General features: G+C 35.7%; 225 protein-coding genes and 2 pseudogenes (1 of these 227 cut by a window edge). 166 read left to right on the forward strand and 61 right to left on the reverse strand.

The window, feature by feature from the left end; translation table 11 throughout:
• The 8 genes from DMA14_RS16120 to DMA14_RS16155 form a co-directional block, all read right to left on the reverse strand.
• Nucleotides 1-1,182 carry the 5' portion of a RagB/SusD family nutrient uptake outer membrane protein gene (locus DMA14_RS16120; protein WP_111425616.1) on the reverse strand. Its footprint begins 339 nt before the window's first position, so the window shows 1,182 of its 1,521 coding nt (coding positions 1-1,182); the start codon lies at nucleotides 1,180-1,182; its stop codon lies beyond the left edge, outside the window.
• 12 nt (nucleotides 1,183-1,194) lie between these two features.
• On the reverse strand, nucleotides 1,195-4,197 hold the full coding sequence (locus DMA14_RS16125) for a SusC/RagA family TonB-linked outer membrane protein (RefSeq protein ID WP_111425617.1): 3,003 nt from the start codon (nucleotides 4,195-4,197) through the stop codon (nucleotides 1,195-1,197).
• 216 nt (nucleotides 4,198-4,413) lie between these two features.
• Nucleotides 4,414-8,505 carry a two-component regulator propeller domain-containing protein gene (locus DMA14_RS16130; RefSeq protein ID WP_111425618.1) on the reverse strand — a complete coding sequence of 1,364 codons (4,092 nt, stop codon included), beginning with the start codon at nucleotides 8,503-8,505 and terminating at the stop codon, nucleotides 4,414-4,416.
• A gap of 243 nt (nucleotides 8,506-8,748) precedes the next feature.
• Nucleotides 8,749-10,377 carry a hypothetical protein gene (locus DMA14_RS16135; RefSeq protein WP_111425619.1) on the reverse strand — a complete coding sequence of 543 codons (1,629 nt, stop codon included), beginning with the start codon at nucleotides 10,375-10,377 and terminating at the stop codon, nucleotides 8,749-8,751.
• A gap of 242 nt (nucleotides 10,378-10,619) precedes the next feature.
• The gene (uxuA, locus tag DMA14_RS16140) at nucleotides 10,620-11,804 is read right to left on the reverse strand and encodes a mannonate dehydratase (protein ID WP_111425620.1); all 1,185 of its coding nucleotides are present in this window, start codon (nucleotides 11,802-11,804) and stop codon (nucleotides 10,620-10,622) included.
• 29 nt (nucleotides 11,805-11,833) lie between these two features.
• On the reverse strand, nucleotides 11,834-12,646 hold the full coding sequence (locus DMA14_RS16145) for an SDR family oxidoreductase (RefSeq protein ID WP_111425621.1): 813 nt from the start codon (nucleotides 12,644-12,646) through the stop codon (nucleotides 11,834-11,836).
• Between the two features lie 23 nt (nucleotides 12,647-12,669).
• A complete protein-coding gene (locus DMA14_RS16150; RefSeq protein ID WP_111425622.1) occupies nucleotides 12,670-13,332 on the reverse strand; it encodes a bifunctional 4-hydroxy-2-oxoglutarate aldolase/2-dehydro-3-deoxy-phosphogluconate aldolase in 663 nt (220 codons plus the stop codon).
• A 3-nt stretch (nucleotides 13,333-13,335) separates the two neighbouring features.
• Nucleotides 13,336-13,785 (reverse strand): YhcH/YjgK/YiaL family protein, encoded by a 450-nt coding sequence (locus tag DMA14_RS16155; protein WP_111425623.1) that lies wholly within the window; start codon nucleotides 13,783-13,785, stop codon nucleotides 13,336-13,338.
• Nucleotides 13,786-13,969: 184 nt separating this feature from the next.
• Between DMA14_RS16155 and DMA14_RS16160 the strand changes: the two genes are divergently transcribed.
• Nucleotides 13,970-14,977, forward strand: coding sequence for a LacI family DNA-binding transcriptional regulator (locus DMA14_RS16160; RefSeq protein WP_111425624.1), 1,008 nt, complete (start codon nucleotides 13,970-13,972; stop codon nucleotides 14,975-14,977).
• 127 nt (nucleotides 14,978-15,104) lie between these two features.
• On the opposite strand, the gene DMA14_RS16165 is transcribed toward DMA14_RS16160, so the two are convergent.
• The gene (locus DMA14_RS16165; RefSeq protein WP_111425625.1) at nucleotides 15,105-16,274 is read right to left on the reverse strand and encodes a DUF4861 family protein; all 1,170 of its coding nucleotides are present in this window, start codon (nucleotides 16,272-16,274) and stop codon (nucleotides 15,105-15,107) included.
• A 215-nt stretch (nucleotides 16,275-16,489) separates the two neighbouring features.
• Here DMA14_RS16165 and DMA14_RS16170 point away from each other — a divergent pair, with 215 nt between their 5' ends.
• The 5 genes from DMA14_RS16170 to DMA14_RS16190 all read left to right on the forward strand — a co-directional run bounded on the left by DMA14_RS16170 (nucleotide 16,490) and on the right by DMA14_RS16190 (nucleotide 28,621).
• Nucleotides 16,490-17,134, forward strand: a complete 645-nt coding sequence (locus DMA14_RS16170; protein ID WP_111425626.1) for an HAD family hydrolase — start codon at nucleotides 16,490-16,492, stop codon at nucleotides 17,132-17,134.
• A gap of 372 nt (nucleotides 17,135-17,506) precedes the next feature.
• Nucleotides 17,507-20,437, forward strand: a complete 2,931-nt coding sequence (locus DMA14_RS16175) for a triple tyrosine motif-containing protein (RefSeq protein WP_111425627.1) — start codon at nucleotides 17,507-17,509, stop codon at nucleotides 20,435-20,437.
• Between the two features lie 317 nt (nucleotides 20,438-20,754).
• Nucleotides 20,755-24,036, forward strand: coding sequence for a family 16 glycosylhydrolase (locus DMA14_RS16180; RefSeq protein WP_238989987.1), 3,282 nt, complete (start codon nucleotides 20,755-20,757; stop codon nucleotides 24,034-24,036).
• Between the two features lie 126 nt (nucleotides 24,037-24,162).
• On the forward strand, nucleotides 24,163-26,817 hold the full coding sequence (locus DMA14_RS16185) for a beta-1,3-glucanase family protein (RefSeq protein ID WP_111425629.1): 2,655 nt from the start codon (nucleotides 24,163-24,165) through the stop codon (nucleotides 26,815-26,817).
• Nucleotides 26,818-26,995: 178 nt separating this feature from the next.
• On the forward strand, nucleotides 26,996-28,621 hold the full coding sequence (locus DMA14_RS16190; protein WP_111425630.1) for a glycosyl hydrolase family 18 protein: 1,626 nt from the start codon (nucleotides 26,996-26,998) through the stop codon (nucleotides 28,619-28,621).
• Nucleotides 28,622-28,951: 330 nt separating this feature from the next.
• On the opposite strand, the gene DMA14_RS16200 is transcribed toward DMA14_RS16190, so the two are convergent.
• Together DMA14_RS16200 and DMA14_RS16205 are read right to left on the reverse strand one after the other, a co-directional pair.
• Entirely contained in the window at nucleotides 28,952-30,883 is a 1,932-nt protein-coding gene (locus DMA14_RS16200) for a metallophosphoesterase family protein (RefSeq protein ID WP_111425632.1), read from the reverse strand.
• Between the two features lie 364 nt (nucleotides 30,884-31,247).
• Nucleotides 31,248-32,306 (reverse strand): phosphatidylinositol-specific phospholipase C1-like protein, encoded by a 1,059-nt coding sequence (locus tag DMA14_RS16205; protein WP_111425633.1) that lies wholly within the window; start codon nucleotides 32,304-32,306, stop codon nucleotides 31,248-31,250.
• 265 nt (nucleotides 32,307-32,571) lie between these two features.
• Between DMA14_RS16205 and DMA14_RS16210 the strand changes: the two genes are divergently transcribed.
• From DMA14_RS16210 to DMA14_RS16235, 5 genes are all read left to right on the forward strand, one after another.
• Nucleotides 32,572-33,096 (forward strand): RNA polymerase sigma-70 factor, encoded by a 525-nt coding sequence (locus DMA14_RS16210; protein WP_111425634.1) that lies wholly within the window; start codon nucleotides 32,572-32,574, stop codon nucleotides 33,094-33,096.
• An 84-nt stretch (nucleotides 33,097-33,180) separates the two neighbouring features.
• Nucleotides 33,181-34,104: a FecR family protein gene (locus tag DMA14_RS16215; protein ID WP_111425635.1), complete on the forward strand. Its 924-nt coding sequence runs from the start codon at nucleotides 33,181-33,183 to the stop codon at nucleotides 34,102-34,104.
• A gap of 71 nt (nucleotides 34,105-34,175) precedes the next feature.
• Nucleotides 34,176-37,457 carry a SusC/RagA family TonB-linked outer membrane protein gene (locus DMA14_RS16220; RefSeq protein WP_111425636.1) on the forward strand — a complete coding sequence of 1,094 codons (3,282 nt, stop codon included), beginning with the start codon at nucleotides 34,176-34,178 and terminating at the stop codon, nucleotides 37,455-37,457.
• Nucleotides 37,458-37,462: 5 nt separating this feature from the next.
• Nucleotides 37,463-39,232 (forward strand): RagB/SusD family nutrient uptake outer membrane protein, encoded by a 1,770-nt coding sequence (locus tag DMA14_RS16225; protein ID WP_111425637.1) that lies wholly within the window; start codon nucleotides 37,463-37,465, stop codon nucleotides 39,230-39,232.
• Between the two features lie 592 nt (nucleotides 39,233-39,824).
• Nucleotides 39,825-40,193, forward strand: coding sequence for a SpoIIAA family protein (locus DMA14_RS16235; protein ID WP_111376802.1), 369 nt, complete (start codon nucleotides 39,825-39,827; stop codon nucleotides 40,191-40,193).
• A 66-nt stretch (nucleotides 40,194-40,259) separates the two neighbouring features.
• On the opposite strand, the gene DMA14_RS16240 is transcribed toward DMA14_RS16235, so the two are convergent.
• The 3 genes from DMA14_RS16240 to DMA14_RS16250 are packed head-to-tail and all read right to left on the reverse strand — an operon-like array spanning nucleotide 40,260 to nucleotide 41,492.
• Nucleotides 40,260-40,532 carry a PrgI family protein gene (locus DMA14_RS16240; protein WP_111425639.1) on the reverse strand — a complete coding sequence of 91 codons (273 nt, stop codon included), beginning with the start codon at nucleotides 40,530-40,532 and terminating at the stop codon, nucleotides 40,260-40,262.
• Nucleotides 40,533-40,571: 39 nt separating this feature from the next.
• Nucleotides 40,572-40,970: a hypothetical protein gene (locus DMA14_RS16245; protein WP_111425640.1), complete on the reverse strand. Its 399-nt coding sequence runs from the start codon at nucleotides 40,968-40,970 to the stop codon at nucleotides 40,572-40,574.
• A gap of 33 nt (nucleotides 40,971-41,003) precedes the next feature.
• The gene (locus DMA14_RS16250) at nucleotides 41,004-41,492 is read right to left on the reverse strand and encodes a hypothetical protein (protein WP_111425641.1); all 489 of its coding nucleotides are present in this window, start codon (nucleotides 41,490-41,492) and stop codon (nucleotides 41,004-41,006) included.
• Between the two features lie 339 nt (nucleotides 41,493-41,831).
• Between DMA14_RS16250 and DMA14_RS16255 the strand changes: the two genes are divergently transcribed.
• Nucleotides 41,832-42,305, forward strand: coding sequence for a CinA family protein (locus DMA14_RS16255; protein ID WP_111425642.1), 474 nt, complete (start codon nucleotides 41,832-41,834; stop codon nucleotides 42,303-42,305).
• Between the two features lie 91 nt (nucleotides 42,306-42,396).
• Here DMA14_RS16255 and DMA14_RS16260 read toward each other — a convergent pair whose 3' ends face one another.
• Nucleotides 42,397-43,314: a DsbA family protein gene (locus DMA14_RS16260; RefSeq protein ID WP_111425643.1), complete on the reverse strand. Its 918-nt coding sequence runs from the start codon at nucleotides 43,312-43,314 to the stop codon at nucleotides 42,397-42,399.
• 281 nt (nucleotides 43,315-43,595) lie between these two features.
• Here DMA14_RS16260 and DMA14_RS16265 point away from each other — a divergent pair, with 281 nt between their 5' ends.
• From DMA14_RS16265 to DMA14_RS16290, 6 genes are all read left to right on the forward strand, one after another.
• On the forward strand, nucleotides 43,596-44,291 hold the full coding sequence (locus tag DMA14_RS16265; RefSeq protein WP_111425644.1) for an SMI1/KNR4 family protein: 696 nt from the start codon (nucleotides 43,596-43,598) through the stop codon (nucleotides 44,289-44,291).
• A 17-nt stretch (nucleotides 44,292-44,308) separates the two neighbouring features.
• Nucleotides 44,309-44,839 (forward strand): hypothetical protein, encoded by a 531-nt coding sequence (locus DMA14_RS16270; RefSeq protein ID WP_111425645.1) that lies wholly within the window; start codon nucleotides 44,309-44,311, stop codon nucleotides 44,837-44,839.
• A 25-nt stretch (nucleotides 44,840-44,864) separates the two neighbouring features.
• Nucleotides 44,865-46,214, forward strand: a complete 1,350-nt coding sequence (locus DMA14_RS16275; protein ID WP_111425646.1) for a DUF6138 family protein — start codon at nucleotides 44,865-44,867, stop codon at nucleotides 46,212-46,214.
• Between the two features lie 9 nt (nucleotides 46,215-46,223).
• Nucleotides 46,224-46,880 (forward strand): Imm19 family immunity protein, encoded by a 657-nt coding sequence (locus DMA14_RS16280; protein ID WP_111425647.1) that lies wholly within the window; start codon nucleotides 46,224-46,226, stop codon nucleotides 46,878-46,880.
• Between the two features lie 134 nt (nucleotides 46,881-47,014).
• Nucleotides 47,015-47,491: a TlpA family protein disulfide reductase gene (locus DMA14_RS16285; protein WP_111425648.1), complete on the forward strand. Its 477-nt coding sequence runs from the start codon at nucleotides 47,015-47,017 to the stop codon at nucleotides 47,489-47,491.
• A 6-nt stretch (nucleotides 47,492-47,497) separates the two neighbouring features.
• Nucleotides 47,498-48,112 (forward strand): thioredoxin family protein, encoded by a 615-nt coding sequence (locus DMA14_RS16290; RefSeq protein WP_111425649.1) that lies wholly within the window; start codon nucleotides 47,498-47,500, stop codon nucleotides 48,110-48,112.
• Nucleotides 48,113-48,250: 138 nt separating this feature from the next.
• Here DMA14_RS16290 and DMA14_RS16295 read toward each other — a convergent pair whose 3' ends face one another.
• From DMA14_RS16295 to DMA14_RS16310, 4 genes are all read right to left on the reverse strand, one after another.
• Nucleotides 48,251-49,480, reverse strand: a complete 1,230-nt coding sequence (locus DMA14_RS16295) for a PQQ-dependent sugar dehydrogenase (protein ID WP_111425650.1) — start codon at nucleotides 49,478-49,480, stop codon at nucleotides 48,251-48,253.
• Between the two features lie 349 nt (nucleotides 49,481-49,829).
• Entirely contained in the window at nucleotides 49,830-50,123 is a 294-nt protein-coding gene (locus tag DMA14_RS16300) for a DUF3861 domain-containing protein (protein ID WP_111425651.1), read from the reverse strand.
• A gap of 18 nt (nucleotides 50,124-50,141) precedes the next feature.
• Nucleotides 50,142-50,873, reverse strand: a complete 732-nt coding sequence (locus DMA14_RS16305) for a LytR/AlgR family response regulator transcription factor (protein WP_111425652.1) — start codon at nucleotides 50,871-50,873, stop codon at nucleotides 50,142-50,144.
• Complete coding sequence (locus DMA14_RS16310) at nucleotides 50,870-51,916, reverse strand: sensor histidine kinase (protein WP_111425653.1); 1,047 nt, start codon at nucleotides 51,914-51,916, stop codon at nucleotides 50,870-50,872. Before DMA14_RS16310 ends, DMA14_RS16305 begins: the two co-directional genes overlap by 4 nt.
• Nucleotides 51,917-52,182: 266 nt before the next feature.
• Between DMA14_RS16310 and DMA14_RS16315 the strand changes: the two genes are divergently transcribed.
• The 4 genes from DMA14_RS16315 (at nucleotide 52,183) to DMA14_RS16330 (ending at nucleotide 58,621) form a co-directional block, all read left to right on the forward strand.
• Complete coding sequence (locus DMA14_RS16315) at nucleotides 52,183-53,337, forward strand: efflux RND transporter periplasmic adaptor subunit (protein ID WP_111425654.1); 1,155 nt, start codon at nucleotides 52,183-52,185, stop codon at nucleotides 53,335-53,337.
• Between the two features lie 5 nt (nucleotides 53,338-53,342).
• Complete coding sequence (locus DMA14_RS16320) at nucleotides 53,343-56,513, forward strand: efflux RND transporter permease subunit (protein WP_111425655.1); 3,171 nt, start codon at nucleotides 53,343-53,345, stop codon at nucleotides 56,511-56,513.
• A gap of 18 nt (nucleotides 56,514-56,531) precedes the next feature.
• Nucleotides 56,532-57,938: an efflux transporter outer membrane subunit gene (locus tag DMA14_RS16325; RefSeq protein ID WP_111425656.1), complete on the forward strand. Its 1,407-nt coding sequence runs from the start codon at nucleotides 56,532-56,534 to the stop codon at nucleotides 57,936-57,938.
• 179 nt (nucleotides 57,939-58,117) lie between these two features.
• Nucleotides 58,118-58,621: a hypothetical protein gene (locus tag DMA14_RS16330; protein WP_111425657.1), complete on the forward strand. Its 504-nt coding sequence runs from the start codon at nucleotides 58,118-58,120 to the stop codon at nucleotides 58,619-58,621.
• Between the two features lie 261 nt (nucleotides 58,622-58,882).
• Here the strand turns inward: DMA14_RS16330 and fucP are convergent, their stop codons facing one another.
• The 7 genes from fucP to DMA14_RS16365 form a co-directional block, all read right to left on the reverse strand.
• Complete coding sequence (gene fucP, locus DMA14_RS16335; RefSeq protein ID WP_111425658.1) at nucleotides 58,883-60,187, reverse strand: L-fucose:H+ symporter permease; 1,305 nt, start codon at nucleotides 60,185-60,187, stop codon at nucleotides 58,883-58,885.
• A gap of 115 nt (nucleotides 60,188-60,302) precedes the next feature.
• The gene (locus DMA14_RS16340) at nucleotides 60,303-60,743 is read right to left on the reverse strand and encodes a MaoC/PaaZ C-terminal domain-containing protein (protein WP_111425659.1); all 441 of its coding nucleotides are present in this window, start codon (nucleotides 60,741-60,743) and stop codon (nucleotides 60,303-60,305) included.
• Between the two features lie 91 nt (nucleotides 60,744-60,834).
• Nucleotides 60,835-61,908, reverse strand: coding sequence for a Gfo/Idh/MocA family protein (locus DMA14_RS16345; RefSeq protein WP_111425660.1), 1,074 nt, complete (start codon nucleotides 61,906-61,908; stop codon nucleotides 60,835-60,837).
• A gap of 33 nt (nucleotides 61,909-61,941) precedes the next feature.
• On the reverse strand, nucleotides 61,942-63,198 hold the full coding sequence (locus tag DMA14_RS16350; RefSeq protein ID WP_111425661.1) for an extracellular solute-binding protein: 1,257 nt from the start codon (nucleotides 63,196-63,198) through the stop codon (nucleotides 61,942-61,944).
• Nucleotides 63,198-64,337: a CaiB/BaiF CoA transferase family protein gene (locus DMA14_RS16355; RefSeq protein WP_111425662.1), complete on the reverse strand. Its 1,140-nt coding sequence runs from the start codon at nucleotides 64,335-64,337 to the stop codon at nucleotides 63,198-63,200. The genes DMA14_RS16350 and DMA14_RS16355 overlap by 1 nt, the downstream gene beginning before the upstream one ends.
• Nucleotides 64,338-64,446: 109 nt before the next feature.
• Nucleotides 64,447-65,589 carry a CaiB/BaiF CoA transferase family protein gene (locus DMA14_RS16360; RefSeq protein WP_111425663.1) on the reverse strand — a complete coding sequence of 381 codons (1,143 nt, stop codon included), beginning with the start codon at nucleotides 65,587-65,589 and terminating at the stop codon, nucleotides 64,447-64,449.
• Nucleotides 65,586-66,734, reverse strand: a complete 1,149-nt coding sequence (locus DMA14_RS16365; RefSeq protein WP_111425836.1) for an ABC transporter substrate-binding protein — start codon at nucleotides 66,732-66,734, stop codon at nucleotides 65,586-65,588. The genes DMA14_RS16360 and DMA14_RS16365 overlap by 4 nt, the downstream gene beginning before the upstream one ends.
• A 399-nt stretch (nucleotides 66,735-67,133) precedes the next feature.
• Here DMA14_RS16365 and DMA14_RS16370 point away from each other — a divergent pair, with 399 nt between their 5' ends.
• The 4 genes from DMA14_RS16370 (at nucleotide 67,134) to DMA14_RS16385 (ending at nucleotide 70,824) form a co-directional block, all read left to right on the forward strand.
• Nucleotides 67,134-67,988: a fumarylacetoacetate hydrolase family protein gene (locus DMA14_RS16370; RefSeq protein WP_111425664.1), complete on the forward strand. Its 855-nt coding sequence runs from the start codon at nucleotides 67,134-67,136 to the stop codon at nucleotides 67,986-67,988.
• Between the two features lie 18 nt (nucleotides 67,989-68,006).
• A complete protein-coding gene (locus DMA14_RS16375; RefSeq protein WP_111425665.1) occupies nucleotides 68,007-69,020 on the forward strand; it encodes a zinc-binding alcohol dehydrogenase family protein in 1,014 nt (337 codons plus the stop codon).
• A 169-nt stretch (nucleotides 69,021-69,189) separates the two neighbouring features.
• Nucleotides 69,190-69,987: an SDR family oxidoreductase gene (locus DMA14_RS16380; RefSeq protein ID WP_111425666.1), complete on the forward strand. Its 798-nt coding sequence runs from the start codon at nucleotides 69,190-69,192 to the stop codon at nucleotides 69,985-69,987.
• A gap of 6 nt (nucleotides 69,988-69,993) precedes the next feature.
• Nucleotides 69,994-70,824, forward strand: a complete 831-nt coding sequence (locus DMA14_RS16385; RefSeq protein WP_111425667.1) for an amidohydrolase family protein — start codon at nucleotides 69,994-69,996, stop codon at nucleotides 70,822-70,824.
• A 136-nt stretch (nucleotides 70,825-70,960) separates the two neighbouring features.
• Here the strand turns inward: DMA14_RS16385 and pelA are convergent, their stop codons facing one another.
• Entirely contained in the window at nucleotides 70,961-72,139 is a 1,179-nt protein-coding gene (gene pelA / locus DMA14_RS16390) for a pectate lyase (protein ID WP_111425668.1), read from the reverse strand.
• A 12-nt stretch (nucleotides 72,140-72,151) separates the two neighbouring features.
• Nucleotides 72,152-73,828 (reverse strand): glycoside hydrolase family 28 protein, encoded by a 1,677-nt coding sequence (locus DMA14_RS16395; RefSeq protein WP_111425669.1) that lies wholly within the window; start codon nucleotides 73,826-73,828, stop codon nucleotides 72,152-72,154.
• A 433-nt stretch (nucleotides 73,829-74,261) separates the two neighbouring features.
• On the opposite strand from DMA14_RS16395, the gene DMA14_RS16400 reads away from it, so the two are divergent.
• The 5 genes from DMA14_RS16400 to DMA14_RS16420 all read left to right on the forward strand — a co-directional run bounded on the left by DMA14_RS16400 (nucleotide 74,262) and on the right by DMA14_RS16420 (nucleotide 81,162).
• A complete protein-coding gene (locus DMA14_RS16400) occupies nucleotides 74,262-76,778 on the forward strand; it encodes an L-rhamnose mutarotase (protein WP_111425670.1) in 2,517 nt (838 codons plus the stop codon).
• Between the two features lie 162 nt (nucleotides 76,779-76,940).
• On the forward strand, nucleotides 76,941-78,005 hold the full coding sequence (locus DMA14_RS16405; RefSeq protein WP_111425671.1) for a Gfo/Idh/MocA family protein: 1,065 nt from the start codon (nucleotides 76,941-76,943) through the stop codon (nucleotides 78,003-78,005).
• On the forward strand, nucleotides 78,002-79,582 hold the full coding sequence (locus DMA14_RS16410; RefSeq protein WP_111425672.1) for a sodium:solute symporter: 1,581 nt from the start codon (nucleotides 78,002-78,004) through the stop codon (nucleotides 79,580-79,582). Before DMA14_RS16405 ends, DMA14_RS16410 begins: the two co-directional genes overlap by 4 nt.
• A gap of 208 nt (nucleotides 79,583-79,790) precedes the next feature.
• A complete protein-coding gene (locus DMA14_RS16415; RefSeq protein ID WP_111425673.1) occupies nucleotides 79,791-80,447 on the forward strand; it encodes a hypothetical protein in 657 nt (218 codons plus the stop codon).
• Nucleotides 80,434-81,162 carry a PIN domain-containing protein gene (locus tag DMA14_RS16420; protein ID WP_111425674.1) on the forward strand — a complete coding sequence of 243 codons (729 nt, stop codon included), beginning with the start codon at nucleotides 80,434-80,436 and terminating at the stop codon, nucleotides 81,160-81,162. Before DMA14_RS16415 ends, DMA14_RS16420 begins: the two co-directional genes overlap by 14 nt.
• Before the next feature lie 16 nt (nucleotides 81,163-81,178).
• On the opposite strand, the gene DMA14_RS16425 is transcribed toward DMA14_RS16420, so the two are convergent.
• Nucleotides 81,179-81,385 carry a helix-turn-helix transcriptional regulator gene (locus DMA14_RS16425; protein WP_111425675.1) on the reverse strand — a complete coding sequence of 69 codons (207 nt, stop codon included), beginning with the start codon at nucleotides 81,383-81,385 and terminating at the stop codon, nucleotides 81,179-81,181.
• A 163-nt stretch (nucleotides 81,386-81,548) separates the two neighbouring features.
• On the opposite strand from DMA14_RS16425, the gene DMA14_RS16430 reads away from it, so the two are divergent.
• Nucleotides 81,549-81,752: a SymE family type I addiction module toxin gene (locus tag DMA14_RS16430; protein WP_111425676.1), complete on the forward strand. Its 204-nt coding sequence runs from the start codon at nucleotides 81,549-81,551 to the stop codon at nucleotides 81,750-81,752.
• Nucleotides 81,753-81,850: 98 nt separating this feature from the next.
• On the opposite strand, the gene DMA14_RS16435 is transcribed toward DMA14_RS16430, so the two are convergent.
• Nucleotides 81,851-83,065 (reverse strand): MFS transporter, encoded by a 1,215-nt coding sequence (locus tag DMA14_RS16435; protein WP_111425677.1) that lies wholly within the window; start codon nucleotides 83,063-83,065, stop codon nucleotides 81,851-81,853.
• 100 nt (nucleotides 83,066-83,165) lie between these two features.
• Here DMA14_RS16435 and DMA14_RS16440 point away from each other — a divergent pair, with 100 nt between their 5' ends.
• The 39 genes from DMA14_RS16440 to nagB all read left to right on the forward strand — a co-directional run bounded on the left by DMA14_RS16440 (nucleotide 83,166) and on the right by nagB (nucleotide 161,201).
• Nucleotides 83,166-83,984, forward strand: a complete 819-nt coding sequence (locus DMA14_RS16440; RefSeq protein WP_012026080.1) for an AraC family transcriptional regulator — start codon at nucleotides 83,166-83,168, stop codon at nucleotides 83,982-83,984.
• Nucleotides 83,985-84,503: 519 nt separating this feature from the next.
• Nucleotides 84,504-86,690, forward strand: a complete 2,187-nt coding sequence (locus DMA14_RS16445; RefSeq protein ID WP_111425678.1) for an alpha-L-rhamnosidase-related protein — start codon at nucleotides 84,504-84,506, stop codon at nucleotides 86,688-86,690.
• Nucleotides 86,691-86,962: 272 nt separating this feature from the next.
• Entirely contained in the window at nucleotides 86,963-88,639 is a 1,677-nt protein-coding gene (locus tag DMA14_RS16450) for a glycoside hydrolase family protein (protein ID WP_111425679.1), read from the forward strand.
• A gap of 119 nt (nucleotides 88,640-88,758) precedes the next feature.
• Nucleotides 88,759-89,883: a glycoside hydrolase family protein gene (locus tag DMA14_RS16455; RefSeq protein WP_111425680.1), complete on the forward strand. Its 1,125-nt coding sequence runs from the start codon at nucleotides 88,759-88,761 to the stop codon at nucleotides 89,881-89,883.
• Between the two features lie 37 nt (nucleotides 89,884-89,920).
• Nucleotides 89,921-93,292 (forward strand): glycoside hydrolase family 2 TIM barrel-domain containing protein, encoded by a 3,372-nt coding sequence (locus DMA14_RS16460; protein ID WP_111425837.1) that lies wholly within the window; start codon nucleotides 89,921-89,923, stop codon nucleotides 93,290-93,292.
• Nucleotides 93,293-93,457: 165 nt separating this feature from the next.
• Entirely contained in the window at nucleotides 93,458-96,847 is a 3,390-nt protein-coding gene (locus DMA14_RS16465; protein ID WP_111425681.1) for a glycosyl hydrolase, read from the forward strand.
• Nucleotides 96,848-97,108: 261 nt separating this feature from the next.
• Entirely contained in the window at nucleotides 97,109-98,542 is a 1,434-nt protein-coding gene (locus tag DMA14_RS16470; protein ID WP_111425682.1) for a sialate O-acetylesterase, read from the forward strand.
• Between the two features lie 251 nt (nucleotides 98,543-98,793).
• The gene (locus DMA14_RS16475; protein ID WP_111425838.1) at nucleotides 98,794-101,124 is read left to right on the forward strand and encodes a DUF5703 domain-containing protein; all 2,331 of its coding nucleotides are present in this window, start codon (nucleotides 98,794-98,796) and stop codon (nucleotides 101,122-101,124) included.
• Nucleotides 101,125-101,139: 15 nt separating this feature from the next.
• On the forward strand, nucleotides 101,140-103,599 hold the full coding sequence (locus DMA14_RS16480) for a pectate lyase family protein (RefSeq protein ID WP_111425683.1): 2,460 nt from the start codon (nucleotides 101,140-101,142) through the stop codon (nucleotides 103,597-103,599).
• Nucleotides 103,600-103,779: 180 nt separating this feature from the next.
• Nucleotides 103,780-105,798, forward strand: a complete 2,019-nt coding sequence (locus DMA14_RS16485; RefSeq protein ID WP_111425684.1) for an aceric acid hydrolase — start codon at nucleotides 103,780-103,782, stop codon at nucleotides 105,796-105,798.
• A gap of 262 nt (nucleotides 105,799-106,060) precedes the next feature.
• The gene (locus DMA14_RS16490; protein WP_111425685.1) at nucleotides 106,061-107,047 is read left to right on the forward strand and encodes a pectinesterase family protein; all 987 of its coding nucleotides are present in this window, start codon (nucleotides 106,061-106,063) and stop codon (nucleotides 107,045-107,047) included.
• Nucleotides 107,048-107,751: 704 nt separating this feature from the next.
• Complete coding sequence (locus tag DMA14_RS16495; protein WP_111425686.1) at nucleotides 107,752-111,138, forward strand: SusC/RagA family TonB-linked outer membrane protein; 3,387 nt, start codon at nucleotides 107,752-107,754, stop codon at nucleotides 111,136-111,138.
• Nucleotides 111,139-111,157: 19 nt separating this feature from the next.
• Nucleotides 111,158-113,131, forward strand: a complete 1,974-nt coding sequence (locus DMA14_RS16500; RefSeq protein WP_111425687.1) for a RagB/SusD family nutrient uptake outer membrane protein — start codon at nucleotides 111,158-111,160, stop codon at nucleotides 113,129-113,131.
• Nucleotides 113,132-113,235: 104 nt separating this feature from the next.
• Complete coding sequence (locus tag DMA14_RS16505; RefSeq protein WP_111425688.1) at nucleotides 113,236-114,948, forward strand: polysaccharide lyase; 1,713 nt, start codon at nucleotides 113,236-113,238, stop codon at nucleotides 114,946-114,948.
• A 288-nt stretch (nucleotides 114,949-115,236) separates the two neighbouring features.
• On the forward strand, nucleotides 115,237-115,926 hold the full coding sequence (locus tag DMA14_RS16510; protein WP_111425689.1) for a DUF3826 domain-containing protein: 690 nt from the start codon (nucleotides 115,237-115,239) through the stop codon (nucleotides 115,924-115,926).
• 47 nt (nucleotides 115,927-115,973) lie between these two features.
• Nucleotides 115,974-117,680: a polysaccharide lyase gene (locus tag DMA14_RS16515; protein WP_111425690.1), complete on the forward strand. Its 1,707-nt coding sequence runs from the start codon at nucleotides 115,974-115,976 to the stop codon at nucleotides 117,678-117,680.
• Nucleotides 117,681-118,120: 440 nt separating this feature from the next.
• Nucleotides 118,121-121,216, forward strand: a complete 3,096-nt coding sequence (locus tag DMA14_RS16520; protein ID WP_111425839.1) for a DUF6298 domain-containing protein — start codon at nucleotides 118,121-118,123, stop codon at nucleotides 121,214-121,216.
• Between the two features lie 275 nt (nucleotides 121,217-121,491).
• Nucleotides 121,492-122,895, forward strand: a complete 1,404-nt coding sequence (locus DMA14_RS16525) for a glycoside hydrolase family 140 protein (RefSeq protein ID WP_111425691.1) — start codon at nucleotides 121,492-121,494, stop codon at nucleotides 122,893-122,895.
• A gap of 243 nt (nucleotides 122,896-123,138) precedes the next feature.
• Nucleotides 123,139-124,707 (forward strand): glycoside hydrolase family 28 protein, encoded by a 1,569-nt coding sequence (locus tag DMA14_RS16530; protein ID WP_111425692.1) that lies wholly within the window; start codon nucleotides 123,139-123,141, stop codon nucleotides 124,705-124,707.
• Between the two features lie 61 nt (nucleotides 124,708-124,768).
• A complete protein-coding gene (locus DMA14_RS16535) occupies nucleotides 124,769-125,686 on the forward strand; it encodes a glycoside hydrolase family 43 protein (protein ID WP_111425693.1) in 918 nt (305 codons plus the stop codon).
• 110 nt (nucleotides 125,687-125,796) lie between these two features.
• Nucleotides 125,797-127,659, forward strand: a complete 1,863-nt coding sequence (locus DMA14_RS16540) for a sialidase/neuraminidase family protein (protein ID WP_111425694.1) — start codon at nucleotides 125,797-125,799, stop codon at nucleotides 127,657-127,659.
• 174 nt (nucleotides 127,660-127,833) lie between these two features.
• On the forward strand, nucleotides 127,834-130,638 hold the full coding sequence (locus DMA14_RS16545; protein WP_238989988.1) for a glycoside hydrolase family 78 protein: 2,805 nt from the start codon (nucleotides 127,834-127,836) through the stop codon (nucleotides 130,636-130,638).
• Between the two features lie 147 nt (nucleotides 130,639-130,785).
• Nucleotides 130,786-132,204, forward strand: a complete 1,419-nt coding sequence (locus DMA14_RS16550) for an acetylxylan esterase (protein ID WP_111425695.1) — start codon at nucleotides 130,786-130,788, stop codon at nucleotides 132,202-132,204.
• A 241-nt stretch (nucleotides 132,205-132,445) separates the two neighbouring features.
• Entirely contained in the window at nucleotides 132,446-134,896 is a 2,451-nt protein-coding gene (locus tag DMA14_RS16555) for a glycoside hydrolase family 95 protein (RefSeq protein WP_111425696.1), read from the forward strand.
• Nucleotides 134,897-135,059: 163 nt separating this feature from the next.
• Nucleotides 135,060-136,628 (forward strand): MGH1-like glycoside hydrolase domain-containing protein, encoded by a 1,569-nt coding sequence (locus DMA14_RS16560; protein ID WP_111425697.1) that lies wholly within the window; start codon nucleotides 135,060-135,062, stop codon nucleotides 136,626-136,628.
• 63 nt (nucleotides 136,629-136,691) lie between these two features.
• Nucleotides 136,692-137,780 (forward strand): hypothetical protein, encoded by a 1,089-nt coding sequence (locus DMA14_RS16565; protein WP_111425698.1) that lies wholly within the window; start codon nucleotides 136,692-136,694, stop codon nucleotides 137,778-137,780.
• Between the two features lie 186 nt (nucleotides 137,781-137,966).
• On the forward strand, nucleotides 137,967-140,717 hold the full coding sequence (locus DMA14_RS16570) for a glycoside hydrolase family 78 protein (protein WP_111425699.1): 2,751 nt from the start codon (nucleotides 137,967-137,969) through the stop codon (nucleotides 140,715-140,717).
• A gap of 143 nt (nucleotides 140,718-140,860) precedes the next feature.
• Nucleotides 140,861-142,006 (forward strand): sialidase family protein, encoded by a 1,146-nt coding sequence (locus DMA14_RS16575; protein WP_111425700.1) that lies wholly within the window; start codon nucleotides 140,861-140,863, stop codon nucleotides 142,004-142,006.
• 96 nt (nucleotides 142,007-142,102) lie between these two features.
• Entirely contained in the window at nucleotides 142,103-142,987 is an 885-nt protein-coding gene (locus tag DMA14_RS16580; protein WP_111425841.1) for a sugar phosphate isomerase/epimerase family protein, read from the forward strand.
• Nucleotides 142,988-143,139: 152 nt separating this feature from the next.
• Nucleotides 143,140-145,869 (forward strand): alpha-d-galacturonidase, encoded by a 2,730-nt coding sequence (locus DMA14_RS16585; protein ID WP_111425842.1) that lies wholly within the window; start codon nucleotides 143,140-143,142, stop codon nucleotides 145,867-145,869.
• A 252-nt stretch (nucleotides 145,870-146,121) separates the two neighbouring features.
• Nucleotides 146,122-149,649, forward strand: coding sequence for a malectin domain-containing carbohydrate-binding protein (locus DMA14_RS16590; protein ID WP_111425701.1), 3,528 nt, complete (start codon nucleotides 146,122-146,124; stop codon nucleotides 149,647-149,649).
• Nucleotides 149,650-149,893: 244 nt separating this feature from the next.
• Complete coding sequence (locus tag DMA14_RS16595; protein ID WP_111425702.1) at nucleotides 149,894-152,311, forward strand: sugar-binding domain-containing protein; 2,418 nt, start codon at nucleotides 149,894-149,896, stop codon at nucleotides 152,309-152,311.
• A 287-nt stretch (nucleotides 152,312-152,598) separates the two neighbouring features.
• Nucleotides 152,599-153,156 carry a YdeI/OmpD-associated family protein gene (locus DMA14_RS16600; protein WP_111425703.1) on the forward strand — a complete coding sequence of 186 codons (558 nt, stop codon included), beginning with the start codon at nucleotides 152,599-152,601 and terminating at the stop codon, nucleotides 153,154-153,156.
• Between the two features lie 49 nt (nucleotides 153,157-153,205).
• Entirely contained in the window at nucleotides 153,206-153,862 is a 657-nt protein-coding gene (locus tag DMA14_RS16605) for a Pr6Pr family membrane protein (protein ID WP_111425704.1), read from the forward strand.
• A 307-nt stretch (nucleotides 153,863-154,169) separates the two neighbouring features.
• Nucleotides 154,170-154,532 (forward strand): BlaI/MecI/CopY family transcriptional regulator, encoded by a 363-nt coding sequence (locus DMA14_RS16610; RefSeq protein WP_111376737.1) that lies wholly within the window; start codon nucleotides 154,170-154,172, stop codon nucleotides 154,530-154,532.
• Nucleotides 154,529-156,541, forward strand: coding sequence for a M56 family metallopeptidase (locus DMA14_RS16615; protein ID WP_111425705.1), 2,013 nt, complete (start codon nucleotides 154,529-154,531; stop codon nucleotides 156,539-156,541). The genes DMA14_RS16610 and DMA14_RS16615 overlap by 4 nt, the downstream gene beginning before the upstream one ends.
• A gap of 279 nt (nucleotides 156,542-156,820) precedes the next feature.
• Nucleotides 156,821-158,914 carry an alpha-L-fucosidase gene (locus DMA14_RS16620; RefSeq protein WP_111425706.1) on the forward strand — a complete coding sequence of 698 codons (2,094 nt, stop codon included), beginning with the start codon at nucleotides 156,821-156,823 and terminating at the stop codon, nucleotides 158,912-158,914.
• 10 nt (nucleotides 158,915-158,924) lie between these two features.
• Nucleotides 158,925-159,104: a hypothetical protein gene (locus DMA14_RS16625; protein ID WP_157957721.1), complete on the forward strand. Its 180-nt coding sequence runs from the start codon at nucleotides 158,925-158,927 to the stop codon at nucleotides 159,102-159,104.
• A gap of 183 nt (nucleotides 159,105-159,287) precedes the next feature.
• Nucleotides 159,288-161,201, forward strand: coding sequence for a glucosamine-6-phosphate deaminase (nagB, locus tag DMA14_RS16630; RefSeq protein ID WP_203418313.1), 1,914 nt, complete (start codon nucleotides 159,288-159,290; stop codon nucleotides 161,199-161,201).
• Nucleotides 161,202-161,535: 334 nt separating this feature from the next.
• On the opposite strand, the gene DMA14_RS16635 is transcribed toward nagB, so the two are convergent.
• Both DMA14_RS16635 and DMA14_RS16640 read right to left on the reverse strand, forming a co-directional pair.
• Entirely contained in the window at nucleotides 161,536-162,252 is a 717-nt protein-coding gene (locus DMA14_RS16635) for a LytR/AlgR family response regulator transcription factor (RefSeq protein WP_111425709.1), read from the reverse strand.
• A 71-nt stretch (nucleotides 162,253-162,323) separates the two neighbouring features.
• Complete coding sequence (locus DMA14_RS16640; RefSeq protein WP_111425710.1) at nucleotides 162,324-163,382, reverse strand: sensor histidine kinase; 1,059 nt, start codon at nucleotides 163,380-163,382, stop codon at nucleotides 162,324-162,326.
• Nucleotides 163,383-163,512: 130 nt separating this feature from the next.
• Between DMA14_RS16640 and DMA14_RS16645 the strand changes: the two genes are divergently transcribed.
• The 15 genes from DMA14_RS16645 to DMA14_RS16715 all read left to right on the forward strand — a co-directional run bounded on the left by DMA14_RS16645 (nucleotide 163,513) and on the right by DMA14_RS16715 (nucleotide 190,652).
• The gene (locus DMA14_RS16645; RefSeq protein WP_111425711.1) at nucleotides 163,513-165,750 is read left to right on the forward strand and encodes a GH92 family glycosyl hydrolase; all 2,238 of its coding nucleotides are present in this window, start codon (nucleotides 163,513-163,515) and stop codon (nucleotides 165,748-165,750) included.
• A 22-nt stretch (nucleotides 165,751-165,772) separates the two neighbouring features.
• A complete protein-coding gene (locus DMA14_RS16650; protein WP_111425712.1) occupies nucleotides 165,773-167,650 on the forward strand; it encodes a sodium:solute symporter family protein in 1,878 nt (625 codons plus the stop codon).
• A gap of 249 nt (nucleotides 167,651-167,899) precedes the next feature.
• Nucleotides 167,900-168,865 (forward strand): glycoside hydrolase family 130 protein, encoded by a 966-nt coding sequence (locus tag DMA14_RS16655; protein WP_111425713.1) that lies wholly within the window; start codon nucleotides 167,900-167,902, stop codon nucleotides 168,863-168,865.
• A 7-nt stretch (nucleotides 168,866-168,872) separates the two neighbouring features.
• Nucleotides 168,873-169,946: a carbohydrate-binding family 9-like protein gene (locus tag DMA14_RS16660; protein ID WP_111425714.1), complete on the forward strand. Its 1,074-nt coding sequence runs from the start codon at nucleotides 168,873-168,875 to the stop codon at nucleotides 169,944-169,946.
• Nucleotides 169,921-171,039: a putative glycoside hydrolase gene (locus DMA14_RS16665; RefSeq protein ID WP_111425715.1), complete on the forward strand. Its 1,119-nt coding sequence runs from the start codon at nucleotides 169,921-169,923 to the stop codon at nucleotides 171,037-171,039. The genes DMA14_RS16660 and DMA14_RS16665 overlap by 26 nt, the downstream gene beginning before the upstream one ends.
• A 90-nt stretch (nucleotides 171,040-171,129) precedes the next feature.
• On the forward strand, nucleotides 171,130-172,152 hold the full coding sequence (locus DMA14_RS16670) for an isoaspartyl peptidase/L-asparaginase family protein (protein WP_111425716.1): 1,023 nt from the start codon (nucleotides 171,130-171,132) through the stop codon (nucleotides 172,150-172,152).
• 306 nt (nucleotides 172,153-172,458) lie between these two features.
• Nucleotides 172,459-174,771: a beta-N-acetylhexosaminidase gene (locus DMA14_RS16675; RefSeq protein WP_111425843.1), complete on the forward strand. Its 2,313-nt coding sequence runs from the start codon at nucleotides 172,459-172,461 to the stop codon at nucleotides 174,769-174,771.
• Nucleotides 174,772-174,935: 164 nt separating this feature from the next.
• The gene (locus DMA14_RS16680) at nucleotides 174,936-176,789 is read left to right on the forward strand and encodes a glycoside hydrolase family 35 protein (RefSeq protein WP_111425717.1); all 1,854 of its coding nucleotides are present in this window, start codon (nucleotides 174,936-174,938) and stop codon (nucleotides 176,787-176,789) included.
• A gap of 35 nt (nucleotides 176,790-176,824) precedes the next feature.
• Complete coding sequence (locus DMA14_RS16685) at nucleotides 176,825-178,309, forward strand: alpha-L-fucosidase (RefSeq protein WP_111425718.1); 1,485 nt, start codon at nucleotides 176,825-176,827, stop codon at nucleotides 178,307-178,309.
• 11 nt (nucleotides 178,310-178,320) lie between these two features.
• Nucleotides 178,321-180,564 carry a GH92 family glycosyl hydrolase gene (locus DMA14_RS16690; RefSeq protein ID WP_111425719.1) on the forward strand — a complete coding sequence of 748 codons (2,244 nt, stop codon included), beginning with the start codon at nucleotides 178,321-178,323 and terminating at the stop codon, nucleotides 180,562-180,564.
• A gap of 14 nt (nucleotides 180,565-180,578) precedes the next feature.
• Nucleotides 180,579-183,239, forward strand: a complete 2,661-nt coding sequence (locus DMA14_RS16695; RefSeq protein WP_111425720.1) for a glycoside hydrolase family 3 protein — start codon at nucleotides 180,579-180,581, stop codon at nucleotides 183,237-183,239.
• A gap of 262 nt (nucleotides 183,240-183,501) precedes the next feature.
• Nucleotides 183,502-186,588: a SusC/RagA family TonB-linked outer membrane protein gene (locus DMA14_RS16700; RefSeq protein WP_111425721.1), complete on the forward strand. Its 3,087-nt coding sequence runs from the start codon at nucleotides 183,502-183,504 to the stop codon at nucleotides 186,586-186,588.
• Nucleotides 186,589-186,604: 16 nt separating this feature from the next.
• Entirely contained in the window at nucleotides 186,605-188,194 is a 1,590-nt protein-coding gene (locus DMA14_RS16705; RefSeq protein WP_111425722.1) for a SusD/RagB family nutrient-binding outer membrane lipoprotein, read from the forward strand.
• Between the two features lie 308 nt (nucleotides 188,195-188,502).
• Entirely contained in the window at nucleotides 188,503-189,549 is a 1,047-nt protein-coding gene (locus DMA14_RS16710; protein WP_111425723.1) for a sialidase family protein, read from the forward strand.
• 152 nt (nucleotides 189,550-189,701) lie between these two features.
• Nucleotides 189,702-190,652, forward strand: coding sequence for a M20/M25/M40 family metallo-hydrolase (locus tag DMA14_RS16715; protein ID WP_238989989.1), 951 nt, complete (start codon nucleotides 189,702-189,704; stop codon nucleotides 190,650-190,652).
• A 279-nt stretch (nucleotides 190,653-190,931) separates the two neighbouring features.
• Here the strand turns inward: DMA14_RS16715 and DMA14_RS16720 are convergent, their stop codons facing one another.
• The 6 genes from DMA14_RS16720 to DMA14_RS16745 form a co-directional block, all read right to left on the reverse strand.
• Nucleotides 190,932-192,263, reverse strand: a complete 1,332-nt coding sequence (locus DMA14_RS16720) for a hypothetical protein (RefSeq protein ID WP_111425725.1) — start codon at nucleotides 192,261-192,263, stop codon at nucleotides 190,932-190,934.
• A 37-nt stretch (nucleotides 192,264-192,300) separates the two neighbouring features.
• Complete coding sequence (locus DMA14_RS16725) at nucleotides 192,301-194,700, reverse strand: TonB-dependent receptor (RefSeq protein ID WP_238989990.1); 2,400 nt, start codon at nucleotides 194,698-194,700, stop codon at nucleotides 192,301-192,303.
• A 463-nt stretch (nucleotides 194,701-195,163) separates the two neighbouring features.
• A complete protein-coding gene (locus DMA14_RS16730) occupies nucleotides 195,164-196,156 on the reverse strand; it encodes an FAD:protein FMN transferase (protein WP_111425726.1) in 993 nt (330 codons plus the stop codon).
• Between the two features lie 226 nt (nucleotides 196,157-196,382).
• Nucleotides 196,383-198,566 (reverse strand): PepSY domain-containing protein, encoded by a 2,184-nt coding sequence (locus DMA14_RS16735; protein WP_111425727.1) that lies wholly within the window; start codon nucleotides 198,564-198,566, stop codon nucleotides 196,383-196,385.
• Nucleotides 198,567-198,696: 130 nt separating this feature from the next.
• Nucleotides 198,697-199,179 (reverse strand): DUF2271 domain-containing protein, encoded by a 483-nt coding sequence (locus tag DMA14_RS16740; RefSeq protein WP_111425728.1) that lies wholly within the window; start codon nucleotides 199,177-199,179, stop codon nucleotides 198,697-198,699.
• A gap of 115 nt (nucleotides 199,180-199,294) precedes the next feature.
• Nucleotides 199,295-200,785, reverse strand: coding sequence for an ankyrin repeat domain-containing protein (locus tag DMA14_RS16745; protein ID WP_111425729.1), 1,491 nt, complete (start codon nucleotides 200,783-200,785; stop codon nucleotides 199,295-199,297).
• A gap of 832 nt (nucleotides 200,786-201,617) precedes the next feature.
• On the opposite strand from DMA14_RS16745, the gene DMA14_RS16750 reads away from it, so the two are divergent.
• Nucleotides 201,618-202,592, forward strand: coding sequence for a ribonucleotide-diphosphate reductase subunit beta (locus DMA14_RS16750; protein WP_111425730.1), 975 nt, complete (start codon nucleotides 201,618-201,620; stop codon nucleotides 202,590-202,592).
• 19 nt (nucleotides 202,593-202,611) lie between these two features.
• Nucleotides 202,612-204,309 (forward strand): ribonucleoside-diphosphate reductase subunit alpha, encoded by a 1,698-nt coding sequence (locus tag DMA14_RS16755; protein WP_111425731.1) that lies wholly within the window; start codon nucleotides 202,612-202,614, stop codon nucleotides 204,307-204,309.
• 108 nt (nucleotides 204,310-204,417) lie between these two features.
• On the opposite strand, the gene DMA14_RS16760 is transcribed toward DMA14_RS16755, so the two are convergent.
• Nucleotides 204,418-204,990: a Crp/Fnr family transcriptional regulator gene (locus tag DMA14_RS16760; protein ID WP_203418315.1), complete on the reverse strand. Its 573-nt coding sequence runs from the start codon at nucleotides 204,988-204,990 to the stop codon at nucleotides 204,418-204,420.
• Nucleotides 204,991-205,653, reverse strand: a complete 663-nt coding sequence (gene ribB / locus DMA14_RS16765) for a 3,4-dihydroxy-2-butanone-4-phosphate synthase (RefSeq protein ID WP_111425732.1) — start codon at nucleotides 205,651-205,653, stop codon at nucleotides 204,991-204,993.
• Between the two features lie 175 nt (nucleotides 205,654-205,828).
• On the opposite strand from ribB, the gene DMA14_RS16770 reads away from it, so the two are divergent.
• On the forward strand, nucleotides 205,829-207,433 hold the full coding sequence (locus DMA14_RS16770) for a Na+/H+ antiporter (protein ID WP_111425733.1): 1,605 nt from the start codon (nucleotides 205,829-205,831) through the stop codon (nucleotides 207,431-207,433).
• 72 nt (nucleotides 207,434-207,505) lie between these two features.
• On the opposite strand, the gene DMA14_RS16775 is transcribed toward DMA14_RS16770, so the two are convergent.
• The gene (locus DMA14_RS16775; protein WP_111425734.1) at nucleotides 207,506-209,278 is read right to left on the reverse strand and encodes a MutS-related protein; all 1,773 of its coding nucleotides are present in this window, start codon (nucleotides 209,276-209,278) and stop codon (nucleotides 207,506-207,508) included.
• A 62-nt stretch (nucleotides 209,279-209,340) separates the two neighbouring features.
• Nucleotides 209,341-210,174, reverse strand: a complete 834-nt coding sequence (locus DMA14_RS16780; RefSeq protein WP_111425735.1) for a universal stress protein — start codon at nucleotides 210,172-210,174, stop codon at nucleotides 209,341-209,343.
• A 181-nt stretch (nucleotides 210,175-210,355) separates the two neighbouring features.
• Here DMA14_RS16780 and mnmE point away from each other — a divergent pair, with 181 nt between their 5' ends.
• The 3 genes from mnmE to DMA14_RS16800 all read left to right on the forward strand — a co-directional run bounded on the left by mnmE (nucleotide 210,356) and on the right by DMA14_RS16800 (nucleotide 213,838).
• Nucleotides 210,356-211,756 carry a tRNA uridine-5-carboxymethylaminomethyl(34) synthesis GTPase MnmE gene (gene mnmE, locus DMA14_RS16785; RefSeq protein ID WP_111425736.1) on the forward strand — a complete coding sequence of 467 codons (1,401 nt, stop codon included), beginning with the start codon at nucleotides 210,356-210,358 and terminating at the stop codon, nucleotides 211,754-211,756.
• Nucleotides 211,757-212,133: 377 nt separating this feature from the next.
• Nucleotides 212,134-212,703 carry a helix-turn-helix domain-containing protein gene (locus DMA14_RS16795; protein WP_111425738.1) on the forward strand — a complete coding sequence of 190 codons (570 nt, stop codon included), beginning with the start codon at nucleotides 212,134-212,136 and terminating at the stop codon, nucleotides 212,701-212,703.
• The gene (locus DMA14_RS16800; protein ID WP_111425846.1) at nucleotides 212,696-213,838 is read left to right on the forward strand and encodes a site-specific integrase; all 1,143 of its coding nucleotides are present in this window, start codon (nucleotides 212,696-212,698) and stop codon (nucleotides 213,836-213,838) included. Before DMA14_RS16795 ends, DMA14_RS16800 begins: the two co-directional genes overlap by 8 nt.
• Before the next feature lie 119 nt (nucleotides 213,839-213,957).
• Here the strand turns inward: DMA14_RS16800 and DMA14_RS16805 are convergent, their stop codons facing one another.
• Together DMA14_RS16805 and DMA14_RS16810 are read right to left on the reverse strand one after the other, a co-directional pair.
• The gene (locus DMA14_RS16805; RefSeq protein ID WP_111425739.1) at nucleotides 213,958-214,236 is read right to left on the reverse strand and encodes a hypothetical protein; all 279 of its coding nucleotides are present in this window, start codon (nucleotides 214,234-214,236) and stop codon (nucleotides 213,958-213,960) included.
• Between the two features lie 430 nt (nucleotides 214,237-214,666).
• Nucleotides 214,667-215,866 carry a hypothetical protein gene (locus DMA14_RS16810; protein WP_111425740.1) on the reverse strand — a complete coding sequence of 400 codons (1,200 nt, stop codon included), beginning with the start codon at nucleotides 215,864-215,866 and terminating at the stop codon, nucleotides 214,667-214,669.
• Nucleotides 215,867-216,139: 273 nt separating this feature from the next.
• Between DMA14_RS16810 and DMA14_RS16815 the strand changes: the two genes are divergently transcribed.
• From DMA14_RS16815 to DMA14_RS16830, 4 genes are all read left to right on the forward strand, one after another.
• Nucleotides 216,140-216,730: a TetR/AcrR family transcriptional regulator gene (locus DMA14_RS16815; protein ID WP_111425741.1), complete on the forward strand. Its 591-nt coding sequence runs from the start codon at nucleotides 216,140-216,142 to the stop codon at nucleotides 216,728-216,730.
• A gap of 100 nt (nucleotides 216,731-216,830) precedes the next feature.
• A complete protein-coding gene (locus DMA14_RS16820; RefSeq protein ID WP_111425742.1) occupies nucleotides 216,831-217,598 on the forward strand; it encodes an SDR family oxidoreductase in 768 nt (255 codons plus the stop codon).
• A 1-nt stretch (nucleotide 217,599) separates the two neighbouring features.
• Entirely contained in the window at nucleotides 217,600-218,607 is a 1,008-nt protein-coding gene (locus tag DMA14_RS16825; RefSeq protein WP_111425743.1) for an NADP-dependent oxidoreductase, read from the forward strand.
• 77 nt (nucleotides 218,608-218,684) lie between these two features.
• A complete protein-coding gene (locus DMA14_RS16830) occupies nucleotides 218,685-219,599 on the forward strand; it encodes an AraC family transcriptional regulator (RefSeq protein WP_111425744.1) in 915 nt (304 codons plus the stop codon).
• 34 nt (nucleotides 219,600-219,633) lie between these two features.
• Here the strand turns inward: DMA14_RS16830 and DMA14_RS16835 are convergent, their stop codons facing one another.
• Nucleotides 219,634-220,416 carry a DUF2490 domain-containing protein gene (locus DMA14_RS16835; RefSeq protein ID WP_111425745.1) on the reverse strand — a complete coding sequence of 261 codons (783 nt, stop codon included), beginning with the start codon at nucleotides 220,414-220,416 and terminating at the stop codon, nucleotides 219,634-219,636.
• A gap of 147 nt (nucleotides 220,417-220,563) precedes the next feature.
• Nucleotides 220,564-221,034: a hypothetical protein gene (locus DMA14_RS16840; protein ID WP_111425746.1), complete on the reverse strand. Its 471-nt coding sequence runs from the start codon at nucleotides 221,032-221,034 to the stop codon at nucleotides 220,564-220,566.
• Between the two features lie 206 nt (nucleotides 221,035-221,240).
• Between DMA14_RS16840 and DMA14_RS16845 the strand changes: the two genes are divergently transcribed.
• The 22 genes and pseudogenes from DMA14_RS16845 to ku all read left to right on the forward strand — a co-directional run.
• Complete coding sequence (locus DMA14_RS16845) at nucleotides 221,241-221,906, forward strand: IS6 family transposase (protein ID WP_111425747.1); 666 nt, start codon at nucleotides 221,241-221,243, stop codon at nucleotides 221,904-221,906.
• A gap of 578 nt (nucleotides 221,907-222,484) precedes the next feature.
• Nucleotides 222,485-225,223 (forward strand): substrate-binding domain-containing protein, encoded by a 2,739-nt coding sequence (locus tag DMA14_RS16850; RefSeq protein ID WP_111425748.1) that lies wholly within the window; start codon nucleotides 222,485-222,487, stop codon nucleotides 225,221-225,223.
• A 230-nt stretch (nucleotides 225,224-225,453) separates the two neighbouring features.
• Nucleotides 225,454-226,812, forward strand: a complete 1,359-nt coding sequence (locus DMA14_RS16855) for a sugar porter family MFS transporter (RefSeq protein ID WP_111425749.1) — start codon at nucleotides 225,454-225,456, stop codon at nucleotides 226,810-226,812.
• Nucleotides 226,775-228,388: a glycoside hydrolase family 32 protein gene (locus tag DMA14_RS16860; RefSeq protein ID WP_111425750.1), complete on the forward strand. Its 1,614-nt coding sequence runs from the start codon at nucleotides 226,775-226,777 to the stop codon at nucleotides 228,386-228,388. The genes DMA14_RS16855 and DMA14_RS16860 overlap by 38 nt, the downstream gene beginning before the upstream one ends.
• Before the next feature lie 186 nt (nucleotides 228,389-228,574).
• Entirely contained in the window at nucleotides 228,575-231,679 is a 3,105-nt protein-coding gene (locus DMA14_RS16865; protein ID WP_111425751.1) for a SusC/RagA family TonB-linked outer membrane protein, read from the forward strand.
• Nucleotides 231,680-231,694: 15 nt separating this feature from the next.
• Nucleotides 231,695-233,386, forward strand: coding sequence for a RagB/SusD family nutrient uptake outer membrane protein (locus DMA14_RS16870; RefSeq protein WP_111425752.1), 1,692 nt, complete (start codon nucleotides 231,695-231,697; stop codon nucleotides 233,384-233,386).
• A gap of 19 nt (nucleotides 233,387-233,405) precedes the next feature.
• A complete protein-coding gene (locus DMA14_RS16875; protein WP_111425753.1) occupies nucleotides 233,406-234,803 on the forward strand; it encodes a DUF4960 domain-containing protein in 1,398 nt (465 codons plus the stop codon).
• A 20-nt stretch (nucleotides 234,804-234,823) separates the two neighbouring features.
• Nucleotides 234,824-236,380: a glycoside hydrolase family 32 protein gene (locus tag DMA14_RS16880; RefSeq protein ID WP_111425754.1), complete on the forward strand. Its 1,557-nt coding sequence runs from the start codon at nucleotides 234,824-234,826 to the stop codon at nucleotides 236,378-236,380.
• 23 nt (nucleotides 236,381-236,403) lie between these two features.
• Nucleotides 236,404-237,309, forward strand: a complete 906-nt coding sequence (locus tag DMA14_RS16885; protein WP_111425755.1) for a carbohydrate kinase family protein — start codon at nucleotides 236,404-236,406, stop codon at nucleotides 237,307-237,309.
• Between the two features lie 1,291 nt (nucleotides 237,310-238,600).
• On the forward strand, nucleotides 238,601-239,317 hold the full coding sequence (locus DMA14_RS16890; protein ID WP_111425756.1) for a type 1 glutamine amidotransferase domain-containing protein: 717 nt from the start codon (nucleotides 238,601-238,603) through the stop codon (nucleotides 239,315-239,317).
• A gap of 12 nt (nucleotides 239,318-239,329) precedes the next feature.
• The gene (locus tag DMA14_RS16895; protein WP_111425757.1) at nucleotides 239,330-240,379 is read left to right on the forward strand and encodes an acetoacetate decarboxylase (ADC); all 1,050 of its coding nucleotides are present in this window, start codon (nucleotides 239,330-239,332) and stop codon (nucleotides 240,377-240,379) included.
• Nucleotides 240,380-240,406: 27 nt separating this feature from the next.
• Nucleotides 240,407-241,768: an aldehyde dehydrogenase gene (locus DMA14_RS16900; protein WP_111425758.1), complete on the forward strand. Its 1,362-nt coding sequence runs from the start codon at nucleotides 240,407-240,409 to the stop codon at nucleotides 241,766-241,768.
• Between the two features lie 88 nt (nucleotides 241,769-241,856).
• Entirely contained in the window at nucleotides 241,857-242,789 is a 933-nt protein-coding gene (locus DMA14_RS16905) for an NAD-dependent epimerase/dehydratase family protein (protein ID WP_111425759.1), read from the forward strand.
• A 41-nt stretch (nucleotides 242,790-242,830) separates the two neighbouring features.
• Nucleotides 242,831-243,742, forward strand: coding sequence for a helix-turn-helix domain-containing protein (locus tag DMA14_RS16910; RefSeq protein WP_203418317.1), 912 nt, complete (start codon nucleotides 242,831-242,833; stop codon nucleotides 243,740-243,742).
• Nucleotides 243,743-243,759: 17 nt separating this feature from the next.
• Nucleotides 243,760-244,488, forward strand: coding sequence for a nitroreductase family protein (locus DMA14_RS16915; protein WP_017497227.1), 729 nt, complete (start codon nucleotides 243,760-243,762; stop codon nucleotides 244,486-244,488).
• A 176-nt stretch (nucleotides 244,489-244,664) separates the two neighbouring features.
• A complete protein-coding gene (locus DMA14_RS16920) occupies nucleotides 244,665-245,645 on the forward strand; it encodes an alpha/beta hydrolase (RefSeq protein ID WP_111425761.1) in 981 nt (326 codons plus the stop codon).
• A gap of 1,141 nt (nucleotides 245,646-246,786) precedes the next feature.
• On the forward strand, nucleotides 246,787-248,220 hold the full coding sequence (locus tag DMA14_RS16925; protein WP_111425762.1) for a S41 family peptidase: 1,434 nt from the start codon (nucleotides 246,787-246,789) through the stop codon (nucleotides 248,218-248,220).
• 971 nt (nucleotides 248,221-249,191) lie between these two features.
• Nucleotides 249,192-250,799: an arylsulfatase gene (locus DMA14_RS16935; RefSeq protein WP_111425764.1), complete on the forward strand. Its 1,608-nt coding sequence runs from the start codon at nucleotides 249,192-249,194 to the stop codon at nucleotides 250,797-250,799.
• A 98-nt stretch (nucleotides 250,800-250,897) separates the two neighbouring features.
• Nucleotides 250,898-251,953, forward strand: a complete 1,056-nt coding sequence (locus DMA14_RS16940) for an HAD family hydrolase (RefSeq protein ID WP_111425765.1) — start codon at nucleotides 250,898-250,900, stop codon at nucleotides 251,951-251,953.
• A 17-nt stretch (nucleotides 251,954-251,970) separates the two neighbouring features.
• Nucleotides 251,971-252,825 (forward strand): transporter family protein, encoded by an 855-nt coding sequence (locus tag DMA14_RS16945; RefSeq protein WP_111425766.1) that lies wholly within the window; start codon nucleotides 251,971-251,973, stop codon nucleotides 252,823-252,825.
• 63 nt (nucleotides 252,826-252,888) lie between these two features.
• Nucleotides 252,889-253,242: a helix-turn-helix domain-containing protein gene (locus DMA14_RS16950; RefSeq protein WP_157957722.1), complete on the forward strand. Its 354-nt coding sequence runs from the start codon at nucleotides 252,889-252,891 to the stop codon at nucleotides 253,240-253,242.
• Nucleotides 253,243-253,782: 540 nt separating this feature from the next.
• Nucleotides 253,783-254,475, forward strand: a pseudogene (ku, locus tag DMA14_RS16955) (non-homologous end joining protein Ku); the annotation flags it as partial.
• Nucleotides 254,476-254,555: 80 nt separating this feature from the next.
• Here the strand turns inward: ku and ligD are convergent.
• Both ligD and DMA14_RS16965 read right to left on the reverse strand, forming a co-directional pair.
• The gene (ligD, locus tag DMA14_RS16960; RefSeq protein WP_111425769.1) at nucleotides 254,556-257,117 is read right to left on the reverse strand and encodes a DNA ligase D; all 2,562 of its coding nucleotides are present in this window, start codon (nucleotides 257,115-257,117) and stop codon (nucleotides 254,556-254,558) included.
• On the reverse strand, nucleotides 257,104-257,583 hold the full coding sequence (locus tag DMA14_RS16965) for a hypothetical protein (protein ID WP_238989991.1): 480 nt from the start codon (nucleotides 257,581-257,583) through the stop codon (nucleotides 257,104-257,106). The genes ligD and DMA14_RS16965 overlap by 14 nt, the downstream gene beginning before the upstream one ends.
• Before the next feature lie 252 nt (nucleotides 257,584-257,835).
• On the opposite strand from DMA14_RS16965, the gene DMA14_RS16970 reads away from it, so the two are divergent.
• Both DMA14_RS16970 and DMA14_RS16975 read left to right on the forward strand, forming a co-directional pair.
• Entirely contained in the window at nucleotides 257,836-259,983 is a 2,148-nt protein-coding gene (locus DMA14_RS16970; protein ID WP_111425771.1) for a catalase, read from the forward strand.
• Between the two features lie 34 nt (nucleotides 259,984-260,017).
• Complete coding sequence (locus DMA14_RS16975; RefSeq protein ID WP_111425772.1) at nucleotides 260,018-260,215, forward strand: hypothetical protein; 198 nt, start codon at nucleotides 260,018-260,020, stop codon at nucleotides 260,213-260,215.
• Nucleotides 260,216-260,447: 232 nt separating this feature from the next.
• Here the strand turns inward: DMA14_RS16975 and DMA14_RS16980 are convergent, their stop codons facing one another.
• The 5 genes from DMA14_RS16980 to DMA14_RS17000 all read right to left on the reverse strand — a co-directional run bounded on the left by DMA14_RS16980 (nucleotide 260,448) and on the right by DMA14_RS17000 (nucleotide 264,447).
• Nucleotides 260,448-261,434, reverse strand: coding sequence for an SDR family NAD(P)-dependent oxidoreductase (locus DMA14_RS16980; protein WP_111425847.1), 987 nt, complete (start codon nucleotides 261,432-261,434; stop codon nucleotides 260,448-260,450).
• 177 nt (nucleotides 261,435-261,611) lie between these two features.
• Nucleotides 261,612-261,806 carry a hypothetical protein gene (locus DMA14_RS22760; protein ID WP_157957723.1) on the reverse strand — a complete coding sequence of 65 codons (195 nt, stop codon included), beginning with the start codon at nucleotides 261,804-261,806 and terminating at the stop codon, nucleotides 261,612-261,614.
• Nucleotides 261,807-262,363: 557 nt separating this feature from the next.
• The gene (locus tag DMA14_RS16990) at nucleotides 262,364-263,677 is read right to left on the reverse strand and encodes a PcfJ domain-containing protein (protein WP_111425774.1); all 1,314 of its coding nucleotides are present in this window, start codon (nucleotides 263,675-263,677) and stop codon (nucleotides 262,364-262,366) included.
• A complete protein-coding gene (locus DMA14_RS16995; RefSeq protein ID WP_111425775.1) occupies nucleotides 263,674-264,063 on the reverse strand; it encodes a PcfK-like family protein in 390 nt (129 codons plus the stop codon). The genes DMA14_RS16990 and DMA14_RS16995 overlap by 4 nt, the downstream gene beginning before the upstream one ends.
• Before the next feature lie 24 nt (nucleotides 264,064-264,087).
• Entirely contained in the window at nucleotides 264,088-264,447 is a 360-nt protein-coding gene (locus DMA14_RS17000) for a DUF7222 domain-containing protein (protein WP_111425776.1), read from the reverse strand.
• A gap of 241 nt (nucleotides 264,448-264,688) precedes the next feature.
• Between DMA14_RS17000 and DMA14_RS17010 the strand changes: the two are divergent.
• The 10 genes and pseudogenes from DMA14_RS17010 to DMA14_RS17055 form a co-directional block, all read left to right on the forward strand.
• Nucleotides 264,689-265,282, forward strand: a pseudogene (locus tag DMA14_RS17010) (conjugative transposon protein TraJ); the annotation flags it as partial.
• A 32-nt stretch (nucleotides 265,283-265,314) separates the two neighbouring features.
• Nucleotides 265,315-265,923, forward strand: coding sequence for a conjugative transposon protein TraK (gene traK / locus DMA14_RS17015; protein WP_262510335.1), 609 nt, complete (start codon nucleotides 265,315-265,317; stop codon nucleotides 265,921-265,923).
• Between the two features lie 270 nt (nucleotides 265,924-266,193).
• Nucleotides 266,194-267,480, forward strand: a complete 1,287-nt coding sequence (traM, locus tag DMA14_RS17025; RefSeq protein WP_111425779.1) for a conjugative transposon protein TraM — start codon at nucleotides 266,194-266,196, stop codon at nucleotides 267,478-267,480.
• 11 nt (nucleotides 267,481-267,491) lie between these two features.
• Nucleotides 267,492-268,355 (forward strand): conjugative transposon protein TraN, encoded by an 864-nt coding sequence (gene traN, locus DMA14_RS17030; protein WP_111425780.1) that lies wholly within the window; start codon nucleotides 267,492-267,494, stop codon nucleotides 268,353-268,355.
• Between the two features lie 12 nt (nucleotides 268,356-268,367).
• Nucleotides 268,368-268,688, forward strand: coding sequence for a hypothetical protein (locus DMA14_RS23010; protein WP_238989994.1), 321 nt, complete (start codon nucleotides 268,368-268,370; stop codon nucleotides 268,686-268,688).
• 26 nt (nucleotides 268,689-268,714) lie between these two features.
• Entirely contained in the window at nucleotides 268,715-269,515 is an 801-nt protein-coding gene (locus tag DMA14_RS17035; protein WP_238989995.1) for a hypothetical protein, read from the forward strand.
• Between the two features lie 22 nt (nucleotides 269,516-269,537).
• The gene (locus DMA14_RS17040; RefSeq protein ID WP_157957724.1) at nucleotides 269,538-270,584 is read left to right on the forward strand and encodes a hypothetical protein; all 1,047 of its coding nucleotides are present in this window, start codon (nucleotides 269,538-269,540) and stop codon (nucleotides 270,582-270,584) included.
• A gap of 353 nt (nucleotides 270,585-270,937) precedes the next feature.
• A complete protein-coding gene (locus DMA14_RS22765; protein ID WP_157957725.1) occupies nucleotides 270,938-271,102 on the forward strand; it encodes a hypothetical protein in 165 nt (54 codons plus the stop codon).
• Nucleotides 271,099-272,733: a recombinase family protein gene (locus DMA14_RS17050; protein ID WP_111425783.1), complete on the forward strand. Its 1,635-nt coding sequence runs from the start codon at nucleotides 271,099-271,101 to the stop codon at nucleotides 272,731-272,733. Before DMA14_RS22765 ends, DMA14_RS17050 begins: the two co-directional genes overlap by 4 nt.
• A gap of 85 nt (nucleotides 272,734-272,818) precedes the next feature.
• Nucleotides 272,819-273,151 carry a helix-turn-helix domain-containing protein gene (locus DMA14_RS17055; protein ID WP_111425784.1) on the forward strand — a complete coding sequence of 111 codons (333 nt, stop codon included), beginning with the start codon at nucleotides 272,819-272,821 and terminating at the stop codon, nucleotides 273,149-273,151.
• 345 nt (nucleotides 273,152-273,496) lie between these two features.
• Here DMA14_RS17055 and DMA14_RS17060 read toward each other — a convergent pair whose 3' ends face one another.
• Both DMA14_RS17060 and DMA14_RS17065 read right to left on the reverse strand, forming a co-directional pair.
• Nucleotides 273,497-275,185 (reverse strand): sodium/sugar symporter, encoded by a 1,689-nt coding sequence (locus DMA14_RS17060; RefSeq protein ID WP_111425785.1) that lies wholly within the window; start codon nucleotides 275,183-275,185, stop codon nucleotides 273,497-273,499.
• A 47-nt stretch (nucleotides 275,186-275,232) separates the two neighbouring features.
• Nucleotides 275,233-277,845 (reverse strand): beta-glucosidase, encoded by a 2,613-nt coding sequence (locus DMA14_RS17065; RefSeq protein ID WP_111425786.1) that lies wholly within the window; start codon nucleotides 277,843-277,845, stop codon nucleotides 275,233-275,235.
• A gap of 330 nt (nucleotides 277,846-278,175) precedes the next feature.
• Between DMA14_RS17065 and DMA14_RS17070 the strand changes: the two genes are divergently transcribed.
• The 13 genes from DMA14_RS17070 (at nucleotide 278,176) to DMA14_RS17130 (ending at nucleotide 306,328) form a co-directional block, all read left to right on the forward strand.
• Nucleotides 278,176-282,504 carry a hybrid sensor histidine kinase/response regulator transcription factor gene (locus DMA14_RS17070; protein WP_111425787.1) on the forward strand — a complete coding sequence of 1,443 codons (4,329 nt, stop codon included), beginning with the start codon at nucleotides 278,176-278,178 and terminating at the stop codon, nucleotides 282,502-282,504.
• 407 nt (nucleotides 282,505-282,911) lie between these two features.
• Complete coding sequence (locus DMA14_RS17075) at nucleotides 282,912-283,667, forward strand: hypothetical protein (RefSeq protein WP_157957726.1); 756 nt, start codon at nucleotides 282,912-282,914, stop codon at nucleotides 283,665-283,667.
• A 162-nt stretch (nucleotides 283,668-283,829) separates the two neighbouring features.
• The gene (locus DMA14_RS17080) at nucleotides 283,830-287,051 is read left to right on the forward strand and encodes a SusC/RagA family TonB-linked outer membrane protein (protein ID WP_203418319.1); all 3,222 of its coding nucleotides are present in this window, start codon (nucleotides 283,830-283,832) and stop codon (nucleotides 287,049-287,051) included.
• Nucleotides 287,052-287,076: 25 nt separating this feature from the next.
• Nucleotides 287,077-288,969, forward strand: a complete 1,893-nt coding sequence (locus tag DMA14_RS17085) for a RagB/SusD family nutrient uptake outer membrane protein (protein ID WP_111425789.1) — start codon at nucleotides 287,077-287,079, stop codon at nucleotides 288,967-288,969.
• 12 nt (nucleotides 288,970-288,981) lie between these two features.
• Complete coding sequence (locus DMA14_RS17090; protein WP_111425790.1) at nucleotides 288,982-290,631, forward strand: DUF5123 domain-containing protein; 1,650 nt, start codon at nucleotides 288,982-288,984, stop codon at nucleotides 290,629-290,631.
• Nucleotides 290,632-290,797: 166 nt separating this feature from the next.
• The gene (locus DMA14_RS17095; RefSeq protein WP_111425791.1) at nucleotides 290,798-292,441 is read left to right on the forward strand and encodes a glycoside hydrolase family 43 protein; all 1,644 of its coding nucleotides are present in this window, start codon (nucleotides 290,798-290,800) and stop codon (nucleotides 292,439-292,441) included.
• The gene (locus DMA14_RS17100) at nucleotides 292,392-293,669 is read left to right on the forward strand and encodes a glycoside hydrolase family 88/105 protein (RefSeq protein ID WP_111425792.1); all 1,278 of its coding nucleotides are present in this window, start codon (nucleotides 292,392-292,394) and stop codon (nucleotides 293,667-293,669) included. Before DMA14_RS17095 ends, DMA14_RS17100 begins: the two co-directional genes overlap by 50 nt.
• A 22-nt stretch (nucleotides 293,670-293,691) precedes the next feature.
• Nucleotides 293,692-295,383, forward strand: a complete 1,692-nt coding sequence (locus DMA14_RS17105; protein ID WP_111425793.1) for a glycoside hydrolase family 28 protein — start codon at nucleotides 293,692-293,694, stop codon at nucleotides 295,381-295,383.
• A 12-nt stretch (nucleotides 295,384-295,395) separates the two neighbouring features.
• Nucleotides 295,396-296,370, forward strand: a complete 975-nt coding sequence (locus DMA14_RS17110; RefSeq protein ID WP_203418321.1) for a pectinesterase family protein — start codon at nucleotides 295,396-295,398, stop codon at nucleotides 296,368-296,370.
• 50 nt (nucleotides 296,371-296,420) lie between these two features.
• The gene (locus tag DMA14_RS17115) at nucleotides 296,421-297,416 is read left to right on the forward strand and encodes an alpha/beta hydrolase (RefSeq protein WP_238989996.1); all 996 of its coding nucleotides are present in this window, start codon (nucleotides 296,421-296,423) and stop codon (nucleotides 297,414-297,416) included.
• A 6-nt stretch (nucleotides 297,417-297,422) separates the two neighbouring features.
• Complete coding sequence (locus DMA14_RS17120; RefSeq protein ID WP_111425795.1) at nucleotides 297,423-298,220, forward strand: rhamnogalacturonan acetylesterase; 798 nt, start codon at nucleotides 297,423-297,425, stop codon at nucleotides 298,218-298,220.
• A gap of 85 nt (nucleotides 298,221-298,305) precedes the next feature.
• Nucleotides 298,306-305,592: a pectinesterase family protein gene (locus DMA14_RS17125; RefSeq protein WP_111425796.1), complete on the forward strand. Its 7,287-nt coding sequence runs from the start codon at nucleotides 298,306-298,308 to the stop codon at nucleotides 305,590-305,592.
• Nucleotides 305,593-305,671: 79 nt separating this feature from the next.
• Nucleotides 305,672-306,328: a hypothetical protein gene (locus tag DMA14_RS17130; protein WP_157957727.1), complete on the forward strand. Its 657-nt coding sequence runs from the start codon at nucleotides 305,672-305,674 to the stop codon at nucleotides 306,326-306,328.
• Between the two features lie 397 nt (nucleotides 306,329-306,725).
• Here DMA14_RS17130 and DMA14_RS17135 read toward each other — a convergent pair whose 3' ends face one another.
• From DMA14_RS17135 to DMA14_RS17145, 3 genes are all read right to left on the reverse strand, one after another.
• Nucleotides 306,726-307,145, reverse strand: coding sequence for a hypothetical protein (locus DMA14_RS17135; protein ID WP_111425798.1), 420 nt, complete (start codon nucleotides 307,143-307,145; stop codon nucleotides 306,726-306,728).
• Between the two features lie 230 nt (nucleotides 307,146-307,375).
• Entirely contained in the window at nucleotides 307,376-308,035 is a 660-nt protein-coding gene (locus tag DMA14_RS17140) for a transposase (protein WP_111425799.1), read from the reverse strand.
• Nucleotides 308,032-309,240, reverse strand: coding sequence for an IS3 family transposase (locus DMA14_RS17145; protein ID WP_111425800.1), 1,209 nt, complete (start codon nucleotides 309,238-309,240; stop codon nucleotides 308,032-308,034). The genes DMA14_RS17140 and DMA14_RS17145 overlap by 4 nt, the downstream gene beginning before the upstream one ends.
• A 716-nt stretch (nucleotides 309,241-309,956) precedes the next feature.
• On the opposite strand from DMA14_RS17145, the gene DMA14_RS17150 reads away from it, so the two are divergent.
• The 13 genes from DMA14_RS17150 to DMA14_RS17210 all read left to right on the forward strand — a co-directional run bounded on the left by DMA14_RS17150 (nucleotide 309,957) and on the right by DMA14_RS17210 (nucleotide 329,985).
• Nucleotides 309,957-311,708, forward strand: coding sequence for an alkaline phosphatase D family protein (locus DMA14_RS17150; protein ID WP_111425801.1), 1,752 nt, complete (start codon nucleotides 309,957-309,959; stop codon nucleotides 311,706-311,708).
• Between the two features lie 170 nt (nucleotides 311,709-311,878).
• Nucleotides 311,879-312,466: an RNA polymerase sigma factor gene (locus tag DMA14_RS17155; RefSeq protein WP_111425802.1), complete on the forward strand. Its 588-nt coding sequence runs from the start codon at nucleotides 311,879-311,881 to the stop codon at nucleotides 312,464-312,466.
• An 89-nt stretch (nucleotides 312,467-312,555) separates the two neighbouring features.
• A complete protein-coding gene (locus DMA14_RS17160) occupies nucleotides 312,556-313,479 on the forward strand; it encodes a FecR family protein (protein WP_157957728.1) in 924 nt (307 codons plus the stop codon).
• A 147-nt stretch (nucleotides 313,480-313,626) separates the two neighbouring features.
• Nucleotides 313,627-317,001 (forward strand): SusC/RagA family TonB-linked outer membrane protein, encoded by a 3,375-nt coding sequence (locus DMA14_RS17165; RefSeq protein ID WP_238989997.1) that lies wholly within the window; start codon nucleotides 313,627-313,629, stop codon nucleotides 316,999-317,001.
• Between the two features lie 7 nt (nucleotides 317,002-317,008).
• Nucleotides 317,009-318,442 carry a SusD/RagB family nutrient-binding outer membrane lipoprotein gene (locus tag DMA14_RS17170; protein WP_111425805.1) on the forward strand — a complete coding sequence of 478 codons (1,434 nt, stop codon included), beginning with the start codon at nucleotides 317,009-317,011 and terminating at the stop codon, nucleotides 318,440-318,442.
• Between the two features lie 10 nt (nucleotides 318,443-318,452).
• On the forward strand, nucleotides 318,453-320,027 hold the full coding sequence (locus DMA14_RS17175; RefSeq protein WP_111425806.1) for a calcineurin-like phosphoesterase C-terminal domain-containing protein: 1,575 nt from the start codon (nucleotides 318,453-318,455) through the stop codon (nucleotides 320,025-320,027).
• A 1-nt stretch (nucleotide 320,028) separates the two neighbouring features.
• The gene (locus DMA14_RS17180; RefSeq protein WP_111425807.1) at nucleotides 320,029-320,937 is read left to right on the forward strand and encodes a glycerophosphodiester phosphodiesterase family protein; all 909 of its coding nucleotides are present in this window, start codon (nucleotides 320,029-320,031) and stop codon (nucleotides 320,935-320,937) included.
• A gap of 41 nt (nucleotides 320,938-320,978) precedes the next feature.
• The gene (locus DMA14_RS17185; protein WP_111425808.1) at nucleotides 320,979-321,263 is read left to right on the forward strand and encodes a hypothetical protein; all 285 of its coding nucleotides are present in this window, start codon (nucleotides 320,979-320,981) and stop codon (nucleotides 321,261-321,263) included.
• 624 nt (nucleotides 321,264-321,887) lie between these two features.
• Nucleotides 321,888-324,707, forward strand: coding sequence for a TonB-dependent receptor (locus DMA14_RS17190; RefSeq protein WP_238989998.1), 2,820 nt, complete (start codon nucleotides 321,888-321,890; stop codon nucleotides 324,705-324,707).
• Between the two features lie 132 nt (nucleotides 324,708-324,839).
• On the forward strand, nucleotides 324,840-326,120 hold the full coding sequence (locus DMA14_RS17195; RefSeq protein WP_394336024.1) for a DUF5690 family protein: 1,281 nt from the start codon (nucleotides 324,840-324,842) through the stop codon (nucleotides 326,118-326,120).
• Between the two features lie 36 nt (nucleotides 326,121-326,156).
• Entirely contained in the window at nucleotides 326,157-327,314 is a 1,158-nt protein-coding gene (locus tag DMA14_RS17200; RefSeq protein WP_111425811.1) for a TIGR03364 family FAD-dependent oxidoreductase, read from the forward strand.
• A gap of 152 nt (nucleotides 327,315-327,466) precedes the next feature.
• Complete coding sequence (locus DMA14_RS17205; protein WP_111425812.1) at nucleotides 327,467-328,147, forward strand: phosphonatase-like hydrolase; 681 nt, start codon at nucleotides 327,467-327,469, stop codon at nucleotides 328,145-328,147.
• A gap of 158 nt (nucleotides 328,148-328,305) precedes the next feature.
• Nucleotides 328,306-329,985 carry a DUF4983 domain-containing protein gene (locus DMA14_RS17210; RefSeq protein ID WP_111425813.1) on the forward strand — a complete coding sequence of 560 codons (1,680 nt, stop codon included), beginning with the start codon at nucleotides 328,306-328,308 and terminating at the stop codon, nucleotides 329,983-329,985.
• Between the two features lie 58 nt (nucleotides 329,986-330,043).
• Here the strand turns inward: DMA14_RS17210 and DMA14_RS17215 are convergent, their stop codons facing one another.
• A complete protein-coding gene (locus tag DMA14_RS17215) occupies nucleotides 330,044-330,628 on the reverse strand; it encodes a helix-turn-helix domain-containing protein (protein WP_111425814.1) in 585 nt (194 codons plus the stop codon).
• An 885-nt stretch (nucleotides 330,629-331,513) separates the two neighbouring features.
• Between DMA14_RS17215 and DMA14_RS17220 the strand changes: the two genes are divergently transcribed.
• The 9 genes from DMA14_RS17220 to DMA14_RS17260 all read left to right on the forward strand — a co-directional run bounded on the left by DMA14_RS17220 (nucleotide 331,514) and on the right by DMA14_RS17260 (nucleotide 344,863).
• The gene (locus tag DMA14_RS17220) at nucleotides 331,514-332,191 is read left to right on the forward strand and encodes a response regulator (protein ID WP_111425815.1); all 678 of its coding nucleotides are present in this window, start codon (nucleotides 331,514-331,516) and stop codon (nucleotides 332,189-332,191) included.
• 172 nt (nucleotides 332,192-332,363) lie between these two features.
• Nucleotides 332,364-333,458 (forward strand): DUF1573 domain-containing protein, encoded by a 1,095-nt coding sequence (locus DMA14_RS17225; protein WP_111425816.1) that lies wholly within the window; start codon nucleotides 332,364-332,366, stop codon nucleotides 333,456-333,458.
• 109 nt (nucleotides 333,459-333,567) lie between these two features.
• Nucleotides 333,568-333,879: a carbohydrate-binding module family 14 protein gene (locus tag DMA14_RS23145; protein ID WP_394336026.1), complete on the forward strand. Its 312-nt coding sequence runs from the start codon at nucleotides 333,568-333,570 to the stop codon at nucleotides 333,877-333,879.
• A gap of 204 nt (nucleotides 333,880-334,083) precedes the next feature.
• Nucleotides 334,084-335,316: a 6-bladed beta-propeller gene (locus tag DMA14_RS17235; RefSeq protein ID WP_111425818.1), complete on the forward strand. Its 1,233-nt coding sequence runs from the start codon at nucleotides 334,084-334,086 to the stop codon at nucleotides 335,314-335,316.
• Between the two features lies 1 nt (nucleotide 335,317).
• Complete coding sequence (locus tag DMA14_RS17240; protein WP_111425819.1) at nucleotides 335,318-335,899, forward strand: hypothetical protein; 582 nt, start codon at nucleotides 335,318-335,320, stop codon at nucleotides 335,897-335,899.
• A 12-nt stretch (nucleotides 335,900-335,911) separates the two neighbouring features.
• The gene (locus DMA14_RS17245) at nucleotides 335,912-336,985 is read left to right on the forward strand and encodes an efflux RND transporter periplasmic adaptor subunit (RefSeq protein ID WP_157957729.1); all 1,074 of its coding nucleotides are present in this window, start codon (nucleotides 335,912-335,914) and stop codon (nucleotides 336,983-336,985) included.
• 3 nt (nucleotides 336,986-336,988) lie between these two features.
• On the forward strand, nucleotides 336,989-340,258 hold the full coding sequence (locus tag DMA14_RS17250) for an efflux RND transporter permease subunit (protein WP_157957730.1): 3,270 nt from the start codon (nucleotides 336,989-336,991) through the stop codon (nucleotides 340,256-340,258).
• Between the two features lie 31 nt (nucleotides 340,259-340,289).
• Nucleotides 340,290-343,355 (forward strand): efflux RND transporter permease subunit, encoded by a 3,066-nt coding sequence (locus DMA14_RS17255; protein ID WP_111425822.1) that lies wholly within the window; start codon nucleotides 340,290-340,292, stop codon nucleotides 343,353-343,355.
• Nucleotides 343,356-343,396: 41 nt separating this feature from the next.
• Complete coding sequence (locus DMA14_RS17260; protein WP_111425823.1) at nucleotides 343,397-344,863, forward strand: TolC family protein; 1,467 nt, start codon at nucleotides 343,397-343,399, stop codon at nucleotides 344,861-344,863.
• 661 nt (nucleotides 344,864-345,524) lie between these two features.
• Here the strand turns inward: DMA14_RS17260 and DMA14_RS17265 are convergent.
• A complete protein-coding gene (locus DMA14_RS17265) occupies nucleotides 345,525-346,307 on the reverse strand; it encodes a GLPGLI family protein (protein ID WP_111425824.1) in 783 nt (260 codons plus the stop codon).
• A gap of 4 nt (nucleotides 346,308-346,311) precedes the next feature.
• The gene (locus tag DMA14_RS17270; protein ID WP_111425825.1) at nucleotides 346,312-349,110 is read right to left on the reverse strand and encodes an outer membrane beta-barrel family protein; all 2,799 of its coding nucleotides are present in this window, start codon (nucleotides 349,108-349,110) and stop codon (nucleotides 346,312-346,314) included.
• Nucleotides 349,111-349,862: 752 nt separating this feature from the next.
• Between DMA14_RS17270 and DMA14_RS17275 the strand changes: the two genes are divergently transcribed.
• The gene (locus DMA14_RS17275) at nucleotides 349,863-351,410 is read left to right on the forward strand and encodes an alkaline phosphatase family protein (protein ID WP_111425826.1); all 1,548 of its coding nucleotides are present in this window, start codon (nucleotides 349,863-349,865) and stop codon (nucleotides 351,408-351,410) included.
• The last annotated feature ends 384 nt before the right edge of the window (nucleotides 351,411-351,794 follow it).

The following is a 351,794-nucleotide window of genomic DNA, read 5'->3' on the forward strand; positions in this document are numbered from 1 at the left end:
AATTTCGTTTAAAGCTTCAGCAGCCGTCAATAAAACTTCTGCAAAACGCATTGTGATGTAATTGTGCTGTGAAGTTCTTCCGTTAGCACCAGCTTTCCCTGGAAAACGGAAATATTTGGCAATATGCGGACGTGGCGCTTTCTCATTATCACTTGAAGGATAAACTTGCAATGATCCGCCTGGGCCTGTTTTCTTTCTGATAATGGTGTCAAAACTTACCGCTCTTCTATAATCTCTCTGATCCCAAGTGTTGAATACTTTTAAAGAAGGAACCGCAACCGAGAAACCTTGCCCATAACTGTAACTGTCATCTTTTAATGATCCTGTAAAAAATGCGGTATAATCCTGACCGTAGTTTCCAGACGTTAAGTTATTAAAGTCAATTGTAAATAAAGGTTCTTTTAAAGAAGCTGTTTTAGTTGCATTAAATAAATCCTGAAAATCGGCATCTAAACCTAAACCAAATTTTGCTTCGTTTGTAATCACATATTTTGCTTCGTCATACGCTTTTTGAAAGTTTCCTAAAGTCAGGTAAACAGAAGCCAAATATCCTGCAGCTGTACCTTTTCCAGGAACTGCTTTTACTTTTGGTTTATCATCGAGCCATTGTTTTGCAAATTCTAAATCGGCAATGATTTTTGGGTAAACATCTGCTTCTTTGGTTTTACCAAGAGAGTTTACCTGATTCACATCATTCACCACAAAATCAACGTAAGGTATATCACCAAAAAGACGCACCAAATGATAATATGCAAATGCTCTTGCAAAATAAGCTTGAGCCACAATGGCATTTACTTTAGCAGGATCTCCGGGTGTTTTTTTAGCGCCTTCAATCGCCTGATTTGCTGCCGTTATAATAACATACGATTGAGGCCAAAAGTTAGCAACAAGTGCGTTTGTATCGTTCATAGACATATCGTTTACATCGATACGGGCAGCTTGCGTGGTTCTATCGCCAATATCGGCCATGTCGTCACGAAGCATTAAAGCAATTGTAAATTCTCTTCCCCAATAATTGTTGTGGGCAATGTTGGCAAAAGCTCCGTTTACAGCAGCTTGCAAATCGTCTGTATTGTTGAAAAAGTTCTCTGGACGAATAATTCCTACTGGTTTTTCTTCTAGATCAGAACAGCTGAAAAAAGTCATTGTTCCTAAGCAAAGAAGAGCTATATATTTTTTCATAGTGGTTTTAGATTAAAATTTTAAATTGAATCCTGCTGTAAACGTTCTTACGTTTGGATACCCTCCGTAATCCAATCCTAGATAAGTATTACTTCTAGCATTTGAATCGTTTAAGTAGTTCGTTTCTGGATCTGTACCGGGATAATTTGTAATCGTCCAAAGGTTTTGCGCACTGATGTAAAAACGAACTTTGCTTAATCCCATTTTCGAAACAATTTTTTCATCTAAACTATATCCTAAAGAGACGTTTTTTAGACGAATGTAACTTCCATCATAAACAAATCTTGAAGTGATTCTTTTGGTTCTCGCCGCATTTGCAGGAACATTAGTGTCTGTATGAGTTGGTGTCCAGGCATCTAAAACTTCTGTTGTTGCATTGTTGTTTCCAGAAGCCAATTCCATCAAAGTATAGTTTAAGATTTGACCTCCTTCTGAACCTTGGAAGAAGATATTCAAATCAAGATTTTTATAGGTGAAATCATTGTTGAATCCGAAGATGAAATCTGGATTCGGATTTCCGATAATTGTTTTATCCTGAGAATCCAATTTTCCGTCTTGATTTACATCTCTGAATTTTTCTCCACCTGGGGCTGTTTCAAAGTTTCCTGGCACAACAGTTTCTCCTTGTTGAATTACACCATCGTAAATAAATCCGAAGAAAGAACCAACTGGCTGTCCAACTCTTAAAATCTGCGATTCAGTTGCCAAGAAATGTCCAGGAGCAGAGTTGATTAAAAGATCTTTATTATCGGCCAATTTTAATACTTTGTTTTTGTTTGAAGAAATATTAAAGTTTGTCGACCAAGTAAAATCAGCGCCAATAAAGTTTCTGGTATTAATAGCCAATTCCCATCCTTTATTTTCCAATTCACCAACGTTTTGAAGCTGAGAAGCAATTCCAGAAATTCCAGGAAGCGGTCTGTTGAACAATAAATCTTTAGTAATCGTTTTATAATAATCTGCTGTAATACTGATTCGGTTATCAAATAAACCTAAATCAATTCCATAATCTTGCTGATAAGATGTTTCCCATTTTAAGTTCGGATTGTCTAATGAAGTTAACTGAACCGCATTGGTAATCACGTCACCACTTACATAATAGATTTCAGAGAATCTAGAAAGAGTAGAGTAGGCGCCAATTGAAGGATTTCCTGTTGCTCCGTAACTTGCTCTTAATTTTAAGTTTGAAACCGTTTTATTGTCTTTTAAGAAGTTCTCTTTACTAATGTTCCATCCAATTGCACCAGAAGGGAAAGTTCCGTATTTATAGTTTTTACTAAAACTTGATGAACCATCTCGTCTTGCTGTAAACGTTAGTAAATATTTATCCGCATAATCAAAATTCAGCCTTCCAAAAGCAGAAATTAATTCCGTTTCAGATAAACCAGAATCAGGTTTTAAGAAAACAGTTCCAGCGCCTAAATTTCTGTAAGAGTTTGTATTTGTTAAGAATCCTCTTGAAGCCGCATACGAATTTTCGTTTTTGTTTTTTTGGTATGAATATCCTCCAAGAACCGTCAAAATTCCTTTATCGATAATTTCACGTTTAAAAGTCAAATAATTCTCTGTCAAGAAAGAAGAAAATCTAGTGTTGTTTACAGAAGCTTCTCCTTTGATGTTTTTTCCAGCAATTAAAGTTGAAGGAATAAATCTTCCTGTTTGGGAATTACTATCGGTTAAACCTAAAGTAGTTTTAAAATCAAGATCTTTTGTGATTTGGTATTGGGCAAAGAAATTGTTTCGGTTTGTTACAGAAACGATTTCCAAGATGTTTTCCATTGCAGTTGCATACGGATTGTCAATATCATCACCAATTGGAGCTGTTGTCGTATAAGAACCATCAGCATTGTAGATTCCTTTATCTGGCATAAAACGGTAAGCCGATGCGATTACACCCGCAGCTCCAGTTCCTCCAGCACTTGTCTGGCTTACAATTCCTTCTTTGTTCTGTTTGCTTGTAAAAGTGTTTAAACCCACTTTAAATTTTGGAGACAAATCTGCCTCAAGATTTCCTACGATCGTGTATCTGTCAATTCCTGAATTAATAACAACACCATTTTGGTTAAAGTATGTTCCAGAAACATAATATCTCACATTATCAGATCCGCCAGAAAAAGACAATTGCGTGTTAGAAATCATTCCATCGCGATAAATTACATCTTGCCAGTCTGTATCTGCTGGACCTTGCGTGTGCGTAGTAAAACTTTTTCTGTAAGCCGCAAACTGATCGGCATTTAATAAATGCAATTTGTTATTTACCGATTGAACAGAAGTCGAGTTACTGAACTCAATTACAGGTTTTCCAGCTTTTCCTTTTTTGGTTGTTACCATGATAACCCCGTTAGAACCTCTTGATCCGTAAATTGCAGTTGCCGAAGCATCTTTTAAAACCTCGATAGAAGCAATATCCTGAGGTGCTGGCATAGAAACACCTGCAAATCCGTCAACAACAATAAGAGCATCTCCGCTGGCATTAATAGAAGTTCCTCCACGAACTCTAATTTTGGTTGGAGCACCAGGTTCTCCACCGTTGTTAGACATTACCGAAACCCCAGCTGCACGACCTTGTAAAGCTTGCTCTGCACTTAAAACAGGATAAGCAGTAAGCTCTTTTGCTGTAACAGAAGATACAGATCCTGTTATATCGCTCTTTTTACGAGTTCCGTAACCTACTACAATAACTTCGTCTAGTGCTTTTGTATCTGGTTTTAAACTTACGTTGATTACACTTTTTGTTCCAACTGGAATTTCAACAGTCTGAAATCCGACGAAATTGAAAACTAAAACAGCATTTTTCTCTCCTATTATTACAGTATAATTCCCGTCCATATCGGCAGAAGCGCCTACAGAAGAATTTTTGATATAGACATTAGCACCAGGAAGTCCAAGTAAATCTTCACTAGAAGTTATTTTTCCAGTCACTTTTCGTTCTTGTGCTTGCATCACGATATTTATCAGTAAAAAAGATACCAGTAAACACCATTTAAACGATTTGTTTTTTTGGTTTGTAAACATTCATTTTTTGGTTTTAGGGTTAATAAGTTAGATTAAGTAGAAAAGCAATAAACTCATTCCGATGATGAGAATGACCAATAAAATCTGCAGCAGTAAGTAGCTCGTTTTTTTGATTTTCATATCGCAAATGTATGCGCCGAAAACGATATAGAAATACAAAAAAGGGTATCTAAAAATACAGATACCCTTTTTTAACCCTTTAAAACAGTGGATTCTTTAAATTACGACCGAAGATTTGTAAAATTTATCGGCATATTGAGACGGAGTCTCGCCGTACTTTTTCTGGAAGCATTTGCTAAAGTATTTCGGATTATTGAAACCGACTTTGTAACTGATTTCAGAAACGGTCAATTTGTTTTGTTCTAATAATTGAGCGGCACGTTTTAATCTGATTTCATGAATGAATTCGTTTGGCGTGCAGTTTGTCCACGCTTTAATTTTTAGAAACAGCATGGTTCTGCTGACACCCAATTCGGAACAGAAAAACGGAATATCAAATTGTTCGTTTGAAATGTTTTCCTCTACAATTTTGAATGCTTTTTTCAATAATTCTTCATCCAAAGAAGAAACCGTGATTTCTGACGGAATAAAACTGTCTTCGCTTGAAAACTTGATTTTTAAGCGTTCTGTAGTGTTCAGAAGGTTTTTAACGCGAAGCCTGAATTCCATTAAATTGAATGGTTTGCTAATGTAATCATCGGCACCGCTTTCCAATCCTTCAAATTTGTAAACCAACGAAGATCGGGAAGTCAATAAAATGACTGGAATATGGCTGGTTTTGATGTTTTCTTTAATTTTTGAACACAATTCAGTTCCCACCATTTCTGGCATAATAACATCACTGATAATTAGGTTTGGAACAAATTTTAAAGCTTTTTCTAAAGCAACTTTTCCGTTATCGGCTTCAATAATGTTGTAATCTTTTTTGAGAAGATTTTTCATGAATTTTCTCAAAACCTTATGATCTTCAACAATCAATATCGTTTGTTTTTCTTCATTTACAATTAAATCTTCGATGTCTTCATTTTCGACAACTTCCGAAGGTTCTAATTGCGCTTTATATTGCTCAATATCATCACTTATTTTAAAATCAGGAATAATTTCGCTGTCCAAAAGATGCTCGCGTCCAAGCGGTAAAGTCACTGTAAAAACAACTCCGCCAGTGGTTTTGTTTGTAACGTCGATTTTTCCTTTATGAAGTTCAACAATGTTTTTTACGATCGAAAGCCCAATTCCAGTCCCTTTATTATAGTTTTTCTGAACTTGATTATGAGTTGGAACTTCAAAAAACAAATCGAAAATTTTGTCAATATGTTCTTCTGCAATTCCAACGCCCGAATCTTCAACCGCAATAAACAGATTCTGCTGATCGTGATTGATTTTAATCTTAATAGAGCCGCCTTTTGGAGTATATCTAAAAGCATTCGAAATCAAATTGTAAAATACACGTTCGAGTTTGTATCGGTCAAAATAAACTAAGATTTCTTCGTTTTCAGTTTCAAACGAATAGTCGTAACCGCCGTCTTTGGCATATTCAATAAATGAAAGAAAGATTTCTTTGGTGAATTTTACAATGTTTCCGTTTGCCGATTCTAGTGCAACTTGATGATTTTCCAGTTTTCTGAAATCCATTAATCGGTTAATCAGACTCAACAAATGATTGGCACTTCCTTCAATTACCAGAAGCTTCTTGTACATTTCGTTAGTTCCGTTGTAATCGGCTAAAATTTGCTGTAATGGACCTAAAATCAAAGTTAAAGGCGTTCTGAATTCATGCGAAATATTGGTAAAGAAATCCAGTTTTAATTTGTTGTTTTCTTCAATTCGCTGTGTTTCTAAATATTCCAGTTCGAGTTTTTGCTTCAGTCGAGCTTTCGATTTCATAATCCAAATCAAACCGTATAAACCTAATCCAATTATGATTCCGTAAAGCATAAATGCCCAAATACTGCGCCACGGAGCAGGATTTACTATAACCGTAAGCGTTGTCGGATTCTGATTCCAAACACCGTCATTGTTGGCGCCACGAACTTCAAAAGTATAAGTTCCTGGATTCTGAATCGCAAAATTGGCTTCACTGTTTTTAGTTGTTGTCCAGTTGTTTTCTAAGCCAGTTAAGCGATAACTGTATTGGTTGTTTTTAGATCGAATATAATTCGGAATCGCATAACTGATAGAGAAATTGGCCTTGTCATAATCCAAAGTAATCGTTTTGGTAAAACCGATGCTTTGTTCCAAAATTCCTTCTTTGTCATGCGCATGAACCGTTTCGTTTTTAATTTTCAAATTGGTAATTAGAACTTGTGGAGCATATTTATTTAAGGAGATTTTTGTCGCATCAAAAAATGTCGCTCCCGACGGACTTCCAAAATAAAACTGATTCGAACTTAATTTTAAAGCCGAATTATCATTGAATTCATTGCTAGCCAATCCGTCTTTCTGATCGTAAATGAGGATCGATTTTTTAATTGTGCTGTATTTGATAATTCCCTGATTGGTACTAATCCAAAGGTTTTTATCATCATCTTCTAAAATCGAATGAATGGAAGTGATAACCGTGTTCCCGATTCTAAGATTGATTCGGTTGAATTTTTTTCCATCAAAATAATGCAATCCTTTTGCTTTTGTACCAACCCAAATTTTGTTTTGAGAATCCTGAAACAAAGTCAGAATATCATCGCCAGATACAGTCGAATGGTCATAAAAGAAATGCTGAATAGCATATTTCTGCGGATTAAAATTTTTGAGCGGAATGCGATTCAAACCATTTTGAGTTCCAACCCAGAGAAAGTTTTGTTTATCGACTAAAATCGTACGAAGAATATTGTTGGTAAGGAAAACGGGTTTGGTATTGTCATTTCCAATAGCATCAAAGGTTTTAGTGATTGTGTTGTAACGAATTAAGCCTTTCCCGAAAGTTCCAATCCATAAAATCGAACCTTCAGTTTTCAGGGCATAAACACCGCTATCTTTTAGCAATTCATTTAAGTCTGAAGAAATTCTATTATCTTCAATTCTTTTAGAAATGGTATTGTAAGCAGATAGCCCTTTAGAAAAAGTGCCAATCCATAAAATATGATCATCAGACAAGCACATTGCTTTGATGTCATTTTTATTGGTCTGTCCAGTTTTGCTGTTGATATAATTTACCGATTCATTATTTCTATTATAAATCGTAATGCCACCTCCTTCAGTTCCAAAATAAATGTTTTGGTTTTTATCGGCAATGATCGAACTCACGACATCAAAACTCATCGGAATCTTTTTCGAATTCTGATTGTAATTGGAGAAATTGACATTTGAAATATCCCAAAGATTAACGCCTTTGTAATAACAGCCAATCCAGATAGAACCTTTTTTATCCATAAAAATGGACTTTACTTTGTCGATTCCGTTAGCATTATTGCTGTTATTGATTTTCTGAAGACTTTTGTCTTTTCCTAAAATATAAATTCCGTCATAAGCACCAACCCATAAAGAGCCTTGATTGTCAATGACTAAAGAGCGAATATCAGTATTGATTTCGCGGTATTTTTCAGCTGGTAAAAAAGAAATAAAGGCTTTCTGTTTTTGATCAAATTTTAGAAGACCTCTGTTTTTTGTTCCAACCCATAAACTGCCGTCTTGGTCTTCAATAACCGATTGAACGTTTAATAAATCAGTTGTGTTTAACGGATAATTTTTAAAGAATAGTTTTCCATTCATTCGATTTGTGAGCTTGCACAAACCTTTAGTTGTTCCAATCCAGATTTGACCTTCTTTGGATTTTAAAATGCTCAGAATGTTATTGCTAGGAAGAGTAGAAGCATCATCATCAGAATGAAAAACCGATGTAAATAATCCTGTTTTTTTATTGTAAATAGTTAATCCTTTTGAAGTTCCAAACCATATTTCACCGCCAATTTCTCTGATGCTCCAAACAGCATTATTGCTTATAGTATGATTGGCTTTGGTGTGAAGATATCTTGTAAAACGGTTAAATACAGGATCATAACAGTTGAGTCCGTTGTATGTTCCTACCCAGATTTTTCCAGAATTGTCTTCTTCAATGGCTAAAATATCATTGTTGCTAATTGAATATTTATCCGCAACATCGTTCCTAAAAATGGTAAATCGGCTTCCATCATATTTATTCAGACCATCACGGGTTCCAAACCACATTTGTCCAAATTTATCCTGATGAATGGCAATGACAGAACTCTGCGAAAGCCCGTCGGTTGTAGAAAAATTTTTAAGACGATATTTATTTTGGGAAAACAAATTCCCGAAAACAAATACAATTGTGAGGAAAGCTATTTTGTATTTCATAGCGGTTATTTTTTTAGGTTCAAAGTTGCAAAGGAGCAGAGGTTCAAAGTTTTTCTCATTTTTGTCATTTCGACGAAGGAGAAATCTCCACGAGTAACTCTACAAAGATTGACGAAGTTCTATACGGAGCTACTTACGAAGATTTCTCCTTCGTCGAAATGACAAACTATACTTATATATTATTAAAAATGAACTCATAAAGCTTTGCGTCTTAGCGACTTTGCGAGATTAAAAAAAAGAACTTTACTTCAATCTCTTTTTTAATTGATAATCGTAAAGAGACGGAATTTTTTCAATTGGCGTATTCAAAAATTCAATATAAGGATCAATGTCGTATTTAATTTCAAATTTCGCATTTCCCTGTACACCAATGATTCTGGCCAAAGCACCGTCTTTCATTCCGTACAATAAAACTGGTTTTGATGTGTCAGGATTTTCAACCTGAACATTTAAATTCCAAAATGTACTGAAAGGCCCGTGAGAAGGTTTCCAGTAATCGGCTCCACCGCCTCCAAACAAAGCATAACTGTTGTTTTTATCGGCTTTTAAATGAACCGTAATATTGTCAAACAAGTTTTGATGATTGGCTCCTGAATGCTGATCTAGAACTGGATCTGTAAAAATTTCGCAATCTTGATACACATTTTTAGTAGCAAAAGTGTTGAAACTTAAAGGATGAACGGCTGAATTATAGATTTTCAAATTCTTGACCAAAATATTGTGCACGCCACCTAAAGTTACGGTATAGTGCGCTAAATGCGGACCATCGGTTGTGATATCCTGAATGGTTACATTAGCAACCTCTTCGGCAAGAATTCCGCTATCGGCATTGGTGATTTTAATGTCTTTAACCCAACTATTAAAAAGACGAGTCAGGAAAATTCCATTATTTCCAGGTTCAACGTGGTGCGCCACTCTCGGAATATCAGGAAAGGTAAAACGAAGATGCTCAATTCCAACTTCGTTTAAATGTTTCCACTCAACCAATTGCGCCTGATAACTTGACTTAATCGAAATGGTTAAAGGTGTTTTTAAAGTAATTTTAGAACCCGAAATTTTAGTGATTTCAACCTGCTGTCTCACAATCGGAAGTTTAGGAAATTTCCAATGATGCGAACCGGGTTTTACTTTGGTGCCTTGATATAAATCTTTGATGATTTCGCCGTTTTCGCGATCTTTATTAAACAATTGCAATTCGACTACATCTCCAACTTTCAATCCTTTTACATCAGAAACCGTAATAACGTGTTCGCCCATTTTTCCTGAACTAACTTTCGCTAGCGGATTAGACTCTGGTTCGTATTTATCTAAATACGACTTTACACGTTCGCCCGGAACTTGCGTCCAGATAAAACCTCCAGACCATGCGTATTGAGAAAAAGGAAGATCTATATTATTTTCTGGCTCGCGCTGTCTTTTGTCAAAAGTGGTTAAGTATTCGCGAAGTTCAGCCAAAACATCAGAATCTTTAAGATACATCATCGGTCTTGGGCAGTAGATTTCAGTTCCATTTTCGTTAGAACCTGCACCGCGAAGTACAAAATTGCTTCTTTCTATATACAGAATATCGCTTAAAATAATGCGTCCTGCTGGCAATTGCAGAATGACATTCCCTTCAACAGCATTGGCAGCTTTAAAGGCTTTTAAAAGAGCTTTTGAATCGTCTAAATTGTCATTGGCTTTTACACCAAAATCAACTGCATTAATAACTTTTCCATTAGCTTCAGGAATCTGGCTTTCGCCGAAGTGATATCCTGCGTAACTAAAATCTGGAAGATAATTCGTTTTTGAAGTAATAATTTTGGGTATTTCCTGTGCCAGCAAAGTGTTTATAAAAAAGCCACAGGATATAAGAATGGCTTGGCGAATCATGGTTTTGTGGTTGTTTGTGGTTAGTTAGTTTTTTTGTTTTGCCACGAAGGCGCTAAGGCAAGAAGTTTTTTTGCTTGCAGATTTACTGGTTTTTTTGTCATCCTGACGAAGGAAGGATCATACAAGAAATTCCTCAAAGAGAATCGAAAATCTTTGTCGAGCTTCTAGTGTGATCCTTCCTTCGTCAGGATGACAAACAGAACTTAAAAACTTCGCGTCTTAGCGCCTTAGTGGCAAACAAATTATAAAGATCGCTTGATCCCTAATTCAAGCCCTCGCAATTCTGCCAAGCCTCTTAAACGGCCAATTGCAGAATAACCCGGATTTGTTTTTTTCTTTAAATCGTCCAACATTTGATGTCCGTGATCTGGACGCATTGGCAATTGACTATTGTTTCTTTTCTCAACTTCCAATATTGCTTTTACAACTTCGTACATGTCGACATCACCTTCCAAGTGATTTGCTTCGTAGAAACTTCCTTCTTCGTCGCGTTGTGTGCTTCTTAAATGAATGAAATTCATTTTATCGCCATGACGTCTTACAATTCCAGGCAAATCATTGTCAGCACGAACGCCATAAGAACCAGTACACATTGTAAATCCGTTTGATGGAGAAGGAGCAGCGTTCATTAGTTCCATCAAATCTTCTTCTGTACTTACCACTCTTGGCAAACCTAAAATTGGGTAAGGAGGATCGTCTGGATGAATCGCCATCAAAACACCTTTGCTTTCAGCAACAGGAATAATTTCTTTTAGAAAATGAAACAGATTATTCTTTAAAGTCTGTCTGTCAATATGATTGTAAGCGCTTAAAGTCACAAGAAAATCTTCAACTGTATACGCTTCTTCTGCACCCGGAAGTCCAGCTAGAATGTTCTGTTGCAATTTAATTTTATCTTCTGCATTCATTGCTTCAAAATAACTTTTTGCCTTTTGTTTTTGTTCTTCAGAATATTCGTATTCTGCGCCCGGTCTTTTTAAAATAAACAATTCAAAAGCAGCAAAAGCATTGATGTCAAAGCGTAAAGCCTTTGAACCATCTTCAACCGTGTATGATAAATCGGTTCTAGACCAATCTAAAACCGGCATAAAGTTGTAGCAAACGCATTTGATTCCGCACAACGCCAGATTGCGAATGCTTTCTTTATAATTTTCAATGTATTGAAGATAATTCCCAGTCTGCTTTTTAATGTTTTCATGAACCGGAATACTTTCTACAACCGACCAAGTCAATCCAGAAGCACCTTTTTTAGGATCTCCGTTTTCGTGTTCGATTTCAACTTTTCGTTTAATGATTTCGTCAATACTCCAAACTTCTCCGTTTGGAATATGATGTAAAGCTGTTACAATTCCGGTTGCTCCAGTTTGTTTGATATCTTGTAAAGAAACAGGGTCATTTGGTCCGAACCATCTTAATGTTTGTTCCATTTTGTATTATGTGTTTTGTGAGTTAGTTTTTAAATGCTCGTTGCAGCAAATCCGCCGTCGACTTTTAAGATAGTTCCCGTTACGAATTTTGACATATCGCTGCATAAAAATAAAAGTGCACCGTCAATATCTTCTGGAGTTCCGAATCTTCCCATTGGCGTATGATCGATTATTTTTTCACCTCTCGGAGTTAGTTTTCCTTCTGGAGTAAGCAATAAAGCACGGTTTTGTTCACCAATAAAAAATCCAGGAGAAATTGCATTTACACGAAGTCCTTCGCCATATTTTTGGGCTAATTCAACCGCCATCCATTGCGTAAAATTGTCGATTGCCGCTTTTGAAGCCGAATACCCTACAACTCTCGTTAAAGGTCTTTGCGCCGAAGCAGATGAAATGTTGATAATATTTCCTGATTTCTGTTTAGCAAAAAGTTCCGCAAAAACTTGAGTTGGAAGCATGGTCCCAATAATGTTCAAATCGACTACTTTTTGTAAATCGTCGCTTTTCATATCATAGATTGCCTGATCTGGCTGAATTGTTGCGCCCGGCATATTTCCGCCCGCAGCATTGATTAGAATATCAAGACGTCCGTATTTTTCAACAATAAAATCTTTGGCTTTTTCTAATTCTTCTTTGTTTAAAACATTGGCCTGAACAGCAAATCCTTGTCCGCCATTTGCTTCGATTGCTTTTACTGTGTTTTCAGCTTTTTCCAATGATTGCGAAACGATTCCGGCCACAACACCTTGCTGCGCCAAAACATTTGCAAATCTGCTTCCTAAAACACCAGCGCCACCTGTTATTAATGCAATTTTTCCTTTTAAATTAAATATTGAATCCATTTTTAGTTCTTAATTTATATTTTTTACTTTCGGATAGTTTCTATCAAATCCAAAACCCTTTTAGTTTCTTTTTCAATTGTCTCATAAGCACCGTATTCCATTACTTCTTTGCTGATTAATTTGCTTCCCATTCCAACAGCAGAAACCTCAGCATTAAACCATGTTTCAATGCTTTGTCTCGTAGTGTCAACGCCACCTGTAGGCATAAAAATTAAATCAGGAAAAATATCTCTGATTCCGCTCATAAAGTCGGGTCCTAAAATATTTCCAGGGAAAAGTTTGATGAATTTTACGCCTGCATTTTCAGCCGCAATAATTTCAGTTGGCGTCATACAGCCAGGAGCGTATAAAACTTCTTTAGCAATTAAAAATGAAGCCACTTCAGGAACAAATCCTGGACTGATAAAAAAGTCAGCTCCTTCTAAATAATAGGTTTCTGCCTGTGCTAAATTTTTGATAGTTCCAATTCCTAAAAGCATGTCAGGCATTTCAGCATTTCTTATTTCAATCATTTTTTTGAAGTTTGAAAGTGCTTCAGGGCCACGGCTTGTATATTCTACAGCTCTAATTCCAACATTGTACAATGATTTCAAAACTGCAATGCTTTTGCTTTCGTCAGCATTGAAATAGAGTGGAAGCATTCCTTGTTTTAGAATAACATCGATAGAGTTCTGAATGGTATTCATTACTTATATTTTTACTTTGATTACAATTTTTTTCAATGGCCCGCTTCCAATCATAGCAGAATGAACATCTTCTGGAAACAGGATTGTAAATTGCTTTTCTTTTATTTCAAAAAACATATCAGGTTTATCATGAAAGAAACGAACATCTCTTTCTTCGCTATAATCTCCATTTGGGCTGATGCATTTTTCTCTAGGTTTCCATGCAAAGGTTTCCGGACCAATTATAGAAATCTGAATATCGATGTTTTTATCATGGCATTCAAAACCTTTAATGCTTTCTTCTCTTGTGCTTCCTTCGCCAACAATTACAATTAGCTTTAATCCTTCGCCAATTTCATAAGCTCCTTCTTCAAGATTGGCAATATCATTTTGGTCTACATATTCAAATGCTTTTTTGAAATTGGGATGCAGACCGTAGTATTTTGCTGCATTATGTAATGAGTCTATTATCATTTTGTACGGTTTTTATTTTGGTTTTTTTATGTTATGTGTATATTTGCGTGTGCGTACACGGTATTTTACAAATGTATGCAAAATGTGATGTAAAACAACTTATTTTTAATAAAATAAATTAATTTTACCCAACTGCTTTTATATTTTTAACTTAAAAAGAATCAATATCATAACAATTAAAAAGATTGCCGAATTAGCCAATGTCTCTGCTGGAACAGTAGACAGAATTATACACAAACGCGGACAAGTGGCTCAGGAAACTGTTGATAAGGTCAATGCGATTATTGAAGAGTTTGGTTATACGCGCAATATTCTAGCTAGCAATCTAGCACTGAATAAGAAATTTCATTTTGCAGTATTTCTTCCAAAATCGGAAACTTTAGAATATTGGAAAAGTCAGGCAGAAGGTATTGAAAAAGCGGCTCTTGAGTTTAGCAAATTCGGAATCGTATTGGATTACTTTTTTTACGATTATAATTTGATATCTTTTAAAGAAACGGTGCAGAAAATAATGGAGTTTGATTGTGACGGTTTACTGTTTGCTCCAATTTTTTATGATGATTCGGTTCAGTTTTTAAAGGAATATGAAAAGAAAAATATTCCAGTTGTGATGATCGATTCGAATATCTCTGAAGAAAATGAGCATGCTTATGTGGGGCAAGATGCTTTTCAGAGCGGATATTTGGCAGGAAGGTTAATCAGTTTTGCAGTGAAAAACGAAAGGCAGATTTTGATTTTTAAAATTACCCGTGAGATTGAAAGTACTTCTGTATATCAGCAACGCATCAAAGGATTTTATTCCTATTTTGAAGATCATAACGAATTGACTCATTTTAAATTCTCAGAAGTAACTTTAAAAGATTCTGGAATTGATCAATTAAGTTTGGAAATGTTTTCGGGAGTAAATAGTGTTTTTGTACCCAATTCCAGAGCTTATATTGTTGCCGAATTTTTAAATAAAAACAATATAAAAGGTGTCCGAATAATCGGTTTTGATTTGCTAAAGGAAAACATCGAATATCTTAATAAAGGTGTAATTGATTTTTTAATCAATCAAAGGCCAGAAGAGCAAGGGTATTTGGGAATCAATTATCTGTACAAAAAACTGGTTCTTCAAGAAGAAACTGAAAAGACGCATTATATTCCACTGGAGATTATTTTGAAGGAGAATTATTTTCCTGCGAGAAAGTGATTTTTTATTAGGTCTAATTTGTCATATCGACGAAGGAGAAATCTCCACAAGTAACTCTACACAGAATATCAAGAAACTTTGTCGATTTCGTGTGTGATCCTTCCTTCGTCAGGATGACAAGATTGTGTTATTTCTTAACCTTCACAATCAAAGGATTATTAATCTTCTCAGCAAAAGAACTCAAATACTTTTCCCATTCTTGTTTAGTTTGAAACGGACTTCCTTTTTTCCATCCGAAGCCAACATAATAAATAACTTTGTTGTTTTTAACTGCAATATTTCCGTACAGATTACTTAAGTCTTTTTCATCAGTTACATGATTATCAAAGCTTAATAACGTGTTTTTTGGAGCCACTAAACCTATTCCAATTTCAGAATCGTCGATTGGTTCCCAATAGCTTAACCAGCCTTCTTTAAGGTTTGTTCCAATTGTTCCTTTTTTATCATGAAGCGTTAATCCTGCGGCAATTTGTTTGGTTCCAGTAATATTAATTTCAAAGCGCGAAAGCTGGCTTCCATAATCCAAACTGATTAATTTCGATTCCGTTATTTTATTTCCTTTTGCATCCCAATCGGCATAAGTTAGAATAAAACTGGTTCTAATTGGCCCCGTTGTAATGGTTTTCCAGCTGATGAAGTTTTTAGAGAAATAATATTTTCCATCTACATTTACTGCAATTCCGCCCACACCGCGGCTGTCACCTACATGAAAGTTATCCAAACCTTCTCCAGTATCTTTATGATACGTTCCAGTTCCGTTAGTCGCTTTTTCGTACCATTTGTTAATGATTGGATAATCGACTCTTTTTAGCCAGGCATCGATTCCGCTGGTTAGAGTTCCGCCCGGAATTTTATCTTCAACCATTTTTTGGGCTACAGGTCCGTAACTTCTAAATGCGACTTTATTGTTTTCCCAAGCGTAATCGTCTGTACGTTCTGGAACAAATCTAGAGTAGCAGCTAATTACTTTTGAAGCATTAGGATTTGTTCCCACCAATACTTCAAAATCCTGTTTAGAAGATGCTTTTATTTTTGACTGAAAAAGCAGGACATCAGCATTTCCGTCGCCATCATTATCTACGGTTTGAGTTTCTAAGTAGGCATTGCTTCCAATTTCTTTTACAGCATAATTTTCGAGTTTTGCGTTATCTGCTAAACCAAGTGATTTTTTAGTCAATTCGATGGTTTCAAATTCTCGGTCAACTTTTAAATTGTTGGTAATCGTAATGATTTTATTCTGAGAAAAAGCAGCAAAATTGGCTGTCAGAATGGTTATGATAAAAAGATGTTTTTTCAAAATTCTTCGTTTTTTAATATTTCAAAAATTAGGTTTGATAGGTTTATAAAAGTACAAATCAAAACGGAATTGAAAATACAGAATAGGAGTAATTCTGTACAGAATGTTGAAAATGAGCAAAAAAGCTTTTAAAGGGGAAATTGATTATTTTTCGTAATTTACAATTCCTGATTTTACTTCAGGAGGAATTTATAATTAAATGAAAATCAACAGAAATGGTTAAATGTATTATTTTCGATTGTGATGGTGTTTTGGTCGATACAGAGAAAATTGGTAACGGAATATTGCTTGCAATGGCGCAAGAACATGGATTTGAAATGGAACTGGAAGATGCGTACCGTCATTTCAATGGACGAAATCTAAAAGATTGTTTCAGATATATTGAAGAAGCAATTGATCAAAAGCTTCCTGGAAATTTTGAAACAGAATATCGTGAAAAGAGTTTTGAAGCTTTTAAAACTCAAGTAAAACCAATGGAAGGTGTTATTGATTTTATCGAAAATATTGAAAAAGTGAAGATTCCGTATTGCGTTGCATCGAGCGGACCAGAAGAAAAAATTCGTCTGAATCTTGAAGTAGCAGGACTATTGGATAGATTTGAAAATAAAATATTCAGTTCCTATCAAATTGGCAGCTGGAAACCAGAACCCGGAATATTTCTTCATGCGGCTGCAGTAATGGGATTTGAGGTGAAAGATTGCATTGTTATCGAAGATAGTAAAGCTGGCGTTAAGGCTGGCGTAAGTGGCGGATTTAAGGTTTACGGTTTTGCAAATGGTTTCAATAATGACGATTTAGAAGAAGAAGGAGCAGAGCTTTTTTATAGTTATGAGGAGTTAAGCGAGAAACTAGGATTTTGAGTTTTTGTTTCAGGTTTGTTTTGTTTCAAGTTTCAAGTTAAACCCGACAGGTTTTAAAAACCTGTCGGGTTTGTTGTAATAAGTCGAAGACAAGATTTCTCGTTCCTAAGAACTTTGTCAAAGTTTAATTTTCTAATTGTCACATTTTCTAATTATCAAATTTTCCCATTAAAATGTAATTTGTTGCATTAAAATAAATTTTTATATATTTGAGTTTCGATATTCTCTTTTTTGGTTTGATAACATTGAATAATTGTTATTGCTACATTTAAAAAGAAATGTTTTTTGCCCTAAAAAATGATTTTTCCCAAAGAATCCTTTTTAGGAAGTGATTTCCCAAAGTCGCTGCATTAACCTACAGACCGTAACAAAATGACGAAACTTAAAATCAAGATTTTATTTCTATCACTTTTATTTATTTCTCCAATTATCAATTCCCAAATCAAAAAGATTGGAGTGCCATTTATAACCAATTATAGTCCGAAAGTTTATAAAGCAGCATCAGAGAATTGGGATGTTCTGCAAGATTCTAAAGGAATGATGTTTTTTGCCAATCATTTCGGAATCATGCAATTTGATGGCGTACGTTGGGCGATTGTGACACAACCAGAAAACCGAAGTATGGTTCGTTCCATGGCAATTGATCAAAAGGATAAAATGTACGTTGGCGCTCAAGGCGATTTTGGATTTGTAATTCAGCTTTCCAATGGACAATATCAATATACTTCTTTGGTGAAATTAGTTCCAAAAGAAGCTCGGAATTTTGGAGATGTACTTCATACAGTCATTCGAAATAATGAAGTTATTTTTTTCTCTTATGAAAGGATTTTTATTTATAAAAACCATACAGTCAGAGTAATAGATGCTAAAAGATCTTTTGATGATTTCTTTGAAGTAGGGAAAGAGATCTATGTTTCGGATAATGAAAGAGGCTTATTAAAATTAAATGGAGAGAAACTAATTCCTGTAGAAAACGGTCAGCAATTTGTTGGAATGCAGGTTAGGAAGATGTTTCGAACGGAAAAAGGCTTTTTACTGCTGACTCAAAAAAATGGTCTTTTTAGCTTCAGCGAAAATCAGATTAAACCATTTGTGACTGAAGTTGATTATTTGCTGAAGCAAAATCAGATTTCAGCAGGAATTGAACTTTCTGACGGATATTTCGGAATTGGAACGCGTCAATCTGGGTTGATAGTTATAGATAGTGAAGGACATTTGATTCAGCATATTGATAAACAAATGGGGCTTCAGAACGAATATGTAACTAATTTTAGAATCGATAAGGAAGGAAATTTATGGGTGACACTCAAAGGCGGAATTTCGCTAGTTCAGATTTCGTCTCCTTTATCAAAAATTATTGACGGTACTAATTCTGAAACCAAAATTTATTGCAGTCAGATTTACCAGAATCAATTGTATATCGGTACAGATAATGGCGTATTTTGGCTTGATTGGGAAGCTTATAAAAGCGGGAAGAGAGAGAACGTAACTTTTCAGCATATTTCTGGAATGTCTGAAAACGTTTGGAATGTGGGAGTTTTTGGCAATTCGTTATTAGCATTTGAAAAAAACGGAATATTCGAAATCAAAGGGAATTCCGCGAAAGCGTTGGCAAAAATTGATGGCGCTTGGCAAGGAATTCTAGTGCCTAATCATCCTGATTTGCTTCTTGTTGGCGGTTATACCGGATTGTATCTTCTAAAAAAAATAAATGGTTCTTGGGTTTTTCAGCATCGGATAAAAGGGTTTGAAGAAAGCAGCAGAATCATGGAAACCGATAAATGGGGAAATATTTGGATTGCGCATGGTTACAAAGGGATTTATAAGATTAAATTTAATGCGACATTTGATTCCGTTGTTGATATTCAGTTTTATAATGATAAGAATGGTTTTCCGTCGAGTTTGTTTTTGAATACATTTAAAATTGATAATCAGATTTTGTTTGGCACAACAAAAGGCGTTTATAGACAAGATGTATCTTCAAAAAAAATGATTCCGGATCCAGTTTTTAAAAAATATCTGGGGTTAGAAAATCATATCCGATTATTAAAACCAGATCATCAAGACAATATCTGGTATATTTCTGGTGAAAATACGGGAAAAATGAATAAGCAGAAAAATGGAAGTTTTAAGATTGAAGAACTACCTTTTCGAAAGCTCGGATATTTGTATGTTCCAGGTTTTGAGAATATCCAGACGACAAAAAGCAGTGATGTATTTTTCGGTACGCAAGAAGGACTTATTCATTATAGTGCCATTAAAAACAAGAAGTATGAAACGAAATATAAAGCTGTCATTTCTGAAGTAAAATGCATTTTTCCGAAAGATAGTCTTTTGTATTCTAGTCGTTATGATATTCTTCCGAAGAAAACAGCATCAATAAGCGACAAACTTTCTACAGTATTGCCTTATTCTAATAACGCGCTTCATTTTTCTTTTGCATCGCTTTGTTTTGAAGATGCTGAAGCAACAAAATACGAATATTGGTTGGAAGGCTTTGAGCCGACATGGTCGGATTATAGTCTTCAGACCGAAAAAGAATATACCAATTTGCCTGAAAATGAATATGTTTTTCACGTAAGAGCAAAAAACATTTATGATGTAGTTAGCGAAGAAGCGGTTTTTAGGTTTGAAGTTTTACCGCCTTGGTATAGAACTTTTTGGGCTTACTTGTTTTATTTTGCGCTTTATAGTATTGTAATTTATTTAATTGTGAGATATCAGAAATCGGTTGCTGAGCGTCAACGCCTTCAATTGATAGAGAATCAGGAAAAAGAATTGCTTCGAAGCCGTGCAGAGCTTAACGAACAGAAACTGACATGGGAACAGCAAAATATGGTAATTGTAAAAGAGAATCTTCAAACGACGATAAATCTCAAAAATGCTAAAGTGGCTTCAAATACAGTCAATTTAATTCATTTAAATGAAATTTTACTTTCTATAAAAGATTTGATCGGACAGATTGATAAGAAAAATGATCCGAATGTAAATTTCAGTCTTCTAACGAAAATCAATAAATTGATTGACCACGAATTGCAAGGAGACAAACATTGGAATGAGTTTGAAGAGATTTTCAATCAATTGCACGATAATTTTATGCAACGATTAAAATCTAGTTATCCAGAATTGACTCCGCGCGATATGCGATTGTGTGCTTATTTGAGAATGAATTTTAATACAAAAGAAATTGCTCCGCTTTTAGGAATTTCTGTTCGCGGTGTTGAAGATACCCGTTATCGCATTCGCAAAAAATTACAGCTTCCATCAGATACAAACATCACCGAATTTATTCTCAATTTTTAATTTTTCTCATTTAAGTGAAATTTTAAGTGATTTTATGCATTTCATCGATGATTTGTTACATTTCTTCGATAGTACCGTAGTCAAACCGTACTCAAAAATGTAAGTCTTGCCTGATTTTTTAGTTAATATTGCCCTGTTGTTGTCGGAAAATAAATCTGTTTTTTAATAAAGCAGTATTTGTTGAAGCAATAACAATTACTAACTAAAACCTATTAAAAATGAAGCAAAAAGACTTTTTTTTCGGCCGACCACCGAAAAGCAATTCCTATTTATTAAAACAATTTTGTGTCGCAGTTTTATTCTTACTGCTGCCATTTATGAAAACGCAAGCTCAATGTAATACATTGGTTTGGTCGGATGAGTTTAATGGTACAACGGTAGATTTGACCAAATGGCAAAGCATCTCAGGAAACGGGTGTCCGTCGCTCTGCGGATTTGGAAATGCCGAGGCGCAGCGCTACGATCCGAATCAGGCAACAATTGTAAAAGAAGGCGCAAACAGCTATTTGAATATTGAGGCTAAATACCAGCCCAATGCCTCGTTTCCAGATCAGCCGTATACTTCTTCAAAATTAACTACAGAGGGAAAGTATTCTTTAAAATATGGAAGGGTTGAGGCTCGTATGAAGTTATCTAACGGACAAGGCGCGTGGCCAGCTTTTTGGATGCTTCCTGTAAACGGAAACTGGCCGTTTACCGGTGAAATTGATATTATGGAAGCCAAACACAGAAATCCGCAATCTGTAGACGGAACGATTCATTATGACGGAAACGGATATCATTTTACGGGTAGAAGCTATAGTTCTCCAACAGATTTATCTTCAGATTTTCATGTTTATGCGGTAGAATGGGGACCAAACTTTATCAAATGGTTTGTTGATGATGTTTTATTTCACACCGCAACTCCAAATACAACAGTTAATGGCGGATGGCCTTTTAACGATAGTCAGTTCTATATCATTTTAAACCTTGCTGTTGGTAGTGCAGGAACGCCTTACACCAGTGTAAATGGAGCAGGTGTACCACCAGTTCCGGGTGATTTCCCAGCAAAATTACAAGTCGATTATGTTCGTGTTTACGATGGGAGTTTTAAATATGCGGTAAGTGGCGATAACAAAGTTTACCAAAATGAAACTAGTAAAACCTATTCTGTAAATGCAATTGCGGGGGCGACCTATAACTGGACAGTTCCAGCAGGAGCAACAATTGCATCAGGGCAGGGAACAAATTCGATTACTGTAAATTGGGGAACTTCTGGAGGAGATGTTTCTGTAGCTGCAACAGTTTCAGGCTGTAATGTTAATACTTACAAACTGGCTGTTACGACCGAACCAGCATTGCCAGTTGAAAAAGTACATGATGATTTTCAGAGTAATAGAAATGTAGTATATCCTATAAAAACGGGAGTTCTAACAGAAGCTGTTGCGAATCCTTCGGCTACGGGAATTAACACATCGGCTTTGGTTGGTAAATACGTTCGAAATTCAAGCGAATTATATGATGTTTTGAATATTAGAAATTTAACCATCACCAATGCGAACGATTATGTTTACGGAAGAAAAAGACTTTCTTTTGATATTTATACTTCAGCACCGGTTGGAACAAAGATTTCGATGCAATTAGAAAATAGCAATGTTACAACTGCAACCAATTATCCGTCGGGAAGACATAGTGGTTTTAAAGCTACTACAACAGTTCAGAACAAATGGGAAACGATTGAATTTGAGTTTGAAAAAGTAATCGACCCAAATACGAGCGCTTTGGCAATCAATAATGTGGTGATTCTTTTTGAATCGAATTCAAATTCCGGAGCAACTTATTATTTTGATAATCTACTGACAAAAGCAGCGCCAGAGAAACCGATTATTGCAACAGATGTTCTGCAAAACTATGATGGAGCAAATAAAATTATAAAAGGAACTACGACAGGAACGTATTCTGTTGTGGCAAATCCGGGCTCTAATTCTGTTAACTCATCTGCAAATGTGGCGAAGTATGTTCGAAATGCATCAGAACAATACGATGTGCTTTTCTTTAATACACAAACTTCAATCGAAGATGCTGGTTTATTTAAAAATCAGACCAATAAAATTATGATCGATGTCTATACAACGGCACCAATTGGTACGGTTGTAAGCATGAATTTTGAGAATAGCGCGACTTCGCTTCCAGCAAATTATCCGACAGGAAGAAATAGTAGTTACGTAGCCATTACAACCAAACAAAATCAATGGGAAACATTAACTTTCTACTATAATTCCAGTCCGGATGCTGGAACTTCGAATCTGGCAGTAAATCAAATGGTTTTACTGTTTAATTCGGGTTCTTATACAAGCGATACGTATTATTTTGATAATATTAGAATTGGATCGACTAAACTTCCAGATACTTTTACGCCGGGTGTTGTGTATGAAGATTATCAAACGATTCACAACATTACGTTTAGAGATGCTATTGGAACTTATACGGCAAACACAGCAAATCCAAACGTAAGCGGAATAAATACTTCTTCAAATGTTGGAAAATATATTCGTAAGTCAACAGAATTATATGATAATTTCTCCTTCAATACGACTTTAAACAACATTGGAGATTTTAAAGCGGGAACAAAAAAGTTTGCGATGGATGTTTATACTTCTGCGCCAGTTGGATCAATTATTTCTTGGCAGGCAGAAAGCAGCGCGTCGGTTCCGTCCAATTATCCTGTTGGAAGACACAGTATTTATCAAGGAGTTGTAAAACAATCAAATGCTTGGCATACCATAACTTTTACTTATGTAAGTACGCCAGATGCTTCGACACCAGATAATGATGTAAACCGTTTTGTTTTCTTGTTTGAGCCGGGAACCAATTCTGGAAATGCGTATTATTTTGATAATTTGAGAGCTTTAAATTTAGTGTCTACAGAAACTCCAAATGTAAATTTAGCTTTGGCTAAAACGGCAACGGCTTCGACATTAGAAAATGCGACTTTTACTGCAAACCAAGCAACAGACGGAGATGCAGGTACAAGATGGGCAAGTTCTTTTGCTAATGCGACCGAATGGATTTATGTGGATCTAGGAAGTAACTACAATCTAAATCGTGTAGTACTAAAATGGGAAGCTGCTTATGCAACACAATATAAAGTACAGCTTTCAACTGACAATGTTTTTACAGAAAATGAAACCATCAATACGCAAACGGCAAGCGATGGCGGAACGGATGATTTAGCGGTAAGCGGAACAGGAAGATATCTTCGCATTTTATGTACAGCAAAAGCTTTGTCGCCTTATGGATATTCATTGTATGAAATTGAAGCTTACGGATCTTCGTCAACGGCTAGAATGGCCTTAAATGTTGAGGAAGAGCCTCAGACAGAAGAAACTGTTTTTGCTGTGTATCCAAATCCTACGACTAATTATGTTCAAGTTTCATCTCCTGAAAACTTAGACAATAAAGTCATCACGATTTATGACAATACTGGAAATCTAGTTTTACAGAATAAACTTCAAGAAAATGAAAGTGTAATTGATGTTAGCAGACTTCGCAGAGGAATTTATATTGTAAACTTCAAATCAGACCAGAAAAGCTGGAGTAAGAAGCTGATTAAGAAATAATTTTTAAATCCGTTGGGTGCAATTCAAGGAGGGCATACCAGTTGCACCTGGCGGATTTATTTAGTCATTTGAAAATGACTTTGGTTTTAGAATCTAATTATTATGTAACCCCAAAATTATTTAGATATGAATAAAATTAGACTTCAAAGATTTTCTTTTTTGATGACGCTTTTTTTAGTGTTTTCAAGCCTAATGCATGCTCAAGGGCCTGTACCGTTTACGATTAGTAATAATTCGACATTTGCAGACAGCGATCTATATGTTGCTATTGTGGGAATCGATTATACCACAGGAAACCATGTTTGGGTCAATGCCAAAACAAGTCAGGTTTTGCCTATGAATGCTTCTTATAATACGGTTACAGGACCAACTTATGGCGGAAACACAGGGCCGGGACAAAACTCGAAATACGCAGCATGTTTTACAAAACTGAGTGAGATTCCAAACAAAACCTTCACTTTGCCTTTAATTGCAGGGTGCCGAGTGTTTATTTCGAAAGGTTCACAATTGTACTTTTACTTTTTTGGAGCAAGTGGAGCACCTTCAGGATATGCATCGCCAAATCCGCAGAACGCAACAGATCCAAACCAAGGGATTTTGTATGAAATGATCGAATTGACCAATAATCAATATGGTTTCTTTGGAAATCCGACAAGAGTAGATTCATACAAATATCCAATGGGACTGGAATTGTTTGGTGCTAACGGATATCAAAAGAAAGTGGGAGATTTAAAAAAGCATGCTGATATTGTTGCGGCTTTTAAAGCCAATGTTCCAGCAGAATTTCAAGGTTGTGTAAATGATGCGACAGGAGAAATTACTGCTCCGTCAAAAACTGCAGCTTACGCCGAAGGATCAGGGCCATACGCAAATTATTTAAAATCGTACATCGATGCGATTTGGAACAAATACAAAAATGAAGATTTAATTTTCTATGCCGGAGATGCTGGTGTTTTTAAAGGAAGAGTTATTGGTGAACAACTAGAAATGGTGGGACAATCTGGTGCTTTTGTTGGAAGAACTGGACGCGTTCAGAACCGACCAACAACTCAGGAAGCTCTTGAAGGAAAAGGCGTTTTGGACAGAAGATTGGTTGATGGAGATTTGGATCTTGTAATTCAATCCCAATTAACGGCGGCTATTAACCGTCATGTGGTAAACACTACAATAGCAAATCCGGGTCAGCAAAACTGGTACGATGCATCGAAATACTATCAAACGAATCCAACAAATCATTATTCTAAATTCTGGCATTTACCAGGAATCAATATTGATAATTTGGCTTACGGATTTGCTTATGATGATGTTGCCGATCAGTCGCCATCACTTCATTCGCCACAACCAACAAAAGTTGTAGCAACATTTGGCGGTTATTATGGACTTACTACGCCTTCAGTTCCAGCTACGACAGACGTTATTACAGTTTACAAAGATTGTAACTACACAGGTTTCTCTGGCGGATTAACTATTGGAGATTACAATCTGGCTCGTTTAAATTCTTTAGGAGTTTTAAATGATGACATTTCTTCACTTAAAATAACTCAAGGTTATCAGGCGATTTTATATCAAGACGATAATTTTGGCGGAGCTTCAACAGTAATTAATTCTGATAATTCTTGTCTAAATACTACTTGGAATGATAAAGTGAGTTCAATCAGAGTTATTGCAAACGGAACGACAACTTTAGGAAATCAGACTTTCTTTCTTCAAAACAGAAATAGCGGTTTATATATGGATGTTTGGAATTCCAGTATGTCAAACGGAGCAGGAATCAATCAAGGCTCTTTAAATTCTGGAAACAATCAGAAATTTACTTTCACACATTTAGGAGACGGAATGTACAAGATCATTGCGAATCATAGCGGAATGTCAATGGACATTAATAACTTCAATAAAGCAAATGGCGCAAGAGTAGAACAGTATCCGTACAATGCAACTACAAATCAGCAGTTTATTTTGGTTGCTACAGGCGATGGCTATTATAAAATTGTTGCCCGTCACAGCGGAAGAATTGTTGAGGTGGCTGGAGCAAGTACAGCTTCTGGAGCGATTGTGCAGCAATGGGATAATAACAATCAGACTTGTGGACAATGGAAACTGGTTCCAGCAACAAGTTCTCAAACTTCAGTTTTAATTCAAGCAGAAGATTATTCAGCAATGAGCGGCATTCAAGTTGAAGCGACTACAGATACAGGCGGAGGCTCGAATGTTGGTTATACAGAAACAGGCGATTGGTTGGCGTATAATAATATTAATTTCCCGACAACAGGATCATATTTAATTGAATATCGAGTGGCAAGTGCGGTTACTGGCGGAAGATTATCTTCTGATTTGAATGCTGGAGCAGTAGTTTTAGGAAATGTTGATATTCCGAATACTGGAGGTTGGCAGAATTGGCAAACCGTATCACAAACTGTGAATGTAAATGCAGGAACATATAATTTCGGAATCTATATTCAGAATACAGGAATGAATATCAACTGGATTAAAATTACAAAAGTAGCGGGAGCAACAGCACGAATGGCTTCAGTTGAAACAATTGAAGAACCAGCCGAAACAGTTTTAAATGTTTACCCAAGTCCAGTTGAAAGCACACTTTATATAACAACAGATCTTTCTGGAGGAAGCGTAAAAATTCTAGATTCTCAAACAGGATCTACTGTAACATCTCAAAAAATAAGCAACAATAGTTTTGATGTTTCGCATCTTAGAAAAGGAATCTATTTTATCGTTTTTGAAAAAGATGGCAAACAAACCATCAAACGTTTCATAAAAAAATAGTTTTAAAAAGTGATTTCAGGCTTTAGATCTTAAATAATAATGGAGTAGTGTTAGTTATACGAAATTAGATTGCAAATCAAATCTAAAATCTAAAGTCTGAAATCTAAAATAAAAAAAATATGCAACTCAAATAACCGTCCCATGTTTACGAGTTTATTAATCTATTAAAACAATTATTATGAAAAACAATTACAAAAGAATGCTGCAGAAATGCATGATTATTTTAGTCTTGGGCGCTTTTAATTTAGCGACAGCCCAGAAAAAAGTGATAGCTTACATTCCGAATTGGATTGATTTGAATGCTTTTTCAAGCACTGTTCAATACAATAAATTAACGCACATTAATATTGCTTTTGAAAATCCTGACGCCAGCGGATATTTAAGTTTTAATTCAGGAAGTAATGCGATTATTAATGCGGCTCATGCCCAAAACGTAAAAGTTTTTGTTTCGCTTGGAGGAGGCTCCGTTTCAGAAGGCGGAGCAATTCGAGATAATTATTTCAATTTAATTACGCCAGCCAATAGAACGGCTTTTATTCAGAAAATCTATGATTATGTCGTGGCTCATAATTTTGATGGAGTAGATGTTGATCTAGAAGGTCCAGCAATTAATGGCGATTACGGCGGATTTGTGATTGCTTTGGCTAATAAATTGCATGCCAATGGTAAATTGATTTCAGCAGCGCTTTCGGAAGGATATGGTGGTGCCAATGTACCTTCATCTACTTTTGCGGCTTACGACTGGATTAATATTATGGCTTATGATGCAACAGGGCCTTGGGCGCCAAATAGTCCAGGACAGCATTCTCCTTACAGCATGGCGGTAAATCAGTTTAATTACTGGACAGGAAGAGGATTGCCAGCAAGTAAAGCTATCATCGGACTTCCTTTTTATGGCTATGGTTTTGGAGCTTCTGCCAATCAAGGAATTTCTTATGCGAATATTGTAGCACAATATCCAGGAGCTGAAAATTTAGATCAGGTTGGAAACACTATTTATTATAACGGGATTCCGACCATCAAACAAAAAACGACTTTCGCAATTCAGAACGCTGGCGGAGTCATGATTTGGGAATTGTCTCAAGATGCCACAGGAACGAAATCTTTGTTAAATGCCATCAATCAGGTAATTACAGGAAGTAATCCTCCGGCAACTGGAACTATAATTCAGGCCGAAAATTATAATGCAATGAGTGGAGTGCAAACTGAACCTACAACCGATACAGGCGGCGGATTAAATGTTGGATATTGCGATACAGGTGACTGGATGGCATATTATAACATTAATTTTCCAACATCTGGAACTTATGTAATCGAATATCGAGTGGCAAGTGCAGTTACAGGCGGAAGATTATCATCTGATTTAAATGCAGGAACGATTCAGCTTGGTGCCATAAATGTTCCGAATACAGGTGGATGGCAAAACTGGCAGACGATTTCGCAGACGGTAAATGTAAATGCAGGAACGTATAATTTCGGAATATATGTTCAAAATACAGGTTTTAATATCAACTGGTTTAAAATCACTAAATCGGGTTCAACGGCAAAATCTGCTCCTGCAAGTTCAGAACAATCCATTGCAAGTTTAGAAATTTATCCGAATCCAACTGAAAGCCAACTTTTCTTTAGCACAGAGGTTTCTGGCGGTAATGTAAATGTCATCAATACAGAAGGTGGCGCAACTGTTTTTTCTCAAACTGTAAACAATAACAGCATTGATGTTTCGACTTTAAAAACAGGAATTTATCTAATTTCGGTAGAGAAAAACGGAATAAAGACGGTAAGACGTTTTATTAAAAAATAATCATAACCCATTTGCCATAATGGTTTTAGATACATTAAATTTTAGGTTTTAATGTGATGAAAAAGGCTGTCTATTTGGACAGCCTTTTCTTTTGTAACGAAAAGTTCAGCAAAGTTGATTTAGACAGCTTTTTTGTAGCGCAGAGTTCACAAAGGTTTACGCAAAGGTCACAGAGTATTTTGAGAAAAACTTTAGCAATCAAAGTTCACAAAGCTTTAAGTTTAGCTTTGCGAACTTTTTTATATTATAAAAATTAGCTTAGAAAAAACTTCGCGAACTTTGCGTAAACCTTTGTGCTCTTTGCGTTAAAAAAACATCCCTTACAATAAATCACTTCAAACTCTTAATCGCACCATTTTTCAAATCAACTGTAAAATGGTCTGCAGGAACTTCATGCATGAATTTATTGAAGATGATCAGGAATAATTTCATCTGTTTCTGCAACGGATTGTCTTTTGAAAGATCAGCTTTAGAACCTTCTAAAAATAAATTTGACAAAACTTTGTATTCTTTTGCTCTTTGAGTTCCAACATCGGCAAGAGCCAATTCATCGGCACTTCTGAAACGATAAAAATCTACTAGAAGATCATAACCTGTCCAATTGAAGTTTTCTTTTTTGAGATTATTTTGAGCTAGGATTTTTTCTGATTTCGCTTCAGCATCATTCCATTCTTTTTGAAACTGTTCTTTATTTTTTAGTATGAAATCAAAATCTTTATCAGATTGCATATTAGCTAAAACCAATAAATCTTTTGCAGCAACATTCAATATAAAATCTTTGAAAGCAGAAGGCCAATCGTCTTTTAGGAAACGAAGACGAACTAATTCTTTTAAATGAAAATCGGTAAAATCATGATAGTTTTTTGTTTTTAAGATGTCAATATTCCAAATGTCTTGGGCGTTCTGACTTTCTAAGAACTGATATTCCATTTTATACAAATCAAAAAGTTCGTCGTATCTCGAAACATCATCAATAGTAATGGTTTGAATATCTACAAGATTATCCTTTTTGAAAGTCAATAATTTGTATGCGGGAATATAAGCCGCAAGCGATGGTGTTTGAATATTAACCAAAGTATTTCCTTTTGCAGAAGTTCTCACGCCCGTATCGTTGATATGCATATGTCCGCCAAAATGAATCTTTAATCCTGCATCTGCAAATATTTGTGCTACTTCTTCGACAGGAACTCGGTTTAATTGCCATTTGTTCGGTCCAAGCAATTCTTTAATTTCCGCGGAAGCGTCATCATTAAAATCAATCATAGGAAAATGACTGAAAGCAATTAATGTTTTTCCTTGTTTTTTGGCTTCCGCCGAAATGGTTTCAACCCATTTAATTAAATGTTTTTTATTCGTAAGCACATTATTATATCCTGTGCTGGCTTCGCTGTAATTCTTAGAATCTTTTTCTGCGGAAGCATTTTTCTTTGGTATATAAACATTTCCATCAATAGCCATTAGCCAAAGTCCGTCAATAGGTTCTACGACATAACTAACATCTGGAACTTCATAACCTGGCGCTACTTCGTATACGCGATTTTCCAATTTGGCACTTTCTAAAGCTTTTTCGAATGTATAATTTTCGCTTGAATAAGTAGAAAATGGAGTTGCCCAGAATTTATATTTTTTATTTGGATGAAAACCAAAATTCTGAAGCTGATCTGTAATTCCTAAATAACCCATTTTAGCAATGTCGGCGGTAACAACTACTGGCTGTTCGATGTTTAGATTTGGCTTATAAATACCTTCTTTGCTATAAATGGGTTGACTTTTACCTTCTTTTCCTAAGAAATCTTCTTTTCCAGATTCTTGCGCAAACGGCCCAACCGGATCGTGATTTCCTGTGGTTATGAAGAATTCTATTCCGTATTTTTTGGTGTATTGTTCTAATATTTTGGCTAAACCGCGAACATGTATTGGTTGGCCATCGTCTGTATAGTCTCCAGGAAGAGCTACATATTTGATTTTTCGCTTTGCGATATCTTCTAGAGTGGCAATAAAAGCAAAGTAGTTTTCATTGAAAATGCGCGTAGAATGAAGCTGAGAGGACATGGTTCGCACCAAAACATATTCTCCCGTTTTCGGATTCAAAACGCCTTTATAATCTGAATCTGAAAACTGGCCGAATAAGTCCTGTAAATGCACATCTGATAAAAATGCGATTTGTGTTCCGTTGAGGTTTTTTACTTTTTGTGCTGATGCTACGTTATTGAAAAAAACTAGGAGCGTGATTATGTATACTATTGTAAATCTTGAATTCATAGGTTTTGTTTTTTTTACCGCAAAGAGCGCAAAGAGTTACGCAAAGTTCGCTAAGATTTTTGAGCATGATTTATAAAATAAATAAGGTCGCAAAGCTTTGTGGATTTTGAGTTTTTTTTAAAGGATAATTATCAAATCTAGTTTTAATATAGCCCGCGGTTTTAACCGCGGGAACACAAGGTATATCGTCTCTCTGAGCGTTCCCGCGGTTGAAACCGCGGGCTATATTTACAAACTACATACATAAAGCTTTGCGAACTTTGCGTAACTCTTTGCGCTCTTTGCGGTTAAAATTATTATTATTTCAATTTTCAGGTTTCCCGTTCCAGCGATAACTTGAAACTTGAAACCTGAAACAAAAAAACTATTTTCCAGTCACAGGATTATTTCTAACATAACTTCCATCATCGTATTTAATCTGATAAGGAGAATTAAAGAACGTACTTGGCAGATAATAATCGGTGGTGATGATTTGTGCGCCCGATTTTTTAGCAGCTTCAAAATGCGAATAATCATTAGCACGTGCTTCTTTGGTATCAGAATCTGCTCTTGTTCTTATTAAATATCCTTTTTTAACTAAATCTTCAATCTGTAGATCTTCAGAATTATTTCTGAATAATGCTGCGGCTTCTGGTTTTCCGGGTTCAGCGTTAATGAAAACGGCGCGTCCCTTAAGGGACGGATGATTCAATGCGTACAAATCTCTTTTTGCGCCGTTATTATCTAATAAGAATAAAAATCGTCCTTTTGCTTCTTTTAATGTTGGCCAGTTGTCATGCAAAACAGCTTCTTCGAGTGTTTTGTATTTTCCTCGCACCATATCTGGTGTAATCAGTTTGTCCTTTCCTAATTCTTTGCGGATTACTTTGTCCATTTCGTCAAAAACTGCTGGGGTGAAATCTTCTGGTTTTGTTCCGAAGAAATTGGCATCGCCGTCTTTTGGTTCTAAAGTGATAAAAACCGGAACGTGATTTGGATTGGCATCTGACCATTTTTTCAATTCCTGAAGACAGATTTCAAAAGTATAGCAAGAAGTTCTAAAATCGATATCTGGCATATGGAAAACCTTAAAACCTGGTTTTTTCATTAATCCCTCTGGATCGTAAGCTTCTTCAGATTTTGCAATATCTAAACCTTTCGGATGCGCATATTTTCCGCCTTTCGCGTCAGCAAAAATATCTATTTCCAGATTGCGCAAACCTTTGTTTAATTGATCTGTAATACTGATGTGAGTGTATTGCAAACCTTTAAGCGAACGAGAAGTGTCTCGTGCCTGAATGGTATTGTATAAGTCCGTTTCGATCGCATGACGATAACTGTTATGCGACCCGATAACCTGAAGCTGGTTTATTTTCAGATTGTCGTTCTGAGCCTGAGCACTTAAAGCTCCTGCTAATAATAAAGTGAACAAAAATGGTTTCATAATTCTAAAATGTAATTGATACTGTTGACTGGGGACGCATCAAAAGAAAATTGCATTTTTTGAAAGTAACTAAATTAAAGTCTACCGCTCGTTTTTATGTTAGATTAAAAAAAAGAAATCGCAAAGACATTCCTCTTTTGTCCATAAAAAAGTAGTATTAATACAACAAACGTGTTTATTTATTAATTTAAAGATAACCTTGACGCAAAAAGCATTGGGTTTTCATTTTATTATTTTACGATATTAAAAAGCCTGTAATTACAATATGAATAATCCTGAAATTTTTGAACAAACGTATAATCAATATTGGAAAAAGCTTAATGCGTTTTCTTATACGATGACTCAGGATAAAGACTTGGCACAGAACATCGTTCAGGATGTTTTTGTGGATCTATGGGAAAGAAAAGAAGAACTGAATATTAATGCGATTGAACCTTTTTTGTTTCGCGCCGTAAAAAATCAGGTTTTCAAACATTATCAGAACAATCGTTTTGATAAGACGATTTTAGAAGAAAAATTCGAAGACTACATTATAGATAATTTTTCGACTATCGATCCAGAAGTGATGGATCTGCTTTATTCTCTATTAGACAAACTTCCAGAGAAAAGAAAAGAAGTTTTGCTGATGTATAAATTTCAAGACATGACAATCGATCAGATTGCAGAAGAGCTTGGAATTTCGAAGCAAACCGTAAAAAATCAGATTTCATCGGCGGTAAAACAACTTCGCGAAGGCTTAAAAGACTTGGCTTGGCTAGCTCCATTCATTATTTTTAATCATAAATTTTAAAATAACTTTCGCTTGATGTTTTCATAATATTTGGCGATAGTACGATTTCGAGATTCTGGTACTTATTCATAACAATAAGTATTTATGATAAAAAGAATCAAACATAGTTTAGAGTATTTGCTGGATAAAAGTTCAAGAGGAAAAACTTCATCGGCAGAAGAAAATTTATTACATGATTTTGCTTTCAGCGAATATCAAAAATCAGAATGGGATAATGATCTTATGGGAAATCCAGAAATCGAATCTCAGAATATGTACGATGAAATTCAGTTAAGAATTGGAAAGAAGAAATCTTTCCGTCCTTATTTAAAATATATAGCTGCTGCCAGCATTCTTTTTCTGCTTGGTTTAGGATTTTTCTTGAGACCAAATGTTTTAAACCAAAAACAAATCACATTTAAAACGTCATCGATTCCCAAATCTATCCAATTAAGTGACGGTTCGAAAATTTATCTGGCAGCAAACTCATCATTTCAGTATCCTGAAAAATTTGAAGGCGATCAGAGAACGGTTTCTTTAGTAAAAGGAAATGCGTTTTTTGAAGTTGCCAAAGACAAAAAGCATCCATTTATTATTCATTCTGGCGAAATTCAAACCAGAGTTGTGGGAACTTCATTTCACATTCAATTATCAAAATTAAACTGTAAAGTAATTGTAGTAACAGGAAAAGTAAATGTGTCTGGAAAAGGGCAAAGCGTTGATTTAGTACCGAATCAGGAAGCTTTGTTTGAAGGTCAAAAATTAACCAAACAATTGGCTGACAAAGCATTTTTGGTGAATTGGTACAATGAAGATGTTACGTTAGATCAAACGACTTTAAAACAAGTAATCACCATTTTACAATATAAATACGGAGTTTCATTTGAGTATAACAATAAACACGTATTAGCAATGCCGTTAACGGTATTCATTAAGAAGGACGCGACATTAGAAAATGTTTTGGAACAAATAAATTATATCACAAACCTAAAATTCAAAGTCTATGGCGAAATAGTAAAAGTGGATTAAAAACAAAAAAAGCAGTTGCGGGAACAACTGCCATTAATAAATTAAGCATCGTAAAAACAATTACTTAAATCATGTATTTTAAACCTTCTTATTTAAATCTAAAGAGTTTTGTCTTTTTAGTCCTAGCTTTACTTGCCTTTCAGAGCGGTTATAGTAAAACTTTATTAAAAGAGTCAAAAGTAGCAAATAAAATAGAAAAAGCTACCCTTGTTTCTATTTTTTCAAAATTAACACAGCAAACCGACTACAAGTTCAGTTATGGACAAGCTGTAATTGCTGACAATACAGCTTATACAGTAAATTATAGCAATGAGTCTATTACGGCGATTTTGAATGATCTTTCTAAGAAAGCCAATTTCAATTATAATATTAACGGAAAACTAGTTTTAATTCAAAAAACAGCTGTGCCAAAAGCGGTAAACTCAAAAGCTGTTGACAGAATTAAAGTAAAAGGAAAAGTAGTTGATGAAAATAAACTGCCGATTCCTGGAGCAACAATTACAGAAACAAGTTCGTCAAATTCAACGGTAACTAATTTCGATGGAGAATTTGAAATTACAGTTGGAGAAGGGAAAACCATTGATATTTCTTATATGGGTTATAAAACTAAAACAGTTGCTGTACAAACTGGTTTTATGACGATTCAATTAGATCCAAATACAGCTGAATTAAGTGAAGTTTTGGTTGTAGGTTACGGAAAACAATCTAAAAAAGACGTTACTGGTGCGGTTACGCAATTGGAAGCTGCGAACTTCAAACAAGGTGTAAATGTTTCTGTAGATAATTTAATGCAAGGAAAAGTTGCTGGTGTGCGTGTTGTAAATACAAGCGGTGAACCAGGAGCGGGAGTAAATGTAACAATTCGTGGAGTTGGATCTATCAGAAGCGGAAGTACGCCTTTGTTTGTTGTAGATGGTGTGCCTTTGTCAAATGACGATGTGAGTCCATCGGGAAGTAATGTTGGTTTTGGAACTTCATCGGCTAAAAATCCATTGAACTTTTTGAATACAAGCGATATCGAATCGATTACGGTTTTGAAAGATGCATCGGCTTCTGCAATTTATGGAGCGAGAGGATCTAACGGAGTAGTTTTGGTAACAACTAAAAAAGGTTCTAAAGGTGAAGGAACATTAACTTTTGATACTTATACAGGAGTGGCAACTGTGGCTAACAAACTTGATGTTTTAAGTGCTGGCGAATACAGAAATGCAATTAAAGACAAAGCATTTGATCACGGAGGAAATACAGATTGGCAAGATGTAATTTACAGAACAGCCATTACGACAAACAATTCGCTATCTTTTTCTAAACAGACGGATTCTGGAAACTATTATGCTTCGATTGCTCAAATGGATCAGGAAGGAGTTGTTCGCAACAGTAATTTCAAACGTCTTTCTGGAAGAATTAATGCTGCTGAATCGTTTTTAGACAACAAACGTTTGAAAGTGAAAATGAATCTTACGGCAAGTGAAACTAAAGATGACGGAGTTCCAACAAGTGATGACGGTGGTTCAAACGGACAATTGATTGTACATACATTGATGGCAAATCCAACGCGTTCTGTTTTTGATGCAAACGGAAATTACACCAATTTCAATATGAATGCGCATTACAATCCAGCGTATTTGTTGAGCATTTACCAAGATCAAACTAGAACGTTGAGAGTTTTAGGAAACTTAGAAGCTTCTCTTAGAATTATTGACGGATTAGAATACAAATTAAATATTGGTGTGGATCGTTCGATGGCGGAGAGAAATACGACTATTTTTCCAAATTTGACAGATTTGAATCCAAAAGGGAAGTATGTTCAGAATAATTTAGATTCTAAAAACTCTTTGGTGGAGCATTATCTGACTTACAATTTGAATTTGAATAAGCATAAAATTGAAGCCTTGGGTGGTTTCTCATACCAAAAATTTGAAAGATCAGGAACAAGTTTCAGTATTGACGGGATTTCAAACCAAGGTGAAGGTGTTCCTCCTTCAATAAATCCAGGATTTAAAGGTACTCAATCTGGAACAACAGGTTATGCACAAGAAAACGAATTGCAGTCTTATTTTGGAAGGTTGAATTATAGTTTCGATAATAGATATCTTCTAACAGCTTCTATGAGAGGTGACGGGTCTACGCGTTTTGGTAAAAACAATAAATACGGTTATTTCCCATCATTTGCTTTAGGGTGGAACATTGCTAACGAAAGTTTCTTTAAAGATTCTTCGACATTAAACAATCTAAAACTAAGAGCAAGCTGGGGACAAACAGGAAACCAAGAAGTTGAAAATAAAATTACACAGGCAAGTTACTCATTGTCTGGAGCTGATGGATATTATTTATACGACGATTTAAATTTAGTAAACGGAGTTTCTGTAAATAGAACACCAAATCCTGATTTGAAATGGGAAGTTGTAACACAATATAACGTAGGTTTAGATTTCAATTTATGGAATGACAAATTGTACGGAACATTAGACTATTTCAATAAAACAACTACAGATGCTATTTTGAATGTTCCTTCTCAAGCTTTGAGTCCAACAACTACAATCTGGACCAATATTGATGGTAAAATTATCAATAAAGGTATCGAGTTTATGTTAGGTTCTAAGATAGTGGATACTAAAGATTTTTCTTGGAATATTGATATGAATGGAGCAACCTTACATAACAAAATTGAAGATTTACCAGTTTCAGAAATCTTAACAGGAACAATTTCTGGACCTGGACAATCTGGTGTAAATGCAAATATCTATAAAAGCGGATATGCTGCTGGATCATTCTATTTATTGCAACATATTGGTTTTGATGCCAATGGAGCAAATATCTTTAAAGATCAAAACGGAGACGGTAAAATTGACAATAGTGACAGAATTATTATTGAAGGAGCTTTACCAACTTTCTATTACGGATTTAATAGTGATATGAGATATAAAAACTTTACATTCTCATTTTCTATCATCGGACAAACAGGAGGTTATTTATTGAATAATACAGGTTTGAATGCATTAAACATAAACAATTTGGCATCAGATCGTAACGTGGCAACTGGATATTACGAATCTGGGGCAAATCCGACCAATTCACCAATCTTGTCAACGCTTTTCTTAGAAAAATCAGATTTCATCCGATTAAACACAGCTCGTATTGGTTACAATTTTGACTTAAAAGGTTTAAACTGGATCAACGGATTAACACTTTATGTTACAGGTCAGAACTTAATTACGATTACAAATTATACAGGTTACGATCCGTTAATCAACAGCCCGAAATCTAACGGAGGAAACCAATCTATCGGTATCGATTATGCAAGTTATCCAACTTCTAGAACATTCAGTTTTGGAGCAACTTTAAAACTATAATTATTATGAAGACAAATACAATTTTTAATATAAAAACATTAGCAATATTTTCTTTTATATGGCTTTTTGCAAGCTGTACCAACCTAGATGAAGTTGTTTTGGATGAGGTTTTAGGAGAAGATGCTTCAAACCCAGCTGGAGCTCTTGCGGCTGCTTACGACCGTTTAGGAGACGGAACGTTTGTAGATCATGGAGGAATTTTTTCTTTGCAGGAATACACGACAGACGAAGCAATTTTGCCAACTCGAGGAAGTGATTGGGGAGATGGTGGAAAATGGCGAGATATGCATGAGTTTACTTGGAAGTCTGATAATGCTGTTGTAGTGGATAACTGGAACAAATTGACAAACGGAATTACGCGTTCGTTAACCGCAATTCAGTCAGTAGAAGAAAGTTCAATTCCGGAGAAGAAATTGTTTTTAGCGGAAGCGAAAGGACTTTTAGCGTATTATTTATATACGACATTAGATTTGTACGGACAAGCGCCTTACAGAGATCCAATGAACCCAAATGCGCCTTTGCAGATTTTAAAAGCCGATACGCAAATCGATCAATTAATTAAAGATGTTGAAGCTTTAGTGCCAGATTTAGCAGAAATGGGAACGCAGCAAACACACCACGGAAGATTTACAAAAGAAGCTGCTTATGGATTCTTAGCGCAGATGTACCTGAATCGTGCCGTTTTTAAAGATCGTTTTAATGCATCTTCAAGCTTTAATTTTACTGAAGCCGCTGCAACGGGTACAGGAACAGATATGGATCGTGTAATTTATTATACTTCATTATTGATTGATTCTGGAAAATATTCTTTAGAAAGTGATTATTTCAAAAACTTCGCGAGAGACAATGATAAAGGAAAAGAGTTGATTTTTGCTATTTCTCAAAAGATAGATTATATCAGAAATGGATCAAACAGTTTTGCTTATGTATGTATGGAGCGTAACCAAAGAACTTCTGCAGCCAATAGAGGAACCAATGCAGCTTGCACAACTCCTGAGTTTTTTGCAACATGGGATGGAAATCATGATGACCCAAGATTTCAGCAAAAGTATCAGTATTCTGACGGAACTTGGTTTAAAAACGACGGTACAGATGTAAGCGTTCCAGCAACAGATATTGTTCCGAAAAGCGCTAATTTGCCTTGGTTCCATTTTAATAGAGGAATTGAATTTGGACCTCAATACGGACCAATCTTATTATCGTCTGGTTCATTAGAGATGGTTAACGGACGTATTAAAGTTTCTCCATTATATATGGAAAAAAGTACAACGACAAGAATGGATTTTACGCCTTCGTTAACTTTCAAAAATCCAGCTCAGGCTGTTTTTGCTCAGAACGAAATTAATCAGGGAGCACGTATTTTTAAATATGAATTTGATCCAGAAGGAGGAAACGGAAACAGTAATGTTGATATTCCATTATTCCGTTTAGGAGGAATTTACACGATGAGAGCTGAGGCGTATTTCAGAAAAGGAAATACAGCTCAAGCTATGGAAGACTTGAACAAATTGCGTACAAGCAGAAAAAGAGAATCGTTGTACGGAAGTGCGCCTGGTAAAGCTTTGACAGCAATTGATCAGACTGTTTTATATAACGAAATTGGTTTTGAATTGTATTGGGAATTATACAGAAGACCGCAAATGATTCGTTTCGGGAAATTTGATCTTCCTGGAACAGCAAAAGCAGCTTCACAGCCATACAGAAGAGTTTTCCCAATTCCACAGTCAACAATTGACGTAACTAAGGAATTCAAACAAAACCAAGGATACAATTAAGTATTGTGTGTTAGTTTATTTTTTATTTTTTTTCAAAAAGCCTGTTTCGAGAAGAGACAGGCTTTTTTTTTGAGGTGCTAAGATTATAAGGTTCTGAGGTGCTAAGGTTTATAGTTACAAAGTTACAAAGTTACAAAGTTGCAAAGTTGCAAAGTTGCAAAGTTGCAAAGTTGCAAAGTGACAAAGTGACAAAGGTTTTTTTACATCATGATATTCCGTTTAGAATTGTAGAGATGCACCGCAGTGCATCTAACACAAAGTATTTCCGATTTGGTTTTCTTTATGATTGTATAGCGTTAGACGCACTGAAGTACGTCTCTACGGAAAATCTTTGCTATTTAATTATACAATATTTAGAGAACAGAATTGTAGAGATGCACCGCAGTGCATCTAACGCAAAGTATGTAGGTTCAGTTATTAAAACCTTAGATCCTTAGTATCTCAGAACCTTAGAACCTTAAAAAAATATAATAAACGAATAGTTAAATGTAAGTGTTATCTGATTGATAATGAGTATCTTTGGGTTAGTGTTAAATATTGAAGAAATGTTCCAAATAAAACCTCATAAATTAACTAAAAAAGAATAAAAATCATGATACATCAAATCGATACCACAGATAACATTGTTGCCTTTAGAGCATTGGCAGAAGTGACAAAAGAAGACTTTGTGACAGCAGTAGCTCCAGCCGTTGAGCATTTGGTTAAACAGACTAATGAAATTAATTTCTTATTGGTTTTAGATACCGACATTGAAAATTTTACGACAGGTGCTTGGTTGCAAGATGCTCTTCTTGGTTTGAAAAATCTTGGAAAATGGAATAGAGCTGCTATTGTTACCGATACAGACGAAATCATTTCTTTCACAAATGGATTTAGCTATATTGTTCCAGGTGAGTTTCGTGGTTATAAAAAAGTTGATTTTAATAAAGCATTAAATTGGGTCGAAGGAAATATAAACTAATGTGACCAAATGAAAAAGAGCGCTTATAATAAAATAAGCGCTCTTTTTTATGATAGTTTATAAGGATTAGTGATTGTATTCGATACCGCTGCTTGCCTGAGCATCAATTTTTTCTTTAGATATTTGACTGTATTTTTTATAGCAAGCCGATGCTAAAATTGGTAATGCAAGACTTCCTACAACAGCACTTGCTTTTTTATGTCCTGTTTTATTCAAAACTGCCGATGCTAAAAGAGCACCAACACCTGCAAATACCATTTGTTTTACTGACAGATTTAACGGTTTGCTTTCAGGTTTAATTCCGTGTAATAATGGGTCTATAAAATTCAAATTCTCCATAATGCCAATTAATTTTTAATTATACTTATTTGTTATTTCTTAATTTTTACCGTTTTCAGTGTCAGTTTCACTTTCAATCTTCTCAATTTCGACTTTTTCCTTTTTTATAGCTTGGCGCAATAGAGCAAAAAGACTTATATAAACATTTGCCATAAAGACCAGAGAAAACCCTGCCAAAATATATCCTCTCCAGTCATTTAACAAAAGTTTATAATCGCAGATAACCAGAAAGGCAATTGTAACATAATGACTGAAGCAATATTCACAAGTGAGAAGATAAAAGAACTTTCTTGACAGTATGTTTTTGTCATTTTTAGAATGCCTGACACACCATTCATGCGGTTCTCTAAAAATCTCTTCGTGTGTGACAGTCCAGCTAATACAAGCAATTGGAATTGCTAATACAAAAAGCCAAACAATTTGAACTGCTATGTCCATAAATTAATAGATTACAATTTACGATAATTTTGGCTATTCTCTAGGATGATTTTCTGGATAATGTTCTGCGTCAAAATCATCCAACTCTTCATCCTTATCAAAATCCTCGTCTTTTTCTAGATCATTTTCGTAATCTAAATCAGGATGATATTCATCGTTTAAATCGTCTTCTGTGCCATCGTTTGTAATGGCGTCATCTTCATTGATGATTCTTTCCTGATTCGGAATGTTTTCTGAACGAATAGTTTCATGAGGTTCAAAATCTCCTTTTGAATACGAGGGATCTTGAATAAATTCTTCCTGATACTGATACGGATCTTCATCTCGTGAATAATTGTCATTGTCAATCACCATATTTTGCTCATAATAATCAGGGTCGCTTTCGCCAAATTCTCTATTGTCATGTTTTTTCAAAACTTGTTTGAACTTATCCTCATTAGAATATGTTCCGTCAACAAGAGTATTTTGTTCGATATAATCAGGATCAAACTGACCATATTCATGGTTGTGTTGCTTTTCCATAATACTTTTTTTTAGATTATTACTTTTCAAAATCGAACCTTCTTAAAGAAGACTAGTTAATTCTTTACAGTTTACTGTAATTGTCCTATCATAACTTTTATTAGTCAAGACATTTTGGCTTTTATACTATTTCTAGGCAGTGTACTATTTGACTGTAAAAAGCTCTATTTACAAATTTACCACATAATCTGAAAAAATTTTTTATAAAAAAATAAACTATAGTTGCATAATTAACAGTTACTTATAATATAATTATTGTAAGAAATTATGTAAGTTTACTATGTTGGAACAATCTACATTTGAAGTTGAAATTAATGTGTAATTAAATTTAAAATCAATATGGCATCAGATAAGGTAACCGCATGCTGTCAGGCTTTAATAGAAAAGAACTTAACAATATCATTTGCAGAAAGTGCTTCTGCTGGAAAAATGTGCTATGAGTTTTCGACAGTTCTTAATTCGGGAAGAATCCTCATAGGAGGAATAGTATGTTATCATACTTCTATGAAAGAAGATTTACTTCATATTCCGTGGGGAACTATTGAACAGTATAGTGCAGAATCTGCTGAGGTTACCAAGTTGATGGCACAAAATTTTTACCGCTATATTAATTCAGATATTTGTGTGGGTTTAACAGGACTGACTACACCAGGCGGAAGCGAAAGCGAGTCAAAACCTGTTGGGACTATTTTCATCCACATCATTTTTGGCGAAAAACAAATTGCCAAGCGTTTTGAGTTTAAGGGAACTCCAGAAAAGATTATTAATCAAGCGATAGATGTTGTAGCCGATTTGGTTTTGAGGGAGATATAAAAAACAGATATTTCAGAATAGGAAAATCCGTAAAGCAATTTCTTTACGGATTTTTTTTGCATTTAAAGATTTGTAGTTCTAATTAAATTCTTTATTTTCTAATGTATAAAGAACCATTTTTAATCGTCTTTTTATCCAATTCTCCTTTACTGAATAATTCTTCTAGAATAATTTTTGTCTCAGTAACTGAAATATTATGAATAACAGCATATTCCTTTGGAGCCAATGTTGGAAAAATCTCAAACAAATCTAACGGGTTTTTGTTTCTAATGATCTTCTTTTTTGCTTGTGGAAATAACGTTAATAAAGCATTTTCATAAGCAGCATAAGGTTTAGAGCCGTAAACAGTAAGCTGGTTATTATTGGCATCAGCTAAAAATAGAGTTGGAAATCCTCGTACACCAAGTGCTTTTCCTAGATTTAAATCTTCTTGAAAAAGCTTTTTGGCATCTCCATCATAATCTGTTTTTAGTTTTTGAACATCCAAACCAACAATTTTAGCAGCTTGGGCAATGTTTTCCCATTTGGCAATGTTTTTTTTGTTTAGATATAATTCTTCGCGAAGAACACGCATAAATTTCACGGCTTTTTCTTTACTCTGCATTTGTGCCGCTTTCATAGCAATGCATGACGGATAAGATGAATCTAACGGATCTTCCAGCCAAACATTTCCATCAATTGGCATTTCGTAATATAAACTAGCTTCGTCCCAATGATGAGCTACGTCTGAAGGTTTGCTTATTCCGCCACTGTTATAGCTCCAATCTGGCAATAGACCACCCATTCGATAATCAATTTCGAAATAATCGCCGTACTCTAGTTTTAATTTTCTAAGCTGAGGTTCAATTCCCCAGCAAGATGAACAAATGGGGTCGGTATAGTAAATTATTTTGACAGGTTTATTTTCTGTTGGAATAGCTGTTTTGGTATTTGATTTTTCGCCAACAGGCATTTCACACATTCCGCTTACAGGATCGCATAATAACGGATTTGTTTTTTCTTCACTCATTTTAGAATTCGTTTGTGATTGGCAGCTTGCACTGCAAATCAAGATTAATAGTATCGACAGTATTTTCATAATAGTTTTTAAAAGGTACTCTCGGATTTATGAATTTATTGCAAAGTTGAGCCGAATATCATAGCGAGTCAATTAGTCAAAAAAACATGACTAGAAAAAACATTCTAGTTTTAAGAAATTGCTTTTCTGAAAAAGTGAGATTATCATTATAAAGTAATTGCAGGCTTGTAATTAATTGTTTATTTTTCACTTCCTAAAAATAGAAGCCTAACATGAATTATATTCAAAAAATTAAACGCCTTTATAACCTATCTGAAAATGAAAACTACGGATTTTCAGAAAATCAGATTCTCGATCTTGAGACAAGATTAAATGTAAAACTTCCTTCAAAACTCAAAGAATATTATTTGGAATTAGGGAAAGAGGAAAATCTTAATTACTGCTTTAACAGACTTTTGAAACCTGAAAATGAAATCGGATTCTCAGATGATGATTTTTTGGTTTTTTATGAAGAAAATCAAAACGTAGCTTTTTGGGGAATTAAAAGGGAAGATCTATCACTAGATAATCCGCCAATATATGGCAATTACGACACAATAGAAAAATCAGATTGGGAAATGGAAACCGAGACAACGGAGGACTTTTTTCTTTTGATGGCAGTTTTCAACGGTACTTTGGGCGGACTTCAATTTAACGGAAATTATTTAGGAGAAATTGATTCTGAAGTTGTAAAACTTGTTGAAGAAAACTATGCGCTTGTTCCAGAAATCAGCAGAGAAAATCAAAAGATATATACAGCTGATTTTTATGATGTAATCAGTTTGTCTTTCGATCAAGAAAACAATTGTACAGCAGCTTTTATTGGATCAAGCGATCAGGAACTATTTGATGCCATTCTTGATCTTGTTGATATTGATTGGTCTTATCTGTCTTATGATGATGAAGAATATGATGAGGATCATGAATAATTAAAAAACAGAAAGTAATGCTTAAAATTCGACCAATTCAAGACATAAAAAGGCAACTTTTATTAAATAAACAAACTGTTAGAAACTTTCCAAAATCGGTTTCTTTTAAGTTTGATGTATTGTATCAAGAGACTGTAACTCAAATAAAGACCATTGAAATTTCATCTGAATGTATTTTGTTTGATAGTGTAGAATCATATAATGTTACAAGGGAATTTTCAGATTCAGATTATTGGTCGGAAGAAGCAAAAGAAGAAATAAACAAAATTTGGTTTTTTGGTGCAAATGGGCAGAGTGATTTTTGGCTATTTGATGATGAAAATAAAGTTTATTTCTATGATCATGAATATGAAGAAATGTGTTTTAAAAACTTTACCGATTTAGGGTTGAATTTTGAAAAATGGTTACAGTATTCATGTCTCAATAAACAGCTTGACGAAGTCTATGAAAAAGAAGGCGAAATAAGTGAAGAAATAAAAAATGATTACAAAGAAAAATTAAAAGAATTAAGCGGTCTATTATCAAAAAAATATCCTTTTGAGATATAGGTTACCGAAAAAGGAATAAAGTATAATGAGAGAATTAAATTATTTAGTAAAAATAGAAGGCAACGAATCGCTTTTAGAAAAATTCATTGAAGCGATTGATAATAATACCATTAAAATTGATAAAGCATACCCCAATCCGTACGTATTAGATTCGGGTGAAAAATTTCTGCTATCACCCATAATTGAATATTTTTTTCAAACAAGACCTTTCTCAAAAGAATTTTACATTTCATTTGTTGAAAAACTAAGAAAGCTTACTGGATTTGATAGTTATCGTTATGCATTAGGATTGCAAGCTGAGGAATTGGTTTTTAAAAGTTTTGAAAGAGTAAAAAAAGGCAAATACAAGATTTTTATACCCAAAACGAAAGAAGAGCTACCGAAACCTATATTGACAGAAGAACAAAAAGAGCTCTTAAGTTTTATATGTTATATCGCTGTCTCACATATTAAATATGGGCCAAGTTATGCCACAGTTACGGCAAATGAGTATTTTGATGTCGTGACCGAATTAGGCTCTGATGAAGTAGAACAACTTAAGAAAAACGGAACTGGAAAAATTCCAAAAGAGTTAACAGAATACAAAGACAAAGATTTTGTAGGTAAAGCAAATGATGTTTTTGCTAAAATAAGTCTTAAACTGATTACCGAAACAGAAGAAAGCTACGCAAAAGCATTAAACTTCGTTAACAATCTTCTAAAATCTGATTTTCCTAAAAGTTTCGAAATTAGTTTTTCTTCGAAAGGAAAAGAATTGCTTCCAATAAAGGGGCTCCCAAAATGCGGACAAAATTATTTTTTCGCTGGAGCAGTAAAATATCCAAATCTGCATAAAAGCATTTTAGAATATATTGATCTAACTAAAAAGAAATACGAATGGTACACCAATCTTGAAGCTGAAAATTGTGCAATGCCTTCAACTTTTGCTGTTTTTGCTTTAGGATTGCAAGACGAAAAATATTTTGATGTACTAATCGATTATTATCAAACAATTGATGGCGAACATCAGTCTATCCAGCAGAAATTTACGCCAGTTTTTCTGGAGAAATTTGGAATAAACGAAAAATCAATTAAAGTTTATATCAATGCTGTTTTATCCATGCAAGAACATCCGCATAATAAGGTTTTCACGTCTTATTTTACAAATGAAAATAGCTTGAAGTTACTATTGGATAGTAAAGAGAATTTTGTTTCGTATTATTTTACTGAAGAAGATTTAAAAGAATATTCAGAAAGTGGCACTAATGTTCAGGAAATGGCTAATTATTGCTGGGAAGGTGTAATCTATACAACATTTGGCGAGAAAAAGAACTTTACTAAAATTAGCAAGCAGCTTACAGATTCAGAAAGAGAAATTTTTGAAAAACTTTTGTAGTGAAGCCTTATGAATAGACAAATACAAATCGATGAACTCAACAATAACACTTTCTTTTGGAAGTATTATTTCTGTTGGTCAAGAGGCTATGATGAAAAAGAAGAACTCAATATTGATGAGGTTTTGGAAGTTGTAGAAACTAATGAAACTGAAGCTTATGAATGGGAATGGAAGTTTTTCAATCAGAATGATATAGAAGAAAACCCTAGATATGTTGCGGGTAAAATAAATGATGGTTTAAGTTACGCAATTGAATTTGCTGAATATGAAATCAACTTTTTTCTTAATGATATTTATATTGGCAATCTAGGTGGACATTTTGAAGCTTGGTTTTTTACTTTGGATGAATTATTAGCTTTTGAAAAATATCCAAATCTGTTTCTTCTTTTTCTTCCGATGACAGGAATACAAGAAATTGAAAAAGCTATTTTAAAACCTATGATTGTAAAACATTTAAATGCAATTCCAAAGTTTGAAACACATTCAGAATATATTTCAGATTGCATTTTAAATGGTTTAATGATGCAGTCCTCATTTTTGGAAATAAAAGATATTGGATTGACAAATGCTGAAAATCATAGCGTAAGAAATATAACAGATTACCCACGCTACAAAGAAGAGGTAACACTATTAAATAAAATTTTGCTTTCCTTTATAAATGAGTAACAATAGGCAACTTTGTTCCTTTGCAACTCTGGACCTTTGCGCCTTGCCACACTCATTAAACTTTCATTAACAAAAACTAATTTATCATTATTTTATATTTGTAGGAAACAAATTAATTCTAAAGCATTCTTCTCATGAAATTAAAGCCTTTTTTCTATTTATTTTTATTCAGTATTATTTCAGTTTCGGCTTATAGTCAGAATGTGAAACTTATAAATATTAATCAGCTTAATGAGAGAATCAAAAACGGAAAAGATAGTACTTATGTAGTTAACTTTTGGGCAACGTGGTGTGCGCCATGTATAAAAGAACTGCCGCATTTTGAGAAATTAGGAGCAGAGTATAAATCAGAAAAACTGGCTGTTTTATTGGTAAGTTTAGATTTTAAATCGAAACTAGAATCAAATGTGATTCCGTTTGTAAAAAGGAAAAACTTAAAGAATGAAGTCTTCCTTTTAAACGAAAGTAATCCACAAGAGTTTATCGATAGAATAGATCCAAGCTGGTCGGGAAGTATTCCGGCAACGCTTTTTATTAAAAACGACAAGCGAAAATTTGTCGAAAGCGAATTTACCTACGAACAATTATTAACTGAATATAAAAAACTGTAAACCATTATGAAAAAAATAATCTTATTACTAGCATTAGCATTTTCTGCTTTTCTATCTCACGCGCAAAATGCTGTAACACTTAAAGCGGGCGATGCAGCTCCAGATTTCAAATTGAAAAATGTAGATAACAAAGATGTTTCTTTCGGAACTTTTAAAGATGCAAAAGGATATATTGTAGTTTTTACCTGCAATACTTGTCCTTACGCAGTCGGATACGAACAAAGAATTATCGATTTGGATAAAAAATTCAAATCGCAAGGATATCCTGTAATTGCAATTAACCCAAACGATCCAGAAGCTTCTAACGCTGATACTTTTGCAAAAATGCAAGATTTGGCAAAAGACAAAAAATATCCTTTCCCATATTTATTTGACCCGGGACAAAAAATTACAGATGAATATGGTGCAAAACGTACGCCTCACATCTTTATCGTTTCTAAAACTTCAAAAGGAAATGTGGTAGAATATGTTGGAGCAATCGATAATGATCCAGAAGGGAATAATCCTCAGAAAATAAAATATGCTGAAGATGTAATCGCATCATTAAAAAGCGGACAGAAACCAGCAATTACACAAACCAAAGAAATTGGCTGTACGGTAAAAAGAAAAGCAAAAGCTTAAGTTTTTTGTTTCAGGTTTTAAGTTTCATGTTTTATTCCGTTGCGTTTAACTTGAAACCTGAAACCTGAAACAAAAAAATAATAAAACACAAACGCCCCAAATATGGGGCGTTTTTTTGGCATGTATAGATGAACAAGTTTACTTTTTATCTATTCTATAAAGTCTTCCTTGATCGGTAACGGCGTATAATGCTTCATCTTTTCCTTGTGTAATATCTCTAAATCTTTGTCCTTCTCCTGCCAATAATCTTTCTTCTCCAGCTACTTTATTGTCTTTAAAAGCTAAACGCACAATGTGCATACCGCTCAAAGCACTAATAAAAAGATTATTTTGCCATTCTGGAATACGGTTTCCTGCATAAAATGTCATACCACTTGGTGACACTACAGGATCCCAATAATAAACTGGCTGTTCCATTCCAGTTTGCTGCGTAATACCTTCACCAATTTTCGTACCACTATATTCAATTCCGTAAGTAATTGTTGGCCAGCCATAATTTGCTCCAGCTTTAATTCTGTTAATTTCGTCACCACCTCTTGGGCCATGTTCACTTTGCCATAATTCACCAGTTGTTGGATGCATAGCCAATCCTTGCGGATTTCTATGTCCGATGGTATAAAGTTCTGGTAAAGCTCCAGTTTGAGTAAAAGCAGGGTTTCCTGGTGCTGCTTGTCCGCTTGTGGTAATGTGTACAATTTTGCCTAAGCTGCTTGTTACTGATTGAGCCAACGGACGAGTTTCCAGAACCGATCTTTCGCCAATGCTTACAAATAGATTTCCAGATTTATCAAATAAAACTCGGCCTCCGTAATGTAGTGTGCTTGCATTTGGTGTATTCGAACGATAGATTACCGTTGTATTTTCAATTGCTTTTTCATCGTCTGAAATTCTACCTTTCGCGACAGCGGTAATATTTCCGCCAGCAACAACTTCAGAGAATACCCAATAAATCATTCGGTTTGTAGCAAATGCGGGGTCAAGGCAAATTCCAAGTAATCCACCTTGACTATCAGGATTAACGGCAGGAACGCCAGTTAAGGCATTACTGATAACACCTGCTTGGGTTACGATTTTAATTTTGCCTGCTTTTTCTGTTACAAGCAGACGTCCATCTGGGAGATAGGCTACTCCCCAAGGAGCGCTTAAACCGCTGGTGATTACTTTTGATTCAATCTCGGTGGTAGTTTGAATGCTTCCTGCTCGTGTCTGTCCTGCAAATGCTGGCTTATAAGCAGTGTTTGCTGTTCCTGTTTCTACAGGAGGCCCTGTTGGGCCTGGATCTGTGCCTCCGTCAGTATTGTCGTTATTAGAGCAGCCGACTAAAGTAAGAATTCCAGCAAGAAGAAATATACTTTTTTGAATTATCATAATGCTTTCATTTTAATGGTTAAAATTAAACATTGCATTATCGAACATTTCGAAAGTGAATATTATAAGTAGAGATTCAGTAAAGTTGAAATGGTCAGTTTCAAATGAATGCTCTGTTTTTTCAATTAAGAATGCCTAAATGCTTATGCCATTTTATTTGAAGTAGCAGAATTTCAAAAACAGAAATTAAACTTCTTTTGGAAAAGCATTTAGTGGGACATGCCTAATTGGAACGGCAAATTGTTATAAAATATTGCCAATAAGAACTGTATTGTCTTTTTCTTAGCGGAAATTTAACATTCAATATTTTAAAAGAAATAAGGCTGAGGCCTTATTTTTAAAGAAGATTTTAAAGACTTTTTAATTTTTTCATAAAGACTGGAAAAACTTCATTTAATTCTTCAAAAAGCGGATTTTTTCTATTTTTTAATTTGATTTCGGTAAATAATTTTAAGCCTAAAGCAAACTGAACAGCTTCTGATTCATTTGCAAAAATGTTCTTAGCTTTTATCTTTTCAATGATTCCAAAAATTTCGTCGTGATTATCAAATTCAATTCCGAGTTCTTTTGCTGGTTCGGTTTCACCATTTGCGTATTCCTTAAGACTTAAAGTAAGGTAATATTTGTTTGATCTTTTTTCCATGATTTTTGTATTCTAATTTTATTTAAGCCATTTATCGACCAGTGTTTTAAAGGCTTCTTTATATTGCTCGCCAACTGTTATTTCTATTTTATCAATAAAAATGGAGTTTTTGCTGATGGCGCTTATTTTATCTAATGAAACAATGAAAGAACGATGTACACGCATAAATTTAGACGAAGGCAGTTTTTCTTCTAGAGCTTTTAGCGAAATCAGAGACATTAAGGCTTTCTGAGAATCTTCAAGATGTACTTTTACATAATCTTTCAGACTTTCAATGTAAGTGATGTCTTTTAGTGAAATTCTGACCCATTGATATTCTACCTTCAAGAAAATAAATTCGTCATCTGCGGTAATAGTAGTAAACGTATTATTGGCTTCTTCAGCCAATTGTAAAACTTTACTTGAAGCACGCAGAAATTCTTCATAGCTAAAAGGTTTTAAAAGATAATCTACAGCATTTACTTTGTAACCTTCAATAGCATAATGATTATAAGCGGTAGTAAAAATGATTTTTGGCAATGGTCCAGCTTGATCTTGTATTAATCTTGCCAATTCCATTCCGCTTAAATTGGGCATATTAATATCCAAAAAAACAACATCTGGTTTTGTTTCCCTGATAAGTCCCAAGGCATCAACAGCATTGTCGCAAGTAGAAATTAATTCTAAAAACGGAGTCTGTTCTATAAAGGTTTCTACCAGTCTTAAAGCCAACGGTTCGTCATCTACTGCTATACATTTTAATACTGTCATTGCTCTAAATTTATCTTCAACTTAATTTTATATGTTCCGTGATCGGTAACTCCAAAAGAAATAAAATGCTGATTCGGATAAATCAATTGCAGTCTTCGTTTGGTGTTGGTTAAACCAATTCCGCCTACATCAGAAACTGTTGTTTTTTCAAAGTAAGTATTTTCAACTTCAAATTCCAGTTCGCTTCCATTTTGCGTAAGCTTAATGTAGATCTCGCTTTTATCAGTAGCATGAACGCCATGTTTAAAAGCATTTTCTACTAAAGGTAGCAATAACATTGGAACAATTGGGTAATCATGTATTTTTTCAGGAATATCTGTTGTAATAGTCAGTTTGCTGTTGGCACGAAGTTTCATTAATGCAATGAAATCTCTCATAAACTCAGCTTCTTTCAGCAGCGTTGTTTTCTCTTCTGTGCTGTAAAGCAAATAACGCATCATTCGGCTCAAGGTGTGAAGCGCGTTTCGAGAATCTTCAATATCGGTGTAAGTAAGTGAATAAATGCTGTTAAGAGAATTAAAGAAAAAATGCGGATTGATTTGCGCCTTAAGCATTGCCAATTCGGCCATTGTTTTGTCTTGTTCCAGTTTTTGTTTGTGCAGTGCCGCTTTTTGCCAATGTTGCAACATAGCCCAGCTGGTTCCTATCCCTAAAACCAATAATGTCAAAGTAAAAACGTAGTTGTCGAAATAAGGATTTTTGTATTTTTTAAAACCAATGGCTTTCATAATCTGATTATGAAGATCGGTTTGTGAAGTGTAAAAATAAGCAATGAGCTGCATGGCAATTATAGCTGCAAACGCCCAAAGCAAAAAGAGTGAAGTATTGTCTTTTATGATGGTTTTAGGAACAACGAGTTTTGCTGTAGAATAAAAGACTACCATGAGTAAAAACAATATGATCGTCTGCCAGAGCCAGAATACTTGCGGAAGGACTACATTCCAGGTAAGTGGAATATAAAACAGCATAAGATACCCCAATAGAGACCAGCCAAGAATATGTAATCCGGTAAATAAATAAGGTCTGAAAATATTCGGTGTCATTACAATTTATAATTTATATCGACAATATTACATTTTATTTGAATACAAATTTTCAGCAATCGCCAAAACGGGATTTAGAGTCTCTAAAAAGCGTTTTAGAGCCGATAAGATAAAAATTAAACAGTCGTTTAATATTTTGAAAAATTCCATCGGTTCTCATCTTATCTTTATCGATTGTCTCTTGCTGTTCGTCTATTTGAAAAATTTCGTGCGTTATATTTTATTTCTTTTGTTGACATATAATCGATAATTACACATTTTTCACAATGAATAAGCAATCATTTTTAAGCATCCTCGCAGCATCACTTATTATCGCTTCTTGCGGTAAAAATGATAAATCGGCTCAAGCCGGAGGTGCGCCGCAGATTAAAGAATACAAGACTGTGACTTTACAGACAAAATCAGCGACATTAAACAGCGATTTTCCTGCTAGTATTCAAGGACAGCAAAACATAGAAATTCGCCCTAGAGTTGAAGGCTATATTGATAAAATTTTTGTTGATGAAGGTGCTGTAGTCAAAGCAGGACAGCCATTATTTAAAATCAGCGCTCCAGAATATGAGCAGCAAGTTCGTACTGCGACAGCAAGCATAAAAAGTGCGCAAGCAGAAGTAAGTACAGCAAAATTGGCTGTAAACAAAGTAAAACCATTGGTTGAAAAAGGAATTATCAGCAAATATGATTTAGAATCGGCTCAATATACTTATGAGTCAGCTATGGCATCTTTAGCGCAAGCAAATGCAGCTTTAGTAAATGCTAAAGTCAATTTAGGATATACAACTGTAACAAGTCCGGTAAATGGAGTTGTAGGTTCAATTCCTTTCCGTTTAGGAAGTTTGGTAAGTTCTAATACAGCAGAACCTTTAACAACAGTTTCAAGCATTGGAAATGTATACGCTTATTTCGCAATGAATGAAAAAGCTTTGCTGAATTTTACAAAAGACGCTGGAGCTTCATTAAACCAAAAAATAAAAAGCATGCCAGCAGTTTCTTTATTGCTTTCAGATGGTTCAGCTTATGATCAAAAAGGAAATATTGAAACCGTAAACGGATTAATCAATACTGAAACAGGTACAGTAAATTTTAGAGCACGTTTCCCAAATCCAAAAGGAATCATCAGAAGCGGAAGTAGTACTACAGTGCAAATTCCGAATTATGTTAAGGATGCCATTATAATTCCTCAAAGTGCCACATTTGAACTTCAGGATAAGATGTTCGCAGTAGTCTTAGGGAAAGACGGTAAAACAAAAAATTCTAATATCACTGTACTTGAAAATACAGCTGGAAATTATTACGTGGTAACCAGCGGTTTGCAAGCGGGTGACCAAATCGTATTAGAAGGAGTGGCTTCTCTAAAAGAAGGAACTGAAATTAAAGCCCAAAATCAAAGCCCGGAAACAGTTTACGCCGATTTAAAATAAAAAAAATGTTTAAAAAATTTATACAAAGACCCGTACTCTCGACGGTAATATCTGTTATTATCGTTATTTTAGGTGTTTTAGGCCTAATAGAGTTACCGATTTCCCAATATCCGGATATCGCGCCACCAACGGTAAACGTTGCGGCAAGTTATACTGGAGCCAATGCCGATGTGGTACTTAAAAGTATCGTGATTCCGCTTGAAGAACAGATCAATGGTGTGGAAAACATGACGTACATGACTTCTACAGCAACAAATGATGGAAACGCATCGATCAAGGTTTTCTTTAAAGTAGGAACCAATCCCGACTTAGCTGCAGTAAACGTTCAGAACAGGGTTTCCAGAGCAACAAGTTTACTGCCAGTAGAGGTAACTCAGGCAGGGGTTACAGTAACCAAGAGCCAGAGTAGTAACTTGTTGATTTTCTCTTTATACAGTGATGACAAAGCTTACGATCAGACATTTCTTCAAAATTATGCAAAGATTAACCTTGTACCGCAAATTCAGCGTGTGGTTGGGGTAGGAGATGTAACCGTTTTTGGTGCCAAAGATTACTCAATGAGAATCTGGTTGAAACCAGACGTAATGCAACAATACAAATTGATTCCAAGCGATATTTCAGCAGCTTTAGCAGAACAAAATATCGAAGCAGCGCCGGGTAAATTTGGTGAAAATGGAAATCAGGCATTTCAATATGTAATTAAATACAAAGGTCGTTTAACAAGCGCTCAAGAATTTGAGAACATTGTTATCAAATCTGTTGGAAACGGACAGATGTTAAGGCTTAAAGATGTAGCTAAAGTAGAGTTAGGATCTTTAAGTTATGCTCAAACGATTAAAACAAATGGAGTAGAATCGGCAGCAATGGCGATTAGCCAAACTCCTGGATCTAATGCGCGTGATGTAATTATCAACTCTAAAAAACTGATTGAAGAAGCAGCGAAGAGTTTTCCAAAAGGAATGAAATACACCATTATGGTGGACGTTAACGAGAACTTGGATGCTTCTATTGAAAAAGTAATTCATACTTTGGTTGAAGCTTTTATATTGGTTTTCATTGTAGTATTTATTTTCCTTCAAGATTTTAGATCAACTTTAATTCCGGCAATTGCGGTTCCGGTTGCGATTGTGGGAACGTTTTTCTTCCTGAATCTGTTCGGATTTACGATTAACTTATTGACGCTTTTTGCAATGGTACTTGCCATTGGTATTGTCGTCGATGATGCGATTGTCGTCGTCGAGGCCGTTCATGCCAAGTTGGATCACGGATATAAATCGGCTAAAAAAGCGACGATTCATGCAATGGATGAAATTTCGGGTGCGATTATTTCGATTACATTGGTAATGGCCGCGGTATTTATTCCAGTAACCTTTATTAACGGATCAACAGGGGTATTCTACAAACAATTTGGTATTACACTGGCCGTTGCGATTATTCTTTCGGCAGTAAACGCCTTGACTTTGAGTCCGGCTTTGTGTGCGCTTTTATTGAAACCGCATGCTGATGACCATAAACATAAAAGTTATTTACAGCGTTTTTATACTTCATTTAACGTGGCATTCGATAATGTTACAGCAAGATACAAACGTTCGGTAAGTTTCCTTTCTGCAAAAAAATGGATTGCTCTGGCTTCTATTGTAATTGCTGGTGTTGCATTAGTTTATATGATGAAAACGACGCCATCTGCTTTCGTACCTTCTGAAGATCAGGGAACAGTTTTCGCTAATATCAGCTTACCGCCATCAGCTTCTATGGAGCGTTCGGATATCATGGCTAAAAGAGTAGATAGTATTGCAAAAACAATTCCAGGAGTTAAAAATACACTTCGTATCGTAGGTCAGAACTTTACAGCTGGAGCAGGTAGTGCTTACAGTATGGTAATTGTAAAATTATATCCGTGGGATCAGCGAGAGCTTAGTGTTGATGATGTCATCGGGCAGCTTTTTGCTAAAACAAGCGGTATTCGCGAAGCCAATATTTTCTTTATTTCGCCTCCAACTATTCAAGGTTTTGGACAAAGTGGCGGATTCGAATTCCAATTGCAGGATAAAGGAGGGCATACAACTTCTGAGTTCTATAAAGTTAATAATGAGTTCTTAGCAAAATTATCGGAACGTCCAGAAATTCAATATGCGACAACGCCATTTAACCCTGGTTTCCCTCAGTATATGATGGATATTAATTTAGCGAAAGCGAAAGATGCAGGAGTTTCTGTAAATACGATTCTGTCAACCATGCAAGGATATTACGGTGGATTGTATGCTTCGAATTTCAATAAATTCGGGAAACAATATCGTGTAATGGTTCAGGCAGCTCCAGAATTCAGAACGAATACGGAAGGATTGAATAAAATTTTCGTTAGAAATAGTGCAGGAAACATGGCGCCAATTACTGAGTTTGTAAAAATGACAAGAGTTTTTGGACCAGAATCTATTTCGAGATTTAACTTATTTACGTCAATTTCGATTACAGGAGCACCAAAACCAGGCTACAGTTCTGGAGATGCTATTAAAGCCATCCAAGAAGTGGCTGCAGAAAACCTTCCAGCAGGTTACGGTTATGAATTTTCTGGTTTAACGCGAGAAGAATTAGCTTCAGGAAGCGAGACGATCTTCATTTTCCTTTTATGTTTGGTTTTCGTTTATTTCTTACTGAGTGCACAATACGAAAGTTATATTTTACCATTTGCGGTATTATTATCGATTCCGTTTGGATTAGCAGGAGCGTATTTATTCTCGATTATTTTTAAATTGAATAGTAACATTTACCTGCAGATTTCCCTAATCATGCTTATCGGACTTCTGGCAAAGAACGGTATTTTGATTGTTGAATTTGCTTTGGATAGAAGAAGAAAAGGACTTCCGATTGTACAAGCTGCAATTGATGGAGCGGTAGCGCGTTTACGTCCAATTTTGATGACTTCGTTTGCCTTTATTTTAGGATTGGTTCCATTAATGTTCGCTTCTGGAGCGGGAGCTGTTGGTAATAAATCCATTGGTACTGGAGCAGTAGGAGGTATGTTGATCGGAACTATTTTAGGAGTATTTGTTATTCCGGTTCTGTTTATCATTTTCCAAACTTTACAAGAAAAAATAAGCGGTCCAGCAAAAGATGGTTATGATGATGAAGACGACGATGAAGATGAAATTCATTTAATAGAAGCTCACAAAGAGTAAAATTTAATTACAAGAAAAATGACGAATAGTTCTAATAAATATATTTTACTGGTAATGACAGCCGCACTTATTAGTGCGTGCTCTGTTACCAAGAAATACGAACGTCCAACGACATTAAAAACAGATCAATTGTATCGCGATCAATCTACGACTGATTCGACTACAATTGCAGATATGCCTTGGAATACTGTTTTTAAAGATGAAAAACTGAATGCATTAATTCAAAAAGGTTTAGAACAAAATTTAAATCTGAAAAATGCAATTGAGAATATTGTTCAAGCTAGAGCTTCTTTGCGTCAGAGTAAATTGGCTTATTATCCAAGCTTGCAATTGGACGCCAATGTAACGCATAACAAGCAATCTCAGGCAGGATTAAACTTTCCGGCAGGAATCAACATTAATACCTTAACAACAACTTACAAATTAGGCGTAAGCAGTTCTTGGGAAATTGATGTTTGGGGAAAATTAAGCAGTTCTAAAAGAGCGGCTTTGGCAACCTATTTGGCTTCTGATGCTGCAAAACAAGCAGTTCAAACGCAATTGATTGCCGATATTGCCAATAATTACTTCTTGCTATTGTCGTATGATGAATCGTTAAAAATCACAGAAGAAACATTAAAAAGCCGTATCGAAAACGTTGCAACTATTAAAGCTTTAAAAGAAGGTGCAATTGTAACTGGTGCAGCAGTCGTTCAGAGTGAAGCCAACCAGCATGCGGCAGAAGTTTTAATTCCAGATTTGAAGCAAAGCATTCGCGAAACCGAAAATGCTATCAATATTTTACTTGGACAAGGACCTGGACCAATTGATAGAGGTGTTTTAGGGACACAGATTATTCCTGAAAAAATTGCAATCGGAATGCCAGCGCAGTTATTAAACAATCGTCCTGATGTCCGTCAAGCGGAGTTTAATTTCAGAGTCGCTTTTGAGTCGACTAATTTGGCTAAGACGTATTTTTATCCAAGTCTGACGCTTACAGCAAGCACCGGATTTTCAAATTTAGAGTTGAAAGATTTCTTTAGCAATTCTATTTTTTATTCGATTATTGGAGGATTAACACAGCCTTTATTTAATCATGGTTTAAACAAAATGAGATTGACTACAGCGCAGTCACAACAATTACAAGCATACAACAATTTCCAACAAAGTCTTTTAGTGGCTGGTCAGGAAGTTTCAAATGCCTTGTATGCGTACCAAATGGCTGTTGAAAAAGAAGATTCTAGAGCGAAGCAAATTGCAGCTTTAGAAAAAGCAGTAGACTTTACGCAAGAACTTTTAGAATATAGTTCTGCAACTAACTATACAGATGTATTAACATCGCAGCAAAACCTTTTAGCGGCGCAATTAAACGGAGTAAATGATAATCTGCAAAAATTGCAAGCTGTTATTAATTTGTACAGAGCGTTGGGTGGTGGTTGGAAATAATTGTTTATAATGATAAAAACCGTCTCAAAATCTGAGACGGTTTTTTGAAAAGTACATCGTTTAAAAAGCACTATTCGTCGATTAGTTTCGTAATTTTGTATAATGAATGCTTGAATCACAAATCTTTGGCATTAATTTAGATTAATATCTATTACAGTTAACATTTAAATTCTAAAGACATGAAAAAGTTAATATTCGCCTCAGTGCTTTTTATGAGTGCATTTTTTGCTCAAGCACAAGTATCAGTAAATGTAAATATTGGTACTCCTCCAAATTGGGGGCCACAAGGTTACGACAACAGCAGATACTATTATTTGCCAGACATCGATGTGTATTATGATATAAATCAAAGCGTATTTATTTATGCCAATAGCGGAAAGTGGATTCGTGAAAGAAGACTTCCGTCAGTATATAGAAACTATGATTTGTATTCAGGATACAAAGTAGTTTTGACTGATTATAGAGGAAACACTCCTTATTACTATCATTCAAAACACAGAGCTGAATATCCGAAAGGCTACCACGGAAAACCTCAAAAAAATAGAGGAGAAAAACCTAAAGGAAATAATGGAAACCACTACGGAAACAACAAAGGAAATAGTGGAAACAATGGCAACGGAAACAGCCAAGGAAATAATAAGTCAGACAAGAACCACGATCACGGTAATGGCAAACACCATTAATAAACATGACTAAAAGAAAACGCCTCCAATTGGAGGCGTTTTTGATTTTTTATAGCCACTAATTACACGAATTAGCACGAATTTATTTTAATAAAAAATTAAAATATCAATTGCCTCTAGCTAAAGCTGGAGGCAATTCATTTTAGCCATGAATTAGCATAAATTACAACCTTTTGTAAAAATAAATTCGTGCTAATTAGTGTAATTAGTGGCTATAAAAAAAAATCCTTTTTTAATCCAAATAATCTGTGGCAAAAAAAACTATTCAGAAACCGCTTTCACCTTATGACCAAAAGCTCCAAAAGAAAGAATGATCAAAAAACAAACTAGCGGAATAATATATCCAGTTTGAATATCATCGTGATTCATATCGATTAAAGTTCCCATCCCGTAAGGAATAATAGCTCCACCAACAATTGACATTACCAACCAAGAAGAACCCGTTTCAGTATTCGATTTTAAGCCTTTAATTCCTAGAGAGAAAATCGTTGGGAACATAATTGACATAAAGAATCCAATTCCTCCAAGAGCGTAAATCACTACGATTCCAGAACCGTAAATTGCGACCAGGCACAGTAAAACACTCATTACGCAGTAGATTGACAATAAAACATAATCTTTTACAAAACGTAAAAAGAAAGTTCCAATAAAACGTCCCGCCATAAAAAGGAAACCATAGATTCCTAAATAATATCCAGCAGTTTTTTCATCTAATCCAGCTCCTTGTTGTGCGATACGAATAAAGAAACTGGTAATGCAAACTTGAGCTCCCACATAAAAAAATTGAGCAGCAACTCCCCAGCTTAAATGTCTAAATTTTAAAACAGAGAAAAAACCGGGTTTAATTTCAGCTTCTGTATGAGTTGCTTTCATTGAAGGCAATTGTACGAAGTAAAATATAATAGCAACCAAAACTAAGATGCTTCCTAAAACAATATAAGGCATTTTTACAGAAGCCGCTTCGCCCAATAAATAAGCCGCTTTTTCTGCTTCTGGCATTGCTGCCATTTGCTCTGGCGTATGATTGGTTCCTGAAAGAATGAATAACGAACCTACAATAGGAGCAACCATTGCCGCCAATCCATTGAAAGAAGCTGCTAAATTCAATCTTTTAGAAGAAGATTCTGCAGGTCCTAATATTGCAGCGTAAGGGTTTGCACTGGTTTCTAAAATCGTTAAACCACATCCAATTACAAAAAGGGCAAATAAGAACAATTCGTAAGTTCTAGTATTAGCTGCTGGAACAAACAAAAATGCTCCTGCTGCAAAAACTAATAATCCAGTAATGATACTGTTTTTATAACCAAATCTTTTAATCAGCATTCCAGCTGGAATCGCCATAATGAAGTAAGCAAAGAATACAGAAGTATCAATAAGAGTAGACTGGCGATTATTTAATTCGCACGCTTTTTTCAAGTGCGGAATTAAAACTGAATCTAAGTTGTGGGCCATTCCCCACAGAAAAAATAGGCATGTAACTAAAATAAAAGGCAAAAGGTACTGATTTCCTTTTCCGCCTTCTGTTGGCACTTCATGTTGATCGCCAGCTTGGTTTGTAATTTGCATTTAGATAGTTTTTTAGTTGTTTTTTTTAAGGTTCAGAGGTTCAAAGTGGCAAAGGTTCAAAGTGAAGAAACCTTTGTTCCTGTGCACCTTTGAACCTTTGTCCCTTGAAGAAAAATCATTTTTTCTTCACTAAAAGTAAGTGATCGCAAACCAAAACGATTTCACCGCGTTGGTTAATGATTTCTACATGTTCGGTTACGGTTCCCATTTCTGGATTTTTGGCTTCACCTTTTTCAGAAATAGTTACTTCTGAGTGAATAGTGTCGCCGATATGAACTGGTTTTACAAAACGCATTTTGTCGTAACCTCTAGAAAAAGCTTCTGGATTTATTTCAGATGCTGTTAATCCAATTCCGATGGCAAAAACCATGGTTCCGTGCGCAATTCTTTGTCCGAATGGCTGAGTTTTGCACCATTCTTCGTCCATGTGATGAGGAAAGAAATCTCCCGTGTGTCCAGCATGAACCACAAAATCGGTTTCTGTAATTGTTCTGCCTAAAGTTATTCGTTTGTCGTCGATTTGATAATCTTCGAAAAAAGTTGATTTAAAATACATAATTTATTCTTTTTATTCGTCAGCTCAACATCGCGTTTATTTTGAAGAGGACTTAAATTTTGTTTTTTGGTTTTGAAATATAGTGTTTTAATTACACTTGTTCAAAAGAAATTCCACCGTTTTTGTTACTTTCATAACAAGCTTCTACAACTTTCATCGTTCCCAAAACATCTTGGACACTTGCTGATAATATCGTGTCAGAACCTTCTTTGTAACGCATTAGATTAGACATTGCACCAATAAAAGCTTCTGGAAACCATGAACCTTCCAATTTTACTTCTGTCCATTCGTACTCATTTTCATTATCTTTTTTGGGCAATGCATACTCAAAAACGTCAGGAAGACCGTCAGGATAGTTCATTAACAAGCCCATTTTTGCTTTAACAGCGCCTTTCGTTCCTTCCCATTTAATATAACTTTCTTCGTGTTTTGGGCCAAAATGATGATCGTGATTGGTATTGATTACAACATGTTTATCTTCGCCATAATCCAAAATAATAGTAGATCGGCTTGATGATAATTTTTTAAGCGGATGTTTAGCCGTTTTTGCCAGTACATTTTTCGGATTTCCTAGAAAAGATCGAATGCAGTCAATATAATGCACACTATGGAAAAGAATTTCCAATCTTGGATGTTCTTTTATTAAAGGAAACAATTCCCAAGGCGTATTTACAGTAACTTTGAATTCCAAATCGTATAATTCGCCAATAATTCCCTGATCGATTAAATATCTTGCAGCGCTTACAAAAGAAGCAAAACGCAATTGGAAGTTGATTGCAGCAACCAGATTCTTTCTTTCACAAACTGTTACAATCTCGCGTGCCTGAGCCAAATCATTTCCCATTGGTTTTTGAATCAAAACTGCAGCGCCGTCAGGTAATTGTTCTAAAATTTCGATGTATTGATCTGGTAAAACGGTAATATCATAAACAGCGTTTGAAGGCGCATTTTTTACTGCATCGGCTACACTTTCAAAAACATGATCGATTTTGAATTGTTTCTGTAAATCGTATGCTTTTGAAATCGTTCTGTTGGTAATACCAAAAACTTTAAAACCAGCCATTTCATAAGCAGGAAGATGAGCATCTTTTACAATTCCGCTTGCTCCAATAATCACAATGGGCTGTTCTGTTTGGGGAAGTAAAGGTTTATAGGGAATATTCATTTGTTCTATATTTTGAAATTAAGCCTGCCAATTTTAATTCTTGACAGAGCTGTGTAATGTTGTTCCTTGACTTAATTCTCTTATTTTCTTTTGAGTTTCTTCTAAAAGTATTGCCGATGGAATATCAGTTTCAATGGCTTTTAAAACAGTGCCATCAATAAGTTCGGCTACTTTTGGCCAGATTGGTGTTTGAGGCAGTGTTAATGCATTTTCATGAAGCATTTCCAGTTTATGATAAAATGGAATTAAAGTATTAATTTCGGCATCTTTCCAAGTCGATTTTCGGCATCCGATTCCGCCTTCCGTAGTTAATAATTTATCGCTTTCGGGCGTTGTGGCAAAACGTAAAAAATCGTAAGCCAGTTTTTTATGTTTGCTTCCGGAACCAATTGTATATAACCAATATACATTCAAAGAAGCTGTTTTATGACCAGGATCGGATGGGAGGGAAGTGATATCGATTTTTCCTTTCACTTTCGATTCTTCGATCACTTCTGCCATAGAAGCAAATCCAAACCAGTTGATTGCCATTGCTGCTTGTCCTTCGGCGAAAGCCAAACCTGCTTCAACCGAACCAAATTCTCTCGATTTTGGATGAACCGCATTTTTGTCATTGACCATTTTTCTATAAAAGTCCAATGCTTTTATTGCTGCTTCGTTATGTATATCTATATGATTTTTTTTGTTTAATAAAGAACCGCCACGTGTCCATAATTGCAGACAGAAGTCAAAAACCATATTATGTCCGTCTGGATAATTGGCAAAAACAGCACCGTATAAATTTTGTTCGGGACGATTAAAAAATGTGGCAATTTCTGAAAATTCCTGCCACGTTTTTGGAGTAGAAAGTTCGTAGCCAAACTGTTCTTTAAAATTATCTTTTTCTGTCTGGTTTTCAAATAAATCTTTTCGGTAAATCAGACATTCCGGCCCGTCGTGAAATGGAAGTCCGAAAATGCCATTGCTCAATTTTTGTAAATGCAACAGCGATTTATGCCATCCAAAAGGATAATTTTCAGGTGGATTTTCTCCAATTAATGAAAACAAATTAAGAACCGCATTTTCGTTTGCTGCATCAAAAATCCAATCGGTATTGATGTGGGCGATATCCCATTTTCCTTCTTTTAGACCCTTTTCTGAGATAGTAGTTTCGTACAAATCATGAAGTTCTAAGGCAACCATTTCTGCTTCCATTTTTATATTGTTTTGAAGGCAGAAAGCATCCCACAATTTTCGAAGTGTACTTTCGAAAGGATCGAATTTTCGAACGGCGATTCTAATTTTTTCCATCAGCAGTCTATAAATTCTTTAATAATTTTCTCGTTGTCCTGACCTAGTTTTGGCGAGCCTTTTCCTGAAGTCATATATTCGCCGTCAATTTTTATCGGACAGCGTGTAGTTTTATAAGTATAGCCGTCAAGCATTTCGACTTGCTGGGTGAAATTCAAAACCTTAAATCCGTCTTCAGCAAATAGCTGCTGATAGTTTAAAACTCCTGCGCACCAAATGTCGGCGGGTTCTAAAATATCTAACCAAAACTGTGTTTCTTGCGTTTGCAAATGATCGGCAAGTATATTTTTGATTTCGTCTCTAAGCGTAAATTTGTTTTCAGGAAAAGCTAATAAAGCATCACATTTTAGCAAAGAAGCCAAAACAGGAATCGATCCCATTGCTAGTGCGAGATAACCGTTTTTGGTTTTGTAAATTCCGTATGGAGCGCCCAAATAAGCGTGTGCGTTATTGGTTTTAGTTCGAACAGGCAATTCGCCGCCGTCATTAAAATAGGTCGTAATTGTTTCAAATTGAAAATCAAATGCAGATTCCAACATACTGACTTGAACTTGTGCGCCAATGTTATGAGTTGCTTTTCGGTATAAGGAGGCTAAAATTCCTTGCGCTAAATGAGCTCCGGCAAGCATATCTACAATCGATAATCCCATTGGAACTGGACCATCTTTATGATTACCGCTTAACCAAGTCAAAGCCGTTAAAGATTGTAAAAGCAAGTCTTGTCCCGGTAAATCTTTCAAATCTGGATGTTCTCCAAAACCTGAAATTGACCCATAAATCACATTTGGATTAACGTTTTTTACGTCATCATAACTCAAACCAATGCGCTCCATAACTCCGGGTCTGAAATTGTGCATGACAACATCGGCTTTAGCTAATAGTTTTTTTAGTTTTTGAAGTTCCTCTGGCTGTTTAAAATCAATCGCAAAAGATTCTTTGTTTCTGTTGATAGTATGAAAAACAGACGATTCGCCGTTCATAATCAAATCAGAAGTATATAAAGTACGGCAGATATCTCCCGTTCCCGGTTTTTCAATTTTTATCACGCGCGCTCCCAAATCGGCCAGACGCAAACTCGCCGACGGGCCCGAAAGAAACTGACTGAAATCTACAATTAAATAATCTTCTAATGGTTTCATTTTTTTTGTTTAACCGTTTTTATGGTTTAATCGTTTAATCGTTGTATTTGTTTAACCATTAATTCGTTTATTTGTTTAATACGATTAAACAAATAAACGATTCAACAATCTAGCGAATAAACTGTTCGTGTATTTTCAAATTGTCCTGTCCTACTTTTGGTGCTGCTTTTTCGCTTAGCAAAATTTCTCCATCCAATTGTATCGGACTTCTGGTGGTTACCAAAGTTTCGCCTTCGGTATTTTTAACGGTTTGTTTCAGCTGTAATTCATTTACAAAGCGCTGATTGTCCAGTTCTTCGTAATTGAAAACTTTTCCGCACCAAATACCTTCTTTCTGCAATATTTCAATCCAATAATCAGAAGTTTGGGTTTGAATTCTTTCACTCAAAATCGTTCTGATTTCGTCGCGCTTTTCAAACCAAAGATGTTTATCTGCAAAGGCATTTAAATCTAAACCTAATGTATTTCCAATAAAAAGTAAATCACCCATTGCGAGAGACAAATAACCATCTTGCGTTTGATAAACTCCGTAAGGTGCGCTTAAAAAAGCATGCGCACTTCCTTTAATATCACCACGTTCAGGCAATTGACCGCCATCATTTAGGAAAGAAGTAATCGCTTCAAATTGTACATCGAGAATAGATTCCAGCAAACTGACTTCAACCAAAACACCTTTTTTAGTTTTGGCTCTTTTTAGAAGCGCTGCTAAAATTCCTTGTACAAAATGATTTCCACACATTAAATCGGCTACAGCCAAACCAAAAGGAACTGGGCCTTGACTTTTACGTCCACTTAACCAGCTTAAGCCAGAAAGCGATTGTAACAATAAATCTTGTCCCGGTTTTTTTGCCCACGGTCCTTCATTTCCGTAACCTGTAATAGTTCCGTAAATAATCTGTGGATTTATAGAAAGCGTATTTTCAAAATCTAATCCGATTTTTTCCATCACTCCAGGTCTGAAATTATGTGTCATAATATCAGCCTTTTCGATCAGTTTTTTAATTAAAACCAAATCGTCAGGATTTTTTAAATCGGCTGCAAAAGATTCTTTATTTCTATTAATCGTATGAAAAAGTAAACTGCTATCATCTACAAACAAATCTTTAATACTTAATTGTCTGCAAGCTTCACCTTTTACGGGACGTTCGATTTTGATAACACGTGCGCCCAAATCGGCCAGTTTTAATCCTGCCGAAGGTCCTGCTAAAAACTGGCAGAATTCCAGAACAACTAATCCTTCTAAAGGTCTCATACGGTCTGGATTTTTAGAGATTCCGCGTAAAGCGAATTCATTTCTTCCAACACTTTTAATTCGTCTCCGCCATTCATCAAATAATTGCGAACCACATCTCCCGCATGATCTTGGAAATACATGTGTCCATAGTATCTCGGACGAAGGAAAGCGCGTTCTAAAGCTGGTAAAGTATTTTTGAAATAATCGTGTGTCACTCCATTAATTCTTTCGCTTTTCCAAGCTTGCAAATGTCCTGGCTGACCGCCATTATCAGTATAAATATTCTGCTGAACCTGTGATGAACACGTAAATTCAGCATATTTTATGGCTGTTTCAATATGTTCGCTGAATGAAGAAACCGCTAATCCAGTTCCTCCCAAAGAAGAAATCATCGGATTGTCATTCAATTTAACTAAATCATAAAAATGTAAAAGGTTTTGGCTGTAGCCAATGCGAGAATAATTGGAATAACCATAAGCAAAAGGGCAGTAGGCAATTTCGTCTGAATTAACCATCGCTTCATAAACTTGAATTGGATTACGGTTAAAGTTTTTATTATCAATTAATTGAGCTAATTCTCTAAACATTTGAAGGGCTTTGATTCCTGTGGATTCAGAAATCACTTTTTCTTCAGAAAGAAAAGGAGCTTCGCCCAAACTGCAGCAAAACATATAAAAGCTCATTAAAACATCTACAGGAATTCCGGCAAAGGCAACTAAACCTTTTTTAGCCAATGCTAATAAATCATCATACGTTTTAGGAACTTCTAAATTGTTTTTTTTCAAAAGATCCAAGCGGGCAGAAGCAACAGGAGTTGCAGCATCGATTGGAAGCGCCCATAATTTGTCGTGAAAAACATAACTTCCGTACGATTTTCCAACAGTATTACTTTCTTGATCTTTAATATATTCGTTTGATAAATAATCAGATAACGGAAGAATCGCTTTGGTTTGCGCTCCAAAACCTGTCCAGGGATGATCAATGACCAATAAATCAAATCTTTTGGCTAAGTCTTCGATAGAGGCATCGGCAAATTCTTGTAAACTTCTCTTTTCCCAAGAAATTTCAACATCAGGATGTAATTCTGTAAAACGCTGTGATGTGGCAACCATTGGAAGTAAACCTCTTGTATGATTCCAAGTTATGCCTTTTAATTTTATCATTTTTATATAGGAATTTTGGGTAGTGAAATCGTTTGAAATAATAAATGTAAAAAATACAATTACAAAAGTAGAAATAAGATTTAAATGAACAAGGAATCCTTTATTTATTAAAGAATCTTTTTGCATAAAAGGATAATTAGTGATGTAATTTCTACAAACTGTCTAAAAAATGTTATAAAAATTTAAAGTTTAGCTATTTTAAGAAGAGGAAAATAAAATATATCTCGGATATTAATTTTTAAAAAGTATTTTTGTAATTGTATTTTTTACATTTATTAATTTTGCTTTGCTTTTTTACAGGATTTAGAATAGATAAGAAGTAGAATTTCTAGGATGATTATACGATTGATGGAGACTTTTCATCTAAAAAATTAAACTAACAATTAAAAATATACGATTATGAAATTAATACGTTTTGGAGAAATCGGAAAAGAGAAACCTGGAGTTTTGATTGGAGAAAAGAGATATGATGTTTCTTCACTTGTAACCGATTTTAACGAAAGTTTCTTTGAAGAAAACGGATTAGAGAAATTACAAAAGGTATTAGAAAGAAATCCAACTTTGCCAGAAGTTGATGCTTCTGTACGTTTAGGTTCGCCTGTTGCGAGACCTTCAAAAATTATCTGCATTGGCTTAAATTATATCGATCATTGTAAAGAAACCAACGCACCGATTCCGACAGAACCAATTATTTTCTTTAAATCAACAACTTCTTTGTGCGGTCCAGATGATGATTTGATTATTCCGAAAAACTCTGAAAAAACAGATTGGGAAGTAGAATTGGCTTTTATCGTGGGCAAAAAAGCAAGTTATGTCGAAGAAGCTGAAGCTTTAGATTATGTGGCTGGTTATGCTTTATTAAATGATTATAGTGAAAGAGCTTTTCAACTAGAGCGCGGCGGACAATGGGCAAAAGGAAAAGGAAGCGACACTTTTGCGCCTCTTGGGCCATTTTTGGCTACAAAAGATGAAATCGCTGATGTGGATAATTTAAAAATGTGGCTGACGGTAAACGGTAAAAAATACCAAGATAGTAACACGTTGAATTTAGTTTTCAAAATTCCTTATTTAGTGCATTATCTAAGTCAGTTTATGACATTGCTTCCAGGCGATATTATCAGTACAGGAACGCCTCCGGGAGTTGGTTTAGGAATCAAACCAGATCCGATTTATATTAAAGCTGGCGATGTTGTTGAATTGGGAATTGAAGGTTTAGGAACAAGCAAACAGAAAGCTGTAGCATATCAAAAATAAAAATTAAGAAAGTATAAAATGAAATATATTGTTTGCGAAAAACCTCAGGAATTTCTATTAAAAGAAACCAATATTCCAGAACCAAAAGAGGGAGAAGTTTTATTGAAAATTAAAAGAATCGGAATCTGCGGAACTGATATTCACGCTTTTGGTGGAACTCAGCCGTATTTTGAATATCCAAGAATTTTAGGTCACGAATTGGCTGCTGAATATGTAAAGGGAAATGCAGAAGGATTTAAACCGGGAGATAAAGTGACTTTTATTCCATATTTCAACTGCGGAAAATGTGTTGCCTGCAGAAACGGATTGACAAACTGCTGCGTAAATATTAAAGTTTTCGGTGTTCATATTGACGGCGGAATGGCTGAATATGTTTCGATTCCAGAACAATATTTATTGCACGGTCAAGGTTTAGATTATGATGAATTGGCTTTGGTTGAACCTTTGGCAATTGCGGCGCACGGCGTTAGAAGAGCGGCTGTAAAACCAACTGATACTGTTTTGGTAATGGGAGCAGGACCAATCGGAATTGGTTTGATTCAGTTTGCTAAAATTGCCGGAGCAAAAGTAATCGTAATGGACATTAACGATTACAGATTAAATTTCTGTAAAACGGAACTAAATGCAGATGAAACGATTAATCCGTTAAATGATGATGTTGCGCAAAAGTTAGCTGAATTGACAAACGGTGATATGGCAAATGTGGTTATTGATGCTACAGGAAATCAGAAAGTAATGAACAGCGCTTTTAATTATATTTCACACGGCGGAAGATTTGTTTTGGTTGGACTTCAAAAAGGCGAATTAAGTTTTAGTCATCCCGATTTCCACAAAAGAGAATCGACTTTAATGAGCAGCCGAAATGCGACTATTGAAGATTTTGAATATGTAATGAAATGTCTGAAAGAAGGAAAAATCGATCCTAAAAAATACATCACACACAGAACTAGTTTTGATGAAATGATTACTGATTTTGGGAATTTGATTGATCCGAAAAATAATGTGATTAAGGCGCTGATTGAAATAGATTAAGAATTACAGTTGAGTTTTTACATCTAGTTTGTCATTTCGACGAAGGAGAAATCTTCGCGAGAAACTCTACAAAGATTGGCGAATTTCTATATGGAGCTACTTACGAAGATTTCTCCTTCGTCGAAATGACAAAAATGAGGAAAAATATAACTTTAAATACCCACAAAAAATGGATTTAAACTTGAAAAATAAAATAGTTGTCGTTTCTGGTTCAGCTGGAAAAGAAGGCAGTATCGGAGAAACAATCGTGAATAGATTGGCAGATGAAGGCGCAATTCCGGTTTTGGTTGACAGGAACGCTAGAGGTTTCGAATACGTAGAAAGGCTTCAAAAAAGAGGAGTTAATTCACTATTTGTACAAACTGATGTAACAGATCCTGTTGCAATCGAAAATGCCGTAAAAGTAATCGGAGCTAAATATGGAAGAATCGATGCTATAATTAATAATGTTGGTGTAAATGATGGTGCAGGATTAGATGCTTCTTACGAGGAATTTATGGATTCATTGAAGTTAAATGTAGTAAGTTACTTTTTATTGGCTAAATATGCACTTCCTTATTTAAAAGAATCAAAAGGAAATATCTTAAATATAGGTTCAAAAGTGGCTTTAACAGGTCAAGGAGGAACTTCTGGTTACGCTGCTGCGAAAGGCGGTGTTTTAGGCTTAACAAGAGAATGGGCAGTAGATTTGATTCAGTTTGGAATACGTTCGAATGCGATTATTATTGCTGAAAGTTATACGCCTGCTTACGAAGATTGGATTAAAACATTGCCAGACGGAGAGGCAGTTTTGAAAAAAATTAGTAAAACGATTCCGTTAGAAAGTCGTATGACCAAAACAGAAGAAATTGCAGATACAGCACTTTTTATCATCTCAGAAAAATCGTCGCATACAACGGGACAATTTGTTTTTGTGGATGGAGGTTACGTACATTTAGATCGCGCTTTGATAAGCGATGTTAATTAAAAAGATATGAGTAAAAGAATAGATTCCCATCAGCATTTTTGGAAGTTTGATCCCGTTAGAGACAGCTGGATTGATGAAACCATGCAGAATATTCAAAGAGATTTTCTTCCTGAAGATTTACAGCCATTATTAAAAGAAAATCAGTTTGAAGGTTGTGTTGCAGTTCAGGCAAGTCAGTCAGAAGAGGAAACTCATTTTTTATTGGATTTGGCTTCTAAAAATGATTTCATAAAAGGAGTTGTCGGCTGGATTGATTTGCGAAATGAGAATATTGCTGACCGTTTGCAATTCTTTTCAGATAAAAAAAAGCTGAAAGGTTTTAGACACGTCGTTCAAGGCGAAGCTGATGATTTTATGTTAGGAGCAGAATTTAGAAGAGGAATCGCAGCTTTAAAAGCATTTAATTATACTTACGATATATTGATTTTCGAACGTCAATTACCAGCTGCAATAAGTTTGGTAAAAGATTTTCCAAATCAAAAATTTGTAATTGATCATATTGCCAAACCAGATATCAAATCGGGAAGTATTGATTCTTGGAAAAAGGGAATCGAAGAAATTGCAAAGTACGAAAACGTTTGGTGTAAAATCTCAGGAATGGTCACAGAAGCCGATTGGAAAAACTGGAAACCAGAAGATTTAAAACCGTATTTAGATGTAATTTTTGAAAACTTTTCAATTGATAAATTAATGTACGGCTCAGATTGGCCAGTTCTCAATGTTGCTTCTGATTATAGTGAAGTGGTAAAAACATTGGAAGATTATATTTCGAAGTTTTTAATTGAAGATCAAAATAAGATTTGGTTTGAGAATGCGAATGCATTTTATAACCTATAAATAGATTTTTAGCCACAGATTAAAGGATTAAAATGATTAAAAAATCTGTGAAAATCCTTTAATCTGTGGCTAAATATTTTCTCAACTAATTTTCGCAGATACAATATTTTTAATTTGTGAATTTGTGGCGAAAAAATTATTTCAAAACATCATTTTCCGGAGCCCATTTCTTCTGCCATTCAGGATATTTCTTCAAAGCCTTTTCAGGTTTATCCGTATACCAGGCATAACCTGTTCTTCTTTCACGGCTTACTTCGGCTAAAGAATATAGAAACTCACTGTCACGATCGGAGAATAAAGGACGATGTGTTTTAAGTTCGTAATAACGAGTCCAAATAGGCGGAACAGTAGTATCGTGCACGACTCTTACGTCATTTTTGATTTTCTTGTATTTAGATTCCATTTCTTCAGCAGCAAAACTTTCAACTCTGGTATTATAGATTTTAGAATCCTGAAACCATTTTATAGCACCTTGTACCGCATTAATAATTTTTTCATTTGGATTATCAATATCCATTAAAAACAAAACTACATCAACACTTTCTGCATTGCAGATGCTTGGCGGTTCAAATTTACGTGCCCATGCAGGTTCAAGTGTTATTTCGTCGTGTTGTTGGCACCAAGCAGTCAATTTTCCGTTGTCTTTAATTTGCATTTTTAAAATACAATCCAGTCCTTTTTGGTAAGCGTTGACTACTTTTTTTCGGATTTTAGCGTCAATAAAAGCATAATCAGGATCATTATTTACAATCTTTTTTAAAAGATTCATGATTCCCATATACGCTCCATCATTAAAAGTAATATGTCGACTATAGCCTTTTTCTAAAGGAAAATATTGTGGCCAGCCTCCGTTTGGATATTGTGCTTTTATGGTGAAATTAATGCCACGCAAGCATCCATCTTTATACCTCGGATCTTTTGTGAGCGTATAAACCTGTGCCAGATAATGAATGTGCGTATAAGTTGTTTCATTATCAAAAGTAGTATGCTCAATATATTTCGTTTTAACTACACTGTCTATTTGTTGTGGAGTCAAAATAGCTTTCATGTCATAATTTTTTGGCCATCCGCCATTGTCGCGTTGGAAATACAGAATATTATCGGCAATTTTCGTATAATCCGTTTCAGCATATTTCGGCTGATTTGGCACTGGATTTATGATATTGGTTTTGTCTTTTATAAAGTACCAATGGTTAGTGCCATCAGTAAAAGGTTTTGTACTGATTTCACTATTTGACTGCGCATGCAAGCATAAAAATGAAAAAGCGCAAAACGCAGATGCCAATAATTTCGAGCTATTTATGGAATTGAACATAGAATCTCGTTTTTAGAATTTAACCGCTTTCTTAGGCACGTTTTTGTCAATAGTAGTCGTCTTAGAAAAATTAGCAGAAGAACCACTTAAATCAATATTTTTGCTCGCTTCACCATTAATTGTAATCGCATTTGATGAAGAAGGATTGAACTCGATATTTTTCAGCGAAAGGTTTTTAGTGTTGTATATTTCGAAAGCATTTTTAGCCTCAATATCCAATTGTGCGTTACTGATTTTAATTCCGTTAGCATCAATTATAGAAAAACCTTTTTGTGCCTTAGCAATCAAGTTTGTGATTTCAATATTTTCTAAATTCATTTCCGGGAGACCTTGTAAAAAGACAGCTTGCTGAGCGCCTTTAATTGTGATGTTTTTGATTACGATATTTTTAAACTGAGGCGTTTCTTCGTTTACTGGAATCGCTTTTGTGCTAACCGTATTGCCGCCTTCTGCTAAAGTCTCAGCGATTGATTTTCCTCCGTAATACAAATCAAAAGAAATTGCCTGAGATGGAATATCGGTCATAAAAACATCTGAAATGTAAATGTTTTCTACAACACCGCCACGTCCGCGAGTACTTTTAAAACGAAGACCAACATCAGTTCCCATAAAAGTACAGTTAGAAACGTGCAGGTTTTTTACACCACCAGACATCTCACTTCCAACTGTAACACCGCCATGACCATGATACACGATATTGTTTTTAACGATGATATTTTCGCAAGGAACACCTCTATCACGTCCATCTTTATCTTTGCCTGATTTAATGCAGATGGCATCGTCACCCACATCAAAACTTGAGTTTTCGATTACTACATTTTTACAAGATTCTACATCAAGTCCGTCGCCGTTTTGAGAAAACCATGGATTGCGAACGGTTATATTTCGAACAATTAAATCTTCAATTAATAACGGGTGAATATTCCACGCAGGAGAATTTTGGAAAACAGGTCCGTCAAATAGCACTCTTTTACTATTTTGTATGCTTACCAAAACAGGACGAAGGAAATCATGAATAGCTTCAAAATCTTCTTTTGTTTTTAAATCAAGACGAATGTTCTGATCGGCACCTTTAGCACCTTTTAAATATTGTTCAGAAGGATACCAGCTGTCTTTCTTTTCATTTAAAACCCCGCCAGAAGCTACAAATTTCTTCCATTGTTCATCTGTTAGTTTGCTCTTTTTAACTTGTCGCCAAGCTTCGCCAGAACCATCCCAAACACCATTTCCTGTAAATGCTATATTTTCTAAATTTTTGCCATAAATAGGAGAGATGCATCGCCATGTATTTAAACCTTCAAAGCTGGTTTCGATTATTGGATATAAAGATTTATCGGTACTGAATTTGATTAATGCACCTCTTTCTGCATGAAGTTCAATATTACTTTTTAGAATGATTGGACCAGTCAGCCAAATTCCAGGTGGAATAATCAGTTTTCCACCGCCTTTTTTAGACAATGCATCAATCGCATCCGCAAAAGCTTTTGTATTCAAAACATAACCGCCATTTACTGCACCAAAGTCTTTTAGATTCACACTGTACTGCGGAATTACAGGTTCCTGTACTTCAGCCATTTTAAATTCAATATTTTTATACGTGTCAGCAGATTTTTGTGCCGAAGTGGTGTTGAAACTCAAAGCAAAAGAGGCTAGAGCGACACATAAAAGGTTAATTCGGTTAGTTTTCATTCTTATTCTATTATAGTTAAAAGTCTTTTTAGGGAAATAGATTCACTGATAATTCAATTTTTAATTACTGAAATTTTTATTCAATAAATAAAATTATACTTTTTTAATTTGAAATATTCAATGTAATCGATTACACAAATCTATTAAAAAAATATTATGAAATAGAAATTCTAGCCTATTTATCACATCTTTTTTGTGAATTTAATTTTTTTTGAATGTGAAATCAATAGAAAATGAAATGACTGTTTTTATATAAAAGTGTATAAAACATAATGTTTATCAAAGTTACAGGAGGGTACAGGATGCATAGTTTTTTATGTTCGATTAAATTGTGCCGAATATTTAATTTATCTGTTAAAATTAATCATGATGTAAAATTTTTAGTACTTAAAATTTATATCCTGATAATTTTTCAGAAGAAAAAAAGAAAATAATGCGTTCAATTCCTTTCAACAAATTACTGATCATTTTTTTAATGGTATTTACAGTTTCGGCAAATGCTGCTGAAATCTGGGTTTCTCCAACTGGAAAAGATATAAATTCTGGAACCAAAGAGAGCCCGTTGGCAACGGTTCACATGGCAATGCGAAAAGCCAGAGAACTTCGTCGCTTAAAAGATCCATCAATAAAAGACGGAATTCGAATTATAGTAATGAACGGAACGTATTATTTAAACGAACCTTTATTTGTACGACCAGAAGATTCTGGAACAGCAGATAGTCCTACAACAATTGAAGCCGATGTAAATGCAAGACCCATTATAAGCGGTGGAATAGAAATTAAAAACTGGACAAAATCGACAACGGTTATCAACGGACTAAAAAAAGGTGCTGTTTGGGTAACCGATGCTCCTAAAAAAGCAGGAAGCCTAATTGATTACAGACAATTGTGGGTAAACGGTAAAAAAGCCGTTAGAGCCAAAAATACTGAGGGGACCACAATGGAACGTATTTTATCATGGAATCACGAAGAACAAACTTGTTGGATTCCGTTTAAAGATAAGTCGATGAAGTTCGAGCCGGGAATGGAAATGTTTATCGTACAATGGTGGTCGAATGCCAACTTACGCATCAAAAATATCGAAGTACAAAAAGACAGCGCCAAACTTTCGTTTGAAGAGCCAGAAAGCCGTATTCAAAGTGAACATCCGTGGCCTGCTCCGTGGATTTCTAAAAATAACGGGAATTCTGCTTATTTTTTAAACAATGCTTTTTCACTTTTAAACGAGCCTGGAGAATGGTATTTGGATAAGAAAAATGCTAAAATCTATTATGTTCCAAGAGTTGGAGAAGATATTAATTCGGCAGTTGTAACCGCACCTGTTTTAGAAAATCTGGTTGAAGTAAAAGGAACGATCGATTCGCCTGTACACCATTTTCAATTTAAAGGAATTTCGTTTCAGTACAGCAACTGGCTACGTCCTTCACAGCAAGGCCATGTGCCGTTGCAGTCGGGTTTGTATTTGTTGGATGCTTATAAACTTAAAGTTCCAGGAACGCCAAATCAGGCGAATTTAGAAAATCAAGCTTGGGTAGGAAGACCTCGTGCAGCGGTAGAAGTTAATTATGCTAATAATATTCAGTTTGAATCTTGTCGTTTTGAGCATCTGGCTTCGACAGGTTTAGATTTAAATAAAGGAACAAATCACAATACCGTAAAAGGAAATTTATTTAAAGATATTGGCGGAAGTGCCATCAATGTTGGGATTTTCTCAGAAGAAGCTTTTGAAGCGCATTTGCCTTTAATCATAAAAGATGAAAGAGAAATGTGTTCTGATGAAGTGATTTCGGATAATTTAATCACCAACGTAACCAATGAAGATTGGGGAACTTTGGGAATCAGCGCTGGTTTTGTTAGAAACATCACAATTGAACACAACGAAATTTCAGATGTTTCATATTCCGGAATGGCAATGGGCTGGGGTTGGACGCACACGCCAAACGTAATGCAGAACAATAAAATTCTGGCGAATAAAATTCATCATTATGCCAAACATTTACATGATGTTGCAGGAATTTATACGCTTTCAGCTCAACCTGGCAGTCGAATTGAAGAAAATTATATCGACAAAGTTTACAACAGTCCGTATGCACACGATCCGTTTTTATGGCTGTATTTATATACCGATGAAGGAAGTGAAGGTTTTACGATTAAAAACAATTGGATTGCCGAAAAGAAAATCCTTAAAAACCATAACGGTCCAAAAGGAAATATTTGGGAACACAATGATCCGTATGTGAGCACTAAAATAAAAGATGCAGCAGGAATTAGAGCGCCTTATAAAGATTTAGAAAAAGAAGTTGTAATCGATGAAAAATGGGGATTGCAGGAAATGCCAAAACCGTATGTGATCGAATTGATTGGTTCTGATTTTGATATCGAAAAAATCAAATCGACTTTGGTTGGTTTTAGAATTGTAGGTCAGGAATTGTATCAATGGAAAAATCATTTGGTGATTTACGGAAAGATGAATCAGCCCGAAAGAACAAAACGAAAACTAGCGGGCGCTTTTCCTTCTTTAGAAATTAAAATCTATGAAGATTTAGTTTATGATTTCCAAAATTTCGAAAGATGTAAAGATTCAAAACCAGCATCAGATTGGGAAAATATTGTTTTAACAGCGAATCTTCCAGCCGATGAAAAACTGCAAAAAGAATATGTAGAGTATCATAAAACACAATTCGAAAAATGGCCAGAAGTAGCCAAAGGTTTCTGTAATGCCGATTTTCAGCAATTGCAGGTTTTCAAAAAAGACCGTCAATTGATTTTGGTAATCAGTATTCCGAAAGGAGAAAATTTGGATAAACTAAATCCAAAGACAACGGAAAATAATCCGCGTGTGGACGATTGGAATGCCTTAATGAAAAAATACCAAAGCGGAATCGAAGGCGCAAAACCAGACGAAACTTGGATTTTTCTAAACAAAGTAGAAATAGAAGCAAAAAAATAATAAGCATAATAAACCCGACAGGTTTTTAAAACCTGTCGGGTTTAAACGCGAAAAAAAATATTTAGCCACAGATTAAAGGATTTCCACAGATTTAAAAATCCATTTAATCCTTTTAATCTGTGGCAAAAAAACAAAATCAACAATCTAAAATAACCACACCTCATGTTAAAAATAGCCATTCTAGGACTTGGAGAAGGACGAAGCACAATGTCGGCTGCTATAGAAAGTTCAAAACTAGAACTCGTTAAAATATGCGACCGAAATGAAGAATTGTGTAAACAGCGAGCGAAAGAATTCGATTTTCATTCGTACACAACCAATTACGACGATTTGTTAAACGATTCGTCAATTGATATTATAGCGATTTATACGCCAGATCATCTTCACGCACAACACGTAAAGCAAGCTTTATTGAGTGGAAAACATGTCGTGTGTACAAAACCGTTTATTGATGATCTTTCGGATGCAAAAGAGCTTTTAGAATTAAGCAAATCGACAGGAAAGAAAGTTTTTATTGGGCAAAGTTCCCGTTTCTTCGAACCAGCCAAAAGACAAAGAGCCGATTATGAAGCAGGATTAATTGGAGATTTAATTACAATTGAAGCACAATACCACGCTGATCACAGATGGTTTTTGAAAAAAGAATGGTCGCTTTTGCAATCGTTTAAATGGTTGTATGGAGGTTTGAGTCATCCTGTAGATTTCATCAGATGGTATTTGCCGAATATTCAGGAAGTGATGGGTTACGGAATGATCAGCAGTAATGGACAAAATGCAGGATTGAAGAATGAAGATACAATGCATTTTATTTTCAAAGCAACCGATGGAAGAATTGCCCGTGTAAGCGGTGTTTATACTTCGCCGACTCAGCCAGCGCAACGTGACAGCGGAATGAGCACAATTCTGCGAGCTACAGAAGGAGCAAGCCAGGCAGATTATCACGAATTACGCTATGCGATTACAGATAGAACTGGCGAAGAAAAAGTGATTACTTGGGGCGACAGTACGATAAAATATTATTTCCGTTTTGAAGGACAAAGTCACCACGGCGGAGAATATCAGAATTACTTAGAGTATTTTACAGATAGTATCGAGCAAGGTTTTGAAGCGTATCCAAACATGGAAGAAGGAATTGGAACTGTGGCTTTGTTACAAGCAATGGATAAATCTTTGCAAACTGGAATGCCGGTTAAAATTGCTGATATTCTTAACGAATACGGACTATGAACAGTATCTACGACAAATTAACCACACTCGATTTTGTCATTGTTGCGGGGTATTTGGTGGCTTTGTTAGTCATTGGATATGTGGTAAGTATGAAGCAGAGAAAGAAAAACGAAACACTTTTTCTGGCCGGAAACTCCTTAAACTGGTACAGCATCGGGTTTAATATGTGGGGAACCAACGTTGGGCCTTCGTCATTATTGGCTTTTGCGAGTATTGGTTACGCAACGGGAATTGTAGCAGGAAATTTCGAATGGTATGCTTTTGTATTTTTACTGCTTTTGGCAATGGTTTTTGCGCCAAGATATATTGCGAGTAAAGTAAGCACAATGCCCGAATATATGGGAAAACGCTACGGCGACAGTACGCAGAATATTTTGGCTTGGTATGCTTTGGTAAAAATACTAGTAAGCTGGTTGTCTTTAGGATTATTCAGCGGAGGCGTTTTAGTGCGTCAGATTTTAGGAATTCCAATGTGGCAGAGTGTTACGGTTTTAGTGATTTTCTCTGGAATATTTACGTTCGCCGGAGGTTTAAAAGCAATTGCAAAAGTGAATGTTTTTCAGATGATTTTATTAATTGTAGTTTCGCTGACACTTTCCTTTTTAGGTTTACAAAAATTGGGCGGAATCGATGTTTTAATTGCCAAAACACCTTCAAACTTTTGGAATTTAGTTCGTCCTTCAGATGATGCGCATTATCCGTGGCCCGCTATTTTGTTAGGATATCCTGTAGCTGCGGTTGCTTTTTTCTGTACTGATCAATCGATGGTTCAGAGTGTTTTGGGAGCTAAAAATCTGGAGCAGGGACAATTGGGAGTTAACTTTATAGGATGGTTAAAAGTTATGGCATTGCCGTTATTTATTTTACCCGGAATTTTGTGTTATGCGTTATATCCAGAATTAGGAAGCAATTCTGATTTGGCTTATATGACAATGGTTACGAATCTTTTCCCAAGCGGAATGAACGGTTTGGTAATCTGCGTGATGATTGCGGTTTTGGTGGGAACAATTGGTTCTTCGTTAAATGCTTTGAGCACCGTTTTTACGAATGATATTTATGTAAAGAAAATAAACCCGACGGCAACTATTAAAGATCAGATTAAAATTGGGCGATTAACAATTGCTGCAGGATGTGTATTTGCGATTCTGATTGCCGTTGCGATTGATAATATCAAAGGACAGAATTTATTCAACATTTTTCAGGCGGTTTTAGGTTTCTTGGCGCCTTCGTTATCTGTTGTTTTCCTTTTGAGTGTTTTCTGGAAACGCACTACCAAAAAAGCAGTAAATGCAACGCTTTCTTGGGGTTCGGCGTTTAGTTTGTTTGTTGGGGTTTTGTATTTATGGATTTTTCCTGCGGATAAATATCCAGTTTGGCCTCACTTTTTATTGATTTCGTTTTACATTTTCGCTGTGCTTTTAATTACAGCAGTTATTATTTCTTTAACCGATAAAAATCCTGAAGTTAATGTTTCAGATGAAAGGGATATTCCTAAAACCAGTAAAAAGGTGAAGCTTTTGTTTGGTTTGTTGGGATTGACTATTTTGGTTTTGTATTTGGTTTTTAATGGACATTAATTAGTTAACTCAACTCTATAAATTTATATAAACGCTTCTTTAGTACAAGGGAGCGTTTTTATTTTATGATTAAAAAAAGATAAAATATATTTGACAATATGAATTTAAAAAATTGAATAGTAGGTTTGTTAGAGTAAGTCACTTATATTTATACAACTATTTTTAATGACATTAAAAACCATTGAATAATTAACAGAACAAAATAAAAATGAAAGTATATCAAAATTTACAAATACATTTAAAAAGTCTCGAAAATCAACATTTTGTGGATGATTTAAAATATTTAATAGAAAAATCTAATTGGAAAATAAGACAGGATTTTATTGATAATTATAAAAAAAATTCGTTCAGTTCAAGTAAAATTGTTCTTTGTGTAGAAACTGATAAATACAAATTTGAAGATAAAGATATTAAAGGAGCTCTTTGGATGTGGGATTATAACGGTTATTTGGAAGTTTTTAATATAATTCCACTTATAGATAATAGTTTAGATTATGATGAGTATAATTTTTTATTGAATAAATTTTATGAGAACTTTATTAAACAGTTATGCATTAAGTATGAAGCTAATATAATTTTAACAAAGCCAGAAAAGCAAATTATTGAAACAATTGGCGATGATGCTTTAAAAAGTTTACTTGCATTTTCTAACGGAGCAAATAAATCTACTGGTAATTCTCATCCATACGATTTTGAGCGTTGGTGCGAATTTATTTTTATTGTTTTTAGAAATGGAATTGAAGTTGGTGTCGATGAATTAATTGAATGGTTTGAAGAAAATGGATGGTCAAATGACATGGCACACAAGTTAGGATTAGATTTTGAATATTCATTAGATCTATTAGAAAAATATGAGCAAAATTAGTGGAAAATCAGCACTATCAGTTGATGATTTTGTTGCGATTTATAATGCAAATAAAAAAAATATCTTATTTTGGGACACTTGTTCGTTACTTGAGATAATTAGATTTCTTTATAGAAATGGAAATGTTAATGATTATAAAATCTTAAACGAAATAAACGCATTGATTCAATCTGATTCATTTTATTCAATCGCTTCTGCATTAACTATAAAGGAATGGAATGATAACGAAGAATTAGTTATAAATTCTGTTAAAGACTCATTAATACAAACAACGGATTTTCATTTTAACACTATTAATGTGATTAATGAAATTAATGCTACAATATATGAGTCTGAATCATTACATGACAAAAATTTAGTAAATGATCTAGTAAAATTAGCAGAGAGTATAATCTCTAAAACTTATTTTGTCGAAACCGATGAAGTTGCAAATAAATCATTAGAAAGAATAGCCTTTAGAAGGCCACCGGCTAACAAAAAAAATGAGTTCAAAGATTGTGTAGTTTGGGAAACGATGATTTTAGTTTCGGAAAGAATTAATGCCACAAAAGAGGCAGCGGATAATTATAAAAAAATATTTTATACTGTCAATACCGATGATTTTATTGATAAATCAAGAATGCCAAAAACTTTTCATGGGGCACTTATAGCGGAAGCTTCTGTAGTTGACTTAATTTGTTGTCAAAATTTAAAAGAAATTAAAAATTTCCTTTGATTTTAATTTCTTTTTATTATCTCGTAGAAACCAACAACTCCCGAATATCAACCTTCAAATATTTAGAAATCTCATAAAGTGTTTCAATAGAAGGTTGAGCTTCATTTGTACACCAACGAGAAACAGTCGATACAGTTTTACCCAAATGAGTGGCTAATTCCTTACTAGTTCGATTGTTTTCAACCAAAACAACTTTTATTCTATTTAATTTAAGTTTCGACACAATGTTGATTTATTGATATTTCATGCAAATATCTTATAATTTAAATATAAGAAAAAGAATAGTTGAAATCATCAAAGTTGCCCTAAAACGACAATTTAGTGTCTTAAAAATATTATTTGTAGTATAATTTTTACTATTTTTGTTTCGATGAAATAAAAATAAAATGAAACAATCAGTAAAAAGACGATTAAAAATACAGCCAAGACATATCGCAAGATCGTACCATCAATACGTTATATTTCCAGAAATACGTCTTTGCGGAAAATGGCTTCAGGAAATCGGTTTTAATTACGGGAATTTCGTAACGATTGAACATCAGCAAAATAAAATCATTATTACAACCAATAATGAAATTGAAACGAAATAAAAAACACATAGCTTTCAATTGAGAAAACTATGTGTTTTATTATGAAATAAAATGCCTTTTAAAGACAATCCAAATACTATGTTTCTATGTGTTTAAAATTATTCCTGAGCTTTCTTTTTCTTCTCCAAATTAGGCAAGAACCCAGTAATAACCCCAATTAAAGGCAGAAATGCACAAATCTTAAATACATATTCGATACTTGTAGCATCGGCAATTTTTCCTAAAATAGCAGAACCTAAACCGCCCATTCCGAAAGCAAATCCGAAGAAAAGACCTGCTACAAGTCCGACTTTTCCTGGCATTAATTCAGTTGCATAAACTAGAATCGCAGAGAAAGCCGAAGAAAGAATTAATCCGATAATTACAGATAAAGTTCCAACCCAGAATAATGAAACGTATGGAAGCATCAAAGTAAATGGAGCAACACCAAGAATTGAAACCCAGATTACATATTTTCTGCCGTATCGATCTCCGATTGGTCCTCCAATTAAAGTTCCAGCAGCAACAGCGCCAGAGAACAAGAATAAATATACTTGCGATTGCTGAATCGTAATGTGGAATTTATCTATCAAGAAGAAAGTATAATAACTTGTAATACTGCTCATGTAGAAATACTTAGAGAAAATCAGAACTAATAAAATAATCAACGAAGCAATTACTCGGTTTTTAGACAAATGATGTGTCTCGATTTGATGAGAAGCTTTATTAGCATTTCTTTCAGATAAATGTGCCGTGTACCAAATCGCAATTTTATACAAAGCAAAAACACCCACTAACGCAATAATACAAAACCAAGCGATATAAGATTGTCCATGCGGAATAACGATAAAAGCAGCTAATAATGGTCCGATCGCACTTCCTGCATTTCCTCCCAATTGAAAGATAGACTGAGCCAAACCTCTTTTTCCGCCCGAAGCCAAATGCGCTACACGCGAAGATTCAGGATGGAAAATCGAAGATCCAATTCCGATTAAGCTTACTGATAATAATAAGTTGATAAAACTCGAAGCGATCGAAACAAAGAAAAGTCCAACCATGGTAAAACACATTCCAACAATTAGCGAGTATGGTTTTGAGTTTTTATCGGTATACATTCCCACAAATGGCTGTAAAATAGACGCTACCATTTGGTAAGTCAAAGTAATAATACCAATTTGAGTAAAACTTAAACTAAAATTGTCTTTTAAAAGTGGATAAATTGAAGGAACAACAGCCTGTAAAAGATCATTAATTAAGTGAGAAAAACTAATGATGAATAAGATCGAATAAGTGGTTTTTTTAACTATGTCAGGATTTGCTTTAATAGTGTCCATGTGGTATTTTTTGATTTTTAAATTGACTAAAAAACAACAGCTGTATTATTTTTTGCAAAGATTAAAAGAATCCGAATGTCAGAATTGCTATATTTGGACAATGAATAGTCAATATCGGACATATAGAGTCGCAACGGATTTTGGATATCAAGTAGATTCCTCGATCCCGGTTATAGGTTATACTGAAACAGTTAACAACGAAATGTGTATCTCGCACTCGCATCCAAGAGCTCAATTGATCTATGCAACTCGTGGCGTAATGAATGTTGTAGTCGGCAATAACATTTGGGTTGTAAATCCGTTGCAAGGCCTTTGGATTCCAAGCGGAGTAGAGCATCAGGTTACTTTTCAGAAAGATGTTAACTATTACAGTGTTTTTATTGATCCTTCTGCAATTGGAGGATTGCCAGAAAAGAGTTTTTCGTTTGATATTCCGATGTTTTTAAAGCAGTTGGTTTTTAAAATCATTTCTTTTGGAACAAGTGGCAACTTAACAGAATCACAATTAAGAATCATTTATGTCTTTTTAGACGAACTGGCTTTAATAGTGCCAAGCGCCACTTTTTTGCCTACTACAAATGATGAAAGGCTACAGAAAGTGGTAGAACTTTTAATGAGTGATGTTTCGAGTAAACAAACAATTGATTATTATGCCGAACTTTCTTTTATGAGCAGCCGAACTTTATCGCGATTATTCATAAAAGAATTGGGAATGAATTTCAGCGATTGGCGCACCCGAATGAAATTACTTGAAGCCATTAAAAGATTGGGCGAAAAACAATCCATAAAAGAAATCGCTTTAGATTTAGGTTACGAAACAGCGAGTGCTTTTATTTATATGTTCAAAAAGCATTTGGGCAAAACGCCTTCTAACTATATTTTAGAAGATGAAAATGAATCTGAAAAGATGATTGCTTAGATTGTTAGCCTAAATTAGAACGCGGATAAAACGGATTTACTTCGTGAAGACGCGGATTAATGCGGATTTTTTCTTTTAATTATATTGAAAATAACCGCAATCATTGTCATTTCGACGTAAGGAGAAATCTCCACGAGAAGCTCGACAAAGATTGGGCTTTCGTTGCGGAGTTACTTGCGAAGATTTCTCCTTACGTCGAAATGACAAAAATGCGTAAGCTGGCTTTAAATTTAAGCCTTTATAAAAGTTTCTTACATTCTTAATTTCAAAACTTTGACAAAGCTGTTGATAGTAAAAAACAAAAAATCCGTTTTCATCCGCGTCTTCGCGTTAGCGAATCTGTCTCATCCGCGTCCCATAAAATTCTAACATCATTTTTTTTAGTACTAAAAAAGTGATAAGTCATAATTTTTCCCTTAAAAATTTATCAAGAATCATAGTTTTTTATGAAATAACAGGATAGTGCAGGTTGTGAAATGTAAAAATAACACTTATCTTTAGTCCCAAAATAAACTAACTATGCTAAACCGCTTTCCCATTTTTAAGACTTTACTTCTTTTTGTTGCCCTTTTTTCGTGTTCGCTGTCATTTGCGCAAGAAAAACAAAAAGAAGCGACATGGATCTGGTATCCAGGAGATTTTGAAGTTTGGTTAAGCAATAAAATGCAGGTTAGACGTACAGAACGCGAAGCCGTATTTCCTCCGCTTTGGCAATATTACAGTCCGTATGCTTTGGTTACTTTTCAAACAGAAGTAGATATTCCACAACCAGACGAAGTGAAAATTTACTCAGAAGGCCCTTTTCAATTACTTTTAGATGGCGTTCAGATTTACGGACAGCCAAAATCGATTGCAGTTCCTGCCGGAAAACACAAAATTTCTTTTAAAGTTTACAATCAGGAAGTATTGCCGGCTATTTATATTTCGGGTCAATATGTGAAATCTGATGCTTCTTGGAAAGTAACCAACGAAGATAAACTTTGGATTGATGAAACCGGAAAAGCACAACAATCCGGTACGCCTTGGGTTCCTGTTGGTTCTTGGAATTTTAATTCACCAGAAAATAAACCTTCAGAATTTAAACTAACAACCAAACCTTTAAATGCTAAAAAAACAGAAAAAATAGGAGCTGGTCAACTAGTAGATTTTGGTAAAGAAACTTTCGGTTATATTAAAATTCACGGTTTAAAAGGAAAAGGAAAATTAGCGCTTTATTACGGAGAATCGCGTGAAGAAGCGTTAGATTCTGCCAAATGCGAAACATTAGATCATTTATTTTTTGATGGAAAACAATCTGAAACTTATACACACGATGGATCAAAAGCATTCCGTTATGTTCAGGTGCATGCAGATGCAGGAGTAAAATACGATTCGATTTCAATGTTGTATGAATATCTACCGTTAGATTATCGAGGTGCATTCAAATCTTCTGATGAGCAATTGAACAAAATTTGGGATGTGTCGGCTTACACCATGCATTTAACCTCTCGTGAATTTTTTATCGACGGAATCAAACGTGATCGTTGGGTTTGGTCTGGCGATGCGTACCAAAGTTATTTAATGAATTATTATTTATTCTTTGATTCGGCTTCTGTAGAAAGAACACTGTTAGCGCTTCGAGGAAAAGATCCTGTAACGGCTCACGTAAACATTATAATGGATTATTCGTTGTATTGGTTTGTTGGAGTTTACGATTATTACTTACATACAGGCGATACGAAATTCATCAAAACTTTTTATCCAAGAATGAAATCGCTTATGGATTTCTGTTTAGAAAGAAGAAACAAAAACGGATTCCTTGAACCATTAGAAGGCGATTGGGTTTTCATTGATTGGGCAGACGGATTGCCAAAAACAGGTGAAGTTAGTTTTGAGCAAATGCTTTTAGCAAGAAGCCTTGAAGCAATGGCAGTAAGTGCTGAAATTGCTGGAAAAACTGAAGATCAAAAACAATATCAAAAATTAGGAACTGATTTAAAAACTAAATTATTTGATGTCTTTTGGGATAAAAAAGAAAACGTAATGAAACATCAGCGTATCGATGGAAAAATCCAAAACATCGTAACCAGATACGCTAATATGTTCGGTATTTTCTTCAATTATTTTAATGAAGAACAAAAACAAAGCGTAAAAAATAAAGTGTTACTGAATAAAGATGTTCTTCAAATCACAACACCTTACATGCGTTTTTACGAATTGGAAGCTTTATGTGCGATGGGTGAACAGAACTATGTTTTAAAAGAAATGAAAGATTATTGGGGCGGAATGCTGAATGAAGGGGCAACCTCTTTCTGGGAAGAATATAATCCAAACAAAAAGGGAACCGAGCATTTAACGATGTACGGTCGTCCTTACGGGAAAAGCCTTTGCCATGCTTGGGGCGCAAGTCCGATTTATTTATTAGGAAAATATTATTTGGGCGTAAAACCCACTGCACCGGGTTATTCTCAATACGAAATCAAACCCAATTTAGGTGGTTTAAAATGGATGGAAGGAAAAGTGCCAACACCAAACGGAGAAGTTGCCGTGTATTGCAGTACCAAAGAAATCAAAGTGAAAGCAGGAGAAGGAGAAGGAAAATTGATTTTTGAAAGTTCATCAAAGCCAAAAACAAACTCAGGAACGATTACAGAATTAGCAAAAAACAAATATCAATTGATTGTAAAACCAAATGTAGAGTATAAAGTGAGTTATAAGGCTTTATAAGTTATGAGTTATGGGTTATGAGTTATGAGTTATGAGTTATGAGTTATGAGTGATTAGTAATTAGTAATTAGTAATTAGTAATTAGTGATTAACCTATAGTTTATAACGCCCAGTTTGTCATTCCGACTGAAAGGAGGAATCACACTCGTAACCATAAAGATTGTCACGTTTAGTTTGTCATTTCGACGAAGGAGAAATCTTCGCAAGAAACTCTACAAAGATTTGGGAAATGCATAAGAAAGAATAAAAGCCAATAAAAAAATAAAAAACCAATGTTTTCAAAAAACACAAAATACAACTTCAAATTAAAAACAGCATTCTTCATGCTATTAACCGTCTGCATCCAAGCCACAGCACAAAACACCGCATGGAAACCAGCATCATTTGAAATTGTAAAATCCAATTATAAAACTTTCAAAACCGCACAATACGCTCATGTATTTTCAGGAAGCAAACATAATATTGTTCGTTTAGCTCCAGAATTGCAAGGTTTGACTGGAATCGAACTTCCTTTAGAAAAATATAAAAATGGAAATAATGCTCCATTACAATTAAAATTTAAAGAACAAGTTCAGGTTTTGATTGGAGTTTTTCAAGAAAATAATTCAGATTATCTTCAAGCTGATAAGCTTCAAAATGCTAAATTAATTTTAGAAAACGGATTGACGATTACAGGTTTACCTCCAGTAAATGTATATGCGATTTCTTTCTCAAAAGGAACACAAACTTTAAATCTTGGAAAAGGATTATTTGCAGTTTTAGGAATTGTAAAAGCTTCTGAAAAACTAGAACCAAGAAACGCCAATTTTCCAGATGGAAAACTTTGGAACCCAACTTTTATCGTTGAAGGATTTTCAGATGAAAAACCGCTTTTCGAAGTTATCGGCGGAGAAAATAAACCCGTTATAGATGAAGGAATGTCTGGAACAGAAGGAATTCAGGGAGGTTTTGAAGGAGGACGTGTAGTAAAAGTCGGTGATACGTATCATATGTTTCCAACTGAAAGAGCAGGTGAAAAAGGTGTTGATTACTATTACGATCGTGTAAAAACCAAAATCGGACATTGGACAAGTAAAGATGCTATTCACTGGAAAAGAGAATCAACCATTTATCAAGCAAGCGGTGTCTACGCGGTTACAGAAGACGATAATCCAATGAATGATCGTCGTGCAGCTATTTGGTCTTATATGCCAGTTTTTAATGAAAAAGCAAACAAATGGTATGGCTATTATTTGGCGTATACGGTAAGTAAAGAAATAGAACCAAATCATTCATTCGGAAGAATTTGGCGTTGTGAATCAACGGTTGATGGAATCAACGGAATTGGTGGACCTTACAAAGATATGGGAATCATCATGGAACCAGGATTGGATTCTCAGCCTTGGGAAGGACGTCAGGGTGTTGCATCGTTTTTTCCATATAAGGTAGGAGATAAATATTTTGGATTTTATAGCGGTGCATATCCGTTCAATTCATGGGCAGATTATCCGAAGAAATCTGGTAAAGGCTGGTTTGTGGCTTTAGCTGAATCCAAAAGTTTAGAAGGTCCTTGGTTGAGAATGAACAAAGGTTTGGAACCCATTAAAACTTTACATCCGTTATTCGTAGAAAACCCAATTGTAAGTCAATTACCAAACGGACTGTATATCGCGATTTTCGACGGAGGCCCAGACGGCTGGGGACATCATTTGCCAAATATGATTGCTTATTCATTATCTGCAGATGGTGTTAATTGGGCAGAAGCACATTATTTACCAATAGAAACCAAAGTCGATAAATGGTGGGATATTATGAGAACTCCGCTTTGTCTAATCCCGGAAGGGAATGACGTTTACACAATAGTGTACAATGCAATCGATTTGAAAAGAAGATTTCATCCAACAGGAATGGTAAAAGTCAAACTGAACAAAGATGTAATGGAATCCAAATTAAAAGAATTGAAGAAATAAATTAAAGTTTCCCGCAGATTTTGCAGATCAGGCAGATAAAAAAATCAGCTAAATCTGCAAAATCTGCGAGAGAAACAAAATAAAATCCGCGTCATTCGCGGACCAAAATATAACCAAAAATGAAAATTAAATATCTACTAATTGCCATTTCAGCACTTGTCATAACCAGCTGTGCTACCAAATACAAGAAAAGAGAAATTACTGACAGCGTAATGCAGGAGATTTACGAGGAGATCAAAACGCCTTACAAATACGGCTTGGTAATGGTTCCAACTGACAACTCATACAAAATGGATTGCCCGAGTGTATTTAGAAAAGATGGCAAATGGTATATGACGTATTTAATTTACGACGGAAGAGGTTACGAAACTTGGTTAGCAGAAAGCGACAATTTATTAGATTGGAAATATCTAGGAAAAGTAATGTCTTTCTCAGAAAATGAAAAACATTGGGATGTCAACCAGAAAGCAGGATATATTTCTTTGCAAGACATGACTTGGGGCGGAAGCTACGAATGGGAAAAATATGATGATAAATACTGGATGAGTTATTTTGGCGGAGACAGCAAAGGTTATGAAGCAGGCGTTCTATCAATCGGAATGGCATATACCAAAGAAGCACCGACAAAACCACATGAATTCCAAAGATTAGAAAATCCGGTTTTGACGCCAAAAGATAAAGACGCCAAATGGTGGGATAATAGTACTATGTATAAAAACAGTGTAATTCGTGATAAAGACAAAGTTACAGGACACAATTTTATCATGTATTATAACGCTCGTGGAGACAGTATAAATCCTGCAAAAGGTGCTGAACGTATTGCTATGGCGGTTTCAAACGATATGAAAGAGTGGAAGCGTTATGGCGATAAACCTTTAATCAATCATCATAAAGGAATTTCGGGAGATGCTTATATTCAGCGTATTAATGATACTTGGGTGATGTTTTATTTTGGAGCTTTTTGGACGGGTTGGAATCAAGGTGCATTTAACCGTTTCGCCGTTTCGAATGATTTAGTAAACTGGACAGATTGGAAAGGAGATGATTTAGTTAAATCATCAGAACCATACGATGATTTGTTTGCGCATAAATCATTTGTGGTAAAACATGATGGTGTTGTGTATCATTTTTATTGCGCTGTGAACAAAGCAGAACAAAGAGGAATTGCCATTGCAACGTCTAAAGATTTAGGAAAAAGCAAATTGAATTTTGTTGCACCGCCTGTGAAGGTTAAGAAGAATTAAGTATTGAGAATTAAGTATTAAGATTAAATTGAAAGTTTTGAGATTAAGTAAAAAAAATATAACCCGTTTTGTTGAACATTTTTTTGAGGAAGAGTTTTTGAAACCATTTTTAAATTCAGATTGTCTGCGTAGATCGGTCTTAATACTTAATACTTTTATCTTAATACTTCCCGTTTTCGGGAATGCCCAATCCGTAACAGGAGAGCCAGCGGGAGTTCCAGAATTGCATAAAAAATACGAATTTGCACCTTGGGAAGACCCAACAATTACGAGTATCAATAGACAGCCATCAAGAGCAACTGCTTATTCGTATGCAAGTGTCGAAGACGCACTAAAAGGCGACAGAACCAAAAGTCGAATCCAAATGCTAAACGGCGATTGGGATTTTAAATATGCTGTAAATCTAAAAGAAGCATCAAAAGATTTCTATAAAAATACCGTTTCAGGCTGGGATAAAATCGAAGTACCTTCAAATTGGGAAATAAAAGGATACGATAATCCAATTTACAAAAGTGCCGTTTATCCGTTTAGACCCATAAATCCGCCTTATATTCCTAAAGATTATAACGGAGTTGGTTCTTACCAACGCAGTTTTACGGTTCCTGAAAATTGGAAAGATATGACGATTACGTTACATTTTGGAGCCGTAAGTTCAGGTTTTGAAGTGTGGTTAAACGGAGAATTTTTAGGTTATGGAGAAGACAGTTTTCTGCCATCAGAATTTGATATTACACCTTATTTAAAAGCAGGCGAAAATGTAGTTTCAGTTCGTGTAATTCGTTGGACAGATGGTTCTTATTTAGAAGATCAGGATCATTGGCGCATGAGCGGAATCCAGCGTGAAGTTTTCATTATGGCCGAGCCAAAATTACGTATTCAGGATTTCTTTGTTCAAACCAAATTAGATAAACAATATACAGACGCTATTTTTAAACTGCGTCCAAAAGTAGAGAATTTGACAGGAGCAAAAATCAAAGATTATACGATGAATGTTCAATTGTACGATGCTAATAATACGGCCATGTTCAAAGAACCGCTTCAAAGACCGGTAATCGATTTAATTAACGAAAGTTATCCTCGTCTGGATAATGTCCGTTTTGGATTCTTTCAGGAAACCATCAAAAATCCAAAAAAATGGAGTTCAGAAGAACCGAATTTGTATACGATGGTCATTTCGATAAAAGATAAAAGCGGAAATGTTACCGAAGCCAAAAGCTGTAAAGTAGGCTTCCGTTCGATTGAATTTTCGAAAGAGAACGGAAAAATGCTCATCAACGGAAAAGAAACCTACGTTTATGGCGTAAACCGTCACGATCACCATCCCACAAGAGGAAAAGCCATTACGAGAGAAGATATCAAGCAAGATATTACTACGATTAAAAAGTTTAATTTCAACTTTATACGTACAAGCCATTACCCAAACGATCCTTATTTCTACGAATTATGCGATCAATACGGAATTATGGTTATGGACGAAGCCAATCAGGAAACACATGGAATTGGCGGAAAATTAAGCAACGATCCGCTTTGGACAAATGCTTATATGGAAAGAATGATACGAATGGTCGAAAGAGATAAAAACCATCCATCGGTCGTGATGTGGAGTTTAGGTAACGAAGGTGGAAAAGGGCCAAATCATGCTGCAATGTCGGGCTGGGTTCATGATTTCGATATTACTCGTCCAGTTCATTATGAACCAGCACAGGGAAATGCCAAATTAGACGGTTATATTGATCCGCTTGATCCAGGATACCCAAAAACAATCGATCATGCTTACCGATTCGAAAACCCGCAGGATGATTCGTATGTTGATATGGTCAGCCGTTTTTATCCGGGCGTTTTCACACCGAAATTTTTAGTCGATCAAAAGAAAGATACTCGTCCGATTATTTTCGTTGAATATTCTCATGCTATGGGAAATTCAGTTGGAAACTTAAAAGAATTATGGGATGAATTCCGTTCGCTTCCAAGAGTGATTGGAGGCTGTATATGGGAATTTAAAGATCAAGGAATCTTGAAATTTGATTCCAGATCAGGGCAGAATTATTTTGCTCATGGAGGAGATTTTGGTGAAAAATACCATGATGGAAACTTCAATACAAAAGGAATTGTAGATTCTAACGGAAAACCAAAAGGATCTATTTTTGAAAATAAATGGGTGTATCAGCCAGCGATTTCGACTTTAAACGGAAATCAATTGGAAATTAAAAATCGTCAGGCTGTTAAATCTTTAGAACAATATATTCCAGTTTTAAAAGTGTTGGAAAACGGAAACGTAATCAAAACTCAGATTTTAAAACCATTCAAAGTAGAAGCAGGACAATCAACAACTTTAGATATCAGTTCTTATCTTCCAAAAATGAAAGCCGATGCCGAATATATTTTAAATATAGAATTCCAACTTTCAAAAGACGAGCTTTGGGCATCAAAAGGTTACGCTGTAGCGGAAGATCAGTTTATATTGAAAAAGAAAGAAGTCGTTTCTCCAGACTCTAAAAAAGAAATGCTGAACGTTTCTGAATCAGATTCAGATTTTAAAATCAAAGGAAAAACTTTTGATATTACAATTGGAAAAACAAACGGAGCTTTGAGTTCGTATGTTTTTAACGGAGAAGAACAAGTTTTCGCACCTTTATTGCCAAACTTTGTAAGACCGCTTACAGACAACGACAAACGCGGATGGAAATCGCAAAAGTTGTTGAAACAATGGTACAAAGCAAAACCAAAATTGGTTAACATTTCAATTGACAAATCAGCTTCGGAAATCAAAATTACAAGTGATTACGAAATTATAAAAGACAGTGCGAACGTAAAAGTAGTTTACAACATTTTATCAAGCGGATTAATAAAAGTCGATTACAGCTTAAAAGCATCAGATAAGCTGCCAAAAATTCCAAAAATCGGAATGCAGATGGGAGTTCAGAGAAAATTCGATCAAATTTCATGGTACGGAAAAGGGGAATTGGAAAATTACAGCGATAGAAGTTTCGGTTCGTTTGTTGGGAAATATTCGCTTCCAATAAATGATTTCATCGAACATTATCCAAAACCACAAGAAAACGGAAACCGATGTGATGTAAGATGGATGGCACTAAGCACTCCGCAGAAAAACAACGGATTTTTAGTGGTAAATGATACCAAGGTTTTAAGCATGAGCGCCTGGCCGTATACACAGGAAAACTTAAGTTCATCTGGTCATACATACGATTTGAAAGATCCAGGATTCTTGACGGTAAACATCGATTTAATCCAAATGGGAGTAGGAGGAAACGACAGCTGGACGATTGTAGCACAGCCATTAGAACAATATCAGATTAAATCTGGAAATTATGAGTATAGTTTTTATTTGACGCCTTTCAGCGGTTCAAAAAATGAATTGGAAAATAGTTTGAAGAAGTTTAAGTATTAATTGATTAATTAAAAATTAAGAATTAAAAAGTACAGTTTGTCATTTCGACGAAAGGAGAAATCTCCACGAGTAGCTCCGTAACGAGAATCCAAATCTTTGTAGAGTTTCTTGCGAAGATTTCTCCTTTCGTCGAAATGACAAACAAAACGGTTAAAAACAATTAAAATGTTTCAAAAAAAACACCTCTTTTTTGTCCTTCTTTTAGCGAGTTTCGTCTCTGCGCAGGAAGTCCATAAAAAAGAAACCAACTTTCAGCCAACATTTGAATCCTCAAGACCTTGGGTATATTGGTATTGGATGAAATCGGCGTATTCTAAACCCGGAATTACAGCCGATTTAGAAGCGATGAAACAAGCCGGAATTGCGGGAGCTTATTTAATGACTATTAAAGGGCCAGCAAATCCGCCATTGATAGATCCGCCAGTTTTACAGTTGACACCTGAATTTTGGGACATGATTCATTGGGCTTTTAAAGAAGCAGATCGTTTAGGTTTGAAATTGGCTTTTCATGGAGCTGACGGATTTGCCGTTGCTGGCGGGCCGTGGATTACGCCAGAAATGTCGATGCAGAAAGTAGTCTGGTCAACGACTGAAATTTTAGGAGGGAAAAAAGTTACTTCAAAATTGCCAGTTCCAGCACATTATAAAGACTATTATAAAGACATTGCAACTTTTGCTATTCCAATTAAAGAATACGAAATCACTTCGCAGATGCAATTGCCAAAAGTAACGACATCAAACAATACTGATGCTTCGTTTTTGGCTGATCCTAAAAAAGACGAAAACTTCAAGTTTGCCGATGCAGGTTGGATTCAGTACGAATTTGCACAGCCTTTTACCTGCAAATCTATTGTAATTGAAACCAAAGGAAGAGATTTTCAGGCACAGCGTCTGATTGTAGAAGTGAGCGATGACGGAATCAATTTTAGATTTCACGAAAGAATGATCGCACCACGTCATGGTTGGCAGGATATGGATTTCCCAAATACACATACTATCACGCCAGTTACAGCAAAATATTTCCGATTTGTGTATGATCCAAAAGGAACAGAACCCGGAGCAGAAGATTTGGATTTTGCGAAGTGGAAACAGAATTTGAAAGTGAGTAAAATTACACTTTCGAATCAATCACTGATAAATAATTACGAAGGAAAATCAGGCGCAATTTGGCGCTTGACTCCACAAACTACAGAAAAAGAAATTCCAAATTCTGATGCATTCAAAAAAGCAGAAATAATCAATATTTCCAATTTTGTTGATGTCGATGGAAACCTGAATTGGAAAGCACCAAAAGGGAAATGGAAAATTCTCCGAATGGGACATACTTCTACAGGACATGAAAATGCAACTGGCGGAGCAGGAAAAGGATTGGAAGTCGACAAATTTAATCCCGAATTGATTCGTTTTCAGTTGGATCATTGGTTTGGAGAAGCCGTTCGTTCTGCTGGGCCAGAATTGGCTTCGAAAGTTCTTGAAATCCTTCATTTTGACAGTTGGGAATGTGGAAGTCAAAATTGGTCTTCGGTTTTTCAGGCTGAATTTAAAAAGAGACGTGGCTACGATCTTGTAGAATATCTGCCAGTTATGGCTGGAATTCCATTAGAAAGTACCGATTTTTCAGAGAAAGTTTTATACGATGTTCGTAAAGCAATTGCCGATTTAGTTGCCGATAATTTCTACGGAACTGTAGCGCAAATCGCCAAAGAAAACAACATAAAATTAAGTGCCGAAAATGTAGCGCCAGTTGTAACCAGCGATGCCTTGCTTCATTATAAATATGTCGATTACCCGAGTGGTGAATTTTGGCTGAAAAGCCCAACTCACGACAAACCTTTTGATATGGTCGATGCCATTTCGGGCGGACATATTTATGGAAAAGATATTATTCAAGCTGAATCTTTTACGGCTCTGAGAATGGATTGGGACGAACATCCCGGAAATCTAAAAACAACGGCAGACCGCAATTACGCTTTAGGAATTAACCGTTTATTCTATCATGTTTTTGTACATAATCCTTGGACGGACAGAAAACCAGGAATGACTTTAGATGATATCGGAACTTTTTTCCAAAGAGACCAAACATGGTGGAAACCTGGAAAAGCTTGGTTTGATTATTGCCAAAGAGTACAGTTTCAGTTGCAAAAAGGAAAACCAGTAATTGATCTCGCAGTTTTTATTGGCGAAGATTTTCCTTCCCGTTCTTTTGTTCCGGATCGATTAGTGCCTTTTATTCCGAATGTGTTTGGAAAAGAAAGATTGGAAAGCGAGAAAATCCGTTTAGAAAATGAAGGTCAGCCAACGGCAAAAATGCCAAAAGAAGTAACCTATTCTAAAAATATCACCGATTTATCACAATGGATTAATCCGCTAAATGGTTATCAATATGATTCTTTTAATGCCGATGTTTTGATCAATCGTGCGAAAGTGGTAAACGGAAAAATTTCGTTTGATGGTGGAATTGAATATGGAGCTTTATTCTTTCCGGGAAGTCATAAAATGGCACCAAATAAGATGCTTTCTTTGGCTTCTGCCGAAAAAATCCTCCAATTAATAAAGGATGGAGCAACGATTTTTGTAGATGAAAAACCAAACCTTCAGCCAGGAATTCAATCAGAAGCCGATCAAAAGAAATGGCAAAATGTAATTGATGAAATTTGGAATAACAACAATTCTTCAACATGGAAAATAGAAAAAGGAACAGTTGTTAAATTGCCATATTTAGGCAATGATTTTACTTCTATCGGAATTACTCAGGATGTTTATTTTCCAAATTTAAACCGAGCTGATTCAGAAACATTAGCTTGGGCGCATCGTAAATCGGATACTGAAGATATTTATTTCATTTCCAATCAAAAAGGAGAAAAAAGAACATTTGATGCTTCTTTCAGAATAGCTGGAAAAGCTCCTAAATGGTATAATCCTGTAACAGATCAAACTTCGGCTTTAGCCAATTGGAAAATAGAAAACGGAAGAACAATTGTTTCGATAAGTTTAGATGCGAACGAATCTGGTTTTGTGATTTTTAAAGGAGAAACGACAGAAGTTTTAGCTCAAGGAAAATCTTCTGAATTTAAGAATGTACAAACTTTAGATGAAAACTGGGAATTGCAATTTGATCCTGAATTTAAAGGGCCAAAAGAAGTGGTTAAAACGAACAAACTTTTTGACTGGAGTACTTCAAATAGTGATCTGATTAAATATTATTCTGGAACTGTAGTTTACAAAAAAGAGTTTATCTGGAAAGAAAAAGACACTAATAAAATCTGGTTGGATCTAGGAGAAATTTCAAATATTGCCGAAATCAAAATCAATGGAAAAGATTGCGGAACACTTTGGACTTTTCCTTTCAAAACAGATATTTCGCAAGCTTTGCAAAAAGGAAAAAATACGATAGAAATAAAAGTTACAAACACTTGGGCAAATAGATTAATCGGGGATCAAAAATTGCCAAAAGAAGAAAGGTTAACGTGGACAACAGCGCCATTTCGTTTGGAGGGAGAACCATTGTTGAAAGCAGGACTATTAGGGCCAGTCGCGATTTTAAAAGAGGAATAATGAATATGTCGCTCCGCTGGAGCTTTTGCATGATGGTTTTGTTTATTCTATAAATATTTCGTCCCTCTGGGACTTCTTCAGTAGGATCAGAATATTTATTGAAAAGAAATTTAAAAACATTTATTTATTTCAAAGAATGTATGTCGTTAGAAAAGACAAAAAAAGCTCTGGAAGAGCGAAATATTTATAGAAAATAATAGGAAGAGAGTAGTTTAGCTCCAGCGGAGCGACACCTCTTTTGTGAATTTAAAGAATAAAAGAATGAAGAATTTTAAACACATTTTTGTTATTGTAATTACATTTTTAGCGAGTCTTCAAATCAATGCCAAAATCAAATTGCCAGCATTGTTCTCTGATAACATGATGTTGCAACAAAAATCAAACACACCAATTTGGGGCTGGGCAGAAAAGAACGCCAACATCGTAATCAAAACTTCATGGGATTCTAAAACTTATAAGGTAAAAGCAGACAATTCTGGTAAATGGAAAACAGAATTAAAAACGGTTTCTTTTGGCGGACCTTATACAATCGAAGTTTCAGAAGGAAACGAAAAAGTAACTATCAAAAATGTTTTGTTGGGAGAAGTCTGGCTTTGTTCAGGACAATCGAATATGGAAATGCCATTGAAAGGATTTCAGGGACAGCCTGTTAAAAACGGAAATGAAATTATCGTAAGATCGACCAACAAAAACATTCGTTTAATCACGATTCCAAGAGCAACAGTTTTGGAACCTTTACAAGATTTTGAAGGAAAATGGGAAGAAGCTTCTCCAAAATCGACTTCAAATTTTAGTGCGACGGCTTGGTATTTTGGTTCGCTTTTGCAGGAAGTTTTAAATGTTCCAGTTGGATTGATTCACGTTTCATACGGAGGTTCAAGCATGGAAGCTTGGATGAACAAAGAGATGCTAAAGGATTTTGCAAGCGCTAAAATCCCAACTACAAAAGAAGAATTGGCAAAAGATCCAAATCGTGTTCCTACGACTTTGTTTAACGGAATGCTTTCGCCTGTAATTGGTTACGGAATCAAAGGCTGTATTTGGTATCAGGGTGAATCGAATTACGAAAAAGCTTCTGAATATACTGCTTTAATGAAAAAAATGGTAAGCAGTTGGAGAACATTGTGGAATCAGGGAGAATTTCCTTTTTATTTTGCTCAAATTGCGCCGTTTAATTATGCTTCATTTCACCCAAAAGATTATTTGGAAAAATACAATTCGGCTTATTTGAGAGAGGCACAGTTTAAGGCTTCAAAGGAAATTCCAAACTCAGCAATGGCTGTTTTAATGGATGTTGGAGAAGAAAATAACATTCATCCAATGGACAAAGAAAAAGGAGGAAACCGACTGGCTTTTCAGGCTTTAGCAAGAACGTACGGAATTGAAGGTTTCGAATTCGAAAGTCCGAAATACAAATCGATGGAAATCAAAGATGGCTCTGTAACGGTTTCTTTTGATGATGTTGCTAACGGAATTACATCTTATGATAAAGAAGTTTTAGGTTTTGAAATAGCAGGAGCAGACAAAGTTTTTTATCCAGCTAAAACTGTGGTGAGAAGAAAATCAGTTGTTCTGACTTCGGATAAAGTGAAAAATCCAGTTGCAGTTCGTTATTTATGGAAGGATTTCGCTAAAGCGGAATTGTTTAGTGCAGGTGGTTTGCCAGTTTCTTCGTTTAGAACGGATGAGTGGTAGTTTATAATTGTGAATTGTGAATTGTGAATTGTGAATGATGAGTTATGAGTTATGAGTTTCGGCGTCTAGTTTGTCATTTCGACGAAGGAGAAATCTTCGCAAGTAACTCCGAAACGTGAATCGCCAATCTTTGTCGAGCTTCTCGTGGAGATTTCTCCTTCGTCGAAATGACAAGAAATGAGAATAAATCTGCGAGAGAAAATAAAAAAATATACCTACAAGGTTTTAAAAACTTTGCAGGAAAGAAAACGATGAAAAATAATATACTATTACTACTTCTCTTCACAACGCTTTGCCTCAAAGCGCAAATTCCTACGCTCGATAATTACAATCAAGTTTGGACAACGCAAAGCAACAATTCATCAGAATCTATGCCTTTGGGAGGCGGTGATATTGGTATGAATATCTGGGTCGAGAAAGGCGATTTGTATTTCTATTTTTCGCGAAGCGGGACTTTTGACGAACATAATACTTTATTGAAATTAGGACGTGTAAAAGTGACGTTAAGCCCAAATCCGTTTGAGGGAAAGGAAGGTTTTCGTCAGGAATTAAAATTGAAAGACGGATATGTTTTAGTTGGTCAAAATGATACTAAAATCAAACTTTGGGTGGACGTTTTTAAACCAATTATTCATGTTGATTTAGAAAGTAAAAATCCGTTGAAAATGACTGCTTCTTACGAAAGCTGGCGTTATCAAAATCGTTATCCGAAAGGAAAGGAAAATAACGCTAATTCATATAAATGGGCGCCTCAAGGAGAACTTATTACATATAAAGATTCTATTTCGTTTGAAAATAACGGTATCAAATTTTACCACAGAAATCGAGAAAACACGGTTTTTGATGTAGCGGTAAAACAGCAGAAAATGGAATCGGTTAAAGATCAAATGCTGAACCCGATTGCGAATCTGACTTTCGGCGGATTCATGAAAGGCGATAACTTAAAACCAGACGGAACATATCTTGGAAAATATCAGGACACTGATTTTAAAGGTTTTAATTTAACAAGCATAAAACCATCCAAAAAACATTCATTAGAAATTTATTTAAATACTAATCAATCTGATTTTTCAATTTGGAATAATGGATTAAAAAGTTTGATTTCAGCCAATAAAAACAATTTCAAACAAGCAGAAAAAAATACTCAAAAATGGTGGAATAATTTCTGGAATCGCAGTTTTATTTTTACTCAAAAAAATCATTCAAGTGCCAAAGATTCGGTATATCAAATCGGACAGAATTATCAGTTGTTCCGATATATGTTGGGATGCAATGCTTATGGAAAATACCCGACAAAATTCAACGGCGGACTTTTCACAGTTGATCCTGTTTATACAAATAAAGACCTGAATTTTACGCCCGATTTCAGAAATTGGGGAGGCGGAACCATAACAGCTCAGAATCAGCGATTGGTTTATTTTCCGATGGTAAAAAGCGGTGATTTTGATATGATGAAATCGCAATTGGATTATTACGTAAGTCTTCAAAAAAATGCCGAATTACGATCTAAAGTATATTGGAAACATAACGGAGCATCATTCACTGAGCAACTAGAAAACTTCGGCTTGCCAAATCCTGCTGAATATGAATGGAAACGTCCCGCAGATTATGATCCGGGAATGGAATATAATGCGTGGCTAGAATACGAATGGGATACGGTTTTAGAATTCTGTCAGATGATGCTTCAGCAAAAGGAATATGCTGGGGAAGATATTCAGAAATACAACCAGTTCATTATAAGTTGTCTTCGTTTTTTCGATGAACATTATCAATATTTAGCCAAACAAAGAGGCAGAAAAGCTCTGGATGGAAACGGAAAATTAATTCTTTTTCCGGGTTCGGGAGCAGAAACGTATAAAATGGCGAATAATGCTAACAGCACGATTTCGGCTTTGCAAGTTATTACAGAAAACCTTTTAAACCTTTCTGGTAATCAATTGTCAAAAGATGACTCAGAATATTTAAAAGCATTTCAAACGAGAATTCCGCCTTTGAATTTTGGGCAGATCGAAAATCATAAAGTTTTACTTCCTGCTAAATCTTGGGAAAGAGTTAATAATTCTGAAGTACCACAGTTATATCCTGTTTATCCTTGGGGAATTTACGGCGTTGGAAAACCTGATCTAGAAATAGCTTTAAATACTTGGAAATATGATTCTGATGCATTGAAATTTAGAAGTCATGTTGGTTGGAAACAAGATAATATTTTCGCAGCTCGTTTGGGTTTAACCGACGAAGCAGCAAAATATAATATACTAAAAATGGCGAATTCAGAGAGACGTTTTCCAGCTTTTTGGGGACCAGGATTTGACTGGGTTCCAGATCATAATTGGGGAGGATCGGGAATGATTGGCATGCAGGAAATGCTTTTGCAGGAAGCAGACGGGAAGATATATCTTTTTCCAGCTTGGCCAAAAGAATGGAACGTACATTTTAAATTACATGCCAAACAAAATACAACAATTGAAGCCGAACTCTTAAACGGAGAATTAAAGGTTTTAAAAGTAATTCCAGAAGAAAGAAAAAAAGACATTATAAATCTGCTAGGAAAATCTGAAGCAGAGAAAACGAAATTAAACTAACTATTGCTAATTAAAATGATAAAGAAATTAATAGGTGCTGCAGTTTTGTCCATGCTTTTAACCACAAACGGACAAGCACAATCAGTCGCAAATACTGATAAACAAATCGTAAAAGTTGACTTTGATTTTTTTCAAAGAAGACTAGAAGAAGTTCATGATCCTAGTTATGATTCTTGGGTGATTAATGAAGGAAAAGAAGCTGAAAAATCATTTAATAATGTATCATTTAAGTTAAAGGGAAACTTTACTTCTAAATGGTATAAAGTCGGAATGAGCGCACCGTTTTACAACAAATTAGGAAGTGATGGTTTGGTTACGTCCGAAAATTTGGAATTGAAAATCAGTGGACTGAAAGCAGGAAAACATACACTTTTGACATTTCATAACGCCTTTGATGTGATTACAGGAAAAACTTTTTCTCCAATCAAAATCTTCGTAAACGGAAAACTTCAGGAAACTGTAAATGCGAGTCAGAGAGCCAATGCTAAAATTGATGCTTCGATGGCGTATATTACTTTTAATGCCGAAAAAGGAAAAGATGTAATTGTTCGTTTTGAAATTGATCCAACTTCAAACCCAGATATTATAAAACAGATTGTAATCAACGGTTTTGAAATTGATACGCCAAATTTAATGAATCAGGCCAGAACTCCAGAACCAAAAAACAGAGACGAACATGTTGAAATCGGTAAAACTTTAACCTTAAAATGGGATGCTGTAAAAAATGTGGCATCACATAAAATATATTTTGGTGAAGACAAAAATGCGGTAGAAAATGCAACTGAATCTTCAAAAGAATTTAAAGGAAAACTAACTGAGAAATCGTATTCAGTTTCTGATTTATATTCGGGAACAACTTATTATTGGAGAGTCGATGAAGTGTATAATAATGGCGAAGTTACATTAGGAAATGTATGGTCGTTTAAACCAGCTCAATTGGCGTTTCCAGGTGCAGAAGGTTACGGACGTTATGCAGTAGGAGGCCGTGGCGGAAAAGTAATTGAGGTAACCAATTTAAATGACGATGGACCAGGAAGTTTACGTGATGCCATCAATCAGGAAATTGGACCAAGAACGATCGTTTTTAATGTTTCGGGAAATATAAAACTGGCTTCAAGATTAGTAGCAAATCAGCCTTATATTACTATTGCGGGACAAACTGCTCCAGGTGAGGGAATCACAATCAGTAGAGCGCCAATTGGATTGACAGGAAATGATGGAGTAATTCGATTTTTGAAAGTAAGAATCGGAGGTGGAACTACTTTCGACGGAATGGGATTAACGGGCGCAGATTATAGTATAATTGATCACTGTTCAATAAGCTGGACGATCGATGAATCGTTTAGTTCGCGTGGTGCGCATCATATTACTTTACAACGAACTTTAATTTCTGAAGCTTTAAACATTGCGGGACATGATAAATATCCTGAAGGAAAAATGCATGGTTTTGCGGCAACAATTGGCGGAGATATTGGAAGTTTTCACCATAATTTATTGGCTCACAATCAAGGTCGTAACTGGAGTATTGGCGGTGGTTTAAATGGCGATGGATATTATACAGGAAGACTGGATATTACAAACAATGTAGTTTATAACTGGGGAACTAGAACAACTGACGGAGGAGCAAACGAAGTGAATTTTGTAAACAATTTTTATAAACCAGGTGCTTCAACTAAAATATTCGTGGCCTTAAATGCACAACATGAAGGTGTTGGAAAAGGTATGCAACGTTATTATTTTAACGGAAATATTATGCCGGGTTACTTTGATGAGAAATCTCAGGATAAAGGCAGAAAATCTACTATAAGCCATAATGAAAAAGTAGATTATGAAACTTTCGTTGACAAACCATTTTTTCCTTCGTATGTAGAAACGCAATCAGCGAAAGCGGCTTATAAAAATGTGCTTTCAGATGTTGGTGCTAATCAGCCGTTTTTTGATAAACACGATAATAGAATTGTAGATGAAACCTTAAAAGGAACTTTCACTTACAAAGGCAGTAAAAGCGGATTAGGCGGAATGATCGATAACGAACAAGATGCAGGAGGATGGCCAAATTTTGCTTCGGAAACTCGTCCATCAGATTGGGATACAGATCATGACGGTTTGCCAAATTGGTGGGAAAAAGCTTTTGGTTTAAACGAAAATTCAAAAGCTGGAGATTTTTCAGATGCAAATCAGGATACAGACAAAGACGGATTTACGCAGTTGGATAATTATTTAGACTGGCTGGCTCAACCTCATTATTTTATGAATTCAGGAGAGAAAAAGACTTTAAGTGCTGCAGATTATTTCAAAGGTTATGAAAACAAACCAGTGTATACTTTCTCTGATCTTAAAAATGGAAAAGTAGTTTTAAAAGGAAAAGAAATTCAGTTTACAACAGTTGAAAAAGGATTTGCTTCTTTCGTTTTAACTGTAAAAGACGTAGACGGAGATTCAATGAGCAGAACCATTAATTTCTTTATTAAATAAAAAAAATGGGTTTGCCACGAATTACACGAATTTCCACGAATTAGTTTTTTGCCACAGATTAAAAGGATTAAATTGATTTTTACACTAAATAATCTGTGCTAATCCTTTTAATCTGTGGCAAGAAAAAGAAAAAATTAGTACAATTCGTGTAATTCGTGGCAAACAAAAAATAAATTCAAAATGAAAAAGAACATCATCATATCCTCTTTATTTTTTTCAACCGTAATCTTTGCACAAAACAAAGGCTTGGTTGCAAATTCAGAAAGTCCGTATTCAAAATTACAGAGTGTAGGCTTGCAAGATGTAAAATGGACAAACGGTTTTTGGAAAGAACAATTTGATGTAGAAACCAAAAACACACTGCCGTATATGTGGGATTTGTATCATAACGATGAGATTTCGCATGCTTACAAAAACTTCGAAATTGCAGCAGGTTTAAGCAAAGGAACTTTCAAAGGACCTTCGTTTCATGATGGTGATTTCTATAAGATTTTTGAGGGAATGGCAGCGACTTATGCTGTCACAAAAGATAAAAAACTCGATGCTGAAATGGATAAAGCAATTGTGCTTTTCGCGAAAGTGCAACGTAAAGATGGTTATATTCATACGCCAGTTTTAATTGATGAACGTTGGGGAACTTTAGGCCCAGAAGAAGTAAAAAAACAATTGGGTTTTGAGAAATACAATATGGGACATTTGATGACTGCAGCTTGTATTCATTATCGCGCGACAGGAAAAACAAATTTCCTCAATATCGCAAAAGGTGTTGCTGATTTCTTGTATGATTTCTACAAAAAAGCTTCACCAGAATTGGCTCGAAATGCAATTTGTCCGTCTCATTATATGGGAATTGTAGAAATGTATAGAACGACTAAAAATCCTAAATACTTAGAATTGGCTAATAATCTAATTGACATTCGCGGAACTACAAATGACGGAACCGATGATAATCAGGACAGAGTTCCGTTTAGACAGCAGACAACTGCAATGGGACACGCTGTAAGAGCAAATTATCTTTATGCCGGAGTAGCCGATTTGTATGCCGAAACGGGAGAAAAGAAATTATTAGATAATCTAGAATCTATTTGGGATGATGTAACGTATCGCAAAATGTACATTACAGGAGGTTGCGGTTCTTTATATGATGGTGTTTCGCCAGACGGAACTTCGTATGATCCAACAGTGGTGCAGAAAATTCATCAGGCTTACGGAAGACCTTTTCAATTGCCAAATGCAACGGCTCATACCGAAACTTGCGCCAATATTGGAAATGTGCTATGGAATTGGAGAATGCTTCAAATTACAGGAGATGCCAAATATGCTGACATCGTTGAATTAGCATTATACAATAGTGTGCTTTCTGGAATGGATTTAGAAGGAGAAAAATTTCTTTATAATAATCCGCTGAATGTTTCTAATGATCTGCCGTTTCACCAAAGATGGGGAAATGAACGTGAAGGTTATATTGCCTTATCCAACTGTTGTGCACCAAACGTAACCAGAACAGTGGCCGAAGTTGGAAATTACGCTTATAATATTTCGAAAGAAGGTTTGTATGTAAATTTATACGGAAGTAATCAATTGAAAACAAAATCTTTAAACGGAGAAGAAATCGAAATCGAACAGCAAACCAATTATCCTTGGGATGGAAAAATTACTTTAAAAATTGTAAAAGCGTCAAAAGATTTACAAAACTTCTTTTTAAGAATTCCAGGTTGGAGTCAGAATGCTGAAGTTTCGATTAATAATTCGAAAATTACAGATAAAATCGTTTCTGGAACTTATTTGAAATTAAATCAAAAATGGAAAAAAGGAGATGTGATCGAGTTGAATCTCCCAATGCCAGTTGAATTAATGGAAGCCAATCCGTTAGTTGAAGAAGTTAAAAATCAAGTAGCTGTAAAAAGAGGACCTTTGGTATATTGTTTAGAATCTGATCAGCTTCCCGCAAAAATAAGTGTAAATGATGTGGCTTTGAATTTGAAATCAAAATTTACGACTAACACTTTTACATTAAATAATAGAAACTTAGTTAGCATTGAAGCTGAAGCAGTTATAAATTCTAATAATTCATGGAATAAATCTTTGTACAAACCACTTTCTTCTAAGGATGCAACTGCAGTACCTGTAAAACTAATTCCGTATTTTGCATGGGGAAATAAAGGAAAAGGTGAAATGACGGTTTGGATGTCGCACTAAATTTTGGACACGGATGAAACGGATTGCCCTTGGCAAAACGCGGATTAAAACGGATTTCTAATTTTATTGAAATACAATCATCTTTGCCAAAGTTTTAAACTTTGACAAAGATTTTAAATAACCGTGCAGTTTGTCATTCTGAGGAACGAAGAATTACACACGTAATTCGGCAAAGATTGAGGATTTAGATTGCAGAGTTTCTAGTGCCATCTTTCCTTCGTCAAGATGACAAAACAAAATGAATAAGTAAATAGAAAAACATATGAAATACATCCTAACTCTATTATTAATAACAACACTTTCCCTATCAGCTCAAACGCTTGATAACAAATTAACATTGACCGTTGCTCAAGACGGTTCTGGAGATTTTAAAACCATTCAAGAAGCGGTGAATAATGTAAAAGACAATTCAGAGAAACGTGTTGTAATCACTATAAAGCCTGGAAAGTATGTTGAAAAGTTAGAAATTCCTGCTTCAAAACCCTTTATTACTTTAAAAGGTTTAGATCGAAATAAAACCATTATTTCATTTAATGATTATTCAGGAAAACCACTTCGAGAACCAGATCCGTCGGGTAAAAAAGAATTTGGTACAGGAACTTCGTATTCTTTCATAATTAAAGGAAATGATTGTACGCTTGAAAATCTTACTGTAGAAAATACAGCGGGACGAGTAGGGCAAGCAGTTGCACTTCACATTAAAGGCGATAGAGTAATTGTAAAGAATTGTAATCTTTTAGCCAATCAGGATACACTTTATTTATCAGAAGGAAACACCCGAACTTATTTTGAAAACTGTTTCATCAACGGTACAACCGATTTTATTTTTGGTTCGGCAACTGCTTATTTTTATAAATGTACGATTGAAAGTTTAGTCAATTCTTATATTACGGCAGCTTCAACTCCGCAAGGACAAACTTATGGTTTTGTTTTTGTGGATTGTAAGCTTAGCGCAAAAGACAAATCAGTCGATAAAGTATTTCTGGGAAGACCTTGGAGACCTTATGCACAAACTGTTTTTATCAATACAGATTTAGGTTCGCATATAATTCCAGAAGGTTGGAATGAATGGATTGATAGTAGATTTCCTGATAAAGACAAAACTGCTTATTATGCGGAACTTGGAAGTAAAGGTTCGAGTGCAAAATATATTTCGCAGCGCGTATTATGGTCGCATCAATTGAAGAAAGAAGATCTTAAAAAATACAATCGAGATTTAGTTTTGAACGGATGGGATCCGAATAAATAGTGCTTTAATTTTACCCAAAATAGGGAACCTTAAACAGAACAAAATTTTAATTTAACAAAAACCCGCTGACATCAATGTTTAGTGGGTTTTTTGCTTTTTTGAAGTTAACAAAAAATAGATAGATTATCGTTTAAATTTCGTTGGTCAGAATTTACTTTTAAAAAATATTTTTTTTACTAAAAATTATTCAAACTTTTTTTATGCTATCCTGTAACTATCCTGCTTATTGTTTTGTAAGTTTTTTATCGTGAAATAAATAGACTTAGAGTATTTTTCTCTAACGTTTTCGTTGAAAAAGCGTTTTTTATAAGCTCTTATTTATCAGGCATCAATGGGATAATTTTGAAGAATGTATATTATAAATCTATTTTTGGTATAAATCTTATCGTTTTTTAATCAAAATGAGATTGTAAATTTTCTTTTAAGCAAACATTTGTCTTAAATATTTGGGTTCATCTATTTTTTCCATGCGTTTTTTATTAATATTGTTTTTTTAGTCACATTTTTTTTGACATTCTGCGATTAAAACAGGATAGAGCAGGACGGTTCTAATGTATCATCGTCATATTTTTGGAATATTAAAATAAATGTGTTTTAAACATTTAATAACCTTTATTACAATTTTTTTAAGTAAAGTTTTATTATAATTAAGACATGTTTAAAACATGACTAACTAACATTAATAACCTAACCAAAAAACATTTATGAAACAAGCACTTATAAAAAGATGTAGTTTTCTTTTGTTTACACTGATGAGTGTATTGAGTTATGCTCAAAGTAATCAAGTTACAGTAACGGGAACAGTTACAGACAATTTAGGTGGACTATTGCCTGGAGTTAACGTAACTGAGAAATCTACTAAAAATTCAGTGACAACAGATTACAATGGAAAATATGAGATTAAAGTTAAAAGTGGAGGAACATTAGTTTTTTCTTTCATTGGAATGAAAAAAATAGAAATACCTTTAAATAATCGTTCTATTGTTAATGCAAAAATGGAAGACGATTTTAATCAATTAGAAAATATTGTTGTAGTTGGTTATGGTACTCAAAAGAAAAAGGAACTTACTGGAGCGATTGCTACGATCAAACCAGATGAACTTATGGACTTGCCTGTAACGAATTTATCAGATGCATTAAAAGGATTAGTTCCGGGACTTACAGTTACACCAAGCTCAGGCCGACCTGGAGATGCTGGTAGTATCCAAATCCGTCAAACTTTTGGTTTCTCAAAAGACGGAAACTCTACTATACCATTAGTAGTTATAGATGATATGGTTCAAGTTGATCCGGCGACTGGTAAAGCTACTTTAGATACTTTTAATAGATTGGATCCGTCTGAAATTGAGAGTGTTACTGTTTTGAAAGATGCATCTGCAGCTATTTACGGTTCTCGTGCTTCTCAAGGTGCTATTATTGTAAAAACGAAGCGAGGCAAGGCTGGGAAAGCTAAATTTAGCTACAATAGCCAATTTGTAGTTAATGATGCGGTAAGCCACACTAAAACTATGAGTGCTTATGAATTTGGAGTTTTTAGCAATCGATTCTTAACGGCACAAAATCCTACTATTCTTCCAGCGAGTTTATTTTCTGCAGCGGAATTGGAAGAAATGAAAGGTTTAGATTATGACTGGCTAAAAGAAGCTTGGAAACCGGCTATTCAACAAAAACATTCATTTAATGTAAATGGCGGTAGCGAAGATATTACATATTTTGCTGGTGCAACTTATTTGACACAAGATGCAAATCTTGGTTACCAAAAATATGACAAATGGAATTACCGAACTGGTATTAATGCAAAAATTGCTAAAAACTTAGACTTCTCTGCGTCTATTTCTGGTAATACTGGATTTATAGATAAATCATTTACTAAAGCATCTGCAAACATCAGTGATGGAAGTTATGGTAGTGCTGCAGGTGGTGAACAAGCTGATTATGGATATTTAGTGCATATGCCAAAATTTATTCCATGGCAAACAATAGTGGATGGAAAAGAATATTATATGTCTCCATTTCCTAACACGAATAAAAATTTTGGAAGTGCAAATGCAAATAATAACATCGCTGGATGGAACTATTTTGCTAACCTAAACAATGGATCGCATCAAACAACAGATGACGCTTCTTTCAATGTGAATGCTTCCTTAAACTACAAAGTTGAAGCTATTAAAGGTTTGTCTTTTAAAGCAACTTTTGCAAGAACTAAAAATTCAAGTTATTCTGAACAGATTCAGTTGCCTTATGATTTAGCAAGAATTACAAATTATCAATTACAGGATAATCACTTAGCAAGCGCGGCTTATCCAAGTGCTATAACAAAGAATCCAGAAGTTGGTGGTATGATTGATTATGCTATAGAAACAAACGTTAGAAATTCAAGAGTTTATTATAACAGCAGTTTTTCTAAAAGTACTCAGGCAAACTTCTTTGCAAATTACAACAGAACTTTTGGAGACCATAATGTTAGTGGAATGTTTGGTGTTGAAAGATCTGAATCGGACTGGCAAACTACTCGTTTAGCATACACAAATACTCCTAAAGATTATCTTGGAGATTGGCGTACTGCAGGAACAGTTGACACTGGTAACTCTACAGCTTTAAAAGGAAATAATGCAACACTTTCTTATTTTGGAACGGTAAACTATAATTTTAAGTCAAAATACTTGGTGCAATTCCTTATCCGTAGTGATGCTTCTACGAAGTTTGCGCCTGAAAATTATTGGGGTACTTTCCCATCGCTTCAATTGGGTTGGGTAGCTTCAAAAGAAGAATGGTTTCAAAGAAATTTACCAGGAGTTAATTTCTTTAAATTAAGATATTCAATTGGTAAAACTGGAAAAGATAATCTTCAACCTTTCAAATGGTATCAATATTATGATTTAACAGTTAATAAAGGTTGGCAGTTTGGACCTGCTGTCTCTAACGGCGGTGGAGGTGTATTAGGATCGGGTTTAACTCCTAAAGTAAATCCAAATAGAGATGCAAAATGGGATTCTACATTGAAACATAATCTTGGTTTTGATCTTGCATTCTTAAAAAACAGATTAGAGGTTAATGCAGATTTCTATTACGATATTACAAAAGACATGTTGACTGATATGGGTAGTGCTACAGGTGTGCCGATTTCTGTTGGTGGGGCATTTGCAGAACAAAATTATGCACAAGTTGATGCTTGGGGATCTGAGCTTAATGTTAACTGGAATGATAAAATTGGTAAAGTGGGCTATAGTGTAGGTATGAACTTTAGTTACGGAGATAATAAAATTAAAAGATTTCCAGATCAAGGAAATTTGATTCCATCTAACAATACAAGAAGAGAAGGATATTCGGAAGGATTTAATCCGGTTTGGGGATTCCAAACATGGAAAGGAACTTCTACAGGAGACGGTATTTTGCGTACAGATGAAGACATTGCCAATTACTGGAGCTACTTAAGTGCAAATGCTGCTGCTGCTGGAACTACACCAAGTTATTTAAGTATTGTTGATCCAACTAAAATTCAAAAAGGATCATTAGCTTATCAAGATGTTGCTGGTACGCTTAATCCTGATGGATCGTTAAGTGGGCCAAATGGTCAGATTCTTGCAGGAAATGATTATGTTAAATTAGCAAATAGCAGTAGAACGTATACTATTAATACTAATTTAGGTTTCAAGTATAGCAACTTATCTGTAAAAACTCAAATCGTAACTTCTTGGGGAGGAGCAAACTTTGTAGATTTGATGAGTCAGCCAACTTCTAGTGCAAGTAATATGTGGTCTCGCGAAACTTTTTGGAATGATATGTACGCGGCAGATAATGTAAATGGTAAATATCCTAATTTAGCACAAACGGGTGTATTAAGCCCTTCTGATTTTTGGCAGATCAGTACTTTCCGTTGCTTTGTTAGAAACTTAACTGTAGCGTATGAAATACCTAAACAAGTTTTTGCTAATACTAAAGTGAATAATATATCGATAGGTATTACAGGTAATAATCTTTGGGATTTCTATAACCCTTATCCGGATCATTATAGAAATATGTACGATAACTCTTCAGTAGGATATCCTACGCTTAGATCTTGGTCGTTTAATTTCAACATCTCATTCTAATCTAAATTCGATTTTAATTATGAAAACAAAATTTAACATATATATCACTTTAGCACTTGTACTTGTTCTAGGAGTTTCCTGTAGCGACAATTTCTTGGACGAAGTGAAGCCTATTGGTCAGTATGATGATTCATTCTACCAAAATCAAGCACGTGTGCAGGCGTATGTAGATAATCAATACTACGATTTTTTTGCAGCTTATAAATCGCCTACATCTACTGTAATTGGAGTATATACAGATGTAAATACGAAGTTAACTGAAGAACAAGGTGGAGTTCAGGATTATACTAACCCAAGTAAATTACTTCTTACTCCTGATGTTGCAAAAGATTATTTTGGAGCAAAGATTGGTACTGGTCTTATTAATAATGCCTATACAAGAATTAGAGAATGTAATAATCTTCTTGAAGACATCGATGTAAAAGGAGCAAGTTTGGATAAAACATTTCGTGATCGTGCAAAAGGGCAAATGTATTATATGCGCGCTATTCAGTATTTTGATTTAATGCGTACTTATGGAGGTGTTCCGATTGTAACAAAAGTTCAAAATCCATCGGTTGATGATGAAAGTATTAAGTTACCAAGAGCTAAAGTTTCTGAAGTTGTAGCGCAAATTGTTAGCGATTTAGATATGGCGGCAAGCTTATTGCCAGGAGATTGGGATGCTGCAAACTATGGACGCTTTACAAAAGGAGCAGCATTGGCTCAAAAATCAAGAGTTTTATTGACCTATGCAAGTCCTTTATTTAACAAAAGCTGGGACGGTTCCAATGAGCGTTGGCAAGCAGCTTTAGATGCTGGATTGGCAGCAGAAGCAGAATTAACTCAAAATGGTTATGGATTGTACGGAAGTTCGGCTAAAGACTGGGAAAATATGTTTTTAATTGACAATATTAAATGTAAAGAAGCAATTACAGTTCAGCTTTTATCAAATTCTAATACAGATATTAATTTTAACGTAAATAATAACTGGGAAAAAGCAACTCGATTACCAAGTCAAGGAGGAACTGGAGGAGTTTCTGCTCCTAAAGAAATGATTGATTTGTTTCCAATGGCAGATGGAAAAAGACCTACTGCGGCTAATGGATATAATGATTTTACTTTCTTCCTTAATCGTGACCCGAGATTTTACAGAACATTTGCATTCTCTGGAGTTAAGTGGGGGTATAAAGAAAGTGCTAATGCAGTTTTCTGGTCTTATCGTTGGGTAGATAATGCTAATAAGGCTTATTTTAATGATCTTAATACAACTACTACAAGTCCGGCAGTTGTTAGAAAAATGACTAATCAGACAGCAAGTAATGCAGTAAATTACGCTTATTCACCAACTGATATTATGGAATATCGTTATGCAGAATTGCTATTGAATATTGCAGAATGTTATGCAGCATTAGGACAAACTGGAAGTACATCTGCTTATTTAGGAAAAATTAGAGCTCGTGTTGGTATTCCAGCAGCAAACAACTATGGAATTGGTACATTGACTGATAAATATCAAGCTATTGAAGCTGTTTTGTATGAAAGAAGAGTAGAATTAGCTTACGAAGGAAAACGTTTTTGGGATGTTCAAAGATGGATGTTATATGATAACGAAGTGCTTCCTGGTATGACAGGTGGAACAGTAAGTAAGTTAGGTTTAACGCCAATTAACGGAACGCAAAGAACTGGAAATTATTTGCAATATAAAACAAATGCAACAGCAACAGACCCTTTAGCAGCTTCTCGTGCAAGCATTGTTGTTGATCCAGATGCAGCAACTTTCCAAACACAATTGAATACTTTGGCTACTTATTACAATGCTAATTTTGTGCGTACTGCTTTAGTAACTCCGATGGATAATGTAAGTGGTGCAGCCGTTAAAATAAAATTCAATCCAAATTATTATATAAGTGGTCTTAATACGACAGCTTTAACTTCAAATCCTTGGTTATTGCAAACTATAGGGTGGAATGACAATTTTGGTGGAGCAGGAACTTACAGCTTCCAAGAATAAATTTAACTATTAAGAAACAGAAAATTATACAAAGCTTTTCACCTGTATTCGTCAAAAGATACAGGTGATTTGTTTAAAAAGAATTACCACAACTAGAAATTAACATGAAAAATTCCGCATTATTTATCGCATCATCTCTGCTTTTTTTAGGAAGTGCAAAATGTTTTGCTCAATATCCGAAGATTAGTCCAGAAGTTCAGGCTCAGGAAAAAGCTATCAAAGAAGAAGCTCAAAGACTTTCTGATGAAGCTTGGACAAAAGCTTTAGTAGTTATTGAAGAAGAAGCAAAACATGGAAAACCTTATATTCCGTGGGCTGCAAGACCTACTGATTTACCTCAGGCAGAAATTCCTGCTTTCCCAGGTGCTGAAGGTGGTGGAATGTACACTTTTGGAGGACGTGGTGGAAAAGTTTACACGGTAACAAGTCTAGAAGACCGCGGACCAGGAACTTTACGTGAAGCTTGCGAACAAGGAGGAGCGAGAATAATAGTGTTTAATGTTGCTGGAATTATCAGATTAAAAAGTCCGTTAATTATTCGTGCGCCTTACATTACGATTGCAGGTCAAACTGCTCCTGGCGATGGTGTTTGTATCGCTGGAGAATCAACTTGGATTGATACGCATGATGTAATTATCAGACACGTACGTTTTCGTCGTGGAGAAACTTTTGTAGGACGTCGTGACGATGCTATTGGAGGAAATCCTGTTGGAAATATCATGATTGACCACGTTTCTGCAACTTGGGGATTAGATGAAAATATGTCAATTTACAGACACATGTACAATCCTGGACCAGGTTATCCAGATATCAAAGTGGGAACAGTAAATATTACAATCCAAAATAGTTTATTCGGAGAGGCTCTTGATACTTACAATCACGCTTTCGGAAGTACTTTAGGTGGAGAAAACTGCTCTTTCATGAGAAATATGTGGGCTAACAATGCAGGAAGAAACCCTTCTATCGGTTGGAACGGAATTTTCAACTTTGTAAACAACGTAGTTTTCAACTGGTACAACAGATCTACAGATGGTGGAGATTATACTGCAAACTACAATATCATCAACAACTTCTACAAACCAGGTCCAGTAACCGATTTAACGCAGCCAATCAGCTATAGAATTTTAAAACCAGAATCTGGAAGAAGTAAATTGCCTTATATGGTTTTTGGTAGAGCTTACGTAAACGGAAATGTTGTTAATGGAAACGAAAAAGTGACTAAAGACAACTGGGATGGCGGAATTCAGTTAGAGAATAAAAAAGGAGAATTGATGACATATGATGAAGCAAAAGAATACTTTGCTAAAATGAAGGCTGCTAAACCTTTCCCAATGCCTTGGTTCAACAAATTTATGACTGCTGAAGAATCTTATGAATTTGTACTTAAAAATGTTGGAGCTACTTTGCCAATTAGAGATAAAGTAGACGAAAGAATCGTAAGAACTGTAAAAACAGGAGTTCCAGAATATGCAAAAGGTTTAGAGAAAAAAGAATTCTACCAATTCGAACACAGACGTTTACCGATGGATTCTTATAAAAAAGGAATTATCACTGATGTTTCTCAAGTAGGAGGATATCCAGAATATAAAGGAAAACCTTACGTAGATACAGATAAAGATGGTATGCCAGATGCTTGGGAGAAAAAATACGGTTTAAATCCGAACGATCCATCTGATGCACAAGGAGATTTAAACGGAGACGGATATACAAATATCGAAGATTACATCAATGGTGTAAATCCTGCGATAAAAGTAGACTGGAAAGATATGGCTAATAACAAAGAAACATTAGTTAGACCTTTATTAGATTTAAAATAGGGAATAATTTTCAATAACACTCTTGTTTCATGGTAAACAGGAATGTTTTTGAAAAAGCCTGAAAGGCTTAAAGCACTAACATAGGACAACGTCCTATGTATAACAATAAAGAAAGAAAAAAAGCCCTGAAAGGGCGAAAGCAATTAATGATGTGCAGCTTATAAAGGCTTACGCCCTTTTAGGGCTTTGCTATATGATTTGTAATTCATAGGATTTTACCCTATGGTGTTGCTTAAAGGCCTTTAGCCTTATGATTGAGTTAAAAAAATAACTAAAAAAGGAAAGACAATGGCACTAAATAAAATAAATGCTGGTTTATTATCGCTGGTTTTTGCATTTTCAAGTTTAAATGCACAACAACATTTAGATCCTGAATATATTAAAGTTACTAACGAAAGAGCTGCAAAAATCGTTACCAAATTAGATCTAAAAAATGAAGCAAAAGAAAAAGCTGTTTCAAGCATCATTGCACAACAGTTTAGAGATCTAACTGAAATCCAAGATGGAAGAGATGCTGAAATCAAAAAAGTAAAAGAAGATACTACTTTAGCTAAAGAAAAGCAAAACGAGAAAATTGATAAACTGAAAGCAAAGGCAGACGAATCAATTGCAAAACTACATAAATCTTATATCAAAAAATTAAGCAAAGAACTGTCTGAAGACAAAATCACTGAAGTTAAAGACGGAATGACTTATGGAGTTCTTCCTATCACAGTTGCAGGTTACAACGATATGCTTCCAAATTTAACAGCAGAACAAAAAGATTATATCTACAAAGCTTTAGTTGAAGCGAGAGAACATGCAATGGACGCAGGTTCTTCTAAAGAAAAACACGGCTGGTTTGGTAAATACAAAGGAAGAATCAACAACTATTTATCAAAACAAGGTTATGATTTAAATAAAGAAAGTGCTGACTGGCACAAACGTATTGAAGAAAGGGAAAAGAATAAACCAAAAGATTCTACTTCGAAAGAATAATCTCTTAAACTTTATACCAAAAACTATTAACTACACCACACAATTCAATGCAAAATATTTTTCCCAACCGTACTTTAAAAAGAACATTTATGGCGTTGTCATTTTGTTCACTTGTATCATCGGCATATGCCCAATATCCCGTAATTCCAAAAGATGTTCAAGCAAAAGCAGATGCTATTTTAGCTGACGAAGAAAAAAGGCTGAGCGAAATCTGGGATGCTAATCTTCATATTATCAAAGAAGAAGCAAAACAAGGAAAACCATATTTGCCTTGGGCATCCTACCCAAAAGATTTTGTTCAAGCAGATATTCCTGCTTTTCCAGGTGCTGAAGGTGGTGGAGCTTATACACAAGGCGGACGTGGCGGAAAAATATTTGTGGTTACTAGTTTGGAAGACAGCGGAAAAGGAACTTTTCGTGAAGCTTGCGAAGCTGTTGGTGCAAGAACAATTGTTTTCAACGTTTCAGGAATTATTCAATTGAAGAAAAGAATCAGCATGCGTGCGCCTTATGTAACCATTGCTGGACAAACCGCTCCTGGTGACGGAATTTGTATTGCAGGAGAAACTTTAGAAATTGATACACACGATGTTATTATTCGCCATATGCGTTTTAGACGTGGAGCAACCGAAGTAACCAGAAGAGATGATGCTTTGGGCGGAAATCCAATGGGAAATATCATTGTAGATCACTGTTCGGTAAGCTGGGGATTAGATGAAAATATTTCTTTATACAGACATCAATTTGCACCTAATGCAAAGTCGAAATTGGAGAAATTGCCTGCTTGTAATATCACGATTCAGAACACTATTTCATCAGAAGGTTTAGACACTTATAATCACGCTTTCGGAAGTACAATCGGCGGATTGAATAGTACTTTTATGCGCAATTTATGGGCAGATAACATTTCAAGAAATGCTTCTATCGGAATGTATGGTGACTTTAATTTTGTGAATAATGTAGTATTCAATTGGTGGAATCGTACTCTTGACGGAGGTGATTATCGTTCGATGTTGAATATCATCAACAACTACTTCAAACCAGGTCCAATTACACCACAAAACGAACCTATTGCACACAGAATCGTAAAACCTGAATCTGGATATATTGAACCAAAACAATACGGGAGAGCATATGTCTCTGGAAACTTTATTGTTGGTTCTCCTGAAGTTACGGCAGACAACTGGAATGGCGGTGTGCATTTGGAAAATCTTCCAGAAGCGGAAACCAAAGAGTTTTTAGCAGCAATTAAACAGCCAAAACCTTTTTCAATGCCAAAATTCAATATCATGTCGGCAGAAGAAGCCTATGATTTTGTTTTGACGAATGTTGGAGCTACAATTCCGAAAAGAGATGCTGTTGACGAAAGAATTATCAAGCAGGTTAAAACGGGAAAAATTGAAGTAAAAGACGGTTTGGAAAATTCAATTGGAAAAGAATATATCAAAAGAAGATTACCAGCTGACTCATATAAAAAAGGAATAATTACACACCCAGATCAAGTTGGCGGATATCCAACTTACAAAGGGAAAGCCTATAAAGATTCTGATAATGACGGAATTCCAGATACTTGGGAAAAGAAATACGGTTTAAATCCAAATGACGCTTCAGACGCTAATAAAGATGCAAACGGAGACGGTTATACCAATATCGAAAAATATTTTAACGGAATCGATCCAAATAGTAAAATTGATTGGACGAAAATGGAAAACAATATGGATACATTGGCGAAATTAAAGTCTTTATTACAATAATGATTTTAATCAGTTAAATATTCTAAACACCAACCTGACAGGTTTTTAAAACCTGTCAGGTTTAATTACGCAAAGAATATCCATCTAGTTTGTCATTTCGACGAAGGAGACCCGAGCGATAGCGAATTGGCGAAGCAAATCACACTATATCTGATGATTAAACTTTTATAGTTAAGTAAAGTATACACAAAGTTTGTCATTTCGACGAAGGAGAAATCTTCACAAGAAACTCCGCAAAGTATATCAATCTTTGTCGATTTAGCAACGAAGATTTCTCCTTCGTCGAAATGACAAGATTGGAGAAAATAGGATTTTATAAATTTATTGTTCCTTAAAAGGTTAATTTTAAGAATCTAAACTCTGAAATTTAAATTAAGAAAAAAGTGAATTTCTATCAATTAAAAAATATAGTTTCTTCTTTTAAAAACACATTTTCTTTAATGTGTATTACTCTGTTTATTAGCGGAAACATCACAGCCCAAAACAATTTCCCAGATATCATAAAAACCAAAGAAAGCAAACTTTCTTTCACAACAGATAGTCAAGGAAACCAAATCCCAGATTTTTCTTTTGCAGGATATCGAAACTCTGAAGTTGCCATTCCAAATCTGGACAATAAAATTTTTGTTTCCCAGCAAGAAGAAGATGCAACGCAGAAAATCCAAAATGCAATTGATTATGTAAGCGCACTAAAACCAGATAAATCAGGATTTCGTGGAGCTGTTTTGTTAGACAAAGGAACTTTCAAAATCAGCGGAACATTATATATCAGAAAATCGGGAGTTGTTTTAAGAGGAAGCGGAAATTATGAAAACGGAACTGTACTTTTAGGAACCGGATTAGAAAGAGAATCTTTAATTAGAATTTTAGGTGTAAACGATAGAGTGTACAAAGATTCATTTGAATTTGCAAACACTTACACACCACTTGGAACTCAGAAAATCCAGTTAAAAAATACATCAAAATTAAAAGTTGGCGACGAAATCGAAATCAGTAAACCTTTAACGGATAATTTTATTAAAGAAGTTAAAATGCAGGATTTCGGTGGAGAAACCTCTTGGATTGGCTGGAAAAAAGGCGATTGGACGACAACTTGGAATCGTGTTGTAACCAAAATAAACGGAAACGAAGTAGCATTGAATGCTCCAATCACAATGTCTTTAGATGATGTTTTCGGAACTTCTAAAGTAACTGTTTACTCTTGGCAGGGAAGAATTGAAAATACTGGAATTGAAAACATATTAATAAAATCGACTTACAATCCTTCAAACTTAAAAGACGAAGAACACCGTTGGCAGGCAATTAGTATTGAAAATACTAGAAATGCTTGGGTAAAACAAGTTAATTTTAAGCATTTTGCAGGAGGAGCTGTTACGATTTTAAAAACAAGTCAGCAAATTACAGTTGAAGATTGTATTGCCACAGAACCAATTTCAGAAATCGCTTCATTCAGAAGACATACTTTTTATACCGAAGGTCAGCAGACTTTATTCCAGCGTTGTTACTCCGAATTTGGATATCATGATTTCGCTGTAGGAGGATTTGGAACAACTGGACCAAACGCTTTCGTACAATGCGAATCACATTTACCATTCGAAAACAGTGGCGCAATAGGAAGCTGGGCAACCGGAGTTTTATTTGACATTGCCAATATCGACGGAAAAGCATTGAGCTACAACAACAGAGAACAAGGCGGAAGAGGCGCTGGATGGACAGCAGCTAATTCTGTAATCTGGGAATCATCGGCATCAAAAGTAGAATGTTATAGTCCGCCAACAGCACAAAACTGGGCTTTTGGAGTTTGGGGACAATTTGGAGGAAACGGACATTGGAAAAACGTAAATGAACATATCAGTCCAAGAAGTTTATTCTACACACAACTAGAAGCCAGATTAGGAAAACTTCCAGTTCAGCCATTTATCTATGATTTAGGTTCAGAAGCTTCTTCAAGTCCGAGTGTAGAAGTTGCTGCAGAATTGACTAAAAATTCTGCTACAACGGCAAAAAGTTTACAAGAATTGATTGCAGAAGCTTCAAAAGCAAATCCGATTAATACAGACAGTAAAGGTTTAAAAAATGCAAACGATTTAAAAGTTGCATCAAATAAAACAGAAAAATCAACTTCTAAAGTAACAACAGAAAATGGCTGGTTAACTTTTGAAGGAAAAGTAATTGCAGGAAAACAAACGAACGTTGATTGGTGGAGAGGAAATTTAACAGATGATTTTGTAAACAAATCATTACCTCACATAACGCGTTTTGTTCCAGGAAGAACAGGAAACGGATTGACAGATAAAGTGCAGGAAACGGTTGATTATTTAACTAAAAATAATATCGTTGCCTTAGAGCATCATTACGGTTTATGGTACGACAGAAGAATGGACGATCACGAACGTGTTCGCCGAATTGATGACGATGTTTGGCCTCCGTTTTATGAACAGCCCTTTGCCAGAAGCGGAAAAGATTTTGCTTGGGATCATTTAAGCAAATACGATTTAACAAAATTCAACGATTGGTATTGGAGCCGTTTAGCACAGTTTGCAACATTGGCAGAACCAAATGGACAATTGTTAATCAATCAGCAATATTTTCAGCATAATATTTTAGAAGCGGGGGCGCACTGGGCAAGTTCGCCTTGGCGTTCAGCAAACAATATTAATACCACAGGATTTCCTGAACCACCGCCTTACGCAGGAGATAAACGTATCTTTATGGCAGAGCAGTTTTACGATATTACGAATGCTCAAAGAAGAAAATTACACGAAGGATTTATCAGAAAATCTTTTGAGAACTTTCAGGAAAACAGCAACGTAATCCAGTTAACAAGTGCCGAATATACTGGCCCGTTACACTTTATGGAATTTTGGTTAGACCAAGCCCAAAAGTGGAAAGACGAAACAGGTAAAAAAGGCTTAATTGGCTTAAGTGCTACAAAAGACGTTCAGGATGCTATTTTAAATGATGTTAAAAGAAATAAAACCGTTGATGTAATCGACATTCGTTATTGGTATTACAAAGAAGATGGTTCAGCATACGCACCGCAAGGAGGCGTTAATTTAGCACCAAGACAGCACGCCAGAAAGCTAAAAACCGGAAAAGAAACAGATAATCAAGTTTATCGTGCCGTTCGTGAATACAGAGAAAAATATCCAGAAAAAGTCATTTTATATTCAACAGATGGTTCTTCAAGATTCGGATGGCCGGCTTTGATGGCCGGAGCTTCAATGCCAAACATTCCAAAAATCGAATTGCCTCAGTTTTATTCCGCTTTAAGCGAAATGAAATTAGTTGAAGGAAATACGTTTTCAGACAATCTTTGGAAATTGGAAAATAAAGGAAAAAGCTATCTTTTTTATGTGAAAAACGACCAAGATATTACAATCGACTTATCAAACGAAAAAGGAACATTTGAAGTATTTGCAATCAATACAACAACAGGAAATATAACCAAAAAAGCCAACATAAGCGGAGGAAAACAAGTCACAATTCCACAAGCCGAAATAAAAGAAAAAGTGCTTTTTGTAGTGAAAAAATAAAAGGAGGGATTTGCCACGAATTACACGAATTTGCACGAATTTGATTTTAAATTAAATCTGCTCAATCTGAAAAATCTGCGAGAGTAAATTTTTCACGCAGATTTAAAAAAGATAAAAGTAGATTCAACAGATTTTTAAATTTTGATCTGCGGGGATCAGCCAAAATCTGTGAAATCTGCGTGAAACAATAAACACGAGCAGAATAAAAATTAGTGAAAATTCGTGTAATTAGTGGCAAACAAACCTAAATGACATAAATTCAAAAACAAACCAAAATGAATCTGAAAATTAAATCTTTATACGCTCTTTGTATAAGCTTTATGTTGACAGCACAAAGCGGATTTTCGCAATCTGCCAAAACAAAAGCATCTCTGCCTGAAATCAAAGTATCTAAAAATCAGCATTATTTTGTAACCGAAAACGAAAAACCATTTTTCTGGTTAGGCGACACAGGCTGGCTGGCATTCGGAAAGTTGGATAGAGCAGGAATTGACAAATATTTTAAAGACAGAAAAGAGAAAGGATTTAATGTCGTTCAGGTAATGGTTTTGCACAACATCAATGCTGTTAACGTTTATGGTGACCCGGCTTTGATCAACGAAGATGTTTCAAAACCTTTGATTACGGCAGGAAATGATTTCAAAGATGCGAAGCAATACGATTACTGGGATCATGTAGATTACACTTTAGACGTAGCTCAGAAAAACGGAATTTACGTAGCAATGGTTCCAGTTTGGGGAACTAACGTTTCAAAAGGAAATAAAGTAAGCAAAGAACAGGCGACAGAATACGCTCAGTTCTTGGCTAACCGATATAAAAACAGAACTAATGTAATTTGGTTAAACGGTGGAGACACACACGGAAACGAATTTCAGGATATCTGGAATGCCATTGGAAATACTTTAAAAACAAATAATCCAAACCAGTTAGTGACTTTTCACCCGTTTGGAAGAACTGATTCTTCAGAGAATTTTCACAACGAAAAATGGCTGGATTTCAATATGTTCCAGTCAGGACACAGAAGATACGATCAGGATTCGGTAAAAACGAATTTCAAAGAAGACAATTATAAGTTTGTCCTAAGAGATTTCGACTTAAAACCAACAAAACCAACTCTTGATGGAGAACCATCATACGAAGGAATTCCACACGGCTTACACGATACTTTACAGCCAAAATGGACAGCAAACGATGTTCGTCGTTATGGATATTGGTCTGTACTTTCAGGTGCAGCAGGTTACACATATGGACACAATGCTGTAATGCAAATGTTCAGAAAAGGTGACAAACCAGCGTACGGAAATAAAGAATTATGGACATCAGCCATCAATGCACCTGGAGCAAAACAAATGATTTATATTAAGAAATTAATGGAAGAAGTGCCATTTTTAGAAGGAGTTCCAGATGTTTCTTTAGTAGTTAATCAAGGAGAGAAATACGATTATATTCCAGCCATAAGAGGCGAAAAATACGCTTTATTATACACGTACAACGGGAGAATAATTGAAGTAAAATTAGGAAAAATTTCAGGTGATAAATTTGAAGCAACTTGGTATAATCCGAGAAATGGCAAGAAAACCAAAATCGGAACATTTGATAATAAAGGAACTCAAAATTTTCAACCAGAAGGTAAAAAAGAAGATGGTAATGACTGGATTTTGATTTTGAAGTCAAAGTAACCACAAAGTTTGTCATTCCGAGGAACGAGGAATCACACTCGTGAATCGACAAAGATTGGCGAATTATTTTACGGAATTTCTAGTGAGATTTCTCCTTACGTCGAAATGAAAAAAATGAGCATATAATACTCTCGCAGATTTTGCAGATCAAGCAGTTAAAAAATCCTTTTAATCTGTGTAATCTGTGGCAGAAAAAAAAATCTGCACAATCTGCTAAATCTGCGTGAAACCAAAAACACAACTATGAAAAATATACTAATAATACTCTGCTTTATAACTGGATTAAATACCACTTTCGCAAACGACGGCTGGCTGAATATCTTAAAAGAAGGCGGAAACAACAAAGGAATAAAATGCACGCAAGCCATTCAGAATGCTATCGAAAAAGCATCTAAAAACGGAGGAGGAACCATCTTTTTTCCAGCGGGAGAATATTTAAGTGGAGCTTTAACACTAAAAAGTAACATCACAATTCATTTAGATTCTGGAGCACTTTTGAAATTTTCAGAGAACTTCGATGATTTTCTGCCTTACGTAGAAATGCGTTACGAAGGAATTGTAATGAAAAGTTTCCAGCCCTTATTTTATGCCAAAGACGTTGAAAATATCACCATCACAGGAAGAGGCGTAATCGACGGACAGGGAAAAGCTTGGTGGAATGAGGTATACAGAATCGAAACTGCTAAAGAACCGCTTCCTCCAACCAAATACCAAACCATGTGGGAAGAGCAAAATAAAGGCCTTTACACAGAACCATATTATAAAAGAACGGTTGATAAAAAGTTTTTCAGACCATCTTTTTTCCAAGCTTACAACTGCAAAAATATTTTAATTGAAGGCGTAACCTTTAAAAATTCGCCTTTCTGGACAATCAACCCTGAATTCTGTGATAATGTAACCGTAACCGGAATCTCGATTTTCAATCCGCATTCACCAAATACAGACGGAATCAATCCTTCTTCTTGTACCAATGTTCACATTTCAAATTGCCATATTAGTGTTGGCGACGATTGTATTACAATCAAATCAGGAAGAGATGGCGATGGACGTAAATACGGCAAAGCAACAGAAAATGTAACCATTACAAACTGTACGATGTTAAGTGGTCACGGCGGTGTTGTTATTGGTAGCGAAATGTCAGGAGGAATCAAAAAAATCACAATATCCAACTGTGTTTTCGACGGAACAGATCGCGGAATCCGTATCAAATCGGCTCGCGGAAGAGGAGGAGTTGTAGAAGATATTCGCGTCGATAATATCGTCATGAAAAATATCAAAGAAGAAGCTATCGTTTTGAGCCTTTTCTACGATAAAGGAACTACAGTTGAACCTGTAACCGAGAAAACACCCATTTTCAGAAACATTCACATGAGCAACATAACGGCTTCAAACGTAAACAAAGCCGGACAGATTCTGGGAATTACTGAAATGCCAATTCAAAATATTACTTTCTCTAACATCAATATGGACGGAAAAGAAGGTTTTACAGTAAGTACAACCACAGATGTTGAATTTCATGATGTAAAAGTAAATGCAACTGTAGGTTCTTCTTTCAAAATATCAGATTCAAAAAATGTGATTTTGGACAATGTTGGATCTTCAACGGCCATAAAAGGAGTTCCGGTTATCAAATTAGATAATGTTTCGAATGCGTTGATCAACAATAATTTTCCATTCAATCCAACCGATATTTTTATCGAAGCCGATGGAAAAGACACTAAAAATATTTTCTTGAAAAACAATGTTTTAAATAACGTAACAACGAAAATCAAAAAAGGAGCTTCTTTAGATAAAAAAGCAATTACAGAATAAAAACTGGTGAGCCAACTTTGTCAAAGTTTCAAACTTTGACAAAGTTTAAACACAACGCAACATGAAAAAAATATTCATCATACTAACCCTTTCACTTTTTGCAATTAGTTATTCGCAGAAAAAGAAAGATTTATATCTTTTTACGTCGTTTAGAGAACCCGCGACAGAAGGTTTATATTTGGCCTATAGCGAAGACGGTTACAACTGGAAAGGACTAGAAGGATCGTTTTTAAAACCAGAAATCGGAGCTAGTAAAATCATGCGCGATCCGTCCATCACAAAAGGAGCAGACGGAACGTATCATATGGTTTGGACAACCGACTGGAAAGGTGGAAATGGTTTTGGTTACGCAAGTTCAAAAGACCTGATTCATTGGTCAGAACAGCAATATATTCCCGTGATGAAAAATGAGCCTGAAGTAGTAAACGTTTGGGCGCCAGAAATTTTTTATGATGATGTAAAAAAAGAATATATCATTATTTGGGCATCAACAATTCCGTTTAGATATCCAAAAGGAGTGGAAGAAGAGAAAAACAACCACAGAATGTATTATGTAACGACTAAGGATTTCAAAACGTTTTCAGATACAAAATTATATTACGATCCGGGTTTCAGCGTAATTGATTGTGTGATTGTCAAAAAAAACAAAAAAGATTATGTTTTGGTTTTGAAAGACAATACAAGACCAATGCGAAACATAAAAGTCGCTTTCGGAAAATCGCCTTTAGGTCCGTTTCAAAAAAGTTCTGCGCCTTTGACAGAATATTTATCAGAAGGTCCGACGGTGGTGAAAGTTGGTAAAAACTGGCTATTGTATTATGACAATTACGGTTCAAAAAATTATAAAGCGTTAAGCACAACAGATTTTGTTCATTTTGAAGATGTATCATCCAAAATAAGCCTTCCAGAAGGACACAAACACGGAACGATTACAACAATCTCTGCAGACGTTTTAAAAGGACTAATTGATAGAAAATAAAAGATAAGGCCACAGATTGCACAGATTAAAATGATTTTTAAATTATTAGTATTTAATTAAAAAATAATCTTTTTAATCTGTGCAATCTGTGGCAAAAAAATAAAATACCAATGATTACTTTCCAAAATATAAAAACCAACATCATCACAGCCACAATCCTTTTGGCTTGTACCGCTGTAAATGCTCAAAACGACACAGTGCGTTATGTTGGCAAAACACTTTCAAACATCGATTATCATCACGGAATGTTAAGTCCAGCGGTTGGAGTTCATGCTACGCAAATTATGCGTGCAAGCCGTGAACATCCAGAAAAAGCAGATGGTTTTGGATGGACATACAATCACCAGCCGATGATGGCGTATTGGAATAATACCTTTTATCTGCATTATTTAAGCGATCCTTCAGGCGAACATATCCCACCAAGTCAGACTTTATTAATGACTTCTAAAGACGGCGTAACGTGGACAAAACCACAAGTGATTTTTCCAATTTACCGAATTCCTGACGGATGGAAGAAAGAAGGAGTTGAAGGTGTTGCCAAAAATTTGGATGCGATTATGCACCAGAGAATGGGCTTTTATACCTCAAAAGACAACCGACTTTTTGCTTTAGCATATTACGGAATCGCAATGGATGAAAAAGACGATCCAAACGATGGAAAAGGAATTGGTCGTGTAATCCGTGAAATCAAGAAAGATGGAAGTTTTGGCGAAATCTATTTTATCAGATACAACAAAACTTGGGACAAATCGAAATCGAAATTCCCATTTTATACCGCATCAAAAGATAAAGGTTTGAAAAAAGCCTGTGAAGAAATCTTATCAGAACCTTTGGTTTTACAGCAATGGGTTGAAGAAGCCGATCGTGATGATGAATTGATTCCGTTGCAGAAACCATATAAAGCATTCAGTTATTACCATTTGCCAAACGGAAATGTAGTGGGTTTATGGAAACATGCTTTAACTTCAATCAGCAGAAATGGCGGAAAATCATGGGATTATATGCCATTGCGTGCTCCTGGATTTGTAAACAGCAATGCTAAAATCTGGGGACAAAAAACGTCAGACAATCGTTATGCAACGCTTTATAATCCTTCAGAATATCGTTGGCCTTTGGCAATTTCAACAAGCGATGACGGATTAAATTATAAAGATTTATTATTAGTTCACGGAGAAGTAAGTCCGATGCGTTACGGCGGAAACTACAAATCGGCAGGTCCTCAATACGTTCGCGGAATCACGGAAAAAAACGGAACTCCGCCAGATGGAAAAATCTGGGTGGGTTACAGTATGAACAAAGAAGATATTTGGGTAGCATCGATTCCTGTTCCTGTTACTTCGGTTGTAACCGAAAATGTAAATGATGTTTTCAATAATCTTCCAGACGGACAAGAATTAAAGCTATGGAATACTTACGATCTTTCTTGGGCATCAACAAAAATCGAAAAGAAAGCCGATGGTAAAAAATGGCTCACGTTAAGAGATCAGGATTATTTTGATTATTCTCGTGCTGAAAGGGTAATTCCTTTTGCATCAAAAATGGAAGCCATTTTCACAGTAAAACCAGAGCAAAATAATCATGGTTTATTACAAGTTGAATTCCAAAATAAACAAGGTTTACCATCGGTAAGATTGATTTTTGATTCGGATGGAGAATTAAAGGTAAAAAATGGTGCGCGTTTGAGTTCGGTTACAAAATACGAAGCAAACAAAGCATATACAATCACAGTTAAATTAGATGCTAAAAACCGTCAGTACACTATAAAAGTAAACGATGGAAAAGAATCAACCAAGATATTTTATGCGCCAACAGATGGTTTTGAGCGAATCATGTTCCGCACAGGAGAACAAAGACATTCGCCAGATCCGGACACAGCGCCAGACACTGACGATTACGACGATCTGCCTCAAACCGGAAAATTAATCCCAGAAGCAGTATTCAATATCGAATCTTTGATTACTAAAAAGTTATAATTATTTTACCATTAAGAGATTAAGTACATTAAGCTGAATGTTTTAGTTTAGTTATTACCATAAAGATATTAAGAGAATTAAGTGGAGTGCTTAATGAAACTTATTTTTAAGATTATAAAGTAGTCAAAGCTTAATTTACTTAATCTCTTAATGGTTTAAAAAAAAAGTATCTTAATGGTTCAATTAAAAATTTATAAAGTGAATATTTCAAAATCCATATTAACCTTCATTTTTGTTTTTTTCTTTTTCATTTCAAATGGACAAATTCTGCCTGTACGTTTAACAACAGAAATGGCAGAAAACCCATTAGCAGTTGTCGAGAATCAGCCGAGATTGAGTTGGAAATTAATTTCAAAAGAATCTGATGCATCGCAAGTTGCTTATTTGATTTTGGTAGCTTCTTCAGAAGAAAAACTAAACAATGACGATGGAGATATCTGGAATACTGGAAGAGTAAATACAGATAAAAACCTGCATATTGTTTATAGTGGAAAACCATTAAAAAGTGAAACCAAATATTTCTGGAAAGTTAAAGTTTGGAACCAATCAGGAAAAGTTTCAAAATGGAGCAAAACAGCAACTTTTAGAACCGCTTCCTTAGAATCAGATTTAAATCCAACCTGGATTGGTGCGATTACAAAAGCCGACAGTCATTTGCCGGAAGGTAGAAACTACCACACAGCCACTTTCAACAGAGAAAAAAAGATGTCCTTTATCAATGCTTCCGATTCTTTGGCACGCAGAAGTATCATGCTTCGTAAACCTTTCGAAATCGAAAAAGCAGTCAAAGAAGCAGTTGTTTATATTTCAGGTTTAGGACATTATGAATTGACTATCAACGGAAAAAAAGTGGGTAACAGCCAGTTTGCACCTTTGTGGACAGACTACGACAAAACGGTTAATTACAATGTTTACGAATTAAGCGCAAAAGAATTTCAAAAAGGCGATAACGTAATTGGTGTTTTGTTAGGAAACGGAATGTACAATACGCTTGCCGAAAGATATACCAAATTCTTCGTGAGTTTTGGACCGCCGACTTTATTCTTCAAAATGAAAATTAAGTATAATGATGGTTCAGAAGAAATTATAAAATCAGATAGAACTTGGAAATACAGCAAAAGTCCGATTACGTATAACAGCATTTTTGGAGGAGAAGATTACAATGCCAATTTAGAACAAAAAGACTGGAATCGTAAAGGATTCAAAGACAGAGATTGGAAAAAAGTAGTGATTCAGGAAGCGCCAAAAGGAGTTTTAAGACCACAGACTGCACCGCCAGTTACGATTCAGAAACAATACGAAGTGAAAACCGTAAAAGAGCTGAAACCAAATTTCTATGTTTTTGATATGGGGCAGAATCTTTCAGGATTTCCAACCATAAAAGTAAAAGGAAAAAGAGGACAATCGATTCGTGTTTGGGTTGCCGAAGGTTTAAATGAAGAGGGAACAATCGCGCAGGGAAGATCAGGAAAACCATACTATTACGATTATACTTTAAAAGGCGATGGAGTGGAAGAATGGACACCAAAATTCAGTTTCTACGGTTACCAATATGTTCAAATTGAAAACATTAATTACAAAGAAGATAAAAATAAAGAGCTTCCAACTTTGGTTGATTTAAAATCGAATTTCATTTACAATTCGGCAGGAGAAGCAGGAAGTTTTGCTTGTTCGAATGAAATTTTCAACAAAACACACGAATTGATAAATAATTCGATTAAAAGTAACTTTCAAAGTGTTTTTACCGATTGTCCGCAACGTGAAAAGTTAGGTTGGCTGGAAGAAATTCAGTTGAATGGACCTGGATTAATGTTCAATTATAACTTGCAGACTTTCCTTCCAGCAACGATGCAGAATATTTCTGATTCACAAAGAGACAATGGTTTAATTCCGACAATAGTTCCAGAATATGTAATTTTTGGAGGTGATTTTACCGATTCTCCAGAATGGGGCGTTACAGGCGTGATTTTGCCTTGGATGTATTATGAATATTACGGAGATGCTTCATTATTAGAAAAATATTTTCCTGTAATGAAAAACTATGTGGATTATCTAGGAACTAAAGCGACAAACCATATCGTTTCGCACGGATTAGGCGATTGGTACGATTACGGAACACATCCTGCTGGATATTCTAAAAATAGTCCGATTGCACTTTCTGCGACTTCTCATTACTATTATGGAGCTTATTTAGTAGCAAAAGCATCAAAATTATTAGGTAAAACTGAAGATTTTGAGAAATATAATACGTTGGCTTCTGAGATTAAAACGGCTTTCAACAAAGAATTTTTCAACGAAGAAACCAAACAATACGGAACAAACAGCCAGTTTAGCAATGCTGTTCCGATTTTTATGGATATTGTGGAGCCTCAGTATAAAGAAGCGGTGATGCAAAATCTTTTAACTGATATCAAAGAAAAAGGGGATCGTTTGACAACGGGAGATGTTGGGAATCGTTATTTATTCCAGACTTTGGCAAGAAATGGCGAAAACGAAACCATGTACAGAATGCACAATCATTACGATGCGCCGGGTTATGGTTTTCAGATTAAATTTGGCTTGACCACTTTAACGGAACAATGGGATCCGAGAAAGGGAAATTCATGGAATCACTTTATGTTAGGACAAATTGAAGAATGGTTTTACCAAAGTTTAGCCGGAATTATGTCTGATCCTGAAAAACCGGGATTCAAACATTTCTTTATTCAGCCAGAAGTAGTTGGCGATATGACTTTCGCGAAAGCGGACTATAAATCGGTTTACGGAAAAATTGCTTCTTCTTGGGAAAAGAAAGAGGGCAAATTTATTTTGACAGTTCAGATTCCAGTGAATACAACTGCGACAATAAAATTGCCGGTTGCTAAAAATTCGGAAATAAAAATGGATGGTAAAAGATTTAAAACAGGTTTTGATGAAAAAGCTCAAAAGCCTGTTTTAGAATTAGGATCTGGAATTTATACAATAGTATGCACAATATAATGGAACGCGGATTAAACGGATTTACTTCGTAAAGACGCGGATAAAAACAGATTTTTTTTGATTATTAAATAAAAAAATCCGTTTAAATCAGCGTTTTCGCGATAGCGAATCCGTTTCATCAGCGTACCAACACACAACAATATTAAAATGAAAAGAATAAAATACATCTTCTTAGTTTCCATTTTTGCTTTGACATTTGCTAATGCGCAAAGTACTTCTGATACTAATTTTAGAAAGCCAGTATCAGAAACACTGAAAAAAATAGAAACTCTTTTTAACGTAATGATCAACGACGACAGAGGTTTATTAAAAGGAAAAGAACTGGATTATGCCGATTGGAGAATTGAACCTGGAAATTTAGCACTTTCGCTAACGAACATTTTAGCGCCGTTTGAATTGATGTATTTTAAACAACCCGATGGAACCTACATCATACGCAAGTATGAAAACCATAAAGTTTCGGTAGATAAAGGAAAAGAACGCTTGTTTTACTTAGAAAGCCTTTATTCGACGAAAGAACAATGGGAAAAACGCAAAACGGAGTTAAAAGCTTGTATGATTGAATCATTTGGTTTGGATAAGGCGCCCCCTACACCGAAGTCTAAACCACTTTTAACTCCAAAGAGAATTTACAAAGATTACAGTGTCGAAAATATTGCATTAGAAATTTTGCCTGGTGTTTATGCGACAGGATCGATTTACAAACCATATCCGTTAAATAAAAAAGCAGCAGTTATTTTAACCCCTGACGGACATTTTGGCGACGGAAGATATAGAAAAGATGAGCAGTACCGTTGTGCGATGATGGCAAAAATGGGCGCAATTGTGGTAGGTTACGATTTATTTGCTTGGGGAGAATCGTTACTACAATTTCCAGAAGAAACACACAGAAACAGTATTGCATCTACAGTTCAGGTTTTAACCGGAATTCGTTTCTTGGATTATTTGGCAACGGTTAAAAATGCCGATATGACAAGAGTTGGTGTTACTGGAGGTTCTGGCGGAGGATCACATACGATGTTTTTAGCCGCAATTGATGACAGAGTAAAAGTTTCTGCCCCGGTTGTGATGGTTTCTTCTCATTTCTCAGGCGGTTGTCCATGCGAAAGCGGACGTGGAATTCACCTTTGTGGAAACGGAACAAACAACGCCGAAATCTCAGCAATGATGGCTCCAAAACCACAATTGATTGTTTCTGATGGAAAAGACTGGACATTGGCCGTTCCGGAATTAGAATTTCCTTTTATCCAAAGAACGTATGAATTATACGGAAAGAAAGATTTAGTAGAAAACGCTCATTTTGCAAAAGAAGGACACGATTTCGGAATCTCGAAACGTATGGCTTTGTATCCGTTTATGGCGAAATATTTAGATCTAGATTTGAATAAAGTCAAGAACGAAAAAGGCGAAATCGACGAATCGATGTGTGTGATTGAACCAAAAGAGAAGTTGTTGGTTTTTGGAGATAAAGGAGAAAAATTGCCTACAAATGCTTTGAAAGACATCAACAAATTATATGAAATGTTCGGAGAAAAAAATCTGAAAGTTTATGAGGTTAAGAAGTAATAGAGTTTGCCACTAATTTCACGAATTGGCACGAATTATTTTTTTTGCCACAGATTACACAGATTAAAAGGATTTTTTATCTCCCTAATCTGATAAATCTGCGAGAGTAATTTTTTTTCACGCAGATTTAGCAGATTTTTAATCAGTGGAAATCCTTTTAATCTGTGGCAGAAAAAAGAAATAAAAATTAAAAAAGAAATTAGTGCAATTCGTGTAATTCGTGGCAAGAAAAAAAATATTTATGAAGTTAAAAATTAAAATAACGGCAATCTGTTTTGGAATTTTTTCCTTGACAGCAACAGCACAAAACGACCTAAAATTATGGTACGATAAACCCGCATCCATCTGGAACGAAGCTCTACCTTTAGGTAACGGACGTTTGGGCGCAATGGTTTTTGGTGATCCAGCAGTAGAACGTTTACAATTGAACGAAGAAACGATTTGGGCAGGTTCACCAAACAGCAATGCCCATAATAAATCTATTAAAGCACTTCCAATTGTTCGTCAATTGATTTTTGACGGAAAATTTGATGAAGCGCAGGATTTGGCAACGCAGGATATTATGTCTCAAACCAATGACGGAATGCCGTATCAAACTTTTGGAAGCGTTTATATTTCATTCGCAGGACATCAAAGATATACCGATTATTACCGTGATTTAGATATCAGTAACGCTACAGCGAAAGTTAAATACAAAGTAAATGGTGTTGAATTTACTAGAGAAATTCTAACCGCATTTTCAGATCAGGTTATTGTGGTAAAACTTACTGCGAGTCAGCCGGGACAGATTACTTGTAACGTTTTCATGAACAGTCCGATTGATAAAACGGTTGCTTCGACAGAAGGAAACCAGATTATACTTTCGGGAGTTGGAACTAACTTTGAAGGCGTAAAAGGGAAAGTAAAATTTCAAGGCCGATTAACAGCTAAAAACAAAGGCGGTGAAATAGATGCCAGCAACGGCGTTTTAAGTATCAACAAAGCCGATGAAGTAACTTTATACATTTCGATTGCTACGAACTTCAAAAACTATCAGGATATTTCAGGAGATGAAATTGCGAAAAGCAAAGATTATTTGGCTAAAGCCGAAGTAAAAGATTTTGAAACCATAAAGAAAGCGCATGTTGATTATTACCAAAAATTCTTCAACAGAGTGTCTCTAAATTTAGGTTCAAATGATTTAGTTAAAAAGCCAACAAACGAAAGAATCCGAGATTTTTCGAAACAATTTGATCCGCAATTAGCTGCTTTATATTTCCAGTTTGGACGTTATCTTTTAATTTCAAGTTCACAGCCAGGCGGACAGCCAGCCAATTTGCAAGGAATCTGGAACGATATGGTAACACCGCCTTGGGACAGTAAATACACGACTAACATCAATGCCGAAATGAATTACTGGCCGGCACAAGTAACCAATTTGCAGGAAATGCATGAACCTTTTGTACAAATGGCAAAAGAGTTGGCTGTAACGGGTGCAGAAACGGCCAAAACAATGTACAATGCTAGTGGTTGGGTTTTACATCACAACACCGATATTTGGCGTGTTACCGCTCCGGTAGATTCAGCAGCATCAGGAATGTGGCCGACGGGTGGTGCGTGGGTTTGTCAGGATTTATGGGAAAGATATTTATATACAGGAGATAAAAAATATTTAGCAGAAATTTATCCAATTATGAAAGGCGCTGCTGATTTCTTTTTGGATTTTATGATGATAGATCCAAACACAAAATATTTAGTTGTTGTTCCATCAAGTTCTCCTGAAAATACACATGCTGGCGGAACAGGAAAAGCGACAATTGCATCGGGAACAACAATGGATAATCAGTTGGTTTTTGATTTGTTTACGCATGTTATGGAAGCTTCGGCTTTGGTTTCTCCGGATCCTGTTTATGTGAAAAAAGTAAGTGATGCTTTGGCAAAAATGCCTCCAATGAAAATTGGAAAACACAATCAATTACAGGAATGGCAGGACGATTGGGACAATCCGAAGGATAATCACAGACACGTTTCGCATTTGTACGGATTGTATCCAAGTAATCAGATTTCGTCAATAAAAACTCCTGAATTATTTGAAGCAGCAAAACAATCCTTGATTTACAGAACAGATGAATCTACAGGTTGGTCAATGGGATGGAAAGTGAATTTGTGGGCGAGATTATTAGACGGAAATCACGCTTATAAATTGATTCAGGATCAATTGCATTTGGTAACAGCAGATCAAAGAAAAGGCGGAGGAACGTATCCGAATATGTTGGATGCGCATCAGCCTTTTCAAATCGATGGAAACTTTGGATGTACAGCCGGTTTTGCTGAAATGCTGATGCAGAGTCAGGAAGATGCGATTCATTTATTGCCTGCTTTGCCAACTGTATGGAAAGACGGAAGTATAAAAGGATTAGTTGCCAGAGGCGGATTTGTAATCGATATGACTTGGAAAAATAATAAAGTTTCGGAGTTAAAAATATATTCGAAAATAGGAGGAAACTGCCGATTAAAAGTAGAAAATACGTTGAAAGGTTCTTCGCTTAAAAAAGCAAAAGGAAAAAATCCGAATCCGTTGTTTTATGATATAGAAGTCAAGAAACCGATTATTTCTAATGAAGCAAAATTGCCTAAAGTACAATTGCCAAATTACAATATTTACGATGTGAATATGAAAGCAGGGCAGACGTATACTTTTACTGGGAATTAATATTTTAAATAAAGTATAAGTATAGTTTGTCATTCCGAGGAACGAGGAATCTCACTAGAAACTCCGCACAGAATGTCACCAATCTTTGTCGAATCCCGCGTGTGATTTATCCCTTCGGTCGAAATGACAAAACAGTACAAAAAGAATAAAATAAAAACAGAATATGTTACAACATTTCAAACATAAAATAATAATACTTTCAGTTGTCGTTGCTTGTATAAACAGCAGTTGCAAATCGACTGCGGAACATTCTCAAAAAGGAAAATCGGTTGTTTTAAAAGAAAAAAACTTCAAACATTATGTGGATTATTTTAACACGATGGAAGATGAAAACTTAAAATTTGCGATTCCGAATGACAGTGCGTGGACTTGGATGGAAAAGAATATTCCATTGTTTGAATGTCCACAGCAGAATTTTGAGGAAATCTATTATTTCAGATGGTGGAGTGTTCGAAAACATATTAAAAATACACCACAGGGATTTGCAATTACCGAGTTTTTGGTAGACCGTTCGTATGCCGATAAATACAATATGATTAGTTGTGCTTTGGGACATCACATCAATGAATTCAGATGGGTTCATGATCCGAAATACATTGAACAAGATGTTAAACTTTGGTATAGAGGAAATGATGGGAAACCAATGAACAAATTGTATAAATTCAGCAGTTGGACAGCCGATGCTTTATACAATCGTTATTTGGTGAATAAAGACGAAAAATTCTTGTTAGATTTATATCCAGACATGGTTACTGATTATGCGGTTTGGGAAAAAGACCGTCAGCGTAAAGATGGTTTGTTTTGGCAACATGATGTGAAAGATGGAATGGAAGAATCCTTGAGTGGAGGACGAAAAGTGCAAAATGCAAGACCAACGATTAACAGTTATATGTATGGGAATGCTATAGCAATTTCTAAAATGGCTGAATTGAAAGGCGATAAGGAAACAGAAAACAAATTCAAAGCGAAAGCTGACGTTTTACAACAATTAGTCGAAACCAAATTATGGAATTCTAAAAGTGAGTTCTTTGAAACTTTAACAGAAAAAGATACTTTAGCACAAGTTCGAGAAGCAATCGGATTTATTCCGTGGTATTTTAATCTTCCAGAGCAAAATAAAGGATTTGAAAAAGCTTGGGAACAAATTAAAGATGAAAAAGGATTTTCAGCTCCGTTTGGTTTGACAACGGCCGAAAGGAGAAGTCCAAGATTTAGAACACACGGAACAGGAACCTGCGAATGGGACGGCGCGATTTGGCCATTTGCAAGTTCGCAGACGTTAACTGCTTTAGCCAATGTTCTGAATAATTACAATCAGAACTTTGTTGCTAAACCCGATTATTTCAAGCAAATGGAATTGTATGTTCAATCACAATATTATAGAGGAAAACCTTATCTTGGCGAGTATTTGGATGAAACAACGGGTTATTGGTTAATGGGCGACAGAGAAAGAAGCCGTTATTATAATCATTCGACTTTCAACGATTTAGTGATTACTGGTTTGGTTGGTTTACGCCCAAGAGCTGATGAAAAGATTGAAGTAAATCCGTTGATTCCGCAAGAAAAATGGGATTGGTTTTGTTTGGATAATGTTCTGTATCACGGCAATATTATTACCATTCTTTGGGATAAAACAGGAGAAAAATATAAAAAAGGAAAAGGTTTTAGAATCTTTAAAAACGGAAAAGAAATCGCTTTTTCTGAGAAATTGGAGCGTGTAATTTCAAATTAGTTATAAACTCGACAGGTTTTAAAACCTGTCGGGTTTGATACAGTTTCAAATAAATACTACAATTTGGAGAAAACAGTATTAAATTATTCAATCAAAGGTGGTGTATTTCATATTATATGGAATATGGTATTTGTGGTTTTAGGCATTTACTTTTTATCACTTATAAATGTTGAAAAATTTACATTTAAATTTAGCAATTTAGTATTGCCAATTGTCGCTGTTTTGTTTATCATCGTTTATGGAAAAAAGGCGGTAATGACTCTTTTTAATTTTCATAAAAAAATAATATTCTCACAAGAAGGATTAGAACTTAATGAGGTTTTTTATGAATGGAAAGATATTGTATTTCCAAGAGTTATCGCCAAAACAGAGCACACGGCAAAGTACAATTTGTCATACAAGGAGTTTTACCTCACTTTTGTTTATAAGCAGAAAACGATTGAGATAAAAATAGATGATTACGATGTGTCTGAAAATGAAATTAAGGAACTTCTAAAAAAATATACTCCAAAGTTTACACCAAGCACTATGAGCGAAAATAAAGTAGTTTACCAACCTATACATGATTTTGATCAGATCATCACTCTAGATGAATATTACGATCTTGAATATGAGGAATCTGAAGAAGCAATTAAAGACATTCAGAAATTGGCGGTAAAAGATCTAGAGTCAGTAAAGCGCTTTTGTGAAAACAATATTTATGCACAGCCTGATAAAGTTAGGTTTGTTTATTATGCATTGAGTGAGGATGAAGATCTTGATAAATGGGCAGATTTTCTTTCAGATGAATTCAGAAGGGTTTACCAAATAGGCTTAGGGCAAAATAAAGTTAAGGAACTTTCTTCTGTTATTAATGAAATTATAGTCGAAACAATAGATTCCTATCCTGCAGAAAGGGTTAGAGAAATACTGTTAAAGGGTTTAGATCATAAAGAATTTGAAACTCGTTTGAATGCTTTGGAATTTCTTCCTGATTGGATTGATGAACAGGTTTTGAAGAGTAATCCAACTATAGTATCGAAGCTGAGACAAAAGCTGAAAGATCCAGAGTGGAAAATACGCTGGGAAACAAGTAAGTTATTAGAACGAAATAAAATAGCGTTTGAGAGTTTAAGCACATTGGATAAATTAAGACGATTTATAAATCCTTAACAATCTAGTTGTGAGCTTCGGAGAAGCATAATATTTATAGCAAGATAAACATCCAAATGATGAAAAGCTCCAGCGGAGCGATATCTATAAAAAATTATGTCACCCCGCTGGGGCTTATCGAACTTACTATTATAAAATCTATAAATATATCGTCCCTCTGGGACTTGACATTATTTAAACAATACCATGAAAAAGTTTTTTTTACATCTTACCTTAATCATTTCACTTTTCACAATTTCGGCGAAAGCCCAAAACAAAATCATTGTAGGTGATTTAAAATGTGAAATGCTAACGAATCCTGAAGGAATTGACGTTTTACAGCCAAGATTGAGCTGGAAAATAAAAGCGGAGGTAAATGATGTAAAACAAACTCATTATCAAATTTTAGCTTCTTCGTCTTTAGAAAAACTAAATGCAGGAAATGCAGATTTATGGGACAGTGGAAAGATACAAAGCGACGAATCTGTAAATGTAATTTATAACGGAAAAAAGCTAAAAGACAGACAAGACGTTTATTGGAAAGTAACAGCTTTTACCAATAAAGGAGAAATTCAATCAAAAGAAACAGCTCATTTCAGCATCGGAATTTTGACTTATGCTGATTGGAAATCGACGCGTTGGATTGGGTATGAGAAAACTTCTCCAGGAGATAGTATTTCGCAGTATTCTCGATTATCAGCGAGATATTTAAGAAAAGAAATCGACTTAAAAAAGAAAGTAAAAAGTGCCAAAGTTTATATCATGGGAATGGGCTTGTACGAGCTATACATTAACGGAAATAAAATTGGCGATCAGGTTTTAGCTCCCGTTCCTACGGATTATACGAAGAATGTAAAATACAATGTTTTTGATGTGACTTCACAATTGCAAGAAGGGAAAAATGCATTGGGAACGATTTTAGGAAACGGACGTTTTTTTACGATGCGTCAAGATTATAAGCCCTATAAAATCAAAACTTTTGGATATCCGAAAATGGCTTTGCAGTTGTTTGTGGAATATACAGACGGAAGTAAAGACGTGATTAGAACAGATGATACTTGGAAAATCACAACTGACGGTCCAATTTTATCCAACAACGAATACGATGGCGAAGAATACGATGCCCGTAAAGAAATGAAAGGCTGGAATACCATTAATTTTAATGATAAAAAATGGCTTTCGGCAGAATATGTTCAGGAACCAGGCGGATTCTACGAAGGACAGATGTCGGCCAATATGAAGGTGAAGCGTGAAGTAAAACCTATTTCGATCAAACAGACATCAAAAGGAACTTATATCTTGGATATGGGGCAAAATATGGTGGGTTGGTTACAATTGAAAGTAAAAGGAAATGCGGGCGACAAAATCACAATGAAATTTGCTGAATCTTTACAGCCAGATGGTTCGTTATACATTGCGAACCTTCGTGATGCGAAAACGACCGATATTTATACGTTAAAAGGTGAAGGCGAAGAAGTTTGGGAACCTCGTTTTATTTTTCACGGATTCAGATTTGTAGAAATTTCGGGATTCAAAACAAAACCTACTTTAGAAAATTTCGTTGGAAAAGTCGTTTATGATGACATTGCCACAACAGGAACTTTTGATTCTTCGAACCCAATTATGAATCAGATTTTTAAAAATGCATGGTGGGGAATTAGTGGAAATTATAAAGGAATGCCAATCGATTGTCCGCAACGAAATGAGCGTCAGCCTTGGTTGGGGGACAGAACAACGGGAGCCTACGGAGAAAGTTTCTTATTTGATAATCAGACGTTATATGCCAAATGGTTAGATGATATTAAAAACTCACAAACTATTGATGGCGGACTTCCTGATGTTGCACCAGCTTTCTGGCGTTACTATGGCGATAATGTAACTTGGCCAGGAACGTATATTACAGTTGCAGATATGCTGTATCAGCAATTTGGAGACAAAAAAGTAGTTGAAAAGCAATATCCATCGATGAAAAAATGGATGGATTATATGGAAGAAAACTATTTGGTTGATGATATTATGACCAAAGACAAATATGGCGATTGGTGTGTTCCGCCTGAATCTTTAGAATTAATTCGTTCCAAAGATCCTTCTCGTTTAACAGACGGCGAATTGATTTCGAGTGCTTTTTATTATCAGCTTTTAAATATCATGAAAAAGTTTGCTGTTATTGCAAATGCTCAAAATGATATTAAACATTATGACGAATTAGCTTCGAGAATCAAAAAAGCATTCAACGCTAAATATTTTAATTCAGCCAAAAATAATTACGCCAATAATACCGTAACAGCCAATTTACTGCCTTTAACTTTCGGAATGGTTCCGAAGGAATTAGAGCAAAAAGTTTTTGAAAATCTGGTACACGAAGTGGAAGTGACTAAAAACGGTCATGTAAGTACGGGAGTTATGGGAACACAGTTTTTGATGCGAACATTAACCAATTTTGGTCGTGGCGATTTGGCTTTCAAATTGGCCTCAAACAAAACCTATCCAAGTTGGGGTTATATGGTCGAAAATGGAGCTACAACTATTTGGGAACTTTGGAACGGAAATACAGCAGATCCTGCTATGAATTCGCAAAACCACGTCATGCTTTTAGGCGATTTACTGATTTGGTATTACGAAAATATGGCAGGAATCAAAAGCAATCCTGAAACTCCGGGCTTCAAACAAATTATCATGAAACCTGATTTTAATGCCGGATTAACTTATGTAAATGCTTCATACGAATCAATTTACGGAACAATTAAAAGTGACTGGAAAAAAGACAAAAAAGGTTTGGTTTGGAATATTACGATTCCCGCAAATGCTTCTGCAATTGTGTATCTTCCTGAGACTGATTTTTCAGCTATTTCAATCAATAAACAGAAGCTGGATAAGACTTCTTACACTTATTCGGTAGAAAAAAATCAAATAATTGTCACACTTTCGTCAGGAAATTTTGCTATTAGCGTTAAATAATCTGCATTTTTAATAATTCGGGACAGTACAGGATACATTGTTAATTTTTTGGTGTTATTTTTACACTTATTAAATATTTTTACCTAAAAAAATGTTAGGTATGTATTTATAGTCAAAAAAAATAATTCATAATTTAATTAAGAATGAAGATAACAAAATTAGCATTTGTCTTGTTTGGACTTTTCCTTTTAGGAAGTTGTAAATCGGCTTTAGAGAAAAAGACTTGGAAAGAAGGAATTTTAGTAGATGAATTTATTTATGATAAAGCGCCTTATCCGTCTTGCCATGCCGTTACAATTGTCGAAGCTACAAATGGTGATTTAGTTGCCTCATGGTTTGGTGGAACTCACGAAAGACACCCAGATGTTTGCATTTACGTGGCAATCAAACCAAAAGGAAGCGACACTTGGAACGAAGGCGTAAAAGTAGCTGACGGTGTTATGAAAGAAGGGCCGAGATTACCAACTTGGAATCCGGTTTTATATCAAATTCCGGGAGGCGATTTAATGTTGTTCTACAAAATAGGACCAAAACCATCTGAATGGTGGGGTGTAATAAGAACTTCATCTGATGGCGGAAAAACGTGGTCTGAAGCACAAAAAATGCCAGACGGTTTCTTAGGACCAATCAAAAATAAACCTGTTTTATTAAGCAACGGAACTTTATTATGTCCATCAAGTATTGAAGGCGACGGATGGAGACTTCGTATGGAATCTACTCCAGATTTTGGAAAAACTTGGGTATTGGGAGATACGCTTCCAAGAGGAAAACAAAAAATTAATGCGATTCAACCAAGTATTTTATTCCATAAAGACGGAAGTATTCAGGCTATTGGAAGAACTAGAAACAGAGCGATTTTTAGCACATTCTCAAAAGATAACGGAAAAACTTGGTCGGATGTTGAGTTAATCGGACTTCCAAATAACAACTCAGGAACTGATGCGGTTACACTTAAAGACGGCAGACATTTATTAGTTTATAATCATGTTCTTCCTCCAGGAAAAGAAGCGAAAGGGCCAAGAACGCCTTTGAACGTTTCTGTTTCTAAAGACGGAATCAATTGGAACGCTGCTTTGGTTTTAGAAGATTCAAAAATCAGCCAGTATTCTTATCCTTCAATTATTCAAAGTTCAGACGGAATGGTGCATATCGTGTACACTTGGAGAAGAGAAAAACTGAAATATGTAAAAATCGATCCAAGCAAATTAGTGGCGCTTCCAATTAAAAACGGAATCTGGCCGGGTGAAGAAGGAAAAGTAGTTACAGCGGTAAAAGCGGAAGAAGAGTAAAGAAAAAGTTCGCCACGAATTCCACGAATTTTCACGAATTTTTTTAATGCTAATTCGTGAAAATTGGTGCAATTCGTGGCAAAAAAAAATATAACCATGAAATCTAAAAGAAATTTATTAATTGCAATACTTGTTGCTATGTCAACAGCATTCAATAGCTGTGCAACGGCGCAGTCTTCCAATAAAAAGCAAAAATATAAAGTTGCAGTTTGCGATTGGATGATTTTAAAAAGACAAAAATTAGGTGCTTTTGGTTTAGCAGCTGAAATAAAAGCTGATGGAATCGAACTGGATATGGGGGGTTTAGGAAATCGTCCCACTTTTGATAGTAAACTGGGAGATCCTGTCGAAAGACAAAAATTCTTAGATAAATCAAAAGAAACTGGCGTTGGAATCAGCTCGATTGCGATGTCAGGATTCTATGCACAATCTTTTGCCACAAGAGAAATCACACCAATGATTGTAGATTGTATTCAGGCCATGAAAAACATGAAAGTAAAAGTGGCTTATCTTCCGTTAGGAACACAAACAGATTTGGTTAAAAATCCGGAATTACGTCCAGAAGTGATTAAAAGACTGCAATGGGCAGGAAAAGAAGTAGGGAAAATAGGTGGTGTAATTGCGATTGAAACCTCTTTAGACGCGACAGAGGAGAAAAAACTTTTAGATGAAGTAGGTTCAAAATACATTAAAAGCTCTTTCAATTTTGCGAATGCTTTAGATAATAAAAGAGATATTTCATCAGAATTGAAAATCTTAGGAAAGAAATATGTAGCTCAAATTCATGCTTCGAATACCGATCAATTTTGGTTAGAAAATGATAAAGCGATCGACATGCCAAAAATCAAACAAACTTTGGATGAAATGAAATGGAGCGGATGGCTAATTGTAGAGCGTTCTCGCGACGTAACGCAAGTACATAATCTAAAAGCCAATTACGGAGCAAACGTAGCTTATTTGAAGAAAATTTTCCAGAATTAAACAATAAACAGTGATCAATATGTAATCGTTAAACAACACAATTTTTCACTATAAATCTGCCGAGTCTGCTAAATCTGCGAGAGATATTTTTCACGCAGATCGGGCAGATTTAGCAGATTATTTTTAGAATGAATACCCAAAAACAGCATACTATGAAATTTTTACAATTACTTTTTTTATGTCTTTACGTCTCTTTCGCGACAGCGCAGAACATCACAGTTGTGAGTGATCCGAGTTCGCCAAGAGCAAAATTTGGAGCAGAGAAATTATCTGAAAGCCTTTCAGCAAAAGGGTTCAGTGTAACTTCTTCTGATAAATTCAAAAAATCAAAAGATAAAGTAATTGTAATTGGAGAAAAAGGAACTGATTTCTGGAAGAAAAATGCTAAAAGCGCTAAAATCGACGATAGCAAATTAAACAAGAAAGAAGGTTTCCAGATTCGTACTCAAAATAATGTAATTTATATTGAAGGAACAGATGCAAGCGGAGCTTTGTATGGTGCTTTAGAATTAACAGATAAAATTAAAGCTTCAGGAAAACTTCCTTCAGAAATCAATATTGACGACAGTCCAGAAATGGTTTTGCGAGGCGCTTGTATCGGAATGCAGAAACCGGTTTATCTTCCTGGACGTGACGTTTACGAATATCCATATACGCCAGAAACTTTTCCTTGGTTTTATGATAAAGCACTTTGGATTAAATATTTAGATATGCTGGTAGAAAACCGCATGAACTCGCTGTATTTATGGAACGGACACCCTTTTGCTTCTTTGGTGAAATTAAAAGAATATCCATTTGCGGTAGAAGTCAGCGACGAAGATTTTAAAAAGAATGAGGAAATCTATAAATTCTTGACAGTTGAAGCCAACAAAAGAGGAATCTGGGTCATTCAGATGTTTTATAATATTATTGTTTCTAAGCCTTTTGCAGAGCATTACAATATTAAAACTCAAGATCGTTCAAGACCTATTACGCCTTTGTTGTCAGATTACACGAGAAAATCTATTGCAGCATTCATTGAAAAATATCCAAATGTTGGATTGATGGTTTGTTTGGGAGAAGCAATCAATACCGTTGATGATGATGTAGAATGGTTTACAAAAACGATTATTCCGGGTGTTCGTGATGGTTTACAGGCATTAGGAAAAACAGAAGAACCGCCAATTATTCTTCGTTCTCATGATACTGACGGACCTTTGGTGATGGAAAAATCACTTCCGTTATACAAAAACCTTTACACTGAAAGTAAATATACAGGAGAATCTTTAACGACTTACACGCCGGGCGGACCTTGGGGAGAAACGCACAAACAGTTGAGTGCTCTGAAATCAATTCATATTGAGAACGTTCATATTTTGGCTAATTTAGAACCTTTCAGATACGGTTCACCAGACTTTATCCAGAAAACGGTAAAAGCAATGCACAGCGTTCACGGTGCAAATGCACTGCATTTATATCCGCAAGCTTCGTATTGGGATTGGCCATATTCGGCAGATAAAACAAAATCAGGAGAACGTTTATTAGAAATGGATCGTGACTGGATTTGGTACAAGGCTTGGGCAAGATATGCTTGGGATAGCAAAAGAGATCGAAAGGAGGAAGTTAAATTTTGGGATAAAGATTTAGCTGCGAAATTCGGAACTTCTCAAGAAGCAGCAAACAATATTTTAAAAGCGTACGAAGAAACAGGAGAAATTGCTCCAAAAACATTAAGACGTTTCGGAATTACAGAAGGAAACCGTCAGACTTTATTGTTAGGAATGTTCGAAAGTCAGTTGGTAAATCCATCCAAATGGAGAGTATATCCGGGATTCCACGAATCTTGTGGACCAGCGGGTGAATTGCTTTTAGAATATGCTAAAAAAGAATGGAATAAAGAACCGCATTCAGGCGAATTGCCAACGCAAATTATTGCTGAAATTACAGAACATGGCAGATTAGCCGTTGAAGCAATAGATAAAGCAGAAGCAAGCGTAACCAAAGACAAAGAAGAATTTGAACGCCTTAAAAACGATATGCATGCTTATAAGGCTTTCGCAGATTTTTTCTCAGAAAAAGTAAAAGCAGCTTTATTGGTTTTAAGATATAGTTATTCAAATGATATTACCGATTTAGATAAAGCTTTGCCTCATCTAGAAAAAAGTATCGAGTATTATGAGTTATTGGTAAAACTAACAAAAGATACCTATTACTATGCCAACAGTATGCAGACTGCTCAACGCCGAATCCCGATTGGAGGAGACGACGGAAACAACAAAACCTGGGCAGAATTGTTACCGCATTACGAGCGTGAATTAGCTAATTTTAAAAGGAATTTAGAGAAGCTAAAATCTTCAAAAGATGGTAAAATAGAAACCAAAGAAGGAAAACCTTGGAAACCAGCCGAAGTAACTTTCATTGACGAAAAGCCTGGAACTTATTTAGTAAAAACTGGTACAAAAGTGTACGGAACAGATATTTCTGAATTGACTAAAATTGCTCCAGAACTTCAAAACCTAAGAGGATTCTCATTCGTAGAAAACGATCAAAACGAAAAAGGAACACATTTGAAGTTTAGAAATACAAAAGCGGTTAAATTAGTAGTGGGTTATTTCAATTCAGATCAAAAGAGATTTTTATTACCGCCTAGTTTAGAAACAGATGCAGCAGGAAATGCGCACGGTCAGGCCGAAGTGATTCTGGCAAGTGCAATGAATTTAAAAGAGCTTCCGCGTGTAAATATTCATACCTATACTTTCCAGCCAGGGGAGAATAAATTAGATTTAGGTAAAGGAAAAGTATTGATTTTAGGTTTCATCGATGCAGATCAAACCATAACGCCACGTGATGTGGGGTATATCGATGCAGGAGAAAAAGCAGCTATTGACTGGTTGTTTTATTAATAATTTGGGCGTGTCCCTTCGGGTCGGGCTGTACGTTCCCGCTTCCCGATGAAAAATCGGGAGAGCTCCACTGCCATCCCTCACGCAAACTCGTAGTTAATTTAGACCTAACAGGTTTTCAAAACCTGTTAGGTCTAGTGTCAAAGAAACATATGCGTTTCCTGCAAGGTTTTAAAAACCTTGTAGGTATCTAAAATGAACGTTAAAAAGTAAACCTACAAGGTTTTTAAAACCTTGCAGGAAATAGAAAATATGAATAGAATAGTTTTTTTTATTTTTTGTTTTTTTTCAAGTCTTTGCTTTGTTTGGAGTCAGAGCAAAGATTCAGGGAAGTTTCGTAAAGAAATTTCACTGAATTCGTCTTGGGAAACCGTAATACTGGATAATCTTCCGCTGAAAGAAGAAGATTTTGTAGAAAATCCAAAAACTGATTCCAATTGGCAAAAGGTTAGTGTGCCTCACAATTGGGATCAGTATTATGGTTTCAGAAGAACAAAACATGGAAATTTACATGGTACCGCCTGGTACAAAAAAACACTAAAACTCGATAAGAAAGACAGTTCAAAACAACATTTTCTTTATTTTGAAGGTGTAAGTTCGTATGCAACTGTTTGGGTAAATGGTAAAAAAGTAGGAGAACACAAAGGCGGAAGAACTACTTTCACCTTAGATATTACAAAAGCAGTTTCTTTCGATGCAGCAAATATCATTTTAGTAAAAGCTTCACATCCCTCTTTTATAGCCGATTTGCCTTGGGTTTGCGGTGGCTGTTCAGGAGAATGGGGATTTTCTGAAGGTTCTCAGCCAATGGGAATTTTCAGGCCTGTTACTTTGGTAATTACAAACAATATTAGAATTCAGCCGTTTGGTGTTCATATTTGGAACGATGAATCGGTTTCTAAACAAAAAGCGATTCTTCATACCACTACAGAAATCAAGAATTACGGCACTTCACAACGAAACTTAACTGTCGAAAATATCCTTCTTGATGCTTCAGGAAAGAAAGTTGCTATCAATAAAAGCGATAACAAAATCAATTCGGGAGAAACAAGAGAAATAGCACAAACGCTTCCTGAGATTCAGAATCCGAAATTATGGTCGCCATCGAATCCATATTTGTATAAATTGGTTACTTCAATTTATGAAAACGGAAAAATAGTTGATCAATTAACAACACCATATGGAATTCGCTGGGTAAGCTGGCCGGTAAGTCGTGACGGAAAAGACAATCGTTTTTTCATCAATGATGAACCTGTTTTTATAAACGGCGTTTGTGAATATGAACATTTAATTGGAAAAAGTCATTCGTTTTCAGACGAAATGATTCATTCCCGAATCGAGCAAATCAAAGCAGGTGGATTTAATGCTTTCAGAGAAGCACATCAGCCTCATAATTTATTATATCAAAAAGAATTAGACGAAAACGGAATCCTGTTTTGGAGTCAGTTTTCAGCACATATTTGGTACGATACGCCTGAGTTTAAAGAAAACTTTAAAACCTTATTACGAGAATGGATTAAAGAACGCAGAAACAGTCCATCTGTAGTAATGTGGGGATTGCAGAACGAAAGCACGATTCCAAAAGAATTTGCAGAAGAATGTACCCGGATTATCCGCGAAATGGATCCGTTATCTGCATCGCAAAGAATCGTAACAACTTGTAATGGTGGAGAAGGAACAGATTGGAATGTAGTTCAAAACTGGTCTGGAACGTATGGCGGAGATCCTTTAAAATACCATTTGGAAATGACGACTCAGTTGTTAAACGGAGAATATGGCGCATGGCGTTCAGCCGATTTGCATACAGAAGGGGAGTTTGACCAAAAAGGGACTTTAAGCGAAAACCGTTTTTCTCAATTAATGGAAATTAAAGTTAGAGAAGCCGAATCGGTAAAAGATAAAATTGCGGGACAATTCAACTGGCTTTTTGCTTCGCACGAAAATCCGGGACGAGTGCAAAACGGAGAAGGTTTTAGAGACATTGACAAAGTTGGCCCAGTAAATTACAAAGGACTCTTTACCATTTGGGGCGAACCTTTGGATGCTTTTTATATGTACCGTGCGAATTATGTTTCGAACAAAACCAATCCGATGGTTTATATTGTTTCGCATACTTGGCCAAGCCGTTGGGAAAAGCAGGGAATAAAAAACGGAATCGATATTTATTCGAATTGTGATGAAGTAGAATTGTTCAACGACGTCAATAAATCTTCTTTAGGAAAACTAAAAAATCCAGGAATCGGACAGCATTTTCAATTTAATAATGTCAATATTCAATACAATGTTTTATATGCTGTTGGTTATGTAAATGGAAAAGCGGTTGCTAAAGATTATATCGTTTTAAATAATTTTCCAAAAGCACCAAGTTTTGATGCTTTAACGTCTGAGAAAACGGATATAACAAAAGCTCAAAAAGGTTATAATTACATTTATAGAGTAAATTGCGGAGGTTCAGAATTGACAGATTCTGCCGGAAATACTTGGTTTACCGATACGCATAAAAACGGTCAAAATACTTGGGGTTCGCTATCGTGGACAGATAATTTTGAAAAATTGCCAGACTTTTTTGCCAGTCAAAGAACAACTTTCGACCCGATAAAAGGAACAAAAGATCCTGAGTTATTTCAAAGTTTTAGATACGGAGTTGATAAACTACGTTACGAATTTCCAGCTCCAGATGGTGAATATTTAGTCGAATTATATTTCACAGAACCTTGGTATGGAACTGGTGGCGGAATGGATTGCAAAGGCTGGCGTTTGTTTGACGTTGCAATAAACGAAAATGTTGTTTTAAAAGATTTTGATATTTGGGCAGAAGCTGGACATGATAACGCTTTGAAGAAAACATTTAAAGTAAAAAGTACAAACGGAAAAATTGTGATTTCATTTCCAAATGTAAAAGCTTCACAAGCGATTGTTTCTGCAATTGCAATTGCAACAAAAGACATTCATGCAAGACCAGCAGCTGAATCTTCAAAAAATATCCAGAATTTGGTTTTTGATTCTTATGATAAAAACAATAGAATAGCTTCATGGCTAGATATCAATTCAAAACAATTTTCAGATTCAGATGTTATTTTTAACGAATTGCCTTCAGAGGTTTTTGGAGCAGATTATTTACAGTTTTCAGTTAATCCAAAAAACAAAGGATCATTTATAGCTAAAGAAGAATCGACAATTTATGTTTTAGTTGATAGTAAAATCAAAACATTAAACGGACTTTCAGATTATAAGAAAATAGAAGAGAAAGCGAAGAATAGCAACGGAATTTCATTTGATGTTTTCACTAAAAAAGTAAAGAAAGGCGAAAAAGTTCTTTTTGATAATTCTGAAACAATATCTTCGATTGCAGTCGTTCCAACGTACGATATGGGCGAAAAAGACGATTCAAGACCAGTTGTAGTCATAGAAGCCGAAAAAACAAAAACAACAGGAACAGGAATCGAAAAAGGAAATTTCAAAAAAGCCGATTATATTGAGTTCACAAAAAAGACAAACAATAGCATCGAGTTTGAAGTAAAACCTGGTGTTGCCGGAATTTATTTAATGCGTTTCCGTTTTATGAATAGAAATGAAACGCCATTAAAAGTGAAATTCAAAATGGAAGATGCGTACGGGATTTTAATGCGAAACGATACGATTGAGTTTTTCCCTTCGCCTGAAAAATGGAAGATTTTAAACACAACATCAGGTGGTTATATTAATGCAGGAACGTATAAAATAACACTTGAAGGTGATGATTTGAAGGGATTGTTGTTAGATAATTTTGAGTTTCAGTGATTTTACGAGGTTCAAAGTAGCAGAGTGACAAAGGAACAGAGGTTTTCATTGTTTGTCAGGCTGAGCGAAGTCGAAGCCCGCGTAAAGCATTTAACCCAACCCTTATAACATTCAGTGTGTCATCCTGAGGAACGAAGGATCGCACTAGTTGCTCGACAAAGATTGATGACTTAGTTTGCGTGGGCTTCGACTCCGCTCAGCCTGACAAAAAAGACAAAACAAGATTAGAATAAAAAACATATTCATGATTAAACATAAAAACACATTTCAAAAAATTACAATTGCCTTATTGTTTTCGGTATCAATTTTTGCACAAAAACAAGCCAGAATTGTCGAAGATTTCAATAAAAACTGGAACTTCAAATTGGGAGATTATCCTGAAGCAATAAATGCTAATTTCAATGCATCAGATTGGAGAATGCTTCAATTACCGCACGATTGGAGTATTGAAGGTGCTTTTGATAAAGATGCCAAAACCAAACAAGCACAAGGATTTTTACCTGCTGGAAAAGGTTGGTATCGTAAAGTATTTACAGTTCCTGCAAATTGGAAAAACAAAACAGTTTCAATTGAATTTGACGGTGTTTTTAAGAATAGTGAAGTTTTCATTAATGGAAAATCATTAGGAGTTCGCCCAAACGGATATATTTCTTTTGGATATGACTTGACGCAATATTTAAACTTTGGAAAATCAAATACGATTGCAGTAAAAGTAGATAATGATGCACAGCCGAATTCAAGATGGTACACAGGTTCTGGAATTTATAGAAATGTGCGTTTAGTTGCAACTAATAAAATTCATGTAGTAAAATGGGGAACTTATGTAACTACAAGAATTATTTCTAAAGAAAAAGCTGTTGTTGATATTGATATTGACGTTAAGAATGATTTAACTAAGAATAAACTTTTTAAGTTAGTCTCGACAGTTTTGGATAAAAACAATATTGAAGTTGCAAAAGGAATTTCTGATGGAAATATTCCTGCAAATTCAATATTACAAATTAGACAGAATATCAATATGGAAAACCCAATTCTTTGGGATACAGAAAATCCATATTTATATAAAATAAGTACTAAAGTTTATGATGGCTCAACTTTAATTGATACGTATGAAACGCCACTTGGATTTAGATTTTTCAATTTCGATTCGGAAAAAGGATTTTCTTTAAATGGTGTTCCAACCAAAATTTATGGCGTTTGTCTGCATCACGATAATGGTGCTTTGGGTGCAGTTGAAAATATTCACGCGGTTAGAAGAAAACTAACTTTAATGAAAGAAATGGGAGCCAACGCTATCAGAATGTCTCATAATCCACATTCTTTGGAAATGATGCAATTGTGCGACGAAATGGGATTTATTGTTCAGGACGAAGCTTTTGACGTTTGGAAAAAGAAAAAAGTAACCAATGATTATCATAAAGATTGGGATGCTTGGCACAAACAAGATTTAGAAGATTTTATCAAAAGAGATCGCAATCATCCATCGGTAATAATGTGGAGTATTGGAAACGAAATCAGAGAGCAATTTGATTCGACGGGAATTTCAATTACCAGAGAATTAGCTAAGATTGTAAAATCTCTTGATACAACTCGTCCCGTAACTTCGGCTTTGACCGAAAATATAATTGAGAAAAACTTTATTTATCAGTCTGGCGCTTTAGATCTTTTAGGATTCAATTACAAACATGAAGATTATAAAGATTTTCCAACGAAATTTAAAGGACAAAAAATATTGGCTTCAGAAAGTGTTTCGGCTTTGGAAACACGTGGACATTATGATTTTCCTGACGGAATTAAAGCATGGCCAACAAAATACGGCGCTGCGTTTGACGGAAATGCCGATTGGACGGTTTCGGCTTACGATCAGGTAAAATCGTATTGGGGAGCTACGCATGAAGAAAACTGGAAAACTATTAAAAGTCAGGATTTCATGGCGGGAACTTTTATCTGGACAGGATTCGATTATATCGGAGAGCCAGACCCGTATCCGTTTCCTGCAAGAAGTTCGTATTTCGGGATTGTAGATTTAGCTGGACTTCCAAAAGATGTGTATTATATGTACCAAAGCGAATGGTCGAATAAAACGGTTCTTCATATTTTACCGCATTGGAACTGGAAAAAAGATCAAGAAGTTGAAGTTTGGGCGTATTATAATAATGCCGATGAAGTGGAATTATTCTTAAACGGAAAGTCGTTAGGAAAGAAAGCCAAACAAAATGATGATTTGCATATCTCTTGGCGCGTAAAATTCGAACCTGGAACATTAAAAGTGGTTTCTAGAAAGAACGGAAAAGTGGTTTTAGAGAAAGAAATCCGCACAGCAGGAGAAGCTTCAAAACTAGACTTGCAAGCTGATAAAACTTCAATCAAAAACGATACTTATGATTTGGTTTACGTAACGGTTTCTATGACTGATAAAGACGGAAACTTATTGCCAAACGCCATGGATTTAATCAATTTTGAAGTAATTGGCGGAGGAAAATTAGTTGGTGTTGATAATGGTTATCAAGCCAATTTGGATTCTTTTAAAGCAAATTCTTGTAAGTTGTTTAATGGAAAATGTATTGCTATTATTCAGTCGAATGGGAAGAAAGAAAATATTCAGTTGAAGGCAACGGCAGAGAATTTACAAGATTCGTCAGTTCAGATAAGAGTTAATTAATTTTATATGTCGCCCCGATGGGGCTTTGATTCTCTAATCTATTATTTTTCTTCTATAAATATTAAGCTCCGCTGGAGCTTTTTAAATTACAATTTAGAAAATCTTTGTAGCTCTGGAAGAGCCAAATATTTATAGAAAAATATTTATAGAAAAATGATTCTCATATAAGAGTAAAGCTCCAGAGGAGCGAAATAATACAAACAATCAGAATCCGCTTCAAACTAGAAGCGGATTTTTTCTTTTAAGCATTTAAAATATTGATATATTTATAAAATAATTCAAAATAAATGACACCAACTTTCTTCGTAAATCAATTAGAATTTAGAAAATGGCTTGAGAGGAACCATCAAAAAGAGAAAGAACTTTTGGTTGGTTTTTATAAAGTTACGAGTAAAAAGCCTTCTATGAGCTGGTCAGAATCTGTAGATCAAGCGCTTTGTTTTGGATGGATTGATGGTGTTCGAAAATCTATTGATACGGAAAGCTATACAATTCGTTTTACTCCAAGAAAGCCTTCTAGCATTTGGAGTGCGATTAATATTCAGAAGATAGAAGATTTGACAAAAGCGGGATTAATGACCGATGCTGGTTTGAAAGCTTTTAGTTTTAGAACCGAAAATAAGTCTAAGATTTATTCGCACGAAAAAGAACCAGTTCCGTTGTTAGATGTTTACGAGAAACAGTTTAAAAACAATACAATCGCTTGGAATTTTTTTGAGAAGCAGGCCCCTTCGTATAAGAAAGTGATGATTCATTGGATTATGAGTGCCAAGCAAGAAAAAACACAGCTTTCTAGACTTGAAAAAACGATTACAGAAAGTGAAAAACAGAAAAGAGTCTTGTAGCTATTATGAATAAAATGTTTTACTTTAGTAGTCTGACTTTTAGTGAAATATGGAAAAAGAAAATACCACAAAAATAAAAGGGGAAATTTTGCTAGGTATTATTTTTGCCTTAGAATTATACGCCTTGCCTGTACAGTTTTATTTACTGTTAAAAAGTCCTGAATTTACTTTTTTCAGTGCAGCAGTTCGTTTTTTCAGTTTCTTCACTATTACAACAAATACTATAGTTTTTCTTTGCAGTGCTTTTTTGTTATTTGGCGGAAGAAGCAAGGCAAATACTTTTTTCAAAAAAGGCACCACAATCACTGCGATAACAGTTTATATTTTGATTGTTGGGATTGTTTTTAATTTGCTTCTTCGCCCAACACTTCATTTAGAAGGACATCATCTTATTGTAAGCGAAATTTTTCATACGGTCGTTCCCATTTTATTTTTGGTTTTCTGGCTGTTCTTTGTAAGTCCTGAAAAGATCTCTTTTAAAACCATTTGGTTTTGGTTGGTTTACCCGATTATTTACATGATTTATACCATAATCCACGGATTTACTTCTAGCTTTTATCCTTATCCTTTTATTGATGTTACTAAACTCGGATTGCAAACAGCACTCATAAACGGATTTTTCGTTTTAATCTCTTTTGTGGTTTTGTCTGTGATTTTGATTTTAATTTCGAAAATTAGGACTAAGAAGATTAGCTTGGAAGACTAAAATAAAATAGTCGATCTTCTAGTCAGGAATTAACAAAAAAAAGGAACTTTCTTCTTTCCTTCTTTCTCCTGAAATTTTTCTACAAACTTCCGATGGCATTAATTTAATAGATGAAAAATATCTTGATTTTTGTATCTAAACTTTACTTATATATTGTAATTAATTCTTTTTTAGGTTTTTAAAGGTAAAAAATTATTGCCTAAATGTTCTGTATTTACTGGTTTAACTAATTAATTAGTATAAATATTAACCAATTAGTTTTGCTACTAATTAATTAGTAGTTATATTTGTCAAAAGAATTTCTACTATGATAAAATTAGCCAAACGAGAAGAACAGATTATGCAGGTTTTTTGGGATTTAAACAAAGCCTTCATCAGAGACATTATTCCATTGCTGCCAGATCCGAAACCACATTATAATAGTGTTGCGACGATTGTCAAAATATTAGAAGAAAAAGGGTTTCTAAATCGGGAAACAATTGGGAATATGCATTGCTTTTTTCCGGTAATTCAAAGAGAAGAATATCAACAATTTGCGCTGAAAGATGTTGTGAGTCAATATTTTGATAATTCGTATCCACGTATGCTTGCCTTTTTTGCTAAAGAGCAAAAATTAACCGAAAAAGAATTGGACGAAATCGTGAACATGATAAAAAAAGATTCGATATGATACCATATATTCTATACACAGCGCTTATTCTTTTTGCTTGCCTTATGTTTTATAAGCTGCTTTTGCAGAAAGAAACTTTTTATAATTTGAATAGATTTGTTTTGCTTGCGTGTATGCTAGTAGCTTTTACTTTGCCGTTGCTTCCGATTCCGCAGCAATTCTCTCTTCAAAAACAGAAAGTAACAGCAGCTATTCCTTCCATAAAAAAAACAGTTGTAAAAGAATCAACTGCCGAGATGAAAGCACTTCCTGTAAATGAAGTTTTAGTAAATGAAACAAAGCAACAATTTAATATGACTTTGGTCATGCAGTGGATAGTGTATTTGTACTGGTTTGGTGTCATTGTTTTTGCGCTTAATTTTTTGATGCAAGCTGTTGTATTATTTTACAGAGCGTACACATCAGAGATTATTAGGGACGGAAAATTTAGAATTGTCGAAATAACAGGTGATAAAGCACCTTGTTCTTTTGCTAATAATATTTTTATAAATCCTGAAAAATACGAATGGGAAACGTACAATCAGATTTTGCTGCATGAAAAAATTCACATTGAGCAAAAACATACTATTGATCTTTTGCTTGCAGAAATCGTACTTGTTTTTCAGTGGTTTAATCCTTTTGCTTGGCAATGGCGAAAAGCATTAGAAAGTAATCTTGAATTTTTGACTGATAACGAAATGCTACAACAAGGTAGCGTAGAAAAAGAAAGTTATCAATTTAGCCTGCTTAAAGTAGCGGCGCCACAATTTCCTTTGAGTCTTACAACTAACTATAATCAATCATTACTCAAAAAACGAATCATTATGATGAATTCAAAAAAATCAAACGTAAACACAACATGGAAATATTTTTTCCTGTTACCATTATTGGTATTGTTTGCCTGCCTTTTTAATCAACCGGCAGCGCAAAGTCAGACGCTAACTTCGAATATTAAAAACGAAGCAACTAAAGCGAGTCCAAACACTCAAAAGGGTGATCGAACCGAAGGAAATTGGTTTGCCACAATCAAAGGCAATACGGTAGAAATGGAATTTAAAAACGACGAGGATAGCCATTCTACTCATACTTATGATATTAGCGAGTTTAGCGGATTATCAAAAGATAAACAAGGAACATTTTCTCTAACGCGTGAAGCGGGAACAATGAATTTTACCGGAAAATTTGAAGGAAATACCGGAATGGGAACGTACAAGTTTGTTGGCAATAAAAATTTCGCCAAAGAAATGGCTGCACAAGGGATTACATTGGCAGATGATACAGATCTTATGGTTTTCTTTGCTGTAAATATAAAAACGTCGTATGTAAAAATGTTGCATAAAAAAGGGTATAAAAATGTAGACAAAGAACAAGTAATTCCGTTGGCGGCTTTAAACGTAAGCGAAGATTACATCGATTCTATTAAAGATGCTGGAATTGGAAATATAGATATTGAAACGCTGATTCCTTTTAAATCCTTAAACATTGATAAAGCTTTTATTGAAGATATTATTAAATCGGGTTATAAAAATGTTTCACCAGAAAATCTGATCACTTTAAAATCTCAAAATATTGACGGAAAGTATATTAATGATTACCGTTCTTCGACGAAAACAAAAAAGAATGAAAATGGAGAAGGAGATGAGGATAATATTGTTGCTTTCAAAACTTTAAACATAGATAAAGCTTATATTGATTCTTTTAAAAAAATGGGTTATAATGATCTTTCAAATGACGACTTAATTGCTTTAAAAGCTTTAAATGTAACTCCAGAATATGTTGTTCAATTCGAAAAAGTAGGTTATAAAAACATTTCGTCTGAAAATCTTACAGCTTTAAAATCGCAAAATATCACGGCAGATTTAATTAAGGAATATAAGGATCTGGGTTTTTCAGATTTAGATTTAGATGATATTGTGGGGGCAAAAGCGGTTGGTGCAACGCCAAGTTTCATTAAAGCTATGAGAGAAAAAGGACATAACTTTAAAGGTATTGAAAAGTATATAGCTTTAAAAGCAGTCGTTGGCAACTAAGCTGATATTGCTTTTGATAGTTAAAGCAATACATTTTTTCTGTTAATAAAATATTCAAGTTGTAAGACTACAATCAAAATTTAGTATTAAAGCCCAAATCTGTAGATTTGGGCTTTATTTTTTAGGCAACTTTTAAAATAGTATACCTAAATGAATTATTTAAATAAAATCATTTCAAACCAAAATGCTGTAAAAAATGTTGTTGGTCGAAATTCTATTCGAAAGATTTCAATTTATACTACATTTATGCTTTATAGACTATTTTAAAGCAAATCAGTAATGAAAAAAATATTCCTTTCCTTATGTCTTTTTGGTGTAATTTCTAATGCTTCAAGTCAGGAATTTGCGAATGCACCAAAGCCTTTTGGACCACTTCCGACGCAGAAACAAATTGATTGGCAGGAAATGGAATTTTATGCTTTTGTACATTTTTCATTAAATACATTTACAAACAAAGAATGGGGTTATGGAGACGAATTGCCAGAACTTTTTAATCCGTCGCAGTTAGACGTTCGCCAATGGGCGCGCGTGGTAAAAGAGGCTGGAATGAAAGGCATTATTCTAGTTGCAAAACATCACGATGGTTTCTGTTTATGGCCATCGGCTTATACAGAACGTTCTGTAAAAAATTCACCTTGGGAAAACGGAAAGGGAGATTTGGTGAAAGAATTGGCTGCTGCTTGTAAAGAATACGATTTAAAGCTAGGATTATATCTTTCGCCTTGGGACAGAAATCATCCGCAATACGGCAAACCGGAATATATTACTTATTTCAGAAATCAGTTAAAAGAATTATTGACGAATTACGGAGATGTTTTCGAAATGTGGTTTGACGGAGCTAATGGCGGTGACGGTTATTACGGTGGTGCAAATGAAACTAGAAAAATCAATTCTTTGACTTATTATAATTGGGATGAAACCTATAAATTGATTTATGATATCGCACCAAAAACTCTAGTTTGGGGCGTTGGTCCATCTGAAGCAAGGTGGATAGGAAATGAAGAAGGACGTGCAGGTAAAACCAATTGGTCGTTACTACGCCAAAAAGATGAATTGGCTGGAAAAGTACATTATACAGAATTTATGTCTGGACATGAAGACGGTGAAAAATGGGTTCCTGGCGAAGCCGATGTTTCGATCAGACCAGGATGGTTCTATCATTCGGTTGAAGACGATAAAGTGCGTTCGCTTGACGAAATGGTAGATATTTATTACGAATCGATTGGACGAAATGCAACTTTATTATTAAATCTTCCTGTTGATATACGAGGTTTGGTTCATGAAAATGACGAAGCAAGATTGAAAGAATTGGTTGCCACTATTAAAGCCGATTTCAAAAAAGAACTATTAGCAGAAACTCAGGTTCAAGCTTCAAACATTCGTGCAAACGATTTGAATTTTGGTCCGCAGAATGTAATTGACGGAAATAAAAATACCTATTGGGCAACAGACGATAAAGTAAAACAAGCTACAGTTGAATTTACTTTTAAAAAGCCAACAGCAATCAATAGAATTTTACTTCAAGAATATATTAAACTGGGACAGCGTGTAAAAGCATTTTCTATTGAAGTAAAAGTTGACGGACAATGGAAAACAATCGCCAATGAAACTACAATTGGTTACAAAAGAATCCTGCGTTTAGATCGTGTTATGGCTTCGGCACTTAGAGTGAATATTCTGGATGCAAAAGCTGGATTTGTAATTAGTGCAATTGAGGCTTACAATGCGCCAACTTTTGTAAAAGAACCTCAAATTCTTTGCGATAAAAATGGTTTGGTTACAATTAAATCAGAAGAAGGAAATGCTATCTATTACACTTTAGATGGAAAGACGCCTACTGAAAAAAGCACTTTATACAAAGCACCATTCGTATATAATAAAGAAGTAGAAATTAAAGCTATTTCAAGAAGCGCTAAAGAGAAAATCAATAGCGCTGTAAAGATCGCAAAATATGGTGTTTCTAAAGAGAAATGGAAAGTAATTTCGACTTCGAGCGGAGATGATAAATCAGTAGAAAGAATTATTGACGGCAATGCTAATACAGAATGGAGTTTTGGAAATGATGAAAACAAACTGCCACAAAGTATTGTTATTGATATGGGAGAATTGATCAGTATTAAAGGTTTTACCTATACGCCACAACAGGTTGGTAACAATTTAAATTTGATTTCAAATTATGAATTGTATACAAGTGTAGACAGTTTTTACTGGGACAAACAATCAGAAGGAGAATTTTCGAATATTAAACATAATCCGATTGAGCAGGTTAAAAATTTTGCTACAGTAAAAGCAAGATTTTTGAAATTTGTCGCTACAGCTGCTGTTGGGAAAACGCAAACAGTTTCGATTGCTGAAATTGGAGTTGTGGAATAAAACACCTTTTTTGGAAAACGAAGTTGTTTTAAAAAGAGCCGATATTGGAATATTTATAAGATTATGTTCTACATTAAAACCCTGGAGGGGTGAAATATTTATAGATTACCATAAAGGAAATGAAGAAAGCTCCAGCGGAGCGACATATAATACGATTGTAGAAAAATATGTCGCTCCGCTGGAGCTTTGATTTTGTAATCGTTGATTATTTCTATAAATATTAAGCTTCTCCGAAGCTTATAAAAAATGGAGTTGCTTTTTTGAAACCGTCCTATTTTGTCTTTTGCCGAAGCTTAGCCGTTATTAGTCGAATTTTTAGTACGAGCGGATAATATAATTCTACTTTTATCTTAGTAATTAAATGGCAAGGGAAATGATTAAAGAAGATATAGGTTTTAAAGAAGCAGGAAAATTTGAAGAAACACGTTTTGAGAAAATTCACAATGTTATTTTCGAGTCCTCGCAAGAAGCTTCTATATTGGTCGCTCGTGAAATTGCCAATTTAATTCAGAGAAAAAATGAGCTGGACGAACCTTGTGTTTTAGGTTTGGCTACAGGTTCTTCGCCAATTAAAGTTTACGAAGAATTGGTACGAATGCATAAAGAGGAAGGTCTGAGTTTTGAAAATGTAGTGACTTTCAACTTAGATGAATATTATCCGATGGATAAAAATGATATTCAGAGTTATTATCATTTTATGCACGAACATTTGTTCAATCATGTTAATATTCATCCAGAAAATATCAATATTCCGGATGGTCAGGTTAGTGCCGACGAATTACAGCAGTATTGCATTGATTATGAGATGAAGATTAAATCGTACGGAGGTTTAGATTTTCAGCTTTTGGGAATTGGAAGAACGGGACATATTGGGTTTAATGAACCTGGTTCGCACGTAAATTCAGGAACTAGAAGCATTACACTTGATCATATCACGAGAGTCGATGCGGCTTCTTCTTTTTTAGGAATTGACAATGTTCCTAGAAAAGCCATTACAATGGGAATTGGAACCGTTAGAAATGCAAAAAGAATTGTTTTGCTTGGCTGGGGAATCAGTAAAGCAGGAATTATAAAAAAGACTATCGAGGGAGAAATCTCTTCGCAAGTTCCAGCTACGTATTTGCAAGAGCATAACAACACAACATTTGTTCTAGATACAGAAGCTTCGTCTGAATTGACAAGAGTTAAAACGCCTTGGCTGGTTAAATCTTGTATTTGGACAGATGAATTAAAATTAAAAGCGGTGGCTTGGTTGAGTGAATTAACTAAGAAACCTTTCCTTAAACTGACTGATAAAGATTATAACGACAACGGAATGTCGAGTCTTTTGACAGAGGAAGGAACTGCATACGATTTGAACATTAAAATGTTTAATAAAATGCAGCAAACCATCACGGGATGGCCGGGCGGAAAACCCAATGCTGATGATACGTACAGACCGGAGCGTTCCACGCCGGAAAAGAAAAGAATTATCATTTTCAGCCCGCATCCAGATGATGATGTGATTTCGATGGGAGGAACTTTTGACCGTTTGATAGAGCAGGGACATGAAGTTCACGTAGCGTACCAAACATCAGGAAATATTGCTGTTTCTAATGAAGAAGCATTGAAGTTTGCTGAGATTTCGAAAGCATTACACCCAGATTCTAGAATGTCTGATAAAGTAATTGACTTTCTTCAGAACAGATCAGGAAATGAGATTGATTCATTAGAAGTTAGAAAATTAAAAGGTTTAATAAGAAGAAGTGAATCTTTTGGCGCAACACGTTATTTAGGTTTGCCGGATTCTAATGTTCATTTTTTAGACCTTCCGTTTTACGAAACAGGAACAGTAAAAAAGAATAATCTTTCGGATGCAGATATCGACATTATGTGTGATATTATTGAAAGAATAAAACCGCATCAAATTTATGCTGCCGGAGATTTGGCAGATCCGCACGGAACTCATAAAGTGTGTTTAGATAGTTTGTTTGAAGCTTTAAAAATTCTAAAACACCATAGTTTTATGAACGATTGCTGGGTTTGGTTATATCGAGGCGCTTGGCATGAATGGGAATCGTACCAGATTGACATGGCAGTCCCAATGAGTCCTGACCAGGTTTTAAAGAAACGACATGCAATTTTTTATCATCAGTCTCAAAAAGACGGCGTAATGTTTCAAGGTGATGACAGCAGAGAGTTTTGGGTGCGAGTTGAAGACAGAAATAGATTGACTGCAGAAAAATACCACAGCTTAGGTTTAGCAGATTATTCGGCTATTGAGGCGTTTAAACGTTATCATTTCTAAGTGTCTTTTGCAGTAATAAAGATAATAGACTATTTCATGGTTTATTTTGGTTAGTTACCTATAATTGAGAGAAAATGCGGTCGTGGTTGGCCGCATTTTCGTTTTTTATAGTTTTGTTTTTTTACCGCAAAGTTTTTTTACCGCAAAGAGCGCTAAGATTTACGCAAAGTTCGCTAAGATTTTATTTTTACGTTGTCTGAAAACTGAGCATAAAAAAGTTCGCAAAGCTTAACGAATAGCTTTGCGAACTTTTTTATTCTCTTTTCTTTATCAACTAGCTTAAAAAATCTTTGCGAACTTTGCGTAAATCTTAGCGTGCTTTGCGTTTAAACCTTTATATAGATGAATTAAGGATTTTCTGTTTTACTTCATCAATATAAGATCTTCCTATAACGTAACGAAGTCCTTCGATTTCGATGCTGTTTCCTTCTACGGCGTCAATTTTGTCAATTGCAATTGTGTATGATCTGTGGATTCTGATGAAATCTCTTTCAGGTAATAATCCCGTAAAGTCTGATAAAGTACTGTGAATTATGAATTTTCCAGAAGTAGTGCTTATTTTTAAATAATCCTTTAAACTTTCGATAACCAAAATTTCGTTCAAGAAAATTTTCTTCATTTTTTTCTTGTCGATTTTAACGAAGATAAAAGGATTCTCTTTGCTGTTTTCTTGTGGAAGTTTGCTCCCTGCATTATTAAGACGTTTGTTGATTTTGTTGACTGCTTTCATCAAACGCGGAAACTCAATTGGCTTAACCAAATAATCTAGAACATCAAGTTCGTATGTTTCAATTGCAAATTGGTCGTAAGCACTTGTAATGATTAATAAAGGTGGGTTTTCTAAACTTTTAATAAAATTAATACCATCTAAAACAGGCATATTAATATCTAGAAAAATTACATCAATGGTATTGTTTTTTAAGAAATTTAATCCTTCAATAGAATTACTAAAGGTGTTTACTAATTCTAAATCCTCAATCTGTTCAATATAATTTTTAATAACGTTTATTGCCAATGGCTCATCATCGATAATTAAACACTTTATTTTCATTTGTAAATATTATTTAGGCCGATATTTGGTTTTTTGTAGGTATAGTTTTCTAAACCGATAAAAGCTAGGGCTTAAGTGACTTTTATAACTAGTTTAACGACAAAAATATTCTTTTTATTTTTAAATGAAAGCTTATAGTCATTTTTATTATATCCCAGTTCAAGTCTTTTTTTGACATTTTCTATACCTATACCACTTGCCTTGTTAAAATTATCTTTATGTACGGTAAATTCAGGCATTGGGTTTGAAATTGTGAAATATAAATAATCGCCTTTTACTTTAAATCTGATATCAATGAGAACATTTCCAGTGTTTTTGTTAACGCCATGCTTGAATGCATTTTCGACGAAAGTCAAAAGTAAAACGGGAGAAATTTCTTTATCATGAATATCTCCTGAAATAGACATATCTACTTCTAGACGCTCTCCATTTCTAATTCTTTCCAAATCCAGATAGTTCTGAATACACAGAATTTCATTCTCTAAAGACTGTTTCTTTTCTTTTGTTTCATAAAGCATATAACGCATTAATTCTGAAAGTTTTAAAACGATTTTCGGAGTCTTGTTGGACTTTTCTACAGAAAGCGAATAGATATTATTTAAGGTATTAAAGAAAAAGTGTGGTGAAATTTGAGATTTTAAAAACAACAGTTCTGTTTCCAATTGCGATTTTTCTAGATCGGTTACACGTCTTTGTTCCTGTAATAAATCGAGCGTGATTTTAATTGCAGTAACAAAAGTCATTACATACAATTCGCCCATCATCATATCAATCGTATAGTTTAATGTAAGTGTATTAATGGTCTGCGGACCTTCAGGCCAAACGTTGTGTGTGATTAATAAATAAGTTAAGTTGAATTTTAGAACCACCATGACAAAAATCGCCGACAATACAGTTACTATATATAGGAAGTATTTTTTTTTATAAACGAAATGTGGCATTAAAACCAAAATATTCAAATAGCATAATGCCATGTGAATTGGAAATCCGAGTAAAGTGGTTTTTAAAGAATAGACATAATCGTTAAAATAACTTCCCCATCGGAATGTATTGAACACAAAATACGTCAGCCAGAAGTAAACATGGTAGCGTACAGGTAAGCTGTAAGATTTGCTTGAGTTGAAAATCATATCGAGAATATAAAATGTCGTTTGTTACTATTTTTTGATGTTTAGAGCTGTTTAAATGTCGTCCGTCTAAAAATGTTTTGGTAAAAATTGAATTTATCTAAATTTAAAGTTAAATTAATATTGTTTTGATATGAGGAAAATTACTCTGCTCTCTTTAACGGTAATTTTTATTGCAAGTTGCAAAATAAAAGTAGATAAAAACAAAGATCCACAAAGTTTTGCAACAAATTATGTAGATCCTTTTATAGGTACAGGCGGGCACGGACATACATATCCGGGCGCAACAGTTCCGTTTGGGATGCTGCAAGTGAGTCCAGATAATGGAGTTTCTAGCTGGGACTGGTGCTCAGGCTATCATTATTCTGACTCGATAGTTTCTGGATTTAGTCATTTACATTTAAGCGGGACAGGAATCGGTGATTTGGCAGATATTTTATTTATGCCGACAAACAAAAAGTTAGACTTAACCGCCAAAGCCGCTTCACGCGATTTCTTACCGTATAAATCAAAATATAATCATGTTAACGAAAAAGCAATACCGGGTTATTACCAAGTTTTTCTTGAAGATCCTAAAATCAATGTAGAATTAACTTCTACGCAAAGAACCGCATACCATAAGTATACCTATAATAATAACGACACACAATCTGTTGTTGTCGATTTAGGTTTTGCTATTAATTGGGATAAAGCGACTAAAACAGCTATTACAGTTGAAGATGCAAATACTATTAGCGGTTACCGTTATAGTACAGGTTGGGCAAAAAATCAGAAAGTATTTTTTGTAGCAAAATTTTCTAAGCCAATTATTGAATCTATTATTACGGCAGATAAAAAAGTAGTCTCAGGGAAAAGCGCTGAAGGCGAAAATACTGCTCTTCAATTATTTTTCGATCCTAAAAACTCTAAAGAATTAGGCGTAAAAGTGGCGCTTTCTTCTGTAAGTATCGCTAATGCGAAAGATAATCTAGAAGAGAACAAAGAATTTGAGAAAGTAAAAACAGACGCTTCTGCAGTTTGGAACAAAGCTTTAAGCAAAATTACAGTTGAAACTCCAGTCGATTCTCTAAAAACTATTTTCTATACGGCTTTATACCATGCTCAAGTTGCTCCAGTAACGTACAGTGATAAAAACGGACAATTTAGAACGGAGGATGATAAAATTGTAACTTCAAAAAATTACACAGCGTATTCTACTTTATCGCTTTGGGACACGTTTAGAGCTGAAAATCCATTGCTAACTATTTTAGATCCGAATAGGGTTTCAGATATGGTGAATTCGATGTTAGCGTATTACGAAACTAAAAAGATTCTTCCGGTTTGGACTTTATATGCAAATGAAACCAATACCATGACAGGATATCATTCGATTCCAGTTATTGTTGATGCTTATCTAAAAGGTATTAAAGGTTTTGATGCCGAAAAAGCTTTTGAAGCAATGAAAGCGACAATGATGCAAGACGAACGCGGATTGAATTTCTACAAAAAATACGGTTACATTCCGTACAATTTATTAGACGAATCGGTTACCATTACTTTAGAATATGCTTACGATGATTGGTGTGTGGCTCAAATGGCGAAAGCTTTAGGCCAAACAGCTGATTATGAGTTTTTCTCGAAACGTTCAAAAGCTTACGAATATTTATTTGATGCAAAATCTGGTTTCATGAGAGGAAAATCGGAAGATGGAAAATCTTGGAACGAACCTTTCGATCCAAAACATTCAAATCACAGAGAGCACACGGATTATACCGAAGGAAATGCTTGGCAACACAGCTGGTTTGTGCCTCATAATGTGGATGATTTTATTAAACTTCACGGAGGAAATGACATTTTCACAAAACGTTTAGAACAATTATTTACAGAGAGTTCTGAGATTACAGGAAACAATGTTTCAGCAGATATTTCTGGTTTGATCGGACAATATGCACATGGTAACGAACCAAGTCACCACATTGCTTACATGTTTAATCATGCTGGTCAGCCTTGGAGAACGCAATATTGGGTGCGTCATATTTTGGACACACAATACAATACGACAGCAAACGGTTTGAGCGGAAACGAAGATTGCGGACAAATGTCGGCTTGGTATGTATTCAGTTCAATGGGATTATACCCAATGAATCCAGCTTCTGGTGAATACGAAATTGGAAGTCCGATTTTCGAAAAATCAACTTTAAATCTTCCAAATGGAAAAACTTTTGTAATTGAAGCAGAAAATGTTTCAGACAAAAACTTCTATATCCAATCGGTTACTTTGAACGGAAAAGCATTTAATAAAACAGCAATTTCTCACCAAGAAATGCTAAAAGGTGGTGTACTTCATTTTGTAATGGGGGCACAGCCAAACAAAAACTGGGGTCTGAACTAACTAATTCAAAATAAATAATTTAATGAACATAATAGACGTATCAATCATTTTAATCTATATCGTACTCTCGGTCGGTATCGGAATCTGGATTTCAAGAAAAGCATCAAAAGGACTTGATGATTATTTCCTTGGCGGAAAATCAATCAAATGGTATTTTTTAGGATTGAGCAATGGCTCAGGAATGTTTGATGTTTCAGGAACTTCCTGGATGATTGGAGTTTTATTTTTATATGGCGTAAAAAGTTTCATGTTTATGTGGCTTTGGCCAATCTGGAATCAGATTTTTGTTATGATGTTCCTTGCGGTCTGGATTAGAAGATCAAAAGTAATGACGGGATCTGAATGGATTTTAACTCGTTTTGGAAGTGATAAAGCTGGAAAAGCTTCTCATATTATTGTAGCCATTTTTGCTATTATATCGACAATTGGTTTCATTGCTTATTTCTTTGTTGGAATCGGGAAATTTGTAACCATCATTCTTCCTTGGGATTTAACGGTTTATATGAATGGTTCTGTTTTCTTAACGTCAGAACAAGCTTATGCTTTGTTAATCATTTTCTTAACTACAATTTACACGGTTAAAGGCGGAATGTTTTCTGTAGTTGCGACAGAAGTAGTACAATATATTATTATGATTGTTGCTGGAGTTTTAATCGCGGGTTATGCATTCATTAATTATACAGATATTCAAATCAATTCGGTAATTACGCCAGAATGGAAAAATGTTTTCTTCGGATGGGAATTTGAAACACAATGGAGCGATAAATTTGAAACTTTCAATAGATTAATTGATACGGAAGGTTATAAAATGTTTGGCGCTTTTATCGGAATGACTTTATTCAAAGGATTCTTCGCGAGTGTTGCAGGTCCAACTCCAAGTTATGATTTACAGCGTGTTCTTTCTACAAAATCGGTAAAAGAAGCAGCTTACATGAGTGGTTTTACCAACTTGATTTTATTTATTCCTAGATATTTATTAATCACAGGAATTGTAGTAATTGCTTTGGTGAATTTAGCACCAGAATTAAATGCAAATGTAAATTTGACAGGTGCAGATTTAGAACTATTAATGCCAAAAGTGGTGAATCTTTATATTCCAGTTGGAATTAAAGGAATTCTTCTTGCTGGTTTATTAGCTGCTTTTATGTCTGGATTCTCAGCTTTCGTAAATGCAGGACCAGCTTATATCGTAAATGATATTTATAAAAAATACTTCAAGCCTGTCGCTTCAAATAAACATTACATTAAAGTAAGTCAGATTTCATCTTTCTTGGTAGTTGGTCTTGGAGTTTTCATGGGATTCTTTGCAGATTCTATTAACTCATTAACACTTTGGATTACAAGTGCTTTGTACGGCGGTTACGTTGCAGCGAACTTCTTAAAATGGATTTGGTGGCGTTTTAACGGATGGGGTTATTTCTGGGGAATGGTCGGCGGATTAATCGCAGCGTCTCTTCAATTCATTTTAGATCAAAACAAAGGAAATTTAGCAGCGGGAACATTTTTGCATGATCTTTCGCAAGTGCCATCGATTTACTTATTTCCATTAATTTTCGGAATGTCAATTTTAGGTTGTCTTTTAGGAACTTACTTAAGCAAACCAACAGATATGGAGGTCCTAAAATCTTTCTACAGCAATGTAAGACCTTGGGGATTCTGGACTCCGGTTTACAAACAATTAAAAGCGGAAGATCAGTCTTTCCAAAAAAATAATGATTTCTATCTAGATATGATGAATTGTGTAATTGGAATTGTATGGCAGTCAAGCATGATTCTGCTTCCGATTTATTTCATCATCAGAGATTATCCAAAAGCTGGCGTGGCTTTGGTGGTTTTCTTAGTGACGACTACGGTGTTGAAGTTTACTTGGCTGGATAGAGTTAGGAAGATAGAAGAATAATACGTGTAGCAACTTTGTCAAAGTTTCAAACTTTGACAAAGTTTTACCATACAGTTTGTCATTTCGACGAAGGAGAAATCTTCGCAAGAAGCTCCATCTCGTAAGTTGCCAATCTTTGTAGAGTTACTCGTGGAGATTTCTCCTTCGTCGAAATGACAAAACAGTGCGTGACAGTTCAAAACAACAGTCACAAACAAAAGAATAAAAGAATAGAAGAATAAAAAAACTAATAAATAAAAAAGACAAAAAATGAGTACTATTCCTTGGCAAGACAGACCCGAAAACAGTAAAGATGTAATGTGGAGATATTCTGAGAATCCAATTATCGACAGATATTCGATTCCTTCATCAAACAGTATATTCAATAGTGCAGTTGTACCTTTTGGAGACGGATATGCTGGGGTTTTCAGATGTGATAACAAAGCAGTTCAGATGAATATTTTTGCTGGTTTCAGTAAAGACGGAATCAATTGGGACATTAACCATGAACCAATTGAGATGAAATCTGGAAATACAGAAATGATCGAATCTGCTTATAAATACGATCCGCGAGTGGTTTGGATCGAAGATCGTTACTGGATTACTTGGTGTAACGGTTATAATGGACCAACAATTGGTATTGGTTATACGTTCGATTTTAAGGAGTTTTTTCAATGCGAAAATGCTTTTTTACCATTCAACAGAAACGGAGTTTTATTTCCACAAAAAATTAACGGAAAATATGCCATGTTAAGCCGTCCAAGTGATAATGGACACACACCTTTCGGAGATATTTGGATCAGCTATAGCCCAGATATGAAATATTGGGGAGAACACAGATTGGTTATGAAACCGAGTCCGTTTGAGAAAAGTGCTTGGCAATGTACAAAAGTGGGAGCAGGACCAATTCCGATTTTAACTGAAGAAGGATGGTTGATGATTTACCATGGAGTTATCAATACTTGCAACGGTTTCCGTTATGCAATGGGTTCAGCACTTTTAGATGTTGATTCGCCAGATCAGGTAAAATACAGAACGCAACCTTATTTATTAGGACCAGCAGAAACTTATGAAATGGTTGGAGATGTTCCAAATGTAGTATTCCCTTGCGCTGCTTTACACGATATTGAAGAAGATAAATTAGCAGTTTATTACGGTGCAGCAGATACGCACGTAGCGATCGCTTTCGGAAAATTAAGTGAAGTAATTCAGTTTACAAAAGATAATAGTTTATAGTATAAAGATGCATAGTAGAAGTAAATTATTGTCCCTTGCCGTTTTTTTTGTTGGATTGATGGGTTATGCGCAATCTGAAAAAGAGGTTACACCAAAAAGTTATATTGCCTATAAAGCTTCAAAAGAAATTGTTATTGACGGAGAGGGCACAGATAAAGACTGGGAGAAAGCAACTTGGACAACGCCTTTTGTCGACATAGAAGGTGTTGAAAAGCCAAAATACAATACTCAAGTCAAAATGTTATGGGACGATAATTACTACTATATTCTCGCTAAAATAGAAGAACCTCACGTTTGGGCAAATCTAAGACAGCGCGATACAATTATTTTTTACAATAATGATTTTGAAGTTTTTATCGATCCAGATAATGATACGCACAATTATTATGAATTAGAAATTAATGCTTTAAACACGGCTTGGGATTTATTCATTAATAAACCATACCGTGAAAAAAATACGGTTTTAAACGACTGGAATATTACAGGTTTAAAATCGGCTGTAAAAGTCGACGGAACGTTAAATAATGCTTCAGATATTGATAAAGGCTGGACATTAGAAATAGCCATTCCGTGGTCAGTTTATAAAACATCTTATTTCGACGATATTGTCCCAAAAGATAAATTTTGGAAAGTCAATTTCTCTCGAGTGAATTGGCAGCACTCAGTTGTCGATGGAAAATATGAGCGCAAAAAAGATTCAGAAGGAAAGTTTCTCCCAGAATACAATTGGGTTTGGTCGCCTATGGGAGTGATAAATATGCATGAGCCCGAAAAATGGGCTTATGTATACTTCTCATCCAAAGAAATAGGAGGACAGGATACTTTTACAATTCCACAGGAAGAAAAAGTAAAATGGGAACTGTATACCTTGTACCGTGCTCAAAAGAGATATTTCGATAAAAATAAATCTTGGGCAAAATCATTGCAAAGTATCAGTACAAAAAATATAGTTGTTGATGGAAAAGTTTTAAAACCAGTTTTAGAAAATCATTCATCAGGATTTAATATCTTGGTAAAGAGTCCTTTTTCAAACAAAACCTTAATAATTAAAGAAGATGGTAAAATTATTACGAACGAATAAGTTGCAAAAACTATCAAAAGTTTTAGTAGTAGCGCTTTCGCTGAGTTTATTCTCTTGCGGACAAAAAGAAAATAAAGATCAAGAAAACGGAAAATTCACTTTTGGTGTTTGGACCACTGCTGACGCTAAAAAATCGGATGCAGATTATTCGAAAGAATTCAAAAAATACAAAGACGGTGGAATCGATGAAGTTTTAATTAACACGCAAACCGATCCGAAACTATTAGCAAGATTAGTTCCGCTTGCAAAAAAAGAAGGACTAAAAGTACACGCTTGGATTATGGCAATGAACCGTCCGAACGATTCAGTTGCTTTACAGCACCCAGATTGGTATCAAGTAAGCAAAGAAGGAAAATCTTGTTTTGATAACCGACCTTATGTAGATTATTACCAATGGCTTTGCCCAACTAAAGAAGCATCTAGAAACCATGTTTTAGGTTTAGTTGAAGGTTTAGCAAAAGTCGAAGGAATCGAAAGTGTGCACTTAGATTACATTCGTTTCCCTGATATTTTCTTGCCAATCAGTTTGTTGCCAAAATACAACTTAGTTCAAGATGTAGAATTACCACAATTTGATTTCTGTTATTGTGATGCCTGCGTAAGCAAATTCGAAAAAGAACATCACAAAAATCCAAAGAAAAGCCACAATACTTCAATTGATATGGAATGGAAAAATTTCAGATTAAATGCAGTCAAAGCTGTAGTTGACGATGCGTATAAAATTGCCCATAAACACAATAAGAAATTAACGGCTGCAGTATTTCCTTATCCAGAAATGGCAGATCATATGGTGCGTCAGCGTTGGGACAAATGGAATATTGACGAAGTATATCCAATGATTTATCATAGTTTTTATGATGAAGAAATTGACTGGGTAGGTTACGCAACCAAACAAGGTGTAGCCGATTTGGAAGGAAAGCAGACGAAAGTTAATACAGGAATTTATATTCCAGGATTAAAATCGGATGCAGAATTGAAAGAAGCAATTTTGCTAGCTAAGAAAAATGGTGCAACAGGAGTTTCATTTTTTGACGGAAACGCCTTATCAGATAGTAATTTAAAAACAATTGCAGCCGTAAAATCGGCCATGTAGTAGATTTTACTGGGATTAAAAAGTATTACTGATTAATTTAGCAACATCAAGAATATTTTGTTTTTGAAAGTTGAATTTAAACCAAGAGACATGTCAAATAGAAGAGATTTTATCAAGAAAACCACTTTAGGAACTTTAGCCATAAGTTCTGTTTTAGGCGTAAGCGGATTTGCAGCCAATCATGAAAATGAGCCAGAAGTAGAATCAAAAGAAAAAAAACAGACAAAACCGATTATCATCTCGACATGGAATCACGGTTTGCCTGCGAATAAAGAATCTTGGAAGAATTTAAAAGAAGGAAAATCAGCTTTAGATGCCATCGAAGCCGGAATGAAAATACCTGAAGCCGATCCGAATGTTCGTAGTGTGGGTTACGGAGGATATCCAGATCGCGAAGGGAAAGTGACTCTTGACGCTTGTATTATGGATCACAACAGTAATTGCGGATCTGTTTGTTTCTTACAGGGAATAATGCACCCAATTTCGGTTGCAAAAAGAGTTTTGCAAAATACACCCCACGTAATGTTAGCGGGACAAGGTGCTTTGCAATTTGCCTTATCTGAAGGTTTTAAAGAAGAAAATTTATTAACTCCAGAGTCTGAAAAAGACTGGAAAAAATGGCTGGAAGATTCCAAATACAAACCAGTTATTAATATAGAAAATCACGATACCATAAGCATGCTAATGTTAGACCAAGAAGGCAATCTTTCGGGCGGATGTACCACGAGCGGTGCGGCTTGGAAAATGCACGGACGCGTCGGTGACTCCCCAATAATCGGCGCGGGTCTTTTCTTGGATAACGAAGTGGGAGCTGCCGCGGCAACTGGTTTAGGCGAAGCGGTTATTAGAACTGCCGGAAGCGCAATGGTTGTCGAATTAATGCGTCAAGGAAAATCTCCTTACGATGCTTGTAAAGAAATCACAGAACGTATTTATAACAAACATAAAAACCATAAAGACATGGAATACCTTCAAGTTGGTTTTATTGCTTTGAATAAAAACGGAGAATACGCAGGTTACAGCTTAAGATCAGGATTTAATTACGCCGTTTCCGATGATGTAAAAGGACATAGAATGGAAGACGCGAAGTTTAAAATGTCTTGGGATAAATAAAACTAGGCGTAAATATTTTTAAACACATAGAAACATAGAATTTGTTGTGGTTAAAGACGTTTCACTTAGAATAAATAACATAGCGAGTTTAGAACTTTGTCAAAGTTTGAAACTTTGACAAAGTTTAACGACACAGTTTTGTCATCCTGAGGAACGAAGGATCACACAAGTTGCTCGACAAAGATTGGCGAGTTACTTTGAGGAATTCCTAGTGTGATCCTTCGTTCCTCAGGATGACAAACTAAAACTAAAAAACTACATCTTTAAATGTTCCAACAAACACTTAGAGAAACCAAAAAACAAAGAATGAAAAAAATACTATTCCTACTAATCCTAATTACTTCGGTGCTATCTGTTAAGGCACAAAAAGTGTACACAGAAAGTGATATTCATATCATTCCGAAACCGACTCAGACTCTTATTAAAACAGGTGTTTTTGAATTTACAAAAGATACAAAGTTTGTAGTAAACGGTGATTTCCAGAAAGATGCTGCGAATGCATTGGCATCAAAATTTGAAACCGCTGCAGGATGGAAACCAGAAGTTACCACAAAAGCTCCTGCGAGTAATTATGTTTTGCTGAAAACAGATCCGAACTTAAAAAATGAGGCCTACGTTTTAGATGTAAATCCAGCTAATATTGTTATTTCTGCGAAAGGAAATAATGGATTCTTATATGCTTTAGAAAGTGTTAGACAATTACTTCCTGAAGCGATAGAAAGTAAATTTGCGATTAGCTCTGCAAAATGGCAAATTCCAAGTTTGACCATTAATGATGAGCCTCGTTTTAAATGGAGAGGTTTAATGCTGGATTTATCACGTCATTTCTTCGATAAAAATTATGTTTTAGCCACAATCGATCGTTTAGCAGCGCATAAAATGAATGTTCTGCACATGCATTTAGTTGACGATCAAGGCTGGAGAATTGAAATTAAAAAATATCCAAAACTAACAGAGGTTGGTGCTTGGAGAGTAGATCAGGAAAATGTTTCTTGGAATGCAAGATTAACTACAAATCCTGACGAAAAAGGAACTTATGGTGGATTTTTTACGCAAGACGAATTAAAAGAAATCGTAAAGTATGCAGCGACAAAAGGAGTTGAAGTAATTCCAGAAATCGAAATGCCAGCTCACGTAAGCAGTGCCATTGCAGCTTATCCAGAATTGGCTTGTTTCAACCAGAGAATTGGTGTTCCGTCTGGTGGAGTTTGGCCTTTGACCGATATTTATTGTGCTGGAAAAGAAACGACTTTTGAATTTTTGCAAAATGTAATTGATGAAGTAATTACCATTTTCCCTTCAAAATACATTCATATTGGTGGAGATGAAGCGACTAAAACGAATTGGGCAAAATGTCCAAACTGCCAAAAAAGAATCAAAGACGAGCATTTAAAAAGTGTTGACGAATTACAAAGCTATTTTGTAAAACGTATGGAAAAATACATCAATTCAAAAGGTAAAAAAGTTATCGGTTGGGATGAAATTTTAGAAGGCGGTTTAGCTCCAGATGCGACAGTAATGAGCTGGAGAGGAATGAAAGGCGGAATTGAAGCAGCAGATCAAGGTCATGACGTAATTATGACACCAGAAACGCCTTGTTATTTCAACTTTTATCAAGGTCCGCAAAACGAAGAGCCTTTGGCCTTTGATGCTTATAATCCGTTAAGCGAAGTGTACAAATTTGATCCTGTAGTTTCAACTATGACACCTCAGGAAGCTGCACACGTTTTAGGCGGACAGGCTAATTTATGGGCAGAACATATTGCGGGACCAAAAGATTCTGAATATATGATTTTTCCAAGATTAGCGGCTTTATCAGAGACTTTATGGAGTCCGAAAGAGAAGCGTAACTGGAACGATTTTACATCGAGATTGTTCTCAATGTTTAAACGTTACGATTATCAGGGATTAAATTATGCGAAAAGCGCTTATTTGGTAACCGCTTCTTCAACAGCAGATTTGGCCAATAAACAAGTGAAAGTGGAATTGAAAAATGAATTTCCAAATCCAGATATCCGTTATGTTTTAGGAAACCAAAGCATTGATCATCATGCTATAAAATATACAGCTCCAATTGAAATTGCAGCAACTACTGTTTTAAAAGCTTCTTTATTTCAAGACGAAAAACCAGTTGGAAAAACTTTTACAGACACGATTGTTTTTCATAAAGGATTGGCAAAAAGAGTGAAGTACTTAACGCCTTTCAACCAGAGTTATAAAGGAGATGCTAATACAATGGTAAATGCCATTCGCGGAAGTAAAAATTTCCATGACGGACAATGGCAAGCTTGGCTGGTTAACGATATGGAATTGGTAATTGATTTGGAGAAAGTAGAAAGTATAGAACAAGTTACAGTTGGGGCTTTAGAAAGTCAAGGTGCTGGAGTTAATTTCCCAATTCAAGTGAAAGTATTGATTTCTACAGACGGAGTTAAATATACGCAAGTGGGTAAAATAATGCGTCCGTATGCAGTAAATCCAGTTCCAGAATTGAAAGATTTCAAAATTAATTTCCAAAAGCAAAATGCGCGTTTTGTAAAAGTAATCGGTGGCAACTTAAAGAAAAGCCCAAAAGGAGAAAGCTCTTGGTTGTTTGTGGATGAGATTTTGGTGAATTAAATATTTTTAAACACATAGAAACATAGATTTTTTTGGCTTTGAAAAGAGTTTAGAAAGAAACTAGTTTCTAACACATAGTTTAACGTGAAATGCTTGTGACAGCTTTGTCAAAGTTTCAAACTTTGGCAAAACTCTAAAGTCATAAATGTATAATCTGAAAAAAAATGAATAAGATATTATTTAAGCTCGGAGTATTATTGATTTGTTTGATGCCGTTTTTTACTAAGGCGCAAACCAAAGGATTTTCTATATCTAATGGAGAATTTCAAAAAGATGGGAAAATTATAAAAATACATTCGGGAGAAATGCACTATGAGCGTATTCCTAAAGAGTATTGGAGACATCGATTGCAAATGCTTAAAGCTATGGGATTGAATACCGTGGCAACCTACGTCTTTTGGAATTATCATGAAATTGAGCCAGGTGTATGGGATTTTAAAACGGGAAATAGAGATTTAGCAGAGTTTTTACGTATTGCTAAAAGTGAAGGATTATATGTAATTCTTAGACCAGGTCCGTACGCATGTGGTGAATGGGAATTTGGAGGATATCCTTGGTGGTTGCAAAATAATAAAGATTTGGTAATTCGTAGCAATAACAAAGCTTTTTTGGAAGCTTGCAAGACGTATCTGGAAAATTTGTATGCAGTGGTAAAAGGAAACTTTGCTAACCAGGGAGGTCCAATTATTATGGTTCAGGCCGAGAATGAATTTGGTTCTTATGTCTCTCAAAGAACCGATATTAGTGCTGATGATCATAAAGCATATAAAACTGCAATTTACAATATGCTTAAAGAAACTGGGTTTCCAGAGCCTTTTTTTACTTCTGATGGTACTTGGTTGTTTGAAGGCGGTGCTGTTGATGGCGTATTACCCACTGCAAATGGAGAATCAAATATAGAAAATTTAAAGAAGCAGGTTGATAAATACCATAAAGGGCAAGGGCCTTACATGGTAGCAGAGTTTTACTCTGGCTGGTTAGACCATTGGGCAGAACCATTTATTAAAATTGGATCTGAGGAGATTGCAAGTCAAACTAAAAAGTACCTTGATGCAGGCGTTTCTTTTAATTATTATATGGTGCACGGCGGTACTAATTTCGGATTTACCTCTGGAGCAAATTATAATGAGGAAAGTGATATTCAGCCGGATATTACAAGCTATGATTATGATGCGCCTATTAGCGAAGCAGGTTGGGCAACACCAAAATTTATGGCTATTCGTGAAGTAATGCAAAAATATTCTAAAACAAAATTAGCACCAATTCCAGAGAAAATACCAGTTGTAAAATATCCTAATCAGCCTGTCAAATCAAGTATGGATGTTTTAAGCTGGATCAAAAAAGAAAAAGCGGTTGTAAATGATCAACCTTTAACTTTTGAAAAGTTGGGACAAGGAAATGGATATGTTTTGTATCGAAAAAGATTTACTCAGCCAATTTCTTCTGGCAAATTGAAAATCGAGGGATTGAGAGACTTTGCTACCGTTTATGTAAATGGAATTAAGGTGGGTGAATTGAATAGAGTTTTCAAAAATTACGAGCTGACCCTTTCTATTCCTTTTAACGGTATTTTAGAAATTCTAGTTGAAAATATGGGACGTATTAATTACGGAGCCGAAATAGTGCATAATACGAAAGGAATTATTTCTCCAGTATTCATTAATGAATATGAAATTAGTGGTGGTTGGGAAATGTATAAAATGCCAATGAATGAAGTGCCAGCTGTTAAAAACGAAACGATAAAACCAGGACGTCCAGTTTTATATGAAGCTACAGTAAACATAGAAAAACCAGCCGATACTTTTCTTGATATGTCTGCTTGGGGAAAAGGAATTGTATTTGTTAACGGACACAATCTTGGACGCTACTGGAAAGTAGGCCCGCAGCAAACACTTTATGTACCAGGCTGTTGGTTGAAAGCAGGTGAGAATAAGATTGTTGTATTGGAGCAGCTTAATGAAAACACCCCAAAAGAATTAACTTTTACAGATCAGCCTATACTTGACAAACTAAACTAAAAACAAAGAATAATAAATTATAAATTAGATTAAAGATGAAAAAAGGAATATTCATAATCGCCCTTTTATTTTCAGCTCAGATATTCGCTCAGGCGATTTATGAAGATGAAAGATACGTACCAGAAACTGATCCGTTAGTTTTAAAGAACTTAGACGAATGGCAAGGCAAAAAATTTGGTTTGCTAATGCACTGGGGAACTTACAGCCAATGGGGAATTGTAGAGTCCTGGTCTATCTGCCCTGAAGATTATGGATGGTGTGAACGTAAAAAAGGAAGCAATCCGTCTAATTATAATGATTATATTAAAGATTATGAAGGTTTAAGAAAGACTTTTAATCCTGTAAAATTTGATCCTGCAAAATGGGCAAAAGCGGCTAAATATGCTGGAATGAAATACATGGTTTTTACCACCAAACACCATGATGGTTTCAATATGTATGATACTAAATATTCTGATTACAAGATTACTAGTAAAGATGTTCCTTTTCATACCAACCCGAAAGCAGATGTTTTAAAAGAGATTTTCAATTCTTTTAGAGGTGAAGGGATTTCAACTGGAGCTTATTTCTCTAAACCAGACTGGCATAACGAAAACTATTGGGATCCTTATTTTCCTCCATTCGACAGAAACGTAAACTACGATCCGTCTTTATACCCAGAAAAATGGCAGAAATATGTAGATTTCACTCATAACCAAATCTTAGAAATCTTAACGAACTACGGTAAAGTTGATATCTTATGGTTAGATGGAGGATGGGTTAGAAAAAGAGACCAAGTAAACATCAAAGAAAACTACGACGAGAAATTTACTGAAAACGAATCTAAAAACGGTTTCATTAAACACAGAGTGGTAGATCAAGATCCAAAAATGGATGAATTGGTTGTAAAAGCGCGTCAAAAACAACCAGGTTTAATTGTAGTAGATAGAGCTGTTCACGGTAAAAACCAAAACTATTTAACTCCAGAAGGACGTGTTCCTGCTAAAACTTTGCCTTATCCTTGGGAATCTTGTATTCCAGCAGGCGGTGGATGGTCTTATTCTCCAGGTGCTGAGTACATGACTGGAAGACAAGGTATTCACATGTTGATTGATATTGTAGCTAAAGGCGGAAACTTATTATTGAACATTGCGCCAAGTCCAGAAGGAGAATGGGATAAAGGTGCTTACGATTTATTGCAAGCTTACGGTGATTGGATGAAAGTAAACAGTACAGCAATTTACAACACAAAACCAATCGAACCTTACAAAGAAGAAAACATTTGTTTTACACAAAATAAAGCGGGTAATGTGTTCGCATTTTATTTAGCTAAAGACGGAGAAGATAAAATTCCTGCTACAGTTACTGTAAAATCAATAAGTCCTAAAAAAGGAACAAAAATTACAATGTTAGGTTCTAAAACTTCTTTAAAATGGACAAAAGAAGGAAACGGATTTAAAGTAATTATTCCAGAAAGTTTAAGAAACAATCTTCCTGCAAAAGAAGCTTGGACTTTAAAAATTGAAGCGATCAACAGATAAGAACGAAGCCTATGGTTTTAAATATTAAAAATAAATTTGAAACAGCATGTATTTTATACATGCTGTTTTTTAGCATTACGATTTTTGCGCAGGAACCTGCCGATTTCGTGAATCCGTTTATTGGGACTTCCAATTATGGTGCGGCTTTTCCGGGACCAATTGCACCGCGTGGAATGGCAAGTATTAGCCCGTTTAATGTGGCTGGAGTTAAAAATACACCGATGGAAAAAGATAGTCAATGGCTTTCGAATCCGTATGTGAATGAAAATACGTTTTTGACAGGATTTAGTCAAGTGAATTTAAGCGGAGTTGGCTGTCCGGAATTGGGTGTTATTTTATTGATGCCAACAACTGGAAATATAGAAATCGATCATTTAAAATACGGTTCAACGTATTCTAATGAAGTTGCCAAAGCTGCTTATTACAGCGTAAACATCGACAAATACAAAGTAAAAGGCGAATTTACCGCTTCAAAACGAGTGGGAGTAAGCAGATTCACTTTCCCGAAAGGGCAATCTAATATTTTATTAAATCTTGGTTTAGGATTAACAAACGAAGAAGGCGCGATGGTAAAGGTGGTTTCTTCTACAGAAATCGAAGGAATGCGATCTGTTGGTTCGTTTTGTTACAATAGTCCAGAAGATGCTTATCCGGTTTATTTTGTGGCTCAATTTTCTAAACCTGCCCATAAATTTGGAGTTTGGAAAAAGCCCACAAAATATAACGGTGTTGAAGCGCAATGGATGGGTTACAACGGAAAAGCGAGAATAATGGAAAATACCATTAAAACCGTAGTAGGTGATAGTATTGGAAGTTATTTTACGTATAAATTCGACAAACAAGAAACGGTTGAAGTGAAGATTGGAATTTCGTACGTAAGTATCGAAAATGCCCGTGAAAACTTAGCAAAAGAAGTTGGTAACAGATCTTTTGATGCAATTTACAAAGAAACCTACAACGAATGGAATGAAGAATTGTCTAAAATTTTGGTTGAAGGTGGTTCAAAAGAAGACAATACGATTTTCTACACAGCTTTGTATCACACTTTAATTCATCCAAATATTTTAAATGATATTAACGGACAATATCCCGTAATCAAAAGAAGTAAAATTGCTAAAACCGATGACACCCGTTATACCGTATTTTCTTTATGGGATACGTACCGAAATGTACATCCGCTGATGTCTTTGGTTTATCCAAAACAGCAATCTGATATGGTAAAAAGTATGTTGACTATGTTTGATGAAAACGGCTGGTTACCCAAATGGGAACTGAATTCGACTGAAACTTTTACCATGGTTGGAGATCCTGCAAGTATTGTAATTACAGATACTTATATGAGAGGAATTCGTGATTATGATGTTAATAAAGCCTATTATGCGATGTTGAAAGGCGCAGATAATATTGAAAATAATCCGCTTCGTCCTGGATTGAAAGATTATATCAAAAAAGGATATTTAACAACTGATAATAAAGGCCCAGTTTCTACAACTCAGGAATACAATATTTCAGATTATTCTATTTCGCTTATGGCCAACGAATTTGGTGATAAAGACAACGTAAAACGTTTTAAAGAACGTTCCTTATCCTACAGAAAATTATTCGATAAAAACTTAAATCTGCTTCGACCAAGAACGCCTGACGGAAAATGGTACGAACCTTTTGATCCCGCTTCTGGAGCTAATTTTGAAGAAAATGTTGGTTTTATAGAAGGTAACGCTTGGCAATACGCTTTTATGGTTCCGCATGACATTATTGGGTTGAAGAAATTAATGGGAGGTGATATAGCATTTTCGGCGCAATTGCAGAAAATCTTTGATATCAAACAATTTGATATGGCAAACGAACCAGACATTGCCAATCCGTATTTATTCAATTATGTGAAAGGCGAAGAATATAAATCTCAGGAAATGGTTAAGAAATTGGTTCGCGAATATTTCAAAAATGAACCCAAAGGATTACCAGGAAATGATGATACAGGAACAATGTCGGCTTGGTTGGTGTATTCGATGATGGGAATTTACCCAATATCTCCAGGAGATCCAATTTACACCATTACAACGCCAATGTTTCATAGAGTAACGATCAAATTAGATCCAAACTATTATAAAAAAGAAAGCATCGTAATTGAAAGACAAGAAAATAATGGCGGGAAAATCAATTCGATTGAGCTAAACGGAAAAACACGCAACAGCTTCTTTATCACACATGATGATTTTGTGAATGGAACAAAGCTTAAAGTGATTCAAAATTAAACAAACACACAACTATGTTACAATTAAGAATGAGGAAAACGGCCATTATTTTTGTAATGGCTGTTGGTTTTTTAAACCAAACCCATGCCCAGAAAAAATATCCGTATCAGGATGCCAAATTACCAGTAGAAGAAAGAGTACAAGATTTGCTAAGCCGTATGACACTTGGAGAAAAAGTGCGTCAGATGGATATGTATAGAGGAGATTTTTTTAAAGATAAAGAAGATTTTGCTAAAGCTAAATCGGCAGAAAAAATCGGAAAATTAGGAATTGGAGCTATTCATGATCTTTATCCCCGTTCAGCGAAAATGATAAACGATCTTCAAACCAACGTAATCAAAGGAAACCGTTGGGGAATTCCAGCTTTGATTATGTGTGAAATGCTTCATGGTTATTTAGACGAAGGAAGTACCGCTTTCCCAATGAACATTGGGCTTGGAGCAACTTGGGATGTTGCTGTGATGGACAAAGTGGGTAAAGTAATTGGTATGGAAGCTAGAGCACATGGTGTTCATTTTGGTTTTGGACCAAACTTAGATTTAGGACGCGAACCAAGATGGGGACGTGTTGCTGAAACTTTTGGAGAAGATGCTTTCCTAAATAGTGAAATTGGTTTGGCTTTCATTAAAGGAATGCAAGGAGACGATTTGAAATCAGATCGTTCTATTATTGCAGAACCAAAACACTTCGCCGTTCACGGTATTCCACAGGCGGGAGGAAATTCTTCGCCAATTTTGGTTGGAGAACGTTCTGCAAGAGAAGACCATTTGCCATCTTTTGAAAAAGCATTTAGAAAAGGCGGTGCTTTGGGAACAATGTGTGCTTATTCTGAGTTAGACGGAATTCCTTGTGCAGCAAATCATTGGTTATTGACGGATGTTTTGAGAAACGAATGGGGTTTTAAAGGATTGGTAGTTTCAGATTTAGGAGCTATTAAATATATCCAAACCACTCACAAAGTGGCTGACTCTCCAAAAGATGCTATTAGAGAAGCAGTTTCAGCTGGTGTTGATATGCAGTTTTATGATTTTTCAAACGAATTCTGGCAAAATACAGTCATTGAATTAGTTAATGAAAAGAAATTAACAACTGAAAATATCGACCGTGCAGCAGGAGCAGTTTTACGTTTGAAATTCTTATTAGGATTATTTGAAAATCCGTACACAGATAAAAACTTGATTAAAGAACGTTTTCATACTCCAGAAAATCAAGCTGTTGCTTTAGAAGCGGCTCAGAAATCTATGGTTTTATTGAAGAATGAGAACAATATTTTGCCTTTAAGCAAAAACTTAAAAAATATTGCGGTTATCGGACCAAATGCAAATGCTTCAAGATTGGGAGGTTATGCTCCTAAAAATAGTGTTGGAATGACGGTTTTTGAGGGAGTAAAGGAATTGGTTGGAAAAACTGCAAATGTAGTTTATGAAGAAGGAGTTCCATTGATCGTAAAAGGACAGATTATTCCATCTAAATATTTATATACTCCAGATGAATCTCAAAATGGATTAAAAGGAGAATATTTTAATAACAGAAACTTAGAAGGAACTCCAGCATTGACTCGTATCGATAGCCAGTTAGAGTTTGATTGGCCTTGGGCGCCTGGTGATGGCGTGAATGTAGATGATTTTTCTATCAGATGGACAGGATTCTTAAAATCTGATCAAGCATTGGACGGATGGTTAGGTTTAAGTTCTGATGACGGAATTAGAATGTATATCGACGATCAATTGGTTATCGACAACTGGACAAAGGGAGCGACAAGTATGGTTACCGTTCCAAAAAACATCGAAAAAGGTAAAAAATACAAAGTCCGCATTGAAATGTGGGAAGGAGGCTGGGGAGCCAGAGCTCATTTCCGTTGGAATTTAGAAAAAGTAAACTTACAGCCAGCAATCGATGCTGCTAAAAAAGCAGATGTTGCGATTGTGGTTTTAGGAGAATCTAACGAATTGGTTGAAGAAAACAGAGACGTAGCTTCTTTGGACTTATTTGGAATTCAACAGCAATTAATCGAAGAAATTCAAAAAACAGGAACTCCGGTAGTTTGTGTGTTGTTAAATGGTCGTCCGCTTTCTACAAACTGGATTGCTGAAAATATTCCAGCAGTTTTAGAAGGTTGGTTCCCAGGCGAATTAGGAGGTAGAGCAGTAGCTGATGTTTTGTTTGGAGATTATAATCCGGGTGGAAGATTACCAATTACGGTTCCAAAATCAGTTGGACAGTTACCTATATATTATAATCAAAAACCATCTGCGATCCATAAATATGTAGCAGAAAGCGAACATCCTTTATATTCTTTCGGTTACGGATTAAGTTATACGAAGTTTGAATATTCTAATTTAAAACTGAGTACTACTGAAATTAAACCAAATGGAGAAGTAAAAGTTTCTGTTGATGTTAAAAACGTCGGAGACAGAGATGGTGATGAAGTAGTTCAGTTATACATTAACGATGTTTACAGTTCAGTAACAACTCCTGAAAAAACATTAAAAGGATTCAAAAGATTAAATATCAAAAAAGGCGAAACAAAAAATGTCGAATTCACACTTACACCAGATGAGCTATCTCTTTGGAACAGAGAAATGAAACGCGTTGTAGAGCCTGGAGATTTTGAAGTTATGGTCGGTGGAAATTCGACTGATTTGCTTAAAACAAAATTTAAGGTTTTGAATTAAAAACCCAAAAACGCCGAAGATTTTTCGGCGTTTTTGCTTTAAAAAAATGAATACAATTATAAAAGGCCAAATTCTATTCAATAATAGAATTTGGTCTTTTAATTTAAGGCAGAGTAGGATTACAAATGAAAACGTTTTCTTTCAATAAAACGCTTAAGATTTACCAACACCTTTTCAAAATTGTCATTTGTCGAAATTATATTTTGTTAACAGAATGTATTCTTAAGTTTAACATGTTATTAACTCTAAAAAAACAACTAATATGATTAAAAACGTACTAAAATTACTGTTTGTCATATGCCTTTTCGGGTTTCAAGCCCTAGAAGCGCAGACAACAGTAAAAGGAACGATAACAGATGCTCAAAGCGGGATTCCGATTCCTGGAGCAAATATTATTGTTAAAGGAACTAAAACAAGTGCTTCAACAGATTTTGATGGTAAGTACAGCATTAGTGTTCCAAATCAATCAGCAGTTTTGGTTTTTACTTATGTAGGATCTGCTACAAAAGAAGTTGCTGTGGGATCACAATCTACAATTAATGTAACTCTTGGCCCAGATACGCAGCAGTTAGGAGAAGTAGTGGTTACCGCTCTTGGTATTAAAAGAGAGAAAAAAGCCATTACGTATTCTGCACAAAACGTTTCTGTAGACGAGTTATCTGAAGCAAGATCATTAAACGTTGCGAACTCACTTTCTGGTAAAGTTGCAGGTCTTAACTTTTCTACAACTTCAAATGGTGTTGGTTCTTCTTCTAGAATTACGTTAAGAGGTAACAGATCGTTAAACGGAAACAACCAGCCTCTTTACGTAGTAGATGGTGTGCCAATTTCTAACGGAACAACAAATACAAATCCTGATATTGATACAGGAGGAACTACACAACCTGATGGTATTTCTAACATTAACCCAGAAGACATTGCTTCGATGACTGTTCTTAAAGGTCCGTCTGCAGCAGCTCTTTATGGTTCAAGAGCATCAAATGGTGTAATCGTAATTACAACTAAATCGGGTAAAGCTGGAAAAACTTCGGTTTCGTTATCATCTAACTTTATGGCTTCTTCAGCTTATAATTTGATGAACTTGCAAAACGAATACGGTCAAGGAACAAACGGAAATTATGTTTCAAACTCAAGCTCAAGCTGGGGTGCACCTTTAGACGGACGTCAGGTATCTGCTTGGCAGTTGGTTCGTAATCCAAATTATGCGGGACCAGCTACACAAAGTTATTCTCCACAGAAAAACAACGTTATTGATTTCTACAAAACAGGATATAACTTAGCAAACACTTTGACAGTTACAGCTGGTAACGAAAAAGCACAAGGTTATTTCTCTTATACCAATACACGTGCTGAAGGTATTGTGGGTGGAAACCAATTGGACAGACACAATCTTAACTTAAGATTGACAAGCAAGATTACAGATAAATTAACTTTAGATGCTAAAACAAACTACATCGTTCAAGATATCGATAACTTATTGAGAACGGGTGAAGAGTCTATCGGAACATCTGCTTATTTATTGCCTCGTAGTATTGCTTACAACGATTACAAAGATTTCGAATATTTTGATGCTGCAGGACAAAGACAAGTAAACTATTTTCTTGATGAAACTGGAGCTCCTGGCGGAAACCCATTCTGGTCTGCTTTAAGAGATGATGCTCGTACAGATAAAAGAAATAGATTTATTGGTTTAGCGTCTCTTAAATATGAGTTTACAAAAACGTTAAGCTTACAAGGTAGAGCTGGTTTAGACCAAATGACAAACAAAAACGTAAGAAACAGATATGCAACTGCTGCTTTCAACAATAACATGGGTTCTTACAGCGAATCTTATGAAACAGTAAGCGAATTAAACATTGATGCTTTACTTTCTTACAATGAAAAATTCGGAGATTTCTCTGTTGGTCTTAACGCTGGTGCGAGTTCATTACAACAAAATAGTTCAGCTTTAAATTCTGGCGGTGTATTGAGTAAACGAAATTTCTTTGCCCTAAGTAACGTTCAAACAGTTCAATCTACATCTACAGCTTCAGAAAAAAGAATTAATTCTGTTTACGGATTTGGTCAAATTGGTTTCAGAAACTACTTATTCTTAGATTTAACAGCTAGAAATGACTGGTCTTCTACTTTACCAGAAGATTATTTCTACCCATCTTTCGGACTTTCGGCTGTAATTTCAGATATGGTTACATTACCTGAAGTAATTAGCTTTGCTAAATTAAGAGCTTCTTATGCACAAGTGGGTAACGATACAGATCCGTATCAAACACAACAAAGATTCTCTTACATTGGTGGAAACGGCGGTATGTTATACGGACAAAGCACAAAAGCAAATCCAAACTTAAAACCAGAGATTTCTTCTTCTACAGAGTTTGGTGCTGATGTTAGATTCTTCAACAATCGTTTAGGTTTAGATTTCACGTATTTCAATACCTTGACTAATAATCAAATTTTCTACATCAATACACCAGAACCTTCTGGATATTCTAGAGCGATCGTAAATGGTGGAGATATCGAAAATAAAGGTATTGAGCTTACGCTTACTGCAACTCCAATCCAAACGGCAAACTTTACTTGGGATATTACAGCAAACTATGCTTCATATAAGTCAAAAGTAAAATCTATCTTTGAGGGAAGAGATGAGTTAGTTCTTGGCGAAGGACGTTTAGTAAGAAGTAAAGTGGTTGTTGGTGGTGAATATGGTGATTTATACATTAAAGGTTTCCAAAGAGATCCAAACGGAAATATCATTGTAAATAGTGCGGGTATTCCATTAGCTACAAATGGTTTTGATGTTCGTGCTGGTAACTTTAACCCAGATTGGACTGCAGGTTTCAAAAACAACTTTAAATACAAAGATTTCTCTTTAAGCTTCTTGGTTGATTTCAGAATCGGTGGTGAAGTTATTTCATACACTCAAGCGAGACAAGCTGGTTTAGGGGTAAGTGATATTACTTTGGCAGGAAGAAATGGCGGAATTATTGTGGATGGTGTTGTAGATAACGGAAACGGAACTTACACGCAAAACACAACAAGTATCAATGCTGAACAATACTGGACAGCAATTGGTCAAAGAACTCCAATTGCAGAGCCATTTATTTATGATGCAACAAACATCAGATTAAGAGAGCTTGTTTTTGGTTACTCAATGCCAAAACGTTTATTAGGCAACTCAGGATTTACAAGCATCGATTTCTCATTAGTAGGTAGAAATTTATTCTTCTTCTTAAACAAAGCGAAATACTTTGATCCAGAAGCGGGAGCAGGTACGGGTAACTTACAAGGTATAGAATCTTTCAACATTCCATCAACGAGAGATTATGGAGTGAATGTTAAATTCGGATTTTAATTAAAAAAGAGATATCATGAAATATAGTTTTAAAATAAAAACATTAGGAGTTGCTTTAATGGCAGTTTCGATTTTATCAAGCTGTACTGGCGATTTTGATGAAATAAACAAAGATCCTAATTCATTGACTGAAGATCAGTTGGATGCTACATTGGCAGGTCCTGCATTTGCATCTGCATTGTACGCAGGTATCCACAATGGTTCTTATTCATCACCAAGTGGTATAGATGATCAAGGTACGTGGGGTATTGCTACAGGTATTTTGTCTTCAACTTTTATTCACTATTTGAACTGTGGATACGGAACAGAAAGAAATGCTTTCGTAAATGGATACGAAGGAAGAGGATGGACAAGATTTTACACTGTTGCGGCTCCAGCTTTATCAAATGCTATTAAAGCTTCTGAAGGAAATGCAGAAGCATTAGCAATCTTAAAAATCTGGAAAGTTTTCATGTACAACCAAATGGTTGATGCTTACGGACCAATTCCTTATACTGAAGCTGGTAACGGAAAAGATAAGGTTCCTTACGATAGCGTGGAGTTTATCTATGCAGATTTCTTTAAATTATTAGACGAAGCAAATGCAACATTAACTTCTACTTCTGCAACTTCAGTTGCTTCACTTGCCCCAAATGATAGAGTTTACGCAGGAAGTGTTGACAAATGGAGAATCTTTGGAAACAGTATGAGATTACGTCTAGCTTTAAGAATTTCTGATAAAGATCCTGCAAATGCAAAAACTCAAGCTGAAGCTGCCGTTGCTGCCGGAGTAATGCAAACAAATGATCAAAGTGCATTCTTTAAAGCAAGTAACATTACGCCAAACAACTTAAACATGATTGTAAACAGCTGGGGTTATGTAATGACATCTTCTATGGAAAGTATCTTAGTAGGATATAAAGATCCGCGTTTATCTAGATGGTTTGCGCCAATTGCTTCAGGAGTATATAGAGGAAATCCAGTTGGTGGTTTAGAAGATCAATTTGGAACTACTGAATTCTCTAAATTTAACAATAATGTTTTAGGAAATGGTCCTAATAATACACTTAGCGAAACTAAAAACATTGAAATCTTCATGGCTTCTGAGAACTATTTAAGTAGAGCAGAAGGAGCTTTAAATGGATGGAATATGGGAGCAGATGCTAAAACTTTGTATGAAACAGGTATTAGATTATCGCTTGCACAATGGGGAATTACAGAAGCAGCTGATGTTAACGCGTACATTGCAGGTACATCATTGCCAACATTGCCAAACATTTTGACCGTATATCCAACTTTAGATTTACAAGATATTCCAGTTAAATTGCCAGTGGCATGGTCTGCGTCTACTGCTGACCAAAGAACTCAAATTGCAGTTCAGAAATACTTAGCAATTTTCCCAGAATCTTGGGAAGCTTGGGCAGATTTAAGAAGAAGCGATGCTAAAGTAATCTATCCAGTTTTAAATACTGATAATCCAGATGCTGGAGTTGGAAAATCTTTGATGAAAAGAATTATTTACACGACAAACGAGTACTCATCAAACAAAGCGGCTGTAGAAGATGGAGTTTCTAAATTAGGAGGTCCAGACTCTGGTGGAACAAGACTTTGGTGGGACACAAAATAATTAATTTGGTAAAGTAATAGATCAATCGATTTGTTACTTGAGCAGAAGGAGAGGTAACTCTCCTTTTGTTTTATATGAAGGCCAGTGAATTTTTGCCCCAACTTTAATTCATAAGAAATTCCCTTTGTGAGAAATTGAACAAATTTAATTTTAACACATAGAAACATAGGTTCTTTGCCTTAAAAGAAAAGCAAAGAGAAAAATATTTCTTTCGCATAGCTATGTGTGAGAAACTAGTTTCTTTCTTTATTCTTTTTTTTTTTTTAATAAAATCTATGTTTCTATGTGTTTAATAATTTAAAAATAAAATGATTTTAAAGACAAAATATACTGTTGCAGCGCTATTGGCTTTATTTCTTTTTTCGAATGAAATAAAAGCACAGATAAAAGCGGTAAATATCGAAAGCAGTTATATTGCCGATCCGCCTGTTACTACAAACAGTCACGCCTCAACGTTGGTTGAATATAAGCCAAACGAAATTTTAGCAGCTTGGTTTGGCGGAAAATATGAAGGTGCAAAAGATGTCGGAATTTATATTTCGGCTTACAAAGACAAAAAATGGTCTGCACCAAAAGAATTGATTCAGCCATTGATTAAAAACGGAGATACACTTCCTTGTTGGAATCCGGTTTTGTTTAAAAGCAAAAGCCAGAATTTGTATTTGTTTTATAAAATTGGAAAAAATCCGAGAGAATGGTTTGGCGCGATGATAGTTTCAAAAGATAACGGAACAACATGGGGAGAACCAAAGTATCTTCCAGATGGAATTTTAGGTCCAATTCGAAATAAACCAATCGAAACTACTCCTGGCGTAATTTTATGCGGAAGCAGTACAGAAAGTGTCAACACAGAAGAATGGCGTGTGCATGTTGAAGAATATACAGAAGCAACAGATTCTTGGAAGAAAATAGCCGTAGAAAACAATCAGAACTTTGATATTATTCAGCCAACATTTTTAATACATAGCGTTACCGATATTCAGATGCTGTCTCGCAGCAAACACAATAAAGTAGTTTCTAGCTGGTCGGGAGATAATGGTAAAAGCTGGATTAGAACCAATACGATAAATGTCATTAATTCCAATTCGGGTATCGATGCTTTAACAGTAAACAAAAATCTGTTTTTATTAGTAAATAACCCGCTGCCAATTGGAAAAGACTGGTTTAACGGACGTAATATTCTAGATGTTGAATATTCTAAAGATGGTTTAAAATGGACGAAATTATTCGATCTTGAAAAACAGGAAAAAGGAGAATTTAGTTATCCAGCCATAATTCAAACTACAGATAAAAGAATACACGTTTTGTATACTTATGATCGAAAATATATTAAACATACTTCTTTTGATTTATAAGATAATAGTACGCTGATAAAACGGATTCACTTCGTGAAAACGCGGATTTTTACGGATTTTTTCATTCCATTTTTTGTAAAATATCTGTGTTTATCCGCGTCTTTGCAAAGCAAATCCGTTTCATCCGCGTTCCATTCTATAGACAACTAATTATGAAAAAACTCTTTATTGCAATTCTTTTCTTTTGCTACACTTTCGTGAATGCACAAATGGCTAAAACCTTTTATAAACATGATAAATATCTTTCATCAGATAAATTGGAAGGTCGTTTTGTGGGAACTAGAGGAAATAACGATGCGGCTGCGTATATCAAAAAATATTTTAAGAAATATGGTTTACAGCAATTCAGTGATAGTTATTATCAGCCTTTCAAAGTATTTGTCAAAGAAGGAATCAATAAAATGAAATCGGATAGTGTGGTAACGCAAAATGTTGTAGGCTACATCGAAGGTTCAGATCCTAATTTGAAAAATGAATACATCGTAATCGGTGCGCATTACGATCACTGGGGCTGGGGCGGACAAGGTTCTGGAAGTAAAAAGAAAGAAGCTTTTGCCATTCATAACGGAGCAGATGATAACGCTTCTGGAGTGTCGGCTTTGCTTTGCATTTTAGAAGAAATTTCAAAACAAAAAGTAAAACCAAAACGAAGCATCATTTTTATTTCCTTTAGCGGAGAAGAAGAAGGATTGCTTGGCTCCAAATATTTTGTAAATCATCTTCCCGTTCCTAAAGAATCTGTAAAAGTAATGCTCAATATGGATATGGTCGGAAGATTGAACGATAAAAAAGAACTTTATATGGGAGGTGCGGGAACTTTTCCAAACGGAGTAGAATTAATGAAAAAACTGCAAGAAAACTCAGGATTAAATCCTGTTATTCACGCAGGAGATGTAGGCGGTTCAGATCATGTTTCTTTCTACAAAGAATCTATTTCGGCGGTTGGTTTTCATACAGGCGGACATCCGCAATACCACACGCCAGATGATGATATTGCTCTGATTAATTCAGATGGAGGAGCTTTAGTTTCAAAATATATTTTTAATGCACTTGTAGAAATAGCCAATTATGAAGAAGCTTTGGTTTTTATTAAACAGAATTAAAACAAAGCGGTATTCAATACAAATAAATTAATTCGACTAGTGAAATTAATGCCTGTTCAATTTCACAAAATGAGTTAAGTTAATTAGTTTTTGTTTTTTGAAAAGACGGTATCTATTAAGTGGTATAGACGCCGTCTTTTATTTAAAGTCTAATTGATTATTTCAAAATTTTAATCATAAAAAAAACATTCCGCTTACTATAAATAGAAGCGGAATGTTCGATTAAAAAAAAACTCAAGTGATGAATTTTTCACAAACTGTTTTCACAGCTGTATATTTTTAGAATACCCCAATGTAGTGGTTTCCTGGTTTGTTCAATAATTTGGCACCTTTAGTAACTTTTCCAGAAGGAATATCAATTACGTAAATGTTACCATCTTTTCCAATTGGAGTAATAGCAATGTAGAAACTGTTTCCATCAACGACAAAACCTTGATATTGACCGAAATCTAAGTCTGCATCATAATCAATACCTTCAACTTTTTGTGCTGTTCTAGCATTCAAATCAAGTCTTGCTACATAACCTTGATTTGTACCTTCAAAAGTATAAACAGCATAAGCAATTCCGTTTCCTACATATCTCCAAGCATCAATATAGCTTCCTTTTACTCCTAAAGCAGTATCTAAACTAAATACATAATTGTCATCGTATTGATTGTTTTGATTGATTTTTAAGATATAAGAGCCTTTTTGAGTATCTCTTTGTGTTGCTTGGTAAATGTTTCCGTCAGTAGCCACAAAACTGTTAAAACTTCTGTATCCGCTAGTATCACCAAAAGCAACTTTTGAAGTAATTACCACTGGATTTTCTAAAGAAGGATAATCAACCACAACAGATTTAGATCCTAAACGAGTAAAAGTAGTTTCGTTTTTTGATGGATCAGCAGTGTTCGTTTTACGCATCCAAGTTCCGATGATTAATTTATTTCCTGCTTTGTTTAATGTTGGAGCATCTAAACGGAAAATATGGTGTCCTTGTGCTTCTTCTTCAGCAGTCAACGGAATATCATATTGTTTGTAAGCAGAAATTAAAGTCTGTTTCATATCTAGAGACAAAACAGTCGCTTTTCCTCTTGTGTTTTTATATGATTTGTCTTCGTTTACATTAACAATTGGAGTAGCAATGTTTACTGCAACACCTGTTTTATCTCCATCAAAAAGTTTTACCCATCTTGGAGAAGTTCCCGCATATTGAGAAATATTTACTTTAGCATCAGATTGTGCAAAATTGTTTCCTCCGTTTACTTTGTATGTCATGAATTCTCCACCATTTGCACCAGTGTACGTGATGTTGAAAAGCGTAGTTCCGTCAACAGAAGATTGTAAACGTGCCGTTCTGCTAGATTGAACCGGTACACCTTGATCGTAAACATTTACAGAAAAATTAGGATCAATAGCATTCGCTTTACTAATAGCGTATACTTTTGTACCGCCGTTTCCGTCTCCTGGATCTGTCTGCATTACTGCTCCAGCTACTGTAATCCAGCGTCCGTCTGTTTCTGGGTTTACAGGTTCAGTATTTTTGTTATCGTCGCTGCTGCAAGCTGTAGTCAATGCTAATGCACCAATTAGCAAGCTAGAGGTAAATAATTTAAATGTGTTTTTTTTCATTTTTATTGCATTTAAAAATTAGTTATGTATTGAATGATTAAAATTTATTTAAGGTATAGTTGAGTTTTAAATAAAAGGCTCTCCCTGGTTTTTGAGCCGCAAAATTGTCATAAACCTGTTCATCAAAAACATTTCTGGCATCAAAACTTACTGTGATCTGTTTGTTTGGAAAAACATAGCTCAAACCTAAATCCTGCGGAAACTGTGCTGTAGTTCTGTCGGTTTCTAACCATGAAGTATAAAATGGCGCAACATAACCGCAGTAGTAATACAAATTAAGCTCTGATTTGCTCTGAATTACGTTTCTAAAATTGTATTGAAGATTTCCGTTTAAATTAAAGAAAGGCTCATTTGGAAGCTGTTTGTTATAGTTCGGAAGAATGTTTCCGTTTTTATCATATTTATCTTTAAAAAGCGAATTGAATTTTGAAAGATTCATACCCGCAAAAAAACGATTGTTGAAAGAGTATTGAAAAGAAGCTTCAAAACCTACAGATTGCGCTTTTCCTAAGTTTACGAAAGGTGAAGCTTGTATCGCTTCGTTTACACGATCGCTAATCTGACGGACAATTTTGTCTTCGGTATTTCTCCAGAAAGCGTTTCCTGAAACAGTAAATTTGTGATGGTTAATTTCGTATGGACCAAAACGAAGACCTGCATTAAAATTATTGCTCTGTTCAGGTTTTAGACCAGAATTGCTGATGATGTTTTCTCCGGGATTTCCAAATATTTCATTTTCAGAAGGAAGTCTGATTGCCTTCTCAGCAGAAGCCATAACCATAACTTTTGGCAGAATAGAGTAGGAAGTGGCCATTCCGTAACCTGTATAATTGGTTTTTTTAGAGGTAATGACTTCTTTTGCTACATTTTGCCCATTTTGAGTTACAACTTGCGGATCTCTCTGTTCATTTTTCAGATTGTAATTTTTTACGAAAAGATTCGCTCTAAATCGAGATTGAAATGCCGTCATTTCGTAAGCAAATGAAGAAATGGTTTTAGCTAAATCTCTAGTAATTATAAAGTTTCTAGTAATTTCTGGTTGCATTTCATCATAATCATTTCGATCAAGAATGTAAGTCATAACATTCACCAAAACCTTGTGATTTTCAGTAATCGCATAACTTAAACCTGCACGAGTATTAAAAATATCCGATCTCATATGATTGATGGTTGGCGCGCCCTGTTGTGCTCCAGTATTGGTTAAAATAGGCTGGCCATAGAGACCCAACGCTTTTTCGCCATTCCAGTTGTAGTTCCATTTTACGGTATCATTGATCACATCGTTTCTGTGGCTGTAAACTGAAATGAGAGAAAAATCTAGGTTTTTAATTAGGAAGTCTTTTTTATTATAATTCAAGCTAAAAACATTGGCTGCCGATTCGCTAAAACGTCCTTTATAAGGTTTAGTCATGTATTGTCCGTGCTGAATCTGGTTAAAATCTTGTGAGCCGTTGTAACTGATAAGTAAATTATCTGCCCAATCGACATTGGTAAAACCAGCTTCTAATCTTCCGCCAAAAGAACGGTACATGCTCTCAAATCTCTTCGCACGAATGTATTCGTAACGTCCGTTTGGAGCGATATTATAAACCCATTTTCCCCAAACTTCATAATCATTATCCGAGTAATTCTGAAATGCATTTGCTTTTACAGTAAATCCGTTTTTGTCTCTGTAAGAAGCATTCACATTCGATTGCACGGTATTGAATGAACCGTAAGAAACAGAAGCATTTAGACTATTTTTTGCTCCTTTCTTTAAAACCACATTGATTGCACCTCCAAGTGAATCATCGGCTAAATAAGCTGGAACAACTCCTTTAAAAACCTCAATTCGTTCTATTAAAGCGGGCGGAATACTATTTAAGCTGAAAGACGCGCCATAAGTCTGAATCGGAACTCCGTCAATGAAAATTCGAATCGCATTTCCAGACATTCCGTTAATATTGTACGTTACAGCAGAACCTAATCCACCATTTTGTCTGATTCTTACGCCGCCAGAACGATCTAATAAATCGTTGGTTTGCAGATTTCTTTTTGCAGCTTCTTGCGTTTCGATGACATTTACTGCAAATCCTTTTTCTATAATGTCTTTTTTGAATGTTTTCTTCTCAATTTTAACCTCTTTAAGCGCTTTCGGATCTGTTATTTTTTCTAACGCGATATTGATTTGATGTAATGGACGATAAACAGAAATGTTTACCGTTTTTGGTTTAGCTTCCATTGAAGAAATTTCCAAGTCATAACTTCCGTATGCCAAACCTTTTATTTCAAATTGACCATCATTGTCAACGACAACAAACTTTTTAGTTCCCGTTATTTGAACCGATGCTCCAAAAGCAGTTTCATTATTGGCAAAATAGACTTTTCCTGTAATTTTTCCGGTTTGAGACCACCCAGAAAAAGTCATCATAAAAAAGAGAGCGTAAAGAATTCTCATGTAAGTTTACTATTTATAGGACTGCAAACTTATATGATAATTTAAATTTAATCTAAATAAATAAATTAGAAGATTATTAGAATTTGGAGTAGCATTCTAATGTTATTTTAATGTTGTTTTTTTGAGTTATGAATTATGAGTTATGAGTTGGCAATTGATAATTGATAATTCGGTTGTCTTCTTGAGCAATTCCGAAGTTTCGGGAGAAGGATTTCCGTAAAGTGTTTTTTATTACTAATGCAAATGAAATAATCTCGCTAAGACGCTAAGACGCAAAGTTTAATTTATGAGTTGCCTCTTGCTTTAGCTGGAGGTTATTTTGAAAGGAAATGAAAAAGGCTTTAGCCAAACTTATTTTGGCTAAAGCCTTCATATGTAGATACATTTATACCTCCAGCTAAAGCTGGAGTCAACTCATAATTCATAACTCATAATTCATAACTCATAATTCATAACCCATAACTCATAATTTATATTGAAAGTTCTTAGACTTAATAATTTTCCCTTTATCCGTAATCATCACACAACTATAATCTGGGAATTTTTGAAGTAAAAGCAAACCTTCTTTCTGACCTAAAACCATCATAGAAGTACTTAATCCGTTAGCGGTTTCAGCGTTTGGACCAAAGACTGTTACACTGCACAAACCCGTGGCAGGATAACCCGTTGCAGGATTTATAATATGTGAATAACGTTTTCCATTAAAAACTACAAATTTTTCGTAACTGCCCGAAGTTGTTACAGCACCGTCTATTAAAGGAACAGCTGCCAAAATCTTTTCTGGTTTAAACGGATTTGTGATTCCGATTTTCCAATCTTTTCCATTAGGTTGTTTTCCCCAAGTGCTCATATCTCCAGAACCATTTATAATTCCAGCCTGAACGCCTTTTGCAATCATCATCGCACGGCATTTGTCGGTTGCATAACCTTCACCTAAAGCGCCGAATCCAATTTTCATTCCTTTTAATTTTAAGAAAATAGTCGATTCTGTGCTGTCTAGAATAATGTTTTTATAGCCGACTTTTTCTACCGATTTTTTTATGGCTTCCGCCGAAGGCATTTCCGTCATTGAGCCGTCAAATTTCCAGATTCTGTCCATTGCCGCAAAGCTAATATCAAAACCGCCATTTGTAATTTCAGAAAGTTTGATGGCTCTTTTAGTCAATTCAAAAACTTCGCGATCGACTTTTACAGGTTTTATTCCAGCATTCTGATTGATTTCAGAAACTTGAGAAGTGGGTTTCCAATCGGATATTAAATATTCAATTCGTGTAATCTCGGCAATAACTTCATCTATATTTTTTTCTGCCGAAAGAGAATCTTTGTCTACGATAGAAATGTCAAAACGTCCGCCCATTAAAAGCGTTGTTCTTTTTCGTAATACTTGCGAATGAGCAGATACACAGCAAATAATTACAAAAAAAAATGAAATTTTATATGATAATAATTTATGCATGAAAATCTTTTTATAGCGTTTTAAAAAGGCTCCAGAGGAGCGTAATATTTATAGAAATAGATTTGACACCTATGAATAAAGCTCCAGAGGAGCTATATCTCTAGATTATGTATGTCGCCCCTCTGGGGCTTTAGCTGTATACGGATAAAATTAAATCTATAAATATGCCATCCCTCTGGGATTTTTACATTATCTAAATCAATAATTAATAATTAACCATTAACCATTAATAGCAATCTGTCAAAAATTGTTTATTGGCTTTGTATTCAGAGAGCGTTTTTAATCCTTTTGCCAAACACATTTCACTCAAAATAGCTTCAACATCTTTCTGCATGGCAAGTGAACCACAAATCATAATAACACCGCCTTTGTTTAATAAATTCACAAAGAAAATAGAATCTCTTTTAATCAAATCCATTACATAAATATGTTCTGCTTCGCGTGATAGCGCCACATGAAAATTATCCAGATGTTCTTTTTGAATCATTATGCCAGCGAACTTCTTATACGCCATTAATGTTGGCGTTTCCATTCTGAATCCGCTGTACAAATGAAGTTCTTGTTTTGCTTTATTCTGTTCGATCATTCCTAAGAAAGGAGCAATTCCTGTTCCGTTAGAAATAAAAGCCACTTTTGGAGCTTTTTTCGGAAGATGAAACGCAGGATTTTTTACAATTTGCGCTTTTATGACATTTCCTGGTTCTAACGAGTTTAAGAAACCAGAACCTAATCCGTTTGGATGCAATTTTACAACCAATTGAATATTTCCAGAGTGATTTCCGATAGAGTAGAGGCGCTCTCTAGAATCGTTGGCAGGATAAATTGCCAATAAATCGCCAGAACTGAATTTAGCTCTCGCACTTGCTCTTAAAGTCAGAATAAAAGTATGTTCGGTATCAGAAATTGGTGTTTTGTCTAAAACCATTAATTTCTGTAAACCTTTTGGAATATGATTATATAGCGATGGAGTTGTTGCTAGCGGAATTCCTGTTTTTCCGCTCCATAATTTCACCCATTCTACAAATTCAACAGCCGATTTATCATTTACAGTTTTCAAATCTAAATAACGATCTGCCCACTTTTGTTTTCCTAAAAGCTGATCTATTTCAATTGCAAATTGGCAAAAATCAGGATAAGATTTAGAACCAAAACCAACCACAGAGAAATTAATGTTCTGATCTTGATTTTGTTTTTCTATTAATGATTTAAATTGTGTTCCGTTAGAAGGCGCATCACCCAAACCATGAGTTGAAGTGAAAACAACAATATGTTCAGCCTTTGGATAAGCTGTAAATTTATTCAATTCGCTTACAAAAACTTTTTGTCCATTCTCAATTAATTGCTTCTGAATCGCATTGGCAAATCGGAAAGTGCTTCCATTTTCTGAACCTACTAAAAGTACAAAAGTGCTTTCGCTTGCTTTAAATTTATTTTTAATTCGGCTAGATCTTCTTTTCAAAGTAATTGCAAAACCAGAATAAATAAAGAATAGAATATTGATACACGCAATTGCTAAGATTACAGCCCAAATTCCGTTAATTCTTCCCGTATGAAGATCAAGACTTAATGCGGCAAACTGAGTGGTCATTGGAGAATGTTTTTCAGAAATTATTGCACCTGTGACCTGATTGACTTCGACTTCTCGGTCTTTCAATTCAATGATATAATATTCTTCTGGATCATCTGTAAACGGAAATTCTATTTTTTTGACATCAGATAATAAAGTCGTTTTAAAGATTGAAACTGTTTTCGCTTTTTCTGAAAGTGTTGTTTTTACAGGTTTTGCTTTTTCTTCACCCATAAAAAAGTTGAATCTTTCGAGCGATAAATAGGTTCCAGTAAGTGCAATAATTAGAATAGGAATAAGAGCCAATCTTCCTAAAAGAACATGGTAGTATTGAGCGAAATATTCTTTGATTATTTTAGAAAAGAAATTTCGGATGCCACGCTGTCTTTTTAGAACCAACACAAAACCTGAAATAGAGATTAATAACAAACAAAAAGAAATGACACCGACAAAAAAACGCCCCGTTTCATGAAGAAATAGCGAGCGGTGTAAACTCGTAATCCAATTTATGAATTCGGATTTCTTTGCAGGAGTTCCTAATGCTTTTCCTGTTTTTGGATCAATATATGCCTTAACATCATTTCCATCAGCATCAATTGCCTGAAGTGTTACAAACTGATTGTAATCTACACTCAATTCTGTAATTTCAGAGTACTCTTTTTTTAAAATTGATAGCGTTTCGCCTAAAGTTATTTCATTAAAATTTTCAGCTTTGTAAGGAAGTGTTTTTTCTTGAACTGCATCGACCGCCAGAATAATTCCAGTCACCGAAGCCAAAAGCAAAAAAAGAGAAGAAAATAAGGCTAGAGCCAAGTGTGCATAACGCCAGAAAGAAAGAGTCATTGAGTGTATTCTATTATAAAACGTTTAAAGCTTTGTCAAAGTTTAAAACAATGACAAAGCTCAGATTCAATTTTAAGCACAAAAATAAAATTTGTACTCATTATAAGGTTAAAAAATAATGTGCTTAAGATTATATTTTGTTTAATCTTACATATTTGATGTAGCCTTTACCATCTGTTTTATCTGCCATACCTTCAGTTGTAAGTGGAACTTCAAGATCGCTTACATAGTATTTTTGGTCTTCAACAGCCGATTCAAAACGAAGTTTATATCCTTTATTGATTTTAGAATTTTCAATTTCAATTGTTGTAACACTGCGGTCTCCACCAGTAACAGAAGCACCGGTTTTAGCACTGATATCTTCATTTTTCTTAGTATGGAATTTATTCCATTCTTTTAATGATTTGTACCATTTTTTGTCATCGCCCATTACATAAAGCGTTTTCTCGTATTCGCCAGCCGAATTCACCAAAGAAACTACAATATAAGCACCTTCTCCCATATAGTTATTCATTTGAAGCATGATTTTATATTTGCTCGATTGTGCCTGAGATTGGAAAGAAACTAAAAAGATAAAAGCGCTTGTAAGAGCAATTTTTAATATTGATTTCATGAAATTAAGTTATGAATTATGAATTATAAGTTATGAGTTATGAATTTTGCGTTTTGGATTATGACTTAGATTTTCAACCCATAATTCATAACTCAAAACTCATAATTATTAAAAGTTATTTTAAAAACTCAACTGAGATATTATTTTTTGTTAACACTTCATTTTCTTTAGCCAAAGCATAAGCCGTTTCGTCAAACTCTGTACTGATGTCTTTTTTAGCTCCAGCTGAAACTAGATATTTTAAGATTGAATCGTCTTTAGAAGTCATTGCTGCTCTATGTAAAGCCGTTAAGCCGTCTTTGTTTTTAGCGTTGATGTCTACTTTTAAATCAGTGATTTTTTTAAGAAGAGAAACATCATTTTTAGTAATCGCTAAATGATATAAAGTATTTCCATCTTTTTGAGGAGCTGCAAGATTTAAACCTTTATCCTGAAGTAATTTTGCTTTTGCATCAAAAGGATCTGTTGCTGCTTTCTCTCTTCCTGCCGGACGATAAGATTGTACTAAATAAGCGCCTAAATTGTTTCCGTCTTTATCTTTCACATTAACATCGCCACCTTTTGCTAAAAGTAAATTTACAGCTTCTGGAGTTCCGTTTTTTACAGCAAATGTCAAAGCAGATTCTCCTTTTAGATTTTGTGCATTTACGTTTTTAGCTTTTGGAAGAAAAAGTTCCAAAGCTGCCGCATCTCTTCCCGCAGCTGCAGCCATTAATGGTGTATTTCCTTCTTTATCTGTTTTATTAACATCAACACCTTTTGCTAAGAAATATTGAATAATTTCTGTCTGATTTGGTTTTCCTGCCAAGAAATGCAATACATTTTGTCCCGCTTTGTTTTGGGCAGTTGCTTTAATTTTTACTTCTTCAACCAAATATTTGTAAGTTTCAAGAGTATTTGATTCTCTTCGGCTTCCTTGTGCAGCAAATAAAAGTGCACCATCTGTAGGTTTAACTCCTTTTTCTAAAAGTTTTTTCAAAAGAGCGATATTTCCAGATCTTGCTGCATAAGAGAAAGCAGTATTTCCATCATTATCAACATCTTTTAAAGACATTCCTTTAGAAGAAAAATATTCTGCTGCTTTTAAATCTTTATCAGAAGCAATAGCTAAAAGTAAAAGATTTGCACCATTAGCATATTTTTTTGTCGGATTAAGTCCTGCTTTAAAGAAAGCATCATACATCGCAGCATCTGACTGACCGCTTGAAGCAGCAAAATCTGCAGGAGCAGTTCCGTGGCTGTCTTCATAATTTACATCAGAACCTTTAGCGATTAAATATTGTACTAATTCAGTATTTCCTCTATAAGCAGCCCAGTGTAGATAGATACGATTATCGTGCGTTAATTTTGTAACTGAATTTCCAGGCTGTTCTACCAAAAATTTGATAGTTACAAAAGGAGCATCATTATTAATAGCCAAAGTAGTAACATCAAATGCATTGGCATTAGCTTCAGCTGGATTATTTCCTTTAGTGATTTCTGCCTGAACCGTTTCTACAGTTGGAGAAGTTTTCCAGAAAGCGGCATCTAACAGTGAGTTTTTTTGTTGGGCACTTACAAATAAAGTAGCAGCAAATGCAAAAGAAACAAAAAGGTTCTTTTTCATATTTCGATAATTTATGGTTATAGAATTGTACAAGATTAATTTATTTTTTTGGGAATATTTTTAACCTATTTAGAATAAATAAAAATAAAAGCAAATGTAGAAATTTATATTCTTAAACCAAGAATAATTTGCTCTAAAAAGGTATTTCGGGTATAGTTTTTATGAAAATTAAGAATTGCTTAAGTGCATTTTAATTTTGTTTTAATCTGATTGGCTTTTGTGCGACAATGAAAGATTGTCTTTTCTAAAGAAAAAAAAGTCCTCTTTTAAGAAGGAATTATTGCTTCTCACTCTTTTTTGATGTTAAGACTTTAAGAAGCGGATTTCGATTAGATTAATTGGCTTTATTGCATTGTTTTTCTATAGATTTTAAAGATTTTGAATAATGTATATGTTATAAATTACTGTAGTAAAGATTGTTATGTTTTTGTGACGCAAATATTATTTAGAACTATTATTAATAACTCGCTTTTTTTTCAATTGAAATTCCTCTTTAAATTTCTATTTTTAAAATCCGAATGTTGATAACTGTTTTTATTTCTGCCCTCCAAAAGCGCATTTTTTCATGTTGATAACTTGAAATTAATTTTAGGGAAAATGCTAGTTCATTGCGAATTAAAGAACATTGCTTTGATGTTGATAAAATTTGATTTGTACTGAATTTTTCTGGTTTTAAAACTGTTGATAATTGGACAGATTTTTAACATCTAAAACTAGACAAAAGAATAACTGTGGGCTAAATTTGTAATTATAGAAATCACGCTAGTACCACTCCCCAAATAAAGCGCTCGTATTTCTATTTCAAAATAGTCACTTAAAACTCTCTATATATATGTCAATTTTCGATAAAAGAATCAATTATAAACCTTTTGAATACCCTGAGGTTCTGCAATTTACTGAAGCGATTAATAAGGCTTACTGGGTACACACTGAAGTAGATTTTACTGCCGACACGCAAGATTTTCACGCACATTTAAATCTGGCTGAAAAAACAGCAATTAAAAATAGTTTGTTAGCAATTGCGCAGATTGAGGTGGCTGTAAAAAGTTTTTGGGGTAATATATATGAGCATTTTCCAAAACCAGAATTCAATGGTTTGGGAACTACTTTTGCAGAATGTGAATTTAGACATTCAGAAGCCTACTCACGTTTACTGGAAGTTTTAGGTTATAATGATGAATTTGAAAGACTTTTGGACGTTCCTGTAGTTCGTAGACGTGTAGATTATCTTTCGAATGTGCTGAAAGACACCAAATCTCAAGATAACAGAAAGTACATGGTTTCATTGATTCTGTTTAGTATCCTGATCGAAAACGTTTCTTTGTTTAGCCAGTTTGCTATTTTATTGTCGTTCACAAGATTCAAAGGGTATATGAAAAATGTGAGCAATATTATTGCATGGACTTCAATTGACGAGCAAATTCATGCGAATGGTGGAATTTATATCATAAATAAAATCCGTGAAGAATTCCCAGAATATTTCGATGCAGATACTTTAGAATTAATTAGAGAAACTGTAAAGGAATCAATTACGGTTGAAGCCGATATTTTAGACTGGATTTTTGAAGATGGAGCGATAGAAACCATTAATAAAGAAGATTTGGTAAACTTCATGAAATTTAGAATTGACGAAAGCTTGAAACAAATCAATATCGAAACTATTTTTAATGTTTCGCCAGAAGAGTATTCAAAAATGACTTGGTTTGAAGAAGAGGTTTTTGCAAATAGTCTTGACGATTTCTTTGCAAAACGTCCGGTAGAATATACAAAACACGATAAAAGTATCACTGCAAACGATCTTTTCTAATACAAGCCTATAATACATTATGAATACGACAGATATAAACCCTGAAAATAACAATTTTGAACCACAAAACGACAGTAAAATGTGGTGGAAAAACTCTGAAAGTGAACAGATTTTAAATCGCGGTTATCTTTTAAAAGGAGAAACTGTAGAAGGAGCAATCGATAGAATTTGTACGGCTGCAGCAAAAAGGCTCTACAAACCAGAATTGAAAGAATCTTTCATGGAAATGATCGAAAGAGGCTGGATGAGTATCAGTTCGCCAGTTTGGGCCAATATGGGAACAGAAAGAGGTTTACCGATTTCTTGTTTTAATGTGCATGTTCCAGATAAAATTGAAGGAATTACGCATAAATTGGGTGAGGTAATTATGCAAACTAAAATTGGTGGAGGAACTTCTGGTTATTTTGGTGAATTGCGCGAACGCGGAAGCGCAGTGACAGACAATGGAAAAAGTAGTGGTGCAGTTAGTTTTATGAAACTTTTTGATACCGCAATGGATACGATTTCTCAAGGCGGAGTTCGTCGCGGTGCATTTGCAGCTTATTTAGATATTGACCATCCAGATATTGAAGAGTTTTTGAAAATTAAAAGTATCGGAAACCCGATTCAGAATTTGTTTACCGGAATCTGCGTGCCAGATTATTGGATGCAGGAAATGATTGATGGCGATGGCGAGAAAAGACAGATTTGGGCAAAAGTATTAGAAAGCCGTCAGCAAAAAGGGTTACCTTATATTTTCTTTAGTGACAACGTAAATAAAAATAAACCACAAGTTTATAAAGATCAGAATCTAAGAATCAACGCAAGTAATTTATGCAGTGAGATTATGCTTCCGTCTACACATGACGAATCATTTATTTGCTGTCTTTCTTCAATGAATTTAGAATTGTATGAAGAATGGAAAGATACTGAAGCAGTAAAATTAGCGATCTTTTTCTTAGATGCCGTTTTACAAGAATTTATCGAAAAAACAGAAGGCAACTATTACCTTTCTGCAGCTAATAAATTTGCTAAAAGACACCGTGCACTTGGTTTAGGAGTTTTAGGATGGCATTCGTATTTGCAGAAAAACATGATTCCGTTTGAAGGAATGGAAGCTAAAATGAAAACAACAGAGATTTTCAAACATATAAGTGACAAAGCTGATAAAGCAAGTCAAGAGTTGGCTAGAATTTATGGAGAACCAGAATTATTAAAAGGTTACGGAAGACGTAATACAACCACAATGGCAATTGCTCCAACGACATCTTCTTCTGCTATTTTAGGACAGACTTCGCCAGGAATTGAACCTTTTAGCAGTAATTATTATAAAGCTGGATTGAGTAAAGGTAATTTCATGCGTAAAAATAAATATCTTAAAAAATTGCTTGAAGAAAAAGGGCTGGATAATGAAGAAGTTTGGAGAGGAATTATGCTAAACGGCGGTAGTGTGCAGCATATGGAACAATTGACTCAACAGGAAAAAGACGTTTTTAAAACATTTAAAGAAATCAGTCAGTTAGAAATTGTACAGCAAGCAGGAATTCGTCAGAAATTTGTTGATCAAGGGCAAAGTTTAAATCTTAATATTCCAGCAGAATTGGCGATTAAAGATGTAAACCGTTTAATGATAGAAGCTTGGCAGCAAGGCGTTAAAAGTTTGTACTACCAAAGAAGCCAGAGTGTTTCTAAAGAATTAGTAACAAGTCTTGTTTCTTGCAGCAGCTGTGAATCATAAAAATCAAAAGCCGAATCTAAATTAAGATTCGGCTTTTTTATTTTTCGTACAGTTTGTCATGTCGACGAAGGAGACATCTCCGCAAGTAACTCCGCAATCAAACTAAACTTAAACCTTAGACTTCAATCTACTCAAAGTTTCCTGAGAAATATTGATATAAGAAGCCACAATTTTATTCGGTAATCTTTTTACAATAGCAGGGTTTATTTTTAAAAGCTGATTATATCTCTCCAAAGCATCCATAGTCGTAAATGACATTAAACGATTGGCATTATTTACATACGCTTTTTCTAAATAATTGCTGTAAAACTTACGCCATTGCGGAACAATTTCCATTAAATGATTAAAATCTTCATGAGAAATACTCAGCAATTCCGATTTCTCAACAACCTGAATATTTTCAAGCGCTGGCATTTTTGTTATAAAACTGACTAAAGCCGTAGCAAACTGGTTTTCGAATGCAATATATCGTGTGGCGTCTTTTCCTTCTTCATTAATAAAAAAGATGCGCAAACAGCCTTTTGCAACAAAAAAAGTCTCCTGACTGATTTGACCTTGAGCCAGCAAAATTTCATTTTTTCCTTTTTTAATAAGCTTAAAATAGGAGAGAATGATTTCTAAATCTTCATCAGAAACGTCTATGCTTTTTCGAATTGAATTGCCAAGCTGTTTGTATATCATTTAATTGTAATCTCTAACGAATTTGCGGTAATAGATAATATCTTCAATAGATAAAACCACTAAATTGTGTTCTTGTGCAAAGCTAATGATTTTGTCTAGTTTAGCCATGCTTCCGTCTTCGTTCATCAATTCGCAAAGAACAGCTTCGGGTTGCAAACCTGCTAATTTCATTAAATCTACACTTCCTTCAGTATGACCATTTCTTCCTAAAACACCTTTGTCGTTTGCTCTAAGAGGGAAAATATGTCCAGGTTTTGCTAAATTTTGCGGTTTTGCATTTGTTGCAATTGCAGTTTTTATAGTTGTTATTCTGTCTTTTGCAGAAACTCCTGTTGTCACACCATTTTTTGCTTCAATGGTAATGGTGAAAGGAGTCTGAAAACTACTAGTATTTTCTTTTACCATATAGGGAAGTTGCAATTCGTCTGCTTTTTCATTCGTTAGACAAAGGCAGACAATGCCGCTACATTCTCGAATCATTAGTGCCATATCTTGAACGTTTATGTGTTGTGCAGAAAATATAAGATCGCCTTCATTTTCTCGATTTTCATCATCGGTTACCAAGACGCCTTTTCCACTTCTAAGCTGTTCCAAGGCATTTTCAACACGCTCTTTACTTGAAATTCCAAATTGTATTAACGGACTTAATTCTGTACTTATCATAAAACCTTTTTAGAAATAATAAGAAGCAAATCTAAAGCTGATTAGAACCAAAAAGTTTGATATAAGTCAATAAATTGATATTCTATTTTTTTAATGCTAATTTAATTAAGTTGTCATAAAATCTTAATTTAGTACCCAAATTCCATAACCCAGAATCAATAAATACCGCCAATAAATGGAGAATATTACCGTAATCATTATGCTGCTTTTCGGTGTAGCTTTTCTTAGTCTTGTTAGTAAAAGATATAATTTCCCAATTCCGATTGTTTTGGTTTTATGTGGTGTTGTCATTAGCGCTGTACCTGGACTTCCTGTAATAGCTTTGAGTCCAGAAATAGTGTTTGTTATATTCCTGCCGCCTCTTTTGTATCATGCTGCGTGGCATACCAGCTGGTCCGATTTTAAACAGTCCATTCGTCCGATAACTTTTGCAGCTGTAGGTTTGGTCTTTTTTACAACAGGATTAGTTGCTGTTTTTGCACATTGGCTGATAGAAGATATGTCTTGGCCGTTAGCTTTTTTGCTTGGAGCAATCGTTTCGCCTCCTGATGCAGTTTCGGCAACTGCTATTACAAAAGGCTTAGGACTTAATCCGAGATTAATTGCTATTCTAGAAGGAGAAAGTTTAGTAAATGATGCAAGCGGTCTTGTGGCATATAAATATGCTCTGACGGCAATTACAGCAGGGAATTTTGTGTTATGGCAGGCAGGATTAAATTTTGTCTTAATGTCTGCTTTGGGTATAGGAATTGGTTTGGTTGTTGGTTTTATCATGTATTATATCCATAAAAGATTTGTTTGCGATGATATAATCGAAGTAACACTTACATTGTTGACGCCATTTGCTTCTTATCTGCTTGCAGAACATTTTGAAGGTTCGGGAGTTTTGGCTGTGGTAACGACAGGTCTTTTTCTCGCAGCGAGATCAGGAACCATTTTTTCTCATGAAAGCCGAATTATGACGAATACAATTTGGGATGTTCTTAATAATATTCTGAACGGTTTGATTTTTATTTTAATCGGACTTCAGTTGAGGCAAATAATTGCTGGAATCAGTAATTATTCCGGGAATTCGTTATTTATCTGGGGAGCAGTTATAAGTATAGTAGTTATTTTAGTTCGCTTCTTATGGGTTATCCCTGCAACGATGATTCCAAGAATGCTTAGTAAAAGGATTCGTGAGAAAGAAGCTTTTGATTATCGCAATATGATCATTTTTGGATGGTCGGGAATGCGTGGCGTGGTTTCTATGGCTGCAGCGTTGGCACTTCCGTTGATGTTGAATAAAACAGAAGAGTTTCCACTTCGAAATTTGATTATATACTTAGTTTTCTGCGTAATACTTTCAACTTTGGTTATACAAGGTCTTACACTTCCGTGGCTAATTAAGAAGCTAAAAATTGAGCGTTATTCGATACTTGCAGAAGAATATAATATTCGAAATGTAATTGTTTCAGAAACTATTGCTCATATAGAAGATAATTTCTCTTTACTGAATGATGAGTTGCTTCATAATATTAAAAGTAAATATGAAGTAAAATTTAACCGACTTCAAAAGACAGAACTTCCAGCTAATTTCTTTGGAAATGGTAAACTTCTTGGCGGTGAAATTTTTAATGATTTCACTAAAATCCAAATTGATCTGCTGAATGTAGAACGTGCAAAATTAGAATCGATGCATAAATTTGGTTCTGTCAACGAAGAAATCTTTCGCAAAATAGAAAAAGAACTCGATTTGGAAGAAACGCGTTTATGGATGGAAATGTATGAGGAAAACTAATTATGAGTTATGAATGTTTTTAACACATAGTAAATAATTCATAATTCATAATTCATAATTCATAACTCATAATTAAATAACTCCCATTTTCTGCATTAAGAATGTAGCACTTTTGTTTTTACAGATTCCGTTGCGGAGTTTATAATCGAAATGCAAATCATTGTTTTGAATCTCAACTTCGAAACATTGATTGGTTAAAATTTCAGGATATTCATTTGTAGTCAAACAAACTTCAATGTCGTGCGTTGCGATTGCACCGATGGCTTTTTTAGAAATTATTTTCTTCACCACTTCAATTGTACCGTTTCTTTTATCATCAGAGTTCGTACCTCTTAAAATTTCATCTAATAAAACAAAAGCAGGCTGGTTCTCAAGTTCATCCATGATTTGTTTTAAGCGTTTGATTTCAGCAAAAAAATAAGATTCACTATCCGATAAAGAATCAGATAATCGCATTGAAACTAGGACTGGCAATGGATGTACTTTAGCTTCTGATGCACAAACTGCTGAACCTATTCCGCTCAATACCATGTTAATACCTAAACTTCTCAAAAATGTACTTTTTCCTGACATGTTTGAACCAGTCAAAATCACAAATGATTGAGGGTGAAATTGCGTGTCATTTCCAACTCTTGTTGCAGGATTGAGTAACGGATGGCTTAGATTTTTAAATTCAATTTTATAATCGGAATTGATTTCAGGGAAAACGAAATCTTCATTGTTATACGCTAAATTTGCTAGACTACTTAACGCTTCAATTTCCCCAATAATAGAAACCCAATGATTCATTTCTGAAGCATAATCTTCTTTCCATTTTAATAATGCTTTTAAAACATGCAGATTGAATAAGAATGTTCCGTTGAATAAAGTGGCTGTTACAAAGTTATTTATTGTATCCATTCTTGAAAACAGCTCAGAAAGCTGCTTTAAATGCTGGCTTGCTTTCGCATTCTTGAAATTCAATTGTTCTTGTAAATGAAGTAGCTTTTTGGACTGGAAAGATTCTTTTTCAATTTTTTCAATCAATAAACTGTATTGTTTTATGATGTTAGCGACATTATCAGCTTTTGCTATTTCCGATTGAATTCTCTTTACGGCTCTTCCCAAAACAATTAAATTGGCAATAAAGACGTACGTTAAATAAGAAAGAATAATAGTTTTTGATGTGATAAAATACGCTGCCAGAAATCCAAAAAATGTTACTGGAAGAATAAATGATAATGCAACTAAAACTTTAGGTAATGAGTTATTTGTAAAAGAAGTCCAATGTTTTATTGCTTCATAAGATTGTTTGGAATCTTGACTTAAAATTGCCAAAGCCTGAAATTCCTGTCTCCAATCAATTTTTGATTTTAATTCGTTTATAGCTTCCTGATTTTCTAAAATTTCGGTTTCAGGCAGCGTATGAAGTAATAACTCAGCAAGTGTTTTCTTTCCAATAAAAGAGGCTGTTCTGTTTAGATTTTGAAATAAAGAATGATCTCCAAAAATATCCAGATCATAAGCATAAGGATGATGGAAATCGATAAATTCAGCTCCGTTTTCAAAAGGTGTTTTTTCCCTTTTCAGAAAAGCAATTTCATTCTGATTAATTTTTAAAAGTGTTTCTGCAAGCAATCTTTGAAATGAAACTCGCGAATGTATTCTCATAAAAAAAATAAAACCAGCAAAAGATAAAACAGCTAGAATAACATAAAGTATTTGATCTGTCTTGATGTAATAAAACATAAAAATCAAGAAAAGAAAAATACTTGATAGCCTCAAAAGGCTTATGCTGTTGTATTTTTTATTGGTTTTATTATAGAGTTCTGAGTATTTTGCAACGTTGTTTGGATATGCTTTCATTCTATTATTTTGCTTGAACTACAAATATAGCTTTTAAGTCACAAAATCATCAATATTGTTGTTTAATCTTCGTGCATAACCAATATCGGAATGGTAACTTCTTTGGCTATTTTTTTTGAAAAACTAGAATCAAAAAGGCTCTCAAAGAAAGAACGTTTGTGCGTTATAGTAGTCAGAATATCAATGTCTTTGTATAACACAAAATCAAGGATGGTTTCTTTTACATCATCACTTGGCAGAACTAAAAACTCAACATTTTCTCCAGTGAATTCTTTTTCAAATTCTTTTCTGATTTCCTCCGTAACATCAGAATTAGATGTTTTTACATATAAACTTTTAACCTTAGCATCAGTTTTTTTTGCAATTTTCAAGACTTTTTTCAGTTCTTTTTTGTCTTTCTCTCGATATCGAGTAGTAAAACCAATTGTTTTTACTTTCTTGTATTTAGCATCGATAGGAACACATAAAACAGGAACTTCAACTCCTGAAATCACAGATTCAGTATTAGAACCTGTGAAGAATTTTGTCCAGTCAGAAGCGCTATTGGTTCCCATTATAACAAAATCAACGTTATCTTCTTCGACTGCGTTTTTAAGATTATAAATAAGATCACCATCCATTAAACGGTGTTTGATCACAATATCTTCTAGATTACGTTCAGCTGCAATAGTTCGTAGTTTCGGAATTTCATCCTTAAACGTTTCAAATTTTGCTAGCTCGATTGAACTATATATAGAAGCATAATTCTCTGGGAAGAATTGGCTGTCGTAAACAGGAATCTCGAATGTATGAAGTAAGATCAATTCGGCGTTTACAACTTTAGCAAATTCTAAAGCATGAACAAATGCGTTGGTAGCAGCGTCAGAGAAATCGGTTGGAAATAGTATCTTTTTCATCGTATTTAAGATTAAGGTTTGTCTCTCAAATTTACTCATTCTACGAAGAAAACAACCTGATATTTATCAGTATTTTAACACTTAATGATTTATTAATCTTAATTAATCGGAAGATTTCTTGTTTGATTGGAGTAACATTGCCATAGAAAAGAATTTGAGCGTTTTTTTATACCTTTGCAGCATGATAAATCAAGATTCTATAGTTGCTTTGGCTACGCCTTCGGGAGCTGGAGCTATCGCCATAATTCGTATTTCTGGAGCCGAAGCCATCACAATTGGCAATTCGGTATTTAAATCTATTAAGAACAAAGATTTAACAAAACAGAAAACGCATACACTTCATTTAGGACATATTGTAGACGGAAGCAAAACATTAGACGAAGTATTGGTTTCTGTTTTTAAAGGTCCAAATTCTTATACAGGAGAAGATACGATTGAAATTTCTTGCCACGGATCAACATATATTCAGCAGCAGATTATTCAATTATTGCTTAGAAATGGCTGTAGAATGGCCGATGCGGGTGAATTTACATTAAGAGCTTTCTTAAATGGAAAATTGGATTTGTCTCAGGCAGAAGCCGTTGCAGATTTGATTTCGTCAGACAATGAAGCTTCTCATCAAATCGCGATGCAGCAAATGCGTGGCGGATTCAGTAATGAGATTGCTAAACTTAGAGAAGAACTTTTAAATTTTGCTTCTTTGATAGAATTAGAATTGGATTTTGCAGAAGAAGATGTAGAGTTTGCAGACCGAACACAATTTCATGAATTATTAAATAGAATTGAATTTGTTTTAAAACGTTTAATTGATTCGTTTGCCGTTGGAAATGTAATTAAAAACGGAATTCCGGTTGCAATTGTAGGTGAACCAAACGTTGGAAAATCGACTTTACTTAATGCTTTATTAAACGAAGAACGCGCGATTGTTTCTGACATAGCTGGAACTACGCGTGATACTATTGAAGACGAATTGGTAATTGGCGGTATCGGATTTAGATTTATTGATACAGCTGGAATTCGTGATACAAAAGATGTTGTAGAAAGTATCGGAATCAAGAAAACTTTCGAAAAAATAGATCAGGCTCAAGTTGTAATTTATTTGTTTGACGGATTAAAGTTTCAGACATCAAGTTCTGAATTTGTATATGAAATTGAACAGATCAAAAATAAATATCCGCTAAAACCACTGCTTATTGTGGTGAACAAAAAGGATATTCTGTCTGCTGATGAAGTAGCAAATATTACCAATCAGTTAGAAAATTTAAATGCGAAACTGTTATTGATTTCGGCGAAAGAAAAAATAGGAGTAGAAGACTTAAAGAATGAATTGTTGTCTTTTGTGAATACAGGAGCGCTTCGTAATAATGAAACGATTGTAACCAATACAAGACATTATGATTCGTTACTAAAAGCTTTAGATGAAATTCAGAAAGTAAAATTTGGTTTAGAATCAGGTCTTTCAAGCGATCTTATGGCGCTTGATATTCGCGAAGCTTTATATCAATTCGGATTGATTACAGGACAAGTTTCCAATGACGAGTTGCTGGGGAATATTTTTGCTAATTTCTGTATTGGCAAGTAGAAGGAACAAAGAAACGCAAAACAAAAAACAACAAAAAGAGTTAAGGTGTTGGTAATTAACATTTTGACTCTTTTTTTATTGATTTTTATTTTGGAATATTTGGTATTGCTTTGCTTAAATCTGTACCTTATTTGTACCTCGGATTTCGAGGTACAAATTTTGTGACAAAACGGGATAAATGATGGCACAAATGTACATTTTGCTGAGGTTTTCAAAGATTGGATTTCTGGAGGAGAAATTAGCAAATATGTTATTTTTTGAGCATATCGTTTGTCCTGTGCCCCTTTATTTTGGCAAGACAGATTCCAGAGTTTGGAAAGTAATTATGGAAGTTCGAAGGACATTTAAGTGCAGTAGGAAACTTAAAATTAAAAATTATGGGTTCAAACATTAGGATTTCCAAAATCTGTCAGTTCTGTAATAGTGAATTTACAGCAAAGACAATTAAAACAAAATTTTGCTCGTTAACCTGCGGAAGCAAGAATTACAAGAAGAGAAGCAGCGAAAAAAAGAAAGAGGCCAGACGGCAAGAAATGAAATCCATGAATGACGCAGGTATCGAGCAGCTGGAAAAACTTGAAATTTTCACTATTGATGAAGCATGTCTTTTTATGGGAGTAAGCAGGAGGACGCTTTATAGGGTAATTTCAAGGAATGAAATTGCCATTAGTAAAATTGGAGCTAAAACTATTATAAGACGTTCGGACATTGATAGTTTTTTTGAATGGTTGTACGAAAGCAGAAAAAATGAAGAAACTGTTCAGAAATTTCCAGGAATTGAGCACTGCTATACAATTTCTGAAATACAGAAGACGGTGAATATTTCTCCTGCTGCTTTATACGGCATTTTGCTGAGAGCAAGGATTGAAAAATACAGTGTAGGCAGGTTTGTTTATGTTTCCAAAAGAGATGTTGATTTATTATTTAACATTCAGAGCCATGAGTAAAAGTATCGTAACACTCAGAAAGAAAGCTATTTCTCAGAGAAGAATGTCTCTCTATTTGGATTTCTATCCTCCCGTGTGGGATTCAAGAACAAACGACTACACCAGACGCGAGTTTTTGAAACTCTATATATATCAGAAACCGGCAGATCAGTATCAGAAGCTGTCAAATTCTGAAAATCTGCATACGGCTGAACTGATCCGTGCAAGAAGACAGAATGAAATCAATAAATCGGAGATCTATTCTCCATTTGAAAAAGAACAGCTGCAGATTCAGGCTCGCGGAAACGAATCATTTCTCCAATACTATAAAAAGCTAGGAGAGAAAAAAACAGGAAATAATCTATCTATATGGAACTGTGCTATAGCGCACTTTGAAGCATTTTTAAATGGAAATGATCTGCTGTTTAAAGATGTTACGGTTACAGTCATTGAAGACTTCAGGGATTATCTTCTCAAAGCAAGAAGCATGAGGAAGAATAATAAACAGATTTCTCGCAATACTGCGCTTTCCTATTACAATAAAATAAAAACAACTCTAAAAGGGGCGTATAAAGAAGATAAACTAAGAACAGATATAAACGCAAAAATTGGATCCATTAAAGAAATGGAATCCCAGCGCAATTTTATGACTATTGAAGAGACCCGAAAACTTTTTTCTACTCCCTGTCCAAATTCCTTAGTGCGTAAAATTTCGATGTTTTCTGTATTGACAGGAATACGTTATGTAGATATTGCGAAGCTGCTCTGGTCTGAGGTCCATTACATTGAAAATGATGGCTACTATATCATATTCCGCCAGAAAAAAACTCAAGGAGCAGAAACAATGCCTATTTCTGATGAAGCTTTTGAACTGCTTGGAAAAAGAAAAGGTGAAAAGGAATTGGTGTTTAAAGGATTAAATAAATGGGATGTTGACCGGGTACTTCCAGTATGGGTAGCATTATCAGGCATTAATAAGCATATTACCTTTCACTGCTTTAGGCATACTTATGCTACGCTCCAGCTGACTGCGGGAACAGATATTTTTACCATTTCAAAAATGCTAGGACATAGGAGCGTTAAGACCACGCAGGTTTATGTAAAGGTGATTGACCAGAAAAAAAGGGATGCCGCAAACAGAATATCATTAGGATAATATTTAGAAATAAAGCAAGCCTTATTAATTAGTAAGGCTTGTTTTTAAAAATACTGAAAGTTTAAAATTTGTTTTACAGTTAAATTAATATGTATTAACTAAAAATTGTTGTTTAAAATTTACAAGTTTTGCAATAAATTATTCCTTCGGGAGAGAGTTTTTTTTTTCTGCCTAATTTTAGTAGGATTGTGAATATTTTGATCCAATTGATCATCTTTTACGATTTGATCGCTTTCCGAATCTTTTAAAAAATGCTTCACTCTTGCTTCAGCCAAAATTCTTAAAAAAGATAATATTTCCGTAGCTTCTTCTAGGGTTACATTCATCCCTTCGTCAGTTAACATTTTTAATGCTTTTTCAGGTGTAATTTTTCCACGCTGATTTTCATTGTATTCCATTTCTTTATCTTTTTACTGTTGTATGTAATGTAAAGATAATCAATTGTTTATGAAGGATGTGTAATGGTTTGGTTTGTATAGTAAGGGGACCCTTACTGAACAATTTACAAACCATTTTATGAATGATTTAAAGAAATTGGCTTATTTTTCGATTGATTTGTAAGATAATTATTTTAAGTTTTTATTACAGAGCGGTTTGTATGTATCGTAAGGGTTAAATGTTAGAATGCGTTAAATAATTCCATGCATTTTTATTTCTACTAAAGAATTTTTTTGATGGGAATATGGTTGCATGGCCTGATAAATTATTAGAGATAAAACTAAAATAATATTTTTAGAAAATGCACATCAAAATTTGTTGATGATAGAATTTCAACCTATCAAAAAATTCAAAAAACAGATTTTATTATTGTTTTGGATCTAATATAAGCTATTGATTTTTATAATGCTTTAAATTGACAGCGTTAAAAGAATATGAAATCATTAAATAGCTCCAAAAAGCAAGTTTATTGTCATCTTGTATTTTTGGCAAATATTCCATAGCGTTTGTTGATTTATAAAAAGAAAAGGCGTAATTAATTTCCAGTTCTTTGGCAGGAAAGTATTTCACAGAAAGATCACTTTCATATCCAAGAAACTTTGTCATTTTTTGACCCAAATTATTTAGAAGAGGATATTGAGTATAAAAAAGGTGAAAATCAGAACGAAGAGATAGTTTACTATTTATGGGAATTACAGTAAATAGATAAGGATTTACTAAACCTTTTCCGTTAACGTCGGTAGGAAAACGGGTAAAGACATTCATATTTCCATTGAACTTCCATGTCACGCCATATAAGACATCAAAATCTCCGGAATTATTAGGTTGTATATTAGGACTGCTGCCACTAATTATTTCAGCACCTAAACGCCAAGTAGATTTTAAGAAAGACGATTTAACCTCAGGTTGAAAATAGTAAGATAATAATTTTTGACCTTTTGAATTATGCCCAAACTGTAAATATGAATTTAAAGTATAATACCATTGTTTTGTTTTAAATTCTATTCTTCCACCTGTTGTTGCACGAGTATACAATTTCCCTGAAATTGTGTTTTCTAAAAAATCAATAGCATTCAATGAGGTAAATAAAAATCCATGATTGTTATTGTAGCTGAGATTATTTACAAGCAGATACTTATATTTATTCGCTGCGACAGGAGAGTAGGCTGGCTCAAATTCAGTACCGTAGTTTCTGGTAAATAAAAAGAAAAAATCATTAGAGAAATATTTTGAGGATTTCATTATCCGTATTCCTTCATGAGATCTACCTTGTTGTGCCCAGGGTGCATCAGAGAATAATCTGCCATTATCTAATAAAACACTTTGCCTTCCCAATCGTATATTTAAAGATTTGAACTTAGTCTCAAAATACAATTGATAAAAATTAATACTTCCTACTTTCGAAGCGTTGTTGTTTTCATCCCAAAGATGAATTTCCTGTAAATCTGATTTTATAAGCCATTTTTCTCTAGCATATAGCATAGAAAATCTGTTTCTCTGGGTGATATAAAAGTAAGGATCAATTGAATCGTTGGGAGGAAGGTTGTAATTTGAAGTGTATTCGGCTCTTGGTCTTATTTCAATATTCATTAAGAACTGCCGGGAAAAGCTATCCTTCTGTTGTGCAGATAATTGAAGAATAAATAAAAGAAAGGAAAGTAGTAATAGATTTTTTTTTGCAGGGCTTTTTATAATCATACTTCTTTTGTCCTATAGATTTAGTGTATAAAAGTAATAATAGTATATTTATTTACAATACAATCAGGTAAGTTTGATAAAAATTATTTATTTAAAAAAAAAAACATTTCTATTCCGTATTTCTAAATATACTTTTTAGTATATTTGTTCCCTAATTAATTATTAATGCTTAGTAAGGCCGAAAGAACAAAACAATTTATACTTGAAACTGCGGTACCTCTTTATAATGAAAAAGGTATTTCGGGAGTTAATATCGATGATATCCTGGAAGCTACAAAACTTACAAAGGGCTGCCTTTATGGTCATTTTGAAAATAAAGAAGATTTATCTGAACAGGTGATTGATTTGTCCTTGAAAATGGTTTCAGACAGAATTAGAGCTGCAGTTTATCAGGCAAAAACAATTAAAGGCAAAGTGTTTGCATTTTTGGATTTTTATAAAGACCCAATTGAAACCTATATTTCCGGTGGTTGCCCGATACTTAATACTGCCGTCGAAGCAGATGATAATTATCCGCTTATAAAAGAAAAAGTTGCCAAAGTATTTAGAAGTGGTCAGCAGGAATTAGCAGGTTTACTTCAGGAAGGAATTAATATTGGGGAGTTTTCCACTAAACTTGATCCTATTGTCTTTGCTTTTAAATTAGTCGCATCGGTTGAAGGTGGTATCGTAATGTGCAGAGTTATGGGGACAGCAAAACCAATGCAGGGACTTATCAAAAGCTTAAAGTCTGAATTAGAACAATATAAAATATAATTTTTTTTTGAGTAAAAATATACTAAAAAGTATATCGCGAAATATACTAAAAAGTCTAAAAAGGTGAAGTTTATAAAAATAATTCTTTAAATAAAGTATAATGGAGATACAAGGCAAAACAATATTAATAACCGGCGGAGCATCCGGCATTGGACTTGAAGCCGCAAAACAGTTCTTGGCTATCGGTGCTAAAGTAATCGTCACAGGAAGGAGTCGTGCCAAACTTGATGCTGTTAAGAAAGCAAACCCTGCTATCATAACAATTCAAAGTGATGTCGCCAATAATGAAGAGGTAAAATTTCTTTTTAACAAAATACAAGAACTGGGCGGTATCGATATTTTGTATAATAATGCGGCCGTACTGGTACCACCGTCAAATTTTGGTATTGCCAATGACAAACATTCCGAAGGTGCTGCCTACGAAATGGAAGTGAATTATATTGGGGTTATAAGACTTAATAACATGTTTATGGACATGCTGCAATCAAGAAAAGAAGCAGCGATAATAAATACGACATCAATATTGAGCCAAGCTCCGTCATTAATTGAAGCTACTTATTCTTCTTCTAAAACTGCATTGGCTTTTTATACTGTGTCACTTCGAGAACATTTGAAAATTATAGGAAGTAATTTGAAAATATTTGAACTGGTCCCGCCGCTTGTAGCTACAGAAATGACTGTAGACCGGAAAGATAAAAAAATATCCGTTGAAGAAATGGTCAGAGGCCTTATCGTCGGGCTTCAAAAAGAACATTATACAATACGTGTGGGCGATGCAAAACTGTTTAGCCTGATAAACAGGTTTTTCCCAAAAACCGCCTTTAAATTAATTAATCCCAAGAAAAGCCACCAACTTTTAAAAAACTAATATGAAAGCATTTATCATAAATAAATATACTAAAGGGGCTCTTCAGCTTGCAGATGTTCCAACTCCTGTTGTAGGTAACAGCGATGTTTTGATTGAGGTCTATTCAGCAGGGGTTAATCTTCTGGATTCAAAAATTAAAACTGGAGAATTTAAATTGATTCTTCCCTATAAACTGCCTATGATTCTGGGGCATGATGTATCAGGTATCGTTGCGAAAGTGGGAAAAAATGTCAAGAAATTTAAAGTTGGGGACAAGGTATATTCCCGTCCTGCAGATTACCATGTAGGAACCTTTGCTGAGTATATCTCTGTAAATGAGAAAGATGTGGCAATTAAGCCTAAAAATATTTCAATGAACCAGGCCGCTTCTATTCCATTGGTGGCACTAACGGCATGGCAGGCGCTGGTTGAGCGTGCAGATTTAAAAAATGGGCAGAAAGTATTCATACAAGCCGGTTCAGGAGGTGTGGGGACAGTAGCTATACAGCTGGCCAAATATCTTGGTGCACTCGTTGCCACAACTGCCAGTAATAAGAGCTTTGAATTGCTTAAAAACCTTGGTGCTGATGTACTGATCGATTACAAAACACATGATTTTGAACATATACTTAAAGATTATGATGCTGTATTAAACAGCCAAGATCAAAAAACACTTGAAAAATCATTAAACATTTTAAAGCCAGGCGGTAAGATCATTTCTATTTCAGGACCGCCGACACCTGAATTTGCTAAAGAGATGGTTTTGCCATGGTATGTTAAAATGATTACAATGCTGCTTAGTTTTGGCATAAGAAATAAAGCTCAAAAGAAACATGTGAACTTTAGTTTCCTATTTATGAGGGCTGAAGGGAGTCAGTTACAGGAAATTACAAAACTTATTGAAGCTGAAATTATTGAGCCAATAGTAGATAAAGTATTTGCTTTTGAACAAACAAATGAAGCGCTGGAATATGTAGAAGGCGGCCGTGCAAAAGGTAAAGTTGTAATACAGATAAAGAGTGAGAAATAGTAAATACAGGGAGTAAAACCTCATTGATTAATGCAGGTTTTGCTCTCAGGCTATCATAAGTTTTTTAATCGCTTCGAATGCAGAAAATTAGCAAGAGTCCAAATAATACTACTGAGTATCATCTGAATCAATATCAGCAGAATCTGCCAAGGTTTTCTGTGTACGAAATTGATAATTATTTAAAAAGATATGATAAAAAAAGAAGGAAAGTTCATGCCGAAAAGCACTATCAGATCATTTGGTTTAAAAAGGGGAATGGAAGATATTTCGTTAATTTCAAAGCATACGATGTTGACCAGAATACTCTTTTCTTTCTCACTAAAGATGATGTTCATTATTTCGACAGGAATACTAATTACATAGGAATCTTGATTCAGTTCAATGAAGAGTTCCTGATTCAGAATAACAAGGATATTGCCTTTTTTTCGAAGCACAGCCTTTTGAATAATCACAAACAGCCTGCTTGTTCACTTACCCGAGATGATGCCTTTATTTTAGAAGAATATTTAAAGCTGATCAAAAATGAATTGAAAGATAAAAATCAAACCAGTCATGAAGAGCTATTAAGGTCTTACCTCAAAGCATTTCTCATTCAGGTTCAGTACAGATGGGAAAAAGCAAATCTACATGACGGGCGCCGGATTTTGCCTGAGGATAAAAAGCAGCAGCAATTAATAAAATTTGTTGATCTGGTAGAGGAAAATTATAAAAAAGATCTAAAAGTCTCCCAATACGCAGATCTCATGCAGATCTCATCCAAGACATTATCGGGTCTTACCAGTCAATTGTTAGATAAAAGTCCTTCGGAAATTATTTGTGAAAGGATTGTAGCAGAAGCAAAAAGAATGCTCCTTGATACTAATTACAATATCAGTAAAATTGGCTATTGTCTGGGTTTTGATGATGACTCTTATTTTGTAAAATATTTTAAAAAACATACGAGTGTTTCACCTTTGGATTTCAGGAAGTTCAGCTTAAAAGAAATATCTTAATAATAAGCATTAACCACATCTATTAAAGTGAAGATTAAAATCCACTGCTTCCATCATCGACACTAGTTTTATTACGCTTAAACGGCTTAGCAATATTTGAAAAAAAATCATTAAATATAAAATTAAGCTGGAATGCATTAACGAGCTGATCAGCTGTTTCTCTGGGCATTACTTCGCGAGAATACGAAGGTTCAATTTGGATATCATTATTAAGAGATAATCCCAAACCGACAGTGAAGCGGTTGCGGTCAAAAAAATCAGGACCGCTGACAGCACTTTTGGTTTTAAAAAAGACTTCATCAGATGCAAATGCGTAAATTGGTATTTTATTTATTTTCAAATAATTTATTGGACAAACAGCTTTTACTTGAAATCGAAACCGCTCAACTGCCTCATAATTTGAATTTTCATTCTCCAGATGCCTGTCCTCAAATCTGGCCCTTAAATTTACTTTAAAACTTTCTTTTGTAAATAAGCTGTAAGTTGCCTGAAGGGCACTTCTGAATTCCGGAGGTTTTTCCTGATTCAATTCCGGTACATTTTTATTGTGAAAATAAGCGTAAAATATAGACAGCTTCCATCTTGGTGCAGGATAATAGTGAGCCCAGGCTCTTAAGTATACCTGTGTAATATTATGAAACATATTTGGATCATCAGGTATACTGCTTGAACTTAGACCAGCATCAATTTCAAGTACCCAGTTTTGGCTCAGGTCTTTAGTAAATGCATATTCATTCCAAAACTGGCTTAAATTATCAGATTGGCTATAAATGGATGAATAAACTAAAATGAGTGCAACCGAGATTTTCTTTCTCATATTATTATAATAAAATCATTGCAACCATTTTAAAACCGATCTGTAAAATAGACTGATTGAATAGCTTTTATAGATTATATTTTAAAATATGACGTATTGGTTGCTATTTGAAGATAAAAAAAGAGGCTCCCCAAAGCCTCTTTTAAATTAATGTTTACCATTTCCTTTTCCCTTGCCATTTCCATTATGGTTTCCATTATCATGGTGGCTTTTATCTTTATTGCTTCCTTTTCCTGGCTTTTGTCCTATTGTTTTTTGAGGTTTTCCTTTATAGCCCTTTGCATATTTTACTTTATGGGATTTAAAGCTGTCGTAAGGCCTGTCTCCTCTGTAATCAGTCAGTACTACTTTATATTCGTTATAAAGATCATAGTTTCGATAGGCAGAGGGAAGTGATCTGGTTCGAACCCATTTTCCGTTATTGAGATAAACATAGTTCGAAGTGCTTACATCGTAATAGGTTTCAAGATCCGGCAGATAATAATAACGGGCATCCGCATAACCGGCAGGTCCCCAGGCAGGAGGTGTTCCTATGTTTACATTTACTGATACCTGAGCCTGAACGTAACCAAATGAAAGGAATAATACCCCGATCAAAAAAAATTTTAAAGTTTTCATGATTTTACTTTTTAATTCATTACTGCATTTGGATAAAAACAATAAACATGCCGTAAATTCATATCCATTATACCTGTTTTGATTATGTGTTATTTATATTTTATATTGATGCTGATAATATCAGATGTCATATTGGTAGTTCTGGTATAAGGTTCTGTCGCATCTGGGAATAACTTTTATCTTTAGAATTTTAAACCGATTAAAAGATGAATACTAAAGGTCATTGTTATCCAAAATACATAATTCTTCAGGCAGTATATTTCAAGCTAAGATTTACACTTAGTTACCGTGATGTTGAAGAACTAATGAAGATTAGAGGAGTCATTGTGGATCATGCGACGATTCAGCGTTGGGTTTACAAGTTTGCACCTTTGCTTGAGGCAGAAATGAAGAAGAGAAAAGGCAGAGTGGTGGAGAGTTGGAGATTGGATGAGACCTACATCAAAGTAAAAGGTATTTGGTGTTATTTATATAGGGCAGTAGATAAATTAGGCAATACGGTTGATTTTCTTTTGACCAGAAAAAGACAAAGAATGAGTGCGCAGTCATTTCTAATTAAAGCAATTAGTAATAACTACAGACCAAGAGTAGTAAACATTGATAAAAGCGGTTCTAATACTGCCGCTATCAAAGTCTATAACAAACGTTCATTCACAAAGATTAAAATCCGGCAGTGTAAATATCTCAACAATATTGTCGAACAGAACCATCGATTTATAAAATGGAGGATACAAAATGGGTTAGGCTTTAAAAGTTTTGAATCGGCAAGACGAACATTGAGCGGAATTGAAGTTGTGCATATGCTGAGAAAGAATCAAATGGTTAGACCAGGGATAACTATGTTTAAATCATTCTGTAAATTGGCGGGCTAACTTTTAAATTACTTCAATTTTTATATTTGATTCTGACAGATGCGACAGAACCTAAAACATTATGTATATTTAAATTTATTAAGATGTAATAGCTTTTTACAAAATTCTTGAAAATAAAATTTGGTACTATGTAAAGAGAACGGGTTAGTTTTTTGTAAAATTATATAATAATTTGGAGATTATTCAAATCAAAATTTGGTCGGATATTAGAGTTTTTAAACCGCTTTAACCTAATTAGAAGATAATTATTTATGCATTTTATTGCAATGAGGAGAGCAGGATTCGAACCTTACGCCCGGAACCCGCGTATTTCCTGCGTTTGTTGTTTTTTAACCTCTTTTACCACGATTTTACATTGAACTTTACTGAAATGTTGGCAAAGAAAATTTGTTGATTATAATAATGAGAAAATTATGAGGTGTCATTGTTAAAACTTAAAAGTTTAATTTTATCTTTACAATCATATACGCACTTCTTACTTGTCATAACAAAATAATCCTTCCTAATTATTTTGGCAAGTTACTAGTTTAAGAAGGTATTTTCGAAACTCACTTTCATTTAGATAAACTTATAATTTCATGTTTCACACTGTAAAATATATTTTGCTGCTTTTTTTGGCATCATCAACTTTAATTTCCTGCAAACAAAAACTGGACGATAAAATAAAAGTTGGATTCTCTCAGGCTATGACTACTGATGATTGGCGTAAACAAATGAACAGTTCAATGAAGATTGAAGCTTCATTGCGGCCTGAGGTAGATTTAACTATAAAAGATGCCAATAACAATATCGAGAAACAGATAGAAGATATTGAAAGATTCATATCTAATAAAGTTGATGTTATTATTGTCTCTCCAATTCAATCTAAACCTTTGACTGCAGTTGTAGAAAAATCAATAAAGGCAGGAATTCCTGTTCTTGTTGTTGATCGAAAAATCGAGGGAGAAAGTTATAATGCTTACCTCGGAGCTGATAATATTGAAATTGGCAGAATTGCTGCCCGATATATTATTTCGCACAGCAAAGGCTCTGGTAAGATTATAGAAATAACAGGAGCAAACGGTTCTTCACCAGCATACGAGCGAAGCCTTGGTTTTGAACAGATTATAAATGAAAATAAACATTTCAGAGTCGATAATATTATTCATGGCAATTGGGAAGGAGAATCTGTTAAAGAGCCTTTAAAAACTATTCTTTCGCAAAACTCTGACATCGAATATATTTTCGCCCATAATGACCGTATGGCTTTAAGTGCCTGGGAAACTGCCAAAACTGTTGGATTAGAAAAGAAAATCAAATTTATTGGTGTTGACGGACTCAATACAGTAAATGGGGGGATAGAATTGGTGAAGAGCGGAGTTTTAGACGGTACAATTCTATATCCGACGGGAGGAAATGAAGCGTTGAAATTGGCCTTAAAAATGTACTATAAAGAAGCAATTGCCAAAAATAATATTCTCAACACAATTGTAATAGACAAGAATAATGCTGAAATTATCGAAAATCAAATGGATAAAGTCGATCAGCAGCAAACAGTTATTGAGTCGCAGCAGGGAGCGATAAAAGTTCAGGAAAGAGAATATGCTTCGCAGAATAATTTGGTACGACTGCTTAGCTTTTTTCTTGTAATTATTTTGAGTTTAACGATTTACAGCATTTATTCTACCATTTCGATTTCAAAAAAGAAAAAACAACTGGAAAGAATCAATCAAACGGTAATCGACCAAAATAATGAAATTCAGGAAATGGCGCAGATTGCTGCTAAAAGCAACGAAGCAAAACTGAATTTCTTCACAGGACTTTCACACGAATTTAAAACACCTATTACTTTAATAATGAGTTATGTGGAGTCTTTAATCGAAAATGAAAAAATTAAAGGAACTACATTGATTGAAGAAGTGAAATTGATTCACAAAAACTCAAACAGATTACTGCGTTTGATCAATCAATTACTGGATTTCAGGAAAATTGAAGAACAGAAATTCACGCTAAGAGCTTCCAATACTAAGATTTATGATTTTACAAATGAAGTCATGGCCAATTTTAAAGGCGAAGCTGCCCGAAGAAATATTGATTTTCAATTAGTCTCTAAAAACAAAAATCTAGAGTTGTTTATTGATAGGGAGCTCATGGATAAGGTGTATTTTAATTTGCTTTCAAACGCTTTTAAATTTACTCCGGACAACGGAAAAATTAGTATTTCGATTATCGAAAATCAGGACAACACAGTTAAAATTAGTTTTAAAGATTCCGGAATTGGGATTCCGGAAAATGAATTGTCTAACGTTTTTAATCCGTTTTTCAGGGCTTCAAATAATAATAAGAATAGTTCGGGAATTGGTCTTCATCTCTCAAAAGAATTTGTGCTTTTGCATCAGGGAACGATTGAATTGAAATCAAAACAAGGAAGCGAATTCGTAATTACGTTATTGAAAGGAGTAAGCCATTTACAGCCTTCTGAAATTATAAATAAAGCTGAAAAACTAACTATAACACCAAATTTAATTACAGATAATCTTGAAATAGAATCTGATATAAAACAAGTAAATGTAATTTCTGAATCAGAAAAACATACCCTTTTGGTTATAGAAGACAATATAGATTTGGTTGCCTTTTTAAAGGCTAAATTATCTAGTGAATATGTCGTCTATACTTCTGACGGAAGCGACGCTATTGAAAAAGCAATGGAAATTGTTCCTGATATCATCATTTGCGACATTAATTTGATAGACAAAGACGGTTACGAAATTAGTAAGGAATTGAAAAAAGATTTACGTTCGTCACATATTCCAATTATTATTTTAACGGCCCAGAGCAACAAAGAATCTGTTTTAAAAGGATTGCAAAGTGGAGTAGATCAGTATCTAACGAAGCCTTTTAGCCTGTCTATTTTAAAACAATCTATATCAAGCCTGCTTTTCAACAGAGAAAAGCTTCGTTATTATTATACGAATAATATTTATCGTGTTGAACCTGAGTCGAAATTTGGCAATCAGGAACAATCCTTTATTACCAAAATGAATGACATTATTAAAAAAAATGTCGAAAACCCTAAATTCTCTGTTGAAGATTTAGCCGATAAACTTGGAGTTTCGAGAGTTCAGTTGTATCGCAAGGTAAAAGCAATTATCGGAATTAATATCAGCGACCATATCAATAATGTAAAATTAGAGAAGGCGGCAGAACTTTTAAAGTCAAATAATATGAATATTTCTGAAATTGCGTACTCACTTGGATTCTCTTCTCCCAATTATTTTTCTACAGCTTTTAAGAATAAATTTGGAATTTCACCAAAGGAATACAAATCCTTAAATTGATATTGGTTTAAAATTGATACAAATCAGGTATCAATTTTAAACCTTATGTAACAAAAACGAAACTACAAGGTTTTCGTAAATAAATTTTAAATCATGTAAAGTCTTGCAAATAAGGGTTTTATGGTTTAGGTGTCAAACTATCAATATTTATAGAAATAAATTGTAACATCATTAAAAATAAGTTGTTTTTTTTGCAGATATCTTAGCAACAAGTTTTTAATACATGTACAATGAATAAGATATTGATTTGGTCTGTTACTGCTGCACTGGCAGGTTTTCTTTTCGGTTTTGATACCGTAGTTATTTCTGGAGCTGATAAACAATTACAGCTTCTATGGCACTCGTCAGATGCCTTTCATGGTTCAGTTGTTATGGCAATGGCATTATGGGGAACTGTAGTTGGTGCAATCTTTGGAGGAATCCCAACAAATAAAATAGGACGTAAAAAAACATTATTCTGGATTGGGATTTTATATTTCGCTTCAGCAATTGGTGCCGCTTTCGCTAATGATCCGTTTGTTTTTGCTGCCTTTAGATTTATTGGTGGTTTAGGAGTTGGCGCTTCGACAATTGCTGCTCCTGCTTATGTGTCAGAAATTGCTCCGGCAGACAAAAGAGGAAGATTGGTTGCTTTGTATCAGTTTAATATTGTATTAGGAATTTTAATTGCTTTTATCTCTAATTACTTTTTAAAAGATATTGGAGAAAATGCCTGGAGATGGATGATTGGGGTTCAGGCAATTCCTTCTCTTATCTATATTCTTTTTATTTTGACAATTCCGGAAAGTCCGAGATGGCTTTTGTCTAAAAACCGTGATGAAGAAGCCCGTAAAGTCTTACATACTATTGATCCGTCTGCAAATATTGCCGACTTGATGGATGATTCCCGAGAAAACGGTGTTACCAAACACGAGAATATTTTCATGAAGAAATACCGTTTCCCTTTGATTCTGGCTTTTTTAATTGCCTTTTTCAATCAGTTTTCGGGAATTAATGCATTTCTATATTACGCGCCAAGAATTTTTGAAGAAGCCGGCTTAGGACAAAATACAGCGTTGTTAAGCAGTATCGGAATTGGAGTTACAAATCTTATTTTCACCTTAATTGGTGTGGCATTAATCGACAAATTAGGAAGAAAGTTGTTAATGTACATTGGTTCTGTTGGGTATATTATTTCACTCGGATTAGTATCGGCTTCTTTCTATTACAATTGGGGAGGTTTATCAGTTCCTATTTTCCTTTTTCTTTTTATTGCTTCACATGCAATTGGTCAGGGCGCGGTCATTTGGGTTTTTATTTCAGAAATATTTCCAAATCATATTCGCGCATCTGGACAGGCATTTGGAAGTTCAGTGCATTGGGTTCTAGCAGCGATTATTCCGTCTTTAATTCCGATGTTATTTTCAGAAATCGGACCCGAAGTAGTATTCCTTATTTTTACTTTAATGATGGTTTTACAATTGTTATTTGTAATTTTTCTGATGCCGGAAACAAAAGGAATCTCTTTAGAAGCTTTAAGCGAAACACTAACTAAAAAAAATAGCCACAAAAATGAAATCAAAGAAACATCTGCCGTTAGCTCTTTATAGTGCTGCCTTACTGTCGATAGTAGGATTAAAACCGTCTTCTGCAACTGCACAAACTGCTGCCGTAACTGTATCGAACACAGCGGAAGAACAAATGTATCGACCAAATTTTCATTTTACGCCAAAAAAAGGCTGGATGAACGATCCTAACGGAATGTTCTTCTCCAATGGATATTATCATTTGTTTTACCAGCATTATCCTGATGGAAACACATGGGGACCAATGCATTGGGGACATGCTATTTCTAAAGATTTAATTAAATGGGAAGAGCAGCCAATTGCGCTTTATCCGGATAAAGACAAGTATATCTTCTCCGGAAGTGCTGTTGTCGACACGCACAACACATCTGGATTAGGAACTGGAAATACAGCACCGATTGTTGCCATTTATACTTTGCATGATATGACAAAGGAGAAGGCAGGCAAAATTGATGTGGAACAGCAGGATATTGCTTTTTCTAATGATAATGGTTTTACATGGCAGAAATTTGAGGAAGGAAATCCTGTCGTGAAAAATCCTGGAATTAGAGATTTTAGAGATCCAAAAGTATCTTGGGATGAAACTCATAAACAATGGATCATGGCTTTGGCAGCACAGGATCGTATACATTTTTACAAATCATCGAATTTGAAAAACTGGGAATTTGCATCTGAATTTGGAAAAAATATTGGTGCTCATGGTGGTGTTTGGGAATGTCCTGATTTCTTCGAAATAAAAGTAGAAGGAACAAAAGAAACAAAATGGGTTTTAATCGTAAATCTAAATCCAGGAGGACCAAACGGAGGTTCTGGAGTTCAATATTTTGTTGGAGATTTTGACGGAAAAACTTTCACGATGGATCAAAGTTTTGCCGAAAGAGTAAATAACGAAAAAGCAGTTTGGGCAGATTATGGAAAAGATAATTATGCCGGAGTAACCTGGAATAATGTTCCAACTTCAGACGGAAGAAGACTGTTTATCGGATGGATGTCAAACTGGGAATATGCACAACAAGTTCCAACAACGACATGGAGAAGCAGTACAACAATTCCGCGCGAATTGAAATTGGTAAAAAAAGGAAACCATTATAATTTGGTTAGCACGCCGGTAAAAGAAATCAATAATTATGTTGCTAAAACTATTAAGGCAAAAAGTTTAAACGGTAAAGAAATTAATTTAATTGAAAGCGGAAAAGCAGATTTAACGCAGACAGTTGTTAGCTTAGACTTAAAAAACTTAAAACAGGAAGATTACACTTTTACACTTTCAAATACAAATGGAGAATCTTTAAGTTTTGGTTTAAACAACAAAGAAAATTACTTATTTGTTGATCGTTCTAAAGCCGGTAAAACTGATTTCTCAGATAAGTTTGCCTTACCAATAAGCAAAGCATTTTTGGAAGGAAGCCAAAAAAGTGTCGCTTTTAAAATTATTCTGGATAAAACATCAATTGAAATATTCTACAATAATGGCGAGAAAGTAATGACGGAAATCTTTTTTCTAAACAAACCATTTACTTCACTTTCGATTGCTTCAAAAGAGAAAATAGAAGTAAATAATATAATAATTCAGGAATTAAATGTCTCAAAAAGCCATTAGGAAAGAATAGCAGAATTATTTTTTCTTCTTAAAAAAATCCACAGCTAAAGCTTGTAAATACTCGAAAGATTTTCCTTTCTGACCTTTTATGCTTTGTCCTGAAAATTATCGGTTGCTTATCGCAAGCGAAATAGATAATCATGTAATTAACCAAGTAAATTTAAACTAACTAAAACCACTAACCTCATGAAAAGTAAAATTATTTATTTTCTGTTTTTCTTCTTTCCGGTGCTGATGATGACAGCTCAGGAAAATGGAGTAAAGGGAACGGTATTTTCGGCAGATGACGGAATGCCGCTTCCAGGAGCAACCGTACTTATTTCAGGTACAAATACCAGTACAGTCACCGATTTTGACGGCAATTTTTCCTTCGGAAATATAAATTCAGATGCTGTACTTGTCGTTTCCTTTATAGGATACGCACCACAATCGATTTCAGTTAAAGGGCAAAAAATAATCAATATAATGCTGAAAGTAGACAACAATCAATTGAATGAAGTTGTCGTAACGGGATATTCGAAACAAAAGAAAACGGATATTACAGGAGCGGTTGCCGTTGTGAATATGAAGGAAGTCATGAAACAGCCGGAACCAAACCCAATAAAAGCTTTGCAGGGAAGAATTGCCGGAGTAAAAGTATCGTCTGATGGTTCGCCAAGCGGTGGAAATACAAAAGTGGTCATTCGCGGTGTTGGAACTTTGAACAACACAGACCCGCTTTACGTTATTGACGGAATGCCGACAAAATCCGGAATGCATGAACTGAATCCGAATGATATCGAAACCATTCAGGTTTTGAAAGATGCTTCTTCTGCCAGTATTTATGGTTCCAGAGCTTCAAACGGTGTCATTATCATTACAACCAAAAAAGGAAAAGAAGGCAAAATGAGAATCAATTTCAGCACCTATGCTTCCTTTTCTGATTATTCTAGAAAGTTGGATGTCCTAAATGCAAACCAGTTTGGGCAGGCACTTTGGCAGGCGAATATCAACGACGGATTGAATCCGAATAATAATAATCTGCGTTACCAATTTGACTGGTCAGTAAACAACAATAAACCGCAGTTGAACAAAGTTTTGGTTCCGGAATATTTAGATGCTCAGCAAACGCTAAAATCTTCAAATACCGATTGGTATGATGCGATTTCCCAGACAGGAGTTGCCAATTCCTATGATTTGTCTGTTTCAAATGCTTCTGAGAAAGGGAATTATGTTTTCTCTTTAGGATATTACGGAAATGAAGGGGTGGTAAAAACCACAGATTTCGAAAGAATTTCTGCCAGAATGAACAGTTCATACAAGTACTTTGACGGAAAATTAGTCATTGGCGAAAATTTCAGTTTAAACCGTACAAACGAAGTTACTGATCCGGGCGTTTTAGATCCTGCACTTAGAGCTTTGCCGATTATTCCGGTGCATACTGTAGACGGAATAGGTTGGGGAGGACCTGTTGGGGGAATGAACGACAGACAAAATCCGGTTCGACTTTTAGAATATAATAAAGATAACAAATACGATTATTTGCGCCTTTTTGGTAACGCTTACGCGGATTTGGAAATCATTAAAAACCTGCACATCAAAACCAGTTTCGGAATGGATTATGGTTTTTACAAAAAACGTACGCTGCAAAGAAGCTACAAATCAGGTTATCTGCAAAACGACCAGACGTCTGTTACAATCGATCAGTCTATCAGCGACAAATGGACTTGGACTAATACTGCGATTTATAGTTTAAACTTTGGAAAAAGCAATCTGAATTTAATGGCGGGAACGGAGATGTATAAAGACACTTATGATACAAACACGTTGCGTAAAAATGACTTTTTGATCGAAACGCCGGATTATATGTATCCGGATGCAGGAACAGGAGAATCTTTTACAAGCGGAACTTCGACCGTATATTCTTTGCTTTCGTATTTTGGAAAAGCAGATTACGAGTTTGACAATCGTTATCTAGTTTCAGCTACTATTCGCCGTGACGGTTCTTCCCGTTTTGGAAAAAACAATCAGTTTGGGACATTTCCAGCAGTTTCTGCAGGATGGAGAATCAGTAATGAGAATTTCATAAAAGATAAAATAACTGCTATTTCTGATTTAAAATTAAGAGCAGGATGGGGACAAACGGGTAATCAGGAAATTAGTAATACAGCGGTTTACTCGTTATATCTGGCAAGTTACGCAGGCGGAAGCCCAACTTGGGCAACTTCTTTTGGAACGGCTTACGATATTGCAGGAAACGGAAACGGATTGCTTCCGTCTGGTTTTATCGCAACACAGTCAGGAAATGATGATTTGAAATGGGAAACTACAACACAGACCAACGTTGGTTTGGACTTTGGTTTATTCAAGCAAAAACTAAGCGGTTCTGTAGATTATTATATCAAAAAAACAGATGATATTTTGGTATTGCCACCGTATTTAGGAGTTATAGGAGAAGGTGGAAACCGTTGGGTAAACGGAGCTTCTATGGAAAATAAAGGTTGGGAATTTTCTTTGGGGTATCATGACGAAACTTCATTTGGATTGAAATATGATATTTCAGGAAATATTTCAGCAAACAAAAATAAAATCACAAAACTGCCGGATGAAGTAAAAAACAATTATGGAGGAAACGGACTGGATGATAATATTTTAGGGCGACCAATCAATTCAATGTACGGATATGTTACTGATGGATTGTTTACAAGTCAGGATCAAGTGGACAACTCGGCAATTCAGGAAGGAAAAGGACTTGGTAGAATTCGTTACAAAGACTTAAATGGCGACGGAACAATTACGGATAAAGACCGCACGTGGATCGGAAATCCAAATCCGGGATTGTTGTACGGAATTAATTTAAACTTGTCTTATAAAAACTTTGATTTCACCACTTTCTGGGAAGGTGCAAGCGACGTGGATGTTATCAATAATACTAAATATCAGACTGATTTCTGGAGCGTAGATGATGTGGGATCAAACAAAGGAACACGTCTGCTGAATGCATGGTCTTTAGACAATCCAAATTCTACAATCCCTGCGCTGACAACTGTTGATAGAAATGCAGAGTCTAGATTTTCAACTTATTACGTAGAAAATGGAAATTATCTTAAACTTAGAGTTTTGCAGTTTGGATATAGTTTTCCTAAAGAATTACTGAAGAAATTGAATATGGAAAGTTTTAGACTTTACATCAGCGGACAGAATTTGTTGATTATTGATGCTAAAAGCTTCACAGGAGTTGATCCGGAAAATGCTGGTTTTGGATATCCTCAGCCGACAACTTTTACTGCTGGTCTTAATTTTACTTTATAACAAAAGATTAAAAAAATGAAAAAAATATTATATATCGCAGGATTTGCAGTGATGGGTTTCTTGGCTTCCTGTTCCGATTTTTTAGAAAATGATCCGCGTGGTGTGTTGTCAGAAGAAGATATTGTTACGCCTCAGTCGGTTGAAGGATTTATGAATGCAGCGTATGCACAGTTAGGAAATGATCATTACGATTCTCCGTACAGTTTGTGGCCTTTTGGTAATGTTCGTTCAGATGATGCTTATAAAGGAGGAAGCGGTACAAACGATATTCAGGATTTTCACTTTTTTGAAGTCTCAAATAATATCCGTCCGGATTTTGGAGAATTGGATAGTTTCTGGTATATCAGTTATGTTGGTATTTCAAGAGCCAATAAAGCGTTGAAAGCTTTGGAACAAATCTCAGAAGCAGATTATCCGTTGAAGAAAACGAGAATGGCTGAAATGCGTTTCTTGAGAGGGCATTTTTATTTTATGCTGAAAATCATGTTTAGAAATGTACCTTATATCACAGAAGATGTTCCGGTAGAAGATTATAAAACGATTTCAAACAAAGCACTTTCAAATGAAGAACTTTGGAATAAAATTGCTGAAGATTTTCAGGCTGCAGCCGATAATTTGCCAGATACACAGCCACAGGTGGGGCGTGCCACTAAAAAAGCAGCTTATGCTTATTTGGCAAAAACAAGATTGTACCAGGCGTACACACAGGATGAAACATTCAAAGTTACAGGTATAAACCAGCAGCATCTGCAGGAAGTAATTGCGGCAACAGATAATGTAATCGGAAAAGCTTCTTTAGAACCTGATTTTGCAAACAACTTCCTGCCGGGAACTTACGAAAATGGACCGGAATCTATTTTCTCAATTCAGTTCTCTGATAACGATGGAACGCTTTACGGAAGATTGAATTTCTCAGACGTTCTTTCAACGCCACAAGGTTTAGGCTGTTGTGATTTTCATAAGCCAAGTCAGAATTTAGTTAATGCTTTTAAAACCGGTGCAAACGGTCTGCCTGAATTTGATACTTACAATAACGAAGATTTTGATTATAAAAATATAGACGCCAATACTGTTGATCCGAGATTGTATCATACAGTTGCGATGCCAGGTCTGCCTTATAAATATGACCCTGAATTTCTGTATGTTGAAGCTTGGGTAAGATCTCCGGGAACCTATGGCTATTTTGCTTCTTTAAAGGAAAATGTTGCCCCAAATTGCAGTTGTGTTGTAAATATTGATCCGTTTTACGGAAATTCAAAAAACAGAATTCAGATTCGTTATGCTGATGTGATTTTAATGCGTGCCGAAGCTTTGATTGAATTAGGAAGACAATCTGAAGCTTTGCCGTTAATTAATCAAATCAGAGAAAGGGCAGCACAAAGTACAGGAAGACTGCCTTACGTGAAAAACTTCAAAATCAATACCTATGTAGATGGAGGCAATTGCAACTGGACACAGGATTTTGCCCGCAAAGCTTTACGTTGGGAACGTCGTTTAGAATTGGCTATGGAAGGAAGCCGATTTTTTGACCTTGTTCGCTGGGGAATTACAGATCAGGTGATGAATGACTTTTATGCAAAAGAAAAAACAAAACGTACGTATTATCAGGATGCTTTTTTTGATGCGCATAAAGAAGAGTATTGCCCAATTCCGTTGAAGCAAATTAATTTCAGCCAGGGATTGTACAAACAAAATCCAGGCTATTAATCTTTAAAAAATCAGCAATATGAAAAAAGCTTTAAATAAATATTGGACCAAAGTGTCTATAGTATTGGCAATGATTTTTATGGTTACTGCCTGCGAGAACAGTTTTGAAACTGGCGGATTTGATGTGAGTTCGCCTTCAAATGTACTTTCATTCAAACTAAATGGAGTTTCAGGAAGCATTGATCAGGAGACAGGAAAAATTACTGTTGTAATGCCTTACGGATCTGACATAACAGCGATAAAACCGGAAGTTGTTTTTGAAGAAGGAGCTACTTCCAATCCGGAATTAAATTCAGCAATGAATTTTACAAATCCGGTAAAATTCAGAGTGGTTAATGGCAATTTATATAAAGATTATACTGTAACAACAACCGTTTTGAGTCCGATTAAGAGTTTTAAGATAAATGGTGTTGCAGCTACTGTAAACGATATTAATAAAACGATTAATATGACTTTGCCTGAAGATACTGATTTAAGAGCGCTTAAGCCAGTAATCGAAGTTACAACGGGTGTTACAATTTCACCTGCTTCGGGCGCAACAATTGATTTTACAAATGCAGTCACTTTTGTAATAACATCGAATGGAAAAAGCGTTAATTACACTTCAAATGTTGGAGTTCCGGTTACAGGATTAACAGTTGCATTTTTAGGAACTGCGGCTACAAGATCAGGAATCACAAATATGGATGAAGTTACAGCATCAAACTGGTTATTTGATAATTTCCCGGGAGCTAAATATATTTCTTTCGAAAGTATACAAAACGGTGCAGATTTAAGTGATATCGACGTCATTTGGTGGCACTTTGATTCGGCTGCAAACTTGCCTTCTGTGGCTTATAATCCTGCGGTTACAAACGCACTTAAAAATTTCAGAACAAATGGAGGAAACTTGCTTTTGACTTCTTTTGCTTCGCAATATGTTGATGCTTTAGGAATTGTTCCGTCAGGAAAAGGACCGAATAATGTTTTTGGCGATTTTCCTCCAAATGGATTTGTAGACGGAAATTCATGGGGAATGTCATTCGTTGGTCATGAAGGTCATCCAATCTTTCAGGGTTTAACCACTTTTGAAGCTGGAAAAGCCAATTTATTACAAAGCGGAACTTTCAGATTAAATCATACAGCGTGGTGGTTTTTACCGGAATGGGGAGGCTACAATAATGGAGAAGGTTGGAGAAACCAAACAGGAGGAACCAATCTGGCAAGTGAAGCTTGGGATAATGAACTGAACGGAAGAGTTACCATTGCAGAATTTCCAAATACAAGTACGAATAAAAATGTAATTGTAATTTCTATGGGAGCTTACGATTGGTACAACGAAACCAATAGCAGCGGAGTGCCAAGTCAGGCCAATGAGTTTATAACAAACATCAGACTATTGACGCAAAACAGTATCAATTATCTAGCGGCAAAATAAATCACTTTGAATTTAATAAAATGAAATATAGAAATATAATAACAATCGCCTTCGTTTTCTTTTCACTGGCTTCATGCAGTCAGGATGAAACGTATATTGGAGGTTCGATTTCAGGAGGCAATTCTGAAATAACAAGTGTTTTTCCTGTTCCGCCCGCGCAATGGATGGGCGCAAACGACCCATATTACAGTGCGGGTTATACAGGAGATATTATGCCTTTTTTCGATAACGGAAAATTTCATATTTATTTTCTGCATGATGCACAGAATAAACCTGCTGGAAAAGGATTTCATGATATTCATGAATATCAAAGTACAGATTTGGCACATTTTACTTATGAAGGTCAAACCATTCCATATGGTACAACGCTTGAACCTGATTTTGGTATTGGCACAGGATCAGTTGTCAAAGTGGGCAATCTTTATTATTTCTATTACACAGGGCACAATGAAACTCCGGCTTTTGTACAATCGAATGCAAGAGAAAGTGTGTTATGTGCAACCAGCAGCGATTTGAAAAAATGGACAAAGGTTCCATCTTTTAAAATTATAGCTCCGGCGGGATATTACAACTATGATTTCAGAGATCCGCATGTGTTTTATAATGATGAATTGAAAAAATATTCAATGTTAGTAAGTACACAAACAGAACCTGAAAGAAAAGCCGTTTTGTTACATTTTACAAGCGCTGATCCTGGATCAGGAAAATGGGATGTTCAAGCTCCAATTTATACCACAACGCCTGAAGATAATTATCTGATGATGGAATGTGCGGATATTTTCAAAATGGGAAGCAATTGGTATTTAATTTTTTCTGAGAATTGGAGTGGCAATAAAGGAACGCATTACAGAATTTCATCATCAATAACTGGTCCATGGACAAAACCGGAAAATGACAGAATTGATGGAGAATACTTTTACGCAGGAAAAACGGCTTCTGACGGAAATAAAAGATATGTTTTTGGATGGAATGCCAGAAAAACGCCTGATAATGATTTAGGAAATAAAGATTGGGCAGGGAATATGGTTATCCATGAATTGATTCAGAATTCAGATGGAACTTTAGGAACTCAGTCGCCGAAATCGGTTAAGGATTTATTTTCGAAAAAGAATACTACTGCAGAAGTAGATGCAATTTCATCTAATGCAACAGCCAATAATGGAACTTATTCTTTATCGGGAGAAACAGAAAAAGCAATGGTTACTTTTAAAAGCGTTGGAAAGAAAGTCAAAATAAAAGCCGAAGTTACTTTAGCGAAAGCTAGTGGAACAACTGGATTTGTTTTTCATACCAATGATACAGGAAGTTACTATAAAGTGGTTTTGGATATTGCTAATAGTAAAATAAGCGGTTATAATTCGGCTTCGCAGGAAGTAACCCGTTTACCATTTGTATTTCAGACGAATGTAAAATATGACGTTGAAATAATTACTGAAGGAAGTGTTGTCGTAGTTTGCATAAACGGAAAAGCGGCGCTCACAAATCGCGTTTACGGAAGAGACAAAAATAAATGGGGTTTAATTGCTGAAGGACAAACGAGCACAATCTCGAATCTTCATATAACCCAGCCTGAATAAGAACAATAATAAAATATTTTAGAATGAATAACGGAAAAAACCTTAAGGCGGTGGCATACGGAGAGGTACTTTGGGATGTTTTTGCTAATGAAAAAAAGATTGGCGGAGCACCATTGAATGTTGCCCTGCGCATGAAAACGCTGGGTTGCGAAGTGGCCATGATAAGCTGTGTAGGAAATGATGAAGACGGAAAAGCAATAAAAGATCAGGTGAAAAAACTGGGGCTTGAAACCGATACAATCGTAGTTTCAGAAGATTTTCCGACTGGTTTGGTCAATGTTGCCTTAAATGAGCGTGGATCGGCAACTTATGAAATCAGTTATCCGTCTGCTTGGGATAAGATTGAATTGAATGATCTGGCGAGAAATTCAGTTGCTAATGCTGATGTTTTAATTTATGGCAGTTTAGTTTGCCGTGATGACGTTTCAAGGCTGGCATTGGAAGAAATGCTGCAAAAGAAAGTCTATAAGGTTTTTGATGTGAATTTAAGAAAACCACATTATACGTATGAAATCCTGAACCAGCTTATGCAATCGGCTGATTTTATAAAGTTTAATGATGAGGAATTGTTAGAAATTACTGCGGCCATGGGCTCACCTTTTACAAATCTGGAAGAAAATATGAATTTTATAGCTGAAAGAAGCAAAGTAAAGGGAATGTGTGTAACAAGAGGCAAACACGGAGCTTTGCTGATGTGGGAAGGCCGACTTTATGAAAATGGGGGATATCCTGTCGAGGTTGCCGACACGGTAGGTGCAGGAGATTCATTTCTGGCGGCTTTGATAGCTTCATTATTAAGTGGAAAAGCCCCTCAGTATTCAATTGATTTTGCTTGTGCAGTTGGTGCATTAGTGGCTGAATCTCCTGGAGCTAATCCTGAAATTTCGTTTTCCAGAATTAAAAAAATGATGTTAAAAATTAAAATTTAACTTTTATGAAATTTAAATGGAATATGAGTTGTCTAAACCAAAATTCTTGCAGTTAGTGTTGTTAACAATAATAAGTTTAATATCGCTTATGAGGGTCTTATATTTTTTTAAAATCTGAATTTTATTAAATACTGTAAGTTTTTCGAATTTTGTTTAAGTTTTTAATTACTTAATTTAAGTATTTGTTTTTTGAAGTAAAGCCTGATATCTTTTAGATATTAGGCTTTTATCGTAATATTATAAAATTTGGAAGTAAATACATGCAGGATATGCATTGGATTTCGGGAAAGTAATATAAGCCAATAAGAAGGAAGGTAAACTGATTTTGTATGGATAATACCACCATCGATAACCAGATGCCAATTCAACAGTCATAGCCCTTACCAAAGCCTCCCATGGCTCCGTCTATGTCCGAAGCCGCTGATCATCCTGATCCCGGACGTGCATTGGCGATTTCTTCAATTTCCATAAACTTAAATTAATGTTAAGATGAAGGTAATGATTTTTTGTAATACCAATGTTTACAGTGTTTTAAAGATAGTTTGTATACTGTAGAGTTAACTTAATTGGATTTACAAACCATTCACATTATGAGTTAAAGTGGATTAAATTATGTGAAAAAGTATAAAAAAAACGCTAAAACTGATGTTTTAACGTTTTTTTAAGAGTGACCCCTACGATACAAATTTCAAACCATTTTATCCAAGATTTAAAGAAATTAGCCTATTTTCAAGTAAATTTGTAAGATATTTTTTTGTTTTTTAAATCAAGAGTGGTTTGTATGTCCTGTAGAGGTTAAAAGTTAAAAAATGTTAAAACAGAGGGACATTTAAATTTATTTAAGTTGTAATAATTTTTATAAAATTCTTGAAAATAAAATTTAGTATTGACTAAAGAAAACAAGTTATTTTTTTAGTAAAATTATAAAATAATGTGCAGATTATTCCAATCAAAATTTGGTGAGGATATTAGAGTTAACATTGTGCTTTAATATAATCAGAATGAAATTTTGTTAGACATTTGATTTGTTAGTTTTCTGTACAAATAAAAATATTTAATTTAACTCATTAATTGTCGCTCGATTGGGGTTAAAAATTGATTTATTTCTTTTCATTCAATTTTTGTTTGCATATCCAAATATCAATGTTCCTCATATTACAAGCAAATTACTTTCGGACTCGTTTTTTACAATTAAAATTTCAACAACAGAGATTATGTTATAACTTCAGTTGATTAGGTTACTTCTGCTTTGCATTTAAGACGGAACTTTGTATCATCAAAAAGAGATATTATGAACACATTGAAATTATTAATTATTGTTACTGGGATTAATATGTATGACGATGGCCAATTGCCAACTGGTCTATGGCTCAGTGAACTTACCCATATCTATGATAAAGCTAAAGAGCAAGGGTTTGAAATTACCATAGCAAGTCCAAACGGTGGAGATACACCGATTGATCCTGAAAGTTTAAGACCTTTAGTTTTGGATAAAGTATCTAAAGGATATTGGAATAATATTCAATTTAGAGAAGAATTAAAGCACACCAAAAGTTTAATAGAAGTATCAAAACAAGAATTTGATTGTGTTTATTTAGCAGGTGGACATGGGACTATGTATGATTTTCCAAATGATACTATTCTACAAAAAATCATTAAAGATCATTTTGAGAACAATAAAAAAGTGGCTGCGATTTGTCACGGTGTAGGCGGATTGTTGAATGTTAAACTTTCCAATGGCGACTATTTGATAAAAGACAAAAAGATAACTGGATTTAATTGGTTTGAAGAAAGTCTTGCCGGACGAAAAAAGAAAGTTCCATTTAATCTTGAAGCAGCATTAAAGGAAAGAAACTCCGATTATAGAAAAGCTTTCATTCCTATGACTTCAAAAGTAGTTGTTGACGGTAATTTAATTACTGGTCAAAATCCTTTTAGCTCTAAAGAAATGGCAAAAGTAGTAATGGAAGAACTTGAAAAAATTAAAACAAACTCAGAAACTAAATAAAACTATAACACAGTGAAAAAGATAAAAATCATATTTTTTGTAGTTGTCCTTGGTGTAATTCTACTTTTTACTCCCGGCTTCTTTCTAAGCAATGCCGTCATTAACACTGCATCTGCAAATTCAAATCTGAAAGCAATAAATAACGATTCAATAGCTAAAAACGATACCATTATTGAATTGGCGGGTCATAAACTATCTGTTTTAAAAGGCGGTATGTTTGACAGATTCCATTCCAATTCCCTCCTTTCAGTAGTAGCACAGGAACGACCTGATATAGATTTAAGCTGGTTCAAAACCCTTCATAAAGAAAAAAAGGATGTTGGCTTTATCACATATTCGCCAAACTTCTATTATAGCAATAGTAGTATTACAGCTATTTATACAGCAGATATGAGCAAAATAAAAGAACTGCTTCCTACGGAAGTAAACGAATTGGTCAAACCGATTTCTTATACACCCGGTAGAGGATTGATCGCTATTACTTCCTATGCTTACCATTTTTGTGATAATGATTCATACAATGAACTCTCTATCTCTATTGTAACCACTAAACCAAATAAAAGTAATTGGGGACTGATTTCTTTAATGGGTGAAGTAAATGACAAAAGTCTATGGGGTTATGTGTTGAAATTGCCTGTTAATACCGAATTAGCAAGAGTTCGTGGAAAAGTTGGATATAATTTACCAAAATGGTTAATCCCAATTGATTATAATACTGATGGAAGCAATGTAACTTTCACTTATTACGATGAAAAAGGGAATTTAGATTTTTCAATGACAGGTAAAAAATTAGAGGTTACCAATTCAATACCTGAAATTAACCGTTCGAATTTTATCAATCTTAATACAAAAGGCCAGTTAACACACGGTTACAGTGATGTAAGAGCAATAAAAAAAGCAACAAGCAAAAAGGCTGAAGATATTCAATTTAATCTTTCAGATGGTCCGTTATCAGCCTTTATCAAATCATTGGAACTTAAAAAATTAGTTCGCTATGATTACCAACCGGAATTTCAAGCAGCTTTATACACACCTGAATTAGTGACTGAAAACAATAAATAATTCAACTCATTTTTAAAAATTAAGGAAATGGAATTCGCTAAAATATTTCAATCGCAGAAGGAGTTCTTCAACACTCATCAAACAAAAGATGTGGCGTTTAGAAAGGAAACTTTACTAAAGTTGAAAGATATTTTGAAAGGAAACGAACAACAACTATACGATGCGATTTACAAAGATTTTCGCAAAGGTACTTTCGATACTTTTTTAACTGAACTTAATTTAGTTCATAAAGAAATCAACTTTTTTTTGAAAAATTTAGATAAGCTTGCTAGACCCAAAAAAGTAAAAACGGCTCTCAGTTTACAACCCGGAAGCAGTCATATTTATGCAGACCCTTTGGGCGTAACTTTGGTAATTGGGGCGTGGAACTATCCTTATCAATTGACTTTAGTTCCTTTGATTACATCCATTGCAGCCGGAAATACTTGTGTTGTAAAACCAAGTGAATTACCCGAAAATACAATGCGCCTTTTGGCGGAATTAATCAATACTAATTTCCCTTCCAATTATTTGTATGTTGCTGAAGGCGGCATACCGGAAACAACCGAGTTATTGAAATTGCGGTGGAACAAAATTTTCTTTACAGGAAGTCCAAAAGTAGGGCAGATTGTGTATGAAGCAGCAGCGAAAAACTTGGTCCCCGTAACGTTAGAATTAGGAGGTAAATCGCCTGCTATTGTAACAAAGACAGCCAATTTAGAAGTGGCCGCAAAACGTATCGTTTGGGGTAAATTTTTAAACGGTGGTCAAACTTGTATAGCACCTGATTATTTACTGGTTGAAGAATCCGTCAAAGACAAATTTTTGCAATTGTTAAAAGATAAAATTGAAGAAACTGGATATATAGATGGTGCAGAGCACTATACAAGTATAATCAATAAAAGAAATTATGACAGAATATTAAGTCTGATTACTCCTGGTAAAATATTTTGTGGAGGGAAACATAATGAAGAAATGCTTTACATTGAGCCCACAGTCCTGACCAATGTAACGTATAATGATGCTGTCATGCAGGAAGAAATTTTTGGTCCGGTTTTGCCAGTGGTTTCCTTTAAAAATTATGATGAAGCTCTTGAAAAAATCATTAATGGAGAAAAACCTTTGGCAGCCTATCTTTTTACAAATAATGATGATGAGAAAGATAAACTACTAAACAGAGTTTCCTTTGGTGGTGGTTGCATCAATGATACGTTGATGCAGATTACAAGTGATTATCTTCCTTTTGGCGGAGTTGGAAATTCCGGGATTGGTCATTATCACGGTGAATTCGGATTTTTGACATTCTCACATCAAAAATCAGTAATAGAGAAAACAACTTGGGGCGAGCCCGATTGGAAATATCCGCCTTATTCAGATAAAAAAATGAAGTGGCTAAAAAGGGTAATGTAACAGAGATAATGTTACAACAACCCATAACAGAGTTACGTCTATCACTATGATAATACTGAACTTTGTAGTAGAATTTAAAACTAAAAAAATGCAAGTAATATTAGGAGCCAACGGTCAAATTGGCGAAGAATTAGCAAGAGAATTGAAGAGAAATTATACTTCAGAGATAAGAATCGTAAGCAGAGAAGCAAAGAAAGTTAATGATACAGATATAGTATTTTCTGCTGATTTATCTAATAAAAAAAGTGCTATTGAAGCTGTAAAAGGAAGTGAGATTGCTTATTTTACTTTAGGGCTTCCTATTAGTTCTGCCTTATGGGAAAAACAATTTCCTCTCATTCTACGAAATGTCATTGATGCCTGTAAAATCAACGGAACAAAATTGGTTTTTTTTGACAATACTTATATGTACCCACAGGATGGTCGTTTGCTCACTGAAGAAACCCTTTTCGATCCAGTTGGAAGAAAAGGAAAAGTAAGAAGAGAAATGGCTGAAATGGTTTTGAAAGAAATAGAATCAGGTGAACTCGAAGCGGTTATTTGTCGTGCACCAGAATTTTATGGACCTGGTAAAACACAGAGTGTAACCAATACTTTGATTTTTAATAGTATAAAGGAAAATAAAAAATTGAAGGTGCCTTTGAGAGATGATAAATTGAGAAGTTTAATTTGGACGCCAGATGCAAGTAGGGCAACAGCTTTAATTGGTAATACACCTGATGCTTTCGGTCAAACTTGGCATTTGCCGATTGATGATAACATGTTAAATTATAATCAGTTTATCAATCTGGCATCAAAAATTTATGGAAAAAAATTGCAATATTCAGTTGTACCAAAATTTGTTTTTAAAATTGGCGCAAGATTTAATGAAAGAGTGAAAGAATTGCAGGAATTACTTCCAAGATATAAATATGATAATTTATTCGACGATTCAAAGTTTAAAAAGCGTTTTCCTGAATTTCAGGTGACAACATACAAACAAGGCATCGAACAAATTAAGAATGAAAAATTATTAAAATAAAAAATTGTAACTTAGTGATGTATAAGTCAGAATTTCAACAAATGAAAACTCCTTCAAAAGTTTCATCAATAAGTGCATTACATCAATTTTTAGGATTAAAAAGCCCTTCTAATCCGTTGATCAGTGTATTTAATTTTGATGACGTAAAGTTGGAGCCTGAAACAATTTTAAGCACCATAACAACTGATTTTTATGTGGTTGCTCTTAAAAAAGAGTGTGCAGGAGGCAAATGTAAATATGGCCAGCAATATTATGATTTTGATGAGGGAATAATGTACTTTATAGCTCCGCATCAAGTATTACAGTTTGAAGATGTTCTTCTTAATGGTGTTAAAGGATTTGTTGCGGTAATACATCCCGATTTTTTGCAGGGATACAACTTGGCTGCCGTAGTTAGAGACTATGGCTACTTTTCATATTCAACCAGTGAAGCTTTATTTCTATCTGAAAAGGAAGAAAAATCGATAATGGACATAATTGAAAATATCAGTAGTGAGATTGATGCCAACATGGATTCATTTACTCAGGATTTATTAGTGTCTAATATCGATTTGCTTCTGAAGTATTGCAATCGTTTTTACAACCGTCAGTTTTTGACAAGAAAAAAAGCCAATAACGATTTACTTAGTAAATTGGAAAATGTACTTGATAGTTATTTCAAAAATGACAAATTGGAGAAAGATGGCATTCCTACGGTTCAATATGTTGCTAACGAATTACACCTAAGTCCTAATTATTTAAGCGATATGTTAAGAGTTCACACAGGACAAACAACCCAGCAGCATATTCAGAATAGAATTATCGAAAAATCAAAAGAACTGCTCTCTACCACTTCTTTGTCAGTTTCTGAAATTGCTTATCATTTAGGTTTTGAACACCCTCAGTCTTTTCACCGCTTGTTTAAAAACAGAACCTCTGTTTCGCCTTTAGAGTTCAGACAATCATTTAATTAATGCTATTTAAAATAACGATGAATTTAACTGAAATATTAAATTTTAGACGTTCCGTTCGGGTTTATGATAAAGAAAAACCTATTGATGAAGAAAAGGTAAAAGAATGCTTAGAATTGGCAACTTTGGCTCCAAATAGTTCCAATATGCAATTATGGGAGTTTCATCATATAACAAAACCAGAATTATTAAAACAAGTATCTAAGGCTTGTCTAGACCAAACTGCAACTTCAACAGCTTCACAAATTGTAATTTTTGTAACCAGAAGAGATTTATTTCGAAAGAGAGCGAAATTTGTTTTAGATTTTGAAAAAGGGAATATTCGCCGGAATAGCCCGCAAGAACGTCAAGAGAAAAGAATTAAGGATCGTGAATTATACTATGGTAAAATAATGCCTTTACTCTATTCGCGTTTTTTTGGGCTACTTGGAATTTTCAGGATAATTTTAACAAAGATTATTGGATTATTCAGGACTATTACAAGAGAAGTATCTGAGAATGATATGAGAGTAGTTGTTCATAAATCATGTGCTTTGGCAGCTCAAACTTTTATGATTGCAATGGCTAATGAAGGGTATGATACCTGCCCTTTAGAAGGTTTTGACAGTAAAGTTTTAAAGGGCATTTTAAAATTGCCTCAAAGTGCCGAAATTAATATGGTAGTTTCATGTGGAATTAGAAAAGAAAATGAAGGCATCTGGGGAGAAAGATACAGAGTTCCTTTTGAAGAAGTATATATAAGAAATTAATTTTCAAATATATATTTCAACCAGAGATTTGGTTACACACTTATTTGATTCAGTTACACAATCTTGCCAATTTATCAGGAAATTTGTTAGTGATAAGTTTTATCAAAATCTAAGTCAAGAATAAAAATTACTTAGAGCACTTTGTTTAAAAATATTAATCATTAAAATTTACTATTATGGCACAACCAATTCCAGCAGAAAAAGACCCTCAAATCCTCTTACAAATTAGAGATTTTTTAAATGCTCTAAATAACAGTGGTGGCAGACCATTGGAAACAATGACGCCTCAAGACGCAAGACAAGTACTGATAGATGCTCAAAAGTCAGTAGAATTTGATTATTCAGATATTGTTGAATCCGAAAGAGAAATTACACAAGATGGTTATACAGTAAATATTCATATTGTAAAACCTGCCGATGCAGTTTCTGAAAAACTACCAGTATTTATGTTTACACATGGTGGTGGATGGATATTAGGGGATTATCCTACCCACAGGAGATTGGTAAGGGACTTAGTCGTAAATAGTGGGGCAGCAGCAGTTTTTACAGACTATACACCATCGCCTGAAGCTAAATATCCAACCGCTATTAATCAAATTTATGCGGCTACAAAATGGGTTTCAGAAAATGGAGACCAGATAGGAGTAGATGGTAAAAATATGGCGGCCGCCGGAAACAGCGTTGGCGGAAATATGACTGCTGTACTTTGTCTTATGGCAAAAGATAAAGGTGGCCCTGAAATAAAATTCCAATTACTTTTATGGCCAGTAACAGATGCTGATTTTACACGTGAATCTTGGCAAAAATATGCTGAAGGCAGATTCTTAACAGCAAGCTTAATGAAATGGATGTGGGATAACTATACTACAGATTTAGGGCAAAGAAAAGAATACTATGCTACCCCGTTCAGTGCTTCAATTGAAAAATTGAAAGGATTGCCACCTGCATTAGTACAATTAGCCGAGAATGATATTCTTTTTGATGAAGGATTAGCTTATGCCCGTAAGTTAGATGAGGCTGGTGTTCCTACAACAATTCAAACCTTTAACGGATTTATCCATGATTATGGTTTGTTAAACCCATTAGATCATATTGATGCGGTTAAATTTTCATCTGAACAAGCTGCCTTGGGCTTAAAAAAGGCTTTATTTAGTTAGTAAAACTTAAAAATGTGTAGAGGTCAGCTCATAGTTGCTGGCCTCTTTTTTTTTATGATTAGTCGGATATTTTCCTCAATACTTCTCTTCTTCAATTTCCACAAACTTAAATTATTGTTAATATAGAGATAATGGATTTGTTGCAAATGTAGTGTTTACAATGTTTTACTGGTGGTTTGTGTCCAGTGGTGTTAACTTGATAGGATTTACAAATCTCTCTTTTTTAGATGTAAAAGATGGTTAAATAGTGTAGAAAGGACATAAAAAAAACGCTAAAACCTAAGTTTTAACGTTTTCTTAAGAAGTGACCCTTACTGAACAATTTACAAACCATTTTATGAATGATTTAAAGAAATTAGCCTATTTTCAAGTGAATTTGTAAGATAATTATTTTAAATTTTTATTTGTAAACGGTTTGTATGTATCGTAAGGGTAAAACGTTAAAAAATGTTAAAACATATGTGTATTTAAATTTATTAAGACGTAATAGCTTTTTATATAATTCCTGAAAATAAATTTGGTACTGGGTTAGTTTTTAGTAAAATTATATAATAATTTTGAGATTATTCAAATCAAAATTTGGTCGGGATATTAAACTTTTTAAACCGCTTTAATCTAATTAGTAGATAATTATGTATGCATTTATTAGGGATGAGGAGAGCAGGATTCGAACTATATGTGTTGAAACCCGTCTACGCTACGTTTTTATAAATGTCTTGAACCAAGTGCACCGATTCTGCACCAAATTCAATTTTTTACTTTTTCAATATTAAAACATTCACAAAGCTTTAAAAACTACCGAATTAACAGGAAGTAGTAGTAATCTTTTTTTGTATCACAAATATATTAAAAATTGTGGATTCTAAAATCATTTGACCAAGCTTTTAAAAATCGCCATTAACATTGATCTAAATTTTTTGAAGTAGGAATGCAGTTCAAATTCATGTCAAAATTTAGGGTGATTGATTTCTGCAGGCTGCAATCTTAAATTTTAGTAGCAAAAAGGTATCAACTCCTATAAACTAGACAACTACTATTTTTCACTTTTATAATTTGTAGCTTTTTTAAGTTTTAATTGTAGCTTTTTTAACACGCACTAAAAAACAAAAGAATAGTTTTACAATTTAAAACTAATCCATTTATGAGAAGAAAACTACAATTGCAATTTCTAATTTGTCAAAATTGTTTCAAATTAAAAACTATTTTCTATTTTATTATCTTATCTTCGATCCAAAGCCTGTTTGCTCAAACAGAAACTGAAGATGTTCTAAATGGCATCTGGAAAATGAGAGGATATGGAAAAATTATAACTATTAATGACACCGCAGTAAACAGCTACGAAACAACATCTATTTCATGTACACTAAGTTCTCAATTGAAAAGAAATGATATTTTGCAATTGGGAACTATTAAAAGAGTGGATCAAAATTTGCTTACCATTACGCAGGGTATCAAAATATACACACTAGATAAAATAAGTGAACTGCCAAACACCGCTGAATGTAATGTAGCAAAACTCGAGGACCCTAATTATAATTTTGATGTTTTTTGGAATATGATGAATGAAAATTATCCTTTTTTTAGCGAGCGAAAAATGGATTGGCTCAGCATAAAGGAAAAATATTCAGGCAAAATCAAAAATAAAACTCAGTTACGTCATACTTTGAAAAGTATAATCAAACAGTTAAATGATGGGCATACAACCTTGATTGTACCTAAAGAAAATAGTGCATTTCCCCATTACAGAACAAATCATAAAACAGCCGTTTTAGAAAATGAAATTTTAGGACGTTATGTCAAGAATCCAATAAGATTTGGAACGAGTATTAAGGGTAATGGTCTGTTAAACTATGGAATCACTGAAAATAATATAGGTTATATACAGATAAACAATATGTTGTTTTTTTCTGATAAGTACAAAAATCCTGATGCACTTTCAGGATATGATTATTTATTCGGTTACCTGAACGCATCCGAAAGTAATCCTAATCATTTTGAAGATGAAAAAAGCGGAATTAGAACGCTAATGGGGAAAATCATCAAAGAGTTACAGGGAACAAATGCCGTAATTATAGATTTGCGTTTCAATTCAGGAGGCTATGATTTGGTGTCATTAGAAATACTAAGGCATTTTATTGCCGAAGAAACTAAATTATATTCCAAAAAAGCCAAGTTGTTAAACGGTTATACAGAACCGGAGTTTGTTTCTATTTTACCTGCTGACACAACATATAATAAACCAGTTTTTCTTCTCACAAGCCATCAGACTGCCAGCGCTCCGGAAGTATTATCTCTTGGTTCAATTGCAATACAAAATATTACGCGCATAGGATCTAATACTGAAGGTATATTTTCTGATATTTTAGAAAAAAAATTGCCTAATGGCTGGATATTGAACCTTTCCAATGAAATTTACCAAGATATTAATGGAACTTGTTATGAAAGCATAGGAATTCCCCCAAATAAAAAAATAAACTATTCCCATAACGAAAATGTCTTTATTAGAAAATTAAAGAAAAAAATAGATAATGGAGATGAAGCTATTGAAATGGTGTTTAAATTGATTGACAAATAAATTACTTCCAAAAGACAGTTAATTAGTAATGTCATGTTTAGTAAACAGATTTGAGAGTGATTCAAATTGATTGAAAGTAAAAAAGCTTCAGAGAAATCTGAAGCTTTTTAAATGGTAGCGAGAGAGGGTTTGAATCTGTATATTTCTGGAGACTTTTATCCCGACAGAATCTAATTATTTAGCAATTCTCGGGCTTCCGTATCGACATTGGCACTAGTGATAAATTCTTATAATTTCGCTTATGTTGTGGGCTTTTCGCACTAATCTTGCAGTGAGTGTTATTTTGCGCGATCAGAAGAAACTGCTTTTGTGGATCTGAAAAATGAGACACGTCTTCTCGAGAGGAAATATTTCAGAATTTTCCCTGATGAATCCCTTTCAATTTCTAACTCTTTGATCTGCTTCCGCAGTTTCGGCAGTTCATTTTTATGTGATATTTCAGCTAAAGTCTTTATTGTGGTAAATCTGCCTTCCTAGTAAATGTGCCTTCCTGTAAAGCTTCTTCCAATACTGCAGATTACTTGTGCTGATATTGAGCTCTCTTGCCTACTCACTCGCTCTTTCGCAGTGGATGCTCATGGTAGCGGTCAGAATCTTAAAATTCAAAGTAAACATTTTCTTCTTATTTTTCATACTTTTAAAATTGGAAGATATAAAGTTAGTTGCCAGTGAGAAACTTTAGGCATAATATCCTACTTTTTACATTTTCAGGTAAACACTATTTAAGCTTTCGCAAGGTTTCATCTGCACATTTATAGCATAAAAAACAGAAGGGTAAGCTCGTATTAAAATCGACATAGCTTTTACGGTAAAATAGGACGAAGCTCCAAATTTTGGAGTCTGTAAGTTTTACATTTTCAAAAAAAATGGTTTCAGATTATAATTTGCAACACCATATTGTTATGAATGTGCCGCGCTTTAATGGTTACTTCTTATTTTTATAATGATACTAATTTATAAATGTTGTACTTATGAAAAAAAATGCCTTATCAATAGTTTTAACAAGTTTACTGCTGCTGTTATTTTTTAGCGCTGAAGCACAGTCCAAAAAGAAACCTAATATCATAATGTTGATTTCTGACGATACAGGATGGGGAGACCTTGGTGTTTATGGAGGAGGTGAGTCGCGTGGAATGCCTACTCCTAATCTGGATAAGATGGCCAAAGAAGGAATGCAGTTCTGGGAGTTCTACGGACAGCCGAGCTGTACGCCCGGAAGAGCGGCAATGATAACTGGACGTATTCCAAACCGAAGCGGTATGACTACGGTGGCTTTCCAAGGTCAGGGCGGAGGTCTTCCGGCTGGAGAATGGACTCTGGCTTCCGTTTTAAAGAAAGCGAATTACAAAACGTATTTTTCTGGAAAATGGCATTTGGGAGAAGCAGATTATGCAATGCCGACAGCACATGGTTTTGATAAAATGCAGAATGTAGTGTTGTATCATTTAAATGCATATACATATGCCTTTCAGTCATGGAATCCTGATATGACCCCGGAAATGCTGGCATTCTTTAAGAAAGTAACTACAGGTGTATTAGAAGGTGAAGCTGGAGGAAAAGTAAGGGAAGTTTCTAAAGTCACCGAAGAGAATATAGCCGAACTTGATATGATGATGACAGAAAATGTTTTGAAACAGCTTGATGGTTATGCAGCTGCAAAGGACCCGTTTTTTATGTGCGTAAACTTTGCTAAAAACCATCAGCCTAACCTGCCATCAAAACAGTTTAAAGGAAAATCCCCGGGAGCAAGCAAATATGCAGACTGCGTTATGGAGATGGACTATAATGTAGGGCGCGTAATGGATGAAATTAAGAAACTGGGTATTGCAGATAACACCATTGTAATTTATACTGTTGATAATGGAGCATGGCAGGACGTGCATCCTGACGCCGGATATACGCCTTTTAGAGGTTCAAAAGGAACAGACAGAGAAGGAGGAAGCCGAGTTCCTGCAATTGCATGGTGGCCTGGACAGATCGAAGCAGGGAAACAAAATCATGATATTGTTGGCGGCCTTGACCTGATGGCAACCTTTGCCAGTCTTGCCGGTGTTGAGCTTCCTAAAAATGACAGAGAAGGCAAGCCTATGGTTTTTGACAGTTATGATATGTCTAATGTATTATTCCAAAAAGGAAAACCGCTTCGCAATAACTGGTATTATTTCACGGAATCTGAATTATCTCCTGGTGCAGTTCGAGTAAGCCACTTCAAAGCAGTATATAACACGAGAGGTGATAATGGAGCTCAGGCAGGAAGTGATGCGCCTGGACAACAACTGGGTTGGAGAGGTGATGAAACTTATGTTGCAACTGTGCCGGCCATATATGATCTATGGCAGGATCCGCAGGAGCGATATGATTTGTTTATGAACAGCTTTACAGAAAAAACATGGACACTTCCAGTTTTCAATAAAGCCATTCAGGATCTTATGAAAACATATATCCAGTATCCTCCACGACCTCTGCAGGGAGAAGTTTATTTAGGGAATGAAACTATAACAAGGTTCAGAAATATTCAGGAGGCGAAAAAATTAATGGAAGAAAAAGGCATGAAACTGCCTGAAGATGTCAAATATTAATTCACAGCTAATCTAAACTGAAAAAAAAGGTGGGATTAAAAATTTCACCTTTTTTTGAATCAAGACTTTTTTAATCCGAAACATTTATATAAAATAAGATGAAAAAGACAATAAAAACTACAGGATGTAAACTGGCACTTATCTGGTTATTAATGGCACTAGCTGCAGGCTGTAAAAAAGAAACGTTAAAAGATCAGAATAAAGATAGGCCGGCCCAAGAGATCTCATCTGAGAATAATTCTCCTCTGAGCTCATGGAACGATACAAAAGTAAAACAGGACATCATTGCCTATGTAAAAGATGTAACCAATACAGAAAGCCCTAATTTTATACCTGTAAAGGACCGCATCGCAACTTTTGACAATGACGGAACTTTATGGGCTGAACAGCCTTTTTATTTCCAACTTTTCTTCGCCTTGGATCAGGTCAAAGCCCTAGCTCCCAAACATCCGGAATGGAAAAGCAAGCAGCCTTTTAAAGCAGTGCTGGAAAATAATATGGGGGAACTGATGAAGCAGGGCAAAGCTGGATTGATGCAGATTGTAGCCGTCAGCCATGCAGGAATGTCTACCGATGAATTCGAGGATAGCGTGGGCAAATGGATCAGCACGGCGAAGCATCCGACAAAGAAAAAACTTTACAAAGAACTCATTTACCAGCCTATGCTTGAATTGGTTAAATATCTACAGGATAACCATTTCAAAGTATTTATCGTTTCTGGGGGCGGTATTGATTTCATGCGCGCATGGGCTGAGGAAGTCTACGGAATCCCAAAAGACCAGATTGTGGGCAGCACACTTCAGGCAAAATATGACTACAACAATGGCAAACCGGTGATAACAAAACTGCCTGCCCTGGATTTTAATGATGACAAAGAGGGAAAACCAGTTGCAATAGAAAAGTATATTGGAAAAAAACCGGTTTTCGCGGCAGGAAATTCAGACGGGGACCTTCAGATGCTACAGTGGGCCGCTTCCAATAAATACAAGAATTTTGAATTGTATGTCCACCATACAGATTCTATCCGCGAATGGGCATATGACAGAAAATCTCCGGTGGGGACACTCAATAAAGGGCTTGATGAGGGAAAGGCTAAAAATTGGGCTTTTGCAGACATGAAAAACGATTGGAAAGTGATTTTTCCGGGCAATTAATTGTTAAAAGGTGAGCTATGAAATTAAAAATATTTAACCAGGAAGCAAAAGGCGCAAGAGATTATGCAGCGTTATTAGTGATGCTATTCGCGGGGTGCATTGTTGGGGCTGCTCAGGAAACAGAAGAAAACAAGGAATCGCAGAGCGGTGCCACTTCGGTAAAACTATCACAGGAAGTGATGAATCCCACCACTTTAGCCTGGCAGCTGCAATTGGAAGAATATGCAATATTTAAGACTGAGGGACAGGATGGATTCGCACAAAATTTTCGTTTCAGGGGGATCATTCCTTTGAAAGAAGGATTTTTAATTAAAGTGCCGCAGCTGATAAGGGTCATTACTTTTTTAAATACGGCGCCAGACGGCAAAACCGGATTGGGCGATCTGACTTTGAACCAGTTTTTTCTCCTCACCAAGAAAGACTGGGGGGAGTTTGGTGCGGGATGGAATATTCAGATCCCTACAAGAACCGACGACCAGCTTGGTTCTCCCCAGTGGAGTATCGGTCCGGCTTTCACAGTTACTTTCACAGATCTTGGAAAATGGCAGATGTACTGGATATGGGAAAATTTTTTCTCCATATCTGGAAATGACAAGTATGGTTCTTCCGCTTATGCCGTCTTGCAGCCAAATGTCTTCTATACATGGGCAAATGGGGTTTATGCTGGGATTGAACCCGAATGGCAGATCGACTATAAGACGGGAAAAGTGGCTATACCGATGGATTTCAGGGTTGGATATATATGGTCGGGCAAATTAAAGTATAATGCTTATATCGAACCTGAAGTTATGGCTTATAGATCCGACGGTTATCCGAGAAATTCTTCAAATTTTGGAGTTAGATTAGGATTTAGATGGTATCTGCCAATGTAAAATCTATCTAATTAGCAGTATTAAATTTAAATATTTTTAAAAACAAACAAACATATGGGTAATATGTTTCACAAACTAACAAAGGTAGAAAAAGAAGAATGCTTAGTAAAAATAGAATTTTACACGAATTCCAAAAAGCTTTTTTTGAATAAAGATTTCTGCCTGGCCCAGCTATCGGAAGAAACAGGAATTACCGGGCATAAAATTTCTTATCTGATTAATGCTGAGTTTAGGTTAAATTTTAATGATTATGTAAATTTAAAAAGAATTCAATACCTGCTGGAAAACATAAATGCCCCTATATTAAAGAATCTATCTATTGAAAAAATGTCGCTTATTTGTGGATTTGGCTCCCGAGCAAGCTGTTTTAGGGCATTGCGCAAACATAAGGGCAAATCTTTAAAACATTTTAAATAGGTTCTCATCTCTCATAATATTTCTTTTATTAAGTTGGATCAGAGATAAATCAATTTTAAAGGCTCGGTAGAACAGTAATAAAACTGGCTACAACTACCTTAATTTGTAACTGTTTCATAGAATGGGTTCTTTGTACGTAATGCTAAGACACGAACTCTTTTATTTATGTTATTGTACGGAGCTAAAGAAGTTGTAGTAATGATTCGAACTTAAGGCTTCAAGTGATTGTTAGACAGTGTTTTCGATTTCATTTTGAAATAGGTGCGCCGATTCTGCACCTGGAGAAAGGAGCGGTAATTTAGTTGGAACCTCTTACTGCTGAAGAATATCATAAATGAGAAGGATTATCTTAGACCCACTACATTGCTTTCAAGCTTTTCAAATTTTGTCAAACCCTTTTGTCCTAGTCATTTTATGTCCGTTATTTAAACTTTTTAGACTGTATTTCGAATAGATATTTTATAAAACCTTCCAGTGAAATTGTAATATTTTTACAGCTGGTGTTTTTTAAATTTAGTGTAAAATTTAAAAACGAAGATTATGAGATCAATATGGACAGGTTCGGTGAGTTTTGGATTGATAAATATTCCAATCAAGATCTTTTCAGCAGTAGAAGAGAGCAGTCTGGATATGGACATGCTGGATAAAAAAGACCATGCCAATATCAAATTCAAACGTGTAAATGAAGAAACGGGCAAAGAAGTCGATTTTGCCAATATAGTTAAAGGATATAAGCTTAATGATAAATACGTGATACTCGAAGATGCCGATTTTGAAGCGGCAGATGCCATCAAGACCAAAACCATCGCTATTGAAAGTTTTGTTCTTGAAAGCGAAATACAGAGTATTTATTATGAACAGCCATACTATCTGGAACCAGACAAAGGCGCGATGAATGCCTATGGCCTGCTTCGTGATGCATTGCAGGCTTCGGGCAAAGTCGGGCTTACCCGTTTTGTATTGCGAAATAAAGAGAGCTTGGCTATTCTAAAGCCTTACAATGATGTCATTGTGCTGAACAGGATCCGCTTTGAACAGGAAATAAGAAGCACAAGCGAACTCAAACTGCCTCCTGTTTCCAAGAAAGCCACAAAAGAAATGGACATGGCTGAAAAGCTTATCGGCCAGCTTACCGAAAAATTTGATATTACGGGATTTAAAGATGAATACACAGCCAAGCTGCTGGATATCATTAAAAAGAAATCCAAAGGCCAGGTCCGCAAAGCTTCCACTAAACTCAAAGTAGTCCACAAGCAGAGCGATGATTTAATGGAAATGCTCAAAGCAAGTTTGGAGAACAAGAAAAAATCATCTTAAGGGGTCTGCTGTTTTTCTTCCAGTTTTTTGATGATCTTTTTGATGTCTGCACCAGATGATAAGACCGGCTGCCATAAGTCTCCTTTTTTCTCAAAACGTTTCAGCACATTTTTAATGGTGAATTGCGAAGGATGCAGTTTTTGGGTGACCTCACTCCATTGCAATGGTGTTGAGACAGTGGCGCCAGGTTTTGGACGCGCCGAGTAAGGGGCGGCAAGAGTCTGTCCCCGTCGGTTTTGAAGATAATCAATATATAATCTGTTTTTTCTCTTTTTTATGCTTCGTTCGGTTGTAGTACTGTCAGGAAGCCTTCCCTGAATCTCCCTTGCAAGCAATTCTCCCAGTATCTTAATGGAATCATAATCGTATTTCGCGCCAAGCGGAATATAAATATGAAGGCCTGTCGCTCCGGAAGTCTTGCACAGGCATTCGGTCTCCAGTTCATCCATGAGCTCTTTTACGGTTTGGGCCGTCTGCACCACTATTGAAAAATCGGATGAGGATGCAGGATCCAGATCCATAACCAGCCAGTCGGGATTCTGGATGTGATCAATTGTTGAATTCCAGGGATTCATTTCAATGCATCCAAGATTGGCCATGTACAGCAGTGTCTCTTTGTTATTGCAGATCAGGTAATCTATATTTTCATTATTGGATTCTGAAAAGATTTTTTTGGTTTTAAGCCATTTTGGCGTTTTGTCAAGATCAATATCCTTTTGGTAAAAAGAAGGCGCATCAATCCCGTTGGGAAAGCGGTTCATTGATTCGGGACGGTCTTTCAGATAGGGAAGGATCAGATCCGAGACTTCATTGTAGTACTGCACAATTTCCCCTTTGGTGATTCCGTCTTTTGGAAAATAAATCTTGTTCTGATTGGTCAGATGCAGGGTTGTTTTTCCAATTTTCATCTCGTAGTCATTTTCCGTTTTATGCTTTTTCAATTCTTCCATTTTTCCTTCTTTAGGCGGTGTAACTGCATTTTCTGCCTGGGGGGATGAAAGCTGCACTTCAGCCGCTTTTTTATCCATTCTGAGTCCCAGATAAACTGGATGCCGCAGATGCCGGTCCTGCGTCCATTCCGAGTATTTGACTTGACAGACCAATTTGGGTTTTACCCATTGGATCTTATCCCTTAGGGGCACTTTTTCCTGCAGCGGCGAGGCTGGAGCAAAATAAGGTTTGAGTTTTCCGTACAGCTCTTTTAAGACCGATTCCGTAAAACCCGTTCCGCATTTGCCGATGTACTGCAGCTGTTTTCCCTTGTATTGCCCCAGAAGTATTGCTCCAAAGTATTTTCTTGAATTTTTAGGCTCGGTAATGCCTATGATAATGGCTTCCTCTTCACTTGCAAGTTTTATTTTGAGCCACTCATTGCTTCTTTTTCCTGGCAGATAATGGCTGTCCGCTTTTTTTGCCATTATTCCTTCGCTTTTATTTTTTCTGGCTTTTTCAAGCTGTTCAGTTCCGTTTCCGACAGTATGCCCGGAATAGAAAATATTCGAAAATGAATATTTGTTCAATAGGAGCTTCAGAAGTTCTTTTCTTTCCAAAAGGGATAATCCGGTAAGGTCATTGCCATCCAGGTGCAGCAGGTCAAAAACATAGTATTTCAGGTTTCCGATCTCCGTTTTAAGATAATTCTGCAGCATCTGAAAGTCGGCCCTGCCTGAAGCATCTTCAACGACAGCCTCGCCGTCCAGAACGACAGTGTGGTCTATCTTGGACAACTTTTCAGCTATAGGTTTGAATGCAATGTCAAAAGATATTTTATTGCGGCTGTAAAGCTGGATTTTGTCAGCGTTTACAACTGCAATGGTGCGGTATCCGTCATATTTGTTTTCAAAAATCCACTGCTGGTCATCAAAAGGCTTTTCGATGGATCCTGCGAGCATGGGCTTAATAAAATGCACTGCTTCTGATTTTTCTTCAGGCTTTTTTTTTGTTGCGGCGGCAGTCTGCTGTTTTTTGGATTTTTCAGCTGCTTTTTTAGAATTTACCTGAAGCTCTTCCAGAGTCCTTTTGGAAACTACGGATTTATTTTTTTTCAGAACATCTTCCTCTGCGGCGTACTTATCCTGCTTTTTGATCAGCAGCCATGCATTCTCCTGTTTTCCGTGAAGCTTTACCAGAGAGAATTCCCCTTTCAGTTTTTTCCCTTTCAATACAAAACTGAGCCTGCCTTTTTTAAGATCCGCCAGCAGCTGTTTTTCGTTGTTGGGTGTCTGCTGATCAGAAGTATAAGTTCCGTTATCCCATACAATTACGTTTCCGGCTCCGTAGTTTCCTTCAGGGATTGTTCCTTCAAAATCCTTATAGCTGTAGGGATGGTCTTCCACCATCTTGGCAAGGCGTTTTACCTGCGGGTCCATCGAAGGCCCTTTTGGGACCGCCCAGCTTTTGAGCACTCCGTCCATCTCCAGCCTAAAATCATAATGCAGATGGGAGGCGGCATGCTTCTGGACCACAAAAATCAATTCTCCTGCTGATTTTGCAGGCGTGCCTTTTGGCTCGCGGGTCTGCTTGAAATCCCTTTTCTGGTTGTATTTAGATAGTGACATACGATTTTATCAGAATTAAAAGTGTTAATGTAATGGAGTATAATACCCTTGCCGTGATGGCAAATAACATATGGGCGAAGAACAGCTGGATGTAATAGCCCTTAACATCAATCTGGGGATTGTACTGCGTCATTTCGAAGATGAACATCCAGCTGAGGATCCCCAGTATGCCGCTGGCGGCGCCCAGAAGCAGAACCCCTTGCGGGGAGAGCAGCTCGGGATAGTCCAGCCATAGGAAATGGTAGCCAAGAACAAACAGGAACCCTATTGCATAATGGGATATCCATCCCAATATTTTTGCCTTCTCTGCTGCAATTTTAATTTTCATCCTGTCAATAGCGTAGCCCAGCAGGACAGGTTCTTTATACAGCTCCCTGAATTTTTTGGACATCGCATAGCTGAACAAGGTCATGGCCGATGTCGCGCCTGCCGAAACTAAAAGTATTTCTAAAAGTGTATAGATCACGTCCTGCAATTTTTAATGGGTTGCACCAAATTTACGAACCGGACTGCCTTTTTTATTTATACCATTGGAATTTAGAACTTATATAATTACAAGATAAGTGGTTGTATTTCAGCTGCTGTGGGTGTAAATGTTGTAAAGGTTGGATTGAATTGTGTACGGCTTTTTTCGCATGGCAGTCTAACTTTGTGACACTGCTAAAAATTCTCCCTGAGATCTTCAGGAATTCGTAATACAATTAAAATCAAAAGAAAAATGAAAGATTCAAAAAAAACAAACCAGGACAGCAATGATGGCAAACAGAAGGATCTGGATGCAGACCGATCCAATGCCGAGGGACAGTTTCTGACGACCGACCAGGGCGTTAGAATCAACGACGACACCAACTCCCTAAAATCAGGCGAGAGGGGCCCGTCCCTGCTTGAGGACTTTATCTTGAGGGAAAAAATCACCCATTTTGACCATGAGCGCATCCCCGAGCGAATTGTCCATGCAAGAGGGTCGGCGGCGCACGGCTATTTTGAGCTTTATAAAAGCATGGACAGCTATACCAAAGCCGGTTTTCTGAATAATACCAGCATCAAGACGCCTGTATTTGTGCGTTTCTCCACAGTGGCGGGTTCACGCGGCTCTACTGATCTTGCCAGGGATGTCCGCGGTTTTGCCGTGAAGTTCTATACCCAGGAAGGCATATTTGATCTGGTGGGAAACAATATGCCGGTCTTTTTTATTCAGGATGCCATGAAATTTCCCGATCTGATCCATGCCGTCAAGGCAGAACCGCATAATGAGATCCCGCAGGCGGCATCCGCGCACGATACATTCTGGGATTTTATCTCCCTGATGCCCGAATCCATGCATATGATCATGTGGGTGATGAGCGACAGGGCCATTCCCAGAAGCCTTCGCATGATGGAGGGCTTCGGGGTGCATACTTTCCGTTTTATAAATGAAAAGAACGAATCCCATTTTGTCAAATTCCATTGGAAGCCCAAATTGGGAATCCATTCGGTGGTTTGGGACGAAGCCCAGAAGATTTCGGGAAAAAATTCCGATTTCCATAAGCTGGACTTATGGCAGGCAATCGAAGACGGCCATTTCCCTGAATGGGAACTGGGGGTTCAGCTCATACCGGAAAGCGATGAGCATATATTTGATTTTGACCTTTTGGATCCGACCAAACTGGTTCCGGAGGAAATTGTTCCGGTGACCATCATCGGAAAAATGACGCTAAACAGGAATCCTGATAATTTCTTTGCCGAGACAGAGCAGGTGGCCTTTCATCCGGGGCACATTGTGCCGGGGATTGATTTCACGAACGATCCACTATTGCAGGGCCGACTGTTTTCCTATACCGATACCCAGCTGTCCAGGCTGGGAAGCCCCAATTTTCATGAAATCCATATCAACCGCACCATCGCCCCAATGCACAACAATCAGCGTGACGGGCATATGCGCCAGGAGATCGCAACGGGCAGGGTAAGCTATCATCCCAATTCGCTTGGCGGGGGCTGTCCTTTTCAAGCAAAAATCGATCAGGGCGGCTTCAGTAGTTTCAACGAAAGGGTCGATGCTCAGAAAATACGCGAAAGAAGCGGCAGCTTTTCAGATCATTTCAGCCAGGCTGCCTTGTTTTACAACAGCCAGACCCCGACCGAGCAGGAACATATCGCGGCGGCCTTGTCCTTTGAGCTTGGAAAAGTGGAAACTCCTGCCATCAGGGAAAGAATGCTGGGGCTGCTCAATCAGGCAAGCGCGGCACTGGCTGCTAAAGTCGCCAAATCGCTGGGTATGACTGTACCGAAAATACCGGAAAAGCCCATCAACCATGGCGTGGGAGCCGATGACGCCGGAGCGCATGAACCTGTCAAGGCAAAACAAAGCATAGAGCGCTCGGATGCTTTGAGCATACTTAAAAATCCAAATTCATCCAAGAGCATCAGCACAAGGCAGATTGCCTTTTTATGCGCAGAGGGCGTAAGCGGGGCTTCGGTAGAAGCAATGAAAGCGGCACTGGAGAAAGAAGGCGCAAAAGCGGTAATCGTGGCTCCGCATTTAGGAGACATCAAGACTGCCGAGGGTTCTGCAATACCGGCAGACCAGACTTATAAAATCGCGGCTTCCGTTCTTTTTGACGGTGTTTTCATCCCGGCAGGCAAGGGAATACTTGAGCTTTCCAAAATCAGGGAAGTGAAAGAATTCCTAAACGATTCCTACAGCCACTGCAAGATCATTGCAGGCGAAGCGGAAGGTGCCCAAGTGCTGGGGGACATAAATGATATTGATGAAAAAGACGGCGGCGTCTTGGCCGGCAGTTCCGCGGGAGACAAGAATTTGGCGGCGTCCTTTATAAAAGCGCTAGGAAACCACCGTTACTGGGAGCGTGAAAAATCGCTTTCCTAACTGCTATTTTTATTAAAATTTAAAACTTACAGCTATGAAGACAAACAATCAAAATCAGAATCCCGAAAGAAAAGAAGGATCTGACAAGAGAAGGGATATGAGAAAACACGAGTACAAGAATCATGATGAAGTCCTGACCAACGATGAAAATTATGACGGCAACACCCATAAGTTCAAGGGTAAAGAGCCGGATTTTGATGACAAGCTCCGCAATGAAGAGAAAAGTCAGTAAAATAAAAACGTCCCCAGAGGTATCTGGGGACGTTTTTTAATGTTATTTTATTTTCCATATCAATATTTTTCAAGTCCAGCCAGGATCAGCCCAACGGTCCTGTCAGCGGCCATGCGTCCGGCTGTCATGCTTTCAGCAAAAGCGATGCTGCATTTTTTGTTTTCAGGATTTCGGCGCATTTTGATGCTATTTCTGACGGCATAATGCTTTTTCTGATTTATGGAACTATAAATCAAGAAAGGGGTTTTGGTTTTCCTGCAGCCCAAAGCAGTGCCGCGCCGATTCCGAGTCCGGCAATAAGGGCATAAGCAAGATTGTGCATGTTTTTCACAGGTGGTCTGCCGTGAATTCTAAGAGGCTCTTTTGAAGGGGCCAGGATATTTCCGGGATCATCCTTCTTGTCAGTATTGCTGTCCATTCTCATGCGTACTACGGCCGATGCGCCATTATTGATCAGCTTTGGGAACAGCTTATAGGTATGGGTGATGAGAGAGGATCTGAAATCGGGAAAAACATCTTTTCGGGGATGCTTTGCCAGAGAGACCATAACTGCTGCAGTATCACGAGGATCGGATGCAATCGGTGAGATGTCCATGTCAAACCCCGAGTATTTGGCGGAATGGAGATTTCCTGTGGAGTTCTGCAGCTGCGGGTATAAATTGCAGATATGGATATTTCTATTGTTCGCTATTTCGCCCTGCAGGCCTTCCATCATTCCTTTTATCCCATGCTTGGAGGCAGAATAGACGGCACTGTAGGGAGCTGGCATGAAACCGCCGATGGACACATTATTGATCAGGATTCCATAGTTCTGCCTTTTGAAGATCTTAATGGCATTATAGGCCCCGTGCATGTATCCGAACAGATTGGTCCTCAAGACCTGCTGGTGGATTTCCATTGGGATTTCCTCGAATCTGCCGCTGGCCATCACTCCGGCATTGTTGACCCAGATGTCAATTTTTCCATTAATTGCCAGGGCCTGCTGGGCAATCTTCTCTACGTCCTGCGGGAGAGATACGTCGGCTGAGATGCCGACAGCCTTTACATTAACGCTTCTGCAGTATTCCAGCACCTGCCCAATGCCTTTGGAGCCTCTGGCGGCGGCCACGATATTGCAGCCCTGCTGCGCAAACGCTTCCACAGCTGCGAGCCCGACGCCGCTGGTTGCCCCGGTGATGACCACCGTTTTTCCTTTGAGATTGTATTCTGCCTTTTCCATTTTTCTTTTATTGGATATTTTTAACGCCTGCCGCACTTTGTCTGGTCTGCGCAGGAGCGGATTTCTCATCTGTTCTTGAAGAAACCGTCTGGGACGGCCTTTTTTTATCGGATGTCCTTGTGCTGCAGTACTGTTTTTTATTGGATGTTTGCATGTTTTTCTGTGATTGGCTATTTTTTATTCCGTTTCAGATTCAGTATGGGATTCATCAGCATCAGCAGGGGAACCGCAAGGGAATGAAGTTTCCTCATCCCAGTCTCCCCAGTCTCCTTTATAGGATTTGATGCAGACCAGATTGCCGCAAGAGTCAATAAAATACTGGTCTTTGGAAACGGGGCAGGTGTGCCGGGTATGTTCGATTGGAGTTTTCATCTTTTGATTGTTTTTGGATGGTAAAGTTACAGCATATAAGATCTGGAAAATTACACCTGAAATTTTTGATTTTATGAAATTTTCATGTCCAACACGCTGTTACTCAATAGGATTTGAAGCAATTGAATCTTCTGCATTGTTTTTTTTAACACAGGCGCCCTTTCGATGAAAAGATGAAAGTGTTATCTTTGGGATAAGATTCCCAACCCATACCGATCTTTTACAATTGAAACAGCGATACAACTACAGGTGAGAAAAGATTTGGATGCCCGAGCCCAGCATACCATTCTCAGGCTCAAAGGAAGCCTGATCTCAAAAGGATATACCGAGATCATACATATCGAGGACCAGGACGAGCAGTACCATATCAATACCTTTGAAACCGCCCAGGAGAAACGCAATGAAGTCCAGCAGTACATTGCGGCTTTCATAGATCAGGAAAACCTTCTGGACACCATCAGCATCCGATAATCAAGACTTCTTGAAAAAACGGAGCCCGCCGGCTGCAAGCCGGCGGGCTTTTGATGTCTGTTTTTACAAAAAAAAAGCCGATAGTGCTATCGGCTTGCGGTTTTGGCTTTTCTTTTCTTCATCCGTTCCCTGATTTGATACAGGTTTTCAGAGAGCAGGCGCATTATCTGCGAATGGTGTTTCGAGGGCTTGTTTTTCAGCCCCCTGCATTGGAGGATTTCCATTTTGGAAAGGGAGATTTCGATGGTTTCCACGGACTTTTCGTCGATTTTAGCCGAGAGTATCAGGGAATCCTTTCTATCATAGTACTCGTTGGCAAATACGCAGTGGTGCAGGTCGTCGCCCTCTGTCATAAAATCCCTTACGTTTTCGATTACGGAAATGCTCAAGTCCTTTTCCGTAAAGAGCAGTCCGAAAAAGCGTTTTTTGTCGCTTGCGTACCTTTTCTGCGCCTTTTCGATCTCAAGGCGCAGGTCGTGGAGCTTCTTCTTTCTGAGCAGATTCCTTTTTTTCTGCATCAGACGGTCGTGCGCTTCTGAGAGGTTTTCGGGACAGACGTATAGGGCGCAGGAAAGGTCTTTATTGAAATAGCGCAACAGCTCCAAGTAATCCTCCCATATCTGAACATCAGAAATTTTATAGCCGTTTCGGATGACGGTTTTGACCGCCTGCCAGTTTCGGCGGATGTCCTGACGGGAAGCGCAGAGGTAATACTGCAATAGGTTCAGCTGTCGGGATTTGAGCAGGGTTTCGGCTATGGGGTCGGACAGAAGCGATGAAAACAATAAGTGCGGGGCAATGTCATAGACCGAGGTCTTGAAGCCGTTGCGCCTTAGAATCGGAAGCACTTTCATCTGCGGATGGACCCTGTAGGGATTGATATAGAATTTGGCATTGCGGATGAAGTCTTTTGGCTTTATTTCGAGCGGGGAATAGAATTTCCATGCATCAAGGGTGGAGGAAAACACGTTGGTTGAGAGCGCAAGGGTGCGCACTTCGCCTTTGGGATTTATCCAATGCTGCATGACCTCTTTGTGGAAATAGGTCGGCGCAAAGCTCTTTTTCATGTGCTTGTGGGCAATGAACATCCGCACCACCTGAAACCCCGCACAGCTCTCCACTACGGCAAAGTATTCGGTTTCCTTGAAATGCACCTGATTATAGGGCATCATTTTGAGCTTCCCTTTGCAGGCTGGACAGGTGGTGAACTTGGCGCAGGTGCTTTGGCAGGAGGGTTTCCAGACGTGGGCGCATTCCAAACAGTAGAATCTGCTTCGTGAAAGCACGCCCCATTTCAGAAAGATGTTCTGCTCCGCCCACGTGAAAACTTCTTCCCTTATGGGCGCAAGTGAGGCGCTCAGCGCCGTCAATTGCTTTTCGATGATGGTTTTGGGTATCATAGGTCAAAGAGAGTAAGGGCGGTCTGCACCGCAGGTTTTACATCTTTTCTTGCTGTTGGAACAGGTTCGCTTTTGACAGGCACAGCAGGAATTTCGGGCTGCGTGAAAAGGTCGGCGGGTGCAGGAGGCTGCACCACGGCTCTGCAAGCAATCGGAGCAGGCGTGCCGATGGAATCATCGGTGTAGTATTTGACTGCCATGTCAAATATTTCCTGATTGTCAAAGGCGCAGAATCCTGTTTTTTTGACCTCGCCGAAAATATAGTGCAGACAGCTCTCCAAGTTCTTGGAAGCTTTGGCGTAGTGTGGCGCAAAGGCATCATCGCCCTGCGCCAAAGTGCCGAGGTAGCCCTCTATGGCATTTTTGAAATTTTCAGAAGCTTTCATAAGAAGATGTTTAAGTTTGAAAATTCACGCAAAGAGCCTTGAATAGAGGTCATAGCAGTATTCCTCGAAGCAGAGCCAGCACACAAAAGTGTAGTGCAGGGTCTGAAAGCGGTTCTCTATCGGTTCGCCGATGGCCTGTTCGAGTTCGGCTCTTATGTTTTCAAGGTCATCGATATGTTCGATGTAAAATGCTCTGCAGTCATCGTGGTAGATGAATTCCGAAATCATCCCGCTGATGCACCCGCCCTGTTGCAGGTCAAGAAAAAAGGATTTCAGCTGTTCTTTGCGCTTGCCGTCATAGGAAGTGATGCTTCTAAGGATGATTTTGTTAAAGGCATCGCTTACACGATACTCGGAATAAGAAGATTTTTGTAAGGCTTTCATAATGCAGTATTTAGGCGTGTATAAAAATTAAAAGGAGATAGGATTTAGAAAGGCAGGTCGTCGGGATTCTCCGATTCCTCCTGCTTTTTGAGGGCGGGTGCGGGCGCACTATTCTGCGCTTGCGCAAATACGAGTATCTTGATGTCCGAGGTATGAAAGGTCAGTGACCCGTGCGCCCGTTCGTCATTTCCGATATAGACATTCAGCCCGATGCGCCCGAAGAGCTGCACCAAGGTTCCGGATGAGCGAGGTGCTAAGGGTATTGTTTGAAGCGGCTGCGCTATGTATAGACACCCTAAGAACATTTCAACTGGTAGTTCTTTCAATCTTGGGACCGCTTGTTTTTGGAATAGCAGTCTTTGATGGATTCCAGCACACCCTCACAGTATGGCTGGCAAGGTATATCAATATCTATTTATGGCTTCCTGTTGCCAATATATTTGGAAGTATTATTGGAAAGGTACAAGAATTAATGCTGAAACTAGATCTTTCCCAGGTTCAAGCGACTGGCGATACTTTCTTCAGCAGAACAGATATTGCATACCTGATATTTTTAATAATAGGCATTATTGGCTATTTCACTGTACCCTCAGTGGCTAATTATATAGTGCATGCAGGCGGCGGGGGAGCCTTGGTTCAAAAGACTACGAGTTTATTTGGCGGTTCAACCAGTTCGGTTATTTCCAAAGCATCACAAGGAACTACAATGGTTATGGACAGCATGGGTAATGCGGCAGGGAAGATGTCACAGAGTATGTCCACCTCTTCAGCTTCATCTCCCTATTTTCAAGAGAAAGGAAATTACATGGGTGACAAGCTCAAAGGAAATTCATAATAAACTTAAAAAAACAGATGATGTTTACTAAAATGAAGAATATTGATTCAGCTTTTAAATATGTAAGAAGCTTTACAATGCTGGTTATTGCAGGCTGTGTTGTTATCTGTTGTTTTGCGCTTTATAAAAGTTTCCAGACTGTAGCCAGAATGCAAGACAAGGTTTATATCCTGGCAGCGGGCAAAGCACTAGAAGCGTATGCTTCTGAAAGGAAGGATAATATACCAGTGGAAGCCAGAGATCATGTCAAAACATTTCACAAATTTTTCTTTACCCTTGACCCTGATGACAAGGTAATTAAAACAAATGTGACGAAGGCATTATATCTGGCTGATGAAAGTGCAAAAAGAATCTACGACGACCTAAAGGAAAATGGATTCTATTCAGGAGTCATATCAGGAAATATCAGTCAGACTGTACAAATAGACAGCATAAACATCGACATAAAAGATTATCCATATCGATTTAAATGTTTTGCCAGACAAAGTATAATTCGAACTACAAGTATTTTAAAAAGAAGTCTAGTCACCGAAGGAAGCCTTCGAAATGTGTCAAGAAGTGATAATAATCCTCACGGCTTTTTAATCGAACGTTTCAATACTATTGAAAATAAAGACCTCGGTTTAGAAAACAGAAAGTAGATGAAATCGCTATTTAAAAAAAGAGAAGCGCCATTTGTATACAACAGATACTATCTGTTTCTACAGGAAAAATGGGTGCGAAAGATGGAGTTTCTTACGCAAGGATTCTCCAAAAAGCAACTGATTCTTTTCCTGGTATTATTTATTGCATTTAGTTCTGCTTATTTTCTATTTATCGTTTATGAGGCTTTAAACTGAGATATTTTTCAGTCGGGGAACAGAATGGTAAAGCCTTCAACAATAATTTAATTCATTTTAAAAAGTAAAGACATGGAACAAAAAAATATTTCTATGAAAGAAGATAAAAAAAGAAAAATGCTTTTAATGCTGCCATTGATAACTCTTCCCTTCATATCTATTTTGTTTTACACATTAGGTGGAGGAAAGATGAGTACAGATGCGGCAGAAAATAAAATTAAAAAAGGTTTCAATTTTAATCTGCCCATTCCAAAGTTTAAGGAAGATTCATCTTTAAATAAAATGAGCTATTATGACCAGGCGGCGGTAGACTCCATTAAACTGCAGGAACAAATTAAAAAAGATCCGAATTACTCTAATAATAAGTTGCTTGATCAATCTCAGAGTCCATTTGCTGAATCAGATGTGAGGTTAAAAGATTTTTTAAGTAACGGTCGAGGGCTAAATTCAGAACCGCTGCAGAACAGGAATGAAAAAAAGATATATGAAAAACTTCATTTGTTGCAGAAAGCCATCAGTCAGCCATCTACAGTAGACAAGTATGAGCAGGACATGAGCGAGTTTGAGAATTATGGTTCATCTAACGAAGTTTCTACTCAAATCAAGGACTTAGAAAAAATGATGTCTACTATGGGGGAATCTCAGCCAGATCCCGAACTGCAGCAATTGAGCGGTATGCTTGAAAACATACTCGATATCCAACATCCTTCAAGAGTTGCGGAAAAGCTGCTTAAAAATTCAGAAAGTAAGAAAGGAAAAGTTTATAACGTAGATAGCAAAAAAGCATCAGTAAATATTACTTCACTTCAGGAAAATAAAGCAGAGAACAATTTTCAACAGAATGCTTTTTATACAGTAGAAGATGCAACAAATGGAGATTCTCCTCAAAATGCACTGGAAGCATTTGTGCATGAAACCCAGACTGTTGTCAACGGATCAATTATAAAATTAAGACTCGGAGGTGATGCGGTAATTCAGGGTACAGTAATTCCAAAAAACACTTTCCTATATGGTGTTGCCACTTTGAAAGGGGAAAGACTTGAAATAAAGATAGAAAATCTGCAATACCGAAGCTCAATATTCCCAGTTCAGCTTGCGGTTTATGATATTGATGGAATGGAAGGGATAAATATTCCAGGTGCAATCGGCAGGGATGTAGCGAAGGCTTCTGCAGACCGTTCAATACAGACTTTAGGGTTGACCGGTGTTACAGATTCATGGGGAGCTCAGGCAGCAGGAATGGGTATCGAGGCGGCAAAAAGTCTTTTAAGCAAGAAAGTAAAACTCATCAAAGTAATAGTTAAAGCAGGATATCAGGTACTTCTGTATGATGAAAAACAAAAGAATCTAAAACCTTAAAGTGAAAAAAAATGAAAAGAATTAATCATTTATTTAAAATGAGTTTATTGCTGTTTTCTGTTTTAGCCTATCCTCAGTTGAGTGTAAAAGAGACGATAGCAAACGAAGACCAATACAAAAGCGTTCAGATCGGATACTCCAAAACAACAAGTATTGTTTTTTCCTATCCAATCAAGAGCATTGATAAAGGAAGTGATGAGGTACTGGTACAGAAAGCCAAAGGTGTAGAGAATATATTACTGATTAAAGCAGCTAAACAGCATTTCATTCAGACCAACCTGACTGTTGTGACTTCTGACGCGAGATTATACGTATTTGTACTGAATTATGATGATGACTGTCCGGATTTGAATGTTAAAGCCGTGAATTCCATTGCTGCCAGTAAAGATGTTTTATTTTCACTTGAGAACGAAAACCAGAAAAAAATAGAACAATGTGCCTCCCTGGCATTATCTAAAAAGAATAAAATCGGCGGTTATAACAAATCTAAGTATCAGATAAGACTAGAGCTGAACGGTATTTTTATTTATCAGGATGTTTTGTATTTGAGGATAGTATTTGAAAATAAGTCAAAGATTAACTATGACATTGATCAGTTCCGATTTTTTATCAGGGATCAAAAAAAATCAAAACGTACTGCATCGCAGGAAATAGAAATTGAGCCGCTTTATAAAACTACGTCATCCACTTTGATCCCCTATAAGTCTGAAGTAGTAAAAGTTTATGCGCTCGAAAAGTTTACTATTCCTGAAAACAAATATCTCACACTTCAGCTAATTGAAAAAAATGGTGGAAGACATCTTGAACTTGATATCAGCAGTAACCTGACCGAGAAAGTATTTCCAATCGAGGCATTTAACATGGATAAATTTTAAACGAGATATATCATGACAATAAATGTAGCAGATGCTGAAAAGCTGTTATCATACGCGGAAGAGATGGTTTCATACGGTTATCAATTTGCAGCATATCCTCTGAAATTAATTACTGACAGTGATACTATTCAGTTTTTTAGAACATGGATGGCTGCAGAGGATTATTGCCTTGTGGGACCTAATGATGTTGATTATTTTAAGAATATTCCAATAACATCTCTCATCAATGATTTAAACATAATTCTAGAGAGCGGTATTGATACTTCTCGAATAGAGACCGTTGATGTAAGTAAATTTATGCATCTGTATAAAGAGAGAAATGAATTGAATTGAATGAAAACAACTTAAATGCAAATACAATGAACGAGAAAAATTTAGAATATCTAAAGGACCAGTTAAAATACACTGGAATGGGGGAAACGTTTGAAACAGAACTAAAAGAGAAAATGCAGAAAGGAGATAAGGATTTTAAAATCATCCATAGCGGGATTATGAATAATGGAGTGCCAAACAATGATACTTTGACAGTTGAATTGAATTTCAAGAAATCAGATCAGAGTGACATTTACTTTTTTAATTCTTATCATGTGAATCTGCAGAAAGAAGAGAACAAGCCTGGACTGGAGCAAACATTTTATATAAATAATGATGGCACAAGTATAACTCTTAAGGAAGCTTACAATTTGATGGAAGGCCGTTCTGTGAACAAAGATCTTAAAACCAAGGAAGGGGAATCATACAACGCATGGTTAAAAATGGATTTTAAAGAATCAGAGAGCAATGGCAATTTTAAAATAAATCATTTTCATCAAAATTATGGCTATGACTTAGAGGGCAGTCTCGAAAAACATTCTATTAAAGAGCTTCAGACTCCAAACTACAAAGAAAATTTGATGAGCTCACTTAAGAAAGGAAATCTGCAGTCTGTAACTTTTGTTGTCAATGGTGTGGAAAGTAAAATGTTTGTAGAGGCCAATCCTCAGTTTAAAACATTAAATGTGTATGATGGCAGCCTTCAGAGAATCAATCATAGAGAAAGCAAACAGCAAAAACAGTCGGAATCTAAGGATAAAAATGTCAGCAAGGATAATGATGATGAACCAGCACAGAAAGAGCAGAACTCAACAGCCCGCAAAAGAAAAGCGGGTAAATCTGTTTAGCATAAATAATCAAAAGTAAAAAATGATGGACGATCAGTCCCTTACCAATAGGCTTGCAGTTGAAATAAACGATTGGAATAGTAAAGAGGAAAACCTAAAAAAGCTTTTCCGTTCCAGTCCTTCAATTGAAACTTCTCTTTTAAAGGAGAAGTTAAAATGGTATGAAAGTGTGCTGGCTAGATATCGTAAGACGAATAGTGTTTATGAAAACCTTACTCTTCAAGTTGTGAAAGGCGAGCACGATAATCTGGTAAACCAGTTATACCCAGAAAAGCTAAGAAGGTTTATTTATAAAAACATTGTTCTAAGGATGAATGTGAGATTAAAATCTTCTATTTACAGCAAAATTGAAGCGAAATCTAACAATGAGCTTAAGGAAAAATTGGAAAGAATAGGTTTTAAAGATGCTTTTAAAAAAGTCGAGCGATATTTGAATCTGGGAGAAACGAAATTTATTGTGCCTGTTTCTTACTATTTAAATGAAAAAGAGAGACTAGATCATTCTCTTAATTTTAGAAAAGATGAGTCCGGCCAATATCAATTTGAAGGATTTAAAACCAGTCTTTATTCACAATCCAAAAATGAAGAAAATAGACAGCATTTTTTTACAGACGATGGTGTTAATGCAAGACAGTCTTATGAATTACTTTCAGGTCGGGCGGTTTTGATCGATGGAATCTGGAAGCAATTGGATTTAAATGATAAAGATGCATCTGGCAGTTATAGAGTAAAAGAATTTCCTCAAGAGTACGGCTATGATTTAAAGAAGGCTTTGGAAGAATTGCCTATAAATTCTTTGGATCAATTACAGGTTGGGGAAATCTTGGGATCTTTAAAAAATGGAGGCAGAGAGCTGGTTAATTTAGAAAGAAATGGCAGTTCTCAAAATTTTTATGTAGAAGCTAATCCACAAAATAGAGGGCTATTGATCCACAATGAAGATTTAAAAAAAGTATTGCTTTCGGATCTTTTAAATCAAAATTCCAAAACTTCAAATAAGCAAGCAAAGTGTTTAGCGATACAGTCTTCTCAAAGACAACATAGAACAGCTAAAAGTAAAAGTTTATAAATTATTCAAAATGGAAAATTTAAAACCGCTATCGGACTTTTTTACAGCAATTGAAAATGATTTTCGAATAAGCTCGACACATATTGCTATTTACATGTCTTTGCTTCAGTATAGGACGCAGAATCAGTTTGTAAACCCAATACAGGTCTATAGACATGATATAACACCAATAGCAAAGATTTCCTCTCCGCATACTTATCACAGATGCATCCAGGAATTGAGTGATTATGGATATCTTAAATACGAGCCTTCGTTTAAGAAAACACAAGGAAGCAAGATTTACTTTTACGATTGAGCATAGATAAATAACCATGAAAGCCCGTAAAGGGCTTTTATTATTTAATTAGATGATGATGGAAAATGAAGAAGAAAAAATGAGAGGAAAAATAACTCCAGAGAAAGCTATGCAAATGTTAAACTCTGAGGGTATGAATGTTACAATTGAAGAAGCAACTGAAATTTTGCTATTTTTACAAAAATTGGCCCATGCGGTCGTTTCAAAATTTTTAGAATCATGAGTATTATTGCAGATTTATACATTCGTGTAAGCACAGACGAGCAGGCTGAGAAGGGATATTCACAAAGAAATCAGGAAGAAGTCCTACGTAAGTATTGTTCTATAAATTATATTGAAGTTCGTAATGTTATTTATGAAGATCATTCAGCCAAAACCTTTAATAGACCACAATGGAATAAATTACTTCTTAATCTTAAAAGAGAGAAAAACAAATGCGACTTTGTCTTATTTACAAAATGGGACAGGTTTAGTAGAAATGCTGGTGACGCATACCAAATGATAAGTGTTCTACGAAAACTTGGAGTGGAGCCACAAGCTATCGAACAGCCTCTTGATTTATCTATTCCTGAAAATAAGATGATGCTTGCTTTTTATCTCGCTGCCCCAGAAGTAGAGAATGACAGACGGGCTTTAAATACTTTTCATGGAATGCGAAGAGCTAAAAAAGAAGGAAGATATATGGGAACTGCTCCCTTTGGTTATACAAATAAATCCAAAGAGGACGGAACCAAATATATTGCTCTTGTAGAGCCGGCTGCATCAGTAATGAGATGGATATTCGAAGAAATTGCAAGAGGAGTGTTTAACACTGAACAAGTTTACCATCTTGCATGCAGAAGAGGTTTTACAAGAACCAAAAGCAATATGTGGGGTTTAATTCGAAATCCAATTTACTATGGTAAAATTTTTGTTCCCCAATATAAAGATGAAGAAAGCATGTTAGTTACAGGACAGCATGAGCCTTTAATCTCGGAAGGTCTTTTTTATAATGTTCAGGATATTTTAGATGGAAAATCACGTATTTACAGACCTAAAATTAAAACAGTTGTAGAATTTCCCCTCAGAGGGTTCTTTAATTGTCCAAAGTGTCAAAAAAAGCTTCAGGGAAGCAAGTGTAAAGGCAGACATAAACATTACTATTATTATCATTGTGAAGCCCAGTGTAAATTTAGAATCAATTCAGAAGTAGCCAACAAATTATTTACTGAAAATCTAAAAAAATATCAGCCAATACCGGAAGTTAAAAAATTATACACTTCGGTTATATTTGAAACCCATCGAGAATTGGCTAACAATACTGGTGAACAGAAAAGAAGACTTTTAGAGCAGATTAAAGATTTCGAACTTCGATTAAGTAATGCAAGAGATCTTCTTTTAACATCGAAAATAGATTCCGATGATTATAAATTAATGAAAGATGACTACACTATACGAATTACAAACCTTGAAAGGGAATTATCATCCATAGCAAAATATAGACACAGCATCGAATCCCTTTTAAATAAAGGCATTGAGAATTTAATTAAAATGAATGAAGCTTATGTAGATATGGATTTATCAGAAGCTCGGAGTCTAATAGGTTTAGTTTACCCTGAAAATTTTACGATTCGTGAAAATAAAATACAAACCGCTAGAGTGAACAAAATTGTAGAGAGTATATATTTGATAAACAAGGAGTTACGGGATAAAAAAAATGGAACAAAAGATGATTTTTATCTTTTGTCCCATAGAGTGAGCCTTACGATACAAATTACAAACCATCATTTTTTGGATGATTTGGAAAGACTTTTAAGAATAAATGAATCGTCTGATAATGTATTGTTATATAGTGAATTAACTATAGCGGCTTAATTAATTTCTTTACTTTTTAAAGCTTGAAATAAGCAAAATTAATTGTGATGCAAACCTTTTTGCATCTAGAAAACTTATGCATATTATGAAACCATATAAATTTGAAGATTTGCCGGATATTTTAGGAACACTTTCTTTACGTATAGAAAATATTGAAAGGATTTTAAAAAATAGCGCGAAAGAGGAAATAGAGATTGACGATAACTTGCTTACTATCCAGGATGCTTCAAAACTCTTGAAGCTTTCTGTTGCCACTATATATTCTAAAGTATGCAGGAATGAATTGCCTGTAAGTAAAAAGGGCAAGCGACTTTATTTTCAAAAGACTGAACTACTTGACTGGATTAAGTCCGGGCGAATTAAGACTATAGCAGAAATCCAAAAAGAAGTAAATAACAGGTTAGATAAAAGATATTAAAATTAAGAACTGCATATTTTTTGCAGTTTTTTTATTTGTACCCCATTTGTACCTCTTGTCAATGCATCCCTTACAAATTCTGGAAAGTGAATTTCTGGAACTTTACCAACATCAAAAAATGAATTTAAGGATCTGAAGATTAAAATTAAAAAGTCTGTTTTTGCTGCAATGCTTAAGATAATTTATAAATTGATTCTTTTTGTTGTCTTGTGAGATACTTATTTAGATATTTGAAAACCTAATTTCTTTAAAACAACTCTTAGATTAATTTTAACTAAAGATTTACAGCTGTTGTTCATGACAAACAACAACTGTAAAAATAGAGAGAATAGAACTGATAATTTATTACCAGAACTTAATATAAAGTGCAGCAATAATCAATAATGTAATAACGATTAAGACTGTTGTCTGCGGTTTTACTTTAAACATTTCAGAATCAATTTCAAATGCTTTAGGGTTTACTTTCGGACCAGCGAAACTTATTAGAATCATGGCAATCATTGTAAATAAAAATGATAATCCCATACAGATGTGGAACGGAATTTCGAAAGCTCCTTTTCCGTTATTGTAAGCTGTGTATAAAAGTGTGTCGTTTCCAAATAAAGCTGGAGCGTATTCGTTGAATAAAACAGATAATAAGAATCCTAAAATTACCCCAACGATTGCTGCTGTTCCAGTAGTTCTTTTCCAGAACATACCTAAAAAGAACATTGCAAAAACTCCAGGGCTAATGAATCCAGTGTATTTTTGGATGTATGTAAATCCACCAACTCCTCCAATTCCTAAAACGTCATTCCATGTAAATAAAACGGCTAAAAGCATGGCAACAAAAACGGCAAGACGACCGATGTTTACCTGCTGTTTTTCGCCAGCCTCTTTCTGGATGTATTTTTTATGAACGTCTAATGTATAGATTGTAGAAATACTGTTTACTTTTCCAGCCAAAGATGCTACGATTGCAGCAGTTAAAGCGGCAACAGAAAGACCTTTTAATCCGGTTGGAAGGAATGTTAATATAGCAGAATACGCCTCATCTTTTACTCCTCCCTCCAATTGAGGCAAGTGTCCGTTAGTGTATAAAACGTAAGCAGCAATACCAGGAAGCATTACGATAAGCGGCATTAATAATTTTAACATACCAGCAAATAAAATACCTGTACGAGCTGTTTGTAAGTCCGCACCAAGCGCTCTTTGCGTAATGTATTGGTTACATCCCCAGTAGTTTAAGTTGATGATCCAGATACCAGCGGCATAAGATAACAATCCAGGGAAAGTTAAATATTTATCAATTTCTAACTGAGAAGACGTCGCGGTTGGTTTTGGAATAATCATTTTGAAATGTTCTGGAGCCTGCTGCATTAAAACTTTGAAACCTGCAATTGCGTTTTGGCCAACACCAAAAGTTTCTGCAACTGTTGTTAAGGCAATATAAGAAGTTACCAAACCTCCAATAATTAATACAGCCACCTGAATAACGTCTGTATAAGCTACAACCTTCATTCCGCCAAGAGAAATAAACAAGGCAAAAATAGCCAATCCAAGCATGATCACGTGAAGATACTCTCCACCAGCAAGTTTGTTAATGGCTACAGCTCCTAAATAAAGAATAGAAGTTAAGTTCACAAAAACGTATAAAAACAGCCAGAAAACTGCCATGATAAGTGCAGTAGACTCATTGTAACGTGTTTTTAAGAATTGTGGCATGGTGTAAATCTTGTTTTTAAGATATACGGGAATAAACCATACAGCAACAATAATAAGGGCAACGGCAGCAAGCCATTCGTAAGCGGCAACAGCAATTCCTAAAAAGAAACCTTCCCCGCTCATTCCGATGAACTGCTCGGCCGAGATATTAGACGCAATAAGAGAAGCTCCAATTGCCCACCAGGTTAAATTTCCTTCAGCCAAAAAGTAAGCTTTAGCATCATGTTCGTCCTGTTTACGTTTGCGGTAAACCGTGTAACCGTAGACAGAGACTACGATAAAGTAAATAATAAAAACCGCATAGTCTGCGCAAGCGAGGTTTTGGTCCATTGTAAATAATAAGAATGGTTAATAGTTCGTTTTATAGTTTGTAAAATCTATTTTTCAAGAGTTATGGTTTTTCCGATGAAATTTATTCTTCCGCTTTGAATGTCACTAGATCCGTCCGGCTGTTTTCCTCCGACGAAAATAGTAAACCAGCCAGGTTCTACAACTCTCTGTTTTTTCTTATTGATCATAGAAAGCTGTCTTGGAGCAATGGTAAAAGTAACGGTCTTTGTTTCTCCTTTTTTAAGATGGATTCGCTCAAAACCTTCTAATTGGCATATTGGACGAGGAGTAGTGGCTTTTTCGTCTTTAATGTACAATTCAGCCACTTCATCTCCATCGCGTTCCCCTGTATTGGTTATGTCAACAGAGACTTTAAAATCTGCATCAGAATTGAAATCTTTGGGAAGCTGTAAATTGGAGTATTTAAAAGTCGTATAGCTTAAACCAAATCCGAAAGGATATAAAGGCGTTTTATGGAAATATCTATACGTTCTGCCTTCCATGTCATAATTTTCAAATTTAGGAAGCTGATCTACAGATTTGTAATATGTTACCGGAAGTCTTCCAGCTGGATTGTAATCTCCAAAAAGAACATCTGCAATCGCATTGCCGCCTTGCTGCCCTGGATATCCTGCCGTTAAAATAGCAGGCAGATTATCATTGGCCCAATTTGCAGAAAGCGCGCTTCCATTAATTAAAACTAAAATAACTGGTTTCCCGGTAGCTTTAACGGCTTTCATAAGCTCCTCCTGATTGGCTGGAAGATCCAAACTTGTTCGGTCTCCGCCATTAAAACCATCCGCTTCCACTTTCATTTCTTCGCCTTCAAGACGCTCATTCAACCCTAAGACAAGAACCACGGCATCTGCCTGTTCTGCGGTCTGGACTGCTTTTTGCAATAAGCCTTCTTCAGGTTCTGCCCATAACAGCTGTGCAATGGCGTCTCCATAGAAGTTCTGGTATTTAACTTCTATTTTATATTTTTTGCCTGCCGCTAAATCTATTTTCTGCGGACGAAAACGCGGATGATGGTTGTTTTTTCCTCCAGTAGTTTTTCCCCCTTCAATTTCAACAGTCATAAAAGGTTTCGACCATTCTGAAATAGTATAAGTTCCCGTTTTAGGAACCGTTAGATAGCCAGTCCATTTCACGCTGTAGCTGCCCATTTTCAAACGGGGATCCGGCGTGTTGATGTCCCAATGAAAATCAACATTGTCATCTATACGGGTGAAAAGAGGTTTTCCGTTCCATTCGCGGTTGTCGTAGTATTCTCCAGTTAAGCCCTGCGTTCCGTTTTCATTCTGGAAAAATATTGACGGTATGATTTTCATTTCAGGAACCCCTTTTGCCAAATCGGTTCCTTTAGCATATAAAACTTTTGCATTTGGCTCCAGTTTATTCTGAATTCCTTTTAAAACAGTAATCGGATTGCTTGGAACTCCGCTGTAATTCCCCCATAAGGACTGAATGTCATCAGCATTCGGTCCAATAACGGCAATCGTTTTGATTTCTTTAGAAAGCGGCAGTGCGTTATTTTGGTTTTTCAAAAGAACAATGCTTTTTTGCGAAGCCGTTCTGGCCAGAAAATCGTTCGCTGCATTATTATTGGTTGAAAACGGAATCTGTGCAAAAGGGACAATCTCATCCGGATCAAACATTCCTAACTTAAAACGAGCTGTAAATAAACGTTTTACAGCAATATCAATGTCTGCTTCAGCAATTAATTTGCGGTCAACAGCTTCTTTTAAAGACTTGAAGCTGCTTCCGCATTCCAAATCTAAACCATTTTTTACTGCCAGTGCCGAAGCGCTTGCAGCATCATTTGTTATTTTATGGTATTTCCAAATATCCGTGACAGCGCCGCAGTCTGATACGATATAACCATTAAATCCCCAGACATTTCTCAAAATATTGAAAAGAAAAGGGCTCGCACTGGCCGACTCCCCTCTAAAACGGTTGTACGCGCCCATTACAGAATAAACATGTCCCTCTTTTACCAAAGTTCTAAAGGCTGGAAGATAGGTTTCATAAAGATCAATATCGCTTGTATTCGCATCAAAAAAATGGCGGGACGGTTCGGGACCGGAATGCACGGCATAGTGTTTGGCCGTTGCAACCACTTTCAAATATTTTTCGTTATTGCCTTGAAGTCCGTTTACATAATTAAGGCCTAACTGGCTTGTCAGAAACGGATCTTCCCCATAAGTTTCATGTCCGCGCCCCCAGCGTGGATCGCGAAAGATGTTCACATTAGGCGACCAAAAAGTCAATCCCTGATACATTCCGTGCTGTCCTCTTCGCAGATATTCATGATGTTTGGCACGAGCCTCATCAGAAATTGCGCTTGCAACATCCAATATCAGCTGGCGGTCCCAAGAGGAAGCAATTGAAATGGATTGGGGAAAGACAGTCGCATATCCTGCGCGAGCAACACCATGCAGCGATTCGTTCCACCAGTTGTATTCCGGAATCCCTAAACGGTCAATTGCGGGAGCAGAATCCATTAATTGGTTTATTTTTTCATCTAATGACATTCTCGATACCAAGTCATTGACACGCTGTTCGGTTGGCAGATTTGGATTTTTGTACGGAAAATTTTCTTGCGCAAAGGTGGTTAAAGCAAAAAAATGTAACGCAATCACTATGGATTTTCTTTTCATAGGTTTTGGATAGTGTTAGATTTATTATTTTTTGATTCGCTGTTTCTAAAACAGGAATGCGAATGAGCAAACATCAATAGTAAAGCAAAAAGCTATTTTGTTTTCTGCTGGCTTGCAAAATTAGATTTTTATACCTCTCAAGTTGGGATAAATTGCTAATTTGAGTATGCTATAAAGCTTTACATTAATATTTTATGATTTTTGCTCAAAATGAAGAAGGGAGACAAATTGCTATTTTTATGGTGTCATTTTGCTGCAATAGTCACTTCTCCTAGGTTAGGAAAAGAATTTTGATATTTTTGTGATCCACTTAATTTTATAAAGTTTTAAATGAAAAGAAATCTACTCGCATTCTTTTTTTGCTGGATAGGCGTTTTGTGCGGTGCACAGCCTTCCGGTACGCTGACTCATTTTGCAAACGATTTAAAATTAAGGCAATCCCGCATTCTTGATATTCAGCAGGACAAAAAGGGATTTATCTGGCTCTCTACTTTTAACGGATTGATACGTTATGACGGAAGCACATTTCAGAAATTTAGAGTAAAACAAAACAGTTCGCTGAATTTGATTTCAAATCGTGTTTTTAAATTTAAGTTTGACAATAGCGACCGAATTTGGATCCAGTCTGAGAAAAATGATATTTATTATTTTGATACTCGAGAGCTGAGTTTTCATTATCCAATAGAAGAAGGAACTTTAAAGGATGCTAGTATTGCCTTTGTAGATTTCAAAGTAATGCCTTCAGGAAGAGTTTGGCTTTTTCCCGAAGAAAAAAATTACGCGATTGCTTTTGAAAAAAATAAAAAAGTTAGAAAAATTGCCTTTGATCCGGCAAAGCGCTGTGGAAAAATCAGTGATATTTATGAGGATAAACAGGGAGCTACCTGGTTTTTTACCGAAGCAGGCACGTGCAGATTAGACAAGTCTGGTAAAGATCCCCAATATTTCTTTTTTAATGGAAAACCTTGCGTGTATAATTCATTTTTAGAAACTAAAGAAGATATCATTTTTGGAGGAAACAATGGAGAACTGGCACGTTATAATAAAAAAGCAAGCACATTTTTTGACTTTCTGCTTGATATTAAAGAAGATATCATTTATTCCGAACTTGTTGCCAATGCAAAAATGCTTATCATAACGGCAGGACAGGTTTTTTATTTTTATGATCTGAAAACAGGAAAGTTAGATGCATATAATGGCAAAAGTTTAGCGGGATTTCCAAACAAAAAAATCAATTATTTGGGCTCAACACGTTCCAGACAATTTTGGTTTGAAGCTCAGGGCGAAGGGGTGTTTCAGTTTGATCTTCTGAGCAGGAAAATTAAACGCATGCCTGTTGATTATAGCGATTCAGCAACAGCTGGCGGACAAAGGAAGAGTTTTATGATTACTTCTCCAAATGGAACGGTGTGGATACAATCTGGAAACGCTCCATTTTCTTATTGGGACGAAAAAAACAATAAACTTTCTTCTGTAATCAGATGCATTAACGAATCAAAAGAGTCGGTTTCAGATTTAATGCACACGGCAATGTTTGACAGATTAGGAAATCTGTGGTTTTGCTCTTTTAAGCAAGGATTGGATTTGGTAACCTTCAGCAATAGCAGTTTCTCAACTCTAAATCTCAATTCCTCAAATGACCATCATAAACACAATGTGCGAAGTTTGATGAAAGATAATAGTGGAAATCTTTGGGTGGCGAGCCGTAAAGAGAAAATTGCTTTGTTTGACAGCCAGAAAAAGAAAATCGGTTTTTTGGCTTCTGACGGAACATTGTCTTCTTCAGGGCCGGGTTGGGGAGCCGATATTTACAGTATGCTTCAGGATAACAAAGGCAGAATTTGGGTAGGAACTAGAGGAAACGGATTATTTTGCCTATCTCCAACTGATCAGTCTTTTAAATATAAAGTTGTTCATTATAAATACAATGAAAATGACAGTTACGGTTTAAACTCAGATGATATTTTTAAAATCTTTCAAGCTTCAAACGGACAGATTTATATTGCGACTTGGGGCGGCGGGGTCAATATTATTCGTGAATCAAGCGGCAAAATTCAATTTATTAATTTTAAAAATGAATTAAGAAACTATCCAATAAAAACAGCAGATAAAGTCCGTTCGATTGTAGAAAACAAAGACCATAAGATATTTTTTATTTCATCCTATAAATTGTTTTCTTTTTCGGAAGATGCTAAATCGACAAACAAAATAAAATTTAATGAATATTCTCAAGTTTCAGGAAATGATATTTTGGATATTCTAATCACCCATGACAATCAGATGGCATTGGCAACCAACGGCATGGGATTGATAATGGCAGATTTGGATAAAAAAGGACAATTGAACGTTAAATCTATTTGGAATGAAATGGTTTCCTTTCCAGTTGAAGGAGTTGTAGCCATTCAGGAAGATAAAGCGGGTAAAATCTGGCTAATGAGCGACAATCAGATTGTTCGTTTTGATCCTAAAAATAACAGCGCCGAAACGTTTCCAGAATTAAAATCAATTATCGGAACCGAGATATTTTCTGAAGCGACAAAATGCGAACTTTTAAATGGAGAAATAGCTGTAGGATATTCTAATGGCGTAATTTATTTCAAACCAGAAAATATAAAGCCTTTCCATTTTAAACCTTATTTGGCGATTTCTGGGTTTTTGGTGAATAATAAAGAATTGCACGAAATAAATCCTGAAACTCCAAAAAATCCCGATTTGCTGCAGGAAGTTGCCCTGGAGCACAATCAGAATTTCTTCAGAGTGCAAATTTCGGCTTTGGATTATTTAAAAAGCGAAAATATTGTGTACCGCTACAAATTGGAAGGCATTGATAAGCAATGGAATTACATTAAAGGAGGACAGTCTATTAACTATACCAATTTGGGCAGAGGGAGCTATACGCTTTTGGTTTCTTCCACAAACGGACATAATTTATGGATGAACAACGAAAGGCGGATTAAGATCACGATTAGGCCTTCGATATGGGGAACTAATTTTGCTTATTTCTGCTATTTGATATTAGCTGGAGGTTTATTTTTCTTAACAAGAAGAGCCATTATTACTATTTTGAAACTTCGAAATGATGTGAAGCTGGAAAAACAGATGAGCGAATTGAAACTGAAATTCTTCACCGATATTTCGCATGAAATCCGCACGCCGCTTACTATGATTGCTGCTCCTTTGGAAGTGATGCTTGCAGATGATGATTTGAAGGATGCTGCAAAAGGACAGCTTCGCATTATTGAAAAAAGCAGCAATAAATTATTGAACCTGGTCAATCAGATTTTGGATTTGAGAAGAGTTCAAGATAAAAAACTGGCTATTCGCGAAATCAATCTGGGAGAATTCGTATCTCAAATGTGTGAGGATTTTAGTGAGATGAGTGCGCAGAGCCATATAAATTTGAAAGTTGATATTCATTCTTCAGAACCTAAAATTTGGGCAGATCCAGACAGTTTGGATAAAATTTTAGTCAACTTGCTTTCTAATGCTTTTAAATATTGCAGCAAAGGAGATTCTATAGAGGTAAAAGTCGAAGAGTCAGAAAAGCATGTCTTTTTAACCGTAAGCGATAATGGGCCAGGAATTAGCCCTACACTTCAAAAAAGGCTATTTGTGCGTTTTTCAAATTACAATGAAAATCTTTCCAATCCGAGTACAGGCCTTGGGCTTTCTATTATTAAAGACATTGCCGATAAACATGGAGCGGAAGTTTTAATTGACAGTGCCCAAGGAAAAGGAAGCAGTTTTCAAATTGCATTTTTAAAAGGTTATCAGCACTTCAAAGACGATGTTGATATTTTATTGGAAGAAACGGAAGAGCATTTTTCTGATGAAATAAATCAAGATTTCGAAACTGAGCAGGAAACGATAATTATAAAAGAATCTGCTAGAGAGCATCCGATTGGACTTGTTGTGGAAGATGATCCAGAACTGCTTGCTTTTATTGTTTCTATTTTAGAAAGCGATTACACGATTTATACCGCCGAAAATGGTGATGAAGGTTGCATAAAAGCTGAAGAAATTTTGCCAGATTTTGTTATCAGCGATATTATGATGCCAGAAAAAGACGGAATCGAGATGCTGAAGTCAATTCGAGATAATTTGTCAACCAGCCATATTCCGGTTATTTTGCTTAGCGCGAAATCATCTATTGAAAGCAAATTGGAAGGTTTGGAATACGGAGCAGATGATTATGTGACCAAGCCGTTTAATGTCAGTTTGCTAAGAGCAAGAGTAAAGAATGTTCTAGATCAGCGTGCCCGTTTGCAGCAATTGTTTTCCAGTGGAAGCACAATTGAAATTTCTAAAGAAAAACCGCTTCAAATATCCAATAAGGATCAGAAATTTATGTTTCAGGTTATTGAATTTGTAAAAGAAAATATGTCAAATTCTGATTTTTCTGTTGACGAATTGGGGAAATTAATGTGCATGTCGCGCGCTAGTTTTTTCAATAAGCTCAAAAGCATTACAGGAGCTTCTCCCGTTGTTTTCATTCGTGATATGCGATTAAATGAGGCAGCAAGACTTTTGAAAGAAGATGATTTATTGATAAAGGAAATCTGTTTTGAAGTAGGTTTTAATGATCTAAAATACTTCGGAAAATGTTTCAGGGCAAAATACGATCATACTCCTGCAGAATACCGCCGGCAATTTAATTGACCAGTATTTAAATAAAAACTATTTATATGGAAGCCTCATTATTTTAATGGGGCTTCTTTTTTTAGAATAAAATAATTGAAAATAAATCTATAAATAAGCTATTGCGATATTTCTTTTTATTGGTGCTGTTTTTTTTGCATTGTATAAAAAAAAGTAAGAAAATTTATTGAATAACTGTTTCTGAGTGCTTAAATAGCGATTTGTACCATTTCGAAAAGCAAAAATTACCCCATAATCAGGTATGCGATTTCTAGTTTTGCTTCATAATCTTGATTGATTTTTAACTAACTAACCTTAAAACCAAAATTATGAACCAAACTAAATTTAACATTCAACTGCCTATTTTGGACTGTAGTCCTAAAATAAATCAAAAAGAAAACTTTCATCATTTTTAATTTTTTAGAGATATGAAAATGATCAAAAATCTTATTCTTGGAGCTGGAACATTTTTTCTTCTTAATTCTTGCTCTAGCGACGGCCTTAAATATGAAAGCCATACAGTTAAAAAACTGGATTTTCAATTAAACGGCGAACCTTGGAATTTAAATGTAGGCATTTCAACCAGACCTCTTTTTGCCTATAGGGAAAATGGAGAATATTTTGCAAACTACAGTTCGCTTTATCCTTTTTCTCTAGACGATGGAGAATACAAATTGGTAGCAACAGACTATCCCGAGCAGATGGTTCCGTCTCCAACGAACCTTAACCAACTCATTGTTCCACAGCCTGCATTGGCAAACCAGCCGGTAAATTTATCAGATGCGATGCCTTACGCTTCGCCATTTGAAGAACCTTTGACGCTGAATATTGTTACGCGGACGGGAATTCTTCGTTTGAAAACTTTAGACATTGTGGCCGATAAAAGCTATACCACAATTAAAACTACAGTTTTGGTAAAGAGAAGCGGCTACAAAGTAGCTGATGGAACTTACATTAAAGAAGACATGTTTGTAACCAGAAGCAAAGCAACGGCAAGCGGCGGGATAAACTACACAGATGATTTTGTTTTATTTCAAACAGGAGAGGAGGCTAACAACGTTCGCGTTAAAATAGAATGCCTTAATCAGAATATGGAAGTTGTAAAAACAAAAGAATTGCAGGGAACTTTTCCTATTGAAGGCAATAAAGTTACGAGTGTCGACTTCCTTATAAACGAACCTTGATACACTTCTTATCAAAACAAACTAAAACCAATTACTATTAGCCGCCATTGAATTTAGTGAAATAATAATATGATAGCCAAAGAAAGTTAGCGTCTGGACTTTGCTGTATTCTATTATAAAATTCAAAGAAAGGCTTTTAACCAAATAAAAAATATTCTAATTATGACTATAAAAAAATATATCTGTAGCATTTTAGCCGTGCTGTTTTTGGCAGGAGGCGCTTATGCTCAGAAGCGTGTAACCGTGAGCGGTTCGGTTAGAGACAACATGGGAGGCATTCCTGGCGCAACAATTATGGTAAAGAATGAAAAAAACAATGGGGTTACCGATTTTGATGGGAAATTCAGCATTACAGTAGCAGATCCAGAAACAGCGGTTTTGATTGTCAAATTTGTTGGTATGAATGATGAAATTGTGCCGCTAAAAGGGCGTACATCTGGAATTACAGTAACAATGAAAGAATCGAATAGCGAATTAAATGAAGTTGTTGTAATTGGCTACGGAACGCAAAAACGTAAAAACTTAACTGGAGCGGTTGCCAGTATAAAAGGTACCGAATTGGCAAAAGTGCCAACATCAAACGTAGCTGAAGCTTTGACAGGAAGACTTCCTGGAGTGCAGGTTACAACGGTTGACGGCTCGCCAGGAGCAGATGTTAAAATTAGAATTCGTGGAGGCGGATCAATTACTGAAGACAATTCGCCATTAATCCTAGTTGACGGTTTTGAAGTTGCCAACTTAAATGATATTCCGCCAACAGATATCGAATCGGTGGAAGTTTTAAAAGATGCAGCCTCTACAGCCGTATATGGTGCAAGAGGAGCAAATGGAGTAATCATCGTAACGACTAAAGTTCCAAAAGCCGGAAAGGTTTCGGTTAACATTCATAATTATACTCAAATTAAAACGCTTGCCAATCATTTGGATGTTATGGATCCTTATGAATTTGTGATGATGCAGTACGAGTTCGCGCGCAAGGGGACTTCTAACCCAACTGCATTTTATAATATGTACGGCAGACCAAGCGAATATTACATTTATAAAGGGAATAAAGGTACAGATTGGCAAAATGAAATTTTTGGAAGCAATCCAATCGCAAGATACACGGATATCAACGTAAATGGGGGAAGCGAAAAAACGAAATTCAAATTTACGTTTGTAAATCAGGATCAGCCTGGGGTTTTGGTTGGAACCGGTATGCGTCAGAATTATGTTTATCTGATTTTAAATTCAAAATTAACAGACAATCTTACCTTCGAATATCAGACCCGTTTAACCAATCAAACCATCGACGGTTCCGGAACAGATGGAGTGAGCTTGCTTAGAGCTTTGCGTGAGGCGCCGACAGGAGGTTTGGAAGATTATATGACTTTGCCTGAAGATAATACTTATTTTGATCCGGACGATTATGAAATTAAACCTCGTTTTAATCCATTCGAAGAAGCAGAGAAAAACTACCGTAAACGCACTACGAGAATATTTAACACTACCGGAGCTTTAACGTGGACAATCAAAAAAGGCTTGACACTTCGCTCTTCATTCGGTTACGAATATAAATATCAGGAAGACGGCCGTTTCTGGGGAACAGATACTAAAACGGCATTAGAGAATAACAATATGCCTCTAACATATTGGTCTATGGCCCAATCGCCACGCTGGCAGCTGAACAACGTATTAAACTACGGATTTAAGTTAAAAGAACGCCACGATTTCCAATTGATGGTTGGACAGGAAATAAAAGATCAGGAAAGTTCAATTAAGTTTTTCCGCACCCGTTATTTTCCTGAAGACATAACTGGAGAAAAAGCTTTAGACAACCTAGCTTTGGGAACTCCTTTTGATAATGGTTCAAATGCAGAATCTCCAAATAGAATTTCGTCATTTTTTGGAAGAGCGAATTACGGTTATGACGATCGTTATCTTTTTACGTTTACCGTTCGTACTGACGGTTCTACAAAATTCGGTCCAGACAACAGATGGGGAGTTTTCCCAGCGGGCGCTTTTGCTTGGAGGGTCTCAAATGAAAGTTTCCTAAAAAATAGCCAGACGGTTTCAAACCTAAAACTTCGTTTGAGTTATGGAGCTTCAGGCAATGATAGAATTAAAGGCGATTTATATGCAAAGTATTACGGAGTTTCCAGAGACCGTTCTGTAGGATGGGGAGAAGAAAACCATTACTACTATAATTTTTACAACGACAAGTATCTGAACAATCCAAACGTAAAATGGGAGACAACCTATACGGCAAACGTAGGTCTTGATTTTGGTTTTTTCAAAGAAAGGCTTACAGGAACTTTAGATTTCTATCACAATAAGGTAAAAGATTTATTAGTGCCATCTGATATTGCTTCGGTTTCCGGTTTTACAAAAATGATGACCAATGTCGGGCAGACTTCTAATAAAGGTGTCGAATTTGCAATCAACGGAAGCGTAATTAAGAAAAAAGATTTTCAAGTTGATTTGACTTTTAATATTGGCTACAACAAAAATAAAATTGACAAACTGGCGAGCGGGGAACAAGAATGGATTTTAAGTTCGGGCTGGGCAGGAACACAATTATTAAATGATGATGATTACCGTGCTTACGTAGGCGGAACAAAAGGGTTGATTTATGGTTTCGTAAACGATGGCTTCTATACAATGGATGACTTTGAATCTTTTGATGCAGTAACTAAAACTTGGAAATTAAAAGAGGGTGTTGCCAATTCAAAAAATCTTTCGGGAGATCCGGTTCCAGGAAATGCCAAGTTTAAAAAACTGGCTCCTGTTGATCCTTCAGACCCAAACAGCTATGTAATTGGAGATAAAGACAGAAAGGTTATCGGAGATACAAATCCTGATTTTTCTGGAGGTTTTGGAGTAAATGCCATTTGGAAAAATTTCGATTTGACGGCATTTTTCAATTTCATGTCAGGATTTGATGTCTACAACGCCAATAAGATTATGACGACTTCTTTCTTCCAGAACAACCAGAACAATTTCAGTATGGATGTAGGACTGGACAATCGCTGGAGAAATTATGACGACATGGGTAATGATCTTCGCTATTCGCCAGAACAGCTGGCAAAACAAAACGAAAACGCTACCATGTGGAATCCGGTATCTCTTGGACGCCCTATTGCCATGTCTTATGCAGTCGAAGATGGTTCGTTCTTGAGATTAAACACTTTGAGCATTGGTTATACTATTCCAAAACAAAACAGTTCAAAAGTGGGATTCAGCAGAATTAGGCTATATGCGACAGGAAGCAACTTATTTGTTTGGACGAACTATTCAGGATACGATCCAGATATCAATCTTGAAACAGGATTAACACCAAATATTGATTACAATGCTTATCCAAGAACGCGCAATTACGCTTTTGGAGTGCAGCTGTCATTTTAATTAAACAATATTAAATCTCACAAAGATGAATAAAAAGATAATATTTAGTTTTCTGCTAGTTGCGCTGTTTTTTACAGCCTGCGACGAATATCTGGATGTACAGCCAGGATCTGGCTTTACCCAAGCAGAAGTTTTCAAATCAGAGAAAGACATTCAGTCTGCTGTTGCGGGTGTTTATACGCTTATGCTGACTGATGATGCTTACGCTAACCGCCTTGCTTTTGTTTTTAACATGAATACAGATGTAGAAATGTCTGGCGTGTCGACCAATACAGTAAACGGAAACGGTTCTGATATTGCGTGTTACGATCCAAAGCCATATTGGACTACTTTAAATGGCACTTGGAGCGCCATGTACAAAATCATCAATACTGCCAATGATGTAATTGAAGGAATTGAAAGTTCTGATTTGTATAAAGCAGATCCAAAAAATGCTCCTTCCACTATTATGCAGATGTATGGAGAAGTGAAAACAATTCGTGCAATGGTGTATTTGGATATGATCCGCATTTGGGGAGACGTTGTCTTCCGCACTAAATCTTCAACTGGAGATGAGAATTTTGCGGTAGGTACAACAGACCGAAATGTGATTCTTGAATTTTTAATTGACGATTTAAAGTCAGTTGAGCCTTATATGAAAAATGCAAACGAATTGGATTATGGAGTGGAACGCGCTTCTAGAAGTTTCAATCAAGGTTTAATTGGATTATTGGCTCTTACAAGAGGAGGATGGACGCTTCGCCCGGACGAAAACAATCCGGCAAGTATTGGGCATATGGAAAGAGGAAAAAATTACGAGCAGTATTATGATATTGCAATCCAATATCTGGAAAAAGTAATTTTAGGGAGACAGCATGATTTAAAATTAAGCTTTAGAGATTTCTGGATTAAACAGAACAATTGGGAAACACCAGTAAATGACGATGTTATTTTCTCAATTCCAATGCTGAAAAACTCTACAGGCGAGTACGGCTATTTTGCTGGAATTCCGATTATTGAAGGGAACCATCCTTACGGAAGCGCTTCAGGAACCCTTAGCTTGTGCGGAGAATATCTTTATTCGTTCGATAATAAAGATTTAAGAAGAGATGTTACTTGTGCGCCGCTTTCTTACGATCAAAATTTAAATCAGGTAATTCGTTTGGATTTGGCACGTTTGGCTGTTGGAAAATGGTCTAAATTATGGATGAATGATCCGTTGGGAAGCACAAGCCAGAAAGGTACGGGAATCAACTATTCTTGGATGCGTTTTGCAGATGTACTGCTAATGTACGCTGAAGCGGTGAATGAACGTTTTGGCCCTCGCGAAGATGCACGTGAATGTTTGAGACGTGTGAGAAGAAGAGCTTTTGCTCAAGCAGATTGGGGAACTAAAGTAGATAATTATGTAATGTCTAAATCATCGCCCGATTTGTTCTTTAAAGCTATTATGGACGAGCGCAAATGGGAATTTGGCGGAGAAAGCAAACGTAAATTCGATTTGGCGCGCTGGAATAAATTCAGCGAAGTGATTTACAATCAATACTACAGACTATACAATTGGGGACGCGTAGCCAATGGAGCTTATGTTCCTGGCATCGACCAGGTTCCAGGAAGCATTTATTATAAAAACATTCCGGATCCTGTTAACTCTGGCAGAACAATCTTAGATATCAAAGGAATTGATGAAATTCTGCAAGCTCGCCCTGCAGGTTATACAGAACTTCCGTTTGCTGTAAGCTGGTATTCATTAAACAACGAAACGGCAAGTTATGAACCAAGAAACGATATCAAATGGAGTTTTAGAGGATTCATCAATTACAACAACGCTTCATCAGTATCTCCAACAGATCCATTACGTTATTTATGTCCCTATCCTTCTAAGGTAATTACAGATCATAGAGGAGCTATTCAAAATTATTATGGATTTAATTTTTAAATCAAGTAAAGCATGAAAAACTTTAGAAAAATACTTTATATACTGTCTCTAATTGGTTTAATTGCCTGCGGAGAAATGCTGATATCTTGTGAAAACGATGAGTTTAAATATCCGCAAGAACAAGATCTGTTTCAGCCAAAATTTGTACTTGTAGCCCCTTTAGTAAAAGGCAATTCAATAGCCATTGTATGGTATAAAGTTAACGATGCGGCATCTTATACCGTAGAGCTGCATTTAGACAATTATTATAAAAGTTTATACAAATCGTATACAACGACAGACACCCAACTTTTAATGGATGACATTCCGTATAAAACGCAGTTTTACATTAGAGTAAGATCTAATCATGCTATAGACGGGCATAATTCGCAATGGTCCTATACCAATGCTTTAACAGAAGAGCGTCCGCCGTTTGATCCAATTTTGCATACAGTAGAAAAGGTTAATATTACAGAAACTGAAGTTACAGTAAACTGGGATATTTCTCCTCAGAATCCAGTAGACAGCATTTCTGTTTCGCCTGCACAATCTGCTGAAATTCCTGCAATTGGCCGTAAGCTAACTTCTGCGGAAATTGCCAAAGGAGAAGCAACAGTAGCTGGCTTAGAAAAAAACACATTGTACAATGTAAATATTTTCGACAACAACAAACCAAGACGTTATGATAAGCCTTATAATCAGGTTTCTTTCCGTTCGGCAGGTCCATCAACATCCACTATTATTGTAACAAAAGGAATGGATTTGGATGCTTTATTGAGAACAAACAATGACGATCCGACCATCCCAGAAGGAACAGAATATTTCCTTGAAGCCGGTTCACTGTTTAAAATTACGCCTTTTACCATTTCAAAAGGATTCAAACTTACAGGAGGAACGGAAGGAGAACGCCCTCAGATCGAAATGAACGGAAACTGGAATATTGCAGAGGGTTCTTATTTGTCGGAATTGGCTTTTGAAAACATTCGTTTTTATCAGACTATTGACGCAAGTTATTTCTTTAATAGCGGAACAGCTTGGAAATTAGATAAAATTACTTTCTACAATTGTGTTTTCAATTATTTTAAACGTGGATTCTGGAGACATCAAGGAAACGGAAAATACAAAGAAATTGGTGAATTTGACATGAGCTACTGTACGTTTGATCAGGTGGGAGGACACTCAGGACCATACGGAACATTTGTATTCGGTTCTGCCGGAGCTGATAATGTGAAGAAAGCCAAATTCTCAAACTGCACTTTCATGAGAGATTACTATCAGACAGCAGACAAGAACCGAAACTTTAAAAACCTGTTTGATTATGGCACATCGGCTTATCCGATCCAATTAGAATACCAAAATATTACGATTTACGATTATGCGTATAACAGGGCATTAATAAATATTCCGAATGCCGTCGGATCTACTTTAATCTTTAAGAATGTATTATTGGCATCTTCTTGCGGTAAAGTAATTCAGGCAATTGCAGCCAATACGCCTGCAACTTACGGAAACAATTATACAACGACAGATTATCTGCTAGGTGCCGCAGCAATTCAGGGAACCGATCTGGGCATAAGCGCGCAAAATTTATTTGTTGATCCTGCAAATGGCAATTTGATGATTAAAGATCCAAATTCTCCAATTGTAACCAATAAAGTAGGAGACACAAGATGGTTGCCTTAAGTTTTGTTAATTAAGTGGTTTCAGTACTTTCATGAAGTATCCTTGTGGTTGAGGATACTTCATTGTACTGTCTTCCTTAGATTAATAGAAGAAAATTAGACTTTAAAACATCAAGACTTTTTTGTGATGTTTTAATGAAGCGAATTATATAATAAAAATCAATACAATGAAATTCAAACAATTGCTATTCGCCTTAGGATTATTTTGGTATTTGGGAGCAAATGCACAAGGCTGGAACGCCGACTTAGGAAATGGAAAATACAAAAATCCAATCTTGCATGTAGATTATTCTGATCCCGATGTTTGTGCTGGAGAAGATGGTTATTACATGACAGCCTCGAGTTTTAACAGTGTTCCGGGACTTCCTATACTTCATTCTAAAGACCTTGTAAATTGGGAATTGATTGGATATGCATTGCAAAATCTATTTCCGATAGAACATTATCAAACCGTTCGTCATGGCGATGGCGTTTGGGCCCCATCTATCCGTTACCACAATGGCGAGTATTTTATTTACTGGGGAGATCCAGATTTTGGAATATTTATGGTAAAAACCAAAAATCCTGCCGGTGTTTGGGACGAGCCAATTTTAGTAAAAGAAGCAAAAGGAATTATAGATACCTGCCCATTTTGGGATGAAGAAGGAAAAGCGTATTTATCTTATGCTTTTGCAGGAAGCCGCGCCAATGTGAAAACAGTTTTAATGCTGTCTGAAATGGCATCAGACGGAACTAAACTAATAGGAAATCCAGCTTTGGTTTTTGACGGGCATAACGGACACACCACAGTTGAAGGTTCAAAAATGTACAAACGTGAAGGATACTATTGGATTATGGCTCCTGCAGGTGGCGTAAAGCCAGGATGGCAATTGGCAATGCGTTCCAAAAATGTTTGGGGGCCTTATGAATATAAAGTGGTTCTTCATCAAGGAGATTCACCAGTTAACGGGCCTCATCAAGGCGGTTATGTTGAAACTCCAAACCGAGACGGATGGTTTTTGCATTTTCAAGACCGTTGGGCTTACGGGCGCGTGGTTCATTTGCAGCCTGTGACTTGGAAAGACGGTTGGCCTATTATGGGGAAAGATTCCAATAAGGATGGAATTGGAGAGCCTGTTATGGAATGGACAAAACCAAACGTAGGGAAGAATTATGCGGCAACGCCATTAGTTTCTTCAGATGAATTTAATAGCCATCAATTGGGACTGCAATGGCAATGGCAAGCCAATCAGAATCCTGCCGAGCATTGGGGATGGTCTTCAGCAAATCTTGGTTTTATGCGTCTAAACTGCATTGCGAAAAAAGAAGGAGTAAAAACCATGTGGATGATGCCGAATCTTTTATTGCAAAAATTTCCCGGTGCCAATTTTATGGCAACAGCAAAATTAACTTTCGAGAATAATCCAGATGCAGGAGTAAGCGGTTCAGGCTTGATTGTATTTGGCGAAGATTACGCTTACATCGCAATTGAACAGGATAAAGCAGGTAATTTAAATTTGGTGCAGCGCACTATGAAAAGCGCCAGAACTTCTAAAGAATTGGAGAAAGAAATGGCATCGATTCCTGTCAATAAAAAAGAAGTGAGTCTGCGTGCCAAAGTAGAAATGATTCAGAACAAAGAACCTTTTGATGCTAAAGTCACTTTTTATTACAGCATTGATGGAAAGAATTTTAAAAAACTGGGAGAATCATTCAAGCCAAGCGCGGGAAGATGGGTTGGGGCTAAAATCGGACTTTTTGCAACAGGATCGAAAACTATAAATGACAGCAGTTACGCCGATTACGATTGGTTTAGAGTTGAAGAAAATTAGAAATAGCATGAAGCATAAAATGAAATATTGTTTTCTTGCTTTGTTCGTTGGAATCATTTCTTTCGGGCAATCAAGATCGGCAAATGAAAAAGAATTATCTCCAGTGGAATGGGCAGTTAAAATGGCCGATTCAGATCAGAAACGTGTTCCAAATCCAGTATTTCTGGATGGAGTCAAATATCCCAAATGGAATTATACAAATGGCTTGGTGGCTCTTGCCAATCAGAAATTATATGATTATACCAAAAATCAGAAATATTTGGATTACGGACTTTCTTATGCCGAACAATTAATTGACAAAGATGGAAACATATTAGGAGGCTATGAACTTGATAAATACAGCTTGGATCTGATAAATTCCGGAAAAATACTTTTTGAAATTTATAAAAAGACAAATGATTCGCGCTATAAAAAAGCGATGGATTTATTGCGCAAACAATTAGAAGGACATCCACGGAATTCTGATGGAGGCTATTGGCATAAAAAGAGCTATCCGTGGCAAATGTGGCTGGATGGCGTTTATATGGCAGATCCTTTTTCAGCGCAATACGGAGCAGTTTTCAGTGATCCAAAAGCGATTGATGATGCTATCCTTCAAGCAGAATTAATTCAGAAACACACTTTTGATGCTAAAACAGGTTTGAATTTACATGGTTATGATGAAAAACGCGAGCAATTCTGGGCAAACAAAACAACCGGAACTTCTACGCATGTATGGGGGCGAGCACAAGGCTGGTATTGTATGGCTTTGGTTGATATTTTAGACTTTGTTCCAGAAAATCATCCTAAAAGAAAAGATTTAATAAAAATTGTTCAACTGGTTTTTGATGCTGTTCTAAAAGCGCAAGATTCTAAAACAGAAGTCTGGTGGCAAGTAATGGATCAGCCGGGAAGAAAGGGGAACTATCTGGAATCGACTTGTTCTGCAATGTTTGTGTATTCTTTTGCTAAAGCTTGCAACAAAGGGTATGTAGACCAAAAATTTCTGAAATCGGCAAAAAAAGGTTTTAACGGAATTCAAAAAGAATTTATAAAAGATAATGAAGACGGAACTATTTCAATTTCGAAATGCTGTGCCGTTGCGGGATTAGGAGGCAAAAATCCTGAAGATAGAAACGGTTCATTTGAATACTATATTTCTGAACCTATTAGAGATGACGATGCAAAAGCAGTTGGCTCTTATATTCTGGCTGGGATCGAATTGCAAAAATCTTTAGACAAAAAATAATATATCAAAATTACAATGGGTTATGATAAAAATTAAAAGCACACTTTTTATAACAGCATTTCTTTTTATGGCTTTTTCATGTATTGGACAAAAGAAAGCAACTGTGAATGCATTGGATAAAAAAGATAAATCAAGTTTAAAAATCCCTTTTAAAATGCCAGAGGTGCAAGTTCCAGAGTTTAAAAGAGACACTTTAAATATTCTCGATTTTGGAGCAATGCCAAACACAGAACAGCTTTGCACAAATGCCATTAATTCGGCAATTGAAAAATGTTCTAAATCGGGGGGAGGGGTTGTGGTAATTCCTGCCGGATTATGGACAACGGGACCAATAAAACTGAAAAGCAATGTAAATCTGCATACGCAAAATGGCGCTTTTGTTTCTTTTACAGGCGATTTAAAGCAGTACAAACTAATAGAATCCTATTTTGAAGGCAATAAAGTCATTCGCTGTGAATCGCCAATTATGGGAGTTGGCCTAGAAAACATTGCCATTACCGGTCAGGGAATTTTTGACGGAAATGGCGCTGTATGGAGACCTGTCAAAATCGGAAAAATGACTGCTGGGCAATGGGACGAATTGGTAAAATCTGGCGGTGTTCTGTCTAAAGACGGAAAAATCTGGTATCCTTCTAAAGGAGCTTATGAAGGGAATGAGGAAAGAAATAAGTTGCCTAAAAAAGAAACCGTAGAAAACATGGAGCCTTACAAAGAAGCGCTTCGTCCGGTTATGGTAAGTTTGGTTAATTGCAAAAAACTGCTTTTAGACGGTGTCACTTTTCAAAATTCTCCTGCTTGGAATGTGAATCCGTTAATATGTGAGCATCTTACTCTACGAAACTTAACAATTCGCAATCCTTGGTATTCTCAAAATGGAGATGGTTTAGATTTAGAATCCTGCCGAATCGGAACGGTAACCAATTGTCGTTTTGATGTTGGCGATGATGCGATCTGCATTAAATCTGGAAAAGATAAAGAAGGAAGAGACCGTGCAAAACCAACTGAATTTTTTGTGATTACAGATTGTGTGGTTTATCACGCACATGGAGGTTTTACAATTGGAAGCGAAATGTCTGGAGGCGTTAAGAATATATTTGCCAAGAACCTAACATTTAATGGAACAGACTGCGGACTTCGTTTTAAATCTGTCCGCGGACGTGGCGGTGTAGTGGAGAATATTTGGATGGAGGACATTCGCATGAATAATATTCCGACAGACGCCATCAATTTTAATTTGTATTATTTCGGAAAATCTTTATCAGAAGATAAAACAACAGGCGAAATAACAGTCGCAAAAGAAGCTATTTCTGATGGTACGCCTGCCTTTAAAAATATGTATTTCAAAAACATTTATGTAAATGGTGCTGCTCAGGCTTTGAAAATTATGGGAATCCCAGAAATGCCAGTTACTAACATCGAATTTGATAACATGATTATCCGTTCAGATATTGGAGTTCAGTTGAACTATACAAGCAAAATCACTTTTAAAAATCTTGATTTAAGATTAGACAAACCTGGAATCGCGGTAAGTTTTTCAAACAGCCAGAATGTGAGTTTGGATGGTTTGAAATCTACGGGAGAAAATCAGATGTTTTGGGTTGGAGGGGTAGAAACAAAAGATATTTCATTAAAAACCAACGGTAAAAAAATGGTTATGGATAAAGATTTAAAAGTGCTGGAATCGATTAAAGGCGAAGTAAAAGTGGTGGACTAAAACAGAAAAAAAATGATACTATTCAAATTTATGGCAGTTTCCATTTTCTTTATGAATCTTTCGTTTGCAAATGATTCTCTAAAAGAAACCAAGCCTTACGATATTGTTGTGGATGCAGATGGAAAAGGAGATTTTAAAACTGTTCAAGAGGCATTTAATTCGGTGCCATTATTAAAAACATCAGAAACTAAAATTTTTGTAAAGAATGGAATCTACAAAGAAAAACTAGAATTGGCCTTAAATAGAAATAACATTACGCTGATTGGGGAAAGCAGAGAAAATGTAATCCTGACTTATGATGACTATGCATCCAAATCGAATGGTGCAGGAGCAACAGTGGGAACTTCCGGATCTGCCAGTTTTATTGTTGCAGGCAATGGTTTTAAAGCGCAGAATATTACTTTCGAGAATTCGTCTGGCCCAGTTGGGCAGGCAGTGGCAGTTAGAATTGACGGAGACCGGATCATTTTCGAGAATTGCAGATTTTTAGGATTTCAAGACACTTTATATCCTAGAGAAAGTGGCAGCAGGCAGTATTACAAAAACTGTTATATCGAAGGAACAACTGATTTCATTTTTGGAGGTTCGACCGTGATTTTTGACCAATGTGAAATCTTCTCTAAAAAAGGAGGCTCTTATATTACCGCTGCCAATACGCCTGAATCTAGCCCGTACGGATTTATATTCCTAAACTGCAAACTGACTTCAAATTCAGGAGATAACTCTTATTTCCTTGGAAGACCGTGGAGAAATTATGCTAAAACTGTTTTTATAAGATGTGAAATGGATTCACACATTAAACCATTAGGTTGGCATAATTGGGGAAAACCAGAAGCTGAAAAAACGGCTTTTTATGCCGAATATCAATCTACAGGAGCAGGAGCAAATGCTGCATCAAGAGCCAGTTGGTCTCATCAGCTTTCAGCAGTACAATTTAAAAAGGAATATTCGATGAAAGCCATTTTAAAAGATTGGAAACCAAATTGAAGTTTTAAAAAGCATCTTTCAGAAGTTATAATCGATTAAATAAATAAAGAATGAAGTTTCAAAACAGAAAATTAAAAGCAGCATTTATTTGGGTCTGGATCTTATTTCTTCAAAAGATGAACGCGCAATATTTGGAAGGATTGACTCAGGTTAAAGACACTTCTTTCAATAATAGGAGCGCATTCAAAAAAACATTGAAATACTTTCCTAATATTTCTCTCGTTTCCGAAATGCATTTTGACGCTCTTGTGCAGAAAAACGACATTGTATATTGCATTTACGGAAAACGGAAAATGAAACTGGATGTTTTTTTTGATAAAAATAAAAAAGATAAACAGACAGCCATTATACTTATTCATGGCGGAGGATGGAGATCTGGAAGCCGAGAGCAGCATCATCAGATGGCGCAGAAATTGGCAAGCCTAGGCTATGTCTGTTTTACGCCCGAGTACAGACTTTCTACAGAAGCGCTTTTTCCGGCAGCAGTTTACGATATTAAAGCTTCGATTCGCTGGGTAAGAGAAAATGCCGATAAGTATAATGTTAATCCAAATCAAATTGTTTCCCTTGGATTTTCTGCCGGTGGAGAACTGGCAGCTTTTGTGGGAGTAACAGGCAATATGCCTCTGTTTGAGGGAGAAGTGACAAAATCAAGCTCAAAATCTCAAGTCAACGCCATAATTGATATTGACGGAACACTATCTTTTACCCATCCTGAAAGCAGCGAAGGTAATGATGCTAAAAACATTTCGGCAGGGACTTATTGGTTCGGCTATTCTAGAAAAGACAATCCGAAATTATGGGAAGCCGCTTCTCCGCTGTCTTATGTAAACGCTTCAACTCCGCCCACTTTATTTATTAATAGTTCCATTCCTAGAATGCATGCTGGAAGAGATGATTTCAGAAAAGTTTTGACAGAAAACGGAATCTATTCGGAGGTTCACGAATTTGAAAACTCACCGCATGCCTTTTGTCTTTTCAATCTTTGGTTTGACCCGACAATTCAATATATAGATCAATTTTTAACTAATGTTTTTAAAAAATAAAGAATTATGAATTCAAGATTCACTATTTCAATTCTCTGTATGGCTTTGGCATTTGCAGTAATGTCTTTTATAAAACCAAAACCCAAAACTACGGTTTATTTGATCGGGGACTCTACTGTGGCCGATTATGCTAACAATTATGAAGAAGGGAAAGACTATAAGAAAACGCGATATCCTGTTACCGGCTGGGGACAGGTTTTTCAGCAGTTTTTTGTAAAAGACAGTCTAAAGAAAATCGATAGACTGATTAAAACTGACAGTGCTTTTGTTGATGATAGAGCCAGAGGTGGACGAAGCACTAGAACTTTCTTTCAGGAAGGAAGATGGCGCCTGGTTTATGAAAATCTAAAAAAAGGCGATTTAGTTTTAATGCAGTTCGGCCATAATGATGCCGCCGAAGATAAGCCTGAACGATATGTAAATATTGAGGGCTATAAGGAATTTCTAAGGCTTTTTGCAGAACAGACAAGAGCAAAAGGAGCAAAACCGATTTTGATTACGCCTGTAGCGAGAAACTTTCCGTGGAAAGACGGAAAACTGCAGAATATCCATGGTTTATATCCGCAGGCGGTAAAAGAGGTAGCCAAAGAATTGGATGTGCCGTGCATTGATTTAAACCAAAAATCAATCGATTTTTTCACCAAAAAAGGGCAGCCATATGTGAGTGAAAATTATTTTATGAATTTCAAGGGAGGTATATACGAAGCTTATCCGGAAGGACAGAAAGATAACACACATTTTCAAACTAAAGGAGCTGAAGAAGTGGCAAGATTAGTTTTTGAAGGAATGAAAGAATTAAACTAAATTTTTATTAAACCGTCAGAAGGGTTTGAGATACCGGAAAAACTCTTTTGAAAGCTATTACTAACTAAGACCATATTTAAACCAAATGAAAAAACAATTTTTTATTCATCTATTCCTCGTACTGTTTACAGTAATGGGGTTTTCTCAAACTATTGAGAAGATTGAAGCTGAAACATTTAACCAAGCTTCGGGAGCAAGGGCAGAAACCAATGCTGCCCGTTCGGGAGGCGGAAACGTAGGGTATATTAAAAACAATACCTGGATTAAATTTAATGCAGTTAATTTTACCGAATTTGTTACCCGTTTTGATATTGCGGCGGCGGGAGCAACTGGCGGAACTATAGAATTTAGATTGGGTTCTGCAACAGGAACTTTGATTGGTTCTGCAACGATATCAGGAAGCACAAGCTTTACCGATTACAAGAAGTTTTCGGCAGCCATCACGCCAACGACAGGTTCATATGATCTGTATCTTGTTTTTCTTGGACCTGGAACAGGATATTTGTTTAACGTAGATTATTTCGAAAAAGTAACTGACAACCCAAATGCTGTGACGCACAAATTGACTGTAGATGTCAATCCGGCCTCATCTGGAACTGTTACACTTAATCCTGCTGGAACTACATTTGCAAAAGGAACCGAAATAAAATTGACTGCCAATAAAAATTTCGGCTACAGTTTTAAGCAATGGGTAGATGATAAAGGAGCTGTTATTTCAACAGCCAATCCGTTAACATTTACTCTAAACGAAGACATGACCTTAGTTGCGCAGTATGATGCTGTACCAACTTATACTTTAACCGTAAATGCAGACGGAGCTTTTGGTTTAGGCGACTATACGGTTTCTCCCGCAGGAAAAGACGGCGCATTTTCGGTTTACGAAAGCGGAACCAATGTTACGATTACGGCAGTGGAAAACGATATTATAAAATTCAGCAATTGGGCTGATGGATCCACTTCATTAAGCACTTCTGCAGTGATGAATGAAAATAAAACAGTTACAGCAACATATGCCAATCAGACTTTTATTGCGGGATGGACGTTTAAAAATGACCAGTATGCAAATCCGAGAGTGGCCGAATTATATTCTAAAGTAGAAAATAGGCCGCAGCTATTTGCCTATAATATAGCAGACAATGTTTTTGCACCCAATGTTAGACTTCAAAATAGAGGAGGAAAAAACGGATTTTGTGTTTGGAATACCGAAAGAGGAAATTTTTATTATTTTATGACAACACTTTCAACTGTGGGTTATAAAAACATAAATGTTGCTTCTGGTTTATTGGGCTACTATTATGGGTGTGATGAGTGGACATTCCAGTATTCATTAGACGGAGTAAATTTTGTGAATGTTTCGGCTCTAACGACAATCAATACTGGAACGATTACCAATATTGGCGGAGTTCTTCCTGCCGAAGCCGAAGGAAAGGAAAAGATCTATTTAAGATGGATTCCAAATATAAACGGACCAAAACACGGATCTGCAATTGATGTTACAGCTACAATTCTGTCCAATTTAATGATTAAAGCCGATGAGGTTTTGGTTAGCGATGCTGTTGCGCCAGTTTTAGAATCTTCATTTCCAACAGAATCAGCAGGTTCTGTGGCGGCCAATGGAAGCATTATTTTAAACTATAATGAACAGGTTCAATCAGGAACAGGAAATGCAGTTTTAAATGGTAAAAATTTAAATGCCGAATTTGTAAATAAAACAGTAAAGTTCAGCTATTTCGGATTGGAATATAACAAGCAATATACTTTTACGATTCCAGCTGGATTTGTAAAAGACCTTTCTGGAAATGACGGTTCAGCTGTTGCTTTGTCATTTAAAACAATGGAAAAGCCCATTCCTGCCAAACGTAAATTTGATTTAATTGTAGACGCTGACGCTACTGAAGATCAAATTGCCTCAGGAAAATATGTAAAGACAATTGCAGAAGCCTTTAATGCCGCACCTAATAATTCGGCATCCAGATTTTTGGTGCTGATTGCCAACGGGACTTATAATTTGGGTGGAGACGGAACAAATCCGCAGGATGTGGTTTTAAAGCTTCCATCAGGAAAGAATAACGTTTCGCTGGTTGCACAATCTAAAGACAAAGTCATTTTGCAGGGAAATCCAGGATGGGGAATTAAAAATGCTGTTCTCTCTATTGAAGCAAATGATTTGTATATGGAAAATGTAACCATCGAACACAAAGACGGAATTACAACTTCTGGACAAAGACCTGCATTAAACCCTGCCGGAGATCGAAATGTTTATAATGGAGTTCGCCTTAGAAGCAAGCAAGACACGCAAGTAACCGGAGGAAAAAGAAGTTTTTACTATAAATCTACGATCGAAGGAGATGTTGATTTTATCTGTGGCGGCGGAACGCATTGGTTTGAAGAGTGCAAGCTGGTTTCTGTTGCTGCAGGTTATATCGTAGCGCCAAATCATGATACGGCTACTCAATACGGTTATATCTTTAATAACAATACCATTACTGCTTCGACAAGTTATTATTTAGGGCGTCCTTGGCAAAATGCACCAAGAGCTGTTTATCTTAACACCAAAATGATGACTGAACCTAATACAGCCGGTTGGGCAAGTATGGGAACCGTACCAGCACTTTTTGCCGAATACAATAGCGTAAATGGAAATGGCGTAGCAGTAAATACCGATAACAGAACTAATATATTTACAGTAAACGGCGTTGCCCAGACAGGAAATTATAATCCAGTTTTGACCAAAGCGCAAGCTGATGAATTTACGATAGATAATGTATTAAGCGGAACAGACAAATGGGATCCGCGCAGAGTGGTAGAGCAGATTACAAAACCTTCAAATCTTGTGGTATCTGCTGCTAACACTTTAAAATGGGATGAAAATCCGTATGCAATATGTTATGTGATTAGCAAAGAAGGTAAAGTTTTAGGCATTACAACAGAAGCTTCTTTTGCAGATCCTTCAGCGGTTGCGGGAACTTACACCTATACTGTTCAAGCAGCAAATGAATACGGCGGATTAAGCGATTTGAGCAGTATTATTATGGCTGTTAATGGTGGATCGGCTAAATCATCCATTGCTTATCTAAATTCAATTGATGGAACTCCTTTATCGGGTTTAACTCCGACAGAATACATTGAGGGCACAGTGACGAAATTGCCAAACCCAACTTTAGCTGGATATACGTTTTATGGCTGGTCATCTTCTGCCACAACAGCAAATACATTGAATGAAATTGCTGCTACAGCAACAGGAAACCAGACTTTATATGCTTTCTGGGGAGCTGGAGGAAATAACAAGCCAAATGAAGTTACGCCGTCATCAAATTTTGATTATGAATTTACTGCGGCAGCAAATAAAAGCTGGGACAATGCAGGAAATTATAATCCGGCTGTAATGCCAGTTGCAGGTAAAACCGTTTCTTGCACCAAAGAAATCGAAACAACCGCGACAGTTTTTCCTGCCGACATGACTTTATCTGATGCAGGAGCGCTTCGCTTGAGAGGTGCTCATAAAGCTACAGGTGTATTGACTTTTAAAGAAGGAACGCGAGTATACTATAATACAAGCGGTGCAGGCATGGCTTTAGAAGCGCCGATGGTCATTTCTGGAAAAGTGAAATTCGAAATGATTTCGGGTATTGCCAATCAAACCATAATGACTTTAAGCGGTTCCGTATCAGGAAACGGAACCATTTCGCCTTTAAATATCGGTCAAGGTGTTAATGCCAATACAGGAACTCTGCTTCTTAAAGGTGATAACAGCGAATTTATCGGTACTTGGGATCTTAGACAGAAAAGCGTAAAATTCCCAACATTAAATTATCCAACGGTAATTGAAGGCGCTTCTGCAAATGCTTTTGGTTCTGGGAGTATTAAAATCGGTCAGGATAATTATGTTATTTTCAGCCATGAACGTGCAGCTGGTTCCACTTTAAATTTAAATATCACAGAAAATGGGAAAGCGTCATTGAATATCGTTTTAAATGTTCAAAAACTTACTATTAATGGAGTAGATTTTAAAGAAGGAACTTACGATAAAACGACAAATCCTGAATTCTTTAACGGAGAAGGAAAGATTGAAGTTAAAAAAGAAATAACAGGTGGAGGAACTGAAAGCATTCCTGCATTTCCAGGAGCCGAAGGTTATGGAAAATATGTGACAGGAGGCCGTGGCGGAAAAGTGATTTATGTAACAAATCTAAATGATTCCGGTGCGGGTTCGCTTCGTGATGCGATTGGTCAGGCTGGTCCTAGAATTGTTGTTTTTAAAGTTTCGGGAAATATTGAATTGAAAAGCGAATTGAATATTACCGATAATATTACAATTGCAGGACAAACGGCCCCAGGAGGCGGTATCACTTTAAAAGATTATAATGTTAAAGTAAGAGGAAATAACATTATTCTTCGCTATTTGCGCTTTAGAATGGGAGATACTCATGATGTGGAGAATGATGCTTTAGGAGGACGTTTTCAAAAAAATATCATTGTAGACCACTGCTCTATGAGCTGGTCAACGGACGAATGCGTTTCTTTTTATCAAAATGAGAACTTTACGCTGCAATGGTGCATTATTTCTGAAAGCCTTAGGAATTCTGTTCATGCAAAAGGAGCCCACGGATATGGTGGTGTTTGGGGCGGTAGAAATGCTTCTTTCCATCATAATCTGTTAGCGCATCATGATAGCCGCAATCCAAGGTTGGGAGAATATGCAAATGATATTTTTGCAAAAACCGATTTGGTTGACATTCGCAACAATGTAATTTACAATTGGGGCGGAAACAGCTGTTATGGCGGAGATGCCATGAATGTGAATCTGGTAAATAATTATTGGAAACCAGGACCTGGGACTTCAAATTCAACCAAAGAACGCATTCTGTCGACAGGAAGAAGTTTGGACACTGCCTCTCCTTTGTACGGAATTTGGGGGAAATATTTCGTTGACGGAAATTATGTGGTTGGATCAGAAAGAGCCACTCAGGATAACTGGACTTACGGGGTGTATAGCCAGTTTCACGGCAGCCAGCTTCCTGTAAGCGATGCAGATAAAGCTTCACTCAAAATTAGCGCGCCTCATGCTTTTGGAGAAATCACGACTCACAGCGCCACAAAAGCATATGAATTGGTTCTAGAAAATGCAGGTGCCAATTTATACAGAGATGCGGTAGATAAAAGAGCGGTAGAGGATACTCGCTCAGGCAAGGCAAGTATTATGAATGGTGGAAATGGAAGCACAAACGGTTATATCGATACGCCTTCAGCAGCTGGAGGATGGCCAGTACTGCCTTCTGGAGAAGCTCCGACAGATACAGACAGTGATGGTATGCCTGATAAATGGGAAACAGAAAAAGGATTAAATCCTGCCAGTTCGGCAGATGGCAATTTAAAAACGATTGACGGCAAGTATACCAACATTGAGGTTTACATCAACAGTCTTGTAAATCATATTACAGAGAATCAAAACGGGAGTTTAGATGTTTATGTAAATCCTCAGAATTTTGTTGAAAAATACAATGCTGCCGAAAACGGATCAAAATTCATAATGGCAAGCGGCATTTATACAGCCTCAGCTGATCTTGCTGTTAAAAATCATAAATATGCATTTATTCCAGATGCTGGCGCAAAACCTGTTTTCGCAGGATCTTTCGTTTCAGAAAACCCAGAAACTGTTTCAGGAAGCTTCAGTTTTAATGGTGTTGATTTTGATTTAACAAATGGTGGAGCAAGTTTGCTTCAATTGAAAAAAGGAGCAAGTATATCAAGTTTTGAAATTAGAAATTCGACTATCAAAGGAATTAAACAAAGTTTATTAGTTACCGATGGAGTTTCAGAGAATGTGATTTCTAAAATTGTTATAGAAAATTGCATTGTTGATGGAAGCGCAGCAACAGGCGGAAGTTTCATTCAGCCGGATTCTCGCATTGTAAATTCGATTTCGGTTAAAAATTCGACTATTTTCAATTTCGAGAAGGCAAATAGCTTTTTAGTTCTTCAAAATAAAAATGCTGCAACTCAAACACTAAACATTGCTTTTGAAAGCAATACGATTTACAATTCAGGCAATCAAACCGGAAATGGATTTGTGTTTGTAGACAATCAGTACAATAGTGCCTCTGTTTATTCTTTCAAAAATAACATTATCCAAGACGAGCGGGAGAATGCAAAACCGCTTTATTTATTTAATTCTAATAATGCTGCAGGAGCAGGAAAACTGGTTTTAGACAATAATCTTCTTGTTGGCGTTTCTTCTCAGATAGTGAAAGGATCGGTTACTGTGGGAGAGTCTAATATTAAGACATTATTAGGTTTAGGGATGGTGGCACTAGCATACCCAAATCCAGCGCAAGGTAATTTTAGCTTTTCTAAAAATTCTCCATTAGCCAAGGCTTCGTTAGAAGGAAATGTTTTGGGAGATCCAAGATGGCTAAAAGCAGATGCCAAGTTTTCTAAAATAAGCTATTTTAATTCTATTGATGGAAAAGATATTATACTTGATCCTGCCGAATACATGGAAGGTGCGGTTACAAACTTAAAAATTCCAAAATTAGAAGGCTATAGTTTCTTTGGATGGTCCGCGACAGCAACAACGCCTGGATTATTAAAAACGATTCTGGCAACTACTACAGGAAATCAAGTCTTTTATGCTTTTTGGGGAGAAGGAGGAAACAACAAACCAGATCCAAAACCCATTGTTAAATCGGGTGTTTCTTATTTAAATTCAATTGATGGACATGCTATTTCTGGTTTAAATCCCATAGAATATACAGAAGGTACAGTATTAGCATTGCCAGTACCAACCTTAAAAGATTATACTTTTTACGGATGGTCGGTTTCACCAACAGCCCCTAATACTATAAAAGAAATTGCCAGCACTACAACAGGAAATCAGACCTTTTATGCCTTTTGGGGAGTAGACGGAAATAATAAACAGGATGAACCGCCTGCTTTTTATAGCATTTCGTACTTGAATTTGCCTGCAGGAGCAGTTAACCCAAATAAAACGACTTTGCAAACAGGCATTGCTTTTACATTAGAAGAAGCGCAATGTTCGGGATATCGCTTTTTAGGATGGTATGCAGATGCTTTGTACGGAAAAGAAATAATAGGTTTTAGCATTACGCAGAAAGATAATTTTACTCTTTACGGACGCTGGAAAAAACTTGGAGAGTTTTTAGTTTTTCCAACGGTAGCTACAGGAAAAGTAACCTTAAAATCAAGTGCAGAATTTGATCAATTGGTTATTTTCAGCATGAACGGACTTTTGGTTAAAAAAGTTGATGCAATTGGCGCTGAAACGGAGATATCAGTTTCTGATTTGGCTTCTGGCAGTTATTTCATTAAAAGTCTTAAGACGGGACAGACAGCTAGAATTATCGTTAAATAAGTTTATGATTCGGGATGAATTTTAATGCTCATCCCGAATAACAAAAGCAGAGTTTTTTAAAATTAAAATCATCATAGATATGAATAATAATATAAAATTATTAGTCTTGGCTTGTATAATGCTGCTGTCTTCGTGTTCAAGTGAGAGTGAAAGTGGCCAAGATACTAATGCAAACAAAGGATTCCTAAAAATTGGGAGTCAGACGGTAGAATTATCGCAAGGCTATCTGGAGAATTTTGGTATTCGAGGAAATGCCTATAATATTGATTTTTCGTTGCGATCTAAGTCTATTTCTGCTGCTGAGGATGGAGCAGTAGTTTACTTCGAATTGTTTTCTTCTCTTCAAAATAATTTAGCAAAAGGAGATTATAGTTATGGAGGTTTTTCTGAAGCAACAGCTTATACTTTTACAAAATGGGGACAATCTTTATTGGGGAAAAATATCAATGCGGAAAAAGGCGCTCTGTCGATTACAAACGGCACTAGCATTCGGCCTACTGAAGGAACTTTCAAAGTTACCGAAAATGGAGAAAAATATAAAGTTAGTTTTACCGGGAAAGGTACTGCAAGCATTTATAAAGACGGCGTAATTGCGGCAACTCAGAATAATGTTTCTTTTAGCATGCAGTATTTTGGAGATGTAAAGAAATCAGAGGGCAAGATATTTAGTTCTTCAGCTGGGAAAAAAGCTTTGAGCCCAATCGCAGAGAAGGATCATTCCCCAATTTTTAATTAAATTATGATGTCATAAGTTAAATATAATTAATCTAAAGCCTGAATTCTTTCAGGCTTTATTTTTTTTTAATAAACTCTTTTAAATTCTATAATTTTATTAGTTGCTTTTTCGACGGAATCGACGCTTTAGATTAAATATTTGAGATTTTTTATAAATGTCTTATTAAGCTAACACTTATTTTTTATATTTGTTTCAAATACTTGTTTAAATGTTCTCTTGAAACAGGCTGTTTTCCAAGTTAAACTTTTACTTTAGGACAATATTGTCAACGGTTTCTTGTTATTTTCTGTTTTGTAAACTCTGTACTACATTTGTATTTCTTGTCAATGCACGCCTTACAAATTCTGGAGAATTTTTGGAACTCCGATATGGCTTAAAATAGCTATATCTTAACTGGCTAAAGCTTCTCTCTATTTTTTTTGATTTCAGCCACAAGATCCAAAACAAAATTTACTTTAGAGTAGGTTATGTCTTTTTTTATTTTTTCATCGATATAGTTGTTGATCCAATTGATATCCTTCTGCTGGATTAAAAGGGATGTTGCAATTAATGGCGGCCTTTTGCCTTTTTTAATTTTTCTGTAGAACCTTCTTTCAGCCCCTTCACCGCAGGTGATTCTGGGATGCTTTTTTTTCAGGAATCGCAGCCCGTCTTTAAAGATCCGCTTGAAATTATACCTGACATCGGATTGGATTTTATGGCTGATCTCTGAAAACAGGTAGGCATACGATTCTTCAGGAATCTGCATGCTGAAGCTCTTTGTCTGGTTTTTGGAACTGGCCGATTTCGGGTTGCCGGTCTTGATCTGCTTTGTCATAATCCAAAAAAATGAAGTTATACCATTAGTTCAAAATTAATGTTTTTCCTAATTCAAAATTAGCCTATTTTTAGTTTTTCAATGCGTTCAGAGGATTTGTGCCAATAATGGAGCATTGGCGGAGCTTGGTTTTTTGAAAAAAAAATAAAGCGGGCAATCTTTTTTTTCCGTTTTTAGCTGCTGGTTTTACGCGGTTTGCAAATATGCAGTCTGCAGCTAGAATAAAGGCATCAATTGCTTATTCCTCTATCTGCGCAGGTAGCCCTAGGTAACATCTGATATTCCAAGTTCCCTTTAATTTTCTTTGTTCTGATTGTTAAGCCCAGTTCATTCATATATTTGTTTACTGTAAAGCTTGAAATTTCATATCCCATATTCTGGAGTTCAGCTGCAATTCTTTTGCTGCCATAGCGCTTCTCGCAAGCATAGAAAATATTGGATATTTCTTCCTGAATTAAAATTTTTCTTTTTTGCCTTTCGGAAAGCAAGGGATTTTTCCATTTATGGTAGGTAGGCCTGTTTACTTCTAAAACACTGCACATTAATCTTATGGAGTATGATTTTTCATTTTCCGCAATGAAGGAAAAGAGCTGCGCTCTTTCTTTAAGGAGAAATCTCCCCGCTTTTTTTAAGATTTCAAATTTAAGATTTGCTTTTATTATTTTTTTTTCGAGATCATGGATCTGCTGGTCTTCTGGACTTAATTTAAGCCTTCCGAATCCTGGAAAACTTCCGCTTCCGTATTTGAGAGCATCCTGCTGCCATCTGCATAATGTGCATCTGAGAATGCCAAGTTCTTTTGCTGCTCCGGCAATATTGCCTTTTTCATAGCTTAGCGCCACTGCTCTGTTTTTGAAATCACGGCTAAAAACTCTTTTTCTTTCCTTCATATTGTTAATTGATGATTTTCATTTATGCCCAAAGGCGCATCTTCTGATTTGATTTGTATGGCATTAAATTCTTCTATTGTCTGATAATCCAATGAAGAGTGTCTCCTTTTTTTATTATACCAATTTTCTATGAAATTGAATATTTCTGCTTTAAGCTGCATATGGGGAAGCAGTTTTATTCTATATATCAGTTCTTTTTTTAATGAACTGAAGAAGCTTTCGCATACGGCATTATCCCAATGGGTCCCTTTTCTGCTCATGCTTCGCGTACAGCCGTATAATTCTAATTTTCCAGAGAAAGATTCGTTGGCGTACTGGACCCCTCTGTCGGAGTGGAAGATCAATCCCTCTTTAATTTTTCTATTGTTCACGGCCATTTCAAAGGCTGGCAAAGTGGTTGCCCTGGTCTGCATTGTGCTGCTGCAGCTCCAGCCGATTATCTTTCGGTCGTATAGATCCATTATGATGGTTAGGTATAGGAATCCTCGATCAGTTTGGATGTACGTGATGTCGGAAACCCAAACTTTAGATGGGGAATCTGTTTTAAATATCCCGTTAAGAATATTTTTGGGAACATAGTTATTATGATTAGAATCTGTTGTCTTTTTAAATTTTCGAGCAGTTATGCGGCGCAGCCCAAGTTCTTTCATATAAAAAGAAACCGTGCTCTCTTTTATTGCATATCCTAGCGCTTGCAGCTCTCTGGTAATTTTAGTTTTTCCATACCGTTTTTTATGGAGGAAGTAAATTGAAGCGATGTCTTTTTTTAATGCGATTATATTTTTCCGCCTCTCGGAGATGCCATGTTTTTTCCATTTGAAATAGCCTCTTAAACCAATTTCAAGTACATTGCACATTTCTTTGATAGAATACTTTTTTTCATTATTCTTTATGAATTCATAAATTGTCAATTTGTTTTGGAAAAGATAGCTGGAGCCGTCTTTTAATATTTCATATCTTAATTCAGATTCCTTGCATTCTTTAGAAAGTTCAAAGCGCTTTTTGTCTTTAGGATGGACTCTAGCATAACCGGGCCCCAAGAAACTTGCAGATCCGTATTTTTCATATTCCCTTCTCCATCTGGAAAGCGCGCAGGGGAGCACCCCAATTTCTTTTGCAATATCCTTTAGCGTTCTTCCTCTGTAACTGGCTAAAATAGCGTCTTCTTTAAATTTGCGGTCAAATTTTCTTCGTTTCTCTGCCATTTTTTTTTAAAATTTTGGTTTGTAGATCTCGATTTTGAAATTCACTTCTTACCGGCTAAAATAATCCTTATAGCTGGACTTGTATTTTTTTATCTTAAAGTTTGCATCAAAAGCATTTGATATTCTGAATAGAGAAATTTGTCTTACTTCTGGAGATGTGACTGCGCTGTTTGAGAAAGTGTATCTTCGTTTTTCATTTGAGAATTTTCATTCTTAATCAGATAGTTTTTTTGGGTTAGAATAAGAAAGGAGATTTATAAAACTAATAGAAAGACTTTTTAATTTAACATTTATTTTTATATTTTTGTTTCAACTACTAAGTTAAAAGTTCTTTCGAAAACCATATTATTCTGCAAAAGTATTGGACACATTACCAATGGTGTTTTTGTAAGATTTTAAATTGTAAATTTTTGTACCTCATTTGTACCTCAAGATTGTCTAACCCTTATGAATTAAGGAAAGTTAATTTCTGCATTGGCAAATAGAGGGCGCAAAGAAACATAAAATAAAAACAAAAAAAATAGCTAAAATGTTTGCAGTTAACATTTTTAGCTATTTTTTTTATTCAATTCTTTTTGAGAAAATATAATCAAGATATACTTTTTAAGAGCTTTGCAAATCAATATTTATATAGTAAATATATTGTTAATATAATTTTAAAAGTGACGTAACTTCAATTCTGATAATAGATTGTTTTTTTGATATAAAAATTTTTTATGGAAAATAACAATGATTTTAGCAGAAGAAGGTTTCTTAAGAATTCTTTATTAGTTGCTGGAGGAGTTTTCATAGCTCCTCTAATTGAAAGTTGCAGTGATGATGATAAAACAGATAACAGCGGTGCACCAGAAGGAATGAAAAATGAAGGGTTCGAGACTGGAGTGGCCAGTTTTGACCCAACTGAAACAGGTGTCATTATTTGGACAAGATATTCCTCAGGCTCAGATGCTGAAATTACTTGGGAAATTAGCAAGGATTCTTCGTTTACTGAAGTAACTAGAAAAGGTCAGGCTAGTGCATCATCAATGAATGATTTTACAATTGCAGTAGATGTTCAAAACATTCCTTCCAATACTAAGTATTATTATCGATTCTATAATGCTAAAACCAAACAAGTAACCGTTACAGGAGAAACGCGCACTCTGCCATCAAAAACAGATTCAGTTAATGATGTGAAAATGGCTGTTGTTTCTTGTTCTAATTTTCCGGCAGGACTTTTTAATGTGTATGGAGCAATTGCTTCTTCTGATGCAGATGTCGTTGTTCACTTGGGAGATTATATTTATGAATATGCTCCGGGACAGTATGGGACAAATCCGTTTACAAATCCGCTTGGCAGAGAACACAGACCGGCAAAGGAAATTACAAGTCTAAGTGATTATAGAGAACGTTATAGACAATATAGAGGAGATAAGAACTTGCAGCTTCTTCATCAGAAAAAGCCTTTTATCTGTGTTTGGGACGATCATGAATTTGCCAATGATACTTATAAATCAGGTGCCGAAAACCATCAGCCTTCTGAGGGAGATTTTCAAATGAGAAAAATGGCTGCATTTCAAGCCTACAGCGAATATATTCCTCTTAAAACAGGAAAAGACCTTAGAATCTATAGAAGCTTTAATTTTGGAAATATTCTTTCGCTTTATATGATGGATACTAGGGTTATTGCAAGAGATAAACAAATGAGCTATGCTGATTACATTGATAATGGAGGCAATTTTGACCAGACAAAATTCAGAACAGACCTTTTAAGCGCAAGCAGAAAATTAATTGGAAATGAACAGATGACTTGGCTGGGATCACAGATTAATGCAGATACTGCGAAATGGAAAGTATTAGGTCAGCAGATTTTAATGACGAAAATGATGATTCCAGCAGAATTATTAATACTGCTTAATCAGATTTTGACAGAAGTGGATAAGTTAGGAAGTGCACAGCCAGCTACTATGCAAGCACTAATTAATGCAATATCTGCACTCGTTGTTCTTAAAATGAGACATCAGCAGAAAGATCCTTCTTTAACGGCTCAGGAAATTGCCAGAATTACAACCACTTTACCTTATAATCTAGATGCGTGGGATGGTTATTTTGCAGAAAGGGAACAGCTTTATGCCATGCTTTCAGGAAAAAATGTTGTCGTGTTGGCGGGAGATACTCATAATGCTTGGATGGGAAAATTGACCGATATGCAAGGAAAATTTATAGGAACTGAAATAGCTTGCAGTTCTGTTTCATCTCCAGGATTAGAAGCCTATCTTGGAATTACTTCCGATCCTTCAAAAGCAATTGAATTGGCGCAAGCTTTTACTATTCTAATAGATGATTTGGAATATGCCAATTTATACAAACGAGGATATACCTATTTAAAATTTACGGTGTCTGGTTCTGAAGCTGAATGGAGATTTGTAGACAGTGTCACAACTGAAACTACTACTACAATTACAGAAAAAAAATATACTATAGCCTAGTAAATTTCTTTGGTACTGTCGAAATTTTTTTAAAAGTGCGAATGAATTAAATGAAAAAAAGGAACAGAAGTAATCTTGTTCCTTTTTTTATGAATTTAATTTAACACAAAGTTAAATTAGTTTCTTAGGTATTTTTTATCAGTTCCTTTTCATTTGTTTTTTTAATCTATATGGAAAAAGATCTATTGAAAATGCCAGACGATGAACTTCAGAAATTAATTTTTGAAGGAAGCGATGCTGCGTTTTCAATTATTTTTAACCGTTATTGGAAAAAGCTTTATTCTTATGCATTTAAAATATATAAAGATGAGGTGATCTGCGAAGATATCGTACAGGAAATCTTTATAAGCCTTTGGAAAAATGCCTCAAACACTGTAATTCTAAATCTTGAAGCTTACCTTTTTAGAGCCGTAAAATATAAGATTGCCAATCAAATTAGAAATCTGAAATTTGACCAGCAGCATATCGATATATTAGAGAGTATTCCTGACCCAAATCTGACTATAAATGATTTGGAATATATTGATTTAGAGAAAAATATCAATGATCAAATTAATAAGTTAACCCCAAAATGCAGAGAGGTTTTTCTCCTCAGCCGCATGGATCATTTTACAAATGCTGAAATTGCAGCAAAACTAGATCTTTCAATTCATACTGTAGAGAAACACATCAGCAATGCTCTAAAGCAGCTTCGTTTAAACAACACTTCTTATAATTATCTTCTTTTTTACTGGGCAGCGTTCTTTTATGTTAACTAAAAAACACTGGTTTTAAGAAAACGTTAAGCCTGCATTTTCGACTACTTGTTCGATTCAAAAAATGTGACTTGTCTATAAAAGCACATATTTTGAAAAAAGAAATCTTTTTGCAGTTAGCAAAAAAATACGAAGAAGGCATCTGCACACCTGAAGAAAAAATAGCAGTTGAATCATTTTTTGATAAGATGCAGGATCAGTCGTCAGACATAGAATTATCTGATGAAAAAGGTGATGTAATTTTAAATAAGATCTTTTTAGAATTGCAGGTAAAACCAAAAAAATATTCAATTCGAAAACTATTAAAAGTAGCAGCGATTCTAGTTGTCGGACTTTCGATTGCATTTTTTGCAGCTCAATTTATTTTCCAGCCTGCAGCAATTACCCAAATTACTGCTAAAGGAGAAAAGAAAGAAATTTTCCTTGAAGACGGAACTGTCATTGTACTAAACTCAAACAGTAGCATTACTTATCCGGAAGAATTTGAAACCACAAGAAATATTAAATTGGTTGGGCAGGCTTATTTTAAAGTTTTCAGAGATGTAAAACGCCCTTTTATTGTACAAACTCACGACGTAAAGGTTAGAGTGCTCGGAACTTCATTCGATATCAATTCCTATAACCATCACGACACTAAAGTAAGTGTTATCAGCGGGAAAGTTGAAGTGAGTTCACCAACTGGAAAAAAAGTGCAGATTACCAAAAATCAGCAAGCCGATTTAATTAAGAATTCAGATTTACAGATTTCTACAGAAAACAGCGAAGATAAAATCGCCTGGATTAGTAATACCATTATGCTTAAAAACACCAAGCTTTCTGAAACAGTTAAAATTATTGAGAATTGGTACAATGTTGATATTACAATTGAAGATCCAGAATTAAACAATCTTACCATTTCTGGAAAGTTTAAGGATGAAAAATTGGAGAATGTATTGGAAAGTATTGCCTATTTAAAAAACCTAAAGATTAATTACACAACTAAAAACCAAATAACTATAAGAAAAAAGACACCTTAAAAAAAGACAAAAAAACAAACCCGCTTCCGGTGCAACGGAAACGGGCGATTTTAAAAGACTAAAAATAAAATCTATAGCCTAATAGTAATGAATACGAAACTACAATTTTTTTTCAATAAGTATATAAAGATGAAAAATCTTTACTTAATGATTTTATTAATTTTTTCCTTTAAAGGATTTGCCTTAGGACAGGGCAAAGATGTGCAGATAAGCCTTAACCTAAAAGATGCCGCAATTACTGAGTTCTTCAACGCAGTCGAACAAAAAACCTCTTTTACTTTTGTTTTCGACGAAAAAATAACCGGAACATCACAGCGCATTTCAATCTATGCAGAAAAAGAAAGTCTTGACGGAGTGCTTGCAAAGGTGGCCTCTAAAACTGGACTTTCATTTAAAAAACTGAATAACACTATCACAGTTACCAAAAATCTTCGTGCACAAATGAATGTACGCGGAAAAGTTTTGGATGAAAGCGGTATGCCAATGCCGGGAGTTACCATTCTAGAAAAAGGAACAAAAACTACTACAATGACAGATATGCAAGGAAATTTCAGCTTTGCTGTAAATGCTTCGGCTGTTTTGGTTATTTCCTATATGGGGTACGTAACTCAGGAAGTTGCCGCAAATGCTAATCCACTTACCATAATAATGAAACCAAGTACGAGTGAATTGAATGAAGTTGTGGTAACTGCTTTAGGAATTAAAAGAGAAGAAAAAAAATTAGGATTCTCGCAACAGACTATAAAATCTGATAATTTATCTCAGGGGCGACCAAACAACTGGTCATCTGGGTTAAAAGGAAAAGTGGCAGGTTTGAGCATTACTTCTACAGGTTCTGGCCCGTTAAACTCACAGCAGATTACGCTGAGAGGAAACAGATCTTTAAGCCCAAAAGGGAATTATGCGTTGATTGTTGTAGATGGAGTTCCAGTTAATGCTGAAATGACAACTTCGGGTTCGAGCAGTGCATACATGGGAGAAGATTCGCCAATTGATTACGGAAACGGAATTTCTGATCTTAATCTAGATGATATCGATGAAGTTACAGTTTTAAAAGGTGCAGGTGCAACTGCACTTTATGGAAGCCGTGCGGCAAACGGAGCCTTAATTATTACGACAAAATCTGGAAAGAAAAACAAAGGTTTAGGAATCTCTTTTAATACAGGAGCAACATTTGATGTGATCCAAAGATGGCCAGATTATCAATATAGTTACGGACAGGGAACAGGAAATTCGCCAGATGCTTCGGGCAACCAATATTATTCTTATGGAAATTCGGCAGACGGAACTTCAACCAGCGGAACCAGCAGTGCTTGGGGACCCGCTTTTACAGGTCAGAATTTTTACCAATATGATCCTGCTTTGCAAGGACAGTCAGCGCAGAGATTGCCTTGGCAGTCTTACAGAGATAATCGTAAAGATTTCTGGAGAACCGGTGTGACTTTAAATAATAATATTTCTATTCAGGGTGGAGATAACAAAGGATCGATGCGTCTTTCAGTTGGAAATCAGAAGAATGAATGGATTATGCCAAATACAGGTTTTGACAGGGTTACAGCGGCTGTTAATGCCAATTATCAGGTGTCTGACAAAATTAAATTGGGAACGGCAATCAATTATAATACAAGAAATAGTGACAATTTGCCTTCTACAGGTTACAATAATGGTTCTATCGCTTATTTTATGATTTTTCAGCAGCCAAATATCGATTTGGACTGGTATCGTCCGATTTGGGTGAAAGGCAAAGAGCAGATAGAGCAGTTGCATCCATTTAGTTCTTTTATAGACAATCCGTATTTAATTGCTTATGAAGCGACCAACACATTAGACAGCGACCAGATTGTGGGGAATATTTTTGCTAACATCACTTTATCGTCTAATTTAGAATTAATGCTTCGTTCTTCTATGAACACTTACAACCAGACAAGAGAGCAAAAAAGGCCTTACAGCATCAACAGATATGCAAAAGGATTCTACGAAAGACAAGATGTTTTCAAACAAGAAATCAACTCAGATTTTCTCCTTTCTTATAAAAAAGATTTCGGAAACAAATTCTCTCTTGCTGCTTCAGCGGGAGGAAATGCTATGAGTTATAAATACAGAAGAACAGAAGCCGAAGTAACAGGTTTGGTTGTGCCAGGAGTTTATAAACTTTCTAATGGTTCAAGTGCACCAATTTTGACTTTAGGCGATGCTTATAAAAAAATGAGCAGTTTGTATGGTTTGGTATCGATGTCTTATGCGGAAATGCTTTTTGTTGATATTACAGGAAGAAACGACTGGACTAGTACGCTTCCCGTTGAGAACAATTCATTCTTCTATCCGTCGATTAATACAAGTGCGGTTATTTCTGAAATGGTTTCACTGCCTAAATCAATTGATTTCTTAAAATACAGACTTTCTTTTGCTCAGGTAGGAAATGATACAGAGCCTTATAAAACGCAGAAATATTACGGACAAAGTGCTTTTCCAAGTTCTGCGCAGACTTTGACAGTTTTATACAACGATCATTTCAAACCTGAAATTACAACAAGTTTCGAAACAGGTTTTGAAATCAGAATGTTTAAAAACCGACTTACAGCAGATGCTACAGTTTACGAGAGTGTAACGAAAAACCAGATTATCGATATTCCTATGGATTTCTCAACAGGTTATAGCGGAGCGGTTTTAAATGGAGGAAAAGTGAGAAACCGAGGTATCGAAATTACCCTTGGAGGAAAAATTATTGATGGTGAAAAGTTTAAATGGAATTCAACTGTAAACTGGTCACGTAATTGGAATAAAGTAATGGAACTTCCTGAAGGAATCGATGGCCAGCAGATTATTGGTACAGGAGGAACAGCTTCTATCATTGCAAAAGTGGGCGGAACTACAAGCGCCATTTACGGTTTCGGATTTGTACGCTCTCCTGATGGCCAGATCGTTTATGATAATGCAGGTCTTCCGGCATATCCTGAGGAAATTCAATATATCGGAGATGCAAGCCCAAAATGGAAAGCAGGTTGGGTTAATAGTTTTTCAATTGGAAACTTTACTATGAATGTGACTATTGACGGTCAGTATGGAGGAATTATTTATTCGCAGACACATCACAAGCTTTCTGAACAGGGAAAACTAAATTCAAATAGTATGGGCAGGGAAACTGGCTTTATCATTGGTGAAGGTGTGGTTCAAAATGCAGACGGTTCTTATTCTCCAAATACTGTACAAGTAAAAACAGCAGATTGGTATACTCGTTATTACAGAAGAGCCAATATCGAATCCAACTCTTTTGATGCTTCTTTTGGAAAACTTCGCGAGATCAGCCTTCAATATAATATGCCAAAAAGATGGCTTAAAAATACAGGACTTCAGTCGGTTCAGTTTTCACTTTTCGGAAGAGATTTAGCAACCGTTTCAGATTTCCCAATTTACGATCCTGAGACAGCAGCATTAAACGGAGATACTATTTTACCAGGTATCGAAATGGGACAGATGCCGTCTCCAGCCACTTACGGTTTCAATTTAAGTTTGACTTTATAATAAGACAATGAAAAAGATAAAAATTACAGCAATATTATTACTGCTTACAGGACTTGCTATTTCCTGCACAGGAGGTTATGAAGAACTAAATGAGAATCCTAATCTTATTACCGAAATAAGTCCGGGAACTTTAATCAACCCAATTATTTACGGAATTGCTTCTCAAAACGCAACTCAAAGCGTAGATGTCACTTTCAATCTAATGCAGGTTTCACTTCCTTTTCCGAGTATCTCAGGAGGTTTGCATCGTTATGATGTAAGCAACAATATTGGAAACTCAGCATGGAATAATTATTACAAATGGCTTAACAATATTAGAGAAATGCGAATGGCTTCTGTAAAAGCAGGAGACGGCAATTATGAGGCAGTGGCGTTAACACTAAATGCGTTGGTGTATGCTAATCTTACCGATCTTTTTGGGCCAGTTCCGATGACCGATGCTGCACGAGGAGAAGATGGCATTTTATATCCAAAGTATGATACGCAGGAATTTATCTATGAAACGATTTTAGCTGATTTAGAAAGAGCTAATACTTTGTATGATACAAGCAAAGCCATGATTTATACAGAAGATATTTTGTTTCAAAACAATGTCCTGAAATGGAAGAAATTTACCAATTCTCTTAAAATGAGATTATTGCTAAGAGTTTCAAACAGAACAGAAACGGGAGCTTTTGCAAAACTGGCTTATATGGCAGATCATCCTGAAGTGTATCCTGTTTTTACTAATACTGCCGAAAGCGCAATTTTGAAAATAACAGGCGTATCTCCAAATGTTTCTCCGTGGGGAAGACCGCAGGATTTCAATCTTAACATCAAAATGGCTTCTTTCTTTATTGATAATTTGAACACGCTCGAAGACCCAAGAAGGGCAATAATTGCAACAGGTGCGACAGCTTTGGTTACGAATGCACCAATTGGATTTAAAGGAATTACAAGTGCTTATGCAGGTTCAGATTCTCAGTTCAAATATAATGCTTCAACGCTTTTGAACACGCAGGTGCAAAATCCAATGCAGATTTTTCTTTTAACGTATGCTGAGGTTGAATTCATAAAAGCAGAATTAGCACAAAGAGGTCTTATTACTGACGCCGCAGGACATTATGAAAAAGGAGTGAGAGCAGGAATCGAACAATTAAAAGCGACCACTCCAACAACTTATTTTAGCAAACCGGAAGCACAGTACGACGGAACTTTACAAAGAATCATGCTGCAGAAATATTACGCTTTATATTTTACAGATTATCAGCAATGGTTTGAATATCGTAGAACAGGATTTCCTGTATTGCCTACAACAACCGCGATGTTAAACAATGGAATTATGCCATCTCGATTCACTTATCCAGATAATCAGCAGATTAAAAATACCGAAAACTATCACAAAGCAGTTGAAATGGTTGGAGGCGATAATATCAATACTAAAGTTTGGTGGGATAAATAAATAATAAAAAATGAAAAAGACATTTATATATAGCGCATTATTGTTTTGTGGTGTTTTAACAGCGCAGACATCTGTAAAAGGAATCGTGTTTGAAGATTTAAATCAAAACGGTAAAAAGGAAAAAAAAGAAAAAGGCATTGCAAATGTTGCCGTGACCAATGGTCGTGAAGTAGTTTTAACCGATAAAAAAGGAAACTACGAACTGCCATTGCAAAGTGATGCTATAATTGCCGTAATCAAACCTTCTGGTTATAAGATTCAGGTTAATAAAGATAATTTGCCGCAGTTTTTCTACAATCATAAACCAGCTGGTTCTCCTAAAGGAAAATTTGAAGGAGTTGCCCCAACAGGAAAATTGCTGGAATCTGTAGATTTTGGATTGCTTCCACAAAAGGAAACCAATGATTTTACAGCGCTTGTTTTTGGAGATCCACAGCCGTATAATCTGGAAGAAGTTGATTTTTTTGCAAGAGGAATTGTTGCAGAAGTAGAAGGTATTAAAAACATTCCGTTTGGATTAAGCATGGGAGATTTGGTTGGAAACGATCTTAGTTTATTCAATCCTTACATTCAGGCGGTAAAAAAAGTTGGAATTCCGTGGTACAATCTTTTAGGAAATCACGATTTAAATTTTGATGCCAAAGAAGATAAATTGGCAGATGAAACATACGAAGCTCATTTTGGTCCAGCCAATTATGCTTTCAATTACGGAAAAGTGCATTTTATTGTTTTAGATGATGTTTTGTATCCAGATCCGAGAGATCATGAAGGTTATTGGGGCGGATTTACAGAAGAGCAAATGCAGTTTATAGCAAATGATCTTAAAACGGTTCCAAAGGAAAATTTAATTGTATTGGCTTTTCATATTCCGATAAGCGAACCAGATAGCAAAGACGATTCTTTTAGAGATGAAGACCGTCAAAAGCTATTCGAATTATTGAAAGATTTCCCAAATACGCTTTCACTTTCGGCGCATACGCATTTGCAGAGACAGGATTTTTTCGAAAAGAAAGACGGCTGGCTGCAGAAAAGTCCACATCACCATTACAATATCGGAACAACTTCGGGTGATTGGTATTCCGGAAAACTGGATGAAAAAGGAATTCCAATTTCGGTTATGCGAGATGGAACGCCAAAAGGGTATGCTTTTATCCATTTTAATGGAAATAAATATACTGTTGATTATAAAGTGGCGGGAAAACCAGAGAACTATCAAATGAAAGTTTTCGCTCCAAAAGTCGTAGCAAAAGGAAAACGTACCAAATCGGGAGTATTTGCCAATTTTTTTATGGGAAGTAAAAAAGATAAAGTCGTTTACCGTGTAGATCAAGGAGAATGGAAAGAAATGAATTACGTAGAAGTAGAAGATCCATCGTATGTTGAGTTGGTTTACGAATGGGAATTATCGGAGGTGCTTATGCCAGGAAAACGTTCTTCTGATCCTGAAAAAAGTACGCACGTTTGGAGAGGAAATATTCCTTCTGATCTTGCTATTGGAGAACATGCTATCGAAATCAAAGCGACGGATATGTTTGGTAAAACGCATTCGGCAAATACAACTTACAGAATTGATAAAGTGAAATAAAATGTCAAAATTCAAAAAGATAATTTCTGTCTTAATTGCAGTGTCAGCAATATATTCCTGTCGAAATCAGAAGGCAGTTATAGCAAAAAAAACGATAGAAGTTCAGGGACACCGAGGAGATCGAGGCAATTTTCCTGAGAATTCTATTCCTGCTTTTCTAAGTGCTGTAAAAAAAGGTGCAGACGTTGTAGAACTGGATGTTGTGATTTCCAAAGATCAGAAAGTAGTCGTTTCGCATGAGCCTTTTATGTCTTCGCAATATATGCTTGACAGCGAAGGAAAAACAATTGTAAAGGATAAAGAAAAGAGTTTCAATCTTTATGAAATGACATACGACAGCATTAGAAAGTTTGACGGAGGTTCAAGAGGGAATAATGCTTTTCCTATGCAGCAGAAACAAAAAACATACAAGCCTTTACTGTCAGAAGTGATTGATAGTGTTGAAGATTATATTGCTAAAAACAATCTGAAACCAGTACGATACAATATCGAAATCAAATCTGAAAAATCGGATTATGGAAAAAGACAGCCAGAACCAGAAGCATTTACTGATTTGGTAATGAAAATCGTTAAAGAAAAAGGAATTGTGCAAAAGATAAACATTCAGTCTTTTGACCCGACAGTATTAAATGTGATGCATAAAAGATATCCAAAAACAAAAATTGCCTATTTGGTTGGAGATGGTGGCATCGCTAAAAATCTTTTGTTGCTTGATTTTAAGCCAGAAATATACAGTCCGCATTATAAATTGTTGAACCAAGAAGCAGTGGATTCGCTTCGGTTCATGAAGATGAAAATTATTCCGTGGACTGTTAATGATGACAAAGCAATTGATAATATGATACAACTTCAGGTAGACGGAATTATTACAGATTATCCTGAAAAAGTATTGAAAAGAAGGGCACTTTAAAACTTTACATATATTAATTAAACTATAGAATATTATTTAAAATGAAGGGGATAGATTTGAGAGAACACCGAGTTCTTGCTGTGGCCTTTGATAAATTTGAAGCTTTATCTTCAGCTTTTCCAGATGTTCTGGAGCAGTCACAGGAGAATGATGTCCGTGCGGCAATGGAGTCTCTGGACGGATTGCATAAAAAGTATCAATCGCTATTTCATGAACTTCAAAAATGCATTGAGGAATATGAACATAAGAAAAAGACGGTTCGTGCGACAATTAATAAAGCGAATAGAAAACTGGCCTGTGAACCGGTTAAGAGAACAGCGGTTTAAACTGATCTAGTTTTTTTTATTTAAAAATATCATAGTTGCAAGACCTCTAAGTTTTTAAAATTTAGAGGTCTTTTATGTTTGACTATGCAGAAATAAAGATTAGATGTACAGGGTTTTGATGCCTCCAAAAGAAGGAATGGATCAATTTTGGTTTTAATGTTATTTCATTTTCAATCTGTACTTCTGTCAGACCCCACATTTTAGTAAGTGGAGCCATCTATCCAAAAATGTTATATTTTCTGGAGTTAATTTGTCACCGCTTATTGCTTCAAGTTTACTATTTGTAAATATTTTAAGAAAATCAATCCGCTTTAAGTCTGCTTAGTTTTAATTCTTGGTGTTATAGTTTTTTTGCCACTTATGCTCCAAAATGAATAAAATACTTGTTCTACGGTACAAAAAGCCGATCTGATAGGTTAAATGATCAATCCATTTTACAAATCCTTAACAAATTGAGGCTTGAAATTTTCATTTCTTTAACAATTCGATAATTTTAACTTTTTCACTATTTGTAAAAATCATAGTTAATTTGCTGTAATAAATTTAATATTTGTAAACAAACTAACCATGAAAACAATTTACAAGGCAATTTTTATTTTCTCCGCTCTCTTTATTGTGCAAAAAATGACTGCGCAAAAAGCCACAATTAAAGGGACTGTTACAGATTCACAATCTCCTTTGCCGGGAGCTACTATTATATTGTCAAATAATCAAAAAGCAACTACGGGTTTCAGCGGTGATTTTGTGATCCAAGATGTAAGATCAGGAAGTTTGGAACTGAAGATTTCGTACATAGGATATGAAGTAAAAACGATTCAGATTGAAGTAAAAGAAAACCAGCTGCTGAATTTAGGAATTATTCGACTGGAAGCTAACTCAAAAGAATTAAATGAAGTGGTAGTAAGCGGCATGAGCCAAAGAAATAGTGAGGCAAGAGCGCTAAACATGCAGAAAAAATCAATGAGCATTGTAAACGTGATTGCGGCCGATGGCATTGGTAAATTACCGGATCGTAATGCTGCCGAAACAGTGCAGCGTATGCCGGGAGTTTCTATAGAACGCGATCAGGGAGAGGGACGTTTTGTTTCGGTGAGAGGATTGCCGCCTTTTTGGTCATCGACTACAATTAACGGAAACCGAATTCCAACCGCAGAAGAAGAAACGACTTCAAGGGCTACAGCATTTGACTTTTTTCCATCAGACCTTATCGCTTATGTAGAAGCTACAAAAGCCATTACACCCGATATGGATGGAGATGCTATTGGAGGACGCGTAAATTTTACCACTCAGACTGCACCAACTAAAAAAACAATTAAAGCGAGTGTTTTTAGCGGTTACAATCAAAAATCAGATAAAGGAATTTACAGTGGATCGCTTACTATTGGTGATAAGAGTAAAAACGGAAAGTTTGGTTATATTATTAATGGAACGTATTGGGACAGAAACTGGGCAACGGATAATTACGAAGCCAGAAGACAAGGCGATCAGGGAGTTTATCGCTTAGAATTAAGAGACTATACCGGAGTTAGAAAAACGACAGGTTTAAATGCAGCGATGGAATTTAACCCGTCATCGAGAGACAAAATTTTCCTAAAAGCGACTTATGGCGGACTTTCTGATGAAGAAACGCATTATAAACACCGTATCAGATTTGATAAGTTCAACAGTGCTACAAATGCTTTAACTGTAGAACAGCAGGATATTCATAATGAATTAAAGACGGAGTTTGTTGGTATTGATTTAGGAGGAAAACACCAGCTAGCTAACGGAAACTTGGACTGGAGTCTAGCTTCTTATAGAAATGAGTTTAAATACGGAAATATTCCAAATGCAGAAGACAACAGTTATTTTTTAATTCAGTTCAACCAGACGGGAGTTGGCGTAAAACCTGAATATTTAAAAAATATACCAATAACAAGTGGAGGAGCAGGGGGGGCAAGAGCATACTGGGCTGCTGATGGAGGAATGCTGGATCCTGAAAATCCAAAATCAATTTTTGATTTTTATTCTGATCCAAATTTCAAGACAGATCCGACAAAGATGAAATTCTCTACGCTGGAATTATACAAAATTAGCATTGTAGAGCGTGACAATATTATTGCTGCGGTAAACTACGAGCATAATTTTAATGAAAGTCTTAAAATGAAGTTTGGTGTAAAATTAACCGACAAAGATCGTATTGCCACTTTTAGAGATGAGTATTACAACTGGGTTGGATCGCCAACACCGTTTTTATCGAATTATAGTGCCGATTTAATCAACCAGCCTGGCGGAACAGATTATATGCGAAGAGAAACTGGAACCAATATAGGCAATACATTTGGGCCGGTTTTATCAACGGATGGAATGACTAAGTTGTTTAATACTTCACAAGGAAATCTGGTATTAAATCCTGTAGATTCTCAGATTCCGGAATTAGGAAAAGGCTTGGGAAGAAATTTTAATGTTGATGAAACTACATCTTCAGCTTATGCAATGGCGACTTATTTATTAAATGATAAATGGACCATTTTGGGAGGTCTGAGAACGACTCACACCATTACAAAAGTCACAGGAAAAACGGTAGAGAATAATGTGGTAGTTGATGCCGAAAACACAAAATCGTATACATCTGTTCTTCCAATGCTTCATGTAAAATATTCTCCGATTGAGAATTTAAACGTACGTTTTGCCACAACAAGAACATTTGCTAGACCAAATTTTGGTGATATTTCTCCAGCGGGTTCTTTGAATACTATTGATGGAGAATATGCAGGAGGAAACCCAAACCTGAACCCAACATATTCGTGGAACTTTGATTTATTGGGAGAATATTTCCTTGATGAAGTGGGATTAATCAATGCCGGAGTATTCTATAAATCAATTACAGACCCAATTTTTGATGATACGTACCAAGGCACTATAAATGGAATTCCTGATATCGAAATCAGTTCGCCTACAAATGGCGGTGACGCTTGGATTGGCGGAATTGAATTTGGAATCACAAAAAGATTCAACTTCCTGCCAGGATTCCTAAAATATTTCGGAACTCAGATCAATGCAACGCTTATGAATTCTGAAATGACATTGGGACAGAACGCTAATAATCCAAACGGAAGAAAAGTGTCAACGCCTTATCAGGCCAAAGAATTATATAATCTGCAATTGTTCTATGAAACAGGAAAACTAAACGTGAGAGCAGCTTTTAACCATAAAGGTGCCTACGCCACAAGTTTTGATGCTAATGCTAAAAATACCGACATGAACGATATTTATTATGGCAAATACAATTCGTTAGATTTTTCAGCTTCTTATAAAATAGGAGATCATTTTACCATTTTTAGTGACGTAAACAATGTCTTAAACGAGCCTCTGATGTATCATTTTGGAGAAACTCCAAACAGGCCGAAACAGGTAGAATATTATGGTGTAAAATTCAATCTTGGTTTAAAATATAATTTATAGACAACTATAAGTTAACTCGTTGGATGCTTGTCCGTTTTATTTTTACAGTTTATTTTTTTGAACTGACTGCATCCAATGAGTTTTATACTCATCTCAACTTACACTCCAACTATCAACCAATCTTAAGAAATTATGTCTGCAAAAACATCCAATTTTAGGTTTATATTAAAAGCATCCATAGCAGCATTTGGAACATACTTCTGCATGTATGCTTTCAGAAAGCCTTTTACTGCGGCCACATTCGACAGCATGTCTTTTTGGGGAATTGACTATAAAATTTTGCTGATTTTGGCACAGGTTATAGGTTATACGTTTTCTAAGTTCTTAGGAATCAAAATTATATCCGAATTAAAACCTTCAAAACGTATTTTATATTTAATAAGTTTTATAACTATTTCAGAATTGGCATTATTGGGCTTTGCTTTAGTTCCCGCACCCTATAATATTTTGTTTTTATTCATTAACGGTCTGCCGCTTGGAATGATCTGGGGTATTGTTTTTTCTTATATAGAAGGAAGAAAAACCACAGAGCTTTTGGGTGTGATTTTATGTTCCAGTTTTATCGTATCCTCTGGAACAGCAAAATCTGCTGGTGTATTTGTATTGAAAGTTTTGGGCTGCACCGAATTTTGGATGCCTTTTGTTACGGGACTTATTTTTATTGTTCCTTTAATTCTGTTTTCACTTCTGCTGGAGAGAATTCCAAATCCTGATCAGGAAGATTTGGATCTGCGGTCCAGACGAAAACCGATGGACAGAAAAGAACGCGTATCGCTTTTCAGACAGTTTGCATTTCCATTAACAGTCATTATCATATTTTACACCATGCTTACGGCAATGCGTGAATTTAGAGATAATTTTGCCAGAGAGCTATGGGATGCTTTGGGATATAAGGAAAGCATTTCGATTTATATGTATTCAGAAATTCCAATTGCGATACTGGTTCTTGTAATTTTAGGATATTTAGGAAGCATGAAAAACAATTATAAAGCATTCAAAAATTATCATATCGTGTTGCTGATTGGATCTTTGTTAATTGGGATTACCACTTTCTTATTTCAAAAGCATTTATTGGGCGCATTTCCATGGATGATGATTTCGGGATTCGGTATGTACATTTGTTACATTCCGTTTAACGGTTTGTTTTTTGACCGAATGATTGCGACCTATAAAATAAAAGGAAATAGCGGATTTCTAATCTATATCGCCGATGCTTTCGGTTACCTCGGCAGTGTTTTGGTGCTGTTTTTTAAAAATTTAGGTGACAAGGATATTTCTCTCTTAAGCTTTTTTACCACTTGCATTTATCTTCTCTCAGTAGTGGGAATAATTACAACGATAATGTCTTTTAATTTCTTTAATAGAAAGTTTAAAAAACACATAAAAATTAATGCAGCTCCTTTATATAGTTGAACAAAGGATAAATAATAATTCACAAAATAATTACACATGAAAGATAAATATGATTTAATCATAATTGGATCAGGGGTTTTGGGCACATTTCACGCCTATCATGCCTTATTGAAAGGAATGTCGGTTGCTATTTTAGAAAAAAACAGCAGACCAGAGGGAGCAACCGTTCGAAATTTCGGGCAGGTTGTGCCATCGGGAATGGACAGAAAATGGCAGAATTTCGGAAAAGAAAGTTTAAAGATTTATAAAGATATCCAATCACAATTTGATATCAGCATTCGTCAGAACGGAACAGTTTATTTGGCATCAAATGAAGAAGAAATGCAGCTGATAGAAGAACTGCATGAAATTAATATTTCAAATGATTACGAATCTAATTTGCTGACGAAAGAGCAATGTCTGGCAAAATACAGCGGTTTGAGAGCTGACTATTGTACAGGCGGATTGTTTTTTCCGCAGGAAGTTACCGTAGAGCCTTCAACTATGATTCATAAACTGCATCAATATATGACGGCTAATTTAGGTTTGGATTTATTTATGAATACAACCGTAGTGCATACCGAAGATAGATCTGATGAAGTAATCGCAACATCATCAACAGGTTTAGAATACAAAGCTTCTAAAATTATTATCTGCAACGGAAGTGATTTTAAAATCTTATATCCTGAAATTTATAACAGCAGCGATTTGATTGTTTCTAAGCTTCAAATGCTGCAAACCAAGCCACAAAATAATTATAAATTGGATGGTTCAATTTTAACAGGATTGACAATCAGAAGATATGAATCTTTTGAAGAATGCAAATCTTACGCATCCATCAAAGCAAAAGAAAACCCAGATAGTTTTGAAAAAAAATACGGCGTTCACATCTTATTCAAACAGGCTCTGGACGGTTCTGTTATTTTAGGAGATTCGCACGAATATGCCAGTGCAAAAGAAATAGATTCCCTAGGTTTTGATTTAAATATGGATATCGATCATTTTATGATTGAAGAAGCTAAAAAAATAATTGATCTGCCAACGTACGAAATTCAGAGTAGATGGTTTGGAATGTATTCCCAATGCAAAACCAAAGATATTTTTGAGCATACGGTTGGTGAAAATATTCATATCATAACTGGAATTGGCGGTAAAGGAATGACGGGAAGTGCTGGATTTGCCAAGCATAATATCGATAAAATTTTTAATGCATAAACTAAAAATAATTAACCATTAAGAGATTAAGAAAATTAAGTGTTATTTCTAAAACTTGTTGGTAGAAAATAATCTAAAAAGAGAATTAAGAATATTTAAGTTTTGATTCTTAATATATCTTAATGCCTTAAAGGCAAATAAACACACACAAAATGAAAATTAATGAAATTGAAATGGTTGTTTTTGATATGGCAGGAACAACAGTAAACGAGCAAAACATAGTATACAAATCGCTGCATAAATCTATTAATAAATTCGGGATAGATGTTTCGCTGGAGCTTGTTCTGTCATTAGGCGCGGGAAAAGAAAAATATCAGGCTATAAAAGATATTTTGAAATTCATCAACATCACCGATACTGAAAAAACAGACCAAATATTTGAATATTTCATCGAAATACTGGATCAGGAATATCTTACTGCTAAAGTTCTTCCTATTGAAGGAGTTGAAGATGTGATGGAAAGCCTAAAAAAAGATGGAGTAAAAGTGGTTCTAAATACAGGGTATAACAGTTTGGTTGCCAATGCGCTATTGGAGAAATTAAACTGGAAAAGAGGCATTCAATATGATGCTTTAATAACAGCAGATGATGTTGAACAAGGAAGACCTTTTCCTGATATGATATTTAAAGCAATGGCACTTTTTAATATTGCGGATGCTTCGAAAGTGCTAAAAGCGGGAGATTCTGCGATAGATATTGAAGAAGGCAAGAATGCAAAATGCGGTATTACAATAGGTGTTTTGTCGGGAGCGCAAATCAGATCACAGCTTGAAGAAGCAAAACCAGATTATATTCTAGATTCTCTGGCTTCTTTATACAGCATTATGAATTAGTTTTTTTGCCACCAATTTTCATTAGTTAATTCGTGGCAAACATTTTTTAATATACAGCAAAATAAACCTATAGAATAAGCTAATTAGTTTAAAAAAAAATCCCTGCAGGAGATAGTTATGAGTAGATAAAAGAGTAATCAACAAAACAATTCAATCCAATGAAAAAGATTTTTAGATTAGGTTACGTTACAATTCTTGCCAGTGTACTTTTAGTCACTTCATGCACCAACGATGCAGCGCTCGCAAACGATGAGAATTCGGTAATTGCAAATACGACATCTAAAACTGGTAAAACGGCATTAAGCAGCGGTACTAAAAAGTTATTGATTATTGGTATCGACGGCTGTCGCGGCGATGCTTTAATGGGGGCCAATACGCCAAATGTTCATGCTTTATTGCCTAATTCAATTTACAGTTTAGATGCTTTAACCGAAGCCCCAACTTGGAGCGGAAATGGCTGGTCTACCATGCTGAGCGGTGTTACACATTTAAAGCATGGTGTAACTGACAATTCGTTTTCAAACCCAAATTTTGGCACTTATCCAAGTTTTCTAAAACGATTGGAAACTTATAATTCTGCTCTTAAAACAATGTCAATTGTACATTGGGCGCCAATCAATACCTATATCGTTGACGGAATAGATGTCGAAAAAACACTGACAGCTGATTTAGCGGTTAAAAATGAAGCAGTAGCTGCACTTACAAACGATAATCCAGATGCTTTATTTCTGCATTTTGATGATGTCGACCATGCGGGACACAGCTACGGATTTTCAATAAATGTTCCGCAGTACAAATCTTCTATTGAAACAACTGACGGATACATTGGAGAAATTCTGGCAGCTTTAAAAAACAGGCCAAATTATGCCAATGAAGACTGGCTGGTTGTGGTTGCACCAGATCATGGAGGAATAGTAACTGGCTCAACAGGATCTCACGGCGGATCTTCTTATGAAGAGAGAAACATTTTCACCATCTTCAATAACAAAAATTTCACTTCGAATAAAATCGAAAAACCAGTTGATCCTACGACTAGTATTACAGGCAAGTTTGCAAATTTTAATGCAAATAGCATTTATGCTTCAACAAGTAATGCGCTTTATAATTTCGGAACTTCGAGTTTTACGGTAGAATGCAGAATAAAAACTTCAGGCTATTCCAGCGATCCATCAATAGTTTCTAATAAAAACTGGGTAAGCGGCAAAAATCGTGGGTTTATAATATGTGCCAATACGGGAGGAACTTGGAAAGTAAATATTGGAGATACTCAAAATCGTGTAGATATTTCGGGAGGAACAATCATTGATGGAAAATGGCATCATTTGACATTGGTGGTAGATCGTTCATCCAAATTGGTTAAAACTTATCAGGATGGTGCTTTTGTTGGTCAGGCAGCTATTCAGGCCAGTTTTGGAAGCTTAACTTCGGGATTGCCTTTTGCGATTGGACAAGACGGAACTCTAGCGTATGGTGCCAATGTTAACGGAAACATTGCGGAGGTTAGGGTTTGGAATAAAGCGCTTTCTGAAGCTTCAATTTTAAATTACACCTGTTCCTCTGTTACATCTTCCCATCCAGATTATGTAAATCTTATCGGCTATTGGAAAGGCGATAACGGATCAGGAAGCAATTTTACAGATTCTAGCTCAAAACAAGTTGCTCTTTCGTTTCCTAATGTTCCTACATGGACAACAAGCACGGCAAGTTTAAAATGTGGAAATGCTAATGGAATTGTTCCAAAAATGGTAGATATTGCTTACTCGTCTTTGCAATGGTTTGGCGTACCGATTAATTTAGCGTGGTCACTAGACGGACGTTCGTGGCTTCCTGCAAACTAATTTAGAATTGTGTTTTTGTTTTTTTTTAAGGTTATCTCTATTTTTAGAGGTAACCTTTTTAATTATTGCTTTCAGAATAAAAATACAGAACCAGCATTACGCAGTTTTCATCAGTCCTGTTTTCAGGAACGTGAGGCAGTCTTCCGTTAAAACATATAGAGTCACCTTCGTTAACAACAACTTCGATATCATCAATAATATAAGTCACGCTTCCTTTTATTATATATTTGAATTCCCACGCGTCAGTAATTACTTTTTCACGTTTGCTGTTTGGTTCAACCTCAAGAATTACCGCTTCAAAACCAATAGAATTAATGCTTTTGCTGAAGATATGATAGTAATTGAACCCTTTTGTTTCAGAGCGGTCTTCTTTTTCTATTTTTTGATAATCTTCTTTTTTAATGTGAATGCACTTGGCATTCTTTATGTTTTTTACTCCTTCAAAGAAATAAGTGACATCAGTATCTAACGAATGGATAAGTTCAATTAAAACGGGTAGAGAAGGAATGGTTCTGCCATTTTCGATTCTTGATATTAGTCCGTTGCTGACACCAGCTCTATTAGCTACTTCATGTATGGTTAAGGCGTTTTTTTTTCTGATTTCTTTTAATCTCTTTCCAATTCCAATTAAAAAGTCTTCCATAGTTTTAATTCACTTTAAAAGGTAAATATACTATAATTAGCCTCATTTTTCACAGTAACCGAAAGAACTCTGGCTGTGCGGGCTAAAATCCAAGAGGAATTTAAGACGTAAAAATGCACTTTTAATTATTTATAAAATACCTTTTTTATAATGATGGATGATATTGAAAATCGGCTTACGGCTGGCATATTGTTTCTCTTGCATCTGATTGAAAGAGTAATTCCTAATAGTTCTGAAGGAAGAGCTATACGATAGAAATTACAAACCGGCATTTTTTTGGATGAAATGGGAGGACTTTTAATTATAGATAATTCATTTATTTACTTATTAATGTTTTGATGTATAGATATTTATATATGGCAATTTTATTGTTTTTTTTCAGTATGCTAGAGCTTCAAGCAAGCAAAATTAATAGTTATACAAATTTTTTTGCATCTATAAGCTTTATGCATATTATAAAAAAGTCGGGATGAATTAATACTATTGCCGAAATCCAAAAGAAATAAATAACAGGTTGGATAAAAATACTAAAATTAAGAACTGCATATTTTTTGCAGTTTTTTCATTTGTACCCCATTTGTACCTATTGTCAATGTATCCCTTACAAATTCTGGAAAGTGAATTTCTGGAACTGATATAGCTTAAAAATAACTATTTCTTAATATTGGTTAAACGCATTTTTAGTTCAATTTTTGATGCAAGGCCTGAATTTTTTCAGGTCTTTTAATTTTCTTGGAAAGTTGAAAACTATTTTTTTTTAGAAAAAAAGATATTCTGACTAGGGGACAGGTCAGTTCTTGGACACTTATAAATTAGTTTGAAAATTAATTCGTGAAATTTTCCTGAGATATAATTAATTACGCAATAAAGATTGTTTACCCTATTATGATTTTAAATAATTCCGAAAAACGGGAAGTTTTTTTCAAAGAGATTAATATTTTAATAATTGATAATCATCCTCTAATTGTAGAAGCTTATAAAATAGTCTTTCGGACTAATGAGCATCTTATTATTAATTCAGAAGTTGCAAAATCTTATGGGCAGGCTTTGATAGCTTTAGATAAAATGAAATATCATGCAGTACTCATTGATTTTGAATTAACTTCTTTTGAAAAGGAATTAAACATTTCAAATAATAGGCTGGCAGTTTTAATAAAAAATAAATTTCCTGAGATAAAAGTTATATTGACTATATCAGAAAATAATCCCACAGTGGGACATGTTATAAAATCTATTCCATATGATGCAGTCTTAATTAAAAAGGACATTACCGCCTCATTAGTTTTAGAAGCTCTACTGACGGTTCTTAGCGGTAGTTTTTTTTATAGTATTGCTGCAGAGAATATCAAAATGCGTAACCAGTACAGTGATCTTGCACTGGACGAATTAGATCTGAAGATTCTGCAGAATATTTCATTGGGAATACAGACAAAAAATCTGGTTCACTTTATTCCCTTATCATTAAGCGCAATAGAAAAGAGAAAGAGTAAAATCAAATTAATGTTTGATGCTGATAATGATGAACTGCTTCTCTATAAGGCAAGGCAAGAAGGGTTTATTTGAAGAGGAAAGCCAATCTTCAACTGATTTATTCAATGCATGGATTTGACACTGAGTATTTTTTAATAAGATAATTATTGCGGTTTAACCGTAATGAAGGTAATTTAAATCCGATTAGGTTTGTATGAAAGATCTTAAGGGCGGCAAGCAGGCAGCTTGAGTGATCTGTTTAACAATGTATAATTTAACGATAAGAAAAACTTTAATGGTTAAAAAGGCAATACTATTAATAGGCTTTGTTGCATTATTTTTCAGCAGCTGCACTGATCAGAAAATTATTTATGCACATGGAACTTTGGACAGTGTATTTAAGAAGGCTAAGGAAGAGAATAAATGGCTGCTGGTCATTTTTGAGAATGAAGGATGCCAAGCCTGCGAAAATTTAGTGTCAGAATTAGAGAATAAATCTGAACTGAAAGATAAACTGTCAGATGATTTTCTGGTTTATGAAAACAAACTAAATGCAATTGGCAATGAATATCTTTCCCGGGCTCTTTACAGCATTGCCTCTCCGGCCATTTACATTTTTAATGCTGATGGGGTTTTAATAAATATGCTGGTAGGATTCAAGACTTCTAAGGAAATACAGCGCGCTATCGAAGAAGGACAGAATCTCAAGCCTGTTTCGGGCGGTTTTGCCTCCCGTCTGAATTTGGATGGCAGAGATTTAATAGATTTTGGCAATCTAGTCCTAAGGAGCGCTAGGACTCTTGAAAAAAAATCATCAGATGAGGCTCAGCTAAGGCAAACTGCAGCGGATCTGAAGAGATCTCTCAATATGCAGACCTACTTTTTTAATAATTACCTTCTTGCAAAGGTATACCAAAGATTAGGAGACACAGAGAAGGCTAAACAATTTGCAGCAGAGGCGATGACCTTTACAGACAGCTTCTCAATTTTCTTATATCAGCCATTACGCAATGAACTCAGATTTTTATTGGATTCAAGATTTGAGAAAGAGGATGAAGCATTTGCGGTTCTGGATAAAAACAATTATGATTTTGCGGTGCAAAAGATCGGTTCAAGGCCAGAGGCAACATTTAAGGTGAAAAACAGCGGAAAAAAGCCTCTAATAGTAGAAAAAGTGTTTGGCAATTGTGACTGTATGGATTTTGAATGGACAAAAACTCCTATAATGCCAGGTGAAACGGGTGCCATTAAGGTTGTCTATCGCGCAGATCATCAGGGAGGATTCTCAAAGACCGTATATATATTTAGTAATGCGCTAAATACCCCTTCTGTATTCTCGATAAAGGGAGTAATAGATTAAGTATGTTTCTATTTTTAACCAATTTTATATTATTATGAAAAAAATGCTTTTGCTTATCGCTGTAGTCGTAGTAGCGAATTTTACTGCAGCTTTTACTCCAAACTGTACCATGGACGGTACATTATTGCCAGACGAAGAGGACTGCACATCATTTTATCAGTGCTCTAACGGTGTTGCTGTTAAGACTTCGTGTCCTGGCGGATTAGAATTTAATCCCGATCAGCTTGTATGCGACTTTCCGGAACTTGCAGGGTGCAACGGCGAAGGTAAAGGAAGATACTTTCCAACAGTGCGCAGCTGCACAGTGTATACGACTTATTACGATTCATTGAGCGGTCAGTATTACATTAGCGAAAGATCGGGAACTGAAACAGTGTGCCCTCCTGGGACAAGTAAATGTACCCATGAGGACTGCCATTAATTTGAACTGCCGCTATTTTTTTTTGATTTAATAGTGAAACTAAATGTTTTTGGATCTTAGAAGCTGCACCAAATAAAACCGGTCAGGGCATAGAAGATTGTATTGCTTTAAATCATCGGATTACAAATTAAGAAAAGAATGCATTAAAGGCTATGCGGCACGCATAGTCTTTAGTGATTATAATAAATTAAAATTGTGTTAATTATGAAAAAAATTCCATTTGTATTGGGTTTGATATTGGTGGCAGCAGCCTGCAATAAGACGCAATCTAAAAGCGATGCTGATTTTGATTCCTCAATATTCAGCGGGAACCAATCCAAACGGATTGCTGTGGAAAACAATTCTGCTATAACCTTGGATTTAAAAAAACAGACAGGAAATCACGTGTTAAAAATGAGTGATTTAGTGGATTCGGTGAGCTATCTGCCATTGGAAACAACTGAAAAATCCCTGATCGGTGCTGTTGATGACATTGTTTCCTGCAAAGACAGAATTTTTATTCTGGATACCTACCGCGGAAAAAATGTATATGTTTTTGATAAACAGGGCAAATTTGTATTTAAGCTACCCAACGGAAAGGGGCCAGGTGAAATTTTGAGGCCTTATGATCTGGCTGTCAATGAGAAGAAGAGGATGCTGTATGTGTACGATGCAGAATCGGAAAGAATTGTATCCTACAATTGGGACGGGCAGTTTATAAAGGATCAGAAGACTCCAATACGATTTAAAAATTTTGAATATACAAATGATTCCTCATTCCTTATTCTGGCTTACCTGAATGACAATATAGGGCTTCCTGAAGAGGAATCGAAATCGCAATTGTTTGTGGTTGACACCACTTTTAAAATAATGTCTCATGGATTTCCATATAAAGAGATCGAAACAAAAAACAGGTTTTTTCTGAACAGCCATCTCAGAAGCGGTGCCAATAATCTGGCATACAGTCCCAGGTTCGGAAATGAGATTTATGAGTTCCAGAATGATAGCGTTTTCAAAAAGAAGTACAAACTTGACTTTGGCGATGACGCCTTAACTGAAGATGAGTTTTTTGTTGATACGAACGTTTTTCTAAAAAATGAAAAAAAGGAAGGTTATAAATATTTTATGGGAGATTATGTCGAAAATGCCAATGATGCCTTTTTTAAAATCAATATTGGAAACAATATGCCAATGCTTCTGTTTTACGATTTAAAAACAAAAAGAACTGTCTCAGGAAGCACTTTCGCTTTGGACAATCCCAATATTCCATTTTTCAGTACGCCGGCAGCATCTGAAAATAACGCTTTTGTAACTGTTGTAGAGTCGATTTATATTGCCCAGCTAAAAAAGGATAAAAGAAGGTACGATAAACTGCCTTTAGATTTAAAGTCAGAATTTAAGGCAATTACAGAAAATTCCAACCCTGTAATAATGTATTATACGTTAAAAAAGTTTTAAAATGAAATACAGATATCTAGGTCTGCTGATGCTTTTAATCTCTTGCGCCAAAGATGCAAAAATTGCTGAAGCAGCAATTCCAGCTGACAGCCATGAAGAGCTGTCGAGTTTTATTTCTAAAAACAGGCTAGAGCAGTCGTACCTCTACAAAAGCGAATTTTTTGGACTTGAGAGGCATACTGTTCTGCGGGATTTTAAAGGCAGGACAGTTGCTTTGGAAACAATGAATCGGGACAGTTTAACTCTGTTTTACAGGTTTTCGGGCTCGCACTGCACCGTCTGTGTGGAAGCAGAACTGGAAAATATTGAAAAATTGCCGGCCAGCAAGAAAAGCAGAATAATTTTTTTGGCAAGCGATCTAGAAGCCAGGGAATTGCAGTTGCTGTTTTCTGGCAATGCAGAAATGAAAAAAAATCTCTTTTTGCTGAATGAGCCCATATCCGGTTTTCCGATGGAAGACGCAAATGTACCATACTATTTTGCAGTTGATAAGGATTTTAAGGCAAACCACTTATTTTTTCCTGACAAAGCCTATCCGGAATTGACTATGCAGTATTTGAGAATACTTTCAAATAAAATTTAATAAAACATCCTTGTGCAAGTTCCCAAACCCTTTTGCCTTTTCATTTTTTCAGTGCTGCTTTTTTCGTGCCAGGATAAAGAAAACTTCAAAGAAGCCGATTTGTCAAGAGCGCCTTACAGCGCCTCAGCCATTATGGTAAAAACCGAAACGCTGCGGCCGGAACCTTTCGCTATGGAGCTCATGTGTACAGGCAAGCTCCAGGGTTTTGAAAAAGCAACGGTCCCTTTTCTGCTGAATGAAACAGTGGTAAATATCAGAGTCCATAATGGACAGCGGATAGCGCAAGGCCAGGTGCTGGCGGTACTGGAGCCTTTCAATTATAAACAGGAGGTTGAGCGCAGCGGCAATAGCCTAGAGAATGCCCGTCTGGAGATGGCCAATATGCTTTTGGGAGCCGGCTATTCCATAGGGGATACCGCACATATTCCAGCAGAACAGTGGCGCATTTACAAACTAAAAAGCGGCTACACAGCAGCTGCCCTTAGCCTGAAAGATGCAATGCATAAGCTTTCACAGACTTTTGTAAAGGCGCCTATTAGTGGTGTGGTAACAGGTTTGGAGGCCAAGGCTTTTAATCCAGCTTCCGGTTACAAAAATTGCTGTGTGCTGGTTAGTGATGCTAAAATGGAGGTAGGGTTCCATATATTGGAATCTCAGATCAGCGCGGTACAGAAAGGGCAGTCCATAACCCTTGTCCCTTACGCACTGCCTGAATTAAAAGCCAGCGGCAGCATCAGTGAGATTAACCCAGTCATAGACGAAAACGGCATGGTGGCTATAAAGGCTCTGGTCAATAATAGTTCAGGAAAACTTATAGACGGAATGAATGTGAAGGTTTTGGTGAAAAACACTGTGGGGCATCAGCTGGCAGTGCCTAAATCAGCGGTGCTCGTGCGTCAGGGAAAGCACATTGTCTTTACGTACAGAATGGGAATGGCAATTTGGAATTATGTCACTTTGGGGCTGGAGAATAGCACCCAGTTTTGCATTGCTGATGGTTTGAAGCCTGGTGATGAAATCATTGTCAGCAATAATTTTAATCTGGCTCATCAGACAGCGGTGAAGGTTAACAATAACAGCAATTAAGCATTGAATAATCCTCCAGCCGTTTCTAAATCGAAAAACACCTGCGGCGTATCTTCATTTACTGTCATTATGGTGTTTTTACTCTTTAGCCTTATAGGGCTAAGCCTAATTCCGCTGCTGTCAGTACAGATGGAACCGACTGTTGAGAATCAGTCCCTGAAAGTAATGGTGTCCTGGCCAAATGTGACGGCCGAGGTGCTCGAAGTTCAGGTGACTTCCCCAATGGAAGGAGCATTGGCCCAGATCAAGGGGCTCAGCGAAATTCATTCGAGTTCCCATAGCGGCAGAGCCGATATTTCACTGACCTTCGATCAAACGGTAAATCTGCCTGTCACGCGTCTTGAGGTGCTGTCAATTTTACGGGCTGTTTATCCAAAATTGCCGCAGGGAGTGGAACGCCCTATTCTTTCGGCTATGAATTCAGATCAGGGCGCTACTATTTTAGGCTACTCTATCATTGGACAAGGCTCTTCCTTGGAAGCGGAGAACTATCTGAAAAATTATTTTGTTCCGGCTTTAAGCGGGATTAAAGGGGTTTACGGAGTATCGGTTTATGGTGCCATTCCCAAAGAATGGGTCTTAGAGTATGATCCTATCCTTTTAAAGAACAATGGGATTTCCGAGCAGGAAATTGCGGAATCCATTTCTGAATATCTGGCAGATAGGGAGATCGGCAAAGATTCTGAAGCGGATACCGGACAGCAGAAGACCTTTGCCTATATACGGTTAAAAGGCGGCAGTACCAGCAGATTGGATTTAGGCAAGATTCCGGTAAAGCGGATCAATAGCAAAGTAATATTTCTGTCAGAGCTGGCAAAACTCAGCTATAAAGAATCAGTGCCGCAGAGCTACTATCGCATCAATGGCTTGAATAGGGTAAATCTTATGGTCAATGCCCTAAAGGATGTAAATACCATTGAACTTGCCGATAAGGTAAAAAAGGAAATCGAAAAACTCAAAGCACACCTGCCCGCCGGCTATTCCCTGCTGTTAGAGCAGGATGCAACCGCCGAACTGAAAAGCGAACTTTATAAACTGACCTTGCGCTGTGTGGTTACTGTAATGATTCTGCTGTTTTTTGTGTTTCTGGTTAATAGGCAGTGGAAGTACATGCTAGTGGTTTTCCTGAGCTTGATTGCCAATATGCTGATTTCATGCGTGCTCTATTATTTGTTAAAGATAGAAATCCATCTTTATACATTAGCCGCTATTACCGTTTCTCTAGGACTTGTAATTGACACAATTATGGTGATGGCGGATCATTATCGGCAAAAGGGAAACCGATACGTATTTCTGGCTCTTCTAGCGTCTGTCTTTACCACGATAGGCGCTTTGCTGGTCGTGTTTTTCATGAATGGCAATGCAATGGAAAATATGTGGGATTTTGCCGCAGTACAGGCCGTTACCCTTCTGGTGTCACTGTTCATTGCGTGGTTTTTAGTGCCCGCCATTACCGATCAGCTGCAATGGCAGATAGAATCCAGAAACAGCATTTCCAGAACAAGGGCGAAAAGGATTCTCAGATTTAACCGGATTTATAGAAGCATACTGCATTTTTCCATCAAGAAAAAATGGTGGCTTGCAGCTGGTTTTGTGCTGCTTTTTGGCCTGCCTCTATTTCTTCTTCCCAAGGAGATCATAAGCGCTGCAGACAATTCAGGAGTCGGCAGGAAAGAGTTAGAACCTAATTTTAGCCAGCAGTGCTATAATGCCACTTTCGGCAGCGATGCGTATCGCACTATCAGGCAATACACTGACCCGGCTTTAGGCGGCACCCTGCGCTGGTTTGCCAGTTATGTAAAAGAGCCTGGGAAATACCAGCAGGCACAGCAGCGAACCATTATTGACATAGAGGTATTTATGCCTCCAGGCGCGACGCTGGGCCAGATGAACAGCGTTTTTATAGATCTGGAAAACAGCATTACTCCCTACAAAGAGATAGAGAAGTTCGTAAGCCAGATTGATTCTCCCCAAAGCGCTTCTATGCAGATCATTATCAAAAAAGAATTTGAAAACAGCAGATTTCCGCATGTTTTAAAAGGATTGCTGGTTAGAAGAGCCAGCGAGATGGGAAGTGCCGATTTTACCATCAGCGGTGTGGGCCAGGGTTTCTCTAATTTGATTGATGAAAGCAAGAACTCTTCTATAGAGCTATACGGCTACAATTTTGAAGAATTGATGCAGCAGGCTCGAAATGTGGCAGAGCGGCTGAAAGGCTACGCAAGGGTAAAAGACGTGGAGATAGCCACAGCTAGGGATAGAGGACTTTCTAACAGAAGAGAATTTGTCATTGTGCCTGACAAAGAGCAGTTAGCTGTCCGAGGTTCTTCGATTTCAGGGTTTTACGGAGACCTGAACTATCTAAATATTTCAGACGGTAAAAGTTTTAATGTATTGATAGGTAGTGAGTTGGAAGAGCTGCAGTTAAAGCCTCTTCAAAAAGAGCGTGTCTCCCTTTGGGAAGTTTCAAATTATCCCATAAATCAGCAGAACCGCGCCTTTAAGTTAACCGATGCCGCCTCCATCGCAAATGAAAAGCAGGGTGAAAGCATCGAAAAAATAAATCAAGAGTACAAAGTATATGTAAATTATGATATCATAGGAGGGTGGGAGCATTCCACCATGGTCTACAATGAAGTAATTGAGAAAACCCGGCAGTCTTTGCCATTTGGCTTCAGAGTGCAGAAGCAGCAGTATGAACATTGGGATCCGCAGTCGGCAGAGCAGTACTGGTATGTAGTTTTGGGATGTATTATCATCTTCTTTATATGCGCCGTTTTATTGGAATCGCTGCGGCAGGCGGCTGTAATCACCGGACTAATTCCACTGTCTTTTATTGGTTTGTTTGCAGCCTTTATTTGGTTTGATGCCAATTTTGACCAGGGCGGTTATGCTGCTTTTTTGCTCTTGAGCGGCCAGACGGTCGTTTCTGCACTGTTTATCGTAAATGATTTCAACCATATCCTTAAAGTACATAAGGCCAAACCTGCAACCGCCTATTTAAAAGCCTACCATCACAAGATTATTCCTATTATGCTCACGATTATTTCCACGGTATTAGGGTTTGTCCCTTTTTTATGGGGTGATAAACAGGAGGGGTTCTGGTTCAGTCTAGGGGTGGGGACAAGTGGGGGGCTTCTTTTCTCACTGCTAGTGCTGCCGGTGTATCTTCCATTGTTTTTAGGGATCGATCCCAAAGTCAAATTGAAGCAAGAAAAGAAAAACAACAGGACAATAGGCAATTTCTTTAAATGCAGTAAATCAATTTTTTAATTATGAATAGACTTGGTAAAATATTTTTTCTATGATAAAATTCTTGCTAGACCGGCCTGTGGCAGTAATAATGATTTTCACGGCCATTTTGATAACTGGCTTGGCTGTTGCTTTTCAGCTGCCCGTTTCTTTAATGCCAGATGTAGATATACCCCAAATGACCGTCCAGATTACCCGCGACCAGGCATCGGCGCAGGAACTTGAAAAGACTATTATCTCCCAGCTGCGTCTGCAGCTGATGCAGACCCCTGGATTGGAAAATATGGTTAGTGAGGCAAAGGATGGAAGCGGTAAAATCTATCTCCAATTTGATTATGGAACCGATATTGATTATGCCTTTATTGAAGTGAACGAAAAAATTGATGCTGCAATGCGGTTTTTGCCGCGCGATGTGGAGCGCCCCAATATTGTAAAAGCCAATGCAACCGATCTGCCTGTTTTTTATATCAATGCAAGCATGAAGGATTCTCTCGCAGGCCCAGAAAAGTTTCTGGAATTTTGCGCCTTTTCCGAATCATATATAAAAAAACAGCTTGAGCAGCTGCCCGAAGTGGCGATGGTGGATATGAGCGGTCTGGAACATCCTGAATTATACATTCAGTCCGACGAAGAAAAATTGGAAAGCCTGGGCCTGGATCAGGATTTTATCCAGAACCTGCTGCGCGAAAATAATATAGATATCGGAAGCCTGATGGTGCGGGATGGATTCTATGAGTATAATATCCGATTCTCATCGAGTTTAACCAAGCCGAAAGAGGTAGAGGATATCTGGTTTAAGACCAATGGCGCTGCCCTTCAGCTAAAAGACATCGCCGAAGTCGGGATTCGCCCCCGAGACGTGAGGGGAGCTTTTTTGGATGGAAATAAAAGAGCGATTAATATGGCTGTTATCAAGCAGTCGAAATCGAGAATGGATGATCTAAAAAATAAGGTTTCCAAGGTCATTAGCCAGATTGAGAAAGAACACCCCGGTATTGCCTTTCACGTCAATCGGGACCAGACTTTTATTCTGGATTACTCCATTTCCAACCTGCAGCAGAGTTTATGGTTTGGAATCGCGCTCTGCAGTTTGGCCATGTTCCTTTTTATGAAGGATGCGCTTTCTCCAGTGCTTATAATTTTGAGCGTTCCTGTTGCGCTGCTTATCAGTATGCTTTTATTTAGGATTTTCGGCCTTTCGATCAATATAATATCTCTTGCTGGCTTGATTTTGGCCGTAGGGAACATGATAGACAATGCCATTGTGGTAATCGACAACATAAATCAGGAGCGCGAACTGGGTTTGACCCTCTCAGATTCCTGCCGCAAAGGCACCGTTTCTGTTATTGCGCCCATGGTTTCTTCCCTATTGACTTCGTGTGCGATCTTTGTGCCATTGATTTTTTTAAGCGGCATTTCCGGTGCCTTGTTCTATGATCAGGCAATGGCCATAACATTGGGCTTAAGCGCTTCGCTGATGGTTTCCGTTACCCTGATTCCGGTTCTGTATTTTCATTTCCATAAAAATCGGAAAACTGGAAGGCTTAGTCAGATTCTTCAGAAATACAACACCATAAACTGGGAAGGTTTTTACGATTCGAGCTTTAATTATTTTTTTAAGTACCGAAAGTGGTGGGTCGTTTTTTTCTGCCTCTTCCTGATTTTGAGTTTCGGCTTGTTTGCACATATAAAAGTATACCGGATGCCTGAACTCGAAAAGATCGAAACAATGGTAAAAATCGACTGGAATCAGAATATTCATTTATCTGAAAACCAGAAACGCGCACAGCATCTGTTATCTGCGCTAAAGGAAGATTATATCGAGGCGAACAGCTGGATTGGCGAGCAGCAGTTCATTATGGCTACAGAGAACGCAACGGATTTTTCCCAATGCGCTCTGTATCTAAAAGTAAAATCAAACGACGATTTGGTAAAAATAAAAGGCAATCTGAATGATTTTGTCACGCACTATTACCCTGATGCAACAGTGAGCTTTTCGCCTGTAAAATCAGTCTTGGAGCAGTTGTTTTCCAGCAGGGAAGCTCCTCTTACCGCTAAGGTGAGTTTATACGGTAAAAAAGGAATTCCTCCAATTCAAGATATGGAGAAATCCATTAGCACTTTGCAAAATAGGTACGCTGGGCAGGGAGTAGAATCTGTTGCGCTGCAGGAACACCTGCTTATTACATTAAAACCTGAATTGCTGGCGATTTATGAGGTAAGCCAGTCAAAGTTAATCGAAGAGCTAAAAAAAGCATTAAGCAAGAATACCATTGATGTCCTGCGGGCCAAAAACCAGTATCTGCCGATAGTGGTATCAGGTAAAGAAAAGTCTGTATATGCTATCATTCACAGCACTTTCATAACCAATAAAAATAATGAGGAAATTCCTCTATCAGCTTTAGTTGCAGTCAGTAGAGAGCTGGATTATAAAACTTTTTACGGTGGAAAAGAAGGGGCTTTCCTTCCCATAAATTTCCAGAATCTAAAAAGTATTAAAGGAGAGGAAACCTTACGGAGTATCAAAAAAGCAGTAGATGCGTCTGGCAAAAAAATGGATGTTTCATTTACAGGGAGTCTGCTTTCAGGGCAAGAGTTGCTTAAAGAGATGCTGTTTGTTATCATTATGTCGCTGATGCTGCTCTATTTTATTCTGGCAGCGCAGTTCGAGTCGCTCACCCAGCCGCTAATTGTAATGCTGGAAATTCCTATTGACATCGGCGCCGTACTGCTTTTTTTATATTTAACAGGCAACAGCCTTAATTTAATGTCTATGACCGGTATCATAGTTATGACTGGAGTGATTATAAATGACTCCATTTTAAAGATCGACACCATAAATCAGCTGCGCAAAGAAGGATACAGCCTCTTAGATGCCATACATGAGGGCGGCAGAAAACGATTTAAAGCTATTTTAATGACATCACTTACCAGTATTCTGGCTGTAATACCGATGTTTTTTAATAATGACATTGGCTCCCAGCTTCAGAAGCCTCTTGCATATACCATCACTATTGGGATGATTGCGGGAACCTTTGTCAGTTTGTATTTTATTCCGCTTTGCTATTACTACCTAAACATAAAAAAGGAGACTGAAAAAAAAACTCAAAGAAGATAGCTCTCAGCAGCATCTTCAATTCTGAAAACTAAGATCAAAAAATGAAAAACATCTTTTCTTTATTGCTCGCTTTACTGGCAATTAATTTTTTCGGGCAAGAGACAAAAAAAATGACTTTTAGCGATGCTGTTAAACTGGCACAAGAAAAATCAGTTGATGGAATTAAATTTAAAAACCAATACCAATCCTTATATTGGGATTTTCAAGCTTTTAAAACAGAGAATCTTCCATTTGTAAAGCTTGATTTACAGCCTTTTACTTATAATAAGCAGGTAATTCAGCGTTATAATTCTGTGACGAACAGAGATGAGTACAGAAAGCAGCAGACACTAAATGTTTACGGAGGATTGACAGTGGAACAAAAATTGCCCTTTAGCGGGGGCTCCCTGTACCTCGAATCTAATTTGGGGAAGCTAACCGGCTACGGATACAATAAATATACAACATTTAGTTCTACTTTCGGGCGTGTCGGAATTAACCAGCCTATACTTGGCTATAATGCTTTTAAATGGAGGAAGAAAATTGAGCCTTTGCGCTTCAGTAAAGCTAAAAAAGAGTTTATTGCCGCAGGCCAGGAAATTAACCTTAAAACATTGAACCTATTTTTTGATCTGCTGTCTGCGAACCAGCAGCTTTCAACAGCGGTGGTGAATGCAAAAAACGCAGCGCAGCTTTTTCAGATTGGCGTTAAGCGTTTTGAGATTGCGGGTATTGAAAAAGATGAGCTTCTGCAGCTTGAATTAAACGATGTTAATGCTGCTATAGAAGTGCAGCAGATGAAAAAAATGCAGTCTTTCGCGAATTCTGCTTTATGCACATATCTGGGAATTTCGGATTATTTAGTTGTTGAACCCTTATTTGACAATTTAAATGTACTTTCAGATTTTAAAATTGACTATATCGAAGCTGTTGAGCTAATGAAAAATAATAATCCTGAAATTGAAGGCTTTACACAGCAGCTATTGGAAGCAGAACAGCGAATTGCCATGGTTAGGGGCGAAGGCGGTTTTAAAATGAATTTGGGAATGAGTTTGGGTATTGACCAGCAGGCAGACGAGCTTAGGCTTTTATATCAGCTGCCTCCATTAGACCAGCAAAGAGTTGAAATAGGCATTACCATTCCGATCTTGGATTGGGGAATGCAGAACAGGAATCTGCAGCGCGTGAGAAAAGATTTGGAAGTTGCAAAAGCATCTATTACAGAAAACCAGCAGGAATTGAAACAGCGGATTAGCAATGTGATTCAAAATTTTAACCTTCAGGCTGAAGTTGTTCAAAGCGCGGCTAGGGCAGATGCAATTGCCCAGCAGAGTTTTTCCCTTACCAATGAGCGCTTTAAGCTAGCCAAAACAAATGTAGTGGCACTCAATGCAGCCATTGCTTCAGGTCTCAGCGCAAAGCGAAACTATATTCAAGCAGTCAGAAATTATTGGGAGTATTACTTTATGATTCAAAAAATGACGGGTTACAATTTTATAAAAAAGGAGAATTTGCCATTTAATGAATAGTTCTTAGAATACATAAATAAATGCATTGAATTGACTTGATAAATTTCATGCATGATTTCGAGTATGAGCAAAAAGGAATTTTAAGGCCATCCTAATGAACAGATAGAAAAGAAATAGTTATTTATATCTCTGACCTGCCTTAAATTTTTCATAGATATTTTTTATTTATACATTTGCTTAACTACTGACAATAAAATGTTCTTTTGAAAATCCATCCCTAAACCAAACTAGACACATGACTAATGATGTTTTTGTGAGATTTTATTTTGTAAAATTTGTGTCTTATTTGTACCTCGTCATTGCTTAGGCATTATAAAATTAGGAAAGTTAATTTCTGCATCGGGCAAATAGAAGGGCGCAAAGAAACGCAAAATAAAAACAAATAAAATATCTAAAATATTGGTAATTAATATTTTAGATATTTTTTTATTCGATTGTTTTTTGGAATATTTGGGTGTTGTTTTGTTTAGGTTTGTACCTCTTAGCTAGTTGCGTGTTTTTTAAGTGCTGAGGATTTTTTTTAGTAAAATCATTAGAATGCTATTTTTATGGGTTATGTATGGAGTTTTACTTCTGCTAAAAATAAAAAGCGTCAAAGTGATTTGAAGCCTCAAGAACTAATTAGATTAGTTTTATATAAGAAATAGGTTTTAATAGCTAGTTATAGAGAGTAGGCTTGCAATGTTTTTTTTGCCCATTTTCCCCAGTCTTTCAAAGCATCGATAAGTATTTTGTTTAGTCCTTTATTGTCAGTAGGTTTGCCTTTAACTGGAGGAGCTAAATCTTTGTCGGAAACTGGAATTTCAGTAACTTTTGTAGCAAACCATGTCATGTTTTCATGTGGCATAGCTAAGCCTAAAATTGTTCCAGGTAAGCCTGTAAAAGATTCAGGACCGCCTGAGAATGGAATTTGAATTGTGTAATAGGCTACAACATAAACAGAATCGATAATTATTGCATTTGCTCTACGGCATTCATAACCCGCAATTTCTCTGGTTTCATCGGTAATTTTCCAATTAATTTTGCGCAAGCTGTCTTTAACTAGGTATAAATCATCATATGCGTTTTTTTGTGTAATGCTGGTTTGCGTATCAAGATCTGAGGCGATAACATTTTTTAAATTGGCCATTGCATCGTCAGCAATCCAATGGTTGGTTGCTGGTTGATTTGTTTCAGCCCATTTGTATAAACTCTTGTTTTTTGAAAAACTGAGAATGCTCTTTGTTGTTTTAAATTGTGGATTGTTTTTTTTATAGCTATCAAAAGCAGCTTGATAATAACTGTCAGTTTCTCCTTTTATTTTTTTTGTAATCAAAGCATACATATTCGATTTTTTCTCATATTCGATTACACCATTTTCAATAAAGTGGTTATTTTGTGCAAAAGCATTGCAGCTTGCCAATACAGTTATTAAAATTAAGATGTGATTTTTTATTGTTTTCATGGTTTTAGTTTTGTTTAATTTCTCCTCCGCCCATTTTGCTGAAATCCCAGCTTACAGAGAACATAAAGTATCTTTGGATAGTGGTATAAGTGCTTTGGCTAATGTTTCCATTATATGCCGAACGATTAAATCCTACATTTTGGTTCAAAAGATCTCTTCCAGTTATAGAAACTTTTAAATTATCTGATTTTAAGAATTTTTTGGTGATAGATGCATTCCAAATAAAACGTTCAAAAGTTTCCTGAATCACTTGCGTTTTTCCATTATATTGGTAATTGCCATCTGTACTAATTTCTAGTTTGAAAGGTAATTCTATACTGGTCCAGAAATTTCCATTAAAACCCCAGCCATTACTATCGCTATTTTCGTTGATGCTTGCATCAGCAACGTTGTAAGTAGGTCCGAAACTAGTATTAAAATTATATTTTTTTTCTTTATACTTTGATAAGTTTAAATTAAAGGAATAAGTTGAATTTTTAGTTTGATTCAGTTTCGTATTGATATAGTTATAGTTTACATTTTTGTTGGCGCTTAAGCCAATTCCTGCTGTCATGTCTATGGCTTTGACTGTTTTGCCAAAATTACCGTTCAAATAATAACTTGTTGCTGCTTTGTTTTCTAGGTTTACAAATTTTGATATGCTTTCTCCTCTATCATTTGTAACCACATTACTTATTATTGGATTTAGCGTAAAATTATATGATCCACTAATCGAAAAATATTGATTGGTGAGCACTTTATAGGAGTAATAGCTACCTCTAAAAATATTTTTAAAAGAAGGATCTAAATTTGGATTACCCACAATTGTATTTAATTGATTTTGATTGTTTCGGATAGGCTGCAACTGATCTAATGTAGGCTGTTCGGTGTTTCCATTATACGATAGGCGCAATGATTCTCTTTGTTTAAAATTATATTGATAGCTTATCTGAGGCATATAGTTGACAAATTTTTGCTTAAAATAACTATCTGTATAAACATCATATTGTCTAAAGTTTACTCCACTAAATTTAGAGCCAAAAGAGAAAACAGTTTTATTTTTTTTGTAATTAAAAATCGCTCCAAGTTGGTTTATTGTTTGGTCTAATTCATAGTTATTACTAAAGATGGAATCTAAAACATTATAATCGCCATCTGGAGATTGATTAAAAGATTTACGATCCGCTTTTCCGTTACTGATGTTGAATCCATAATTAAGAATTAAAGATAGGCTTTTGGATAAAGGTTCGGTATAGATTAAATTTGATTTAAAAGCTCTATTGCTAATAGTATTGACTTTATTTTGATCTACTACTTTGGTACTGTCGGGATTAATTATAGATGGTGTAAAAAATTCAGCCCTAGAATTTAGGTAACCATTACTTTTGCTATCTGTACTTGATTGGTTTAAATTAAGTGATAATGTTCGGCCTGTCTTTTTAAGTCTTTTGGTTATTAAAGTATTTATATTAAATGCTTTATCATCAACATCGTTTGTAGTTCTCTGTTTTAAATTATTCAATTGGTTACCTTGTTCGTCAGTACCTTTTCGCATTTCTGCTTCACTTGAGTTGCTATTTTTAAATAATCCGTCTACATTTAATTTTAAAGTTAATGTGGTATCAATTTTAATTTCATAAGTCAGATCAAGCTTGTTTTTAGTCATGTTTTTCTCAAAACTCTTGTCTGAAGTATTATAAATGCTGCTAGAGCTTAAATTTTGCTGGTTAATATCATTGCGGTTTCCTGAAAGTTTAATATCGCCAATTTTATAATTTGCATTGATAGATTCTTTATCGCTGTTCCATTTATTGTCAAAATGTATTCCCCCAGTTTGAACTACTGGAATTCCTTCACCATTAAATTGTCCGTCCCAACTATCAAACTCATCATTTCCATTGTTTGAAAAATAAATACCGCCGTCATCAGTTACTTGATAACTGTTTTGGCCATATTTGTCTTTGTCTCCCCATCCTAAACCAACTTGTCCAGTGTTGCCTAAAATGCCATAAGCGGCTAATTTTTTCTTATCCCAAAACTTATTAAACATAGCCTGGCCCTTGTAAAAATTTTCAGTTCCTCCTCCGAGTTCTACTTTCCCAAAATGACCATTCTTTTTGTCTTCTTTAAGCTTTACATTTAGCGTTTTGGTTTTCTGGCCATCATCAATTCCAGTAAAAGCGGCTTGATCACTTTTTTTGTCGTACAATTGCACTTTATCAACCATATCTGCACGCAGATTTTTTGTGACTAAAGTCGGATCATCACCAAAAAATTCTTCACCATCAACCAAAACTTTGGTTACAGTTTCGCCCTGAGCGGTTATTTTTCCGTCCTTATCAATTTGTATTCCTGGAAATTGCTTTATTAGATCTTCCACTTTTGCATTAGGCTCTATTTTAAATGCTTTTGGATCAAATTCCAGCGTATCTCCTTTAATTTTCATAGCAGCTCTATTACCTTTTATGATGATTTCTGAAAGTAGCCTGCCTTTATCAGCCAAATTGATTTTACCGTAATCTTTGGTTAGCTTTGTTGAATCAAGAGAAAATTGATCTACAAAATCAGCATATTTGGGATAGGAAATCAGCAAAATAAATTTACCAGCTTTAATATTATGCAGCTCAAAATAGCCATTTTCTTTGGCTCTGGTAAATTTTATTAAAATGGAATCCTGTGCTCTTAACAGAGAGATTGATGCTTTTGATAAAGGCGAATTGTTTATGGTATCTATGGCATATCCTTTAACTGTGCCTGATGTTTGTGCCTGTAAAATATTTGATAAAAAAAGAAAGCAACATAATAATTGAATGGTTTGTCTCATTAATAGGTATTGGTTTTTTGAAAAGAGGCATTATAGTTCTATTCTATTTTTTAAAATAGAAAATAAATGCGCTTGTTGCGTGATTTGTTTTCAAGTAAGTAGGATTGTAGATTCTAATATTGAAATTTCTAGGAGGCGTGTTTTATTCCTAGATTCAATGGGATGATCCTTTATTAGGTGTTCGGGTAATTTTCTTCAATTTTATAGATTGCATCGGGTTGGTTATTTTTGGTGTGAACATTATTGCCCGACAAATAAAGAGAAAAACTCAAGATAATTTTTACGGTTTTCCTCATTCTCTTGCAATTAGAAGTATTATTTTCTTTTTTCTTAGTTAGTTAGTTAGTTAGTTAGTTAGTTAGTTAGTTAGTTAGTTAGTTAGTTAGTTAGTTAGTTAGTTGGTTGAAGACTGTTTTTTCATCTGATTTTGACCTTTTATGGGAAGATCGAAATATTGTATTTTCTGGCAATAACTCGAGTTTAAATTTCCAAACATTCTTTATAAGGGGTTTTATTTTGTTTTAGAATTTAAATGCACCGATTCTGCGCCTAAGATTTTGATATTAACCTAGGACAGACGAATTATTATGGAAAGAAATAAAGAGTAAAAAACGTTGCACATGCAGAGAGATCTGACTTGCTAAGCCTGTCCGTCTGGCTTTAGTTTTATAAAATGAGTAAAACTACTTGTATGGATCTGATTTTAATTGTCGTAATTTACTTATATTTAGTAAAATATAAACAGTTAGAAAATGGAAAACCCAAACCAATTTGATGGACTAGAAACTTTTGAGCATATTGTGGTTCTTATGCTTGAAAATCGTTCTTTCGACAATCTATTAGGCTATCTCTACAAGAGCGATGAGATACCACAAGAAAAGTCTTTTGATGGGCTTTATAACCCGAATGCTGATTATGCAAATCCTATTCCCGAGAGAGCCAGCAGTGATCCTGGAAAGACAAGTATCTCTCCTTCGCGTGCAGCTGACTACTCGATGCCATATCCAGATCCAGGTGAGGAATATCCACATGTCAATACGCAGCTTTTCAATGTAATCATTCCTGAGAGCAATATTGGAAAGGTTGATGATAAAATGACGGCACCTTATAATCTACCAGCTTCGACGACTGCACCCAGCATGAATGGCTTTGTCAATGATTATGAAAATACACTTAGATCAACCTACAATATTGAGAATCCAACATATGAACAGTATGAAGTAATCATGCAATGTTTTGAGCCTGACCAGATTCCAGCAATGGCAACTTTAGCGAAAGAGTTTGCGGTTTTTGACCATTGGTATTGTTCGGTGCCAAGCCAGACCTATTGCAATCGAGCATTCTGGCATGCTGCGAGTTCAGCGGGTAAAGTTATTAATCCCCTTGGTGAAGATGGGACAGGTTTTCCTGGTATTGAAGGTGATCTGCATGATATGGATTCATGGATAAAGGATGTCTGGTCACTGCCTACTATTTTTGACCGTATGAATGATAATAATGTTTCATGGAAGGTGTATTCACCTATTGCACCTCTAAGTCTTACCTATATTGTAAATGGGACTGGAGAAGGAAAAGACAATACGCATGGCCATCTTGACTTTTTCTTTGATTTGGATTTCGGAACTTTGCCACAATACTCATTTGTAGAGCCTCAGTTTCTCCATAAGCACAATGACCAGCATCCATCAGCAGTGAACCATGAGTTAACTGTTGGGACGGTAAAATTGGGAGATGAGTTGATAAGGGAAGTATATAATGCTATCAAAAATAGTCCAAAACGAGATAAGATACTTTTCATTATTACTCATGATGAACATGGCGGTTGCTATGATCACGTGGCTCCGCCAGAAACAGTACCGCCTACTGCGGGTATGAAGGGAGAGTGCGATTTCACTTTTGACCGTCTTGGTGTTCGGGTCCCTATGATAATGGTATCTTCTTACATTCAGCCAAAAACAATAATCAATGGACAGTTTGAACACGCGTCATTCATAAAAACTGTTTGCCAGAAGTGGGGGATGGATCCACTGACTGATCGGGACAAGGATCCTCAGGTTTTACCATTTACAGAAGTTTTTTCTAATCAGAAAAGGGCAGATTGGCCTGATATTCCATCAGATATGAGCTTAAAAGAATTACTCCCTGAACCAGATACTAGTGGTGATCCTTTAAATGGGCTTCAGAAAGCGATGCTAAACAGTTTGTTGCATATTGAGAAGATGAAAGTTCTAGGGGATACCCAAAAAGAAGAAATACAAACAATTGGAGATATGATGAAATTTATCCAAAGATTTCAGTGAAACCAATTTCACTTTGATTTTTGTATCCATAGAGCCTCTGTAGTTGTGTTCTTAGAGTTTTTTTTTAATTTAATAGGTATGCCATTTTTCTCTGAAGATATATTTTAAGGATATTTAAATTGCAATTTTTTAAACTTTAAATTTCTATCTCGATATTGTTTAATCGGATGTTTTTTTAGTGAAAAATCGCATTTGAAAGAAAAATACCATCATGTTTTAATTTTTAAGTAATGAGTTATCAGTTAGTTATGGAAAATGTGTTTAAAACATTGAAAAAAAATCATGAAAAGTCTTGTAGATGTTGATAAACTGACTATCTTTGCACCCCGCAAAACACGGAAAGTTCCTTGATAGACTGGCAGAGAAATTGAGAAGATGAGGCGA

It is taken from the genome of Flavobacterium sharifuzzamanii, from assembly GCF_003254585.1.
Lineage (GTDB): Bacteria > Bacteroidota > Bacteroidia > Flavobacteriales > Flavobacteriaceae > Flavobacterium > Flavobacterium sharifuzzamanii.

Excerpts from the sequence above, each read along its gene's own strand:
- DMA14_RS16125 (WP_111425617.1), bottom strand. The coding sequence starts at position 4,197 with ATGTTTACAAACCAAAAAAACAAATCGTTTAAATGGTGTTTACTGGTA.
- DMA14_RS16130 (WP_111425618.1), bottom strand. The coding sequence starts at position 8,505 with ATGAAATACAAAATAGCTTTCCTCACAATTGTATTTGTTTTCGGGAAT.
- DMA14_RS16135 (WP_111425619.1), bottom strand. The coding sequence starts at position 10,377 with ATGATTCGCCAAGCCATTCTTATATCCTGTGGCTTTTTTATAAACACT.
- uxuA (WP_111425620.1), bottom strand. The coding sequence starts at position 11,804 with ATGGAACAAACATTAAGATGGTTCGGACCAAATGACCCTGTTTCTTTA.
- DMA14_RS16145 (WP_111425621.1), bottom strand. The coding sequence starts at position 12,646 with ATGGATTCAATATTTAATTTAAAAGGAAAAATTGCATTAATAACAGGT.
- DMA14_RS16150 (WP_111425622.1), bottom strand. The coding sequence starts at position 13,332 with ATGAATACCATTCAGAACTCTATCGATGTTATTCTAAAACAAGGAATG.
- DMA14_RS16155 (WP_111425623.1), bottom strand. The coding sequence starts at position 13,785 with ATGATAATAGACTCATTACATAATGCAGCAAAATACTACGGTCTGCAT.
- DMA14_RS16170 (WP_111425626.1), top strand. The coding sequence starts at position 16,490 with ATGGTTAAATGTATTATTTTCGATTGTGATGGTGTTTTGGTCGATACA.
- DMA14_RS16175 (WP_111425627.1), top strand. The coding sequence starts at position 17,507 with ATGACGAAACTTAAAATCAAGATTTTATTTCTATCACTTTTATTTATT.
- DMA14_RS16180 (WP_238989987.1), top strand. The coding sequence starts at position 20,755 with ATGAAAACGCAAGCTCAATGTAATACATTGGTTTGGTCGGATGAGTTT.
- DMA14_RS16185 (WP_111425629.1), top strand. The coding sequence starts at position 24,163 with ATGAATAAAATTAGACTTCAAAGATTTTCTTTTTTGATGACGCTTTTT.
- DMA14_RS16190 (WP_111425630.1), top strand. The coding sequence starts at position 26,996 with ATGAAAAACAATTACAAAAGAATGCTGCAGAAATGCATGATTATTTTA.
- DMA14_RS16200 (WP_111425632.1), bottom strand. The coding sequence starts at position 30,883 with ATGAATTCAAGATTTACAATAGTATACATAATCACGCTCCTAGTTTTT.
- DMA14_RS16205 (WP_111425633.1), bottom strand. The coding sequence starts at position 32,306 with ATGAAACCATTTTTGTTCACTTTATTATTAGCAGGAGCTTTAAGTGCT.
- DMA14_RS16210 (WP_111425634.1), top strand. The coding sequence starts at position 32,572 with ATGAATAATCCTGAAATTTTTGAACAAACGTATAATCAATATTGGAAA.
- DMA14_RS16215 (WP_111425635.1), top strand. The coding sequence starts at position 33,181 with ATGATAAAAAGAATCAAACATAGTTTAGAGTATTTGCTGGATAAAAGT.
- DMA14_RS16220 (WP_111425636.1), top strand. The coding sequence starts at position 34,176 with ATGTATTTTAAACCTTCTTATTTAAATCTAAAGAGTTTTGTCTTTTTA.
- DMA14_RS16225 (WP_111425637.1), top strand. The coding sequence starts at position 37,463 with ATGAAGACAAATACAATTTTTAATATAAAAACATTAGCAATATTTTCT.
- DMA14_RS16235 (WP_111376802.1), top strand. The coding sequence starts at position 39,825 with ATGATACATCAAATCGATACCACAGATAACATTGTTGCCTTTAGAGCA.
- DMA14_RS16240 (WP_111425639.1), bottom strand. The coding sequence starts at position 40,532 with ATGGAGAATTTGAATTTTATAGACCCATTATTACACGGAATTAAACCT.
- DMA14_RS16245 (WP_111425640.1), bottom strand. The coding sequence starts at position 40,970 with ATGGACATAGCAGTTCAAATTGTTTGGCTTTTTGTATTAGCAATTCCA.
- DMA14_RS16250 (WP_111425641.1), bottom strand. The coding sequence starts at position 41,492 with ATGGAAAAGCAACACAACCATGAATATGGTCAGTTTGATCCTGATTAT.
- DMA14_RS16255 (WP_111425642.1), top strand. The coding sequence starts at position 41,832 with ATGGCATCAGATAAGGTAACCGCATGCTGTCAGGCTTTAATAGAAAAG.
- DMA14_RS16260 (WP_111425643.1), bottom strand. The coding sequence starts at position 43,314 with ATGAGTGAAGAAAAAACAAATCCGTTATTATGCGATCCTGTAAGCGGA.
- DMA14_RS16265 (WP_111425644.1), top strand. The coding sequence starts at position 43,596 with ATGAATTATATTCAAAAAATTAAACGCCTTTATAACCTATCTGAAAAT.
- DMA14_RS16270 (WP_111425645.1), top strand. The coding sequence starts at position 44,309 with ATGCTTAAAATTCGACCAATTCAAGACATAAAAAGGCAACTTTTATTA.
- DMA14_RS16275 (WP_111425646.1), top strand. The coding sequence starts at position 44,865 with ATGAGAGAATTAAATTATTTAGTAAAAATAGAAGGCAACGAATCGCTT.
- DMA14_RS16280 (WP_111425647.1), top strand. The coding sequence starts at position 46,224 with ATGAATAGACAAATACAAATCGATGAACTCAACAATAACACTTTCTTT.
- DMA14_RS16285 (WP_111425648.1), top strand. The coding sequence starts at position 47,015 with ATGAAATTAAAGCCTTTTTTCTATTTATTTTTATTCAGTATTATTTCA.
- DMA14_RS16290 (WP_111425649.1), top strand. The coding sequence starts at position 47,498 with ATGAAAAAAATAATCTTATTACTAGCATTAGCATTTTCTGCTTTTCTA.
- DMA14_RS16295 (WP_111425650.1), bottom strand. The coding sequence starts at position 49,480 with ATGATAATTCAAAAAAGTATATTTCTTCTTGCTGGAATTCTTACTTTA.
- DMA14_RS16300 (WP_111425651.1), bottom strand. The coding sequence starts at position 50,123 with ATGGAAAAAAGATCAAACAAATATTACCTTACTTTAAGTCTTAAGGAA.
- DMA14_RS16305 (WP_111425652.1), bottom strand. The coding sequence starts at position 50,873 with ATGACAGTATTAAAATGTATAGCAGTAGATGACGAACCGTTGGCTTTA.
- DMA14_RS16310 (WP_111425653.1), bottom strand. The coding sequence starts at position 51,916 with ATGACACCGAATATTTTCAGACCTTATTTATTTACCGGATTACATATT.
- DMA14_RS16315 (WP_111425654.1), top strand. The coding sequence starts at position 52,183 with ATGAATAAGCAATCATTTTTAAGCATCCTCGCAGCATCACTTATTATC.
- DMA14_RS16320 (WP_111425655.1), top strand. The coding sequence starts at position 53,343 with ATGTTTAAAAAATTTATACAAAGACCCGTACTCTCGACGGTAATATCT.
- DMA14_RS16325 (WP_111425656.1), top strand. The coding sequence starts at position 56,532 with ATGACGAATAGTTCTAATAAATATATTTTACTGGTAATGACAGCCGCA.
- DMA14_RS16330 (WP_111425657.1), top strand. The coding sequence starts at position 58,118 with ATGAAAAAGTTAATATTCGCCTCAGTGCTTTTTATGAGTGCATTTTTT.
- fucP (WP_111425658.1), bottom strand. The coding sequence starts at position 60,187 with ATGCAAATTACAAACCAAGCTGGCGATCAACATGAAGTGCCAACAGAA.
- DMA14_RS16340 (WP_111425659.1), bottom strand. The coding sequence starts at position 60,743 with ATGTATTTTAAATCAACTTTTTTCGAAGATTATCAAATCGACGACAAA.
- DMA14_RS16345 (WP_111425660.1), bottom strand. The coding sequence starts at position 61,908 with ATGAATATTCCCTATAAACCTTTACTTCCCCAAACAGAACAGCCCATT.
- DMA14_RS16350 (WP_111425661.1), bottom strand. The coding sequence starts at position 63,198 with ATGGAAAAAATTAGAATCGCCGTTCGAAAATTCGATCCTTTCGAAAGT.
- DMA14_RS16355 (WP_111425662.1), bottom strand. The coding sequence starts at position 64,337 with ATGAAACCATTAGAAGATTATTTAATTGTAGATTTCAGTCAGTTTCTT.
- DMA14_RS16360 (WP_111425663.1), bottom strand. The coding sequence starts at position 65,589 with ATGAGACCTTTAGAAGGATTAGTTGTTCTGGAATTCTGCCAGTTTTTA.
- DMA14_RS16365 (WP_111425836.1), bottom strand. The coding sequence starts at position 66,734 with ATGATAAAATTAAAAGGCATAACTTGGAATCATACAAGAGGTTTACTT.
- DMA14_RS16370 (WP_111425664.1), top strand. The coding sequence starts at position 67,134 with ATGAAATTAATACGTTTTGGAGAAATCGGAAAAGAGAAACCTGGAGTT.
- DMA14_RS16375 (WP_111425665.1), top strand. The coding sequence starts at position 68,007 with ATGAAATATATTGTTTGCGAAAAACCTCAGGAATTTCTATTAAAAGAA.
- DMA14_RS16380 (WP_111425666.1), top strand. The coding sequence starts at position 69,190 with ATGGATTTAAACTTGAAAAATAAAATAGTTGTCGTTTCTGGTTCAGCT.
- DMA14_RS16385 (WP_111425667.1), top strand. The coding sequence starts at position 69,994 with ATGAGTAAAAGAATAGATTCCCATCAGCATTTTTGGAAGTTTGATCCC.
- pelA (WP_111425668.1), bottom strand. The coding sequence starts at position 72,139 with ATGTTCAATTCCATAAATAGCTCGAAATTATTGGCATCTGCGTTTTGC.
- DMA14_RS16395 (WP_111425669.1), bottom strand. The coding sequence starts at position 73,828 with ATGAAAACTAACCGAATTAACCTTTTATGTGTCGCTCTAGCCTCTTTT.
- DMA14_RS16400 (WP_111425670.1), top strand. The coding sequence starts at position 74,262 with ATGCGTTCAATTCCTTTCAACAAATTACTGATCATTTTTTTAATGGTA.
- DMA14_RS16405 (WP_111425671.1), top strand. The coding sequence starts at position 76,941 with ATGTTAAAAATAGCCATTCTAGGACTTGGAGAAGGACGAAGCACAATG.
- DMA14_RS16410 (WP_111425672.1), top strand. The coding sequence starts at position 78,002 with ATGAACAGTATCTACGACAAATTAACCACACTCGATTTTGTCATTGTT.
- DMA14_RS16415 (WP_111425673.1), top strand. The coding sequence starts at position 79,791 with ATGAAAGTATATCAAAATTTACAAATACATTTAAAAAGTCTCGAAAAT.
- DMA14_RS16420 (WP_111425674.1), top strand. The coding sequence starts at position 80,434 with ATGAGCAAAATTAGTGGAAAATCAGCACTATCAGTTGATGATTTTGTT.
- DMA14_RS16430 (WP_111425676.1), top strand. The coding sequence starts at position 81,549 with ATGAAACAATCAGTAAAAAGACGATTAAAAATACAGCCAAGACATATC.
- DMA14_RS16435 (WP_111425677.1), bottom strand. The coding sequence starts at position 83,065 with ATGGACACTATTAAAGCAAATCCTGACATAGTTAAAAAAACCACTTAT.
- DMA14_RS16440 (WP_012026080.1), top strand. The coding sequence starts at position 83,166 with ATGAATAGTCAATATCGGACATATAGAGTCGCAACGGATTTTGGATAT.
- DMA14_RS16445 (WP_111425678.1), top strand. The coding sequence starts at position 84,504 with ATGCTAAACCGCTTTCCCATTTTTAAGACTTTACTTCTTTTTGTTGCC.
- DMA14_RS16450 (WP_111425679.1), top strand. The coding sequence starts at position 86,963 with ATGTTTTCAAAAAACACAAAATACAACTTCAAATTAAAAACAGCATTC.
- DMA14_RS16455 (WP_111425680.1), top strand. The coding sequence starts at position 88,759 with ATGAAAATTAAATATCTACTAATTGCCATTTCAGCACTTGTCATAACC.
- DMA14_RS16465 (WP_111425681.1), top strand. The coding sequence starts at position 93,458 with ATGTTTCAAAAAAAACACCTCTTTTTTGTCCTTCTTTTAGCGAGTTTC.
- DMA14_RS16470 (WP_111425682.1), top strand. The coding sequence starts at position 97,109 with ATGAAGAATTTTAAACACATTTTTGTTATTGTAATTACATTTTTAGCG.
- DMA14_RS16475 (WP_111425838.1), top strand. The coding sequence starts at position 98,794 with ATGAAAAATAATATACTATTACTACTTCTCTTCACAACGCTTTGCCTC.
- DMA14_RS16480 (WP_111425683.1), top strand. The coding sequence starts at position 101,140 with ATGATAAAGAAATTAATAGGTGCTGCAGTTTTGTCCATGCTTTTAACC.
- DMA14_RS16485 (WP_111425684.1), top strand. The coding sequence starts at position 103,780 with ATGAAAAAGAACATCATCATATCCTCTTTATTTTTTTCAACCGTAATC.
- DMA14_RS16490 (WP_111425685.1), top strand. The coding sequence starts at position 106,061 with ATGAAATACATCCTAACTCTATTATTAATAACAACACTTTCCCTATCA.
- DMA14_RS16495 (WP_111425686.1), top strand. The coding sequence starts at position 107,752 with ATGAAACAAGCACTTATAAAAAGATGTAGTTTTCTTTTGTTTACACTG.
- DMA14_RS16500 (WP_111425687.1), top strand. The coding sequence starts at position 111,158 with ATGAAAACAAAATTTAACATATATATCACTTTAGCACTTGTACTTGTT.
- DMA14_RS16505 (WP_111425688.1), top strand. The coding sequence starts at position 113,236 with ATGAAAAATTCCGCATTATTTATCGCATCATCTCTGCTTTTTTTAGGA.
- DMA14_RS16510 (WP_111425689.1), top strand. The coding sequence starts at position 115,237 with ATGGCACTAAATAAAATAAATGCTGGTTTATTATCGCTGGTTTTTGCA.
- DMA14_RS16515 (WP_111425690.1), top strand. The coding sequence starts at position 115,974 with ATGCAAAATATTTTTCCCAACCGTACTTTAAAAAGAACATTTATGGCG.
- DMA14_RS16520 (WP_111425839.1), top strand. The coding sequence starts at position 118,121 with ATGTGTATTACTCTGTTTATTAGCGGAAACATCACAGCCCAAAACAAT.
- DMA14_RS16525 (WP_111425691.1), top strand. The coding sequence starts at position 121,492 with ATGAATCTGAAAATTAAATCTTTATACGCTCTTTGTATAAGCTTTATG.
- DMA14_RS16530 (WP_111425692.1), top strand. The coding sequence starts at position 123,139 with ATGAAAAATATACTAATAATACTCTGCTTTATAACTGGATTAAATACC.
- DMA14_RS16535 (WP_111425693.1), top strand. The coding sequence starts at position 124,769 with ATGAAAAAAATATTCATCATACTAACCCTTTCACTTTTTGCAATTAGT.
- DMA14_RS16540 (WP_111425694.1), top strand. The coding sequence starts at position 125,797 with ATGATTACTTTCCAAAATATAAAAACCAACATCATCACAGCCACAATC.
- DMA14_RS16545 (WP_238989988.1), top strand. The coding sequence starts at position 127,834 with ATGGTTCAATTAAAAATTTATAAAGTGAATATTTCAAAATCCATATTA.
- DMA14_RS16550 (WP_111425695.1), top strand. The coding sequence starts at position 130,786 with ATGAAAAGAATAAAATACATCTTCTTAGTTTCCATTTTTGCTTTGACA.
- DMA14_RS16555 (WP_111425696.1), top strand. The coding sequence starts at position 132,446 with ATGAAGTTAAAAATTAAAATAACGGCAATCTGTTTTGGAATTTTTTCC.
- DMA14_RS16560 (WP_111425697.1), top strand. The coding sequence starts at position 135,060 with ATGTTACAACATTTCAAACATAAAATAATAATACTTTCAGTTGTCGTT.
- DMA14_RS16570 (WP_111425699.1), top strand. The coding sequence starts at position 137,967 with ATGAAAAAGTTTTTTTTACATCTTACCTTAATCATTTCACTTTTCACA.
- DMA14_RS16575 (WP_111425700.1), top strand. The coding sequence starts at position 140,861 with ATGAAGATAACAAAATTAGCATTTGTCTTGTTTGGACTTTTCCTTTTA.
- DMA14_RS16580 (WP_111425841.1), top strand. The coding sequence starts at position 142,103 with ATGAAATCTAAAAGAAATTTATTAATTGCAATACTTGTTGCTATGTCA.
- DMA14_RS16585 (WP_111425842.1), top strand. The coding sequence starts at position 143,140 with ATGAAATTTTTACAATTACTTTTTTTATGTCTTTACGTCTCTTTCGCG.
- DMA14_RS16590 (WP_111425701.1), top strand. The coding sequence starts at position 146,122 with ATGAATAGAATAGTTTTTTTTATTTTTTGTTTTTTTTCAAGTCTTTGC.
- DMA14_RS16595 (WP_111425702.1), top strand. The coding sequence starts at position 149,894 with ATGATTAAACATAAAAACACATTTCAAAAAATTACAATTGCCTTATTG.
- DMA14_RS16600 (WP_111425703.1), top strand. The coding sequence starts at position 152,599 with ATGACACCAACTTTCTTCGTAAATCAATTAGAATTTAGAAAATGGCTT.
- DMA14_RS16605 (WP_111425704.1), top strand. The coding sequence starts at position 153,206 with ATGGAAAAAGAAAATACCACAAAAATAAAAGGGGAAATTTTGCTAGGT.
- DMA14_RS16610 (WP_111376737.1), top strand. The coding sequence starts at position 154,170 with ATGATAAAATTAGCCAAACGAGAAGAACAGATTATGCAGGTTTTTTGG.
- DMA14_RS16615 (WP_111425705.1), top strand. The coding sequence starts at position 154,529 with ATGATACCATATATTCTATACACAGCGCTTATTCTTTTTGCTTGCCTT.
- DMA14_RS16620 (WP_111425706.1), top strand. The coding sequence starts at position 156,821 with ATGAAAAAAATATTCCTTTCCTTATGTCTTTTTGGTGTAATTTCTAAT.
- nagB (WP_203418313.1), top strand. The coding sequence starts at position 159,288 with ATGATTAAAGAAGATATAGGTTTTAAAGAAGCAGGAAAATTTGAAGAA.
- DMA14_RS16635 (WP_111425709.1), bottom strand. The coding sequence starts at position 162,252 with ATGAAAATAAAGTGTTTAATTATCGATGATGAGCCATTGGCAATAAAC.
- DMA14_RS16640 (WP_111425710.1), bottom strand. The coding sequence starts at position 163,382 with ATGATTTTCAACTCAAGCAAATCTTACAGCTTACCTGTACGCTACCAT.
- DMA14_RS16645 (WP_111425711.1), top strand. The coding sequence starts at position 163,513 with ATGAGGAAAATTACTCTGCTCTCTTTAACGGTAATTTTTATTGCAAGT.
- DMA14_RS16650 (WP_111425712.1), top strand. The coding sequence starts at position 165,773 with ATGAACATAATAGACGTATCAATCATTTTAATCTATATCGTACTCTCG.
- DMA14_RS16655 (WP_111425713.1), top strand. The coding sequence starts at position 167,900 with ATGAGTACTATTCCTTGGCAAGACAGACCCGAAAACAGTAAAGATGTA.
- DMA14_RS16660 (WP_111425714.1), top strand. The coding sequence starts at position 168,873 with ATGCATAGTAGAAGTAAATTATTGTCCCTTGCCGTTTTTTTTGTTGGA.
- DMA14_RS16665 (WP_111425715.1), top strand. The coding sequence starts at position 169,921 with ATGGTAAAATTATTACGAACGAATAAGTTGCAAAAACTATCAAAAGTT.
- DMA14_RS16670 (WP_111425716.1), top strand. The coding sequence starts at position 171,130 with ATGTCAAATAGAAGAGATTTTATCAAGAAAACCACTTTAGGAACTTTA.
- DMA14_RS16675 (WP_111425843.1), top strand. The coding sequence starts at position 172,459 with ATGAAAAAAATACTATTCCTACTAATCCTAATTACTTCGGTGCTATCT.
- DMA14_RS16680 (WP_111425717.1), top strand. The coding sequence starts at position 174,936 with ATGAATAAGATATTATTTAAGCTCGGAGTATTATTGATTTGTTTGATG.
- DMA14_RS16685 (WP_111425718.1), top strand. The coding sequence starts at position 176,825 with ATGAAAAAAGGAATATTCATAATCGCCCTTTTATTTTCAGCTCAGATA.
- DMA14_RS16690 (WP_111425719.1), top strand. The coding sequence starts at position 178,321 with ATGGTTTTAAATATTAAAAATAAATTTGAAACAGCATGTATTTTATAC.
- DMA14_RS16695 (WP_111425720.1), top strand. The coding sequence starts at position 180,579 with ATGTTACAATTAAGAATGAGGAAAACGGCCATTATTTTTGTAATGGCT.
- DMA14_RS16700 (WP_111425721.1), top strand. The coding sequence starts at position 183,502 with ATGATTAAAAACGTACTAAAATTACTGTTTGTCATATGCCTTTTCGGG.
- DMA14_RS16705 (WP_111425722.1), top strand. The coding sequence starts at position 186,605 with ATGAAATATAGTTTTAAAATAAAAACATTAGGAGTTGCTTTAATGGCA.
- DMA14_RS16710 (WP_111425723.1), top strand. The coding sequence starts at position 188,503 with ATGATTTTAAAGACAAAATATACTGTTGCAGCGCTATTGGCTTTATTT.
- DMA14_RS16715 (WP_238989989.1), top strand. The coding sequence starts at position 189,702 with ATGAAAAAACTCTTTATTGCAATTCTTTTCTTTTGCTACACTTTCGTG.
- DMA14_RS16720 (WP_111425725.1), bottom strand. The coding sequence starts at position 192,263 with ATGAAAAAAAACACATTTAAATTATTTACCTCTAGCTTGCTAATTGGT.
- DMA14_RS16725 (WP_238989990.1), bottom strand. The coding sequence starts at position 194,700 with ATGAGAATTCTTTACGCTCTCTTTTTTATGATGACTTTTTCTGGGTGG.
- DMA14_RS16730 (WP_111425726.1), bottom strand. The coding sequence starts at position 196,156 with ATGCATAAATTATTATCATATAAAATTTCATTTTTTTTTGTAATTATT.
- DMA14_RS16735 (WP_111425727.1), bottom strand. The coding sequence starts at position 198,566 with ATGACTCTTTCTTTCTGGCGTTATGCACACTTGGCTCTAGCCTTATTT.
- DMA14_RS16740 (WP_111425728.1), bottom strand. The coding sequence starts at position 199,179 with ATGAAATCAATATTAAAAATTGCTCTTACAAGCGCTTTTATCTTTTTA.
- DMA14_RS16745 (WP_111425729.1), bottom strand. The coding sequence starts at position 200,785 with ATGAAAAAGAACCTTTTTGTTTCTTTTGCATTTGCTGCTACTTTATTT.
- DMA14_RS16750 (WP_111425730.1), top strand. The coding sequence starts at position 201,618 with ATGTCAATTTTCGATAAAAGAATCAATTATAAACCTTTTGAATACCCT.
- DMA14_RS16755 (WP_111425731.1), top strand. The coding sequence starts at position 202,612 with ATGAATACGACAGATATAAACCCTGAAAATAACAATTTTGAACCACAA.
- DMA14_RS16760 (WP_203418315.1), bottom strand. The coding sequence starts at position 204,990 with ATGATATACAAACAGCTTGGCAATTCAATTCGAAAAAGCATAGACGTT.
- ribB (WP_111425732.1), bottom strand. The coding sequence starts at position 205,653 with ATGATAAGTACAGAATTAAGTCCGTTAATACAATTTGGAATTTCAAGT.
- DMA14_RS16770 (WP_111425733.1), top strand. The coding sequence starts at position 205,829 with ATGGAGAATATTACCGTAATCATTATGCTGCTTTTCGGTGTAGCTTTT.
- DMA14_RS16775 (WP_111425734.1), bottom strand. The coding sequence starts at position 209,278 with ATGAAAGCATATCCAAACAACGTTGCAAAATACTCAGAACTCTATAAT.
- DMA14_RS16780 (WP_111425735.1), bottom strand. The coding sequence starts at position 210,174 with ATGAAAAAGATACTATTTCCAACCGATTTCTCTGACGCTGCTACCAAC.
- mnmE (WP_111425736.1), top strand. The coding sequence starts at position 210,356 with ATGATAAATCAAGATTCTATAGTTGCTTTGGCTACGCCTTCGGGAGCT.
- DMA14_RS16795 (WP_111425738.1), top strand. The coding sequence starts at position 212,134 with ATGGGTTCAAACATTAGGATTTCCAAAATCTGTCAGTTCTGTAATAGT.
- DMA14_RS16800 (WP_111425846.1), top strand. The coding sequence starts at position 212,696 with ATGAGTAAAAGTATCGTAACACTCAGAAAGAAAGCTATTTCTCAGAGA.
- DMA14_RS16805 (WP_111425739.1), bottom strand. The coding sequence starts at position 214,236 with ATGGAATACAATGAAAATCAGCGTGGAAAAATTACACCTGAAAAAGCA.
- DMA14_RS16810 (WP_111425740.1), bottom strand. The coding sequence starts at position 215,866 with ATGAATATTGAAATAAGACCAAGAGCCGAATACACTTCAAATTACAAC.
- DMA14_RS16815 (WP_111425741.1), top strand. The coding sequence starts at position 216,140 with ATGCTTAGTAAGGCCGAAAGAACAAAACAATTTATACTTGAAACTGCG.
- DMA14_RS16820 (WP_111425742.1), top strand. The coding sequence starts at position 216,831 with ATGGAGATACAAGGCAAAACAATATTAATAACCGGCGGAGCATCCGGC.
- DMA14_RS16825 (WP_111425743.1), top strand. The coding sequence starts at position 217,600 with ATGAAAGCATTTATCATAAATAAATATACTAAAGGGGCTCTTCAGCTT.
- DMA14_RS16830 (WP_111425744.1), top strand. The coding sequence starts at position 218,685 with ATGCAGAAAATTAGCAAGAGTCCAAATAATACTACTGAGTATCATCTG.
- DMA14_RS16835 (WP_111425745.1), bottom strand. The coding sequence starts at position 220,416 with ATGAGAAAGAAAATCTCGGTTGCACTCATTTTAGTTTATTCATCCATT.
- DMA14_RS16840 (WP_111425746.1), bottom strand. The coding sequence starts at position 221,034 with ATGAAAACTTTAAAATTTTTTTTGATCGGGGTATTATTCCTTTCATTT.
- DMA14_RS16845 (WP_111425747.1), top strand. The coding sequence starts at position 221,241 with ATGAATACTAAAGGTCATTGTTATCCAAAATACATAATTCTTCAGGCA.
- DMA14_RS16850 (WP_111425748.1), top strand. The coding sequence starts at position 222,485 with ATGTTTCACACTGTAAAATATATTTTGCTGCTTTTTTTGGCATCATCA.
- DMA14_RS16855 (WP_111425749.1), top strand. The coding sequence starts at position 225,454 with ATGAATAAGATATTGATTTGGTCTGTTACTGCTGCACTGGCAGGTTTT.
- DMA14_RS16860 (WP_111425750.1), top strand. The coding sequence starts at position 226,775 with ATGAAATCAAAGAAACATCTGCCGTTAGCTCTTTATAGTGCTGCCTTA.
- DMA14_RS16865 (WP_111425751.1), top strand. The coding sequence starts at position 228,575 with ATGAAAAGTAAAATTATTTATTTTCTGTTTTTCTTCTTTCCGGTGCTG.
- DMA14_RS16870 (WP_111425752.1), top strand. The coding sequence starts at position 231,695 with ATGAAAAAAATATTATATATCGCAGGATTTGCAGTGATGGGTTTCTTG.
- DMA14_RS16875 (WP_111425753.1), top strand. The coding sequence starts at position 233,406 with ATGAAAAAAGCTTTAAATAAATATTGGACCAAAGTGTCTATAGTATTG.
- DMA14_RS16880 (WP_111425754.1), top strand. The coding sequence starts at position 234,824 with ATGAAATATAGAAATATAATAACAATCGCCTTCGTTTTCTTTTCACTG.
- DMA14_RS16885 (WP_111425755.1), top strand. The coding sequence starts at position 236,404 with ATGAATAACGGAAAAAACCTTAAGGCGGTGGCATACGGAGAGGTACTT.
- DMA14_RS16890 (WP_111425756.1), top strand. The coding sequence starts at position 238,601 with ATGAACACATTGAAATTATTAATTATTGTTACTGGGATTAATATGTAT.
- DMA14_RS16900 (WP_111425758.1), top strand. The coding sequence starts at position 240,407 with ATGGAATTCGCTAAAATATTTCAATCGCAGAAGGAGTTCTTCAACACT.
- DMA14_RS16905 (WP_111425759.1), top strand. The coding sequence starts at position 241,857 with ATGCAAGTAATATTAGGAGCCAACGGTCAAATTGGCGAAGAATTAGCA.
- DMA14_RS16910 (WP_203418317.1), top strand. The coding sequence starts at position 242,831 with ATGAAAACTCCTTCAAAAGTTTCATCAATAAGTGCATTACATCAATTT.
- DMA14_RS16915 (WP_017497227.1), top strand. The coding sequence starts at position 243,760 with ATGAATTTAACTGAAATATTAAATTTTAGACGTTCCGTTCGGGTTTAT.
- DMA14_RS16920 (WP_111425761.1), top strand. The coding sequence starts at position 244,665 with ATGGCACAACCAATTCCAGCAGAAAAAGACCCTCAAATCCTCTTACAA.
- DMA14_RS16925 (WP_111425762.1), top strand. The coding sequence starts at position 246,787 with ATGAGAAGAAAACTACAATTGCAATTTCTAATTTGTCAAAATTGTTTC.
- DMA14_RS16935 (WP_111425764.1), top strand. The coding sequence starts at position 249,192 with ATGAAAAAAAATGCCTTATCAATAGTTTTAACAAGTTTACTGCTGCTG.
- DMA14_RS16940 (WP_111425765.1), top strand. The coding sequence starts at position 250,898 with ATGAAAAAGACAATAAAAACTACAGGATGTAAACTGGCACTTATCTGG.
- DMA14_RS16945 (WP_111425766.1), top strand. The coding sequence starts at position 251,971 with ATGAAATTAAAAATATTTAACCAGGAAGCAAAAGGCGCAAGAGATTAT.
- DMA14_RS16950 (WP_157957722.1), top strand. The coding sequence starts at position 252,889 with ATGTTTCACAAACTAACAAAGGTAGAAAAAGAAGAATGCTTAGTAAAA.
- ligD (WP_111425769.1), bottom strand. The coding sequence starts at position 257,117 with ATGTCACTATCTAAATACAACCAGAAAAGGGATTTCAAGCAGACCCGC.
- DMA14_RS16970 (WP_111425771.1), top strand. The coding sequence starts at position 257,836 with ATGAAAGATTCAAAAAAAACAAACCAGGACAGCAATGATGGCAAACAG.
- DMA14_RS16975 (WP_111425772.1), top strand. The coding sequence starts at position 260,018 with ATGAAGACAAACAATCAAAATCAGAATCCCGAAAGAAAAGAAGGATCT.
- DMA14_RS16980 (WP_111425847.1), bottom strand. The coding sequence starts at position 261,434 with ATGGAAAAGGCAGAATACAATCTCAAAGGAAAAACGGTGGTCATCACC.
- DMA14_RS22760 (WP_157957723.1), bottom strand. The coding sequence starts at position 261,806 with ATGAAAACTCCAATCGAACATACCCGGCACACCTGCCCCGTTTCCAAA.
- DMA14_RS16990 (WP_111425774.1), bottom strand. The coding sequence starts at position 263,677 with ATGATACCCAAAACCATCATCGAAAAGCAATTGACGGCGCTGAGCGCC.
- DMA14_RS16995 (WP_111425775.1), bottom strand. The coding sequence starts at position 264,063 with ATGAAAGCTTCTGAAAATTTCAAAAATGCCATAGAGGGCTACCTCGGC.
- DMA14_RS17000 (WP_111425776.1), bottom strand. The coding sequence starts at position 264,447 with ATGAAAGCCTTACAAAAATCTTCTTATTCCGAGTATCGTGTAAGCGAT.
- traK (WP_262510335.1), top strand. The coding sequence starts at position 265,315 with ATGAAGAATATTGATTCAGCTTTTAAATATGTAAGAAGCTTTACAATG.
- traM (WP_111425779.1), top strand. The coding sequence starts at position 266,194 with ATGGAACAAAAAAATATTTCTATGAAAGAAGATAAAAAAAGAAAAATG.
- traN (WP_111425780.1), top strand. The coding sequence starts at position 267,492 with ATGAAAAGAATTAATCATTTATTTAAAATGAGTTTATTGCTGTTTTCT.
- DMA14_RS23010 (WP_238989994.1), top strand. The coding sequence starts at position 268,368 with ATGACAATAAATGTAGCAGATGCTGAAAAGCTGTTATCATACGCGGAA.
- DMA14_RS17035 (WP_238989995.1), top strand. The coding sequence starts at position 268,715 with ATGAACGAGAAAAATTTAGAATATCTAAAGGACCAGTTAAAATACACT.
- DMA14_RS17040 (WP_157957724.1), top strand. The coding sequence starts at position 269,538 with ATGATGGACGATCAGTCCCTTACCAATAGGCTTGCAGTTGAAATAAAC.
- DMA14_RS22765 (WP_157957725.1), top strand. The coding sequence starts at position 270,938 with ATGGAAAATGAAGAAGAAAAAATGAGAGGAAAAATAACTCCAGAGAAA.
- DMA14_RS17050 (WP_111425783.1), top strand. The coding sequence starts at position 271,099 with ATGAGTATTATTGCAGATTTATACATTCGTGTAAGCACAGACGAGCAG.
- DMA14_RS17055 (WP_111425784.1), top strand. The coding sequence starts at position 272,819 with ATGAAACCATATAAATTTGAAGATTTGCCGGATATTTTAGGAACACTT.
- DMA14_RS17060 (WP_111425785.1), bottom strand. The coding sequence starts at position 275,185 with ATGGACCAAAACCTCGCTTGCGCAGACTATGCGGTTTTTATTATTTAC.
- DMA14_RS17065 (WP_111425786.1), bottom strand. The coding sequence starts at position 277,845 with ATGAAAAGAAAATCCATAGTGATTGCGTTACATTTTTTTGCTTTAACC.
- DMA14_RS17070 (WP_111425787.1), top strand. The coding sequence starts at position 278,176 with ATGAAAAGAAATCTACTCGCATTCTTTTTTTGCTGGATAGGCGTTTTG.
- DMA14_RS17075 (WP_157957726.1), top strand. The coding sequence starts at position 282,912 with ATGAAAATGATCAAAAATCTTATTCTTGGAGCTGGAACATTTTTTCTT.
- DMA14_RS17080 (WP_203418319.1), top strand. The coding sequence starts at position 283,830 with ATGACTATAAAAAAATATATCTGTAGCATTTTAGCCGTGCTGTTTTTG.
- DMA14_RS17085 (WP_111425789.1), top strand. The coding sequence starts at position 287,077 with ATGAATAAAAAGATAATATTTAGTTTTCTGCTAGTTGCGCTGTTTTTT.
- DMA14_RS17090 (WP_111425790.1), top strand. The coding sequence starts at position 288,982 with ATGAAAAACTTTAGAAAAATACTTTATATACTGTCTCTAATTGGTTTA.
- DMA14_RS17095 (WP_111425791.1), top strand. The coding sequence starts at position 290,798 with ATGAAATTCAAACAATTGCTATTCGCCTTAGGATTATTTTGGTATTTG.
- DMA14_RS17100 (WP_111425792.1), top strand. The coding sequence starts at position 292,392 with ATGACAGCAGTTACGCCGATTACGATTGGTTTAGAGTTGAAGAAAATT.
- DMA14_RS17105 (WP_111425793.1), top strand. The coding sequence starts at position 293,692 with ATGATAAAAATTAAAAGCACACTTTTTATAACAGCATTTCTTTTTATG.
- DMA14_RS17110 (WP_203418321.1), top strand. The coding sequence starts at position 295,396 with ATGATACTATTCAAATTTATGGCAGTTTCCATTTTCTTTATGAATCTT.
- DMA14_RS17115 (WP_238989996.1), top strand. The coding sequence starts at position 296,421 with ATGAAGTTTCAAAACAGAAAATTAAAAGCAGCATTTATTTGGGTCTGG.
- DMA14_RS17120 (WP_111425795.1), top strand. The coding sequence starts at position 297,423 with ATGAATTCAAGATTCACTATTTCAATTCTCTGTATGGCTTTGGCATTT.
- DMA14_RS17125 (WP_111425796.1), top strand. The coding sequence starts at position 298,306 with ATGAAAAAACAATTTTTTATTCATCTATTCCTCGTACTGTTTACAGTA.
- DMA14_RS17130 (WP_157957727.1), top strand. The coding sequence starts at position 305,672 with ATGAATAATAATATAAAATTATTAGTCTTGGCTTGTATAATGCTGCTG.
- DMA14_RS17135 (WP_111425798.1), bottom strand. The coding sequence starts at position 307,145 with ATGACAAAGCAGATCAAGACCGGCAACCCGAAATCGGCCAGTTCCAAA.
- DMA14_RS17140 (WP_111425799.1), bottom strand. The coding sequence starts at position 308,035 with ATGAAGGAAAGAAAAAGAGTTTTTAGCCGTGATTTCAAAAACAGAGCA.
- DMA14_RS17145 (WP_111425800.1), bottom strand. The coding sequence starts at position 309,240 with ATGGCAGAGAAACGAAGAAAATTTGACCGCAAATTTAAAGAAGACGCT.
- DMA14_RS17150 (WP_111425801.1), top strand. The coding sequence starts at position 309,957 with ATGGAAAATAACAATGATTTTAGCAGAAGAAGGTTTCTTAAGAATTCT.
- DMA14_RS17155 (WP_111425802.1), top strand. The coding sequence starts at position 311,879 with ATGGAAAAAGATCTATTGAAAATGCCAGACGATGAACTTCAGAAATTA.
- DMA14_RS17165 (WP_238989997.1), top strand. The coding sequence starts at position 313,627 with ATGATTTTATTAATTTTTTCCTTTAAAGGATTTGCCTTAGGACAGGGC.
- DMA14_RS17170 (WP_111425805.1), top strand. The coding sequence starts at position 317,009 with ATGAAAAAGATAAAAATTACAGCAATATTATTACTGCTTACAGGACTT.
- DMA14_RS17175 (WP_111425806.1), top strand. The coding sequence starts at position 318,453 with ATGAAAAAGACATTTATATATAGCGCATTATTGTTTTGTGGTGTTTTA.
- DMA14_RS17180 (WP_111425807.1), top strand. The coding sequence starts at position 320,029 with ATGTCAAAATTCAAAAAGATAATTTCTGTCTTAATTGCAGTGTCAGCA.
- DMA14_RS17185 (WP_111425808.1), top strand. The coding sequence starts at position 320,979 with ATGAAGGGGATAGATTTGAGAGAACACCGAGTTCTTGCTGTGGCCTTT.
- DMA14_RS17190 (WP_238989998.1), top strand. The coding sequence starts at position 321,888 with ATGACTGCGCAAAAAGCCACAATTAAAGGGACTGTTACAGATTCACAA.
- DMA14_RS17195 (WP_394336024.1), top strand. The coding sequence starts at position 324,840 with ATGTCTGCAAAAACATCCAATTTTAGGTTTATATTAAAAGCATCCATA.
- DMA14_RS17200 (WP_111425811.1), top strand. The coding sequence starts at position 326,157 with ATGAAAGATAAATATGATTTAATCATAATTGGATCAGGGGTTTTGGGC.
- DMA14_RS17205 (WP_111425812.1), top strand. The coding sequence starts at position 327,467 with ATGAAAATTAATGAAATTGAAATGGTTGTTTTTGATATGGCAGGAACA.
- DMA14_RS17210 (WP_111425813.1), top strand. The coding sequence starts at position 328,306 with ATGAAAAAGATTTTTAGATTAGGTTACGTTACAATTCTTGCCAGTGTA.
- DMA14_RS17215 (WP_111425814.1), bottom strand. The coding sequence starts at position 330,628 with ATGGAAGACTTTTTAATTGGAATTGGAAAGAGATTAAAAGAAATCAGA.
- DMA14_RS17220 (WP_111425815.1), top strand. The coding sequence starts at position 331,514 with ATGATTTTAAATAATTCCGAAAAACGGGAAGTTTTTTTCAAAGAGATT.
- DMA14_RS17225 (WP_111425816.1), top strand. The coding sequence starts at position 332,364 with ATGTATAATTTAACGATAAGAAAAACTTTAATGGTTAAAAAGGCAATA.
- DMA14_RS23145 (WP_394336026.1), top strand. The coding sequence starts at position 333,568 with ATGGACGGTACATTATTGCCAGACGAAGAGGACTGCACATCATTTTAT.
- DMA14_RS17235 (WP_111425818.1), top strand. The coding sequence starts at position 334,084 with ATGAAAAAAATTCCATTTGTATTGGGTTTGATATTGGTGGCAGCAGCC.
- DMA14_RS17240 (WP_111425819.1), top strand. The coding sequence starts at position 335,318 with ATGAAATACAGATATCTAGGTCTGCTGATGCTTTTAATCTCTTGCGCC.
- DMA14_RS17255 (WP_111425822.1), top strand. The coding sequence starts at position 340,290 with ATGATAAAATTCTTGCTAGACCGGCCTGTGGCAGTAATAATGATTTTC.
- DMA14_RS17260 (WP_111425823.1), top strand. The coding sequence starts at position 343,397 with ATGAAAAACATCTTTTCTTTATTGCTCGCTTTACTGGCAATTAATTTT.
- DMA14_RS17265 (WP_111425824.1), bottom strand. The coding sequence starts at position 346,307 with ATGAAAACAATAAAAAATCACATCTTAATTTTAATAACTGTATTGGCA.
- DMA14_RS17270 (WP_111425825.1), bottom strand. The coding sequence starts at position 349,110 with ATGAGACAAACCATTCAATTATTATGTTGCTTTCTTTTTTTATCAAAT.
- DMA14_RS17275 (WP_111425826.1), top strand. The coding sequence starts at position 349,863 with ATGGAAAACCCAAACCAATTTGATGGACTAGAAACTTTTGAGCATATT.